This window comes from Streptomyces sp. SDr-06 (genome assembly GCF_003324565.1).
Classification (GTDB): domain Bacteria; phylum Actinomycetota; class Actinomycetes; order Streptomycetales; family Streptomycetaceae; genus Streptomyces.
In genome coordinates this window covers 455,602-876,796 of record NZ_QOLA01000002.1, presented here as the reverse complement: position 1 = coordinate 876,796, position 421,195 = coordinate 455,602, and the positions used below count along the sequence as shown (strand labels likewise).

Below are 421,195 nucleotides of genomic sequence, written 5' to 3'. Positions count from 1 at the left end.
CTGTGTCATTGCCTGCCGACCACACGGGCCGGACAGGACTTTTCAAAGGAACCTCGATCCACCGAAGTGGACGGGGTTGTCAATCTGGCGTTGACTTTTGGCACGCTGTTGAGTTCTCAAGGAACGGACGCTTCCTTCGTACTCACCCTCACGGGCTTTCCTCCGGGCGCTTCCCTTCGCCATTTCGTGTTCCGACTCTATCAGACTCTTTCGCGTCCGATTCCCCGTCGAATTGGGGTTCGCTTTCCGGTTCCCGCTTTCGCGTTTCCCTTTCGGCGTCTCCACTACTTTAGCGGGTTTCCCCGGCTGTTCATAATCGAGTCATTCGAGTTCGAATTTCGGCATGCCGAAATGCAGACCCGTTGGGGTTCGATCGTAGGTAGTGGATGGCCGCCTGGGGTTGCTGAACAGCAGGGCCCGTCTCAAGCGGCTCGGGCTACGTTAGGCGTCGCTTGAGGCCGAGTCAAGTTCGGCGCTTGCGCGGCTGATGCGCCCGATACGGGCTCACCGTGGGGTCGTCCGAGATCCAGAACCGCCAGGGTTGCCACGCGCCCTCGCCGCCGACGCCGGTGCGCGGACCGCTCCGCACCTGGTCGGGCCTGGCAGGGGTACCCGCCAGTACGGCGAGAGGCGCCTCGGGGCCGGCGCAGACGTCCGCTCCGTTCAGGGGGCGGTCCACGTCGAGGGCGGTGGCCAGGCGGGCCGGGCCTTTGGCCAGTTCTTTGTCATATCGGGCCGAGATTCGACGTTTGCGGGCCAGCTCGGTGCCCACCCGGATCTCCCCCGCCCTGAGCAGGACACCGCTCGCCTGCCCCTCCGGCCCGCACACCAGGTTGAGGCAGTGCCACATCCCGTAGGTGAAGTAGACGTACGCGTGTCCGGGCGGCCCGAACATCACGTCGTTGCGGGGCGTGCGGCCGCGGAAGGCGTGGGAGCCCGGGTCGTTCGGGCCGTCGTAGGCCTCCACCTCGGTGAGGCGCAGTTCGATCGGGCCGTCGGGGCTGTGGCGTACCAGTGTGCGGCCCAGGAGGTCGGGGGCGACTTCCAGGACGGACCGGTCGAAGAATTCCCTGGGCAGTGGCGTACGTTCGGTGGCCGCGATCATGGCGTCCGAGGGTAGTGGACGGCGGGTGGAACCGGACATGACGCTTGCGCGTTCGTAGGGGTCGAGGTCGACAGGACATAGGGGAAGGACTGGCATGGGGTTCAAGCGGCTGCTGGCGAGCTTGGGGGCCGGCGGGGCTTCGGTGGAGACCGAGCTCACCGAGACCAATGTGGTGCCGGGCGGGGTCGTCCAGGGTGAGGTCCGGATCCAGGGCGGATCGGTCGACCAGCGGATCGAGGGGCTCTCGGTCGGGCTGCAGGCGCGCGTCGAGGTCGAGGGGGGCGAGCACGAGCACCAGCAGGACATCGAGTTCACCAAGGTGCGGCTCGGCGGGGCGTTCGAAGCGAAGGCCGGTGCTGTTCACGTGGTGCCGTTCGGCCTTGAGATTCCCTGGGAGACACCCGTCACGGCGGTCGCCGGGCAGCCGCTGCGGGGCATGCACATCGGGGTCACGACCGAGCTGGAGATCGCCCGCGCGCTCGACTCCGGGGATCTGGACCCGGTCCACGTACACCCGCTGCCCGCCCAGCAGGCGATCCTCGACGCCTTCCTCCAGCTGGGCTTCCGCTTCAAGAGCGCGGACCTGGAGAAGGGGCACATCCGCGGGACGCGGCAGCGGCTGCCCTTCTACCAGGAGATCGAGTTCTACCCGCCGTCGCAGTACCGGGGCCTGAACGAGGTGGAGCTGTCCTTCGTGGCGGACGACCGCGCGATGGACGTGGTCCTGGAGATGGACAAGAAGCCGGGGCTGTTCAGCGAGCGCAGCGACTCCTACCGCTCGTTCGAGGTGGGCTTCCACGACTTCCAGGGGACCGACTGGGCGGCGTACCTCAATCAGTGGCTGGCCGAGGTCGGCGGGCGGCGGAACTGGTTCTGGCCGGCCACCCCCTAGGCTCGGGACCACCAGTTGATGCCGAATCAGGAGGTGCCGACGTGAGCGAGCTCAAGAGGCCGCCGCTTCCCCATGACTTCCACCCCGAGGTGCCCTCGTTCACCGTGGTGAGCGAGGACCTCGAGCCGGGTGCCGTGCTGAAGGACGCCCAGGTCTACGCGGCCGGGAACACCTCGCCGCAGCTGCGGTGGGAAGGCTTTCCCGCCGGGACGAAGAGCTTCGCGGTGACGTGCTTCGATCCGGACGCGCCCACGGGCAGCGGGTTCTGGCACTGGTCGGTGTTCGACATCCCGGCGTCGGTGACCGAGCTGCCCGCGGGGGCGGGCAGCGGGAAGTTCGAGGGGCTGCCGTCGGGAGCGGTGCAGGTGCGCAACGACTACGGCTCGAAGGACTTCGGCGGCGCCGCCCCGCCGCCCGGTGAGACGCACCGCTACGTCTTCACGGTGTACGCGGTCGACACCGAGAAGCTGGGTCCGGACGCGGACGCCTCCCCCGCCGTGGTGGGGTTCAATCTGCGCTTCCACACGCTCGGCCGCGCGCAGCTCATCGGTGAGTACACGGCTCCCGAGCAGAGCTGACCGTTCGTTTTCCGTTTGCCCTGCCCTGGTCTTGGAGAGATCAGGGCAGGGCATTTTTCTGTTGCCGGGGCCGGGTTCTTCGCTCGGGCGGCCGCGGATATTGCGTTGTCCATCGTGGCGAGCCCGGCCAGAGTTGATCCAAGCCCGCGAGGGAGTGGGCCGGCACTACGGAGGTGGGCAGGATGCGGGACACGCTGGTACTGAACGCGAGCTTCGAGCCGCTGTCGACGGTGACGCTCAACCGTGCTGTGGTGCTGGTGCTCCAGGACAAGGCCGTGGTCGAACAGTCCCATCCCGGTCTGCGGATGCGGGCCGCCGCCGTCGACATCCCGGTGCCGCGGGTGATCCGGCTGTGCAGATACGTACGGGTGCCGTTCCGAAGACAGGCTCCGTGGTCGAGACGGGGGGTGCTGATCAGGGACCAGCACCGGTGCGCCTACTGCGGGCGGCGCGCGACGACCGTGGACCATGTGGTGCCGCGGGCGCAGGGGGGCCGGGACGGGTGGCTGAACACGGTGGCCTCCTGTGCCGAGGACAATCACCGCAAGGCGGACCGCACGCCGGAGGAGGCGGGCATGCCGCTGCTGCGCCAGCCGTTCGTGCCCTCGCCGGCGGATGCGATGCTGCTCTCGATGGCGGCCGGTGACCGGTCCGAGCTGCCCGAGTGGCTGGCTTCGGGCGCCGTACCGGCCGCGTGACGGGGGCCGATCCGCTGGGGAGAGCCCGCCTTCGGAGGGAAGGCGGGCTCGTTCGTGTGCGTACGGCCGCTACTTCAGCGTCAGTTGGAGGATCGCGACGACGCCGACGGCGATGATCACCCCGCGCAGTACCGCGGGCTTGAGGCGGCGGCCGACCTTGGCGCCGATCTGGCCTCCCAGGGTCGAGCCGACGGCGATGAGCAGGACCGCGGTCCAGTCGAACTCGGCGACGAAGAGGAAGAAGACGGCCGCGATGCCGTTGACGACGGCGCCGAGGATGTTCTTGACGGCGTTGATGCGCTGCAGGCTGTCGTGCAGGAGCAGGCCCATCAGGGAGAGGTAGAGGACGCCCTGGGCCGCGCCGAAGTAGCCGCCGTACATGCTGGCGAGGAAGAGGCCGACGAGGAGGGCGGCGCCGCCTTCGGGGTGGGCCTCGGTGCCGCGGGCCTCGCGGCGGCGCTTGATGGCGGCGGCGAGGCGGGGCTGGAGCACGACGAGCACGAGGGCGGCGCCGACCAGGACCGGCACGATCGCATCGAACGACGAGGACGGCAGGGCGAGCAGCAGGATCGCGCCCGCGAGTCCCCCGGCCAGGGCGACGCCGCCGAGGCGGAGCACCCGCCGGGTCTGGCCGCGCAGTTCGTGCCGGTAGCCGATGGCCCCGCTGATGGAGCCGGGCACCAGGCCGAGGGCGTTGGACACGTTGGCGGTGATCGGCGGCAGACCGGTCGCGAGCAGCACGGGGAAGGTGAACAGCGTGCCGGATCCGACGATGGTGTTGATGGTGCCCGCGCCGATGCCGGCGGCGAAGACCGCGAGTGCTTCCCAGATGGACAAGGCCATCTCCTTACACATTCAGTGAGTCGCCTCCCCGCCATGGAGGTCGAGGGGCCGCACTGATCATGCATGGCTGGTGTATGGGGCAGTCAACTGCCGTCAGTCCACCGGGGGTTCCTCGCGGCGCTCGGTCGGGCCGTTGCCGGTGTTGAAGCCCGGCATGCCGCCGCCGAGGTTGCCGAAGGCTCCGGAGAGGCCCTTGAGGGCGTCGCCGATCTCGCTGGGCACGATCCAGAGCTTGTTGGCGTCGCCCTCGGCGATCTTCGGGAGCATCTGGAGGTACTGGTAGGAGAGGAGCTTCTGGTCGGGGTCGCCCGCGTGGATGGACTCGAAGACCGTACGGATGGCCTGGGCCTCGCCCTCGGCGCGCAGGGCGGCCGCCTTGGCCTCACCTTCGGCGCGCAGGATCGCGGACTGCTTCTCACCCTCGGCGCGCAGGATCTCCGACTGCCGGACACCTTCGGCCTGGAGGATCGCGGCGCGCTTGTCACGGTCGGCGCGCATCTGCTTCTCCATCGAGTCCTGGATGGAGGTCGGCGGCTCGATCGCCTTGAGCTCGACGCGGTTGACGCGGATGCCCCACTTGCCGGTGGCTTCGTCGAGGACGCCGCGCAGGGCCGCGTTGATCTCCTCGCGGGAGGTGAGCGTGCGCTCCAGGTCCATGCCGCCGATGATGTTGCGGAGCGTGGTGACGGTGAGCTGCTCGATCGCCTGGATGTAGCTGGCGACTTCGTAGGTGGCGGCCCGCGCGTCGGTCACCTGGTAGTAGATGACGGTGTCGATGTTGACGACCAGGTTGTCCTGGGTGATCACCGGCTGGGGCGGGAAGGGGACGACCTGTTCGCGGAGGTCGATCCGGTTGCGGATCGAGTCGATGAACGGGACGACGATGTTCAGGCCCGCGTTCAGCGTCCTGGTGTAACGGCCGAAGCGCTCCACGATCGCGGCGCTGGCCTGCGGGATCACCTGGATGGTCTTGATCAGGGCGATGAAGACCAGCACCACCAGGATGATCAGGACGATGATGATCGGTTGCATCGCGTACCCCGTGCCCTTCTTGCTCTCGGATGGCCCTGGAAACGTCGGTTGATAGTTCCGGACCTGATGATCCTGGCATGGTTCACATGACGATGGCAGTGGCTCCGTCGATCTCGACCACGTCGACCTGACGTCCGGGTTCGTAGATCTGCTCCGTGTCGAGCGCACGGGCCGACCAGACCTCGCCCGCCAGCTTGATCCGGCCGCCGCCCGCGTCGACCCGTTCCAGGACGACGGCCTGACGGCCCTTCAGGGCTTCGGTGCCGGTGGCGAGTTGGGGGCTCTGGGTGCGGTGGCGGGCGGCGATGGGGCGGACGACGGCGATGAGCGCGACCGAGACGACCACGAAGAGGAGCACCTGCGCGACGGCGCCGAGGCCGAGGCCCGCGCCCAGGGCGGCGGCGATCGCGCCGACCGCCATCATGCCGAACTCGGGCATGGCGGTCAGTACGAGGGGGATGCCCAGACCTGCCGCGGCTATCAGCCACCAAATCCATGCCTCGATGTCCACAAGGTCATGGTAGGTCCGGGCGTCCCTTCACCGACAGTGCGCGCGGCCGCCTAGCCGAGCGGGAGACCCGTCGCCGTGTAGCGGTCGCCGCGGTGCTCGACGAGCAGCGGGAGGCCGAAGCAGAGGGAGAGGTTGCGGGAGGTCAGCTCGGTCTCCATGGGGCCGGCGGCGAGCACCTTGCCCTGACGGATCATGAGGACGTGGGTGAAGCCGGGGGCGATCTCCTCGACGTGGTGGGTGACCATCACCATCGAGGGCGCGTACGGGTCGCGCGCGAGCCGGCCGAGGCGGCGGACCAGGTCCTCGCGGCCGCCGAGGTCGAGGCCGGCGGCGGGCTCGTCGAGGAGGAGGAGCTCGGGGTCGGTCATCATCGCGCGGGCGATGAGGGTGCGCTTGCGCTCGCCCTCGGAGAGGGTGCCGAACTTGCGGTCCAGGAAGTCCGTCATGCCGAGCCGGTCGAGGAAGGCGCGGGCCCGGTCCTCGTCGACGGCGTCGTACTCCTCCTGCCAGGTGGCGGTCATGCCGTACGCGGCGGTGAGGACGGTCTGCAGGACGGTCTGGCGCTTGGGGAGCTTGTCGGCCATGGCGACGCCGGCCATGCCGATGCGCGGGCGCAGCTCGAAGACGTCCACCTTGCCGAGCTGTTCACCGAGGATCTTCGCGGTGCCGGTGCTCGGGAAGAGGTAGCTGGAGGCGATGTTGAGGAGGGTGGTCTTGCCGGCGCCGTTGGGGCCGAGGATGACCCAGCGCTCGCCTTCCTTGACCGACCAGGAGACGTCGTCCACCAGAGCGCGTCCGTCGCGGACCACGGATACGTCCACCAGCTCCAGTACATCGCTCATGAGCGCGTTGTCTCCCCATGCCATCGTCTTGAGTTCGCGAGTGCTTGCCGGGGGCGCCTGTGGGCGCGGTCCCCAGGGAAAACCTACGCCACTGGCGAAGTGATCCCGCCTCTAGGTCCGGTGGTGCGGTTTCTCTAGGGTTGGAGGCATGTTCTCGGAACCACGTTCAGGTCGGCTGGCCGCTTGGGGAAATGCCCTTTTGGCCGGGAAAGTCTCACCGGATGACGCGGCGCTCGCGATCGTCGGGGACGACGCGGTGCACCGGGTGGAGGGGCTGCCCGGCGAGTCTGCGCCGGTGGGTCTCACGCTGGCGCTCGGCCGGCTGCGCACCCTCGGGGTGAGCGGCTGGCGGGTCGCGCTGCCGACGGCGGGCCATCCGCTGGGACTCAGCGGCCCCGCGGAGTTCAACGCGCGCGCCCTCGACGCCGAGGAGGCCGTGGTGGGGTTCGGGGCGCCCTACGGTCTCGTCCCCGAGCTGTACGAGGCCGGGCCCGCCGGGGACGTGCACACCGAGGTGGTCTGGCACTGCCTGCCCGTGCGCGAGGCTCCGCCGGCCGACGTGCCCTCGCTCGGGGAGGCGGAGCGCGAGCTCGCGGAGGGGCTGCGGGAGGCGACCGCCGTGCTCACCCGGCTCGACGTGGCGGGGTCGGGTCCGGCCGCGGCCGCCGCGATCGACGCGTACCGGGCGCGGGCCGAGGGCCCCGACGAGGAGGTGCTGGCCCCGGGCTATCCGCCGCGCGCGGTACGGGTGCTGGAACTGGCGCGGCGGGTCGCGCTGCTGGTGTCGCTGGCGCGGGAGAACGGGCACGGGGGTGCGGTGAGCGCCTCGGAGATCGCGGCGCGGGGCGAGGCGCTGCGTCCGGTGGAGCGGGTGGCCAGGCGGGCCAGGGTCGCGGCGTACAACGCGTATGTGGAGGAGCGGGAGCGGGGCTGAAGCGGTTCGGACAGCGGACCGGCCCCCGGGCGAACCCGGGGGCCGGAGGTCACCGCTCGGGGAGCGGGTCAGCTGTTGGAGCTCTCGTTCCCGAAGGCCGGGTTGAGGACACCGATCACGTTGACCGTGTTGCCCGTGGCGTTCACGGGGACGTGGACCGGAGCCTGGACCAGGTTGCCGGAGACGACGCCCGGGGAGCGCTCGGCGGTGCCGTCGGCCTGGGCTCCGCCGTGAGCGGAAGCGGCGCCGGTCGCGGCGGCGAGGGCGCCGCCGGCGAGCACGGTGACGGCGAGAGCCTTGTTGAGCTTCATGTTCTGGATCCTCCTGGTCAGCGCCGCGACCAACCGCCGCGGCATGCCATGGAGAACGCCCGGGCCTCCCCGGGGATGCGCTATGTGGGTGACATCCACACGACGGTATGAATCGTGGGCCGGAGCATGACGATCCGGTTCACGTTTTGTCAGTCGGTCACACCATTGCGCACGGCCCACAGCGCGGCCTGGGTGCGGTCGGCGAGGTCGAGCTTCATCAGGATGTTCGAGACATGGGTCTTGACCGTCTTCTCCGACAGCACGAGATGGCGGGCGATCTCCCGGTTGGAGCGGCCGTCGGCGATCAGCGCCAGGACCTCCTTCTCCCGCTCGGTGAGGGTCGAGCCGCGCCCGGTGCCGCCCTGCCCGTCGTCCTGGCTGAGCAGCGCGCCCGCGACCTCGGGCTGGAGCAGCACATGGCCGGCGTGCACCGAGCGGATCGCTCCGGCCAGCGCGTCCGGGTCGACGTCCTTGTACACATAGCCGGACGCTCCGGCGCGCAGGGCCGGGACCACGGTGCGCTGCTCGGTGAAGCTGGTGACGATGAGGACCCTCGCCGGGTTGGCGAGCTCGCGGAGCTTGCGCAGCGCCTCGATGCCGTCCATGCCCGGCATCTTCACGTCCATCAGGACGACGTCCGGCTTCAGCTCCTGGGCGCGGGCGACGCCTTCGGCGCCGTCGGAGGCCTCCCCCACCACCTCTATGTCGTCCTGCACTTCCAGGAACGTCCGCAGTCCCCGGCGGACCACCTGGTGGTCGTCCACGAGCAGGACCCTGATCACCTTGTCAGCCACCGGGGACCTCCATCTTGATCGTGGCGCCCGCGCCGGGTGCCGATTGGACGGTCAGCCTGCCGCCGACCCCGCTCGCCCGGTGCCGCATCGACACCAGGCCCAGGTGGCGGCCCGCGCGGCGGACCCGGCTCGGCTCGAAGCCCCGGCCGTCGTCGGTGATCCGCAGGACCGCGCCCTGGCCGTCGCGCTCCAGGACGACGTCGACCCGGCCGGCGCCGGAGTGCCGCAGCGCGTTGTGCAGGGCCTCCTGGGCGACCCGGAGCAGGGCCTCCTCCTGGGCCGGGGGCAGCGCGCGCACCCCGCGGTTGTCGAAGGTGACGCGGGCCGCGTGGGCCCGGTCGAGGACCTGGATCTGGGTGCGCAGGGTGTGCACCAGGCCGTCCTCCTCCAGCGCGGCCGGCCTCAACTCCACGACGGCGGCGCGCAGTTCGTCGGCCGCCTCGGCCGCGAGGGCCGCGACCTGCTGGAGCTCGCCCTTGGCGCGGGCCGGGTCGCGGTCCACCAGGGCGGCGGCCGCCTGGGCGGTGAGCCGCAGCGAGAAGAGCTTCTGGCTGACCGCGTCGTGCAGCTCGTGGGCGAGCCGGGAGCGCTCCTCGGCGATGGTGAGCTCCCGGCTGCGCTCGTACAGCCGGGCGTTGGTCAGGGCGATCGCGGCGTGCTGGGCGAGCAGGCGCAGCAGGTCCTCGTCCTGCTCGGTGAAGCCACAATGGTCGCCCCTGCGGGAGAGGGAGACCTTGGGGCAGCGCTTGTTGGCGAGGAAGAGGGCGCCGAGCGTCTCCTCTCCGTCGCGGATCGGCATGCCCAGGAAGTCGGACATGTCGGGGTGGGCGCTGGGCCAGCCCTCGAAGCGGGGGTCCTTGCGGACGTCGGCGAGGCGCTCCGCCTTCTCCTCGTGGAGCATCGCGGCGAGGATGCCGTGCTGGCGGGGCAGCGGCCCGATCGCCCGCCACTGCTCGTCGCTGACGCCGTCGACCACGAACTGGGCGAAGCCCCCGTGGTCGTCGGGGACGCCGAGCGCGGCGTACTCCGCGTCGAGGAGCTCGCGCGCGGAGGCGGTGATCGTCTTGAGCACGTCCCGGACCTCCAGGTGCCGGCTCATGGCGAGCAGGGCGGTGCTCACGGCGGCGAGGCCCGCGCTCGGTGACGGGCTCGCTCCGGTGGCACGGGGACTGGGCGGACGGCTCATGGGGCCACGGTACCGGCGGCCCCCGACCGCGCGCCTCGGCCTGTGGACCAGCGCCGTCTGGGCCGCGGGGCCTAGGTCGAAGTGCCTTGCCGGGGTGGTGCCCGCGTCCGAGGCGGCGGGACCGCACCCGGCGCCACTCTGAACGCATCGACGCACAGCTCGACGGACAGAGGGGTCGGAGATCATGCCGGTTGCGATCATCACGGGGGCTTCCAAGGGGCTCGGGCGGGCGCTCGCCGGGGCGCTGGCAGAGCGGGGCTGGGACCTGGTCCTGGATGCCAGGACCGCCCCGGTACTGGAGGAGACGGCGCGCGCCCTCGACGCGTACGGGACGAAGGTGGTGGCGCTGCCGGGGGATGTCACCGACGCCGGGCACCGCGCGGAGCTGGTGGCGGCGGCATGGGGGCTCGGCGGGCTCGACCTGCTGGTGAACAACGCCTCCGCGCTCGGCGCCGAGCCGCTCGTGCGCCTGGCGGAGCTGGACCTCGCGGGTCTGCGGGCGGCCCTGGAGACCAATGTGGTGGCGGCGCTCGGCCTGGTGCAGGAGGCGCTGCCCCTGCTGCGGCGGTCGGCCGCGGGCGCGGTGGTCGCGGTCAGCTCGGACGCGGCGGCCGAGGCGTACGGGACGTGGGGCGGGTACGGCGCCTCGAAGGCCGCGCTGGACCAGCTGGCGGCGGTGCTCGCGGTGGAGGAGCCGGGGCTTCGGGTGTGGGCGGTGGACCCGGGTGACATGCGCACCGATCTGTACGCGGCGGCGGTGCCGACGGACGACGACCGGGACCGGCCGGAGCCCTCGACGGTGGTGCCGGGGTTCCTGCGGCTGCTGGACGAACGCCCGGCGAGCGGCCGTTACTCGGCCCCCGCTCTGGCGGAGGTGGCGCGATGACCGTGCCCCTGGTGGTGCGGGTGCCGGACGAACTGCTCGCCTCGGTGCCCGCCGAGGTGCGCGGCAGGGGGCGCGACGACGTACGGCTCATGGTGTCGCGCGGCACGACCGTCTCCCACCACGCCTTCCGCGACCTGGCCGGGCAACTGCGCGCCGGTGACGTGCTCGTGGTCAACACCTCGCCGACCCTGCCCGCCGCGGTCGACGGTTCGGCCGGCGGGCGGGCGGTGGTGGTGCACTTCTCCACCCGGGGGCCCGACGGGCGCTGGGCGGTGGAGCTGCGCACGCCCACGCCGTCGGGGAGCAGCGAGCGGCGGACCGGGGACCGGGCGGGGACCGTCGTGGCCCTGCCCGGCGGGGAGGAGCTGGTGCTCGACGAGGCGCTGAGCCCGGACCGGCTGTGGTGGGCGCGGGTGTCGGCGGGCGACGTGCCGGGGCTGCTGCACCGGCACGGGCGGCCCATCCGGTACGCCTATACGGAGCGGGACCAGCCGCTCTCCGCGTACCAGACGGTGTTCGCGCTGCCGCAGCCCGACGGGCTCGGGTCGGCGGAGATGCCGAGTGCGGCGCGGCCCTTCACCGTCGGCCTGGTCGCGGAGCTGGGGCGGCGGGGCGTGCGGTTCGCGCCGGTCACGCTGCACACGGGGGTGGCCTCGGCGGAGGCGCACGAGCCGCCGTACCCGGAGCGCTTCGCGGTGCCGCGGGCCACGGCCCGGGTGGTGAACGCGGCCCGGGCGGGCGGCGGGCGCGTAGTGGCGGTCGGGACCACCGCGGTGCGGGCGCTGGAGTCCGCGGCCGGGGCCGACGCTGTGGTGCGCGAGGCTGCCGGGTGGACGGATCTCGTGGTGACGCCGGAGCGCGGGGTACGGGTGGTGGACGGGCTGCTGACCGGGCTGCACGAGCCGGAGGCCTCCCATCTGCTGATGCTGGAGGCGATCGCGGGCCGCGAGGCGCTGGCCGTCGCCTACGACCAGGCGCTGAGCCGGCTCTACCTGTGGCACGAGTTCGGCGACGTCCACCTCATACTTCCGGACGAGAACCCTCACCGTGCGCATTGCTCCAGCAACGTTTGGTGAAACTGTTACGTCCTCGATGTGAGCCCGGGCATAGGACGCACATCACTTACGAGGCTGTTTAGTGGACACATAAAGTCGGTGTGAGCGGGGCCAGAGTGGGTACGAGGCGCCGTCGGCCCGGACGTGATCCACTATCCGGCTTCGTATGTGGCAGCTTTGCCACCGGATTTTGCGGCCGCTAACAATGACTCCCGTCGCACAGCGCTGCGGCTCCAACGCCGCGGCGCTTCGGTGCGCCGTCCACGTCATTCGGAAGAGGTCCAACAGCCATGCCCGAGTCCAGCAACCCTGGTCATAGTCGTCTGAACAAGACGCACAAGATCTCGATTGCCGGTGTCGCCGCCCTCGGCGCCGCCGCTCTCGCCCTCTCGGTCTTCCCCGGGACGGGTCAGTCGGGCAGCGCCGCAGCCGCCGAGCCCGCCGCCTTCGCGGCGACCGTCGTCAGCACCAAGGCGGTCTCGGAGAGCGTCTCCAAGCAGCAGGTCACCGCCGACCAGCAGGCGAAGGCCGCCGCCAAGGCGAAGGCCGACGCGGATGCCAAGGCGAAGGCCGAGGCCGAGGCGAAGCAGCGTGACGAGGCCGCCGCCGCCAGCCGCTCCGCCGCCCGCAAGCCGGTGTACGCCAACAACCTCGACGGCTGGATCCGCCAGGCCCTCGACATCATGAAGAGCAACGGCATCCCGGGCACCTACGAGGGCCTGCACCGCAACATCATGCGCGAGTCGACCGGCAACCCGAACGCCATCAACGGCTGGGACATCAACGCCATCAACGGCGTCCCGTCCAAGGGTCTGCTCCAGGTCATCCAGCCGACCTTCAACGCCTTCCACGTGCCCGGCACCTCGTCGAACATCTACGACCCGGTCGCCAACATCACCGCCGCCGCCAACTACGCGGCGAAGACGTACGGCTCCATCGACAACGTCAACGGCGCCTACTGAGCCTGAGCCCGACCGCCTCAGGCGGCTGGTCCTCTCCGGACGTAGGAGAAGGGCGGCACCCCGACGGGGTGCCGCCCTTCTCGCGTGTCAGGCGCCGGCTACTTGCGCATGACCTCGGGCTCGTGGCGGCGCAGCAGGCGCGCGACCACGAAGCCGAGGGCGACGCCGATGAACAGCAGCACCGAGATGTTGAGGAACCACTGCGACGCCTCGTGCTTCCACAGCGGGTCGAGGTTGGTCGGGTCGTTCTGGTCCATCGGCCCCATCAGATGCGCGAGGTCGAGCGTCGTGCCGACGCCCGCGATGGCCCAGCGCGACGGCATCAGCCAGGCGAACTGCTCCAGGCCGACCGAGTCGTAGACCTTGAACAGGATGCCGGTGAAGACGACCTGGACGATGGCGAACATGACCAGGAGCGGCATGGTCTTCTCGGAGGTCTTCACCAGCGAGGAGATGATCAGGCCGAACATCATCGAGGTGAAGCCGAGGGCGATCACGACCAGGCACATCTCGACCGCGGGCGGCATCACGAGGCCTTCGGCGGGCAGCTTGCGGGTCGAGAAGCCGATCACGCACAGGATCACGCCCTGGAAGGCCGTGATGACGCCGAGCACCAGGATCTTGGACATCAGGTACGCCGAACGGGACAGGCCGGTGGCCCGTTCGCGTTCGTAGATGACCCGTTCCTTGATCAGTTCTCGTACGGAGTTGGCCGCGCCGGAGAAGCACATGCCGACCGCGAGGATCAGCATGATGGTGCCGGCGTCCCCGTTGAAGCGGGACGGCGGCGTCGGCGGCGCGAGGCCGAACTTCGCGGGGATGACGACGCTGACCGAGCCGATCACCGCGGGCAGGGCCACCGACAGGGCGAGGAAGCCCTTGTCCGATGCGATGACCGACACATAGCGGCGCATCAGGGTCCACAGCTGCGAGGCCCAGCCCTGCGGCTTCGGCGGCTTCATCGCCTGGGCCGACGGCATCTGCACCGACTGCGGGGCGACGGCGTCGATGTCCGCGGCGTACATCTGGTAGTGCTGCGAGCCCTTCCAGCGGCCCGCCCAGTCGTAGTCGCGGTAGCTCTCGAAGGCGGAGAACACATCGGCCCAGGTGCTGTAGCCGAAGAAGTTCAGCGCCTCCTCGGGCGGACCGAAGTACGCCACCGAGCCGCCCGGCGCCATCACGAGCAGCTTGTCGCAGATGGCGAGTTCGGCCACCGAGTGGGTCACGACCAGGACGGTGCGGCCGTCGTCGGCGAGGCCGCGGAGCAGCTGCATGACGTCGCGGTCCATGCCCGGGTCGAGGCCCGAGGTGGGCTCGTCGAGGAAGATCAGCGACGGCTTGGTGAGGAGTTCGAGGGCCACCGAGACGCGCTTGCGCTGGCCACCGGAGAGGGAGGTGACCTTCTTCTCCTTGTGGATGTCCAGCTTGAGCTCGCGCAGCACCTCGTCGATGCGCTGCTGGCGCTCGCTCTCGGTGGTGTCGGCGGGGAAGCGCAGCTTGGCCGCGTACTTCAGCGCCTTCTTGACGGTCAGCTCCTTGTGCAGGATGTCGTCCTGCGGGACCAGACCGATGCGCTGGCGCAGCTCGGCGAACTGCTTGTAGAGGTTCCGGTTGTCGTAGAGGACGTCGCCCTTGTTGGCGGGCCGGTAGCCGGTGAGCGCCTTGAGCAGGGTGGACTTTCCGGAGCCCGACGGGCCGATGACCGCGATGAGGGACTTCTCGGGGACGCCGAAGGAGACGTCCTTGAGGATGTCCTTGCCGCCGTCGACCGTGACGGTCAGATGGCGCGCGGAGAAGGAGACGTCACCGGTGTCGACGAACTCCTCGAGCCGGTCGCCGACGATGCGGAAGGTCGAGTGGCCGACGCCGACGATGTCCTGCGGACCGAGCAGGACGCTGCCGCCCTTGGCGATCGGCTGTCCGTTGACGTACGTGCCGTTGTGGGAGCCGAGGTCTCGGATCTCCATCCGGCCGTCGGGCGTCGCGTGGAACTCGGCGTGGTGGCGCGAGACCTGGAGGTCGGAGACGACCAGTTCGTTCTCGAGCGCACGGCCGATGCGCATGACCCGGCCGAGCGCCACCTGGTGGAACGTGGTCGGGCTGCGGTCGCCGTACACGGGCGGGCCACCGGCCTGGCCGCCCTGCTGGGGGACCTGCGGCTGCGGCGGCTGCTGCTGCCACTGCTGCTGCGGGACCTGCGCCTGCTGCGCCCAGCCGCCCTGCTGCGGCGGGGCCTGCTGGGGTTGCGGGTGGGCCGGGGCCGCCTGCGCCTGGGCGGCGGGCTGCGCGTAGGCGGCCGCGGCGGCACCGGTCAGATTCAGCCGCGGACCATCGGTCGCGTTGCCGAGGTGGACCGAGGAGCCGGGGCCGATTTCCATCTGGTGGATCCGCTGACCCTGCACGTAGGTGCCATTGGTCGATCCGTGGTCCTCGATGACCCAACTGCGGCCGCCCCAGCTGATCGTGGCATGGCGCCACGAGACTCTGGCGTCGTCGACCACGAGGTCACCCTGCGGATCACGACCGAGGGTGTACGACCTGGACGGATCGAGCGTCCAGGTGCTGCCATTCAATTCCAGTACGAGTTCCGGCACTCCAGCCCCACTTGTCGTCCCCCGAAAGACCCCCGCACCGGAGGCCTGTGACTCCCGACACAGAGAGTCTAGGGATGGTGAACATCGGGGGGAACTATTTCAGGCCCGGGCTCGTATCCGAAACCCGGGCCTTGTGAATTACGTGCACAGACCGTGCACAGTCCGGTCCCGGTCCTGCAACAGGCCCCTGCCGTGCACCCGTTGACGTGGGCCAAACACCCCCCGAGAGTAGTAAGCACCCATGAGTGCGTACGGATCATGATGTCCGCCCATAAAGGGCGTGGCAGCGGAGGAACATGGCCTCTCCGCATGAATAGGGGCAAGTCGGCTCGTACCGGGGGGTCCTGATGAGCGTGGGCGACAACGAGGTGCGCGGCGCGATCCGGTGGGGCGACGTGCTGCTCGCCTCGATCGCCTCGGTGAGCTGGGCGCTGGTCGCGATGGCGGGTACGGCCGCGCTCGGACTGCATCTGCTGGGCGCGGACGCGGCGGGCGCGCTCGGTCCGATGTCCGCGGCCGTGGTGGTCCTCGGGGCGGGCGGTTCGGTCACCCCCTCCGGTGACGTCTCGGCGTTCGGTCTGAGCGGCGCCGAGGCGAGGACGGCCATCGATTTCACGCCACTGGGCGTGGGGCTCGCGGGGGCGCTGCTGCTCGCCGTCTTCTTCCTGCGCTCGCTGCGGGCCGTCGGCGCCTGGATCTCCGGCGCCGAACTGGCGGCCCGCGCCGCCGCAGTGGCCGCGCTCTTCGTCGCCGTCGTCGCCGGGCTCGCCTGGGCGGGCCACGACCTCATCACCCTCGACGGCTCCCAGCTGGGCCTGGGCCAGGTGAAGGTGCCCGGCATCCCGGGCCTTCCCGGGCTCGGTGACGTCGGCGGTCTGCTGCCCGGCCGGCTCGCCGACCTCGCGGACGCCCGGGCGAAGGTCGGCTTCAGCGTGGACACCGGCCGGTCCCTGGCGGGCGCGGCGTGCTGGGTCGCCGTGGTGCTGGTGATCGCGCTGCTCGCCTCGCGGCGCGGCCCGCTGCCGCCCTCCTGGACGGCGCTGCACCGTGCGGTGCGGCCCGCCGCGTCCGCGCTGGTGACGGTGGTGCTTGTCGCGGTGGCGGCGGGGCTCGCGGCCGCGGTGTACGCGGGCATCGGCGACAACCGGCCGCGGCAGATCGCGGGCGCGGCCCTGCTCGGCGCGCCGAACGGGGTGTGGCAGGCGATCCCGCTCGGGCTCCTCGTGCCCTGGCACGGCCACGCGAGCGGCACGCTCGCCGGCGCCCTGCCGGACCCCCTCGACCGGCTCCTGGGGGCGAAGGACGACGAGTCGGTGACACTGGCGCGGCTGGCCCAACTCGACCACCGCGTCTGGCTGCTGGCCGTGGCGACGGGCCTGCTGATGCTGTATGCGGGGGTGCTCGCCGCGGCCCGTACGCCGGTGGAGGGGCGTTCGCTCGGCGCCTTCGCGGGGCGGTGCGCGCTGTCGCTGGCCGCGGCCACCGCAGTGGCGCTCCCCCTGATGGTGTGGCTCACCGGGATCTCCGCGAGCGCCTCCCTGTCGGTGCTGGGCTTCGACGCGTTCGGGGCGGGCATCGAACTGCACGGCGACGCGGCTCTCGCGTTCGCGCTCGGCGCGGGGTGGGGGCTCGCGGCCGGGGCGGTGGGCGCGCTGCTCGCCTGGACGGCGGGCGCGGCGGGGCGCCGGGCCGCGGTGCTCGCCCGGGTCCCGGGAGCCGCGGGGCCGCGCGAGGAGGCGACGGCGGCGCCGGGTCCGTACAACCCGGCTCCCTCCTACCGGCCGCCGAACCCCGACACCAACCCGTATCTGAAGCTGCCGCCGGGGCTGCACGGCACCCCCACGATGCCGGGCCCGCGCGGCCGCCCACCGGCGCGGCCCCGCCCCCACGGCCCCCCGGAGGACGGTCCGCCGCCCCCGCCCGGCGGACCGCGGGGTCGCGGCTGAGGCGGGCCGGCCCGCCGAGAGGCCGTCCGAGGGGACGCTGTCCGCAGGGCGGGACGGCGTGCCGGGCGTGAGCGGGGGCCGGATACGGTGGGATCACCATGACGCCATCGCCCCTGCCCCCCGCCGGCCAGAACTCCGACGCCGGTCAGAGCTCTGACGTACCGACCCTCCTCGTCAAGATCTTCGGGAAGGACCGCCCCGGCATCACCGCCGGGCTCTTCGACACCCTCGCCGCCTACTCCGTCGATGTCGTGGACATCGAACAGGTCGTCTCGCGTGGCCGGCTCGTCCTGTGCGCCCTCATCACCGAGCCCACCGTGGCCTCCCAGGGCGAGCTGCGCGCCACCGTGCACAGCTGGGCCGAATCGCTCAAGCTCGAAGCCGAGATCATCTCCGGCCTCGGCGACAACAGGCCGCGCGGCAGCGGCCGTTCCCATGTCACCGTGCTCGGCCACCCGCTGACCGCCGAGTCCACGGCGGCCATAGCGGCGCGGATCGCCGCCACCGGTGGCAACATCGACCGCATCTTCCGGCTCGCCAAGTACCCGGTCACCGCCGTGGAGTTCGCGGTGTCCGGCGTCGAGACCGGTCCGCTGCGCACCGCGCTCGCCACCGAGGCCGCCGCCCGCGGGGTGGACGTGGCCGTGGTCTCGGCGGGCCTGCACCGGCGGGCCCAGCGGCTCGTCGTGATGGACGTGGACTCCACGCTCATCCAGGACGAGGTGATCGAGCTCTTCGCCGCGCACGCCGGATGCGAGGCCGAGGTCGCCGAGGTCACCGCCGCCGCGATGCGCGGCGAGCTGGACTTCGAGCAGTCGCTGCACGCCCGGGTCGCGCTGCTGCGGGGCCTGGACGCCTCGGTGGTGGACAAGGTGCGGGCCGAGGTCCGGCTCACGCCCGGCGCCCGCACCCTGGTCCGTACGCTCAAGGCCCTCGGCTACCAAGTGGGCGTCGTCTCGGGCGGGTTCACCCAGGTCACCGATGGCCTCAAGGAGCAGCTGGGGCTCGACTTCGCCTCGGCCAACACCCTGGAGATCGAGGACGGCAGGTTCACCGGGCGGGTCACCGGCGAGATCGTCGACCGGGCCGGCAAGGCGCGGCTGCTGCGGGAGTTCGCCGCCGAGGCCGGGGTGCCGCTCGCTCAGACCGTGGCGATCGGTGACGGCGCCAACGACCTGGACATGCTGAACGCGGCGGGCCTCGGGGTCGCCTTCAACGCCAAGCCGGTGGTCCGGGAGGCCGCGCACACCGCGGTGAACGTGCCCTTCCTGGACACCGTGCTGTATCTGCTCGGCATCACCCGCGAGGAGGTCGAGGCGGCGGACGGCCTGCTCGACTGAACCCGGCGGCAGACAGACGGAAGGCCCCGGTGCGCGGTGCGCGCCGGGGCCTTCGTCACGAGGTCGTCAGGCGTGCGGGGCCCAGAACTCGACGAGCCGGCCCGCCCCGTGCTCCACGGACTTCCAGGAGCCGTTGATCGTGAGGACGGCGTACGCGCACGTCGGGAAGCCGCTGCGGTTCATCCGCGACAGCACGTCGCCCTCCGCGTCACCGGCGAGCGCGTCCGCCAGGGCGTGCATGCCCGGGTTGTGCCCGATGAGCAGGAGGTTGTCGACGTCGTCGGGGGTCTCGTTGATCAGCGCGATCAGTTCGCCGAGCGAGGCCTCGTACAGCCGCTCCTCGTACACCGTCCTGGGGCGCTGCGGCAGTTCCTGCACGGCCAGCTTCCAGGTCTCGCGGGTCCTGACCGCGCTGGAGCAGAGGGCCAGGTCGAAGGCGATGCCGGACTCGGCGAGGCGGCGGCCTGCGACCGGGGCGTCCGCCCTGCCCCGTTCGGCCAGCGGCCGGTCGTGGTCGGACACCTGGGGCCAGTCGGCTTTCGCGTGCCTCAGAAGGACGATCCTGCGGGGTGTATCGACGCTCATGCTCCCCAGCTTCGCATGAAACACGCCACGCGGCGCAGGGTGCCGGGGAGTCCGCCGAAGGGGGTGACGGCCGGGGGCGGGGAGGCCTTGGCCGCCTAGCGCGAGAGGCTGTGCTGGATGCGGTCGACGAGGTGGGTGAGGGTGCCGTCGCCGGACACGGCGTGCGTGTCGCCCGAGCCGACGAGGAGCGCGAGGAGGGCGAAGAAGGCGAGGGCGGGAAGGGCGACGCCCCACCATGGCAGCTTGAAGTCCACGCCACCGGCGGCCGGTTGGGGGGACCTGGGGTGGGTGTGGGCCGACATGACCGCCTCCGTGTGCGTTCCGGGTTCGGGAGCCGCGTCCGAACGGGGTGTTCGTCGCGGTACCTCAAAACCTACGGATCCGGCGGGCGTCATCCCATCCGGTGACCCACCCACTTGACCCTGACCCTGACCCCCTAGGGGATGGTGGGGCTAGCACCACCATGGCCCCTTCGGGGTGCGGGTCGGGTTCGGTCAGGGGGAGGCGATCGTCGCGATGATGGCGACGACGACCGTGACGGCGAGCATCGCGCCGAGCACGAGCAGGAGCTTCTTGTGGCTGTTCTGCGGATTGGGTTCGAGCACTGGCATGCGGTCAGTGTCGCATCCCGGTTTGCTCCGCTATCGCCGGACCCCGAGCTCGTCCTCGATCGTACGGTCGCGGCCCGCCAGGACGCCCACGACGATCTGGGGCACCATGAGGCCCGCCATCAGGGCGATGGGCAGGTCCCAGCCGCCGCTGCGGTCGTGCAGGACGCCGACCAGGAGCGGGCCCGGGATGGAGAGCAGATAGCCCACGCACTGGGCGAAGGCGGAGAGGCGCACGACGCCCGCGCCGGTCCGCGATCGCTTGCTGATCATGGTGAGGGCCAGCGGGAAGGCGCAGTTGGAGATGCCGAGCAGCAGCGCCCAGGCCCAGGCCCCGCCGGCCGGAGCGAGGTAGAGCCCGGCGTAGCCGGCCAGTCCGCAGGCGCCGAGCACGACGACGATGGGGCCCTGGCTGCGCAGCCGGTTGACCAGCCACGGGATGACGAAGCCGAGCGGCACGCCCATGACCATGGTGAGCGAGAGCAGCAGCCCCGCGGTGCCGGCCGAGACGCCCGCGTCGCGGAAGATGGTCGGCATCCAGCCCATGGTGATGTAGGCGCCGGTGGCCTGGAGGCCGAAGAAGCAGGCCAGCGCCCAGGCGGTGCCGCTGCGGGTGATGCGCGGCGCGGGCGCGGGCTCCTCCTTGGCGCTGAGGGCCGGAGCGGCGCTGCCCGAGCGGTCGCGCGTCAGCGGGATCCAGGCCGCCACGGCGACGACCGCGAGCAGCGCCCAGACGCCGAGTCCCCGGCGCCAGCCGCCGCCCAGCGCGTCGGTGAGGGGCACCGTGGTGACCGCGGCCAGCGAGGTGCCCGCGGCGAGCGCCATCGAGTAGAGCCCGGTCATGGAGCCGACCCGGTCGGGGAAGTAGCGCTTGACGATCACCGGCATCAGGACGTTGCTGACGGCTATGCCCATCAGGGCGAGCGCGCTGGCCGCGAGGAAGGTGACGGTGCCGCCCGCGAAGGGGCGCAGGAGCAGTCCCGCGGTGATGGCGGTCATGCCCGCGAAGACGACGGCGCCGGGGCCGAAGCGGCGGGCGAGGCGCGGCGCCGTGATGCCGAAGACGGCGAAGCAGAACGCCGGCACCGAGGTGAGGACGCCCGCGATGCCCCCGCTCATGTGCAGTCCGCCGGTGACCTCCTTCATCAGGGAGCCGAGGCTGGTGATGGCGGGGCGCAGGTTGACGGCGGCGAGCACCAGCGCGAGCGGCACCAGCCAGCGCGTCCACGACGGCGTCCGGCCCGCGTCGGCCGGGACGTGGAGGGGCTCGGCGGGGGCGGCGGCGGGCGGGTGGCTCAGCGTGGCGGTCTCTTCGTCGGGCATGGTGCCATCATAGAATCATGGGATGATTGGTTGTCCAATCGTTTCCGGCTTCCGTGCACGGCCCCCTTTCCGGACAGGAACACCATGACCCTGAGCTCCCCCCGGCGGTCCGCCCTCTCCGACCAGGTGATCGCGCAGCTGCGCAACCAGATCACCTCGGGCGAGTGGGCGGTCGGTTCGCGCATCCCGACCGAGCCCGAGCTCGTCGAGCAGCTGGGGGTGGCGCGCAACACGGTCCGCGAAGCCGTCCGCGCCCTCGCGCACAACGGCCTGCTCGACATCCGCCAGGGCTCGGGGACGTACGTCGTGGCCACCAGCGAGCTCGCCGGGGTGATGCAGCGCCGGTTCGCCGACGCGGACCCGCGCCACGTGGCCGAGCTGCGGTCCACGCTGGAGTCGTCGGCGGCGAGGCTGGCCGCTCAGCGGCGTACCGAGCGCGAGCTCAAGCAGCTGGACACGCTGCTCGAACGGCGCGAGCGGGCCTGGGCGTCGGGCGACCGGGAGGCCTTCGTGTCGGCCGACGCCACCCTCCACCTGGCGGTCGTCGCCGCCTCGCACAACGACGTACTGACCGAGCTGTACGCGGACCTCGGGCATCTGCTGCGCGACTGGCTGCGTGACGACGTGGGGCTCGACATGACGCCGGCGAACCACATGGACCACAGCCGGATGGTCGACGCGATCCGCACGGGCGACGCCGAGACGGCGGCGTCGGAGGCCGCCGCCCACGCCTTCATCTGTCTGCCGGACCGGCTCGAAGGGCGCTGAACCGGCGCCCCGTCAAGTCACCTTCTGGTGCGTCACCCAGACCGCGCGGACATCCTTCCAGCAGCGGTCGGTGAGCCGTACGGTCTGCCCCGGGCCCACCTCAACCGGTGCCGCGTCCGCGTCGAGGTCCCACCAGTTCGCGCAGTCGGTGTGCAGCCGCACCCGGTCGGCGTCGGGGTAGGGGTTGTGGCAGTACGCGGTCACGTGCGAGCCCTGCACGGAGGTGCGGCACGCGGCGCCGAACGGCTCGGGCTTCGCGGCCGGGGGCGGGGCGTCGGGGGCGGTGGCGGCGCGCACCACGGAGGGCGCGGCGAGCCCGGCCGCCGCCGCGAGCAGGACGAACAGCAGGGCCAGCGCGCGGCGCTGCCCGACCCGCAGGGGATGGACGCGCACGGGCCGCGTGAGGCGGACCCGCACGGCCCGGGACCACTCGGGGCGTTCCCGTGCAGAACGTGTCCGTGAGACACGTGCCCACCGGGGACGTACCCGCCAAGGACGCACGCGCGAGGGACGCACTCCCCCACCTCCTCCCCGGCCGACTGCCCGGCATGTCCGTTTCGATCAGTCTGCGGGGAAGTCGCGGTCCACGCACGGCGGCCGTCCACCGGAAGGCTCCGGTGGACGGCCGCGAACGTGCTGTGCGGGGTCAGGCACCCACGGCGTGCAGACCGCCGTCGACGTGGATGATCTCGCCCGTGGTCTTCGGGAACCAGTCCGAGAGCAGCGCGACGATGCCCTTGCCGGCGGGCTCCGGGTCGGCCATGTCCCACTCCATCGGGGAGCGGTGGTTCCACACGTCGGCGAGCTCGCCGAAGCCCGGGATGGACTTCGCGGCCATGGAGCCGATCGGGCCGGCCGAGATCAGGTTGCAGCGGATGTCGTCCTTGCCCAGGTCACGGGCCATGTAACGGGAGGTCGCCTCCAGGGCGGCCTTGGCCGGGCCCATCCAGTCGTACTGCGGCCAGGCGAACTGCGCGTCGAACGTCATGCCGACGACGGAGCTGCCCGGGCCGAGCAGCTCGCGCAGCGCCATGGTCAGCGACTTCAGCGAGAACGCCGAGACGTGCATGGCGGTGGCGACCGACTCGAAGGGGGTGTTCAGGAAGTTGCCGCCGAGCGCGTCCTGCGGGGCGAAGCCGATGGAGTGGACGATGCCGTCCAGACCGCCGAGCTCCTCCTTGACCAGGCCCGCGAGCCGGTCCAGGTGCTCCTGGTTGGTCACGTCCAGCTCGATGACCTTGGCGGGCTTGGGAAGCTTCTTGGCGATGCGCTCGGTCAGGGTCGGACGCGGGAAGGCGGTCAGGATGACCTCGGCGCCCTGCTCCTGGGCCAGCTTGGCGGCGTGGAAGGCGATGGAGGACTCCAGCAGCACACCCGTGATCAGGATGCGCTTGCCCTCGAGAATTCCGCTCATGGTGATCAGTGACCCATGCCCAATCCGCCGTCAACCGGGATGACGGCTCCAGTGATGTACGAGGCGTCGTCGGAGGCGAGGAACTTCACCGCGGCGGCGATCTCCTCGGGCTGCGCGTAGCGGCCCAGCGGCACCTGGGACACGATGCCCGCGCGCTGCTCCTCGGTGAGCACCTTGGTCATGTCGGTGTCGACGAAACCGGGTGCGACGACGTTGAAGGTGATGTTCCGGGACCCGAGCTCACGCGCGAGCGAGCGGGCGAAGCCGACCAGACCCGCCTTGGAGGCGGCGTAGTTGGCCTGGCCCGCCGAGCCGAGCAGCCCGACGACCGAGGAGATCAGCACCACGCGGCCCTTCTTGGCGCGCAGCATGGCGCGATTCGCGCGCTTGACCACGCGGAAGGTGCCGGTGAGGTTGGTGTCGAGGACGGACGTGAAGTCCTCCTCGGACATGCGCATCAGGAGCTGGTCCTTGGTGACACCGGCGTTGGCGACCAGCACCTCCACGGGACCGTGCTTCTCCTCGATCTCCTTGTAGGCCTGCTCCACCTGCTCGGTGTCGGTGATGTCGCACTTGACGGCCAGGCAGCCCAGTTCCATGAGGGCGGCCGGCGGCTCTCCGGAGCGGTACGTGATCGCGACCTTGTCGCCGCTGTCGGCAAAAGCGCGGGCGATGGCGAGGCCGATGCCCCGGTTACCTCCGGTGATGAGAACCGAGCGGCTCAACGGATCACCCTTTCGATAGGCGGATTCGTACTCCACGCAAACTATCGGTACCGCCCGACTTACGAGGAATCGAGCCCTGACAGTGGCGTGGAACGAGCGCTGTCGGGTCCCTACAGAAAGGCGTAGTCAGCGGGCCCGCCGACGCGACATGATCGGGGCGACCGGTCTCATACGACAGGGAGACAGCTGTGCCATCTGGGACCCATTCGATCGACGAAGCCTTCACGGCGCTGCCGCTGCGGGCGCTCGCCGACGCCGCGCTCGCGCGGGCCCGCGCGCTCGGCGCCGACCACGCCGACTTCCGGTTCGAGCGGGTGCGCGGCGCCTCCTGGCGCCTGCGCGACGCGCGGCCCGCCGGTTCCTCGGACACCACCGACCTCGGCTACGCGGTCCGCGTCGTGCACAGCGGGGCCTGGGGCTTCGCCTCCGGAGTGGATCTGACGATGGACGCGGCGGCCAAGGTGGCCTCCCGGGCGGTGGCCATGGCCAAGCTGTCCGCGCAGGTCATCGCGGCCGCCGGGTCGAAGGAGAGGGTCGAGCTCGCGGCCGAGCCGGTGCACTCCGAGAAGACCTGGATCTCCTCGTACGAGATCGACCCGTTCTCGGTGCCCGACGCGGACAAGAGCGCCCTGCTCGCCGACTGGAGCGCGCGGCTGCTGCGCGCCGAGGGCGTCGAGCACGTGGACGCCTCGCTGCTCACCGTGCACGAGAACAAGTTCTACGCGGACACGGCGGGCACGGTGACGACCCAGCAGCGGGTGCGGCTGCACCCGCAGCTCACCGCGATCGCGGTGGACCGCACGACCGGCGAGTTCGACTCGATGCGCACGATCGCGCCGCCCGTCGGGCGCGGCTGGGAGTACCTGACCGGCACCGGCTGGGACTGGGACGCGGAACTGGAGGAGATCCCCTCCCTGCTGGCCGAGAAGATGCGGGCGCCCGGCGTCGAGGGCGGTCGCTACGACCTGGTGGTCGACCCGTCCAACCTGTGGCTGACCATCCACGAGTCGATCGGCCACGCCACCGAGCTGGACCGGGCGCTCGGCTACGAGGCGGCGTACGCGGGCACCTCCTTCGCCACCTTCGACCAGCTGGGCACGCTGGCGTACGGGTCGCAGGTGATGAACGTGACCGGCGACCGGACCGCCGAGCACGGCCTCGCGACCATCGGGTACGACGACGAGGGCGTCGAGGCGCAGTCCTGGGACCTGGTGAAGGACGGCACCCTGGTCGGCTACCAACTCGACCGCCGCATCGCGAAGTTGACGGGGCTCGGCCGCTCCAACGGTTGCGCCTACGCGGACTCCCCCGGGCACGTGCCGGTCCAGCGGATGGCGAACGTCTCGCTCCAGCCCGATCCGGGCGGGCTGTCCACCGAGGACCTGATCGGCGGGGTCGAGCGCGGCATCTACGTGGTCGGCGACCGGTCCTGGTCGATCGACATGCAGCGCTACAACTTCCAGTTCACCGGCCAGCGCTTCTTCCGGATCGAGAACGGCCGCCTCGCCGGCCAGCTCCGCGACGTCGCCTACCAGGCCACCACCACCGACTTCTGGGGCTCCATGGAGAAGGTCGGCGGCCCCCAGACGTACGTCCTGGGCGGCGCCTTCAACTGCGGCAAGGCCCAGCCGGGCCAGGTCGCCGCGGTCTCCCACGGCTGCCCCTCGGCCCTGTTCCGCGGCGTCAACATCCTCAACACCACGCAGGAGGCGGGCCGATGAAGCACGGCTCCCATCGCAGCGCCCCCGGCTGGGGGTCCGGGGGTTTTCCCCCGGGACAGCACCGTCTCAACACCACGCAGGAGGCCCGGCGATGAGCTCCCGTACGACCGTCAAGCCGCACGAGATCGTCGAGCGGGCCCTGGAGCTGTCCACCGCCGACGGCTGTGTCGTCATCGCCGACGAGCACTCCTCGGCGAACCTGCGCTGGGCCGGCAACGCGCTGACCACCAACGGAGTCACCCGCGGACGCACGCTGACCGTGATCGCGACGGTGGACGGCGCCGAGGGCACCGCCTCCGGTGTCGTGTCGCGCTCGGCCGTCACCGCCGACGACCTGGAGCCGCTGGTGCGGGCCGCCGAGGCGGCGGCGCGCGCCGCCGGGCCCGCCGAGGACGCCCAGCCGCTGGTCGGCGGGGTGCCCGCGTCGCCCGACTTCACCGACGCCCCGGCCGAGACCACCTCCGCCGTGTTCGCGGACTTCGCGCCGGCGCTCGGCGAGGCCTTCGCGCGAGCCGGGGCGGGCGGCCGCGAGCTGTACGGCTTCGCCCACCACGAGCTGAGCTCCACCTACCTCGGTACGTCCACCGGCCTGCGGCTGCGCCACGACCAGCCCAACGGCACCCTGGAGCTGAACGCCAAGTCCGCGGCGACTGCGGGGGGCCGTTCCCGCTCGGCCTGGGCGGGCCGGGCCACGGCCGACTTCAAGGACGTCGACCCCGCCGCCCTCGACGAGGAGCTGAGCCGCCGGCTCGGCTGGGCCGAGCGGCGGGTGGAGCTGCCCGCCGGGCGGTACGAGACGCTGCTGCCGCCGACCGCCGTGGCCGACCTGCTGATCTACCAGACCTGGTCCGCCGCCGCCCGGGACGCGGCCGAGGGCCGGACCGTGTTCTCCCGGCAGGGCGGGGGCACCCGCATCGGCGAGACCCTCTCCCAGCTGCCCCTCACTCTGCGCAGCGACCCGAACGAGCCGGGGCTTGAGTACGCGCCGTTCGTCGTGGCGCACGCCTCGGGCGACACGGAGTCGGTGTTCGACAACGGGCTCCCCGTCCCCGCTACGGACTGGATGCGCGAGGGCCGCCTGGAGCACCTGGTCACCACCCGGCACAGCGCCGGGCTCACCGGCCTGCCGGTCGCCCCCGGGGCCGGGAACCTGATCCTGGACGGGGGCGGCGAGCGCACCCTGGACGAGATGGTCGCGGCCACCGGGCGGGGCCTGCTGGTGACGTGCCTGTGGTACATCCGCGAGGTGGACCCGGCGACGCTGCTCCTGACCGGTCTGACCCGGGACGGCGTGTACCTCGTCGAGAACGGCGAGGTCGTCGGCGAGGTGAACAACTTCCGCTTCAACGAGTCCCCGGTGGACCTGCTGTCGCGGGCGACCGAGGCGGGGCGCACCGAAAGGACACTGCCCAGGGAGTGGAGCGACTACTTCACCCGGGCGGCCATGCCCGCGCTGCGCATCCCGGATTTCAATATGAGTTCGGTCAGCCGGGGCGTATAACCTCGGTGCTGTCAGTAAGCACGTCTGAAGGAGACAAGAGACCCGTGACGGACATCGTCGACGAACTGCAGTGGCGTGGGCTGATCGCCCTCTCCACTGACGAGGACGCATTGCGCAAGGCGTTCGCGGACGGTCCCGTCACGTTCTATTGCGGCTTCGACCCGACCGCGCCCAGCCTGCACCTGGGCAACCTGGTGCAGATCCTCACGATGCGGCGGATCCAGCTCGCGGGGAACCGCCCGCTGGGCCTGGTCGGCGGCGCCACCGGCCTGATCGGCGACCCGAAGCCCAACTCGGAGCGCACGCTGAACGCGCCGGAGGTCGTGGCGGGCTGGGTCGATCGGCTGCGCGGCCAGATCGAGCGGTTCCTCGACTTCGAGGGCCCGCACGCCGCGACGATGGTCAACAACCTGGACTGGACGTCGGGCCTGTCGGCGATCGACTTCCTGCGGGACGTCGGGAAGTACTTCCGGGTCAACAAGATGATCGCGAAGGAGGCCGTCTCGCGGCGGCTCAACTCCGACGCGGGCATCAGCTACACCGAGTTCAGCTACCAGATCCTGCAGGGCATGGACTTCCTGGAGCTCAACCGGAGGTACGGCTGCACGCTGCAGACCGGCGGCAGCGACCAGTGGGGCAACCTCACGGCGGGCACCGACCTGATCCACCGGGTCGAGCCCGACGCCGACGTGCACGCGCTGGCCACGCCGCTGATCACCAAGGCGGACGGCACCAAGTTCGGCAAGACGGAGTCCGGCACGGTCTGGCTCGACCCCGAGAAGACCACGCCGTACGCCTTCTACCAGTTCTGGCTGAACGCGGACGACCGGGACATCTCGAAGTTCCTGCGGATCTTCAGCTTCAGGTCCCGCGAGGAGATCGAGGAGCTGGAGAAGCTCACCGAGGAGCGGCCGCAGGCCCGGGCCGCGCAGCGGGCGCTCGCCGAGGAGCTGACCACGCTGGTGCACGGCGCCGAGCAGACGGCCGCGGTCACCGCCGCGTCCAAGGCGCTGTTCGGTCAGGGCGAGCTCACCGAGCTGGACGCGGCGACGCTCGCCGCCGCGCTGTCCGAGCTGCCGCACGCCCGGGTGGCCGAACTCGGCCTGGTCACCGACCTGTTCGCCGAGGTCGGCCTGGTGGCCAGCAAGTCGGCCGCCCGCCGCACGGTGAAGGAGGGCGGCGCCTACGTGAACAACGTGAAGGTGACCGCCGAGGACGCCGTGGTCACAGCCGGTGAACTCCTGCACGGGCGCTGGCTGGTGCTGCGCCGCGGCAAGAAGAACCTGGCGGCCATCGAGGTCACCGGCGCCTGAGTTCCGCACGCGCGCGACAGGGGGGCGGTTCCGTCACGGGACCGCCCCTCTCGCGTGCCGTCAGGCTCTCTGCTTGTTGCCCCGCAGCGCCATGTACAGCATGTCGCCGAGGAAGACGATCACGACGGCGGCCGCGATCTGGAGGCCGTGGCGGCCCCAGTCGATGCCCTTGGTCTCGGCGATGCCGAGCGCCCGGGCGATCGAGTTGCCGACCACGCCGCCGATGATGCCGAAGATGGTGGTCAGCCAGAGCGGACTGTGCTGCTTGCCGGGAATGATCGCCTTGGCGATGAGACCGAGCACGAATCCCACGATGATGGCCCACAACCAGCCCATGGCTGCCTCCCTAGTACGGCTCGACGTGAGCAGGTCCCGCCAGTCTCTGCCCGTACTCCGTACGGCGCATGTCGGACACCTCCGTACGTGTCCGGTACCGGGGCATCCGCGCAGGTAAGAGCCGCCCCGGTCTCGAACCCGGCGGAGCCCCGGCGTACGGTGATAGCAGTCCGGGCCAGGGAGAGCCCGCCGTGGAACTCGGGTGGTGGAACGTGATGCGGAAGCAGAGCGGCGGCCAGGTCTTCCGGATCACCGGGGCCCGCCAGGGGCTCGCCGAGGACGTCCGCGGCCGGCAGCGCCGCTATGTGATCTCGATGTCGATCCGCACCGTTTCGGTGGTGCTGACCGCGGTGCTGTGGAACATCGAGCGTCCTGTCGCCATCGTGACGCTGGTACTCGGCGCGCTGCTGCCCTATGTGGCGGTCGTGTTCGCCAACGCGGGCCGGGAGAACGTGACTTCACTCCCCTCCACGTTCATTCCCACCCCGCCGCGGCCGGCGCTCGGCGCGGCCCCGGTGGGCGGTCCCGCGGAATCCGCGACGGAACCGACGGCCGGTGACCGCGAGTGGCGCTCACACGATCAAAGCTGATCCGTCACCGTCCGCAAGCTCAGGAAAAGCTCAGATCAATCATGAAGTTCCGGTGCACCACACCGGGTCCCCCATGACATACTTCGTAGGCGCTCCGCATCCCCCGTCGGAGCGACGGACCGACGCCGGGCAGCTCCCCCCGTGGCTGCTCGGCGTCGCCTTTGTCACGGGGTGGCATGACGGACAATGTCTCTGTGAGTGACGAGACGACTGACGAGACCCCCATCTGTTCCGCCAAGGGCTGCCGTGCCGCCGCCGTCTGGGTCCTGGCCTGGAACAACCCGAAGATCCACACGCCGGAGCGGCGCAAGACGTGGCTCGCGTGCGCGGAACACCGCGAGCACCTCTCCCAATTCCTGGGCGTACGGGGCTTCTTGAAGGACGTCGTGCCGCTCGCCGAGTGGGAGGCGGCCGGGTCAGCCGCCGATCGCTGACATCGGGCGGTCCGGTTGCAGGAACGAGGGGTCGTCCAGACCGGAACCGGCCTTCTTCCCCCACATCGCCAGCTTCCACAGCCGGGCGATCTCCTCGTCGCCCGCGTCCGAGCGCAGGGCCGCGCGCAGGTCGGACTCCTCGCGGGCGAACAGGCAGGTGCGCACCTGACCGTCGGCGGTGAGCCGGGTCCGGTCGCAGGCGCGGCAGAACGGGCGGGTCACCGAGGCGATGACGCCCACGGTGTGCGGGCCGCCGTCGACCACCCAGCGCTCGGCGGGCGCGGAGCCCCGCTCCTCGTCTCCCTCGGGGGTGAGCGTGAAGCGCGTACGCAGCGATTCCAGGATGTCGCCCGCGGTGATCATGCCGTCGCGCTTCCAGCCGTGCTGGGCGTCGAGCGGCATCTGCTCGATGAAGCGGAGCTCGTAGTCGTGCTCGACCGCCCAGGCGAGCAGGTCGGGGGCCTCGTCGTCGTTGAGGCCGGGCATCAGGACCGCGTTGACCTTGACCGGGGTGAGACCGGCTTCGCGCGCGGCCTCCATGCCCTCGATGACGTCCTTGTGCCGGTCACGGCGGGTCAGTGTCTTGAACACGTCGGGCCGCAGGGTGTCCAGGGAGACGTTGACCCGGTCGAGCCCGGCCGCCTTCAGAGCGGCGGCGGTGCGCTTGAGGCCGATGCCGTTGGTGGTGATCGACATCCGGGGGCGCGGCTCCAGGGCGGCGCAGCGCTCGACGATCCCGACCAGGCCGGGACGGAGCAGCGGCTCACCACCGGTGAAGCGGACCTCGGTGACGCCGAGGTCGGTGACGGCGATACGGATGAGGCGGACGATCTCGTCGTCGGTGAGCAGATCCGGCTTGGCCAGCCACTGCAGACCCTCTTCCGGCATGCAGTACGTGCACCGCAGATTGCACCGGTCGGTGAGTGAGACACGCAGGTCAGTGGCCACCCGGCCGTAGGTGTCGATGAGCACTGTGGGCCCCCTCCCCTGTCTGTCGAAGGTCAGTCGCACATCTGTCGAGTGGGTATACACCCGAGCCTACGCGAGAGCTTCGGCAACAGGAGAGGCCGATTGTCACGAGGTGTGGCGAGGCCGTGTCGTAGGACTCTACGACACGGCCTCGGCCATGCGCCGTGCGGACGTACGTCAGTGGGCGCCGACACCGGTGAGGGACTTCACCTCCAGCTCGGCGTACTTGCCCCGGTCCGACTCCTCCTTCGAGAGGAGCGATCCGATCCAGCCGAGCAGGAAGCCGAGCGGGATCGAGATCAGGCCCGGGTTCTCCAGCGGGAACCAGTGGAAGTCGACGCCCTTGAACATGGAGGTCTTCGGGTTGCCGGAGACGACGGGCGAGAACAGCACCAGGAACACCGAGCTGAACAGGCCGCCGTAGATCGACCACAGCGCGCCCTGGGTGGTGAAGCGCCTCCAGAACAGGCTGTAGAGGATGGTCGGGAGGTTCGCGGAGGCCGCGACCGCGAAGGCGAGGGCGACCAGACCGGCGACGTTCATGTCGCGGGCGAAGGCGCCGAGCACGATGGCGACCGCGCCGATGAAGACGGTCGCCCAGCGGGCGGCGCCCATCTCCTCCTTCTCGGTCGCCTTCCCCTTGCGGATGACGTTGGCGTAGATGTCGTGCGCGAAGGACGAGGACGAGGCGAGGGTGAGACCGGCGACGACGGCGAGGATGGTCGCGAAGGCGACCGCCGAGATCACCGCGAGCAGGGTCGCACCGCCCGTGGTGCCGACGCCGCCGCCCAGGTACTCGGCGAGCTGCGGGGCCGCGGTGTTGCCCGCCGGGTTCTGCGCCTTGATGGCGGCGGGTCCCACCAGCGCGGCCGCCCCGAAGCCGAGCGCGATCGTCATCAGGTAGAAGGCGCCGATGATGCCGATCGCCCAGTTCACGGACTTACGGGCGGCCTTCGCCGTGGGCACCGTGTAGAAGCGGATCAGGATGTGCGGAAGGCCCGCGGTGCCGAGCACCAGCGCGATGCCGAGCGAGATGAAGTCGAGCTTGGAGGTGCCGGTGGCGCCGTACTTGAGGCCGGGCTCCAGGAACGCCGCGCCCTTGCCGCTCTTCTCGGCGGCGCTGCCGAGCAGGTCGGAGACGTTGAAGTGGAACTTGAGCAGCACCAGGAAGGTCATCAGGATCGCGCCCGCGATGAGCAGGACGGCCTTGACCATCTGCACCCAGGTGGTGCCCTTCATGCCGCCGATGGTGACGTACACGATCATCAGGACGCCGACCAGGGCCACGATGAGGATCTTGCCCGCGTCGGTGGTGATGCCGAGCAGGAGCGAGACGAGCACGCCCGCGCCGGCCATCTGCGCGAGCAGGTAGAAGATCGAGACGACGATGGTGGAGGCGCCGGCCGCGGTGCGCACCGGGCGCTGGCGCATCCGGTAGGCCAGCACGTCGCCCATCGTGTAGCGGCCGGAGTTGCGCAGCGGCTCGGCGACCAGGAGGAGCGCCACCAGCCAGGCGACCAGGAAGCCGATGGAGTACAGGAAGCCGTCGTAGCCGAACAGGGCGATGGCTCCGGCGATGCCGAGGAAGGACGCGGCGGACATGTAGTCGCCGGAGACCGCGAGGCCGTTCTGGAAGGCGGTGAACTGGCGGCCGCCCGCGTAGAAGTCGGAGGCGTTCTTGGTCTGCCGGCCCGCCCAGACGGTGATGGCGAGGGTCGCGGCGACGAACACCGCGAACAGGGTGATGATCAGCGGCCGGTGCTCGGTGGTCGACGAGGCGGCGGCGAGGGTGTCGAGGGCGGGGCTCATGCGTCGGCCTCCATACGGGACTTGATGGCCTCGGCCTTGGGGTCGAGCTTCGCCGCGGCGTGCCGCGAGTAGAACCAGGCGATGAGGAAGGTGGTCAGGAACTGGGCGAGGCCGAAGACGAAGGCCACGTTGATGTTGCCGATGACCTTGGTGCCCATGAAGCCGCCCGCGTAGTTGGACAGCAGCACGTACAGCAGGTACCAGGCGATGAAGGCGATGGTCAGCGGAAAGGCGAACGAGCGGTAGGTGCGGCGGAGTTCGCCGAATTCCGCGCTCTCCTGCTCGACGACGAATGCCTCGGTGCTGGGCTGGACGGGACGGTGGTCCGTCCCGGCTTCGGGCGGCGACGCGTCGGTGGCCACGGAATCTCCTCGCGATGCGGATGCGGCGGGTACGGACAGTTCGGACATGGGGGTCCTAGGGGCGGTTCTGATGCGGTCCCCCTGACAACGGCACGGAGGACGGGGCGTCTCGGTTCAGTCCGGCCGTTTTTTCTCCGTGGCGCGTGCGTGGCGCGTTTCGCACGCCCCCCGCGCCGACTACACGACTTTCTCCGCGAAATCGGCACACGCCGTTGATCCTCCGAGATGATCGGCGATAGCTTCACTGCTCATGCGCGGCCCCGGCGCCCTCCGGGCGGTGCCGGTGCGGTGGTCCCACCTGTCCAGCCCGTCGCCCGCTTCCTCATCCACGTACGCATCGAGAGTTCCGCCAACCCCATGGAGACCCCATGCCGTTGCACATCTCCCGTACGCGCCGAGCCGTCGCCGCCTCGGCGGGCCTGGCCACCGCCGCCGCCCTCGCGTTCCTTCCCGGCACCGCCTCGGCGGCATCCGCCGACGGCGGCCCGCTGAGCACGAAGGCGGCGCAGCCGACCGGGCCCGAGCTCAGTTACATCGTCAACGTCCGCCCCGGGCACGGGAATTCGGCCCGCGTCCAGAGAGCCGTCGCCCAGGCGGGCGGCTCGGTGCTCCAGGCGTACGACCAGATAGGCGTGCTCGTCGTGCACTCCGCCAACGCGGACTTCGCGAAGACGATCCGCAAGGTCAGGGGCGTCGATTCGGCGGGGGCGACCAGGACCGCGCCACTGCCCGCCCAGTCCACCACCGATGTGGGCACGCCCAAGCGCCTCACCGCCGAGGACCTGAAGGCGGCGGCCGCCAAGGCCGCGCCCGGCGAGGACCCCCTGGAGCCCCTGCAGTGGGACCTGAAGGCCATCAAGGCGGACCAGGCGCACCAGAAGACGCTGGGCAGCCCCAAGGTCACCGTCGGCGTGATCGACACGGGCGTCGACGACACCCATCCGGACATCGCGCCCAACTTCGACCGGGCCAAGTCGGTCAGCTGCATCACCGGCAAGCCGGACACCGCGGACGGCGCCTGGCGCCCCTTCACCACCGGCGGCTCCCCGCACGGCACCCATGTCGCGGGCGAGATCGCGGGCGCCAAGAACGGCGTGGGCATCACCGGGGTCGCGCCCGGCGTGAAGGTCGCGGCCATCAAGGTGTCGACGCAGGGCGGCAGCTTCTTCTACACGGAGTCCGTGGTCTGCGGCTTCGTCTGGGCGGCCGAGCACCACATCGACGTGACGAACAACAGCTATTACACCGACCCCTGGTACTTCAACTGCAAGAACGACCCCGACCAGAAGGCACTGGTCGAGGCGATCACCCGGGCGTCGAAGTACGCCGAGTCCAAGGGCACGGTGAACGTGGCCGCGGCGGGCAACGAGAACTACGACTTCGCGGCCGACTCGATCACCGACCCGGCGAGCCCGAACGACTCCACACCGGGCAGCCGGGTGGTCAACCCGCGTGAGTGCCTGGACATCCCGACCCAGCTGCCGGGTGTGGTGACGGTCGCCGCGACCGGTGCCAAGGGCATCAAGTCGTCGTTCTCCAACTACGGCCTCGGCGTGATCGACATCGCTGCGCCGGGCGGCGACTCGACCGCGTACCAGCCGCCGCAGGCCCCGGCCACCAGCGGACTGATCCTCGGCCCGGTGCCCGGCGGCACCTGGGCCTACATGGCCGGCACCTCGATGGCGACGCCCCATGTGGTGGGCGTGGCCGCGCTGTTGAAGTCGCGGCACCCGCACGCCTCGGCGTTCGAGATCAAGGCGCTGCTCGCGCTCCAGGCGGACAAGACCCCGTGCACCACGCCGTACGACATCAACGGTGACGGCAAGGTGGACGCGGTCTGCCAGGGCGGGACGTTCTACAACGGCTTCTACGGGGCGGGCATCACCAACGCCCTCAACGCCGTGAAGTAGCAGAGGAGTCGAGGGGGCCGTCCGTGCGCCGGGCGGCCCCTTCGGCGGGTGCCCTACGGCTTGACGAGGACCTTCAGGGCGGTGCGGTCGTCCATCGCCCGGTAGCCGTCGGGCACGCCCTCGATGCCGACCGTGAGGTCGAAGACCGGGGCCGGGTCGATGGTGCCGTCGAGTACGTCGGCGAGCAGCTCGGGGATGTAGCTGCGCACGGGGGCGACGCCGCCGCGCAGCGCGATGTTCCGGTCGAACATGACGCCGAGGTCGAGGCCGGTGCCGGAGCCGTGCGGGACGCCGACGTAGCCGATGGCGCCGCCGTCGCGGGTGATCTCGACGGCGGTGCGCATGGACTGCTCGGTGCCGACGGCCTCGATGACGCAGTGCGCGCCCTGGCCGCCGGTCAGCTCGCGCACCGCGGCCACGGCGGCCTCGCCGCGCTCGGCGACGACGTCGGTGGCGCCGAAGAGCTTCGCGATGTCGGTCCGCGCGGGGTGGCGGCCGAGCGCGATGACGCGCTCCGCGCCGAGCCGCTTGGCGGCGAGCACACCGCACAGGCCGACCGCGCCGTCCCCGACGACGGCCACGGTCGAGCCGCGCCGCACGCCGGCCCCGACCGCCGCGTGGTGGCCGGTGCCCATGACGTCGGACAGCGCGAGCAGACCGGTCAGCAGGTGGTCGTCGGAGGCGGCGTCGGCGGGCAGCTTGACGAGGGTGCCGTCGGCGAACGGCACGCGGACGGCCTCGCCCTGGCCGCCGTCGGAGCCGACCGAGCCCCAGAACCCGCCCCGCGGGCAGGAGGTGGTGAGGCCCTCGGCGCAGAAGTCGCAGGTTCCGTCGGACCAGACGAAGGGCGCGACGACGAGGTCGCCCTTGGCGAAGCCGCGCACCTCGGGCCCGGCCTCCTCGACGATGCCGAGGAACTCGTGGCCGATGCGCTGGCCGGGCTGCCGGGCGGACTCGCCGCGGTAGGCCCACAGGTCGCTGCCGCAGATGCAGGCCCGCAGGACCCGGACGACCGCGTCCGTGGACACCTGGACCTTCGGGTCAGGCACCTCCTCCACCCGGATGTCGTGGGGAGCGTGGATGACGGTGGCGCGCATGGTGCGGATCCTTGCCGGTCAGGGGGTGGTACGGGGCCTCTCACGGTACGCCTGTGCGAGAAGGGCCTGCGCGCCGAGATAGGTCAGCATGATCCAGAAGTCGGGGCGCGGCGGCTGCGGCCAGTGGGCGACGCCGGTCGCGATCAGGGTGTCGGAGAGCAGGAACAGCGCCCCGCCGAGCCCGACCAGCGGCCCGAGCCGGGAGGAGCGGAGGGCCATGGCGGTGAGCAGCAGGCTGTAGCCCGCGACCGGGCCGCGCAGCCCGCCCGGCAGGTCCGGCCAGAGCGCTGCCACCGTGCCCACCAGCGCGATCCCGTAGGCGGCGCCGAGCCCGGCGTGGGTGCGACCGCGCCCGAACAGCACGAGGTAGCAGACGTGCCCGGCGGCGAAGCAGCCCATGCCGAGCAGGAAGGCGGCATCCGCGCCGGACAGCAGGAACACGTCGCCGCCCCACCCGCACAGGAGCGCGGCGACGAGCAGCCGGGGGCCGCCGCGCGCGTACACGTGCCCGGCGAGCAGCGGCATGAGGAGCGGCTTGGCCACCAGGTGCCCGGGGTGCCAGCCCGCGAGCAGCACGACCAGGTCGAGGGCCGAGGCGAGGCCGAAGGCGATCAGGAGCGGGGTGGCCGCGTCGGCACGGCGCGACCGCGGGCCCGTGTCCAGGCCGCGCGGTACGGCCTCCGCGCCGGGTCGGGTCACGCGGCGCGCTCCGCGACGGAGACGGGCTCCGCGAGCGGCGCCGTCCGGGGGCGCGGCTGCCAGCCGGGTCCGCCGAAGATCCGCCCGGCCCGCTCGCGCCAGGTGCGGGCGGCGCGCACGTCACGGGCGATGGCCGCGTACTCGTGCGTGGCGACGCGCAGGGGGTTGAAGGTGGAGATGTTCTTGGTGAGCCCGAAGACGGGCCGCTCGGTCTCGGCCGTGAACGAGCCGAACAGGCGGTCCCAGATGATCAGGATGCCGCCGAAGTTCCGGTCCAGGTAGCCGCCCTGGGAGGCGTGGTGCACCCGGTGGTGGGAGGGCGTGTTGAGGACGAACTCGAACGGCCGGGGCAGCTTGCCGACCCGCTCGGTGTGCACCCAGAACTGGTAGACGAGGTTCGCCGACGAGCAGAAGGCCAGCACCGCCGGGTGTACGCCGAGCGCGATGAGCGGCACGTAGAAGGGCCACACGGTCCAGGTCGTCCAGGGCTGGCGGAGCGCGGTGGTGAGGTTGAACTTCTTGCTTGAGTGGTGCACGACGTGGCAGGCCCACAGGATCCGGATGACGTGGTGGCCCCGGTGGGACCAGTAGTAGAAGAAGTCCTGTCCCAGCAGCATCAGCGGCAGCGTCCACCACAGCACCGGGATCGCGAGCGGCGTCAGGGCGTACACCGCGGTGTAGATGGCGACGATCGGGATCTTCCACAGGGCGTCGAAGACCAGACTGCCGAGCCCCATGCCGACGCTCGTGGCGGCGTCCTTCGTCTCGTACCCGGCGGCCTCCTCGTCCGGATGGAGGCGGTAGCTCACCATCTCGACGACGGTGAGCAGCACGAAGGCGGGTATCGACCACAGCACGACATCGGGCAGGTTCGGCGACATGCCTGCACCGTAGGGGCGGGGCGGCGGGTCCGGCTAGATGTTGTTACCGACAAGTATGCGAGACGCGTTGTCAGCAGGCTTTGGTGAGTTCCGCCAAGGGCGCACGGATGGCCCGGCGCACCGTCGCCGCCACCGGTGGCGCTCCGGGGGTGGACCGGGACGGACGGCTCACACCCCCACCGCCCCCAGCAACGCCCCCGCCGCGTAGGTGACTCCCATCGCCACTGCGCCCCCGCCCACGTTCCGCAGGACCGCGCGGTCGGCCGGGGCCGAGCCCAGGCGGGCGCTCCACCAGCCCGTCAGGGCCAGTGCGGCGAGGACCGAGCCGACCGTCACGTACAGGCGGACGGAGGCCGGGGGCAGCACGATCGCCAGCAGCGGCAGCAGCGCGCCCGCCGTGAAGGCGAAGAAGCTCGCCCAGGCCGCGTGCCAGGGGTTGGTGAGTTCGTCGGGGTCGATGCCCAGCTCGACGCTGGCGTGGGCGCGCAGCGCGTCGCGTTCGGTGAGCTGGACCGCCGCCTCGCGGGCCACCTCCTCGCTCAGCCCGCGCGCGGCCAACAGCCCGGTGAGTTCGGCCAGTTCGGCCTCGGGCGACTCCTTCAGCTCGCGGCGCTCCATGGCGAGCGCGGCCTTCTCCGAGTCGCGCTGGGTGGAGACGGAGACGTACTCGCCGGCCGCCATGGACATGGAACCGGCGAGCAGTCCGGCCAGGCCCGCCGTCAGGAGGGCCGAGCGGTCGTCCGTCGCGCCGGCCACGCCCACGACGAGACCGGCGGTGGACACGATGCCGTCATTGGCGCCCAGGACCGCGGCCCGCAGCCAGTTGAGCCGGGAGCCGAGCGCCCCGTTGTGCGCCTCGTCGTGCTGGTCGGGTGAGCTCATGCGGGGAGGGTCTCACCCCGCCCGTCACCACACGCGCACCGACCCACCCGGCGCGAAGGCCGGGCTCGTCGCCGCCGCGGGGACCTCCTTGAGCGGCTCGGCGATCTCCGCGACCGTCGGGCCCACCCGGGCCGCGACCTCGTCCAGGAGGGCCAGGTCGAAGCCGTAGACGCGGGCCGCGTTGCCGCCGACCATCGCCGCGACCTGGTCGCTCGGCAGGCCCGCGTACGCGATGCGCAGGCCCTCGCGCGAGTAGGGCGTGGTGCCCTCGTCGTGCGGGTAGTCGCTGCCCCACATGATCTTGTCGAGGCCGATCCGGTCGCGCAGCGGCACCTCGTGCGGCCGCATGAAGCTCGCGCCCACGAAGCAGTTGTCCCGCCAGACCCCCGAGGGCCCCTTGCCCATGGACTCGGCGAGCCCGGCGCCGAACTTGGACTCGGCCGTGGACGCCTTCGTCGCCGCCGCCACGAGGCGGTCGTGGTAGTAGTCCAGCATGTCCAGCACGCCGGGGATCCAGCCCGAGCCCTGTTCGGTGAGGACGAGCTTGAGCGACGGATGGCGGTGGAAGGCACCGCCGAAGATCAGGTGCCACAGCGCGCGGTGCGAGAACCAGGTGGTCTCCACCATGAACACGGCCCGCGCCGCCGGTTCCTCGCCCAGCGGCGGGGACGCGGACCCGCCGTGGTGGTTGACCGGTACGTCCAGTTCCGCGCAGACCGCCCAGATCGGGTCGTACACCGCGGAGTGGAGCTCGGGGACGCCCGAGCCGGGCGGAGTGCCGGGCAGCAGGATGCCGCCGGTCAGGCCCGCCTCCTTGGTCCGGCGGATCTCGTCCACCGCCGTGTCGACGTCGTTCAGGAGGATCTGGGCCACGCCCGCCCGGCGGCCCGGCGCCTGGGAGCAGAAGTCGGCCAGCCAGCGGTTGTGGGCGCGCAGGCCCGCCCAGCGCTGCTCGAACTCCTCGCGGGTGGGCGCGGGCGCCATGAGGGAGGCGGAGGGGAAGAACGGCGGGATGGTGTTGGGGAACACGACCTCCGCGACGATTCCGTCGGCCTCCAGCTCGGCCACCCGGCGGGCCGAGTTCCAGTTGCGGTCGGCTGTCTCGGCGACCAGGTCCTCGTACGGGTTGACGTAGGTGGCCGCCCACGCGTCGAAGGCGTCGTGGTGGCGGGACTCCAGGTACGGCCGGTAGTCGAGCAGGTCGGCCCCGGCGTGGCAGTCCGCCGAGACCACGGTGTAGCGCTCGGTCATCGCGTCACCCCCAGGACCGGGAAGTCGTGTTCCGTGAGCCAGTGGCGTCCCACGTCGCGCGAGCGCGCCCAGGACGCCTCGACGGCCACCTGGTCCTCGGGCTGACCGAGTTCGGCGGGGGTCGGGCCGATCCGGCGGGCGATCGGCGCGAGCTTGTCCGTGTCGAAGCCGAAGACCTCGGCCGCGGCCAGGCCCAGCATCCGCCGGGTCTCGCCGACCGGGATGTCGTGGAAGGTGGTGCGCAGCCACGCGCGGGTGTTCGGCCAGGTCCCTTCCGGGTGCGGGAAGTCGGAGCCCCACAGGATGTTGTCGACGCCGATCTCGTAGCGCTGGGCGAGTTCGCGCCGCTTGGTGTTGGTGGCGCAGACGAACATCTGCCGGTCGAGGTACTCGCTCGGCGGGCGCTTCAGCTCGGCGAACGGCGACAGCTTCTTGCCGCCGTGCGCGCCGAGGTAGAGACGGTCCATGAACCACAGCAGGTTCGGCAGCCACCAGCAGCCCGACTCCGCCACCCCGAATTTCAGATCCGGGTGCCGCTCGAAGACGCCGGACCACAGCAGGAACCAGAGGGGGCGGGCGGGCCACCACGTCACCTCGGACACGTAGATCCCGAGGTGGTCGCCGTACTCGTGGCGCGGGGCCGCGCCCGAGTGGGTCACCAGCGGCATCCGCGCCTCGGCGGCCGCCGCCCAGACCGGGTCGTAGCGCCGGTCGTGGTAGGGGGCGCGGTCCACCCACATCGAGGGGATCATCAGCGCGCCGAGCCCGGACTCCTTGGCGCGGCGGATCTCGGCGACGACCCGGTCGACCTCGCCGGTGACGGGGAGCAGGGCGACCCCGCAGTGCCGTGCCGCGCTCTCCGCGTTCCCCCCGATGAAATCGGCGAGCCAGCGGTTGTGTGCCTGGGCGCCCGCCATGCCGAGCTCGGGGTCCTGGTCCCCGGACAGGCCGAGGCCCACGCCGAAGGGGGCCGCGGTGCGGCTGTCCACGGCGTCCGCGTCGGGGAAGACGACCTCCCCGGCCACGCCGTCCCCGTCGAGCTCCTTGAGCCGCTGCCCGGCGTCCCAACCGCCGCGCAGGCCCTCCTCGTTGTCGCTGAACCACCGGTCGGCGAAGGCCTCGTTGCGTACGCCGAGCCGGGTCATCTCCGCGCGGCGGCGGTCGCGCCCCGCGAGGAACTCGTCGAAGTCCCGGTGGAACCGGGCCTCCAGATAGGGCCGGTACTCCTCGGTGGGCAGCCCGGCGTGGCAGTCGGAGGAGATGATCAGGTACGGGTCGTTCGGTGCTGTCATCGCGGGTCCCTCGTCAGTCCAGAATGAAGCTTTCCAGGTACGCCGGGTTCGCCCGGTCGAGCATCGACCGCGAGCGCGCCCTGATCTGCCGGTCGCTGTGCTCGCTCGCGGGCAGCATCCAGAACCGGTCGGCCCGGATCCCGTCGACGACCTCCTCGGCGACGGCCTCGACCGGGGTGAACTCGATCTCCTGGCCGGCCGCCCGCATGGCCGCCTCCCACTGGTCGAGGCTGCGGTAGGGGGTCCTGCGAGGCCGCTCCTTGGCGTACCGCTCGGGCCGGTTGCGGTGCGACTCCCACAGTCCGGTGCGCAGCATGTGCGGCCCGGGGAAGAGCACCGAGGCGCCGATCGGGACGCCCTCGGCCTTCAGGTGCGCGTACAGGGACTCGGTCATCGTGACGACGGCCGACTTGGTGACGGCGTAGACGGACGCGGTCGGCAGCGGGGCGATCCCGCCGTCACCGGAGGAGGTGTTGACGATCCGGCCCGGCTCGCCGCCCGCGATCATGCGGGGCACGAAGGCCTGGATGCCGTGGAAGACGCCCCACACGTTGACCGCGAAGGCCCACTTCCAGTCGTTGACCTCGTGCTCCCACATGCGGCCCTCGGCGCCGGAGCCGACCCCGGCGTTGTTGCACAGGACGTGCACGGCGCCGAAGGTCTCGTACGCGGCGTCGGCGAGGGCGAGCACCGAGTCCCGCTCGCTGACGTCGACCGGGTGGGCCAGCACCTGCGCCCCGTCCTCGCGCAGCTGCCCCGCGGCCTTCTCCAGGGCGCCCTCCTCGACGTCGGCGAGGACGACCCTGAGCCCCTCGGCGGCGAACCGCCGGGCCATCGCGAGCCCGATTCCGCTCGCCGCCCCGGTGACGACGGCGACCTGCCCCTGCCTCAGCTCCATGGTCAGACGCTCCCCTCGGGCGGCCCGTCGAGGATCTGCCGGGGGTCGTCGTAGCGCTGGTGGATGTACGGCAACAGGGCCTGCGCGCTGACCCGTTCGACCACCGTGCCCTTCTGGTCGGTGGTCTTCTCGCCGATGGTGATCTCCACGACGCGGCGCACCGGAAGGTCGGCGACGGGGTCGTACATCGACTCGCGCAGCACCACGTCGCCGGTGATCCGCTCCAGTTTGCGCACCTTCTCGTTGCGTACGCAGTGGACGAGGACGGGGTCGGCGTCGAAGCCCTCGCCGTCGACGGCCGGGAGGAACTTGAAGTAGAAGTCGGTCTTCCGGGTGGGCCCGGGCAGGGGCAGCGGGCCGTCGACGGCGCCCCGCACCTCCACGAACGCGATCTGGTGCCGGGCCAGCGAGGCCCGGACGACCAGGCCGTCGCGCTCGACGGCCACCTCGCCGAGCTTCTTCGGCTCGCCGAACACCTCGCGCCCGCCGATCAGGGCCCGCTCGTGCGTCATCGGCATGACGAGCGGATACCAGCCCTCCTGCCCGTCGTGCACGGCGGCGACCGCCACCGAGCCCGCCCCGAGCGGATAGCCGGGCAGGTCGACCTTGCTGATGTTGGCCCGCACCAGCGGGCGTTCGGCGGGTTTGAGCGGTGGGGGCAGCACGGCCGCGACCGCGTCGGGGTCGCTCTCCCAGACCGCCACCACTCCGGTCGACCAGATGTCGGGGAGCTTGGAGCTCGCGGAGCGCGCGGCCTGTATCTCGGCCTCGGTGCGCGCCCCGTACCGTACGCGTGCCATGTCGTACCGCCCTTCGGGGACTGTTCTCTTCCGGGGGTCTGTAACAGAGTTACACCGCCCTCGATGAAGGGTAAAGAGGCTTGCGGACACCAAAATTGACGGAGCATCAGGTATGACAACGCGCGCACCGCTCACCCGCGAGGAGATCCTGGCCGCGGCCGGCGTCCTGGTCAGGCAGCACGGCCCGGCCGCCCTCACCATGCGCAAACTCGCCGCCGAACTCGGCACCGCGGTCACCTCGATCTACTGGCACGTCGGCAACCGCGAGTCGCTCCTGGACGCGCTGGTCGAGCGGACCGTCGAGGAGCTCGGCGAGATCAGACCGCGCGGGCGCACCCCGGCCGCGCGCGTGGTGTCGGTGGCCCGCGCCCTGCGCCGCGAGCTGCGCGCGCGCCCGCACCTGATCGCGATGGTCCACGAACGCGGCCTGACCGAGCGGATGTTCCTGCCTGCCCAGCAGGCCCTGGTCCGCGAGGTGCACGCGGCGGGCCTGCGCGGCGCCCGGGCCGCCCAGGCGGTGCGGGCCGTCCAGTTCCAGGTCGTGGGGTACGTCCTGGTCGAGCGCAACCGGGAGCGCGCGCCGGTCCAGCACCCGGCCGAGGACGAGCTGTGGGACCCCGCCACGGCCGGACCCGACCCTGCGCTCGCCCGCGCACTGGCCGCACCGGTGGACCAGGAGCGGCTGTTCACGGACTCGGTACGGGCGCTCGTGACGGGGCTGCTGGCCGGGGCGATGGACGAGGAGCCCCGCGAGGTACACGGAGGGGTGGCTTCCCCCAAGGCACCCCGGGGCCCCGAATCGGCTGATTCCAGGACCAGTTGACGCCCTCGCACCGGTGGCGACCGGCCACCGGCCCCCGCTCGGACACCCGGCCCCGGCCCGGAGTGTCAGTCTCGCCCCGTATTCTCTGTGACCATGCTCGACGACCTGACGACAGCAGCGACGTGGCCGGCCGCCTACCCACCGGGGTACGCGGTCGTCGACGTGGAGACCACCGGCCTCGCCCGCGACGACCGGATAATCTCGGCTGCCGTCTACCGGCTCGACGCGCAGGGCAACGTCGAGGACCACTGGTACACGCTGGTCAACCCCGAGCGCGACCCGGGCCCGGTGTGGATCCACGGGCTGACCAGTGACGTCCTGGAAGGGGCGCCGCTCTTCCCGGACATCGCCGAGGAGTTCGCGGCCCGGCTCGACGGCCGCGTCCTGGTCGCGCACAACGCGATCTTCGACTGGCAGATGATCGCGCGTGAGTACGCGCGGGCCGAGCGCACCGCGCCGGTCAAGCAGCGGCTGTGCACCATCGCCCTGTCCAAGGAGCTCGCGCTGCCGCTGCCCAACCACAAACTGGAGTCGCTCGCCGCGCACTACGGCGTCGTGCAGCAGCGCGCCCACCACGCGCTGGACGACGCGCGGGTGCTCGCCGAGGCGTTCCGCCCGAGCCTGCACGCGGCCGCGGCCGGCGGGGTGCGCCTCCCGCTGCTCGAATGCCGCCCGCTCACCGAGTGGACGGACTCCCCCGCGCGGCCCCGCATCGGCTACCAGGCCTCCTACCGCGGCGGCTCGGGCACCTGGCGGGCCTCGCGCAAGCGCCCCGCCTGCCCGCACCCCAACCCCGGGCGCTACGAGCCGGACCGGCCGCTGAAGCAGGGCATGCGGGTGGCGTTCTCGGGGGACACCTCCGTCGACCGGGAGCTCCTGGAGGACCGGGCGATCGAGGCGGGTCTGCACGTGGCGACCAGTGTGTCGCGGCTCACCAGCCTGCTGGTCACCAACGATCCGGACTCGGCCACCTCCAAGACGGTCAAGGCGAAGTCCTTCGGCACCCCGGTCGTCGACGAGGCCGCCTTCACCCAGCTCCTGCGGGACGTGGCACCGGCAGACGGGTGAGTGCCGGGCGCGGCGCCCACCGCGCGCGCCGCGCACCCCCCACCCTGTGGCGCATGGCACGTTGCGAGGTCTGCGGAAACGACTACGGGATGTCCTTCGAGGTGCACGCGCAGGGCGCGGTGCACGTCTTCGACTGCTTCTCGTGCGCCATCCACCGCATGGCGCCCATCTGTGAACACTGCCGGGTCCAGATCATCGGCCAGGGGGTCGAGGTCGAGGGCGCGTGGTACTGCGGAGCGCACTGCGCCCGCGCCGAGGGAAAGGCGGGCATCGTCGACAAGGTCTGACCCTCACCCGCTCCACCCCCCTCGGCGCACCCCGTGGCCCGAGTTGTACGGTCATGGGGTGTACCGCTTCCTGTTGTCCCGGCAGTGGGTGCTCGTCACCCTCCTGGCCCTCGCCCTCATCCCCACGATGATCGAGCTGGGCTTCTGGCAGCTGCACCGCCACGAGCACAAGGTCGCGCAGAACACGCTCATCGCCGACAACCTCAAGGCCAAGCCGGTCCCGGTGACCGACCTCACCTCGCCGGGCCACACCGTCCCGCGTTCGGACTACTGGCGCCAGGTCACCGCCACCGGCACCTACGACCCCGCGCACGAGGTCGTCGTACGGCGCAGGACCGCGGCCGACGGCCGGGTCGGCTACCACGTGCTCACCCCGTTCGTCCTGGACGGCGGCCCGACCGTGCTGATCAACCGGGGCTGGATCGCCGACAACGGCAACCAGACGGACTTCCCGAAGATCCCCGCGCCGCCCGCGGGCAGGGTCACGGTCACCGGCCGGCTGATGGCCGACCAGACGACCGCGGCCAGCGGCATCAAGGACGTCAAGGGCCTGCCGCCGCGCCAGGTGATGCTGATCAGCAGCGCCCAGCAGGCCAAGGCGCTGGGCCGTACGGTGCTCGGCGGCTACATCGAGCAGACCGCCCCCGCCACGCCCGACAACTCCCCCGAGCTGATCCCGGCCCCCGACGACAGCTCGATCGGCCCGCACATGGCGTACGCCGTTCAGTGGTGGCTCTTCTCGGCCGCGGTGCCGGTCGGCTGGTTCATCCTCGTACGGCGCGAGAAGCGGGACCGGGAAGCCGCGGCGGCCCAGCCCGCGGCCGCGCCCGAACCCGCGGCTGCTTAGCGGATTGCCCGGCCGGGAACACGCCATGGCGTGACCCCACGTACTCAACGCATCGAGGACTACGCCCTCATCGGCGACCTCCAGACCGCGGCCCTGGTCGGGCTCGACGGATCGATCGACTGGCTCTGTCTGCCCCGCTTCGACTCCGCGGCCTGCTTCGCGGCGCTGCTCGGTGACGAGAACAACGGCCACTGGCGGATCGCCCCGGCCGAGGCGGGCCACGCGGGACGGTGCACCCGGCGCGCCTATCTGGAGGACACCCTCGTCCTGGAGACGTTCTGGGAGACCCGCACCGGCACGGTGAAGGTCATCGACTTCATGCCCCAGCGCGACCAGGCCCCCGATGTCGTACGCATCGTGGAGGGTCTCAGCGGGACCGTCGAGATGGACGCCGTCCTGCGGCTGCGGTTCGACTACGGCCACGTGGTGCCCTGGATGCGGCGCGCCGACGGCCACCGGGTGGCGATCGCCGGCCCCGACTCGGTCTGGCTGCGCAGCGACCCCGACGTCAAGACGTGGGGCCAGCACATGAGCACGCGCTCGTCGTTCACCGTCGGCGAGGGGGAGCAGGTGGCGTTCGTCCTCACCTGGCACGCCTCGCACCGGCCCCGCCCCGACCTCGTGGACCCGTACGAATCCCTGGAGCAGTCGCTCGCCGACTGGCGGGAGTGGGCGGGCCGCTGCCGCTACCAGGGCCCCTACCGGGACGCCGTGATCCGCTCCCTGATCACCCTCAAGGCCCTCACCTACGCCCCCACCGGCGGCATCGTGGCGGCCGCCACCACCTCGCTGCCCGAGGAGATCGGCGGCGTACGCAACTGGGACTACCGCTACTGCTGGCTGCGCGACTCCACCCTCACCCTCGAAGCGCTCCTGTCGGCGGGCTATCTGGAGGAGGCCGCCGACTGGCGGGACTGGCTGCTGCGCGCCGTCGCGGGCGACCCGGCCGACCTCCAGATCATGTACGGACTCGCGGGCGAGCGCCGGCTCCCCGAGACCGAACTCCCCTGGCTCAAGGGCCACTTGGGGTCCACTCCGGTACGGATCGGCAACGCGGCCGTCGAGCAGCTCCAGCTCGACGTGTACGGGGAGGTCATCGACTCGCTCCACCTGGCGCGCAACGCGGGCCTCAAGAGCGAGTCGCACGCCTGGAACCTCCAGCTCAGCCTGCTCGGCTTCCTGGAGGCACGATGGCGCGAGCCGGACGAGGGGGTGTGGGAGGTGCGCGGGCCGCGCCGGCACTTCGTCCACTCGAAGGTCATGGCCTGGGTCGCCGCGGACCGCGCGGTGCGCACCCTGGAGGCCGAGCCCGGGTTGCGCGGCGCGGCCGGGCGCTGGCGCAAGATGCGCGACGAGGTGCACCGGGAGGTGTGCGAGAAGGGCTACGACCCGGTCCGCAACACCTTCACCCAGGCGTACGGCTCGCGCGAACTGGACGCGGCGACCCTGCTGATCCCCCGCGTCGGCTTCCTGCCGCCGGACGACCCGCGGGTGGTGGGCACCGTCGACGCGGTGCGGGCCGAGCTCGGCCTGCACGGCTTCGTACGCCGCTACAGCACCGACGGCACCACCGTGGACGGCCTGCCCGGCGACGAGGGCACCTTCCTGGTGTGCTCGTTCTGGCTCGCGGACGCGCTGCGTCTGACCGGCCGCGAGGAGGAGGCCCGGGAACTCTTCGAGCGGCTCCTCGCGCTCCGCAACGACGTGGGGCTGCTCGCCGAGGAGTACGACCCGGTGGCCCGGCGCCAGCTCGGCAACTTCCCGCAGGCCTTCAGCCACATCGGGCTCGTCGCCACCGCCTGTGCCCTGGAGCCGGAGTGCGAGAAGGGGGCAGGATAGACGCATGGATCTTGGACTGAAGGACCGCGTGTACATCGTCACCGGGGCCTCGCGGGGTCTCGGCCTGGCGGCCGCCTCCGCGCTCGTCGCGGACGGGGCGAAGGCCGTCATCACCGGGCGCGACGAGAAGACCCTGAAGGAGGCCGCGGCCGAACTCGGCCCGGGCGCCTTCCCGGTGACCTCCGACAACGCCGACCCCGCGGCGGCGGCCCGGCTGATCGCCGCCGCCCGCGAACACTTCGGGCGCTTCGACGGCGTGCTCATCAGTGTGGGCGGGCCCGCACCGGGGTTCGTCGCGGACAACACCGACGAGCAGTGGCAGTCCGCCTTCGAGTCGGTCTTCCTCGGCGCGGTCCGCATCGCCCGGACGGCGGCCGACGAACTCGACACGGGCGGCGTGATCGGCTTCGTCCTCTCCGCCTCCGTCCACGAGCCGATCCCCGGGCTCACCATCTCCAACGGCCTGCGCCCGGGCCTCGCGGGCTTCGCCAAGTCGCTGGCCGACGAGGTGGGGCCGCGCGGCATCCGCGTGGTCGGGCTCGCGCCGTCCCGCATCGACACGGACCGGGTGCGCCAGCTCGACGAGCTCTCCGGCGACGCGGAGGCGACCCGTGCGGGGCACGAGGCCCGCATTCCGCTGCGGCGCTACGGGACGCCGGAGGAGTTCGGGCGGGTGGCGGCGTTTCTGCTCTCGCCCGCGGCGTCGTATCTGACCGGCATCGTGCTGCCGGTGGACGGCGGCGCGCGCCACGGCTTCTGACCCCGCGGCGTCCCTCACGTGCCGGGGGGCTGGGGGGCTTGAGGGGTCCCCTGGCGGGGGGCGCGGGCGACTTTCGCACAGTTCCCCGCGCCCCCGACTCCCCTTCGGCCTCAGACCGTGCACGGTTGCTCGCGCAGTTCCCCGCGCCCCCGACCCCCCTTCGGCCTCGGACCGTGCACGGTTGCTCGCGCAGTTCCCCGCGCCCCTGGGCGGTGCTGGTGCTGGCCAGCAGGGGCATCTTTAGCCCGTCCGGCGATTGAGGACGAGCGCCCTTTAGGCGCGAAGGGGGTCTGGGGCGGAGCCCCAGGTAGCAGGACGATCAGCCGCAGCCGAACGAAGACCCCCGGAGGGTCTCGGGGAGGGGCGGGGTGGGGGGGGAACTCCGCGCTCAACTGACGCGCCGCGCCCGGTGCTTGACCGCCCGCAGACGAACCTCCGCGGGCAGCTCCGCAAGGCCCGCGGAGTCCCGCGCATGGGCCAGCACCTCACCCGAGAGCCGCGCAAGCGCCCCCGCGGGCTGCGCATGCGGCTCCAGGAGCAGTGAGACCCGCGCGGCGGGGGCGGCCCGGCGTCCGACCAGGACGACCTGGGCCCGGGACACCCCGTCGAGCCCCTCGGCCTCCCCGCAGAGGACCGCCTCCAGAGCCCGGCCCCGCAGCAGCGCGCCCTCGCCGTCGCCGGAGTCAACCAGGACCTCGGCGAGCCGGGCCCGGCGCAGCTGGGCGAGCAGCCACCACAGCGCGAGCAGGACGACCAGCGCCAGGACGGCGATGACCACCGGCCACCACCAGCCCTGGTCGTGCCAGTGGTCCCGGCGGGACCTGCTCAGGAGGACGTCGCTCCTGCCGCGCCACGGCCACCACGAGGGCACGTCGAGGCCCAGCCCGGCGGCGAGCGCCGCACCGCCCGCGAGGAACAGCACGAGCCCGACGAGGCCGAGCACCACCCGGTTGACGGTTCGCAGCATGGCTCAGCCCTTCCGTACCGGGCGGCTCACGTGGACCGCGAGCCCGGGCGGCCCGGCAAGGCCCAGCTCCCGGATGCCCGCGCCCAGCGCCGCGTCCAAGTCGGCCCGTACGTCGTCGAGTTCACGGAAGTGCGACAGGGCGCGCACCACGACCCGGGTGCGCCCCATGCGCACCCGTGCCGACTGGACACCCGCCACTTCCATCGCCCGGTCACGCAGTACGAGCGCCGCCGCGGCCCGGTCGAGTCCGGCGCGCACGGCCGCGGATTCGCGCCGCATCGGCAGGATGCTCCGCAGTCCCGGCGTGAGGGCGAGCGCGATCAGCCAGAGGCCGATCAACGCCACCGCGCCCGCGCCCGCGAGCACCGCCACGTCGTCGACGGGGTGGCCCGCCAGCCAGTCGGCGAGCCGGACCCGCCAGCGCATCGCATGGCGGTGGGCGCGTACGGCGGCGATGTCGTAGAGCAAGAGGCCGGACACGGCCAGCACCACCGCCGCGAGCAGCCCCGCGGGCACCCGGCATACCGACCAGAACCGGCCGGCCCTGCCACCGTCGCCCTCGGCGAGGACGGGTACGGGGTCGTAGTCGGCGGCGGAGGCCGACTGGTCGAGCCCCGAGGCGCCCGCCGGATCGGCGCTCTGCTCGATCACGGGCAGCCGCTGCGTGCTGTTGTCGCCTTCGTGCGGCTGGCTCATCGGATCCTCCCCCGGTCCGCCGCGCCCGCGCCGGCCGCGTGCAGACGCTCGATCTGCACCGCCACTTCGGGCACCTCCATCCCCGCCAACGCCCTTACCCGCTCGGCGACTTGATGACGCACCGCCCGGCACTGGCCGCCCAGGTCCCCGGGGTAGCCGAGTTCGACACTGACCCGCACCCGGGCGGAATCCTGGTGCACGGTGACGGCCGCGTGCGGCGGGGCGCCGCCTTCGGGGATCTCGTCGAGCGCCTCCCTGGCCGCCTGCGCGGCGATCTTCGCGACGACCCGGTCGGCGATACGGGTGGCGCCGCGCTCGGCGGGTTCGATCCCTCCGGCCACCGCCATGGGTCAGCGCCGCCGGTCGCCGCGGTCACGGGGGCGGAAGAAGTCGCCGGGTTCGAGGTCGCCCTCCAGGAACCGGCCCACCACGAAGCCGATCGCGCCGAGCGCCGCGACCAGCAGGAATGCCCCGAAGCCGCCGAAGTATCCGGCGAAGCCGAGCGCCATGCCGGCCAGCAGGCCGACCACCGCCATGCCCATGCTGAGCTCCTCGGTCCGATGCGTTGCGAACGTTGCGATGCGGGGGAACGCCGTGCGGTCTACTGGAGCCGGGACTCCGGCTCCTCGTCCTCGTCGTCGGGCAGCTTCACATCGCTGACCGCGATGTTGACCTCGACGACTTCCAGCCCTGTCATCCGCTCGACGGCGGAGATGACGTTCTCCCGCACGTCGCGGGCGACTTCGGCGATCGACACGCCGTACTCGACGACGATTTCGAGGTCGAGCGCGGTCTGCACCTCGCCCACCTCGGCCTTCACCCCTCGGGTGACCGCCGACTTGCCGCCGGGCACGCGGTCCCTGACCGCTCCGAACGTACGGGAGAGGCCGCTGCCCATGGCGTGGACGCCCATGACGTCGCGGGCCGCGAGGCCGGCGATCTTCTCGACCACGCCGTCGGCGATGGTCGTACGGCCACGCCCTCCCGGATCGCCGCCGCCCCGCTTGGTGACCGATGTCTTCTTGGCCTGCTCGACCGCTTCGCCCGCCGGATCGCCGACGGGTGTGCCGGGCCGGCCGCGCTGTGAGGTGTCACTCATGACCGTTGTCCCTTCGCCTTGGACTCCATTGCCCACATTAAGTGCGGTTGCCCCGACTCGCGCCCGCGATGCGGCAGGCTGGAGCAATGACGGGTGACAGCTGGAGTTCCGCAGTACGCCGCAGGCTGGGGCTGGGCCGCCTGCTCGCGCTGGGTGGCCCTCAGGACGGCGTATGGGTGACCGAACGGGCGGCGGCCTCGGTCCTGGGGGCCGCGGCGGCGGCGCTGCCGGGGCTGGCGGTGACGTCCCTGCGGCTCGCCCCGGCCGCCCCGGAGGAAGGGGTCGAACCGGTGGTCCCGGCGCCGCCGACGGCCCTGCCGCCGGGACCCCTGCGCGTCTCGGCCGAACTCGCGGCCCTGGGCGGGCAGCCGCTGCCGGAGCTCACGGCGCGCCTGCGCGAGGCGCTGTTCACGGCGGCGGACGAACGGCTCGGCCTGGTCGTCTCGGACATCGACCTGTGGGTGACGGCGCTGCTCGACGCTCTCCCGGACCCCGCGTCCGGCGGTCCTGGGCCCAGCCCGGCGGGGCCTCCCGCGAGCGCGGCCGCCGCGGCCGCGCTCGCGACCCCGGGCGTCGCCCATCTGACGTCGGAGCTGGGCCCGCCGGTGGACACCGCGGGCGGCCATGTGCGGGTGGAGCTGGCGACCGCACCCGCCCGCCACCCGTTGGAGGTGGCGAGGGCGGTGCGCGCCGCGGTGGCACGGGCCGTGCCGGAGGCGGATTCGGTGGCCGTGCTGGTCACATGGGCCGGCTGACCTCCGGGGGCAGGCTCGGCCGGGGGCAGGCTCGGCCCACCCCGGGCATCCGGGTCCCGGAGGGCGACCGGTTCAGTCGGAGAGCCCGGCCAGGTCCCGCAGGCGACGGGCCTGGGCGGCGCGTTCGGCCACCCGCTGCTCCTCGTAGCCCCGCCCGCTCGCACCGCGCAGCAGCGCCTTGGTCTCGACCACGGCGTCACGCGGCGCGGCCAGCAGCGCGCCCGCCAAGTCCCTTACGGCGGAGTCGAGTTCGTCGGCGGGCACGGCGAGGTTGGCCAGGCCGACGCGCTCGGCCTCCTCGGCCCCCACGAAGCGGCCGGTGGCGCAGATTTCGAGCGCGCGGGCGTAGCCGACGAGTCCGACCAGCGGATGCGTGCCCGTCAGGTCGGGGACGAGCCCGAGGCTGGTCTCGCGCATGGCGAACTGCACGTCCTGGGCCACGACCCGCAGGTCACAGGCCAGGGCGAGCTGGAAACCGGCACCGATCGCGTGTCCCTGGACGGCCGCGATCGACACGATGTCGTTGCGGCGCCACCAGGTGAACGCCTCCTGGTACGCGGCGATCTCGGCGTCGAGCTCCTCGTCGGAGCCGCGCGCGAGATCGATGAACGAGGGCTCGCCGTCGAAGCCTTCGGGAGTGAAGGCCTGGCGGTCGAGGCCGGCGGAGAAGGACTTGCCCTCGCCGCGCAGCACGACGACACGAACGCTGCCCGGGAGCGACCGACCGGCTTGCGCCAACGCCCGCCACAGAGCGGGAGACTGGGCGTTGCGCTTGGCCGGGTTGGCCAGGGTCACCGTGGCGACCGCGTCGTCGACGGAGAGCCGGACGCCGTCCTTGTCGAATACCTCAGGTGCGGATGCGGACGTAGCCATGAAGCGCCTCCGGGTCAGTGGCCGTCATTGAATGACCGCGTCGGCGGTCATTAAGTGACTGCACAGTAACCACCCGGCCGACCGCAGGGCCGACCGGGTGGCCACCACTGGACCCGGTGGGCCACAGGAGCTGTCCGGAACTGCCTCGTCAGGCCGAGGCGGCCTTCTTGCCCCGTGTCGCTCCGCCGCGTCCACGGAGAGTGACCCCGGACTCGCTGAGCATCCGGTGGACGAATCCGTAGGACCGGCCGGTTTCCTCGGCCAGTGCCCGGATGCTCGCACCGGAGTCGTACTTCTTCTTCAGGTCTGCCGCGAGCTTGTCGCGCGCGGCGCCGGTTACCCGGCTGCCCTTCTTCAGAGTCTCGGCCACCCGTGCCTCCTCATGGGAAGTGCGCTCTGGACTTCTCATGATCACCCCTCTCGGGCTTCCTGGCCACCCATTCGGCAAGGTCCGTCCAACAAGCTTCCGGGCGCGGGCCGCCGTCCAGCGGGCCGGAATATCGCATTCCGGCTGGCCGGGGACATATCGCGAGACGAAAGTCGAGACGAAGCGCCAGGTCAGCGCTGTGTTCCGGGTCACACATGGAAAAAGGCCCGCCCCACAGGGGGCGAACCTTGATCCCGAACATGACACTCCGGGGTACGAGACGCACTCACTCAGATTGAGGATCACACGTGAGCCGAATGATCCATACGCAGTGGATCAGCGGATGGATCATGCACCGATCCGTCCCCGGAACCCCTCGTCAGGCGAGGGCGACCAGGTCCGCGTAGTCCGGGCCCCACAGGTCCTCGACGCCGTCCGGCAGCAGGATGATGCGCTCGGGCTGGAGCGCCTCGACGGCGCCCTCGTCGTGCGTGACCAGGACGACCGCGCCCTTGTAGGTGCGCAGCGCGCCCAGGATCTCCTCGCGGCTGGCCGGGTCGAGGTTGTTGGTGGGCTCGTCGAGCAGCAGCACGTTGGCGGACGAGACGACGAGGGTGGCGAGCGCCAGACGGGTCTTCTCACCGCCGGACAGGACCCCGGCGGGCTTGTCGACGTCGTCGCCGGAGAAGAGGAACGAGCCGAGCGTCTTGCGCACCTCGACGAGGTCCAGGTCCGGCGCGGAGGAGCGCATGTTCTCCAGGACCGTGCGGTCCGGGTCGAGCGTCTCGTGCTCCTGCGCGTAGTAGCCCATCTTCAGGCCGTGGCCCGGGGTGACCTCGCCGGTGTCGGGCTTCTCGGCCCCGGCGAGCAGCCGCAGCAGCGTGGTCTTTCCGGCGCCGTTCAGCCCGAGGATGACGACGCGCGAGCCCTTGTCGATGGCCAGGTCGACGTCGGTGAAGATCTCCAGCGACCCGTACGACTTCGACAGGCCCTCGGCGGTCAGCGGCGTCTTGCCGCACGGCGCGGGCTCGGGGAAGCGCAGCTTGGCGACCTTGTCCGAGACGCGGACCGCCTCCAGGCCGGAGAGCAGCCGCTCGGCGCGCTTGGCCATGTTCTGCGCGGCGACGGTCTTGGTGGCCTTGGCGCGCATCTTGTCGGCCTGCGAGTTGAGGGCCGCGGCCTTCTTCTCGGCGTTCTGGCGCTCGCGCTTGCGGCGCTTCTCGTCGGCCTCGCGCTGCTGCTGGTAGAGCTTCCAGCCCATGTTGTAGACGTCGATCTGGGCGCGGTTTGCGTCCAGGTAGAACACCTTGTTGACGACCGTCTCGACGAGGTCGACATCGTGGGAGATCACGATGAAGCCGCCGCGGTAGGTCTTGAGGTAGTCCCGCAGCCAGACGATCGAGTCGGCGTCGAGGTGGTTGGTCGGCTCGTCGAGGAGCAGGGTGTCGGCGTCCGAGAAGAGGATGCGGGCGAGCTCGATGCGGCGGCGCTGACCACCGGAGAGCGTGTGCAGGGGCTGACCGAGCACCCGGTCGGGCAGCCCGAGGGCCGCGGCGATGGTGGCGGCCTCGGCCTCGGCGGCGTACCCGCCCTTGGTGAGGAACTCGGTCTCCAGGCGCTCGTACTTCTTCATCGCCTTTTCGCGGGTGGCGCCCTTGCCGTTCGCCATGCGGTCCTCGTTCTCGCGCATCTTGCGCAGGACTTCGTCGAGGCCGCGGGCGGACAGGATGCGGTCGCGGGCGAGCACGTCGAGGTCGCCGGTGCGCGGGTCCTGCGGCAGATAGCCGACCTCGCCCGAGCTCGTGATGGTGCCGGCGGCCGGGATGCCCTCGCCTGCCAGGCACTTGGTGAGGGTGGTCTTGCCCGCGCCGTTGCGGCCAACGAGGCCGATGCGGTCGCCCTTGGCGACACGGAAGGACGCGGACTCGATGAGGACTCGGGCGCCGGCGCGCAGCTCGATGCCGGTGGCGGTGATCACGGAAAGACTCCAGGGCGGTGTGGACGGCGGACGGGAGGGGGCTCGCGGAGGTCGAGGCCGCCTAATGCACAAGGAGAATTGCCATGGGGCCAATTCTAACTGGGCCGTGCAACCCCGTTTCCGCCACCGTCGGTCCGCCGGCGACCTGGGAGGTCGTTGCCCAGCGGGGTACGGCCAGGGGTGATCTTGCCGAGCCCGTCGACGGCGGCCAGTTCCCGGCTCCAGGCGACCCGGCCGCGGCAGGGCTGGGCGAGCAGCAGCACCCCGCCGGTGTGCGCGGTGCGCCCGGGGTCGAAGGCGCAGCCCTCGCGGGCGGGCAGCAGCCAGCGCAGGTCGCCGTCGGCGGCCCGGAAGGCGCTGACGCGCCGGGGGGTGACGACGGCGAGCATGCCCACCTCGGCGTCGAGCGGCTGGAGCACCCCGGCGGCCCGCTCGGGCCGGCCGGTCAGCCAGTCTCCGAGGCCGGGCACCGCCCGGTGCCAGCGGACCCGGCGGGCCCCGGTGTCGGTGACCATGCCGTCGGTCCACAGGGCGAAGGTGTGGCCGGGCGCGCGATACAGGGCGAGCGGCCGGCTGCCCTGCCTCCCGTACGTCCATCCGCGGGCCCCGGTGCCGGGGTCGTACGACTCGACGGCCGCGCCCCGGATCCGTACCGCCGACCGGTCCGGGCCGGGTGCGGCGAGGCGGACGAAGTGGTCGCCGTAGGGGGTCCGGCCGACGTGCTGGGCCGCGGTGACCAGCGGGAGGGCAAGTACGGCGGCGACGGCGGTCAGTGCGAGGCGGGTCCGGTCCATGACGCGCAGAGCGTATCGGCCGACGTAACAAAACGGGCGTAGCGCAATGACCTGATTGATACTCGGGGTGGCTTTGCCGATACTCGGGGTGACCTTGAGCGGGCCGCACCTCGGACCGGCCCGGGTGAACAGAGAGTGGTGCGCCCATGCAGTTCGACGACGACGCCAATCTGGACACGTCCGAGGTCGACGATGTGCGCGGCAGCCGCATCCCGGGCGGCCGGGCCACCGTCGGAGGGGGGATCGTCGGCCTCGTCGCGCTGCTGCTCGGCCTGTTCTTCGGCGTGGGCCCGGAGCAGCTCGGGCTCTCCTCGGGCGACACCGCGCCGGGCGCGAGCTCCTCGTCGCAGGCCCAGGTGAACCAGAGTTGCCGCACGGGCTCGGACGCCAACACCAAGGAGGACTGCCGGATCGTCGCTGTGGTCAACAGCGTGCAGGACTACTGGGGCCAGGAGTTCCCGCGGCGCGGCGGCAAGTACTCCCCCGCCCGGACGGTCTTCTTCACCAACCGGGTCAACACCGCGTGCGGGGCGGCCACTTCGGCCGTCGGGCCCTTCTACTGCCCCGGCGACCGGCAGGTCTATCTCGATCTGGGCTTCTTCACCGAACTGCGCACCAAGTTCGGCTCCAGCGGCGGACCGTTCGCGCAGGCCTACGTGGTGGCGCACGAGTACGGCCACCACATCCAGAACCTGATGGGCACCCTGCAGAAGTCGCAGGACGGGCGGCAGGGCGCCAACAGCAACTCGGTGAAGGTGGAGTTGCAGGCCGACTGCTACGCCGGGGTGTGGGCGCACCACGCCACGACGACTCCCGACAAGTCGACCGGCCGCCCGCTCATCTCCAAGCTCACCGACCAGGACATCAAGGACGGCCTCGACGCGGCGGCGGCGGTCGGCGACGACCGGATCCAGCAGAAGTTCCAGGGCCGCGTCACCCCGGAGACCTGGACGCACGGCTCGGCGCAGCAGCGCCAGCAGTGGTTCTACACCGGTTACCAGACGGGTGACATGGCCCGCTGCGACACCTTCGCGCGGTGAGCCCGGGCGTCCGGAGGCGTTGTCAGTGCTGGGTGCCACACTGAGAACCAGGTCACAGTCAGCGGCTTGGACGCGGAAGGAGCGAGCGGCATGAGCGTGTGTCCGACGATTCTCTACGGGGACGCGAAAGCGGCGATCCGGCAGCTCAAGGACGCCTTCGGCTTCACCGAGGTGTGCGTGTACGAGGGCGAGGGCGGCAGCGTGACGCACGCCGAGCTGTCCTACGGGACCGGCGTCGTGATGGTCGGCTCCAAGGGGCGCGGCGGCCTCTTCGACCGGACGATGGCGAACGCGGGCCCGGCGGGGGTGTACGTGGTGGTGGACGATGTGGACGCGCACCACAAGCGCGCCGCCGAGCAGGGCGTGGAGATCCTGATGGAGCCCACGGACCAGGACTACGGCGGGCGGGACTACCTGGCGCGGGACGCGGAGGGCAACGTGTGGAGCTTCGGGACGTACGTGCCGGGCGCCGCGGAGTAGACGGCGGGTCCGCGGTCCGGTCGGCTCGGAGCCGGTCAACCGGTCGGCGCACGAGGCGGGTTGAGGGCGTGAGACGGGCCGCCCTTGGGGGCGGGCGGCTGTCGCTACGCGCGTCGCGCCGTCGCTACACGGAACCGGTGTGGACCTGGAAGGCGGCCCGGCGGACCGCTTTGGCCAGGGCCGGGTCGGGGTGTGCCGCGGCGAGCGCGACCAGGACCTGCACGGTGCGGGGGTGTCCGACCGCGCGCACCTCGTCGAGCAGCGCGGGCACCGTGCCCTGCACCGCCGAGTCGAGGTGGCGTACGAGCAGTTCGCTCTCGCCGTGGTCGGCCACGGCGGCGGCCGTGTCGACCCACAGCCAGGTGGACTCCTCGCGGGTGAGGACGCTCAGCACGTCCTCGGGGTCGCCGCCCTCGTACTCGGCGAGCCAGAGCAGGGCATAGGGGCGCAGGCAGGTCTCCGAGGCGGCGGCGCGCACGGCGGCCTCGGCGGGCGCGCCCACGACCCGCAGCGCCTCGAAGGCGAGCCCGCGCAGCAGGGCGTCGTCGCCCCGGGCCACGTCGAGGAGTTCGGAGACGGCGCTGCCGACGGTGCGCGCGGCGGTCCAGGCGCGGTACTCGGCGCGGGCCGGACCCGGGGTGAGGCCCGCGCAGCCGCGCAGCATGTCCTCGGCGGACTGCTCGATGTTCCCGGCCGGGCTCTGCGCGGCGAGGCAGATCTGCTCCAGTTTGACCCAGACCGCCCAGTTGCCGAGCGGGGTCAGGGTGGCCTGGTCCTCGCCGAGGACAAGCGCGCCGACCGCGGCGAGACCGGCCAGGGCCCAGCCGAGGAGGTGTGGAAGGAGCGGAGGCAGGGCCACGGGGTCGGGCTGGGGGCCGTAGGGGACCTCGCAGCGTTCCTCGCGGAGTTCGGCGACGCGCTGTTCGAGCAGGTCGAGGAGGGCCGGCACAAGAACGGGTCCGTGCGAGAGCTGAAGGAGGGAGAGCAACTGCGGGACGGCCTCGACCACCTCGGCGACCGCGGTGGGGGCGATGTCGTCCGGGGCGGGATGGACCAGCGACCAGGCGTCGAACAGGGCGACCCAGCCGCGCAGGACGGCCGCGTCGTCGCGGTCCCAGGCGCGCAGCCGCCAGCCCGGCCGCACGGTCGCGCCGTGCAGCTCGACCAGTCCGGCGAGCCGGGCCCGGTCCCAGCCGGCCCGCACCTGACCTGGTGTCAGCCCCAGTGCGGCGGCGGCCCGCTCGGCGACCGGCGCGGGCAGCGGTCCCGGCCGGTCCGGTCCGGGAGCGGCGCCGCGGGCGCGCTCGGCGTCGGTCCAGCGGGCCACGCGCACGGCGTCGGCGAGCACCGCCCTGGCGTGGCGTGCCAGTTCGCCGGCGGCCGGGGTGCCGGCGGGCGGCCGGAGCGCCGACCGGCCCCGCCGGTCGGTCGCGGCTCTGCGAGCGGCGGCGAGCGGCCGGGCTTGCATCGGGTGCGGAGCGCGGACAAGCCGCAGTCTGGAGTCGCGCGGCAACTTCTCTTCAGGCTTCCGGGACGTCACGCAGGCAGTCTTCCCCGTCACCGGCCGAAAGCCCAAACGGAACCGGCCGGGCCCGGCACCCCGGGGGCCGGCGGGACAGCTGGGGGTCCGGGGACCGCCCCGCCGCGGAATACGGCTCCGCCGGCGTCCGAAAGGCCAAGCGGAACCGGCCGGCCCCGGCGCACCGGAGGCCGCCGGGGCTGCCCGTGCCCGGAGGCCGCCTCCCGGACGAGCACGGCCGCGTCACCACCAGAAAGGCCAAACGGAACCGGCCGGTCCCGGTGCGCCGGGGCCGCCGGGTCTCACATGAGGGGGGTCAGGAAGCGGCGCAGGGCTTCTTCGTAGCGGGACGGGTCGGCGTTCCACATCGAGGCGTGCGGGGCTTGTGCGACGGTGTGCAGGGTGATCAGTTCCGGTCGCCGGGAGGCGAGTTCGCGGGACGGGCCCCAGGGGGCGAGGGTGTCGTCGGGTCCGTGGAAGACCAGCGTCGGCACCTTCAGGGCCCTGGGGTCGATGGCTTCCTGGAGGCGGTCGCCGTGGATGCCGGTACGGCCCTGGGCGGCCCGGACGGCGAGCGGCAGCAGGGGGCCCGGGGTGCGGCGCGCCGAGGCGAGGGCCTTGAGGGTGAACTCCCAGTCCAGCACCGGCGAGTCGAGGACGATGCCGCCGACCCGCTCGCGCAGCGGGGAGTGGGCGGCGGCGTGCAGGGCCATGGTGGCGCCGGTGGACCAGCCGTGCAGGATGACCCGCCGGGCCCCGGACCGCAGGGCGTAGCGGATCGCGGCGTCGAGGTCGCGCCACTCGGAGTCGCCCAGGTGGCCGAGGCCGTCCGGGGAGGGGGGAGCCCCGTCGTCGCCCCGGTAGGCGAGGAGGAGCACGGGGAGCTCCTGGCGGCGAAGGAACTCCACGACGTTCAGGGGGTGTTCGCGGGTGGTGCCGAGGCCGTGCACGGCGATCACCCAGGTGGCGCGGTCGCCGGGCACCAACCAGGCGGGCAGCGGACCGAGTTCGCCCGGGACCTCGACGTCCTGGTGATCGATGCCGAGCGCGGTGGACGGGGTGCCGCGGTGCACCTGCGGGGTGAGCCGCACCCGGTCCCCCGCCGCCAGGGCGCCGCGGGTGACCCGCTCAAGGCGGCGTACGACCGTGTCGGCGGTGGGCGAGGCGCCGTCGAGGATGTCTCCGACGACGGCATGGGCGCCCTCGGACTCCAGCCCGTACCTCCCCGGGCGCAGCGCCGCGAGCGAGCGGGTCAGGGTGACGCGGCCGGGCGCGGTGGCGTGCACGGTCAGCGGGCGGTCGGTGGGCAGCGGGCTGCCCGGCGGCGCCTTGAGGGCCGCGTCGCTGGCGTAGCGTCCGGCGACGACCGCTGCCGCACCGATGCCGAGGAGTGTGGTGACGGCCGCTGCCGTCTTCGTCGCGGGGCGCACCTCATCAGTCTCGGGGCGGGGCCGCCAACGTGCCAGTGGGCGGCGCCCGGCGGGGCGACGCTCCCCCGCTACGGCTGCCCGTACCCCCGCAGCCGTTCGGCGACCTCGTCGAGCTGGGCGGGGGCGAGCAGGCTCGGGGCGCGGCCGGGCAGCGCCGCGGCGGCGAGCCAGACCCGGCACATCCACTCCAGTTGGGCGGTGCGGTCGTAGGCCTGGGCGAGACCGGCCCCGTAGGTGACGGCTCCGTGGTTCTGGAGGAGGCAGCCGGTGCGGCCCCGCAGGGCGCCCAGCATGCTCTCGGCCAACTCCTCGCTGCCGTACAGCGCGTAGGGGGCGACCCGGACCGGGCCGCCGAGCGCGGCGGCCATGTAGTGGATGAGGGGCAGCTCGCTCACCAGGGTGGACACGGCCGTGGCGTGCACGGCGTGGGTGTGGACCACGGCCCGCGCGTCGGTGTTGCGGTACACGGCGAGGTGCATCGGGGTCTCGCTGGTGGGCCGGAGCGTGCCCATGACCTGGCGGCCTTCGAGGTCGACGGCGACGGTGTCGGCGGGCCCGAGCCGGTCGTAGGGGACGCCCGTCGGGGTGACCAGGATCAGCTCGCCCACGCGGACCGACACGTTGCCCGAGGTGCCGACGACCAGCCCTTCGGCCGCGGTCCTGCGCGCGGTGTCGACCAGTTCGGCCCATGCGTCGGCGGTCGCCGTGTCGTCGCTCATGCGGCCGATCCTGCCAGGGCGGGAGCGGCCGGGGCACGCGGGCCGAAACGTGATCTTCCACTAGCCTCTGGGTGCTTTGTGCCGTAACACCGCGATTCTGGGGGACCTCATGGCCCGCGACCGCAATCCGTTGCCGCCCCGGGCCCGGGCGCGGGCCGCGCTGATGGTGTCCGTGGCCGCGGCCGTCCTCGGCTGTGCGGCGCTCGCGGCGCTGCCCGGCGCGGCGGCCGCGGACAAGCCGCTCGGCCACGACGTGTCCTCGCACCAGAAGAACGTCGACTGGGGTTCGGCGAAGGGCCTGGGGGCGTCCTTCGTCTATGTGAAGGCGACCGAGTCGACGACGTACCGCAACCCCTACTTCGGGCAGCAGTACGACGGCGCCCGGCAGGCGGGGCTGGTGCGGGGGGCCTATCACTTCGCGGTGCCCGACCAGTCGCCCGGCCGGGTTCAGGCCGACTTCTTCGTGCGCAACGGGGGCGGCTGGTCGGCCGACGGCTGGACGCTGCCGCCCGCGGTCGACCTGGAGCACAACCCGTACGGCAAGGACGCGAAGGGCGGCAGCGGCGACACGTGCTACGGCCTGAAGCCTGCCGAGATGACCGCGTGGATCGCGGGGTTCAGCGACGAGGTGCGGCTGCGCACCGGGCGGCGTCCGGTGATCTACACGACGGCCGGCTGGTGGAACGCCTGCACCGGCCACAGCCGGGCCTTCGCCGCGGCCCATCCGCTGTGGCTGGCCCGGTACGCGAGCACCCCGGGCGCGCTGCCGGCGGGCTGGTCGTACTGGACGTTCTGGCAGTACGAGAACGGGAGCGGGAGCCTGCCGGGTGACCAGAATCTCTTCAACGGCACTTCCGAGCAGTTGAGGCGGTTCGCGGCCGGGCGGTGAACGGGCCCGTCGGCCCAGCGGGCGGCGAGAAGTGGCCACGGACACCATCACGCCCGCCCCAGTTCATCTTCCGTTCACTCAGGTTACTTACGTTCGTCCAGCCACTGACGTCGAACGATTGCCTGGGTAAATGGAACACATCACGCTGCTGCTCGCGATGGTGATCGTGACAGCTCTCGTGTTCGATTTCACGAACGGTTTCCATGACACCGCCAACGCGATGGCCACCACCATCTCGACCGGCGCCCTGAAGCCCAAGACGGCGGTCGCCATGTCCGCCGCGCTCAATCTGGTCGGCGCGTTCCTGTCGGTGGAGGTCGCCAAGACGATCTCCGGCGGGATCATCAACGAGAAGGGCATCAGAACCGAGGTCATCTTCGCGGCCCTCGTCGGTGCCATCCTCTGGAACCTGCTGACCTGGCTGCTCGGGCTGCCCTCCAGCTCCTCGCACGCCCTGTTCGGCGGCCTCATCGGCGCCGCGGTCATGTCGGCCGGCTGGTCCTCGGTCAACGGCTCCACCGTCGTCACCAAGGTGCTGCTCCCCGCCGTCGCCGCCCCGATCGTCGCGGGCGTCGCCGCGATGCTGGCCACCCGGCTGACGTACCGGCTCAACCGGAACACCGACGAGAAGGCCACCGCCAAGGGCTACCGCGCGGGCCAGATCGCCTCGGCCGGCCTCGTCTCGCTCGCCCACGGCACCAACGACGCGCAGAAGACGATGGGCATCATCACCCTCGCCCTGGTCACCGGCGGCGTGCTGCACCCGGGCTCGAACCCCCCGCTGTGGGTCATCGTCTCGGCCGGCCTGGCCATCGCGATGGGCACCTACATCGGCGGCTGGCGCATCATCCGCACCATGGGCAAGGGCCTCACCGAACTCCGCCCGCCGCAGGGCTTCGCCGCCCAGACCGGTGCGGCCACCGTCATCCTGGCCTCCTCGCACATCGGCTTCTCGCTCTCCACCACCCAGGTCTGCTCGGGCTCCGTCATGGGCGCGGGCCTCGGCCGCAAGGGCGGTGTGGTCCGCTGGTCCACCGCGACCCGCATGGCCGTCGCCTGGGTCCTGACGCTGCCGGCCGCCGCGCTGGTCGGCGCGGGCGCCGAGTTCCTCACCAAGCAGGGCACCTGGGGCATCGTCGCCGTCGCCATCCTGCTGATCGCCGGTTCCGGCACCATCTGGAAGCTGTCGCGCCGCCAGCCGGTCGACCGCCACAACGTCACCGCCGACGAGATCGGCACGGCCCCCGAGGCCGAGCCCGCCGGTGTCGTCACCACCGCGATCGCCGCGGTCACCCCGCCGCCGACCGGCGCGGCCGTCGCGGCCACCGAGCTCAAGGCCACGATCCAGGCCCCGGCTCCGGTGACCCCCGCCGACCCGCCCACCCCGGCGACGGTCTGACCCCGGTCCTCCGGCACAGCTAAGGAATCCTCATGCACATCGACTGGGCAGCCCTCGGCTCCGTCTTCGGCGTCAGCCTCGCGGTGACCGTCGGCCTGGTGGGCCTGTTCACCCTCGGCATCGTCGGCCTCAGCAAGCGCGAGGCGGCGGCGTCCGGCAGCGGCAACGTGGCCGTGGCCCGCACCGGCGCGTACGCCTGCTTCGCGCTCTGCGCGGCGGCCGTGGCGTACGGGATCTATCTGATCGTCGCCTGACCCACGGGCACCATCCGATCCGCCCTCCGGCCGGTGCCGGGGGGCGGTTCGCTGTGGCACCGCCCACTCTCTCGCGCCGCAGGTCAACAGCAAGTTGACGGGTGTTCTCGCAGCGTGGTGGACTGCACCGGCCAGCTACGGCGGCAGGAGAGGAAGCCGGTGCGAATCCGGCGCGGTCCCGCCACTGTCAGCGGGGAGTGATCCCCGTGAGCCAGGAACTCTCACCGCCGGTCACGTCGAACCAGGGCGCGGACACCCTGAGTGAGGACATACCGCCATGCGCGCCTGCCAGTTGAGACTCTCCGGCCCTTCCCGCGACGCCCTGGCGGGCTGACCGCATGCGGGCCGATCGCACCTTCGCCTACGGCGCCACCGCCGGACTCCTCGGCGACCTCCTCCTCGGCGATCCACGCCGCGGGCATCCGGTCGCCGCGTTCGGCCGCGCGGCCGGCGCCGTCGAGCGCGTCCTGTGGCGCGACCACCGCGGCCGGGGCGCGCTGCACACCCTGCTGTGCGCGGGCGGCGCCGCGGGCGTTGCGGCTCTCCTCTCCCGCGCCGCACGGAACCGGCCGGCCGCGTCCGTCGCGCTGACCGCCGCCGCCACCTGGACCGTGGTGGGCGGCACCTCGCTCGGCCGCGAGGCGCGGGCCATCGGCGGCGCGCTCGCCGCGGGCGACGTGGAAGTCGCCCGGGAGCGCCTCCCCCACCTGTGCGGGCGCGACCCGCAGTCCCTGGACGCCGACGGCATCGCACGGGCCGTCGTCGAGTCGGTCGCCGAGAACACCTCCGACGCGGTCGTGGGCGCCCTGGTGTGGGGCGCGTTCGCGGGGGTGCCGGGGCTCGTGGGCTTCCGGGCCGTCAACACGCTGGACGCGATGGTCGGGCACAAGTCGGCCAGGTACCGCAGATACGGCTGGGCCTCGGCGCGCCTGGACGACGTGGCGGGCTGGCCGGGCGCCCGGCTCACCGCCGTGCTCGCGGCCCTGGCCGGCCCGGACACCAAGGGCGCGGTCCGGGCCTGGCGGGCGGATGCCGCCAAGCACCCGAGCCCCAACGCGGGCCCCGTCGAGGCGGCGTTCGCGGGCGCCCTCGGCGTCCGCCTGGGCGGCACGCTCTCCTACGCCGGACGCGTCGAGCACCGGCCGGTCCTGAACGGCCCCGGGCGGGCCGTCGAAGTCGCCGACATCGAACGGGCGGTACGGCTCTCGCGCACGGTGGGCTGGCTGACGCTGGCCACCGCCGTCGCCGCGAGGGCCGCTGTGAGGAAGGGACGTACATGGGTGGCGGGCTGCTGATCGCGGGCACGACCTCGGACGCGGGCAAGAGCGTCGTCACGGCCGGGATCTGCCGCTGGCTGGTCCGGCAGGGCGTCAAGGTCGCGCCGTTCAAGGGCCAGAACATGTCGCTGAACTCGTTCGTCACGCGCGAGGGCGCGGAGATCGGCCGGGCTCAGGCGATGCAGGCGCAGGCGGCGCGCGTGGAGCCCACGGCACTCATGAACCCGGTGCTGCTCAAGCCCGGGAGCGACCGCTCCAGCCAGGTCGTCCTCATGGGCAAGCCGGTGGGCGAGCTGAGCGCCCGCGGGTTCTTCGGCTCCGCGGACCCGTCCTCGGGCGCCGCGCTGCGCGGGGGCGGCCGGGAGGCGCTGCTCGGCACCGTCCTGGAGTGCCTGGAGGAGCTCCGGGGCACGTATGACGCCGTGATCTGCGAGGGGGCCGGGAGTCCGGCCGAGATCAATCTGCGGCGCACCGACATCGTCAACATGGGCATCGCGCGGGCCGCCCGGCTGCCCGTCGTGGTGGTCGGCGACATCGACCGCGGCGGGGTGTTCGCCTCGTTCTTCGGGACGACGGCGCTGCTCAGTCCCGAGGACCAGGCGCTGGTCGCCGGGTACGTCGTCAACAAGTTCCGCGGCGACGTGTCGCTCCTGGAGCCCGGCATCGAGATGCTGCGCGGCCTGACCGGCCGGCACACCTACGGCATCCTGCCGTACGCCCACGGCCTCGGCATCGACGAGGAGGACGGACTCCGGGTGTCGATGCGCGGCGCGGTGCGCGAGTCCGTGGTGGCGCCGCCGGTCGGCGAGGACGTGCTGCGGGTCGCGGTGTGCGCGGTGCCGCTGATGTCCAACTTCACCGACGTGGACGCGCTCGCGGCCGAACCCGGCGTGGTCGTCCGCTTCGTGGACCGGCCCGAGGAGCTCGCCGACGCCGACCTCGTGGTGGTGCCGGGCACGCGCGGCACGGTGCGCGCCCTGGAGTGGCTGCGCGAGCGCGGCCTCGCGGCCGAGCTGGCGCGCCGGGCCGCCGCGGGCCGTCCGGTGCTCGGCATCTGCGGCGGCTTCCAACTGCTCGGCGAGCACATCGAGGACGACGTCGAGTCGAGGGCGGGCTCGGTGCCCGGCCTCGGACTGCTGCCGGTCCGGGTGCGGTTCGCCGCCGACAAGACCCTGGCCCGGCCCGTCGGCGCCGCTCTCGGCGAGCCCGTCGAGGGGTACGAGATCCACCACGGCGTGGCCGAAGTCCTGGGCGGGGAGCCGTTCCTGGACGGCTGCCGCGTCGGTGCGGTGTGGGGCACGCACTGGCACGGCTCCCTGGAGAGCGACGGGTTCCGGCGCCGCTTCCTCGCACAGGTCGCCCGGGCCTCGGGCCGACGGTTCGTGCCCGCGCCGGACACCTCGTTCGGGGCGCTGCGCGAGGAGCAGCTGGACCGGCTCGGCGACCTGATCGAAGAACACGCGGACACCGACGCCCTGTTGCGGCTGATCGAGCAGGGCCCGCCCGCCGGGCTGCCCTTCATCCCGCCGGGGGCGTCGTGACCACCCCGGCGAGCCCGCGGCGTACAGCACTACTCGAAGGAGAGATCGGCACATGAGCACCCGGTATCCGTTCACCGCCGTCGTCGGCATGGACGACCTGCGCCTCGCGCTGCTCCTGAACGCCGTCAGCCCGGCGGTGGGCGGTGTCCTCGTCCGGGGCGAGAAGGGCACCGCGAAGAGCACCGCCGTACGCGCGCTCGCGGATCTGCTGCCCGAGGTGGCGGTCGTGGCGGGCTGCCGCTTCAGCTGCGACCCGGCCGCACCCGACCCGCGGTGCCCGGACGGCCCGCACGAGAGCGGACCGGGTGCTGCCCGCGCGGCCCGCATGGTCGAGCTCCCGGTCGGCGCCTCCGAGGACCGCCTGGTGGGCGCCCTCGACATCGAACGGGCCCTCGGCGAGGGCGTGAAGGCCTTCGAGCCGGGCCTGCTCGCGGACGCGCACCGCGGCATCCTGTACGTCGACGAGGTCAACCTGCTGCACGACCACCTCATCGACCTGCTGCTCGACGCCGCCGCCATGGGGTCCTCCTACGTCGAGCGCGAAGGCGTCTCGGTGCGGCACGCCGCCCGGTTCCTCCTGGTCGGCACGATGAACCCCGAAGAGGGCGAGCTGCGGCCGCAGTTGCTCGACCGGTTCGGCCTGACCGTCGAGGTCGCGGCCTCCCGCGAGCCCGAGCAGCGCGTCGAGGTGGTGCGCCGCCGCCTCGCGTACGACGACGACCCGGCCGCCTTCGCCGCGCGCTGGGCCGACGAGGAGGGCGCACTGCGCCAACGGATCGTGGCGGCAAGGGAGTTGCTCCCCTCCGTGGTGCTCGGCGACGCGGTGCTGCTCCAGATCGCGGCCACCTGCGCCGCGTTCGAGGTGGACGGCATGCGCGCCGACATCGTGATGGCGCGCACGGCCACCGCGCTCGCCGCCTGGGCGGGGCGCACGGAGGTGACGTCCGAGGACGTCCGCCAGGCCGCGCTGCTCGCGCTGCCGCACCGGCGTCGGCGCAACCCCTTCGACGCGCCCGGCCTCGACCAGGACAAGCTCGACGAGACCCTTGAGCAGTTCCAGGACGAGGACCGGGGCGACGACGATCCGGACCCCGGCCCCGAGGGCCCCGGCGGGGGCGGCGGAGTGCCGCCGCAGGGCGACTCCCCCGAGAGCCCGGCCGAGTCCCCCGAGACCCCGGACACCTCCGAAGCCCCGGAGCCGCCCGCCGCCCCCGCGCCGAGCGGTCCCGGTGAGCGGGCCGCGGTGAAGGCCGCCGAGCCGTTCCGTACGAAGATGCTGAGCGTGCCGGGGCTCGGTGAGGGGGCCGCGGGCCGCCGCTCACGGGCCCGCACCGACCACGGCCGCACGACCGGTTCGCGCCGCCCCGAAGGAGCGCTCACCAAGCTGCACCTGACGGCGACCGTGCAGGCCGCGGCGCCGCACCAGCGGGCGCGCGGCCGCTCGGGCCGCGGCCTCGTCGTACGCCGTGACGACCTGCGCCAGGCCACCCGCGAGGGCCGCGAGGGCAACCTCGTGCTCTTCGTGGTGGACGCCTCCGGGTCGATGGCGGCCCGGCAGCGGATGAGCGCGGTCAAGGGCGCGGTGCTCTCGCTGCTCCTCGACGCCTACCAGCGCCGCGACAAGGTCGGTCTGATCACCTTCCGCGGCAAGGAGGCCGAGGTCGCGCTGCCGCCCACCTCGTCGGTGGACGCGGCCGCGGCCCGGCTCGAATCGCTGCCGACCGGCGGGCGCACCCCGCTCGCGGCCGGGCTCCTCAAGGCCCATGACGTGCTGCGCGTGGAGCGGTTGCGCGATCCCTCGCGGCGGCCGCTGCTCGTGGTGGTCACCGACGGCCGGGCGACGGGCGGCCCCGACCCGGTGGCGCTCGCCGGGCGTTCGGCCCGGCTGCACGCGGCCGAGGGCACCGCGTCGGTCGTCGTGGACTGCGAGTCGGGCATGGTGCGGCTGGGGCTCGCCGGGGAGCTGGCGCGCGAACTCGGCGGCAGCGCCGTCACGCTGGACGAGCTGCGGGCGGACACGATCGCCGGTCTCGTCAAGGACGTTCAGGGAACTTCGAGGAGGGCCGCTTAATGCCGCAGGGACAGGTCAGTGTCGTACCCGAGGACGGTCTGACGACCCGTCAGCGCCGTAACAGGCACCTGGTGATGGTGCACACCGGCGTCGGGAAGGGGAAGTCGACGGCCGCGTTCGGGATGGCGCTGCGCGCCTGGAACCAGGGCTGGCCGGTCGGGGTGTTCCAGTTCGTGAAGTCGGCGAAGTGGAAGGTCGGCGAGGAGAACGCGCTGAAGGTGCTCGGGGCGTCCGGCGAGGGCGGCCGGGTCGACTGGCACAAGATGGGCGAGGGCTGGTCCTGGATCCAGCGCGAGACCGCCGAGGGCGAGCCGACCCACGAGGAGAAGGCCCGCGAGGGCTGGGAGCAGGTCAAGCGCGACCTGGCCGCCGAGACGTACAAGTTCTACGTGCTCGACGAGTTCGCCTACCTGCTGCACTGGGGCTGGGTCGACGTGGACGAGGTCGTCTCGGTGCTGCGCGACCGGCCGGGCACCCAGCACGTGGTCATCACCGGCCGCAACGCGCCAGAGCAGCTCGTGGAGTTCGCGGACCTGGTGACGGACATGTCCAAGGTCAAGCACCCGATGGACGCCGGTCAGAAGGGCCAGCGGGGCATCGAGTGGTAGCACGTCTCGTCATCGCCGCCCCCGCGTCGGGCAGCGGCAAGACCACCGTCGCGACCGGTCTGATGGCCGCGTTCGCGCGATCGGGGCTCGCCGTGTCCCCGCACAAGGTGGGCCCCGACTACATCGACCCCGGGTACCACGCGCTCGCGACCGGGCGGCCCGGCCGCAACCTCGACGCGTACATGTGCGGAACCGATCTGGTGGCCCCGCTGTTCGCGCACGGCGCGCGCGGCTGCGACCTCGCCGTGGTCGAGGGCGTGATGGGCCTGTACGACGGGGCGAGCGGGCTCGGCGAGCTCGCCTCCACCGCCCAGGTGTCCAAGCTTCTGCGGGCCCCGGTGGTGCTCGTCGTGGACGCCTCGTCGCAGTCGCGGTCGGTGGCCGCGCTGGTGCACGGCTTCGCGTCCTGGGACCCCGAGGTACGGATCGGCGGCGTGATCCTCAACAAGGTCGGCTCGGACCGGCACGAGGCGCTGCTGCGCGAGGCGATGGAGGACGTGGGCGTCCCCGTCCTCGGCGCCCTGCGCCGCGCCCCCCAGGTCGACACCCCCTCCCGCCACCTGGGTCTGGTCCCGGTCGCGGAGCGCCGGTCGGACGCGGTGGACGCGGTGGCGGCGATGGGCGAGCAGGTGCGGGCGGGGTGCGATCTGCCCGGGCTCCTGGCCTTGGCTCGCAGCGCGCCGCGGCTGGACGGCGAGCCGTGGAACCCGGCCGTGGAATCACCCCGCCCCGCCCCGGGCCCCCGCTCCGGGCGGCGGCCCGTGATCGCCGTCGCCGGCGGCTCCGCGTTCACCTTCTCCTACGCCGAGCACACCGAACTGCTCACCGCGGCGGGCGCGGAGGTGGTCACCTTCGACCCGCTCAGGGACGAGCAACTCCCGCTCGGCACCAGCGGATTGGTGATAGGCGGCGGGTTCCCCGAGGTGTACGCGGCCGAACTGTCGGCCAACGAACCGCTGCGCAAGGCCGTCGCCGGGCTCGCCCACTCGGGGGCGCCCGTGGCCGCCGAATGCGCGGGGCTGCTCTACCTCGCGCGGTCCCTGGACGGGCAGCCCATGTGCGGGGTGCTCGACGCCGACGCCCGGATGTCGGGGCGGCTCACCCTGGGGTACCGGGAGGCCGTGGCCGTGCGGGACAACAGCCTGGCCGCCGCCGGGACGAGGCTGCGCGGGCACGAGTTCCACCGCACCGTCATCGAGCCGGGCGCGGGCGCCGAGCCCGCGTGGGGCATCGTGCACCCGGAGCGCCGCGTCGAGGGCTTCGTCCAGGACGGCGTGCACGCCAGCTATCTGCACACGCACTGGGCGGCCCGCCCCGAGGTGGCCGTCAGGTTCGCCGGGGCCTGCGCGCGATGACCTGCTCACCCGGCGAAGCCCACCACCAGCCAGATGAACCCCACGCCCGCGACGGTGAACAGCAGCGTCGACAGGGCGGGGTGCTCGTGGTGGGCCTCGGGGAGGATCTCGGCGGCGGCCAGGTACAGGAGCACGCCGCCGAAGAAGCCCAGATAGCTGCCGAGCAGCTGCTCCGGAAGAGTGAACAGCAGGGTCGACGCGGCCCCCACCATCGGGGCCAGCGCGTCGGCGAACAGCATCGCCACCGCCTTGCGCCTCTCGTTCCCGTACAGGCTGGTGATCGTGTACGTGTTGAAGCCGTCGGCGAAGTCGTGGGTGATGACGGCGAGCGCCACGGCGGCGCCCATGCCCGCGCCCACCTGGAAGGCCGCGCCGATCGCGATGCCGTCCATCAGGCTGTGCCCGACCATCGCGGAGGCGACCGTGACGCCGACCTGCGGGGCCCGGTGCTCGCCCGCCCCGTGGGCGGCCTGACGCACGGCGAGCACCCGCTCGACGACGTGCGCGAAGAGGAAGCCGCCGACGAACAGGAGCAGCGCCCCGGGCACCCCGAAGAGGTCGCCCCCGGCCGCGTCCAGGGCTTCCGGCAGCAGGTCGAGCCCGACCACGCCCAGCATGAGTCCGCCCGCGAGCCCCAGCACCAGGTGGCGCCGGTCGGTGACCCGCTGGGCGGTCCAGCCGCCGACCAGGGTCATCAGGAACGCGCCGAGCGCGACGAATACCGCCATGCGCCCTTGCTAACCGACTGGGCCCGTACTCCGCACGTCCACGTCCGGGCCCGCCGCCGCCCGCGAGCGGCCTGAGAGGATCCCCGCCATGCCCGACGCCGCCCGCACTCGCCAGGACGCCGGGGCGCCGCTCGTCGTGGGCGTCGGCGCCTCGAAGGGCGTGTCCGTCGAGGAGGTGCTCGGCCTCATCGGGGCCGCCCTCGCGGACGCGGGCCTGGATCCGCACACGGTCGGCGAACTGGCCACCGTGGACGGCAAGTCGACGGAGCCGGGAATCGTCGGGGCCGCGGCGCACCTCGGGATACCCGTCGTCGCGTACGCGGCCGGTGAGCTCGCGGCCGTGCCGGTGCCCCATGGCTCGGACACGGCGCTCGCCGCGGTCGGAACCCGTTCCGTCGCGGAGGCCGCCGCGCTGGCCGGAGGCGGTGAACTGCTGGTGCCCAAGCGGAAGTCGACCCCCGCGGGACGTGCCGCCATGGCGACGTGTGCGATCGTACGTCGACCCCACCTCCGGCCGTTCGCCGACCATCGCGACGGACCCCCCACCAGGAGCGAAGCCATGTCCATCCCCACCACCGAGCCCCTGCACGACCTGCGCCACCACGGCGACGCCGAGGTCCGCGACGACGGCGGCGAGCTGACCGACCTCGCGGTGAACGTCCGCTCGGACACTCCCCCGACCTGGCTGCGCGAGCGCATCGCCGACTCGCTGACCGGGCTCGCCGCGTATCCGGACGGGCGGGCGGCCCGCGCGGCGGTGGCGGCGCGGCACGGCCTCCCGGTGGAGCGGGTGCTCCTGACGGCGGGCGCCGCCGAGGCCTTCGTCCTGCTCGCCAGAGCACTGACGTCCCGTCACCCCGTGGTCGTGCATCCGCAGTTCACCGAGCCGGAGGCGGCGCTGCGTGATGCGGGACGCGAGGTGCGGCGCGTGCTGCTGCGGGCCGAGGACGGCTTCCGGCTGGATCCCGCCGCCGTCCCCGAGGAGGCGGACCTGGTGGTGGTCGGCAACCCGACCAACCCCACCTCCGTCCTGCACCCCGCCGACACGCTGGCCCGACTCGCCCGCCCCGGGCGGACGTTGGTGGTCGACGAGGCGTTCATGGACGCCGTGCCGGGCGAGCGCGAGGCCCTGGCGGACCGCGCGGACCTGCCCGGCCTGGTCGTGCTGCGCAGCCTGACCAAGACCTGGGGTCTGGCGGGGCTGCGGATCGGCTACGTCCTCGCCGCCCCGGAGACGATCACGGCCCTCCAGAGCGCCCAGCCGCTGTGGCCGGTGTCGACTCCGGCGCTGGTCGCCGCCGCCGCCTGCATGGAGCCCCGCGCCCTCGCGGAGGCCGAGGCGGCGGCGGTACGGATCGCCGAGGACCGGGCCCATCTTCTCGCCGGGCTCGCGGAGTTCGACGAGGTCCAGGCGGTCGAGGCGGCCGAGGGCTCGTTCGTGCTCGTACGGATCGAGGGGGCGGCGCGGGTCAGGGAGCGGCTGCGGGGGCTCGGGTTCGCGGTGCGGCGGGGCGACACGTTTCCGGGGCTCGGGGGTGAGTGGTTGCGGCTCGCGGTGCGGGACCGGGCCACCACGAACCGCTTCCTCCAGGCCCTGGACCAGGCCCTGACCCTGACCCACCCCTAACCCCGGGGCCCCGCCCCGGCCCCGCCGCCCCCTGGGGCTCCGCCCCAGACTCGGTCGCGCCTAAACGGCGCTCGTCCTCAATCGCCGGACGGGCTGAAGACGCCGGCGTGACCAGCATCGACCCTGCTAGGGGCGCGGGGAACTGCGCGATCGACCCAGCACGGCCCGCAGACGAAAGCGGGGTTCAAGGGGCGCGGGGAACGGCGCGAGCGACCCAGCACGGCCCGCAGGCGGAGGCGGGGTCAAGGGGCCCGGGGCCGCAACCCCGGGCGGCCCGGGCCCGGGCCCGGGGCGGGCGGCACGCACCCCCTCGCGCCCCCGCCCGCCCCAGAACCTCAGCCCCGCCCAGCCCGCCGCCGGCTGAGCACGAGCACCCCCGCACCACCCACCAGCAGCACCGCCGCCCCGCCCGCGACATAGGGCGTGGCCCCACCCCCGGTCTCGGCCAGCGCCGTGCCCGAGGCGACGCCCTGCGTCTTCACCTCGGCGGCGACGGGCCCCTTGCGAGGGTCGCCCGTCGCACCGGCACCCTTGGGCGGCGCGGGCGCCTCGCAGGTCGCCTCGGCCAGGGTGACCTCGCCCTTGACGTCGGCGACGTTCAGATGGAGCGGATTGACGGAGACGCTGAGCCGGAGCGCGACGGCCGCGGCGGTGCGCGAGGTGGTCGTGGCCTTCGACAGGTCGAGACCGACCTCGCCGACCCCCGGCACCAGCACCCGCGTGGTCCCGCCCGCGGACAGCGTGACCCTGCGGCCGAGCACCGTTACCGCGCCGAGCACATTCGACGTGGCCACGGGCGCGCGGCCCGCCTCGCAGACCGCGCTGGAGGTCACCTCCCCCACCTCGATGAGGGAGAGCAGGGGAAGGCCGGGCAGATGGAGCCGGGCATGGACGAGCCGACTGGTGCCCTCCGCCTTCTTCGCGTCGGCGCTCGCCCTGGCCGTGGCCACGTCCGCCTTCAGCACCTGGACGGGCTGCCCGCCGCCGACCCCGTCCAGCTTCACGGTCAGCGCGGTCTTCTCGGCACCGGCCGGGGCGGAGACCTCGTTGAGCGTGGCCTTGAGCGGTACGTCGACGGCCTTGTCGAGCAGGGAGACGTCGAGCCCGGTGCGCAGCACCACGGCACTCGCGCGGCCCCTGCCGTCGCCTTCGGCGCCCGTGGCCCGCGCGGGTGCGGCGAGCAGCAGCGGCCCGGCGGCCACCGCCACACAGGCCGCGACGGCGGCGGAGCGACGGACGGCATGACCGCTCGCGGGCAGGCGGAAGTTGTAGCTGTTCACAATGGTGGAACCCCCACAGGAGACATGGCTGACCGGGCACCCCGCCACGGGGACTCGTGGGACTCCTGCGAATCGAGGGGCGCACCGGCGACTTGGGACACCGCATCTTTACGCACGGAGAGTGAACTGGCGCTCACCTGAAGCGAGTTCACCCCAAAGGGCGGTTTCCGTGCTCACATTCGATTATTCCGACACAGGCGTTCCCCACCGTCACGCCCGACACCGCCCCGCGCCCCGTACACCGCCCCACCACCCCGGCGCACGCATGAAGGATCTCAACGATCCACCCGCGCCGTACGTAACGGCGGGTCAACCCACAGACCGCCGAACTCGCTCCGTCGGCAGCCAAGTTGGCGGCCGTCAGCCCACGATTCGCCCGTTGAGCACGATCCGGATCGGCGCGGCGAGTACGCGGACGTCCGCGCGCGGGTCCTGGTCGTAGACCACCAGGTCGGCCGGGGCGCCCTCCTCCAGGGCGGGGCGCCCCAGCCAGCTCCGGGCGCCCCAGGCCGTCGCCGAGAGCGCGTCGAGCGGCGGGATGCCCGCCTTCACGAGCTCGGCGACCTCGGCGGCGACCAGCCCGTGGGCGAGCGAGCCGCCCGCGTCCGTACCGACGAAGACGGGCACCCCCGCGTCGTAGGCCGAGCGCACGGTGTCGTAGCGGCGCTCGTACAGCCGTCGCATGTGGGCCGACCAGTCGGGGAACTTGGCCTCGGCGCCGTCGGCCATGTGCGGGAACGTGGCGATGTTGACCAGCGTCGGGACGATCGCGACGCCGCGCTCGGCGAACAGCGGAATGGTGTCCTCGGTCAGGCCCGTCGCGTGCTCGATGCAGTCGATGCCCGCCTCGACCAGGTCCCTGAGCGAGTCCTCGGCGAAGCAGTGCGCGGTGACCCGGGCACCGAGCCGGTGGGCCTCGGCGATCGCGGCCTCGACCTCGCCGCGCGGCCAGCAGGCCGCCAGGTCCCCGGCGTCCCGGTCGATCCAGTCGCCGACCAGCTTGACCCAGCCGTCCCCGCGCCGCGCCTCCCGCGCGACGTAGGCGACCAGGTCGCCGGGCTCGATCTCGTGGGCGTAGTTGCGGATGTAGCGGCGGGTGCGGGCGATGTGCCGACCCGCCCGGATGATCTTCGGCAGGTCCTCGCGGGCGTCGATCCAGCGGGTGTCGGAGGGCGATCCGGCGTCGCGGACCAGCAGGGTCCCCGCGTCGCGGTCGGTGAGTGCCTGCTTCTCGCTGACCTCGTCGGGCACCGGCCCGTGCTGGTCGAGACCCACGTGGCAGTGCGCGTCGACCAGGCCCGGCAGCACCCAGCCGGTCACGGTGAGGCTCTCGCCCGGGGGCCGCTCATAGGTGATCCGCCCGTCGACCGCCCACAGTTCGTCCCGTACGTCCTCGGGCCCGGCGAGGACGCGCCCCTTCACATGCAGCACCGTGCGATCGCTCATGGTCAGCACTGTACGAGGCGCTCGGTAGTCTCCCTCCAGAGGATGCACGACCCGACTTGAACCGAAGAAGGCACCGCCGTGACGCACCCGCTCCTGGACCTGGCCCCGCTGACCGCCGACCATTTCGCGGCGATCGAGCGACGGGTGGCCGCCCTGCTCGACACCCGGCAGGACGTGGTGATCATGCAGGGTGAGGCGCTGCTGCCGCTGGAGGGCTGCATCCGGGGCGCGGCCCATCCCGGTTCGACCGCGCTCAACGTGGTGACCGGCCCCTACGGGCAGACCTTCGGCAACTGGCTGCGGGACTGCGGGGCCGAGGTGATCGACCTGGAGGTGCCGTTCCACGCGGCGGTCACCGCCGAGCAGATCGATCGATCGCTCACCGATCACCCGGAGATCGACTTCGTTTCGCTCGTCCACGCGGAGGCGGCGACCGGCAACACCAACCCGATCGCGGAGATCGGCGAGGTCGTGCGGCGGCACGGCGCCCTGTTCATGCTGGACGCGGTGGCGTCGGTGGCCGCGGAGCCGCTGCGCCCGGACGCCTGGGGCGTGGACCTGTGCGTGATCGGCGCGCAGAAGGCGATGGGCGGCCCGGCCGGGGTCTCGGCGGTCTCGGTCAGCGCCCGCGCCTGGGAGCGCATCGCCGCCAACCCGAAGGCGCCGCGCCGCTCCTACCTCTCGCTCCTCGACTGGAAGGAGCGCTGGATCGACGGCGGCCGCAAGGCGCTGCTGCACGCGCCCGCCCAGCTGGAGATGCTGGCCCTCGAAGCGTGCCTGGAGCGCATCGAGTCCGAGGGCCTCGACGCGGTGACGGCCCGGCACGCCTCGGCCGCGGCCGCGACCCGGGCGGGCGCGCTCGCGCTCGGCGGGCTCGCCCCCTACGTCCACGAGGCCGCGGACGCGGCCCCGGTGGCCACGACCCTGCGCGCCCCCGAGGGGGTCGACGCCTCCCAGCTGGTCACCAAGGCGCTCGCCTCCGACCCCTCGCTGCCGCTGATCGCGGGCGGCGGGGCGCTGGCGGCGACCATGATCCGGGTCAACCACTACGGCGTGGACGCCACCCGGGGCGCCGTGCAGTCCTCGCTCGCGGCGCTGGGGGCGGCGCTCGGCGAGTACGGGATCGCGGTGGACCTGGAAGCTGCCCGCAAGGCCGTTTCCGAAACCTGGTGACACTTTCTCCGCGATCCCCCGACACATAAAGCACAACTGAATTCCGAAAAACGTTGCACAAAACGGGAAGCCGCTTATCCACCGCGGCTTCCCGTTTTCTTCTGCCCCGACTCCCCGACCTCAAACGCCAAGGTTTCAACAAGGTTCCGCGGCCGTCACAAGGGTGTGATCGACTCCACAACCGTTCCGGTTTGTCCGGTAATTCCCGGACAAACCGCCTCGCGCACATGCTCGCGTGATAACACGAACGCCCTCCTCGCGCACCCCCTGAGGGGAATGCAATTTCAATTTCCGGTCGGTAAATTCGCTCGGCATGACCGCCGCGCAAACAGCAGTCCGAATCGAAAGCCCACGACTGGAGGACGGAGCCGCGATCTGGCGCATCGCCCGTGACTCCGAGGTGCTCGACCTCAACTCCTCGTACAGCTATCTGCTCTGGTGCCGGGACTTCGCCGGGACCTCCGTGGTCGCCCGGGACGGCGACGGAGAGCCGATCGCGTTCGTCACCGGATACGTACGCCCCGACCGGCCGGGCACCCTGGTCGTCTGGCAGGTCGCCGTCGACCGCGCCCACCGGGGCCACGGGCTCGCGGGACTGCTGCTCGAAGCGCTGACCGCGAAGGTGACCGCCTCGCACGGCGTCAGCTGCCTCGAAACGACGGTGTCGCCGGACAACACCCCTTCCGACCGGCTCTTCACCTCGTACGCCAAGCGGCGCGGCGCCGCCCTCGACCGTGAACTCCTCTTCGACGCCGGGCTGTTCCCCGACGACGGGCACCAGCCCGAAGTCCTGTACCGCATCGGCCCCCTCCACCCCCAGGGAGAATCGCTGTGACCATCACCCCGCCCGCCCTCAGTGTCTTCGAGTCGCTCGAATCGGAGGTGCGCAGCTACTGCCGCGGCTGGCCCGCCGTGTTCGACCGCGCGCAGGGTGCCCGCCTCACCGACGAGGACGGCCACAGCTACCTGGACTTCTTCGCCGGGGCCGGCTCGCTCAACTACGGTCACAACAACCCCGTGCTGAAACGGGCGTTGCTCGACTACATCGAGCGGGACGGCATCACGCACGGCCTGGACATGGCGACGACCGCGAAACGGGCGTTCCTGGAGACGTTCCAGAACGTGATCCTGCGCCCGCGCGACCTTCCGTACAAGGTCATGTTCCCCGGCCCGACCGGCACCAACGCGGTGGAGGCCGCGCTGAAGCTGGCCCGCAAGGTGAAGGGCCGCGAGTCGATCGTCTCCTTCACCAACGCCTTCCACGGCATGTCGCTGGGCTCGCTCGCGGTGACCGGCAACGCCTTCAAGCGGGCCGGGGCCGGGATCCCGCTGGTGCACGGCACCCCGATGCCGTTCGACAACTACCTCGACGGCCGGGTGCCCGACTTCCTGTGGTTCGAGCGCCTGCTCGAGGACCAGGGCTCCGGCCTCAACAAGCCGGCCGCCGTGATCGTGGAGACCGTGCAGGGCGAGGGCGGCATCAACGTGGCCCGGCCAGAGTGGCTGCGCGCGCTCGCCGACCTGTGCCGGCGCCGCGACATGCTGCTCATCGTCGACGACATCCAGATGGGCTGCGGCCGCACCGGCGCCTTCTTCTCCTTCGAGGAGGCGGGCATCGTGCCGGACATCGTCACCGTCTCGAAGTCGATCAGCGGCTACGGACTCCCCATGTCGCTCTGCCTGTTCAAGGGCGAGCTCGACGTCTGGGAGCCGGGCGAGCACAACGGCACCTTCCGCGGCAACAACCCGGCGTTCGTCACCGCGACCGCCGCGCTGGACGCGTACTGGGCCGACGGGCAGATGGAGAAGCACACCCTGGCGCGCAGCGAGCAGGTCGAGCAGGCCCTGCTCGCGCTGTGCGCCGAGCACACCCGCCTCGGTGCGAGCTACCGCGGCCGCGGCCTGGTGTGGGGGCTGGAGTTCGCCGACCCGGCCCGCGCCTCCGAGGTGTGCGCCCGCGCCTTCGAGCTGGGCCTGCTCCTGGAGACCTCGGGTCCCCAGAGCGAGGTGGTCAAGCTGCTGCCGCCGCTGACCATCACGCCCGACGAGCTCGACGAGGGCCTGCGCTCGCTGGCCCGCGCCGTCGCCGCGACCGTCTGACGCCCGCACCCCACGCCGTACGCAGCACAGAGAGAAAGGCACCAACTCACCGTGATCGTCCGATCGTTCAAGGACATCGAGAACACCGACCGCCACGTGAAGGCAGCCTCCGGCACCTGGGAGAGCAAGCGGATCGTGCTCGCGAAGGAGAAGGTCGGCTTCTCCCTGCACGAGACCGTCCTGTACGCGGGCACCGAGACCTCCATGTGGTACGCCAACCACATCGAGGCGGTCCTGTGCACCGAGGGCGAGGCCGAGCTCACCAACGAGGAGACCGGCGAGACCCACTGGATCGAGCCGGGCACGATGTACCTCCTGAACGGCCACGAGCGCCACACCCTGCGCCCCAAGACCGACTTCCGCTGCGTCTGCGTCTTCAACCCGCCCGTCACCGGACGGGAGGACCACGACGAGAACGGCGTCTACCCGCTGCTGACCGAACCCGAGGAGGGCTGATCATGACCGCCCAGGATCTCTACCCCACGCGTGGCGCCGCCGAGGTGATCACCCCCCGCCAGGACCCGGTCGTCTGGGGCCCGTCCGCCGGACTCGAATCCTTCGAGCAGGACGGCTTCCTCGCGATCGACCAACTGCTCACCGACGACGAGGTAACGCTCTACCGCTCGGAACTCGAGCGACTGATCGCGGACCCCTCCGTCCGCGCCGACGAGCGGTCGATCATCGAACCGAAGTCGCAGTCCGTGCGTTCGGTCTTCGAGGTGCACCGGATCAGTGAGCTCTTCGCGCGGCTGGTCCGCGACGAGCGGGTGGTGGGCACGGCGCGCCAGATCCTCGGCTCGGACGTGTACGTCCACCAGTCGCGGATCAATGTGAAGCCTGGCTTCGGCGCCTCCGGCTTCTACTGGCACTCGGACTTCGAGACCTGGCACGCCGAGGACGGCCTCCCCCACATGCGGACGGTCTCGGTCTCGATCGCGCTGACCGAGAACTACGACACCAACGGCGGCCTGATGATCATGCCCGGCTCGCACCGGGACTTCCTCGGCTGCGCCGGTGCCACCCCGAAGGACAACTACAAGAAGTCCCTCCAGATGCAGGACGCGGGCACGCCGTCCGACGAGGCCCTCACGAAGATGGCCGACCGGCACGGCATCCGCCTGTTCACCGGCCGGGCCGGCTCGGCGACCTGGTTCGACTGCAACGCGATGCACGGCTCGGGGGACAACATCACCCCGTACCCGCGCAGCAACGTCTTCATCGTGTTCAACAGCGTGGAGAACGCGGCCCAGGAGCCCTTCGCGGCCCCGATCCGCCGCCCCGAATTCATCGGGGCGAGGGACTTCACCCCGGTGCGCTGAGCAGTCACGGACGCCGGGGCCCGGGGATCACCCCCGGGCCCCGGCGTCCGTGACGCGTTCATCTCGCGCACGGAGATCGTTGGTACGGTCCCTCCATGTCCATGGTCGATGAATCTTCACGAACCCCGGTCTCCGCCGCCGACGTCGAACACTCCGTGCGGCTGTCCGTCACCGCGCTGCGGGCCGGACTCGCGGCGGACTGGAGCGTGAAGGCCGGAACGCTGGAGTGGGACTGCTGGGAGACCGTCGAGCACCTCTCGGACGATCTCTTCGCCTACGCGGTGCAGCTCGGCCCCGCCCAGCCCCCGCTGGACGGCGAGGTGCCGTACCTGTGGGAGGCGAAACGACCCGGCGGCCCCCGCAACGCGGTGCACGCGGACCGCACGGCCGGGCCCGCGGGGCTGCTCCAGACCCTGGAGGCCAGCGGCGCCCTGCTCACCGCGATGGTGCGCACCTCCTCGCCCGACCTCCGGGCGTACCACGGCTTCGGCATCTCGGACCCGGAGGGGTTCGGGGCGATGGGAATCGTCGAGACCCTGCTGCACACGCACGACGTGGCCGAGGGCCTCGGCCTGACCTGGGCTCCGCCGGCGGGTCTGTGCGACCGGGTGCTCGGCCGGCTGTTCCGGGACGTGCCGGACGACCCGGACCGCTGGCAGGTGCTGCTCTGGGCCGGTGGCCGTGCGGATCTGCCGGGGCGGCCGCGCCCGGCCACGTGGCGCTGGTACGGAGAGCCGCTCAGCTCCGGCGCAGCCACACTCTGAGCGGTCCGGCCGGGGTGAACCCCGCGCGCAGGGCCGCGTCCAGGTCCTCGCCGCTCTCGTAGCCGACGACCGGGAGCCCGGGCCACAGGTGGGCGGCGGTGGCGAGGCAGCCGGCCCAGGCCGCGTCCTGGTCGCCGTCGACGGCGTACAGGTTGGAGATCCCCACGACGTCGCCGCTCCGGCTGGCGACGGCTCCCGCCACCACCTCGCCCCGCGCGTCGCGCGCCGCCAGGAAGGTGTGGCCGGGTTCGGCGAGCAGCCCGCGCGGGAAGAGCCCCTCGCTCTTCCCCTGCGACCAGGCCCCTTCCCACCGCGCCAACTCGCCTTCGGTGCGCACCCGTTGCCACACCTCGCCGGTGGCCCGCGGGGCCGTGCGGTGGATCCACCGCGCCTCGAAGAGGACCTCGAAGCCGTCGTCGGCCAGGTCGAGGGCGGCGAAGCTGTCCTTCACCGAGGCACCGGGCGCCGTGAGGTCGATGCGGCCGACGATGTCGCCGGGCGAGGCCTCGGGAGTGAGCGTCACCGCGTCCGGATAGTAGGGCGGGGTTCTGCGCGGGCTGGTCCAGGCGTACGGCCCCGACTCCCCCACGATGCCGTGCGCGCGGCAGAGCGCGGCGCACCACGCGGCGTTGTTGCGGGCGGCTTCGCGCACCCGGCCGGGGCTGCTGGTCTCCGTGGTCACGGCCCGATCCTGCCTGCCCGGCCGGGCCGTGACCAGTGAATTCAGCGCGGTCAGCGGGCCGGCAGCAGATCGAGCAGCCGGTCCACGTCCTGGGCCGAGGTGTAGAGGTGGAAGGCGGCGCGCAGATGGCCCGCGCGGTTGGAGAGCTCGATGCCGCCGCGGCTCAACTCGTCCTGGCGGTGGCCGAGTCCGGGCACCGCGACGATCGCCGAGCCGGGCGCGGCCACCGGCTCGTGGCCGAGCGCGGCGAGTCCGGCGCGGAAGCGGTCGGCGAGGGCGGTGTTGTGCGCCCGGATGCGTTCGGCGCCCAGCTCCTCGACGAGCGCCAGGGAGTGCCGGGCGCCCGTGTACGAGAAGAGGGCGGGGCTCTCGTCGAACCGCCGTGCGGAGTGGGCGAGTTCCTGGATGGGCCCGTAGCAGCTGTCCCAGGGATGCTCGCCCGCCACCCAGCCGGCGAAGAGGGGGTGGAGGCCGCCGAGGTCGTCGGGAACGGTGAGGAAGGCGACCCCGCGCGGGGTGGTCAGCCACTTGAAGCCGACGGCGACGGTGTAGTCGTACGCGTCGGCCTCGACCGGGAACCAGCCCGCGCCCTGGGACACGTCGACCAGGGTGCGCGTGCCGTGGGCGCGGGCGGCGGCGCGGATCGCCGGGAGGTCGGCGATGCGGCCGTCGGCGGACTGGACCGCGCTGACCGCGACCAGCGCGGTGCCCGGCCGGACGGCCTCGGCCAGCCCGTCCAGCGGGACGGTGCGCACCTTCAGGTCGCGGCGCAGGTGGAACGGGTTCACGACGGAGCTGAAGTCGGCCTCGGCGACGAGGACTTCGGCGCCTTCGGGCAGCGAGGCGGCGACGAGGCCGGTGTAGACGGCGACGGACGCACCGGCCGCCACCCGCCGGACCGGGACGCCGGCGAGCCGGGCGTAGGTGGCGCGGGCCGCCTCCACGTCGCCGAACATGTCGGTGGGCCGCCCCGCGGCCGAGGCGGCCACGGCTTCGCCCATGGCCGCCACGGTCCGGGCGGGCAGCAGCCCGGTGCTCGCGGTGTTGAGGTAGGTGGTCTGCGGCGCGAATTCGCCCGGCGCGAGGGAGTCCAGTTCCATGGCTCCACCCTGAATCCCCGCCAATCCCAAGTCAATTGGGTAAAATTAATGGATATCCCCAAGCAAGCCTTATGACACAGAGGTCAGCGCGGGACTTCGCAGCCCTCGGGGCCGCATGCCTCCGCGTCGCCCTCGACGATCTTCAGGGCCGGGGTGCGGGCCTGCCAGGCCTGCTCAAGAGCCTGCGTGAAGACCTCGGCGGGCTGGCCGCCGGAGATCCCGTAGGCGCGGTCGAGCACGAAGAACGGCACGGCGTTGGCGCCGAGCCCGGCCGCCTCGCGCTCGTCGGCGCGCACCTCGTCGGCGTAGGCGTCCGCGTCGGCCAGGACCGTACGGACCTCGTCGGCGTCCAGGCCGGCCGCGACCGCGATCTCCACCAGGACCTCCGGGTCGAAGACGGAGCGCTCCTCGGCGAAGTTGGCCCGGTAGGCGAGGTCGAGCAGCTCGCTCTGGCGGCCGCGCGCCTTGGCGAGGTGCAGGACGCGGTGGATGTCGAAGGTGTTGCCGTGGTCGCGGCCGTCGGCCAGGTAGCCCAGGCCCTCGGCGTGCGCGGTGGAGGCGACGTGCGCCTCCATCTCGCGGGCCTCGTCGAGGGTGCGGCCGTACTTCTTGGCCAGCATCGGGATGACCGGGCCGATGTCACCCTTGTCACGGCCCGGGTCGAGCTCGAAGGAGCGGTGGACCACCTCGACGTCGTCGCGGTGGGCGAACTTCGCCAGGCCCTTCTCGAAGCGGGCCTTGCCGATGTAGCACCACGGGCAGGCGATGTCGCTCCAGATCTCGACGCGCATGTCACTTCTCTCAGTTTGTTGAAGGTCGTACCGTTTGCGACAACGCGTCCGGCGCCCGCCCCATTCCCGGCCGCCCCGCCCCGGCTCAGGACGCCGCGGCCAGCCTGCTGAAGGTGGCCCGGTAGGCGCTCGGCGTGAGCCCGGTGCGCCGCACGAGGTGGCCGCGCAGGGAGTCCGCGCTGCCCAGGCCGCTGGCCTCGGCGACCTGGTCCATGGCGAGGGTGGTCGTCTCCAGGAGCTCCTTGGCCCGCTCGATGCGCTGATGCAGCAGCCACTGGAGCGGGCTGACCCCGCTCTCCGCGTGGAAGCGCCGGGTCAGGGTGCGCACGCTGACGCCCGCGTGCCGGGCCAGATCGGCCAGAGTGAGCGGCTTGTCGAGGTTGCGCATCGCCCAGCCCCGGGTGTCCGCGCAGACCACCCCGCGCTCGGCGGGCAGCGGGGTCTGGGTGAACTGGGTCTGCCCGCCCGGCCGCACCGGCGCGACCAGCGCCTGCCGGGCCACCCGGTTGGCGACGGCCGCGCCGTAGTCGGTGCGGATGACGTGCAGGCACAGGTCGATCCCGGCCGCGTACCCGGAGGAGGTCATGACGTTGCCGTCCTGGACGTACAGGACATCGCCCTTGAGGTCGAGCGCCGGGTAGCGCCTGCGCAGCTCCTCGGCGAGTTCCCAGTACGTGGTGGCGCTGCGTCCGTCGAGCAGTCCGGCCTCGGCCAGCACGAAGGCGCCGCTGCAGATGGACGCCACCCGCACCCCGGCGGCGGCCGCCTTCGCGACCACGGCCACGGTGCGCGGATCGGGCTCGTAGCGCTGCCCGGTCCCGGCGACGAGGACCGTGTCGGCGCCCTCGACCGCGTCGAGACCCCGGCCCACGTACAGGTCGAGGCCGCCGGTCGTGGCGATCGGCCCGGGGTCGGGGGTGCAGACGACCACCTCGTAGCCGGGCCCGCCGTCCACCTCGACCTTGCCGAAGAGCAGCTCGGGGATGGCGAGGTTGAACATCGAGACGGGCGAGGGCGCGATCACGGCGACCCGGTGCAGCGACATGGCCAGAACCTCCGGACGTATGGCGTTCGAGCCACTACTGTACGCGGCCCGACCTCGCCAAGCTGGAGGCATGTCACCGAACGCCGCACTCCAAGCCCCGCCCGCCGACCGCCAGTTGACCCCCAAGCGGCCGCGCGGAACCTCCCCCGGCCTCACGCTGGCCGCCTCCCTGCTCGGCTTCGCCCTGATCACCCTGGACGCGTCCGTGGTGAACGTGGCGCTGCCCGCGATCGGCAGCGACCTCGGCGGCGGCATGGCGGGCCTCCAGTGGGTGGTGGACGCCTACACCCTCGCGTTCGCCGCGCTGATGCTCTCGACCGGCGCCTTCGCCGACCGGATCGGCTCGGCGAAGGCCTACGCGCTCGGCACGGTCGTCTTCACCCTCGCCTCGGCGGCCTGCGGCCTGGCCCCGGGCCTCGGCGTGCTGATCGGCGCCCGCGTCGTGCAGGGCGTGGCGGCCGCCGTGGTCCTGCCCGCCTCGCTCGCCCTGGTGCGCCAGGCCTACCCGGATCCGGAGCGGCGGGCCAGGGCGGTGGCGCTCTGGGCGGCCGGGGGTTCGGTCGCGGTGGCGCTCGGCCCGGTCGCGGGCGGCGCGCTGACCACGGTCTGGGACTGGCGCGGCATCTTCTTCATCAACCTGCCGCTCGGCCTCGCGGCCCTCGCCCTGACCGCCCGCGCCCCGCGCACCGAGCGCCGCCCCGCGCCGCTCGACCTACCGGGCCAGCTGGCGGCGGCCGTCGCCCTGGCCGCGCTCGCCTTCGCGGTGATCGAGCAGGGTGCGGTGCGGCTCGCGGCGGGCGCACTCGCGCTGGCGGCGGGGGTGGCGTTCTGGCTGATCGAGCGCCGGGTGGCGCACCCGGTGGTGCCGCTCGGCCTGTTCCGCAGCCGCACGGTGGTCGTCGCGATCGGCGCGGGCGCCGCGGCCAGCGTCGCCTTCTACGGCGTGATCTTCGCCTTCAGTCTCTACTTCCAGCGGGTGCGGGGCGAGTCCGCGCTGGCGGCCGGTCTGATGTTCCTGCCGATGACCGCGCTGATCCCCGTGGTCAACGTGCTCTCCGGAAAGCTCTCGAACCGCTTCGGCGCCCGGGTGCCGCTGCTGTTCGGCCAACTGCTCGCGCTGACCGGCCTGTTGGTGCTGCTCCTCGCCGACGAGCACACCCCCACGCTGCTCGCCGCGTTCCTGATGGTCCCGCTCGCGCTCGGCTGCGGCATCTCGGTGCCCGCGCTGACCGCCGCGATGATGGAGGCGCTGCCGCAGGAGCGGGCGGGTCTTGCGGCGGGGGTGCTCAACGCGGGGCGGCAGGTCGCGGGGGCGCTCAGCATCGCGGTGTTCGGCACGCTGGTCGCGGGCGGGGGTGGGTTCGTGGCGGGCCTGCGGACGAGTCTGCTGATCGCGGCGGCCCTCTTCGCCCTCTCGGCCCTCTCGACCCTCCGCCTGCGCACGAGGTGACCCCGGGGCTCCTCCCCCACCCCGCCCCTCCCCGAGACCCTCCGGGGGTTGGTAGTTCTGCTGCGGACCGTGCCCGCTTCTCGCGCAGTTCCCCGCGCCCCTAACAGCACCGGTGCTGGTCGGCATGGACACCCTCAGCCCGTCCGGCGTTTGAGGACGAGCGCCCTTAAGGCGCGAACGGGGTCTGGGGCGGAGCCCCCAGCAGCCACCGGGCCGCAGCCGAACGAATACCCCCGGAGGGCCTGGGGAAGGGGCGGGGTGGGGAGACGTGCCCGCCCCGCCCCTCAGCTCGCGTCCCGCAGGTCCTTCGGCGCGAACCCCCGGAACTCGACGGAGTCGAAGGCCACCGCGCACCCCTCCCCCACGGGCGACTGGGCCAGGAACCCGACCCGCGCCACCGCACTCTCCTCGGCCGTGCCGAGCGCGAAGACCCGGACGAAGACCCAGCGCGCGCCGTCCACCGAGGCGTGGAAGGCGAACGCCTTGCCGGTCCGGCTGACCCGCAGCCAGACACTGTCGCCGTCCACCTCCCAGGAGTTCGCGTCGTCGGAGAGTCCGCGCGTGACGACCGTGCAGATCGTCGGCCGCCGTGGCGAGAGCTCCAGGCAGAGCTTGGCCCACTGCCGCTCGCCCACGTGGACGTACAGGACGCCCGCGTCGAAGGGCGCCTCGAAGGAGACCATGGCCCGGGCGATCAGCTGGAAGTCGCCCGCCGGGGCGGTCCCGAGCAGCCGGGGGGCGTCACCGGAGGACTCCAGGCTCTCCCCCGCCGGGGGCACGAACCGGTCCTGGCGGGCCCCGGCCCGTACCGAGAGCACCCCGTCGTCGTAGGTCCAGGGCACGTCCGGGCCGTACGGCTCAAGCACAAAGGGCAGTTCGGGCAGGCGCACCGTCATCCGAGGGTGCCGTTCACCCGGCGGGGCAGGCCCAGCGGGTTGTCGTCGCGCAGCTCCGGCGGCAGCAGGGCCTGGGGGGTGCTCTGGTAGGTGACCGGGCGCAGCCAGCGCTCCACGGCGGTGGCGCCGACCGAGGTGGAGGTGGAGGTGGTCGCCGGGTAGGGGCCGCCGTGGTGCTGGGCGGGGGCGACCGCGACCCCGGTGGGCCAGCCGTCGACCAGGACGCGGCCCGCCAACGCGGTGAGTTCCGCCAGGAGTTGGGCGCCGCCGCCCTCGCCCGCCGCCTCCGCGGTGGAGAGCTGGAGCGTCGCGGTGAGATTGCCCGGGAGCCGGGAGAGCACCGCGGCGATCTCGGATTCGTCGGCGTACCGGGCGACGACGGTGACCGGGCCGAAGCACTCCTCCAGGAGCAGGTCGTGCTCGCCCTCCTCGACGAGCAGGGCCGCCGGTACGGTCAGGAAGCCGCCGCTCACCGTGTGCTCGCCGCCCGCGCCGGGCGTGACCGGGGCCTCGACGCCGGTCAGCGCGGCCCGCTCGGCCACCCCCGCGACGAACGCGTCCCGCATCCGGTGGTCGAGCATGACCCCGGCGTCGGTGTCGCAGACCGCCGCCGTGAGCGCCTTGAGCAGGGCGTCGCCCGCCCCGCCCCGGGGGACCAGCACGAATCCGGGCTTGGTGCAGAACTGGCCGACGCCCATGGTCATGGACGCGCCGAGCCCGGCCCCGATCTGCTCGCCGCGCTCCTCGGCGGCGGCGGCCGTCACCACGACGGGGTTCAGCGAGCCGAGCTCGCCGTGGAAGGGAATCGGCACGGGCCGTGCGGCCGCCGCGTCGAACAGGGCCCGCCCGCCGCGCACCGATCCGGTGAACCCGGCGGCCGCCACCAGGGGATGGCGTACGAGCTCGACGCCCGCGGTGAAGCCGTGGACCAGCGTCACCACGTCCTCGGGAAGTCCGGCCAGGACGGCGGCGCGGCGCAGCAGCGACACACAGAGTTCGGAGGTGGCCGGGTGGTCGGGGTGCGCCTTGACGACGACGGGGCAGCCGGCCGCGATGGCGCTCGCGGTGTCGCCGCCGGGCACGGAGAAGGCGAGCGGGAAGTTGGAGGCCGAGTAGACCGCGACGACGCCGAGGGGGATCTTGACGCGCCTGAGGTCGGGCCAGGGCGGGGTGCGGGAGGGGTCGGCGTGGTCGATGCGTATGTCGAGGAAGGAGCCGTCCTCGACGGCCTCGGCGAAGGCCCTCAACTGGGCGCTGGTGCGGGCGAGTTCGCCCCTGAGGCGGACCGGGCCGAGCGCCGTCTCGGCGTCGGCGGCCTCCACCACGTGGTCGGCCGAGGCGTCCAGGAGGTCGGCCGCGGTCCGCAGGAACACGGCGCGTACGCTCAGGTCGGCGAGGGTCCCGCGCACGGACCAGGCGGCCCGGACCGCCTGGTCGACCTCCTCGGGCGTGGCTTCGACCGCGACCTCTTCCCGCGGCTTCCCCGTTCGGGGGTCGACACTCCAGACTGGTGCTGCTGCGCTCACCGCGTTGTCCTTCCACTGCCGGTCCGCTTCTGCCACCCACCAGGACTTGTTCGGTATTCTGAACAGAGTTCCCGATGCTGAATATGCTGGGACTCTATTAACGGGCGTTCCGCCTTGGCAAGAAGCCTCGGCGAGAAGGAGCGGGGTGCTGGATGTCGGCTGCCGATTCAGGTGGAGCACAGGTCAAGTCCGCGGTGCGGACCGTCGAGTTGCTCGAGTATTTCGCAGGGCGGCCCGGAATGCACTCCCTCGCCGCGGTGCAGGAGGCGGTGGGCTACCCGAAGTCCAGTCTGTACATGCTCCTTCGCACCCTGGTGGAGCTCGGCTGGGTGGAGACCGACGCGACGGGCACCCGGTACGGCATCGGCGTGCGGGCCCTGCTCGTGGGCACCTCCTACATCGACGGCGACGAGGTCGTGGCGGCGGCGCGCCCCACCCTGGACCGGCTCTCGGACGACACCACCGAGACCATCCACCTCGCCCGCCTCGACGGCACGAACGTGGTCTACCTCGCCACCCGCCAGTCGCAGCACTACCTGCGCCCCTTCACTCGGGTCGGCCGCCGCCTGCCGGCCCACTCGACGTCGCTCGGCAAGGCGCTGCTCGCCACCCACAGCGACGAGCAGGTGCGCAAGCTGCTCCCGGAGACCCTCCAGCAGCTCACCGAGCACACCATCACCGACCGCGAGAAGCTCATCGAGGAGCTGCACCTCGTCCGCGAGCAGGGCTACGCCGTGGACCGCGAGGAGAACACGCTGGGCCTGCGCTGCTTCGGCGTCGCGATCCCGTACCGCACCCCGGCCCGCGACGCGATCAGCTGCTCGGTGCCGGTGGCTCGGCTGACCCCGGCCCACGAACAGATGGTGAAGGACGCCCTGTTCGACGCCCGGGACCGCCTGACGCTGGCGACCCGCCGGCTCTGAGGGACGCGGCCCGCCTCCCCCGCGCGGCGGAGGCGGATCGTCGGGGCGCAGGAGGCGGCGGAGCCACGCGGCGCGCGACGGTGGGAGGATGAGCCCGCTCTTTCCCACGCGCCCGCCCCGGCGCCTCGCCTACGCTGTGCACATGATCGTCGGCATGGGCGCCCCCTTCTCCGCCGCGCGCTCCCCCGGCCCGGACCGCGCCGCGTGATGCGCGCCCTGTTCGGCGTCCGGGCCCGGCACCGCTGGGTCCATCTGGTCCTGGGCGGCGCCCTGTTGATGCCGTACTTCCTGGTCGGCTCGGTCGCCGTCGGCTCCTTCAGCGCGGGCACCAGCCCCTTCACCTCGTTCCCGCTGGCGCTCGTCACGTTCGCCGTCGCACTGCCGATCGCCGCGGTCTCCGCCCTGGTGCCGATCGCCCGGCCGCTGCTCGTGTTCGGCGTGCGGGCGTTGTGCCGGGTGGACCCGGCGGCCCTCGCCGACGCGCCCGCCCGCTCCCGGGACGCCCGGCTGCGCACCTCGGCCTGGTACACGCTGCACCTCGCGCTCGGCGGGATCCTCAGCGGGATGAGCCTGGCGCTGCCCCCGTTCGCGGTGTTCCTGATCGTGCTGCCCGCCTTCCCCGGCCTGCGCCACAGCGCGTACGACAGCTCGGGCCCGCTCTCCACCGGCTGGGGCCTCGCGCTCACCCCGGCCGCCGGGATCGCGATGCTGCTCGGGCTCGCGGCCTGCTCGGCGGCGGCCGGGGCCCTGCTCGCCCGGCTCGCGCCCGTGCTGCTGGGGCCGACCCCCGCCGACCGCCTCGCCGCGGCCGAGCAGCGCGCGGCCGAACTGGCCGTGCGCAACCGGCTCGCCCGCGAGCTGCACGACTCGGTGGGCCACGCCCTGAGCGCGGTCACCCTCCAGGCGGGCGCGGCCCGCCGCGTCCTGGACTCGGACCCCGAGTTCGTGCGCGAGGCGCTCACCGCCATCGAGGAGACCACCCGGCGCACGGTCGACGAACTCGACGCCGTGCTCGGCCTGTTGCGCCAGGACGACGGCGAGTTCGCCGCCCCGGACCTCGCCGCCCTGGAGGGCCTGCTGTCCCGCACCGGCCTGAAGGTGACGTACTCCCTGGAGGGCGACCCGGCGGCGGTGCCCGAGCTGGTCTCGCGCGAGGCGTACCGGATCGTCCAGGAGGGGCTGAGCAACGCCCTTCGCCACGGCGGGAGTTCACCCGTCACCCTGCGAGTCGCCGTCGGCGGCGGAGAGTTGGCCATCGTGATGGAGAATCCCCTGTCCGGAGCCCCGCCGGTGGTGCGGCCGGGCGGCGGACGCGGGCTGCGCGGCATCGCCGAGCGGGCCGCGCTGCTCGGCGGGCACGCCTCGGCGGGCCCCGAGGACGGCCGCTGGCGGCTCGGCGCCCGCCTCCCCCTCGGCGGTGCGCGATGAGCGGCACGACCCGGGTCGTGATCGCCGACGACGAGCGGATGGTGCGTACGGCGCTGCGGGTGATCCTCGACGCCGAGCCCGATCTGGAGGTCGTCGGCGAGGCGACCACGGGCGCCGAGGCCGTCTCGGTCGTACGCGACCGGCTGCCCGACGTCGTCCTGATGGACGTCCGGATGCCCGAGATCGACGGGATCCGCGCCACCGAACAGATCCTCGCCACGCTCGCGGCGCCGCCGAGGATCGTGGTGGTCACAACCTTCGAGAACGACAGTTACGTGTACGACGCGCTGCGCGCGGGCGCCGCCGGGTTCCTGCTGAAGCGGGCCGCCGCCGAGGAGCTGATCCAGGCCGTCCGCCTGGTCGCCCGCAGCGACTCGCTCCTGTTCCCCGCGCAGGTCCGCGAGCTGGCGGCCCGGCACGCGTCGGCCGCCGCGGCGCCCGCGTGGACGACCCGGCTCACCGAACGGGAGGGGCAGGTGCTGCGGCTCATGACGACGGGGCTGACCAACGCGGAGATCGCCGGGCGGATGGGGGTCGGCCCGGCCACCGTGAAGACCCACGTGGCCGCCGTGCTGGCCAAGACGGGCGCCCGCGACCGCACCCAGGCGGTGATCGCCGCCTACGAGTCGGGCTTCGTCCGGCCCCGATGAAGTTCTCCTGAGAAACCGGGACAACCGGAACTCCGCCGTCCGCCCCGTCCGTCTTGCGTACGGGATGAACAAGACAATCAGGCGCGCCTCGGTCTTCTGTCTGCTGATGGTGCTCGCCCTCCTCGGGCGGGCCACCTATGTGCAGTTCTACAAAGGCCAGGCCCTCGCGGACGACAAGCTGAACCGGCGGAACACCATCGCGGAGTACGCGCGGCCGCTCGGGGACATCATCGTGGCCGGTTCGCCGGTCACCGGATCGGAAAGGACGAAGAGCGGCGACCTCGCCTACCAGCGCAGCTACAAGGACGGACCGATGTACGCGCCCGTCACCGGCTTCGCCTCGCAGGTGTACGGGTCGACCCAGCTGGAGGGGATCTACTCCAAGGTCCTCGACGGCAGCGACCCGCGCATGCAGAACCCCTTCGACGCGCTGACCCGGGAGCGCGCGGCGGGCGGCGACGTCCTGACCACCATCGACCCGGCGGTGCAGAAGGCCGGGTACCAGGCGCTCGGCGGCAAGGAGGGCGCGGCCGTCGCGATGGACCCGAAGACCGGCCGCGTCCTCGGCATGGTCTCCACCCCCTCCTACGACCCGTCGAAGATCGCGGGCTCCTCCTCGGCCGACGGCGACGCGTGGAAACGGTTGTCCGAGGACAAGGGCCAGCCGCTGCTCAACCGCGCACTGCGCCAGCCGCTGACGCCGGGCTCCACCTTCAAGCTGGTGGTGGCGTCCGCGGCGCTGGAGAGCGGCCTCTATTCCTCGATCGACGACAAGACCACGAGCCCCAATCCGTACCGCCTGCCGGGCACGGCGACGGACCTGCGCAACGAGTCGGCGTCCGCGCCCTGCGAGAACGCCTCGATCCGTACCGCGCTCGAGTACTCCTGCAACAACGTCTTCGGCAAGATGGCCGTGGATCTGGGCCAGGACAAGGTGCGGGCGATGTCCGAGAAGTTCGGCTTCAACGACGCCGGGCTGGACATCCCCGTGCGTGCCGCGACGAGTGTGTATCCGAAGAGCATGGACAAGGCGTCGACCGCGCTCTCCGGCATCGGACAGTTCGATGTGACGGCCACCCCGATGCAGATGGCCATGGTGTCGGCCGCCATCGCCAACGACGGTGTACTGTCCGCGCCGCACATGGTGTCCAAGGTGACGGATGCGAAGGGCAGCACCCTTCAGTCGTACGCCGACTCGGACGGCAAGAGGATCATGTCCTCGAAGACCGCGCGGCAGATGTACAGCGCGATGATCTCCGTGGTCACGGACGGCACCGGGACCAACGCGAAGATCGACGGCATGGAGGTCGGCGCCAAGACCGGCACGGCGCAGCACGGCGTGGACAACTCCCAGAAGCCGTACGCCTGGTTCACCTCGTTCGCCAAGGACCCGAAGTCCGGCAAGGAGATCGCGGTCGCGGTCGTCATCCAGGACTCCGACGCCGAGCGCTCCGAGGTCAGCGGCAACGGCCTGGCGGGCCCGGTCGCGCAGGCGATGATGAAGGCCGCGCTCGCCTCGCGGTGAAGCCCGGTCCGGGGCGCTCTGGACGGCGAGCGCCCCGGACCGGAGCGGGGCCTTCCCTGGGGAAACCCTTCCCTACGGAAGGAAGTACATCGGGTTGGGGATCTTGTACGTCTTGTCGGCGTGGCCGCCCGCGAGGTCGGTGTACTGGTCGCCGAGGTTGGCCACGATGTTGTAGCCGAGCGACTCGATGTGCTTGCGGGTGCCCGCCTTGTAGTCGACCGTCGAGCAGGTCCAGGTCGGCTTCCCGCAGCTCAGGTACGCCGGCGGGTTGACCTTGTCCTTCAGGAAGAAGTGCGCGGCATCGACGGGCACGTTGTAGCCCGCCCTGGTGAGGTTGGCGGCGCTGGCGTCGCGCTGGGAGACGCCGCGGCCGGTGAGGAAGAAGACCGTGACACCGTTCTTGGCCGCGTAGTTGACGAGGTCCGGCATGCCGAACACGGCGATCGACTGCGCGCTCTGCACATAGGCGTTGAAGGCCGCGTCGTTGTAGGCGAAGCCGTTCTTCTTCTCGTAGTCGTACGTCAGCAGCGTCGTGTCGTCGACGTCGAGCACGATGGCGGGCTTGCGGCCGTCCCGCCCCGGGTGGTCCACGGCGTGCTTGATCTGCCGCTTGGCGCGGGCCTCGATCTCGGCGACCTGCTTGGCGTAGTTGCTCGTGGGCGACGCCTGGTACTTGCCCGAGGCGTCGGCCGTGCCGCCGTAATACGCGTTGATCTTGTCTTCGACCTTGGTGATGTTGGGGATCTCCCGGTCCGACTTCGGCGCGGCGTTGTCGGCGGAGGCCGCGCCGACGCCGTAGAAGGCGACGCCGGTGAGGGCGAGCGCGGCGGTGGCGGCGGCGGCTTTGGTAAGGGTGTGCATGGGGGATTGTCTACGCGCATCACATGCGGCTCGCCAGGGGAAACGCGGAAATCTTTGCCGCACCGTGTCCTACCGGGGGTAGTCCCCCTGCCCCCAACCCCGCGGCTGCACCCCGGCCCTGCCTTGCGCAGTTCCCCGCGCCCCTAACCCCCTTCCGGCTGCGGACCGTGCATGGTCACTCGCGCCGTTCCCCGCGCCCCTTGACCCCCATCCGTCCGCGGACCGTGCACGGTTGCTCGCGCAGTTCCCCGCGCCCCCAACCCCCTTTCGTCCGTCCGCCGTGCGTGGCTGGTCGCGCAGTTCCCCGCGCCCCTGTAGGGGGCTCAGCGCTGGCAACCTGAGCCCGTCATGGGGGTCCCCCCTGGCCCTTAAGGCCTTGGGGGAGTTTGAGGACGAGCGCCGTTCGGGCGCGAACGGGGTCTGGGGCGGAGCCCCAGCGCATCCCGCGCCGGGGCTAACCCACCGCGCCGGACGTACGCACGCACTCCAGGTCCCCCCGAGACGCCAACCCCGCGTGGTACAGCCGCAGCTCCGTCGCCCCCACCCCCCGCACCCGATCCGCGACCTCGCCCAGCGACGACGGCGAACCCCCCAGCCCCGCCACCACCGTGACATTCGCGGCGAGCACCGACAACGCGGAGCCCCGCGCCGCGAAGGCCGCGAGAAGTTCCGGCCCGCCCGCACAGGGCACGACCACTCCGTCGGCCACCCCGAGGATGTGCCCGGGGTCCACCCCCGCGTTGGCCCCGCACCGCTCCACCCGCGGGTCCGCGTGCAGCAGCACCTGGAACCCCGCGGGGGCCCGCTCCCGTACCGCCGCGACGGCCGCCTCCTGGAGTTCCCGGGCGGCGCGGGCGCGGAACTCCAGTGTGGCCGCGAGCAGTTCGGCGCCGGACGCGTCCACCGACCCGCCCCGCCACACCGGCGACAGCGCACGCCGCACCCGTACCCTCAACTCCGACGCATCCAGGCCGACTTCGAGATAGCCCTGCTCGCAGACGGGACAGAAGCAGAGCGACATCAGGTACTGCGCGACGCCCTCCAGGGGCACCCCCGCGATCTTGTCGTGGGCGTGCAGGTGCGCGAGGCCGTACCAGCCGCAGGACTCCAGTTCCGTGCCACCGGCACCTGGCCGCACCGCCGCCTCCGCCGCGAGGGCGACGAGGTAGGCGCGGACCGGGGGCTGGGCGATGCAGGGCGCCCACGGGTAGCGGTCGCCGTAGACGTTGACCACGGACGTGTCGGGGTGTTCCGCGCCGAGCCGGGAGTTGTGCGCGAGGACCACCCAGGAGTGGACGTCGAGTCCGGCCGCCGAGAGCGCCTCGGCGGCGGCGCCGAACGCGTCGCCGGGTGCCCAGGAACCGGCCGGGTGGGGCCTCAACCGGCGCCCGCGCCAATACGGTTCGCCCGGCGGGTACAGCACGGACGCGTACGCGGCGGTGACGATGCGATGGCCCGGGTGACGCGGCGTCAGGGCGCGGGTGGAGTGGTAGGCGGAGGCGAGCGTCACCTGGCGGACGCCGAGGTCCGCGATCCGGGCCGGGGCGTCGGGGTCGCCGATCACGTCCCAGGGGTAGAGGAACGCGGAGGCCTTCACGCGCCCGCCCCGGACGCGTCGGCCGCGCTCCCGTCGCCCGGCCCGCCCGGCCCGCCCGGCGGCAGCAGCGCCCGCCCCTGTTCGATGAGGACGGCCAATTGCTTGATGTGGTCGGCGTCGGGCTCGCCGAGCGGCGGGCGGACCTCGCCCACATCCAGGCCGCCGAGCCGCACCCCGGCCTTGACCAGCGAAACGGCGTAGCCCCGGCCCTGGTTGCGCAGTTCCACGAGCGGCACGAAGAAGCCGTCGAGGAGCCGGTTGGCCAGTGCGCCGTCGCCGGACACGAGGGCCCGGTGGAAGGCCAGCGCGATGTCGGGGGCGAAGCAGAAGACGGCGGAGGAGTAGCGGGTGATGCCGATGCCGCGGTAGGCGAGGGCGGTGAGTTCGGCGGTGGGCAGCCCGTTGAAGTACAGCGGATCGAGGCCCTCCGCTCGTACGGCGCTGACGATCCGCTGCATCAGGTCGAGGTCGCCGAGGCCGTCCTTGAAACCGATGACGCCGTCGACGCGGGCGAGCGCGACGGCGGTCCGGGGCGCGAGGACCGCGTTGTCGCGCTGGTAGACGATGACGTCCAGGGAGGTGGCGGCGGCCAGTTCGGTGTAGTGGCGCAGCAGTCCCGCCTGGTCGGTGACGACGAGGTAGGGCGGCATCGCGAGCAGCCCGTCGGCGCCGGCCTCCTCCGCGAGCCGGGCGTACTGGACGGCGAGGGCCGTGCCGTATCCGGCCCCGGCGACCACGGGGACCCGCCCCGCGCTCTCCTCGACGGCCGCGGCGACACAGGACCGGAACTCCTGGGGAGTCAGGGCGTGGAACTCCCCGGTGCCGCAGCAGGCGAACACGGCGGCCGCACCGGCCTCGATCCCTTCGCGCACATGGACGCGGAAGACGTCGAGATCGAGGCCGCCGTCCGGCCCGTACGCGGTCACGGGGAAGAACAGCGGCCCCTCGGCGTGGGTGAGACGGGCGGCGAGCGGGGCTGAGGTCACGGGCTGCTCCCTGGGCAAGGACCGTCGTGCACAATTCTGACTGTCGTCCATATCTCTGAACGCCGCCACGCTATGCCCGCACCTCCGGGCCGGTCAACCCGAACAGCCTTGACATACAGGCGGATTCGACACCCGCGCGAGCCCCTTGACGGAGTTCGGCCGCTCTCCTTAGCGTGTCCGCCCATGTGAATGGCGTCCATGGATGCAGCGGCCCGCCGGCCTGCGGGCTCCGCACGGCCGCCCCGCACCCCTGAGGAGAGCCCATGCCCGTGCCCCGCACCGTCCTGCTCACCGGCGCCGCCGGCGGGCTCGGCACCCTGATGCGGGGGCTGCTCCCGGCGTACGGCTACGAGCTTCGGCTCCTGGACGTGCTGCCGATCCCCGGTGAACCGGAGGCGATCACCGCCGACCTCGCCGACCGGGACGCCCTGCGCGAGGCCGTCCGCGGCGTGGACGCGGTGCTCCACCTCGCGGGCATCTCCCTGGAGGCCCCCTTCGACAAGATCCTGCGGGCCAACATCGAGGGCACGTACCACCTGTACGAGGCGGCGCGCGAGGAGGGCGTGCGGCGGATCGTGTTCGCCTCCTCCAACCACGCGGTCGGCTTCACCCCCCGCCCCCAGGGCACGGACCCGCTGATCCCGGTCTCCACCCCGCACCGCCCCGACACCTTCTACGGCCTGTCCAAGGCCTTCGGCGAGGACCTCGCGCAGTTCTACTGGGACAAGCACGGCCTGGAGACCGTCTCGGTGCGCATCGGCTCCTGCTTCCCGGAGCCCACCTCCGTACGCATGCTGTCGGTCTGGATGAGCCCCGACGACGGCGCCCGCCTCTTCCACGCCGCGCTCGGCGCCGAGCGGGTCGGGCACACCGTGGTCTACGGCTCGTCCGCCAACACCCGCCTGTGGTGGGACCTTTCGCCGGCCCGGGCGCTCGGGTACGAGCCGCGGGACGACTCCGAGCAGTACGCCGCCAAGCTCGTCGCCGAGCAGGGCGAGCTCGACCCGGCCAGGCCCGACCACGCCCGCCTCGGCGGCCACTTCACCACCGACCCGCCGATCTGGCCGCACTGAGGTCGTCCGCCGCGGAGCGCGCGGACGTGCGCGGAGGAGGCGCCGCGAATCCGGGGGAGGTTCAAGGAACCGCAAAGCGGCGCCGGTCGTTCCCGGAGCATGACCGCAATGACCCCCGGCTCGAACCTTCCGCTTCCGACCGCCCGCGTGACGGTGGACGTCGCCGCCCCCGTGCGGCTCGACGTCTCGGGCCTGCTGCTCACCGCCGACGGCAAGGTGCGCTCGGACGACGACTTCATCTTCTACAACCAGCCGCAGGGCCCCGGCGTCAGCCACCGCTCCGGCGGCGGCACGGCGCCGGACGCGATCGTGGTGGACACCTCGGCCGTGCCGCCCGGCATCGAGAAGATCGTGGTGACCGCGAGTCCGGACGCGGCGGGCCAGACCTTCCAGGGCATCGAGCCCACGGCCACGGTGCGCAACGGCGACGACGGCAGCGTGATCGCCTCCTTCACCCCGCCCCGGCTGGGCACCGAGACCGCCCTGGTGGTCATGGAGATCTATCTGCGCGGCGGCGCCTGGAAGGCCCGGGCGGTCGGCCAGGGGTACGCCAACGGCCTCGCCGGGATCGCCACCGACTTCGGCGTCACGGTCGAAGAGGAGCCCGCGGCCCCGGCCGCCGCGCCCCCCGTTCCGGCCGCCCCTCCGGCCGACCCGCGCCTCGCCGCCCCGGCCCCGGCGACCCCGGCCCCGGCTCCGGCCGCGCCCGCGCCCACCCCCTCGGGAAGCGGGAAGATCAACCTGGACAAGGGCCGGGTCAGCCTCCAGAAGAACCAGACCGTCTCCTTGGTCAAGGGCGGCCGCCCGCTGCTCTCCCAGGTCAAGATGGGTCTCGGCTGGGAGCCCGCCTTCCGGGGCAAGGACATCGACCTGGACGCGTCGGTGATCGCCTACGGCCCGCAGCGCAACCACCTGGACACCTGCTACTTCGGCAAACTGTCCATCCTGAACGGCGCCATCAAGCACTCCGGCGACAACCTGACGGGCGAGGGCGCGGGCGACGACGAGGTGATCGTGGTCGACCTCGGCCGCATCCCCGCCGAGGCCACGGGCCTGGTCTTCACCGTCAACTCCTTCTCCGGCCAGAAGTTCACGGAGGTCGCCAAGGCGTACTGCCGCCTGGTCGACGCGACGAGCGGAGAGGAACTGGTCCGCTTCGACCTGACCGGGGCGGAGCCGCAGACCGGCGTCATGATGGCAAAACTGATCAGGCAGTTCTCCGGCGAGTGGGAGATGACAGCCCTGGGCACCTTCGCGAAGTCCCGCACGGCCCGCGGCATGGTGAAGCCGGGGGCGGAGGCGCTCTAGGGAGGGTGGCCGGGGCTGCCCGCGCCCCGGCCCACCCCTGTAAGAACCCCACAACCCCCGCAGGACAAATCGCTGCGTCCGCCCCATCCACGCGGAGCCCCCCGCGCTGGCAGAGTCGAACCATGAGCGATCTTGGAGAAGTACTCGTCACCGGACTCGGTGCCATCACCCCGATCGGCGCCGATGCCGCCACCACCTGGGAAGGGATGCTGGGCGGGGTCTCGGGGGTCGGCCTGATCGAGGAGGCGTGGGGGATCGGGCTGCCGGTCAGGGTGGCCGCCAGTCTCGCCGTGGACCCGCTCTCGCTGCTCGCCCGGGTCGAGGCACGCAAGCTTGACCGTTGTGAACAACTCGCGATGATCAGCTCCCGGGAGGCCTGGCGCGACGCGGGCGCCCCCGAGGTCGCGCCGGAGCGGCTCGCCGTGGTGATCGGCACCGGCACCGGCGGCGTGCTGACCACCCTGGGCCAGGACGACACCTTCGAGCAGGGCGGAGCCCGGCGGCTCTCGCCGTACGCCGTGCCGATGCTCATGCCGAACGGTCCCGCCGCCTGGGTGTCCATGGAACTCGGCGCGCAGGGCGGCGCCCGCACGCCCGTCAGCGCCTGTGCCTCCGGCGCCGAGGCGATCGCGATGGGGCTCGACCTGATCCGCGCGGGGCGGGCCGACGTGGTGGTGGCCGGAGGCACCGAGGCCTGTCTGCACCCGTTCACCATCGCCGCGTTCGCGCAGATGAAGGCGTTGTCCACCGAGGACAAGGACCCGGCGTCGGTGTCCCGGCCCTTCGACGCGGACCGCAGCGGATTCGTGATGGGCGAGGGCGCGGGCGTAGTCGTCCTGGAGCGGGCCGGATTCGCGCGGGCCCGGGGGGCGCGGGTGTACGGGTCGGTGGCCGGGGCGGCCGTCACCTCCAGCGCGGACCACATCACGGCCTCGGACGTGGCCGGTCAGGTCCGGGCGATCGAATCGGCGCTGCGGGACGCCGGGCGGGGCCCCTCGGACATCGGTGTGGTGCACGCCCATGCCACCTCCACCCCCTCGGGCGACGTCGCCGAGGCGGAGGCGGTGGCCAAGGCCATCGGCACCCACCCGGTGGTCACGGCCACCAAGTCGATGACCGGCCACATGCTGGGCGCGTCCGGCGCGGTGGGAGCCATCGCGGCGCTGCTCGCGCTGCGCGACGGCACCGTGCCCGCGACCCGCAACCTGGAGAACCTCGACCCGGCGGTCGAGCTCGACGTGGCGGCGGGCGCCAACCGTACGGGCTCCTGGGACGCGGCGCTCGCCAACTCCTTCGGGTTCGGCGGCCACAACGTGAGCCTGGTCCTCGGCCGCGCCACCGCCTGAGTTGGACCCCGGTCGTCTCCGCGAAGGCGGGCGGGTCCCAGTTCCCCGGGGCCCGCGGGGCGGGGTCTGGCGGGGGCCCGTATAACGGCAGGGCAACCGCCTTCTGCCTGGGGAGAGTTCATGAACCTGCCGTCCACCGACCGACGCGTCCTCGTCAGCGGGGCCTCCCGTGGGCTCGGCCGCGCCGTCGCCCAGGCGTTCGCGGCCAACGGGGACCGCGTGGCCGTGCACTTCGGGTCGAGGGAGCAGGAGGCGCGCGCCACCCTCGACTCGCTGAAGGGGGACGGGCACGTGCTGGTCGGAGGCGACCTCACCGACCCCGCCGGGGCCCGTCGGGTCGCCGACGCCGCCGCCGACGCGCTCGGCGGCATCGACGTCCTGGTGAACAACGCGGCCGTCAACCTCCCCCACCCGCTCGCGGACACCCCGTACGAGGAGTGGGCCGAGCTGTGGCAGCGGCACGTGAGCGTGAACCTCCTCGCCACCGCCAACCTCAGCCATCTCGCCGCGTCCCGGATGATCGAGCAGGGCACGGGCGGCCGGATCGTCAACATCGGCTCGCGCGGCGCGTTCCGCGGGGAGCCCGACCACCCCGCCTACGGCGCCACCAAGGCGGCGGTCCACGCGCTCGGCCAGTCGCTCGCCGTCTCGCTCGCCCCGTACGACATCGGGGTCGCCTCGGTCGCGCCCGGCTTCTTCGAGACGGAACGCGTCGCGGGGCGGTTGAGCGGGACGGAGGGCGAGTCGATCCGGGCGCAGTCGCCGTTCGGCAGGGTCGCGGGTGCCGAGGAGATCGCGGAGGCGGTGCGCTGGCTGGCCTCGCCGCTCGCCCAGTGGTCCTCGGGCGCGGTGCTCGACCTCAACGGGGCGTCGTACCTGCGCACTTGATGCGCCCTCAGGAGAACATCAGGAGAAGGGGCGGGCGGGGTCCGCGTCGGCGGGCCCCGCCCGTCTCCGGGGATCAGGCGCGGGAGCGGGCCTTGAAGGCGGCCTTGCGGGCCTCCTTGGCGGTGGACTTGTCCGGGTGCAGCCGGCCCATCGCCTCCAGGACGTCCGCGGTCGCGGGGTGCTCCACCCGCCAGGCCGCGTCGAAGAACCCGCTGTGCTGTCCGACCAGGCCCTCGACGAGTTCCTGGAGCTCCTCCAGATCGCCCTCCACCGCCAGCTGCGCGGCGATGGTGTCGATGGCCAGCCAGAAGATCATCGCCTCGGACGGCGGCGGCACGTCGGGGGCGCCGCGTTCGGCGAGCCAGACCCGGGCCAGGCCGCCCAGTTCGGGGTCGGGCAGCACCTCGCGCACGGCGGGCTCGGCGGAGGCCCCGGTCAGGGCGAGCGCCTGCTGGCAGTGCAGCCGGCGCAGCGGCCCGCCCTCGTCGCCGCCCCGGGCCGCGGTGAGCAACTCCCGCGCCGCGTCGGCCGGTTCGCGCCGGTCCAGCCACTGCTCGGTCTCCGCGCGCGCGGAGAGCTCGGGGAAGTAGGCGATGCCGTCGAGCAGCGCGTCCGCGCCCTTGTCGGCCAGGTCGCCGACGGCCGGGGCGTCCACGCCCGCCTCCAGCATCCGGGCGCGCACGCCGTAGAGGCCGAGCGGGGTGAGGCGGACCATGCCGTAGCGGGAGACGTCCTCGTCGTCGACCGGCGGGGCGGGCTCGTCGCCGACCTCGGCCATCAGGGCCTCGTCGACGGGCTCGTACTCGACGAGGCCGATCGGCTCCAGGAGCCGGAACTGGTCGTCCAGCCGCATCATCGCGTCGGAGACCTGCTCCAGGATGTCGTCGGTGGGCTCGCCCATGTCGTCCGGGACGATCATCGAGGCGGCGAGCGCGGGCAGCGGCACCGGCCCTTCGGGGGCGCCGCCCTCGCTGACGGTGAGCAGGTACAGGTTGCCGAGGACGCCTTCCAGGAAGTCGGCCTCCTCCTCCGGGTCCCATTCCAGGCGCTCGAAGTCGATCTCGCCGTCCTCGCCCACCAGGTCCGCGAAGTCGTCGATCATCGGCGCGGTGGCGTCCGCGAAGACCACGTCGAAGGCGTCGAGCCAGATGGCCAGCACGTCGTGCGGCGAACCGGAGGTGAGCACCGAGAGGTTGTCACCCGCCGAGGCCGTGCCCTCGGCGTCCTCGTCGCCCTCGCCCGGGTGCTCCGGAGCGTCCTCGACCTCGACGAGCCCGGTGTCGACCGCGACCCGCCAGGCCTCGCTCGCGTACGCGGGACCGTCCTGGTCGTCGCCCAGGCCGAGTGCGGCGGCGGCCGCGGGCAGCTGCTCCTCGACGAGTTCGCCGCCGGCGCCGACCCGGGTGTCGGGTCCGGCCCAGCGGGCCAGCCGTACGGCGCGGGCGAGCAGCGGGGCGGACAGCGCGTCCCGGGCCAGCTCCGCCTCGGAGTTCAGCCGTACCGGCGGCAGGGTGGGGCGGTCTCCGGACATCTGGGGGTACTCCTCGGCCGTACGGTCTGGGCGCTCTGGGTCGCGCTGGGTCAGCGATGGTTGAGCGGCACCCAGCGTAGACGCATTTCATCGGCTTTCGTCGCGCCGGTCCTCGCACCCGGCGCCCGCCCCCGCCGGACGCGGCCCGCCTCTCGCCGCCGCCGCGCCGCGCTCCCCACGGTTCACGTCCCCGTCGGTTCCCGTCCACCCGGAACCTCTTGACAACTCCCCACCCCAGACAAGAGATTGACGCGCGTAGAACCGCACCGCCGCGCGCGTCCTTCCCCGGCGCGATTCCCTCATCACCTCCGGAGAGCCTGCATGCCCGTTCCCAGAACCGCCGCCGTGTCCGCCCTGGTCGCCACCGCGCTCGCCGCCGGACTGGTCGGCGCCGCCTCCTCGCAGGCGGCCACCGCCGCTCCGGTGCAGGCGAAGATCCATGACATCCAGGGCACCACCCGGATATCCCCGCTGGCGGGCCAGCAGGTCGCCGGCGTGACCGGTGTCGTCACCGGCGTGCGCGCCTACGGCTCCTCCAAGGGCTTCTGGTTCCAGGACACCAAGCCCGACCAGAACCCCGCCACCAGCGAGGGCATCTTCGTCTTCACCGGCTCGAACCCGACCGTGGCGGTGGGCGACGCGGTGGAGGTCTCCGCCACCGTCACGGAGTACGTGCCGGGCGGGGTGGCCTCGGGCAACCAGTCGCTGACCCAGCTCTCCAAGCCGACCGTCACCGTCCTCTCCTCGGGCAACGCCGTGCCCGCCCCGGTCGTCATCACGGCCCGCACGGTGCCCGACCGGTACACGCCGAACGGCGACCCGGCGGCCGGGAACAGCGTCAACGGCCTCCCGCTCCAGCCGAAGAAGTACGCCACGGACTACTACGAGTCCCTGGAGGGCATGAACGTCCGGATCGGCTCCTCGCGGGTCGTCGGCGCCACGGACCCGCATTCGGAGCTGTGGGTCACGGTGAAGCCGCAGGAGAACCGGACGCCGCGCGGCGGCTCGCTCTACTCCTCGTACCACGACCAGAACACCGGCCGGCTCCAGGTCCAGAGCCTGATCCCGACCGCGAAGCAGCCCTTCCCCAGCGCGAACGTGGGCGACACGCTGACCGGCACCACCGAGGGTCCCTTGGACTTCAACCAGTTCGGCGGCTACACGATCGCCGCGCGCACCCTCGGCACCGTCAAGGACAACGGGCTCAAGCGGGAGATCACCCGCAAGCAGCGCACGGGCGAGCTGGCGGTCGCCACGTACAACGTGGAGAACCTGGACCCGGGCGACCCGCAGTCGAAGTTCGACGCGCTGGCCCAGGGCGTGGTGACCAACCTCGCCTCGCCGGACATCGTGGCCCTGGAGGAGATCCAGGACAACAACGGCGCCAAGGACGACGGCACGGTGGACGCCTCGGCGACCGTGAAGAAGTTCACGGACGCGATCCTCGCGGCGGGCGGTCCGGCCTACCAGTGGCGGTCCATCGCCCCGGAGAACGACAAGGACGGCGGCGAGCCCGGCGGCAACATCCGCCAGGTCTTTCTCTACAACCCGGCGCGCGTCTCCTTCACCGACCGCCCCGGCGGCGACTACAGGACGGCCGTCGGAGTCACCGGCACCAAGGGCCACCCGGCCCTCACCCTCTCCCCCGGCCGGATCGACCCGGCCAACCCGGCGTGGACGGACAGCCGCAAGCCGCTCGCGGGCGAGTTCGTCTTCAAGGGCAAAACGGTCTTCGTGATCGCCAACCACTTCGCGTCGAAGGGCGGCGACGAGAGCCTCCTCTCGCAGCACCAGCCGGTGCCGCGCTCCTCGGAGACCAAGCGGCTCCAGCAGGCGCAGGCCGTCAACGCCTTCGTGAAGCAGCTGCTCGCGGTCGACAAGCACGCCAAGGTGCTGGCCGTCGGCGACATCAACGACTTCGACTTCTCGGGCACGACCAAGGCCCTGGAGGACGGCGGCGCGCTGCGCTCGGCCTACCGGTCGCTGCCGAAGAAGGAGCGTTACTCCTACGTGTACCAGGGCAACACCCAGGTCCTCGACCAGGTGCTGACCAGCCCCGCCATCCGGGACTTCGACTACGACAGCGTGCACGTCAACGCGGAGTTCGCGAACCAGACCAGCGACCACGACCCGCAGGTCATCCGCTTCCGCCCGTAGCGGCGCGGTCCGGCCGGGCGGGCAGTGCCCCGCCCGGCCGGACCGGGGGTCACCCGGTCCCGTCGTCCCGGATCGCGGCGACGGCCCGGCCGAGCAGTGAGCGCAGCAACTCCCTTTCCGCGAGGGTGAATTCACGCTCGATGCGGCGCTCGATGGCCACCGCACGCTCGTCGGCCGCGGCCAGCGCCGCGCCCCCCGCGTCGGTGAGCCGGGTCTCCAGGACGTTGCGGTGCCAGGGGTGGGGGGTGCGCTCGACCAGGCCGCGCTCCTCGAGGTTCTTCAGTACGACGTTCATGGCCTGCGGGGTGACGAGACAGGACCGGGCCAGCGCGGCCGCCGAGATGCCGGGCGCGCCGGAGAGCCCGAGCAGGGCGGCGTACTGCGGCACGGTCAGCCCGGCCACCTTCACCGCCGCGCTCTTCGCGGCGATCAGCTCCTGCTCGGCGCGCTTGATGTCGAGGCCGAGGCGCTCCTCGGGCGGCATGGTCATGGCTCCGAGCATACGGCCCGCGATAAAGCCCTTGCGCATCATCAATGCATTGATAACGTTCAGCACCATGACGACGAAGACGAGCTCCGACAACGGCGCCTCCTCGACCGGGGACTCCGTGATCCCCGCGAGCCACGCCGACCTGCTGACCCGCCCCCTCTTCGTGCACCTCGCGACCAAGGGGCCGAACGGCACCCCGCACGTCAACCCGGTCTGGCAGGAGTGGGACGGCGAGTACCTGCGCTTCACCACGACCACCACCCGCCGCAAGTGCAAGAACGTCATGGCCGACCCCAAGGTCTCCGTCTCGGTCAACGACCCCGATCAGCCCTATCGCTATCTGGAGGTCCGGGGCACGGTCGAGCGCGTCGAACCCGACCCGACGGGCGCCTTCTTCGACGTCCTGGCCAAGCGGTACGGGCTGGAGTACGAGGCGCCGGTGGGCGACGCCGAGCACCGGGTGATCCTGGTCGTACGCCCGGAGCGCACCACCTCGCAGTGAACCCCGGCCGCCGCTCGCGCACACTGGACCTCCAGGGACCGAACGGCGGAGCGGAGTTGTGGCATGGACCGCGGGGCACTCAGTCGCAGGGGCTTCCTCGCAGCGGCGGGCGCCGCGGCCGCGGTGGGCGCGGCGGGGTGCTCACCCGGTGAGGACCGGGCCGGGAACGGTCCGGGCGCGCACTCCGGGGACGGCCCGAAACCGCCCGCCAAGGAGAACGACCGCCCGGGTGACGCCGACTGGCGGTTGAAGGGGCGCGGCGCCGAGCACGAGGTCGAGGGCTACGCGGACCGTACGAGCGTCGCCTCCGGCGAGTCCTTCCGCCTCCATGTGCACACCACCGCGAGGACGTTCCGCGCCGAGGCGTTCCGGATGGGCTGGTACGGGGGCGCGCTGGCCCGCAAGGTGTGGGAGTCGGGCCCGCTGCGAGGGACCCGGCAGCCCGCCGCGCAGGTCGAGCCGGGGACGTACACGGTCACCGCCCCCTGGCCGGCGGGCCCCGAGATAGCGACCAAGGACTGGCCCGAGGGCTCCTACCTGATCCGCCTGACCGCCGACAGCGGGGGCCAGCGCTACGTCCCGGTCACCGTCAGGTCGGCCACCACCAAGGGCCGGGTGGTGATCGTCAACGCCGTCGCGACCTGGCAGGCGTACAACGAATGGGGCGGCCACAGCCTCTACAACGGCCCGACCGGCGACGACGCGGACCGCTCGCGCGCGGTGAGCTGCGACCGCCCCTACCACCGGGACGGCGACGGCCTGTTCCTCACCTACGAGCAGCCGGTGGTGGCCCTCGCGGAGCGGATGGGCCTGACCCCGGCCTATGTGACGAACATGGACATCGAGCGGGACCCGCACCTCCTGGACGGCGCAACGGCCGTACTGTCCCTGGGACATGACGAGTACTGGACGCAGTCGATGCGCGAGCGGGTCACCGCCGCGCGCGACCGGGGCACGAACATAGCCTTCCTCGGCGCGAACGCCTGCTTCCGCCGGGTCCGCCTGGAGAAGACCGCGCTGGGCGAGCAGCGGCTGGTGGTCTGCTACAAGAACGACTGGGCCAAGGACCCCGGCCGCCGCGAGGGCGAGCCGCCGACCACCAACTTCCGCGAGCCCCCGCACGCCGAGCCGGAGAACGCGCTGACGGGCACGTTGTACGAGTCGAACCCGACCACCGCCGACTATGTGGTCACCTCGCCCGACCACTGGCTGTTCGAGGGCACGGGTGTCAGGAAGGGGTCGGCGTTCCCGGGCCTGGTGGGCACGGAGTACGACCGGGCGAACGGCAGCGGGACGCCCCGCCCCATCGAGGTGATCTCCCATTCGCCCCTGACCTGCCGAGGCGTCCATTCGTACGCCAACTCGGCCTACTACACGGCGAGTTCGGGCGCCGGGGTCTTCAACACGGGCACGATGCGCTGGGTGCAGTCGACGGTGGGGGACGGCGGTCACGGCATAGACGCGACGACGGCGAAGTTCACGTCCAGGGTCACCGAGAACCTGCTGAGGACGTTCGCGGCGGGCCCGGCGGGGCGCACCCACCCGGCCAAGGACAACCTGGACACGTTCCACCCGTACGCGGGTGATCCGACGTGGTCGAAGCGGAACCTCTGGTAGGCCCCCTCGCCCCTCACTTCAGCACTCCTACCGGAATCCCCCACAAAGTCTAAGTAGACGTTAACTCTTCGCCGGGGCAAGACTGCCGTATGACGACACCACCCCCACCCGGCGTGCTCCTTCCGCTCCGACCGTTCGGGCGAGCCCTGTGCGCGATGGTCACGCCGTTCACGCGGTCTCTGGAGCTCGACCTCCCGGCGGCCCGGAAGCTGGCCGCGCACCTGATCGACAACGGATGCGACGGCCTGGTCCTGAACGGCACGACCGGGGAGTCCCCGACGACCTCCGACGAGGAGAAGACCGAGCTGGTACGGGCCGTCGTGGAGGCGGTCGGCGACCGGGCCTCGGTCGTGGCGGGCGTGGGCAGCGCGTCGACCGCGCACACCGTCGCGCTGGCCCGCGCGGCCGAACGGGCGGGCGCGGACGGCCTGTTGGTGGTGACCCCGTACTACAGCCGCCCGCCGCAGGCCGCCGTCGAGGCGCACTTCCGCACGGTGGCCGACGCGACCGGCCTGCCGGTGATGCTGTACGACATCCCGGGCCGCACGGGCACGCGCATCGAGGTCGAGACGATGCTGCGCCTCGCGGACCATGAGCGCATCGTGGCGGTGAAGGACTGCGCGTACGACCTGCTGGGCTCGACCACGGTGATCGGCCGCACCTCGCTGGCGTACTACTCGGGGTGCGAGGAGCTGAACCTTCCGCTGTACGCGGTGGGCGGGGCGGGCTATGTGAGCACGGTGGCGAACGTGGCACCGCGGGAGATGCGGGCGGTGCTGGACGCGTACGACGCGCGTGCCACGGGCGAGGCGGCCCGCCTCAACCAGCTGACCACTGTGCTCACCGAGCTGATGATGGCCTCGGGCCTGCCGGGCACGGTGACGGCGAAGGCCCTCCTGGGTCACCTCCCCCGAGCCCCCTTGCAGCCCCCGACCCCACCCGAACTCGCCCGCCTGCGGGAGGCGTGGGACGCGCTGAGCACCTCCCACGGCGCGCCTCCCGGCCGGGGTGAGCGCCCCGCGCCTCCCGGCCGGAGGTGAGCGCCCCTGAGCGGTCCCGTTCGGCTGCGGGCCGTACTGGCTGATCGCGCAGTTCCCCGCGCCCCTCAGCGGGTGCGACCTGGACGGGGTGTGCCTGCGGGGGCGCGGGCCTTCTGTTCGGGTGCGGGCCGTGCGCGGCTGATCGCGCAGTTCCCCGCGCCCCTCAGCGGGTGCGACCTGGACGGGGTGTGCCTGCGGCGCTTGCGGGGTGGGGGGGCAGGGGGCGAAGTCCCCGCGGGGGTCTGGGGCGCAGCCCCGGGGGTTGGCCCATCCGACCCCCGTCGCGGGCGGGCGGGTGGGACAGCGCCCCCCCGGGGTCCGGGGCGGAGCCCCGGTGACCCCGGCTGCCGGACGACCCCGGCTAGTTGTGCGCGTGCAGCACCTCGTTCAACCCGCCCCACACCGCGTTGTTCGGCCGGGCCTCGACCGTGCCCGTCACCGAGTTCCGCCGGAACAGGATGTTGGAGGCCCCGGAGAGCTCCCGGGCCTTCACGATCTGCCCGTCGGGCATGGTGACCCGGGTGCCCGCGGTGACGTACAGGCCCGCCTCGACGACGCACTCGTCGCCCAGCGCGATCCCCACCCCGGCCTCGGCGCCGACCAGGCACCGCTCGCCGATGACGATGCGGACGTTGCCACCGCCGGACAGCGTGCCCATGGTGGAGGCGCCGCCGCCGATGTCGGAGCCGTCGCCGACGACGACACCGGCCGAGATGCGGCCCTCGACCATGGAGGTGCCGAGCGTGCCCGCGTTGAAGTTCACGAAGCCCTCGTGCATCACCGTGGTGCCCTCGGCGAGGTGCGCGCCCAGGCGCACCCGGTCGGCGTCGGCGATGCGTACGCCCTTGGGCGCGACGTAGTCCGTCATGCGGGGGAACTTGTCGATGGACGTCACCTGGAGGTGGAGCCCCTCGGCGCGGGCGTTCAGGCGCACCTGCTCGATGGAGTCGACGGCGACGGGGCCCAGCGAGGTCCACGCGACGTTGGCGAGCAGCCCGAACATGCCGTCCAGGTTCTGGCCGTGCGGCTTGACCAGCCGGTGCGAGAGGAGGTGCAGGCGCAGATAGACGTCGTGCGTGTCCAGGGGCTTGTCGTCGAGCGAGGCGATGACCGTACGGACGGCGACGACCTCGACCCCGCGGCGCTCGTCGGCGCCGACGGCCTTCAGCGCACCGGCGCCGAGGAGTTCGGCGGCGCGCTCGGCGGAGAGGCGCTCGGTGCCGGCGGGGCCGGGCTCGGCGACGGTCACGAGCTCGGGGGCGGGGAACCAGGTGTCCAGGATGGTGCCATCGGCGGCGATGGTGGCGAGTCCGGCGGCCGCGGCGCCGGTCGTAGCGGTAGTCGTGTCGGTCATGACCGAAAACCTAACCGGCGACGGCCCGCCGGGGCGAACCGGTCTCAAGTGACGGTCCCGTGTCCGCCCCGCCCGGCGCCGCGCCGCCGCCGCAGGCGCGCGCGTTCAACCCGTGGGCGTGGGCCCCGCCGAACCCCCGCCACCCCCGTCAGGGCGTGTATTCGTAGCCGATCGTGAACCGTGGCGGGAGGCACCACTCCCCGTACTCGATGATGCCCTCGGCGTCGGACCAGCGGTGGGCGCCCGCCAGCACCGGAGCCCCGACCGGGAGGGCCAGGGCGCCGGCCTCGCGGGCGTCCGCCTCACGGGCATGCATGTCGTCCCTGGCGTGCGTGATCGTGCGCCCCGTCGCTTCCAGGATCCTGGCCGTGAGCCCGTGGTTCCGGCCGGGTGAGGTGTTGAGCAGATCGGGAACCAGGGCGGCGAAGTGGGCCGGGTACCAGGTCACGGCGAACACCGTGCGGGTCTTGCCACGCCCGGCGAGCCACTCCCGCCGGACGGCCTGGTCCCCGGCCTCGAGGTCGAGGATGTCGGCGACGTACAGCGGCGGCTTGACCAGTTCGGCCGCCGTCACGCGCGAGGTCTCGCCCTCGGCGAGGAAGCTCTTGACCCGCCTCACGCGCTCCAGGCGGTCCTTCGGCGTGAGGGTCCACACCGGGTCGTCCTCCACGAACGTCCCGCGCGGGGTGGTCCTGATGTACCCCTCCACCTGGAGCGCCTGGAGCGCTCGCGACACCGTGGCCGCGGCGGTCTGCCAGCTACCGGCGATTTCCCGGTTGGTCGGCAGCCTCGCCCCCGGTTCGAGCTCCCCCGACATGATCCGTTCGCGGAAGTGGTCAGCGATCCTCGTGAACGTCTTCTCTCCGGCCATCTGCCGTTCTCCTCACGGGAGTTGAGCCGCCCTGGCACTCGGCACCCTAGTGCACTGATCACCCTTGTGGAGTGCTTCCAACACTCCGAAGACTGAACTAGTACACAGACGAGTTGGGACGACGGGAGCCACGCGATGTTCGCGAGCCAACCACCCGGGAGCGGCTACTACTCGATGCCGCCCGCGGAGATGCAGACGCGGGGCGCGGAAGGGTGCGGATCATGCTCCGTCCTCACCGACCAGCTCCGCCGGGCGGTACGGGACCGCGATCAGTCGGCCGAGGTCGACGCCCGCGTGAGGATCAGGCGGCACCTGCGCCAGGAACACGGCACGGAGATCCCGCTCCCTACGGGCCCACAAGGCGAGTAAGTTCCTTGAAGGAACGGACTATGGCAGCATGATCTCGACCGGTCAACAGGCAGGGACCGGCCGGTCCGGCGTCCGCCCCCGCGAAAGGACACCCGCATGCCCCACCGCACCCGGCTCGACGACGAGCACTGCGCCATCGCCCAGGCCCTGGACGTGGTCGGCGACGGGTGGACGCTGCTGATCGTGCGCGACGCCGCCCGCGGGGTGCACCGGTTCGACGCGCTCCAGCGGGAGCTCGGCATGTCCCGCAAGGTCCTCACCGAGCGGCTGAAGCTGCTCGTGGAGTGCGGGGTCCTGGCGCGCGAGCCGTACCAGGAGCGTCCGGTGCGCCACGAGTACCGGCTCACCGCGCGCGGCCGCGCCCTGCTGCCCGTACTGATCGCGCTCCAGGACTGGGGAGACACCTGGGTGCTGGGAGAAGGAGAGACGATGGCCACTTCGACCGAGGCGTCGGGCGAGACCGAGCGGGCGCGGGAGCTGATCGGGACACACGTTCCGGAGCTCCGGCTCACCGACTTCGACGGCGAGTCGCGCGACCCGGTCGCGCCCTCGACGCCGTACACGGTCCTGTACTGCTTCCCCGGCGCCTACGCCCGCGCCGAGTCCTACCCGCCCGGCTGGGCCGGGATTCCCGGTGCGCGCGGCTGCACCCTGGAGTCCTGCACCTTCCGGGACCAGCTGGCGGAGTTCACCGCGGCGGGGGCGACCGTGCACGGGGTGTCCACTCAACGCCCGGACGAGCAGCGGGCGTTCGCCGACAAGGAGGCGCTGCGCTTCCCGCTGCTCTCGGACGCGGGCCTGGACCTGACGGCGGCGCTGCGCCTGCCGACCTTCCGCACGGCGGGGGTGAGCCGGCTCAAGCGGCTGACCCTGGTGGTGGACCGGGACCGTACGGTGATCGAGGCGCTGTATCCGATCACCGACATCGAGGCGAGCGTGCGGGCCGCGCTCGCGGCGGTGCGCGCGGCCGGGGCCTGAGCCCGCGGTCAGTGCGCGGCGCCGCCGAGGTTGAGCAGCACCACTCCGCCGATGATGAGGGCGATCCCGGCGACCTTGGCGGCGGTCATCGCCTCGCCCATGAAGACCATCCCGACGGCCGCGATGACCGCCGTGCCCGCGCCGGACCAGATCGCGTACGCGGTGCCCACGGACATGGACTTCAGCGTCAGCGACAGCAGGAAGAAGGCGAGCAGGTACCCGGCGCCGGTGATCAGCGAGGGCCAGAGCCTGGTGAAACCCTCGCTGTACTTCAGCGCGGAGGTCGCGGCGATCTCCGAGCCGATGGCACAGGCGAGCAGGACGTAGGGCATGCGGACCAGGATATCGCCCGTTGCGTACGCCCGTACATAACGCCGGTGACACGATGCCCGCGGTCCGCTCGCGGCTCTAGCGCAGCAGCCTGCCGAGCAGGTCGCGGGCATGGTCCTCGTCGTACGCCCCGCCGGTGAGCAGCGACTGGAGGCAGATGCCGTCCATCGCGGCGACGAGGCCGCGCGCGGTGACCGGATCGGTGTGCCGGGCGAGCAGTTCGGCCACCGAGTCGGTCCACTCGGCGGCGACCGGGCGCAGGGCCGGGCGGCGCAGGGCGGCGAGGTAGAGCTCGTACTCCAGCTCGGCGCGGGCCCGGTCCCCCGTCAGCCACTGCCCCATCAGCCGGGCCAGTTCGACCGCCAGGTCCGCGCCGGGCTCCTCCAGGCGCACGCAGTCGCGGACCGCCGCGGCGAAGCCCTCGTTGGCCTGGCGCAGGGCCGCCACCAACAGCTCGTCGAGCGTCCTGAAGTGGTACGTGGTCGAACCGAGCGGCACATCGGCCTCGGCCGCGACGGTGCGGTGGCTCAGCCCCGCGATGCCGCGCTCGGCGACGACCCGGATCGCCGCGTCGATGATGCGCCGCCGCCGGTCGGGGTCGTAGCGGCGGGCCATCAGCGGCCTCCGGTTGTTCCGGCCTGGTCACAGAGCATGCCCCCGACCGTACCCGCAGGCCGCGGGGGCTACGGTGAAGCCGATCGATCAAGGGGACGGGACGTACGGCGACGTACGGGAAGTGCGAGGTAGCGGTGACGCAGAACACGGGGTGGGGCCCGGGCCCCCAGGGCGGACCCCCGGGACCGCCGCCGGGGTGGGGCCCCGGCTGGGGCGGCGGCTGGATGCCACCGCCGCCCAAGCCGGGTGTGATCCCGCTCGGGCCGCTGTCGCTCGGCGACATACTCGGCGGGGCCTTCACCGCGCTCGGCCGCTACTGGAAGCAGCTCTTCGGCATGGCCCTCGTCGCGTACGGGGCCGCCGCCGTGGTCGTGGGCGCCACCCTCGCGATCGCCCTGGCCTCGGTGCGCCCGCACCTCGACCCCGTCTTCAATCCGCCTTACGGCGAGGACCCGGCGGGCGCGGACGTGCGGCCGGTGGTGATCGCCGGGGTCGTCGTCCTCGTCGTCGCGGTGGCGATGGGGCTCGTCGCGATGGCGCTGGTGTACGCGGCCGTCCCGGCCGTGCTCCAGGACGCCGTCCTCGGCCGCCGCACCGGCTTCGACCCGGTGTGGCGCAAGGCCTGGTCGCGGTTCCCGGCCGTGCTCGGCGCGCTGGCCCTCCAGTGGCTGGCCGTGCTGGCCACGATGGCCCTGTTCGTCGTCCTGATGGTGGTGACGGTCGTGTCGGGCTCGCGCCACCACGAGCCGCCGGCGGGGCTGATGGTCCTGTTCGTGCTGCTCTTCCTCGCGCTGATCCCGGTCGGCCTCTGGCTCTGGGTCCGCTACGGGTTCGCGCCGGCGGCCGCTGTCCTGGAGAACCAGCGGCCCCTCGAAGCCCTGCGCCGCTCGGCCCGCCTGGTGAACGGCGCCTGGTGGCGGACGTTCGGCATCCTGCTCCTCGTCGGCATGATCAGCAGCGTGATCGGCTACTTCGTCCAACTGCCGTTCACCTACGGCGGGATGCTCGCAGCGATGCCGCTGCTCATCTCCAGCGGCGACACGGTCGGGCCGAAGGTGACGGCCGTCGTCATCGTCGCGGTGCTGTACCTCGTCGGCATGGTGGTCAGCCAGTTCCTGACCACCACGCTGCCCCAGCTCGCCACCGGCCTGCTCTACGTCGACCAGCGCATCCGGCGCGAGAACCTGGCCTCCTCGCTGGCCGACGCGGCGGGCGTCCCGCCGGTGGCGCCGCCCGCGGTGGGCGCCTGGTAGCGCCGGTTCAGCCGGTCACCGTGAACCACGTGGCCCGGGACTTCTTCCACTCCGGGTGGGTGAGGTCCTTGGCCTCGGTTCCGTCGCCGTAGAGGTCGGCGGAGCCGTCGTCGGTGATGAGCTGGGCCCGCGCGCCCGGCGCCGACAGATCGGGCACGTCCACCACGGCCTCCCAGCCGCCCGGGTCACCGGTCGGCAGGTCGACCCGCTTGACGGGGGCGTGCCCCGCGACGCCGTCCCACGCATAGACCGCGTACGGGTCGGAGTTGTCGTCCGCGGCCCAGGAACCGGCGACGATCAGATACTGGTCGGCGGCGTTCTTGCGGATGTCGCGGATGCTGAGCCCGCCGAGGTCGAGCTCGATGGGCGCCCCCATGACGGCCTTCGCCCCGTCCCCGACGACCTTGTCGAAGTTGGTGACGGGCACGAGCAGCGCCTTGCCGCCGTTGCGCGGCGGCACGAGCGGTGCCCGGAACCCTATGTAGGCCGTGCTCGTGGAGCCGGGCGCGAACTCCAGGCCCTCCACATTGAACCCGTCGATCTGCTTGGGCGCCTGCCCCGCGGCGGTGGCCGCGGCGAACCCGTAGCGGTCACCGTTCGCGTGGTCCCAGCCGACGAGGTCGTCCCGCAGCTTCTTGTACGAGCCGCCGAGCGTGAGCTCGGTGGCGGCGCCCGAGCCGGTGACGGTGGTGGTGAAGACGGTGTTCCGGTCGGCCTTGTAGACGCCGTCCTTGTTGTTGCCGAGCGAGCCGGTCCAGTAGATGGTGTTCCCGACGCGGGCCGCGCCCTCGATGTCGATCTCCTTGGAGACGCCGAGCCGCGCGCTGAAGTCCCAGGTCCGCACGGGTGCGCCGGAGACCGAACGGTCGTAAAGGCGCAGGGTGTTGGACTCGTCGTCGGCGACGATCACATACCCGCCGCCCACGTCCACGGCGGCGGAGGCGTCGCTCGACCCGGTGAGGTAGCGGGTGTCGGTGGCGCCCTGGACGGCGGCCGAGGCCGCGTAGTGCAGCGTCCTGGTGGCGCTCTTGCCGCCGAGCCCGGTGACCTTGAGCGTGAGGTCGGTGTAGCCCCGCGCGTGGGCGGCGACCCTGAGCTGCCGCGTGGCCCCGGTCCCGCTCACGGTGACGTCTCCCGTCCCGGCGACGGACGGCCGGGAGCTCGCCGAGGCCGCCACGGTCAGCGCCGAGGCGTCGGCCCCGCTCTGCGCGACGGTGACGGTGACCACCGGGTCGCCGGTCGCCCCCACGGCTCCCGACAGGTACGACGCCGAGAGCGCGATGGTCGGCGTACCGTAACTCGCCGCGTGCGCAAGGGAGTTGGGGCCGAGGAGGGACAGCGCGAGCACGCCGGACGCGGCGGCCGCCGTCCTGGCACGGCGGAGCGATGGGTGATGCGGCACGGGGCGGCCTCTCGTCGGCGGGGTGTCGTCGAGTAGGTTCCGGCCGCCCCGCCAATGGCGGGCGTACGACATCCGTACGGCGGGCGAACGTCAGTCGATCAGGGGCCGCCCGTGCCGCGCGACGCACAGAGGCCCCCGGCACCGATGGTGCCGGGGGCCTCTATACGCAGGCGCCGCTCAGACGTTGAACCCGAGCGCGCGCAGCTGCTCGCGGCCGTCGTCCGTGATCTTGTCCGGGCCCCACGGCGGCATCCAGACCCAGTTGATCTTCAGCTCGCTGGCGATCCCGTCGGTGGCCGACTTCGCCTGGTCCTCGATCACGTCGGTCAGCGGGCAGGCCGCCGACGTCAGGGTCATGTCCAGCGTGACGACGTTGGAGTCGTCGATGTGGATGCCGTAGATGAGGCCCAGGTTGACGACGTCGATGCCCAGCTCGGGGTCGACGACGTCGTACAGCGCCTCGCGGATCTCTTCTTCGGTCGCCGGCTTGATCGCCGCCTCCGCGTTCTCGGTCATGCCGTCTTCCTTTCGGCGAGCTCGCCCAGAGCCTGGGCCGTCGCGTCCTTCCAAGCCATCCAGCTCAGCAGAGCACACTTCACTCGGGCGGGGTATTTGGAGACGCCGGCGAAGGCCACCGCGTCCTCCAGGACCTCCTCCATCGCGTCGTCCGGCTCCAGCTGGCCCTTGGACTGCATCAGCTCCAGGAAGGTCTCCTGGATCCGCCGCGCCTCGGCCAGGTCCTTGCCGACCAGCAGGTCGTTCAGGACCGAGGCGCTGGCCTGGCTGATCGAGCAGCCCTGCCCCTCGTAGGAGACGTCCTCGATCCGCGACCCGTCGTACTTCACCCGGAGGGTGATCTCGTCGCCGCACGTCGGGTTCACGTGGTGCACCTCGGCGTCACCGTCCCGCAAGCCCCGGCCGTGCGGGTGCTTGTAGTGGTCCAGGATGACGTCCTGGTACATCGAATCAAGCTTCACAACGAATTACCTCGCGTCCTCGCGTCCCTTGCGTGACGTGCCTTGTGGGCCGGGGCCCGGGGGGGTGTCCCCCGGGAGAGCACAGCACCCCTAGCCGAAGAAGTTGCGTACGTGCTCCAGGCCGTCCACCAGGGCGTCGACCTCGGCGGGCGTGGAGTACAGATAGAAAGACGCTCGCGTGGTCGCGGGAATTCCGTAGCGCAGGCAGACCGGGCGCGCGCAGTGGTGACCGACGCGGACCGCGATGCCCTCCTCGTCGAGGACCTGTCCCACGTCGTGCGGGTGGATGTCGCCCAGGGTGAAGGAGATCGCCGCGCCGCGGTCCTCGGCCGTGGTGGGGCCGATGATCCGCAGGTCGGGCACCTCCAGGAGGCGCTTGACCGCGTACTCGGTGATCGCGTGCTCGTGCGCGGCGATCTTGTCCATGCCGATCGAGGACAGGTAGTCCACCGCCGCGCCCAGGCCCACGGCCTGCGCGATCGGGGGCGTGCCCGCCTCGAACTTGTGCGGCGCCGGGGCGTACGTGGAGGAGTGCATCGAGACCGTCTCGATCATCTCGCCGCCGCCGAGGAAGGGCGGCAGGTCCTCCAGGAGCTCCTGGCGGCCCCACAGGACGCCGATGCCGGTCGGGCCGCACATCTTGTGGCCCGTGAAGGCCACGAAGTCGGCCTGCAGCGCCTGCACGTCCAGCGGCATGTGCGGGGCGGCCTGCGAGGCGTCGATGCAGACCAGGGCGCCGACCTGCTGCGCCCTGCGGACGATCGCCTCGACCGGGTTCTGCGTGCCGAGCAGGTTGGAGACCAGCGTGAAGGAGACGATCTTCGTCTTCTCGGTGATGATCTCGTTGATGTTCGACAGGTCGAGCCGGCCGTCGTCGGTCAGGCCGAACCACTTCAGCTTCGCGCCCGTGCGCTGCGAGAGCAGCTGCCACGGCACGATGTTGGAGTGGTGCTCCATCTCCGTGATGACGATCTCGGTCTCGTTGTCCACGCGGTAGGGCTCGTCGGCCCAGCCCAGCATGTTGGCGACGAGGTTGAGCGACTCCGAGGCGTTCTTGGTGAAGATCACCTCGTCGCGGCTCGGCGCGTTGATGAACCGCGCGACCTTGTCACGGGCGCCCTCGTAGAGCGCCGTGGCCTCCTCGGCGACCAGGTACACGCCGCGGTGCACATTGGCGTTGTGCCGCTCGTAGTACTCGTTGAGCGCGTCGAGCACCTGGCGCGGCTTCTGCGACGTCGCGGCCGAGTCGAGGTAGACGATCTTCTTCCCGTCGTGGACCACACGGTCCAGCAAGGGGAAGTCCTTGCGGATCGCCTCGTCCAGGAGCGCGGACTGGGTGAGGAGGCCCGGCAGCTGTGTCACGTCCTGCCCCTTTCGTTCGCTTCTCCGCCCGCGAGGCGCGTCTGCGGCTCGCAGCTCATCCGCGGGCCGGCGGCCTCGCGTGCGTGGCTCACAGGTCAGCGCCACCCTTCGTGTACGACGCGTAGCCCTCGGCCTCGAGCTTGTCGGCGAGCTCGGCGCCGCCGGACTCGACGATGCGGCCGCCCGCGAAGACGTGGACGTAGTCGGGCTTGATGTAGCGCAGGATGCGCGTGTAGTGGGTCACCAGGAGGGTGCCGACCTCGCCGTTCTCACGGACGCGGTTGATGCCCTCGGAGACCTGGCGCAGCGCGTCCACGTCGAGGCCGGAGTCGGTCTCGTCGAGGATCGCGATCTTCGGCTTGAGGAGCTCCAGCTGGAGGATCTCGTGGCGCTTCTTCTCACCGCCGGAGAAGCCCTCGTTCACGTTGCGCTCGGCGAAGGCCGGGTCCATCTGGAGCTGCTCCATCGCGGACTTGACCTCCTTCACCCAGGTGCGCAGCTTGGGGGCCTCGCCGCGGATCGCCGTGGCGGAGGTGCGCAGGAAGTTGGAGACCGAGACGCCGGGGACCTCGACCGGGTACTGCATGGCGAGGAAGACGCCGGCGCGGGCGCGCTCGTCGACGGACATCTCCAGGACGTCCTCGCCGTCGAGCGTGACGGTGCCGCTGGTGATCGTGTACTTGGGGTGCCCGGCCAGCGAGTACGCCAGGGTCGACTTGCCGGAGCCGTTGGGGCCCATGATGGCGTGGGTCTCGCCCTGCTTCACGGTCAGGTCGACGCCCTTGAGGATCTCCTTCGTACCGTTCTCGGTGTCGACGGAGACGTGCAGGTCGCGGATTTCAAGCGTTGCCATGGGGAACTCAGGACTCCTGGGTGACGGAGACGAGCACATCGTCCCCTTGGATCTTTACGGGGTATACGGGGACGGGGCGCGTCGCGGGCAGGCCGGACGGCTTACCGGTGCGCAGGTCGAAGCTCGAGCCGTGCAGCCAGCACTCGATGGCGCAGTCCTCGACCTCGCCCTCCGACAGCGACACGTTCGCGTGCGAGCAGATGTCGTTGATCGCGAACACCTCGCCCTCGGTCTTGACGAGGGACACCGGCGTGCCGTCGATCTCCACCCGCTTGGGCGTGTCGCTCTCCAGCTCGCTCAGCGCACAGGCTTTGACGAAGGCCATCAGACGGAAGCCTCCAGCTCCGTCTCGATCTTCGCCAGCAGGCGCTCCTCGACGTCCGGCAGACCGATCTGCTGGACGAGCTCCGCGAAGAAGCCGCGCACGACCAGGCGGCGCGCCTCGGTCGCCGGGATGCCGCGGGACATCAGGTAGAAGAGCTGCTCGTCGTCGAAGCGGCCGGTGGCCGAGGCGTGACCGGCACCGGCGATCTCGCCGGTCTCGATCTCCAGGTTCGGCACCGAGTCGACGCGGGCGCCGTCGGTCAGAACCAGGTTGCGGTTCATCTCGTACGTGTCCGTGCCCTCGGCCGCGGCCTGGATGAGGACGTCGCCGATCCACACGGCGTGCGCGTCCTCGCCCTGGAGCGCGCCCTTGTACACGGCGTTGGACTTGCAGTGCGGGGTGTTGTGGTCGACCAGGAGGCGGTGCTCCTGGTGCTGGCCCTGGTCGGTGAAGTACAGGCCGAACAGCTCGGCCTCGCCGCCGGTGCCCGCGTAGGCGACCCGCGGGTGCAGGCGCACCAGGTCGCCGCCGAAGGTGACCACGAACGACTTGAAGGTGGCGTCGCGGCCGACCAGCGCGTTGTGCTGGGCGACGTGGACGGCCTTGTCGTCCCAGTCCTGGACGGAGACCACGGTCAGCTTGGCGCCGTCGCCGAGGAGGTAGTCGACATTGGCGGCGAGCACCGCGTCACCGGTGTGGTCGATGACCACGACGGCCTCGGCGAAGGCGCCGAGCTCGATGACCTGGTGGCCGTAGGCCACGCCGCCCTCGCCGTGCACGGCGATCCGGATCGGCTCGGTGAGCACCGTCTCCTTGGGGACGGTCACGACGGAGGCCTGGGCGAAGGACGAGTACGCCTGGGCGGCGACCCGGTCCACCGGGGTGCCGGCCCTGCCGAGGCGCGCGTCGTCGCGGCCGACGGTCTCGACGACGACGCCCTCGGGCGCCTCGACGACGACCTTCACACCGTCCCCGGTGGCGACCGCGGTGCCGTCGTGCAGCCCGCGCAGCCGCTCCAGCGGCGTGAACCGCCACTCCTCCTCGCGACCGTGCGGGACCGGGAAGTCCGCGACGTCGAAGGACGGGGGTGCGCTCATGCGGGTGGCGACGGTCGACTCGGCGGCCACCGCGATCGAGCCGGCGGTGGTGGAGCCCACCGGGATGTTTGCCTCAGCCATGGCTGTCGTAGTGCTCTCTTCCTGAATCAGAATCTGCTCAACTGCCGGACGGGGGACGGTCGTCAGCCGACCGAGCCCTCCATCTGCAGCTCGATCAGCCGGTTGAGCTCAAGGGCGTACTCCATCGGGAGCTCCTTGGCGATCGGCTCGACGAAGCCGCGCACGATCATGGCCATCGCCTCGAACTCGGTCAGACCGCGGCTCATCAGGTAGAAGAGCTGGTCCTCGGAGACCTTGGAGACGGTCGCCTCGTGGCCCATGGAGACGTCGTCCTCGCGGACGTCCACGTAGGGGTACGTGTCCGAGCGGGAGATCGTATCGACCAGCAGGGCGTCGCAGAGCACGTTCGACTTGGAGCCGTGGGCACCCTCGCCGATCTCGACGAGACCGCGGTAGGAGGTGCGGCCGCCGCCTCGCGCCACCGACTTGGAGACGATGTTGGAGGAGGTGTTCGGCGCCATGTGGACCATCTTGGAACCGGCGTCCTGGTGCTGGCCCTCGCCCGCGAACGCGATGGAGAGCGTCTCGCCCTTGGCGTGCTCGCCCATCAGGTAGACGGCCGGGTACTTCATGGTGACCTTGGAACCGATGTTGCCGTCGATCCACTCCATGGTCGCGCCCTCGTACGCCACGGCGCGCTTGGTGACCAGGTTGTAGACGTTGTTCGACCAGTTCTGGATCGTCGTGTAGCGGCAGCGGCCGCCCTTCTTGACGATGATCTCGACGACGGCGCTGTGCAGCGAGTCCGAGGAGTAGATCGGGGCGGTGCAGCCCTCGACGTAGTGGACGTAGGCGTCCTCGTCGACGATGATCAGCGTCCGCTCGAACTGGCCCATGTTCTCCGTGTTGATGCGGAAGTAGGCCTGCAGCGGGATGTCGACGTGGACACCCTTGGGCACGTAGATGAACGAGCCGCCGGACCACACCGCGGTGTTCAGCGACGCGAACTTGTTGTCGCCGACCGGGATGACGGTGCCGAAGTACTCCTGGAAGAGCTCCGGGTGCTCCTTCAGGGCGGTGTCGGTGTCGAGGAAGATGACGCCCTGCTCCTCCAGGTCCTCACGGATCTGGTGGTAGACGACCTCGGACTCGTACTGGGCCGCGACACCGGCCACCAGGCGCTGCTTCTCCGCCTCGGGGATGCCGAGCTTGTCGTACGTGTTCTTGATGTCCGAGGGCAGGTCCTCCCAGGAAGCGGCCTGCTTCTCGGTGGAACGCACGAAGTACTTGATGTTGTCGAAGTCGATGCCGGAGAGGTCGGAGCCCCAGTTCGGCATGGGCTTCTTGTCGAAGAGGCGCAGGCCCTTGAGGCGCAGCTTCAGCATCCACTCGGGCTCGTTCTTCTTCTCCGAGATGTCGCGCACGACCGCCTCGGAGAGACCGCGCTTGGCAGCGGCGCCGGCCGCGTCGGAGTCGGCCCAGCCGTATTCGTACGTGCCCAGGCCTTCGAGCTCAGGGTGGGCAGTCTCCGTGGGGAGAGTCATGCGGGGTTCCTCCCGGCCGTGCTTGCAGATGCTTGCTGGTGTGTGGTCTGTGGTGGCGCGCCGTGCGGGATGAACGTGGTGCAGACGCCGTCGCCGTGGGCGATGGTCGCCAGGCGCTGCACGTGCGTTCCCAAGAGGCGGGAGAAGAACTCCGTCTCCGCCTCGCACAGCTGCGGGTACCGCTCGGCGGCGTGGGCGACCGGGCAGTGGTGCTGGCACAGCTGCTCACCCCGCTGCGGCTGGGGCGCGCTGCGCGCCGTAGCAGCGTACCCGTCGGCGCTCAAGGCCTTGGCCAGGGCTTGGGTCCGCGCCTCAGGCTCCACGGCCTCGATCGCGTCCCTGTACGCCCCCGCTTGAGCCTCGACCCGGGCCCGGGCGAACGCCGCGACGGCTTCCTCGCCGGCCGCGCCGCCCCCGGCGGACTGTTCGATCCAGCGCAGGGCGTCCACGGCGAGCTTGTCGTAGGACTGCTCGAAGGCGTCCCGGCCGCAGTCGGTCAGCGCGAAGACCTTGGCCGGCCGGCCACGGGTCCGCGCCCCGTAGACGCGCTGTTCACGCGGCGCGACGACCTCGTCGGCCGCGAGCGCGTCGAGGTGGCGGCGGACGGCGGCCTGGGTGAGGCCGAGGCGCTTGGCGAGGTCCGCGACGGTCGAGGGTCCGTGGTCCAGGATGGATCGCGCGACACGGTTGCGGGTGGACCGCTCACCGGTCGCGAGTTCCTCCTGGGGAACCTCGCCGATGTTTTTCACAACGCCATTGTTGCGTAATTCCTCAGAGCCTGACAACCCGCGTCCCGATCACCGGCCGGTGCGGTGCATCACTTAGGCAAACCTAAGGTGACCTGCGGAAACGATCTTCGGGCGCTCGCCCGGCGGGCCGCCCGGTGGACTCCGCGGCGGGCTTGCGACAGACTCGCCAACCATGCGCACACCGCCTGTGACCGGCCCGTTGTGTACGCGCGACTCGCTCGCCGCAGACCTGCGCGCGCTGGGCGTGCGGCCCGGCGAGACCCTCCTCGTGCACTCCTCCCTGAAGTCGCTCGGCTGGGTCTGCGGAGGACCCGTCACGGTGGTCCGGGCGCTTCTCGACGCGCTGGGCGAAACGGGCACCCTGGTGGTCCCCACGCACTCCGGGGACAACTCCGACCCCTCCCACTGGCGGCGTCCCCCGGTGCCCGAGGAGTGGTGGGAGGCGATCCGGGCCACCACCCCGGCCTACGACCCGCTGATCACCCCGTCCCGGGGCGTCGGGGTGATCCCGGAGACCGCGCGGACCTGGCCCGGCGCCCTGCGCAGCGCCCACCCCCAGACCTCCTTCGCGGCGATCGGCCCGGCCGCGGCCCGCGTCACCGGGGGCCACGCGCTGGACTGCCTCCTCGGCGAGCGCAGCCCGCTGGCCCGCCTGGAGGAGGCCGGCGCCCGGGTCCTGCTGCTCGGCGCGGGCTACGACTCCTGTACGTCCTTCCACCTCGCCGAGTACCGGGTGCCGGGGCCGGTCGCGGAGTTCTCGTTCGCCGCGACGACCGGCCGGGGCAGGCGCTGGCTCACCGTCCGGGACCGGTCCCTCACGAGCGACCGCTTCGACGAGCTCGGCGCCGACTTCGAGCGGGACCGGGCCGGGGACGTGGCGCGCGCCGCGGTGGGCGCGGCCACCGCGCGCCTGTTCCCGGTCCGGGAGGCGGTCGCCTACGCCCAGCGGTGGCTGCCGCTGCACCGGCCGCACGAGGATTGAGCGCGGGGCCCCGCGCCCAGGAGAAAACCCGCGTCGCGCCGGGCGTGTCGGCCCGGGCAGGACCCTGGTGCGGGGACCTGGGCCCCCGGGCAGGGGGACCCCGGACCCGGCCTAGACTTGCCGTTCATGAAGAGCGAGCCCGTCGTCCAGGTCCTGGGCCTGGTCAAACGGTACGGACCCAAGACCGCCGTGGACGGCCTCGACCTCACGGTCGGCGCGGGCACCGTGACCGCCGTCCTCGGCCCCAACGGCGCCGGCAAGACCACCACCATCGAGACCTGCGAGGGCTACCGCAGGCCGGACGCGGGCACCGTCCGCGTCCTCGGCCTCGACCCGGTCGCCGACGCGGGGCGGCTGAAGCCGCGGATCGGCGTGATGCTCCAGTCCGGCGGCGTCTACTCCGGCGCCCGCGCCGACGAGATGCTCCGCCACATGGCCAGGCTGCACGCACACCCGCTGGACGTGGACGCCCTCATCGAGCGCCTGGGCCTGGGCAGTTGCGGACGTACCACCTACCGCCGGCTCTCCGGGGGCCAGCAGCAGCGCCTCGCGCTCGCGATGGCCGTCGTCGGCCGCCCCGAGCTGGTCTTCCTCGACGAGCCGACCGCCGGGCTCGACCCGCAGGCCCGCCGCGCCACCTGGGACCTCGTGCGCGAGCTGCGCGCCGACGGGGTGTCGGTGGTGCTGACCACCCACTTCATGGACGAGGCCGAGGCGCTCGCGGACGACGTGGCCATCGTCGACGCGGGCCGGGTCGTCGCCCAGGGCTCTCCCGAGCAGCTGTGCAGGGGCGGCGCCGAGAACACGCTCCGCTTCACCGGCCGCCCCGGCCTCGACCTCGGCTCGCTGCTCAAGGCCCTGCCGGACGGCACCGCCGCGGCCGAGCTGACCTCGGGCGCGTACCGGATCACCGGCACGGTCGACCCCCAGCTGCTCGCCACCGTCACCTCCTGGTGCGCGCAGCACGGCGTGATGCCGGACGGCATCTCGGTCGAACGCCACACCTTGGAGGACGTCTTCTTGGAGCTGACCGGCAGGGAGCTGCGCGCATGACTCGGGTTCACCACGACACAGCGACCGGCCGGGGGTCCGGGGGTCGTCCCCCGGGAGAACACGGCTTGGAGCCGACCGGCAGGGAGCCGCGCGCATGAGTGCTGGGACGTACGCACCGAAGCCGGGCGCGGCGCCGCTCGGGCGGATGATCGGGGCGCAGACCACCCTGGAGACGCGGATGCTGCTGCGCAACGGCGAGCAGCTGCTCCTCACCGTGATCATCCCGAGCCTGCTGCTCGTGCTGTTCTCGACCGTCGACATCATCGACACGGGCCGGGGCAAGTCCGTCGACTTCCTCGCGCCGGGCATCCTGGCGCTGGCCGTGATGTCGACCGCGTTCACCGGCCAGGCCATCGCGACCGGCTTCGAGCGGCGCTACGGGGTGCTCAAGCGGCTCGGCGCCTCGCCGTTGCCGCGCTGGGCGCTGATGACCTCCAAGACGCTGGCCGTGCTGGTCACCGAGGTGCTCCAGGTCGTCCTGCTCACGGTGATCGCCTTCGCGCTCGGCTGGTCCCCGCACGGCAATCCGTTCGCGGTGCTGTTCCTGCTCGTGCTCGGCACCGCCGCGTTCTCCGGGCTCGGGCTGCTGATGGCCGGCACCCTGAAGGCGGAGGCGACGCTGGGCGCGGCCAACCTGGTGTTTCTGCTGCTGCTCGTCGCGGGCGGCGTCATCGTGCCGATGGACAAGTTCCCCGCCGGGGCGCGCTCCGTGCTGGACCTGCTTCCCATCTCGGCGCTCTCCGACGGGCTGCGCACGGTGCTCCAGCACGGCGCGTCCATGCCGTGGGGGGACCTCGGGATCCTCGCGGTGTGGACGGTGCTCGGCCTGGGCGCGGCCGCGAAGTTCTTCCGCTGGGAGTGACCCGGGACCGTACGGGAGAGGGTTTCCTCCCGGTACGGCCGGGCGCACCCCCCTCGTGAAAACATGCACAAACGGGCGCCTACGATAGGGCGCATGCCGAAAGTGACCCGTGCCGACGTGACCGCGGCGGCCCGCAATCCGCTCCTGTACATCGCGGAGCGTTGGACCGCCTCCCCCCGGATCGTGCGGCGCGCGGCGCTCGCCGCCCTCGTCATGGCGGTCGCCATCGTGGTGACCGGCGGCGCGGTCCGGCTCACGGGCTCAGGGCTCGGCTGCCCCACCTGGCCCAAGTGCACCAGCGACAGCCTGACCGTCACCAGCGAGATGGGCTTCCGCGGCGTCATCGAGTTCACCAACCGGATGCTGACCTACGTGCTGTGCGCCGCGGTCGGCTGGGCGATCATCGCGGCCCGCTCCGCGAAGCCCTGGCGGCGTCCGCTGACCCGGCTGGGCTGGGTGCAGTTCTGGGTGGTCATGGGCAACGCGGTGCTGGGCGGGATCGTCGTCCTGGTCGGCCTCAACCCGTACACGGTGGCCGCGCACTTCCTGCTCTCCAGCGCGCTCATCGCGGTCGCGGTGGTCACCTGGCAGCGCGCCCAGGAGGGCGACGGCGCCCCAAGGCCCTTGGTCGGCAAGGCGGTTGTGCAGCTGACCTGGCTCCTGGTGGCCGCCTCGGCCGCGCTGATCGCGGTCGGCACCATCGTGACCGGCACCGGACGCCACCCCGGCGACTCCAAGGACGTGCCGCGCATCCCGCTCGACTGGACGATGATCACGCAGCTGCACGCGGACCTCGCCTGGATCGTCGTCGCCCTGGCCGTGGCGCTCTGGTTCGTCCTGAAGGCCGTCGACGCTCCCCCCGGGCCGCGCGCCCGGGCCCGCGACCTGTTCGTGGTGCTCCTGGGCCAGGGCGTGATCGGCTATGTGCAGTACTTCACGAAGACGCCCGAGATCCTGGTCGGCCTGCACATGCTGGGCTCCTGCCTGGTGTGGATCGCGGTGCTGCGCGTGCTGCTCTCGCTGCGCGAGCGGCCGGAGATCCCCGCCGAGGTCCCGGCGCAGACCGGCTCGGCGCTAAGCCACGCCTGACAGTCCGTAGACGCGGCGGGCGTTGCCCGCCGCGATCATCCCGGCGACCCGCTGCGCGTCCGTGCGCGACCAGGCGCCGTCGCCCACCCAGCCGCCGAGCACCCGGCCGAGCGCCTCCGAGAAGAGCCGGGCGCCCACCACGTGCAGTTCCGGCAGCCCGCGCGCGCCGCTGGAGTAGAGCAGCTTCCCGAACGGGGCCAGCTCCATGATCTCCGCGAGCACGGCGGCCGCCCTCGCCCCGGTACGCACCAGCGCGGGCCCCACGTCGGCGTACACATGCGGGTGGACGCTGGCCAGGTGGGCGGTCTGGCGGTGGTACGGATAGCCGTGCAGCAGCACGAGATCGGTGCCGAGTCCGCACGTCGCGCTGGCGAATCCGGCGAGCAGCATCGGGTCGGCCATGCCCACCTGGAGCTGGAGCGGACGCCCGGCCGCGACCGCGCTCCACCACAGGTGGCGCAGGAGCACCGGGTCCGCCAGGCGCCCGTGCTTGCGCCGGCCCGCCAGCCACCGCCCGGCCGCGCCGCGCACCTCCCCCGGCCCGGGCGGCTCCGGGTCGAGTCCTTCGCGTACGTCCGCCACCGAGGCGAAGGCCACGGCGGAGGCGGCTGCGGTGTGCACGGCCTCGGCGAGGTTGGCGAGGAAGGACTCGACGGTGCCCGAGGTGTCGGCCACCTGCTCGGCGAGGAGTTCGAGGCGGACGATCTCGTGGGCGTCGGCGGCGCCCGCCGCGGCGATCTCGTGCGGGGCGGTGAGGTCCCCGGGCAGCCCGGTGTCGACCAGATAGGTGGAGATCCCGGAGCCCCGCAGCAGCCGCCGGCCCGCTTCCAGTACGCCGAGTTCACGGCGGCGGGCCAGGTAGTGGGCGGGGGCGCAGTGCGGTTCGAGGCCGAGCAGCGGGGGGCACCAGCGGCGTACCGCGAAGCCGGTCTGGGTGTCGAAGAACGTGGTGCCGGGCGCGGGCAGCGTCCCCGTGCGGCCCAGCGCCGTCTCGAAGGTGCCCAGGCCCAGCTCGGTGCGCAGGACCCCGTGGCAGTACTGGTCCACCAGGGGCGGGGTGTCGATCATCCGGGGCTCCCAGCGGTGGACGCGCTTCCACCCCTCCTAACGGGTGAGCCCCGGATCGGTGTTGCTCGGGTGCCGCTCAGCTGTTCTTCGGACCGCCGAGCTGGATCCCGGCCATGCGGGTCCACTCGTACCGGCCGGTCGTCACCTTGCTCGCGAACTCGCCGTCGAACGCGTCGTGGACGGTGATCCCGGCCTTCTCGACCGCCCGCACGGCGATCGCGTGGCTCGGGGCCACGAGGTTGCCCCAGCCGCCGTCCGCGCCGACCAGCGCGATCCGCGCGCCGCGCCGGCCGAGGTACGCGACCTGGCCCTCGGCGCCGCCGTGCTCCTTGGCGAAGGAGCCGATCTGCCGGGCCAGCTTGTCCGCCCGCCGTTCGGCCCTGGCGTCCTGCTTCTCGTCAACCTGGGTGTCTGCCATGCCGCGATGCTACTAGCGGGTAGCACCGGGTGCGACAAGAGGGGCCAGTGGCTTGCGCCACTGGCCCCTCGGTGCGTCTGCGTCGTCCGCGGCCCGCTCAGCGCAGGAACGGGTCCACCGCGACGGCCACGAACAACAGCGACACGTACGTGATCGACCAGTGGAACAGCCGCATTTCCTTCAGCTTGGCCCCGGTCGCCTCGGACTTGGCGCGGGACTGCAGCGCGTGCGCCTCCCACAGCCACCAGCCGCCGGCCAGGACCGCGACGGCCGTGTAGAACCAGCCGGTGAAGCCGAGCGGGGTCAGCAGCAGCGAGACCCCGACCATGATCCAGCTGTAGAGGACGATGTGGCGCGCCACGACCTTGTTGGAGGCGACGACCGGCAGCATCGGCACACCGACCCGCGCGTAGTCCTCCTTGACCTTCATGGACAGCGGGTAGTAGTGCGGCGGCGTCCAGAAGAACATGACGAGGAACAGGATGATCGGCGCCCACGACATGGAGTCCGTGACCGAGGACCAGCCGATGAGCACCGGCAGGCAGCCCGCGATGCCGCCCCACACGATGTTCTGCGAGGTCCGGCGCTTGAGGATCATCGTGTACACGACGACGTAGAAGAGCAGCGCGCCCAGCGACAGGGCGGCCGAGAGCCAGTTGACCAGGAGCCCGAACCACAGCGTCGAGACCACGGCGAGCGAGAGGCCGAAGACCAGGCACTCGCGCGGCGAGACCATCCCGGTCACCAGCGGGCGCTGGGAGGTCCGGTCCATCAGCGCGTCGATGTCGCGGTCGATGTACATGTTCAGCGCGTTTGCGCCGCCTGCCGAGAGGTACCCGCCCAGCGTGGTGGCGAACACCAGCCACAGCGGCGGAATGCCCTGCTCGGCGAGGAACATCACCGGAATGGTGGTGATGAGGAGCAGTTCGATGATCCGCGGCTTGGTCAGCATCACGAAGGCCTTGACGCGGGCCCCGAATGGCCGATGGCCCCCCGGGCTGGGAGTCAAGATGACCCCTGCGGGTCGGGACTCGACGGCCGTCACGCACACCCCTGACAGAGAAATTCCCAGCAAGTCCCCGGTGATCCGGCACGTTCCCGGACGTGAAGGCCCGGTAAAGACTTGCGCGTACCACGCCACTGTAGACGTTGCCCATAGGCCGTTCTCCCCGGGGGTGGGGTCGTGTTGGGGATGGTTCGCCGGGAGGCGGATTTCACCGGTCACCGCCACCCTGGAGGTGTCTGTCTCAACGTGCAGTCAGTCGAAAAAATGAGCGTTCCGGCAGGGGTAGGCTCGACAGCGCCCGGTGCGCCCTCAGTCACCGGGATTCGACATGTGGAGAGGAGCCCTGACTCAGGGTGAGCACCAAGCCGACCACCACAGACCTCGAGTGGACCGAGCTGGACCAGCGGGCCGTAGACACCGGCCGCGTACTGGCCGCGGATGCCGTACAGAAGGTCGGCAACGGCCATCCAGGTACGGCGATGAGCCTGTCCCCGGCCGCGTACACCCTCTTCCAGAAGGTGATGCGGCACGACCCGGCGGACGCCGACTGGGTCGGACGCGACCGTTTCGTACTCTCCGCGGGCCACTCGTCCCTGACCCTCTACATCCAGCTGTACCTGGCCGGTTTCGGCCTGGAGCTGGATGACCTGAAGGCGTTCCGGACGTGGGGTTCCAAGACCCCCGGCCACCCGGAGTACGGCCACACCACCGGCGTCGAGACGACCACCGGCCCGCTGGGCCAGGGTGTCGCCAACGCGGTGGGCATGGCGATGGCCGCCCGCTACGAGCGCGGCCTGTTCGACCCGGAGGCCGCCCCCGGCACCTCCCCCTTCGACCACTTCGTGTTCGCGATCGCCGGCGACGGCTGCCTGCAGGAGGGCATCTCCGCCGAGGCGTCCTCGCTCGCCGGCCACCAGAAGCTCGGCAACCTGGTCCTTTTGTGGGACGACAACCACATCTCGATCGAGGGCGACACCGAGACCGCCGTCTCCGAGGACACCGTCAAGCGGTACGAGGCCTACGGCTGGCACGTCCAGCGCGTCGCGCCGAAGCCGGACGGCGACCTGGACCCCGAGGCGCTCTACGACGCGATCGAGGCCGCGAAGGCCGTGACCGACAGGCCGTCGTTCATCGCGATGCGCTCGATCATCGCCTGGCCCGCCCCCAACGCCCAGAACACCGAGGCCGCGCACGGCTCGGCGCTGGGCGACGACGAGGTGGCCGCCACCAAGCGCGTCCTCGGCTTCGACCCCGAGAAGTCCTTCGAGGTCGCCGACGAGGTGCTCGCGCACACCCGCGAGGCTCTTGACCGCGGCCGTGAGGCCAAGGCCGAGTGGGAGAAGTCGTTCGCCGCGTGGCGCACCGCCAACCCGGAGCGCGCCGCCGAGTTCGACCGCATCAACGCGGGCGAGCTGCCCCAGGGCTGGGAGTCGCACCTCCCGGTCTTCGAGACCGGCAAGGCCGTCGCCACCCGCGCCGCCTCCGGCAAGATCCTCCAGGCCCTCGGCGCGGTCATGCCCGAGCTGTGGGGCGGCTCCGCCGACCTCGCGGGCTCGAACAACACGACCATCGACAAGACGTCGTCGTTCCTGCCGGCCGGCAACCCGCTGCCCGAGGCCGACCCGTACGGCCGCACCGTGCACTTCGGCATCCGCGAGCACTCCATGGCCGCGGAGATGAACGGCATCGCGCTGCACGGCCACACCCGCGTGTACGGCGGCACCTTCCTGGTGTTCTCCGACTACATGCGCAACGCCGTGCGCCTGTCCGCGCTGATGCACCTGCCGGTGACGTACGTGTGGACGCACGACTCGATCGGTCTGGGCGAGGACGGCCCCACCCACCAGCCGGTCGAGCACCTGGCCTCGCTGCGCGCCATCCCGGGCCTCAACGTCGTCCGCCCCGCGGACGCCAACGAGACCGCCATCGCCTGGCGCGAGATCCTGCGGCGCTACACCAAGGTGTTCGGCAAGGGGGCCCCGCACGGCCTCGTGCTGACTCGCCAGGGTGTGCCGACGTACGAGGTCGACGAGGACGCCGCCAAGGGCGGTTACGTCCTGTTCGACGCGGAGGGCGGCGACCCCCAGGTCGTGCTCATCGCCACCGGCTCCGAGGTCCAGCTCGCCGTCGGCGCGCGCGAGCAGCTCCAGGCGGCCGGCATCCCGACCCGCGTGGTCTCGATGCCGTGCGTCGAGTGGTTCGAGGAGCAGGACCAGGCGTACAAGGACAGCGTCCTGCCGCCGTCGGTCAAGGCGCGGGTCGCGGTCGAGGCCGGTATCGGTCTGACCTGGCACCGCTACGTCGGGGACGCGGGCCGCATCGTCTCGCTGGAGCACTTCGGCGCTTCGGCCGACGGCAAGGTCCTCTTCCAGGAGTTCGGCTTCACGGCCGACCACGTGGCCGCCGCCGCCCGGGAATCTCTCGAAGCCGCCGCGCGCTGACGCCGGTATACGAACTAGTAGGAGATGCAATCCTCATGACAGACGCACTCAAGCGCCTCTCCGACGAAGGCGTGGCGATCTGGCTCGACGACCTGTCGCGCAAGCGGATCACGTCCGGCAACCTGGCCGAGCTGATCGACCAGTCGCACGTGGTCGGCGTCACCACCAACCCGTCGATCTTCCAGAAGGCGATCAGCCAGGGTGACGGCTACGACACCCAGCTGACCGACCTCGCGGCCCGCGAGGTGACCGTCGAAGAAGCCATCCGCATGATCACGACGGCTGACGTGAGGGACGCCGCCGACATCCTGCGCCCGGTCTTCGACGCCACCGACGGCCAGGACGGCCGGGTCTCCATCGAGGTCGACCCCCGCCTGGCGCACAACACCCGCGCCACGGTCGCCGAGGCCAAGCAGCTGGCCTGGCTGGTGGACCGGCCCAACACGCTCATCAAGATCCCGGCCACCGAGGCGGGTCTGCCGGCGATCACCGAGACCATCGGCCTCGGCATCAGCGTCAACGTCACGCTGATCTTCTCGCTCGAGCGCTACCGCAAGGTCATGGACGCCTACCTCTCGGGCCTGGAGAAGGCCAAGGAGCGCGGCCTGGATCTCTCGAAGATCCACTCCGTGGCGTCCTTCTTCGTGTCCCGCGTGGACACCGAGATCGACAAGCGGATCGACGCGCTCGGCACCGACGAGGCCAAGGCCGCCCGCGGCAAGGCCGGTCTGGCCAACGCGCGGCTCGCCTACCAGGCGTACGAGGAGGTCTTCGCCTCCGACCGCTGGGCCGCCCTCGACAAGGCGCACGCCAACAAGCAGCGCCCGCTGTGGGCCTCCACCGGCGTCAAGGACAAGGCGTACAAGGACACCCTGTACGTGGACGACCTGGTCGCCCCGAACACGGTCAACACCATGCCGGAGGCCACCCTGGAGGCCACGGCCGACCACGGGCAGATCACCGGCGACACGGTGACCGGCACCTACGAGCAGGCCCGCGCCGACCTCGACGCCGTCGAGAAGCTGGGGATCTCCTACGACGAGGTCGTGCAGCTCCTCGAGGACGAGGGCGTGGAGAAGTTCGAAGGCGCCTGGAACGACCTGCTCAAGTCCACCGAGGCGGAGCTCAAGCGCCTCGCACCCTCGGAGGCGTAAATCTTGACCGCGATCCGCGAAGCGAACCCGCTTCGTGACGCCGCAGACCGACGGCTCCCGCGCATCGCGGGGCCGTCGGGTCTGGTGATCTTCGGCGTCACAGGCGATTTGTCCCGTAAAAAGTTGATGCCCGCCGTCTACGACCTCGCCAACCGGGGTCTGCTCCCGCCGGGCTTTTCGCTGATCGGCTTCGCCCGCCGCGAGTGGCAGGACGAGGACTTCGCGCAGGAGGTCCACGACGCGGTCAAGGCGCACGCCCGTACGCCGTTCCGTGAGGAGGTCTGGCAGCAGCTCATCCAGGGGATGCGCTTCGTCCAGGGTGACTTCGACGACGACGAGGCGTTCGAGACGCTGAAGTCGACCATCCAGGAGCTCGACAAGGCGCAGGGCACGGGCGGCAACTTCGCCTTCTACCTGTCGGTGCCGCCGAAGTTCTTCCCCAAGGTCGTCCAGCAGCTCAAGAAGCACGGGCTCGCCGACCAGAAGAACGGCTCCTGGCGCCGCGCGGTCATCGAGAAGCCCTTCGGCCACGACCTGGTCTCCGCCAAGGAGCTCAACCAGGTCGTCCACGAGGTCTTTCCGCCCAACGAGGTCTTCCGGATCGACCACTACCTGGGCAAGGAGACCGTTCAGAACATCCTGGCCCTGCGGTTCGCGAACACCATGTTCGAGCCGCTGTGGAACCGCTCCTACGTCGACCACGTGCAGATCACGATGGCCGAGGACATCGGCATCGGCGGCCGGGCCGGCTACTACGACGGCATCGGCGCGGCCCGTGACGTCATCCAGAACCACCTGCTCCAGCTGATGGCGCTCACCGCGATGGAGGAGCCCGCCTCCTTCGACGCGGACGCACTCGCGGCCGAGAAGACCAAGGTGCTCGGCGCCGTGCGGCTGCCCAAGGACCTCGGCAAGGACACGGTCCGCGCGCAGTACGCGGCCGGGTGGCAGGGCGGCGAGAAGGCGGTCGGCTACCTCCAGGAAGACGGCATCGACCCCAAGTCGAAGACCGACACCTACGCCGCCATCAAGCTGGAGATCGACAACCGCCGCTGGGCGGGCGTCCCGTTCTACCTGCGCACCGGCAAGCGCCTCGGCCGGCGCGTCACGGAGATCGCGGTGGTCTTCCAGCGCGCCCCGCACTCCCCCTTCGACCACACCGCCACGGAGGAGCTGGGCCAGAACGCCCTGGTCATCCGGGTGCAGCCGGACGAGGGCGTGACCGTGCGCTTCGGCTCCAAGGTGCCGGGCACCTCGATGGAGGTCCGGGACGTCTCCATGGACTTCGCCTACGGCGAGTCCTTCACGGAGTCGAGCCCCGAGGCGTACGAACGCCTCATCCTCGACGTCCTGCTCGGCGACTCCAACCTCTTCCCGCGCGTGGAGGAGGTCGAGCTGTCCTGGAAGATCCTCGACCCGATCGAGCAGTACTGGGACAAGCACGGCAAGCCCGCCCAGTACCCGTCGGGGACCTGGGGCCCGGACGAGGCGGACGAAATGCTCGCACGAGACGGACGGAGCTGGCGTCGGCCATGAAGATCGACCTTACGGACACCACGGCCAGCAAGATCAACAAGGCGCTGGTCCAGGGCCGCCGGGCCGTCGGCACCCCCGCCGTCGGCATGGTGCTCACCCTCGTCATCGTCACCGACGAGGAGAACGCCTACGACGCCCTGCGCGCTGCTGGCGACGCCTCGCGCGAGCACCCCTCGCGCACCCTCGTGGTCATCAAGCGCGTCTCGCGCTCGCCCCGGGACCGCACGAGCTCGCGCCTCGACGCCGAGGTGCGGGTGGGCGCGGACGCGGGCACCGGCGAGACGGTGGTCCTGCGGCTGTACGGCGAGGTGCTCAACCACGCCCAGTCGGTGGTCCTGCCGCTGCTCCTGCCGGACGCGCCGGTCGTCGTCTGGTGGCCGGTGAACGCGCCGATCGACCCGGCGCAGGACCCGCTGGGCGCGCTCGCCCAGCGCCGCGTCACCGACACCTACGCGGCCGAGCAGCCCATACAGGAGCTGACCGCCCGCGCCGAGGCCTACACCCCCGGTGACACCGACCTGTCGTGGACCCGCATCACGCCCTGGCGCTCGATGCTGGCCGCGGCCCTCGACCAGGTGCCCTGCAAGGTCACGAGCGTCGAGGTGGAGGGCGAGGAGTTCAACCCGAGCTGCGAACTGCTCGGGATGTGGCTCGCCGACCGGCTGAACGTGTCGGTCAAGCGCTCCCTGTCGACCGGCCCGGGCCTGACCGCCGTACGCATGGAGACGGACTGCGGCCCGATCGTCCTGGACCGCGCCGACGGCTCGCTCGCGACCCTGTCCATGCAGGGCCAGCCGGACCGGGCGGTCGCGCTCAAGCGCCGCGAGACCTCCGAGCTCATCGCGGAGGAACTGCGCCGCCTCGACCCGGACGACACCTACGCGTCCGCGCTGAAGTTCGGCGTGGACCGGCTCGGCGACTCGGTGGAGGCCAAGACCGCCCCGGCCGCCGACGCCGACGCGGAGGCCAAGCCGGCTCCCGCGAAGAAGGCGGCACCGGCCAAGAAGGCAGCGGCCAAGTGAGCACGCCTCAGCTCGTCGTCCACCGCGACAAGGAGCTGATGGCCCAGGCCGCGGCGGCCCGGCTGATCACGAAGGTCGTGGACGCCCAGGCCGCCCGCGGCTCGGCGTCCGTGGTCCTCACGGGCGGCCGCAACGGCAACGGGCTCCTCGCCGCGCTGGCCTCCTCACCGGCCCGGGACGCGATCGACTGGTCGCGCCTTGACCTGTGGTGGGGCGACGAGCGTTTCGTGGCCGAGGACGACCCGGAGCGGAACTACACACAGGCGCGCGCCGCGCTGCTGGACGGGGTGCCGCTGGACCCGAAGCGGGTGCACGCGATGCCCGCTTCGGGCGGCGCGTACGGCAACGACGCGGACGCGGCGGCCGCCGCCTACGCGGCGGAGCTCGCCGCGGCGGCGGGGCCCGAGGACCACGGCCCCGTGCCGAGGTTCGACGTGCTGATGCTGGGCGTCGGCCCGGACACCCATGTGGCGTCCCTCTTCCCGGAGTTGCCCGCGGTGCGGGAGACCGAGCGGATGGTCGTCGGGGTGCACGGCGCGCCCAAGCCGCCGCCCACCCGGATCTCGCTCACCCTCCCGGCCATCCGGGCGGCGCGTGAGGTCTGGCTGCTGGCGGCGGGCGAGGACAAGGCGCACGCCGCGGCGGTGGCCCTGTCGGGCGCGGGCGAGGTGCAGGCCCCGGCAGCCGGCGCCTACGGCCGGGCCCGCACCCTGTGGCTGCTGGACGCGGCGGCCGCGTCCCAGCTGCCGCGGTCGCTGTACCCCCCGGCGTCTCCCTGACGCCACCCGCCACGGCAACCGGCCCGGTCCCACCCCCTCGGGGGCGGGACCGGGCCGGAGTGCTGTACGGGCGAGTCCGCCGTCAGGACGGCAGCCAGGGGCTCAACGGCCGCGCAGCGAGCGGTACTTGGCGACCAGGGCCTTGCTGGAGGCGTCAAGACCCGGCACGTCCGCCCCCTCGGTCAGGGCGGGCTCGACGCGCTTGGCGAGGACCTTGCCGAGCTCGACACCCCACTGGTCGAAGGAGTCGATGTTCCAGATGGCTCCCTGTACGAACACCTTGTGCTCGTACAGGGCGATCAGCTGGCCGAGGACCGAGGGGGTCAGCTCCTTGGCCAGGATCGTGGTGGTGGGGTGGTTGCCCTTGAACGTCTTGTGCGGCACGAGCTCCTCGGCCACGCCCTCCGCGCGCACCTCGTCCGGCGTCTTGCCGAAGGCCAGTGCCTGCGTCTGGGCGAAGAAGTTGGCCATCAGGAGGTCGTGCTGGGCGACCAGACCCGGCAGCAGATCGGCGACCGGCCGGGCGAAGCCGATGAAGTCGGCCGGGATGACCTTGGTGCCCTGGTGGATCAACTGGTAGTACGCGTGCTGCCCGTTGGTGCCCGGAGTGCCCCACACGACCGGCCCGGTCTGCCACTCGACCGGGTTGCCGTCGCGGTCCACGGATTTGCCGTTGGACTCCATGTCCAGCTGCTGGAGGTACGCGGTGAACTTGGACAGGTAGTGCGAGTACGGCAGCACCGCGTGCGACTGGGCGTCGAAGAAGGCGCCGTACCACACGCCCAACAGGCCGAGCAGCAACGGCACGTTGGACTCCGCCGGGGCCGTGCGGAAGTGCTCGTCGACCAGGTGGAAGCCGTCCAGCATCTCGCGGAACCGGTCGGCTCCCACGGCGATCATCAGCGAGAGGCCGATGGCCGAGTCGAAGGAGTAGCGGCCGCCGACCCAGTCCCAGAAACCGAACATGTTGGCCGTGTCGATGCCGAACTCGGCGACCTTGTCGGCGTTGGTCGACAGGGCCACGAAGTGCCGGGCGACGGCGTCCTGATCGGCCTTCAGCTCCGTGAGCAGCCAGTTGCGCGCCGAGGTGGCGTTGGTGATGGTCTCGATGGTGGTGAACGTCTTGGACGCGATGATGAACAGCGTCTCGGCCGCGTCCAGGTCACGGACCGCCTCGTGGAGGTCGGCGCCGTCCACGTTGGAGACGAAACGGACCGTCAGCTCACGGTCGGTGAACGACTTCAGGACCTCGTACGCCATCGCGGGACCGAGGTCGGAGCCGCCGATGCCGATGTTGACGACGTTCTTGATGCGCTTGCCCGTGTGACCGGTCCACTCGCCCGAGCGGATCTTCTGGGAGAAGGCGGCCATCTTGTCGAGGACGGCGTGCACCTCGGGCACCACGTTCTCGCCGTCGACCTCGATCACCGCGTCCCGCGGGGCGCGCAGCGCGGTGTGCAGCACCGCGCGGTTCTCGGTGGTGTTGATCTTCTCGCCACGGAACATGGCGTCCCGCAGCCGGGCGACATCGGTGGCCGCGGCCAGCTCGCGCAGGAGCGCGAGGGTCTCACCGGTCACCAGGTGCTTGGAGTAGTCGAGATGGAGATCGCCGACCTGCAGGGTGTAGTCGGTGCCGCGGCCGGGCTCGGCGGCGAACAGCTCCCGCAGATGGGTGTCGCCCAACTGCTCCCGGTGCTTGCCCAGTGCGATCCACTCGGGCATCTGGTTGAGCCTGGTACGGCTTCCTGCGTTCATCTGCGGCATCAGCCCACTTCTTCTCGTACGTGCGTACCTGCCCCACTGCCCCTCCAACCTAATTGATCAGGCGGTGCGGGCAGGAATCAGCGCGACGACCGCGGCAAGGAACAAGCCGGACGCCAGTAGGGCCGGGGTGTTGAGGCCCCAGGACGCGGCCGCCGCGCCGCCCGCCAGGGCGCCCAGCGGTGCGCCCGCCACGGCCAGCGTGCGGAACGCCGCGCTCACCCGTCCCAGCATCGCCTCCGGGGCGCGCTCCTGCATCAGCGTCGTCAGGTTCACGTTCCACACCATCCCCATGAGCCCGAAGAGCGCCATGGCGGCGACCGTCACCCCCAGCGCGCGGACCGTGCCCATGGCCGCCAGACAGCAGGCCTGGACGGCTCCGGCGGCCAGCACGCTGCGTATCCGCCCGAGCCGGCGCGCACACCGCTGGGCCAGCAGCCCGCCGGCCACGCTCCCGCCCCCGTACGCCGTGATGGTCGCGGCATAGCCGCCGTGCCCGGCGTGCAGCCAGCCGGTGACGTGCAGGACCAGGGTGGCGATGAGGGCGCCCATGCCGAGGTTGCACACGGTGGTGGCCGCGCACAGTCCGCGCAGCGCCCGGTCGGCCCACAGCGCCCGCAGCCCCTCGGCGATCTCCGCCCTCAGCGTGGCCCCGGCTTTCCGGGCCGGGCGCCGCGGGGCGTCGACGCGCAGTGAGGCGACGAGCCCGGCGGCGAGCACATAGCTGGCCGCGTCGACCCCGTACGGCGCCGCGGCCGACAGGGCCAGGAGCACCGGCACCAGCGGCGCCGCGAGGAAGCCACCCGCTATCTGCTGTCCGGTCATCAGCCGGGCGTTCGCACTGCCCAGCGCGCCGCTGGGCACGAGCGAGGGCAGCAGGGCGGTGGCGGCGTTGTCGAAGAGGGTCTGGAGGGTGGTGAGCGCGAAGGCGAACGCTATGAGCAGGACCATGGAGGCGTGGCCGGCACCCACGGCCACGGCGAAGGCGGCGACCAGGGCGCCGCGCACCAGGTCGACGGCCCACATGGCGCGGCGCTGGTCCACCCGGTCGGCGAGCGCCCCGCCGAGCAGTCCGAACAGCAGCCAGGGCAGGTATCCGCAGGCGGTGACGAGCGCGATGAGGAGCGGGTCGGTGGTGAGGCCGGTGGCGAGGAGGGGCAGGGCGGCGGTGCGCAGGGAGTCACCGAAACGGCTGACGACGGCCGCCGTCCAAAGCCTGCCGAATCCCCCGCGCCAGGCGGGCGTGGCCGACGCGCCCGACGCGCCCTGCATGGCCTGCACTGCTGCCACAACTCCCCCTCGTGATCGGCTGCTTCACAAGGTAGGGGGCGCCACTGACAATCGCCGGTGACCTGGCCATTCACCTCGCACGGCGCCCGGCGCGGGGCCCGGATGCACCGAAGGGCCCCGCGGATGAACCGAGTTCACCCTCTGGGCCCTTCAACTGTCAGATCTCGCCCCGGAGCTTGGCGAGTGCCTCGGCGAGGATCGCCTCGCCGTCCGCGTCGCTGCGCCGTTCCCGCACGTACGCCAGGTGCGTCTTGTAGGGCTCGGTACGCGGCGGGTCCGGCGGGTTGTCCCGGTCCTGTCCTGCGGGGAATCCGCAGCGCGGGCAGTCCCACGTCTCCGGAACCTGTGCGTCACTGGCGAAGCTCGGCTGCGTCTCGTGCCCGTTCGAGCACCAGAAGGAGATGCGGAGGCGCGGCGCGGACTCGCCCCGCTCGGCCTCCCCCATCGGCCCCGCTCCGACCCGGCTTCCCCGGATCGCGTTGCCACTTGCCACGGTCGTAACTCCCTGCGTGATGGTGCTCGAAGATGCCCCAGTCTACGTAAGGCCCAACGCGCGTCCAGTGATTGGAGTTACACCCCACCCCCGAAACGCCGAACGACGACGGCTTACTTGAGCTTCATCAGCAGACCAAGTACGACAATGCACGCGAACCACAACAGACCGACCACGATGGTGATGCGGTCGAGGTTGCGCTCGGCGACCGAGGAGCCGCCGACGGAGGACTGCATGCCACCGCCGAACATGTCGGAGAGGCCGCCACCCTTTCCCTTGTGCATCAGCACCAGCAGCATCAGCAGCAGGCTGAAGACGATCAGGGCAATCGAGAACCCGACAATCACGGCTGGACCAACTTCCTAGGACTGATATGGCGACGGGGGCCGGGGGACATTCCACAATCCCTGTCCGGCCCCCGCAAGGGTACGACGGATCCGCGCTACCGCATACTTACTGGTCGCGGAAGCGGACGATCTTGACGAACTCGTCGGCGTCCAGCGCGGCGCCGCCCACCAGGGCGCCGTCCACGTCGGGCTGAGCCATGATCGCGGCGACGTTCCCGGACTTCACCGAGCCGCCGTACTGGATGCGCACCTTGTCGGCGAGCTCCTGCGAGTACAGCTCGGCCAGGCGCGCGCGGATGGCACCGCACACCTCCTGCGCGTCCTCGGGGGTGGCGACCTCACCGGTGCCGATCGCCCACACCGGCTCGTACGCGATCACGATGGACTCGGCCTGCTCGGCGGGGATGTCCTTGAGGCCGCCGTCGAGCTGCGCCAGCGTGTAGGGGACCTGCTGGCCGGCCTTGCGGACGTCCAGGCCCTCGCCGACGCAGAGGATCGGGGTCAGGCCGTGCTGGTAGGCGGCCTTCACCTTGGCGTTGCAGAGCTCGTCGGTCTCGGCGTGGTACTGCCGGCGCTCGGAGTGGCCCACGGCGACGTAGGTGCACTTCAGCTTCGCCAGCATCGAACCCGAGATCTCGCCGGTGTAGGCACCGGACTCGTGCGCCGAGATGTCCTGGGCGCCGTACTTGATCTTGAGCTTGTCGCCGTCGACGAGGGTCTGCACGGAACGCAGGTCGACGAAGGGCGGCAGGACCGCGACCTCGACGGCGTCGTAGTCCTTGTCGGCGAGCGCGAAGGCGAGCTTCTGGACGTGCGCGATGGCCTCGAGGTGGTTGAGGTTCATCTTCCAGTTGCCCGCCATCAGCGGGATACGGGTGCTCACGGGTGTTCAGTCCTCCAGTGCGGCGAGGCCGGGGAGCGTCTTGCCCTCGAGGTATTCGAGGCTCGCGCCGCCACCGGTCGAGATGTGACCGAACTTCGACTCGTCGAAGCCCAGGTTGCGGACGGCCGCGGCGGAGTCGCCACCGCCGACCACGGTGAAGCCCTCGCTGTCGAGCAGGGCCTGCGCGATGGCGGTGGTGCCACCGGCGTAGTCGGGGTGCTCGGCGACGCCGACCGGGCCGTTCCAGAAGACGGTCTCGGCGTCGGTGATCTTCGAGGCGAACAGCTCGCGGGACTTGGGGCCGATGTCCAGGCCCTCCTTGTCCGCGGGGATCTTGTCTGCGTCGACCGTCTCGAAGTCGGCCGGGGCCTTGGTCTTCAGGTCGGGGAAGTCCTTGGAGACGAGCACGTCGACCGGGAGCACCAGCTCGACGCCGGTCTCCGCGGCGCGCTTCATGTACTCCTGGACGACCGGGATCTGGTCCTCCTGGAGCAGGGAGATGCCGACCTCGTGCCCCTGGGCCTTCAGGAAGGTGTACGCCATGCCGCCGCCGATCAGCAGGCGGTCGGCCTTGCCGAGCAGCTCGTCGATGACGGCGAGCTTGTCGGAGACCTTGGCGCCGCCGAGCACGACGGTGTAAGGACGCTTGACGTCCTCGGTGAGCTTCTTCAGGACGCCGACCTCGGTGGCGATGAGGTAGCCCGCGTAGTGCGGCAGCCGCGCCGGGAGGTCGAAGACCGAGGCGTGCTTACGGTGCACGGCTCCGAAGCCGTCGCCGACGTACACATCGGCGAGGGCGGCGAGCTGGTCGGCGAACTCGCCGCGCTCGGCGTCGTCCTTGGCCGTCTCACCGGCGTTGAACCGCAGGTTCTCGATCACCGCGACCTGGCCGGGCTGCAGCCCGTTGACCGCGTCGTGGGCGGCGGGGCCGACGGTGTCCTGGGCGAACGCGACGGGGGCGCCCAGCAGTTCGGCGAGCCGCTCGGCGGCGGGGAGCAGCGAGAACTGGGGGTCCGGGGCACCCTTGGGGCGGCCCAGGTGCGAGGCCACGACGACCTTCGCGTCGGCGGCGACGAGCGCCTTGACCGTGGGCAGCACCGCGCGGATGCGGCCGTCGTCGGTGATGAGGCCGTCGGCCAGCGGCACGTTGAGGTCGGCGCGGACGAATACCCGCTTGCCGGCGACCCCTTCGGCGAGAAGTTCGTCGATCGTCTTCATTTAAGGGTGACTCCTTGAAAGGTACGAGACGGACGGTCTGGACAGGCGACAGGGCCCGTACAGCGCGTCATTGCGCTGCCCGAGCCCTGTAGCTCACATCAGGTGCCTACCGGACCGAGGTCAGAGCTGGCCGCCGACGAAGACGGTCAGGTCGACGAGGCGGTTGGAGTAGCCCCACTCGTTGTCGTACCAGCCCAGGATCTTCACCGACTTGCCCTCCTGGACCATGGTCAGGGAGGAGTCGAAGGTGCAGGAGGCCGGGTCGCTCACGATGTCCGAGGACACGATCGGGTCCTCGGTGTAGTAGAGGATGCCCTTGAGGTCGCCGTCGTCGGCGGCCTTCTTGAACGCGGCGTTGACCTCGTCCTTGGTGACCTCGCGCTGCAGCTCCACGACGAGGTCGGTGGCCGAACCGGTCGGGACCGGCACGCGCATCGCGATGCCGTCGAGCTTGCCCTTGAGCTGCGGGAGGACCAGAGCGGTCGCCTTCGCGGCGCCGGTCGTGGTCGGGATGATGTTCTCGGCGGCGGCGCGGGCGCGACGCAGGTCCGAGTGCGGGAAGTCCAGGATGCGCTGGTCGTTGGTGTACGCGTGGACCGTCGTCATCAGGCCCTTGACGATGCCGAAGTTCTCGTCGAGCACCTTGGCCATCGGCGCCACGCAGTTGGTGGTGCAGGAGGCGTTGGAGATGACGTGGTGGTTCGCCGGGTCGTACTTGTCCTGGTTGACGCCCATCACGATGGTGATGTCCTCGTCCTTGGCCGGAGCCGAGATGAGGACCTTCTTGGCGCCACCGGCGATGTGCTTCTCGGCGTCGGCCTTCTTGGTGAAGATGCCGGTCGACTCGATGACGATGTCGACGCCCAGCTGACCCCACGGGATGTCGGCCGGGTTGCGCTCGGAGAGCACCTTGATGGTGTGGCCGTCGACCGTGATGGTGTCGGCGGTGTGGGTCACCTCGGCCTTGAGACGACCCAGAATCGTGTCGTACTTCAGGAGGTGCGCAGTGGTCGCGGTGTCACCAAGGTCGTTGACAGCCACGATCTCGATGTCTGCACCCTGTTCAAGGAGCGCGCGGAAGTAGTTGCGCCCGATGCGGCCAAAGCCGTTGATGCCTACGCGGATCGTCACGAACCGATCTCCTCGTTAGGTACGCCGGGTTTCTCGACGCCGGCGAGTTGTATGGGATGTCCCCGACCGGTTACGACCCTACCTCCCCGGGGGCGCCGAGGTGACATCGAGCGCGTCCGGATGGTTCCGATATGCCGCCCGGGCGGGCCCGGGGGCCCGTACCTACCTGCGGGTACGGACCCCCGGGGACCTTCGGCCCCACTACCCCGCGTCAGCGGTGCAGTGCGCTGAGCGCCTTGGCGATGACCTGCTTGCGGTCGGCGCGCGAGGGGACGTTCTCCAGGCCGAAGCCGAGGAGGACGGTGTCGCGGGTGGTGACGGCGGCCGAGGAGTGGAAGAGCGCCTGGGAACGGGCCCAGTCGCCCTTGGTGCCGGGGCTGCCGGCCGGCGGTCCGGGCACGGTCCAGGGACCGAGCGAGGTCTCGAAGCCCTCGGCCTGCTGCGCGGTGCCGCCGATGACCAGCCGGGTGTCGTCGACGAAGGCGCCGAGGCCGCCGGTGCCCGGGTCGGAGACGTAGGAGACGGCGACCTCGACCTGCTTTCCGGCGTACGCGCTGAGGTCGACGGACACCTGCTGCCAGCCGTTGGACGAGCCGGTGAAGCGGTTCCAGCTCCCGCTGCTGCCGGTCGCCCGGCAGGCGGGCGAGCCCGGGGTCAGGTAGTGCGTCAGGAAGGGGTGGGCCTGGAGCAGGAAGCCCTGTTCGCACTGGCTGGGCACGCTGGTGGTGCTGCCGCCGTTGGCGTCCGGAAGCGTCGTCCAGTCGTCCTTGCCGACGGTGTGGGCCTCGACGATCACCTGGTCGTAGCCGGGCTCGGTGTCGTAGCTGAGCTGGAAGGCCAGGCTCGGCCTGGCGGCGGCGGGCGTCTGGGCGAGGTCGACGGTGCGGGCGAGCCGCATGTACGCGTTGTCCTGGTGCCTGGCCGCGGCGAACCAGGACCCCTCGGCGGGCTCGAACGGGGTGCGCACCCCGGGGTAGTCACCGCCCGAAGCGCTCGTGAACTGCGGGAACCGCTTCGGGTCCAGGGTGTCGGAGGTGACGGTGTAGGCCCCGGCCGCAGTCAGCGGACTGCCGGGTGCGGCGGCCAGGGAGGCCTTGGCGCCGGCGAGCCTTCCGGTGCCCGCGAAGGCGGGCGGGGACTTGAGCCCGGCCTTGTTGTAGGCGCCGAGGTAGTACTGCGAGAAGTCGTCGGAGAGGGAGCCGCCGCCGAGGTCGACGCTGCCGCCCGCCTGTTCGCCCGCATTGACGAGCTTGCCGCCCTCGTTGACGAAGTCGCGTACGGCGAACGTGGTGGCGGCCGTCGGCTGCGCGCTGCCGGTGTACCAGACGACGTTCTTGAAGTGGCTGAGCACGCCGAGCGCGCTCGGGGCGCCCTGGGTGGCGACGTCCCACACGGCGGCCTTGCGGCCGTTGTCCGCGAGCGCCTTGGTGTAGAGCGCGGCGTTCTTGGCGGGGGCGGTGCCGCCCTCGTCGGCGAGCACCAGGGTGTCCGCCTCCGGCCGGTCGGCCACGGTGTACGTGAACGGCGTGCTGGACGTCTTCTTGCCCGCGGCGGTCCGCCCGGTGAACCAGACCTCGACCTTGTCACCGGCGTCCGCGTCCTCGACCTTGGCGCGGTACTGGTCGAAGCGGATGTTGTCGTGCCCGCCGAACACCCTGCCGCCCTTCCAGGGCTCCAGGTCCTCGGTCTGCGTACGGCCGCCGTTGATGCGGTAGTTGAGGGTCTTGTCGCGCACCGACTTGCGTACGGTGACGGCGACTTCCTGGTCGTCGTCCCGCGTGTACGAGGTGGCGAAGGTGTCCGGCGTGAAGTCCGGGGCGTCGATGCCGACCGAGGAGGAGGGCTGGTCGGGGTGGGCGGCGGTCTCGGCGACCGAGAGCGCGAAGGGAATGTTCTTCTCGAACTCGCCCTGGATCAGCTTCTCGCTGTCGGGGAAGTTGAAGTCGGAGGGGCAGTCGGCCGCGTTCCACTGGTCGTTGGGGTCCACGTTCGAGGCCGTGGTGCAGGTCGACATCTCCGGGGTGAACATCATCGTGCCGTTGACGTTCGCCGCGTGGCCGTCGGCCTCGCCGTTGGTGGTGTACAGCGCGGAGGAGACCTCCGAGAGGTATCCGGGGATGGCCGGCTTGTCCGGAGTGCCGGCGAGCGCCTTGTAGATGACGTCGTCCGGGGTCGGCGTGGCGACCTGCCAGCCCACTCCGTACAGCAGCAGTTCGGCCGCGGAGTGGTAGTTGATGGCGTAGTTGAAGTGGATCCGCTTCTCGAAGGAGTCGAGCGCCTTGGTCTCGGGCTCGCTGCCGGCGCTCGGGCCGCGGTAGGTCTCGTTCGCCGGATCGGGGGACGAACCCTCGTTGTCGTAGCCCCACTTGTAGGGGAAGTTGCGGTTGGGGTCGACGCCGTCCCCGACCGTGATCTTGCCGTCGCCGTTGTTGTCGCGGAGGTTCTTGCGCCACAGCCGGTGGCCGGGGGTGAACGTGTAGTCGTAGCCGTCCGGGTTGGCGGAGATCACGAACCACAGCTCGGTGGAGTCCACGATCTTGGTGATCCGCGGGTCCTTGCCGTAGTTGTCGAGGTAGTAGTGCATCAGCCGCCGGGTCATCTCGGGGGTGATCCACTCCCGGGCGTGCTGGTTGGACAGGTACAGCGTGGCGGGCTTGGAGCCGTCCCTGGACTTGTTGGCGCCCTTGGTGAGCTTCACGGCGAGGATGTCCTGGCCGTTGACGGTCTTGCCGATCGACTCGACCTTGGTGAGCGCCGGGTTCGCCTTCCCGGTGTCGAGGATCTCCTGCTTGAGCCCGTTCTTGCCGCTGTACGGCCGGAACACGCCGTCACCGGCGGCCTTGAGGCGGTTCTGGGCCTGGGCGGAGACCTTGTGCTCGGTGAGTTCGACGCCCTTGCCCCGCAGCTTGGCGGCCTGGGTCTTGGTGAGGTACAGCTCGACGCCCGCCGAGCCCTTGGCGGGCAGGTTCGCGCCCAGTTCCTCGGCGTCGGCCCCGGCCTCCAGGAGCAGCGGCAGTTGTGCGCGGCTGACCTTGGCGTTCCAGACGACGATGCCCTCGCCGTCCGCTCCGCCCTGGCTGGCCTGGGCGACGGGTGCCGCCACCAGTCCGGCCGTCAGCAGTGATGCGGCGGCGAGGATCGCTCTCGCTCTGCGTCTCATGGGCCCCCCTTGCTGTTGTCTGCCACGAAAGTGGACAGACGCCAGGCTCACGACACCTCATGATCATGTCAATACCGCAGGGGACCGGGTGGCTCACGCGCCGCAAACGGAACCGGCGCCCACCAAGTGGGCGCCGGTCGGGGCGGGTTGAGCGGCGGAAGGAAGTCAGCCGACCAGGCCGTCCGCCATCTCCTCGGTCAGATTGGACTCGGTCCCGGGGATCCCCAGGTCCTGCGCCCGCTTGTCGGCCATCGCCAGCAGGCGGCGGATCCGGCCCGCGACCGCGTCCTTGGTCAGCGGCGGGTCCGCGAGCGCGCCCAGCTCCTCCAGGGAGGCCTGCTTGTGCTCCATGCGCAGCCGGCCGGCCGCCGCGAGGTGCTCGGGGACCTCCTCGCCGAGGATCTCCAGGGCGCGCTGGACGCGGGCCCCGGCGGCCACCGCGGCCCGCGCCGAACGGCGCAGGTTGGCGTCGTCGAAGTTGGCCAGGCGGTTGGCGGTGGCGCGGACCTCGCGCCGCATCCGCCGCTCCTCCCAGGCGAGCACCGACTCGTGCGCGCCGAGCCGGGTGAGCAGCGCGCCGATCGCGTCGCCGTCGCGGACGACCACCCGGTCCACGCCGCGGACCTCGCGGGCCTTGGCCGCGATCTGGAGCCGCCGTGCGGCGCCGACCAGGGCGAGGGCCGCCTCCGGGCCCGGGCAGGTCACCTCGAGGGACGAGGAGCGGCCCGGCTCGGTCAGTGAGCCGTGCGCCAGGAACGCGCCGCGCCAGGCCGCCTCGGCGTCACAGGTCGCGCCTGAGACCACCTGCGGCGGGAGGCCGCGGATGGGGCGGCCGCGGCCGTCGACGAGCCCGGTCTGGCGGGCCAGCTGGTCGCCGCCCGCCACGACCCGTACGACGAAGCGCGAGCCTCTGCGCAGGCCGCCCGGGGCCATCACGATCAGCTCGGAGCTGTGCCCGAAGATCTCCAGAATGTCCCGCTTGAGCCGGCGTGCCGCCATCGCGGTGTCCAGCTCCGCCTCGATCACAATGCGGCCGCTCACCAGGTGCAGCCCGCCCGCGAACCGAAGAATCGCCGAGACCTCCGCCTTCCTGCAGCAGGTCCGGGTGACGGGCAGCCGGGAAATTTCGTCCTTCACCGCCGGCGTCATCGCCATGGGCCGATCCTTCCATGCATCCGGAAAATACGGTCGTACGCGGCGGCCAACAGCTCCGGATCGTGCTTCGGAGAGCCATCGGGCCTGGCCACCGGCGCCAGCTCGACCTCGGCTCCGAGCCGTTTCGCGGCTTCGGTCAGACTCCCCCGGTCGGGCACGGCGGCCTCGTCGGCCAGCACCACGTCGAAGGCGAGTTTAGGGGCGTGTCGTCCCAAAACCTCCAAATGACGCTGCGGAGAGAAGCCATCGGTTTCACCCGGTTGTGGTGCGAGGTTCAACGAGAGGACCTTGCGGGCCTTGGTCTCGGTGAGCGCGTCGAGCAGTTCGGGCACCATCAGATGCGGAATGACCGAGGAGAACCACGAGCCCGGGCCGAGCACGACCCAGTCCGCGTCCAGCACCGCCGCGACCGCTTCCGGGACGGCCGGCGGATCGTGCGGGACCAGCTGCACGGAGAGCACCTCGCCCGGGGTGAGCGCCACCGTGGCCTGGCCGCGCACGGTGTCCACGTCGTCGGGACGCCGGGGGTCGTGACCCCGTACGAGTGCCTCCAGCTCCAGCGGCACGGCCGACATCGGCAGCACCCGGCCCTGGGCGCCGAGCAGCTTGCCGACCAGGTCGAGCGCCTGCACATGGTCGCCGAGCTGCTCCCACAGGGCGACGATCAGCAGATTGCCGACCGCGTGCTCGTGCAGGTCGCCCTTGGACTGGAAGCGGTGCTGGATGACCCGGGACCAGGTCTGGCCCCAGTCGTCGTCGCCGCACAGGGCGGCCAGCGCCTTGCGCAGGTCGCCGGGCGGCAGCACGCCCAGCTCGTCGCGGAGCCGGCCGCTGGAGCCGCCGTCGTCGGCCACGGTGACGACGGCCGTCAGGTCTCCGGTGATCCGGCGCAGCGCGGCGAGCGAGGCGGAGAGGCCCATGCCGCCGCCGAGGGCGACGACCTTGGGCTGGGCGCCCCGCTTGCGGCCGGTGCGCAGCACCGGTCCGGCGGTGCGCCGGCGGTACACCTTCACTCGCGCCCCATGTCCCGGTGTACGACGACGGTCTCGATCCCCTCGGAGGCCAGGCGTGCGGCGAGCTTCTCGGACATGGCCACCGAGCGGTGCTTGCCGCCGGTGCAGCCCACCGCGATCGTCACGTACCGCTTGCCCTCGCGGCGGTAGCCCGCCGCGATCAGCTGGAGGAGCTCGCTGTACTGGTCGAGGAACTCCTTGGCGCCGGGCTGGTTGAAGACGTAGCCCGACACCTCCTCGTTCAGGCCCGTGTACGGGCGCAGCTCCGGCACCCAGTGCGGGTTGGGCAGGAAGCGGCAGTCGACCACCAGGTCGGCATCGACCGGCAGGCCGTACTTGTAGCCGAACGACATGACGGTGGCGCGCAGCTCCGGCTCCTCGTCCCCGGCGAACTGGGCGTCCATCTTGGCGCGCAGCTCGTGGACGTTGAGGCTGGAGGTGTCGATCACCAGGTCGGCGTCGCCGCGCAGCTCGCGCAGCAGGTCGCGCTCGGCGGCGATCCCGTCGACGATCCGGCCGTCGCCCTGGAGCGGGTGCGGGCGGCGCACCGACTCGAAGCGGCGCACCAGCGCGTCGTCGGAGGACTCCAGGAAAACGATCCGCCGGGTGACCTCCTTGGCGTCGAGGTCGGCGAGCGACTCGCGGAGGTTGTCGAAGAACCTGCGTCCGCGCACGTCGACGACGACGGCGATGCGCGCCACATTGCCCTGGGAGCGGGCGCCGAGCTCCACCATGGTGGGGATCAGCGCGGGCGGCAGGTTGTCGACGACGAACCAGCCGAGGTCCTCCAGGCACTTGGCGGCGGTGCTGCGCCCGGCGCCGGACATGCCGGAGATGATCACCAGCTCGGGGATGGGCGCATCGGCCCCGCCGGCCTCGATCGTCGTGCCCGTACTCACGTGTACTCCCGCTTCTCGGTCTTCTTCGTGCTGCTCAGTCATGTCCTGCTGCCCCCGTCGTCCTCTTCAATGATCTCTCCTGTCGCCGTATTCACGGCGGGCGCGGCCGGGACCGCCCGGGCGAGGGCCGCGGCAACGGTCTCGGCCGTCTTGCGGCCTATGCCGGGGACCTCGCAGATCTCGTCGATTGTCGCCGACCGGAGCTTCTTCACCGAGCCGAAATGCTTGATCAGAGCCTGCTTGCGGGTGTCGCCGAGGCCGGGCACGGCATCCAGCGGGCCCGCCTTGAAGCGCTTCGTCCGTTTGGCCCTCTGATAGGTGATGGCGAAGCGGTGGGCCTCGTCACGCACCCGCTGGAGGAGGTAGAGCCCCTCGCTGGAGCGCGGCAGGACCACCGGGTCGTCCTCCTCGGGCACCCAGACCTCTTCGAGCCGCTTGGCTAGCCCGCACACCGCGATGTCGTCGATGCCCAGCTCGTCCAGGGCCCGCTTGGCCGCGGCGACCTGCGGCTGCCCGCCGTCGACCACGAGCAGCTGCGGCGGGTAGGCGAAGCGCTTGGGGCGGCCGTCCTCCTCCTGGAGCGCGGAGACCTCGCCGGACACGGGCCCGGACAGCCCGTCGGCGGGCGCCGCGGCGCCTTCCGGGCCCTGCTCCTCGCCCCACTCCCCCGTGCGCGCCTGCTCGGCCAGGTAGCGCTTGAAGCGACGGCTGATCACCTCGTGCATGGACCGGACGTCGTCCTGGCCCTCGAAGCCCTTGATCTGGAAGCGCCGGTACTCGCTCTTGCGCGCGAGACCGTCCTCGAAGACGACCATGGACGCCACGACGTCGTCGCCCTGGAGGTGCGAGATGTCGAAGCACTCGATGCGCAGCGGCGCGCTGTCCAGCTCCAGGGCGGCGGCGATCTCCTCCAGGGCCCGCGAGCGCGTCGTCAGGTCGGAGGCGCGCTTCGTCTTGTGCAGCGCGAGGGCCTGCTGGGCGTTGCGCGCGACCGTGACCATCAGGTCCTTCTTGTCGCCGCGCTGAGGGATGCGCAGCGAGACGTTGGAGCCGCGCCGGCTCGAGAGCCAGCCGCTCACCGCGTCGCTGTCCTCGGGAAGGGCCGGGACGAGGACCTCCTTGGGCACCGCGTCGCCGCTCTCCTCCCCGTACAGCTGCTGGAGCGCGTGCTCGACCAGGCCCGCGGTGTCGACGGCCTCCACCTTGTCGGTGACCCAGCCGCGCTGACCGCGCACCCGGCCGCCGCGGACGTGGAAGATTTGCACGGCGGCTTCCAGCTCGTCCTCGGCGACCGCGATCAGGTCGGCGTCGGTGGCGTCGTTGAAGACGATCGCGTTCTTCTCCAGGGCCTTCCTGAGCGCCTCTATGTCGTCGCGCAGCCGGGCGGCGCGCTCGTACTCCATGTCCTCGGCGGCGGCCATCATCTCCTGCTCGATGCGGCGCAGGTAGGCGCCGGTGCGGCCGGCCATGAAGTCGCAGAAGTCCTCCGCCAGTTCGCGGTGCTCCTCGGGGGTGACCCGGCCGACGCAGGGGGCCGCGCACTTGCCGATGTAGCCGAGCAGGCAGGGGCGGCCGATCTGGGCCGAGCGCTTGAACACGCCCGCCGAGCAGGTGCGCACCGGAAAGACGCGGAGCATCAGGTCGACGGTCTCGCGGATCGCCCAGGCGTGCCCGTACGGACCGAAGTAGCGCACGCCCTTCTTCTTGGCGCCGCGCATGACCTGCACGCGCGGGAACTCCTCGTTCATCGTCACCGCGAGGTACGGATAGCTCTTGTCGTCGCGGTACTTGACGTTGAAGCGGGGGTCGAACTCCTTGATCCAGGAGTATTCGAGCTGGAGCGCCTCCACCTCGGTGGCGACGACGGTCCACTCCACGGCGGCGGCCGTGGTCACCATCGTGGCCGTGCGCGGGTGCAGACTCGTCAACGGCTGGAAGTAGTTGGCGAGCCGCTGGCGCAGGGACTTCGCCTTCCCGACGTAGATCACCCGGCGGTGTTCGTCGCGGAATTTGTAGACCCCCGGCGAGTCGGGGATCTGTCCCGGCTTGGGGCGGTAGCTGGAGGGGTCTGCCATGGCCACCACCCTACTGGCGGGGGCTGACAACGCGGCTTCTCCCATGGGGTCGGACGGTGAACGGGCCGGTGCGGGGGTGCCTCGCCGCCCCGCACCGGCCCGGTGCTACACCTGCCCGGACGGGCGGCGGCGCCTGCGCAGGGCCGCCGTGCCGGTGAGGCCGAGCGCGAGGATGGCGCCCGCCCCGGCCACGGTGGAGACCACCGTCAGGGGACCGTCGTCGTGCCCTGCCGCTACGGCCGCCGCCTGCGCGGCCTGGGCCCTGGTCTCCTGGGGCGTCTCCGCATAGCCGCCGGCCTTGCCCGACCGGTCGTAGGCCGAGCCCGGCAGCTTGTCCCCGTAAGCGTGCGAGACGCGCGCCCGGTAGGCGGCCAGGGTGGTGCCGTTCGCGCCGATCGCCTTGACGGCGTCCTCGTCGAGCGGCAGCACCCGGGTGCCCTTCTCCACGTACCAGGCGTTGATCTGCGGCTCCTGGAAGACGGTGCCGCCGGGGAGCTTCGCGGCGCCGGCCGCCGCGTACCGGGCCTCGTCGTCGCCGGTGGCTATGTTGACCACCTGCCAGGCGGAGCCCTGCCGCACCGTCCACAGCGAGGCCTTCTGGCCGTCCGACGAGACCGCCGTGGAGGCGAGGTATTCCAGCTGGGCTACGGGGGCGCCCGCCGTGCCCGCGACGAACGCCGGGGACAGCGTGTAGACGGGCACGGTGTCGCCCTCGATGTGCGGTGCGGCGGCCTTCAGCGCCACCTTGCCGTCCCGCGCGAAGAAGCGGGAGAGCGTGTCGAGGGTGGCGGGGGCGCTCGCGGCCTGCCGGGCCTCGGCCCGGGACTGGGCGGAGGCGGCGGGCTGCTGGTCGGCGAAGGCCTGCGGGGCGGCGAGGCCGATGAGCGCGGCGGCGACGGCCGCGGGAGCGAGACGGGTCCACTGCATCGTCATCACGCCCCGATCCGGTACAGCGAGTGGGTCCAGGAGAAGGAGTCGTTGTCCACGTACCAGGCGTGCGAGGCCCAGTTGTAGCGGGTACTGGAGGGCCAGGGGTCGCCCCAGTACACCCAGCTGTTGGCGTCGTCGTAGCCGTACAGGACGTGCATGTGGCCGCCGCCGCTGGACCACTGGATGCGGGTCTCCATCGGGCGGTTGTTGTTGATCTCGTTCTGCACGGTCGAATAGCGCAGCCAACCGCTCACGTACGAGCCCGAGTTGATGCCCGCCCAGTCCAGGGCGTTCTGCACGTTGCCCAGGTCGGCCTGCCAGTTGGGGCAGTCGTAGCCCTGCGCCCGGCCGAAGGCCGCGTTGCAGAACTGGTTCTGGGTGTAGCTGCGGCCGAACCAGGTGGCGATGGTGTTTCCGCTGCCGGCCCAGCACCAGTTGTTCTTCTGCTGGGACTGCATGGTGATGCCGAGCCGCTTGGAGCTCGCCGCGGCGGCTGCGGCGGGCACCGGCTTGTCGTCGTGCGGGGCGGCGGTCGCTGTTGCCGTGGGGGCGGCGAACAGGGCCGTCACCACGAGGGCGAGGGCCGACAGCCGTCTCTTTCCGTTGCGCATCGCGTTCCTCCCATGGCGGGGTGGGGGGTTGGGGATGGTGGAGGATCGCGTCCGGACGCTTGCCGTTGAGCATCGGGCGTTGTCGAGAACTGGTCAACGCGCTTCAATGCGGGGTGGGACGCGGGTGTGAACGACGTGGCCGGAAAGTGAACAACTCCCGGTCCACCACCAGGTTTTCCCCGACCTGACGCCGCCTCGCGCCCACCCCCCACCGTGAACGTTCACTGAGGAGTCCCCCATGCTCCACACCGAGGCCGACCTGACGCAGGTGCTGCGTACCGGCCCCTTTCACCTGGCGTTGCGCGCCGCGCTGTCCGTCCGGGGCCTGCCGCTCCAGCGGGTCCAGCACCATCTGGCCGGGCGGGGCATCAAAGTCGGCGTGACGAGCCTGAGTTACTGGCAGCAGGGGGCGCGGCGGCCGCAGCGGCCCGAGTCCCTGCGCGCGGTACGCGGCCTCGAAGAGGTGCTCGGCCTGCCCGCGAACTCCCTGCTCCGCCTCCTCGACGACGCCTCGGCCGCCGAGGTGGAGCGGCCCGCGGCGCGCTCCTACCGCTCGCTCGTGGAGGCGTCGGGGGTGGTGGAGCAGCTCATCGGCGAGCTGGAGTCCCCGGTGGACGGCGGTCTGCACACCGTCGGCCACCACGAACGCGTCCGGATCGGTGCGGGCCGGGAGCTGCGCGGTCGCGACTCGCAGCACGTGGTACGGGCCCATCGCGACGGCATCGACCGCTATCTGGCCATCCACCGCGGCGACGCGGAGTGCGATCCGGCCCGGGTCGAGGTGCGCGCGGGCGAGAACTGCCGCACCGGCCGCGTCCGCTGGGACGCGTCGAGCGGGGTGCTGGTCGCCGAGCTCCTCTTCGACACCCGGCTGCGGGCCGGCGAGACGTACCTGTTCGGCTACGGCTTCGAGGACGGGACGGGCGGGCCGAGCCGGGAGTACGTGCGCGGCTTCAGCTTCGCGGGCGGCCAGTACGTCCTCCAGGTCCGCTTCGACGAGCGGGCCCTGCCCGCCCGCTGCCACCGCTTCGCCCAGACGTCGACGGGCGCGACCCGCTCCGGCCGCAGCGACCTCACCCTCAGCGGCCGGCACCGCTCGGTGCACCTGGTGGAGCAGGGGGTGCGGCCGGGGATCCTGGGGATCGACTGGGACTGGGAGTGACGGGGCCAGGGAGACCCGAGGGGGCGGGGGTGACCCCTGTGCGGGCTCCGGCGCCCCGGTCGGCGCTCCAGGGGGCGGCCGGGGCCCGGTTCCGCGCGGGACGGGGCCCGAGGGGCAGGGGCTGGCCGGTGTGCTGCCCGGGTTACGCGTCCGGCCCGGCCACCAGCTGGCCGTCCTTCAGCTTCACCGGGACCTTGGGCAGGGGCACCGTGGCCGGGCCCTGGACGGGCTTGCCGGTCATCACGTTGAAGCGGCTGCCGTGGCACGGGCAGTTCGCGTGGCCGTCCTCGATCTTCTCCAGGAGGCAGCCGGCGTGCGTGCACTGGGCGCTGAACGCCTGGTACTGGCCCTTGGCCGGGCAGGACACCATGACCCGCTGCTCGCGGTAGAGCTTGGCGCCGCCGACAGGCACCGCGTCCGGCGAGCCGAGCGGTTCGGGGGCGGTCGGCGTCGGGGTCTCGGCGTGGCCGAGCTTGGACTCGGTGGAGCAGGCGGCTACGCCGACCCCCGCGGCCCCGGCGAGGGCGGCGCCTTTCAGCACGGTGCGACGGGCGGCGGGCTGGCCGGTCATGGCTTCTCCACTGATCACTGGACTTGGTCGGCCGTCTGCGCGACCGACCCGGCCGTCGCAACCGACCCGGTTGCGTCATCGACGATACCGGCGCAGATCGCCCGCTCCGCGCCGGGGCTGCCCACCCGGCCGGAGGATGGGTTACGTTCTGGGCCGTGATCGTCGTCGCCGGAGAGTCCCTCATCGACCTGGTGCCGCGGCACCCCGGGGATCCGCTGGGGCCGCTGGTGCCGCGGCCCGGTGGCGGCCCGTACAACACCGCGGTGGCGCTCGGCCGGCTCGGCGCGGGGGCCGCCTTCTGTTCGCGGGTCTCCACGGACGGCTTCGGCGAGGCGCTCCTGGCCGGGTTGCACTCGGCCGGGGTGGACACGTCGTTGGTGCAGCGCGGCCCGGAGCCGACGACGCTCGCCGTGGCGACGCTCGCGCCGGACGGCTCGGCGCGCTACGGCTTCTACGCGGACGGGACCGCCGACCGCCTCTTCGAACTCCCCCCTCAACTGCCGCCTTCCGTGAGCGCGTTGGCGCTGGGCACCTGTTCGCTGGTGCTCGAACCGGGAGCGAGCGCGTACGAGGCCCTGCTGCGCAGGGAGTCCGCTCGCGGTGTGCTCACCCTGCTCGACCCCAACATCCGGCCGGGCCTGATCCCGGACCCGGACGCCTACCGGGCCCGCTTCAGGAGCTGGCTGCCCCACGTCTCTCTCCTGAAGCTCTCGGAGGAGGACGCGCTGTGGCTGGGCGGCACGGTCACCGAGTGGCTCGCCGCCGGTCCCCGAGCGGTGGTCCTGACCCGGGGCGCGGGGGGCCTGACGGTCCACACGGCGCGGGGCGCCGAACACTCCGTACCGGCCGGGCGCGTCGAGGTGGTGGACACCATCGGCGCGGGCGACACGGTGAACGCGGCCCTGCTCCACCGCCTCCCCACAGCCCGCGCCCTCGCCTCGGCGAACTGGCCGGAGGTACTCGGCTACGCGTCGAGGGCGGCGGCCATGACCTGCGCGCGCGAGGGCGCCCAGCCCCCGACGGCGAAGGAACTGGCGGCCTGGGCCTAGCCCCCTCCCAAGGGAGCTGTCCGGGGCGCGGCCCCGGGTGGCTGGGTGCGACCCGAGGTGGGGTGGCGGCCCGCTCCTCCCCAACGCCCGGAGCGTCTCGGGAAGGAGCGGGTGAAGGACTCAGCTCTTGCGAGCCCGCGTCGTCTTCTTCGCCGGGGCCGCCTTCTTGGCGGTGGCCGAAGCCCGGGCCGAGGCCGTCTTCTTGGCGGGTGCGGCCTTCGCCGCGGAGACCGCCTTCTTGGCCGGGGCCTTCTTCGCCGCCTTCCGCGCCGGCGACGAGGACGCGGCGTCGCTGATCCGGTCCGCCCCCAGGATGTCCCGCAGGAACTTTCCGGTGTGGCTGGCCGGCACCGAGGCGACCTGCTCGGGCGTGCCCTCGGCGATCACCAGGCCGCCGCCGCTGCCGCCCTCCGGGCCCATGTCCACGACCCAGTCCGCCGTCTTGATGACGTCCAGGTTGTGCTCGATGACGATCACCGAGTTGCCCTTGTCGACCAGTCCCGAGAGCACCTTGATCAGCTTCGAGATGTCCTCGAAGTGCAGCCCGGTGGTGGGCTCGTCGAGCACGTACACCGTCCGCCCGGTGGAGCGCTTCTGGAGCTCGGAGGCGAGCTTCACGCGCTGCGCCTCGCCGCCCGACAGGGTCGGCGCGGACTGGCCGAGCCGGACGTAGCCGAGCCCGACCTCGTTGAGCGTCCGCAGATGACGCGCGATCGTGGGCACGGCCTCGAAGAACTCCAGGCCCTCCTCGATCGGCATGTCCAGGACCTCGGCGATGGACTTGCCCTTGTAGTGGACCTCCAGCGTCTCCCGGTTGTAGCGCGCCCCGTGGCAGACCTCGCACGGGACGTACACGTCCGGCAGGAAGTTCATCTCGATCTTGATGGTGCCGTCGCCCGAGCAGTTCTCGCAGCGGCCGCCCTTGACGTTGAAGGAGAACCGGCCGGGGAGGTAGCCCCGGACCTTCGCCTCCATCGTCTCGGCGAACAGCTTGCGGACGTGGTCGAAGACGCCCGTGTACGTCGCCGGGTTGGACCGGGGGGTGCGGCCGATGGGCGACTGGTCGACGTGCACGACCTTGTCGACCAGGTCGTCGCCGTCCACCCGGGTGTGCCGGCCGGGCACGCTGCGCGCCCCGTTCAGCTCCCGGGCCAGGTGCGTGTACAGGATGTCGTTGACCAGCGTCGACTTGCCGGAGCCCGAGACGCCGGTGACGGCGGTCAGCACACCGAGCGGGAACGAGACGTCGATGTCGCGGAGGTTGTTCTCCTTCGCGCCGTGCACCGTGAGGCGGCGCGTGGGGTCCGTGGGCCTGCGCACGTCCGGCAGCGGAATCGACTTCTTGCCCGCCAAATACTGGCCGGTCATCGACTCCTTGTTGCTGAGCAGCTGCTTCAACGGGCCGCTGTGGACGACCTTTCCGCCGTGCTCGCCGGCGCCGGGGCCGATGTCGACGACCCAGTCGGCCACCTTGATGGTGTCCTCGTCGTGCTCGACGACGATCAGGGTGTTGCCCATGTCGCGCAGGCGCACGAGCGTCTCGATCAGGCGGTGGTTGTCGCGCTGGTGCAGGCCGATCGACGGCTCGTCCAGCACGTACAGGACACCGACCAGGCCGGAGCCGATCTGGGTGGCGAGGCGGATGCGCTGGGCCTCGCCGCCGGAGAGCGTGCCGGCCGCGCGGTTGAGCGAGAGATAGTCGAGGCCTACGTCGACCAGGAACTTCAGCCGCTCGTTGACCTCCTTCAGGACCCGCTCGGCGATCTTCTTGTCGCGGTTGTTGAGCTTGAGCTCGGCCAGGAAGTCCGCGCAGTCGCTGATCGACATCGCCGAGACCTCGGCGATGGACCGCCCCATCACGGTGACCGCCAGGACCAGCGGCTTCAGGCGCGTGCCCGCACAGGTGGGGCAGGGCACCTCACGCATGTAGCCCTCGAAGCGCTCGCGGGCGCCGTCGCTCTCCGCCTCGGAGTGGCGCCGCTTGACGAACGGCACCGCACCCTCGAAGGAGGTGGTGTACGCCCGCTCCCGGCCGTACCGGTTGCGGTAGCGGACCTCGATCTGGGTCTTGTGGCCGTACAGCAGGGCCTTTTTGGCGCGCTGCGGGAGCCCGGCCCAGGGGATGTCGGTGCGGAAGCCCAGCTCGTCGGCGAGCGCGCCCACCAGGCGGGCGAAGTAGTCCTTGGTGTGGCCGAGCGACCACGGCGAGATGGCGCCTTCGTCGAGGGACTTGTCCTCGTCCGGGATGATCAGGTCGGCGTCGACCTCCATGCGGGTGCCGATGCCCGTGCAGTCGGGGCAGGCGCCGAACGGCGAGTTGAAGGAGAAGGAGCGCGGCTCCAGCTCCTCGAAGGAGAGGTCGTCGTACGGGCAGTAGAGGTGCTCCGAGTACATCCGCTCGCGCTCGGGGTCGTCGGCCGCCAGGTGGACGAAGTCGAGCACGACCATGCCGCCGGAGAGGCCGAGCGCGGTCTCCACGGAGTCGGTGAGCCGGCGCTTGGCCGAGTCCTTCACCGTGAGGCGGTCGATGACCACCTCGATGGTGTGCTTCTCCTGCTTCTTGAGCTTGGGCGGCTCGGCGAGCTGGATGGTCTCGCCGTCGACCCGGGCGCGGCTGTAGCCCTTGGTCTGGAGGTCGGCGAACAGGTCGACGAACTCGCCCTTGCGCTCGCGCACCAGCGGCGAGAGCACCTGGAAGCGGCTGCCCTCGGGCAGTTCGAGCACCTTGTCGACGATGGCCTGCGGCGACTGGCGCGAGATGGGCCGGGCGCACTCGGGACAGTGCGGCTTGCCGATGCGCGCGAAGAGCAGACGCAGGTAGTCGTAGACCTCGGTGATGGTGCCGACCGTCGAGCGCGGGTTGCGCGAGGTCGACTTCTGGTCGATGGAGACCGCGGGCGACAGACCTTCGATGAAGTCGACGTCCGGCTTGTCCATCTGACCGAGGAACTGGCGGGCGTAGGACGACAGCGACTCGACGTACCGCCGCTGCCCCTCCGCGAAGATCGTGTCGAAGGCGAGCGAGGACTTGCCCGACCCGGACAGACCCGTGAAGACGATGAGGGAGTCACGCGGGAGGTCGAGCGAGACGTTCTTGAGATTGTGCTCGCGCGCGCCACGGACGATGAGACGGTCGGCCACGCCGGTCCGCACCTTTCTAGAGAGAGCGAGGGGGCTGCAGGAGCCCCCGTCCCAGGGTATGGGGGGCGCCTCGGGGATGTCGTTGATTCTTGGATGAATCCGGACAGGTTCCACAACGGTTCTGGGCGGGAACCCATTCCCGAGCGTATAGCACGCGCATTCGATTTACGGACTCGTTCGGCCACCTTCACCCGGACGAGTGGCGGGGCTATCGTCGGCGCCATGATTGATCACGCGCGCGACCTGGCCTCTGTACACGAAGCCACCGAACGACTGCTCACCGCAGCCGCCGCCCTGGACAACGCCGCCGTGGCCGAGCCGTCACGGCTGCCCGGCTGGACCCGCGGCCATGTACTGGCCCATATCGCACGGAACGCGGACGCGCTCGTCAACGTGCTGGCCGGGCGGCCCATGTATCCGAGCGCCGAGGCCCGGGACGCGGACATCGACCGCGACGCGCCCCGTCCGCTGGACGTCCAGCTCGCGGACGTCCGCGACAGCGCCGCCGCCTTCCAGGCGGAGGGCGCGCGGCCCGCCGACTGGTCGCGCACGGTCGAGCTGCGCAACGGCGTGACGGACGCCGCGGCCCGGGTGCCCTTCCGGCGGCTCGTCGAGGTCGAGCTGCACCACGTGGACCTCGGCATCGGGTATGAGCTCGAGGACCTGTCCGCGGACTTCGTGAGCCGCGAGACGGACTTCCTCGCCGAGCGCTTCGCCGGGCACAAGGACCTTCCGTCGATCGGGCTGAGCGACGACACCGGCCGGACGTGGACCACCGGCGGCGGCGTCGAGGGCGGCCCGGTCCGGGTGAGCGGCCCGGCCGCCGACCTCGTCGGCTGGCTCGCGGGACGGCGCGACGGCGCCGCCCTGAAGGTGACCGGCGGGGCGCTGCCCGCCCTGCCCCCGCTGTGATCCCGGCGATAGGCTGAGCGCATGACGTACAGCGGAGCGGTGAAGGTCGGCGGTCCGGCCGATGTGCACGAGCTGACGGACCTGATGATTTCCAAGGTCGAGGTCGGGGCCATGGGCAACAACGCCTACCTGCTGCGCTGCCGCAGCACGGGCGAGCAGCTGCTCATCGACGCGGCCGCCGACCCCGGCACGCTGCTCACGCTGATCGGTGACGACGGCATCGCGTCCGTCGTCACCACCCATCGCCACGGCGACCACTGGCAGGCGCTCGGTGAGGTCGTCGCCGCGACGGGCGCGCGCACCTATGCGGGCCGCTTCGACGCCGAGGGCATCCCGGTGCCGACCGACGTCCTGGTCGAGGACGGGGACACGATCAGGGTCGGCCGCGTCGAGCTGACCGCCCGCCACCTCGTCGGGCACACGCCGGGCTCGATCGCGCTGGTCTACGACGACCCGCACGGCCACCCCCATGTGTTCACCGGCGACTGCCTCTTCCCCGGCGGCGTGGGCAACACCTGGAAGGACCCGGAGGCCTTCGCCAGCCTCATCCGCGATGTCGAGACCAAGCTCTTCGACACCCTGCCGGACGAGACCTGGGTCTATCCCGGCCACGGCAACGACACCACGCTCGGCGACGAGCGCCCGCACCTGCCGGAATGGCACGCACGCGGCTGGTAGCCGCCGACCGGCGGCGTGATCCGCCGCCGGTCCCGCCCAGGGAGCCGGCCCGTTCGGGGCGCCGAGGATGTCCATGCCTCGATCGTGGCACCCGCCACTGACAATCGACGCTCCGCCCGTGCGCCCGCCCGCCGTCCGGTGAGCTTCCGCGCGCCCCCGTAACGGAAAACAGCCCCGGGTAGTTGGCGCGACATGCGCACCCCCACCGCCCCGGCCGCCCCCTCGATGCTCCGGCTCGCGGCCGCCTCGCTCGCGGGCACCGCCATCGAGTTCTACGACTTCTTCGTGTACGGGACGGCGGCCGCACTCGTGCTCGGCCCGCTGTTCTTTCCGACCTTCTCCGCGCTCGCGGGCACCCTGGCCGCCTTCGGCACCTTCGGGGCCGGATTCATCGCCCGCCCCCTTGGCTCGGTCGTCTTCGGGCACATCGGCGACCGCCACGGGCGCCGCCCGGTCATGTTCGCCTCGCTCGCCCTGACCGGGCTCGCGACGGTGGCGGTCGGCTGCGTCCCCTCGTACGCCTCGATCGGCATCGCGGCGCCCTCGCTCCTGCTGGTGCTGCGCTTCCTCCAGGGGCTCGGGCTCGGCGGCGAGTGGGGCGGCGCGGTGCTCCTCACGGCCGAGCACGCCCCCGCCCACCGGCGCGGACTGTGGACGAGCTTTCCGCAGATCGGGCCCACCACGGGCTTCCTGCTGGCCAACGGGGTGGTCCTCGCCCTGTCCGCCGGGCTGACCGACGCCGAGTTCCGCGCGTGGGGGTGGCGGGTGCCGTTCTGGGCCGCGGGGCTCCTCGCGCTGACCGGGCTGCTGCTGCGGACCTCGCTGGCCGAGACGCCGCAGTTCCGCGCGTTGGACGAGCCGGCCAGGCTGCCGCTGCTCGAAGTGGCGCGCGGGCACGGCCGGTTGGTCCTGCTGACCGCGGGTGCCCTGGCGATCGGGTACGCGGTCTTCTACACGGTGTCCACCTGGTCGCTGGCGTACGCGACGGAACGGCTGGGGGTCGACCGCACGGTGATGCTCGGCTGCGTCATGGGAGCCGTCGCGATCATGGGCGCGCTGACGCCGGTCGCGGCGCTGCTCGGCGACCGCTACGGGCGGCGGCCGCTCTGCCTGGCGGGGTGCGCGGCGACGGTGGTGTGGATGTTCCCGATGGTGGCGCTGCTCGCGACCGCCGAGCCGCTCTGGATGTTCACCGGGTTCCTCGGCGCGATGCTGGCGTTCATCTCGATGTTCGCGGTGATCGCGGCATATCTGCCGGAGCTCTACGAGCCGAGGGTGCGCTGCACGGGCGCCGCGGTCGGCTACAACCTCGGAGGGGTGCTCGGCGGGGCGCTGACTCCGATCGTGGCGACGGCGCTGTCCCGCGGCGCCGGTCCGCCGTGGGGGGTGGCCGCGTATCTGACCGGGCTCGGGCTGCTGAGCCTGGGCTGTTTCGCGCTGCTTCCCGAGACCCGGCCCGCGCCCGTGCTGCGGCCCGAGCCCGGGGCCGAGGCGGAGGCGGCCCCGGTGTGAGGGGCCGCCCGTTGCCCGGTCAGGCGCCGACGCTGTCCTTCTGGGGCTCCTCGTCCGCGCTCTGCTTCCTGGCGGCGATGAGGCTGGTGACGGTGGTGATGACCAGCACGCCGCAGATGACGCCCAGCGAGAGCGGGATGGAGATCTCGGGGACGTTCACCCCGTTCTCGTGCAGGGCGTGCAGCACCAGCTTCACGCCGATGAAGCCGAGGATCACCGACAGGCCGTAGCTGAGGTGGACCAGCTTCTTGAGCAGGCCGCCGATCAGGAAGTACAGCTGGCGCAGGCCCATCAACGCGAAGGCGTTGGCGGTGAAGACGATGTACGGGTCCTGGGTGAGGCCGAAGATCGCGGGGATCGAGTCCATCGCGAAGAGCACGTCGGTGGTGCCGATGGCGAGCATGACGACCATGAGCGGCGTCAGGATCCTCTTGCCGTTCTTCTCCACGAACAGCTTGGTGCCGTGATATCTGTCGGCGACGCCGAACTTCTTCTCGACGGACTTCAGGAGGCGGTTCTCCTCGAACTCCTCTTCCTCCTCGCCGGAGCGCGCCTCCTGGATGAGCTTCCAGGCGGTGTAGATCAGGAACGCGCCGAAGATGTAGAAGACCCAGGAGAAGTTGGCGATCACGGCGGCGCCGGCCGCGATGAAGAGAGCACGCAGCACCAGGGCTATCAACACGCCGAAGAGCAGCACCCGTTGCTGGAGGTGCGAGGGCACCGAGAACTTCGCCATGATCAGGATGAAGACGAAGAGGTTGTCGACGGAGAGCGACTTCTCGGTGATGAAGCCCGCGAAGAACTCGCCCGACGCCTGGCTGTTGCCGAAGAACAGCAGGCCGAGGCCGAAGAGCGCGGCCAGCACGATCCAGACCACGGTCCAGACGCCGGCTTCCTTGACGGACACGTCATGGGGCTTGCGCCCGATGAAGAAGTCGGCCGCGATGAGGGCACACAGACCAAGAATGGTCACTACCCACAGGGTCATTGAAACGTCCACTGCGCCTCCGGCGTCGTACGGCTACTGATCAGCGTCGTCGCTGCCGGAGGTCTCTTCCACCCGGGCGCCTTCCCTCGCACCGCGGGCCGACGCCCCGGGACCCGTCCCGTGGGTCCGTATTGACGGGAACGCCGCAGCCGGGAGTACTCCCCTCCGCTGGGAGTGAGCCTACCCGAATCACCAAGGGAAGGTAAAGAGATTGGTAAGGATCAACCAAATGGCCAGCTCAGGAGCAGCCTCTCTGGACCTTGCGGAGGAGCCTCCCGCGCCGTTCGGCGGCTAGCGGGGCCACCCGGCGCGGGCCTCGCCGACTTGTCCGAGCACCTGCTCCAGGATGCGGCTGCCCGGCGGCGCGAGCGGCGGCTCGTACGTCCAGGCGTGGCCCACCCACGGGTCGGCGAGGTGATCGTCGGGCACCGGGGTCAGGCGCAGCAGCGAACGCCACAGCGGCTGGAGGACCGGGCCGTACGCGCGGGCCTCCTCCCGGTCCGCGACCATCAGGAGGTGGACCCCCACCGAGGGGCCCTCGTCGGCGAGGTAGCGCAGCTGGTTCAGGGCACGGTCGTCGAAGCCGTGCGGGAAGTCGTTGACGATCAGGAGCTGTTCGGCGGTGTCCATGCCGGGCGGCAGCGCGTCCGCCCCCGCGCCGCCCCGCACCGCCATCTGTACGAGGTCGACGCGCTCGGTGAGCCGGGCCAGCACCTCGGCCACTCCGGCCGCGCCCGCCGCGGGCGGTGCGGCCAGCACCCCGGACCGGGCCAGCGGGGCGAGCCGCGCCGCGGCCGAGCCCGCGGGATCGATGACGTGGACGGCGAACTCATGGGCCGGGTAGACCGCGAGCAGCCGGGCCGCGACCGCCACGGCGGTGTCCATCGCCAGCCCCTTGATCTGTTCGGCGTCCATGAACGCGGCCGCCTCGGAACCGCCGCGGTCCGAGTCGATCCACAGGCCGCGCTCAAGGGGCAGCCGGACCAGCATCGGAATGCGCAGCCCCGGCTGTTCGGGCAGTTGGAGATCCCCGAGGCGCAGCGCCATGGGGAGCTCCACGGGAACCCGGTAGCCGTGCCATACGGGGTTGTCCCAGCGGGCGTAGGCGGGCGGCAGGGCGGGCTCGACGACGTCGGACTCCGCGGTCAGCTGGGCGAGCTCGCGGTCGAGGACTTCCCGGGCCCGGGCGACCAGGTCCTCCCGCTTGGCGCGGGCCTGCTCGCGCGCCTGGTCACCGGCGGCGCCCAAGCGTCCGCGCGGGTCGGCCAGGGCGCGGTCCAGCTCCTGCTCCATCCGCGCGTCCGCGAAGTCGACGGCGCTGCGATAGGCGGCGACGGCGCGGGCCAGATCCTCGAACATGCCCCACACCTGGTTGTAGAGCCGCTCGTCCAGGGACCAGCCGGTGGCGTCGCCCGCGACGGGCCGAGCGGCCTCGCTGGGGTTCGTGGGCGGTGCGGCCGGGGCGGGGGGCGGTGGTGTGCCGGCCTGGCGCCGGGGGTGCGCGTAGTTGACGGGGCCGCCGCCACCGACCCCCTGCCGGGGTGCGGCGGCGGACGGCCCGGCCGCGCCCGGCGCGGGCCCTCCGCTGGCCCCGGGCCCGGCCGCGCCCACCCGGGCCCCGTCGCTCGCAGGGGGCGGAGGCGCCGCCACCGAGCGGGCGACGCCGAGCGTGATCGCGTCCTGGATCTCGGCGGCCACCTGCCGGGCGTCGGGCAGTCCCTGGTCGGCGAGCAGGTCGACGAGGCCGCCCGCGTACCCCTGCCCGTTGGCGCGGATCTTCCAGGTGCCCTGGCGGCGGTAGAGCTCCAGGGCCACGACCGCCGTCTCGGCGCCGAGGCCGGTGATGGTGTAGCTGGCGATCTCGGTGCCGTCGAGGCCGGTCACGGCGACGAAGGGCGCGGCGACGGCGGCGAACCGGCTGGGCCCCGGTGTCCCGGGCGGCAGGGCGAGGAGCACGTTGACCCGGTGCACACCCTCGGCGAGGGCCTCCAGGTCCACGGCGAGGCGGTGGTCGGCGGCGGCCTGCCGGGAGACCTCGATGCCGGGCAGGGTCGGGGATCCGGGGTGGGCGACCCGATCCGCCCCGGACACCCGGCCCTGCTCGTCGGCGAGCGAGGCTCCGGCCACGACGGGCGTGCCGGCCGAGACCCGGATCTCCAGTCGGGTCCGGGGCAGGGGGTGGTTCTGTCCCCGTACCAGCTCGGCCGTCATCTCCTCTGTCCCCTCGTCGAGTTGATGGTGGTGGCTGTGCGGTCGCGGTGCAGCTCCCGGCGGCCTCGGGCCTCCGGGAGCTGCGGTGTCGGTGATCCGGCGCGGTCAGAGCTGCGGCAGGATCGCCGGCATCAGGTCCTGGAAGGTGCGGCCGTTGGCGGCGTTGCCGATGGCGGTCATCTGCCAGCCGGTGCCCACGCGGTGCACCTTGGCCATGATCTGCGCGGTGTACTGACCGCCGCCGTCCAGCGTGTAGCGGGCCAGCTCCTGGCCGTTGGTCTCGTCGACAAGGCGGCAGAACGCGTTCTGCACCTCCTGGAACGTCTGGCCGGTGAACGAGTTCACCGTGAAGACGATCTGGTCGATGTGGACCGGTACGCGCGAGAGGTCGACCAGGATCGACTCGTCGTCACCGCCCTGGCCCGCGCCGCCCACGAGGTTGTCGCCGGTGTGCCTCACCGAGCCGTCGTCGCTGACGAGGTGACGGAAGAAGACCACGTCGACGGGCTGCTTGTCGGCGAAGAGCACCGCCGACGCGTCCAGGTCGATCTCCTGCGTCCGCTTGCCGAACAGGCCCCGGCGCGGTGCCGCCTGCCAGCCGAGCCCCATCCGCACCGCGGTCAGGGTGCCGCCACCCTGCTTCTCCAGGCTGATGGCCTGACCCTTGGACAGATTGACCGTCACGCGCTGTCCCCTCTCCCCATGCGTCGTTCTTGACACGCTTTGCGTCGTTGTACGTTCTCGGGCCCGACCCTACGCAGCGCGGCGGGGCCGGTGGCCGTGCGGGGGCATTTTGTGGCGGTGTTGCAACACACCGCCACAGGCACGGCGTCCGCCCCCGCGAGCGGCCGGTCAGGCGAGCCCCGCCTCCTTCATCTGCCGGAGCTCCTTCTTCAGCTCGCCGACCTCGTCGCGCAGCCGGGCCGCCACCTCGAACTGCAGGTCCGCCGCCGCGGCCCGCATCCGGTCGGTCATCTCCTCGATGATTCCCGCCAGTTCGGCCGCGGGCCGGTCGGTGAGCTCCTTCTTGGCGCCCTTGGCCGCCTTGCCGCCGAGCGAGGGCACGGGTGCCTTGGCCGCCTTGCCGTCCTTGCCCTTGCGATATCCGGTGCCGAGCAGCTCCTCGGTGTCGACCTCCTCGCGCGCGATGGTCGCGACGATGTCGTTGATCTTCTTGCGCAGCGGCTGGGGGTCGATCCCCTTCTCCTTGTTGTACGCGATCTGCTTCTCGCGGCGCCGGTTGGTCTCCTCGATGGCCTTCTCCATCGCCGGGGTGACGCGGTCGGCGTACATGTGGACCTGGCCGGAGACATTGCGCGCCGCACGGCCGATGGTCTGGATGAGGGAGGTGCCGGAGCGCAGGAAGCCCTCCTTGTCGGCGTCGAGGATCGACACCAGGGAGACCTCGGGCAGGTCGAGGCCCTCACGCAGCAGGTTGATGCCCACCAGCACGTCGTACTCACCGGCCCGCAGCTCGCGCAGGAGCTCGATGCGGCGCAGCGTGTCGACGTCGCTGTGCAAGTACCGCACCTGGATGCCCAGTTCGAGGAAGTAGTCGGTGAGGTCCTCGGCCATCTTCTTGGTGAGGGTGGTGACCAGGACGCGCTCGTCCTTCTCGGTGCGCTTGCGGATCTCGTGCACCAGGTCGTCGATCTGGCCCTCGGTGGGCTTGACCACGACCTCCGGGTCGACCAGGCCGGTGGGGCGGATGATCTGCTCCACGAAGCCGTCGCCGCGGGAGAGCTCGTACTTGCCGGGGGTGGCCGACAGGTAGACGGTCTGGCCGATGCGGCCGAGGAACTCCTCCCACTTCAGCGGCCGGTTGTCCAGCGCGGACGGCAGTCGGAAGCCGTGGTCGACCAGTGTCCGCTTGCGGGAGGCGTCGCCCTCGTACATCGCGCCGATCTGCGGCACGGTCACGTGCGACTCGTCGAGGACCAGCAGGAAGTCCTCGGGGAAGTAGTCGATCAGGGTGTTGGGCGCGGTGCCGGGCTCGCGGCCGTCGAAGTGCATCGAGTAGTTCTCCACGCCCGAGCAGCTGCCGATCTGGCGGAGCATCTCCAGGTCGTACGTGGTGCGCATGCGCAGCCGCTGGGCCTCCAGGAGCTTGCCCTGCTTCTCCAGCTCGGCCAGACGCTGCTCCAGCTCCTTCTCGATGCCGTTGACGGCCTTCTCCATGCGCTCCGGGCCCGCCACGTAGTGGCTGGCGGGGAACACGTAGAGCGACTGGTCCTCGCTGATGATCTCGCCGGTGATCGGGTGCAGGGTGGACAGCGCCTCGATCTCGTCCCCGAACATCTCGATGCGGACGGCCAGCTCCTCGTACACCGGGAAGATCTCGATGGTGTCGCCGCGCACCCGGAAGGTGCCCCGGGCGAAGGCCAGGTCGTTGCGGGTGTACTGGATGTCGACGAAGCGGCGGAGCAGCTGGTCGCGGTCGATCTCGTCGCCGACCTTGAGCTGCACCATCCGGTCGACGTACTCCTGCGGGGTGCCCAGGCCGTAGATGCAGGAGACGGACGCGACCACGATCACGTCGCGCCGGGTCAGCAGCGAGTTGGTCGCCGAGTGGCGCAGCCGCTCGACCTCCTCATTGATCGAGGAGTCCTTCTCGATGTAGGTGTCCGACTGCGGGACGTACGCCTCGGGCTGGTAGTAGTCGTAGTACGACACGAAGTACTCGACCGCGTTGTTCGGCAGCAGCTCGCGGAACTCGTTGGCCAGCTGGGCGGCCAGGGTCTTGTTCGGCGCCATGACGAGGGTGGGCCGCTGGAGCTTCTCGATCATCCAGGCAGTCGTCGCCGACTTTCCGGTGCCGGTGGCGCCGAGCAGGACGACATCCTTCTCACCTGCGCGGATGCGCTTCTCCAGCTCGGCGATGGCCGCCGGCTGGTCGCCGCTGGGCTGGTAGGGACTGACGACCTCGAAGGGCGCCACCGTACGTTCGATCTTGGAAACGGGCCGCATGCAACCACCGTACGACCCGCCACTGACAACCGCGGTCCGATCGCCCGCGCGGTCACCAGTCGTGCGGGGAGGCGGAGCCCTCGCGCGGCGGCTCGGACGCCGCCCAGCTGGTGCGCTCCGGGAAGGACGGCCGGTGCCGGGGGGCGGGAATCACCCGCGGCGGACGCTTCTCCCAGTCCGGCTTGCCCATCACCACCAGCGGGTCGAACATCACGACCACCCCGGCCAGGACCAGGAAGGCGACGGGACCGATCAGCATGGGCGCGAGCAGGGAGGCGGGCGACTCCCCGCCCACCACGGCGGTGCCCGCGGCGCCGTGCAGCCGGACGCTGAGCGCGGCCATCCCGGTGTAGTGCATGCCGCTGACCGCCACGCCCATCACGAGGCTGGCTCCCAGGCTGGCCAGGAAGCCGTGCACCGAGACGGCGGCCCACAGCGCGGCGGTCGCGGCGACCACCGCGATCACCACGGAGACGCTGACGACCAGGGTGTTGTACTCGAACTCCCCGTTCATCCTGATCCCGGCCATGCCCATGTAGTGCATGGTCGCCACCCCGAGCCCGGTGATCGTGCCCCCGGTGACCAGCGCCATCGGGGTCGCACCCCGGTAGCCCACGAGGAAGATGCCGATGCCCACCATCACGATCGCGACGGCCAGGCTGGCGAAGGTGATGCCCCGGTCGTAGCCGAGCGGTACCTCGTGGACCGCGAAGCCCATCATCGCGATGAAGTGCATGGTCCAGATCCCGGACCCTATGGAGGTGGCGCCGAGCGCCAGCCAGGCGGCCTTGAAGGAACGCCCGCCGCGCACGGACCGGGCGGTGCAGCGCAGTCCCAGCGCTCCGCCGAGGCAGGCCATGATGAACGCCGCCACCGGCGTCACCAGGCCATAGCTGAATCCGTCGACCGTCCCGTGCATACCCGTGTGCCCTTCACCCCGTACCGACTGAAGAGGCCCTGCTGTGACTGCGGCCCTGGTTCGGGGCGACATTAGGGCTCGCTGGGCGACAGGCAAACATTTTCCGGGCAATTTATCGACTCGGACGGTCGGGGCGTTCCCATCTGGGTGGATCCGTTCGCTTTGGAGCCCCCGTCCGCGGGCCCGCGTTGTCAGTGGGCGGTCGTACGGTGGTCGGCATGAACAGCGATGCGCGGTGCGTCGAATGGTCGGTCGTCGAGAGCGACATCGGCCCGCTGCTCCTGGCCGCCACGGGCCAGGGCCTGGTGAACGTGGTGTTCCACGCCGATGAGGCGGTGCGCGAGCGGGCCGTGCGCGCGCTGGCCGCCCGCCTCGGCACTGAGCCCGCCCCGGCCGTGCCCGGCAGGCCGGGCCCGCTGGAGGAGCCCATACGCCAGATCGAGTCCTACTTCGCGGGCGGGCTGCGGGAGTTCACGCTGCCGCTCGACTGGTCGCTGTCGTCCGGCTTCAACCGGCAGGTGCTGCGCGAACTGGCGGCGGGCGTGCCCTACGGGGCCGTGGTGGGGTACGGGGATCTGGCCCGCCGCGTCGGCCAGCCCGCGGCGGCCCAGGCCGTGGGGGCGGCCATGGGGTCCAACCCGCTGCCGGTCGTCGTGCCCTGCCACCGCGTGGTGGAGAGCGGCGGCGGGCTCGGCGGATTCGGCGGCGGACTGGAGACCAAGAGACGGCTGCTCGCGCTCGAAGGAGTGCTGCCGCAGCCGCTGTTCTGAGCGACGGCGCTCCCCGGGCCCACCTGTTTCGGACGGGCGTACGAGCTGGCACACTGCGCCGGTGACTACGCTCCCCGACGCTTTCGACGCCGGCTGTGCGGCGCCCGATCAGGCTGCCCTGCCCGCGCTGCGGCGCCGCATCACCGCCGTCCTGATCGCGAGCCAGATCCTCGGCGGGCTCGCGAACGGCACGGGGATCGCGCTGGCCGCCGTGCTGGCGGCCGAGGTCAGCGGCAGTCAGGCCCTGTCGGGGCTCGCCTCGGCGTCCATGGTGGCCGGGCCCGCGCTGCTCGCGATGCCGCTGGCCGCGCTGATGACCCGGCGCGGCCGCCGCCCGGGGCTGCTGCTCGCCTACCTTCTCGCGACGGTCGGCGCCGTGGTCGTGGTCACCGGAGCGGTCCTCGCCAGTTTCCCGCTGCTGCTGTCCGGCATGGCCGTCTTCGGCGCCGGTTCCCTGGGCAACCTCCAGGCCCGGTACGCCGCCGCCGACCTCGCCGAGCCCGAGCGGCGGGCACGAGCCATCTCCACCGTGGTGTGGGCGACGACGGTCGGTGCCGTGCTCGGCCCGAACATAGCCGCGCCCGCGGGCCGCAGCGTCACCCGCTTCGGCATACCGGCGGCCGCGGGCCCGTTCGTGTGGGCGGCCGGGGTGTTCCTGCTGGCGGCCGTGCTCGTCGGCGTACTGCTGCGGCCCGACCCGCTGCTCACCGCCCGCGCGCTGGACGGCGGCGCGGCGCAGCCCGCAGCGGCCCGCTCGCTGCGGGCCGGGGTCACGGCGGTCAGGAACTCGCCGCGGGCGCGCCTGGCGCTCGTCACCGTCGCCGTGTCGCACACCGCCATGGTGTCGATCATGTCGATGACGCCGGTCGCGCTGACCCGGCACGGCGCGGACATCGAGCTGATCGGCCTGGTCATCAGTCTGCACATCGCGGGGATGTACGCGTTCTCGCCGGTGATGGGGTGGCTCGCCGACCGGCTCGGGCGGCTGGCCGTGATCGGTCTGGCGGCCGGACTGCTGTGCTGCGCCGCCCTGTTGGCGGGCACCGCGGGCGGGAGCCACGGACAGACCATGGCCGGGCTCTTCCTGCTCGGCCTCGGCTGGTCGGCGGGGCTCGTGTCGGGTTCGGTCCTGCTGACCGACTCGGTGCCGGGGCCCGCCCGCGCCGCCGTGCAGGGCCTGTGCGATCTGACCATGAACGTGGCGGCGGGGCTCGGCGGCCTGGCGGCCGGTCTGGTCGTGGCGCGGGCGGGCTACGGCTGGCTGAACGCGGCCGGTGCCTCGCTGCTGCTGCCGATGGCGGCCCTGACGCTGTTCACCTCCCGGCGGCCCGCGGATCGGGGGCCGGGCGGGGCCGCCGCCGCTACAGACTGATGTGGTAGGCCTTGCGCAGCGTCTCGTGGACGGTCCAGGTGGTGCGGTCGCCCGCGCGCAGCACGCAGGCGTCCCCCGGTCCGATCTCCAGGGTGTCGCCGCCCTCCACCTCGACGGTGGCGCGTCCGCTGACGACCACGAAGAGCTCGTCGGCCTCGGTGTCGGTCACCACACCGGGCGTGATCTGCCAGATGCCCCGGATCTGCTTCCCGTCCGGCGACTCCCACAGCACCTTCCCCGTCACCTCCGGGGCGCCGGAGACGATCTGTTCGGGAGCGAGCGGCTCCGGTTCCAGCTCGGCGTCGCCGACCCGCACGGCGAAGGAGGCGGGCCCGAGCGGGGCCCGGCCCAGCGGTGCGTCGCCGAGCGGCATGACAGAGGGATGGTCCAGGGGGCTCATGGCCGGTCAATCTAGCCGGGCCGGGCCCGGACGTTGACCGACAGTCCGGCCAGGTCCGGGGCCTCCCGCGCGACAGTCTGTCCAGCGCGTCCCCCGGGTCTCGTACACGAGCGGGCAAACAGGCCCGTCCGGCGCGGAGTTGGCCCCCATCGGCGTGCGCCGCGCGGTTCCGGCCGCCCGGGGGCCCGGCCCGTGCGGCAGAACGTTTACCCGGCTTCCGGGCGCGCCAGGGATGGGACATGCCCTTTGACGACGTACCTGATGAGACCACGGTGTCGGAAGAAGTGCGGACGGCTCTCGCCGAGGGCCGCCCGGTCGTCGCTCTGGAGTCGACGATCATTTCGCACGGCCTCCCCCGGCCGCGCAATCTGCGGGTCGCCACCGAGCTGGAGCAGCTGGTACGGGCCCGGGGAGCCGTTCCCGCGACCATCGCCGTGCTCGACGGACGGCCCCGGGTGGGTCTCGACAAGGCGCAGCTGGAGCGGGTCGCCAACGAGGAGTTGCGCAAGCTCGGGCACCGCGACCTGCCGATGGCGCTGGCGACCGGCGCGAGCGGCGCGACGACCGTGTCGGGCACCGCGTTCCTGGCCGCGCGGGCGGGCCTGCGCGTCTTCGCGACCGGCGGTCTCGGCGGCGTCCACCGCGCGTGGACCGAGACGCAGGACGAGTCGGCGGACCTGCGGCTGCTCGCCAGGACGCCGATCGCGATGGTGTGCGCGGGCGTGAAGTCCATTCTCGACGTACCGGCCACGCTCCAGCGCCTGGAGACACTCGGCATCGGCGTGCTGGGCTACGGCACGGACCGTTTCCCCGGGTTCTACCTCGCCAGCTCCGGCGAGCCCGTCGACTGGACGGTGCACACCCCCGGCGAGGCCGCGGACGTGCTGCGCGCGCACCGCTCGCTCGCGCTCGAATCGGCGGTGATCGTGGCCAATCCGGTGCCCGAGACCGAGCAGCTCGACCCCCGGCTGCACGACGAGGTGCTCGCGGCGGGTCTCGCCGCCTGCCGCGCCGCGGGCCTCACGGGCCAGGCGGTCACCCCCTTCCTCCTCGACTACCTGGTCGAGCACACGAACGGGGCCTCCCTCGAGGCGAACGTGGCGGCGGTCCGCGGGAACGTGCGGCTGGCCGCGGACATCGCGGCCGCGCTGTGACCGGTGCCGGGCCCGGCTGCGCGAATGGTGGGCTCCTCGTCGTCGGGGACGTGGTCACCGATGTGGTCGCCCGCCACCGCGGGCCGCTCGCCATCGCCACGGACACCGTGGCCGACATCCGTACGGTGCCGGGCGGGGCGGGCGCCAACGCGGCCTGCTGGGCGGCCCGTTCGGGCTGCCCGGACGTGCGGCTGCTCGCCCGGGTCGGGCAGGACACGGCCGGCTGGCACGACCTCCGCCTGCGCAGCTGCGGCGTGCGCCCGCTGCTGATCCCGGACGCCGACGCACCCACCGCGACCGTGATCGCCCTGGTCGACACGGCGACGGCGGAACGCACCTTTCTGACCGACAGCGGCGCCGTGCACCGCATGAACCCCGCCGACTGGTCGCCGGACCTCCTCGACGGCATCGCCCACCTCCACCTCTCGGGCTACCTCCTGTTCGCCGACCGGAGCCGTCAACTCGCCCTCGCCGCGAGGGAGTCGGCCCGCCGGGCCGGGGTCACCGTGAGCCTGGACCCGGCGTCGACCGGCTTCATCGGAGCCCTGGGCATCGAGCGGTTCCTGGACATGACCGAGGGCGCGGACGTCCTGCTCCCCAACGCGGACGAGGCGGCCTTCCTGACCGGGCTCCCGGAACCCGCCGACGCGGCGGCCAAGTTGAGTCGCCGGTTCCCGCTGGTGGCGGTCACGCTGGGGACGGCCGGGGCGCTGGTCGCGTCCGCCGGGGAGGTCATCGCGAGGGTCGCGGCACCGGAGGTGGTGGCCCTGGACTCCACGGGCGCGGGCGACGCCTTCACGGGCGCCTTCCTCGCCGCCCGCCTGCGGGGCGCGCCCCCTGCCGAGGCGGCGGAGGCGGGGTGCCGGGCAGGGGCCCTGGCCGTGAGGGTGGTGGGAGGACGGCCGCCGCTGGGTTGGGAGTGACAACCGACGGAATCTGTCACCTGCCCTCTGTCGTTCGCCGTCCGTCATTCGTCACCCTCAGTCCGTCATCCGCCATCCCTCATCCGTCCTTCGCCATCCGCCATCTGTCATCTGTCATTCGTCATCCCCTATCTGTCATTGATCATCCCCCGTCTGTCACTCCCCAGGCCGGATGCCGAACGTCGTCGACCCGTACCACCACATCGGCCGCCTCGGCCGGTCGCACCTCCGTGTCGTACCGAGCGAAGGCGGGAAGCGTCCAGCGGGCACGCTCGTCGGTTCGGCGGCGCAGCGCGGACGGAGACAGGCGGAGGTGCACGGTGAGGTCGAAGGGGAACCAACGACCCAGGAGCATCGGGCCGTGCACGAGCAACACCCCTCCTTCCGGGAGTGATTGGTAGGGGCTTCGGGTGGCCCGGTCGGTCGCCGGGTCCCACAGATCGGGCAGCACGCGACCGGTGCCGCCCGGGTCCAGCGGCCCGAAGACCTCCCGCCACAGCGCGCCCGTGTCGAACCAGCCGTCGTAGTACGTGTCCGGGTCCTCGCGGCCGAATTCGTACCGTAGCGAGGCGGGGCGCAGGAATCCCTCGGTGGAGACGGCGAGGACGGACCTGCCGCGCAGGCGGAGCGATTCCGCGATGCGCCGGGACAGCTCTTCGGGGCGGGCCGCCGGGGCTCCGTCGACGCCGATGCGCAGCCATGGCCCGCCGTCGGCGGGCTTCAGGCCCATGACCCGCTCCGCGAGGGCGTCGGTCAGCCGTTCCCAGGTGATCGCTTCGAATCGCACGCCCCCATCATGCGCGGTGCCTTCTGCGTACGCGGCTTCCTGACCGCCGTCGGAGGCCGCGAGAGCCCGCCTTCCGACGTTCATGCCCCACCCAACCCCCCTTGTTCCACGGGCCATTGGGCGGGGCATCAGAGAAGGGGAGGAGCCCGAAGGGCCCCGCGCGTCCACCGACGGAGAGTCGACGGCCGACCGGCCGCACAGCCCCCGCGCGGGCGGCAGACGGCTGGACCATGCCGAGCGACTGCCCCCACGGTCGAACCCGGCCGGCCGGGCGACCTCCCGCAGGCGACACACGTGGCCGCAGGTGATCACGAGCACCACGCCGCACGCACACGCGACCGTCCCCGCAGGGTCGCGCACCAGGAGGAGGCCGTCGCCATTCTCGTCATAGAACCCCGCCGGCATCACCGGTGCGCCGCATGCGATCGCGGTCCGCTCAGACGTCTCGTCCTGGAGTCCGGCTCGCCGCACTGCCTGGACTGTGCGGACCTGGGACATCTGGTCTTCCTGCCGCGCGGAGACACCGCGCTCACCCGCCGCGCCCGCGCGGGCAGTTCACTGTCCGCCGTCGTGGTCCGCTTCAACCGGCGCCGGCGGCGCTACGAACGCCAGGGCGTCTTCGTCGAGGAGACCGCGCTCGTCGCGGCGGAGACCGCGTGCCTGGCCGACGCGGAGGCCCGGGCCCGTCGGCGGGCACGCGACGCGGAGCGCCGGGCCGCGCAGGACGTACGGTTCACCGTCGAGCTGACCGCCGAGATCCTGCGGCTCTTCCCCAGCTGCCCGGCCGAGCGGGCCCGCGACATCGCCGAGCACACCTCGGTGCGCGGCAGCGGCAGGGTGGGCCGGTCGGCGGCGGGCCGGGCACTGGACGAAGGGGCGGTGACGGCGGCCGTCCGCGCCTCCGTCCGCCACTTGGACACGGAGTACGACGCGCTGCTCATGGCGCGGGTCCCGCACAACCGGGCGCGGGCCCGGGTCGCCGCCGCCATCGACGCCGTGCTGGCCTCCTGGGCGCGGGAGGAGACCACGTCCGAGGTGCCGGACGAGGTGTCCGCGCCGCCGGGCGAGATGTCCCCCGTGCCGGGCGGCCGCGTGAAAGCGCCGAACGAGCTGACATCTTGGGCGCCGGAAGACCGGCCCCTTGCGTAAGAATTTCGCCTCGGCGGGGTCGGCACGTTCCTCCTGCCCGTGCGCCTGGAGCACCCGGGCCTGAGAGGCTCGATGCACTGGCGGGCGGCGGTCCTGCTGGTCTCGCTGGTTTGGGCCCGGAAACCCGCGAGTCGGTGACGGCCTCGGGCGGCTGAGACCGCTACGAAAGGGGCATACGCCTCACCCGCGACGCGAACGGATGCCCGGCCTCCGCAACTCCCCTCCCTTTCAGGCCACTTGGAGCACCGGCGTGGGTATCCCTCCCCCATGACGACTGCGCCGGACCGCCCCTTACTGCTCCTCGACGTGGACGGCCCCCTCAACCCGTACGCGGCCCGCCTCCCCCATCTGCGCGGCTACCGCACCCACCGGCTCCACCCGTCGAACTGGCTCTCCCGCCAGACCCCGGGCTCCCGCCCGCACCGGCGCGGACTGCGCGTCTACCTCAACCCGGCTCACGGGCCCCGCCTGCGCTCCCTGCCGTACGAACTGGCCTGGGCCACCACGTGGATGAACGAGGCGAACGAGATGATCGCCCCCGCCATCGGCCTCCCTGCCGACCTCCCCTTCATCGCGTGGCCCGAACTCTTCGCCACCGACCCGGACGGCTTGTACTGGAAGACCAGACCGCTGCTGAAGTGGGCCGCGGGACGCCCGTTCGCCTGGGTCGACGACATGATCACCGATCTGGACGAGACCTATGTGCGCGACACCCATGACGCGCGCGCCCTGCTGGTGCGGGTGCACCCGCGCCGGGGCCTGCGGGAAGCCGACTTCACCAGGCTGATCGAGTGGGCTGCCCACACATGAGCCCCGCCCCGAGGGTTCCGCCCTGCGTTTCTGCTACGCCCCCCTCGCGGGTCAGCCGCCCAGGCGGGCTGTGAGGGCGCCGACCGGGTCCGGGTCCGGGGTGCCGCGGGGCCACCAGTCCTCCCTGCCGGGGTCGGACTCGTAGCCGTACCAGAGGCCGTCGCGTCCGTAGCGGAGCTGGATGGTGGGGGTGGTGAGGCGGTTGCGGCTGGGCCGGAAGTCGGGGAACCCGGCGGCGCTCAGGGCGGGGCGGGCCCGGTCGAAGGGGCCCGCGGGTGGGTCCCAGGGGGCTTCGAGCACGGCGAGCGCCTCGATGCCGCCCTGCCGCCAGGCGGCCACCGCACGTGCCAGGTCGGTGGGGGTGCGGTCGGTGGCCCGGGTCAGGGAGGTGTAGAGGGCGCGGGTCGCCGAGGTGAGGCCGGAGCCGGGGTGGGCGGCGGCCAGCCGGACCGCGTCCTGCCACGGGGACAGCGGGGCGATCGGATCCTCGCCGGTGGCCAGGAACGTGTGGGCGCGGATGGCCGCCTCGGTGGCGAGGAGGTCGAGGGAGAGCGGGTCGGGGCCGCCGTGCACCTCGGGGAAGGCGGGCGGGTGGCCCGGCCGGGGCGGCGTGGGAAACGGCGGCGGAAGGGGCGGAAGCGTACGCGGCTGGACCGCCGTACGGGCCTGCACGGCGGGCAGTTGGGGCAACGGGGCCACCCGCTCCACGGCCATGCGGGCGGCGTTGCGCCGGGTGAGCGCGGCGAGCACCTCCTGCTCGCCGCGCCCCCGCATCAGCAGCAGCACGAACGGGTCCTCGTCCAAGAGCCGGGCCGCCTGGTAGCAGAGGGCCGCCGCGTGCTTGCAGGGGTAGCCGTCGTCGGGGCAGGAGCAGTCGGGGATGAGGTCGCCCGAACCGGGCAGCAGTGCCGCCTCGTCGGCCAGCGCGTGCGGAAGGTCCTTGTCGAGCAGTGCGGCGATGTGCGCCGGCGCCCGGGCCGCGGTGTCGAGGAAGTCCTCCCACGCCTGGTCGGGCAGCGTGCGCAGCCGCAGCTCCGTACGGTAGGGGCGCGGGCGGGAACCGTGGACGTACGCCGTGATCCGGCCCGGCGTGACCGTGATCGCGTCGACGTGGCCGGCTTCGGCGTAGGCGCGTCCGCGGGCCAGCCGGGCGGCGTCCAGGGCGAGTTCCTCCAGGGCCTCCACCCAGGCGTCGCCCCACCACGTCCCGCTCCGCTGCGACCGGGCGCCCAGCGCGGGATAGGTGCGGCGGCGGTCGTCGTGGCGCGGGGCGCCGATCGGCGCACGGGGGGTCATGAGGCCCTCCGCAGGGAGATCAGGTCCGCCAGTTCACGGTCGGTGAGTTCGGTCAGGGCGCTCTCTCCGGAGCCGAGGACCGCTTCGGCCAGCCGGCGTTTCTGTTCCAGCATGTCGGCGATGCGGTCCTCCACGGTGCCCTCCGCGATCAGGCGGTGGACCTGGACCGGCTGGGTCTGTCCGATGCGGTAGGCGCGGTCGGTGGCCTGCTCCTCCACGGCCGGGTTCCACCAACGGTCGTAGTGGATGACATGGCCCGCGCGGGTGAGGTTGAGGCCGGTGCCCGCGGCCTTGAGGGAGAGGATGAACACGGGCACCTCACCGCTCTGGAAGGCGTCGACCAGCCGGTCCCGCTCGCTCACCGGCGTTCCCCCGTGCAGCAGTTGGGAGGGCACACCGCGGGCGGTGAGATGGCTGGAGAGCAGGCGGGCCATGGCGACGTACTGGGTGAAGACGAGCACCGAGCCGTCCTCGCTGAGGATGGTGTCCACGAGTTCGTCGAGCAGGGCCAGCTTCCCCGAGCGCGCCGGCAGCCGTGGCGACTCCTCCTTGAGGTACTGCGCGGGGTGGTTGCAGATCTGCTTCAGGGCGGTGAGCAGCTTCATGATCTGGGCGCGGCGGGCGATGCCCTCGGAGGCCTCGACGGCCGCCATCACCTCGCGGACCACCGCCTCGTAGAGGGAGGCCTGTTCACGGGTGAGCGGCACGGGGTGGTCGGTCTCCGTCTTGGGAGGCAGCTCGGGCACGATCCCCGGGTCGGACTTCTTCCTGCGCAGGAGGAAGGGGCGGACCAGGCGCGACAGGCGCACGGCGGCGTCCTCGTCCTCGCCGTTCTCCACCAGCCGGGCGTGCCGGGACCGGAACGCCTTCAGGGGGCCGAGCAGCCCGGGCGTCGTCCAGTCGAGCAGCGCCCACAGCTCGGAGAGGTTGTTCTCCACCGGGGTGCCGGTGAGCGCGATCCTGGCGGGGGCCGGGATGGTGCGCAGCGCCTTGGCGGTCACCGAGAACGGGTTCTTGACGTGCTGCGCCTCGTCGGCGACCACCATGTTCCAGCTGTGTGCGGCCAGTTGGGGCGCGCTGCCGCGCATCGTGCCGTACGTGGTGAGGACGAAGCCGCCTTCGCAGCCCGCGAGGCTGCGGCTGCTGCCGTGGAAGCGGCGCACCGGGACGCCCGGCGCGAACCGGGCGATCTCGCGCTGCCAGTTGCCGAGCAGCGAGGCCGGGCAGACCACGAGGGTGGGCTCGGTGCGGGCCCGGCGCAGGTGCAGGGCGATCACGGTGATGGTCTTGCCGAGACCCATGTCGTCGGCGAGGCAGCCGCCGAGGCCCATCGAGGTCATCAGCTCCAGCCAGGCGAGGCCGCGCAGTTGGTAGTCGCGCAGGGTCGCGTCGAGGCCCGGCGGCTGTTCGGCCGTGGCGGGTCCCTCCAGGAGCCGGTCGCGGAGCACCGCGAGCGCTCCAGCCGGGACGGCCTCGACCGTCTCGCCGTCGACCTCCGCGGTGCCGGTGAGCGCGACGGACAGCGCGTCCACGGGGTCGAGCAGGCCCAGGTCGCGCTTTCTCGCCTTGCGCACGAGCTCGGGGTCGGCCACCACCCACTGGTCGCGCAGCCGCACGATCGGGCGGTGGGCCTCGGCGAGCGCGTCCATCTCGGCGTCGCTGAGCGGTTCGCCGCCGAGGGCCAACTGCCAGTTGAAGGTGAGGAGTTCCTCGGCGTCGAAGAACGATGTGCCGTCCGTCGCGGAGCCGGGCGCGGGCCGTACCACGGCGGTGGCGCTGAGGGTGCGGGCCAGCTCGCGCGGCCAGTGGACGGCGATGCCCGCCGCGGCCAGCCGCGCCGACGCCTCGCCGAGCAGTTCGTACAACTCGGCCTCGGTGAGCGGCAGGACGTCCGGGACACTGCGCTCCAGGAGCAGCCCGAGTGGCGGCCAGACGCGCGCGGCGCGGCGCAGGGCGAGCAGCGCGTCGATCCGCGCGCGCGGGCCGAAGGCTTCAACCCCGCTTCCATTGGCGGCTGTTGAGGTGGCGGCCGCTGCCGTGACCGTGCCGCCCGCTGCGGGATCGCCCGCCGACGCTCGTCCCCGGCGCCGTCCGGCCCCGCTCTCCGTGGCGGCCCCGCTTTCGGTGTCGCCGTCCGACCACAGGCGCCCGGCGTCGACGACCAGGGTGGGGTCGGCCAGGCTGTGCACCTGGACGATCGCCGAGCCCGCGCGCCGCGCCTCGCCCTCCTCTTCGGACGCGGTGTCGAACAGCTCGTATCCGGAGAGGTCCAGGCGCAACGAGACCCGTACGCCCGCGTCCATGCCCGCGGCCGCCTCCGCTGCCCAGGCTCGGGCGGCGGGCAGGTGCTGGGCGGCGGCCGCGGCGAAGGGCGCGCCCGCCGCGTGGGCGGCGGCCGGGGTGCGCGGCAGGGTGTCGGCGACGGCGTCGAGGAACGCCCGGACCAGGGCCTCGGGCTCGGGCAGCCGCAGTGCGCCGCGGCCCGGGACGGGGACGCCGTACGCCTCGTACGGCATGGCGGCGGCGATGGCGCGCAGCTGGGCGATGTCGTCGGCGTCCAGCGGTCCGGCGCGCCAGGCGTCGTGCTGGGTGGCGGTGAGGCCGGGCAGCAGCCTGCCGCGCGCGAGGAGGTGCAGGGCGTGCAGCGCGGCGGCGCCCCAGCAGGCGGCCGCCGGATGGGCGGCGGGGTGGCGGCGGGCTCTGACCAGGATCGGGAGTGCTTCGGCGACCGGCACGAGGAGGGCGGCGACCTTGCGGCTGCGGGCGCCCGCGCCGTGGCGGCGCACCATGGTCAGCTCCGTGACCTCGGCCCCGGGCGGCCCCTGGGGCACCGGCCCCTGGCCCGGATCCCAGAAGGCGACCTTCCCGTCGCGCGGCAGACCGGCGGGCAGGAACACGGCGGCCGCCGACACGTCTGGCCACCGCGAGGGTGCCGGCTCCGGCGCCGTACCGGCTTCGGGGGAAGACGCGAGAGCGCCGCGGAGGGCGGGCGCCCCGAAGACGGGGGCGGGCCGCTCGCGCCAGGCGGGCCCGGCGTCCGGCGAGACAACCGGCCCCCGCCCGGGGTGGCGCACAGGTGTCGGCTGGTCCATCGGCCGGTCACCTCCCTTCGTCCGCGGGTCAGGATCGTCGCGTGGTCCGCGACTGATCTACGACCTTACGGGCGAGGTCTGACAATGGGCCGCGCGACCTCAGCGCACCCCCTCCCACAAGGCACGTTCCTCGCCGCGAAGATCATTTTCCACGCTGGGGACGGTGTCGAAGACCATGGTGGCGCGCGTCTGACGGTCGTAGGGCGCCCAGCCCGGGTCGCCGGTCTTCGCGAAGTCCACCCAGGCACCGTGCATCGCGTCGGCGAGGGACTGCGGGGGCCGCTCGCCGAGCATCGGCGCGTACGTCGGGTCGTCGAGCCGGTCGAAGACGTAGGCGAGCTCGGACGCGTGGCAGGCGCCGAGCCGGCCGCCGAGGGCCGGGGAGCGCCGGGCGAACTCGTACACATAGGAGCCCGGCACCGACTCGGCGACGCGCAGGGCGGGGATCCGGTAGAACCAGTCGGTGGTGACCGCGTCGAACAGTTCGCCGGGCACGGCGCCGGGGCGGCGCTCCGCGTACACGGGCAGCGCCTTGTCCGGGTCGAGGCCGTACGCCGCCGTCGCGGTGCGCAGCTTGGCCTGCGGCAGCACGTCGAGGCGCTCGGTGGGCACCAGGAACAGGCGGTACTCCTCGCGGTTGCTGCCGGTCAGGAACTGCACCCCGCAGTCCGCGCCCGGCAGCGGCAGTTCGTCGAGGACGGGCTCGAACGGCATCATGTTGAGCGCCGCCTCGCCCCACACGGCCGGATCGGGGCGGGCCCCGATCTCGCCCCGCAGCTCCGCCTGCGCGGGCAGCAGTGTGTCGAGGGGGACGGCGGCGAACTCCTCCGCCGTCGCGCCGATGCCGAGCTTCTCGGCGAGCCTGGCCGTGATCAGTTCGGCGGAGGCGGGCCGCAGGAAGTGGTGGGCGGCGCCGCTCTGCAGGATCGCGCGCCGGAACAGGCCCCTGGCGCGGGGCATGGACAGCAGCGCGCCGATGCTCATGGCGCCCGCCGACTCGCCGAAGACGGTCACCTGCCCGGGGTCGCCGCCGAACGCCTCGATGTTGTCGCGGACCCACTCCAGGGCGGCGATCTGATCGAGCAGTCCGCGGTTGTCCGGCCGGTCGGGCAGCCTCAGGAAGCCGTCGGCGCCGAGCCGGTAGTTGATGCTCACGTACACCACGCCGTCGCGGGCGAAGGCGCTTCCGTCGTACGCGGACACCGATCCGGAGCCGTTGGCGAAGGCCCCGCCGTGGATCCACACCATCACCGGGAGGCCGCCGCCGGGCGCCGGGTGCGGGGTCCAGACGTTGAGGTTGAGGCAGTCCTCGCCCTGGGGGGCCTCGTCGGGGATGAGCACGTCGAAGGGCGGCGCGTAGCGGGCTCTGGGCACACTCGCCCCACAGGAGAGCGCGTCGCGCACGCCGTCCCAGGGGGCGGCCGGTCCCGGCGCGTGGAAGCGCGCCTCCCCGAAGGGGGGCGCGGCGTACGGGATGCCGAGGAAGGCGGCCACGTCCTCGGCGACGAGTCGTCCTCGGACCGCGCCCTGGTGGGTCGTGCGGATGGGTTCCATCAGGTTCGTGCGCCTTCCGACAGGGTGGCGAGCAGTGCCGCGCCGAACTCCTCGGGACGTTCGACATGGACCGCATGCCCGGCTCCGGGCACCGCAATCTCTCGTACCCTGCCGCCGGCCCGGGCGTAAAGGCCCAGCGCGTGGCGGGTCTGGGCGAGCATCGGCTGGGCCTCGGTGCCGTCCCAGCCCGGCACCGCGCCGAGCGCGCCGAGATGGGCGAGGTCGAACAGCGAGGTGTCGGAGACGATGACGTCCTCCTCGCCCCGGATCCAGGTCACCGGCGGCAGGACGGGCAGGGTGTGCAGGTCGTCGAGGCGGAAGTGCGTCGGGGCGAGGCAGTTGAGCACGCCCCGGGTGCCGGGGGCCACGCCCGGCCAGGTGTCGCAGACACGGCTGTCGCCCGGATAGTGGTCGTCGCCCACATGGGTCGTCAGCATCGACGCGACCAATTCGTCCTCGCGGGCCGGGCGCACCGGAGGCTTGACGTAGCAGGTCGCGAGGACGTGCCGGGGCGAGAGCGGGGAGTCCTCGCCCCGGTCGCCCTCCCGGAGGAGCCGTACGAAGTCGGGGTGGGCGGTGCCGCCGCCGGAGCCGGCCCCGTCGGGCGAGTTGAGCCGCCCGTCCGCGCCGTGGGTGCCGCCGAAGCCGTACGGCGAGACCGGGTTGACCAGGGTGACGGAGCGGACGGCCGTCGGCCGGTCCCGCAGATACTGCAGCACCACGCCTCCCCCCATGGACCAGCCCACCAGATGTGCGCGGTCCACATGCAGGGTGTCGAGCAGTGCCGCGAGGTCGTCCGCGTAGTCGCGCAGGCCCCGGGTCGCGTCGACCGGCAGCGGGTCGGTGCCGCCGAAGCCGCGCAGATCGACCGCCAACGGGCGGTAACGCTCGGGCAGTTCGAGCAGGGTGTCGCGCCAGAACACCGAGGACGAGACGTTGCCGTGGACGAAGACTACGGTCTCCGCGGAGCCCTCGGGGTCCGGGGTCACCTGGAGGATCTGCTGGGTGAGGCGGGCGGTGGGGACCCGCCGGGTGGTCAGGGTGCGCATCGGGGGGTCCTCACGGGAGTGCGAGCCAGGCGGCGACCTGGGCGGCGGACGTGCTGTCCCAGCCGAGTTCGAGATGGTTGGCGCCGGCCACGGTGGCCGTGCCGCCCACGGTGGCGAATCCGGTGGTGTCGAGCGCGCTGGACACGAAGACGACTCCGTCGCTGGGGCCCCGGTTCTCGTTGTAGATGCCCACGACGTTCGGCGAGCCTCCCGCCAGCAGATAGGCGGTGACGGAGGAGGGGACCCCGGCGCGCCGCAACGGCGTAACCAGCGAACCGGCGTCCACGGCCGACTGGATGCCGTCCCCCGCGGTGGAGAAGCCCTGGCCTCCGTAGTAGGTCGTGTACCAGTCCTGGGCGGACTGGTCGACGCCGTACACCCCGTCCCAGCGGGCCAGCATCTGGCGCTGCCCGGGGTAGTCGTCGTAGCCGCCGGACGGCGTCATGGAGAACTCGGGGTGCGCGGTGTACGTGCCGTAGCAGGTCATCCGGGAGTGCGGCGACGGCGCGTTGATCTTGCCGCCACACTCCGGCCAGATGGAGAAGTCGTGCGCCCAGCCGTGCGCGTAGGGGTAGTCGTAGCCGCCGTTGGGGCCGCCCAGCGTGATCAGTTTCCGTACGTCACCTGCGTAGGCCCGCCCCCAGGACGGCTTCACCGACGACACATAGGCGCGGGTCGACATCTCGCCCTTGCTCCAGCCCACCAGGTCGACCTTGGCGACGCCCAGCTTGGCCTTGATGGCGGCGACGGCGTCCCCCACGGCCTGCGCCTGCATGAGGTTGTCGCCCTGCTTGTGGGCGAAGCCGATGGCGAAGACGCGCCGGCCGCGCGCCGACAGGTACTGCATCAGGCCGGTGGAGGGGCAGGACAGCGCGCCGCAGCCGTAGCCGCCGGACTCCCCCGGATTGGCCCAGGCCCGGTCGGCGGTGTCGTTGGCGCCGTGCACGAGCAGCACGGGAACGCTCTGGGCGCCGGTGTTCCAGCCGGGCGCCGAGTACAGCAGGAACCGGTCGGAGCCCGGCCGCGAGACGCCGCCGAAGTACGTCACGCGCACGCCGTCCTGGTCACCGCGGCCGTCCGGCGGATAGCCCTCGGCGGCGCCCGCCGCGAATCCGGCGGTGGTGTCACGGAAGCGCTCGACCTTCTCCCAGCCGTTGGTCACCGTCCCGGCGCCGTAGCTCGCCTCGACCGAGAGGTAGGAGGGGTAGGCGGTGGCCCCCGCGGCGCTCGCGGTGCCGCCCGCGCCGAGCAGCCCCGCGAGCACGGCCGTGACGGCGCCGACCACTCCCCATCCGGCCCGCTGTCCGTAGCGCACGCTCATCCCCCTTTGTCTCGCCTTGTCTCGCCTTGTCTCGGCGAACGCGGACGCCCTGCCCCCGTCCGCGTAGACGCTAGGCAGCACACGGCCGACGCGGTGATGTGTGCGCGCCACACAAGAGGAAAAGGAACTGTGGGGCTTCGGCACTCTGTCGCCCGGCCGGGCTATCCACGGCGCACACCGGATGCCGGGAGGGCGGTCAGGGGGCAGGCTGACCACACTGACCGCCGCAGCCATGCCGTACAGACGAGGACCGCTCATGTCCGTGCCCGCGTCCCAGTCCCCCGCCCGCCGCCGTCGCCGGACGCGGATCGCCGCCGGTGCCGCGCTGCTCGCCCTCGCCACCACGGCCTGCTCCAGCCTCGGGCGGACGGCGATCGGCACCATCTCCTACTCGATCGGTCCCGAGACGACCGTCACCCTGACCAGCCCGAAGGTGAGAGGCTGCCACCGGCTCCCCCCGTCCGGTACGACCGGGCTCTCCAACAACACGCTGGTCGACATGGTCATGTACAGGACGCCCGACTGCACCGGCAAGGACACCACGTACATCGGCAGCAGGCTCACCAACAACGTCGCGCCGAAGGCCGCGCCCTGGCGCAGCTTCAGCTTCGTGCACTGAGCCGCCTTCCGCCGACGGTGCCCCTGCCGCGCCTACAGCTCGAACCAGCCGTGGCCCAGATACCAGTGGCCGCCGTCCAGGAGGTGCCGGGTGACGGCGCGCTGGACGGCGGTGTCCTGCGGAAGGCCCGCCACGGGAAGCTCCGGGTCGCCGAAGACGAAGCCGACGGGTTCACGGTCGGACGGCTCGTCGTCCTTGTAGGCGGTACGGAACAGGTCTTGGAAGCCCAGGATGTTGGAGTGCTCGGGAAGGTGGTCGCGCAGCTGGTCGTCGAGCAGCCAGGAGTGGCACGCGCCGATCCGGTAGCGCTCCTCGGGGAAGTGGCGGGCGAAGAACCTCCTGGCCCGGTCGATGGAGTCCGCGCACGCGGCGGGCGTCAACGGGCCCTGGTAGTCCGGGATGTGCAGGTCCAGGCAGGGTTCACCGGGTTCCACGTCGAGCCCGGCCGCCGCGATGGCCCGGCTCGTGCGCTCGCCGAGCCGTGAGCGCTGGAACTGGAGCCGGCCGAGTTGGTAGATCTCGCCCCGGAAGTGCAGCCGCAGCCAGCCGGGCACCGCGAGGCCGCCGATTCCGCGCCGCCGGTGGTGCAGTGCGATGTGCCGGCCGAGGTCGGCGAGCGTGCGGCGGGCGATGTCCTCGGGGATGCCCCGCTCGCGGTGGTAGGCCCTGACGTGCGGCAGCGCGGCGACCGCGACGTACACGGGGAACCAGCGCTCGAGGTCGCCCAACCCCTCGGGCAGGGCGGGCAGTTCGGGGTGGACGCCGACCGCGCCGATGTCGTGGACGAGGATCCGCGCCGAACGCTCCAGGAGCTCGGCGAGCTCGGGTTCGGCGGCGAAGCGGGCAGCCAGCGAGGTCAGTTCGTTGATGTCCTCGTGCGGTACGGCGAGGTCGAGCAGCGTCTCGGGGAGATCGTCGAGGAGCAGCATGCGCGCCACCCTAGCCACCCGGATCGTCCCGCGCCGCCGCATTCGCGGACGCGCCCGGCACCGGCATACCGTCCGGATCCCTCGTGCCCTGCGGCTTTCGCCTCCGGCCCAGCGGGTACACCCCCTGTAGAGGCGATCACCATGCCGCGCACCGGTAACGAACCGATCACCGCCCGCAGCCCCCTGCGGATGCGGCTCTGGCTGAGCATCTGGGGCCTGATCTGGGCCGCCGGAGGCACGGTCGGCTTCGCGCTGGAGGGGCGGCCGGGGTGGATGGCGGCCTGCGCGGCCCTGACGGCGGTGATCGTCGTCGACCTCTTCATGATCATCCGCCATATCCGGCAGGGCCCCCATTACCAGCCGGGTCGCGACGTGCCGCCCTACGAGCCGCCGCGCACCCGCCGGCCCTGAGCGCCGGTTCCTGTGCGGGTCCGGCTACTCGGCCTCGTCCTCGAAGCGCGCCGCCGCCAGGTACTCCGGCTTCGGATCGAGGGCCGCGGCCAGCCGGAAGTGGCGCTTGGCCTGGTCGGGCCGGGCTTCGCGCTCGTAGGTGCGGGCCAGGGCGAAGTGGGCGAAGGCGTTGTCCGGCTCACGCTCCAGGACCAGCTGGAACTCCAGCTCGGCCGAGCGGAGTTGGGCCGCGGCGAAGAAGGCGCGGGCCCGCAGCAGACGCGCCGCGGTGTTCTCGGGGTGGGCCGCGATGACCGAGTCGAGAAGTTTGACGGCGCCACGCGGGTCCCGGGCGGCCAGGAGTTGCTCGGCCGCGCGGTAGTCGATGACGTGCGTCTCGGGGGTGCTCTCCGCCACCTGCCTGTCCTTTCCCTCGCTGGGCGTTGTCAACGCCATGCCCAGCCCGGGTATTCCGTACGCCTGTGAAGTCGATCGCGCGCGGGCGTGCGCCTCACAGGGCGGCCGCGGCCAGTGTCAGCCCCAGCAGCACGATCGCCGCGCCCGCCGCCACGAACGCCCGGTCCACGGCGGTGCGTTCGCGGCCCAGGACGACGACGGTGCGCGGGTCGGCCGGATCGTAGGACACGCGGACCGTGCTGCCCGGCGGGAGGGGCTCGCGGCGGCTGGGCGGGACCGGGGAGGGAAGTTCGAGGACGTGGCCCTCATCGGTCTCGAACTGCAGAAGGGGCCGCTCGGCGCCCTGCGGTGCCGGTTTCACCAGCGCCCACGCGAACGCGCCCGCCCGCTGGACCCGCCGACTCTCCCGCAGCCCGTACGCCCCGGCGAGGAGCGCCACCAGACCGCCGAGCACCGTGAAACCCGCCAGTACGAAGACCACACCCGGATCGTAATCCGCCCCGGTGACCTGCGGCGGGCCAAGTCGCGCAAACCCAGCACGACGAGCGAATCCCCTACGGCTCCGATACGCGCCGGTGCGCCGGCCCGGCGGGGCTCGCACTCCCCCGGCGCGCGGGGCGCGCACAAGCGGATTCGCGGCCGCTCGAGACGACCGCGCCCCGCCCTCCGCATGGGGCCGCCGGGCGAGGGCCTCCCCCTACTGTCCCGCCCGGTCCACCAGCTCCGTCCACACCTTGCGCACCTGCGGCTCCAGCGCCTCCAGGGGGCCGTCGTTGTCGACCACCAGGTCGGCGACGGTCAGGCGCTGGGCGCGGTCGGCCTGGGCCGCCATCCGCGCCCGTGCCTCCTCGGGCTTCATGCCGCGCAGCCGCACGAGCCGGTCGAGCTGGGTCTCGGGGGTCGCGTCGACGACGACCACCAGGTCGTACAGCGCCGCGAGGCCGTTCTCCGTCAGGAGGGGTACGTCGTGGACGACGACCGCGTCGGGGCCGGCCGCCGACTCCAGTTCGGCGGAGCGCGCGCCGACCAGCGGATGCACGATCTTGTTCAGGACCGCGAGCCTGTCCGGGTCGGAGAAGACGATGGCGCCCAGCTTGGGGCGGTCCAGGGTGCCGTCCGCGGACAGGATGTCGGGGCCGAACGCCTCGACCACGGCCGCCAGGCCCGGGGTTCCGGGCTCGACGACCTCCCGCGCGATCCTGTCCGCATCGATCAGCACGGCTCCGTAGGAGACGAGCAGCCGTGACACTTCGCTCTTGCCGGCGCCGATACCGCCGGTCAGGCCCACCTTCAGCATGAGCGGAAGCTTAGGCGCCCGCCGCTAGGCGTCGCCCTCCCGCTCGGCCAGGAACCGCTCGAACTCGCGGCCCAGCTCCTCCGCCGAGGGCAGATCCGCCGGTTCGGCGACCAGGTTGCCGCGCGATTCGGCGCCCGCCACCGCGTCGTACTGGTGCTCAAGGCCCTGGACCAGGCTGACCAGTTCCTCGTCGCCCTCGCCGATCTGGCGCTCGATCTCGGTCTGGGTGCGCTGGGCCTCCGTACGGAGACTGTGCGCAACGCTGGGCAGGACCAGGCCCGTTGCCGCCGTGACCGCCTCCAGGGCGGTCAGCGCCGCGTCCGGGTAGGCCGAGCGCGCCACGTAGTGCGGCACATGCGCGGCCACCCCCAGGACGTCGTGGCCGGACTCCATCAGGCGGTACTCGATCAGCGACTCGGCGCTTCCGGGCACCTGCGCCTCGTCGAACGGCGAGCGGTGTCCTGGCATCAGGTCCGTGCGGTTGCCGTGCGGCGTGATGCCGACGGGACGGGTGTGCGGCACGCCCATGGGGATGCCGTGGAAGTTGACCGAGAGGCGCACACCGAGGCGCTCGACGATCTGGCGCACGGCGAGCGCGAAGCGCTCCCACTCGACGTCCGGCTCGGGGCCCGACATCAGCAGGAAGGGCGCGCCCGTGGCGTCCTGCACCAGGCGGACCTCCAGGGCGGGCACCTCGAAGTCGGTCCAGCGGTCGCGCCGGAACGTCAGCAGCGGGCGCCGGGCGCGGTAGTCGACGAGGCGGTCGTGGTCGAAGCGGGCCACCACTTGGTGGGGCAGCGTGTCCAGCAGCTTCTCGACGATCTGCTCGCCGGTCTCACCCGCGTCGATGTAGCCGTCGAAGTGGTACAGCATGACCAGGCCTGCCGACTCCTGCGCGAGCGCCATGTCGACGACGGCGAGGCCCTTCGGCTCCCATTCGTACAAATCCTGCGGATCAAGCACGATTACCGCTCCTCCTCGTGTTCATCAGGAAGAACGACCGCCAGGACGCGGGCATTCCCGTCCCCGCCGCTTTCACAGAAAGCCGTGCGCGGCCCGGTGAACGGTCGCGGGGCACGCGTCCAGTCTGCCGGGCGGCACCCGGCCGCCGCGGGAACACCGGACAACTCGGCTGCGGATGAACCGGGTTGACGCCCCGGCCGGACCCGTTCGGCCCCACGGCCCGGGACATGCGACAAGGCCCGCTCCCCCAAGGGAGCGGGCCTTGCTTTCAGCTATCTACCAGCCGAGGTCAGAGCGTCAGCTCTGGCCGCCCGCCAGCTTCTCGCGCAGGGCAGCCAGCGCCTCGTCCGACGCCAGGGCGCCGGAGTTGTCGTCCGACTCCGAGGAGTACGAACCGCCGGAGACGCCCGCCGGGGCACCGGCCGGGGCGGCAGCACCCTCGGCAGCGGCGGCCTCGTCGGCCTCGCGGGACTTGATGACCTGGGCCTGGTGCTGCTCGAAGCGCGACTGCGCCTCGGCGTACTGGCCCTCCCACGCCTCGCGCTGGGTCTCGTAGCCCTCGAGCCAGTCGTTGGTCTCGGGGTCGAAGCCCTCGGGGTAGATGTAGTTGCCCTGGTCGTCGTAGGACGCGGCCATGCCGTACAGGGTCGGGTCGAACTCGACCGACGCCGGGTCGGCACCGAAGGACTCGTTGGCCTGCTTCAGGGACAGCGAGATCCGGCGACGCTCGAGGTCGATGTCGATGACCTTGACGAAGATCTCGTCGTTGACCTGGACGACCTGCTCCGGGATCTCCACGTGGCGCTCGGCCAGCTCGGAGATGTGGACCAGGCCCTCGATGCCCTCGTCGACGCGCACGAACGCACCGAACGGAACGAGCTTGGTGACCTTACCGGGGACGACCTGCCCGATCTGGTGCGTACGGGCGAACTGCTGCCACGGGTCCTCCTGCGTCGCCTTCAGCGACAGGGAGACACGCTCGCGGTCCATGTCCACGTCGAGGACCTCGACGGTGACTTCCTGGCCGACCTCGACAACCTCGGACGGGTGGTCGATGTGCTTCCAGGAGAGCTCGGAGACGTGGACGAGACCGTCGACGCCACCCAGGTCCACGAAGGCACCGAAGTTGACGATCGAGGAAACGACGCCGGAGCGGACCTGACCCTTCTGCAGGGTGGTGAGGAACGTCTGGCGAACCTCGGACTGGGTCTGCTCGAGCCAGGCGCGGCGGGACAGGACCACGTTGTTGCGGTTCTTGTCCAGCTCGATGATCTTCGCCTCGAGCTCCTTGCCCACGTAGGGCTGGAGGTCGCGGACGCGGCGCATCTCGACGAGGGAGGCCGGCAGGAAGCCACGGAGGCCGATGTCGAGGATGAGACCACCCTTGACGACCTCGATGACGGTGCCGGTGACGATGCCGTCCTCTTCCTTGATCTTCTCGATGGTGCCCCAGGCACGCTCGTACTGAGCGCGCTTCTTCGAGAGGATCAGGCGGCCTTCCTTGTCCTCCTTCTGGAGAACCAGGGCCTCGATCTCGTCGCCGACCTTGACGACCTCGTTCGGGTCGACGTCGTGCTTGATCGAGAGCTCGCGGCTCGGGATGACACCTTCGGTCTTGTAACCGATGTCGAGCAGGACCTCGTCCCGGTCGACCTTCACGATGACGCCGTCGACGATGTCGCCGTCGTTGAAGTACTTGATCGTCTCGTCGATCGCGGCGAGGAAGGCTTCCTCGTTACCGATGTCGTTGACCGCAACCTGCGGGGTGGTGGCGGTGGTCTCGGTGCTGCTCGTCATGTGGGAAAGGGCTCCGGTTACGGACAGAAAGTCGTAGGTACTGCCACGCCGAGAGCCCGTATCGCCTCTGCAGAAGCCGGACAGCCTGGGAAGCGCCTCTCCGGGTCGGTCCGGATGGCGCCTCGACAACCGAGGGGACATACAACAGATGGAAGCGCGCCTGCTACGTCTGAGGTGCGCAGGCTCGCAGCGCAACTTGTAGCATACGGGGGCAGCCGGACACGGTCAATGCGCGAAGGCGCACACCCGGGGCGGATCCCCGCATTCCCGGCACAACTAAGGTTCCCCGAGGCCACGATGGGCCCCGCAGACCTCTTTTCGAGACCTTCGAGAACACGAGGTCGCGTTCCGCGCAAACTACAACGACGGACACGATGAGCCAAGAGATCCAAGCGTACGAGTCCGATAACGGCTCCGATTCCGGGCCCGAGGCGACCCGGCGTGCCGCCGGGGACACGGAGAGCAGCCGGGCCAGTCGCGGCTGGTGGGACCGCAACGCCGACGAGTACCAGACCGATCACGGGGCGTTCCTCGGGGACGACCGGTTCGTCTGGGGCCCCGAGGGCCTGGACGAGGCGGACGCCCGCCTCCTCGGCCCGGCGGAGTCCCTGAAGGGTCTCGACGTCCTGGAGATCGGGGCGGGCGCCGCCCAGTGCTCGCGCTGGCTGGCCGCCCAGGGCGCCCGCCCGGTGGCGCTCGACCTCTCGCACCGCCAGCTCCAGCACGCGCTGCGCATCGACGGAGGCACGTTTCCGCTGATCGAGGCGGACGCGGGCGCCCTGCCCTTCGCGGACGCCTCCTTCGACCTGGCGTGCTCGGCCTACGGCGCCGTCCCCTTCGTGGCCGACCCGGTGAAGGTCTTCCGCGAGGTGCGCCGGGTGCTGCGCCCCGGCGGCCGCTGGGTCTTCTCGGTCACCCACCCCATCCGCTGGGCGTTCCCGGACGAGCCGGGCCCCGAGGGCCTCTCCGTCGGCGCCTCCTATTTCGACCGCACGCCCTACGTCGAGCAGGACGAGAGCGGCCGCGCCGTCTATGTGGAGCACCACCGCACCCTGGGCGACCGGGTGCGGGACGTGGTCGCGGGCGGCTTCCGCCTGGAGGACCTGGTCGAGCCGGAGTGGCCGGCCTGGAACGCGCAGGAGTGGGGCGGCTGGTCCCCGCTGCGGGGCAATCTGATCCCCGGGACCGCGATCTTCGTGTGCGTACGCGACTGAACCCGGCAGAAACCGACTGAACACGGCTGAACGCGGCAGGACGGGGCAGGACGGGGCTCGCCAATCCCGGGCCGGGCCTCCCGGCCCGGGATTGGTCATACAAGCCCACCGTCCCTGTGGACAGAGCGTCACGCCGCCGGGCGGGACGTACGACACTGAGCGCATGATCCGAACCGACGCACTCGACGCCCTCCCCGTCCGCGAGGCCGTGCCCGAGCTGCTCGCCGCGCTCGACGGGCACGGGACGGCCGTGCTGTGCGCGCCGCCCGGCACCGGCAAGACGACCCTCGTGCCACTGGTCCTCGCGGGCCTGGCCGGGGACGGCCCGGTGCGCCGGGTCGTGGTCGCCGAGCCGCGCCGGATCGCGGCCCGGGCGGCCGCGCGGCGGATGGCCTGGCTGCTCGGCGAGCGGACGGGCGGGCGGGTCGGCTTCACCGTGCGGGGCGAGCGGTCCGTCGGCCCCGGCAGCGTCGTCGAGGTCGTCACCACCGGAGTGCTCCTTCAACGCCTGCAGCGCGACCAGGAGTTGGCCGGGGTCGATGTCGTCGTGCTCGACGAGTGCCACGAGCGCCATCTCGACGCGGACACCGTCGCCGCCTTCCTCCTCGACGTCAGGGCCGCGCTGCGGCCCGAGCTGCGTCTGGTGGCCGCCTCCGCGACGACGGACGCGGAGGGCTGGGCCCGGCTCCTGGGGGACGCACCGGTCGTGACGGCAGCCGGGGTGGCCCACCCGGTGGACGTGGTGTGGGCGCCCCCCGCGCAGCCGGTCCGGCCACCGCACGGCATGCGGGTGGATCCGGCCCTGCTCTCGCACGTGGCGGCCACCGTGCGCCGGGCGCTGGCCGAGCAGGACGGGGATGTGCTCTGCTTCCTGCCCGGCGTGGGGGAAATCGCCCGCGTGGCACGGCAGTTGGGTGATCTGCCCGGCATCGAGGTGCTCCAGGTGCACGGGCGGGCCCCGGCCTCCGTGCAGGACGCGGTGCTCGCCGGATCGCCGGATCGGCGCGTGGTCCTCGCCACCTCGGTCGCCGAGTCCTCACTGACCGTTCCCGGGGTGCGGGCGGTCGTCGACTGCGGGCTGGCCCGCGAGCCGAGGGTGGACCACGCCCGGGGTCTCGGCGCCCTGACGACGGTGCGGGCCTCGCAGGCGGCGGCCCGCCAGCGGGCGGGCCGGGCCGGGCGCGAGGCGCCGGGCGTGGTCTACCGGTGCTGGACCGAGGCGGAGCACGGCCGCCTGCCGCGCTTCCCGGCCCCCGAGATCAAGGTCGCCGACCTGGCCGCCTTCGCCCTCCAGGCCGCCTGCTGGGGCGACCCGACGGCCGAGGGCCTCGCCCTGCTCGACGCGCCGCCGACGGGCGCGATGGCCGCGGCCCGGTCCGTGCTCACGGCGATCGGCGCCGTGGACGACCAGGGCCGGGCCACCGGGCGCGGGGCCCGCATGGCCCGGCTGGGCCTGCATCCACGGCTCGCCCGCGCCCTGCTGGACGGCGCCGGCGAGGTGGGAGCCCGGCGGGCCGCCGAAGTGGTGGCGCTGCTCAGCGAGGAACCGCCCCGCGAGTACGGGGACGATCTCGCGGCGGCCTGGCGCACGGCGCGCCGGGGCGGCGACGGGTACGCGGCGCGCTGGCTCCAGGAGGTGCGACGCCTGGCCCCGTTCGCCGGTGACCACCCCGAGAAGGGCTCCGCCGAGGCCGCGGCGGGGCTGGTGGCGGCCCTGGCGTTTCCCGAACGGGTGGCGCGGGCCCGCGGTGGCGGCGCGTTCCTCATGGCGTCCGGCACCGGCGCCGAGGCGGCGGCGGGCTCGGGGCTGGGTACGGCGGACTGGCTGGCGGTCGCCGTCGCGGACCGGCCCGTGCAGGCGGCGTCCGCCCGCGTCCGCCTGGCCGCCGTCATCGACGAGGCGACCGCACGCCTCGCCGCGGACCATCTGCTCTCCGACGGCGAGGAGGTGCACTGGGAGGACGGCGAGGTGGTAGCTCGACGGGTGGCCAGGCTCGGCGCGGTCGAGCTGTCCGTGCGGCCGCTGAAGAGCCCCGATCCGGAGCTCGTACGGGCCGCGCTGCTCGACGGCCTGGCGCGGGACGGGCTCGGCCTGCTGCGCTGGACCCGCGAGGCGCGGGGCCTGCGGGAACGGCTGGCGTTCCTGCACCGGGTGCTCGGGGAGCCCTGGCCCGATGTGCGCGACGAGGCGCTGCTCGACCGGGCCGCGCAGTGGCTGGAGCCCGAGCTGTCGCGGGCCCGGCGCCGGGCCGACCTCGGGCGGATCGAGGCGGGGGCGGCCCTGGGCCGGCTGCTTCCGTGGGCGACCGGGGAGGCGGCCCGGCTCGACGAGCTGGCCCCCGAGCGCATCCAGGTCCCCAGCGGCTCCCGGATACGGGTGGAGTACGGGGGTGAACAGCCCGTCCTGGCCGTCAAGTTGCAGGAGATGTTCGGCCTGGACGGCACGCCGGAGGTGGCCGGGGTGCCCGTCCTGGTCCATCTGCTCTCGCCCGCCGGGCGGCCCGCCGCCGTCACCGCGGACCTCGCGAACTTCTGGCGCGAGGGCTACCGAGCGGTCCGCGCCGAGTTGCGCGGCCGCTACCCCAAGCATCCGTGGCCCGAGGATCCGACGTCGGCGGAGGCGACGCGGTTCACGAAGGCGCGGCTCCAACAGTAGGGGCGGCTCAGGCGACGACGGGATCGAGGCGCTCGGTGACGGCGGGCGGGGGATCGCTGGGGCGGCGGCCGCGCGCCTCGAGCCACAGGGACAGGGCGAGCAGGGCAAGGGCCAGACCGAGGAAACCCCAGGGGAGGTAGGAGGTGAGCAGCAGGACCAGGACGCGGTTCTTCTTGACGAGGTCGACGGTGTGGGCGACGTAGTCGTCGCGCATCTTGACGTCGCCCGCGAACACGGTGACCTTGTCGCGGCCTCCCAGCAGGGTGCCGCCGCGCATCTCCTCCTGGTTGAGTTCCTCGCCGTTGACCGGGGCGCCGGTGACCGGGTCGATCCAGAACTTCCGCGTGGTGGTGTACCAGAGGGAGGTGCCGGTGGTCTTCTCCAGGGTGGAGGAGTCGATGCCGGGCAGCGGCATCTTCTTGGGGTAGGGCACCTTGGTCCACGGGATGGTCTGCTCGAAGAAGTACACGTCGAGGCCGTGGAACTTCTGGGTGCCCTTGTAGTGGATGGGCGCGGAGGTGCGGGCCTGGAAGTCGAAGTACTCGTAGTCCCGCTTCTCGGTCAGGAACGGCCACTTGAACTCGATGCCCCTGCGCTGCACCGGGTCCCCGTCGACCATCTCGCCGGTGGCGTGGACGGGCGCCTGGCTGTGGGCGTCGAAGATGTAGCGCTCGGGTATCTGGGAGACCATCTTGCCGTCGGGGCCCTGGACGTAGGAGAGGGTGTCCCACACCACGACGTCCTTGCCCGCGCTCTTCCCGATCTCCTTGGCGGCCGCCACGTTGCCCTTCAGCGTCTGGACGACCGTCACCTTCGCCACCGTCCTGGACTGCATGGTGCCGTAGTCGATGAGGGTGGCGTTCTTCGCCTCCAGGACCGCCTCCTGGTACTGGCTGGGCGGGATCTTGGCCAGGCGGGGGAAGGCGTACCAGCGCAGCAGGGGCGACAGGGCGCCGAAGAACACGGCGAGGGCGAGCAGGACGAGACTGGCTTTGCGTCGCATGGACCCGCTCTTCCTCTACTTGGTCTGGGTGATCTTCCCGGGGGCGCTGGGCACGGTGGTGAGCAGCGGCTTCGGCGAGGTCGTGCCGGTGGGGGCGCCGATGGCCGAGACGGTCAGGACGAGGGCGAGGGCGGCGGCCAGCCCGATCGCGGCGGCTATGAGGGCGCGCATGCTCGGCCTCCGTGGAGCTGATGGATCGTCAGGAGTGCGCACCGTAGCAACGCCCGGCGAAGATGAGAACACGTCGAACAGCCCCTCTGCCGACGGGCGGCGGAGGGGCTGCTGGCAACAACGGGGTCCAACGATGGGGTCAGGGACCGCTCAGGAGGCGGTCACCTTGAGCGTGACGGTGAGCGTGGCGCCGCCTTCGGTGGTGAGGCGGAGCAGGAACGTGCCGGTCTGGCCGTCCGCGTACATCTTCGGCAGGACCAGGACGCCGTGCGCGTCCGTCTTCAGGTCCGTGAGCTCACGGACCGGCTTGCCCTTGGCGTCCTTGAAGTACGGACCCTTGTCGTTGACCTTGGGCGCGGCCTTCGGGTCGGCGCCCGCGGCCGGGGTCACGATCATGGTCGCGGAGGCGGCCACACCGGGGGCGGCGGCGCCCTTGTAGGTGGCCTTGACCGACACCTGGTCGGCGAACTCGGCGCCGGGCGCGGCCGTCAGCTCCTTGGCACCGGCCAGGACGTCGGCCTGCCGGGCGACGACCGTCGCCTTCCACTCGACGGCGGACAGGCTCGCCTCGGCGACGGTGGCCCGCACCGTGAACGTGCCGGTCTTCTCGCCCGCCTTCAGCTCCGGGGCGACGGCCGTGCCGTCGCCCGTGGTGGCCACGGTCGCGGTGGCGGCGCCGTCGGCGAAGCGGGTGTCGGTGTCGCCGACGATCTCGAACTTCACCGACACCTTCGCCATCGCCTTGCCGGACGCGTCCTTCACCCGCGCCGTGGGCTGTCCGCCGAACGCGCCGCCGGCGAAGGCCGTCAGCTCCTTGGCGCCCACGCCCTCGAACGTGGTCGCCCGCGGCACGGTGGGCGTCGGGGTACCGCCGCCATCGGGCTTGGTGGGCGGCACCGTCGGCTTCACCGGAGGGGCGGGCGGGGTCGGCGTCGGCTTGGGGGCCGGCTTCTTGCTGGGCGGCGCCTGCGGAGTGACCGGCGGCTGCTTGACGGTGCTCTGGTCGCTGCGGCGGCCGGGCAGCGAGCCCGTGCCGTCGGGGACCTCGTGGGTGCCGCGCCGGTAGAAGTCGAACCACGTCAGGACCGTGGTCAGATACTCCTGCGACTGGTTGTAGCTCAGGATCGCCTGGTCCAGGTCGTCCTTCACCGCGAGGTCGCGGTGGTTGCCGCAGAGGTAGAACCCGGCGGCGAGCGCCGCGTCGTAGACGTTGTTCGGGTCCTTGACGCCGTCACCGTTGCCGTCCCGGCCCGAGGACGCCCAGGTCGACGGGATGAACTGCATCGGTCCGACCGCCCGGTCGTGCACCTTGTCGCCGTCGTAGGCGCCGCCGTCGGTGTCGGGGATGTTGGCGAACCCGGCCCCGTTGAGCACCGGGCCGAGGATCGGGGTCAGCGTGGTGCCGTTGACGTCGACGCGGCCGCCGTTCGCGTGGCCCGACTCGACCTTGCCGATGCCGCCGAGCAGCTGCCAGGGGAGGTGGCAGCCCGGCCGGTCCGTGGCGAGCGCCGCCTCCGCCTTCTTGTACGCGTCGAGCACGGTGGCGGGTATGCCCTGCAGGTCACCGGTGGGAAGCTGGCCCACCGACGCGTTCGGCGGCGGAATCGGCGACACGAGCGGCGGAAGGTCCGTGTAGTACGGGGAGTTGCCGGACGCGGGGGCGTCGGGGGTGGGGGTCGGCGTCACATCGGAGGCCGCCTGATCGGTCGGGCTGCTCGCGTGCACGACTCCCGGTGCCTGCGATGCGGAAAGCGCCGCCACCGCCAGCGCGGCCACCGCCGTGGTGCCCGCTCCCTTGCGCAGTCGTCGGCCCATCTGCGGTGCCATACGTCAAGTCCCTCCCCGTACTCGGCTGTCCGCGCTCCCCAGCGCGAGAACTCCCGTGACACTACGGCAACCCGTGGCGCCATGACACCGCGGGCTGACCGGTTTTCACTGATTCGCCACCTGCGCGTCGCCAGTTGGTGGTGGGGAACCGGTCCCGAATACCGAACGTTGTTGATCGCTGACGGGTAAGTGGCGCCCGTCAGTCGAAGGTTGAAATGGGTCATCTGTCGTCTGTCATCGGTTGTCTGCCGTCGGCCGGTGACCATAGGTCCTCTGCCATCAGCCAGGGCACAGGGGCCGCGGTTCACAGGCCATCAGAATTCAGGTGACGACTGCCATCTAACCGCTAACCACTAACACACGGCTAACGACTATCAGCCGACGACCGACAGCTGACGAACCATAACAACCACGGACATACAGGCCGATCGGCCGAGAGGACACGCATGCCGTTCACGCTGAGCCACGCCGCGGCGGTGCTGCCGGGGATCCGGAGGGACGGCACGGCCCGCGGCCGGCTGGTCGCCTCCGCTCTGGTCGCGGGCTCCTTCGCTCCGGACGCGACGTACTACGTGGCGACGGTCGTGCCCGCCGCGATGCCGTTCGGCCGGGTCACGCATTCCGCGCTCGGGGTCGTCACCGTGGACGTCGCCACGGCCTGCCTCCTGGTCGCGTGCTGGGTGCTGCTGCGCGAACCGCTGATCGCGCTGCTGCGCAGGGCGTCCTGGCGCTCCCGGGTCCATGCCGTCGCGCGGGGCCAGGTGTGGCGGCGGCCCGGGTCCTGGGCCCTGGCGGGCTGGTTCGCGCTGTCGGCGGCGATCGGCTCGGCCACCCATGTGGTGTGGGACGCGTTCACCCACCCCGACCGCTGGGGGACGCGACTGGTGCCCGCGCTGGGGCACGAGCTCGCCGGGTTCCCTCTGTGCTGGTATGCCCAGTACGGGGGGTCGGCGCTGGCGCTGGCGGGAATCGGCTGGTTCACGGTGACCGCGCTGCGCCGGGCCCCCGCCGCCGCGACGGCGGCCCCGCCCGGCCTCGACCCGCGCCGCCGCCGGGCGGTTCTGGTGCTGCTGGCAGGGTGCGGGGCGGTGGTCGCGCTGTACCGCTGCCTGCGGTGGTACGCCTTCTACGGCGACGCCTCCGTGCTCGGACTCATCCCGAGCGCGTGCTTCGGCGGCGGCACGGGGCTGGCCCTGGGGCTGCTCGTCTACGCGGGGGCCTGGCGCTCGGGCCGCCTCGGCCGGACCGCGCACCCCACCGCCCCCGAGCCGGCCGCTCCCGCCCGCAGCGGGCCCGACCGGACGAGCCCATGAGACCCGACTCCCCGCGCACGCACGGCAGTTGAACACCCGCCGGACCCGGTCCCGGGCCCGGCGGAGGAACGGGCTAGTGCGCCGCGGACTCCCAGTCCTGGCCCGCGCCCACCGAGACGTCCAGCGGGGCACGCAGCTGCACCGCGCCCGCCATCTCGCGGCGCACGAGCGTCTCCACCCGCTCGCGCTCGCCCGGCGCGACCTCCAGGACGATTTCGTCGTGCACCTGGAGCAGGAGGCGGGAGCCGAGGCCCGCCTCCGTCAGGGCGCGGTCCACGTTGAGCATGGCGACCTTGACGATGTCCGCCGCCGTGCCCTGGATCGGGGCGTTGAGCGCCATCCGTTCGGCCATCTCGCGGCGCTGGCGGTTGTCGCTGTTGAGGTCCGGCAGGTAGCGGCGGCGCCCCAGCATGGTCTCCGTGTAGCCCGTCGCACGGGCTTCCTCGACGGCGCGCTGGAGGTAGTCCCGCACCCCGCCGAAGCGCTCGAAGAACGTGTCCATCAGGCCGCGCGCCTCGCCCGCCTCGATGTTCAGCTGCTGCGAGAGGCCGAACGCGGACAGGCCGTACGCCAGGCCGTACGACATCGCCTTGATCTTGCGCCGCATCTCCGGGTCGACCTTCGACTTGTCCACGCCGAAGACCTGGGAGGCGACCGTGGTGTGCAGGTCCTCGCCGGAGGTGAACGCCTCGATGAGGCCCTCGTCCTCGGACAGGTGGGCCATCACGCGCAGTTCGATCTGGCTGTAGTCCGCCGTGAGCAGCGACTCGTAACCCTCGCCGACCACGAAGCCCCGCCGGATGGCGCGGCCCTCGTCGGTCCGCACCGGGATGTTCTGCAGGTTCGGGTCGGTCGAGGACAGGCGGCCGGTCGCCGCGACCGTCTGGTTGAACGTGGTGTGGATGCGGCCGTCCGCCGCGATCGTCTTGATCAGGCCCTCGACCGTGACCCGCAGCTTCGCCTGCTCGCGGTGGCGCAGCATGATGACCGGCAGCTCGTGCTCGGTCTGCGCGGCCAGCCACGCCAGCGCGTCCGCGTCCGTGGTGTAGCCGGTCTTCGTCTTCTTCGTCTTGGGCAGGGCCAGCTCACCGAAGAGGACTTCCTGGAGCTGCTTGGGCGAGCCCAGGTTGAACTCGTGGCCCACCGAGGCGTGCGCCTCCTTCACGGCCTGCTGCACCGCGCCCGCGAACTGCTGCTCCATGGCCTCCAGATGGGAGCGGTCGGCCGCGATGCCGTACCGCTCCATGCGGGCCAGGAGGAGGGAGGTGGGCAGCTCGACGTCGTGCAGCAGCCCGGCCGCGCCGACCTCCTTCAACCGCTCCGTGAACGCGTCGCCCAGGTCGAGGACGGCCCGCGCCTGCGTCATCAGGGCGTCCGCCTCGGCCTCGTCGTCGGCGCCGAAGGCGAGCTGCCCGTCGGCGGCGCCCGCCGGGGCCAGCTCGCGCCCCAGGTACTCGACCGACAGCGCGTCCAGCGCGAAGGAGCGCCGGCCCGGCTTGACCAGATAGGCGGCGAGCGCGGTGTCCATGGCGACGCCGGCGATGCTCCAGCCGTGCTCGGGGAAGACCCGCATCGCGGCCTTGGCGTTGTGCATGACCTTCGGCCGGGACGCGTCCGCGATCCAGGCGGCGAAGGCCCGCTCGTCGGCCTCGTCGATCAGCGCCGGGTCGAACCAGGCGGCCGCCCCGCCCGCCGCGGCCAGCGCGATCTCGGTGACGCTGCCCGAGCCCAGCGCCCAGGTGTCGACGGTGGCCACGCCCAGCGGCTGCGCGCCGTGCTCGGCCAGCCAGGGGGCGAGCTCGCCCGCGCCCAGCACCGCGCCGTCGACCTGCACCCCGGCGGCCGGCGCCGGGGCCTGCGCCTCGCCCGCACCCGGGTCGACGGCGAGCAGCCGCTCGCGCAGCGACGGGTTGCGGATCTCGAGGACGTCCAGGACACCGGTCACCGCCGCGCGGTCGTAGGCGGCGCGCTCCAGCTCCGCCGGGCCCTTGGGCAGCTCCACGTCCTTGACCATCTCGGTCAGACGGCGGTTCAGCTTCACCGCCTCCAGATGGTCGCGCAGGTTCTGCCCCGCCTTGCCCTTGACCTCGTCGGCGCGCTCGACGAGCTCCGCGAACGAACCGAACTGGTTGATCCACTTCGCGGCCGTCTTCTCGCCCACCCCGGGGATGCCCGGCAGGTTGTCCGACGGGTCGCCGCGCAGCGCCGCGAAGTCCGGGTACTGCTGCGGGGTCAGGCCGTACTTCTCCTCGACCTTCTCCGGCGTGAACCGGGTCAGCTCGGACACGCCCTTCGTCGGGTACAGGACGGTGACGTGCTCGGAGACCAGCTGGAAGGAGTCCCGGTCGCCCGTGACGATCAGGACCTCGAAGCCGGCCGCCTCGGCCTGGGTGGCCAGGGTGGCGATGATGTCGTCGGCCTCGAAGCCGTCCGTCGCGAACCGGTCGACATGCATCGCGTCGAGCAGCTCGCCGATCAGCTCGACCTGGCCCTTGAACTCGTCCGGGGTCTTGGAGCGGTTCGCCTTGTAGTCCGGGAACTCCGTGGAGCGCCACGTCTTGCGGGACACGTCGAACGCCACCGCGAAGTGCGTGGGCGCCTCGTCACGCAGCGTGTTCGCCAGCATGGACATGAAGCCGTACACCGCGTTGGTCGGCTGGCCCGTCGCGGTCGTGAAATTCTCCGCGGGCAGCGCGAAGAACGCCCGGTACGCCAGGGAGTGCCCGTCCATGAGGAGCAGGCGCGGTCGGTTGTCCGGGGACTTCTTCGATGCTGTCTCAGCCATGCCCACGATCCTGCCACGCCCCACTGACAATCCTGGCCAGTGCCCGGCCGGAGCCTGGGCCGCACGGCTGTCGGTGCGGCGTGACAGGATCGAAGGCGTACGCATCTCGTGTTCGCTCGAAGGGGAGCAGCGCCATGGCCAGCAAGCCGCCCGCAGGTGATCCGGTCCAGGACGCGCCGCAGGTCGCCGCGCCCAAGCACGCCGCGGCCGGCCTCCCCGCCATCGGCCACACCCTGCTCATGGCCCAGCAGCAGATGGGCCTGCGGCGCACCGCGCAGACCCTGCTGAAGGTCAACCAGAAGGACGGCTTCGACTGCCCCGGCTGCGCCTGGCCGGAGGGCGACAAGCGGCACACGGCGGAGTTCTGCGAGAACGGGGCGAAGGCCGTCGCCGAGGAGGCCACGCTGCGCCGGGTCACCCCCGACTTCTTCGCCGCGCACCCGCTGGCCGACCTCGCCACCCGCAGCGGGTACTGGCTGGGCCAGCAGGGCCGCATCACCCAGCCGATGTACCTGCCCGAGGGAGCCGAGCGGTACGAGGCGGTCACCTGGGAGCGCGCCTTCGAGATCATCGCCGAGGAGCTCAACGCGCTCGGCTCGCCCGACGAGGCCCTCTTCTACACCTCGGGGCGCACCAGCAACGAGGCGGCGTTCCTGCTCCAGCTCTTCGCCCGCGAGTTCGGCACCAACAACCTGCCCGACTGCTCCAACATGTGCCACGAGTCGTCCGGTTCGGCCCTGACGGAGACCCTCGGCGTCGGCAAGGGCAGCGTCTCCCTGGAGGACCTCCACCAGGCCGACCTGATCGTGGTGGCCGGGCAGAACCCGGGCACCAACCACCCCCGGATGCTGTCCGCCCTGGAGAAGGCGAAGGCCGCCGGAGCGAAGATCATCTCGGTGAATCCGCTGCCCGAGGCGGGACTTGAGAAGTTCAAGAACCCGCAGACCCCGCAGGGCATGATCAAGGGCGCCGCCCTCACCGACCTGTTCCTGCAGATCCGCATCGGCGGCGACCAGGCCCTCTTCCGCCTCCTCAACAAGCTGATCCTGGAGACCGAGGGCGCCGTCGACGAGCTGTTCGTCCGCGAACACACCCACGGATTCGAGGAGTTCAAGGCGGCGGCCCGCGAGGCGGACTGGGAGCGCACCCTGGCCGCGACCGGCCTGAGCCGCACCGAGATCGAGCAGGCCCTGTCCCTGGTCCTCGCCTCCCAGCGCACCATCGTGTGCTGGGCGATGGGCCTGACCCAGCACAAGCACGCCGTGCCCACTATCCGCGAAGTCGTCAACTTCCTGCTGCTGCGCGGCAACATCGGCCGCCCCGGCGCCGGTGTCTGCCCGGTCCGCGGCCACTCCAACGTGCAGGGCGACCGCACCATGGGCATCTTCGAGCGGCCCGCGCCCGCCTTCCTCGACGCCCTGGAGAAGGAGTTCGGCTTCGCCCCGCCCCGCCACCACGGCTACGACGTCGTACGGTCCATCGAGGCGCTGCGCGACGGCAGGGCCAAGGTGTTCTTCGCGATGGGCGGCAACTTCGTGGGCGCCACCCCCGACACCGAGGTCACCGAGGCCGCCATGCGCCGGGCCTCGCTCACCGTGCACGTCTCCACCAAGCTCAACCGCTCGCACGCGGTGACCGGCCGGCGCGCCCTGATCCTGCCCACCCTGGGCCGAACCGACAAGGACGTGCAGAAGAGCGGCCGCCAGTTCGTGACGGTCGAGGACTCGATGGGCATGGTGCACGCCTCCCGCGGCAACCTCACCCCCGCCGGTCCCCACCTGCTGTCCGAGCCCGCCATCGTCGCCCGCATGGCCCGGGCGACCCTCGGCGCCAGGTCGGCGGTCGACTGGACCGCGTTCGAGCAGGACTACGCCGCCATCCGCGACCGCATCGCCCGCGTCGTGCCCGGCTTCGAGGACTTCAACGCCAAGGTCGCCCGCTCCGGCGGCTTCCAGCTGGCGCACGCCCCGCGCGACGAGCGCCGCTTCCCCACCGCCACCGGGAAGGCCAACTTCACGGCCGCCCCCGTCGAGTTCCCCGAGCTGCCCGAGGGCCGGCTGCTGCTCCAGACCCTGCGCTCGCACGACCAGTACAACACCACCATCTACGGCCTCGACGACCGCTACCGCGGCATCAAGGGCGGCCGCCGCATCGTCCTGGTCAACCCGGACGACGCCCGCGAACTCGGCCTGGCCGACGGCTCGTACACGGATCTGGTCAGCGAGTGGAAGGACGGCGTGGAGCGCCGCGCGCCCGGCTTCCGCGTCGTGCACTACCCGACGGCGCGCGGCTGCGCGGCCGCCTACTACCCCGAGACCAACGTCCTGGTGCCGCTGGGCGCGACGGCCGACGTCAGCAACACCCCGGCCAGCAAGTCGGTCGTGGTGCGCTTCGAGCCGACGGATGCGCGGGGCGGGGTACGGGAATGAGAGCTGGGTCCTAAGCGTTCGCTCAGGCATCTGGTATGACGGTGCGGACACAGCACAGTGACCGCAGATGAACGGAGCCGGAGCCCATGGGCGAGCAGAGCAGCGTGAAGTTCCCGCAGGAAGTCGTCGACGAGTACGCGGCCCTCGGCGTCGACCTGCCCGCGATGTTCTCCGCCGGACACCTGGGCGACCGCATGGGCGTGCAGATCGTGGAGGCCTCGGCCGAGCGGGTCGTGGGCACCATGCCCGTCGAGGGCAACACCCAGCCCTACGGGCTGCTGCACGGCGGCGCCTCCGCGGTCCTGGCCGAGACGCTCGGCTCGGTCGGCTCGATGCTGCACGGCGGCAGCACCAAGATCGCCGTCGGCGTCGACCTGAACTGCACCCACCACCGCGGGGTGCGCAGCGGCCTGGTCACCGGCGTCGCCACCCCCGTGCACCGCGGGCGCTCGACGGCGACGTACGAGATCGTCATCACCGACGAGCACGACAAGCGGGTCTGCACGGCCCGTCTGACCTGCCTGCTGCGCGACGCCGAGGGCCTCAAGGGCTGACCCGCCGGGCCCCTCCCCCGACACCGCACGGACGGGTCAAGTCCGTTTTCCGGCCGGTGAGTTGACGACTCACCGGCCATTGTCACGTGCGGGCCCGCACCCTAACGTCGAGTCATGAGACCCCCAGGACGACCGCGGATTCCCCTCGCCCTGGCGGGCGCGCTCGCCGCCGCGTCACTGCTCGGCGGCTGCACCACCGGACACTCCGAACCCGCGGGCACCGCGACCCTCACCGCCTCGGGCCCCAACTCGCCCTCCCCACAGGCCACTTCGCCCGAGCAGCTCTGCGTCCACCTGATCACGTACTGGGCGCGGCAGGAGCTCGACGCGGGGCAGGGCGCGGGCCTGGACTACCAGGAGAAGGGCCTGTCCGACGGGCAGAACGAGATCCTCCTGGCGGCGCTGAGCGCGGCCCGCACCGAGCGCGCGGCCCACGGCGCGGCCGCCGGCGACCGGGTCATCGACGAGCGGGCGCGGCGCGGTTGCGCCGAGCGCTACCGCAACGGGCCCCCGACGACGGACCCTTGGGCCCAGACGAAGCAGCCCACCCCGTCCGGATCGGCATAACGCTGCGTAATCAACGCCGGAGGCGCCGTGGGCGAATTCCAGCCACCTCTCAGCGCTCTCCCGGCCACTGCCCGACATCCGGACGCTCCGGGGCCTGTCAGCACCATGATCCCCTCAAGCCCCTTAGCAGAACTGGGCGTTCTCACCATGCGAGAAATCGCCCTGTACTGAAATGTACAAATTGTCCGCCCTGCACCGCCAAGGTTTGGCCTTGGCATAACAAGAAAGTCACATCCTGTCCCGGCCGCTCCCCACCCCCCTCAGCTGCGCTTAGAGTCACGGCCAGTCACCGCGCCGCCGGGTGCGACTGCTACACGACACCTACCCCCCAGTACGCCCCGGCGACCGACACGGCACCTCGCATACGAGGAGGCCGCGCCAGGGAAAGGACCCATCGTGCGACACCGTTCCTTGCTCATCCTCACCACAGTGCTCACCACAGGCGCACTCACACTCACCGCCTGCGGTTCGCGCGACAAAGGCGGCGACACCAGCAGCGGCAAGAAGCAGACCGTCGTCATAGGCGTCGACGCACCCCTCACGGGTGACCTGTCCGCCCTCGGCCTGGGCATCAAGAACTCCGCCGACCTCGCCGCCCAGACGGCGAACAAGCAGAACCTCGTCCCCGGCGTCGAGTTCAAGACCCAGCCCCTCGACGACCAGGCCCAGCCGTCCGTCGGCCAGCAGAACGCCACCAAGTTCATCGGCGACAAGACCGTCGTCGGCGTCGTCGGCCCCCTGAACTCCAGCGTCTCGCAGTCCATGCAGAAACCGCTCAACGACGCCGGCCTCACCCAGATCTCCCCCGCCAACACCGGCACCGAACTGACCCAGGGCGACGGCTGGAAGACCGGAAACAAGGTCCGCCCCTACAAGACCTTCTTCCGCACCGCCACCACCGACCAGGTCCAGGGCGCCTTCGCCGCCAAGTACCTGTTCAACAACGCCAAGCTCGACTCGGTCTACCTCATCGACGACCAGAAGACCTACGGCGCCGGCCTCGCCGCGTCCTTCAAGGACACCTTCACCAAGCTCGGCGGCAAGATCGTCGGAAGCGACCACGTCAACCCCGACGACCGCGACTTCAACGCCATCGTCGCCAAGGTCAAGAGCACCGGAGCCAAGGCCCTCTACTACGGCGGCGAATACCCCGCCGCCGGCCCCCTCAGCCAGCAGCTCAAGGACAGCGGCACCAACATCCCGCTCATGGGCGGCGACGGCATCTACAGCGCCGACTTCATCAAGCTCAACAAGAAGGCCAGCGGCGACCTCGCCACCTCCGTCGGCAAGCCCGTCGAACAACTCGACTCCGCCAAGAGCTTCATCGCCAACTACAAGGCAGCCGGCTACAAGGACGCCTACGAGGCCTACGGGGGCGGCACCTACGACGCCACCTGGGCCATCATCGAAGCCGTCAAGGACGTCGTCGCCGCCAACAACGGCAAGGTCCCCAGCGGCGACCTGCGCGCCAAGGTCCTCGACGCCGTCGGCAAGGTCAAGTTCGACGGCGTCACCGGCCCCGTCTCCTTCGACCAGTACGGCGACACCACCAACACCATGATGACCGCCTACAAGGTCACCGACGGCGCCTGGAAGCCCGAGCTCAGCGAGGCCTACAAGCCGTAACCCGGCGAATCCCGCCCCAGCACTGAAAAGGACCGCGCGGGAGCGCCACCAGCGCTCCCGCGCGGCGCCATATCCGATCACTTCACGGAGGCCCCGCGGTGCACGAACTGCCGCAACAGCTGGCCAATGGACTCATCCTCGGCGCGATGTACGGACTGATCGCGATCGGCTACACGATGGTCTACGGCATTGTCCAGCTCATCAACTTCGCCCACGGCGAGATATTCATGGTCGGGGGCTTCGGGGCTCTCACCGTCTTCCTCGCACTCCCCACCGGCTTCTCACTCCTCGCCGCCATCCCCCTCATGATCATCGGCGGAGTCATCATCTCCGTCCTCGTCGCCACCGCAGCCGAACGCTTCGCCTACCGGCCCCTGCGCAACGCCCCGCGACTGGCCCCCCTCATCACCGCGATCGGCCTCTCCCTCGCCCTCCAACAAGCCGTATGGAAGTGGTACCCCGACGCCAAGAAGGACCGCTCCTTCCCCCAATTCGACGGCAGCCCCTTCCACATCCTCGGCGCCAACGTCCAACGCGGCGACCTCTTCATCCTCATCGCCGCCCCCCTCTGCATGATCGCCCTCGGGTTCTACGTCACCAAAACCCGCACCGGCCGCGGCATGCAAGCCACCGCCCAAGACCCCGACACCGCCAAACTCATGGGCATCAACACCGACCGCATCATCGTCATGGCCTTCGCCATCGGCGCCGCGTTCGCAGCCGTCGCAGCCGTCGGCTACGGCCTCCACAACGGTCAAGTCGGCTTCCGCATGGGCTTCATCATGGGCCTCAAAGCCTTCACCGCAGCCGTCCTCGGCGGCATCGGCAACATCTACGGAGCCATGCTCGGCGGCATCGTCCTCGGCCTCGCCGAATCCCTCGCCGTCGGCTACATCGGCAACATCCCCAGCATGGAACTCTTCGGCGGCGGCGCCTGGAAGGACGTATGGGCCTTCGTCCTCCTCATCGTCGTCCTCCTCGTGCGACCCCAAGGCCTCCTCGGCGAACGCGTCGCGGACAGGGCGTGATCACCATGACCACCAACACCACCCACCGCGACAGCGGCACCCCGCTCATCCCGCTGCCCACCAGCCTCGCCCGGCACACCGTCACCGCCGGCGCCGCCATCGCCCTCATCGGCACCTTCATGGCCTGGACCTGGACCAGCGACTTCCCCGGCGACCTCACCGTCGACGGCTACCCCGGCGGCCTCCAACTCCTCACCCTCACCACCGCAGCCCTCACCATCCTCTTCGCCCTCTCCTCCTACGGCATCCAAGGACTGCGCTGGCTCACCCCCGCCGGCACCAACGCACCCCTGCGCCTCCTCACCCTCGCCACCCTCGGCACCACCGGTTACACCCTCGGCGCCATCTCCAGCGAACTCGGCGGCATCGTCAACCTCGAACCCGGCGCCTACATCTCCGGCACCGGCGCCCTCATCGCCACCATCGCCGCCTTCGCACTCCCCGGCGACACCCCCGGCACCGACACCACCGGCGACAACCCCTGGCAACGACTCCGCCACACCCTCGCCGCCCCCAGCCCCCGCCCCGCAAAAAACATCCCCGACTGGGCCGGCATCCTCATCATCGTCGCCGCCTTCGCCATCGGCCTCTACGTCTTCGCCTACGGCATCGACACCGAATACACCGAACTCTTCATCGGCTTCCTCATCACCGCCGCCTTCACCTTCGCCGCCATCACCCAAGCAGGCCTCCTCGCCCGCCTCTCCGCACTCACCGCACAACACCGCACCGTCACCCTCAGCGCCGCCTTCGTCGCCGCCATCTGCTTCCCCTTCACCCAGAACAGCGACGAATACGCCCTCATCGGCGCCAACATCCTCATCTTCGCCACCGTCGCCCTCGGCCTCAACGTCGTCGTCGGCCTCGCCGGACTCCTCGACCTCGGCTACGTCGCCTTCCTCGGCGTCGGCGCCTACGCCGCAGCCCTCGTCTCCGGCGCAAGCACCTCCAGCCTCGGCGTCCACTTCCCCTTCTGGGCCGCCATCCTCGTCGGCGCCGGCGCATCCCTCATCTTCGGCGTCCTCATCGGCGCCCCCACCCTGCGCCTACGCGGCGACTACCTCGCCATCGTCACCCTCGGCTTCGGCGAAATCTTCCGCATCACCATGAACAACCTCAACGGGAACAGCGGACCCAACGTCACCAACGGCTCCCGAGGCATCCCCGCCATCCCCGACATCACCATCTTCGGATACGACCTCGGCATCAGCCACGACGTCGCCGGCTTCACCCTCGGCAAACCCGGCAACTACTACCTCCTGATGCTCCTCGTCACCCTCGTCGTCGTCACCGTCTTCCGCCGCAGCGCCGACAGCCGCATCGGCCGCGCCTGGGTCGCCATCCGCGAAGACGAAACCGCCGCCACCGCCATGGGCATCAACGGCTTCCGCGTCAAACTCATCGCCTTCGCACTCGGCGCCACCCTCGCCGGACTCGCCGGAACCGTCCAAGGCCACCTCACCAGCACCGTCACCCCCGAGCAGTACCAATTCGCCGGCTCCGTACCCCCCAACTCCGCCTTCCTCCTCGCCGCCGTCATCCTCGGCGGCATGGGAACCATGAGCGGACCCCTCATCGGCGCATCCCTGCTCTACCTCATCCCGGCCAAACTCCAATTCATGCAGGACTACCAGCTCCTCCTCTTCGGAGTCGCCCTCATCGTCCTCATGCGCCTGCGCCCCGAAGGCATCGTCGCCGACCGCAGGAAAAAGCTCGAATTCCACGAAACCGGCCAACTCGACGTACCCGACACCACCCTCACCGACACACCCGTCGGCGTCACCAAGGCGGGGGCGTGACCAGCATGACCACCACGACCAACACCGTCCTCCACGCCAGCGGCGTCACCATGCGATTCGGCGGACTCACCGCCGTACGCAACGTCGACCTCACCGTCAACAGCGGCGAAATCGTCGGCCTCATCGGACCCAACGGCGCAGGCAAAACCACCTTCTTCAACTGCCTCACCGGCCTCTACATCCCCACCGAAGGCAAAGTCACCTACAAAGGCACCACCCTCCCCCCCAAACCCCACCTCGTCACCCAAGCCGGCGTCGCCCGCACCTTCCAGAACATCCGCCTCTTCCCCAACATGACCGTCCTGGAAAACGTCCTCGTCGGCCGCCACACCCGCACCAAAGAAGGCCTCTGGTCCGCACTCCTCCGCCTCCCCGGCTTCAAAAAAGCCGAAGAAACATCACGCGAACGAGCCATGGAACTCCTCCAGTTCACCGGACTCGCCGCAAAAGCGGACCACCTCTCCCGCAACCTCCCCTACGGCGAACAACGCAAGCTCGAAATCGCCCGCGCCCTCGCCAGCGAACCCGGACTCCTCCTCCTCGACGAGCCCACCGCCGGCATGAACCCCCAAGAAACCCGCGCCGCCGAAGAACTCATCTTCGCCATCCGCGACCAAGGCATCGCCGTCCTCGTCATCGAGCACGACATGCGCTTCATCATGAACCTCTGCGACCGCGTCTCCGTCCTCGTCCAAGGCGAAAAACTCGTCGAAGGCACCCCCGACATCGTCCAAGCCGACGAACGCGTCATCGCCGCCTACCTCGGCACCCCCTTCGAAGGCGCCCCCGGAGACGAAGAACTCGCCGAAGTAGAAGCCGCCGAAACGGCGCAGAGCACCACCAGCACCGAAGGAGACACCCCGTGACCGCACTCCTCGAAGTCGAGGACCTCCGGGTCGCCTACGGCAAAATCGAAGCCGTCAAAGGCATCTCCTTCAGCGTCGAAGCAGGACAAGTCGTCACCCTCATCGGCACCAATGGCGCCGGAAAGACCACCACCCTGCGCACCCTCTCCGGCCTCCTCGAACCCCTCGCCGGAACCATCACCTTCGACGGCAAACCCCTCAAAAACGTCCCCGCACACAAAATCGTCGCCCTCGGAATGGCCCACTCCCCCGAAGGCCGCCACATCTTCCCCCGCATGACCATCGAGGACAACCTCCGCCTCGGCGCCTACCTCCGCGACGACAAAACAGGCATCGAAAAAGACATCCAGCGCGCCTACGACCTCTTCCCCATCCTCGGAGAACGCCGCAAACAAGCAGCAGGCACCCTCTCCGGCGGCGAACAACAAATGCTCGCCATGGGCCGCGCCCTCATGTCCCAGCCAAAACTGCTCATGCTCGACGAACCCTCCATGGGCCTCTCCCCCATCATGATGCAGAAAATCATGGCCACCATCAGCGAACTCAAAGCCCAAGGCACCACCATCCTCCTCGTCGAACAGAACGCCCAAGCCGCGCTCTCCCTCGCCGACCAAGGACACGTCATGGAAATCGGCAAAATCGTCCTCTCCGGAACAGGACAAGACCTCCTCCACGACGAATCCGTCCGCAAGGCCTACCTCGGCGAAGACTGAGCACTGAGTACGTACAAGAGTGGCCCGCATCCAGGATTCGGATGCGGGCCACTCTTTCTGGTACCCGGAGGCTACTGCCCCTTCGCCGCCTTCTTCTCCTCCGCGTCCTCAATAACCGCCTCGGCCACCTGCTGCATCGACATCCGCCGATCCATCGACGTCTTCTGAATCCACCGGAACGCTGCCGGCTCCGACAACCCGTACTGCGTCTGCAACACCGACTTCGCCCGATCCACCAACTTCCGCGTCTCCAAACGCTGCGAAAGGTCCGCGACCTCCTGCTCCAGCGCCTTCAACTCCGTGAACCGCGACACCGCCATCTCGATCGCCGGCACCACATCACTCTTCGAGAACGGCTTCACCAGATACGCCATCGCACCGGCATCCCGCGCCCGCTCCACCAGATCCCGCTGGCTGAACGCCGTCAGCATCAGCACCGGGGCGATCGACTCCTTCGCGATCAACTCGGCGGCGGAGATCCCGTCCAGGACGGGCATCTTCACATCCAGGATCACGAGGTCCGGCTGGTGCTCCCGGGCGAGCTCGACGGCCTTCTGCCCGTCACCGGCCTCACCCACGACCGCGTAGCCCTCTTCTTCGAGCATCTCTTTGAGGTCGAGCCGGATGAGGGCCTCGTCCTCGGCGATGACGACGCGGGTCGTCAGCGGGGGGACGTGCGTCGCATCGTCGTCGTCTGCGATGGGCTGGGGCGACTCGGGGGCGGTCACGGGGGGCTCCTCGGTGCGGGGCAGATACTGCTCCCCTGCAGGGTACCTAGCTGCTGCCGCAGCGGGTTAACGGGTACACTCCCACCAGCAGCCTTGCCGGGTTGGCGGAACGGCATACGCGGATGTCTCAAACACATCTGTCCGAAAGGGCATGCGGGTTCGAATCCCGCACCCGGCACTCTCCGTAAGCGGAGGTTCACGTTCGCGTGAACCTCCGCTTTCTGCTACGTGGAGCGACGGCCCGTCACGCAGGGTTGTCGCATGAACTTTCACGGCACAGAGGTGCGACAACAGGCGCTCACGCTGCTGCGCGGCGGGACGAAGAACGCGGACGTGGCAAGGCGGCTCGATGTGCCTCTGGGCACAGTCGGCTGGTGGCGCCACGAGGACCGCCGACGGCAGGGCGAAACGTACGAGCATCCCACCGACTGCCCCAGATGCACGGGCCGGGATTTCGATCGTGTGGCGTACGCCTACTTGCTGGGCCTCTACCTGGGTGACGGGCACATCATTTCGAAGCCCAAGCAGCACCACCTGTCCGTCTTCTGCAACGCCGCCCAGACCGGCTTGATCGATGCTGCCGAACAGGCAATGCGGTCAGTCATGCCGTTGCCCCGCACGAACAGGAGGCCGCGGCAAGGGTGCGTGGAGGTCAAGTCCTTCACGCAGCACTGGACTTGCATGTTCCCCCAGCACGGACCCGGCAAGAAGCACGAGCGGCGCATCGCGCTCGAACCCTGGCAGCAGGACATCGTCGACGCCCATCCCTGGGACTTCCTCCGAGGGCTCATCCACTCCGACGGCTGCCGCGCCAACAACTGGACCACCCGCATCGTCGGCGGCGAGAAGAAGCGTTACGAGTACCCGCGCTACTGGTTCACCAATGTCTCGGACGACATCCGACAGCTCTACACCGACACGCTCGACCGGCTGGGGGTCGAGTGGAAGCACTGCACCCGGCACGGAAAGCCGTACAACATATCCGTCGCGAAGCGGCACTCAGTAGAGCTCATGGACCAGCACATAGGCCCCAAGTACTGAGGAGACCGCGGGGCCCCCTGCGTGGGGTGGGGCAAGGGGCCGGGGTCCAGGGTTACTTGGGGCTGTCGTCCTCGCCGATGTGGTGGACGCGGACCAGGTTCGTGGAGCCGGGGACGCCCGGTGGGGAGCCCGCCGTGATGACGACCACGTCGCCCTTCTGACAGCGGCCGACCTTCAGCAGCATTTCGTCGACCTGGGCCACCATCTCGTCGGTGGATTCGACGTGGGGGCCGAGGAAGGTTTCGACGCCCCAGGTGAGGTTGAGCTGGGAGCGGGTGGCCGGTACGGGGGTGAAGGCGAGGAGGGGGATCGGGGAGCGGTAGCGGGACAGCCGCTTGACCGTGTCGCCGGACTGGGTGAAGGCGACGAGGAATTTCGCGCCGAGGAAGTCGCCCATTTCGGCGGCGGCTCGGGCGACAGCGCCGCCTTGGGTGCGGGGCTTGTTGCGTTCGGTCAGGGGCGGCAACCCCTTGGCCAGGACGTCTTCTTCCGCCGCTTCGACGATGCGGCTCATCGTCTTGACGGTTTCGATGGGGTGTTTGCCGATGCTGGTTTCGCCGGAGAGCATGACGGCGTCGGTGCCGTCGATGACGGCGTTGGCGACGTCGCTTGCTTCGGCCCTGGTGGGGCGGGAGTTGTCGATCATCGAGTCGAGCATTTGGGTGGCGACGATGACGGGTTTGGCGTTGCGCTTGGCGAGTTTGATGGCTCGCTTTTGGACGATGGGGACTTGTTCGAGGGGCATTTCGACGCCGAGGTCGCCGCGGGCGACCATGATGCCGTCGAAGGCGGCGACGATGTCGTCGATGTTGTCGACGGCTTGGGGTTTTTCGATTTTGGCGATGACGGGGAGGTGGCGGCCTTCTTCGTCCATGATGCGGTGGACGTCTTGGATGTCGCGTCCGCTGCGGACGAAGGAGAGGGCGATGATGTCGGCTCCGGTGCGCAGGGCCCAGCGGAGGTCGTCCTGGTCCTTGTCGGAGAGGGCGGGGACGGAGACGGCGACTCCGGGGAGGTTGAGGCCTTTGTGGTCGGAGACCATGCCGCCTTCGATGACGAGGGTGTGGACGTGGGGTCCGTCGACGCGGGTGACTTGGAGGGCGACTTTGCCGTCGTCGACGAGGATGCGTTCGCCGGTGGTGACGTCGGCGGCGAGGCCGGGGTAGGTGGTGCCGCAGAGGTGGCGGTTGCCGTGGGTGTCGGGTTCGGTGGTGATGGTGAATTCGTCGCCGCGTTCAAGGAGTACGGGGCCTTCGGCGAAGTGTCCGAGGCGGATCTTCGGGCCTTGAAGGTCGGCGAGGATGCCGACGTTGTGGCCGGTTTCGTCGGAGGCTTTGCGGACGTGTCGGTAGCGCTCTTCGTGTTCGGCGTAGGTGCCGTGGCTGAGGTTGAGGCGGGCGACGTCCATTCCGGCTTCGACCAGGGTTTTGATCTGGTCGTATGTGGTGGTGGCGGGCCCTAGGGTGCAGACGATTTTGGCTCGGCGCATGGTTCGAGCCTAGGGCTTACCGGTGGGTAGGGATTTGGGTGCGGGTTACTGCTCAACAACCTTTGGGTGAAGGGTGGTTGACAAGTGTTGAATTGTGCGCCGGGGCGCTCCGATGAGCATTTCGGGGCGCCCGGCGCGGGGTGGCGCTACGGGGTGTTACAGGGTTGGTGGGTGCATGGTGAAGCGGGCGTTGACGCGGGCGTGGATGGTTTGGCGTTGGGGTTGGAGGTCGAGGGTGGGGGTGGGTTCGGGGGTGCCGGGGGCGGCGGCGCGGAAGGCCATGCCGGCGCCGGTGGGTTGTCCGTAGGTGGGGGTGGGGTGGTCGGCGCCGGGGTCGGAGAGTTCGAGGAGTGCGGAGAGGGTGGTGCCGAGGGCGTGGGCGTATTCGTGGGCGCGTGCGACGGCTTGGTGCACGGCTTGGCGGCGTACTTCGGCGTGGGCGGGTGAGGTGGGGCGCAGGCTCCACCAGGGGCCGTCGATGCGGGTGTGTTCGAGGTCGGCGAGGCGGGTGGTGAGTTCGCCGAGGGTGGTGAAGTCGTTGAGTTCGGTGGTGATGTGGACGGTGCCGTGGTGGGTGCGGATGCGGTCGGTGCGGCCGTGTTTGATGAGTTCGGGGGTGAGGGTGAGGGCGCTGGTTTCGAGTTTTTCGATGGTGTCGCCGTAGCTTTTGATGAGGTTGAGGCTGTGGGTGTTGCGGCGGGTGAGGTCGTCGAGGGTGGTGTGGCGGTCGGGGCCGCGGGTGGTGATGGTGATGGCGATGCGGGCGATTTCGGGGTCGGTGTCGAGGTGGGCTTCGCCGGTGACGGCGAGGCGGGGGTGTTCGGGGGTGCCGTAGGGCTGGGTCGGGGTCATGGTTTCACTGTGGCATCGGGTTGTGTCAGGTGCTGGTCATCAGATCGAAACCTGCGGGGGGTGTTGCGGGTGGTTGTGTGTGCGCCAGAATCCGTGCGTCTACGCGCGTTGCCGTCTGGGGCAACTTCTACGCGCGTCACATGACTTCAGGGAGAGACCATGCCGCTGAACCGCAGGACGTTCCTGGGCACTACGGCCGCCGCGGGGGCCGCTGTCGCCGTCGCCGGGGGTACGGCGCTGCCCGCCGAGGCCGAGACCCGGGACCTGGGTGGGGAGCACGGGCACGGACGTCCGCCGAAGCGGTACGCGTTCTCTGTGATGGGTACGACGGATCTGCACGGCCACGTCTTCAACTGGGACTACTTCACGGACAAGGAGTACGACGACGCGGCGCACAACGACGTGGGTCTGGCGAAGATCTCGACGTTGGTGGATCAGGTCCGCAAGGAGAAGGGCCGTCACAACACGCTGTTGATCGACGCGGGTGACATCATTCAGGGCACGCAGCTGTCGTACTACTACGCGCGGGTGGAGCCGATCACGGGTTCGGCCGGCAAGCGGGGTCCGAAGCATCCGATGGCGCTGGCGATGAACCACATGCGGTATGACGCGGCGGCGCTGGGCAATCACGAGTTCAACTACGGGATTCCGACGCTGCGGGCGTTCCAGGAGCAGTTGGACTTCCCGCTGCTGGGTGCGAACGCGCTGGACGCGAAGACGTTGAAGCCGGCGTTTCCTCCGTACACGGTGCGCCGACTGCGGGTGCCGCACGGGCCGGATGTGAAGGTGGGGATCCTCGGTCTGACGAATCCGGGGATCGCGATCTGGGACAAGGCGAACGTGCAGGGCAGGATGACGTTCCCGGGTCTGGTGGAGCAGGCGAAGATCTATGTGCCGAAGTTGCGGGCGCTGGGTTGTGACGTGGTGATCTGTACGGATCATTCGGGGCTCGACGGGTCCACGTCGTACGGGGACGCGTTGCCGTATCCGGAGAACGCGTCGTCGTTGGTGGCGGAGCAGGTGCCGGGTATCGACGCGATTCTGGTGGGTCACACCCACAAGGAGGTGGCGTCGAGGACGGTGGTGAACAAGGAGACCGGCAAGCCGGTGGTGCTGTCGGAGCCGTACATGTGGGGGATGCGGCTGAGTGTCTTCGACTTCGCGCTGGAGTTCTCGAAGGGCCGCTGGCATGTGACGTCGGTGACGGCGAGTGTGCGCAACGCGAACGCCGTGGCGGAGGATCCGGTGGTGTCGCGTCTGGTGAAGGCGGAGCATGCCAAGGTCGTGGCGTATGTGAACCAGGTGGTGGGCACGAACAAGGCGGAGATGCGGTCGACGGAGGCGCCATTCAAGGATGTGCCGATCATTGACTTGATCAATCACATTCAGGCGGAGACGGTGAAGAACGCGCTCGCTTCGACGGCGTACGCGTCGTTGCCGGTGCTGTCGCAGGCTGCCTGTTTCTCGCGCTCGGCGGTGATACCGGCGGGGCAGGTGACGATCAGGGACGTGGCGGGGCTGTATGTGTACGAGAACACGCTGGAGGCGCGGCTTCTGACGGGCGCCCAGGTGAAGGCGTACCTGGAGTTCTCGGCGAACTACTACGTGCAGACGACGGGTGCGGTGGACCCGGCGAAGATCACCAACGCGAACAACACGCCGGACTACAACTACGACGTGGTGAGCGGGGTTTCGTACGAGGTGGACATCGCGAAGCCGGCGGGTTCGCGGGTGTCGAAGGTGATGTTCGGTGGCAAGCCGCTGGATGACGCGGCGCAGTTCGTGCTGGCGGTGAACAACTACCGGGCCAATGGCGGCGGCAATTTCCCGGGGGTGGCGACCGCCAAGCAGCTGTGGGCGAACTCCGACGAGATCCGTAACACGATGATCGCGTGGGTGAAGGCGAAGGGTGTCATCGATCCGGCGGAGTTCGCTTCGGTGGACTGGAAGCTGACGCAGAACGGTGTGCCCGTGTTCTGAGCCGTTCCTTCGTGGTGCGTCACCGCTGTTCGATGAGCGGTACCAGGCCCCCTGGCTGTTGTGCCGGGCGGGCCTGGTTCGTTTTGGTGAGGCCGAAGGTGGTGAAGGCGGTGCGGGTGGGCAGGGGGTAGGGCTCTTTGCCGGTGAGGGAGTTGAGGATGGTGGCGCTGCGCCAGGCGGCGAGGCCGAGGTCGGGGGCGCCGACGCCGTGGGTGTGCTGTTCGGCGTTCTGGACGTAGACGTGGCCGGTGACGGAGGTGTCGAGGACGAGTTTGAAGTCGGTGTCGACGCGGGGGCGTTCGGCGTTGTCGTAGCGCATGTAGGGGTCGAGTCCGGCGAGCAGGGGGCCGAGGGGGCGTTGGCGGTAGCCGGTGGCGAGGATGACGGCGTCGGTGGTGAGGCGTTCGCGTACGCCTTGCTGGGTGTGTTCGAGGTGGAGTTCGACTTTGGTGGTGGCGACGCGGCCCGCGGTGCGGACGGTGACGCCGGGGGTCATGGTGATGTCGGGCCAGCCGCCGTGCTGGGTGCGGCGGTAGAGCTCGTCGTGGATGGCGGCCATGGTGTCGGCGTCGATGCCTTTGTGGAGCTGCCATTGGCGGGGCAGCAGTTGGTCGCGTACGGGTTCGGCGAGGGCGTGGAAGTAGCGGGTGTAGTCGGGGGTGAAGTGTTCGAGGCCGAGTTTGGAGTACTCCATGGGGGCGAACGCTTCGGTGCGGGCGAGCCAGGTGATCTTCTCGGCGCCGGCGGGGCGGTGGCGCAGGAGGTCGAGGAAGACTTCGGCGCCGGACTGGCCTGAGCCGATGACGGTGATGTGTTCGGCGGTGAGGAGTCGTTCGCGGTGGTCGAGGTAGTCGGCGCTGTGGATGACGGGGACGGTGGGGGCTTCGGCGAGGGGTTTGAGGGGTTCGGGGATGTGGGGTTCGGTGCCGACGCCGAGGGCGAGGTGGCGGGCGTGGGTGCGGCCGAGTGCCTGGGCTTCGCCGTGGGTGTCGAGGTGGGTGAAGTCGATTTCGAACAAGGCGCGTTCGGGGTTCCAGCGGACGGCGTCGACCTGGTGGGAGAAGTGGAGGTCGGTGAGGTTTTCGCTGACCCAGCGGCAGTACGCGTCGTATTCGGTGCGCTGGATGTGGAATTTTTCGGCGAAGTAGAACGGGAAGAGCCGTTCGCGGTGTTTGAGGTAGTTGAGGAAGGTCCAGGGGTTGGCGGGGTCGGCGAGGGTGACGAGATCGGCGAGGAAGGGGACTTGGAGGGTGGCGCCTTCGATGAGGAGGCCGGGGTGCCAGTGGAAGGCGGGGCGCTGTTCGTAGAAGGCGGTGTCGAGTCCGCCGGGTACGCCGTGGGCGAGGGCGGCCAGGGAGAGGTTGAAGGGGCCGATGCCGATGCCGACGAGGTCGTGGGGCTGGTCTTCGGTGGTGGGGGGTTGGGGCGTCATCGGGGGGTGCCTTCCGTGGTGGTGCGGGGGGTGGTGGCGCTGAGGGTGGTGTCGATGAGGGTGTGCAGGTCGTGGGGGGTGAGGTGGGGGTTGAGGAGGGTTGCTTTGAGCCAGAGGCGGCCGTCGGCGCGGGCCCTGCCGAGGACGGCGGTGCCGTGGGTGAGCAGGGTGCGGCGGATGTGGGCGACGGTGTGGTCGTCGGCGTGGTGGGGGCGGAAGAGGACGGTGGAGATGGCGGGCTGTTCGTAGAGCTCCAACTGGTCGTGCTGGTCGATGAGTTGGGCGAGGTGGCGGGCGCTGGCGCAGACGCGGTCGACGAGGTCGGCGAGGCCGGTGCGGCCGAGGGCGCGCAGGGTGACGGCGATCTTGAGGGCGTCGGGGCGGCGGGTGGTGCGCAGGGAGCGGCCGAGCAGGTCGGGCAGGCCGGCGTCGGTGTCGTCGTCGGCGTTGAGGTAGTCGGCGGTGTGGGTGAGGGGGGCGAGGCGGTGGGGGTCGGCGACGGCGATCAGGCCTGCGGCGGCGGGTTGCCAGCCGAGTTTGTGCAGGTCGAGGCTGACGGTGTCGGCGCGTTCGAGGCCGTTCAGTTGGTGGCGGTGGCGGTCGCTGAACAGGAGGGGTCCGCCGTAGGCGGCGTCGACGTGGAGTGCGGCGTGGTGGGTGGCGCACAGGTCGGCGATGGCGGGGAGCGGGTCGATGGCGCCGGTGTCGGTGGTGCCCGCGGTGGCGACGACGAGGAGGGGGTGGTGGTGGTGGAGGCCGGTGAGGGCGGCGTGGAGGGCGGCGAGGTCGGTGGTGCCGGTGGGAGCGGGTACGACGACGGGCTCGGGCAGGCCCAGGAGCCAGGCGGCGCGGTGGATGGAGTGGTGGGTGTGGGCGCCGCACACGATGCGGGGCGGGCCGTGGTGTTCGCGGGCGAGGAGGAGGGCGAGCTGGTTGGACTCGGTGCCGCCGGTGGTGAGGAGGGCGTCGCCGCGGGGCCAGATCTCCTGGGCGAGGGTGCGGGTGAGGAGGGCTTCGAGGGCGGAGGCGGCGGGGGCCTGGTCCCAGGAGTCCAGGGAGGGGTTGAGGGCGCTGGCGGCGAGGTCGGCGGCGGCCGCGAGGGCGAGGGGCGGGGTGTGGAGGTGGGCGGCGCAGTGGGGTTCGGCGGGGTCGGCGGCGCCTTCGGTGAGGGCGCTCACGAGGGTGGTGAGGGCTTCTTCGGCGCCGGTGCCGTGGGTGGGGAGGAGGTCGTGGGCGGCGTCGTGGACGCGCTGGGCGACGGTGTGGGGGCCGCCGCCGGGCAGCGGGCCGCCGCGGGTCTTCGCCCCTTGGGTGAGGGCGTCGAGGACGACGTCGAGGAGGGGGCGCAGGGCCCCGGGTCCTGCGGTGCCTCCGGCGAGGGGCGGCGGGTGCATGGGGTTCCTTCGGGTGTGCGAGCAGCGGCTCCTCCAGCGTGGTCCGGTGTCGGCCGGTGGAGCCGCTGTGCACAACGATCTCAACCCGAAAGTGGTACTGCCTTGCGGTGGGGGCGAGTTGGGGAGGGTGATTCCTGGTATGGCCCTGTCAGGTGCGGTCCGGGGCGGGGGTCAGCGGCGGATGCTCAGGGCGCGGCGCAGGTCGTCGATCTGGTCGATGAGTTTGCGGCGCAGGGCGGGCAGCAGGTCGTCCTGGGCGAGGCAGGTTTCGCCGAGGCGCAGGGCGTGTTCGTCGACGGCGGGGGTGGGGAAGGCGTAGCGGCCCGCGGCGTCGGCGATGGCGGGGCCGCGGCGGGCGGCGAGGGGGACGACGTCCTGGTAGTAGCGGGCGACGTAGGGCTGGAGCAGGTCGGCCTGTTCGGGTTGCCAGAAGCCTTGTGCGGTGGCGGTGAAGAGGTAGTTGGACAGGGTGTCGCCGTGGAACAGGGCGGTCCAGGCGGTTTCCTTGGCGTGGGTGCCGGGCAGGGCCGCGCGGCAGCGGGCGGCGCCTTCTTCGCCGGTGGCGCTGGGGTCGGCGGCGAGGTGGGCGGCGATCTCGGTGTCGTCGGTGGCGCCGAGGACGGCGAGGCGGGTGAGGATGCGCCAGCGCAGTTCGGGGTCGAGTTCGGGGCCGCCGGGGACGGTGCCGTCGTCCAGCCAGCCGCGCAGGGTGTCTGGCTGGGTGGCGGCGTCGATGAAGTGGCGTACGGCGGTGAGGCGCAGGCCGGGGTTGCTGCCGTCCTCGGTGCGGCGCAGGAGGTCGCGGGTGAGGTCGGTGAGCAGGGCGAGGGCGGCGGGGCGTTCGGTGGGGGTGAGGTAGCGGTCGGTGATCTGGCCGGCGGCGAAGGTGAGGACGCCTTGGACGACGGCGAGGTCGGCTTCCTCGGTGAGGTGGGCGCGGGCGGTCTCCAGGTAGGCGGCGGGTTCGAGTTCGCCGTCGCGGACCATGTCGCGCAGGGTGTTCCACAGGACGGCGCGGGTGAGGGCGTCGGGTACGCCGGACAGGGAGCGCAGCGCGGTGTCGGCGGAGGTGTCGTCGAGGCGGACCTTGGCGTAGGTGAGGTCCTGGTCGTTGAGGACGAGGAGGGCGGGGCGCCGTCCGGGGCGTACGGTGGCGGATTCGCCTTGGGGGACGTCGAGGTCGAGGTGTTCGCGCAGGACGAGGTCGCGGCCGTCGCCGAGGTCGCGGTCGTAGGCGCCGGCGATGAGGCGGTGGGGGCGTTCGCCGTGCCGGGTGATGGTGAGGTGCCAGGAGCCGTCGGCTTCGTGGACGGCGGGGACGAGGGTGTCGACTCCGGTGGTGCCGAGCCATTGCCGGGCCCAGGCGTGGACGTCGCGGTCGGTGGCGGAGGCGAGGGAGTCGATGAAGTCGGCGAGGGTGGCGTTGGCGAACTTGTGCCGGGCGAAGTGGGTGTTGATGCCGGTGAGGAAGTCCTTCTCGCCGAGCCAGGCGACGAGTTGGCGCAGGGCGGAGGCGCCCTTGGCGTAGGAGATGCCGTCGAAGTTGAGCATGGCGGACGCGGTGTCGGGGACGGCTTCGGGGGCGGGGGCGACGGGGTGGGTGGAGGGACGCTGGTCGGCGTCGTAGCCCCAGGCCTTGCGGACGATGCCGAAGTCGACCCAGGTGTCGGCGAAGCGGGTGGCTTCGGTGAGGGTCTGGTAGCCCATGTATTCGGCGAAGGACTCGTTGAGCCAGATGTCGTCCCACCACCGCAGGGTGACGAGGTCGCCGAACCACATGTGGGCCATCTCGTGGGCGATGACCATGGCGCGGGTCTGGCGTTCGGTGTCGGTGACGGCGGAGCGGTAGACGAATTCGTCGCGGAAGGTGACGAGTCCGGGGTTCTCCATGGCGCCGGCGTTGAATTCGGGGACGAAGGCCTGGTCGTAGGAGTCGAAGGGGTAGGGCTCGGCGAATTTCTCGTGGTAGCGGTCGTAGCACTGCCGGGTGATCTCGAAGAGTTCGTCGGCGTCGGCGTCGAGGTGGGGGGCGAGGGAGCGCCGGCAGTGCAGGCCGAAGGGCAGGCCGGCGTGTTCGGTGGTCACCGAGTGCCAGGGGCCGGCGGCGAGCGCGACGAGGTAGGTGGAGATGAGCGGGGTGGTGGCGGCTCTCCACCGCCCGTCGTCCTGCTGGGTGGTGATGCCGTTGGCGAGGACCTTCCAGCCGTCGGGGGCGGTGACGGTGAGGTCGAAGGCGGCCTTCAGGTCGGGCTGGTCGAAGGCGGCGAAGACGCGCTGGACGTCTTCCATGAAGAGCTGGGTGTAGGTGTAGGTCTCGCCGTCGGCGGGGTCGGTGAAGCGGTGGAGGCCTTCGCCGGTGTGGGAGTAGTGCATGACGGCGTCGATGCGCAGTTCGTGGGGGCCCGCGGTGAGGGCGGTCAGCGCGAGCCGGTTCTCGGTGAGCGCCTCCGGGTCCAGGGGTGTTCCGTCGAGGGTGACCGAGCGGAGCGTCGCGGGCTTGAGCTCGACGAAGGTGTCCCCGGCCGTGCGTGCGGTGAAGTGGATGGCGGTGCGGGATTCGAAGGTGTCCTCGCCGGTGGTCAGATCGAGTTCGATGCGGTACCGCTGTACGTCGAGGAACTGGGCTCGGGTCTGCGCTTCGTCGCGCGTCAGTACGGACATGGGGGCCATGCTGCCTGAAACGGGCGGGTCCGCACAGGGGCTGAGGTGCTGTCGCGCTGCGGGTGGCGGGCCGGGGGCGGGTGACCGTTGGGGCCGGGCGCGATGTCACGCCGTGGCGCCCCGGGTGGGCACCGCGGGTCCCGGTGGGAGGGGGCGGTGCGGTGCCGTGGGCCTGCGAGCGGTGGGGCGTCGTCGGGTGAGGGGCGGGGTGTCAGGCGGACTTGGCGATGGTCTCGTGGTGCCTGATGACCTCGGCGATGATGAAGTTCAGGAGTTTCTCGGCGAACGCCGGGTCGAGTTTGGCGTTCTCGGCGAGGCGGCGCAGCCGGGCGATCTGTTCGGCTTCGCGCGAGGGGTCGGCCGGGGGCAGTCTGTGTTCGGCCTTGAGGTGGCCTACCTGCTGGGTGCATTTGAAACGCTCGGCCAGCATGTGCACGACGGCCGCGTCGATGTTGTCGATGCTGTCGCGGAGCCGGGTCAGCTCGGCCTGCACGGAGGGGTCGATCGTGGTCATGGTCGTCGAGCTTACGTGGCGTGGCCCGCGATGGTGGGCGGGTGTTCAGGATCCGGGATCTGGTGGCTCCAGCCGCCCGGCACGGCCCGGCCCTGCTGTTCGCGGAAGCGGACGGGGGCGATGCCGACGCGGCGGGTGAACAGGCGGGAGAAGTAGGCGGGGTCGTCGTAGCCGACGCGGCGGGCCACGGCCGCGACCGGCAGTTCGGTGGCGGCGAGCAGTTCCTTGGCGCGGCCGAGGCGGATGCCGAGGAGGTAGTCCTTGGGGCTGCAGCCGGCCGCGCGGCGCACCGCGGTGCGCAGTTCGGCGGGGGTCATGCCGTGCCGGGAGGCGTGTTCGGCCACCGACAGCGGCTGGAAGGCGTCGCGGGCCAGGGCGTCGAGAACGGGGTCGCCGTCGGGGGCGACGTCGGCGCGGGCGCGGCGCAGCGCGACGAGCAGTTCGTGGACGGCGGCCGAGGTCTCGACCTCCAGGAGCGGGTTGCCGCGGCGGGCGGCCCGGGCGATGCGGCCGACGGCGGCGCGGGCGCCGACGGTGTCGCCGAGGGGCACGACGGGGCGGTCGGGTTCGATGTAGCCGAGTTCGGTGTAGGTGGCGGTGGCGGGGCCGGTGAAGTCGACGAAGGATTCGTCCCAGCCGGTGGTGGGGTCGGGCCCGTAGTGGTGGGGCACGCCGGGGGTGAGCCAGATCAGGGCGGGCGCGGTGACGGGGACGCGGCGGCCGTCGGCGCCGCGGAACCAGCCGCCGCCGGCGCCGATCACGACGGCGACGTGGTGGTCGAGGGTGCGGGGTCCGACGGTGGGGAGCATGCCGTGCTGGAGTCCCACCCCGAGGCAGACCAGGCCGAGCCGGTGATGGGCCGGGCTCGGGGTGAAATACCGCATCCAGGTGTGATACATGCCGGTTTCCGCTCTCTGCCGGGTCCCCCTTGTGTCCAATCAGCGCCGATCTTTGTCCATGGACCGGCGGCGCGCCAGGGGCAAGAGTGGCCTGGCGTTGTGACCGAGAGAGATGGGCGGGCCGGCCGGTGGGCGACTTCACCGTGGGGGACGAGGATTTTCTGCTCGACGGGCGGCCGGTGCGCCTGCTGTCGGGCGCGCTGCACTACTTCCGGGTGCACGAGGCGCAGTGGGGGCACCGGCTCGCGATGCTGCGGGCGATGGGCCTGAACTGCGTCGAGACGTACGTTCCGTGGAACCTGCACGAGCCGTTCCTCGGCCGGTACGAGGACGTGGGGGCGCTGGGCCGCTTCCTGGACGCCGCGCACGAGGCGGGGCTGTGGGCGATCGTGCGTCCCGGGCCCTACATCTGCGCCGAGTGGGAGAACGGGGGGCTTCCGCACTGGCTGACGGGCCGGCTGGGGCGGCGGGTGCGGACCGACGACGCGGAGTACCTGGTGCAGGTGAACCGCTGGTTTCGCACCCTGCTCCCCCAGGTCGCCGAGCGGCAGGTCGACCGGGGCGGGCCGGTGCTCATGGTGCAGGTGGAGAACGAGTACGGCAGTTACGGCAGTGACCGGGGCTATCTGCGCCACCTCGCCGATCTGCTGCACGAGTGCGGGATCACGGTGCCGCTGTTCACCTCCGACGGCCCCGAGGACCACATGCTGACCGGCGGCTCGCTGCCGGGGGTGCTGGCGACGGCGAACTTCGGCAGCGGGGCGCGCGAGGCCTTCGAGGTGCTGCGCGGGCACCAGCCGTCGGGGCCGCTGATGTGCATGGAGTTCTGGTGCGGCTGGTTCGACCACTGGGGCGCGGAGCACGTCGTGCGGGACGCGGCGGACGCGGCGGCCACGCTGCGCGAGATCCTGGAGTGCGGGGCGTCGGTCAACATCTACATGGCACACGGCGGCACCAACTTCGCGGGCTGGTCGGGCGCGAACCGGGCGGGTGACCTGCATGTGGGGGTGCTGGAGCCGACGGCGACGTCGTACGACTACGACGCGCCGATCGACGAGGCGGGCCGGCCGACGGAGAAGTTCCGGCTGTTCCGCGAGGTGCTGGCGGACTATCAGGACGGTGGAGCTCCGCTTCCCGAACTGCCGCCGCTCCCCGTGGAGTTGGAGGGGTGCTTCCGGGTGGTTCCGGACGGATGGGCGTCGCTGGACGAGGTGCTCGACGTCCTGGGCGGTGAGGAACACGAGTCGCCGGTTCCGCCGACGTTCGAGGAGCTGGACGTGGACCGGGGGCTGGTCCGCTACCGCCTCGACGTGCCCGGGCCCCGCCGGCCGTATCCGCTCGGGGTGCTCGGCCTGCGCGACCTGGCGACGGTGTACGTGGATGGTGTGCGGGCCGGGATTCTGGATACCGAGGACGCCACGCTGCCCGAGCCCGTGCCGGGGGGCGCGGCGGTCGAGCTGTGGGTGGAGTCGCTGGGCCGGGTCAACTACGGGCCCTGCAGCGGGGAGTCGAAGGGGATCACGGGCGGGGTGCTGCACGAGCGGCAGTATCTGCACGGGGTGCGGGCGCGGGGGCTGCGGCTGGACGCGTTCGGCTCGGCGGAGGCGGTGGCGAAGGTGCCCTTCGGGGAGCCGTCCGGGGCGGGGGCGACGGGGCTGTACCGGGCCCGTCTCGACCTGCCGGCCGAGGCGTCCGCGGCCTCGTTCGCGCGGGTTCGGGTGCCGGGGTGGGGGCGGGGGTTCGTGTGGGTGAACGGGTTCTGTGTGGGGCGGTACTGGGGGGTGGGGCCGCAGGGGGCTCTGCATGTGCCGGGGCCGGTGTTGCGGGGTGGGGTGAATGAGGTGTGGGTGCTTGAGCTGGAGGGGGCGGGTGAGGTGGTGGTGCTGGGCTGAGCGCCCCTCCGGGGGTGTGCCGCACCCCCCCACGAGGTCATCGCCGCCCGCGGCCGGGACGCGCCCCCCCTGGCGGGGTTGCCCTTGGCAACGTGCGGGCGTACCCCCACCCCGACGCGTGCTCCCGCCCGCCTGCGGTCGGCTGCGGACCGTGCGTCGCTTGCCGCGCAGTTCCCCGCGCCCCTGGCAGGGTGGCCCTTAGCTGCGTCCGGGCGTCCCCGGCCCCGCCGCGTGCTCCCGCCCGCCTGCGGTCGGCTGCGGACCGTGCGTCGCTTGCCGCGCAGTTCCCCGCGCCCCTGGCGGGGTTGCCCTTGGCGGCGTGGGTGTAGGCAGCCCGCCTTAGGGGGCGGGCCTTAGGAAAGGGGTGCAGGGGACGTAGTCCCCGCGGGGGGTCTGGGGGCGCAGCCCCCGGGGCTGAACCATCCAACGCCCTGCACGGGTGGGTGGGTGGGATAGCTCCCCCCGGGGCTGAACCATTCAACCCCTTGCACGGGTGGGTGGGTGGGGAAACTCCCCCGGGGGGGGGCGGGGGCACTCCGCGTTAGATTTCCGCCGCTTCGAACGTGTCCAGTACGAACTCCGCCGCCCCGTCGTCCCCGACCTTCCGCAGGCCCACCCAGGCCGTGCCCGTCGCCGGGGTGGTGAACTCGTAGGAGAACCGGGCCGGTTGCGTGGCGGCCGGCAGCACGACCCGGGTCAGCTCACGGGGGCCCGGTTCGTCGACCGCCGTGACCCAGGCGTACTGCCCGGCCTTCTCGTTCTCGTACCGGAAGGAGACCCGGTAGCGGCGGCCCGGCAGGAAGCGGACGGTGTGGTCGACGGTGCGGTAGACCAGGCCGTCGTTCTCGCCCCGGGACTTCAGGGACTCCGTGCCGTCGACGACGTCGTCGATCGCCTTGCCGTTCCAGCCGCGCTGGGTGAACTGGGCGTGCCGCTGGGCGATGTGGGTGCGCGGGTCGGTGGCGCCGCCCGCGTCGCCCTTGACGAAGACGCCCCAGCCGCAGGGGACGTTCTGGAAGTCCTCATACGCGATCGTGCCCGGCTTGGCGGTGGGGGTGGCGGCCACGACGCGGAGGTTGTCGAAGCGGACCCGGGCCGTGCCCGCGTCGGCGCGCAGGGTGAGGGTGACGGGGCCGCCCGCGGAGGGGACGCTGAAGGGGACGGACATGCGCTGGAAGCGGGTGCCGTGTTTGCGGTCGGCGGCGACGTGGTTGCCCGCGGTGGAGGCGTCGGTCCAGTTGGTGGCGGTGACGCCGTCGGCGGTGCGCAGTTCGAGCGTGGCCCGGCGCCGCTCCCCCGCGCTCTCGCCGACCTCGACCTGGACGGAGGCGGAGTAGGTGCCCGGTGCCAGGCGGGCCAGGCGGCGGGTGAGGGTGGCCGCCGCTCCGGCGGGCAGGACGAGTTCGTAGTCGCCCAGCGCGTTCGCGGTGACCCGCGCGGCGCCGGTGACCTGCCAGCCCCGCAGCGTGCCGGAGTTGAATCCGGGGTCGGGCACGGGTGTGAACTGGCCCCAGGCCGGGTCCGACTGGGCGCGGGGCCGCCGCCGGTGGACGACGTACGGCTGGCCGGGGGCGGCGTCCTGGATGGTGAGGGTTCCGGCGCGGACCGGGAGGTCGCGGACGTACACCCGGCCCTGGTCGGTCAGCCGGTACAGGTAGGCGGTGCGCAGCCCCGACCAGCCGCGCGGCAGGCGCCAACTGCTGCTTCCTCCGGCCGGGTTGTAGTGGTAGAGCTTCGCCGGGTCGGTGGCCTCGCGGGGCTCCCAGGGCAGCAGGTAGGTCCCGCCGTCGTAGACGAGGCGGTCGTCGGTGGTGATGCGGCGGGTGCCCGAGGCGTCGGAGACGGAGGTGCGGGTGGGGCCGGCGAAGGTGATCTCGTGGTCGGTCCAGCGCTGCACGGGGTGGGCCTGGAGGTATTTGGCGGGCAGCGACTCGGTCCAGATGAGGTCGTAGAACGCCTTCCAGTCGGTCTTGCCGGTCCAGCCCTCGAAGTTGCCCATGTGGGCGTGGCCGAGCAGGGTGGGCCACTTGTTGGCGAAGACGTCCTTCTGGTGGTGCCGGATGAAGCGGATGAGCTGGGAGTTGATGCCGCGCGAGGTGTCGGGGCCGTAGTCGGTCTCGTTCGCCCAGTGCGACCACAGCGAGGAGCGTTCCAGGCCGTGCCCCCATTCGGAGGCGACGATCCAGCCCTGGTCGCGCAGGGCGCGCTGGAGGCGGTCGGAGGTCCAGCCCGATTCGCGGAACACGTCGAGGTAGACCGCGTTCAGCGCCGGGTCGGTCTCGCGGCGCAGGTCGGCGAAGCGTTGGATGATGTCGCCGGAGACGAGGTCGCGGCGCTGGTCGATGCGGTAGGACTGGTCGAGCCAGTCCCACTGCCGGTTGGTCTTGTCGACGAGGGTCTCGGAGAAGGCGTGGGCGACCGGGTAGGACTCGGTGGCGTTGACGTGGACGGCGAAGTCGCTGTTCCACTTCCTGCCCTCGCGCACCAGGGAGTTGAGGTCGGTGAGGCCGCCCGCCCGCTTGTTGTGGTTGCCCGCGTAGTCGGGGTGGGCGGAGTCGTGGCCTTCGGACTGGTAGCCCTTGAGCAGGGTGTACTGGCGCAGCCCGTCGGTGGCCAGGGCGATCCGCTTGACGTTGTCGAGGGTGGTCAGGAACGGGTTGGTGGCCTGCGAGGCGAAGTTGAAGGGGATGTGCGGGACGACCCTGAGGTGCTGTTCGTCGGCGCCGAGGGGGTTGACCATGATGTCGCGGAAGGCGATGGCTGCGTCCTGCCAGTCGACGATGCCGTCGCCGCCCCGGTCGCCGGTGACGATGACGGTGGCGTACGGGAGGGGTTCGGTCGCGCCGGTGGGTGAGGTCGCGGCGCGGTGGGTCCATTGGCCGGGTGTGAGCTGCGTCTTGGTGTAGCCGTCCCGTTGGAGGGTCTGGCGCCACAGTCGGCCGTTCTCCCAGGTGGTACCCGCGGCGCTGTCGGGCTTGTCGTAGACGGTGTTGGTCTCGATGGCGCCGCCGAGGCCGTGATGGGCGAGGACGGCGTAGGCGCAGCCGGTGGGCTGGGCGTCGGGGGCGGTGTCGGCGGTGGGGGTGACGAGGGTGTCGCCGCTCTTGGCCTTGTCCAACTGGATTCTGGCGGCGAGGAGTTGGGCGCCGGGCTGGTCGCTGCGTACGGAGAGCAGGGCGAGGCCGGGGATCTGGAGGGTGCCGACGCGCAGGGCGGGGGTGTCGTCGATGCGGGTGACGCGCCAGTCGACGCGCCTGTCCCGCACGCGGATCTCCACGCCGATCCGGGTGCCGCCCTCGAAGGCGAGGGTGTAGGCGACGCGGTCCGGGCCGGGGCGGGCGGTGACGCGGGGGGTGTGGGGGGTGCCGTCGATGAGGACGTCGGTGACGGTGTCCTCCTGGCCGTGCAGGACGGCGCCGCCGGCGCGGTCGGTGTACGAGACGATGCGCGGGAATGCGGTGGCGACGCGCACGTCGAGTGCGGCGGAGCGCACCACCGTCTCCCCCGCGGTCGGTCCGGCGGCGCGCGCCGTCGAGGGGAGGCCCAGGGCGGCTCCGGCGCCGGCGAGGGCGGTGGCCGCGACGACCGTTCTCCGCTTCGGCCCGTGGTGTTCGGCGTTCACGCTCGCTCCTTCTCGTGACGGCTTCGGGTGCGGGCCACGATGTGCCGCCGGGGGCGGTCGCGCCCATGGACAAAGGAGGGAAGGGTGTTGGACTAACGGGTTCCGGTGGCGGGTGGGAGTTCGGGCCGGCGCTGCCGGGTTGGCGTTTACCGGTCGCTGGGGCGGCGGGGAGGGAGCCGGTTCAATTGGCACAAAGGATCTGCCCCTGGTCTATGCCAAGGGAAGAACCCCCTGTTGTCCGTCGCGCTCTCGCGGGCCGCGTGGGAGGCGTGCTGTCCGAAAAGCGTGGGGGGCGGCGAGGGGCCCCTTACTTCTTTTCGGACAGACTCTCCGGAATGGTTCGGCTACCGAATGTGAGCCCCTACTGTTGTTCCTGCGAAGCGCAGGCCATGATCGGGACCAGGGCGCGGACAGGTTGTCGTGCGGTTGGCCGAATGGGGGCTCGGCCCGCCGGTCGTGGAGGACTTCGCCTTTCGGGGAGCACGAGGGGGCGGACGCCGATGGTGCGGGTGAAACGGAACAGCAGGGACGGAATCGCCCGGTGCGCCGGGCGGTGGTACGGAGTTCGCGAACACCGTACGGACCGGTGGCGCAGAACCGGGACATCGGGGCGGGCCGGCCTTTTCAGCACGGACAGATGCCGGCGGATCCGCATTCCCGGCGACCCGGACGGCATGGGTCCGCACTACCGTCCATGAAGAACGGCTGAACTCTCGGATCCGTAGGTCCCGGCACGCGGTCCCGCAGGTGCCACGGAAATTCACCGGGATGTGGGCTGCCACCCTGTTGACACGTGGCGGCCCGCTGGAGCGGCCCGGCTGAGATGTCCGCCCGTGCTCGCGCGGACCACGGACATCCCTTCTTCTTTCTCCATCCGCACCGCGTGGCAGCACGCCGTGCCCTGCCGCACGCGGGTGCGTGGCTCCCGCGAGGCGCCGCGTACAAGGGCCCCGGCGGTTCATCGACCAGGCGCACCGGGCCTTTCCCCGGCGATTCCCCGTTGCCTCGGCAGCCTCGGGCCGTCGCCGTGCCCGGACGCGTCACTTTCTTCAGAGGAGATCCCGTTGACGGAATACCGGTCGGAGCGTCCCTTCGGTGTGCGGCACGACGGCACGGAGCCGTTCTCCGCCCAGGCGGAGCGTGCGTCCTCACCGCCCCGCGCGACAGAAACGCTCGAGGGCGGCTTATTACTCGAGGCGTTCGACCCCGCGCTCTTTCGTGAACAGTCGCAGACGGTCGTCGCCAAACTGGAGAAACACCTCGCCGACCTCTCGATCAGGGGGCTCGACCTGACCGACCCGGCGGTGATCTCGGACGCGGCCCGCGCGCTGATGACGACGGAGCGCGAGCAGGTCGCGGCGTTCGACGAGAAGAACTTCGCGGCGATCGTCGACCTGTACGTCAAGACGGGCATCCAGGTGCACTCGCCCGGATACATGGGGCGCCAGTTCTCGGGCGTCGTGCCGCTGTCCGGGGTGATCGACTTCGTGAGCTCGGTCGTCAACCAGCCCTCCTCGTTCTACGAGGCCGCCCAACTCCCCAGCGTGGCCGAGCGGATCATGGCCGAGGAGCTGAACGGGTTCATCGGCTGGGACCGGGGCAGCTTCGCGATGATCACCACCTCCGGGGGTTCGCTGGCCAACCTCACGGCGCTGCTCGCGGCCCGCAACCAGGCGTTCCCGGGCTACTGGTCGCAGGGTGGTTCGGGGCTCGCGGGGCAGCTCAGGCCCGCGATCGCGGTCGGGGACGACGTCCACTACAGCGTCGCGCGGGCGGCGGGGGTGATGGGCATCGGCGACGCGCATCTGGTGCGGTTGCCGCTGAACGAGAAGCACCAGATCTGTGTGGAGCGGGCGCGTCCGGTCCTGGACGCGGCCGAGCGGCGCGGCCTGAAGGTGTTCTGCCTGGTCGCCTCGTCGGGCACCACCTCGGTGGGCGCCTTCGACCCGCTGGACGAGCTCGCCGAGCTCGCCCGCGAGCGCGACATGTGGCTGCACGTCGACGGCGCGCACGGGGCGAGCCTGCTGGTGTCGGACGAACTGCGGCACAAACTGCGGGGCATCGAAAAGGCGGACTCCCTGACGTGGGACGCGCACAAGATGATGTTCACGCCCGCGCCGTGCACCCTGCTGTTCTACCGGAACAGGGAGAAGAGTCTGGGCGCGTTCCGCCAGCAGGCGAGTTACGTGTTCGACGAGGACGTGGACATCTACACCGCGCTCGACAGCGGCGAGAAGAACTTCGAATGCACCAAACGCCCGATGATCATGCCGTTGTGGACCCTGTGGGCCCTTTACGGCAGGGCCCTGTTCGCGCAGAAGATCGAGTATCTGTGCCGTCTGACGGGTGAGGTCCACCGCATCCTCGAAGGCGAGCCCGACTTCGAGACCCTGCACCGCCCGGAGGCCAACATCCTGTGCTTCCGCTATCGCCCGGCGGGTCTTTCCGAAGCGGATGTGCACGATTTCCAGGTGGAGATCAGGAACCGGATCAAATGTGAGGGGAACTTCTTCATCTCCAAGGTCGACGTGGGTGAAGCCGCCGCGTTGCGCGTGGTCATGATGAACCATCAGGTCACCGCCGAGCACTTCCGCATGCTGCTCGGCGAAATCCGCAGGGTGGGCCAGGATCTGCTCCGCCAAACCCGGCCGACCCGCTGAACAATCCGCCGACACAGCAGAAACAGAGGGGCCGTCCATGAGTTCAGTGCACGATGCGCAGGTCCGGGTGGCGCCCGGGGACGCCGGGGAGCTGGCGGGCCGGCTCATACCCGACTGGGAGGTGAAACCCGATTCGGTGGCGGCTGTTCCGCTCCTCGCCTCCTTCGCCAGCAAGATGCGTGAATGCGAACGGGTCTGCGGGAGCCCCTACAGCGAATTGGCGCACGACATCCAGGACGCGTTGACGCTGCGCCGGCTCCAGCAGATGGTGAACACCAGCCTGCTGAATCCGCTGTGGCGGGACCGGCTCACCGAGGCCGGGATCACCGGCGCTCCGGCGACGTTCGAGGAATGGCAGCGCATTCCGCTGTCCGACAAGGACACCCAGCGCGACTTCTTCATGGGGGACCGCCCCGGCCTGGTGGTGCCGCTCAACCAGGGTGGGTTCGAAATAGTGGCGAGCGGCGGCACAAGCGGCGGCCGTCCGCTGGAAATCGTGTACTCCCTGCGGGAGTTGCGCGACACGTACGAGCTCGCCGGTCACTTCATGGGCACCTATCAGCTCGCGCGACATCTGCGGGGCGCCGACCCCAAATGGCTGTACACCACGCTGGCCGACTACCAGATGTGGAGCAGCGGCACGATGGTCGGCGGTGTCCTGCAGCACGTCCCCGGCGTCAACTACATCGGGGCGGGCCCGGTCACCGCCGGGGTCCTTGAGCACATGTTCTCGTACCCGGGGCCCAAGGCCCTGATGGGCATCACGGCGGGCATCGCGATCCTCGGCGAGCTGGGGGCGGGCATGAGCCGGGAGGCCCGGGACAGCTTCCGGGTCGCCCTGTACGGCAGCGGGGTGCTGCCGCAGCGCAAGCGGGCCGAGCTTCAGGCGATGTATCCGAACCTGGTGATCCTGAGCTACTTCGCGGCGACGCAGGCCGAGACGATCGGCCTCCAACTGGGCCCCGAATCGCCGTACTTGGCGTCCGTGCCGGGTCTTCACCTGGTCGAGATCGTCGACGAGCGGGGGCGCTGGGTCGGCGAGGGCGAGGAGGGCGAGCTGGTCGTGACGCGGCTGCACGCCCACGAGGCGCCGCTGCTGCGCCTCAAGCTGGGCGACCGCATGATCCGCCGGCCCCGGCTCGACGGGCCGGGGCTCAAGACGCAGCAGTTCGAGTTCGCGGGGCGCACCGGCGACGTGCTGCACCTGGCCGACAGCCAGTACTCGGCGGCCCGCGCCTACGACGCGCTGCGCGAGGAGCTGCGGACGGCGACCGCCGTCGATCTGGACGACGTGGCGCACGAGGTGCAGTTCGTCAACCACCGCGAGGGGCGGACGATCACGCTGCTCGCCGCGGTGGACGACGTGGCCGGGCTCACCTACCGGATGGACACCACGCTCGGCCCGTACGGGCTGCAGAGCGTGTTCGTCAACGCGGTGCCGCGCGCCCTGTCGCTGTTCAACCAGGGCGAGGCGAATCCGCTGTCGATCGAGAAGACCGGCTACCGCTTCCACATCGCGTTCGTCCCCAAGGGGTCGCCGGAGATCGAGCGGACGGCCGTGGGCAAGGTGCCGCTGGTGCGGGACCGCGGCTGAGGCCGGCCGGTCCGTTCAGTCCAGGCAGGCGCGACAGCAGGACACGAGAACAGGAGTGAGGATGAACCCGAAGGTCAACATCGTCGTGGTCGTGGACGTCATCGGGGCGCTCTCGGACGGCACCCTGCGCAACGGGAACCTGTGCATGGTCGACGACGGTTCGCTGCAGAGCACCGGTCAGGGAACCCCCGAGCTGTGCACGGTCGTCCAGCCGGGCCAGGTGGTCACCTGGTCGGCGCTGGCCGTGGACCTCCAGACCCCGGTCGAGATCAAGAACATCACCTTCCTCGGCCCGGACGGCGAGGCCGGGCCCACCGCCCCGCTCACGCACACACCCGCGCACCAGGGCTCCGCACCGCGCGGGCCCTTACCGGGGACACCCCTGGGCGAGGCCCGGGACCAGGCGGGCCGCGACGGCCACGCCGAGGAGCGCCACAACCCCGAACTGGAGGTGTGGAGCGGAGTGGTGCCCTACCTGGCGCCCGGGGTGGCCCACCCCTACCGGCTGGAGGTGCAGATGTACGAGGGCGAGTACAGCACGCTGCACATCGCGTCGCCCGCGCTGATGTGCCCGTAGCCGAGTCCGGCGAGCGAGAACCCCAACGAGAGACGAGGAAGGTGGGCTCATGCCCCAGCAGTTAGCGGTCATCGTGCTCGTGGACGTCGGCAACGCGCTGGAGTCCCGGACCCTGGACGGCAACACGTACCTGTTCGACAACATGAAGTTGCAGGGCTCCCAGAACCAGGGCACCGGTGACCTGGTGACCGCGATCAACGGCTCGTACTGGAGCGACGGTTCGCAGGCGAGCGAGCAGGTCCTCAACTGGCTGCCCTACAGCCTGGGTTCGATTCCGCCGACCGTGCCGCGCGGCTACGAGGCCGAGCGGGCGCGCCAGACCGACGAGCAGGCGCTCGCCGAGCTGGACGACCTGGCGGTGAAGTCGACGGCGGGCGGTGTGGACGCGGCGGCCGAGCTGGTCCGGATCCGGCAGAGCGCGGGCCGGCGGATCAAGACCACCCGGCGCACCCGGGGCCGCCTGTCGGGCCAGAAGGTCCTCGACGTCACCGGCAAGGTGGTCTCCAACGGCAGTACGGAGGCGCACAGTTATCCCGCGCCGGTGATCACCGACATCTACGGCCAGGCCGTCGACGAGAAGATCATCTATCCGGCGGAGTACGGCTCGCCGGACCTGGTGACCGACGGCTGGTACTGGTCGGCGACGGTCGACACGTCGCGGCCGGGCACCTACGCGTACACGATGCGCATCCAGCTCCACCGGCTCGTGGAGCAGGGCGGCGAGTCGCTGTGGGAGCCGGTGAACCTGACGTGCCAGTCGAGGATCAGGGTCACCACGGAGCCCAAGCGCAACGCCTTCACCAAGGCGGGGCTCGGCCTGCTGCCCATCCCGCCCCGCCCGTTCTCCTAGCGGCGCCCCGAGGCGTGTCGCGCGGGGCGCGCGGCGGCGCCGGGCTCGCAGGGACCCCTGACCCAGCATGGACGAGGAGGAGCGGATGACCACGAAACCGAGGCCGCGGGAGACCCCGGTCGGCACCAAGCGACCGATCTCGATCACCGCCGTGGTGGACTGCGTGGGGGCACTGGCCTCCCACAGCGTGCACGGCCATCTGTATCTGTACGACACGAACAAGGCGGGCGGTTCCACCGGCTTCGGCACCGAGGAGCTGCGGACGAAGGTGCGGCGCGGCGACCAGCTGCTGTGGAACGTGCTCGCGCTGGAGTGCGAGGCGTTCGTCAGCATCGACGGCATCGTGATCGACCGGGAGGTGATCGAGCCGGAGCGGAAGATCTATCCCGGTACCGACGTCGCCTACTGGATCGGCACGGTGAAGAAGGACGCCGTGGTGCCGGTGCCGTACCAGATCAGGTTCAGGGTGGGCACGAGCACCGACCCCATCACCACCACGTTGTCGCCGGCCCTGATCGGCTGAACGGCGTGCCCGAAGGAGGAGCGTTGAGTACGAGTACGCGCACCCGCAGCAGCGAGGTGGAGAAGCAGAACCCCGGTCAGCTGAACTCCGTGCAGCTCAATGTCGTGACGCTCGTGAACATGGGGCGGGCCGCGGCGACGGGTTCGCTGAAGGACTCCATGTACATGATGGACAACAGCGTGGGCGGCACCGGGCAGGGCACCCACCGGCTGGAGACGGTCTGCAAGCAGGGCCAGGTCCTGAACTGGATCATCCGGCCGATCGACATGGAGAAGCGCCCCGACGGGACCTGGCCGCCGATGCCGAAGATCAGCAGCCTGGTCTTCCTCGACACCGAGAGGGGGGACGAGGAGGACGTCATCGAGCGGAAGATCTGCACGGAGCTGAAGATCTACGGGATGCCGGACCGCATGCGTGACCCCTTCACGCCCGTCTACTACTACTGGGCCGGCACGATCCTGAGCACCACGCGGCCCGGGGTCTACCGCTACCGCCTGGTGGTGGAGCTGGAGCAGGACGGCAAGAAGGAGAAGCTGTACCTGAACACCGTCGAGCACCCCTCGATCCGGGTCCTCGCGGTCTGACCGCCCCCCGAACCCCCCGGCCGCCTCCGCATCGGCGGCCGGGGCCGGGGCGGGCCCGGGGGCCCGGTCGCCCCGGCCCACCGGGTCCGCCCCACTTCCGTTCCGGTCAGGCCCGCCGCTCCCCGGGCGGCGGTTCGTCGAGCGGGACGACGGCGGTGAGCTGCCAGCCGCCTTCCGGGGCGGGGCCCGCGGCGAGTTCGCCGCCCATCGCCGCGACCCGTTCGGTGAGACCCACCAGGCCGAAGCCGCCGCCGCGGGCCTGTTCGGCGAGTGCGACCGCGCCGGAGCCGTCGTCGGCGACGCGCACTTCGAGGCCGCGGACGGTGGTGCGGATGCCGATGCGTACGGCCGTGGCGTCGGCGGCGTGTTTGCGCACGTTGGTCAGCGCTTCGCGGACCACCCGGTGGGCGAGGGCGGCGGCGTCGCCCGGCAGCCGCTCGTCCAGGCCGGTCTCCACGTAGAGCACGGCCGGGGGCCCGGCCCGCGAGAAGCGGGCGGCGAGTTCGCGGACCTGGGCGAGGCCGGCCACCGGCTCGGTCTCCGGATCGCCCTCGCGCAGCACCCGCACCAGGCGCCGCATCGCGCCGAGCGCCTCGCCGCCCGCCTCCTCGATGCGGGCGAAGGACTCGGCGGCGCGTTCTCCGGAGAGGGCGGTGAAGCGGGCGGCCTGGGCCTGCACGACGATGCCGGTGACATGGTGGGCGATCAAGTCGTGGAGTTCCCGGGCGAGTTCGATGCGTTCGGCGGTCCGCACGGCTTCGAGGTCGCGGACCCGCTGGCCCGACTGGGCGCGCAGCAGGAGCGAGTACGCGCTCACCACGACGGCGAGCACCGCGAACAGCAGGGTGAAGCGTCCGGGCTGGGCGTCGCGCACCGGCGCCGCCATGCAGCCGAGGCCGAGCGCCGGTCCGAGGAGGGCGGCGGTGCGGGCGGGGGCGTACAGCAGGACGGAGGAGAGCAGCACCAGGAGCGCGATCGCCTCGCCCATGCCCCAGACGATCTCGGGGCGGCCGGTGAAGAGCAGTGCGGTGGCGGTCCAGCTGACGGCGGCCGCGGTCCAGGCGCGCGGGACGAGCGGGATCCGCGCCCAGGGCACCGCGCAGACGCACACCACGATGCCTGCGCTCCACACGATGGCGTGGGGGCGGGTGGGCTGGCGGGCGAGCGCCACGCCTTCGTAGGTGACGAGGGCGACGAGGACGGCGGCGAGCACCGGCCGCGCGGTGGCGGCGGCGCGTGGATGGCGGCCGAGCCAGCCGCGTACGGGGCTCACGGGCGGCTCACGCGGCGCTCGTGGCGAGTCCGCTCTCCCAGGCCCAGGCGGCGATCTCCACCCGGTTGCGGGCGCCGAGTTTGCCCTGGACGTTGGCGAGGTGGGTCTTCACGGTGGACAGCGACACATACAGCTCGCCCGCGATCTCGGCGTTGGTGGCGCCTCGGGCCAGACAGCGCACGACGTCGCGTTCGCGTTCGGTGAGCGGTTCCGAGGGGGTCCGCGCGCCGCCGGCGGGGCGGGCCTCGGCGAGCTCCTTCAGGAGCCGCACGGTGATCGCGGGCGAGACGAGGGAGTCGCCGGCCGCGGCCGCGCGGACCGCCTCGACGAGCATCTCGGGGCTGGCGTCCTTGAGGAGGAAGCCGGAGGCTCCGCCGTGCAGCGCGGCGTGGACGTACTCGTCGAGGTCGAAGGTGGTGCAGATGACGATGCGGGGGCGGTCGCGGCCGGCCAGGCGGCGGGTGACTTCGAGCCCGTCGAGGCCGGGCATCCGGATGTCGAGGAGCAGCACGTCGGGGCGCAGCCGCTCGACGGCTTCGAGGGCGGCGTGCCCGTCGACGACGTCGGCGAGGACCTCGATGTCGGACCTGCTCTCCAGGATCATGCGGAACCCGGTCCGGACCATTTCCTGGTCGTCCGCGATGACCACTGTGATCGACATGCCCCTATATGAGCAGGTTCAGCCGGATACCCGCAAATTCGCGCCGCCCGGCCGGAGTGCGCGCCCGTGCGTCCGTGCGTCGGGGGCGGGGGCCGTCGGACCCCGCCCCCGTACAGTGGAATCCTCTCCGCGGTCGGGAACGGGGGTGGCAGGGTGGGCGCCGAGAGCCCCGTCGTGCACGGGTATCCGCACCTCGCCACGGTGCGCGCGGCCATCACCGCGCTGCACCGGCGGCTGTCCTTCGAGGGCCTGCGGGGGTACGCGGTCTCCGTGCTCCCCGCCGACGTGGCCTTCGCCGACCATGACGACCTGCACCTGGGGGCCCAGCGGGTGGCCCGCGCCCTCGTCCAGCACCTGCGGCTGCCCGAGGCCCGGATGATCGTCGGCTTCCGCGAGATGCGGCACGCGGCGAGCGTCGAACTGGCCGCGGGGCCCGAGTACTTCATCGAGCTGAACGACCGCTTCCGGACCCATCGCCGGGACATCGGGGCCGCGCTCGCGCACGAGATCACGCATGTGCTGCTCCACCGCCTGGACCTGACGTTCCCCGGCACCCGCGACAACGAGATCCTCACCGACACCGCGACCACCTACCTCGGTGCGGGCTGGCTGCTGCTCGACGCCTTCCGCGAGGACCGGCTCTCCAGCCAGAAGCTCGGCTATCTGACCCCGGAGGAGTTCGGGTACGTCCTCGCCAAGCGGGCCGAGCTGTTCGGCGAGGACCCCTCGCCCTGGTTCACCAGCCCGCAGGCGTATCCCGCGTACACGGCGGGCGCGGCCCTGGCGCGCCGGGACGCCCAGCAGCCCCCTCTGGTCGCGGCGGGCTGGGCGGGGCGGCGGCGCTACGCCAAGGACCGCCGGTACGCCCAGGAGCACGGCGCCTGGACCGGGCAGGGGTCTCCCTACTCCTTCGAGGCCGGCCCGGACGGACTGCGCGTCCGCTTCGCCTGCCCGACCTGCTGCCAGCGGATCCGGGTCGCCGTGCGGGGGCGGGTGCGGGCGCGGTGCGGGGTGTGCGGGGCGGTGCTGTCCTGCGACACGTAGCGCTCCGCGGGGGGTGTGTGTTCTGGGTGCGGGCAGTTCTGGTTCTGCGCCCTTCCCCGCGCCCCCTTTGTTGCGAGTGCGGGCCGTCGCCGTTTTGCGCAGTTCCCCGCGCCCCTGTTCGTTCGGCTGCGGGCCGTCGTCGGCTGGGCGCGCAGTTCCCCGCGCCCCTGTTCATTCGGCTGCGGGTCGTCGTGGGCCCGTCGCGCAGTTCCTCGCGCCCCTACGTGCGGCCGTCGTCGGCTGGGTGTGCCGGTCCCCGCGTCCCTGAATGCGCGGCCGTCGTTCGCTGGGGGCCCTGGAGCGGAGGGTGGGGTGGGGGCCAACTAAGGTTCGGCGGACGGGGTTTGTGGTGCGAGGGGCAGGGGTGCCGGTGGGTGGGCAGAGGGTGCGGCGGGTGCGGCGGATCGGGGAGTGGCTGACCGGGGCGCCCGCGCCCGAGACGAGGACGCTGTCCGACGCGCTCGGTCTCGCCGAGAACGCGCCGGACCTGCAGCGCCTGTGGCGGTGGCAACCGCAGCAGCTCGACCGCATCGAGCAGCTGTACGCCGCCGCGCAGCGGGCCTTCGAGCGGCGTACCCGTGAGGACGTGTGCCGGACTCTGGAGCACGCCGTGCGGGGCGGGATGCGCATGGCGGCGGTGGAGCACGCCGAGACGAGGGCGGCGGCCGCCGAGCGGCTGAAGGACGAGGCGGACGCGGCGGCCCGGCGGCTGGACGCGGACGCGGCGCTGGCCAGCAGTCGCGGGCTCAACACCGGTCTGGCCTTCGGCGTGGTGCTCAGCCCGGTGGTGCTGGTCCTGGCGTTCGCGGTGGGCGAGGCGGTGCCCGCCCTGTTCCACGGCTCGCTCGCCTGTCCGGAGCAGCTGAGCCTGATGCACGCCCTGGTGTGCTTCGCGGGCGGGGCGCTGGGCGCGGTGTTCAGCGTGATCGTCCGGCTGCGCAACGCCTATCAGCTGATGCACCGGGCGCCGGGCCGCGCCGGGGCGCAGAACATACCGGCCGATCCGCGCCAACTCGCCCAGATCATGCGGCAGGAGGGCTGGTACCGGGTGGTGGTGGGCTGGTTCCTCGCGACCTCGCTGTTCCTGCTCATCAACGGCGGCGTCCTCACCATCTTCGCGCCGCCCGCCACCCCGGCCGGCCTGTGCGGCGCGGGCCAGCTGTCCCTCGCCGACCACGAGGCGCTGATCAAGGCGTTCTTCTTCTGGGGCACGATCGGCTTCCTCGCGGGCCTCAACGAGCGCTGGGCGTACGGGCTGCTGCGGCGCGGCGGCAACGAGCGCCGCCCGAACGACCCGGCCGCCTGAGCCCACCCCGCCCCGAGCCCCGCCCACCGCACCGGCCGGGCCGGGCCGCGCCCTGCCATGCCCCCGTGGCCGAAATCGAGTGACCGGATCCGCCCGCCAACCGCATCGCGCGCTTCGCCCGGCGTTCACCGACGGGACACCCACCCCCTTCGTAATGGAGTTGTCTGTACAACAGTTGTCCGTACAACTTGGAGCTCCCGTGATCGCCCCCCGTATACGCACCGCAGGCCTCGCCGTGACCCTGGCCGCCTCCGCGTTCGCCCTCGCCGCCTGCGGCGCCAAGTCCGACGCCTCGACCAGCGCCGCCGACGCGGGCAAGGGCGGCAAGAGCCCCGCGGCCGCCACCTCCGCGAAGGACGCGGGCGGTATGGACGCGCTGATCGCCGCCGCGAAGAAGGAGGGCACGCTCAACGCGATCGCCATCCCGCGCGACTGGGCGAACTACGGCGCGCTCATCGACGGGTTCACCAAGAAGTACGGCATCAAGGTCGCCGTCGAGAACCCGGACGGCACCAGCGCCGACGAGATCAACGCGGTCAAGACCCGCAAGGGCCAGGGCCGCGCCCCCGACGTGCTTGACCTCGGCGCCTCGTTCGCGCAGTCCGCGGGCGCGCAGGGCCTGACCGCCCCGTACAAGGTGGAGGGCTTCGACAAGATCCCCGCGGCGCAGAAGGACGCGCAGGGCCGCTGGTTCAACGACTACGGCGGCTACGTCTCCATCGGCTGCGACGCCAAGCGCGTCAAGGAGTGCCCGACGACCTTCGCCGATCTCCTCAAGCCGCAGTACAAGGGGCAGGTCGCCCTCAACGGCAACCCCACCAAGTCCGGTTCCGCCTTCGCCGGGGTCTACGCCGCCTCCCTCGCCAACGGCGGTTCGCTCGACAACATCCAGCCGGGCCTCGACTTCTTCGCCAAGCTGAAGAAGGCGGGCAACTACAACCCGGTGGAGTCGACCCCGGCGACGGTCGAGAAGGGCGAGACCCCGATCTCCATCGACTGGGACTACCTGAACGCGGGCTACGCGGACGAGTTCAGGACCAAGGGCCTGGACTGGAAGGTCGCCGTCCCCTCCGACGGCGTCTACGCGCAGTACTACTCGCAGGCCGTGAACAAGGACGCCCCGCACCCGGCGGCCGCCCGCCTGTGGCAGGAGTACCTGTACTCCACCGAGGGCCAGAACCTGTGGCTCAAGGGGTACGCCCGCCCGGCGCTGATGCCCGCCATGGACAAGGACGGCACGCTCGACAAGGCCGCCGCCGCCAAGCTCCCGCAGGTCTCCGGCACCCCCACCTTCCCCACCGAGGCGCAGAACACCCAGGCGAAGACGGTTCTCGCGGGCGGCTGGGCCAAGGCGATCTCGGGCTGATCACTCCATGACCCTCACCACCACCTCACCTCCGGTCGCCGTGCAGGCGGTTGAGCGACCGAAGCCGCGCCGGGGTCGCGGGCGCCCCGGCGCCTGGCTCGCCGCGGTACCCCTGCTCGCCTTCGTCGCGCTCGCCTTCGGGCTGCCCGCGCTGGCCATGCTGGACGGCGCGCTGTCCGTCGGCGGCTCGTACGGCCTCGGCAACCTGAGCCGGTCCGTGCACGGCGCGTACTGGACGGCGCTGCTCGGCAGCGTGAAGCTCGCGGCCACCACCGCCGCCCTCGCCGCCGTGCTCGGGCTGCTGCTCGCGCAGGCCGTCGTCACCTCGCGCGGCAAGGCGCTGCGCGAGGCCGTCCTCACCGCTGCGGGGGTGCTCGCCAACTTCGGCGGCGTCCCGCTCGCCTTCGCCTTCGTGGCGACTCTGGGCAACGCGGGCGTCCTCACCACCAGGCTGGGCCTGGCCGGGCACGGCTGGAGCCTCTACAGCTTCTGGGGCCTCGCGCTGACCTATCTGTACTTCCTCATCCCGCTGATGGTGCTCACCGTGGCCCCGGCCCTGGACGGGCTGCGTCCGCAGTGGCGCGAGGCGGCCCTCAACAACGGGGCGGGCGCCTGGCAGTACTGGCGCCATGTGGGCATCCCGGTGCTGCTGCCCACCCTGCTCGGCGGCTTCGTCCTGCTGTTCGGCAGCGCGTTCGCCGCGTACGCCACGGCCGCCTCGATGGTGGGCAGTTCGGTGCCGCTGGTCACGATGCAGATCGCGGACGCGCTGTCGGGCAATGTGCTGGTCGGCCAGGAGAACGTGGCGCTCGCCCTCAGTCTCGACATGGTGATCGTCGCGCTCCTGGTGATGGCCGTGCACCTGCCGCTTCAGCGAAGGAGCGCCCGATGGCTCGCCTGACGCATCCCCTGCGCCCGTGGCGCGGCGCGGTCCTGCTGGTCGCGGGCGGCTACTTCCTGGTGCCGCTGCTCGCGTCGCTGGTGTTCACGGTGGACGTGCCCGGACAGGGCCTCACCCTCTCCTCGTACACCCAGATCTTCACGGCCGACGGGTTCGGCGCGGCGCTGCTCCGGTCGGTCGGGCTCGCGCTGTGCACGGTCGCGCTCGGTCTGGTCCTGACGCTGCCGGCCGCGCTCGCGGTGCGGCTGTCCGGCTCGGGGCGGCTGCGGGCGGTGCTCGAAGTGGTGTGCACGCTGCCGCTGGTGGTGCCGCCGGTGGCCCTCGTCGCGGGGCTCGGCACGGTCCTCAAGTGGGGCCCGGACCATCTCGCCACCACCCCGCTGTACCAGACCTTCGTCGCGGTCCAGGACCCGTCGTTCCCGCTGGTCCTGGTCTTCGCGTACGTCGTGATGGCGCTGCCGTTCGTCTACCGCTCGCTGGACGCGGGGCTGCGGGCCGTCGACGTGCGCACCCTGGTGGAGGCCGCCCGCGACCTGGGGGCGTCCTGGCCGCGGGCGCTGTTCGCGGTCGTGCTGCCCAACCTGCGCACCGCGCTCCTGAACGCCTCGTTCCTGGCGCTCGCCCTGGTGCTCGGCGAGTTCACCGTGGCCTCGCTGCTCGGGTTCCAGCCGTTCGCGGTGTGGATCGTGCAGGCCTCAGGCGACAACGCCCAGCTGTCGGTGGCGGTCTCCCTGCTCAGCCTGCTGCTCACCTGGGGGCTGCTGCTCGTCCTGACCGGCCTCGCCCGCACCCGGGGCACCCGTACGACTCGTAAGAAGGAAGCCGTCTGATGACCACCGCTCTGCCGCGCACCGGCACCGCCCTGACGATCCGGGGGCTGCGCCGCAGCTTCGGGTCGGCCGTGGCCCTCGACGGGCTCGACCTGGAGGTCGCGCCGGGTGAACTGCTCGCGCTGCTCGGCCCGTCCGGCTGCGGGAAGACCACCGCTCTGCGGGTCCTCGCGGGCTTCGAGCGCCCCGACGCGGGCGAGGTGCTGCTCGACGGCGAGGACATCGTGCCGGTGCCCGCCAACCGGCGCGACACCGGCATGGTCTTCCAGTCCTACAGTCTCTTCCCGCATCTGAGCGCGGCCGACAACGTGGCGTTCGGCATGAGGATGCGCAAGGTCGCGGCGCCCCAGCGCCGGGCGCGGGCGGCGGAGTTGCTGGAGCTGGTCGGGCTTCCCGAGCACGGCGACCGCTTCCCGCACCAGCTGTCCGGCGGCCAGCAGCAGCGGGTGGCGCTGGCCCGCGCGCTCGCCCTCCAGCCGCGCCTGCTGCTCCTGGACGAGCCGCTCTCGGCCCTGGACGCCAAGGTCCGCGTGCAGCTGCGCGAGGAGATCCGCCGTCTCCAGCTGGAGCTCGGCATCACGACCGTCTTCGTCACCCACGACCAGGAGGAGGCCCTGTCGATGGCCGACAAGGTCGCGGTGATGCGCGGCGGTCGGCTCGAACAGTGCGCCGCCCCGGCCGAGTTGTACGACCGTCCGGCGACCGCGTTCGTGGCGTCCTTCATCGGGACGATGAACCGCGTGCCCGGCAGGATCACCTCCGAGGGCCTCGCGGAGGTGCTGGGCGTGCCGCTGCCGGTGGACGGCCCGGCGACGGGCTCGCTGTTCCTGCTGCGCCCGGAGGCCCTGGAGGTGACGGACGGCGGGCCCGACACGGTGACCGGCAGTTCCTTCCAGGGCGCCAGCACCCGGCTGACCGTGCGCCTCGCGGACGGCACCGAGATCAAGGCCGACCTTCCCTCGCACGCCGCCGGTTCCTTCGGCGCGGGCGCGCGCGTCACCGTACGGCCGCAGCCGCGTCCCGTGCTCGCGGCGGGTGAGGCGGCGTGAGCGGGCTGCGGGCGGTCCTGTTCGACATGGACGGCACCCTCGTCGACACCGAGGAGGCGTGGGTCGAGGTGGTGGAGGAGGCCGCGGCCCGCCACGGGCACGCGCTGGTGGGCGAGGAGCGCCGCTCGGTGTACGGGCGCTCGGTGGAGGACACCGCCGAGCTGCTGCACACCGCGCTGGGTGCCTCGCGCGCGGAGCTGGCGGCCGAGCTGGGCGCGGACTTCACGGCGCGCCTCGCGGACGGCGCCGAGCCCCGCCCCGGCGCGCTCCGACTCCTGCGCACCCTGCGGGAGTCGGGGGTGCTGACGGCGCTGGTGTCGGCGTCGCCGAGGGCGATCGTGCGGCGGGTGGCGACCTCGCTCGACGGCCACCGCTTCGACGCGGTGTACGGCGCGGAGGACACCGTGCGCACCAAGCCCGCCCCCGATCCCTATCTCGCGGCGGCCGCGGCGCTCGGCGCGGACCCGGCGCGCTGTGTCGCGGTCGAGGACACCGCGACGGGCGTCGCCTCGGCGGAGGCCGCGGGCTGCGCGGTGCTCGCGGTGCCGTCGGTGGAGCCGATAGCGCCCGCCGCGGGCCGCACGGTGCTGACTAGTCTGGAGGAGGCGGATCTCACCTTGCTCCGCTCACTGATCGGCAGTTGAGGGGGTCCGGGGTGTCCAGCAAGTCGCCGCTCTACCGGGTAGTGGCCGGGGATCTGCGGACCGCGATAGCGGCGGGCGAGTACGGTTCGGGCGCGCGGCTGCCCGCCGAGGACGAACTCGCCCGCCGCTACGGCGTGTCCCGGGGCACGGTCCGCCAGGCGTTGGCGTCGCTGCGCGCGGACGGTCTGGTGACGTCGCGGCGCGGGGCGCGCCGGGTGGTGCTCGGCGGTGCGGCCCGGTTGCAGAGCTTCGCGGAGCTGCGCTCCTTCGCGCGCTGGGCCCGCTCGCTCGGCGAGGAGCCGGGCGGGCGGACCGTGGCCGTCGAGCCCGCCGCGGCGACCGACGAGGAGGCCCTGCACCTCCAACTCCCGGCCGGGGCGCGGGTGTTCCGGGTGCGCCGGGTGCGTACCCTGTCGGGCGCCCCGGTGATGGTGGAGCGCTCGACGTACCCGGAGCGGATCGGCGAGCTGGTGGCCGCGATGGAGGTGGACGAGGTGTCGCACTCGCACCAACTGGAGCTGCACGGGGTGCTGTTCACGGACGCGCAGCACACCATCGACGTGGTGCTCGCGGACGCGGACGACGCGGAGCTGCTCGGCTGCCGGGCGGGGCACGCGCTGCTGCGCGAGCGGCGCCGCTCCACCGATCCGGCGGGGTCGCCCGTCGAGTGGTCCGAGGACCGCTATCTGCCGGGGACGGTGGCGTTCACGGTGCACAACTCGGCGGCGGCCGGCGCGCTCGGGCGGCAGCTCGGCGAGGAGTGACCTGCGGCGACGCGCCCGACGAGGCCCGCCCCACCCCCCAAAAAGGGGTGGGGCGGGCCTCGTCGGGTGCCGACTGCCGGCTCAGCAGCCGAAGTTGACCAGGCGGAACGTGGCGTAGTGGTCGGCGGTGTAGTAGTCCTCGTGCGTCCGCTCGCCCGTGATGATCCGGCGGGTGCCGCGCGTCGGCGCACCAGGGGTGATCACGGTGTACTCGTGGTAGTAGCCGCTGCTCTGGCTGGGCAGCGCGTGCTCGCGGTTGTCGAAGACGATGCCGTCCCGGGGGTAGGGGAACGGGCCGCCCTGGTCGATGAGGGTGATGGTGTCGTGCGCCTGCGAGGGCAGCGCGGAGTAGCAGACGTTGCCGACGGACTTCAGCGAGACGGAGGCGGCGGTGGGCGCCTGGGGGGCGGCCGAGGCGGTCCCGGCGACCGGGCCGGCGAAGAGGGCGACGGCTACGGCGAAGGCGCCGCCCAGGGCTGCGATGCGTGGGGGGGTTGTCATGTGCACCATGATGACGCGCGTAGAGCGGCAGCCGTCAACGTCAATCCCGTTGATTTTTCTACCTGTTAACCAAGGCGGTGAACCGGGTAACGGAAGCGCCACACGAGGTTAAGTCGTACGCAACCTGCGATCGTCAACTCCCCGGCCGGGCCCCGTACACCACCCCCGGAGCCCCGGCCCGGGCCAGGAGCTCCAGCGCCGCCTCACCGGCTTCGCGCGGGGTCCACCGGGCCCCCTTGTCGCTGGTCGGGCCGGGCCGCCAGCCCTCCATGACGGTGATGCGGCCCGCCTCCGCCTCGAAGACCCGCCCGGTGACGCCCCCGCTCACGGCCGAGCCCAGCCACACCACCAGGGGCGAGACGTTCTCCGGGGCCATCGCGTCGAAGGCCCCCGCCCGGTCCGGCGCCGCCATCGTGTCCGCGAAGGCCGCCTCGGTCATCCGGGTCCTGGCCGCCGGGGCGATCGCGTTGACCTGGACGCCGTAGGGGCCCAGTTCGGCCGCCGCGACCAGCGTCAGGCCCACGATCCCGGCCTTCGCGGCGCTGTAGTTACCCTGCCCCACCGAGCCCAACAGGCCCGCCCCCGAGCTGGTGTTGACCACCCGGGCCGCGACCGGGCGGCCCGCCTTCGCCTCGGCGCGCCAGTGCGCGGCCGCGTGCTTCAGGGGCAGGAAGTGGCCCTTGAGGTGGACCCGCATGACGGCGTCCCAGTCGTCCTCGTCCAGGTTGACCAGCATCCGGTCGCGCAGGAACCCGGCGTTGTTGACCAGGGTGTGCAGCGCCCCGAACGACTCCAGCGCGGTGGTGACGAGCGAGGCGGCGCCGCGGGTTGTGGCGATGTCGCCGTCGTGCGCCACCGCCTCGCCCCCGGCCGCGCGGATCTCGTCCACCACCGCCTGCGCGGGGCCGCCCGAGCCGCCCGCCCCGTCGAGCCCGACGCCCAGGTCGTTGACGACGACCCGCGCCCCCTGCTCGGCGAACGCCAGCGCGTGCGCGCGGCCGAGCCCCCGTCCCGCGCCGGTCACGATCACGACCCGGCCCTCGCACAACCCGCTCATCTTCCGTTCCCTTCAGGCTTGTTGATCACGTCGGTCGGCCCGGGCCGCGTCCAGGAAGGCGGGGCGTTCGCCGCCGCCGTGCACGAGCAGGGAGGCGCCGCTGATGTAGGACGCGCCGGGTGAGACGAGGAAGACCGCGGCCGCCCCCACCTCCTCGGGCTCGGCGAGCCGGCCGAGCGGCACTGTCGCGCCCACCCGGGCGACACCTTCCGCGTCGCCGTAGTGCAGCGCGCTGAGTTCGGTGCGCACCATCCCGAGGACCAGGGTGTTGACCCGGACCTCGGGCGCCCACTCGACGGCCATCGACCGCGCCAGACCCTCAAGCCCCGCCTTCGCCGCACCGTACGCGGCCGTCCCCGGCGAGGGCCGCACCCCGCTCACGCTGCCGATCATCACCACCGACCCGTGCGCGGCCCGCAGGTAGGGCCGGGCCGCGAGCGAGGCCGTCAGGGGGGCGACGAGGTTCAGCTCGACGACCCGCGCGTGGCGTTCCGCCTCCCCCTCGTCGAGCAGTCGGTAGGGGGTCCCGCCCGCGTTGTTGACCAGCGCGTCCAGGCGCCCGTGGTCCGCGGCGACCGCGGCGAAGAAGCCGCGTACGGCCTCCGGGTCGCGCAGGTCGCACGGCCGGAACTCGGCTTCGCGGCCGCCGAGTCGCACGGGTGCGTCGGGCGGTCTGCGCGCGCACACGACGACGTCCGCTCCCGCGCCGAGGAACGCCTTCGCGATCCCCGCGCCGACGCCCCGGGTGCCACCGGTGACGACGACTGCCTTCCCGGCCAGCTCCATCCGCTGCTACCTTCCTCACCTAACAAATGTTTGGTGGAAAGGTAGCTGATCCGCCCATGGGTGTCTCCACCGCAAGCCCCGAGAAGGGCATCCGCCTCGTCACGGTCGACTTCCCACCCGTCAACGCCCTTCCCGTGCGGGGCTGGTACGAGCTCGCCGACGCCGTCCGCACGGCCGGGCGCGACCCGGCCAACCGCTGCGTGGTGCTCGCCGCCGAGGGGCGGGGCTTCAACGCCGGGGTCGACATCAAGGAGATGCAGCGCGACCGCGGCCACGGCGCCCTCATCGGCGCGAACCGGGGCTGCTCCGAGGCCTTCGCCGCCGTGTACGAGTGCGAGGTGCCGGTCGTGGCGGCCGTCGGCGGGTTCTGCCTCGGCGGCGGCATCGGCCTGGCCGGCAACGCGGACGCGATCGTGGCGAGCGACGACGCCGTCTTCGGCCTGCCCGAGCTGGACCGGGGCGCGCTCGGCGCCGCCACCCACCTGGCCCGCCTCGTCCCCCAGCACCTCATGCGCGCCCTGTACTACACCTCGCGCACGGCGACCGCCCAGGAGCTGCACGCCCACGGCTCGGTGTGGAAGGTCGTCCCGCGTGGCGAACTGGCCGATGCGGCACTGGAGTTGGCGCGCGAGATCGCCCGCAAGGACGGCACGCTCATCCGGCTCGCCAAGGCCGCCATCAACGGCATCGACCCGGTGGACGTACGCCGCAGCTACCGCTTCGAGCAGGGCTTCACCTTCGAGGCCAACCTCAGCGGCGTCGCCGACCGCGTCCGCGACACGTTCGGGGTGGCCGCCGCCCCGTCCCCGGCCACCGAGGAGGCCCAGCCGTGACGGACAAGACCATGACGCCCGAGGACGTCGTCGCGCGCCTGCGCAGCGGCATGACGCTCGGCATCGGCGGCTGGGGCTCGCGCCGCAAGCCGATGGCCCTGGTGCGGGCCCTGCTCCGCTCCCCCGTCACCGACCTCACGGTGATCTCCTACGGCGGCCCCGACGTCGGCCTGCTCGCCGCGGCCGGCCGGATCCGCAAGCTGGTCGCGCCGTTCGCCACGCTCGACTCGATCCCCCTGGAGCCGCACTTCCGCACGGCACGGCAGGAGGGCGCCATCGAGCTGATGGAGGTCGACGAGGCGATGTTCATGTGGGGGCTGCACGCGGCCGCCAACCGGCTTCCGTTCCTGCCGGTCCGCGCGGGCCTCGGCTCCGACGTGATGCGGGTCAACCCGGCGCTGCGCACGGTCACGTCACCGTACGAGGACGGCGAGACCTTCGTCGCGATGCCCGCGCTGCGCATGGACGCGGCGCTCGTCCACCTGAACCGCGCGGACCGGTCCGGCAACGGCCAGTACCTGGGCCCCGACCCGTACTTCGACGACCTGTTCTGCGAGGCCGCCGACAGCGCGTACGTCTCCTGCGAGCGGATCGTGGACGGCTTCGGGGCCGCCGTGCCGCAGAGCCTGCTGGTCAAGCGGTACGCGGTCACTGGCGTGGTGGAGACCCCGAACGGGGCCCACTTCACCTCCTGCGCCCCGGACTACGGCCGCGACGAGCCGTTCCAGCGGCTGTACGCGACCACGCCCTGGGCCGAGTTCGCCGAACGCTTCCTGTCCGGGCCGGACGAGAAGTCCTACCAGTCGGCGGTGCAGAGCTGGCACGAGGAGCGGAAGTGACGACGAGCACCGCGCGGGCGACCCGCGCCGAGTACTGCGTGATCGCCTGTGCCGAGGCCTGGCGCGACAACGGGGAGGTGCTGGCGAGCCCGATGGGTCTGATCCCCTCGGTGGGTGCCCGGCTCGCCCGGCGCACCTTCTCGCCCGACCTCCTGCTCACCGACGGCGAGGCCATGCTCATCGGCCCGGCGGGCGAGCCCGAGGGCTGGCTGCCCTACCGGCAGCACCTCGCCCTGGCCACCGGCGGCCGGCGGCACGTCATGATGGGCGCGAGTCAGATCGACCGGTTCGGCAACCAGAACATCTCCTGCATCGGGGACTGGTCGAGGCCCGCCCGCCAGCTCCTCGGCGTGCGCGGCGCGCCCGTCAACACCCTCAACCATCAGGTGAGTTACTGGGTGCCCAGGCACTCGGCCCGGGTCTTCGTGCCGAAGGTCGACATGATCAGCGGGGTCGGCTACGACAGCGCCGCGGCCGCGGGCCCCTCGGCGACGCGCTACCACCGCATCCCGCGGGTCGTGAGCGACCTGGGCGTCTTCGACTTCGCGACGCCGGACCACTCGATGCGGCTGGTGTCGCTGCACCCCGGGGTCACGCTCGACGAGGTGCGCCGGGCGACGGCGTTCGCTCTGCGGGGCGTCGGCGAGGCGGCGTACACCCGTGAACCCACCCTCGAGGAGCTGCGCCTCATCCGCGAGGTCATCGACCCGGACGGGCTGCGCGACCGCGAGGTCCGGCCGTGACCGCTCCTCGCATCGCGACCGCCCTCACCGAACTCGTGGGCGTCCGGCATCCCGTGGTGCAGACCGGCATGGGCTGGGTGGCGGGTCCCCGCCTGGTCTCGGCCACCGCGCGGGCGGGCGGCCTCGGCATCCTGGCCTCCGCCACGATGACGACGGCCGAACTGAGGCGGGCCGTGCGGGAGGTCGGCTCGCGTACCGGGGAGCCGTTCGGGGTCAACCTGCGGGCCGATGCCGCCGATGCCCGCGAGCGGGTGCGGATCATCATCGACGAGGGCGTACGGGTGGCGTCGTTCGCGCTGGCCCCCTCCCGCGAGCTCATCGCCGAGCTGAAGGACGCGGGCGTCGTCGTGATCCCCTCCATCGGGGCGCGCCGGCACGCCGAGAAGGTCGCGGCGTGGGGCGCGGACGCGGTCATCGTGCAGGGCGGCGAGGGCGGCGGGCACACCGGCGAGGTGGCGACCACCGTGCTGCTCCCCCAGGTGGTCGACGCGGTGGACATCCCGGTGATCGCGGCGGGCGGCTTCCACGACGGCCGCGGTCTGGTGGCGGCGCTCGCGTACGGCGCGGCGGGCGTGGCGATGGGCACCCGCTTCCTGCTCACCTCCGACTCGACGGTCCCGGCCGCGGTGAAGGCGAAGTACCTGGCGGCCACGGTCAAGGACGTCACCGTAACCACCGCCGTGGACGGACTGCCGCACCGCATGCTGCGCACGGACCTGGTCGCGTCCCTCGAAGGGGCGGGCCGCGCACGCGCCCTCGCCCAGGCCCTGCGCCGGGCAGCCGCCTTCCGCAAGCTCTCCGGCCAGAGCTGGGCCGGGCTGGTCCGGGACGGCCTGATGACGAGGCACGGCAAGAACCTGACGTGGAGTCAGACCCTGCTCGCGGCCAACACCCCGATGCTGCTGCGCGCGTCCATGGTCGAGGGCCGCACCGACCTCGGCGTCATGGCCTCCGGCCAGATCGCCGGTCTGATCGAGGACCTTCCGAGCTGCGAGGAGCTCATCACCCGCGTGATGACCGAGGCCGCGCAGGTGCTGGCCGCACTGCCGAAAGCCGAGTGAACCCCCCACCCCTGCAAGGGAGTTGATCGCCGTGAGCCGCTCCATCCGCAAGGTGACACGTGCGAGGCTGACGACCGCCGCGGTCGCCGCTGTCCTGGCCGTGGGCATGGTGCCCGCCACCGCGTCGGCCGCGGCCCCGGCGCCCCCGGGCGCCGCACAGGCGCGGGCCGACGCATCCCTTCACCAGGTCGTGCTCCAGGGCGCGGTGAACGTGCGCGACCTGGGCGGCTACCGCACCTACGACGGCGCACGGGTCCGGTACGGCCTCGCCTACCGCGCCGACGCGCTGAACCGGGCGACCGACGCGGACGTCGCGACCCTCACGGGTCTCGGCCTGCGCGAGGTGGTCGACTTCCGGGTGCCCCTGGAACTCCGGTACGACGGCCCGGACCGCCTCCCCACGGGGCTCGCCCCGCTCTCCCGCCCCGTCTCCGACAGCGGTCTGTACGCACAGACGCTGGCGGCGATCGGCTCCAGGGACCCGGCGAAGCAGGACGAGATGCTGGGCCACGGCAGGGCGGAGGCCCTCATGCGGACCGTGTACCGGGCCTTCGTCACCGACCCGGCGGCGCGCGCGGGGTTCGGCGCGACCCTGAAGGACCTGGCCGCGGGCCGCGGCCCTCTCCTCTTCCACTGCACCTCGGGCAAGGACCGCACGGGCTGGGAGAGTTACGTACTCCTGCGCGCGGTGGGCGTACCGGCGGCGACGGCGACCCAGGACTACCTGGCGTCCAACGCCTTCCGGGCGGCGTCCGACGCGGCCCTCAGAGCGGCCCTGAAAGAGTCGGGCACGATGCGGAACCCGGACCTCCTGATCCCCCTCCAGGAGGTGCGCCCGGACTACCTGGACGCGGCCCTGACCCAACTGTCCACCCAGTACGGCGACTTCTACACCTACCTGACCCAGGGCCTGGGCCTGACCCTCCACGACCTGGCCGGGCTGCGGGAAGCACTGGTGGGCTGAGCCGCGAGCGGCCCCGCCCGGCCCGCGGCCCCCGGCGCCGGGGGCCGCTCGCACCAGAGGTCAGGCCCCGGCCCGGCCCCGGCCTCCGGTGCCCTGGGCGCGGCCGCGGCCGCCCTGGGTGCGGGACGGTGCGCCCTGGGAGCGGCCGCCGCCCTGGGGCGTGCCCTGGGTGCGGGCTCCCTGGGCGCGGGAGGCCGAGGGCGAACCCTGCGCGCGGGAACCCTGGGAACGGGTCGCCGACGCCGAGCCCTGGGCGCGGGCTCCCTGGCCGCCGCGGCGGCTGCGGCTGCGGCCCGAGGCGGGGCGCTTGGGTTCCGGCTGGGCCGGGATCTCGATGACCACCGGCACGCCGGACGGCTCCCGCGCGCCCGTGACCCGGACGAGTTCCTCGGAGCTCGACTTGATCTCGGCGGTGCGCGGCCGGATGCCCGCGAACGACATGAGCTTGGTCATCTCGCGCTTCTCCTCGGGCAGGACGAGCGTGACGACGCTGCCCGACTCGCCCGCGCGCGCCGTGCGGCCGCCGCGGTGGAGGTAGTCCTTGTGGTCCGTCGGCGGGTCGACGTTCACCACGAGGTCCAGGTCGTCCACGTGGATGCCGCGCGCCGCGACGTTCGTCGCGATGAGCGCCGTGACCTGGCCGTTCTTGAACTGGTCGAGGGTGCGGTTGCGCTGCGGCTGGGAGCGTCCGCCGTGCAGTCCTGCCGCCCGGACGCCGCTCGCGAGCAGGCGCTTGACCAGCCGGTCCACGGAGCGCTTGGTGTCCAGGAACATGATCACGCGGCCGTCGCGGGCCGCGATCCGCGTGGTGACGGCCTTCTTGTCGGTCTCGTCGAGCACGTACAGGACGTGGTGTTCCATCGTGGTGACCGCGCCGGCCGACGGGTCGACGGAGTGCACGACCGGGTCGGTGAGGAACATCCGGACCAGGCGGTCGATGTTGGCGTCGAGGGTCGCCGAGAACAGCATCCGCTGGCCGTCCGGCTCCACCTGCTTGAGCAGCGCGGTGACCTGCGGCATGAAGCCCATGTCGGCCATCTGGTCGGCCTCGTCGAGGACGGTGATGGCCACGTTCTCCAGCGAGCAGTCACCCCGCTCTATGAGGTCCTTGAGCCGGCCCGGGGTGGCGACCATGACCTCGGCGCCGCGGCGCAGCGCGCCCGCCTGCTTGGTGATGGAGAGACCGCCGACGACGGTGGTGAGGCGCAGGTTCACGGCCGTGGCGTACGGCGTGAGCGCGTCGGTGACCTGCTGGGCGAGCTCACGCGTCGGTACGAGGACCATGGCGAGCGGCGCCTTGGGCTCGGCGCGCCGGCCCGCGGTGCGGGCGAGCAGGGCGAGGCCGAAGGCGAGGGTCTTGCCGGAGCCGGTGCGGCCGCGGCCGAGGATGTCGCGGCCCGCGAGCGAGTTCGGCAGGGTGGCGCCCTGGATCGGGAACGGCTCGGTCACGCCCTGCGCGTCGAGCGTCTTGAGCAGCGCCGCGGGCATGTCCAGGTCGGCGAACGCCTCGACGGCCGGCAGCGCGGGGGTGAGGGTCTCCGGCAGTTTGAATTCGCCCTGCGGCGCCATCGTCCTGCCCTTGACGGACTTCGTGGACTTGGCGGCGGGCCGGCCGGAGCCCCTGCGGGCACCGGAACCGGAAACGGAACGGGAGCCGGTACCGGCACCGGAAGCGGCACCGGAGCGCTTGCTGGTCATGCGCGTCATACGAATTTGCCTTCCTGGGACAAGACAGCACAAGCCGGGACCCGCACCTGAGGGTGCGGGCCCCGGCTGCGAAATTCGCGAGCCGCGGAACGTGCGCGGCTGCAAAATAAGCCTCGTCGGCGATTAGGCGGGAACGATGTTCTCCGCCTGCAGGCCCTTCTGGCCCTGGGTGACCTCGAAGGAGACCTTCTGGCCCTCGAGGAGCTCACGGAAGCCGGAGGAGGCGATGTTGGAGTAATGGGCGAAGACGTCGGGGCCGCCGCCGTCCTGCTCGATGAAGCCGAAGCCCTTTTCCGAGTTGAACCACTTCACGGTGCCAGTAGCCATGTCATTTCTCCTAAGACAGGGGCAGTTCCGGAAATCCGCGGATTTACGGATTCCTCGTCGCCGCATTGAGCCCATCCGGAGAAACCCCGGAAACAAATAATGCGCCTGAGGATCATTCCCGTCAGGCGCACATAAAGTATATGGGTACCAAAACTGCAACAGGCACCACGATAGCATGCCGCCGTGCGGGGCGTCCCTGTGGCCTGTGTTACAGCCGTCCGCCCCCGTGGTGCCCCGGCCGTCGGCCCCTACAGCCGCTCGATGATCGTCACGTTGGCCTGGCCGCCCCCCTCGCACATCGTCTGGAGGCCGTAGCGGCCGCCGGTGCGCTCCAGCTCGTGCAGCAGCGTGGTCATCAGCTTCACGCCGGTCGCGCCGAGCGGGTGGCCGAGCGCGATCGCGCCGCCGTTGACGTTGACCCGGGCCGGGTCGGCGCCGGTCTCCTTCAGCCAGGCGAGCACCACCGGCGCGAAGGCCTCGTTGATCTCGACCAGGTCGATGTCGTCGATCCTCATGCCGGTCTTCTTCAGGGCGTACGCGGTGGCCGGGATCGGCGCGGACAGCATGCGGACGGGGTCCTCGCCCCGTACCGAGAGGTGGTGGATCCGGGCGCGCGGGGTCAGTCCGTGCTCGGTGACGGCGCGCTCGGAGGCGATGAGCAGGGCGGCCGCGCCGTCGGAGACCTGGGAGGAGCAGGCCGCGGTGATCGTGCCGCCGTCCATGACGGGCCGCAGGGCCGCCATCTTCTCCAGGGTGGTGTCCCGGCGCGGGCCCTCGTCCGCCGCGACGGTGCCGTACGCCACGGTCTCCCGCCGGAAGCGGCCCTCGTCGAGGGCGCGGATCGCGCGCCGGTGGGAGCCGAGCGCGAACTCCTCCATGTCACGGCGCGAGATCCCCCACTTCTCGGCGATCAGCTGCGCGCCGTGGAACTGGTTGACCGGCGCGTCCCCGTAGCGGGCCCGCCAGCCCTCGCTGCCGAGGAAGGGGCCGTCGGTGAGGCCGAGCGGTTCGGCGGCCTGCCGGGAGGCGAAGGCGATCGGGATCATCGACATGTTCTGCACCCCGCCCGCCACCACCAGGTCCTGGGTGCCGGACAGGACGCCCTGCGCGGCGAAGTGCACGGCCTGCTGGGAGGAGCCGCACTGGCGGTCGACGGTGACGCCGGGGACCTCTTCCGGCAGGCCCGCCGCGAGCCAGGACGTGCGGGCGATGTCACCGGCCTGCGGGCCCACGGTGTCCAGGCAGCCGAAGACCACGTCCTCGACGGCGGCCGGGTCGATGCCGGCGCGCTCGACGAGCGCGTTGAGGACATGGGCGCCGAGGTCCGCCGGGTGGACCTCCGAGAGCCCTCCCCCGCGTCGGCCCACCGGGGTGCGTACCGCTTCGACTATGTAGGCCTCGGCCATGTCAACTCCCCTGTCGGGTACGTGATTCAGGTGCGTACGGCGATGCCGTCCAGGACCATCGAGAGGTACTGGCGGGCGATCTCCTCGGGGCTGTGCCGACCGCCGGGCCGGTACCAGGACGCGGCCACCCACACCGTGTCGCGCACGAAGCGGTAGGTGAGGCGGATGTCCAGGTCGGCCCGGAAGGCCTGCGAGGCGACGCCGCGCTCCAGCGTCCCCAGCCACGCCTTCTCGAACTTCTGCTGCGAGTCGCTCAGGTAGTGGAAGCGGTCCAGCGCGGCCAGGTGCTTGGCCTCCTTCTGGTAGATCGCGACGGCGGCACGGTGCCGGTCGATCTCGCGGAAGGACTCGGTGACGAGGGCCTCGATGGTCTCCCGGGGGCCGAGCCCGGCGGCGAGCACCGCGTCGTACCCCTCCCAGAGTTCGGTCAGGAAGGTCGAGAGGATCTCGTCGAGCATCGACTCCTTGGAGTCGAAGTGGTAGTAGAGGCTGCCCGCGAGCAGGCCCGCCTCGTCGGCGATCTTCCGGACGGTGGTGGCGTTGTACCCCTGGGCCGCGAACACCTCGGCGGCCGTGGCCAGGAGTTCGCGCCGCCGCTCGGGCGAGGCGGTCACCTGCGTCTTCTTCTTGTTCGTCGGCACCCGTCCATTGTGCTGCCCCGGCTAGGCGTGCTGGCTGCTGACGGAGACGACCTCGCCGGTCAGGTACGAGGAGTAGCCGCTGGCCAGGAACACGATGACGTTGGCGACCTCCCAGGGTTCGGCGTAGCGGCCGAACGCCTCGCGGGCGGTGAGCTCTTCGAGCAGTTCGGCGGAGGTGACCTTCACCAGATGGGGGTGCATGGCGAGGCTGGGCGCGACCGCGTTGACCCGCACGCCGAACTCGGCGGCCTCGATCGCCGCACACCGGGTGAGCGCCATGACGCCGGCCTTGGCGGCGGCGTAGTGGGCCTGGCCGGCCTGGGCGCGCCAGCCGACGACGGACGCGTTGTTGACGATCACGCCGCTGCGGCCGGACTCCTTGAAGGCGCGCAGGGCCGCCCGCGTACAGCGGAAGGTGCCGTTCAGAGTGGTGTCGAGGACCTTGGACCACGCGTCGTCGGTCATGTCGACCAGGGAGCACGTGCCGCCCAGGCCCGCGTTGTTGACGACGATGTCGAGCCCGCCGTGTTCGCGGGCGGCCAGCGCGAAGAGGGCGGCGACCTGTTGTTCGTCGGTCACGTCGCACGGCAGCGAGGAGACGCTGGACGCGCCGAACTCGGCGGCGAGGGCCTGCTCGGTCTCCTTGAGGCGCCGGGCGTGGGCGTCCCCGATGGCGACGCGGGCGCCCTCTTCGAGGAGCCTGCGGGCGGTGGCGCCGCCGATCCCGGCGCCGGCCGCCGCGGTGACGACGGCGGTGCGGCCGTCGAGCAGGCCGTGGCCCGGCACGTACTGAGCCTTGTTGTCCGTCACGGCGCCACGTTAACCTACCAAACACTTGTTAGGGAAGGATGGTGTGCCGTACCCATGGACCTGGACCCCACGCCCGAGCAGGAGGCCTTCCGGGCCGAGGCGCGCGACTGGCTCGCGGCGCACGTCCCGGCCGAGCCGCTGCCCTCCCTGGAGACCGAGGCCGGTTTCGCCGCGCACCGGGAGTGGGAGGCGCGGCTCTCCGCGGACCGCTGGTCGGTGGTGTCGTGGCCCGAGGAGTACGGGGGCCGGGGCGTCGACATCTTCCGGTGGCTGGTCTTCGAGGAGGAGTACTTCGCGGCGGGCGGGCCCGGCCGCGTCTCCCAGAACGGCATCAACCTGCTCGCGCCCACCCTGTTCGACCACGCCACCCCCGAGCAGCGCGCACGCGTCCTGCCCGGCATGGCGAGCGGCGCGACGATCTGGGCGCAGGCCTGGTCCGAGCCGGAGGCCGGATCCGACCTCGCCTCGCTCAGGTCCAGGGCCGTGCGCACGCAGGGGGGCTGGCTGCTCTCGGGGCAGAAGACCTGGTCGTCGCGGGCCGCGTTCGCCGACCGCGCCTTCGGCATCTTCCGTACCGATCCGGATGCGCCCCGGCCCCACCAGGGTCTGACCTATCTGATGTTCGACCTGCGCGCGCCCGGCGTGACGGTCCGGCCGATCGGGCGCCTGGACGGCAAGCCGGCCTTCGCCGAGCTCTTCCTCGACGGCGTCTTCGTGCCGGACGAGGACGTGATCGGCGAGGTGGGCGCGGGGTGGCGCATCGCCATGTCGACGACCGGAAACGAGCGCGGCCTGATGCTGCGCTCCCCCGGCCGTTTCCTCGCCTCCGCCGCGCGTCTCGTGGAGCTGTGGCGCACGGCGGGCGACCCGGCGGACACCGCGCTGCGCGACCGGGTCGCGGACGCGGTGATCGGTGCGCGCGCCTACCAGCTCTTCACCTGCGCCAACGCCTCGCGGTTCGCGGCGGGCGAGACCATCGGCGCCGAGTCGAGCCTCAACAAGGTGTTCTGGTCGCAGTACGACATCGCCCTGCACGAGTGCGCGCTGGACTTGCTCGGCCCGTACGGCGAACTGTCGGACGAGGCCAACGAGGCAACGGCACACGGAAGTTGGGCCGAGGGGTACGTCTTCTCGCTGGCCGGTCCGATCTATGCCGGTACGAACGAGATCCAGCGCGACATCATCGCCGAGCGCCTGCTCGGCCTGCCGAAGGGGCGCCGATGAGGTTCCTGCTCACCTCGGAGCAGCGCGCCTTCGCCCGCTCCCTGGACGCGATGCTGGCCGCCGCCGACACTCCCGCGGTGGTACGGGCCTGGGGCGCGGGGGACGCGGCGCCCGGCCGCGCCCTGTGGTCCCGGGTCGCCGGGGCCGGGGTGTTCGCGCTCGCCGCGCCCGAGGAGTACGAGGGCGCCGGGCTCCTGCCCGTTGAACTGGCCGTCGCCTTCGTCGAGTTGGGGCGCCATGCGATGCCGGGACCGCTGGTGGAGACGGTGGCGGCCTGCACCCTGCTCGCCCGGCTCGCGGAGCTGGGCGAGCAGGGCCCGGCCAAGCGGCTGCTGCCCGGTCTGGTGTCGGGCGCGTGCGCGGCGAGCGTGCTCTTCCCGGGCGCCGGCCCCTACGCGCTCGACGCGGACGCGGCCGACGCGCTCCTCGCGGTGGCGGACCAGGAGGTGCGGCTCGCCCCGGGCCACGGCCTGGTCCAGCCCTCGGCCGACCCGGCGCGGCGCCTGTCCCGCCCGCTGCCCGGCGGTGAACTCCTCGCGAGCGGACCGCGGTTGACGGACGCGGTGCGTCACGCGACCACCTGGGCGCGGCTGGCGGCGGCCGGGCAGTGCCTCGGGATCGCCGAGGCGTTGCTCGCCCGGACCGTGGCGTACGTCAGGCAGCGCACCCAGTTCGGCGTGCCCGTCGGCTCCTTCCAGGCGGTCAAGCACCGGCTCGCGGACACGCTGGTCGCGGTGGAGTTCGCGCGTCCGCTGCTGTACGGAGCCGCACTGACGCTGTCGCCCGCCGAGGTGGCCGCGGCGAAGGTGACGGCCGGGGAGGCCGCGTACGCCGCCGCCCGCACCGCGCTGCAACTGCACGGCGCGGTCGGCTACACCCAGGAGCTCGATGTGTCGCTGTGGCTGCGCAAGGCCCGGCCGCTCAGGGACGCGTGGGGAACGCCGTCGCAGTGCCGGGCGGCCGTGCTGGACGGCTGAGCGGGCGGGGCGCTCAGTGGACCTGGCCCGTCGGGCGGATCACCAGGGTGTTCACCTCCACCCCGGCCGGCTGCGACAGCGCCCACACGATGGCCTCGGCCACCCGGTCCGGGGTCATCGAGGGGCCGTCCGGGACGACGCCCGTCGGGTGGCTCTCCCAGAACGGGCTGTCCACCCGGCCCGGCGCGACCAGGGTCACGCCGACGCCGGAGCCGGTGACCAGGACGCGGGTGTTCTCGGCGAGCGAGGTCAGCGCGCCCTTGGTGACCGAGTACATGTTGCCCGGCGTGTTCTTGACCCCCGCCGTGCTGCCCACCATCACGATGCGGCCGCCGCTCCCGGTGAGCGCGGGCAGCGCGGCCTTGACCAGGACGGCCGGGCCGAGCACGTTCACCAGGAGCATCTCGCGCCAGTGCTCGGGGTCGCCGTCGGCGAGGTTGTCGTGGGTGGAGAACCCGGCGTTGGCGACCACGTGGTCGAGCCGCCCGAACGTCTTGACGGCCGACTCGACGGCGGCGCCGATCGACGCGAAGTCGGTGGTGTCGGCGGCGACCGCCAACACCCGCTCCCCCGCGCCGAGTTCGGCCGCGAAGGCGTCCAGCTTCGCCTGGTCGCGGCCGGTGACGACGACCCGGTGGCCGCCGGCCAGGAGCCGCCGGACGGTCTCGGCGCCGATCCCGCTCGCCCCGCCCGTGACGAGGGTGACCGCGCCGTTGTCGTGTTCGCTGCTCATGAATTCCCCTGGATCCTCGCACGCGTCCGATGACGCGGCGACTCTAACCCCCGGCGGTTCAGGCGTCCTCGCGGGCCGACTCCTCGCCGTTGCCGCGCCGCAGCGTGCGCAGGGCGGCGCCCGGTCGCCAGGTCCGTACGACCAGCTCGTCGTTCTCCACGCCCGTGAACACGACCTCGGTCAGCTCCGCTCGGAAGAGGTGGAACGGCTCGGGCGGCTCCACCTTCGAGGCGAAGGACGCCTTCACCACGGGGTCGGTGACCTCCACGGCGCGGCCGCTGATCCGTACGTCGCCGTCCGCCATCTCGGCGTCCGGACCCGGGTTCGCCTGCACCGCGAACCGGGGGTCACGGTGCAGGTCGCGCGCCTTCATCGAGTTCGGCATCATGCCGAGCCACAGCTCGCCGCCCTGGAACTCCACCTCCAGGCCGGTCACCCGGGGCGAGCCGTCCCTGCGCAGCGTCGCGAGCACGTGGTGCTTGTACTGAGCGAACCGCGCCTCGACCCGCTCGGCGAACTGCGCCTGGGCCCGGCGGAACTCGCTCCAGCCGACCGCCGTGGTTCCTGTCTCCTGGGATGCCATGCACTCAGGAAACCTCAGATACCCGACATCCTGTGTCCGGATTCGCGCGGCGGCAGGGTGACGACGGCCGCGTGCCCCTCGGCCCGCAGCACCGCCGCGCCCTCGTCGGCCAGGACCGCGTCGTACCGGCCCAGGCGCACCCCGTCGACCTGGGCGGGCGCGTCCAGGGCGACCACCAGGGCGGGCCCGGTGACCGTCAGCGTCCCGCGCACCACGGCGACCGCCGGGGCGGGGCGGTCCCTGCGGAACATCACGTTGAAGTTGACGACGGGGCCCGCGAGGAGGCGGCAGTCGGTGGCGGCGTCGCCCGGGAAGTGCTGGGGCACGAACCGCTCGTCCACCAGGCGCCGTTGACCGCCCACGGTGAGGTCCATTCCGGCGCCCTCGACGACGGTGAGGACGCGGTCCACGCCGGGGAAGCCGGAGAACGGGCCGTCCGCGCCCACCTCCGCGAGGCTGACGCGCCACTCGAAGTCCACCGTCCCGGCGCCCTCGGGGTGGGCGGCGATGTTCCGGGTCACCCCGCCGCCGTTCTTCCACGGCACGGCCCCTCTGGTGGCGGCGCGCAGCGTCCTCACCGTACGATCCCTTCCGCCCGCGCGGCGCGCAGCCACTGCGGGAACTCGCCCAGCAGCCGGTCGTAGAGCTGGGCGTCGCTCACCCTGCGCGGGTCGGTCCCGGCGGCGAAGAACCCGGCGTTGTCGACGCGGCGGTATTGGGGGACGGCCAGTTCGTCGAGTCTGCGCAGGAAGTCGAACTGGTGGCTGCGCGGATCGCCGAAGCCGATGAACTGCCAGAACATCGGCAGCGTGGCCGCCTTGCAGACGTACCGCTCGGCCGCGAGGCGGCTGCTGGGGCCGCCGTCCGTCTGAAAGACGACGAGCGCGGGGGCGTCCGCGCCGCTCTCCAGGTAGTGGTCGATGACCGCGTCCATCGCCACGTGGTAGTTGGTCCGGCCCATGTGGCCGAGGTTGGCCACGATGCGCTCGATGCGCCCGTGGTGGTTCTCCAGGGCGATCTCGGTCTCGGCGTCGATGCCGGTGGAGAAGAACACCACCGGCACCCGGCCGTCGTCGTCGAGGTGCGCCGAGAGGCCCAACACCCGGTCGGCGAGCGCCTGCACGCTACCGTTCCTGAAGTACGGGCGCATCGAGCCGGAGTAGTCGACGACGAGGTAGACGGCGGCGGTCTCGTCGTCGAGCCCGTGCTTCTCCAGGGACACGGCGGCGCTCTTGTAGAGGGAGACGAGCGCGGGAGCGGCCTCCTCCACGTTTCGGAGGGACAGTGCGGGCATGCGCCTCGTCTCCGTTCCGACGGGGTCGGGAGTGCCGAGGTTACGCGATGCGGGATGGATCCGGCCTGCCCCGGGCAGCCCCCGGCCGGCCGGGGGCATTTCTGGCGCCCGGCGCCGGGGCGCTCCGCCGGGCGTGCGGATTTCATCTGCGGGTCATCCGTGGCCGGTCGCTCCCGCGCGGCGGAGCCGCACACTGGCACGGCCTCGCGCCGCCTCCTACGGGGTCTGGTCCTGGAAGGACGGCAGGGTGAAGATGCGCTCCTTCGCCTCGTCCTCCATCAGCTCCACCAGCGGCAGCACCAGATCCCACAGGTTTTGTTTGTCGACCTCTCTTGCCAGGGCGTCCAGGTCCTCGCCCGCGAGGGATCCTGCCGCGTCTGCCACCACCTTGCGGGATTCCTCGGGCAGCAGTTCCACCAAGGGGAGGAACTCTGCCCACAGGGCCGTGGCCACTACCGCCGGGACCACTCCGGCCAGGATCGACGGGTCCGTCAGGGAGGGGAGTACTGCCACCGACCGGCGGTCCCCCTCGGGCAGCAGGGCGACCAACGGGAGCAGCGACTCCCACAGGTCCTGCTCGGCCACCGTCCGTACCAGCGTGTCCAGGCGGGCTTGGGGCTGGCGCGCGGCCAGGGTGGCGATCCGGGCGCGCTGCTCCCCCGTCACCATGCCCGCCACCGCCAGGGCCTCCGGCCACAGGCCGTCGGCGGCGGAGGCGATCACCTGGGCCAGGCGCTCCTGTCCCATCAACTCGATGATCCTGCCCAGGCGTTGCGGCTGGTCCACCGCGCATCCCGTGCGCAGCACCACCGCGTCGTCGACCTGCGGCAGGATGCGGGTGAGTGCCGAGTCGCGCAGGTGGCCGACGAACCGGCCCATGGTGAGGTGGTCGCCGCGTTCGGCGAGGGTGACCGAGATGCGTACCAGCAGGTTCTCGTCGAGGCGGTCCACGATGCCCGCGATGCGGCGCGGGTCGAGGTGGGCGCAGGACGCGGCGGTGAACGCGACGGGGAGCTTGTCGATGATGTCGGCGGCCCGGGCGGGTTCGAGGCGGCCCGCGACCGCCGCGGCGAGGCGCGGGCCGAGGGCCTTCTGCGAGATGGCGGCGGCCACCCCGGCGGGGACGAGTCTGGTGGCCCGGGCGATGCGGTCGAGCATGTCCGGCATGCCGTCGAACAGGGCGGCCACCGCCTGTTCGCGGAGCTTCCTCAGGTCCTCGGCGGGCAGGTCGGCGAGGAAGGCGAGGTGTTCGGGGCGCTCGTCGAGCAGGGCGGCGAGCTTCTCGGTCTCGGCGCGGTTACGGAGCTTGTCGCGGCTGTCCATGGAGGTCACCGGCCTCACTTGAAGAGGATGCGGCGGACGGGGCCGCGGGCGAGGGCGGGCACGAGCCCCAGGGCCGCTTCGGCGGCCTCGCCGAGACCGGCCGCGCGGCTCTCGCGTTCCTTGCGCAACGCGTCGGCGAGCAGCGCCAGTTGATCACTCGTCAGCTCGGCCAGTGAGTTCGGGGGTTCGGCCCCCAGCTCCGTACCCAGTCGCGACAGCGCTTCGTTGCTCACAGGACCTCCCGGTGGCGGACGGCTGTTCGTCCCGAAAGGGTGGAGCGTTATTGACTATTAGTCAATACATCTCGGCGGCGCTTCGGCCCGCCCGGGCACGCCGCGGCGCCAGCCCAGTCGTCCGGTCGGGGACAGTGGGGCGGGCGCCGGTCAGTTCCGCACGTCGTTGTGCGGGACGATGAGGGGTCAGACCGTCAGGGCGCGGTCCGTGGGGCGGATCGGGGCGGGCAGGTCGCTCGCACCCGTCAGGTAGCGGTCGACGCCACGGGCCGCCGAGCGGCCCTCGGCGATCGCCCAGACGATCAGGGACTGGCCGCGGCCCGCGTCACCGGCGACGAACACGCCGTCGACGTTGGTCGCGAAGTCCGCGTCGCGGGCCACGTTGCCCCGCTCGTCCAGCTCCAGGCCGAACTGGGCCACCAGGCCGTTGGCCTGGTCGGTGCCGGTGAAGCCCATCGCGAGGGTGACCAGCTGGGCGGGGATGCTCCGCTCGGTGCCCGGCTTCGGGGTCGGCCTGCCGTCCACGAACTCGACCTCGGTCAGGTGCAGGGACTGCACGTTGCCGTCCTCGTCGCCCTCGAAGTGGGTGGTCGAGACCGAGTAGACGCGCTCGCCGCCCTCCTCGTGCGCGGAGGTGACCTTGTAGAGCATGGGGAACGTCGGCCAGGGCTGGCCCGGGTTCCGCTCGTCGCCCGGCCGCGGCATGATCTCCAGCTGGGTGACGGAGGCCGCGCCCTGGCGGTGGGCGGTGCCCACGCAGTCCGCGCCGGTGTCGCCGCCGCCGATCACGACCACGTGCTTGCCCTCGGCCGTGATGGGCGGGGCCACGAAGTCGCCCTCCTGGACCTTGTTGGCGAGCGGCAGGTACTCCATCGCGAAGTGGATGCCGTTCAGCTCGCGGCCCGGGACCGGCAGGTCGCGGGAGACCGTGGCACCGGCGGCGATGACGACGGCGTCGTAGCGCTTGCGCAGCTTCGCGGCGTCGATGTCGCGGCCGATCTCGACCTCGGTGCGGAACTTGGTGCCCTCCGCGCGCATCTGCTCGATGCGGCGGTTGATGTGCACCTTCTCCATCTTGAACTCGGGGATGCCGTAGCGCAGCAGGCCGCCGATGCGGTCGGCGCGCTCGTACACGGCGACCGTGTGGCCGGCCCGGGTCAGCTGCTGGGCGGCGGCCAGGCCCGCCGGGCCCGAGCCGATGACCGCGACGGTCTTGCCGGACAGGCGCTCGGGCGCCTGCGGCTTGACGTCGTTGCTGTCCCACGCCTTGTCGATGATCGAGACTTCGACGTTCTTGATGGTGACGGCGGGCTGGTTGATGCCGAGCACGCACGCCGACTCGCAGGGCGCCGGGCACAGCCGCCCGGTGAACTCCGGGAAGTTGTTGGTGGCGTGCAGGCGCTCGGAGGCGGCCCGCCAGTCCTCGCGGTAGGCGTAGTCGTTCCACTCGGGGATGAGGTTCCCCAGCGGACAGCCGTTGTGGCAGAACGGGATGCCGCAGTCCATGCAGCGCCCGGCCTGCTTGCTGATGATCGGCAGCAGCGAACCGGGAACGTAGACCTCGTTCCAGTCCTTGACGCGCTCGCCCACCGGGCGGGTCTTGGCGACCTCGCGCCCGGTGGTCAGGAAGCCCTTGGGGTCAGCCATTGGTCGCCGCCTCCATCATCTTCTCGGTGGTCTCCTGCTCGGAGAGACCGGCGAGCTCAGCGGCGTCCTTGGCGGCGAGCACGGCCTTGTACGTGGTCGGGATGATCTTGCTGAAGCGGCCCACGTTCACGGACCAGTCGGCGAGCAGCTTCTCGGCGACCGTCGAGCCGGTCTCCTCGAAGTGGCGGCGCACGACGTCGTGCAGCCACTGCTCGTCCGTGTCGCTGAGGGCCTCGATGGCGTTCAGGTTCCCGGAGTTGACGTTGTCGCGGTCGAGGTCGATGACGTAGGCGATGCCGCCGGACATGCCGGCCGCGAAGTTGCGCCCGGTCTCGCCGAGGACGACCGCGTGGCCGCCGGTCATGTACTCGCAGCCGTGGTCGCCCACGCCCTCCGAGACGACGGTCGCGCCCGAGTTGCGGACGCAGAAGCGCTCGCCGGTGCGGCCGCGCAGGAACAGCTCGCCGCCGGTCGCGCCGTACGCGATGGTGTTGCCCGCGATCGTCGAGTACTCGGCGAGGTGGTCGGCGCCCCGGTCCGGGCGGACGATGACGCGGCCGCCGGAGAGGCCCTTGCCGACGTAGTCGTTGGCGTCGCCCTCCAGGCGCAGGGTCACGCCGCGCGGCACGAAGGCGCCGAAGGACTGGCCCGCCGAGCCGGTGAAGGTGATGTCGATGGTGTCGTCGGGCAGGCCCGCGCCGCCGAACCGCTTCGTCACCTCGTGGCCGAGCATGGTGCCCACGGTCCGGTTGATGTTCCGGATCGCGATCTGTGCGCGGACCGGCTGCGCGGCCTCGGCGGACTCGGCCTCCAGGGCGTCGGCGGCGAGCTTGATGAGCTCGTTGTCCAGCGCCTTCTCCAGGCCGTGGTCCTGCTCGATCGCCGCGTGGCGCACGGCGCCCTCGGGCAGCTCGGGCACGTAGAACAGCGGCTCCAGGTCGAGGCCCTGGGCCTTCCAGTGGGTCACGGCCCGGTCGGTGTCGAGGAGTTCGGCGTGGCCGACGGCCTCCTCGATCGTACGGAAGCCGAGCTCGGCGAGGATCTCGCGGACCTCCTCGGCGATGAACTCGAAGAAGTTCACCACGAACTCGGGCTTGCCCGAGAAGCGGTCGCGGAGCACCGGGTTCTGGGTGGCGATGCCGACCGGGCAGGTGTCCAGGTGGCAGACGCGCATCATGACGCAGCCGGAGACGACGAGCGGCGCGGTCGCGAAACCGAACTCCTCGGCGCCGAGCAGCGCGGCGATGATCACGTCGCGGCCGGTCTTGAGCTGGCCGTCGGTCTGCACCACGATGCGGTCGCGCAGGCCGTTGAGCAGCAGGGTCTGCTGGGTCTCGGCCAGGCCGAGCTCCCAGGGGCCGCCCGCGTGCTTGAGCGAGGTCAGCGGGGACGCGCCGGTTCCGCCGTCGTGGCCGGAGATGAGGACGACGTCCGCGTGCGCCTTGGAGACACCCGCGGCCACGGTCCCGACGCCGACCTCGGACACGAGCTTCACATGGATGCGCGCGGCCGGGTTGGCGTTCTTGAGGTCGTGGATCAGCTGGGCCAGGTCCTCGATGGAGTAGATGTCGTGGTGCGGCGGCGGCGAGATGAGGCCGACGCCCGGCGTCGAGTGACGCGTCTTGGCGACCCACGGGTAGACCTTGTGGCCGGGCAGCTGGCCGCCCTCGCCGGGCTTGGCGCCCTGCGCCATCTTGATCTGGATGTCGTCCGCGTTGACCAGGTACTCGCTGGTGACACCGAAGCGGCCGGAGGCGACCTGCTTGATGGAGGAGCGGCGCGCCGGGTCGTAGAGGCGGTCCGCGTCCTCGCCGCCCTCACCGGTGTTGGACTTGCCGCCCAGCTGGTTCATGGCGATGGCGAGCGTCTCGTGCGCCTCGCGCGAGATGGAGCCGTACGACATGGCGCCGGTGGAGAAGCGCTTGACGATCTCGGAGACCGGCTCGACCTCGTCGAGGGGGATCGACGGACGGTCGCCCGCCTTGAAGCCGAACAGGCCGCGCAGCGTCATCAGGCGCTCGGACTGCTCGTTCACGCGGTCCGTGTACTTCTTGAAGATGTCGTAGCGCTTGGTGCGGGTGGCGTGCTGGAGGCGGAAGACCGTCTCCGGGTCGAACAGGTGCGGCTCGCCCTCGCGGCGCCACTGGTACTCGCCGCCGATCTCCAGCGCGCGGTGCGCCGAGGGGACGCCGGAGGCGGGGTAGGCCTTGGCGTGCCGGGCGGCGACCTCCTTGGCGATGACGTCGAGACCGGCGCCGCCGATCTTGGTGGCCGTCCCGATGAAGTACTTCTGCACGAAGGCCTCGTCGAGACCGACCGCCTCGAAGACCTGGGCGCCGCGGTAGGAGGCGACCGTCGAGATGCCCATCTTGGACATGACCTTGAGGACGCCCTTGCCGAGCGCGTGGATCAGGTTGCGGATGGCCTGCTCGGGCTCCAGGCCCTCGATGAAGGTGCCGGCCCGGACCAGGTCCTCGACGGACTCCATCGCGAGGTACGGGTTGACCGCCGCGGCGCCGTACCCGATGAGCAGGGCGACGTGGTGCACCTCGCGCACGTCACCGGCCTCGACGAGCAGCCCCACCTGGGTGCGCTGCTTCGTACGGATGAGGTGGTGGTGGACGGCGGCGGTGAGCAGCAGCGAGGGGATCGGCGCGTGCTCGGCGTCGGAGTGCCGGTCGGAGAGCACGATCAGGCGGGCGCCGCCCTCGATCGCGGCGTCGGTCTCCTGGCAGATGGCCTCGATGCGGGCGGCGAGCGCGTCGCCGCCGCCGGAGACGCGGTAGAGACCCGAGAGCGTGGCGGCCTTCATGCCCGGCATGTCGCCGTCGGCGTTGATGTGGATCAGCTTCGCCAGCTCATCGTTGTCGATGACCGGGAAGGGCAGCGTGACGCTGCGGCACGAGGCGGCGGTCGGCTCCAGGAGGTTGCCCTGCGGGCCCAGCGTGGAGCGCAGGCTGGTCACCAGCTCTTCGCGGATCGCGTCCAGCGGCGGGTTGGTGACCTGTGCGAACAGCTGGGTGAAGTAGTCGAAGAGCAGCCGGGGGCGCTCGGAGAGCGCGGCGATCGGCGAGTCCGTGCCCATGGAGCCGAGCGGCTCACCGGCGGTGCGGGCCATCGGCGCGAGGATGACGCGGAGCTCTTCCTCGGTGTAGCCGAAGGTCTGCTGGCGGCGGGTGACCGAGGCGTGGGTGTGCACGATGTGCTCACGCTCGGGCAGGTCCTCCAGCTCGATCTCGCCGGCTTCCAGCCACTCCTTGTACGGGTTCTCGGCGGCCAGTGCCGCCTTGATCTCGTCGTCCTCGATGATGCGGTGCTCGGCGGTGTCGACGAGGAACATCCTGCCGGGCTGCAGGCGGCCCTTGCGGACGACCTTCGCCGGGTCGATGTCGAGCACGCCCACCTCGGAGGACAGGACCACGAGGCCGTCGTCCGTCACCCAGTACCGGCCCGGGCGCAGACCGTTGCGGTCGAGGACCGCGCCGACCTGGGTGCCGTCGGTGAAGGTGATGCAGGCCGGCCCGTCCCAGGGCTCCATCATCGTGGAGTGGAACTGGTAGAAGGCACGGCGTGCCGGGTCCATCGACTCGTGGTTCTCCCACGCCTCGGGGACCATCATCAGCACGGAGTGCGGCAGCGAACGCCCGCCGAGGTGGAGGAGTTCGAGCACCTCGTCGAAGGAGGCGGAGTCGGAGGCGTCCGGCGTGCAGACGGGGAAGATGCGGTCGATCTTCCCGGCGCCGGAGTTGAAGAGGTTCGAGGCCAGCTGGGACTCGCGGGCCACCATCCAGTTGCGGTTGCCCTTGACCGTGTTGATCTCGCCGTTGTGCGCGACGAAGCGGTACGGGTGGGCCAGCGGCCAGCTGGGGAAGGTGTTCGTGGAGAACCGCGAGTGCACGAGGGCGATGGCGGTGGCGCAGCGGCGGTCGGAGAGGTCCGGGAAGAACGGCTCCAGCTGGCCGGTGGTCAGCATGCCCTTGTAGACGATGGTCCGGGCGGAGAGCGACGGGAAGTAGACACCGGCCTCCCGCTCGGCGCGCTTGCGCAGCACGAAGGCCTTGCGGTCGAGCGCGATGCCGGTCGGGCCGCTCTCCCCGGACTCCGTCTGGGAGGTGCCCCCGGCGACGAACAGCTGACGGAAGGCGGGCATGGTGGCGCGGGCGCCGTTGCCGAGCAGTTCGGGGGTGACGGGGACCTCGCGCCAGCCCAGCACGGTGAGCCCCTCTTCACCGGCGATCGTCTCGATCTTCGAGACGGCCTCGCTGGTGTCCTCCAGGGGCAGGAAGGCGATACCGACGGCGTACGAGCCGGCCTCGGGCAGCTCGAAGTCCGTGACCTCGCGCAGGAACGCGTCCGGCACCTGGAACAGGATGCCGGCGCCGTCGCCGGAGTCCGGCTCGGAGCCGGTGGCACCGCGGTGTTCCAGATTGCGCAGTACGGTCAGGGCCTGCTCGACCAGCTCATGGCTGGCAACCCCGGTGAGGGTGGCCACGAATCCGACACCACAGGCGTCGTGCTCGTTACGGGGGTCGTACATCCCCTGCTGGGCGGGGCGACCGTCCATGGGCGACCAGGCGTCGGAACGCATCGGCTCTCCCGTCGTCGTCTTGGCGAATGGGGCCTCCCCGGGCTCGATCGCGGTCGAGATTCAGGGGAGCGTGCCGAGGGACGACGTTGGCCCTCTGCGAAATTTCGTGCAGGTTACATGATGGAGTGAATCTCGGGAACCGGATAACGCATTCCAACATGCGGACACCCGACCAGGGGCTTCGTTGCCCAGGGGGACGCACGGGAGTGCGGTTCTCGGGTGTGTACGGCCTATGCCCGGCGGTAAAAGATCCGAAACCGCCGAGTAACGATTATTTATGTGGCCGCTTGCATACTCCGCCATTCTACGGCGCGCGACCCGAAAGCGCGCAGGACGTACGTCACACGGGGCGGAGCCGTTCGGCCCCGCCCCGTGTGATGACTCGCGTACGGCCTGGTCAGCCGATGGCGGTCCCGAAGAAGGAGCCGAGCCCGAAGGTCAGGGCGGCGGCCAGGCCGCCGAGCGCCAGCTGGCGCAGGCCGCTGAACCACCAGGAGCGGGCCGTCACCTTGGCGACCACCGCGCCGCAGCCGAAGAGGCCGATCAGCGCGAGCAGCACCGCGGGCCACAGCGCGGTCGCGCCGAGCAGGTACGGCAGCAGGGGCAGCAGCGCGCCGAGCGCGAAGGAGGCGAAGGAGGACACGGCGGCCACGAGGGGCGAGGGCAGGTCGGAGGGGTCGATGCCGAGCTCCTCGCGGGCGTGGATCTCCAGCGCCTGCTCGGGGTCCCGCGACAGCTGTCGGGCCACCTCGCGGGCGAGCTCCGGCTCGACCCCGCGCGACACGTACAGCTCGGCGAGCTCGCGCTCCTCGTCGGCCGGGTGCTTGCGCAACTCCCGCCGCTCGATGTCGAGTTCAGCCTCCACCAGCTCGCGCTGCGAGGCGACCGAGGTGTACTCGCCGGCCGCCATCGAGAAGGCGCCCGCCGCGAGACCGGCGAGGCCGGTGATGATGATGGTCTGGTGCGCCACCGCGCCACCGGCGACACCGGTCATCAGGGCGAGGTTGGAGACCAGTCCGTCCATCGCGCCGAACACCGCCGGGCGCAGCCAGCCACCGTTGACGTCGCGGTGGGTGTGGTTGTCGCGGTGCGCCTCGTGCAGCGTCGCTTCGGTATCGATGATGGACACAGCTATCCCCTTGCTTTCAGCCGCGGGCACCGTTCACGTCCCGCGCCCCCTCAACACCGTCGAAAATACGCTCGATGTAAGGGCCGCGCCAGCAAGTAAGGCCTTACTTAGTGAGGTTGGGCTCAGTAAGCAAGGCCTTGCTCAGGTGCTCCGAGGGCCCGCGGAATCCCCTTCGCGCGGCCCTCACGGAACGCGCCGGACCCCCCGGACCCACGGAACCGGCGGCCCAGGGTGGACAATCCCGGCATGACCCGGATCACCGTGCTCGGCAGCACCAACATGGACCTCGTCGCGTACGTCACCACCGCGCCCCGCAGCGGCGAGACCGTCACCGGCCACGAGTTCCGCACCGTCCCCGGCGGCAAGGGCGCCAACCAGGCCATCGCCGCCGCCCGCGCCGGAGCGGAGGTGTCGATCATCGGCGCGGTCGGCACGGACGAGTTCGGCGACCGGCTGCGCGCCGCGCTCGAACACTCCGGCGTCGACGTCGACCTGCTGCGCACCACCGAGGGCCCCTCGGGCACCGCCCACATCGTGGTCGACCGCGACGGCGCCAACGCGATCGTCGTCATCCCCGGCGCCAACGGCTCGGTCACCTCGCTCAGCCACGCGGACCGGGCGGTGATCGCCGAGGCCCGGTCGCTCCTGCTCCAGCTGGAACTGCCGATGAGCGCGGTCGTGGCGGGAGCCGAGGCCGCCCGGCGCAACGGCGTCCGTACGATCCTGACGCCCTCGCCCGCCCGGCCGCTGCCCGACGAACTCCTCGCCGTCACCGACCTGTTGGTGCCCAACGAGCACGAGGCGGCCACCCTCACGGGCATCTCCGGCGACCCGGAGCGGGCCGCGCGGGCGCTCCTCGCCCACGTCCCCGAGGTCGTGATCACGCTGGGCGCCCGGGGCTGCCTGTACGCCGCCAGGTCGCAGCCGGAGCCGGTGGCCGTGCTCGCCCTGCCGGTCACCGCCGTGGACACCACCGGCGCCGGTGACACCTTCGTGGGCGCGCTCGCGGTGGCGCTGGCCGAGGGCCGCACGATGACCGACGCACTCAGCTGGGCGTCCAACGCGGCCGCGCTGTCGGTCCAGCGGCCGGGGGCCGCGACCTCGATGCCGTACCGGACGGAGATCGACGCGTAGACCGCGGGTCGGCGGGCGCCCTGCCGGTGGGATGGCCCGCGAGGGTAGCGGCAGCAGCACAGCGGGGGCCCGGTGTCCGGGCCCCCGCTGCTCCATGGCCGGGGGAGGCCGGTCGCGGCCGCCTCCCCGGTGTCCCGCTCAGGCCTGCTTCGGCTCCGGCTCCGGGGCCACCGACTCCGCCTTCGGCTCGTCGGTCGGCTCGGCGTCCTCGCCCGTCTTCTTCTCCAGGGAGACCTCGCCGTCCGGCGCAGACGGCGGCGCGTCGTCCTGGGCCGCGGGCTCGACGATCTCCTCGCGGCCGGGCCGCAGCTTCGTCGAGATCACGATGTACGCGATCGCGAGCACGAAGATGACGCCGGCCGTCCAGTCGTTGAGGCGCACACCCAGGAAGTGGTGGGCCTCGTCGACCCGCATGGCCTCGATCCAGAACCGGCCCGCGCAGTACGCGGCGACGTACACCGCGAACGCCCGGCCGTGGCCCAGCTTGAAGCGGCGGTCGGCCCAGATGACCAGGAAGCCGACGCCCACGCACCACAGCGACTCGTACAGGAACGTCGGGTGGTAGGTGCCCGCGATCCGGTTCGGGCCCTCGCTGATCTTCAGGGCCCAGGGCACGTCGGTGGGGCGGCCGTACAGCTCCTGGTTGAACCAGTTGCCCCAGCGGCCGATCGCCTGGGCGAAGGCGAGGCCGGGGGCCAGCGCGTCGGCCCAGGCGGGCAGCGGGATGCCGCGGCGGCGGCAGCCGATCCAGGCGCCGACCGCGCCGAGCGCGACCGCGCCCCAGATGCCGAGGCCGCCCTCCCAGATCTTGAAGGCGCCGACCCAGTCCTCACCGTCGCCGAAGTACAGCTGGTAGTCGGTGATGACGTGGTAGAGCCGGCCGCCCACGAGTCCGAAGGGCACCGCCCAGACGGCGATGTCGGCGACGGTGCCCGGGCGGCCGCCGCGGGCGATCCACCGCTTGTTGCCGTACCAGACGGCGACGAAGACACCGATGATGATGCAGAAGGCGTAGCCGCGCAGCGGGATCGGTCCGAGGTGGATCACACCGGTCGACGGGCTGGGGATGTAGGCAAGTTCCATGGCAGGGACGACGCTACCGTGCCGGGCGGGCGCAGCGGCAACCCGCCCGGCAACTTATGAGTAACGAGAGCCCCCGCGGATCAGGAGGCCGGGGTCGCCTTTCCGGCCGGCTTGCCCTTGTTGGCCGCGGCGACCCACTTCTTCAGGCTGGCCGGGCTGATCTGCTCGCCGCCCTTGGTCGGGAAGATCGATTCGCCATTGAGCTGCACGGTCGGCGTGCCGTTGAACTTGCCCGCCTGGAAGGCCTCGTTGGACTTCACGACCCAGCTGTTGTGCGTGCCGTTCTCGACGCAGGAGCGGAAGGCCGGGGTGTCCAGGCCCGGGACCTTCTTGGCCAGATCGAGCAGCTTGTTGTTGTCGGCGTACGCGTCGTCCGTCTCGTCGGGCTGGTTGGTGTAGAGGACGTCGTGGTACGCGGAGAACTTCCCCGCGTCCTGGGCGCAGCCCGCCGCGTTGGCCGCGTGCAGCGAGCCGCTGCCGCGGGTCTTGTCGTCGATGAGGGTGGCCAGGTGGTACTGGACCCGGATCTGGCCGCTGTTCTCCAGCTCGTGAATGGTGGACCTGAAGCCGTTCTCGAACGCCGCGCAGGCCGGGCAGCGGAAGTCCTCCCACACCGTGAGCGTGGAGGGGGCGTCGGCGGCGCCGACCGGGATGGCCAGGTTGTCCTTGTCGTCGGCTCCGGTGGGCGCCACCACCGGGCCGCTGGTGCTCGCGCTCTTGGCGCCGTCGCCGCCGCCCGCGTTGGCGGCGATCACGCCGATCACGGCGGCCAGGCCGAGCACGCAGACCACGGCCCCGGCCACGATCAGCTGCCGCCGGCGGCGCTCGCCCGCCTTCTGCTGCTCGCGTTCTTTGATGAGCCGGTCTCGCGCGGCCCGCTTCGCTTCACGGTTGTCACTCACACCCGCAGCAACGAACCGGGGAGGCACGCCCGTGCCTCCCCGGTCCCACTTCCACCCGTACGGGTGAGGTGTGCGACGAGCGCGCTACGACACCCGGCGAACGCCCTCGGCGAGCTCGGCCGCCAGTTCCCGTACGGCGGTGAGGCCCGCCGCGTGGTCGGGCGCGTCCAGCATGAGCTTGACGAAGGCCGAGCCCACGATCACGCCGTCGGCGAAGGCCGCGACCTCCTTGGCCTGGACCGCGTTCGAGACGCCGAGGCCCACGCAGACCGGGAGTTCGGTGGTGGCCCGGGTGCGGCGCACCAGGTCCTCGGCCGAGGCGCCGACCGACTCGCGGGTGCCCGTGACGCCCATCAGGGACGCCGCGTACACGAAGCCGGAACCGGCCGCCGTGATGGTGGCGAGGCGCTCGTCCCGGCTGCTCGGGGCGACCACGAAGACCGTGCCGAGGCCATGCTTCTCGGCGTGCTCGCGCCACAGGCCGGCCTCCTGGACCGGCAGGTCGGGCAGGATGCAGCCCGCGCCGCCCGCCTCGGCGAGCTCGGCGGTGAAGCGCTCGACGCCGTAGCGGTCGACCGGGTTCCAGTACGTCATGACCAGGACCGGCTTGCCGGTGGCGGCGTGGGCCTCGCGGACCGTGCGCAGCACGTCGGCGATCTTCACGCCGCCCTTGAGGGCGATGTCGTCGGCGGTCTGGATGACGGGGCCGTCCAGGACCGGGTCGCTGTGCGGGAGGCCGATCTCGACCACGTCGGCGCCGCCGTCGAAGACCGCCTTGGCGGCCTCGATGCCGCCGTCGACGGTCGGGAAGCCGGCCGGCAGGTAGGCGATGAGGGCGGCCCGGTCCTCCGCCTTCGCCCGCGCGAGGGTGTCGTCCAGCAGTCGTACGTTCCCGCTCACTTCGCGTCTCCCTCGATCTCGGCGAGGCCCGCGGCGTCGGCGGCCACCTCGGCGTCGGTGCCGTACAGGCCGAAGTAGCGCGCGGCGGTGTCCATGTCCTTGTCGCCGCGGCCGGACAGGTTGATCACGATCAGACCGTCCTCGCCGAGCTCCTTGCCGACGTCGAGCGCGCCCGCGAGCGCGTGCGCCGACTCGATCGCCGGGATGATGCCCTCGGTGCGCGAGAGCAGCCGCAGGGCCTGCATCGCCGCGTCGTCGGTGACCGCGCGGTACTCGCCGCGGCCGGTGTCCTTGAGGTAGGAGTGCTCGGGGCCGATGCCCGGGTAGTCCAGGCCCGCCGAGATGGAGTAGGGCTCGGTGATCTGGCCCTCCTCGTCCTGGAGGACGTAGGACCGCGAGCCGTGCAGGATGCCGGGCTCGCCGGCGGTCAGGGTGGCCGCGTGCTCACCGGTCTCCACGCCGTGACCGGCCGGCTCGCAGCCGATGAGGCGTACGGAGGCGTCCGGGATGAAGGCGTGGAACAGGCCGATCGCGTTCGAGCCGCCGCCCACGCAGGCCACCGCCGCGTCGGGCAGGCGCCCGGCGCGCTCCAGGATCTGGCGGCGGGCCTCGACGCCGATCACGCGGTGGAAGTCGCGCACCATCGCGGGGAAGGGGTGCGGTCCGGCGACCGTGCCGAACAGGTAATGGGTGCGGTCGACGTTGGCGACCCAGTCGCGGAACGCCTCGTTGATGGCGTCCTTGAGGGTGCGGCTGCCGGAGGCGACCGGGACGACCTCGGCGCCCAGCATGCGCATCCGGGCGACGTTCAGCGCCTGGCGCTGGGTGTCGATCTCGCCCATGTAGATGGTGCATTCGAGGCCGAACAGGGCGCAGGCGGTGGCGGTGGCGACGCCGTGCTGGCCCGCTCCCGTCTCCGCGATGACCCGGGTCTTGCCCATGCGCTTGGTGAGCAGCGCCTGGCCGAGCACATTGTTGATCTTGTGCGAGCCGGTGTGGTTCAGGTCCTCGCGCTTGAGGAAGACCCGGGCACCGCCCGCGTGCTCGGCGAACCGGGGCACCTCGGTCAGCGCGCTGGGGCGGCCGGTGTAGTTGACCATGAGGTCGTTGAGCTCGGCCGCGAAGGCGGGGTCGTGCTTGGCCTTGTCGTACTCGACGGCCACCTCGTCGACCGCGGCGACCAGCGCCTCGGGGATGAACTTGCCGCCATACGCGCCGAAGTACCCTTCGGCGCTGGGGACTTGACCCTGTGGGTCGGGTACGAAGAACTCGTTCTCGTGGGACATGCGGATACCTCGCGGGGGCGTTGGCGGCCCCGGGTCCTGGGTTGGCTGGTTGGCACGGGTGCGCCCAGGCGCCGCAGGTGATGAGGTGGAGACGCGACTTCAGACCGTCGTGGCTGGTCGCGCAGTTCCCCGCGCCCCTTGCGGGGCTCGGCTCATGCGGCGGTCGGGCCGCCGCGCCATCGCATGCCGTTGACCTGGCCGGGCTCCGAGCCGATCACGTACCGCACCCGCCGCCCGTGCACCCGGCGCGCCGGAGCGCGGCAGCCGCGGGGGCGGCAGCCGGGTGCGAGGCGGGAGTGGGGACTCCCCTGCTCGAACGACGTCGAGAGCGGGGGGACGAGGGACACGGGTCAGCTCCGCCCGTGGCGCAGGGCCGGGTGGGCGCCCGCGGCGACCAGGTCGGCGACGGCCGCGCGCGGGTCCTTGCCGGTGACCAGGGACTCGCCGACCAGCACGGCGTCGGCGCCCGCGTTGGCGTACGCGATGAGGTCGTGCGGGCCGCGGACGCCGGACTCGGCGATCTTGACGATGTGGTTCGGGATCTCCGGGGCGACCCGCTCGAAGGTGGTCCGGTCGACCTTGAGGTCCTTCAGGTTGCGCGCGTTGACGCCGATGATCCTGGCGCCCGCGTCGACCGCCCGCTCGACCTCGTCCTCGTCGTGCACCTCGACCAGCGGGGTCAGCCCGATCGACTCGGCGCGCTCGATCAGCGACACCAGGGCCGGCTGGTCCAGGGCGGCCACGATGAGCAGCGCGAGGTCGGCGCCGTGCGCGCGGGCCTCCCACAGCTGGTAGGCCGTGACGATGAAGTCCTTGCGCAGGACCGGGATGTCGACCTTGGCGCGGACGGCCTCCAGGTCGGCGAGGGAGCCCCCGAAGCGGCGCTGCTCGGTCAGGACGGAGATGACGGACGCGCCGCCCGCCTCGTAGTCGGCGGCGAGAGCGGCCGGGTCCGCGATGGCGGCGAGCGCGCCCTTGGAGGGGCTGGAGCGCTTGACCTCGCAGATGACCTTCACGCCGTCTCCGCGCAGGGCCGCGACGCCGTCGCGGGCCGCGGGCGCCTTGGCGGCGCGCTCCTTGAGCTCGTCGAGGCTGACACGCGCCTGCCGCTCTGCGAGGTCGGCGCGGACGCCGTCGATGATCTCGTCGAGCACACTCACGCGAGCGGCCCCCTTCCGGGACGGTGATGTCGGTCAGGACGAGGGTGACGCGCACGAGCGGTCACGATCAGCCATGACGATGGTATCCGCACCGGGGCGAACGGGTCGCATCCGGTTGACCGGCGTCCCAGCACGTGGGACGTCACCTGCGGGTTCGCCGATTACGTCAGGGGGCGAGCGCGGAGCCGAACGGCAGGTTCCGGACCACCGAGAACACCACCACGACCGATCCGATCAGCCACCACTGGCGGTCGCTCGGCGCGAAGCGCAGAGGCAGTCCCCGGGCCGAGCGGACGGCCCAGAGCACCCATCCGGCGGCGAAGAGCAGATAGCCGGCGACAGCCAGCGCGTTGGCGTGCAGGGCCGCGGCGAAGTGCCCGGTGATGAAGTCGTGCGCGCTGCGCAGCCCGCCGCAGCCCGGGCAGTACACCCCGGTGAGCCGGAACAGCGGGCAGACCGGGTAGTGGCCCGGCTGGTTCGGGTCGACCAGGCCCACGTACGCGAAGGCCGAGGCCACCGCGCCGAGCGTGCCCAGCGGCACGAGGAGCCTGCGGGCCGGGGTGTCCGCCGGGCGGGCCGGGGCGGGGTTCGGCTGGGCTGCGTCCACTGGGTGATTGTCCCCGTTCACATGGAAAGGCGCAGCCCGTCCGGGCTGCGCCTCGCGCGGTGGCGGTGGGCTCAGCCGGCCTGGGCCTCGAGATGGGCGCGCACCTTGGCGGCGGCGTCCTCGCGCATGCGGGCGATCTCGGGCGTGTCCTTGGGGGTGCCGAGGCCGGCCATCTTCATGACGCCGCCGACGACGGCGGCGATGCCGAGGAGTGCGATGCCGGCCCAGAAGCCCACCGGGTTGGCGGCCACTATGAAGACGCAGGTCACGCAGAATCCGATGAAGGCAATGATGACACCGGTCCAGGCTGCCGGGGTGTGGCCGTGGCCGCTCTTCGCCATGGGGGTTGCTCCTCGTAGGTGTTTCCGTGTTGTCGTCGTCATGGTCGGCGCCGGCCGTCGGCGCTTCGTGGCTGCCGGCGCTGTCGTCGAACCCGACGCTCGGTCCCATTGTCCCGCACCGCGGGCGATGCCCGAGTGCGGGGGTCAGCTCTCGCGCGTCGGGTCCTCGCCGCGGTCCAGCGCCTTCCAGAGTTCCTCGGGGCGCTCCGGGTCGGGCGCGGTGCGCGCCTTGCGCGGGCGGGGGGTGCCGTCGCGCTCGTAGCGGCCGCCCATCGCGGGCCACGCCGCGCCGAAGCGGAGCGCGAGGAGCCCGGCGAGTAGAAGCAGCACACCGCCCGCGACGGCGACGTAGGGCCAGCCGGTGTGGGTGAGGGCGTCGACCGTGGCGGCGGCGTCGCCGCTGGCCTTGGCCGCCTTCTCGTCCAGGGCGGCACTGTCGCCGACGCCGAGCCAGGCGGTCACCGCGGCGCCCGCGCCGCTGAGCGTGAGCAGCACGGCGACCAGGACGCGGCCCGCGCCGCGCACGGCGAAGACGGCCACCAGCGCGGCCAGACCGACGATCGCGAGGGCGGAGGGGACGCCGGTGATGTCGCCGCCGGAGGCCTTCAGCGGCAGCGCGCCACCGCCGACGGCGGCGTTGCCGTGCGCCCAGGTCTGCCCGGAGGCCATCAGGACGACGGCGGCGCCGACGGCGCCGGCGAGCAGTGCGGCGGCCAGGCTGCGGCGGCCGCCGCCGCGGGCGGACGGCGCGGCTGCTTCGGCACGGGGCTGGGGTACGGATGCGGCACTCACGTACTCCACTATCGCCTGCGCGCGGCCCGGCGCCGCACCCGGGGGCCGTGTCCTTGCCACGGCGGCGGGCCGCGGGGAACCAAGAGCGGGCAATCGAACGGCCATCGCCTGTCCCGGAACCACCCGTGAACTCTCCCCCAACGGGTCTCGAAGGCAAAGCGGCGATAGAGATTCCGGTCGGCGCCTTGTTGGCATGCCCGCATCACCCCTAGGTTCACCGCCGGTCCGTGCCGCGCACCACGCGGTACGGCCCGAACCGCGCACCCCCCACGGCTCCTGGTTCACCCACCACACGGAGGCAGTACGTTGCGCAGATCCCTCTCCCCCACCGCCCCGGCCGCCATCGTGGCCGCCACGGCGCTCGCCCTCGCGACTCCCCTCGCCCAGGCGGCCGCCCCCTCGCCCTCGGCACACGTCGCCATCGCCCGCTCCTGCGCGGCTCCCACGCGCGTGGACGACATGGCCTGCAAGGCGCTCAAGGTGACCGGCGGCAAGGTCGCGTCCGCCGACGCCGAGCGCGCGCTGACCGCCGCCGCCGCGCCCTCCGGCTACGGCCCCGCCTCGCTCCAGGCCGCCTACAAACTGCCGTCGTCGACGGCCGGTTCGGGCCGGACCGTGGCCATCGTCGACGCCTACGACGATCCCAAGGCCGAGTCCGACCTCGCGACCTACCGCGCGCAGTACGGGCTCGCGGCCTGCACCACGGCCAACGGCTGCTTCAGGAAGGTCGGCCAGAGCGGCACCTCCAAGCTGCCGCGCGCCGACGCGGGCTGGGCCGAGGAGATATCCCTCGACCTCGACATGGTCAGCGCGGCCTGCCCCAACTGCAAGATCCTGCTGGTCGAGGCCACCACCTCGTCCATGACCAACCTCGGCACCGCCGTGAACACCGCGGTGTCGCTCGGCGCGAAGTACGTCTCCAACAGCTACGGCGGCGGCGAGTCGTCCGCCGACTCCTCCTACGACACCACGTACTTCAACCACCCGGGCGTCGCGATCACCGTGAGCTCCGGTGACGGCGGGTACGGCGTGGAGTACCCGGCGGCCTCCCGCTATGTCACCGCCGTCGGCGGCACCTCGCTCAACACCGCCTCCAACAGCCGCGGTTGGACCGACAGCGTGTGGAGCGGCGCCGGTTCCGGCTGCTCCGGCTACGACGCCAAGCCGAGCTGGCAGAAGGACACCGGCTGCGCGAAGCGGACCGTCGCCGACGTCTCGGCGGTCGCCGACCCGCAGACCGGGGTCGCGGTCTACGACACCTACGGCCAGGACACCGGCTGGGAGGTGTTCGGCGGCACCAGCGCCTCCTCGCCGCTGATCGCCGCGGTGTACGCGCTGGCGGGCGCCCCGTCCCAGGGCTCCACGCCGGCCTCGTTCCCGTACGCCCACACCGGTTCGCTCAACGACGTGACGAGCGGCTCCAACGGCAGCTGCTCCCCGGCCTACCTGTGCCAGGGAGGCAGCGGCTACGACGGCCCGTCGGGGCTCGGCACCCCGAACGGGACCGCCGCGTTCACCGGCTGAGCCGGTTGGCCGTGTTGACGGCGCGCAGGACGGCGGCCGCCTTGTTGCGGCACTCGGCGTCCTCGGCCGCCGGGTCGGAGTCGGCGACCACGCCGGCTCCGGCCTGCACATACGCCGTGCCGTCCCGCAGCAGCGCGGTGCGGATGGCGATGGCGGTGTCGGAGTCCCCGGCGAAGTCGAGGTAGCCGACACAGCCCCCGTAGAGCCCGCGGCGGGTGGGTTCGAGCTCCTCGATGATCTGCATCGCACGGGGCTTGGGGGCGCCGGAGAGCGTGCCGGCCGGGAAGCAGGCCGTCAGGACGTCGAAGGCGGTGCGTCCCTCGGCGACCCGGCCGGTCACGGTCGACACGATGTGCATCACGTGCGAGTACCGCTCGATCGACATGAAGTCCACGACCTCCACCGAGCCGGGTTCGCAGACCCGGCCCAGGTCGTTGCGGCCGAGGTCGACGAGCATGAGGTGCTCGGCCCGCTCCTTGGGGTCGCCGAGCAGCTCGTCGGCAAGCGCCTGGTCGCGCTGTGGGGTGGCGCCGCGCGGCCGGGTCCCGGCGATCGGGTGGAGCATCGCCCGCCCGTCCTCGACCTTGACGAGCGCCTCGGGGCTGGAGCCGACGACGTCGAAGCCGTCGAAGCGGAACAGGTACATGTACGGCGACGGGTTGGTCGCCCGCAGTACCCGGTAGACGTCCAGCGCGCTTGCGCCGCACGGGGTTTCGAAGCGCTGCGAGGGCACCACCTGGAAGGCCTCGCCGGCCCGGATGCGCTCCTTGACGTCCTCGACGGCGTCCTGGTAGGCCGCCCCGCCCCACAGCGCCGTGTACGCGGGCAGTTCCGACTCGGGGAGCGCGACCGGCACGTACTCGGCGGGCTTCGCGAGGTCGGCCTGCATCGCGTCGAGCCGGGCCACGGCGTCCTCATACGCCTCGTCGACGCCGGTGTCGAGGTCGTTGTGGTTGATCGCGTTGGCGATCAGCAGGACCGAGCCGTCCCAGTGGTCGAGCACCGCGAGGTCGGAGGTGAGCAGCATCGTCAGCTCGGGCAGCTCCAGGTCGTCGCCCCCGTGCTCGCCGATCCGCTCCAGGCGGCGCACGATGTCGTAGCCGAGGTAGCCGACCATGCCGCCGGTGAAGGGTGGCATGCCCGCGACCAGGTCGCGCGGCGTGTGCAGGGCCTCGACGGTGGCCTTCAGGGCCGCCAGAGGATCACCCGAAGTGGGGACGCCGACCGGCGGCGTGCCGATCCAGTGGGCCTCGCCGGCACGGACGGTGAGGGTCGCGGCGGAGCGTACGCCGACGAAGGAGTACCGCGACCAGGTGCCCCCATCCGCGGATTCCAGCAGGAAGGTGCCGGGCCGCTCGGCGGCGAGCTTGCGGTAGAGGCCCACCGGGGTGTCGCCGTCCGCGAGCAGGCGGCGGTGGACCGGGATGACCCGGCGGTCGACGGCGAGCTTGCGGAAGGTGTCCAGGTCCATGTCGGCTACTTCCCGAGGTCGAGTACGTCGGCGTCGAAGCAGGTGCGCTCGCCGGTGTGGCAGGCGGCGCCGACCTGGTCGACCTTGACCAGGACCGTGTCCGCGTCACAGTCCAGGGCGACCGACTTCACGTGCTGGACGTGCCCGGAGGTGTCCCCCTTGACCCAGTACTCCTGACGGCTGCGCGACCAGTACGTGCAGCGGCCGGTGGTCAGCGTGCGGTGCAGGGCCTCGTCGTCCATCCACCCGAGCATGAGCACCTCGCCGGTGTCGTACTGCTGGGCGATGGCCGGGACCAGACCATCCGCGCCCCGCTTGAGGCGGGCGGCGATGGCGGGGTCGAGATTGCTGGTCATGCCCCCATTCTGCCGTGACCGCGAGGGCTCCCGGGCGGTGCGTCCACTGTCCGGACGACCCGGGCGGCCGTACCCTGGCGGACATGTCGACCCATGCCAAGCGTGAACGGCTTCTGCTCGCCGACCTGTTGGAGGCGGCGGGCCCCGAGGCACCGACCCTCTGCGAGGGCTGGACGGCCCGCGAACTCGCGGCCCATGTCGTGGTGCGCGAGCGGCGCCTCGACGCGGCGGGCGGGATCGTGATCCCGGCCCTGAAGAACCGCCTCGACCGGGTCCAGGCGGAATTCGCCGCGAAGCCGTACGAGGAACTGATCCAGCTGATCCGCACCGGCCCGCCGAAGTACTCCCCGTACAACCTCAAGCAGGTCGACGAGGGCGCCAACGCGGTGGAGTTCTACGTGCACGCCGAGGACGTCCGCCGGGCCCAGCCGGACTGGACGCCCCGCGAGCTCGATCCGGTGTTCGCGGACGCCCTGTGGTCCCGGCTGGAGAAGGCGGCCCGGATGATGGGCCGCAAGTCCCCGGTGGGCATCGTGCTGCGCCGCCCGGACGGCCAGACGGCGGTGGCGCACAAGGGCACCCCGGTGGTGACGGTCACCGGCGAGCCGGGCGAGCTCACCCTGTTCGCATACGGCCGCCAGGAGGCGGCCCAGGTCGACATCGAGGGGGACAAGGACGCGTCGGCGCGGGCGCTGGAGGCGAAGCTCGGGATCTAGCGGCCGTCCGTCAGGGAAGTTCGGCGCGGCGGAGGTGGCCGGAGAGCAGTCCGGCGACCGCCCCCGCCGCGCACACGCCCGCGCTGGCCAGGAACACCGGGGTGGTGCCCCAGGCGCCGATCGCGGCGCCCGCGAGCGGATAGCCGAGCGGCGCGATGCCCATCGTGAACAGGGAGGCGACCGCGGTGACCCGGCCGAGGTAGGCGGGGTCCGTCGCGATCTGGATCAGCGCCCCGCACAGGGCCCCGCTCAGCCCGGCGAGCAGCCCGATGAACACCCCGGCGACGGCGGCGAGGGCCACCGAGGGCGCGTACGCGAGACCCGCTGTGGCGCTCGCGCCGCCGAGCAGCGACACCGGCAGGACGAGCCCGGCGCGGGGGATCCGGCCGCGTACCGACAGGAGCAGGGACGCGGCCCCCGCGCCCGCCCCGAACGCCGCGACGATCCCTCCCATGCCGGCCGCGCCCCAGCCCCGCTCGCGCGCGAGCAGGGTGAGCCCGATGTTGAGCGGGGCGGCGAAACCCAGCTCGCCGACGGCTATGACCAGCATCAGCGGGGCCAGCAGCGGGTGGCGGCGGATGTGGCGGAGCCCGTCGGTGAGCTCCCGCAGCGGGGGCTCCTTCGCCTTCCGGTCGTCTGCGGGGAGGCGGGCGATGCGGACGCGCACCAGCAGCACGGTCGAGACGGCGAACAGCGCGCCCGCCACGGCGAAGGTGGCCGCGGTCCCCCCGAGCGCCACGGCGAGCCCGCCGAGCGGCGCCCCGGTGATGTTGGCGATCCGCGCGGCGAGGCCCTTGAGCCCCTGCACCCGGGCGAGTTCGCCGGGGCCGGTGATCCTGGGCGGCAGCGCGCCGATCGCGGGCAGCAGCACCGCGTCCACGGCGCCGAAGACCAGCGCCAGCACGATCAGGAGCCACAGTGCAGGCCCCGTCAGGAGCAGGGTCGCGGCCATGCCCAGGATGATCAGGCTGCGCGCGGCGTCGCTGCCGATGACGACCCGGCGCGGCCCGAACCGGTCGGCGACCACTCCCCCGCCGAGCATCAGGAGCGCCCGCGGCACGGCCCCGACCGCGAGCACGAGCCCGGCCTGCCCCGGGCTCCCGGACCGGGCCGCGGCCCAGGCCAGTGCCATGTAGTACACGCTGTCGCCGACGAGCGAGGAGGTGTACGCGGCGAGCCACCGCAGTACGTTGCCGTCCCGGTGGGCGGGGCGGGCGGGGGCGGGCGGTATGAGGGTGGTGGACACGGTGTGCCTCTCAGACGCGGAAGGGGAAGCCGCTGAGGTGGACCGCCACGTGTTCGCGGCCCTCGGTGTCACCGGCCGCCGCCGCGGCCTCGCCGCGCTCCTTGAAGCGGCCGAGAACGGCACCCAACTCCTGGTCCAGCTCCTTGAGTTCGGCCGCCGTGAGCGAGGCCATGTACTCACCGCTGAAGGCGGCCTGGTTCCACTCGGGGCTCCAGGCGGACTGGGCGTCCAGGTACCCGCGGTGCAGTTCGGCGCGCTGGTCCAGGAGGAGCCGGGTCACCGCCTGGTGCACGGCCACCCGCTCGGGCGCGCCCTCGAAGTCCGCCCGGCCGTACGTGATCCCGTCCGAGGTCGGCCGCCACCACCGCTCGCGCCCGTCCCTGCCCTGCGCCTCGGCCTCCTCGATCAGGCCGTGGGCGGCGAGCTTGCGCAGGTGGTAGCTGACGAGCGAGACCGCCTCGTCGACCTGGTCGGCCAGCTGGGACGCGGTGGCCGTACGGGCGATGTAGAGCGCGCGGTAGAGCTTCATGCGCAGGGGGTGGCCGAAGGCCTTGAGGGTGCCTACGTCCGTGATCCGGCGGTTGCCCTGGGATGCCATGGCACCGAGCGTAGACGGGAAAGAAATGTTGCGCAATAAAAGTTGCGCAACTTCCGCTGCACATCTCGGCACGGAAAAGGGCCCGGCACGCGCGACGCGTGCCGGGCCCCTGAGGGAGCGGGGTTCAGCGGACCGGGTGGCCCGCCACCCTCAACGTGTCCTTGACCTCCGCGATGCGCAGGTCGCCGAAGTGGAAGACCGAGGCGGCCAGGACCGCGTCCGCGCCCGCCTCGATCGCCGGCGGGAAGTGGTCGAGACGGCCCGCGCCGCCCGAGGCGATCACCGGGACGGTGACGTGGCGGCGGACCGCCGCGATCATCTCGGTGTCGTAGCCGTCCTTCGTGCCGTCCGCGTCCATCGAGTTGAGCAGGATCTCCCCCGCCCCCAACTCGGCCGCCCGGTGCGCCCATTCGACCGCGTCGATGCCCGTGCCCGTGCGGCCGCCGTGGGTGGTGACCTCGAAGGAGCCGGACTCGGTGCGGCGGGCGTCGACCGACAGGACGAGCACCTGGCGGCCGAAGCGCTCCGCGATCTCGCGGATCAGGTCGGGGCGGGCGATGGCGGCCGTGTTCACGCCCACCTTGTCCGCGCCCGCGCGCAGCAGCTTGTCGACGTCGTCCGCGCTGCGCACGCCGCCGCCCACGGTGAGCGGGATGAAGACCTGCTCGGCGGTGCGGCGCACCACATCGTAGGTGGTCTCCCGGTTGCCCGAGGACGCCGTGATGTCGAGGAAGGTCAGCTCGTCCGCGCCCTCGGCGTCGTACAGCTTGGCCATCTCGACCGGGTCGCCCGCGTCGCGCAGGTTCTGGAAGTTGACACCCTTGACGACCCGGCCGTTGTCCACGTCCAGGCAGGGAATCACGCGTACCGCGAGCGTCATGATGCCGAACTCCTCCGGTACGCCTCGACCTCGACCTCGACGACCAGGCTCGGGTCGACGAAGCCGGACACGATCAGCATCGAGGCCGCCGGACGCACATCGTCGAACAGCTCCTTGTGGGCGCGGCCCACATCGTCCACATCCCGGGCATGGGTGATGTACATACGGGTGCGGACCACGTCCTCACGGCCCAGGCCCAGGGACTCCAGCGCCTTGACAGCGACCCCGAACGCGGCGACCGCCTGCTCGTAGGGGCCGCCCTCGTCGATGCGGCCGCCCGCCACGGACGTGCAACCGGCCACCAGGACAAGGCCGTTGGGGAGCTCCACGGCGCGGGAGTAGCCGAAGCGCTCCTCCCAGGGGGCGTCGGAGGAGACCTTGCGGATCTCGTCGCTCATGCCGAGACCGCCTTGAGCGCCTCTTCCAGCGTGAAGGCCTTCGCGTAGAGGGCCTTTCCGACGATGGCGCCCTCGACGCCGACCGGCACCAGCTCGGCGATGGCCCGCAGGTCGTCGAGCGAGGAGACGCCGCCCGAGGCGACGACCGGCTTGTCCGTCGCGGCGCAGACGTTCTTCAGGAGCTCCAGGTTCGGGCCCTGGAGCGTGCCGTCCTTGGCGATGTCGGTGACGACGTAGCGCGCGCAGCCCTCGGCGTCCAGGCGCGCCAGGGTCTCGTACAGGTCGCCGCCGTCGCGGGTCCAGCCGCGGCCGCGCAGCGTGGTGCCGCGCACGTCCAGGCCGACCGCGATCCGGTCGCCGTACTCGGCGATGACCTTGGCGACCCACTCGGGGGTCTCCAGGGCGGCGGTGCCGAGGTTGACACGGGTGCAGCCGGTGGCGAGCGCGGCCGCCAGGGAGGCGTCGTCGCGGATGCCGCCGGACAGCTCGACCTTGACGCCGTCACCCGCGAGGCTCCCGGCGACCTCGGCGATCAGCGCGCGGTTGTCACCGGTGCCGAACGCGGCGTCGAGGTCGACCAGGTGCAGCCACTCGGCGCCGGCGCTCTGCCAGGCGAGGGCCGCCTGAAGGGGCGAGCCGTAGGAGGTCTCGGAGCCGGACTCGCCGTGCACCAGGCGCACGGCCTGGCCGTCGCGGACGTCGACGGCGGGAAGGAGTTCGAGCTTGGCAGCCATCACAGGGTTCCGATCCAGTTGGTCAGCAGCTGGGCTCCGGCTTCGCCGGACTTCTCGGGGTGGAACTGGGTGGCCCACAGCGCACCGTTCTCCACCGCGGCGACGAACGGCTCGCCATGGGTGGCCCAGGTGACCCGGGGCGCACGGATCTTGGGGTTGGTGACTTCCAGGCTCCAGTCGTGCACGGCGTAGGAGTGCACGAAGTAGAAACGGGCCTCGGTGTCCAGGCCCGCGAACAGCTCGCTGTCCTCGGGGGCCTTCACCGTGTTCCAGCCCATGTGGGGCACGATCGGCGCGTTCAGCGGCTCGACCACGCCGGGCCACTCGTCGAGGCCCTCGGTCTCCACGCCGTGCTCGATGCCGCGCTCGAAGAGGATCTGCATGCCGACGCAGATGCCCATCACGGGGCGCCCGCCCGACAGGCGGCGGCCCACGATCCAGTCGCCGCGGGCGTCGCGCAGGCCCTTCATGCAGGCGGAGAAGGCGCCGACGCCGGGCACGAGCAGCCCGTCGGCGTTCATGGCCCGGTCGTAGTCGCGGGTGATCTCCACGTCGGCGCCGACGTGGGCCAGGGCCCGCTCGGCGGACCGGACGTTGCCGAACCCGTAGTCGAAGACGACGACCTTCTTGGCGGATGCGCTCATGACCAGACGTCCAGTCGCAGGATGCCGGCGGCGAGGCACATGGCGGCGCCGATGGACAGGAGCACGATCAGGCTCTTCGGCATGCCCTGCTTGACGAAGGAGATGACTCCGCCGATCAGGAAGAGGCCGACCACGATCAGGATGGTGTTGAGACCGTTCATGCTTACAGGGCACCCTTGGTGGAAGGAAGGATTCCGGCAGCGCGCGGGTCACGCTCGCTGGCGTAGCGCAGCGCCCGGGCGAGCGCCTTGAACTGACACTCCACGATGTGGTGCGCGTTGCGCCCGTACGGTACGTGAATGTGCAGCGCGACCTGCGCCTGCGCGACGAAGGACTCGAAGATGTGCCGGGTCATCGTCGTGTCGTACTCGCCGATCATCGGCGCCATGTTCTCGGGCTCGGTGTGCACGAGGTAGGGGCGGCCCGACAGGTCGACGGTCACCTGGGCGAGGGACTCGTCGAGCGGCACGGTGCAGTTGCCGAAGCGGTAGATGCCCACCTTGTCGCCGAGCGCCTGCTTGAAGGCGGCGCCGAGCGCGAGCGCGGTGTCCTCGATGGTGTGGTGGCTGTCGATGTGCAGGTCGCCGTCGGTCTTGACCGTGAGGTCGAACAGGCCGTGCCGGCCGAGCTGGTCGAGCATGTGGTCGTAGAAGCCGACCCCGGTCGACACGTCGACCTTTCCGCTGCCGTCGAGGTCGATCTCGACGAGGACGGAGGTCTCCTTGGTGGTGCGTTCCACTCTGCCAACGCGGCTCATGCGCTCTGCTCCTTGTTGAGTTGACGGACCGCGTCGAGGAACGCGTCGTTCTCGGCCGGGGTGCCGGCGGTGACCCGCAGCCACCCCGGTACCCCGTTGTCCCGGACCAGGACGCCCCGGTCGAGGATCCGCTGCCAGGCGGTGTGGCTGTCGTCGAAGCGGCCGAACTGGACGAAGTTGGCGTCCGACGCGGTCACCTCGAAGCCGATCGCGCGCAGCTCCGCGACCAGCCGGTCCCGCTCCCGCTTGAGCTGCTCGACGTAGCCGAGCAGGGTGTCGGTGTGCTCCAGGGCGGCCAGCGCGGTCGCCTGGGTGACGGCGGACAGGTGGTACGGCAGGCGCACGAGCTGCACGGCGTCCACCACCGCAGGGTGCGCCGCGAGGTATCCCAGGCGCAGCCCGGCCGCGCCGAAGGCCTTCGACATGGTCCGCGAGACGACCAGGTTCGGGCGGCCCTCGATAAGCGGGAGCAGCGAGTCGCGGTGGCTGAACTCCACGTACGCCTCGTCCACGATCACGATCGACGGCTTGGCCGCCTGGGCCGCCTCGTACAGCGCGAGGACCGTCTCGGCGGTGACCGCGGTGCCCGTCGGGTTGTTGGGCGAGGTGATGAAGACGACGTCCGGCGCGTGCTCGGCGATGGCCCGCTCGGCCGCCGCGAGGTCGATGGTGAAGTCCTCGTCGCGCGGCCCCGGGATCCAGCCGGTGCCGGTGCCGCGGGCGATCAGGGCGTGCATCGAGTACGAGGGCTCGAAGCCGATCGCGGTGCGGCCGGGGCCGCCGAAGGTCTGGAGCAACTGCTGGATGACCTCGTTGGAGCCGTTGGCGGCCCACACGTTCTCGACCGCGACCGGGTGCTTGCCGGTGCGGGTGAGGTACTTGGCCAGCTCGGTGCGGAGCTCCACCGCGTCGCGGTCGGGGTAGCGGTTGAGGTTCCTGGCCGCCTCGCGGACCCGCTCGGCGATCCGCTCGACGAGCGGCTCGGGCAGCGGGTACGGGTTCTCGTTGGTGTTCAGCTGGACCGGGGTGTCCAACTGGGGCGCGCCGTAAGGGGACTTGCCGCGCAGCTCGTCCCGTACGGGCAGGTCGTCGATGCCGAGGTTCGCGGTCACTTCTGCGGCACCTTCCACTCGAAGCGCGCCTTCAGGGCGGCTCCGTGCGCGGGCAGGTCCTCGGCCTCGGCCAGGGTCACCACGTGGTGGGTGACCTCGGCGAGCGCGTCGCGCGTGTAGTCGACGATGTGGATGCCGCGCAGGAAGGACTGGACGGACAGGCCCGAGGAGTGGCAGGCGCAGCCGCCGGTCGGCAGCACGTGGTTGGAGCCGGCGCAGTAGTCGCCGAGCGAGACCGGGGCCCAGGGGCCGACGAAGATCGCGCCCGCGTTGCGGACCCGGTTGGCCACGGCCGCGGCGTCGGCGGTCTGGATCTCCAGGTGCTCCGCGCCGTACGCGTCGACGACCTTGAGGCCGTCTTCGAGCGAGTCGACCAACACGATCGCGGACTGGCGCCCGGCCAGCGCCGGCTTGATCCGGTCCTCGACGTGCTTGGTGGCGGCGACCTGCGGCTCCAGCTCCTTCTCGACCGCTTCGGCGAGCGCGAGGGAGTCGGTGACCAGGACGGCCGCGGCGAGCGGGTCGTGCTCGGCCTGGCTGATCAGGTCGGCGGCCACGTGCACCGGGTCGGCGGTGTCGTCGGCGAGGACGGCGATCTCGGTCGGGCCCGCCTCGGTGTCGATGCCGATGCGGCCGGTGAAGTAGCGCTTGGCGGCGGCCACCCAGATGTTTCCAGGGCCGGTCACCATGTTCGCGGGCGCACATCCGTCGGGCCCCGAGGTGCCGTAGGCGAACATCGCGACGGCCTGGGCGCCGCCGACCGCGTACACCTCGTCGATGCCGAGCAGCGCGCAGGCCGCGAGGATCGTGGGGTGCGGCAGCCCGCCGAACTCCTTCTGCGGCGGCGACGCGAGCGCGATGGAGCCGACGCCCGCCTCCTGCGCCGGGACCACGTTCATGATCACGGACGAGGGGTAGACCGAGCGGCCGCCCGGCGCGTACAGCCCGACGCGCTCGACCGGCACCCACTTCTCGGTCACGGAGCCGCCGGGCACGACCTGGGTGGTGTGGGCGTCGCGGCGCTGGCTGCGGTGGACGATCCTGGCCCGCCGGACGGACTCCTCCAGAGCCGCCCTGACCTGCGGGTCGAGCCGCGCCAGTGCTTCCTTGAGCGCCTCGGCGGGCACCCGCACCCGATCGAGGCGCACGCCGTCGAACCTCTCCGCGTACTCGATGAGCGCCGCCGTGCCGCGATGATGCACGTCCTCGCAGATGGGCCGCACCTTCTCCAGGGCGGCTTCCACGTCGAACTCGGCACGGGGCAGCAGGTCGCGCAGGGCGCCACCCTCGGGGAGGGTGTTGCCGCGCAGATCGATTCGGGAGATCACGTATCCAATTCTCTCAGACGGCTCCGGAGCACTGGACGCCTGTATCAGTGGCTGATACGCAACCCGGGCGTCACCCGCTGTCACCCATGACCACTAGCGTTCCTCCTGTCAGGGTGGACGGCGAGGGGGACGGCATTGACCGAAGCGCCCGATCTCGGGGAGGCACCGGACTGGCTCAGTCCGGCGGAGCTGGGCATGTGGCAGGCCTTCCGCAACGGCAGTACCTACGATCTGCGCACCCGCAATCCGGTACGCGACGATCCGTTCGCGGCGCGCCCCTGGGGGCCCGAGCGCAGCGTGCGGGCGCGGGTGGTGGCGCTGCTGCTGCTCAGCGGGCCGCCCGCGCTGCCGGGCCGGGTCGCGGCGCTGAAGCTCACCGGGGTGCAGATCACCGGCACGCTCAACCTGTCCGGCGGCACCGTCACGCCGTACGTCGAGCTGAACAACTGCCGGTTCGAGAACGAACTCCTGCTGCCCGAGGCCCACTTCACCACGGTCCGCATGGTGAGCTGCGCGATTCCGCGGCTCGAGGCCGCCCGGCTGACCACCGAAGGGGATCTGCACCTGCCGCGCTGCCGGGTCGCGGGCGGCATCCGGCTGACCGACGCGCACATCGGCACCGATCTGCTGCTGAGCCAGGCCGTGGTGCACGGCGACCGCAACGCCCGCTCGATCGCCGCCGACGGCCTCTCGGTCGCGCAGGACCTCCAGGCCGATCTGATCGAGTCGTACGGGGAGCTGAGCCTGCGCGCCGCGAAGGTCGGCGTGACGCTGAGCCTGCGCGGCAGCAGGCTGATCAACCCGGACGGCCAGCGGGCGCTGAACGCGCCGCAGCTGATCGTCGAACGCACCCTGTATCTGACGTCGGCGGCCGTCTACCCGAGCGGCGTCCAGTCGGGCACCACCCCGCCGTACGGGACGAACTACACCAACACGCCCGTGCGGGGCACCCTGATCCAGCCGTTCGAATGCCGGGGCGGTCTCCGCCTGGACGACGGGCGGTTCGGGGACGCGGTGGACCTCGCACAGTCCCGGATCGCCATGAACGACTCCCAGGAGCTGTCGTTGCGCCGGATCCAGACCCCGGAGCTGCGCTTCACCGGGCAGCGTTCGGAGCGCGGCAAGGTGGTGCTGTCCGGGGCCCGGGTCGGCAACCTCGTCGACATGGCGGACAGCTGGCCGGGGCCGGGCCACCTCACGATGAACGGGTTCGCCTACGAGACCCTCATCCCGATCGGCACCTTCACGCTGGCCGAGCGGCTGGACTGGGTGACGGCGGCGACGCCGGAGTACGCGCCCGAACCGTACGAGCGGCTCGCCGCCGTGCTGCGGGGCAGCGGCGAGGACGCGGACGCGCGCGAGGTGCTGCTCGCCAAGCAGCGCAGGCGCCGCGAGACGCTGCCGCTGGCGGCGAAGGCGTGGGGGGTGCTCCAGGACCTCACGGTGGCGTACGGCTACCGGCCGGGCCGGGCCGCGCTGTGGATGGCGGTTCTATGGGCGGCGGGCACCCTCGCCTTCTCGCACTACGATCCGCAGCCGATCAAGGCCGACGAGCACCCCGAGTGGAACGCCGCGCTCTACGCGCTCGACCTCCTCATCCCGGTGGTCAACCTCGGCCAGGACGGCTACTGGAAGCTGACCGGCGCCTGGCAGTGGGCGGCGGCCCTGCTGATCATGCTGGGCTGGATCCTGGCGACCACCGTGGCGGCGGGCGCCTCCCGGCTGCTGCGGAGGGGGTGAGGCGACGGGCTCCCGGGGGCGGCCCGCAGGGTTTTCGCGGGCTCCGCGCGAGGTCTTCACGGGCTCCGCGCGAGGGCGTCACTGGCCGAATTTGCCGGGCCTTGACCTCGCGCCGTACAACCCTCACCACCGATACAGAAGCTTCACAGCGGCCCCCTGGCGCCGCCCCCACCTGCGGATTTCAATGGTCCACACCATGACTTTCGTATCCGCGCTGATCCGCACCGCACGGCGGGCCAGGCACACGCCCCTTCTGGCCACGGGTCTGCCCGATGGCCGGGAAGTGCTGCTGGATGCTCCCGACGCCCGGCTCGCTCCCGCGCTGGTCTCGGCCGCGCTCGGCGAGTACGAGGCGGCGGCGAAGCTCCTCGCCACCACCCGCGAGCTGGCCGAGTGGGAGAACCGCGACCGCTACACCGTGCGGCTCGCGGCCTTCGCGCTCTGCAGACCGGACTGGCTCGCCGACTGGCTGGCGCACGCGCCCCGCGACCCGGACGCGCTGCTGGTCAAGGCGGAGCTCGCGATCGTCCGGGCCTGGGGCTCGCCCGCCCGGGCCGAGCGGCTGCGCGAGGTGGCGCCGCTGATCCACTCGGCGGCCGAGGCCGACCCGTCCGACCCGGTGCCCTGGCGGATCGCGCTCGACCACGCCCGGGGCACCCATGCGCCCCACACCGTTTTCGAGGAACTGTGGGGCGAGGCCATACGGCGATCCTCGCACCACTACGGCTGCCATGTGGCGGCACTCCAGTACCTCTCCGCCCAGTGGTACGGCTCGCACCGCGAGTGCTTCGACTTCGCGGAACGGGCCGCCGAGGACTCCCTGCCGGGCTCCCTGATCCGGGCGCTCCCGGCCCGCGCGGCCTTCGCCTACCTGGTGGGCGGCGCGGGCCACACCATCCCGTACGAGCGGATCGACGCGGCGGCCAACCACGGCATCGAGCTGTCCGCCGCCTACGAGCCGGGCGACCCCTGGCCGGCCGAGGTCCGCAACCTGCTCGCCTACGTCCTGGTGGTCCGCCGGCGCTGGCCGGAGGCGCTGGAGGAATTCCGGCGCATCGGGCCGTATGCCACGTCTTTCCCGTGGCTGCATCTCGCCGCCGACCCGCTGGGGCAGTTCCTCGAACTGCGCGAGTTCGTACGAACCGAGGTCGCCGCGGGCATGCCGTGGGGGCGGGACCGCCAGAAGGCCGGACGCGCCCGGTCCGGCGGCCATTACGCTTGAGCGTTGTGACCACCGCACGCCTCCCACTCTTCCCGCTCAACTCGGTCCTGTTCCCCGGCCTCGTCCTGCCGCTGAACATCTTCGAGGAGCGTTATCGCGCCATGATGCGCGATCTGCTGAAGACCGGCACCGACGCCTCCGGCCCCACCGGATCCGGCGGCGAGGCCGGTGACGAGCCGCGCCGTTTCGCCGTCGTGGCGATCCGGGACGGCCGGGAGGTCGCCCCGACCGCCCCCGGGCTCCCCGACCAGACCGCGCAGCCCGAGAAGGGCCCGGCAGCCGGCTTCGGCCCCGACCCGGTCCAGGCCTTCCACCGGGTCGGCTGCATCGCGGACGCGGCCACCATCCGGGAGCGCCCGGACGGCAGCTTCGAGGTACTGGCCACCGGCACCACCCGGATCCGCATCCTGTCGGTCGACGCGAGCGGGCCGTATCTGACGGCCGAGTACGAGGAGATCCCCGAGGAGCCCGGCGAGGAGGCGGGCGCGCTCGCCGAGGGCGTGCTGCGGGCCTTCCGCTCGTACCAGAAGCGGCTCGCGGGGGCCCGGGAGCGCTCCCTGGCCGGCACCACCGACCTCCCGGACGAGCCGTCGGTGGTCTCCTACCTGGTCGCCGCGGCCGCCGTCCTGGACGTCCCGGCCAAGCAGCGCCTGCTCCAGGCGCCCGACACGGCGACCCGGCTGCGCGAGGAACTCCAGCTGCTGCGCGCGGAGACCGCGGTCATCCGCCACCTGCCCTCGCTCCCGGCGGTGGAACTGACGCGCGCCCCGACCAGCCCCAACTGACCGAGCGGAGAGCCGAGTTGGCCAAGAAGAAGCAGCAGAGCGGGGGCACCCCGGCGACGGTGGCCCTGACCGCGGCGGGCACCGCGTTCACCGTGCACGCCTACGAGCACGACCCGTCGTCGGCCTCGTACGGGGAGGAGGCGGCCGAGGCCCTCGGGGTGACTCCGGACCGCGTCTTCAAGACGCTGGTCGCCGACGTGGACGGCGAGCTGACGGTGGCGGTGGTGCCGGTGGCCGGCTCGCTCGACCTCAAGGCGCTGGCCTCGGCGGTCGGCGGCAAGCGCGCGGCGATGGCCGACCCGGCCGCGGCCGAGCGCACCACCGGCTATGTGCGCGGCGGCATCTCCCCGCTGGGCCAGCGCAAGAAGCTGCGCACGGTCCTGGACGACTCGGCGTCCGCGCACGCCACGATCTGCGTCTCGGCGGGGCGCCGGGGCCTGGAGGTCGAGCTGTCCCCCGCCGATCTGGCGGCCCTCACCGGAGCCCTGCTCGCCCCCATCGGGCGCGTTTAGGGTCTCGACGTACCTCTCGTCCTCGACTAGAACCCGAGGGCGGGAGGTACGCCCATGTCGAAGCGGACCCGCAAGCGGAAGTGGCGCGTCAGGAAGGGCCGGGCCAACCACGGGAGGCGCCCGGCCTGATCCTCGGTCAGCGGTCGGCCGAGTCCGGCTCTCCCGGTCCCGGGTCCAGCGGCGGCATGTGCCACACCGGATCCGGGTCGCGGGGGCCGAACAGCGCGGTCAGGCCCAGGTGGACGGCCATGGCGGCGATCGGCCAGGCCAGCAGCGCGCCCTTCGCGTCGAGCTTGAGCGGAGCGTCGAACGTGACGCCCTTGCCGGCCGCCTTCGCCGCGGCCACCACGTCCTGGTTCGGGCCGAGCCAGACGCCCAGCCGCCAGGCCAGCACCGAGCCGAGCAGCGCGCCGACCGCGAGGCCGACGACCAGGGCGATGCCGCCCTGCTTGCGGAACAGGAAGACCGCGGCGGCGCTGAGCACGCCGAGCCCGAGCGCGATCAAGATGAACGTTCCATCACCACCGATCGCCTCCTCCCCCTCGGTGTCCTTGAGGAAGACGGCCTTGTCGTCGGCGACGAGCGGCACCCTCGGCGCCAGCCACAGCCACAGCAGTCCGAGCGCCACTCCGGCCAGGGTCACCACGAGGGCGACGAGCACCGCGTCCCGCAGATCCTTCTTCATGGCGGGCGCCTCCTCGACGGGCCCGGGGTGGGAGCCCCCGGAGTGCGTCTGCCGCGGGTCGTTGCCCGGGGGCTGCTGATGGGGCGGTGTCAGAGGTGCGGTCACCCTGACATCGTGCCAGGCGTGTCTGTGCGCTGCCTCACCGGACCGCCGCCCGACGGTAGGCCCACGCGGCCACGGCCAGCGAGACGACGCCGACGGCGGCGCACACCCCGAGGTCGAGCCCGACGACGCCCCAGTCGGGGTGCGCGTCGAAGGCCCGCGCGAAGGCCTCCACGCCGTAGGTGGAGGGCAGCAGATCACGTGCGTACGCGATGGGCCCGGGCATGCGGCCGGCCGGGAGCACGCCGAGCAGCAGCGCCGCCGACATCCCCAACTGGCCGAAGAGCGTGGCGAGTTCCTGGCGCGGGGCGAGCAGCCCGAGCGCCGCGCCGAGCCCGGAGAGCGCGGCTCCGGCGAGCGGGACGACCGCCGCGAGGATCCACAGGTGCGCCATCGGGAGCCCGAACAGGACGCAGCCGAACACCGCGGTGACGGCGGTGCCGGGCACGGTGAAGGAGGCGTACGCGGCGGCCGTGCCGAGCACCACCGAGGCGGGCGGCACGGGCAGCGTCGCGTAGTGGTCGAGGCCGCCGCCGGAGCGCAGCTGGCCGAAGTACTGGGCGAGCAGGTTGAGCGCGACGAAGGCGACGACGAGCACGCTGGATCCGGCGACCACGGCCCGCGCCTCGCTCCCGCCGTCGACCACGCCCCGCATCAGGATCATGATGCCGACGGACTGGAAGGTCGCGACGAAGAGCAGCGGGATCCGGGCCACCCGGGCCCGCGAGAGCTGGGCGCGGTAGACGGCGGCGAGCGCGGGCAGCAGCCGGGCGCGGGGGGCGAGCGGCGCGGCGTGCGCGGCCTCCGGCCGCTCGGCGGTCCCGCTCGCCGGGGCGCGGCCGCCCACGGCCTCCACGCTGCTCTCCAGAGGAATGGCGCTCACGCCTTCACCAGCCCTTCCGTGCGGCCGCCGAGGGCGAGGTAGACGTCTTCGAGGCTCGGCGTGGCCAGGGTGAAGTCGTCGAGGGCGGCGAAGGCGGGGCCGCCGGTGACGGTGGCGACGGCGGCGCGGGCCCGCTCGGGGCTGAGCCGCAGGGTCCAGCGCCGTCCCGATTCCTGGGCCGCGGCGCGCAGCGCGGCGACCTCGGGGACCTCGACGGGGGCGCGGTCGCGCCAGACGAGCTCGACCCGCACCTCGTCGGCGACCCGGGCCTTGAGTCCCGCCGGGGTGTCGCAGGCGATGACCCGGCCGCGTTCGATCACGGCGACCCGGTCGAGCACGGTCTCGGCCTCGATGACGTTGTGCGTGACGAGGAGCACGGTCGCGCCGCGCTCGGCCCGGCGCCGGTCGACGGCGGCCCACACGGCCCGGCGGGCCACCGGGTCCATGCCGGTGGTGGGCTCGTCCAGGACCAGCACGGGACGCTCGCCGACGAGGGCGGCGGCGAAGCAGGCGAGGCGGCGCTGGCCGCCGGAGAGCTTCTTCAGGGGCCGCCCGGCGATCTCGTCGAGGCCCAGCTCGGCGAGGACGGCGTCGCGTTCGGCGCGGGCGGCGCGCAGGGTGAGTCCGCGCAGCCGGCCGGTGGTCTCGGCGGCCAGCGCCACGGTCAGCTCGTCGAGCGCGGTGGACTCCTGGCCGAGGTGGGCGATGAGGCGGGCGGCGCGCTCGGGGTGGCGCACCAGGTCGTGCCCCAGCACGTCGACGGAGCCGGAGTCGGGCCGCATGAGCCCGGTCAGCTGGCGTACGAGGGTGGACTTGCCGGCGCCGTTGGGGCCCAGCAGTCCGAAGATCTCGCCGCGGTTCACCTCCAGGCTGATGCCGTCGGTGGCCCGGACCTCGGGCGTACCGGGCGCACCGCGCCTGCCCCGCGTCGCGGGGTACGTCTTGACCAGGCCCCGCACCGTGCAAACGGTGCCGGCCCGCGCCGCTGCTGTGCCGGTACTCACGGGGAACGAGCCTAAGGGGTCGAAGGACCCTTCCGACCCCGGGGGCGGTGCCGAGCCGCCCCCGGCCGGGGTGCTACTCCCCTGCCGGCTGGCGCTCGGCGGCCGCGCGGACGTCGATCTCGCGCCAGAAGCCGGCCCGGATCGCGTACCGGTCGTGCTCGTCGATCTGGTCGTCCTTGTGCGCGAGGAGCCCGAAGCGGGCGGCGTAGCGCAGGAGTTCACCGTCGATGCGGTGCGGGATGCGCGGGTACATGGTGGACAGCTTCTGTACGTGCGAGGGCTCGGGGAGCCGTTCCATCCAGCGCCGCGCGAAGACCTGGCCCACTTCGTAGGGGTCGCCGCCGACGGTGGTGATGTCCTCCTCGCGGTCGGCCCAGCGCTGCTCGGCGCTGGTGAGCTGGGCCAGCGTCGGCAGGGAGGCCGTCTCGGGGGACTCGCCGAGCGCCGAGCCGGGGCGCTCCACCCAGCCCTTGTCGGAGGACCAGCGCAGGGTGGCCGACGCGGGCGGGGGCGCGGCGGGCGCGGCGCCGGGCCCGCGCAGGGAGGCGAGGTCCTTCGGTGTCGGTACGCCCTTGACGCCGCTCGGGGCGGGCACCGACGCGCCGTTCTCGCTGGGGGCCTCGGCGGGCGCCGTGCCGTTGCGCACGGCCGCCGCCTGGGCCTCGGCGGCCCGCTCGGCGGAGGCGGCGAGCGCCGACTCGGGCAGCGGCGCGGAGAGGATGGCGGCGATCTCGGGGCGGGGTGCGGGGGCCGGGGCGCAGATCCCGGTGAGGTCCCGGGCCCGGACGGCCTGGGTGATCCAGGCGCGGTCGAGCACCCGGCGCTCGTCGGCCTCGGCGACCAGGTCCTCGGACTGGTTGTAGTCGCCGTCGGCGGCCTGCACGGCCCACAGGTGCACGGCGACGCCGTGTTCCTTGGCGGACATCAGGCCGGGCAGCAGATCGCCGTCGCCGGTCACCAGGACCACGTCCGAGCAGGCGCGGTTGCGGGCCAGTTCGGTCAGCTCGGCGTGCATCGCGGCGTCCACGCCCTTCTGCGCCCAGCGGCCGTCGCTGCGGGTCAGCGCGCCGAGCCTGACCGTCACCCTGGGCATCACGCGCAGCCGGCGGTGCTCGGGCTGCGGCACCCGGTCGGGGGCGCCGTCGAACCAGTAGATGCGCAGCAGCGGCTGCTGGGTGTCCGCCTCGGCGCGCTCGCGGAGCCCCTGGATCAGGGCGGCGTGGTCGACGGTGATGCGGGAACGGGCCGGTTCTCCGGCGAGCAGACTCGCGGCGGCACCGAGCAGGTAGCCGGCATCCACCAGGACGACGCAGCGGTCCATGCGTTCCACCCTCTTTCGGGAACGGAAAAGCCGAAGAAAAAGAAATCAGAAGCGGGGTGCGGGAGATCACCGAATGAACTTCGGGGTTCCTTCGAGTCTGCCCGACCGCGCAAGGCTTGAGCACCGGAACTCGATCATCGGCGTGGCGGATTGGGGCGTCACGGTGCCGTCACGCACGGTAATGACCCGAAATGCGACCTTTGCCCTTCTGTGTGAGTCTGGCAGCGGCCCTGGCCCCGAGTTCCCCCACAGGAGGCAGCACCATGGCCAAGAACAAGAACCGCAAGTCGGGTGGTCAGCAGGACCGCTCCAGCGCCGCCGAGCGCGGTCAGGAGCAGGCGAAGTCCTCTGCCTATGAGTCCCAGGCGATGCCGCAGGCGCAGGCCCAGGGCAGCCCGGCGGATGTTGCCCGTAAGCACCAGCGTCGCTTCGGTCACAACTAGCCGTCACTGTGTGAGGAAGGGGCGCACCCGGTGGGTGCGCCCCTTCCTCGTGCCGGAGCATCCCGGCCGGACATGTGCCTGCCCGCTCAGCCGGCCAGGCAGGACGGGCCGAGCAGCACCTTCAGGTCACCGAAAAGGGCGGGATCCGGCTGGACCCGGTGCCGGTCGAGCCGCAGCACGGTGGTCTTGCGCGGCCCCTGGAGCTTGATCCGCACCTCGGTGTTGCCCTTGTGGTGCCCCAGGATCTCGCCGAGTCTGCTGACCATCGGCGGGGTGACCTTCACGGTGGGGATCGTCAGGACGACCGGTGCGTTGGTGCCCGCCGACGACAGGTCGGGGACCATCAGCTCCATCGCGACCAGACGCGGGATGTCCTCCCGCTTGTCGAGGCGTCCCTTGACGAACACCACGGCGTCCTCGACGAGTTGGGTCGACACCAGCTGGTACGTCGCCGGGAAGAACATGCACTCGATGGAGCCCGCCAGATCCTCGACGGTGGCGATCGCCCAGGCGTTGCCCTGCTTGGTCATCTTGCGCTGGAGGCCCGAGATGATGCCGCCGATGGTGACGATCGAACCGTCCGAGTAGTCCCCGCCGGTGAGCTGGCCGATGCCCGCGTCCGCCTTGTCGGACAGGACGTGCTCCAGGCCGAAGAGCGGGTGGTCGGAGACGTACAGGCCGAGCATCTCGCGCTCCTGGGCCAGCAGGTAGGACTTCTCCCACTCCACGTCGCCGAACTCGACGTCGAGGCCGAAGCCCGGCTCGCTGCTGTCCTCGTCCATGCCGCCGAAGAGGTCGAACTGCCCCTCGGCCTCCTTGCGCTTGACCTGCACCACGTTGTCGATCATGGGCTCGAACTGGGCGGTCAGGCCCTTGCGGGTGTGCCCCATGGTGTCGAAGGCGCCCGCCTTGATGAGCGACTCCGTGGTGCGCTTGTTGCAGGCGGCGGCCTCGACCTTGTCCAGGTAGTCGGGGAAGGAGGAGAACTTCCCCTTCGCCTTGCGCGAGCGGATGATCGAGTCCACCACGTTGGTGCCGACGTTGCGGACGGCCTCCAGGCCGAACAGGATCACGTCGTCACCCTGGGCGGCGAAGTTGTGCACCGACTCGTTGACGTTCGGCGGCAGCACCTTGATGCCCATGCGGCGGCACTCGTTCAGGTAGACGGCCGACTTGTCCTTGTCGTCCTTCACCGAGGTGAGCAGCGCCGCCATGTACTCGGCCGGGTAGTTCGCCTTCAGATAGGCGGTCCAGTAGGTGACCAGGCCGTACGCCGAGGAGTGCGCCTTGTTGAACGCGTAGCCGGCGAACGGGACCAGGACGTCCCACAGGGCCTGGATCGCCGCGTCCGAGTAGCCCTTCTTCTTGGCGCCCGCCTGGAAGAGGACGAAGTTCTTCGCCAGCTCCTCGGGCTTCTTCTTGCCCATCACGCGGCGCAGGATGTCGGCCTCGCCGAGCGAGTACCCGGCGACGATCTGGGCGGCCTTCTGCACCTGCTCCTGGTACACGATGAGGCCGTAGGTGAGGCCGAGGGTCTCCTTGAGAGGCTCCTCCAGCTCCGGGTGGATCGGGGTGATCTCCTGGCGGCCGTTCTTGCGCTCGGCGTAGTTCGTGTGCGAGTTCATGCCCATCGGGCCCGGCCGGTACAGGGCCGAGACGGCGGAAATGTCCTCGAAGTTGTCGGGCTGCATCTGGCGCAGCAGCGAGCGCATCGGGCCGCCGTCGAACTGGAAGACGCCGAGGGTGTCGCCGCGGCAGAGCAGTTCGAAGGTCTTCGGGTCGTCCAGCGGGAGCGAGAGCATCTCCAGGTCGATGCCCTTGTTGGCCTTCACCATCTTGACGGCGTCGTCCATGATGGTCAGGTTGCGCAGGCCCAGGAAGTCCATCTTCAGCAGGCCGAGCGACTCGCACTGCGGGTAGTCCCACTGCGTGATGGTCACGCCGTCGGTGTGCCGCACCCAGATCGGCGCGTGGTCGACGATCGGCTCGCTGGACATGATCACGCCGGCCGCGTGCACACCCATCTGGCGGACCAGGCCCTCGACGCCCTTGGCGGTGTCGATGACCTTCTTCACGTCCGGCTCGTTCTCGTACATCCCCCGGATCTCGCCCGCCTCGCTGTAGCGCGGGTGCTTGGGGTCGGTGATGCCGGAGAGGTCGATGCCCTTGCCGAGGACGTCGGCGGGCATCGCCTTGGTGAGCCGGTCGCCCATCGCGTACGGGTAGCCGAGGACGCGCGCGGAGTCCTTGATGGCGTTCTTCGCCTTGATCTTGCCGTAGGTGCCGATCATGGCGACCTTGTCGGAGCCGTACTTCTCCGTCACGTACCGGATCACCTCGACGCGCCTGCGCTCGTCGAAGTCGATGTCGACATCGGGCATGGAGACGCGCTCGGGGTTGAGGAACCGCTCGAAGATCAGGCCGTGCGTGATCGGGTCGAGGTCGGTGATGCCCATGGCGTACGCGACGATCGAACCGGCCGCCGATCCTCGGCCGGGGCCGACCGCGATGCCGTTGTTCTTGGCCCACATGATGAAGTCGGCCACCACCAGGAAGTACCCCGGGAACCCCATCTGGATGATGATGTCCATCTCGTACTCCGCCTGCTTCTGGCGGTCCTCGGGGACACCACCGGGGTAGCGGCGCTCCATGCCGGCCCGGACTTCCTCCTGGAACCAGGTGACCTCGGTGTAGCCCTCGGGGATCTCGAACTTCGGCATGAGGTTCTTGGCTTCGAACATGCCGGTCGTGTCGATCTGTTCGGCCACCAGGAGGGTGTTGCGGCAGCCCTCCTGCCAGGCGTCCGAGGAGTCGATGGCGTACATCTCGTCGGTCGACTTGAGGTAGTAGCCCGTGCCGTCGAAGCGGAAGCGGTCCGGGTCCGAGAGGTTCTTGCCGGTCTGGATGCAGAGCAGGGCGTCGTGCGCGGTCGCCTCGTGCGCGTAGGTGTAGTGCGAGTCGTTGGTGACCAGCGGCGGGATGCCGAGCTTCTTGCCGATCTCCAGGAGCCCGTCGCGGACCCGGCGCTCGATCTCGATGCCGTGGTCCATCAGCTCCAGGAAGTACTTGCCCTCGCCGAAGATGTCCTTGTAGTCGGAGGCCGCCCGCATCGCCTCGTCGAACTGGCCGAGCCGCAGCCGGGTCTGGACCTCGCCGGAGGGGCAGCCGGTGGAGGCGATGAGCCCCTCCGACCACTGCGAGATCGTCTCCTTGTCCATCCGGGGCCACTTCTGCAGCCAGCCCTCGGCGTACGCGTCCGAGGAGAGCCGGAAGAGGTTGTGCAGGCCCGTCTTGTTGTGCGCCCAGATCGTCTTGTGCGTGTAACCACCCGAACCGGACACGTCGTCCCGCTTCTGGTGCGGCTGGCCCCACTGGATCTTGCGCTTGTTGCGCCGCGACTCGGGGGCCACGTACGCCTCGATGCCGATGATCGGCGTGACGCCCGCCTTCTTCGCCGAATGGAAGAAGTCGTAGGCACCGTGGAGGTTGCCGTGGTCGGACATGGCGATGTGCGTCATGCCCATCTCATTGCAGGCTTCGAACATGTCCTTGAGCCGCGCGGCACCGTCCAGCAGCGAGTACTGGGTGTGGACGTGAAGGTGCGTGAACGGTGTCTTGGACGTGCCAGTCACGGTTGGAGCCTCCAACGGCAGGGGGTTCGCGGAGCGGGGGGACAGCCTCGGAGTCTACGTCGCCCCACTGACAGCCGAGGGGGATCCGCGGCGCGGAGCACCTCCACGAGGGGCGCCGGCCGGGCGGCCGACGGGCACTCCGGGGTACGGTCGCGCGTTGGAAGGGGCACACCCCGTCCGAACGTGACGCAGGCAGTACGCACCAGGAGGCACCCAGCGATGTCGGTCCCGCAGCTCAGCGCTGAGACGCGCGGCGAAGAGATACTCGCCGTTTTCGAGACCGCGTTCGGCGAGCTCCTGGCCGCCGATCCGGCCGCGTTCCGGGTCAAGTTCCGCAAGATGGCGGCCTCGGCCTTCGCCTTCTACCGGGGCACGGCCTGCCTGTTCTACTCCGACCTGGAGAAGGAGCGGCACGGCGGCCCCTACCTGGACGAGCGCACCGGCCGGGTCTGGATCCACGGCGACCTGCACGCCGAGAACTTCGGCACCTACATGGACGCCAACGGCCGCCTGATCTTCAACGTCAACGACTTCGACGAGGCGTACGTGGGCCCCTTCACCTGGGACCTCAAGCGCCTGGCCGCCTCGCTGGCGCTGATCGGCTACACCAAGGCGTTCAGCGACGAGCAGATCACGGCCCTGGTGCGCACCTACGCGGCCGCCTACCGCGAGCGCATCCACGCGCTGTCGTCCGGCGCCAAGGAGGACGAGGTGCCGCCCTTCACCCTGGACACCGCCGAGGGCCCGCTGCTCGGCGCCCTGCGCGACGCCCGCGCCCGCACCCGGTTCGCGCTGCTCGACTCGATGACCGAGATCCGGGAGCACGAGCGCCGGTTCACCGAGGACGACGGGTCGATCGAGCTGGACGCGGCGACCCGCTACAAGGTGCTGGCGGCCTTCGACGGCTACCTGGAGACGCTCCCCGAGGAGAGCCTGGTGCGCCCGGACTCCTACCGCGTGAAGGACGTCGTGGGGCGCCGCGGCATCGGGATCGGCTCGGCCGGCCTGCCCTCGTACAACATCCTGCTGGAGGGGCACAGCGACGCCCTGGAGAACGATGTGGTGATCTACATCAAGCAGGCGCAGACCCCGGCGGTCTCCCGGCACATCACGGACCCGGCGGTGCGCGGCTACTTCGAGCACGAGGGGCACCGTACGGTGATCTCGCAGCGGGCGCTCCAGGCCGCCGCCGACCCGTGGCTGGGCTGGACCGAGCTGGACGGCGCCGGGCAGCTGGTCGCCGAGGTCTCGCCGTACGCGGTGGACCTGGACTGGTCGGACATCGACGACCCCGACGAGATCGCGGCGGTCGTCGCCGACCTCGGCCGGGCGACGGCCACGATGCACGCGGCGGCGGACGACGAGAGCGGCCACTCGGAGCTCGTGCCCTTCTCCACCGAGCGCGCCATCGACGCGGCGATCGCCGCCGACGAGGACGGCTTCGCGGACCTGCTCGTGGACTTCGCGCACGCCTACGGGGCGCGGGCGCGGGCCGACCACCAGATCTTCGTCGACCTGTTCCGCAACGGCCGGATACCGGGCCTGTAGGGGGCGGCCCCCGGCCATGATCGGCCGACGGCCCGCAGTCTCACCGAACTCTTAGGCACGACCTACGGCCGGACATGGCACACTCACCCGCGATGGACATATCAGGGACGCAGCTCAGAGCGGCACGCGCGGCGCTTTTCACAGCGCTCGTCGTGACGCTCTCGACCGCGTCCCACGTGCTGCTCTCCCAGGTCCCGCTGCCGCTCTCGCTGGTGTCCGCCGCGGCGGGGGCGGTGTTCGTCATCGCGTACGCGCTGGCCGGCCGCGAGCGCGGCTACTGGGCGATCGCGGGGGCCCTGGTCCCGCTGGAGCTGGCCGCCGACACCCTGTTCACCACCGGCCAGCACGTCTGCTACGGCCCGGCCGGGGGCCCCGTGGCGGGCGCCCTGCGCGCGGTCGGCTTCGACGTGCTGTGCGGCGGCGGCACGCTGGGCGCGGCGCACGCCCCGGCGAACGCGGCCACCCTGCTGACCCACCCGGGCCCGGCCGTGCCCTGGCTGCTGCTCGCGGCCCATCTGACCGTCGGCCTGCTCGCCGCCCTGTGGCTGCGCCGCGGCGAGGCGGCGCTGGCCCGGGTGCTGCGGGCGGTCGCCGCCTTCGCCTTCCGGCCGCTGCTCGTGGCGGCCGCGGTGGTGCGCACCGTCCATGGCGCACCGCGCCCGCTCGCGCCCGCCGTGCGCCGCGGGTCCGTTCCCTCGCGCACCCGGCTCCTGGTGCACTCCGTGGCACGCAGGGGACCGCCGGGCCGGTCGCTCGTCCTCGTCTGAGGCCGAGCCCCGAGCACAGCGGTTCCCGTCACCTTCCTCACCTGCCATCCGGAGAAAAAGATCATGAGTTCCCGCAACAGCCAGGCCAACAAGGCTGCCGCCCGCGAGCGGCTGCGAGCGGAGCGCGAGCGCGAGGCCAAGAAGGCCAAGACGCGTCGGCAGATCATCGTGGCCGTGTCCGTCGTCGGCGTCCTCGCCATCGCGGGCGGAGCGAGCTACGCGATCATGCAGGCCATGAAGCCCGGCGCGTGGGACGCCGCCAAGGACAAGGCCCTGGTGAAGCCCGCCAACTCGGGCAGCGACGGCACCACCGTCGTCATCGGCAAGCCCGACGCGAAGAAGACCCTCGAGATGTACGAGGACCCGCGCTGCCCGATCTGCTCGCAGTTCGAGCAGACCGTCGGCCCGACGATCAAGAAGGACATCGACGCGGGCAAGTACAAGATCCAGTTCATCGGCGCCACGTTCATCGACAAGGGCAGCCCGGGCACCGGCTCCAAGACCGCCCTGAGCGCGCTCGGCGCGGCGCTGAACGTCAGCCCCGAGGCGTTCCTGGAGTACAAGTCGGCGCTCTACTCGGCGAAGTACCACCCCGAGGAGACCACCGACAAGTTCAAGGACCGCGACTACCTGATCAAGATCGCGGACACCGTCCCGGCGCTCAAGGGGAACGCGGCCTTCGACAAGGCGGTCAAGGACGGCACCTACGACAAGTGGGCGCTGACCATGTCGGACAAGTTCGACAGCAGCGGCGTCCAGGGCACGCCGACGCTGAAGATGGACGGCAAGAAGATCACCGCGGAGGGCTCGGACAACGCCCCCTCGGACCCGGCCTCCTTCACGGCCGCGATCGACAAGGCGCTCAAGGGCTGATCCCCGCCGCTCCTGACGAACGGGCAGTGCGGACCACCGGTTCCGGACTGCCCGTTCGGCGTTGCTAGGCCTCGGCCGCGAGGTCGTCGAGGAAGCCGAGCGCCGTGCGCCAGGTCTGCTCGGCCGCCGCCTCGTCGTAGTCCGGCAGCTGCAGGTCGGTGTAGAGGTGGCCGGCGCCCTGGTAGCGGTAGATCTCCACGTCCGCGCCGGCCCGGCGCATCTGCAGGTACCAGGAGTTGAGCCAGTCGCCGGACTCGAACGGGTCCGGGTCGGCGACGTGGAGCTGCACGGGCAGCTCGTCCACGGCCGTGTTCTCGGCCATGTCCGAGGTGCCGTGGAGCAGCAGCAGCCCGCGCGCCTTGTCGTCGCCGAGCGCCAGGGTCTGCGCGATGGACGCGCCGAGCGAGAACCCGGCGTAGACGAGCCCGCGCTCCGAGTACGGGGCGGCGGCGAGAATGGCGCGCTTCAGGAGCTCGTCCTTGCCGATCTCGTCCTTGACGTCCCTGCCCTCCTCGACGGTCTCGACGGTGCGGCCTTCGTACAGGTCGGGGACGTGCACCTCGTGGCCGGCGGCCCGCAGCCGCCCGGCCGCCTCCTGTACGGCGGGACGCAGACCGTAGACCGAATGGAAAAGCATGATGTTCATGGGGCCATCGTGCCAGTTACGGTCGAGGGCATGGAGAACGTGCTGCGTCCACTGATCGTCATCGGCGGCTCGGTCGTCCTCACGCTGGTGGTGGGCTGGCTGGCCGACCGGCTGCTGCGCCGGGTCGACGCACGGCACCACGAGACACCGCTGTGGGGACTGCTGCGCCGCTGCCGCATACCACTGCGCCTGGTCCTGCTCACCGCGATCCTGCGCGGCTCCTACGGCGCGATCAAGTGGGGCCCGGTGCAGGAGCACAAGGCCGGTCTGGGCCAGATCCTGACGCTGGTCCTCATCGGCGCGAGCGCCTGGCTGGTGGTGCGGATCGCGACGGCTGTCGTGGAGTCCTCCTTCAGCCGGTACGCGACCTCGACCCGCGACCCGGCCCGGGTCCGCCGGGTCCGTACGCAGGTCACCCTCATCCAGCGGGTGGTCAGCGCGATCGTCGCCGTGGTGGCCGTCGCCTCGATGCTGCTCACCTTCCCCGCGATGCGCGCGGCGGGCACCTCGCTGCTGGCCTCGGCGGGCATCCTGGGCATCGTCGCCGGTGTCGCGGCGCAGTCCACCCTCGGCAACCTCTTCGCGGGGCTCCAGATCGCCTTCGGCGACATGGTGCGGATCGGCGACACGGTGGTGGTCGACGGGGAGTGGGGTGTCGTCGAGGAGATCACGCTCACCTTCCTCGCGGTGCGCACCTGGGACGAGCGGCGCCTGACCATGCCGGTGTCGTACTTCACCAGCAAGCCGTTCCAGAACTGGTCGCGCGGCGGCGCCCAGATGACCGGCACGGTCTTCTTCCACCTCGACCACTCGGCGCCGCTGCCCCTGATGCGCGAGCGGCTCGCCCTGATCCTCAAGGAGTGCCCGGCCTGGGACGGGCGGGACTTCTCGCTCGCGGTGACGGACACCACGCCGTCCACGATCCAGGTCCGCGCGGTCGTCACGGCCAAGGACGCCGACGACATCTGGACGGTCCGGGTCACCGTCCGCGAGCAGCTGGTGGCGTGGCTGTACGCCGAGCATCCCTACGCCCTGCCGAGGATCACGACGGGCGAGGCCCGGCCCGCCGCCCGCCCTGCGGTCGAGGACGAGCGGCCCTGAGGCGCGGGCGGGTCCCGGGCCCGGTCAGCGCAGGCTGCGGACGTCCAGCTGCCGCAGCACCCGGTCCACGATCTCCGGGTCGGCGCCGGGCTCGCTGCGCGCGGAGAGCACCTCGTGCCGGGCGGCCGACATCATCTCGCGCTGGATGCGCTGCACCGCCCGGATCCGCTCGACCCGCTTCGCGTAGGCCTCGCGGCGCTCCTCGTCGACCATGTCGGGGCTGATCCGCGCGCCGACGTCGTAGGCCCGGCGGTGCAACTGCTCCAGGACGTCCTCGGGCAGCTCCTCGACGTCCTCGATCTCCTTCAGCCGCCGTTTCGCGGCCTTCGCGGCACGGATGGCCAGGTCCCGCTCCAGATGGCGCTCGGCGTCCGTGTCGGCCCGTACGCCCAGCCGCTTGACCAGCCAGGGCAGGGTCAGCCCCTGGAAGACCAGCGTCGTCATGATCACGGCGAAGGCGATGAAGACGATCTCGTCGCGGCCGGGGAAGGGTGCGCCGTCGTCGGTCTTCAGCGGAATGGCGAGCGCGAGGGCCACCGAGGCCACCCCGCGCATCCCGGCCCACCACATGACGATGGTCTCGCGCCAGGAGGTGGGGATCTCCTCGTCGTAGTCGCGCAGGGTGTGCAGCCGCTTGGCGAGCCAGGTCGCCGGGAGCAGCCACAGCAGGCGTACGCCCACGACGACCCCCACCACGGCCGCGGCCCAGCCGAACATGTGCAGCTCGCGACCGGTCGCCGTGCCGAACACGTTGTGGAGTTCGAGCCCGATCAGGCCGAAGGCGACGCCGGTGACCAGGGTGTCGACGATCTGCCAGAACGTGGCCCCGGCGAGGCGGCCCTGCACGTCGTCGGCGTCCATCGTGTGCTCGGCGAGGAACAGCGCGACCGTCAGTACGGCGAGGACGCCGGAGCCGCCGAACTCCTCGGCCAGCACATAGCCGACGAACGGGACCAGGAGGGTGAGGCCGATCTGGAGGGTGGGGTCGTCGAGGAGGACCATCAGCTTGTTGGCGGCCCAGCCGAGCGCGAGCCCCACGGCGACCGCGACCACGGCGGACAGCACGAGCTCACCGGCGGCCGACGCCCAGGAGAAGCTCCCGGTCACGGCCGCCGTGATCGCCACGTGGTAGAGCACGATCGCGGTCACGTCGTTGAACAGGCCCTCGCCCTCCAGGATCGACACCAGGCGGCGGGGCAGGCCGAGCGAGCCCGCGACGGCGGTCGCCGCGACCGGGTCGGGCGGGGCGACGAGCGCGCCGAGCGCGACGGCGGCGGCGATCGGCAGCCCGGGCACGATGGAGCCCGCGACGGCGGCGACGGCCGCCGTGGTCACGAAGACGAGCGCCACGGCGAGCAGGAAGATGGGCCGGACGTTGGCCGTGAACTGCCGCCAGGAGGTGCGCTGTACGGAGGCGTAGAGCAGCGGGGGCAGCACGAGCGGGAGGATGAACTCCGGGTCGATGTCCACGTTCGGCACGAACGGCAGCAGCGCCATGGCGATCCCGCCGAGCGTCATGAGCACGGGAGCGGGCAGGCCGAGGCGCTCCCCGAGGGGAACCGTCACCACCGCGCCGAGCAGGAGCACGAGCAGCAGGGCCAGCTGATCCACGGATGCCCTCCCGGGCGGTGCGGGCCTGAACGGCCTTGACGATCAAGACCTACAGCGTGCCACGCAACCCGGCCGAACCGCCCATCGGGGGCAAACGGTGCGGGCGGACCGCTAGGCCAGGACCCGCCGCATGGCCCGGTGCGCAATGCCGGCGTCCGGGAACTCCGGGCCGTACGCCTCGTACCCGAGCCGCTCGTAGAAGCCCAGCGCGTGGGTCTGCGCGTGCAGGTCGACCGCGGTGAGGCCGCGCTCGCGGGCGGCGTCCTCGATGGCGCGCACCAGGGCCGCGCCGACGCCCAGGCCGCGCGCGGCGGAGGTCACCGCGAGCCGGCCGAGCGAGCCGATGTCCGCGCCGCCGGTCCTGGCCAGCGCCCGCGGGCCGTACAGGAGCCGCCCGGTGCCGAGCGGTCCCTGGGGGCCGAGCGCGAGGACGTGCAGGGCGACCGCGTCGTACGCGTCGTACTCCAGCTCCTCGGGGACCTCCTGCTCGACCACGAACACCTGCCTGCGCACGGCGAAGCAGGCCTCGCGGTCGGCCGCGTCCTCGGCGACGCGGACCTCGAAGGCCGTCACTCGCTCTCGGCCCGGATGGTGTCGAGCGCGTTCTGCAGGTCCGCCGGGTACTCGCTCGCGAACTCGACCCACTGGCCGTCCGAGGGGTGCTCGAAGCCGAGGCGCACCGCGTGCAGCCACTGGCGCGTCAGCTTGAGGCGCTTGGCGATGGTCGGGTCGGCGCCGTAGGTGAGGTCGCCGACGCAGGGGTGGCGATGGGCCGACATGTGGACACGGATCTGGTGGGTGCGGCCCGTCTCCAGCTTGATGTCGAGCAGCGAGGCGGCGCGGAAGGCCTCGATCAGGTCGTAGTGCGTGACCGACGGCTTGCCCTCGGCGGTCACGGCCCACTTGTAGTCGTGGTTGGGGTGGCGGCCGATCGGGGCGTCGATGGTGCCGCTCATCGGGTCCGGGTGGCCCTGGACCAGCGCGTGGTAGCGCTTGTCGACGACGCGCTCGCGGAACTGCGCCTTGAGCGAGGTGTACGCCCGCTCGGACTTGGCGACGACCATCAGGCCGGAGGTGCCCACGTCGAGGCGGTGCACGATGCCCTGGCGCTCGGCGGCGCCGGAGGTGGAGATGCGGTAACCGGCCGCGGCGAGGCCGCCGATGACCGTGGTGCCGGTCCAGCCCGGGCTCGGGTGGGCGGCGACGCCCACCGGCTTCATGATCACGACAATGTCGTCGTCGTCGTGGACGATCTCCATGCCCTCGACGGGCTCGGCGACGATCTGCACGGGCGCGGGCGCCTGCGGCATCTCGACCTCGAGCCAGGCCCCGCCGTGCACCCGCTCGGACTTGCCGACCACGGCGCCGTCGACCTGGACCTTCCCCGCCGCGGCCAGCTCGGCCGCCTTGGTACGGGAAAACCCGAACATGCGGGAGATGGCGGCGTCGACGCGCTCGCCTTCGAGGCCGTCGGGAACGGGCAGGGTGCGGATCTCGGGAATCGTGCTCACCCGTCGAGTATGCCTTGCCCCACCGACATCCCCCGCCGCAGCGTCCGACGGGCGGACCCGGGCGCTCAGTCCTGGTGGACGGTGCCGTCCGGGTCGAGGCCGCGGAAGGACAGGATCACGATCAGGATGCCGCCGCACACGATGGCCGAGTCGGCGAGGTTGAAGACCGCGAAGCCCTTGGGGGCGATGAAGTCGACGACCGCGCCCTCGAAGATCCCGGGCGACCGGAAGATCCGGTCGGTGAGGTTGCCGAGCGCGCCGCCGAGCAGCAGGCCGAGCGCGATCGCCCACGGCAGGCTGTAGAGCTTGCGCGCGAGCCGGGCGATCACCACGATCACGGTGGCCGCGATGATCGTGAAGATCACCGTGAACGCCTCGCCGATGCCGAAGGCGGCGCCCGCGTTGCGGATCGCGTTCAGTTCGAGCAGGTCACCGATGACCTTGATCGGCTCGTGGTGCTCCAGCCTGGCCACCACGAGCATCTTGCTGCCGAGGTCGAGAAGGAAGGCGAAGACCGCCACCGCGAACAGCACGGCGATCTTCCGCTTGCCCTTCGGCTGCTCGGCAGGGGCCGCCTGCTCGTCGGCCCCTTCCACATCCGGCGTACCGATGATGCGCTCCGCCTCTGCCACGTGAGTCCCTCAACCGACTAGGTGCTGACTGAGCACGAGAGTACGGCACACCTGTGCGGAGTCAGCCCCGCCGTTCCTGCTTCTGCTTGTCCTCCACGCAGAGCGTCGCGCGCGGGAACGCCTGCATCCGGGCCTTGCCGATCGGATTCCCGCAGACCTCGCAGTAGCCGTACGTCCCGGCGTCGAGCCGTTCCAGGGCGTGCTCGGTCTGTTCGAGCGTCTCGCGGGCGTTGGCGGCCAGCGCCATCTCGTGCTCGCGGGTGATGTTCTTGGTGCCGGTGTCGGCGTCGTCGTCGCCCGCGCCGTCCCCGGAGTCGCGCATCAGCCCGGCCAGCGCCGCCTCGGAGGCCTCGATCTCGCTGCGCAGCCGCAGCACCTCGCTGGACAGCTCGTTGCGGGCCTCGGAGACCTCCTCCGGGGTCCACGGGTCCTCGCCCGGCCGGACCGGGAGCTCCCCCGGGGCGGTCGTGGCGACCGCACGGGCCGCCGGCACCGCCGACGCCGCGGCGGTCCTGGCCGCCGTTGCCCCTCCCGCAGTCTTCTTCGCAACCACCTTGTTGGCTCCCGTCTGTTCCGCGGCCGAAGCCGCCCCCTGAGCCGCGGTCGCGGCCCTCTTGGCGCCCGCCCCGGCCGACTTCGCCGGCGCCGTCTTGTCGGTCGCCTTGTCGGACGCGGCCCGCGCCGTCCCGGTTGCCTTGGCGGCCGCGGTCTTCTTGGCGGTGGCCTTCTTCGCCGCGGCCTTCTTGGCGGGCGCCGCCTCCTTGGCCGCGGCCGACCCGCCCGCGGTCGCCTTCCCTGCGGTCGCTTTACCGGCGGTCGACTTCTTTGCCGCGGCGGCCTCGCCGGAGGCGGTCCCGGCCGCGGTCGTTCTGCTCGAAGCGGTCTTGGCCTGGGCTGTCTTGCTCGAAGCGGTCTTGCCCGACGTGGTCTTCTTGGCCGCCTTCTTCTGGGCGGCGGTGTTCTTCCCGCCACTCGTGTCCTTGGCCGCCGAGCCCGTGGTGGCACCTGCGGCAGCACGTGTGGCACTGGGTTTCCTGGACGCCGTTGTGGTCTCTACGGCGGTCTTCTTCGCCACCATGGCCGCGGCCCCTTCACATATTGTGATCTTGCTCGCGAATCGTGCTGGGACGATAAATCGACCCCAGGCCCGCGGCAACGGGGCACGCCGCCGGTTCGCCCCGCCCCGGACCGGCGGCAAGACGAACCTGCATCGGTTGTGCCCAGCTCCCGGCCCGGTAATCCGCCGGACGGGCGGAGCCGGACTCCGCCGGAGGCGGTATGCCCATTCGGGTCATGGACGCGGCCCCGGCCCCGTCCGCCGAAAACCGGTCGGCCGCCCTCCGCCGGGCCCCGTACACTGGCCGCAGCGAGAGGCGTGGACGGGACGAGTAGCGGCGTACGCAGCCAAGAGCGATCCGGGGACGGTGTGAGCCCGGAGGCGAGCGCGCGGTGAAGATCACCCCCGAGCCGCCGGAAGAAAGCCCGCAGGGCGAGTAGACCCGGCTTCGCGACCCCAATGAGGGGGCGGTGTTCCGCACACCGCCAAGGAGGGTGGTACCGCGGGAGCGCCCCACGAGGGCAGGCTCTCGTCCCTCCGACGGAACCGCACGACGATCCGCCGGAGGATGAACGGATGTCGCAGTACCGCCAGGTGCCCGCCCAGGTCGACCTGCCCGCGCTCGAGCACGCCGTGCTCGACTTCTGGGAGCAGTCCAAGGTCTTCGCCAAGAGCCTCGAACAGTCCGAGGGCCGTCCCGAGTGGGTCTTCTACGAGGGCCCGCCCACCGCCAACGGCATGCCGGGCGCCCACCACATCGAGGCCCGCGTCTTCAAGGACGTCTTCCCCCGCTTCCGCACGATGCAGGGCTATCACGTGGCCCGCAAGGCCGGCTGGGACTGCCACGGCCTGCCCGTCGAGCTGGCGGTCGAGAAGGAGCTCGGCTTCAACGGCAAGAAGGACATCGAGGCGTACGGCATCGCCGAGTTCAACGCCAAGTGCCGCGAGTCCGTGACCCGCCACACCGACGCCTTCGCCGACCTCACGACCCGGATGGGCTACTGGGTCGACCTGGACGACGCCTATCGCACCATGGACCCGCAGTACGTCGAGTCCGTGTGGTGGTCCCTGAAGGAGATCTTCAACAAGGGCCTGCTCACCCAGGACCACCGCGTCGCCCCTTGGTGCCCGCGCTGCGGCACCGGCCTGTCCGACCACGAGCTGGCGCAGGGCTACGAGACGGTCGTGGACCCCTCGGTCTTCGTCCGCTTCCCGCTCACCGGCGGCCCGCTCGCGGGCGAGGCGGCCCTCCTGGTGTGGACGACGACCCCGTGGACGCTGGTGTCCAACACGGCGGTCGCGGCCCACCCCGAGGTGACCTACGTCGTCGCGACGAACGGCGAGGAGAAGCTCGTCGTGGCCGAGCCGCTCCTGGAGAAGGCGCTCGGCGAGGGCTGGGAGGTGACCGGCCAGAGCTTCACCGGCGCCGAGATGGAGCGCTGGACCTACCAGCGCCCCTTCGAGCTGGTCGAGTTCCCGGAGCCGGCGCACTACGTGGTGAACGCCGAGTACGTCACGACCGAGGACGGCACGGGGCTGGTCCACCAGTCCCCCGCGTTCGGCGCCGACGACCTCCTGGTCTGCAAGGCGTACGGACTGCCGGTCGTGAACCCGGTCCGCCCCGACGGCACCTTCGAGGAGGACGTCCCGCTCGTCGGCGGCGTCTTCTTCAAGAAGGCCGACGAGAGGCTCACGGAGGACCTCAAGGAGCGCGGCCTCCTCTTCCGCCACGTCCCGTACGAGCACAGCTACCCGCACTGCTGGCGCTGCCACACGGCGCTGCTCTACTACGCGCAGCCGTCCTGGTACATCCGCACCACGGCCGTCAAGGACGCGCTGCTGCGGGAGAACGAGAAGACCAACTGGTTCCCCGAGTCGGTCAAGGAGGGCCGCTTCGGCGACTGGCTGAAGAACAACATCGACTGGGCGCTGTCCCGCAACCGCTACTGGGGCACCCCGCTGCCCATCTGGCGCTGCGAGGAGGTCCACCTCACCTGCGTCGGGTCCCGCGCCGAGCTGACCGAGCTGACCGGCACGGACCAGTCCGCGCTCGACCCGCACCGCCCGTACATCGACGACGTGACGTTCACCTGCACCGCCGAGGGCTGCTCCCTGGAAGCCGTCCGCGTGCCGGAGGTCATCGACGCCTGGTACGACTCGGGCTCGATGCCGTTCGCGCAGTACGGCTACCCGCACCGGAACAAGGAACTGTTCGAGTCCCGCTACCCGGCGCAGTTCATCTCCGAGGCCATCGACCAGACCCGCGGCTGGTTCTACACGCTGATGGCGGTCGGCACCCTGGTCTTCGACAAGTCGTCGTACGAGAACGTGGTGTGCCTCGGCCACATCCTCGCCGAGGACGGCCGCAAGATGTCCAAGCACCTGGGCAACACCCTGGACCCGATCCCGCTGATGGACCAGCACGGCGCCGACGCGGTGCGCTGGTTCATGGCGGCCGGCGGCTCCCCCTGGGCGGCCCGCCGGGTGGGCCACGGCACCATCCAGGAGGTCGTGCGCAAGACCCTGCTGACCTACTGGAACACGGTCGCCTTCCAGGCCCTGTACGCCCGCACGTCCAACTGGGCGCCGAGCGCGGCGGACCCGGCCCCGGCCGACCGCACGATCCTGGACCGCTGGCTGCTGAGCGAGCTGGGCTCCCTGGTCGAGGGCGTCACTGCGGCCCTGGAGTCCTACGACACCCAGAAGGCGGGCAAGCTCCTGTCCTCCTTCGTCGACGACCTCTCCAACTGGTACGTGCGCCGCTCGCGCCGCCGCTTCTGGCAGGGCGACAAGGCGGCGCTGCGCACGCTGCACGACGTGGTCGAGACCGTCACCCGCCTGATGGCCCCGCTGACGCCGTTCATCACCGAGCGCGTCTGGCTGGACATGGTGGTGCCGGTGACCCCGGACGCCCCGGAGTCCGTCCACCTGTCCTCGTGGCCGAAGGCCGACCGGGCGGCGATCGACCCGGCCCTCTCCACCCAGATGGCGCTGGTACGCCGCCTGGTCGAGCTCGGCCGGGCCACCCGCGCGGAGTCGGGCGTCAAGACCCGCCAGCCGCTGTCGCGGGCCCTGGTCGCGGTGACGGGCTTCGAGACGCTCTCCCCCGAGCTGCACGCGCAGATCACCGAAGAGCTGAACGTGACGTCCCTTGCCTCCCTCTCCGAGGTGGGTGGCTCGCTGGTCGACACCACGGCGAAGGCCAACTTCCGCGCGCTCGGCAAGCGGTTCGGCAAGGGCGTGCAGGACGTGGCGAAGGCCGTGGCCGCGGCCGACGCGGCGGCCCTGTCCGCCTCGCTGCGCGACACGGGCACGGCGTCCGTCGAGGTCAACGGCGAGCAGGTCTCGCTGGCCCCGGACGAGGTCATCATCACCGAGACCCCGCGCGAGGGCTGGTCGGTGGCCTCGGACTCCGGCGCCACGGTCGCCCTCGACCTGGAGATCACCCCTGAGCTGCGGCTCGCGGGCCTGGCCCGGGACGCGATCCGGCTGATCCAGGAGGCGCGCAAGAACAGCGGCCTCGACGTGGCGGACCGGATCGCGGTGCGCTGGGTCGCCACGGATCCGGAGGTCGCCTCGGCGCTGACGGCCCACGCGGACCTGATCGCGGACGAGGTCCTGGCGACGGACTACGCGTCCGGCGAGGCGCCCTCGGGGTACGGCGAGCCCTTCACCGACGAGGGCCTCTCCCTCACGTTCCGCCTCCGCAAGGCGTAGCAGCCCCCTCCCGGCGGCCCACCCCCACACGGGGGTGGGCCGCCGAGCCATACCCTCCGCGCCCGCCTCCAACCGCCGGACGGGCTGAGGTTGCTCATGCCGGCCAGCACCAGCACCGCCAGGGGCGCTGGGAACTGCGCGAGAAGCGACCACGATCCGCGGACGAAGGCGGGTTTCCAGGGGCGCGGGGAACTGCGCGACCAGCCACGCACGCGCCCGCACGCAAAAACCGGGCCCCGGGCCCGCGCAGCCGGAGAAGACCCACCCCGCCAGGGGCAACCGGCCACAGCGGACCGGACCCGCCGGACCGAGGGCGCGCAAAAGGGCCGGGCCCCTGGAAAAACCAGGGGCCCGGCCCTCGCAGCCTGCCGACGGCTACGCGCGGATCACGCGCGCAGACCCCGTCAGTTGTCGTCCTCGTCGATCAGGAAGCCCCGCATCGGCGAAGGAGCCTGCTGCATCGGCGACGGCCCCTGCGGCCGTACCGGCGCCATCGGCTGGGTCATCGCCGGCGACATCTGCTGCTGGCCACCGTAGGACGGCGCGCTGGGCATGGACTGCTGACCGCCCATGGACTGCTGGCCCCCCATGGGGTGCCCCATCGCACCGGCACCGGCCGACGCCATGGACCCGCTCATCTGCGGAGCCGGCGGCAGCGACGCGGTCGCCGGGGTGCGCGGCGGCGCGAGCGAGTCGTCGGCCTGGGTCTCCAGCTGACGCAGCTGGGACTCCAGGTAGGACTTCAGACGCGTGCGGTACTCGCGCTCGAAGCCGCGCAGGTCCTCGACCTTGCGCTCCAGCGTGGCGCGGGCGGACTCCAGGGAGCCCATCGCGACGCGGTGCTTCTCCTGCGCGTCCCGCTCCAGGGCGTCGGCCTTGGCACGGGCGTCGCGCTCGAGACCCTCGGCGCGGGACCGGGCCTCACCGACGATCTTGTTGGCCTCGGAACGGGCCTCCGCGATCGCCTGGTCGGCGGTCTGCTGCGCGAGCGAGAGCACCCGGGCGGCGCTGTCGCCACCGGGAGCCTGGGCCGGCTGTCCCATCTGCGGACCGTGGCCGCCCATGGGGCCGCCCATCGGCTGGCCCATCGGGCCCTGGCCGAGCTGGTTCTGGCCCATGGGGCCCTGACCCAGCTGGTTCTGGCCCATCGGACCCTGACCCATGGGGCCCTGGCCCATCTGGCCCGGGCCGTGCTGGCCCTGCGGGCCGTGGCCGCCAGGTCCCGCGGGCAGCTGCGGCGCACCGCTGGGCAGCTGGGGCGGACCCATCTGCGGCTGCTGCTGGACCTGCGGCGGACCGGATATGGCGGCGGGTACGGGCGCACCCGGGCCTCGGCCGTCCTGCGGCTCCTGCTTGCGCATGCCCTGCTGCTGCTGGTTCTGCGCGGCGGCGCGCGTGGCGGCGGCCAGCTTGGCGCGCAGGTCCTCGTTCTCGCGGAGCAGTCGCGTCAGCTCGGACTCGACCTCGTCGAGGAAGGCATCGACCTCGTCCTCGTCATAGCCTTCTCGGAGGCGGACGGTCGTGAACTGCTTGTTCCGCACGTCCTCGGGGGTCAGCGGCATCTCTTCTTCACCTCTACGTAGTCGTCGGCAGTCGGCAGGACCGTATCGTTCACAACCTGACCACGATGCTGATCAGGATGTAGACGATGATCATCAGAACGAAGAAGGACAGGTCGAGTGCCACGCCCCCGAGACGCAGCGGCGGAATGAACCGCCGCAGAAGCTTGAGCGGTGGATCGGTGACAGTGTAGGTGGCCTCAAGAACGACCACCATCGCCTTGCCGGGTTGCCATGAACGGGCGAACTGGAAGACGTAGTCCATGACGAGCCGGAAGATCAGCACGATGAGGAAGCACATCAGCGCGATGTAGACCACCTGTAGTGCGACGCCCATCTCGCGCTTCCCTCTCCCCTTGCATCAAAGCCCCGGCCTTGTCCTGGCCGGTTCGTTCCCGGTGTCGTGTTCTCAGCTCTGGTTGAAGAAACCGCCCTCTGCGATGCGGGCCTTGTCCTCCGCCGTGACATCGACGTTAGCAGGAGACAGCAGGAACACCTTCTGCGTCACCCGTTCAATGCTGCCGTGCAGGCCGAAGACGAGTCCGGCGGCAAAGTCGACAAGTCGCTTCGCGTCGGTGTCGTCCATCTCGGTGAGATTCATGATCACCGGAGTGCCCTCGCGGAAGTGTTCCCCGATGGTACGGGCCTCGTTGTAGGTCCGCGGGTGCAGCGTGGTGATGCGGTACGGCTCCCGCTCGGACACGACCTTGGGCATGATCACCGGTGCGTTCTTCTCCAGGCTCGGACGTTCAGGTGTGATGGATGCCACGGGTGCAATTCGCGCCGGACGTCCGCTTTCTACCGATAGCTGAACCGGTTCTCTCGGCGCCGGAGGCTGAGTTACCCGTACCGGTTCGTCCCGTTCGTCCTGGAGTGTGGACTGGTGCGGGGGCTGATGCCGCCGACGGTCGCGCTCCGGTTCGGGCTCGGGTTCGAAATCGTCGTCGGGGTCGAACCCCCGGCCGTCGTACCCATCGTCCTCCACGAGGCCGAGGTAGACCGCCATCTTGCGCATCGCGCCGGCCATGCTCAGATTCCTCCGCTCTGTGGTGGATCGCTCCTGTCGCCAACTGGCAGCGTCACCAAGGGCCCACGATCCACGCGGTCTGCCCACCGAAGAGTGGGAATGACCATATTTTCTGCTGTGGTCCGACTTGCTTCGCGACGTTACCCGAGCCGGGGTCGGACTCCGAGTACCGCCGTTCCGACGCGTACATGTGTCGCTCCGGCCGCAACGGCCTCTTCGAGGTCCGCACTCATCCCTGCTGACACCATGTTCGCAGCCGGATGGTCCGCGCGCAGGCGGGATGAGAATTCCACCAGCCGCTCGAACGCGGCCCGTTGCCGTCCGGCGTACTCACCGGCCAGCGGCGCCACCGTCATCAGACCGTCGAGCCGGAGCCCGGGCGCCTCGGCGACCAGGGCCGCCAACTCCTCGATCCCGTCCGGGGCGACCCCTCCGCGCTCGCCCCGCGCACCGGACTCCGCGTCGAGCGCGACCTGGATGAGGCAGCCCAGTTCGCGCTCGGCCCGGACCGCCGCGGCGGAGAGCGAGCCGATCAGCTTGGACCGGTCGACCGACTGCACCATATCGGCATAACCCGCAACAGAACGAACCTTGTTCGTCTGCAACTGACCCACGAAGTGCCAGGTGAGATCGAGGTCCGCACAGGCCGCCGCCTTGGGGGCCGCGTCCTGGTCGCGGTTCTCCGCGACATGGCGTACGCCCAGCGCGTGCAGCAGGCGCACGTCGCTCGCCGGGTAGGTCTTGGTGACCACGATGAGGGTCACCTCGTCCCGCCGGCGCCCGGCCGCGGCACAGGCGGAAGCGATACGTTCCTCCACCCGGGCCAGGTTCTCGGCGAGTTCGGTCTTGCGATCCGTCATGAGTCGTCAGTCCAGCCAGACATATCCGGCGAGCCGCCCGGTGGTGCGGTCGCGACGGTACGAGAAGTGGTCGAGGGATTCGAGCGTGCAGACGGGCGAGGCCTGGAGGTCGGTGACGCCCAGGGCGGCCAGTTGCGCGTGCACTCCCGCGGTGACGTCCACGGCGGGCGTGCCCCAGCTGGTCTCGGACCAGGCGGCGGGCTCGGCCTCGGCGACCTCGGCCCGCATCGGCCCGGGCACCTCGTAGCAGCGTCCGCAGACGGCCGGGCCGGTGCGCGCGACGATCCGGGCCGGGTCGGCGCCGAGCGAGACCATCGCCTCGACGGCGGCGGGCACCACGCCCGCGACCATTCCGGGCCGGCCCGCGTGGGCGGCGCCCGCGACCCCGGCCACCGGGTCGGCGAGCAGGACCGGGGTGCAGTCCGCGGTGAGCACGGCGAGCGCCGTTCCCCGACGGCCCGTCACCACCGCGTCCACGGCGGTCGTGTCGCCCGGGGCGAAGGGGCCGTCGACGACGGCGACCTCGCGCCCGTGCACCTGGTTCATCCAGACCACCCGGCCCGGGTCGAGCCCGAGCGAGGCGGCGGCGCGCTCGCGGTTGGCGCGGACGGCTGCGGGGTCGTCGCCGACCGCGCCGCCGAGGTTGAGCTCCTCGTACGGAACGGCGCTCACCCCGCCCCACCGGTCGGTGAAGGCGAAGTGCGCGCCGCTCACGGTGCCCTGCTCTCGTATCACTTCAAGAGATCGCTTCGAAACGTCACTTCGCTCACTTGAGGAAGTCCGGGACGTCCAGCTCCTCGGCCTGGCTGTCCGGGTACGGACGGGCCGTCGGGATGGCCGAGGGGGCCGGGGTCTCGTTGACCGGGGCCGGCTCGACCGGGGCGGGCGCCACCGGGGGCTCCTCGCGGGTGCTGACCGTGCCGAGTCCGCCGAGCGGCCGGGACACCTCGGCCGGACGCGAAGGCGTGGGCTCCTCGCGCTTGTTGGAGGTGGCGCCCAGCACGTTGTCCCGGCGGGCCGGCGGCTGTCCGCCGTCGAAGCCGGCCGCGATGACCGTGACGCGCACCTCGTCGCCGAGGGCGTCGTCGATGACCGCACCGAAGATGATGTTGGCCTCGGGGTGGGCGGCCTCGCTGACCAGCTGGGCCGCCTCGTTGATCTCGAAGAGGCCGAGGTCCGAGCCGCCAGAGATCGAGAGCAGCACCCCGCGGGCGCCGTCGATGGAGGCTTCAAGCAGCGGCGAGGAGATCGCCATCTCGGCGGCGGCCACCGCGCGGTCGTCGCCGCGTGCCGAGCCGATGCCCATGAGCGCCGAACCGGCCTCGGACATGACCGACTTGACGTCGGCGAAGTCGAGGTTGATGAGGCCCGGGGTGGTGATCAGGTCCGTGATGCCCTGGACACCGGAGAGCAGGACCTGGTCGGCCGACTTGAAGGCGTCCAGGACCGAGACCTGGCGGTCCGAGATGGACAGCAGCCGGTCGTTGGGAATGACGATGAGGGTGTCGACCTCTTCGCGGAGCTCGGCGATGCCGTCCTCCGCCTGGTTCGCCCGGCGCCGGCCCTCGAAGGTGAACGGGCGGGTGACCACACCGATCGTCAGGGCGCCGAGCGAGCGCGCGATGTTGGCGACGACGGGGGCGCCGCCGGTGCCGGTGCCGCCGCCCTCGCCGGCGGTGACGAAGACCATGTCGGCCCCCTTGAGGACCTCCTCGATCTCCTCACGGTGGTCCTCTGCCGCCTTGCGTCCGACTGCCGGGTTGGCTCCGGCCCCGAGGCCGCGGGTGAGTTCACGGCCGACGTCGAGCTTGACGTCGGCGTCGCTCATCAACAGTGCTTGCGCGTCCGTGTTGATCGCGATGAACTCGACGCCCTTGAGACCGACCTCGATCATTCGGTTGATGGCATTGACACCACCGCCGCCGACACCGATGACCTTGATGACTGCGAGGTAGTTCTGCGGTGCTGCCACGTCGAAGGCCTCTCGCCTCGAGTTACGGGTCGTCACTTCGCGGGTGGCGCAAGGTGACGACGAATGCCGATTGGGACGGTCCGTATCGCCGACCCGAACCCTAACGTTGAAGTTTAGGGTTACCAGTGTGTCTGTTCGCTGGACTCTTCCGAACAGGACACTAAGTCGACAAGTGGCGCACGTTCAACGAACACGCCGAACCTCCCGTTTTTCTTTTCACCCTATGTGATCACCCGTGTCGCTGACCAACCAGGGTGCTGGCCAGCGCATATGTCCGTCAACTACCCGATACCGCAGGGGCGGTGGGGGCGCTCACGTCGAAGCGGGTCGACTTCGGCCGGGCTTTCATCAGTGCACTGAGGGTACGTCCCTTCAGCTCACCGTCCTCATCGCTGCCCCACAGCACGCTCCGGCCCCCGGCCAACTCCAGCGTGACGGAGTCGTAGGAGGAAATCCGGACGGAACGGGTCTCCTTGGCGACGCCCGACGGGAGTTCACCCGTGATCCGGACCGCTTCGAGCACCAGCCGGTCGGTGCCGAAGCGGCGCTGACTCGGCGACTGCGAGGGGACCAATTCGAGCAGCGGAACGTCCTTCAACGGCTGCGGGATGGTGGCGAAACGCACACCCTTGGCGTCCACTTCGTCGAACTTCGCGCCGTTCTTCATGACCAGGGCCGGCTTGCGTTCGGTCACTTTCAGACCGATCCCGTGCGGCCATGAGCGAACGACCTCGACGGAGTCGATACGCGGCAGTTTCTGGCGCAATCGGGCCTCAATCCCGCCTGTGTCGACGGAAACCAGCGGAGATCCGATCGGCACCGCGGCGGCCGCCTCGACCTCACCGGGCGTCAGAACCTGGGTCCCGGTGGTCTTCACGTGCTCGACGCGGAGCCAGGTCGAGCCGTACAGCACCCAGATGACGCCGGCCCCGAGCAGGGCGGCGGCGACGCCGAGGACGATCAGGCCGCGCCCGCGGGGCAGCCGGAGGCGGCGGCCCGACCGGGGGCGGGGGCCGGGCCGGCCGGACTTCGCGGATTTCGCCGACCTGTCGGTCTGTCCGCCACCGCGCTGAGCGGTCGCCTGTCCGGCCACGGTCCCTGCCTTCCGTCCGTTGATCAGCGTCCTGCGACGGCCTCGTACACCATCTGCACGAGGAGTTGGTCGGCGTCGCGCCGTCCGAACTCGGCGGCGGAGCGCGACATCTCGTACAGCCGGTGCGGGTCGGCGAGCACCGGGAGGACGTTGCTCTGCACCCACTCGGGAGTGAGTTCGGCGTCGTCCACGAGGAGTCCGCCACCGGCCTTGACCACCGGCTGGGCGTTCAGCCGCTGTTCGCCGTTGCCGATCGGCAACGGTACGTAGGCGGCGGGCAGCCCGACGGCGGAGAGTTCGGCGACGGTCATCGCGCCCGCGCGGCAGAGCATCATGTCGGCCGCGGCGTACGCGAGATCCATCCGGTCCACGTACGGTACCGGGACATACGGGGGCATCCCGGGCATGTTGTCGACACGCGGCAGTTCGTTCTTCGGGCCGACCGCGTGCAGGATCTGGATTCCGGAGCGCTGGAGCACCGGCGCGATCTGCTGGATGACCTCGTTCAGGCGGCGGGCGCCCTGCGAGCCGCCGGAGACGAGCAGCGTCGGCAGCCCCGGGTCGAGCCCGAACGCGGCCCGCGCCTCGGGGCGGACCCGGGCCCGGTCGAGCGTCGCGATCGAGTAGCGCAGCGGGATGCCGATGTAGCGGGAGTTGCGCAGCTTGCTGTCCGGGGTGGCGACGGCCACCGAGGCCGCGTACCGCGAACCGATCTTGTTGGCGAGGCCGGGGCGGGCGTTGGCCTCGTGGACCACGATCGGCACCCCGAGCCGCTTGGCGGCCAGGTAGCCGGGCAGCGCCACGTAGCCGCCGAAGCCGACGACGCAGTCCGCCTTGGTGCGCTCCAGGATCTGCTCGGCGGCCTTGATCGTGCCGCGCAGCCGCCCGGGGACGGTGATCAGCTCGGGGGTGGGCCTGCGGGGCAGGGGGACGGCCGGGATGAGCGCGAGCTCGTAACCGCGCTCGGGCACGAGCCGGGTCTCCAGGCCCTTCTCCGTGCCGAGTGCCGTGATCCCCACGGTGGGGTCCTGCCTGCGCAGGGCATCCGCGAGGGCGAGCGCGGGCTCGATGTGGCCGGCGGTCCCCCCACCGGCGAGTACGACATGCACCGAAATTCACCGCTCTCCGGACGGACGCTTCTTGACGCGCCGTCTCATCGACTTCCAACTCACCCGAGGCTGCCGCATGGCAAGCGCCGCCCGCGCCGCGGGGTCGTCCCGCGCGAACGCGATCAGGAGCCCCACGGCGAACATGGTCGGCAGCAGCGCGGACCCTCCGTAGGAGAACAGCGGGAGCGGGACACCGGCGATCGGCAGCAGGCCGAGCACCGCACCGATGTTGATCACGGCCTGGGCCACGATCCAGGTGGTCACACCTCCCGCGGCGTACCTCACGAAGGGGTCCTCCGTGCGTCCGGCCACGCGGATACCCGCATAGCCTAGAGCCGCGAAGAGGGCGACGACCGACAGCGTCCCCGCCAGACCCAGTTCCTCGCCGGTGACGGCGAAGATGAAGTCGGTGTGCGGCTCGGGGAGTTGACCCCATTTCTCCACACTCGCACCCAGGCCGGATCCGAACCATCCGCCCGAGGCGAGCGCGTAGATTCCGTGCACGGCCTGCCAGCACTGGTCCTGCGGCCCCGGGTCGGTGGCGCCGATGCAGTTCAGCCGGCCCATCCGGTGCGGGCTGATCTTGATGAAGAGGGCGGCGAGCGTGCCCGCGATCGCGAGGACGCCCGCGAAGAGCCGGGTGGGGGCGCCGGCCAGCCAGAGCAGCCCGAACAGGATCGCGGTCAGGATGATCGTCGTGCCCATGTCGCCGCCGAGCATGATGAGCCCGAGCAGCAGGAAGGCCACCGGGACGAGCGGCACCAGCATGTGCTTCCACTCGGTCAGGAGCCGCTTGTCCTGTTTGCGCGCCAGCAGGTCGGCGCCCCACAGGAGCAGCGCCAGCTTGGCGAACTCGCTGGGCTGGAGCTGGAAGGGACCGCCCAGGTAGATCCAGTTCTGGTTGCCGTTGACCGATTTCCCTATCCCGGGGACCTGCACCAGGACCAGCAGGAAGACCGTGCCGGCCAGTATCGGGTAGGCGAGCGCCCGGTGGAGTTTGGCGGGCATCCGGGCCGCCGCGACCATCAGCCCGCCCCCGATGAGGGCCGCGAGGAACTGCTTGCGGAAGAAGTACGAGCCCGGCAGCGACAGTTCGAGGGCCTTGATCATCGAGGCGGAGTAGACCATCACCAGGCCCAGCACGGTGATGAGCAGGGCGCTGCCGAGGATCAGGTAGTACGCCGTGAGCGGGCGGTCCCAGGCCTTTCTGGCCTGCTCGACCAGGCGTCTGGGGCCGCGCGGTCCGGGCCGCCGCGGTGTGCCGGTGCCGCCGCGGACGGCCGGGCGCCGCACGGGCCCGGCGGTACGGCTGCGCAGGAGGAGACCGGCGCGTGCGGGCAGCCCGCGCGCGCCGCTCCCGGAGCCGCCCAGTGCATCGGCCGCCATGTGTGGTGTCCCCTCCAGTCGTGCCCGGCGCCGCCGGTCCGTGGAACGGGTGGTCCGGCTAGGCGCGCCCTGCGGCGAGCTCGCGGACCGCTTCCGCGAAGGCCTCGCCGCGCTTGTTGTAGTTCGCGAACATGTCCATCGAGGCGCAGGCCGGGGCCAACAGGACGGTGTCCCCCGGCCGGGCGAGCCCCGCCGCCTCGCGGACCGCCGCCGACATCGCCCCAGTGTCGGTCCGGTCGAGGTCCACCACCGGGACCTCGGGCGCGTGTCGCGCCAGGGCTTCGGCGATCAGGTGCCGCTCGGCGCCGATCAGGACGACCCCGCGCAGCCGCTTCGCCGACCGCTGCACCAGTTCGTCGAAGGAGGCGCCCTTGGCCAGTCCGCCGGCGATCCAGACGATCGGGTCGTACGCCGCGAGCGAGGCCTCGGCGGCGTGCGTGTTGGTGGCCTTGGAGTCGTCCACGTAGGCGACGGAGGCGACGTCCGCGACGTGCTCGATGCGGTGCGCGTCGGGCCGGAACGCCTTGAGCCCGTCGCGTACGGCCTTGGGCTCGACACCGAAGGCGCGGGCCAGGGCCGCCGCCGCGAGCGCGTTGGCGATGTTGTGCGGGGCCGGCGGGAAGACGTCGGAGACCTCGGCGAGCTCCTGGGCGTTCTTCTGCCGGTTCTGCACGAAGGCCCGGTCGACGAGGATGCCGTCGACCACGCCGAGCTGGGAGGGGCCCGGGGTGCCCAGGGTGAAGCCGATCGCCCGGCAGCCCTCCTCCACGTCGGCCTCGCGCACCAGGTGCTCGGTCGCCTTGTCCTCGGCGTTGTAGACACAGGCGACGGTGTTGCCCTCGTAGACGCGGCCCTTGTCGGCGGCGTACGCCTCCATGGAGCCGTGCCAGTCGAGGTGGTCCGGCGCCAGATTGAGCACGGCGGCCGAGTGGGCGCGCAGCGAGGGCGCCCAGTGCAGCTGGTAGCTGGAGAGCTCCACGGCGAGCACGTCGTAGGTCTCGTCGCCGAGCACCACGTCGATGATCGGGGTACCGATGTTGCCGACGGCGGTGGTCCGCAGGCCCGCCGCGCTCAGGATCGAGGCGAGCATCCGGGTCGTGGTGGTCTTGCCGTTGGTGCCGGTGATCGCGAGCCAGGGCGCGGCGTCGGGGCCGCGCAGCCGCCAGGCGATCTCGACGTCGCCCACCACGTCCACGCCCGCCGCGGCGGCGGCCGCGAACAGCGGCGAGGAGGGCTGCCAGCCGGGCGAGGTGACGACGAGTCCGGTGCCCGCGGGGAGCGTCTCGGCGTCCCCGAGCCGGACCCGGATGTCCTCCCGCTCCAGCTCGGCCGCCCGCGCGCGGTGCTGGTCCGAGTCGCCGCCGTCCACGACCGTCACCTCGGCGCCGAGGCCGGCCAGGGCGCGGGCGGCGCTGACGCCGCTCACGCCGAGACCGGCGACGGTGACCTTCATGCCCTGCCAGCTCACTTGTCGGCTGCCCATCCCGCGTAGAAGAGTCCGAGACCCACGATCACGCACATGCCCTGGATGATCCAGAACCGGACCACGACAAGGACTTCGGACCACCCCTTGAGTTCGAAGTGGTGCTGGAGCGGCGCCATCCGGAAGACCCGCTTGCCGGTCATCTTGAACGAGCCGACCTGGATGACCACGGACATCGTGATCAGCACGAAGAGGCCGCCGAGCAGGGCGATCAGGAACTCCGTGCGGGAGCAGATCGCCAGGCCCGCGAGCGCGCCGCCGAGGGCGAGCGATCCGGTGTCGCCCATGAAGATCTTGGCGGGCGAGGTGTTCCACCACAGGAAGCCGAAGCAGGAGCCCATCAGGGCGGAGGCGACGACCGCGAGGTCGAGCGGGTCGCGCACCTCGAAGCAGGCGTTGGGGTTGGTCAGGGTCTGCGCGTTGGCGCAGGACTCCTGGAACTGCCAGAGCCCGATGAAGGTGTAGGCGCCGAAGACCATCACGGACGCGCCGGTGGCCAGGCCGTCCAGACCGTCCGTCAGGTTCACGCCGTTCGACATCGCCAGGATCATGAACAGCGCCCACACCACGAAGATGACGGGGCCGATCGACCAGCCGAAGTCGTTGATGAACGACAGCTTGGTGGAGGCCGGGGTGTTGCCCCGGGCGTCCGCGAACTGGAGGGCGAGCACCGCGAAGGCGATGCCCACGATCAGCTGTCCGGCCATCTTCGCCTTGGCCCGCAGGCCCAGCGAGCGCTGCTTGACGATCTTGATGTAGTCGTCGAGGAAGCCGACCATGCCCATGCCGGCGGTCAGGAAGAGCACGAGCAGGCCCGAGAACGTCGGGTCCTCGCTGGTGATCACCTTGGTCAGGGCGTACGCGATCAGCGTGGCCAGGATGAAGGCGATGCCACCCATGGTGGGTGTGCCCTTCTTCCCGGCGTGGCCGCGCGGACCGTCGTCCCGGATGAACTGGCCGTAGCCCTTGCGGGCGAGCAGCTTGATGAGCAGCGGGGTGCCGACCAGGGTCAGGAACAGACCGATGGCTCCCGCGAAGAGGATCTGCCTCATCGGGCGGTGACCTCACCCTCGACGGCGCCATCGAGCAGCGCCAGTGCCACCCGCTCCAGGCCGATCGACCTGGACGCCTTCACCAGCACGACGTCTCCCGGCCGCAGTTCACTGCGCAGCAGGTCGACGGCCGCCTGTGCGTCGGACACGTGCACCGACTCCTCACCCCACGAACCCTCGTTATATGCGCCCAGTTGCAGCCAGGACGCTTCCCGGCCCCCGACTGCCACGAGCTTGCTGACGTTGAGTCGGACGGCGAGCCGTCCGACCGCGTCGTGCTCGGCGAGCGACTCGTCGCCGAGCTCGGCCATCGGACCGAGCACCGCCCACGTGCGTCCCCCCTCGGCCCGTGAGGCTTCTCCCATGGCCACGAGCGCGCGCAGGGCGGCTCGCATGGATTCGGGGTTCGCGTTGTAGGCGTCGTTGACGATCGTCACACCGTCCGGACGCTCGGTGACCTCCATACGCCAGCGGGAGAGGGTGCCCGCCTCGGAGAGCGCGCGGGCGATCTCGTCTGCGGACATGCCCAGCTCATGGGCGACGGCGGCCGCGGCGAGCGCGTTCGACACGTGGTGCTCACCGTACAGGCGCAACGTCACGTCGCCGCACCCGGAGGGTGTGTGAAGGCTGAAGGAGGGCTGTCCGGCCGCTGTGAGCCGGACATTCTCGGCCCGTACGTCCGCGTCCTCGGCCTCGCCGAACAGCAGCACGCGCGCCTTGGTGCGCGACGCCATGGCCCGCACCAGCGGGTCGTCCGCGTTCAGGACGGCGCAGCCGTTGTCCGGCAGGCCCTCCACCAACTCGCCCTTGGCCAGGGCGATCTGGTCGCGGCCGCCGAACTCGCCGATGTGGGCGGTCCCGACGTTGAGGACGAGACCGATCCTCGGCGGGGTCAGCCCCGTGAGGTAGCGGATGTGGCCGATTCCGCGCGCGCCCATCTCCAGGACCAGGTGCCTGGTGTCCGCGGTGGCGGTGAGCGCGGTCAGCGGCAGGCCGATCTCGTTGTTGAGCGAGCCCGGCGTGAACACCGTCGGCGCGTGGCGCTGGAGCACCTGCGCGATCAGGTCCTTGGTGGACGTCTTGCCCGACGAGCCGGTGAGCGCGACGACTTCGGTGCCCAGACGGCGTACGACGTCGCGGGCGAGCGCGCCGAGGGCGGCCTGCACGTCGTCGACGACGATCGCGGGCACGCCGACCGGACGGGCCGCGAGGACCGCCGCGGCGCCCGCCTCGAAGGCGCGCCGCGCGTAGTCGTGGCCGTCGACGCGTTCACCGGCGAAGGCCACGAAGAGCGAACCGGGCGCCACCTGGCGGGAATCGATGACGACGGGGCCGCTGACCGTGACGGACGGATCCGGTATGTCGTGCGGCTGCCCGCCGACGATTTCGGCGATCTCGGCTAGGGAGAGGGCGATCACTACTTCATCCCTGACTTTTCTGGATGGCGGCGCGGAGCACCAGAACGTCGTCGAAGGGGCGGACCACTCCGTGGATGTCCTGGCCCTGTTCATGGCCCTTGCCCGCGACGAGCACGGTGTCGCCGGGTTCGGCGCGGGCGACGGCCGATGCGATGGCGGCGGCCCGGTCCTCGAAGACCTGGACCTCGCCCCGCTCGTGCGCGGGCACCTCGGCGGCGCCCGCCAGCATCGCGGCGAGGATCGCGAGGGGGTCCTCGGAGCGCGGGTTGTCGGAGGTCAGCACGGCGGTGTCGGCGAGCCGGGCCGCGGCGGCGCCCATCGGGCCCCGCTTGGTCCGGTCGCGGTCGCCGCCGCAGCCGAGCACGATGTGCAGCTTGCCCTCGGTGACCTTGCGCAGCGAGCGCAGCACCGACTCGACGGCGTCCGTCTTGTGGGCGTAGTCGACTACGGCGAGGTAGGGCTGGCCCGCGTCCACGCGCTCCAGACGGCCGGGCACGCCGGGTACGGCGGCCACTCCGTCGGCGGCGGTCTGCGGGTCGAGGCCGGCGACGGCGAGCGCGACGATGGCGGCGAGGGTGTTCGCCACGTTGAACGGGCCCGGCAGCGGGGCGGTGGCCGAGACGCGCTCGCCGCCGGGTCCCACGACGGTGAAGGTGCTGCTGTCCTGGCGCACCCGTACGTCCTCGGCCCGCCAGTCGGCGTCAGGGTGGCCCTCGGCGGAGAACGTGGTGATGTCGATCCCCGCCTCCTTCACGAGCCTGCGGCCGTACTCGTCGTCGAAGTTGACGACGCCCCGCTTGGCCCGCTGGGGGGTGAACAGCCGCGCCTTGGCCCGGAAGTAGTCCTCCATGTCGGAGTGGAACTCCATGTGTTCCGGGCTGAGGTTGTTGAAGACGGCGACGTCGAAGACGCATCCGTCGACCCGGCCGAGCACGAGGGCGTGGCTGGAGACCTCCATGGCGACCGCGTCGACGCCGCGTTCGCGCATGACCGCGAACAGGGCCTGGAGGTCGGTGGCTTCGGGGGTGGTGCGCTCCGACTTGATGCGCTCGTCGCCGATCCGCATCTCGACCGTGCCGATCAGGCCGGTCGCGTGTCCGGCGCCGCGCAGGCCGCCCTCGACGAGGTAGGCGGTGGTGGTCTTGCCGGAGGTTCCGGTGATGCCGAGCTGGAGGAGCTCGCGCCCGGGGTGTCCGTAGATCTCGGCGGCGAGCTCGCCCATCCGGCCGCGCGGGTCGCCCGCGACCAGGACCGGGAGGCCGGTCGCGGCGGCACGCTCGCGGCCCCCCGGGTCGGTGAGGATCGCGACGGCTCCCAGGCTCGCGGCCTGGGCGGCGAAGTCGGCGCCGTGCGTGTTGGCGCCCGGCAGCGCGGCGTACAGGTCCCCTGGGCGTACCGCCCGGGAGTCGTGCGTGATGCCGGTGACCTCTCCCGATCCGGGGTTGTTCGTCCCCAGTCGCTCGGCCAGCTCGCCGAGCGAGGTCGGACGGGCCTGTTCCGGTCGGGGCGCTCCCGGCTGTTTCGCGGGGACGTCCTGCTGGGCGGTTCGGTACTGATCAGCGTGTGGCACGGCGGTGAGCGTACCGGGCGCACCCGCCGGGTCGCCAAAAGAGGGGGGCACGGCGTGCTGGTTCCCGTCCTGGTTCCCAGGGCCCTGGGTGATGGTTGTCACTGAGGCTTCCGGATTCAGTCGTTGCCGCCGAAGGTGACGGGCAGGTTGGGGGGCTGGGCTCCGGTGGGCGGGATCTGCAGGGTCTTGAGGGCGAACTCCATGACCTGCTTGTAGATGGGTCCGCAGATCTGGCCGCCGAAGTAGCTGCCCTTGGTGGGGTTCTGGATGGCGCAGTAGACGGTGATTTTGGGGTTGTCGGCGGGGGCGAAGCCCGCGAAGGACGCGGTGTAGCCGCGGTAGGTGCCGGTCTTGGGGTCGACGCGGTTGGCGGTGCCGGTCTTGCCCGCGACCCGGTAGCCGGGGATCGCGGCCTTGGTTCCGGTGCCCTCGGCGTCGCCGACGACCGATTCGAGCATCTGGGCCAGCGTCTTGGCGGTCTTCTCGCTGACCACCCGGGTCTGCTTGGGCGCGGGCGCCGGAGTGAACCGCCCGTCCGGGCCCTTGGTGCCGCGCACCAGGGTCGGCTCGACGCGTACGCCGCCGTTGGCGATCGTCGAGTACACCGAGGCGGCCTGCATGGCGTTGAGCGAGAGGCCCTGGCCGAAACGGACCGTGTACTGCTGCGAGGTCGACCACTTGCTCGCCGGGGCCAGGATGCCCGGGGTCTCACCGGGGAAGCCGAGGCCGCTGGGCGAGCCGATGCCGAACTTGCGCAGGTAGGAGTACAGGACGCTGTCGGCCTGGGCGTCGGTCTTGCCCAGCTGCTCCACGGCGAGGATGGTGCCGATGTTGCTGGACTTGGCGAGCACGCCGTTGAGCGTCAGGTTCCAGGTGGGGTGGTCGATGTCGTCCTTGAAGAGCCGGTCGGCGCGCTGGAGGCGGTTGGGCACCACCACATGGGTGTCGGGCGTGGCGACGCCCTCCTCCAGGACCGCGGCCATGGACATGACCTTGGCGGTGGATCCCGGCTCGAAGGCGTCCTGGAGCGCGGCGTTGCCCATCGCGGCCGCGTTCGCCTGGGCGATGTTGTTGGGGTCGAAGCCGGGCGCGTTCGCCATGGCCAGGACCTCGCCGGTGTCGGACCGCTGCACTATGACGTAGCCCCGGTCGGCGCCGGACGCGGCGACCTGGTCGGAGATCGCCTTCTGCGCCATCCACTGGATGTCCCGGTCGATGGTCAGCTCGACGTCGGAGCCGGGCACGGCCGGGGTCTCGTGGGTGCCGGCGGTGGGGACCCGGCGGCCGCCGGACTGGGCGTAGGAGATCTTGCCGTCGGTGCCGGCCAGCTCCTTGTTCAGGGACGACTCGAGGCCGCCGCCGCCCTTGCCCTCGGCGTTGACGTAGCCCAGTATCCCGGCGGCCAGATCGCCGTTGGGGTACACGCGCTTGGTGCTGGACTCGTTGAGGACACCGGCCAGCACGTTGGCGCCGGGGCCGCCCTTGGCCCGGTCGGCGGCCGCCTTCTCGCCCAGGACCTTCTTGAGGTCCTTGATCTGGTTCCAGACCTGCGGGGTCTGCCTGCGGGCGAGCACCACATAGCGAGTCTTGGGGGTCTTGAGCTTCTTGGCGAGCTCCGTCTGGTCCTTGCCGATCAGCGGCGCGAGCAGCGCGGCCGCCTGCTCGGCGGCGTCCGGGATCTTCGTCGCGTCGGGCGTGAACAGCGTGGGGTCGGCGGTGATGTCGTACGCGTCGACGCTGGTGGCGAGCGCGACGCCGGCCCGGTCGGTGATCCGGCCGCGCTCGGCGGGCAGCGCGTAGCTGGCGTACCGGTTCTTGTCGGCCTTGGCGGCGTACGCGCTGGCGTCGACGGCCTGCACCTGGAGCAGCCGTACGACGAAGGCCAGCATGACCAGGGTGAGCCCGAGGCTGACCAGGCGCAGCCGGGGCCGAGGGCTGCCGAGCCTGAGCTTCTTGGCGGCCGCGGGGCGGCGGGCCGGCGGACGGGAGCGCGCGGGCGGGGGCACCCGGCGGCGCGGGGGTTCCTTGGGGCTCACTGCGTCACCTGCCGGGGGTCGGGGAGGTCTTCGCGGGCTGCCGGGGCCTGGCGGCCGGGGTGTGGTGCTTGGGGCGCTGGGCGGCCTGGCCCTGGGCCGCGGGCAGCGGCGCGGGCTCGGCGGCCTCCGCCGGGGAGGGGTCGCCCGCGGTCGCGGGGACGCCCTTGACGGTGCCGTCGGGGTTGAGGAAGACGGGGTTGCCGCCCGGGACCATGCCGAGGTCGCCTGCCCGGCGGGACAGCGCGTCGGGGGCGGACAGGTCGTCGACGTCCCGCTGCAGCGCCTGTTGCTCGTCGGTGCGTTCGGTGGTCTGTTTGCGGTACTCGCTGAGCTTGAACGAGCCGGCGTTCAGCGCCGAGTTCAGCACCAGGAGGGCGATGAGACCGCCCCCGAGGAGGGTGACGACAAGGAGCACGAACGGTGTGCGGGCGGCGCTGTTCGGTCCCTGCGAGGGCATCAGCCTGCCGAGCCGCGCGGCCGTGCCGCGCAGCTGCCTGGCCGGTTTGCTCACACGTCCTCCCTGATCCGCTGGACCCCCCGGAGCCGGGCGGGGGCCGCGCGCCGGTTCTCGGCGACCTCCTCCTCCGTGGGGAGTTCGGCACCGCGGGTCAGGAGCTTGAGCCGCGGCTGGTAGCGCTCGGGCACCACCGGAAGCCCGGGCGGGGCGGTGTTGGCGGCGCCGGCCGCGAACACCTGCTTGACGATCCGGTCCTCCAGGGACTGGTAGGAGAGCACCGCGACCCGGCCGCCCACCGCGATGGCCTCGACGGCCGCGGGGATCGCCCGCTCCACGCTGGCGAGTTCGCCGTTGACCTCGATGCGCAGGGCCTGGAAGGTGCGCTTGGAGGGGTTGCCGCCGGTGCGCTTGGCGGCCTGCGGCAGCGAGTCGCGGATCAGCTCGACGAGCCGGGCGCTGTTGCTGAACGGCTCCTTCTCGCGCTCGCGCACGATCGCCGAGACGATCCGCTTGGCCTGCTTCTCCTCGCCGTACGCCCGCAGGATCCGCACGAGTTCACCGGCCGGGTAGGTGTTGAGCACCTCGGCGGCGCTCATGCCGGTCGACTGGTCCATGCGCATGTCCAGGGGCGCGTCCTGGGCGTAGGCGAAGCCGCGGTCGGCCTCGTCGAGCTGCATGGAGGAGACGCCGAGGTCGAACAGGACGCCCTGGACGCGGGGGGTGCCGAGACGTTCCAGCACGTCGGGCAGCTCGTCGTAGACGGCGTGCACCAGGGTGGCGCGCTCCCCGAAGGGGGCGAGGCGCTCGCCGGACAGGCGCAGCGCCTCCTTGTCGCGGTCGAGCCCGATCAGGCGCGCCTCGGGGAACCGGGTCAGGAGGGCCTCGCTGTGGCCGCCGAGGCCGAGGGTGCAGTCGACGACGACCGCACCCGGCTGGGTCAGGGCCGGGGCCAACATGTCCAAGCATCGCTGGAGCATCACCGGGACGTGTCGCTGGCTCAAAGCCGCCCTTTCAAAGGATCCGGCGCAGCGTCGCGCGTACGTGCCGGGTCCCCGCTCCCCCCGGTGCTCCCCCGGTGGAGGGGGACGAACGGCTGGCGCCGGGGAAGGGGCGTCAGCCGACCGGTGGGCGGGAGGGGGCCGAGCCGTACGTGCGCCGCGCACGCGGGTAAACGTAGGTCCGGGAGGTTGCGATCTCCCGGAAGCTGGGGGTTTCGTCAGCGGGAAGACCAGGTGTCACGCCTCCCACTTCGCGCCACTTTAGTCCACTCGTCCTTCGGGTCAATCAACCCTCCAGCGCGCCGCCGAGCACTTTTTTCACTCGTTCGGGTGAGTGGCCGTGAGGCCTGTGGGTTACCTCACAGGCGCCCGAGTTGACGGTCTTTTTCCGGCCCCATGAGAAGACTGGACGATCAGCGGCGGCTACCGTCGTATACATGTCGACTCCTGCGCACATACCGGCAGAGCCTCCGGCCCGGCGTCCGCACCTGACCGTCCGGTCCGGAGGGACGGTGGCCGGAGGCACGGTGACGGACCGGCTGGTCGAGGCGAACCGTCGCTACGCCTCGGCCTTCGAGGACCCCGGCATGGACGCCCGTCCGGTCCTGCACGTCGCCGTGGTGGCCTGCATGGACGCGCGGCTGGACCTGCACGCGGCTCTCGGTCTGGAACTCGGCGACTGCCACACCATCCGCAACGCGGGCGGCGTGGTCACCGACGACGTGATCCGCTCCCTCACCATCAGCCAGCGCGCGCTCGGCACCACCAGCGTCATGCTGGTGCACCACACCGGCTGCGGCATGGAGACGCTGACCGAGGACTTCCGGCACACGCTGGAGGACGAGGTGGGGCAGCGTCCGGCCTGGGCCGTGGAGGCCTTCCGCGACGCCGACCAGGACGTGCGCCAGTCGATGCAGCGCGTGCGGACCTCGCCGTTCCTGCTGCACACCGAGGACGTCCGCGGGTTCGTCTTCGACGTGACGACGGGGCTGCTGCGGGAGATCGACCCGGCGGCCTGAGCATCGCAGGAACGGAAATAGGGGGACAACTTCCAATGAATCCCCCTCAGTTGTCCACAGGCGAGTGACACGACGCGGCAACGGCAACAAGAATGCGGATGTGACACCGGTCCGAACCGTTCGGGCGCGCTGTCCGTATTGCAGGTGGGCCGGGCCGTTCGCAGTGCGTCGGCCCGTATGAAAGGGCCGAGGAGGGCCGGGTGACGACCTATGACGATCGAGCGAGCCATGGGGGTGCCCCCGCTCAAGCGTTTGCGCGAGTGGGGGAAGATCTGACCGCCACGGCGGAGCGAGTCCGCAGGTCGGTGGAGAGTGTGATCGAGGGCAAGCCCGAGGTCGTACGGCTTTCGCTGACCGTACTGCTCGCGGAGGGGCACCTCCTGATCGAGGACGTGCCCGGCGTGGGGAAGACCATGCTGGCCAAGGCGCTGGCCAAGTCCATCGACTGCTCGGTCCGGCGCATCCAGTTCACCCCGGACCTGCTGCCCTCGGACATCACCGGTGTGTCGATCTACGACCAGCAGCGCCGGGACTTCGAGTTCAAGCCCGGCGCGATCTTCGCCCAGATCGTGATCGGCGACGAGATCAACCGCGCCTCGCCCAAGACCCAGTCCGCGCTCCTGGAATCCATGGAGGAGCGGCAGGTCACCATCGACGGGCAGACCTACGAACTGCCCAGCCCCTTCATGGTCGTGGCCACCCAGAACCCGGTGGAGATGGAGGGCACCTACCCGCTGCCCGAGGCGCAGCGCGACCGGTTCATGGCCCGCGTCTCGATGGGCTACCCGACGCCCGAGGCCGAGCTCCAGATGCTCGACGTGCACGGCGCCATCTCCCCGCTCGACGACCTCCAGCCGGTGGCCCACGCCCACGACATGGTCAAGCTGATCGACGCGGTCCGCGGCGTGCACGTGGCAGAGGCGGTCCGGCGGTACGCGGTGCAGCTGGTCGGCGCGACCCGCAACCACCCGGATCTCAGACTCGGCGCCTCGCCGCGCGCCACGCTCCATCTGCTGCGCGCCGCGAAGGCGTCCGCCGCCCTGAGCGGGCGGGAGTACGCGCTCCCCGACGACGTCCAGGCCCTTGCCGTCGCCGTCCTCGCACACCGGCTGCTGCCCACCGCGCAGGCCCAGCTCAACCGGCGCACCGCCGAGCAGGTCGTCCTGGAGATCCTCCAGCACACGCCCGTTCCGCAGGCCGGGAATCCGCTGTACGGCCAGCAGCCGCCCGGCGCCCGGCGGCTGTGATGGCGGCCGGGGGGCTCGACGCCGAGCCCGCCGACGAACAGGCGAAGGGCGGGCTGTGGGCCGCCCTGTCGGGCCTGACCACCCGCGGCCGCTCCTTCCTCGCGGCCGGCGTCGCCGCCGCCGTCTGCGCCTTCGTCCTCGGCCAGGAGGACCTGCTGCGGGTCGGGCTGCTGCTCGCCGTGCTGCCCCTGGTCTGCACGGTGGTCCTCTACCGGACGCGCTACCGCGTCGCGGGCAGCAGGCGGCTGGCCCCCGGCCGGGTCCCGGCGGGCTCCGAGGCCCGGGTCCAGCTGCGGATCGACAACGTCTCGCGGCTGCCCACCGGCCTGCTCATGCTCCAGGACCGGGTGCCGTACGTGCTCGGCCCGCGCCCCCGCTTCGTGCTCGACCGGGTCGAGGCGGGCGGCAAGCGCGAGGTGTCCTACCGGGTCCGGTCCGACCTGCGCGGGCGCTATCCGCTGGGGCCCTTGCAGCTGCGGCTCACCGACCCCTTCGGGATGTGCGAGCTGACCCGCGCCTTCAGTGCCCACGACACGCTGACCGTCATACCCAGGACCGAACCGCTGCCCCCGGTGCGGCTGTCCGGCGAGGCCGCCGGGTACGGCGACGGACGGCACCGCTCGCTCGCCCTGGCCGGTGAGGACGACGTCATCCCGCGCGGCTACCGGCACGGCGACGACCTGCGCCGGGTGCACTGGCGCTCCACCGCGCGCTACGGCGAGCTGATGGTGCGCCGCGAGGAGCAGCCCCAGCGGGCGCGCTGCACGGTGCTGCTCGACACCCGGGACATCGCGTACGCGGGCGCGGGCCCCGACTCGGCCTTCGAGTGGGCGGTCTCGGGCGCCGCGTCCGCCCTGGTGCACATGCTGGAACGGGGCTTCTCCGTACGGCTGTTGACCGACACGGGCAGCTCGGTGCCGGGTGAGGGCGGGGGCGGCTTCGCCGGCTCGACCCAGGACTCCTCGGACTCGGCCGGGCTGATGATGGACACCCTCGCGGTCGTCGACCACTCCGACGGCGGCGGCCTCTCGCGCGCGTACGACGTGCTGCGCGGGGGCAACGAGGGGCTGCTCATCGGCTTCTTCGGCGATCTCGACGAGGAGCAGGCCGCGGTGGCGGCGAAGATGCGGCGGCGCAGCGGCGCCGCGGTCGCCTTCGTGCTGGACAGCGGTCAGTGGACGCACGGCCCCGAGGGGCGCGGCCCGGTCGAGGACCGGCTGCGGCTGCTGCGCGAGGCGGGCTGGACGGCGCTCGCGGTGCGGCCGGGTGCGGCGCTGCCCGAGCTGTGGCGCCTGGCGGGTCAGGAACGTACGCACGCGAAGGCGGCGCCCGGCGGCGCTTCCGGCACGGCAGGGGGATGGTCATGAGCGGTCGCGGACGGCTGGCGCTGTGCGCCTACGCGGCCACGGTGCTGGCGGCGTGCTCGATGCTGCCGTTGGTCGCCCCGGCCTCCTGGATCCTCCAGGCGGCCTTCCTGCTCGCGATCCTGAGCGGGGTGGGCGCGCTGGCCCGGCGGGTGCCGCTGGCCCGGCCGCTGACCGTGCTCGCCCAGGCCGTGGTGGCGCTGCTTGTGCTGACGCTGGTGTTCGCGCGCCAGCAGGCGATCGGCGGGCTGCTGCCCGGTCCCGAGGCCCTTGAGCAGCTCAACTCCCTTCTTCAGCAGGGCGCTTCGGATGTCGGGCAGTACGCGATCCCGGCGCCCGCCACCCCGGGCATCCGGCTGATGATGGTCGGCGGGATGCTGATCATCGGTCTCGCGGTGGACGCGCTCGCGGTGACGTTCCGCAGCGCAGCCCCGGCGGGCCTGCCGCTGCTCGCGCTGTACTCGGTGGCCGCCGGGCTCTCCCCGGGCGGCGCGAGCTGGCTCTGGTTCGTGCTCGCGGCGGCCGCTTACCTGCTGCTCCTGCTCGCCGAGGGCCGCGACCGGCTCTCGCAGTGGGGGCGGGTCTTCGGCGGCGCCGCGCGGGCGCCCGGCCGGGCCCAGCAGAGCGTGTTCGAGAACACGGCGCCGCTGGCCCCGGTCCGTACCGGGCGGCGCATCGGCGCGCTCACCCTCGGCCTCGCGCTGGTGATCCCGGCGATGCTGCCCGCGCTGGACAGCGGGCTGCTCGGTGGCGCGGGCAGCGGCGGCACCGGGGAGGGAAGCGGAGGGACCATCTCCGCGGTCAACCCGCTGGTCTCGCTGCAGAACAGCCTGAACCAGCCCGAGGACCGCGAGGTGATGCGGTACAACACCAACGCCCAGGACACCAAGGAGATGTACCTGCGGATCGTCGCGCTCGACGAGTTCGACGGGGCGACGTGGAAGTCCTCCGAGCGCCACATCAAGGACGTACCCGATCCGCTGCCCCGGCCCGACGGGCTGAGCCCCGCCGTCAGCACCACCGAGGTCGAGACCAGCATCTCGGCGGCCGGCTGGTACGCCCAGAGCTGGCTGCCGATGCCGTTCCCGGCGACCCAGGTGAAGGTCAAGGGCGACTGGCGGTTCGAGCCGGTCGGGCGGACCCTGGTGGGCGACCGGAAGCAGACGACGCGGGGCGCGCAGTACACGGTCTCCAGCCTCCTGGTGCACCCCACGGCGGACCAGTTGGCCAATGCCCCGGCCCCACCCGGTGACCTCCTGAAGGAGTACACCCGGGTGCCGGACTCGCTGCCGTCCGTGGTCTCCGCCACCGCGCGGCAGGTCACCAGTGGCGCCGCCACCAACTACGAGAGGGCCGTCAAGCTCCAGGACTGGTTCTCCACCAGCGGCGGCTTCACCTACAACACCCGTGTCGAGTCGGGCAGCGGCACCGAGGCGATCGCCAACTTCCTCAAGGAGAAGGAGGGCTTCTGCGTCCACTTCTCCTTCTCGATGGCGGCGATGGCCCGCACGCTGGGCATCCCCGCCCGGGTCGCGGTGGGCTTCACCCCGGGCGTGACGCGCCCGGACGGCACCATGTCGGTGGGTCTTCGCGACGCGCACGCCTGGCCCGAGCTGTACTTCGAGGGCGTGGGCTGGACCCGCTTCGAGCCGACGCCGACGCGGGGCAGCGTCCCCGACTACACCCGCCAGCAGGCCCCGGCGGGCAGCCCGAGCCGCCCGGCCGAGCCGTCCAGGAGCGCCTCGGCGCAGCCCTCGGCGGCGCCGTCCGCCAGCGACTCCTGCCCGCCCACCGCGCGGCGCCTCGGCGACTGCGGCCCCTCGGCCGCGGCGAGCGTCGCCGGTCCGACGGACAGCGGCCCCTCGGCCCCGACCCTGATCGGCACGGCCGTGGGGGTGACCGTGCTGCTGGCCCTTCCGCTGCTGCCCTTCGTGTGGCGCAGGCGGGTACGGTCCCGGCGGCTGGGCTCGGGCGGCCGCACCCCGGCCGACGCGGTGGCCCGCACCCTCGCCGCCTGGCAGGAGATCACCGACACGGCCTGGGACTACGGCATCGCGCCCGACGAGTCGCAGACGCCCCGCAAGGCGGCGGCGCGGGTCATTCGTCTCGGCCGCCTGGACGGCGCCGCGGCCGACTCCGTCCATCGAGCGGCGGGCGCGGTGGAACAGGTCCTCTACGCCCGCGACCCGCGCCCGACCCCGGGTCTCACGGACGACGTGGCCCGCGTGACGGCGGGGCTGCGGGCGCAGGCGGGCCACTGGCCGGCCCTGCGCGCGATTCTCGCCCCCCGCTCAGCCGTCAGGGTGATCTGGGCGGTGTCGCTCCGGTGGGAGCGGACGAGGGCGCGGGTTTCGACGCGTACGCGAGGCCTGACCGAGCGTCTGCGTCCCCGCCGTGGCAGGGAAGCTCCGCCGGAACCCGCGACCGGCGCCTGAGTATCCCTGCGGGCCTCCGCCCCGGTCCCCGTACGGGGCTGGTCGCGCGGCATCCCGCGCCGTCGGCAGGACCGGTCCGGCCACGCAGGGCAGTCCCCGGCTCGCAGGGGCCCGGGGACGGTCCGCGCCTGTGCTGGACGCCGACCCGGCGGACACCAAAAGGGCGGTCACCTCGTGAAAGGTGACCGCCCTTCAGGTCAGTCGTAGGCGGGGCGGGCTAGTGCCCCTCATCGCGACGCCGCTGCCAGCGCTGCTCGATCCGGTCCATCATCGAGCGCCGCTGCCGGGCCTGCCGCGGCGCGGCGGAACCGCCCGCACGCGCCTGTTCACCGGGGCGTGGCGCCTTGCGCCAGCCGGTGACCACGAGCACCGCACAGCCGAGCATGACGAGGAAGCCCACCACGCTGATCCAGATCTGGGTCATGACACCGGTCATGAGGAGCGCGATACCAACCAGGAAGCCGGCGACCGCCTGGTAGACCCGTCGCCGGGTGTACGTACGCAGCCCGCTTCCCTCAAGCGCTGTCGCGAACTTGGGATCTTCGGCGTACAGCGCTCGCTCCATCTGCTCGAGCATGCGCTGCTCGTGCTCCGAGAGCGGCACGGAGTCCTCCTACTCGTCGGTCGCGGGGGGCGACCGGATGCGGCCCCTTCAGGATAGGCAGGGAATCGCCCCCGTGAAACCCGCCCTCTACGCCAAATCACCAGCCGGGCCGCCACGGCGGCTCGGCTGTGGAGATTCAATTCCCCAAGAGCCGATCCGTCATGCCGGACCGTGTCCCCCGATCATACGGGGCGAAGCCGCCGATCGGGGGGCCTGTGGCGTACTCCATGCGGCACAGCGCCGCTGATCAGCCCGCCGGGGGCCGCCGGAGCGCGGTCACCCGCGCTTCTCGCCCAGTACGTGCAGCTGGGTGGCGACGGCGTGGAAGGCGGGCAGCTCGGCGGCCGCGGCCTCCAGCTTGAGGAGCGCGTCCAGGGCGCCCGGCTCGGTGTCCACCAGGACGCCGGGGACCAGATCCGCGAAGACCCGCACGCCGTGCACCGCCCCCGCGGTGGCCCCGGCGCCGCCGACGAGCTCGATGAGCTGATCGGCGGTGAACCGGTGCGGCACGGGGTCGCCCGCGCCCCAGCGGCCCGCCGGGTCCGAGAGTGCGTGGCGGGCCTCGGTGAAGTGCCCGGCGAGGGCGCGGGAGAGCACCGCGCCGCCGAGGCCCGCGGCGAGCAGGCTCAGCGCGCCCTCGGACCGCAGCGCGTCCACCGCGTTGCGCACGCCCTCCGCCGGGTCCTCCACGTACTCCAGGACCCCGTGGCACAGCACCGCGTCGTACCCACCGCGCTCGACCACGTCGAAGAGGCCGAGGATGTCGCCCTGGACGCCCTGGACCCGCTCGGCCACCCCGGCCTCGGCGGCCCTCCGCTCCAGCGCGAAGAGCGCGTTGGGGCTGGGGTCGACCACGGTGACCCGGTGCCCGAGCGCGGCCAGCGGCACCGCGAAGTTGCCGGAGCCGCCGCCGGTGTCCAGCACGTCCAGAGCCTCGCGCCCGGTCGCCGTGACCCGGCGGTCGAGCGCTTCCTTGAGGACCTCCCAGACCACGGCGGTACGGAGGGAGGCGCGGGGGCGCATGGGGTCCGACACGGCAGTTGACTCCTCGGCGCGGTGCCGCCGCGGACGCGGCGTGGGAAGGGTGAAGACCCGTCCACCCTATTGCCTCCCCCGGCCGCCACGGATCATCCGCGGGCCGCCGTGGCCGAGCCCGGGCGGGCGCCGTCAGCCGGCCCCCCGTTCCGCCTCCGGCTCGCGGATCCTTGGCTGGGGCAGCACGGGCTGGAGCACCAGTAGGCGCTCGACCAGGCGCAGGAACATCGCCGCGTCGCGGAGCAGGTCGTCGGCGTCCCGGACGGTGGCCGCGCCCTGGATGCCGGCCTCGGCGCGGGCCCGCCTGTCCGCCCCCGAGGCGAACAGGGCGCTCCACTCGGTCAGTTCGGGCGCTATCTCCGGCAGCACCTCCCAGGCGCTGCGGATGCGCTGCCGGCGGCGCGGGCTGGTCTCGGGCCGGCCGCGGGCGGCGAGGACGGCGGCCGCGGTGCGCAGGGCGGCCAGATGGGCCGTCGCGTACCGCTCGTTGGGGGCGTCGAGGGTGGCCGCCTCGTCCAGACCGCCGCGGGCCTGGGCGAGCAGGTCGAGGGCGGCGGGCGGTGCCCCGGCCCGGCGCGGCACGGGGTGGACGTCGTTGGCGGCGCCGTTCAGTGAGGGGGCAGGGCTGCTGGCGCGGCGCCGGGGTGCGGCTGCTGCGTGGGAGCTGGCCATGACGAACCTCCTGTCGTCGTGTGACGGCACTGTGGCCGTATGTGTCCATCGTGAGGCCCACCACTGACAATCGACCCGAATCCGCCGTTGACCTGCGCCTTTGCCTCGCATGCGGGTTCGGGCTATCTTTTGTACTGACCAGTCAGTTCAAAAGAATGGGGCCGGACTTCCGGCCCCGGGGGACGCGAGAGCAGGGGGGAATGTGGACAGCCCGCACTCGGAAGTGACCGGCGCGGCGATCCGTGCCGAGGGCTTCGGGCTCAAGGGGCCGCGCGGCTGGGCCTTCAGGGGGGTCGGCATCGACGCGGCCCCGGGCTCGCTCGTCGCGGTCACGGGACCTTCCGGCTCGGGCCGGACCTGCCTGCTGCTCGCCCTGACCGGCCGCATGAAGCCGGCCGAGGGCTGGGCGAGGGTGGCCGGGCAGCAGCTGCCCCGCAAGATGGCCGCCGTACGGCGCGTCAGCGCGCTCGGCCATGTGCCCGGCGTCAGCGAACTCGACCCGGCCTTCACCGTCGCCGAGCACCTGCGCGAGCGCGTGATGCTCCAGCGCCGCTACGACGGTTCGGTGCGGGCGCTGCTGCGCTCTCCCGCCCGGCGCCGGGCCGAGTCCCGCGCCCGGATCGACGAGGCACTGGCCGCCGCCGGCCTCGACCTCGCCTCCCTGCCCAAGCGCGAGCAGACCTCCGTACGCGATCTGGAACGCCTGGAGGCGCTGCGGCTCTCGGTGGCGCTCGGCCTGATCCAGCGGCCCGCCCTGCTCGCGGTCGACGACACCGACCTGAAGCTGTCGGACACCGGACGCGCCGCGGCCTGGGCCCTGTTGCGCTCGGTCGCCGACTCGGGCACCACCGTGCTCGCGGTGTGCAGCGAGGCGCCGGCCGAGGCCGACCTCACCGTAAAGACGACGGAATCCGGCGCCGGCAAGGGCGCCACGGGCAAGGAGGGGGCGGCGGATGCGTTCGCCACGACTGGCAGCGCTTGAGCTGAAGCGGTTCGGCAGGGGGAAGCTGCCGCGGGCGGCCCTGGTGGCGCTGCTCCTGCTGCCGCTGCTCTACGGCGCGCTCTACCTGTGCTCGTTCTGGGACCCCTACAGCCGTCTCGACCGGATTCCGGTGGCGCTCGTCAACGACGACAAGGGGGCCGAGGCCGCCGGGCAGAAGCTCCACGTGGGCGACGAGCTCAGCAAGAAGCTGCTCGACAGCAAGACCTTCGAATGGCACGAGGTCAGCGACGCCGAGGCGCGCGAGGGCCTCGAAAAGGGCACCTACTACCTCTCGTTGACGATGCCCGCCGACTTCAGCCGGAGGATCGCGTCCAGCTCGGGGAACGTCCCCGAGACGGGCGCGCTCCAGGTGCGCACCAACGACGCCAACAACTACATCGTGGGATCGATCTCCAAGACGGTGTTCTCCGAGGTCCGCGCCGCCGCCTCCAGCAAGGCGTCGCGGTCGTTCCTCGACCGGATCTTCATCTCGTTCGGCGACCTCCACGACGCCACCGAGAAGGCGGCCAAGGGCGCGGGCGACCTCAAGGACGGGCTCGGCAAGGCCAAGGACGGCTCCAAGCAGCTGGCCGACGGCCTGGGCACCGCCAAGGACGGCAGCGACAAGCTGGCCGGCGGCATCACGAAGCTCGACACGGCGGCGGGCACCCTGGCCGACGGCGCCCAGAAGGTCGCGGACGGCACCCAGCGGATGGCGGACGAGGCCAACGCGGCGGCCGGCGAGGCGCGTCCCTATCTCAAGGACAACGGCAAGACCGTCGGCGACTCGGCCAAGCTCCTGGCCGACTCGATCCAGCCGGTGCGGGACCACCTCAAGGACATCATCAGGCTCGCCCCGGACGCCGCCGCCGGCACCCGCAAGGCCTCCCAGGATCTCGACGCCCTCTACCAGCAGGTCTGCGTGGACAAGGCCCCGGACGGGCAGATCTGCCCGAAGCTGAAGGAGGCCAAGAAGGCGATGGCCACCGGCGCGACCCTGACCGCGGACGTCAACAACCTCGTCAAGGACCAGGGCGGCGACTTCAAGACGCTCGACAAGAGCCTCGGGGACCTCCAGACGAAGGCCCGGGACCTGGCCGCGAAGGCGCCGCGACTCTCCAGCGACCTGGAGACGAGAATCGCCGACATCAACAAGCTCAACAAGGGCGCGCACGACGTCGCCAAGGGGGCCTCCGCCATCCACGACGGTCTCGGCAGCGCCAAGACCGGCTCCACCGACCTCGACGCGGGCGTCGGCAAGCTGAAGAAGGGCGCGGGCGCCCTCGACGGCGGCATCGTGAAGCTCTCCGACGGCTCGGTGCAGCTGTCGAACGGCCTGCACGACGGCGTGGGCCAGATCCCCGACTACGACAAGCAGCAGCGCGACCAGCGCACCGAGGTCATGGCCGACCCGGTCAGGCTGGCCTCGCAGGCGATGCACAAGGCGCCCAACTACGGCACCGGCTTCGCGCCGTACTTCATCCCGCTCTCCCTGTGGGTGGGCGCGATGGTCGCGTACATGCTGATCCAGCCGCTCAACCGGCGCGCGCTGGCCGCCGGCGCCTCGGCCTGGCGGATCGCGTTCGCGGGCTGGCTGCCGGTGGCGGCCATCGGGGTGCTCCAGGTCGCCGCACTGATGTCGGTGCTGCACTTCGGGCTCGGTCTCGAAATGGAGCGCACCGCGGGAACGCTGGGCTATCTGGCGCTGGCCTCCTTCTGCTTCGCGGCGATCGTGCAGTGGCTGAACGCGAAGTTCGGCGCGGCCGGACGCATCCTGGTGCTCGCCGTCCTGATGCTCCAGCTGACCTCGGCGGGCGGCACCTACCCCGTGCAGACGAGCCCGGCCTTCTTCAACGCCATCCACCCCTACCTGCCGATGAGTTACGTCGTCGACGGGCTGCGCAGGCTGATCACCGGCGGCGACCTGGGTGTGGTGTGGCAGGGCTGCGCGGTCCTGACCGCCTTCACCGTCGGCGCGCTCGCCCTGACGGCGCTGTCGGCCCGGCAGAAGCAGGTGTGGTCGCTCGACCGGCTGCACCCCGAGCTGAGCCTGTGAGAATCGACGCCATGGAGAGCAGCAGCACCAGACGGCAGGCGACCCGGCAGAAGCTGTACGAGGCCGCCGTGACGCTCATCGCCGAACAGGGCTTCTCGGCCACCACGGTCGACGAGATCGCCGAGCGGGCCGGCGTCGCCAAGGGCACGGTCTACTACAACTTCAAGAGCAAGACCGAGCTCTTCGAGGAGCTGCTCCGGCACGGGGTGGGGCTGCTGACCGCGTCTTTGCAGGCGGCCGCGGACGAAACCGCCGAGCGGGGTGGAACCAAGGTCGAGGCGCTTGACGCGATGATCCGGGCAGGACTGGACTTCATCCACCGCTATCCGGCCTTCACCCAGCTCTACGTCGCCGAGCTGTGGCGCACCAACCGCGCCTGGCAGTCGACGCTCCTGGTGGTGCGCCGGGAGGCGGTCGCCGTGGTGGAGACGGTGCTGCGGGACGCGGTGACGGACGGCGAGCTGAGCGAGGAGATCGACATTCCGCTCACCGCCGCGGCGCTGGTCGGGATGGTCCTGGTGGCCGCGCTCGACTGGCAGGCCTTCCAGAGCGAGCGCTCCCTGGACGACGTCCACGCCGCCCTCTCCAGGCTGCTGCACGGCCGGGTCAGCGGCCGCTAGCCGCGCCAGCCGCGCTAGCCGCGCTAGCCAGGGGTTGTGGGACGAAATACGCCGGGCCGGTGCGGTTCAATCCCCCTTGAACCGCACCGGCCCGGCGCTTCCCCCGCACCCCGTCACGTCCAGGGAGCCGCGCCGGTTCCGCCGCCCCGTGTCGGCGGTACCGGCGCCGCGCCCCTTCCGTGGCCTCCACTTTCCCGTCCATGCAGGTCGGAGCCCATCCGTGCGGGTACTCATCTCACCCTCTAGGTACGGATACTCAGGCCTGCGCGCTCAACCTCAGTCGGCAACGGCCGGATCTGGTTAACATCGCGACCGTGTCCGTACTCCCCCTCGTGTTCACCAGCGGCTGGGCGAGCGGGGTCAACGCGTACGCGGTGGTCCTGCTGCTCGGCGTCTTCGGCGCCACCGGCCTCACCGACGACGTGCCGACCGCGCTCCAGCGTCCCGACGTCCTGATCGCGGCAGGCGTCCTCTTCCTCTGCGAGGCGGTGGCCGACAAGATCCCGTACGTCGACTCGGTCTGGGACGCCGTGCACACGGTGATCCGGCCGATCGCGGGCGCGGTCGTCGGGGCGCTGCTCGCCGGGCAGAACGGTTCGCTGCCCGATCTCGCGGCGGGCGCGGTGGGCGGTTCGACGGCGCTGCTGAGCCATCTGGTGAAGGCTGGGACGCGGATGGCGGTGAACACCTCGCCCGAGCCGTTCAGCAACATCGCGCTGAGCATTGCGGAGGATCTGGGCGTCGCCGGGATCATAAGCTTCGCGATCTTCCACCCGCTCGCGGCCGCCGTCATCGCGGGCACGCTGCTGCTGCTCGGCCTGGTGATCCTGGTCGTCGTGTGGCGCAAGGTCCGCCGGTACTGGCGGCGCCGGGCGCAGCGCCGGGAGGAGAAGCGGCTGGCCGCGGCGGGGGTCTCCCAACCGCCGGACTGAGCTGTCGGTGGCGGCGGATAAAGTCGCGGACATGGCACGGATTGCGGTGATCGGCGCCGGTGTGGGCGCCATGGCGACTGCTGCCCGGCTGGCCGTGGCAGGCCACCGGGTGACGGTGTACGAGCGCTCGTCGACCTACGGCGGCGCACTGGGACGGTACGAGCGGGACGGCTTCGTCTTCGACACCGGCCCCGGTCTGCTGCGGCTGCCCGCCGTCTACCGCGACCTGTTCGTGAAGACCGGCAAGGAGCCGCTGGAGAGCGTGCTGGAGCTCGCCCCGGTCGACCCGGCCTCGCGCCACCTCTTCGCCGACGGTACGGAGGTGTCGCTGCCCAACGCCTCGCGCGCGGGCGTGATGTCGGCGCTGGACGCCGCTCTGGGCGCGGGCTCCGGCGAGCGCTGGGGCGCCTTCCTGATCCGCGCCCGGGAGGCCTGGGACCGTACGCGCCGGCCGCTCCTGGAGGAGCCGTTGTGGCCCAACTGGCAGGTGCTTGCCCGCGAGCCGTATCCGGCGCCCAAGCAGCGCCGGCTGCTGCGCGCACCCCGGCAGGCCGCCACGCTCGGCGAGGTCGCCGCGTGGGAGCTGGGCGGCGGCCGGCTCGGCGCGCTGCTGGAGAGCTACGCCCTGGAGTACGGCCTGGACCCGGACACGGCCCCGGCCGCCGCGGCGGTGCTGCCGTACATGGAGCAGACCTTCGGCAGCTGGTACGTGCGCGGTGGCATGCGGGAGCTGGCGCGCGCGGTGTACGAGCGCTGCCTGGCCCGCCGGGTCTCGTTCGTGTTCGACGCCGAGGTGGCGCGGATCACCGAGAAGGAGGGCCGGGCCGCGGGCGTCGAGCTCGCCGACGGCACGCTCGCGGAGGCCGACGAGGTGGTCTGCGGAGCGGACCCGCGCGACCTCGAACAAATGCTGCCCGGCCGCGCGTTGTGGGAGGCCGACGCGGTGCGGCCCGCCGCCGCGGCGCGGCCGAGCCGGTTCACGGTGCTGCTCGCGCTGCGCGGCGCCCGCCCCTCGGACACGGCGCACCGCACGGTGGCCCACTCCCCCGACGCGGCGGCCGAGGCCCGCGAGGCCTTCGCGGGGCCGCACACCGGGCGGCCGACGGTCACGGTGCTGCGCCCCGACGATCCGGCGGTGCGGCCCGACGACGACCACGAGGCGGTGACGCTGACGGCGACGGTCGCGCCGCACGGCGCGGTCGACTGGACGGACGAGCCGCTGGTGCGGCGGTACACGGACGCGTTGATCGAGGCCGCCGCGCGGGCCGTGCCCGAGCTGCGCGAGCGGCTGCTGTGGCACGAGGTCCGCACCCCGGTGGACGTGGCACAGGCGACCGGCGCCGGGGGCGGTTCGGTGCCCGCGCCCTCGCTGGCCGCGGCCGGGGCCACGCTGCTGCACCCGTCCAACACCACCGGTCTGCCGGGTCTGCACCTGGCCGGAGGCTGGTCCCACCCGGGCGGCGGGCTCGCCCACGCCGGGATGTCGGGCGCGCTGGTGGCCGGGCTGATCGTGGAGGGAGAGGGCTTCCGGGGCTCGCAATGAGCCGGGCCCCGGGGGCGGTCAGTAGCGGTAGGGCTGCTGCTCGGGGTGGTGCGGCAGATCCGGGTGGTGAGGGTCGTACGGCTGCTGGGCCTGCTGCTGCTCGTAGGGGACGTACTCCCCGTCGCGCTGCTGGGGCACCCAGACGCCGCCCGGCGGGGTGTCCGTCGCGTACTGCGCGGCCAGCGGGTCGGGGTAGGACTGCTGGCCGCCGAAGCTGTCGTAGCCGGTGTAGGTGCCGTATGCCTGGCCGCCGTTGCCGATGTACGGGTCCGAGTAGGCGGCGTACTGCTGCTGCCCGGCGCCCGCGTCGTCGTACTGCGGGGCGTACGGGTCGACGTACGGCTGCTGCGGGTCGTAGGCGGGGTACTGGGGCTGGGCCTCGGTGTGCGCGGGGCTGTAGATGCCGTACTGGCCGGTCTCGTCGGGCATCGGCTGCGGTTCGTAGACCGATTCGGCGTGGTCCGAACCGGCGTGCGGCGCCTGGCCGTTCAGGTCCAGGACTCCGGTCTCGGCGGCCGCCTCGTACTGGAGGTCGGAGACTTCGAGGACCGGCTCCGGGGCCGGGGCGCCCTTGCCGCGGCTCCCCTTGCGCCGCCGGCTCGCGCCCGGCCTGCCGCCGAGCGCCCAGCCGGTGGAGAAGCCGCGCCGGAAGGAGAGCGTGACCTGCACCTGCCCGACGGCGAAGGCGATCGCACCCAGAATGATCACGAAGACGGACGGGACGAGGACGCCCAGGACCACTCCCAGGAATCCGGTGAAGGCGAGCAACCGCCAGCGCAGGCGCGCCTTGTACTGCAGCAGCACCTCACCGAGCAGCCACAGCGCGACGACCGCGAACGCGATGTAGAGGACCGTCCAGCCCATGTACGTCCCTCATTCTCCTGTCCCGGGTACAGCTGTCCCCTGCCCGGGTACCGGTTTCCGGCTACGCCTGCTGGTGCAGGCCGAGATTCTCGTAGATTTCGAGCGTCGCCGTGGAGTTGTTGAGGGTAATGAAGTGCAACCCGGGTACGCCATCGGCGAGCAGCCGCGAGCAGAACTCTGTGGCGAACTCGATGCCAATGGAGCGTACAGCGGCTGGATCGTCCTTGACGGCAAGCATCCGGTCCCGCAGGTCCTCCGGGAAGGCCGCGGTGCTGAGTTGGGGCAGTCGTTCCAGCTGCTTCACGCTGGTCACGGGCATGACCTCGGGGATGATCGGGGTCTCGCAGCCGGCCGCCGCGACCCGGTCACGCAACCGCGAATAGTTCTCGGGCTCGAAGAACATCTGGGTGATGGCATAGTCGGCACCCGCGCGGCACTTGTCCACGAAGTGCCGGATGTCGGATTCCCAGTCCGTGGAGCGCGGATGCATCTCGGGGAAGGCCGCGACGCCCACGCAGAAGTCGCCCGACTCCCGGATGAGCGAGACCAGTTCGGCCGCGTATGTCACACCCTGGGGGTGCTTGACCCATTCGCCCATCGGGTCGCCCTTCGGGTCGCCGCGCACCGCGAGGATGTTGCGGATCCCGGCGTCGGCGTACTGCCCGACGGTGTGGCGCAGCTCGGCGACGGAGTGCCCGACGGCGGTGAGGTGGGCGACCGGGGTGAGGGTGGTGTCCTCGGTGATCTGCTGGGTGGCCTCGACGGTTCCGGTCCGGGTGGAGCCGCCGGCTCCGTAGGTCACGGACACGAAGTCGGGGGCGACCGCTTCGACCCGGCGCAGCGCGTTCCAGAGGTTCCGCTCGCCCTTCTCGGTTTTGGGCGCGTAGAACTCGAAGGAGTAGGTGGTCTCGCCGGACGCGAGCATGTCACGCACGGTTCGTGCGCGATCAGTCCTGGTGGAAGCTGTGCCAAGGGCCATACTCGCAGGTTAGCCAGGGGCCGCCGGTCCCCCAACAAGTCCGGGGTCAAATGTCCACATTGTCGGACTTCTGTCCACCCCTCGGACAGCGACCGGGTCCCTGGGGCCCGGGGATCACCCCGCGCTTCGGCCGAGCCGCTCCCGGACCCGCTTGGCCAGGTCGGCGGTGGCCGCGGCCGGGTCGTCGGCCTCGGTGATCGCCCGCACGACGACGATCCGGTCGGCTCCCGCGTCCAGGACCTCGTCCAGGTTGCCCGCGTCGATGCCGCCGATCGCGAACCAGGGGCGGTCGGTGCCGAGCGAGGCGGTGTACCGCACCAGGTCGAGGCCCGGCGCGAACCGGCCCGGCTTGGTGGGGGTGGGCCAGCAGGGGCCCGTGCAGAAGTAGTCCACGCCCGGCTCGACGGCGGCCGCCGCGGCCTCCGCGTCCGCGTGGGTGGAGCGGCCGATCAGCACCTCCTCGCCCAGGACGGCGCGGGCGGCGGGCACCGGCAGATCGCCCTGGCCCAGGTGCAGCACGTCGGCGCCGATCGCGTGCGCCACGTCGGCCCGGTCGTTGACCGCGAGCAGCTTGCCGTGCCGGCGGCAGGCGTCCGCGAAGACCGCCAGGTGCTCCAGCTCCTCGGCGGCCTCCATGCCCTTGTCCCGCAGCTGCACGATGTCCACGCCGGACGCCAGCACGGCGTCCAGGAACGCGGGCAGATCGCCCTGGCGCTTGCGCGCGTCGGTGCACAGGTAGAGCCGGGCGTCGGCGAGCCGCTCACGGGCCGTGGGCATGGAAGGTCCCCCGTTGTCGTTCGTCTTCGGCCGGGCCGCGCGGTGTACGGGCCGGGTGGACCGGACCGTACACCCGCGGCTCGCGGCACTGGTGGGTGGGCTCGTTCGACTCAGAGGGCGAGCGCCTGGGCGCGGCGCTTCACCTCCGTGCCGCGATTCTCACTGAGGGCCTCGGCGGGGGTGCCGGGCAGGGTCGGGTCCGGGGTGAAGAGCCACTCCAGCATCTCCTCGTCGGAGAAACCGTCGTCCCTCAGCAGCGTCAGCGTCCCGACCAGGCCCTTCACCACCTTGTCGGTGTCGATGAAGGCGGCCGGCACCTGAAGCGCCCTGTTCTCACCGCGGCGTACGGCGATGAGCTGGCCCTCCTTGACCAGCTGCCGTACACGCGTCACCTCCACGTCCAGCATCTCCGCGATGTCGGGGAGGTACAGCCAGGCGGGGACGAGAGCATCAATCTTCGCGTCAATCTCGGTCACGGTCACAAGCCTGCCACCTCGCACTGACAGCCGGTACCGGGGTGGTCCCTCGGGGGCCGCGCCCCCGCGTCCCCCGCGCCCCTCGGGCCCCTGAAGTGCCTCTGGTCGCCGACCGTGTCCTGGGGCTCCGCCCCGGACGCCCCCGGCCCCTTCAGCTTTCGGTTTCGGCCGCGGATCGTGCGTGGCGTGTCGCGCAGTTCCCCGCGCCCCTTGGCGGCGTTTCCCTGGCCAGGGTCCTTACCCCAGTACCGCCGACTTCAGGGGCGTTGACGGGTCGCTCAGGGCTTCTCGGTTCAGGGGGGTGGCCGATTCGATCAGTCTGCGGCCCTGGGCCAGGTCCCGGGGGCGGCCCACCGCCAGGACCGCGACCAGGGCCCCGTCCCTCAGCCAGCAGACCGACCACGGGGCCGAGGACGGGTCGCCGCGCCAGACCAGGGTGTCGGTGTCGGTGTGGTGGCCCGCGTACTGGACGAAGCGGCCGAACTGTTCGGACCAGAAGTACGGCACCGGGTCGTAGTCGGCGGGCGCCTCGCCCACGATGTCGGCGGCCACCGTGCGCGGGCCCTGCAACGCGTTGTCCCAGTGGTGGACGAGCAGGCGCTCGCCGAACCGGGCCGAGGGGAACGAGACGCAGTCGCCCACCGCGTACACGTCGGGGAGCGAGGTGCGCAGGCGGGCGTCCGCCGTGATCGCCCCCTCGGGGCCGAGCGCGATGTCCGAGCCGGCCAGCCAGCCGGTCGCGGGGCGGGCGCCGATGCCGATGACCACCGCGTCGGCCGGGAGCCGCCGGCCGTCGGCGAGCAGTACCTCGCCCGGCACGACCGCTTGGACCCGGGCGCCGGTGAGGAGTTCGGCGCCGGATTCGGCGTACCACCCGGCCATCGGGGCGGCGACCTCGGCGGGGAGCACCCCGGCCAGCGGGCGGTCGGCGGCCTCCACGACGGTGACCTCGCAGCCCGCGTCGCGTGCGGCGGTGGCGAACTCCGCGCCGATCCATCCGGCGCCCACGACCACGATCCGGTGCCGCTGGTCCAGGACCGGGCGCAGCCGCCGCGCGTCGTCGAGGGTGCGCAGCAGATGGACGCCGGGCACTCCCCCGCTGCCGGGCAGGGTGAGCGGTTCGGCGCCGGTGGCGATGACGAGGGTGTCGTAGCCGACCTCGCCCGCCTCGGTCACCACGCGGTGCTCGGCGGGCCGCACCCCGGTGACCTCCAGGCCCAGGCGCAGCTCCACGCCGAGTGCCTCGAAGTCGACCTCGAAGGCCGAACCCTCGGCCTTGCCGAGCAGGACCGCCTTGGAGAGCGGGGGCCGGTCGTAGGGCTGGTGCGGCTCGGCGCCGATGAGGGTGATGGCTCCCGCGAAGCCCTGTTCGCGCAGGGCCACCGCGGTCTGCACGCCGGCCATGCCCGCGCCGACGACGACCACGTGCCGTGCTTCGGAATGCGTCTGCTGTTCGCTCACCCGATCACCATAAGCAGCTGACTATTCGTCAGGTAAGGGGCCCGGTCAACGCGGAGGCGGCCCTGTCGCCCGGACGCTCCCTTACTGCGGGCCGAGGGCTCGGGCTATGGTGGCAGGCGTAAAGCACTCGCGGGAGCCCGGACGCACCGGGCTGAGAGGGAGGCTGGGCGGCCTCCGACCGTACGAACCTGATCCGGGTCATGCCGGCGAAGGGAGGGGCTGGACGCCCATGCGTTCTTCTCGAAACGGGCCCGGGAGCGGGTCCGACGTCCTCGTGATCGGGGGCGGGATCATCGGGCTCGTCACCGCCTGGCGGGCCGCGCAGCGCGGCCTCGGGGTCGTGCTCGCCGACCCCGAGCCGGGCGGCGGGGCCGCCCAGGTCGCGGCCGGCATGCTCGCCGCCGTCACCGAGCTCCATTACGGCGAGCAGACCCTGCTCGCCCTCAACGTCGAGTCCGCCCGCCGCTTCCCGGCCTTCGCGGCCGAGCTGGCGGAGGCCACCGGTCTCGACACCGGCTACCGCGCCTGCGGCACCCTGGCCGTGGCGCTCGACTCCGACGACCGCGCGCACCTGCGCGAGCTGCACGCGCTCCAGGTCCGCTGCGGCCTGGAGTCCGAGTGGCTGTCCGGCCGCGACTGCCGCCGCCTCGAACCGATGCTGGCGCCCGGTGTGCGCGGCGGGCTCCGGGTCGACGGCGACCACCAGATCGACCCGCGCCGCCTGGCGAAGGCGCTGGTCGCCGCGTGCACGGCGGCCGGGGTGCGGTTCGCCCACGGCTGGGCCGAGCGGCTCTCGGTTTCCGGGGACCGGGCCGTCGGTGCCGTCCTGGCGGACGGCACCGAGCTCACGGCCGACCAGGTCGTGCTCGCCGCGGGCAGCCTCAGCAGCCGGCTGAAGGGCGTGCCGGAGGACCTCTTCCCGCCGGTGCGTCCCGTCAAGGGCCAGGTCCTTCGGCTGACCGTGCCGCCCGCCTGCGCGCCCTTCCTGTCCCGGACCGTACGGGCCGTGGTGCGGGGCAGCGACGTCTACCTCGTACCACGCGAGAACGGCGAGCTCGTGGTCGGCGCCACCAGCGAGGAGCTCGGCTGGGACACCACGGTCACCGCGGGCGGCGTCTACCAACTGCTGCGCGACGCCCACGAGTTGGTGCCGGGCATCACCGAGCTGCCGCTCACCGAGACCCGGGCCGGGCTGCGCCCCGCCTCCCCCGACAACGCGCCCCTGCTCGGCCCGACCGCGCTGCCCGGGCTGCTCATCGCCACCGGCCACTACCGCAACGGCGTGCTGCTCACGGCGGTGACCGGCGACGTCATGGCACACGTCCTGGCCACCGGCGAACTGCCCGAGGAGGCACGCCCGTTCACCCCCCGACGTTTCACCTCCGCACCGTGGGAGCTGACGACCGCATGACCATCTCCGTCAACGGCGAGCCGCGCCCGCTCGCCCCCGGGACCACCCTCGACGCCCTCGTCGCCACCCTCACGCCCGCCCGCTCCGGGGTCGCCGCCGCCGTCAACGAGGCGGTCGTGCCGCGCGGCGCCTGGCCCACGACCACGCTCGGCGACGGCGACCGCGTCGAGGTCCTCACCGCCGTGCAGGGGGGCTGACCCATGGCCGACGACTCGCTGACCATCGCCGACACCACCTTCTCCTCGCGCCTGATCATGGGCACCGGCGGGGCGCCCAGCCTCGACACGCTGGAACGCGCGCTCGCCGCCTCCGGCACCGAGCTCACCACGGTCGCGATGCGCCGCCTCGACCCCACCGTGCAGGGTTCGGTCCTGTCCGTGCTCGACCGGCTCGGCATTCGCGTCCTGCCCAACACCGCGGGCTGCTTCACCGCGGGCGAGGCCGTCCTCACCGCGCGCCTGGCCCGGGAGGCGCTCGGCACGCACTGGGTGAAGCTGGAGGTCGTCGCCGACGAGCGGACCCTGCTGCCGGACCCGGTCGAACTGCTCGACGCCGCCGAGGTGTTGGTCGACGACGGGTTCACCGTGCTGCCGTACACCAACGACGACCCGGTCCTCGCGCGCAAGCTGGAGGACGTGGGCTGCGCGGCGATCATGCCGCTCGGCTCCCCCATCGGCTCCGGCCTCGGCATCCGCAACCCGCACAACTTCGAGCTGATCGTGGACCGGGCGGGGGTCCCGGTCATCCTCGACGCGGGCGCGGGCACCGCCTCCGACGTCTCGCTCGCGATGGAACTCGGCTGCTCGGCGGTGATGCTGGCCTCGGCGGTGACCCGGGCCCAGGAGCCGGTCCTGATGGCGGAGGCGATGCGGCACGCGGTGGAGGCGGGCCGCCTCGCCCACCGTGCGGGCCGCATCCCGCGCCGCCACTTCGCCGAGGCGTCCTCGACGATGGCGGGACGGGCCGCGTTCGACCCCGAGCGGCCCGCGTTCTAGCGGGTCCGCGTCACAGGTCGGCTTCAGTCCGGCCCCCCGGACGCACGCGGCGTGAAGGGGGCCGGACGGCGCTCGTAAACTCTCCCCCGTGGATACGACCCTTCATGACCCCCTCGTCGGGCAGGTGCTCGACGGCCGCTACCGCGTCGACGCGCGTATCGCCGTCGGCGGTATGGCCACGGTCTACCGGGCCGTCGACACCCGCCTGGACCGGGTCCTCGCCCTCAAGGTGATGCACCCCGCCCTCGCCGCCGACGCCTCCTTCGTGGAGCGCTTCATCCGCGAGGCCAAGTCGGTCGCCCGGCTCGCGCACCCCAATGTGGTCGGCGTCTTCGACCAGGGCGCGCAGGGCCAGTACGTCTACCTCGCGATGGAGTACATCGCGGGCTGCACCCTGCGCGACGTGCTGCGCGAGCGCGGCGCGCTCCAGCCGCGCGCGGCCCTCGACATCCTGGAGCCGGTGCTCGCGGCCCTCGGCGCCGCCCACCGCGCCGGGTTCGTCCACCGGGACATGAAGCCCGAGAACGTGCTGATCGGCGACGACGGCCGGGTCAAGGTCGCCGACTTCGGCCTGGTCAGGGCCGTGGACTCGGTGACGAGCACCACCGGCTCGGTCCTCGGCACCGTCTCCTACCTCGCCCCCGAGCAGATCGAGCACGGCACCGCCGACACCCGCGCCGACGTGTACGCGTGCGGTGTCGTCCTGTACGAGATGCTCACCGGCGCCAAGCCGCACCGCGGGGACACCCCCGCCCAGATCCTCTACGCCCACCTCCACGAGGGGATGCCCGCGCCCTCCGCGGCCGTGCCGGGCCTCGCCCTGGAACTGGACGAACTGGTCGCCTCCGCGACCGCCCGCAACCCCGACGTCCGCCCGCACGACGCGGTCGCCCTGCTCGCCCAGACCCGTACCGCCCGCGCGGCGCTCGGCGACGAGCAGCTGGACGCGGTCCCGCCGGGCGCCCACCCGGCGGCCGGGGAAACCGGCTCCGAGGACCGTACGAGCGTGATCCCGCGGGCCGTGGCCACCCCGGTGTCCGGGCCGCTGCCCGCGGAGTCGGCCCGCCCGGAGCCCGTCAACCGCACCACCCGGCTGATCCTGCCGCAGCGCGTCGAGGACGAGCCGGAGCCCGCGCCCCGCGAGCCGCGCGGGCGCCTGAACAACCGGCGCGGTCTGCTCGCCCTGGTCGCGGCGGTGCTCCTGATCTTCGGGGTCGGCGCGGGGGTCTGGTACATCAACTCCGGCCAGTTCACCCGCGTTCCGGCCCTCATCGGGCAGAGCGAGGACGCGGCGAAGAAGAAGCTGTCGAACGCCGGGCTCGGCGTCAGACAAGTCGACCGGCAGTTCAGCGACACCGTCGAGCGGGGCCAGGTCGTCTCGACCGACCCGGCCACCGGCGCCCGCATCCGCGGGAACGGCTCGGTGACGCTGGTCGTCTCGCGCGGCCCCGAGACGGCGCAGGTGCCCAAGCTGGACGGCATGCCGCTCGACCAGGCGAAGAGCGAGCTGCAGAAGGCGGGCTTCGCGCCGGGCGACACCTCCAGCGAGTTCAACGACAGCGTCCCGCAGGGCTCGGTGATCCGCACCGACCCGGCCTCGGGCGTCAAGCGCCACACGGACACGGCCGTCTCGATGGTCGTCAGCAAGGGCGCCCCCGTGGACGTGCCCAACGTCGTCGGCGACTCGGTGGCCGACGCCACCACCGCCCTCCAGGACGCCGGGCTCACGGTCACCGTCGCCCCCGACCAGGTCAACTCGGCGCAGGACGCGGGCAAGGTCGCGGCCCAGTCCGCCGCCGAGCACGCCCGGCTCGCCAAGGGCGACAGCGTCACCCTGACCGTATCCAAGGGCCCCCGGATGATCACGGTGCCGAAGGTGACCGGCGAGAAGGCCGCCGACGCCCAGAAGGACCTGGAGAAGGCCGGCTTCAAGGTGAAGGTCGACCGCGGCTTCCCGTTCCTCAGCGACGAGGTGTCGGGCCAGTCCGTGGCCGCCGGGGCGCAGGCCCCGGAGGGCTCCACCATCACCATCACCACCAAGGGACTGTAGGTAGTCACCCCATGCGCAACCCCATCGGCGGCCACGTCCCCGTGGCCGGCGGCCTCGCCACGACCGGCCTCGCCTACGCGCGCGACATCGGCGCCGAGACCGTGCAGGTCTTCGTCGCCAACCCTCGCGGCTGGGCCACCCCCACCGGGAATCCGGCCCAGGACGAGAGGTTCCGCGCCGAGTGCGCCGAGGCCTCGATCCCGGCGTATGTGCACGCCCCGTACCTGATCAACTTCGGCTCGCACACCGAGGCGACGGCGGAGCGGTCGGTGGAGTCGCTGCGCCACTCGCTGCGCCGGGGCCGCGAGATCGGCGCGCTCGGCGTGGTCGTCCACACCGGTTCGGCGACCGGCGGACGGCCGCGCGCGGAGGCCCTGGCGCAGGTCCGTACGCGTCTGCTGCCGCTGCTCGACGAGCTGACCCACGACGACGACCCGTTCCTGCTCCTGGAGTCGACCGCGGGCCAGGGCGCCTCCCTGTGCTCGCGCACCTGGGACTTCGGCCCGTACTTCGAGGCGCTGGACTCCCACCCCAGGCTGGGCGTCTGCCTGGACACCTGTCACATCTACGCGGCCGGGCACGATCTCGTCGGCCCGGGCGCGATGAAGCAGACCCTGGACCTGCTGGTGGAGACCGTCGGCGAGGGACGGCTGAAGCTGATCCACGCCAACGACTCCAAGGACGTGGCGGGCGCGCACAAGGACCGCCACGAGAACATCGGCTCGGGCCACATCGGCGAGGAGCCGTTCCGCGAGCTGCTCGCCCACCCGGCCACCGCGGGCGTACCGCTGGTCATCGAGACCCCGGGCGGCAAGGAGGGGCACGCGGCGGACGTGGCCCGGCTGAAGTCGCTGCGGGCGTGAGCTAGAGCTCGGGGCCGTCCCCGGGCTCCTCCTGGTAGGAGTAGCGCTGCTCGCGCCAGGGGTCGCCGATGTTGTGGTACCCCCGCTCCTCCCAGAAGCCCCGGCGGTCCGCGGTCATGTACTCGACGCCGCGCACCCACTTGGGGCCCTTCCAGGCGTAGAGGTGCGGCACCACCAGGCGCAGCGGGAAGCCGTGTTCGGCGGTGAGCAGTTCACCGCCGTTGTGGGTGGCGAAGAGCGTACGGTCGCCGAGGAAGTCGGCCAGGCGCAGATTGGAGCTGAAGCCGTACTCGGCCCACACCATCACATGGGTGACATCGGGTGCGGGCGGCGCCAGTTCGGCGATCGTGCGGGTGCTCACCCCGCCCCATTCGGCCCCGACCATCGAGAACTTGGTGACGCAGTGCAGGTCGGCGACCACGGTCTCGAACGGCAGCGCCGAGAACTCCTCGTGGTTCCAGCAGTGCTTGTCGCCGTCGGCGGTGGCTCCGAAGACCCGGAACTCCCAGCGTTCCGGCTTGAACTTGGGCACCGGACCGTAGTGGGTGACCGGCCAGCCGCGCTGGAGCCGCTGCCCCGGCGGAAGCTCCGTCTGCGCTGCTCCCTGCCGCTCCCGGCTCTCCGGCTGACCCATGACTCCATGGTGACAGACCCCGGGGGGTGGTGATGACCAGGGACGTCCCGATTCGGGCAACTCCTACTAAGCATGCACTTACTGGACGCGTTCTGATCACGGTGCGAGGATGCGCGGAATCTGACCGGTTACCGCTTGGAAGGAGCCTCTGCGATGCAGGGCGACCCCGAGGTCATCGAATTCCTGAATGAGCAGCTGAGTGCCGAGCTGACGGCGATCAACCAGTACTGGCTGCACAGCGCGATGCAGGCCAACTTCGGCTGGACGAAGCTGGCCAAGTACACGCGTCACGAGTCGATCGACGAGATGAAGCACGCGGAGGTGCTGACCGACCGGATCCTCTTCCTGGACGGCCTGCCGAACTTCCAGCGCCTCTTCCATGTGCGCATCGGGCAGACGGTCACCGAGATGTTCCAGGCGGACCGGCAGATCGAGGTCGAGGCGATCGACCGCCTCAAGCGCGGCATCGAGGTCATGCGCGCGAAGGGCGACATCACGTCCGCGAACATCTTCGAGTCGATCCTGGCCGACGAGGAGCACCACATCGACTACCTCGACACCCAGCTGGAGCTCGTCGACAAGCTCGGCGAGGCGCTCTACATCGCCCAGCTGATCGAGCAGCCCGAGAGCTGAGCCGGGCGAAGGGTCACGCGGCCTCGTCCAGGGCCGGGGCCCGGTCGGGGGCGACCGCGGTGAGCGCGGGCCTGCCCTGGTCCACCAGCTCCCGGCGGGGGCAGGCGCCGCGTCCGAGCAGCGCCTGGATGCGGCGCACGCACGAACCGCAGTCGGTGCCGGCCTTGCAGGCGGAAGCTATCTGGCGCGGGGTGCAGGCACCGCCGTCCGCGTGCTTCCGGACCTGCTCCTCGGTGACACCGAAGCAGTTGCATACGTACACGCGGTTCACCTCCCGGAGCGATCGACGCGGGATCGATGGGTAAAGGCCCGTTCCGATCGATCGGTTCCCGACTGTCGGTGAGGCTAACCTAACCTTACCCGGCACCCCGGGTACGCAAAAGCCCCGGATACGCCAGTGGGGCGCGGATCACACGGATCCGCGCCCCACCGGTACGTACGGGACTACTGGTCGCGGTACATCTCGGCGACCAGGAACGCCAGGTCCAGGGACTGGCTGCGGTTCAGGCGCGGGTCGCAGGCCGTCTCGTAGCGCTGGTGCAGGTCGTCGACGAAGATCTCGTCGCCGCCGCCCACGCACTCGGTGACGTCGTCACCGGTGAGCTCGACGTGGATGCCGCCCGGGTGGGTGCCGAGGCCCTTGTGGACCTCGAAGAAGCCCTTGACCTCGTCCAGGACGTCGTCGAAGCGGCGCGTCTTGTGCCCGGAGGCCGCCTCGAAGGTGTTGCCGTGCATGGGGTCGGTGACCCACGCGACGACCGCGCCGGAGGCGGTGACCTTCTCGACCAGCTCGGGGAGCTTGTCCCTGACCTTGTCGGCGCCCATGCGGACGACGAAGGTGAGGCGGCCCGGCTCGCGGTCCGGGTCGAGGCGGTCCACGTAGGTGAGCGCCTCGTCGACGGTGGTCGTCGGGCCGAGCTTGATGCCGATCGGGTTGCGGATGCGGGAGGCGAACTCGATGTGCGCGCCGTCCAGCTGCCGGGTGCGCTCACCGATCCAGACCATGTGGCCGGAGGTGTCGTACAGGTGGCCGGTGCGCGAGTCGGTACGGGTCAGCGCCGACTCGTAGTCGAGCAGCAGCGCCTCGTGGGAGGCGTAGAACTCGACGGCCTTGAACTCGGCCGGGTCGGTGCCGCAGGCCTTCATGAAGTTCAGCGCGTTGTCGATCTCGCGGGCGAGCTGCTCGTAGCGCTGGCCCGAGGGGGACGACTTCACGAAGTCCTGGTTCCAGGCGTGCACCTGGCGCAGGTCGGCGTAGCCACCGGTGGTGAAGGCGCGGACCAGGTTGAGCGTGGAGGCGGAGGCGTTGTACATCCGCTTCAGGCGCTCGGGGTCCGGGACGCGGTCCTTCTCCGTGAAGGCGAAGCCGTTCACCGAGTCGCCCCGGTAGGTCGGCAGGGTCACGCCGTCGCGGGTCTCGGTGCCCTTGGAGCGGGGCTTGGAGTACTGGCCGGCGATGCGGCCGACCTTCACCACCGGCACGGAGGCCGCGTAGGTGAGGACGGCGCTCATCTGGAGGAGGGTCTTGAGCTTGGCCCGGATGTGCTCGGCCGAGACGCCGTCGAAGGCCTCCGCGCAGTCGCCGCCCTGGAGCAGGAACGCCTCGCCCTGGGCGACGGCTCCCAGCCGGGCACGCAGCTGGTCGCACTCGCCCGCGAAGACGAGCGGCGGATAGGACTCGAGGTCCGCGATCACATCGCGCAGGGCCTCGGCATCCGGGTACTCGGGCTGCTGCGCCGCGGGAAGGTCACGCCAGGTGTTTACGTTCACGGTCACCTGCCCCACATTACGGGGTCCACCCCGGCCCCCACCCCCACGACCACCAAATGAGACACCGGCCACGGTGACATGTCCCGAAGTGGTGCAAGTGCGTGGCCCCTCCCCATCTCTTCCGTCGCGCTCACCCCCTGTTAATCTCACGCCACTTACTGAATACCGGGCTAGTGACCAGGGGTGGGTGTGAGCCGAAGCGTGAGCGGAAGGCAGCAGAGACATGCGGCGAGGAAGATCCTTGCCTACGGGGTGGCCGGGGCCGTAGCCGTCACCGCGTTCGGCACGGCGGCGGTCGCGGCGCCGCGGGGGGCGGGGGCCGCGCAGGGGAGCGGGGCCCGGCCGGGCTCGGCCCTCCAGGCCCAGTTCGCCGAGGCGGCCAAGGAGTTCAAGGTTCCGCAGAGCGTGCTGATGGCGGTCTCCTACCGCCAGACGCTCTGGGAGGACCACGACGGGAAGCCCAGCACGTCGGGCGCGTACAACGTCATGGGCCTGACCCGGGTCACGCCGGCCGACGTGGAGCGGCCCGGCGACCAGGACCGCCTCGCGCACCTCGACCTGAGCGGCGACCCGGCGGTCATGAAGAAGTTCGACGCGAAGAAGGCGCTGGCCCAGGCCCCCGCCGTCGACACCGATGACCCGCGGCTGCACACCCTGGACGAGGCCGCGAAGCTCATCGGCGAGCCGGTGGACACGGTGCGCACCGACACCGGGCAGAGCATCCGGGCGGGCGCGGCGCTGCTCGCCCGCTACCAGCGCGCCGCCACCGGCTCGCTGCCGGCCGACCCGGGCGGCTGGTACGCGGCGGTGGCCCGCTACAGCCAGGCCCCCGACGCCAAGGGCGCCGACGCCTTCGCGCGGCGCGTCTTCGACTCGGTCCGCTCCGGCGAGAGCCGCCTCACCACGGACGGCCAGCGCCTGGCGCTGCCCGCCGACCCCGCGGTGAAGCCCGTCAAGCCGGCGAAGATGCCACTGGCCGCGGCCGCTCCCGGCGCTCCCGCGGAGACTGCGGGCACCCCCGAGTGCCCCGCGGGCCTGCCCTGCGACGTCAAGCCGGCCGACGTGAACAACTACAACGTGGCGAACCGGCCGGACAACGGTTTCGACATCCGGCAGATCGTCATCCACGACACCGAGGGCAGCTACGACGGCTCGGTCAAGATCTTCCAGGACCCGACGACGTCGGCCAGCACGCACTACCTGATCAAGGACGACGGCAGCCTCGTCACGCAGATGGTGGCGACGAAGGACGAGTCGTACCACGCGGGCAACAAGACCGTGAACATGCACGCGCTCGGCATCGAGCACGTGGGCTACGCCATCAAGGAAGGCAGCTGGTACGGCGAGCCGCTGTACGAGTCGTCGGCCACGCTGGTCAAGTACCTGGCCGACCGGTTCAACATCCCGGTGGACCGCGAGCACATCATCGGTCACGACGAGGTGCCGGGTGTGCTGGACGGCTATGTGGCCGGGATGCACTGGGACCCGGGCCCGTTCTGGGACTGGAACCACTACATGTCCCTGCTCGGCGCCCCGACCGGCGCCGGGGGCGCCGGCCAGCCGCTGCGGGCGGGCCAGGTCGTCAGGGTCGTGCCGCCCTTCAGCGCGGCGAACCAGCCCACGCTGACGTACAACGGCAAGACCGTCACCCCGCAGCCCGCGAACTTCGGCTACCTGTACGCCTCGGCCTCGACGGCGACGCCCATCGCGGACCCGTACATGCCCAACATGCTGTGGAGCGACGGGCCCAACTGGGGCGACAAGGTCGTCGCGGGCGGGCAGTACGTCGTCGCGGACTGGCAGGGCGACTGGACGGCCATCTGGTACGGCGGCCGCAAGGCCTGGTTCTTCAACCCCGGCGGCCAGTACACCTCCGTGGTGGCACCCGACGCCCCGGTCGTCCTCAAGGCCAAGGGCACCGCGCCGGTCGCGGTCTACGGGCGCGCCTACCCCGAGGACGCGGCGTACGCGGGCACCGGGGTGCCCGTGCAGAACAACAACTCCGCCGCGCTGACGAAGTACACCGTCCCGGCCGACCAGGCCTATGTCGCCGCGGGCGCCCCGGTCGCCGGTGACTACTACCTCGGCGGCACGACGCTCGGCACGCTGGTCAAGGGCACGCAGACCTTCTACCCGATCCGGTACAACCACCGGATCGCCTGGGTGCGGACGGCCGACGTCCAGCAGGTCACCCCGGTCGGCCCGGTGCGCGCCGACAACCGCTACAACCTGCTCGCGCGGGACGCGAACGGCGGCTTCTGGCAGTACCAGGGCTCGGGCGACATCACCCAGCCGTTCCTGACCCGGTTCAGGATCGGCAGCGGCTGGGGCATCTACAACGCCATGACCGACCTGTCGGACTTCCGTGCCGACGGCCAGGGCGACCTGATCGCCCGGGACACCTCCGGCGTGGCCTGGTACTACAAGGGCAGCGGCAACCCGGCGGCCCCGTTGGGCGACCGGGTCCGGCTCGGCGCGGGCTGGGGTGCCTTCACCTCCCTGGTGGGCGCGGGCGACCTGACCGGTGACGGCCGGGCCGACCTGATCGCCCGCGACGGCGACGGCAGGCTCTGGCTGTACCCGGGCACGGGCGGCCCCGCCTTCGGCAACCGCACGCAGATCGGCACCAGCTGGCAGATCTACGACCAGATCCTGAGCACCGGCGACCTCGACGGCGACGGCAAGGGCGACTTCGTGGCCCGCGAGCCGTCCGGGAAGCTGTGGTTCTACCCGGGCACGGGCAGCGCGGTGCAGCCCTTCGGCGACCGCCGCCAGATCGGCACCGGCTGGAACATCTACAACGCGATCGTCAGCTCGGGCGACCTGAACGGGGACGGCAAGCCGGACCTGACCGCCCGCGACGCCGACGGCAAGCTGTGGTTCTACCCGGGCAACGGCGGTTCGGTGCAGCCGTTCGGCGACCGCCGCCAGATCGGCACGGGCTGGAACATCTACGACGCGCTGCTCTGATCCCTTGATTGTCCCGATGGCACCGCACGGCCGCGGTGCCATCGGGTAGAGTGCCCGGCATGTTCGCGCACTCGACCCAGAACTGGTGGTGGACCGCTCATCCGGCGGCCCGCTGATCTCTGCGCGTACACAGACTCGCGAAGGCCGCCCCGAGGGGCGGCCTTCAGTGTTTCCGGGGCTGTTCCTCCCGCTCACCACCGGAAGGAACCACGCAACCGATGCTCATCCAGAGGCTGTTGGACGAGAACTGCCCGCCCTTCGCGCTGCTGCGCAGGCGCACCCCGGGCCGCGACCACGACACCGTCGAGCTGTTGATCGGCGAGGTCCACGAGGCCGAGCGCCTCGCCGACCTGCCCGTCGGGGACCGGCCCGCGCTCGCCCTGGTGCCGTTCCGGCAGATCAGGGAGCGCGGCTTCGACGTCCGGGACGACGGGACCCCGCTCTCGGTGCTCGTCGCGGACGAGACCCACGAACTGCCGCTCGCGGACGTGCTGGCCGAACTCCCCGCGCACGAGGTGCGGGTCGAGGGCGGCGGCTTCGACGTCGGCGACGAGGAGTACGCGGGGATCGTGCGCCGGGTGATCGACGACGAGATCGGCCGCGGCGAGGGCGCCAACTTCGTGATCCGGCGCACCTTCACCGGCGAGATCCCCGGCTTCGGCCGGGCCGACGCGCTGGCCCTGTTCCGCCGGCTGCTCGTGGGCGAGCAGGGCGCGTACTGGACGTACGTGGTGCACACCGGAAGGGAGAACGGTCCCGCGGGGCCTTCCTCGGAAGGGCGGCGGGCGACGGGCGGGCGCACCCTGGTCGGCGCGAGCCCCGAGGTGCACGTGCGGATGTCCGGCGGCACGGTCGTCATGAACCCGATCAGCGGGACCTACCGCTACCCGGCGGGCGGGCCGACCCCGGAGGACCTGCTGACCTTCCTCGCCGACCGCAAGGAGACCGACGAGCTGTCGATGGTCGTCGACGAGGAGCTCAAGATGATGTGCACGGTCGGCGACATGGGCGGCGTGGTGATCGGCCCCCGTCTCAAGGAGATGGCCCATCTCGCGCACACCGAGTACGAGTTGAGGGGCCGCTCGTCGCTGGACGTCCGCGAGGTGCTCAGGGAGACGATGTTCGCGGCGACGGTCACCGGCTCCCCGGTGCAGAACGCGTGCCGGGTCATCGAGCGGTACGAGGACGGCGGGCGCGGCTACTACGCGGGCGCCCTCGCGCTGCTCGGCCGGGACGCCGGCGGCTCCCAGACCCTCGACTCCCCCATCCTGATCCGCACGGCGGACATCTCCCCCGAGGGCCGTCTGCGGGTGCCGGTCGGCGCCACCCTCGTACGGCACTCGGACCCGGCGGGCGAGGTCGCCGAGACGCACGCCAAGGCGGCCGGGGTCCTGGCGGCGCTCGGGGTGCGCCCCGGCCGTCCGCGCGCCGAGTCCGTCCGCCCCCGGCTCGCCGACGATCCCCGGGTGCGGGCCGCGCTTGACGCCCGGCGGGCCGACCTCGCGCCGTTCTGGCTGCGGATGCAGGACCGGCCCGCCGAGCCGAGCGGGTCGGCGCTGGTGGTGGACGGCGAGGACACGTTCACCGCGATGCTCGCGCATGTGCTGCGCTCGGCGGGCCTCGCGGTCTCGGTGCTCCGCTACGACGTGCCCGGCCTGCACGCGCGGGTGCTCGGCCACGAGGGCCCGGTGATCCTGGGCCCCGGGCCGGGCGACCCCTCGGACGCGGCGGACCCGAAGATGGCGCTGCTTCGCCCGCTGGCGGCCGAGCTGCTGCGCTCGCACCGGCACGGGCTGCTCGGGGTGTGCCTGGGCCATGAGCTGATCGCGGCGGAGCTCGGCCTGGAGATCGTGCGCAAGCGGGAGCCGCACCAGGGCGCGCAGGTGCGGATCGACCTGTTCGGCCGCGAGGAGACGGTGGGCTTCTACAACAGCTTCGCGGCGCGCTGCGAGGATGGGCTGCCCGGCGTGGAGGTGTCGCGCGACCCGGTGACGCACGAGGTGCACGCGCTGCGCGGCCCGGGGTACGCGGGCATCCAGTTCCACCCGGAGTCGGTGCTCACGCTGCGCGGCCCCGAGGTGGTCCGGGACCTGCTCGCGGGGGTGGCGGCGGTGCGCTGAGGCCCGGCTACGGCGCTGCCGGGACGAGGACGTTCTCGGTGTGGCGGCCTGCCAGGTAGGCCGCCACGTTCTCCACCGTCGCCGCGACGATCTGGCCCACCGCGTCCTGTGTGTAGTACGCCTGGTGCGAGGTGACCACCACATTGGGGAAGGTCACGAGGCGGGCCAGGGTGTCGTCCTCGACGGCTTCGAGCGACTTGTCGAGGAAGAACAGGCCCGCCTCCGCCTCGTACACGTCCAGACCGACACCCGTGAATCTGCCCTTGCGCAATTCGCCGACCAGCGCGTCCGTGTCGATCAGACCGCCCCGGCTGGAGTTGACCAGGATCGCGTCGTCCTTCATCGCGGCGAGTTCGGCGCGCCCGATGATGTGCTGGGTCGAGGGCAGCAGCGGCACATGCAGGCTGATCACGTCGGCGCTCGCGAGGAGCTCGTCCTTGTCGACGTACTTCATGCCGAGCTCGACGCAGGACGGGTTCTGGGCCACGTCCCAGCCGAGCAGGTTCATGCCGAAGCCGTGCGCGATGCGGGTGAACGCCTCGCCGATCTTGCCGGTGCCCAGGACGCCGGCCGTGCGGCCCCGCAGATCGCGGCCGAGCAGCCCGTCCAGGCGGAAGTCGAAGTCGCGGGTGCGGTTGGAGGCCCGCACGATCCGGCGGTTGACCGCCATCGCCAGCGTCCAGGCGAACTCGGCCACGGAGTACGGCGAGTAGGAGGAGACCCGGGCGACGGTGAGGCCGAGGCGTGCGGCCACGTCCAGGTCGATGTTGTTGAAGCCGGTGGAGCGCTGGGCGATCATCCGCGTGCCGCCGGCGGCGAGGCTCTGCAGCACCCGCGCGTTGAGGTTGGCGTTGACGCTGGTGGAGATGGCCTCGTACCCGGCGGCGATCGGCGCGGTGTCCTCGGTGAGGAAGACGTCCAGACAGCGCACGTCGTGCAGTCGCGCGAAGGCCTTCTCGATCAACGGCTTCTCGTCGGCCTGCACGCCGAATGCCAGGATCTTCACGACTCTCCCCTTATGGGCGCTTCTGACCGTGAAGCCAGACAGGAGGGCTATGGGCCGGATATCGCGAATATACGGCCCACAGCCCGGATGTGCCCGGCCGGGTCAGCCGAAGAAGACGCCGACCTCGGCGTAGAGCGCGGGGTCCACCGTCTTCAGCTTCGAGGTGGCCTCCGAGATCGGCACCCGCACGATGTCGGTGCCGCGCAGCGCGACCATCTTGCCGAAGTCTCCGTCGCGCACCGCCTCGATGGCGTGCAGCCCGAAGCGGGTCGCCAGCCACCGGTCGAACGCGCTCGGGGTGCCGCCGCGCTGGACGTGGCCGAGGACGGTGGTCCTGGCCTCCTTGCCGGTGCGCTTCTCGATCTCCTTGGCCAGCCACTCGCCGACGCCGGAGAGCCGCACGTGCCCGAAGGAGTCGAGGGTGCCGTCCTTGAGCACCATCTCGCCGTCCTTCGGCATGGCCCCCTCGGCGATCACGACGATCGGGGCGTACGAGGCCTTGAAGCGCGAGGTGATCCAGCCGCAGACCTGTTCGACGTCGAAGCGCTGCTCGGGGATGAGGATGACGTTGGCGCCGCCCGCGAGGCCGGAGTGCAGGGCGATCCAGCCCGCGTGCCGCCCCATGACCTCGACGACCAGGACCCGCATGTGGGACTCGGCGGTGGTGTGCAGCCGGTCGATGGCCTCGGTGGCGATGCCGACGGCGGTGTTGAACCCGAAGGTGTAGTCGGTGGCGGACAGGTCGTTGTCGATCGTCTTGGGCACGCCGACGCACTGGACGCCGTACTCGTCGCTGAGCCGGGCCGCGACACCCAGGGTGTCCTCGCCGCCGATCGCGATCACCGCGTCGATCTCGTGCTTGGTGAGGTGTTCCTTGATGCGGCGGACACCGTTCTCCGCCTTGAGGGGGTTGGTGCGCGAGGAGCCGAGAATGGTGCCGCCGCGCGGCAGGATGCCGCGCACCGCCGGGATGTCCAGCCGGACGGTGTCGCCCTCCAGGGGGCCGCGCCAGCCGTCCTTGAACCCGGTGAACTCGTATCCGTACTCCTGCACACCCTTGCGGACGATGCCCCGGATGACGGCGTTGAGTCCGGGGCAGTCACCGCCTCCGGTCAGTACTCCGACCCGCATGGAATGGTCCCTTCACCTGGGAGTGACGTACGCGGTCCACGCTAGTGGTGACGTAGGTCACTCCGGGATGGGACGGAAGGTCAATTCACTTGATCCGTAGGGGAGTTGAGGAGCCGCCGTTCACCCGTACGGGGGATGGCCCGCTCAGGCGTCGTCCACGCTGTCGAGGCCGCGCTCGATCGCGTACCGCACGAGCTCCACCCGGTTGTGCAGCTGGAGCTTGCCCAGGGTGTTCTGGACGTGGTTCTGCACCGTGCGGTGCGAGATGACCAGGCGCTCGGCTATCTGCTTGTAGCTCAGGCCCTTGGCGACCAGGCGCAGCACCTCGGTCTCGCGCTCGGTGAGCCGCGGGGCTTTCGGCTCGTCCGCGGTGGCGGGCGCCGGGTCCGTCGCGAGCCTGCGGTACTCCCCCAGGACGAGGCCGGCCAGGCCCGGCGTGAACACCGGGTCGCCGACGGCCGTGCGGCGCACCGCGTCGGTCAGCTCCTCGGTGCTGGCCGACTTGAGGAGGTAGCCGAGCGCGCCGGACTTCACCGCCTCCAGTACGTCGGCGTGCTCGCCGGACGCGGACAGGACCAGCACCCTCAACGCCGGGTTGGCGGCGACCAGTTCCTTGCAGACCTGGGCGCCGGGCATGCCCGGCAGGTTGAGGTCGAGGACCAGGACGTCGGGCGCCGCGGCCTGGGCCCGGCGCACCGCCTGCGGCCCGTCCCCCGCGGTGGCGACCACGTCGAAGCCCGCGGCGGCCAGGTCGCGGGCGACCGCGTCGCGCCACATCGGGTGGTCGTCGACCACCATCACCTTCACCGACGCATCCGCGCGCGCCGTCTGCTGCTGGGTCATCCGTGCCGTCCTGCCTTCCCCCGTGGGACCTTCAGTTCAACTTCCGTACCCTGGCCCGGCACGGAGATCAGCTCCGCCGTGCCGCCCAGGTCCCGCAGCCTGCCGCGGATCGAGAGGGCGACGCCCATGCGCCCCTCCCCCTCGGCCCGCTCCAGCCGGCCCGCCGGGATGCCGGGACCGTCGTCCCGTACCGTCACGATCACTTCGTCCCCCCAGTCCTCGACCAGGATCCAGGCCTGGGCGGACTCCCCCGCGTGCATCCGCACATTGTCCAGGGCGGCACTGACAGCGGCCGCGAGCTCCCTGGCCGCGGTGGGCGTGAGCGGCACCGGAGCGCCCGGCTCCGCGAAGGAGACCCTCGACCCGGCGTGCCGGGCGAGCAACGAGCGCAGGTCGACGGGCGCCGTGTCGTCCCCCTCGTCGTCGACCTCCACCGCCCGCACGACGGCGCCGTTGGCGGCGTCCTCGGAGGCGCGGGTGGGCGGCACCAGACCGCTGGAGACCAGGGTGCGCAGCGCGACCTCCTGCTCTCCGGCCATCCGGCCGAGCTCGGCGGCCTCGCCGCCCAGCGCGCTGCCGCGGCGCTGCACCATGGCGAGCACCTGGAGCACGCTGTCGTGGATGTCACGGGCCAGCCGCTCGCGTTCGCGGGTGGCCGCCTCGATCTCCAGGGCGCGCGCGAGCGTCGCCTCACTGGCCCGGGCCACCTCGACGATGTAGCCGATCGCGATGGAGGCGATCCACACCAGGATCACGTTGTGGAAGGTGTCCCGGGTGGGGTGGCCGCGCTCCACGATGTTGGCCACGGCCACCAGCGAGGAGGCGAAACCGGCCCAGCGCCAGCCGCCCTTGATGGCGAAGGCGAGGACCGCTCCGGCCGTCGCGATGGTGGGCAGCGTCGGACCGTCGACGTGCTGCGCGTCCACGTCCGCGAGCGGCGTGAGCAGGATGCCGGTGAGCACCACGGTGAGGTCGACGGCGAGGAAGCGCTTGGTGCAGGCGGCCGCGTTCGCCACCCGGGGCAGGGTCGCGAAGTTCCACACGGTGAGCACCGACAGGTAGCCGATGCCCACCCAGGGCCGCTCGAACTTGTGGTAGCCGCTGACGAAGATCGCCACCGCGTAGAGCGTCGTGAGCACCCGGTAGCCGGTCAGGGCCCGCCACAGGGGCAGTTCCACCGACATCCGTACGACCCGTTCGCGTTTCGCCATCTTCCCCACCCCCGGACGGACGCGGCTAGTCGCCGGGCCGTTCCGCCCGCTTGGCCTGCTCCAGCTCCCGGGCCCGCTCCGCCTTCTCGGCGGCCTTCTGCTCGTCGGCGATCCGCTTGGCCTCGTCGGCGATCTGGCGCTTGGCGGCCGTCGCGTAGATGTCGACGTACTCCTGGCCGGACAGCTTCATGATCTCGTACATGACCTCGTCGGTCACCGAGCGCAGGATGAAGCGGTCGCCCTCCATGCCCTGGTAGCGGCTGAAGTCGAGCGGCTTGCCGATCCGGATGCCGGGACGCATCAGCTTGGGGACGACCTTCCCCGGCGGCTGGATCTTCTCGGTGTCGATCATCGCGACCGGGATGACGGGCGCGCCGGTGGCGAGCGCGACCCGGGCGAGACCGCCCGGCTTGCCGCGGTAGAGGCGGCCGTCGGGCGAGCGGGTGCCCTCGGGGTAGATGCCGAAGAGGCCGCCGCTCTTGATGACGTCGATGCCCGCGTTGATCGCGGCCTCGCCCGCCCCGCGGGCGCCCGAGCGGTCCACCGGGAGCTGGCCGACGCCCTTGAAGAACGCCGCCGTCAGCTTGCCCTTGACCCCGGGGGAGGTGAAGTACTCGGCCTTCGCGATGAACGTGACCTTGCGGTCCAGGACGGCCGGCAGGAAGAAGGAGTCCGAGAAGGAGAGGTGGTTGCTCGCGAGGATCGCCGGACCCTCGGCGGGGATGTTCTCCAAGCCCTCCACCCACGGCCTGAAGGCGAGCTTCAGCGACCCGCCGATGGAGAACTTCATTGCGCCGTAGATCAACTCGGATGCCTTCCTGTGCTTGTCGAACAGACCTTAACCCGTACCGGGACCGCCCTCCCGCGCGACGGCTCTGGTCGGTGTCAGTCCGGTCGCGTACCGTGAAGTACGACTCCCCCGCACAACCCCGCCCCTGCTCATGAACAGGAGACCCCTGGTGCCGGTCCTCCCTGGAGCCGAGCCGTTCCGCCACGAGGGCGGAGAGGTCGGCGTCCTCCTCTGTCACGGTTTCACCGGTTCCCCGCAGTCGCTGCGCCCCTGGGCCGACTACCTGGCGGAGCGCGGCCTCACGGTCTCGCTGCCGCTCCTCCCCGGCCACGGCACCCGCTGGCAGGACATGCAGCTCACGGGCTGGCAGGACTGGTACGCGGAGGTGGACCGCGCCCTGCGCGAGCTCCAGGAGAGCTGCTCCCAGGTCTTCGTCTTCGGGCTCTCGATGGGCGGCGCGCTGTCGCTGCGCCTCGCCGCGAAGCACGGCGACGAGGTGAGCGGCCTGGTGCTCGTCAACCCGGGCAACAAGGTGCACGGCGCGGCCGCCCGGGCACTGCCGGTGGTCCGTCACTTCGTACCGTCCACGAAGGGCATCGCCAGCGACATCGCCAAGGAGGGCTCCCAGGAGGTCGGCTACGACCGGGTGCCCCTGCACGCGGCGCACTCGCTGCGCAACTTCTTCAGGCTCGTGGACGGTGAACTGCCGCAGGTGACCCAGCCGTTGCTGGTCCTGCACAGCCCGCAGGACCACGTGGTGCCGCCGGCCGACTCCGCGCGGATCCTCAGCCGGGTGTCCTCCACGGACGTCCAGGAGATCCTGCTGGAACAGAGCTACCACGTGGCGACGTTGGACCACGACGCGGAGCGGATCTTCGAGGAGAGCTACTCGTTCATCGGCCGCCTCGCTCCTAGCGTCGGGAAGAAGGGGAGCACGACCGGTGGCTGAGCACGACGCGGACAGCGAGCCGCAGCCGATCGACGAAGAGGCCGCCTGGGCGGCGATCGTGGCGGGGTACGGCGAGGAGCCGGCCGATCCGCCGGGCGCGAGACCCTTCAGATCGGTGGAGGACCTCGCCCTGATCGAGGACGAGCCCGACAAGGACGGCGGGAGCGACGGGAGCGACGAGACGCCCGGGCCCGCCAAGGGCGCGGACAAGAACGCCGACAAAGGCCTCGGCAAGCCCGCGCTCGGCAGCTCGGTCGTGTTCGCGCCGGGCGTGGGCGGGCCGCGTGACTTCCAGCCCGCCGAGCCGTCCGACGACGACCTGGACGCCTCGGACGAGGGCCACTTCGTGCCGCCGGAGCCGCCGCCCCTGCCGGAGGCCGACGTCACGGCGAAGTTCGCCTGGCTGGGCGTGGTGGGCGGGCCGCTGCTGCTGATCCTCGCCGCGATCTTCGGCTGGGACATGACCTGGTGGCTCACCACCCTGGGCGTGGGCGGCTTCCTGGGCGGCATCGGCACCCTGTTCGCCCGCATGCAGCACGACGAGGACGACGACGATCCGGGGCGCGGCGCGGTCGTCTGAGCTTGTCCGCTCCGCGTGACGCTCCCCGGTGCGGGCCGACGGCGCCCGCACTCCCGAGCGGCCGTACGCGTGAAGGCGCGGCCCCGCACGGGGCCGCCGCTCACCCCGTGGGCACCCGGAGCGCCGCGAGCACCGGCAGATGGTCCGTGGCCGCCACGAGATCGGCCGCGTCCAGCCCCAACGGCACACCGCAGCCCAGTACCTGGACGCCCCGCGTCGCGAAGATCGCGTCGATCCGCTGATGCGGATCCCGGGGCGTGGAGGTGAACTCCCCTCCCCACGGCGCCACTTGGCGGCAGTCCTGGAGCTCGGCGGCCAGCCGGCCGAAGCTCCGCCCGTCCGGCCGCTCGTTGAGGTCGCCGCCCGCGACCGCGTGGTCCACGCCCATCCCGGCGAGGCGGTCCAGCAGCGCCCCGGCCTGTTCGTACCGCTCGGCCTCCTGGAGGCTGAGGTGGGCGCTCAGGACGCCGATCCTGGCCCCGCCGATCCGTACCACCGCGGTCGCGAAGCCGCGCCGGTGCAGGCCGGGGGTGAGCGGGAGCAGCACGTCCTCGGTGCGTTCCACGGCGGCCCGCAGGGAGCAGAGCAGCATCGGCCCCGCGGCCGTGGCGCCGCCGCCGAGGACGACGAGGTCGGTGGCGGCCGCGAGGCGGGCCGCGGCCTTGCGCCAGCGGAAGAAGCGGGGGGCCTCCTGGACGAGGACGAGGTCGGGCGCGCAGGCGCGGATCACCCGGGCGAGTGCCGCGTTGTCGTCGCGCATCGAGCGGATGTTGTAGCTGAGGACACGGATCACGGCACAGCCGTCCCGCGTCGCGGAGGCGGGCAGGTCGTCGGTGGGGCTCGTCATGGTCCACAACGTAGGACAGCGCCCGCCGGTCCGGGTGGAATCGGCGGGCGCTGTCGGTGCCGCGGGGCGCTACATGATGGGGTCGGGCTGCCGCGCCAGGTCGGCCGCGCCGACCAGACCGGCCTTGTTGCCGAGCTGGGCCGCGATGACCTCGGCGACCGGGCGCCAGTTCCCGCCGACCAGCCAGCGCTTGTAGGACTTGCGGATGGGGTCGAGCACCAGCTCGCCCTCGTCCGAGAGCCCGCCGCCGACGATGAACGCCGACGGGTCGAAGAGCGAGGCCAGGTCCGCCAGGCCCGCGCCCGCCCAGCGGGCCAGCTCGCGGTACGAGTCGACCGCGACCGCGTCGCCCTGGCGGGCGGCCATCGAGATGTGCTTGCCCTCGATGCCCTCGGGGGTGCCGTCGCCGAGCGAGAGCAGGAACTCGGCGTTCTCCGGGGTGGCGTTGGCGCGCTGCTTGGCGTAGCGGACCAGGGCGCGGCCGGAGGCGTACTGCTCCCAGCAGCCCTGGCTGCCGCAGCCGCAGAGCAGGCCGTCCGGCACCATGCGGATGTGGCCGAACTCGGCGGCCACGCCGAAGTGGCCGCGGCGCAGCTCGTTGCCGATGATGATGCCGCCGCCGAGGCCGGTGCCGAGCGTGATGCAGATGACGTTCCGGTGGCCCTTGCCGGCTCCGAAGCGGTACTCGCCCCAGGCGGCCGCGTTGGCGTCGTTCTCGACGACGACCGGGAGGCCGGTGCGCTGCTCGACCTTCGCCTTCAGCGGTTCCTGGCGCCAGTCGATGTTGGGCGCGAAGTAGACGGTGGACCGCTGGCGGTTGACGTAACCGGCCGCTCCGATGCCCACGCCCACGATCTCGTGTCCGGCGCGCGCGCCGTCGACGGCCGAGGCGATCGCGTCCACGATGGCATCGGGCGTGCCGGGGGTCGGCACCTTGTGGGTCGAGAGGATGTTGCCTTCCTCGTCGACCACGCCCGCCGCGATCTTCGTGCCGCCGATATCGACACCGATGGTGAGTCCCATGAATCCCTCAGTTCGGTCGAGCCCCGCTACGGCCAACCGTACCCGAGCCGGGGCTCCGCCCAGCGTGCCGATCCCGTGTTCGCGCCGGGTGTGAGGGCCGGGCCGCCCCTTCTGCGGCGCCCGCCCGGCGCCGGGTCTCAGTCGAGATCGATGTGCTCGGTGGGGCCGGTGCCCTCGTCGCGCTTGCGGTCGTCGGTGGCGGTCCAGCGGCGCTCGTGGCCCTCGACGGCGGAGCGGTAGGCGGCGAGCAGTTCGCTGCCGGCCGCGGCGAGGTGGTCGAAGACCTCGGGGTTGCGTTCGATGACCGGCTCGACGGCGGACTTCGCCTGGCTGATCAGCTGCTGCACGGCGCCCTGGGCGGCGAATCCGGACAGCCCGGACAGCGGGGAGGGGCCCTCGAAGAGACCGCTGACCTTGTCGGTGACCGCGTCGAGCAGCTTGCGCAGCTCCTCGGCGGCCGACCCCGGCTCGGAGCCGTACTGGGCGCGGCGGCGCGCCTTCTCGGCGGCCAGGTCCTCGGCGCAGGCCTCGGCCCAGGCATCCGCGTCGGGGGCCGGGGGCTCGGTGGCTTCGCTCATGGCGGACTCCAGCGGCTGGTGTTCCTACGGGTCTGTTTCCTTCGACGTTACCCGAACGGGGGTATTCCGTTCAGCGACCCCGCGGCCACAGCTCGGGGTCGGGGGCGAACCGGACGTCCAGGACGCCGTCGCGCAGCCCGGCCCCGGTGACGGTGCAGCGGCGCAGCGCGGACGGCAGCGCCACGATGCGGCGGAACGGGCCGACGGTGAGCAGGAGTTCGTCGCCGCGCCGCACCAGCGCGAGCCCGTCCTTGACGGCCCCGGGCAGCGGCAGGCTCCACACGAGGACGTCGTCCTCGGCGAGCCGGTCCTCGACGGTCCACTCCGGGGCGCAGGCCGGCGGGCCGTCCGTCCCCGGGGCGACGGCGAGGCGCTCCAAGTCGTCGTCGCCGCGCGGGTCGTGCCCGAGGTGGGCCACTTCGCGTACGGCGGGGAACTCCTCGGCCAGCTCGGTCAGGTGCTTGCGCTGCTGGGCGACGAGGCCGGCCAGCCACGGGTCGGGCGTCTCGGCGGGCAGCAGCCGGTTGGCGACCACCGCGTCGAGGGCGAGCCGCTGGACGGCGAGGCCGAGCCGGGCGGTGCGCAGCGCGTCGGCGGCGGCCGGGCCGGGTTCCGCGACCAGCCGCACGGTCGTGCCCGGGTCCTCGATCACGGCCTGGACGGCGGCCAGTTCGGCGTCCCAGCGGGCGGCGGTCTCGTACAGCCACTGCGCGGGCATGGGCACCCCGGCGAGCTGGGCGAGGACCGGGCGCAGCGAGCGGGCGGCCTGGCGTTCGGGCGGCAGGAGGCGGCGCAGATAGCGGCGCAGCCGCTCGGGCAGGGCCAGGGTGGCGAGCGCCCGGTCGGCCGGCGGGAGGTCGACGACGAGCAGGCCGGGGCCGTCGGCCGCGGCCTCGCGCAGGGCGCTGAGCAGGGCGAGCTGTTCGGCGCCGGGGAGTTCGGTGAGCTCCTCGGCGTCCAGGCGCGAGGCGCCGAGCAGGTCGAGGGCGGCGCCCGCACGGTCCTGGAAGGCGAGGAACTCGGTGCGGAAGTGGGCGGCCGCGTCGATGTGCCGGACGGTGACCCCGGCGAGTTCGCCGGGGAGCCGGTCCGCGGTCAGCAGGGTGACCCGGGTGCCCCGGCGGGCGGCGGCGAGGGCGGTCGCCGCCGCGACGGTGGTGCGGCCCGCGCCGCCGGGGCCGGTGACGAGGACCGTACGCACGTCTAGAGCTTCTTGGCCCCGTCGGCGGAACCGGCCTCGGTGTCGCCCGGGCCGCTCTCGACGCGCTTCTTCAGACCGGCCAGGGCGCGGTCGATGATGACCTTCTCCGCCTTGCGCTTGATCATGCCGAGCATGGGGATCTTGACGTCGACGGTCAGCCGGTAGGTGACCTCGGTGTGGCCGCCGGGGGCGTCGGCCAGGGTGTACGAGCCGTCCAGGGTGCGCAGCATCTGGGACTTGACCAGCGTCCAGCTGACCTGGTTGCCCTGCCAGGTGTAGGCGAGGGTGTGGTCGTCCTTGATGGCGCCCGCGTCGAGCAGCAGCCGCACCTTCTCGGCGTGGCCCGCGGCGTCGGTGGCGAGCACCTCGGCCTCCTTCACCTCGCCGGTCCACTCCGGATAGCGGGCGAAGTCCGCGATCACCCCCATGACGTCGGCCGGGGCCGCCTCGATGGTGATAGACGAGCTGGTGTGTTCCGCCATCGTCGTGGCTCCTCCAGTGCGCGGTCCGGGTCTGGTTCTCCCCCGCGCGGACGGCGCCGACAGCGGTGGGGAGGTGTGCGTGCAGGCTATCGCGTACGGGCCGGTCGCCACTCCAGTGGCCGGATCACCACTCCAGGGCGAAGGGCCGGGAGGTGGCCGCGAAGTGGCCGACGTTCACGCACTCGGTGCGGCCGATCCGCATCCGCCGGGCCAGCGGCTGGTGCACGTGGCCGAACAGGGAGTAGCGCGGGCGGGTCCTGCGGATCGCCTCGAGCAGGGCGCGCGAGCCGCGCTCGAAGCGGCGGGCGACGGTGTCGTACACGAGCTCGGGGACCTCGGGCGGGATGTGCGAGCAGAGCACGTCGACCTCGCCGAGCGCCTCGACCTTGGCGGCGTACTCCTCGTCGGAGATTTCATAGGGCGTTCGCATCGCGGTCCGCAGCCCGCCGCCGACGAAGCCGAAGACGCGCCCGGCTATCTCGACCCGCTGGCCGTCCAGGACGGTGGTGCCCGGCCCCGCGTACTGCGGCCAGAGGTCCGGCATGTCGACGTTGCCGTACGTGGCGTACGTCGGGGTGGGGAAGGCGGCGAACATCTCGGCGTACTGGCGCCTGACCGCGGCCTCGATGGCGGCCTCCCGGTCGAGCCCGGCCCACAGCGAACGCCCCAGCTCACGGGCCTCCTCGAAGCGCCGGGCGGTGCGCAGGGCGACGATGCGGTCGGCGTTCTCGACGCCGAAGAGGTCGGGGAAGATGCCGCGCGAGTGGTCGGCGTAGTCCAGGAAGAGGACCAGGTCACCGAGGCAGACGAGGGCGTCCGCGCCGTTGCCGGCCTTGGCCAGGCCCTCGGTGTTCCCGTGTACGTCACTGACCACATGAACTCGCATGGCAGCCACCTTAGGCCGTCGGACCTGCGGTTACTTCCGAGTGCTCAAAGGTGTGGACTACTGTGCGCGAAGCAGTGTCAAACATGTGTGACGCACCGAACATCTGGCCAGAACCCCCTATCGGGAACCCACTACCCATGGGTAACGTCCGGGCAGTCCAGTCGTGCTCGGAGTTCCGCCCCCCACGGAATCCCCCGGGCACCTGCCCGATCTTGGACCGCAGCCGGTGCGTCACACAGAGCCGTGGCACCGGCGCCCGATGAGGAGCAGCAGTCTTGCGCGAGTTCAGCCTTCCGGCCCTGTACGAGGTCCCTTCGGACGGCAACCTGACGGATCTGATCCGCCGCAATGCCGCTCAGCATCCCGATGTCGCGGTCATGGGCCGCAAGGTCGCGGGTGCCTGGGCCGACGTCACCGCCCGTCAGTTCCTCGCCGAGGTGCGCGCCGTCGCCAAGGGTCTGATCGCCTCGGGCGTCGAGGCCGGCGACCGGGTGGCCCTGCTCTCGCGGACGCGCTACGAGTGGGTGCTGCTGGACTTCGCGATCTGGAGCGCGGGCGCCGTCACCGTCCCGGTGTACGAGACCAGCTCGCCCGAGCAGATCCAGTGGATCCTCGGCGACTCCGGCGCGGCGCTCGCCATCGTCGAGTCTAGGGCGCACCGGTCCTCGGTCGAGTCGGTCCAGGGCGCTCTGCCCGCCCTCAAGGGGGTCTGGGAGATCGAGGCGGACGCCGTCGCCCGGCTCACCGCGACGGGCGCGGACGTCTCCGACGAACTCCTCGACGCGCGGATGTCCTCCGCGCACGCCGACGACCCGGCGACGATCGTCTACACCTCCGGCACCACCGGCCGCCCCAAGGGCTGTGTGCTGACCCACCGTGCCTTCTTCGCGGAGTGCGGCAACGTGGTGGAGCGGCTCAAGCCCCTCTTCCGCACCGGCGAGTGCTCGGTCCTGCTCTTCCTGCCCGCGGCCCACGTCTTCGGCCGGCTGGTCGAGGTGGCCTCGGTGATGGCCCCCATCAAGCTCGGCTGCGTACCGGACATCAAGAACCTGACCGATGAACTCGCCTCGTTCCGGCCGACGTTGATCCTCGGTGTGCCGCGGGTCTTCGAGAAGGTCTACAACTCGGCGCGCGCCAAGGCGCAGGCGGACGGCAAGGGCAAGATCTTCGACAAGGCCGCGCACACCGCGATCGCCTACAGCACGGCGCTCAGCTCCGACGCGGGGCCCTCGGTCGGCCTGAAGATCAAGCACAAGGTCTTCGACAAGCTCGTCTTCAGCAAGCTGCGCGCCGTGCTCGGCGGGCGCGGCGAGTACGCGATCTCCGGCGGCGCGCCGCTGGGCGAGCGGCTCGGCCACTTCTTCCGCGGCATCGGCTTCACGGTCCTGGAGGGCTACGGCCTGACCGAGTCCTGTGCCGCGACCGCGTTCAACCCCTGGGACCGTCCGAAGATCGGCACGGTCGGGCAGCCGCTGCCGGGGTCGGTCGTACGGATCGCGGACGACGGCGAGGTGCTGCTGCACGGCGAGCACCTGTTCCAGGGCTACTGGAACAACGAGACCGCGACCGCCGAGGCGCTGGCCGACGGCTGGTTCCACACCGGTGACATCGGCACCCTCGACGAGGACGGGTACCTCGCGATCACCGGCCGCAAGAAGGAGATCATCGTCACCGCGGGCGGCAAGAACGTCGCCCCGGCGGTCATCGAGGACCGCATCCGCGCGCACGCGCTGGTCGCCGAGTGCATGGTGGTCGGCGACGGGCGGCCGTTCGTCGGCGCGCTGGTCACCCTGGACGAGGAGTTCCTGGGCCGCTGGGCCGAGGAGCACGGCAAGTCCGTGGCGACGGTGGCCGCGCTGCGCGACGACGCCGATCTGCTCGCCGAGGTGCAGCGGGCCGTGGACGACGGCAACGCGGCGGTCTCCAAGGCGGAGTCGGTACGCAAGTTCCGCATCCTCGGGGCGCAGTTCACGGAGGAGGCGGGGCACATCACGCCGTCGCTGAAGCTCAAGCGGAACGTGGTGGCGAAGGACTTCGCGGACGAGATCGAGGCGATCTACACCCGCTGACCCCTCAGCACCCCCGAGCCCCGGGGGCCCCGCCCCCACCCCCGAAGCCACGGGGCTCCACCCCGCCCGCTGGAGGGGGACGTCCCCCTCCAGCCGACGGAAACGGACCTCCGCCCCGACCGGCAGATGGGGCCCAAGCTCGACATCCCCCCTCCGGCCGGTGGACACGGGGCTCCGCCCCGGACCCCGCTGCTCAAACGCCGCAGGGGCTGAATTCGCCCCCTCAGCGCTCGACACCGCAAGGCACCACCCCCTAGGGGCGCGGGGAACCGCGCGAACAACCACCCTCGGCCCGCGGCCAACGACCGGCCCTGAAGGGGCGCGGGGAACGGCGCGAGCAACCGCCCACGGCCCGCAGCCGACACCCCACCCCTTGAGGGGCGCGGGGAACTGCGCATGAGGGCAAGCAACTCACCCGCGGCCAAGGGCCGCCCGGCAAGGGGGCGCCACGCCGGGGCGCGGGCGGGGTCGACCGGCGCCCGGACCCCGGCCGGACGGCTAGAGCAGACCCCTCAGCTTCTCCGCGAGGAGATCCCAGCGCCACCTCTCCTCGACCCACACCCGCCCCCGCTCCCCCATCCGCCCCCGCAAAGCAGGATCCCGCAGGAGGGTCACGATGCGGTCCGCCGAGTCCTCGGGGGACCCGCCCCGCACGACCCAGCCGGTCTCGCCGTCGAGGACCGCGTCGGGCGCGCCGCCGGAGTCGCCCGCGACCACGGGCAGGCCGGTCGCGGAGGCCTCCAGGTACACGATGCCGAGGCCCTCGACGTCCAGGCCGCCGCGCCGGGTGCGGCACGGCATCGCAAAGACGTCGCCCGCCCCGTAGTGCGCGGGCAGCTCCGCCCAGGGCACCGCCCCGGTGAAGCGGACCGAGGACGAGACCCCGGTGTCGAGGGCGAGTTTGCGCAGGTCGGCCTCGTACGGCCCGCCGCCCACGATGAGCAGGACCGCGTCGGGCACCTTCGCGAGGATGGCCGGCATGGCGCGGATCAGCGTGTCCTGCCCCTTGCGCGGCACGAGGCGCGAGACGCAGACCACGACGGGCCGGTCGGTGAGCCCGAGCCGCTCGCGCACGGCGTCGCCGCCGGAACCGGGGTGGAAGGTCTTCTCGTCGACGCCGGGCGGGAGTTGGACCATGCGGGCCGCGGCCTGCTGGGTCAGCGCGCCCGCGATCCGCGAGCGGGTGTACTCACCGAGGTAGGTGATCGTGTCGGTGCCCTCGCCGATCCGTCTCAACAGCTGTCGCGCGCCGGGCAGTTGGGCCCAGCCGGCCTCGTGCCCGTGCGTGGTGGCCACCAGGCGGTCGGCTCCTGCCCTGCGCAGCGCGGGCGCCATGAGGCCGAGCGGCGCCGCCGCCCCGAACCACACCGAGGAACACCCGTGTTCGCGCAGCAGGGCGACGGCCCGCCGGGTGACCCGGGGCGTGGGCAGCAGCATCGTGGTGCGGTCCCGTACGACGGTGAACGGCTGCTCGGCGTCGAACGCGGCGGTCGCCTCGACGCCCTCCCGGCTCCGCTTCCACGTCGAGGCGTAGACGACGACCTGCTCGGGGTCGAGCCGCAGCGCCATGTTGTGCAGGAACGCCTGGATCCCGCCGGGGCGCGGCGGGAAGTCATTGGTCACGATCAAGGTCTTGTGCATCGCCGCCGACAGTACCGAACCCGGGGCGCGCCGCCGCGACGCAGCCCGGGGGCGGCGCGCGGCCCCGCCTCACGGACTGCGCGACCGGGCACCCGGCATCATGACTGAAACCGGCCCCCGAACCACCTGAAACAAGGACGAGGCGGACACCATGAGCATCCCCCGGCGCACCCTGGCGGTGGCGGCCACCTGGGCCGCGACCCGCTATCTGCTGCTGCTCTGCGTCTTCCGGGTGCTGGCGCTCCCGGGCCCGGACGTCACCAGCGACGTGCACGTCATCTACCAGGGCTGGTCCCAGGTCCTCCTGACCGGCACGTATCCGCTGGACGACGTGACCTGGCAGTACCCGCCGGCCGCCGCGCTCGCGATCCTCTCCCCCGCGGCGCTGCCCTTCCTCGGCTACGCGACGGCGTTCTTCGTCCTCTGCTTCCTGGCCGACGCGCTGGTCTTCGCGCTCCTGATGTACGCGGCGGGCCGCCCCGGCAAGTCCCTGAACGGCGCCTGGGTGTGGACGGTGGGCGTGCCGCTGCTCGGCCCCACCGCGTACGCCCGCTACGACCTGATGGTGACCGCCGTCGCGGTCGCGGCGCTGCTCGCGGGCGCCCGCCATCCGCGGACGCTGGGCGCGCTGGCCGCGTTCGGGGCGCTCCTGAAGGTGTGGCCGGTCCTGCTCCTGGTCCGCGCCCCGCGCCGGGCCTGGACGACCGCGGTGGTGAGCGCCGCGGCCCTCCTCGTGACGTGCGCCGCGGCGGCGCCGGGGGCCTTCGCCTTCCTCACCTTCCAGCGCGAGCGGGGCACGGAGGTCGAGTCACTGGGCGCGCTGGTCTTCCACGCGGCCCGCCACTTCGGCTGGTCGGGCCGGGTGCAGCTGAACTACGGCTCGGTGGAGTTCCTGGGCCCGTACGTGCCGTTGGTGTCCACCCTGGCGATGGGGCTGAGCGTGCTCGCGTTCGGCTGGCTGCTGCTGTGGCGCCTCAGAGCCTGGGACACCGGGCGCCCGAGCACCCTGGCCGACGCGGCCTTCACCGCCGTGCTGCTGTTCACGACGACGAGCCGGGTCATCAGCCCGCAGTACCTGCTGTGGCTGGTGGGCCTCGCCGCGGTGTGCCTCGCCTTCCGCCGCTCGCCGATGACCCGCCCGGCGCTCATGGTCCTCGCCGCCGCCCTGGTGACCCTCCTGGAGTTCCCGGTCTGGTTCTCGCACGTGGTGGCGAGCGACTGGCTGGGCCTGCTCCTGCTGTGCGTACGCAACGGCCTGCTGGTCGCGGCGTCGTTCCTCGCCTGCCGCCGCCTGTGGCGCTCGACCTCCGCCACCCGCAACCTGCCGCCCGTCCCCGCTCAGCCCACCCGCACCGCCGAGCCCTCCCGGACCGGCTGACGCGGAACCCGCCGCCACAGCCGCGCCAGCGCCGCGCACTGGACGGCCATGGCCAACGCCATGGCCAGGCAGATCCCGGGCAGGCCGAGGCTCGACAGGGCGCGGGCGAGCGCCAGTTGGAGCAGCACGCCGCACACGGTGATCCGCACCAGGAGCGGACTGTCACCGCCGCCCTCGAACACCCCGCCCAGCGCGATGAAGCAGGCGAGCAGCAAAAGGTAGGGCCCCAGGCAGCGCAGACAGAGCGCCCCCGCGGCGGCGACCTCCCCGCGCGCCCCGAGCAGCCGAGCGGTGCGGATCGCGGCGGCCTGCCGTACAGAGTGGAACGCCATGCTCACCCCGTACATCGCCTTGGTCGCAATGCCGTACGCGGCCACCTCGACGACGGCGATCCGAGCGACGACGGCGACCAGCGCCAGCGTCCCGGCCATGCGCCGGCCGAGCAGGCGGACGTCCTCAAGCGGCGGCAGGCGTTCCTGGAGGCGTCGTCGAGCTTCTTCTACCGCGAGGGCGAGCCCGTGTCGGCCGAGCAGGCGCCGGACGTGTTCCGCGAGGGCATGCTGCGGATCGCGCGCGCCACCACCGCCGAGGAGAGGAAGTGGCTCACCGACGCGCTCGCCCGGCTCGGCGTGCCCTGATCAGGCCAGCTGCTCGCGCACGTACTCCCGCCAGCGCGCGGTGAACTCCCTTGGGGACAGTCCCAGTTCCTCCGTCATGGCCTTCTCGACCGCGCCCTCGCGGTGCGGCTGGTCGCCCACCTTCCGGTAGAAGCGGGCCAGCGTCGCCTCGCTCCACCGGGTCGCGATCAGGCGACACGCCAGCCAGCCGCCCTCGTAGGCCCGGGCCAGCCGGTCCGCGCCGCCGTCGAAGCCGAAGTCGGCGTCCGAGGGGAGGTCGGCGGGGAGCAGGCCCGCGCGGACGGCCTTCTGGAGTTCGGGGGCGGCTTGGGGCGCGGTGCGGCCGGTGTCGCGGTAGCCGACCCAGTCCGCGTACCCCTCGGAGAGCCACATCGGGGTGGCGGGCGAGGTGTGGGTGCGGGTGGCGACGTGCGTGGTCTCGTGGGTGAGGACGACCTTGCGGCCCAGATCGCCGAGGACCGCGTACGCCTCCGGGTTGACGATCACCCGGTCCGCCGGGGCGGCCCCGGCGCCGCCCGCCTCTCCGGTGGTCACCGCCGCGATGCCCCGGTAGGAGGCGGCGGGCGCGCCGAGCAGCGCGGCCATGCCGTCGAGCGAGGAGGGGACGAGGACCACGACGCGGCCCGCCCAGCCGCCCGGCCAGGCCGCCGACACCGCGGGCACGGCGGCGTCCTCGGTGGCCGCGATCTCGTGCAGCTTCGCCGCATCCTGGCCCACCCCGAGGACCAGGCTGTGGGCGCCGCGCACGACGGTGACCGGGCCCTGCTGCCACAGGAGCTGGGCGGCGCCCTGGGCAGGCCGGTCTCCGGTGACGTACCAGCCGCCGCCGCGCCGGTCGAGGGTGAGGGTGCGGGCGACCGTGGCGGGCGCGGTGTCGTAGCCCTGGATGCGGTAGCGCAGGTCCACCTTCGCGGTGGCCGTCGACCCGTGCCGGTCCACCCCGGTGACCTGGTACGCCCATGAGGTCAGCGGCACCCGCGCCAGATTGCCGAACTCGGCCCGCTGCGCCGCCCGCAGCCCCGTCGCGGCGGGGTCGACGGCCGCCAGGTAGCCGCTCTCGTCGTGCGCCAGGACCGCGGTCGCGCGCCGGTCGAGGACCCGCTGCACCTCGCTCGCGGCACCGTCGGCGGCAGGGCCGGGCGCCGAGCAGCCGCAGACGATCAGCAGCGCGGCGAGGACGCATCCGCCCGTCCGCCCGCGCCGTACCGTCCGACCGCGTCCATGACCTGCCACGCCGCCGATCGTACGGTCAGACGCGCGTCACCGAGGAAATGGGCATCATCCCGACGGGGTCGTACCGCACCGGCGCACCGGGGTAGGGGGCGTGCACCACCTGGCCGTTTCCCATGTACATGGCGATGTGGCTGGCGTCGTGCCGGTACGCGATCAGGTCCCCCGGCTTCGCCTCGGAGAGCGGCACCTGGCGGCCGGCGTACCGCTGCTCCTGCGAGGTGCGCGGCAGGCCGACGCCGGCCTGGGCGTACGACCACTGCATCAGGCCCGAACAGTCGAAGCCGGAGGGCCCGTTGGCGCCCCAGATGTACGGCTTGCCGAGCGCCGAGCGGGCCGCGAGGACGGCCGCCGCGGCCCGCGAGGAGGCGGGCGCCGAGCCGGAGAGCGCGGGCAGTTCGGAGCGCCCGGAGCGGGAGGCGCGGTCGAAGGCGGCGCGGTCGGCGGTCGGCAGCGCGTTCAGCATGCGGCGCGCCTCGGCCAGCTTCGACTCCACGGTCCGCTTGTGCCGGGCCACCTCGGTGCGGCTGCGCTCCAGCTCCACCAGCTTGCGGCTCGCCTCGGCGCGCTGCTGCGAGAGGCGGCGCTGCTCGTGCTGGAGGTCCTGGAGCGCCCCGGCCTGACGCTCGCTCAGGCGGTCCAGGGTGGCGGCCTGGTCGAGATAGGTGTCCGGGTTGGACGACAGGAGCAGGGCGAGCGCGGGGTCGATGCCGCCCGCGCGGTACTGCGCCCCGGCGAGCGCGCCGAGCGCGCCCCGCATGCGGTTGATCTTCTCCTGGCCGCGCGCGACGGCGTCCTGCGCCTGTGCGACCTCCTCGCGCAGCCGCTTGGCGTGCTCATCGGCCTTGTCGTACTGCTCGGTGGCCCGCTCGGCCTCCTGGAAGAGCCGGTCGACCTTGGCCTGGCCCGAGGAGCCCGGCTCGTGCGGGGCCGCGCTCGCGCCGGGTGCCGCGAGGGCTGCCGCGGCCGTCGCCGCCGCGGCCGAAAGGACGGTGACGCGGGCGCTCTGGGTCAGGCCCGACTGCGAAGGCCGGCGATGGGACGCCACGTATGCCGCACTCCCTTGCACTGCGTGCGGCCCCTGCCGCCCGGGCGGGCGGCGAGTCACCGGGGAAACCGCACGCCGGACAGTAACCGGGCGCACGCCGGGCGGCCAACGACCGCGCCGCCTACGCAAAGTGACGCCCCGCCGGAGAACACAGGTCACCGGCGGGGCGTCGCGTCAGCGCGGGTTGCCGCGATTCGCCCGTTTGGGCGGGGTCGGCGGCTGACGGGGAGGGCGGATCAGCCGATGCGCACACCGAACTGGAAGGGCATGTTGTCCATCGACTCGTAGCGCACGACGGTGCCGGTCCGCGGGGCGTGCAGCACCATGTTGTTGCCGGCGTACAGACCGATGTGGTGCAGGTCGCCGAAGAAGAGCACCAGGTCGCCGGGCTTCAGCTCGCTGCGGCCGATCCGGGTGCCGGCGTTGGCCTGCTCCTGCGAGGTGCGCGGCAGGTTGACGCCGGCCTGGCCGTAGGCGTAGCCCGTCAGGCCCGAGCAGTCGAAGGTCGCCATGCCGGTCGCGCCGTAGCTGTACGGCTTGCCGAGCTGGGTCTGGGCCGCGGCCAGGGCGGCGGCGCCGACCTGGGAGGCGGGCACGTCCTTGCCGAGGTTCGGGCGCTCGGTGGAGCGGTTGGCGCGCGCGTCGTCGGAGGCGAGGGCCGCCTTCTCCTGCGCGGTCAGGGTGTTGAGCAGCTGCTGCGCGTCGCTGAGCTTGCCCTGGACTTCCTTCTTCTTGGCTTCGAGCACCGTGCGGGTGTCGGCCAGGTCCTTCAGCTTGTCCTGGGCTTCCTTGCGCTCCTGCGCGAGGGTGCGCTGCTTGCCCTGGATCTTCCGGAGTGCCTCGGTCTGGGTGGCGCTCAGCTGGTCGAGCGAGGAGGCCTTGTCGAGGAAGTCATCCGGGTTGGACGAGAGGAAGAGGGCGAGCGAGGGGTCGATGCCACCGGAGCGGTACTGCGCCGAGGCCATCGAACCGAGGCCGCTGCGCAGGGTGTTGAGCTCCTGCTGCCCGCGGGCGACCTTGTCCTGGATCTGGCTGATCTCGGTCTCGAGCCGGCGCTGCTTCTCGGTGGCGCCGTTGGCCGCCTCGGTCGCCTGCTCGGCCTCGTCGTAGAGCTTGTCGACCTTGCTCTTGACCTCGTCCTTGGTGGGCTTCGGGTCGGCCTGGGCGGCCTGCGAGGTAAGGGCGACGACGGCGGCCGCGGTCGCGCTGAGCACGGTCACGCGGGTGCGGCTCGCGGGCTTGGGACGACGGTGGGACCCCACGAAGGCGAGCTCCTTCTTCCTCAGCCGCCGAACACTGCACAGTCGGCGGGACCTTCACGGACACCCCGAACGAGTGATCAACCGCATGAAGGTACGAGCCCCGACCCTAGTGACCTTCTTGTGATCAGTTCAAATCCTGATGGGAAAAAATCCGGTCATCGAGAGGATTCTTTACTGTCACCCCACGCGTAGTAGTGGGCACTTGACGGAGCGCTCGCCGACGACCACCCGAATTCGGGCATTGAACACAGGAGTTACCAAAGGCCCCGAATGCGTCAGACGCGTGAAAGCCGCTTGAGGAGCAGCAGGGAGGCGACCGGGCGGGCGCCCGCCTTCGCGACGCCGTCCGCGACCTCCTTGTCCGTCGAGGCGACCACCACGGGCCGCCCCGACGGCTCGGCCCGCACCAGCTGGCGGATCAGCTCGTCCGCGGTCACGCCCGGCTTGGAGAACAGCACGCGTACGCCCCGGGGCGGCGCGAGCAGCACCGGCGCCGCCAGCTCCGCGCCGTCGAAGACACAGGTGACCTCGGCGCCCGTCTGCGCGGCGAGCACCGACAGGCCGCCGAGCAGCCGCAGCCGCTGCTTCTCCAACGGCATCGTCGGATAGCCGGTCTTGGTGACGTTGTAGCCGTCCACCACCAGATGCACCTGGGGCAGCGCGAGCAGCTGGTCGAGCAGCGCCGGGTCGGTCTCCGACAGCGCCCGGGCGGAGATGTCCTTGGGCGTCATGGTGCCCGGCGCGACCGCGTCCACGGTGTCGGCGGGGCGCACCGAGGCGGGCGGCAGGGCCAGTTCGCGGCGCAGGCCCTGGGCGCCCTCCAGGACCGTGTCGAGCAGCAGCCGCAGCCGCATGTCCTCGACGGAGCGCCCCTCGCGCACCGCCCGCCGGCTCGCCTCAAGACCGGCCTCGGCCTCGCCGAGCCGCGTCTTGAGCCGGCGCGCCTCGCTCTCGGCGGTGGCCACCTGGGCGGCCGCCTCCGCCTTGATGCCGTCGATCTCGGCGGTGACCCGGCGCAGCGCGGCCTCGCCCCGCTTCACGTCGCTCTGCGCGCTGCGCAGTTTGCGCTGGAGCGATTCGGCTTCCTTGCGGGCGGCGAGCAGTTCGACGCGCAGCGCCTCGTTCTCGGACTTGATCCGGTCGCGCGCCTCGGCGAGCTCCTCGCGCAGCCGCTCCAGTTCGCGCCGGCCCTCCTCGTCGACCTGCTCGGCGAACGCCCGCTGGGCCTCCTCGCCGGCCGCGGCGACGAGCTTCACCCAGCCGGTGGGGCGCAGCACGTAGGCGGCGGCCGCCACGTCCACGGGATCGGCGGCGGCCGGCGGCGAGCCGGCCTCGACGGCGCCCGCGAGTTCCGGCTGCGACTCCTTGAGCCGCTCGCCGATCCGCTGGCGGAACACGGGGTCGCTCTCCAGCGCGGCGGCCATCGCGTTGCCCGCGAACTTGGCGCGCCGGGTCGGGGTGAAACGGGCGTACTGCCGCAGCTGTCCGGGCAGTTCGGCGACGGTCAGGCCGCCGAACGCCTCCGAGACGAAGGCGACGACCCGGCGTCGCACCGCCTCGGGCAGCGGGCGGTCGAGCACCTCGGCGGGGCCGTCGCCGGCCGAAGCGGCCGGTTCAGCACCGCTTGCATGCTCCACAATCCGTCACCCCAACTGTCATCCGTACCGCCTGGGCGGCCGCCCTCAGGAGGCGGTCGCGGTGTCGGTACCCGGCCGGTCCACTAGCTCGATCTGGTCCACCGCGTTGCACCAGCGACAGCGGACCGACTCGATGGTCTCACTGACCACCTCGCGTTCCTCCACCTTGGGCTCTCCGGCGAGGTCCAGATGGACGTACTCGATCACTTTCGACGAGCGGGTGACATCGAAACGGGTGAGGTTTCCGCAGAGCGTGCAGCGCCACCGGGTCTCGGTGGTCATCTGGGGAACGGTGGTCATGTGGTGCCGCCCTCTTTTCCACTTCCATGGTCCAGGATCTCGCGGTGCGCCGTCGAACTGCGGGAGTACTGCCCGCAACCCTACGGCCTACCCGTCGGCCCCCGGCACGGCGAGGCGGTCTGTACCGAAAGCTCCCTTTGGGCCATTCTCTCCCCATGATCCAGTGGCGGGGAGCGGCGATCCTCAAGGGCGCGGTGCGGGGCCCGGCCGTGACGTACGGGCTGATCACGGCGTGCTGTCTGCTCTTCGCCATCAGTCCGGTCTCCGGCCTGAACCCGGGGTACGGCACGGGTGACGCGATCCTGAGCGCCCAGAGCGACTACTTCGCCCGCTGGGGGGTCATCCCGCGGGAGCTGATGGTGGGGCGCCCGCACGCCCTGCTCACCCCGCTCACCGCCCTGTTCGTCCACGGCAGCTGGCTGCACCTGCTCGGCAACATGCTGTTCCTGTACGTGTTCGGCGCGATGGCCGAGGAACGGGTGGGGCGGTTCGAGTTCGCCCTGTTCTACGGGGTGGCCGGTTATCTGGCACTGCTGGGGTACGCGGCGGCGCACGCGGATTCGGACCAGACGCTCGTGGGGGCGTCCGGAGCCATCTCCGCGGTGCTCGGCGCCTTCCTCTGGCTCTTCCCCCGGGCCAGGGTGACCAGCATCTTCCCGTTCCTGCTGTTCCTGCCGCTGCGCTTCCCGGCCTGGATCGTGCTGATCTTCTGGTTCGCCCTCCAGTGGCTGGCGATCCAAAGCTCCTCGACCGGGCCCGGCGTCGCCTACCTCGCCCATCTCATCGGCTTCGGCCTCGGCTTCCTCTACGCGTGGGCCCGGTTCGGCGGGGCGGATAGAGTGAAACGCCGAAAGCCCGTGAAGCCCGCGGGTCCGGCCGCCACCGAGGGAGAAAGCCAGCCGTGATCACCGCGATCGTGCTCATCAAGACCACCGTGGACCGGATTCCCGAGATCGCGGAGTCCATCGCGGCGCTCGACAGCGTCAGCGAGGTGTACTCGGTGACGGGTACGTACGATCTGATCGCGCTGGTCAGGGTGGCCCGCCACGACGATCTGGCGGACATCATCCCCGGCAGCATCAGCAAGATCCCCGGCGTCGAGGCCACGGACACGCACGTCGCGTTCCGCACGTACTCCCAGCACGACCTGGAAGCGGCCTTCGCCATCGGCCTGGACTCCTAGCCGCCGTCCCTGCGGGGCAATTGCGGAGCCACTGAACACGTCCCGCCCGCGGACCGCACGCGGCTGCTCACGCAGTTCCCCGCGCCCCTGACACCCTCACCCTCAGCAGGGCGCCCACGCGGGCACCGCCAGCCCGTCACGGGGGTCCCCTGGCCCTTAAGGCCTTGGGGGAGATTGAGGACGAGCGCCCTCAAGGCGCGAACGGGGTCCGGGGCGGAGCCCCAGGGGCGCCCGCGGACCGTGCGTGGCTGATCGCGCAGTTCCCCGCGCCCCTGACAGCGCCGCCCCCAGCAGCACGCCCCCGCAGGCAAACCCCAACGGGGCTGCCCTAGCAGGGTGCCTACACAGGCACTCCCAGCCCGTCCGGCGTTTGAGGACAAGCGCCCTCAAGGCGCGAACGGGGTCCGGGGCGGAGCCCCGGCAGGCGGGGCCCGGCGGGGCTACACCGCCGGGACGCAGCGGCCACCCTCCGTGCGGTACTGCCACTTCGCCCCCTGCGTCACCAACTCCCGTACCGCCCGCACGAAGCGGTCCACGTGCTCGTCCGGGGTCCCCGCCCCGAAGCTGACCCGGATCGCGTTGAGGGACCGCTCGCCCGGCTCCGCCTCGGGCGCGCCGCACTCGCCCGGGTCCTGCGGGTCGCTGCCGAGCAGCGTGCGCACCAGCGGGTGGGCGCAGAAGAGGCCGTCGCGCACCCCGATGCCGTACTCCGCCGACAGGGCCGCCGCGAAGTGCGAGCTGTTCCAGCCGTCGACGACGAACGAGAGGACGCCCACCCGGGGCGCGTCATCGCCGAAGAGCGAGAGCACCCGCACCGCGGGGACCTCCGCCAGACCCTCGCGGACCTTCGCGATCAGGTGCCGCTCGCGCTCGACCAGCGCGTCGAAGCCCGCCTCGGTGAGCGCCTTGCAGGCGGAGGCGATGGAGTAGACGCCGATGACGTTGGGCGAGCCGGCCTCGTGGCGCGCGGCCGTGGTGTGCCACTCGACGTCCACGCCGCCGTCACCGCGCCGCGCGACCTTCTTGGAGGCGCCGCCACCGGCCAGGTACGGCTCGGCCTCCTGGAGCCAGTCCGCACGCCCGGCGAGCACGCCCGAGCCGAACGGCGCGTACAGCTTGTGTCCGGAGAAGGCGACCCAGTCGACGTCCAACTCCCGTACGGAGACGGGGTGGTGGGGGGCGAGCTGGGCCGCGTCGAGCACGATGCGGGCGCCGTGCGCGTGCGCCGCGGCGGCGAGTTCCCGCACCGGCCACAGCTCGCCGGTGACGTTGGACGCGCCGGTGACGCACACGAGCGCGGGCCCGTAGGGGTCGCGGTCGGCGAGCGCGCGCTCCAGGGTGTCGACCGCCTGCCGCGGGGTGCGCGGCGCGTTCAGGTACGTCACACGGGCGTCGCGCCACGGCAGCAGAGAGGCGTGGTGCTCGGTCTCGAAGACGAAGACCTGGCAGTCGGCCGGGACCACCTGGGCGAGCAGGTTCAGCGAGTCCGTGGTCGAGCGGGTGAAGACGACCTGGTCGCCGGGGCGGCAGTCGAGGAACTCGGCCACCGTCTCGCGGCTGTTCTCGAACAGGTCGGTGGAGAGCTGCGAGAGGTAGCCCGCACCGCGGTGCACGCTGCCGTAGTACGGGGCGTACGCGGCCACGTCGTCCCAGACCCGCTGGAGGGCGGGCGCGCTGGCCGCATAGTCGAGGGCGGCGTACGTCACCTCGCCGCCGGTGACCAGCGGCACGGTGACGTCGCGGCCGAGCACGGGCAGCGGCGCGGCGCAGCAGGGGTCGGTGGACTCGACGGCGGTGGGGGCGGTGGCGACAGGGCGTGCGGACATGGCGGTATCTCCCGGCAGGACAAGGCGAGTTGACTTCGGACCCCGGGTACGGCGGCGTGACCCTGCATTGAGCGAGAGGGTTCGACTGCCTTGCCGTGTACGGGTGTTGACCTCGGACACGCACCGAAGAAGGGTGCGCGGAGGATGTGAAGAAGGGGCGGTACGCCCTATCGCATTCGCTTGCTCACGAGACTGCTCCCTTGAGGACCAGGACCCCAGGGCTGTGACATCCGATGATGTCCAGGGGTCCGCGCTTGCCGTAGGCCTTGCTGCCTACGACCTGGTCTTCACCCGGGGCACCCCGCCACGGACGGAGGGTTGCCGGACAGCGAGCCGGGGCCTAAATCGCTGTCACTCATGACCTTGGACAGCATCCTGCCACACGTCCCCGGGTGCGCAAGGCACAGTCCGCGATCTGGACTGCGCCTTGCGTCACATCACGTACGGAAGCACGCGCGGAAGGGGCCGGATCGGCGTGCGGCTCAGGCGTTGCTCGCCGCGACCCAGCGCTCCAGGGCGTTCCGGGCCGCCCCGGTGTCCACGGCCTCGGCGGCCCGCGCCATCGCCGCGCCGATCTGCCCGGCGAGCGGGCCCGGCCCGGGTTCGAGGGCGACCAGGGCCGCCGCCGAGTTCAGCAGCACCGCGTCCCGCACCGGACCGCGCTCGCCCGCGAGGAGTCGGCGGGCGACGTCGGCGTTGTACGAGGAGTCCGCGCCGCGCAGGGCCTCGATGGGCACGGTCTCGATGCCGACGTCCCGCGGGTCGAAGGTCTCCTCGCGCACCTGGCCGTCGCGCACCACCCACACCCGGGACGTGCCGGTCGTGGTCAGCTCGTCGAGGCCGTCGTCACCGCGGAAGACCAGGGCGGAGGAGCCCCGCTCGGCGAAGACGCCCGCGACGATCGGCGCCATCCTGGGGTCGGCGACACCGGCAGCCGTGGCCCGCACCCGGGCCGGGTTGGTCAGCGGGCCCAGGACGTTGAAGGTGGTGCGGATGCCGAGTTCACGGCGGGCGGCGGCCACGTACCGCAGCGCGGGGTGGAACTTCACCGCGAAGCAGAAGGTGATGCCCGCCTCCTGGACGACCTCGGCGACCCGGCGCGGGCTGAGGTCGAGATTGACGCCGAGCTTCTCCAGGACGTCCGAGGAACCGCTCGCCGAGGAGGCCGCCCGGTTGCCGTGCTTGACGACCTTGGCGCCGGTCCCGGCGACCACGATGGCGGACATGGTGGAGATGTTGACGGTCTTGGCGTTGTCGCCGCCGGTGCCGACGATGTCGACGCTGGGGCCCGGCACCTCGATGAGGTTGGCGTGCTCGTACATGGCGCGTACCAGACCGGTGATCTCCTGGACGGTCTCGCCCTTGGCGCGCAGGGCCACCATGAAGGCGGCGATCTGGGCGTCGGTGGCCTCGCCGCGCATGATCCGGTCCATCGCCCAGGCGGTCACGTCCGCGCTCTGGTCGGTGCCGCTCAGGAGCGCGTCCAGGACGCCCGGCCAGGAGTGGGCCGCCACGGTGTCGCCTCCGGTGGGGGTAACAGCGCTCATGCTCGCTCCTGGTGGTCAAGGGACTGGATGCCGCCCGCCAGCCTATCGACAGCGGCGACCCGCCCCGCGCCGTGCCCGCAGTGCGGACGTGCCGGGGACCCCGTGCACGAAAGACTCCGGCCCGGCCCCCGTGAAGGGGCCGGGCCGGAGCCTCGGTTGTGGCGACCGTCAGGTCAGGCAGGGATCAGTGGTGGCCGTGGCCGCTCGTGATCTCCTCGTACTCCTCGGCCGTCGGCTTGGGGATCTGGTTCCCCTCGCCGAAGTAGCCCTTGCTGAGCTTGGCACGCAGCTTCTGCGCCCGCGAGATCTTGCGGGCGACACCGTTCTCGTCGACCGTCGGGCCGATCTCGGCCGGCTTGTACTGCTCGTGCGCGGTGAGCTTGTAGCGCGCACCGGCGTCCAGCGGCTCGTGCACCTCGATGAACTCGCCGTGCGGCAGCCGCTTGATGATGCCGGACTCGCGTCCGTGCAGCACCTTCTCGGCGTCGCGCCGCTGCAGACCCAGGCAGATCCGCTTGGTGGCGATGAAGGCGAGGACCGGGGCCACGAAGAACGCGATCCGCACGAACCAGGTGATGACGTTGATCGAGAGGTGGAAGTGGGTCGCCCAGAGGTCGTTTCCACCACCGACGAGCAGCACCAGGTACCAGGTGATCCACGCGACGCCGAACGCGGTGCGCGTCGGCGCGTTGCGCGGCCGGTCCGCGATGTGGTGCTCGCGCTTGTCCCCGGTGATCCAGGACTCGATGAACGGGTACACCGCGATGGTCGCCAGGACCAGCGGGAAGATCACCAGCGGGACGAACACACCCAGGACGAGCGTGTGGCCCCACAGGTTGATCTCCCAGCCCGGCATCACACGGATAAGGCCTTCGGAGAAGCCCATGTACCAGTCGGGCTGGGCGCCGGTGGACACCTGGTCCGGCCGGTAGGGGCCGATCGCCCAGATCGGGTTGATCGAGGCGATCGCCGCGACCACCGCGATGACACCGAAGACCAGGAAGAAGAAGCCGCCCGCCTTCGCCATGTACACCGGGAGCAGCGGCATGCCGACGACGTTCTTGTTCGTCCGTCCCGGACCCGCGAACTGGGTGTGCTTGTGGTAGAAGACCAGGATCAGGTGAGCCACCATCAGGCCGAGCATGATGCCCGGCAGCAGCAGGATGTGGATCGAGTAGAACCGGGCCACGAAGTCCCCGCCGGGAAACTCGCCACCGAAGAGGAAGAACGAGATGTACGTGCCGACGACCGGCACGGACAGGATCGCGCCTTCCATGAAGCGGACACCGGTGCCCGACAGCAGGTCGTCCGGGAGCGAGTAACCGGTGAAGCCGGTGAACATGCCCAGGACGAACAGCAGGAAGCCGAACAGCCAGTTGACCTCACGCGGCTTGCGGAACGCGCCCGTGAAGAACACGCGCATCATGTGCACGAACATGCCGGCGAGGAAGATCAGCGCCGCCCAGTGGTGGATCTGCCGGATCAGCAGACCACCGCGCACATCGAAGCTGATGTGCATGGTCGAGTTGAACGCCTCGGACATGCGCATGCCCTGCAGCGGCACGTACGAGCCGTCGTAGACGACCTCGTTCATGCTCGGGTGGAAGAACAGCGTCAGATACACACCCGTGAGGATGATGATGATGAAGCTGTACATGCAGATCTCGCCGAGCATGAAGGACCAGTGGTCCGGGAAGATCTTGCGCATGTTGGCCTTGGCCAGGGAGTAGATCCCGAGCCGGCCGTCCGCCCAGTCCGCGATCCGCTCACCGGCGGGCGCTTCGCGCCGTGCGTCTGTCGTGGTGCTCATCCGCGCTCCCAGAAGGCAGGACCGACGGGCTCTTCGAAGTCGCCGAGCGCTTCGAGGTAACCCTCGTCATTCACGCCGATCCGCAGCTGCGGAAGGGCGTGACCGGCCGGGCCGAAGATGACGCGGGCGCCGTCGGAGAGGTCGAAGGTGGACTGGTGGCACGGGCAGAGCACGTGGTGCGTCTGCTGCTCGTACAGGGAGATCGGGCAGCCGACGTGGGTGCAGATCTTCGAGTAGGCGACGATGCCCTGGTGCGACCACTCGAGCTCGCGCTTGTCCTTGATGTCCTCCGGCTTGATCCGGACGAGCATCAGGGCCGCCTTGGCGATCTGCGTCTGGAAGTCCTCCGCGTCCTCCTCCAGGCCCTCGGGCTTGGCGAAGGTGAGCGAACCGACCAGCAGGTCCTCGGGACGCAGCGGCTCGTTGGTGTTCATGTTGATCAGGGCCTTGCCCTTGGACCACATGGTGTGCCGCAGCTTGGTCTCGGGCAGCGTGCCCAGGTCGCGCAGCAGCATCACACCGGAGAGCGGCACCATCGCGAGCGCGCCGAACATGGTGTTGCGGATCAGCTTGCGCCGTCCGAAGCCGGACTCGGCCGCGCCCTGCTTGAAGTCGGCCAGGACCTGCGCCTTGACCTCCGGCGGGGCGGCGATCTCGTGCCGCTCGGCCGGCATCTCCACGTCCGACATCAGGGTGCGGGCCCAGTGGACCGCGCCCGCGCCGATGCAGAACAGCGCGACACCCAGGGTCAGACCCAGGGCGAAGTTCAGCGCGCTGACGTGCCCGAACGGGAAGATGAAGACGATCTTGTCGACCGGGAAGATCACGTACGAGGCGATGAAGCCGACCGTCGCGACCATGGACAGGAAGAACAGGAACGCGACCGCGCGCTCGGAGCGCTTGGCCGCCCGCTCGTCGATGTCCTGGATGCGCGGCTTGTGGGCCGGCAGTCCCGGGTCGGCGAAGGGGTCGCCCGCGTGCTCTACCGCGCCGTGCGCGGTGGCCTGCGCTTCAGGCAGGCTCTCGGAATTCTCTTGGCTACTCATGACTTCTTGGCCTTAGCGGTGTGGGCCGCGACCCAGATGGCTACTGCGATAAGGGCGCCCAGACCGAAGATCCAGCCGAACAGGCCCTCGCTGACCGGACCGAGCCCGCCGAGCTTGAGGCCACCGGGGCTGGGGGACTTGTCGCTGTTGACAGCGTGCAGGTACGCGATGATGTCCTGCTTCTGCTTCTGCGGCATCGTCGTGTCCGGGAAGGACGGCATGTTCTGCGGGCCGGTCTGCATGGCCTCGTAGATGTGCTTGGGGTTCACGTCCTCCAGGCTGGGGGCGAACTTGCCGTTCGTCAGGGCACCGCCCTCACCCGTGAAGTTGTGGCACTGGGCGCAGTTGGTGCGGAACAGCTCGCCACCCTTGGCGATGTCCGCACCGCTCGGGTTGTACTGCGAGTTGGTCGGCACGCTCGGACCGGCGCCCAGCGAGGCCACGTACGCGGCGAGCTGGTCGATCTCGGACTGCGAGTAGATGACCTTCTTCTTCGGCACCTGCGCGCCGGGCTGCTGCGCCGGCATACGGCCGGTGCCGACCTGGAAGTCCACCGCGGCGGCGCCCACGCCGACCAGGGAGGGGCCGTCAGAGGTGCCCTGACCGCCGGTTCCGTGGCAGCTGGCGCAGCCGACGGAGTAGAGCTTCTTGCCCTCGTCGATGGCGAGGGACTGGGCGGTTTCGTCAGCCTGAGCCTTGCCCGCGGGCGCGAACGCGGCGTACAGCCCCCCGGTGGCCGCCAGCGCGAGGAGTAGGACGACGACCGCCGCCAGCGGATGGCGTCGTCGTGCGGAGAGCTTTTTCACGGATTACCCCGGTGTCAGGATCTTCTGCGTCGATGCTGGATGTGGTGCGGACCTACGGGCCCTGGTTACTGGATCAGGTAGATCGTGGCGAAGAGGCCGATCCACACGACATCGACGAAGTGCCAGTAATAGGACACGACGATGGCCGCGGTCGCCTGTTCATGGGTGAACCTCTTGGCCGCGTACGTCCTGCCGAGAACCAGCAGGAAGGCGATCAGGCCGCCCGTCACATGCAGTCCGTGGAAGCCCGTGGTCAGGTAGAACACCGAGCCGTACGGGTCCGAGGACAGCGAGAGGCCGTCCTTCTTCACCAGCTCGGTGTACTCGAAGACCTGGCCGCCGATGAAGATCGCACCCATCACGAACGTGATGATGAACCAGGTACGGAGCTTCTTCACATCGCCGCGCTCGGCGGCGAAGACGCCGAGCTGGCAGGTGAGGGAGGAGAGCACCAGGATCGTGGTGTTGGTCGCCGAGAACGGAAGGTTCAGGGACGAAGCCATTTCTGACCAGTGCGCGGCACCCGTTACCGATCGCAGAGTGAAGTACATCGCGAAGAGGGCCGCGAAGAACATCAGCTCGGAACTCAACCAGATGATGGTTCCGACGCTGGTGAGGTTCGGCCGATTGACCGACGGGTGCGCGTGCCCGGTTTCTACTGTCGTTGCTGTCGCCACGACCGACATTATGTCGGTCGCTTATCCCGCCCTCACTCCGGGGGGTGCCGTTCGGTGTGTCAGGGCCGTATGCAGGGCCCGAACGGCCCATCGCGCGGCTGCCCGAACCGGTGTTGACGGGCAGTCGGACGGAGTAGCATCCGCGCATCGGTTCATGAGCCAACGTCGGCGACAAAGCCGGACCTTCGGAGGATCCATGCAGTCGAGCGCCACCGTTCTGGTCTACAGCGACGACGCGAACACCCGCGCCCAGGTGCGGCTCGCGGCCGGGAGCAGGCCCGCCTCCGACGTGCCCCCGGTGGAATTCCTGGAGTGCGCGACGCTGCCGGCGGTCCTCAAGGAGCTGGACCGAGGCGGCATCGACGTCTGCGTCCTGGACGGCGAGGCCGTCCCTGCGGGTGGCATGGGGGTCTGCCGGCAGATCAAGGACGAGGTCTTCCAGTGCCCGCCGGTGCTGCTCCTGATCGGCCGCCCGCAGGACGCGTGGCTGGCCACCTGGAGCCGTGCGGACGCCGCGGTGACCCTTCCGGTCGAGCCGGTCGAGTTCGCGGACGCCCTGGCCTCCCTGCTGCGCAAGCGCCTCGCCGTGGGTGCCTGAGCTCACACTCCGGGCCGGAGCCGGGCGGAGTTGGCCCTGGTCTGGCCGGCCTTGAGGTCGGCCAGCAGGGCACTGCCCGTGCGCCACTTGTCCCAGGACACGTTCCAGTCGCCGAACCCGTTGTCGAAGGGCGTCATGTCCTCGCCGATGCTGTTGACGACCTTGACGATGTCGCCCTCGTTGATGTTCTCGAAGAACCACGCGGCGTTGCCGGTGCTCATGCCCGTGCAGCCGTGGCTGACGTTCTCGGAGCCCTGCGAGCCCACCGACCAGGGCGCGGCGTGCACGTACTCACCGCTCCAGGTGACGCGGGTGGCGTAGTAGACGGGCAGGTCGTACGCGTCCGAGCTGCTCGCCGAGATGCCGACGGTCTCCCCGCGCATGCGTACGAAGTACTGCTTGCCCAGGACCACCTTGACGCCGTTGCGGGTGGAGAAGCCGGGCTTGCCGGTGGTGACCGGAATGGTATTGATCACTTCCCCGTTCCGCTTGACCGTCATGTAGTGCCCGGCGGCGTCGGTGATGGCCTCCACGCGGTCGCCCGTGGTGATCTTCAGGGGCTTGGCCGGGCCGCCGTACAGCTTGTCGGCGATCTTCACGCCCTCCAGGTTGGAGTGGACGTTGATGGTGGCGTGGGTGGGCCAGTACTCCTTGGGGCGGTAGTGCAGCACCTTGTCGTTCACCCAGTACCAGGCGCCCTCCACCGCGGGCGTGGACTCCACGCGCAGCGCCCGCTCCACGATCGCCCGGGCCGCCGGTTCCTTGACCGGCTTGCTGAGCTGGGCGGTGATGGGCTGTCCGACGCCGTACTTGCCCGCGTCCGGGCCGAATTCGACCTCCACGGCGTCCTTGGCCGCCGCGGTGTCGAACGTCAGCGTGCGCAGCCCGGGAGAGCCGTCCTCGTTCTCCGTGGAGACCTTGACGGTGTAGTGCGCGCCGGCCACCAGCGGGGCGGTGGAGTGCCAGCGGCTGCCGTCGGCGGCGAGCTCGCCCGCGAGGTAGCGCCCGTTGCCGTCGACGGCCGTGACGTCCGTGATGCGGCCGTCCTTGCCCTTGGCGGTGACCTCAAGGGGTTTGTTGGGATCGGCCTTCTGGCTGCCCGCCGGGCCGTTGTACGCGACCTGCCCGGCCGCGTCGTACGGCTTGGCCGAAAGCGGGTTGCCGTCGGGCCCGCCGCACCCCGTGGCCCCCACACCGAGGGACAGGACAAGGAGGGTGCAGCTCACTACGGTGCGGATGCGCGGTGCGTGGCTCATGACCACACGGTATGAAGATTCGTCAGATCCGGCGCGCGGGGTGACTGCAAACGAGGGGCCCTCCGTCTCGCGGTGAGACGGAGGGCCCCTCGTGGAGCAACGCGGCGGGCGCGGAACCTACTGGTTCTGGTTCTCGCCGCGGTAGTACTCGAACACCCAGCCGTAGAGGCCGACCAGGATCAGCGGCGCCGAGAAGTACAGCAGCCACCAGCCCATGGCGATCGCGAGGAAGGCCAGGGCGCCGCCGATGCCGAGCGAGAGCGGCTGCCAGGAGTGCGGCGAGAAGAAGCCGACCTCACCGGCGTCGTCCGCGACGTCGGCCTCCTTGTCGTCCTGGGCGCCCACGTCGACCCGCCGGGCCGTGAAGGCCAGGTAGAAGCCGATCATGACGCTCAGGCCGAAGGCCATGACGAGCGCGGTGGTTCCGGCCGCTTCCTTCGACCACACGCCGTACACGACGGCCATGATCAGGATGAAGGCGGACAGCCACAGGAACATCTTGCCCTGGATCTTCACTTCCCGGCCTCCTTGCCACCGGCGATCATGTGGTCACCGTGGACGTCGCCGTGGTTCTCGAGCTGGTCGAGAGCCGCGATCTCCGGGTGGTGGAGGTCGAACGCCGGCGATTCGGAGCGAATGCGCGGCATGGTGAGGAAGTTGTGCCGCGGCGGCGGGCAGGAGGTCGCCCACTCGAGCGAACGGCCGTAGCCCCACGGGTCGTCGACCTCGATCTTCTTGCCGTACTTGGCGGTCTTCCAGACGTTGTAGAAGAACGGCAGGATCGACAGACCGAGCAGGAAGGAGGAGATCGTCGAGATCGTGTTCAGGGCGGTGAAGCCGTCGGCCGCCAGGTAGTCGGCGTAACGACGCGGCATGCCCTCGACACCCAGCCAGTGCTGCACCAGGAACGTGCCGTGGAAGCCCACGAACAGCGTCCAGAAGGTGATCTTGCCGAGCCGCTCGTCCAGCATCTTTCCGGTGAACTTCGGCCACCAGAAGTGGAATCCGGAGAACATCGCGAAGACCACGGTGCCGAAGATGACGTAGTGGAAGTGCGCGACGACGAAGTACGAGTCGGAGACGTGGAAGTCCATCGGCGGCGAGGCCAGGATGACGCCGGTCAGACCACCGAAGGTGAAGGTGATCAGGAAGCCGATGGCCCACAGCATGGGTGTCTCGAAAGACAGTGAGCCCTTCCACATCGTGCCGATCCAGTTGAAGAACTTCACGCCCGTCGGAACGGCGATGAGGAACGTCATGAAGGAGAAGAACGGCAGGAGCACGCCACCGGTGACGTACATGTGGTGCGCCCACACGGTCACGGAGAGACCCGCGATCGCGATGGTGGCGCCGATCAGTCCGCTGTAGCCGAACATCGGCTTTCGGCTGAACACCGGGATCACTTCGGAAATGATTCCGAAGAAGGGCAACGCGATGATGTACACCTCTGGATGGCCGAAGAACCAGAAGAGGTGTTGCCACAGGATCGCGCCGCCATTGCTGGCGTCGAAGACATGGGCACCGAACTTGCGGTCCGCCTCCAGGGCGAACAGCGCGGCCGCGAGGACCGGGAAGGCCAGCAGGACCAGCACACCGGTCAGCAGGACGTTCCACACGAAGATCGGCATACGGAACATCGTCATGCCGGGCGCGCGCATGCAGATGATCGTGGTGATGAAGTTGACCGAGCCGAGGATCGTGCCGAAGCCGGAGAAGGCCAGACCCATGATCCACATGTCGGCGCCGACACCCGGCGAGCGGACGGCGTCCGACAGCGGGGAGTAGGCGAACCAGCCGAAGTCGGCCGCACCCTGCGGGGTGAGGAAGCCACCGACCGCGATGGTCGAGCCGAACAGGTAGAGCCAGTAGGCGAACATGTTCAGCCGCGGGAACGCCACGTCGGGCGCGCCGATCTGCAGCGGCATGATCCAGTTCGCGAATCCGGCGAACAGCGGCGTCGCGAACATCAGCAGCATGATCGTGCCGTGCATCGTGAACGCCTGGTTGAACTGCTCGTTCGACATGATCTGCGTGCCGGGGCGGGCGAGTTCGGCGCGCATGAAGAGCGCCATGATCCCGCCGATGCAGAAGAACGCGAACGACGTGACCAGGTACATCGTGCCGATCGTCTTGTGATCAGTGGTGGTCAGCCACTTGATGACGACGTTTCCCGGCTGCTTGCGCCGGACCGGCAGCTCGTTCTCGTACGAGTCGTCTGCTGCCGCGGCACCCTGAGGTTCGTTGAGGATGCTCACAGTTTGTTCGTCTCCGCGTTCTTGGCGGGGTCGGTCTGAGCGATGCCCGCCGGCACGTAGCCGGACTGGCCCTTCGCCGCCAGCTCCTTGAGGTGCTGCTGGTAGCGCTCCGGGGAGACGACCTTCACGTTGAAGAGCATGCGCGAGTGGTCGACACCGCAGAGTTCGGCGCACTTGCCCAGGAAGGTGCCTTCCTGGTTGGGCGTGACCTCGAAGGAGTTGGTGTGTCCCGGGATGACGTCCTGCTTCATCAGGAACGGCACCACCCAGAAGGAGTGGATGACGTCGCGCGAGGTCAGCACGAAGCGGACCTTCTCGCCCTTCGGCAGCCACAGGGTCGGGCCCGGGTTTCCGGTCTGCGGGTTACGGGTGCCGGGGATACCGACGTCGTAGACACCGCCCGCGTTGGCGGGGAAGTCCTTCTTGAACCGGTCCGGAATCGCTGCCAGGTTCTTGTCCGTCGTGGCGTCGCCCTTCACACCGGGCACGTCCTCGACGTAGTTGAAGCCCCAGCTCCACTGATAGCCGACCACGTTGACCGTGTGGGCGGGCTTCGGGGACAGAGCCAGGAGCTTCGTCTCGTCGCGTGCCGTGAAGTAGAAGAGCACGGAGACGATGATGAGCGGGACCACGGTGTACAGCGCCTCGATGGGCATGTTGTACCGGGTCTGCGCGGGTACCTCGACCTTGGTGCGGCTGCGCCGGTGGAAGATGACGCTCCACAGGATCAGGCCCCAGACCAGCACGCCCGTGGCGAGCGCAGCCGCCCACGAGCCCTGCCAGAGGGACAGGATCCTGGGAGCCTCGTCCGTCACCGGAGTGGGCATACCAAGTCGAGGGAAGTCTTTCCAGTTGTACGAGCAACCGGATGCTGTCGCCAGGACCAGGCCCGCAGTCAGCACCTGCGGCAGCTTCCGCCGCATCGGGCGCCGCGACGAGCGGTCGGAGCCGTTGGGACTCACGTAGCGCCTTCCCGAGAGTCTCGCCCGCGGTGGTCGGCTACGGCCGTCACGCTGGTCGGTCGCCGCCCTGGCACACGGGCAGGGGTTTGGATGTTTATGCGGACCAAACCCTACTGGACGCTATTTGGGGTCGCGCGGGGAGGGTGCCCAACGCGCCGTCCGAGTCCCCGAAGGGGTGGAGTCCCGGTGGAATCCCGGCCTCCGGGCGCCATCTGACGACCCCTCGCCCCGGCCCCCGCCGCTCGCGCGCCGGACCGGGGTTAGCGTGGCCGGGTGCCCTACTTCGACGCGGCCTCCTCGGCCCCCCTGCACCCCGTCGCCCGCCAGGCCCTGCAAGCCTCCCTGGACGAGGGCTGGGCCGATCCGGCCCGGCTCTACCGGGAGGGCAGGCGCGCCAGGCTGCTCCTGGACGCGGCGCGCGAGGCGGCCGCGGAGGCCGTCGGCTGCCGCCCGGACGAGCTCAGCTTCACCAGTTCGGGGACCCGTGCGGTGCACTCGGGAATTTACGGATCCTTGTCCGGGCGTCGGCGTGTCGGCGGGCATCTGGTCGTCTCCGCGGTCGAACACTCCTCGGTCCTCCATTCGGCCGCCTTCCACGAGGCGGGCGGCGGTTCGGTGACCGAGGTCGCCGTGGACCGCGCGGGCCGGGTCTCCCCCGACGCCTACGCCGCGGCCCTGCGGCCGGACACCGCGCTCGCCTGCCTCCAGTCGGCCAACCACGAGGTGGGCACCGTCCAGCCGGTCGCCGAGGTCGCCGAGGCCTGCCGGGCGGCCGGGGTGCCCCTCCTTGTGGACGCGGCCCAGTCGCTCGCCTGGGGCCCGGTCGAGGGCGACTGGTCGATCCTCGCCGCGAGTGCCCATAAATGGGGCGGCCCGGCAGGAGTCGGGCTGCTCGCGGTCCGCAAGGGCGTCCGCTTCGCCCCGCAAGGGCCCGCGGACGAGCGGGAGTCGGGGCGCGCGGCCGGCTTCGAGAACATCCCGGCGATCGTGGCGGCCGCCGCCTCGCTGCGGGCCGTCCGGGCCGGGGCCGAGGCGGAGGCGGCGCGGCTGCGGGGTCTGGTGGATCTGATCCGGGCCCGCGTCGTGGAGCTGGTCCCGGACGTGGAGGTGGTCGGCGATCCGGTGCGGCGGCTGCCGCATCTGGTCACCTTCTCCTGTCTCTATGTCGACGGGGAGACCCTGCTGCACGAGCTCGACCGGGCGGAATTCTCCGTTTCATCCGGTTCGTCCTGCACCAGCAGCATCCTGACGCCCAGCCATGTGCTGCGCGCCATGGGGGTGCTGAGCGAGGGCAACGTCCGGGTCTCGCTCCCTCCGGGCACGTCCGCCGAGGAGGTCGACCGGTTCCTGGACGTGCTGCCCGGGGCGGTCGCGTCCATACGGACCAGGCTGGGCGCGCCGGTCGCGCGGTCCGTGCCCGGGGACGCCGAGGACGCCGGGGACACCGTGGTGGACTCGCTCGGCCGGCTCTGCCCGATCCCGGTCATCGAACTCGCGAAGGCCATCGGGCGGGTGCCCGTCGGCGGCGTGGTGACGGTGCTCGCCGACGACGAGGCGGCCCGCCTGGACATCCCGGCGTGGTGCGAGATGCGGGGCCAGGAGTATGTGGGCGAGCACCCGGCGGCGGGCGGAACCGCCTACCGGGTGCGCCGTACGAGCTGAGCCCTACTGGAGGTGGGCCCGCACCTCGGCGGCGGCCTCGTCGCCGTACGCCTTGGTGAAGCGGTCCATGAAGTTGGCCCGGCGCAGGGTGTACTCCTGGGTGCCGAGCGTCTCGATGACCAGGGTGGCCAGCATGCAGCCGAGCTGGGCGGCGCGCTCGTGCGAGACGCCCCAGGACAGGCCGGTCAGGAACCCGGCGCGGAAGGCGTCGCCCACGCCCGTCGGGTCGACCTTGGCCTCCTCCTCGGGCACGCCCACGACGATCGGCTCGGCGCCGACCTTCTCGATGCGCACCCCGCGCGAGCCGAGGGTGGTGACCCGGTAGTCGACCTTGGCGAGGATCTCCTCGTCGCTCCAGCCGGTCTTGGACTCGATGAGCCCCTTCTCGTACTCGTTGGAGAAGAGGTACGTCGCGCCTTCGAGCAGGGTGCGGATGTCGTCGCCGGACATGCGGGCGATCTGCTGCGAGAAGTCGGCCGCGAAGGGGATGCTCCGCGCCTTGCACTCCTCGGTGTGGCGCAGCATCGCCTCGGGGTCGTCCGCGCCGATCAGCACGAGGTCGAGGCCGCCCACGCGGTCGGCGACCGCCTTCAGCTCGATCTGGCGGGCCTCGCTCATCGCGCCCGTGTAGAAGGAGCCGATCTGGTTGTGGTCGGCGTCGGTGGTGCACACGAAGCGGGCGGTGTGCAGGACCTCGGAGATGCGGACCGAGCCGGTGTCGACGCCGTGCCGGTCCAGCCAGGCGCGGTACTCGTCGAAGTCGGACCCGGCCGCGCCGACCAGGATCGGCCGGCCGCCGAGCTGGCCCATGCCGAAGCAGATGTTGGGACCGACACCGCCACGGCGTACGTCGAGGTTGTCGACCAGGAAGGAGAGGGAGACCGTGTGCAGCTGGTCGGCGACCAGCTGGTCGGCGAATCGGCCGGGGAAGGTCATGAGGTGGTCGGTGGCGATGGAGCCGGTGACTGCGATACGCACGGCGGAGGCGCTCCTGATGAGGGACAGCTGGGGGACGGCGTTGACGGTTCACGCTACCGGGTCGCCGCGGCTGGGCCGACCGGCGGAAACTACCCAATAGTAGGTCTTTCTGCGCACGCTTCCGGTGCGTACGGTGCGAAGCATGGAAACCAAGGTGAGCGGCGGGTACGGGGTGGCGAGGGAGCAGGGCCTTGCGGAGCTGCGCGGGGACTGCGCACGGATGGCACCGCACTGGGTCGTCCCCGTGACGGCGGCTCCGGCGCCCGTGCCGCCGTCCCGCATCCACGGTGTGACGATTCCGCCCTCGTCGGTACGGCTGATCGCGGGCATGTCCGAATACGGGGACTGAAACGGCCTGATCGCGCGGGGTGCGGCGCACGGATGGAACCGTGCGCTCCCCCGCTCCGTCCAATCGGCGTCCCTCGTAAGGGGGATGCGGGATACGACTGGACAGGAGCGATCTGGTGAGCAGCGAGCACACGCAGGACGAGCCCCGACAGCGGCGTTCGCGGCGATCTCCCTTGATCCTCGCCGCGGCGGCCGTGGCCGTACTGGCCGCGGGGGGCGGTGGGGCGTACTGGGCCTCGACGGCGTCCTCGGGCGGCGGCGACACGGCGCCCGGAGGGGACGGCGCACCTCCGCCGCTCGCACTCGACAGCGCCCCCGGCCCCGGCCCCAGCGGTGGCGGCAACGGGATCGCGCCCGGCGAGCCCGACCCGAACGGGGTGGTCTACCGGGCGTCGGTCAAGCTGCCCGGCGGCCCCGGCAAGGCGGCCGTCCACCAGCCGCGCGGCACGGTGGACGAGGCCGACGTGAACCGCCTCGCCAAGGTGCTGGGCATCGAGGGCACGGCGCGTCTTGAGGGCGACACCTGGAAGGCGGGCGCGACGAAGGACGGCTCGGGACCGACTCTGACGGTCAGTCAGAAGGCGCCGGGCACCTGGACGTTCGCCCGGTACGGCATCGGCGGGTCGGACAACTGCCCCAAGGGCAAGATGTGTCCGATGCACACCACCGGCGCGGATGCGGGCGACGGCGCGGCCGGTGGTGCGCCGGTGAGCGAGGAGGCGGCGAAGGCGGCCGCGGCGCCGGTCCTCAAGGCGCTCGGCGAGGACGACGCCAAGCTGGACGCCAAGGAGATCCTGGCCTCGGCCCGGGTGGTCAACGCCGACCCGGTCGTCGACGGCCTCCCCACCTACGGCTGGACCACCGGCATCCAGGTCGGACCGGACGGTCAAGTGGTCGGCGGCAGCGGCCACTTGAAGACGCCGGACAAGGGCGCCACCTATCCGGTGCTGAGCGCGGACCAGACGCTGGCTCAGCTCAACAGCCACACCACCGAGCGGCCGAGGAGCAAGGACTGCGCGGCGCCGGTGCCGCTCGACGGGCAGCCCACCAAGGGCAGGCTCCCGAGTGATCCGCAGGGCAACATCCAGCCGTGCAAGCAGGGCACGCCCTCGACCGTGACGATCGACGGGGCCACCTTCGGGCTCGCCGCGCAGTTCGTGGACGGGGTGCAGGCGCTCGTGCCGTCGTGGCTCTTCGAGGTCAAGCCGCCCGCGGGACAGCCGTTCACGATCACCGCTCCGGCGGTGGCGCCCCAGTACATCGCGAAGCCGCCCGCCCCGCCGACCGGCGCTCCCGTGCCGGCGCCGTCGGGGTCGGCCACGGCCGGCGACCACGGCCAGGCCCTGGTGTCGTACGCCGTCGCGCCGGACGGGCGGACGCTGACCGTCACGTTCTGGGGCGGGGTGTGCAGCACGTACACGGCGACCGCCGACGAGAGCGGCGGCGGCGTGCGGGTGAAGGTGACCGGACAGGTCAAGGACCCGAAGAAGATGTGCGTCCTGCTGGCCAAGCAGCAGACCGTCCAGGTGCAGCTGCACGAGGCGCTCGGGGCCCGGCAGGTGATCGACGCCGACACCGGCAAGGAGCTGCCGAAGAAGTAGCGCGACCCGGCCGCGGGCCGGACATGGCGAAGGCGGGTGTCCCCGGTGACCGGGGGCACCCGCCTTTCGGCTGCCGTGGGGCTTAGCTGAAGGAGTCGCCGCAGGCGCAGGAACCCGTCGCGTTCGGGTTGTCGATCGTGAAGCCCTGCTTCTCGATGGTGTCGACGAAGTCGATCGAGGCGCCGCCCAGGTACGGGGCGCTCATGCGGTCGGTGACGACCTTGACGCCGTCGAAGTCCTTGACGACGTCGCCGTCGAGCGAGCGCTCGTCGAAGAACAGCTGGTAGCGCAGGCCGGAGCAGCCGCCCGGCTGAACGGCGACACGCAGCGCCAGGTCGTCCCGGCCTTCCTGCTCAAGGAGGCCCTTGACCTTGGCCGCGGCGGCGTCGGACAGGAGGATGCCGTCGCTCACGGTGGTGGTCTCGTCCGATACGGACATCTGCTTCTCTCCCGGGTTGTACGGAGACTGCTTGCCGACGGTTGCAACCGGCGGGGCCCCGGATTCATTCCGGGCTCTTCTGGGGTTCTGCTCTTTCATGCTCGCACACGGAGCGCCGGGCGCGGAAAGGCCTGGGGACAACTCCGTGCGGGGGCGGGCGCGGACCGGGTGCGTCACATCGACGCTATGGCCATCGTCAAAGTGACGTGAAGCAGTTATGATAGATAGCGTCATTTAGACGAAAACCCCGGTGCAAGCACCAAGCACTGGCTCCACTGGAGCGGCTCCGCCGCACTGCTCAGGAAACAGAAAGGGTGCGTGACGTGACCACCGCCCAGCCCCGTCAGGACCTCGCCGGCCGCGTCGAGCTCGACGTCCAGCCGACGCCGCTCGCGCTGCTCCTGCTCGGCCGCGAGGCCGACCCCAAGAGCGAGCGCGGCGTGGAGTGTCCCGGTGACCTGCCGTCGCCCTCCGACCCGGACCTGGTGGAGCGCGCCCGCGCGGCCAAGGCGAAGCTCGGGGACAAGGTCTTCATCCTCGGTCACCACTACCAGCGCGACGAGGTCATCGAGTTCGCCGACGTGACGGGCGACTCGTTCAAGCTGGCCAAGGACGCCGCCGCGAAGCCGGAGGCCGAGTACATCGTGTTCTGCGGTGTGCACTTCATGGCCGAGTCCGCGGACATCCTGACCGGCGACGACCAGAAGGTCGTCCTGCCGGACCTCGCCGCCGGCTGCTCGATGGCCGACATGGCCACCGCCGAGCAGGTCGCCGAGTGCTGGGACGTGCTGACCGAGGCCGGCGTGGCCGAGCAGGTCGTGCCCGTCTCGTACATGAACTCCTCGGCCGACATCAAGGCGTTCACCGGCAAGCACGGCGGCACCATCTGCACGTCCTCCAATGCCGAGCGCGCCCTGAACTGGGCGTTCGAGCAGGGTGACAAGGTCCTGTTCCTGCCGGACCAGCACCTGGGCCGCAACACCGCTGTGCGCGAGCTCGGCATGTCCCTGGAGGACTGCGTGCTCTACAACCCGCACAAGCCGAACGGCGGGCTCACCGTCGAGGAGCTGCGGGGCGCCAAGATGATCCTGTGGCGCGGGCACTGCTCGGTGCACGGCCGCTTCTCGCTGGACTCGGTGAACGACGTGCGCGAGCGCATCCCGGGCGTGAACGTCCTGGTGCACCCCGAGTGCAAGCACGAGGTCGTGGCCGCGGCCGACTACGTGGGCTCGACCGAATACATCATCAAGGCCCTCGAAGCCGCCCCGCGCGGCTCGAAGTGGGCGATCGGCACCGAGCTGAACCTGGTGCGCCGCCTGGCCAACCGGTTCGCCGCCGAGGACAAGGAGATCGTCTTCCTCGACAAGACGGTCTGCTTCTGCTCGACCATGAACCGGATCGACCTGCCCCACCTGGTGTGGACGCTGGAGTCGCTCGCCGAGGGCAAGCTGATCAACCAGATCCAGGTCGACAAGGAGACCGAGAGCTTCGCGAAGCTGGCTCTGGAGCGGATGCTGGCCCTGCCGTAGCCACTCCCCCGGCCCGCGCGACGCCGAAGGCCGCCCCCACCTCGCGGTGGGGGCGGCCTTCGGCGTACGTACCGGGCGGGCGAACCGGCCGGGTCAGGCGTTGGCCGGCTCGCGGTCGGCGGAGTCGTCCGGCGCGGCCGCGCCCGCCTTCCTGGCGCGCTTGGCCGCCTTCTTCCTGGCCTTGCGCTCCTTGCGGAGCTCGACCATCGCGTAGAGGGTCGGCACCAGGAGAAGGGTCAGCAGGGTCGACGTCACCAGACCGCCGATCACCACGACCGCGAGCGGCTGGGCGATGAAGCCGCCCTCGCCCGTGATACCGAGCGCCATCGGGAGCAGCGCGAAGATCGTCGCCAGGGCCGTCATGAGGATCGGGCGCAGCCGGTGGCGGCCGCCCTCGACGACCGCCTCGACGACGCCGAGGCCCTGCTTGCGGTACTGGTTGATCAGGTCGATCAGGACGATCGCGTTGGTGACCACGATGCCGATCAGCATGAGCATGCCGATCATCGCCGGGACGCCCATCGGGGTGCCGGTGGCGATCAGCAGACCGATGGCGCCGGTGGCCGCGAACGGGATGGCGACCAGCAGGATCAGCGGCTGGATCAGGGACTTGAACGTCGCGACCAGGAGCATGAAGACGATCGCGATCGCCGCCAGCATCGCCAGACCCAGGTTCTTGAACGCGTCCGACTGGTCCGAGGAGACGCCGCCGATGGAGGCGGTGGCGCCGGCCGGCAGCTTCAGGTCCTTGATCTTGGCCTGGAGGTCGGTGCTGACCTTGCCGGTGTTGTCGCCGACCGGCTTGGCGGTGATGGTCGCCGAGCGGGCACCGTCGATCCGGGTCATCGAGACCGGGCCGGGCACCAGCTTCACGTCGGCGATGTCACCGAGCTTGACCGGGCCGAGCGGCAGGTTTTTGAGCTGGTCCACCGTCGTGGCCGGGTCGGCCGCGGTGATGTACACGTCCCGCTCGGCGTCGCCCATGATCGCCTTGGTGACCTGGGTGCCCCGCACCTGCTGGGCGACGGCCATGCCGAGGGTGGTCTGGTTGAAGCCCGCGTCGGCCGCCTTGTCGTTGGGCTGCACCGAGACCCGGGGCACGCTCTGCGCCAGGTCGCTCTGGACGTCGCTGACGTCCTTCAGGCTCGCGACCGCCTGGCGCACCTGCTCGGAGGCCTTCTTCAGGACGTCCCCGTCGGCCGCCTTGACGACCACGCTCAGGTCCTGGCTGCCGAAGCCTCCGCCGGAGGAGATGGCGGGGTGGCCCGGCTGGCCCTTGAGGGCCGCCTCCAGACGGTCGTGCGCCTTGTCGTAGTCGCCCGCGCTCTTCAGCGTCACGGTGTACGAGGCCTGGTTGGCGCCGGTGCCGCCGCCGAAGGCCGCCATGAAGCCGGAGGAGCCGACGGTGACCTGGTAGCTCTTGACCGCCGGGTCGGCCGCGAGGATCCGCTCGACCTTCTTGGAGGCCGCGTCCGCCGCGTCCAGGCTGGTGCCGGGCTCCAGCTCCTGCTTGATCGACAGGGTGTCCTGCTCGCCCTGGTCGAAGAAGTTGGTCTTGAGCAGCCCGGCCATGCCGAAGGTGCCGACCAGGATGACGACCGCGAGGACCACACTGGTGACGCGGCGGCGGGTGGCGAAGCGGAGCACCGGGACGTACAGCCGCTGGAGGCGCGACCTGTTCTCCTTCTCCTCCGCCTTGCGGCGCGCCTCGTCCGGGTCGATGCCCGCGATCGACTTGGGGGCGCGCAGGAACCAGTACGACAGGACCGGGACGACGGTCAGGGAGACGAGCAGCGAGGCGAGCAGCGCCGCGGTGACGGTCAGGCTGAACGAGCCGAACAGCTCGCCCACCATGCCGTTCACGAAGGCGATCGGCAGGAAGACTGCGACGGTGGTGAGCGTCGACGCGGTGACCGCGCCCGCGACCTCCTTGACCGCCGCCAGGATCGCGGCGTGGCGCTCCTCGCCGTAGCCGAGGTGGCGCTTGATGTTCTCCAGGACCACGATCGAGTCGTCGACGACCCGGCCGATCGCGATCGTCAGCGCGCCCAGGGTCAGCATGTTGAGCGAGAGGTCCTGCGTCCACAGCACGATCAGCGCGAGGACCACGGACAGCGGGATGGAGACCGCGGTCACCAGCGTGGAGCGCACCGAGGCGAGGAAGAGCAGGATCACGATCACCGCGAAGAGCAGGCCGAGCGCGCCCTCGGTGGTGAGGCCGGAGATGGCCTTGGAGACCTGGGGGCCCTGGTCCGAGACCACGGTGAGCTCCGCGCCGGAGCCGAGGCCCTTCTTCAGGTCGGGCAGCTTGTCCTTGACCGCCTGGGAGATCGCGACGGCGCTGCCGTCGTGGTCCATGGTGGCCATCACGGCGAGGCTGGGCCTGCCGTTGGTGCGCGTGATGGAGACCCGCTTCGCGGGCTGCTGCTTGACGGTGGCGAGGTCGCCGAGGCGGACCGGGGCGCCCTGCTGCGGCTTGATGCGCAGGTTCTCGATCTGCTGGAGCGAGGTGTAGGGGCCGCCGACCTGGACGGTGCGGCTCTTGCCGTCCTCTGAGAACGAGCCGCCCGGGATGGTCGCGCCGCCCGCCTTGAGGGCGTCGCCGAGGGTCAGGGTGGTCAGACCGGCCGCGGCGAGCTTCTTCGGGTCGGGCGTGACGTTGACCTGGAGGTCCTGGACGCCGTCGACGCTCACGCGGCCGACGCCCTTGATGTCCTGGAGGACCGGGACGACCGTGCGGTCCAGCTGATCGGCGAGCGCCTGCTGGTCCTTGTCGGAGGTCACCGCGAGCACCACGGTCGGCATGTCGTCGGTGGATCCGGCCACGACCTGCGGGTCGACCTCGGAGGGGATCTGGTTGCGCGAGCGGTTGACGGCCTGCTGGATGTCGGCGACGAGCTGCTTCGTACCGGTGCCGTACTCGAAGGTCGCCATGATCACGGCGTTGCCCTCGGACGCCGTGGACGTGATGCCCTTGACTCCGCTGACGGCCTTGATGTTCTTTTCGAGCGGCTCGACGACCTGCTTCTCGACCACGTCGGGGGACGCGCCCTGATAGGGGGCGAGCACCGACACCATGGGCAGTTCGATGGTCGGCAGCAGCTGCTGCTTGAGCTGCGGAATGGCGATCGCCCCGAAGACGATCGCGACGATCGACATCAGGCCTATCAGGGCCCGTTGTGCGAGGCTGAATCTGGACAGCCAGGACATGGGTGGGGTCTCTCTTCTGTGGCGTGCGAGCGGCGGTACGAGACAGGCGGGACCGGCCCGCGATCGCGCGGCGCGTCACCCGGGAAGACCCGGCCCCCGCCTATAACCCTCGGCCATGGAGCGGGTCCGATCCCTCGCTCCCAGGTCCCTTTCCTTATCCCGCACATACCGCAGCCGCAGTACGCCGCGCTCCACCCTTCAGTCCACCCGTGGGCGCACAAGGCCCGATTCGTAGGCGATGACCACCAGTTGGGCGCGGTCGCGGGCGCTCAATTTGGCCATCGCGCGGTTGACATGGGTCTTGACGGTCAGCGGGCTCACCGCGAGGCGTTCGGCGATCTCGTCGTTGGAGTGACCGCCGGCGACCTGGACCAGCACCTCGCGTTCGCGGACGGTGAGCGCGGCGAGCCGCTCGCCGTGCCGCCGCGCGTCCTCCCCGCCGTCCCAACTGCCGCCCTGGGCGAGGAAGGTGGTGATCAGGCCCTTGGTCGCGGCCGGGGACAGCAGGGCCTCACCGGCCGCGGCGATCCGGATCGCGCCGAGCAGTTCCTCGGGCTCGGCCCCCTTGCCGAGGAAGCCGGAGGCCCCGGCGCGCAGCGACTGCACGACGTACTCGTCGACCTCGAAGGTCGTCAGCATCACCACATGGACACCGGCCAGGGCCGGGTCGGCGGTGATGGCGCGGGTGGCGGCGAGCCCGTCGGTGCCGGGCATCCGGATGTCCATCAGGACGACGTCGGGCCGGGTCCGGTGGACCACGGTGACGACCTCGGCGCCGTCCGCCGCCTCGCCCACGACCTCCATGTCCGGCTCCGAGTCGACCAGCACGCGGAACGCCGAGCGCAGCAGCGCCTGGTCGTCGGCGAGTACCACCTTGATCGTCATGCCGTGCCTTCCCCCGTGGCCCCGGTCTCCGCGGTCTTGACCGGCAGTATCGCCTGGACCCGGAAGCCGCCGCCGTAGCGGGGCCCGGCGGTGCAGGTGCCGCCGAGCGCGGTGACCCGCTCGCGCATGCCGAGCAGGCCGTGGCCGCCGCCGTCGCCCGCGGCAGCGCCGGTACCCGTGCCGTTGTCGATGACGGTGATCTCGGTGTGGGGCCCGACCCGCACGATGCTCACCTCGGCCTTGGCGCCGGGCCCGGCGTGCTTCTGCACGTTGGTGAGCGCCTCCTGGATGACCCGGTAGGCGGCGAGGTCGACGGAGGCGGGCAGCGGGGCGTCGTCGGAGCGGGCGAGCTCCACGGGCAGCCCGGCCCGCCGGAAGCCGCTGAGCAGATCGTCGAGGACGGCGAGCCCGGGGGCGGGCTCGGTGGGGGCGGCGGGGTCGCCGGACTGGCGCAACAGGCCGACCGTGGCGCGGAGTTCACCCAGCGCCGAGCGGCTGGCCTCGCGCACATGGGCGAGGGCCTCCTTGGCCTGGTCGGGCCGCTTGTCCATGACGTGCGCGGCGACGCCGGCCTGCACGTTGACGAGCGCGATGTGGTGGGCCACCACGTCGTGCAGGTCGCGGGCGATGCGCAGCCGCTCCTCGGCGACCCGGCGCCGGGCCTCCTCCTCGCGCCCGTGCTCGGCCCGCTCGGCCCGCTCCCTGATCGCGTCGACGAAGGCGCGCCGGCTGCGCACGGCGTCCCCGGCGGCCGCGGCCATGCCGGTCCAGGCGAAGACCCCGAGGTGTTCCTGGGAGTACCAGGGCGGGACGCCGAAGAGCATCGCCGTGCCGGTGAGCACCACGATGGTGAGCACGCCGACCCGGTAGGTGGTGGGCCGGTCGGTGTGGGCGGCGACCGTGTAGAGCGCGACGACGGCGCTCATCGCGACCGGCGCGGGCGGTGCGCCGAGGCCCAGCTCGACCATGGCCAGGGCGCTGGTGCAGGCGAGCACGGCGACGGGTCTGCGCCGCCGCAGTACGAGGACGGCGGCGGCCAGCGTCATCAGGACGAGCGAACGCAGTCCCGGCGTACGGGTGCCGAAGGTCGGCCCGTTCGGCCCGTGCGGGTCGGCGAAGGAGCCGACGACCATGCAGAGCAGTACGCCGAAGGCGAGGCCGGCATCCAGGGCCAGTGGATGCGCCCGGAGCCAGGGGCGGGCACGGTCGAGGAGGGTCACGGCCACCTACCGTAACGGGGGCGCGCCGCCCCGGTCCGCGTCAGCCAGGAATGAGGCCGTCGTCGCTGAGCATGTCCCTGACCTCGTCCAGCGTCGCGTCCGGGCTCGGCAGGATCAGCTCGGACGGCTCCAGGGCGTCATCGGGAAGGGGCTCGCCCAACCGGCGCACCGCGTCGAGGAGCGCGCCGAGCGTGCGCCGGAAGCCCTCCTCGTCGCCGGCCTCCATCTCGTCGAGGAGGTCGTCGTCGAGCCTGTTGAGCTCGGTGAAGTGGCTGTCCGCCAGCTTCACCTGCCCCTCCCCCATGATCCGGACGATCATGAACGTCTCCTGCCGCTCGTCACTGCTTGTCGAAGCGCGGGCTCTGCTGCGGGGCCTTGTCCTGAGGAGCGGCGGCGCCGCCCTCGATGGCCTGCTTCCCGTTGGCTCCGCCACCCATCAGCTCGGCCTTCATCCGCTGCAGTTCCAGCTCTACATCCGTACCACCGGACAGCCGGTCCAGCTCGGTCTGGATGTCGTCCTTGGCGAGCCCCGACTGGTCGTCGAGGGCGCCCGAGGCAAGCAGTTCGTCGATCGCGCCGGCCCGCGCCTGGAGCTGCGCGGTCTTGTCCTCGGCCCGCTGGATGGCCATGCCGACGTCGCTCATCTCCTCGGAGATGCCCGAGAAGGACTCGGCGATGCGGGTCTGGGCCTGGGCCGCGGTGTAGGTCGCCTTGATCGTTTCCTTCTTGGTGCGGAAGGCGTCGACCTTGGCCTGGAGGCGCTGGGCCGCGAGGGTGAGCTTCTCCTCCTCGCCCTGCAACGTCTGGTGCTGCGTCTCCAGGTCGGTGACCTGCTGCTGCAGCGACGCCCGGCGGGACAGGGCCTCGCGGGCCAGGTCCTCACGGCCGAGCGAGAGGGCCTTGCGCCCCTGGTCCTCCAGCTTGGAGGACTGGCTCTGGAGCTGGTTGAGCTGCAGCTCCAGACGCTTACGGGAGGTCGCCACGTCGGCGACGCCCCGGCGCACCTTCTGGAGCAGCTCAAGCTGCTTCTGGTACGAGTAATCGAGGGTCTCGCGAGGGTCCTCGGCCCGGTCAAGGGCCTTGTTCGCCTTCGCGCGGAAGATCATCCCCATACGCTTCATGACACCGCTCATGGGCTTCGCGCGCCCCCTTCTGACGGACTCCAGCTCCAGCTGCTGCAACAGGACCCACAGTACGGGCCCTGCATCCATTACCGCACTGTTCGGGCGCCGATGCGCTCATCCCCAAGGACGACTGCGTCCCGCGCCGGTCCGGCGCAAGGAGTAGGTGAACCTCGGGGAACCGTGCATCGCCCGCTCCTACAGACGCAAGGCGTTGTGGGATCGTTCCCCACCGGCCTGGGGTCCATGCCGGGTACCCCGTACCCTTGGGGATTGTGTTCCGTAGCCGTTCCAACGCAGAGAAGGCCCCCACCGACAAGGTGACGGCGGACCTCTCCAAAGCGCCCCGTGACCCCGAGGCCCCCAAGGGGCGCCCCACTCCCAAGCGGAGTGAGGCCCAGACCCAGCGCCGCCGTGCCTCGACCGTGCCGACCGACCGCAAGGAGGCCGCCAAGCGCCAGCGCGAGGCCCGCCGGGTCGACATGGCCAAGCAGCGCGAGGCGCTCGCCAATGGCGACCAGCGCTACCTGCCGGCCCGTGACAAGGGCCCGGTGCGCAAGTACGTCCGCGACTTCGTCGACTCCCGGTACTCGGTAGCCGAGATGTTCCTGCCCCTCGCGGTGATCATCCTGGTCCTCTCGATGATCCGCGTCGGCAGCCTGCAGAGCCTCTCGCTGCTCCTGTGGCTCGTCGTGATCGTGCTGATCGTGCTCGACTCGATCGGGCTCGCCTTCCGGCTCAGGCGGGCGCTGGCCGCCCGCTTCCCGGACGAGCCGAAGAAGGGCGCCGTCGCCTACGGCCTGATGCGCACGCTCCAGATGCGTCGGCTGCGGCTGCCCAAGCCGCAGGTCAAGCGCGGAGAGCGGCCCTGAGCGGCCATCCGTCCGGGTTCGTGGGCGCTTCCGGCGCCTGGCTGAAGGGCCTCGGCGGGCTGCGCAACATCGTCCGCCAGGAACTCGTGGCCCGGCAGCTGGACGAGCAGATAGCCGGCCGCTTCCCGGTCGGCCAGCGCCTGCGGATCCTGGACGTCGGCATGGGCCAGGGCACCCAGGCCCTGCGCCTGGCGCGCGCCGGGCACTCGGTGACCGGCCTCGAATCCGATCCCGCGATGCTGAAGGTGGCCCGCGAGTCGCTGGCCACCGAGCCCGAGGGCATCCGCGAGCGGGTCCGCCTGATCGAGGGCGACGGCCGCGAGACCGGGGTGCACTTCCTGCCCGGCTCCTTCGACGTGGTGCTCTGCCACGGCGTCCTGATGTACGTCCCGGACCCCGACGCGATGCTCGCGGGCCTGGCCCGGATGCTCGCCCCAGGCGGCCTGCTCTCGCTGCTCGTACGCAACGCCGACGCGCTGGCCGTGCGCCCCGGGCTCGCCGGTGACTGGCCCGGCGCCCTGGCGGCCTTCGACACCGACTCGTACACCAACCGGCTCGGCCTGCCGGTGCGGGCCGACCGCCTGGCCGTGCTGACCCGCACGCTCGACGGGATCGCGGCTCCGCTGCACGCCTGGTACGGGGTGCGGGTGTTCACCGACAACGTGCCGAACGAGGCCCAACTGCCGCCCGCCGACGAGCTGGACCGGCTGCTCGCCGCCGAGGACCGGGCCGGCCGCACCGACCCCTACCGCCAGGTCGCGGCGCTGCTGCACCTCTTCGGCGTACGGGACTGAGGCAGGGGTATCCGCCGATGGGGTCCCGGTCCGGGACCCCCGGTACCTGATCGGGCGCTCCGACAGGCCGTCATATCGGACCAAAGGGATACTCCTGCCATGGATGCATCTCTTCGCCCCGGCCGGGTGCGCCGTGCGCTGCTGCCCCTGACCGCGGCCGTCGCCACCGCCGCTCTCCTCGGCGGCTGTTCGGACACGGGCTCCACCGCGGCGGGGAAGGCGTCGCCGAGCCCGTCGGCGAGTTCCTCCAGCCCCTCGGCGGCCCAGCGCAACGGTTCCGGCGGGACCGACAGCCTGCAGAGCGACTACCAGCGTGTGATCAAGAACGTGCTGCCGTCGGTCGTGCAGATCGACGCGTCCAACAGCCTCGGCTCGGGCATCGTCTACGACGACCAGGGGCACATCGTCACCAACGCCCATGTCGTGGGCACCGAGCGGAGCTTCAAGGTGACCACCTCCGGCAGCGGCTCGGCGGTCACCGCCAGGCTGGTCGCGGCCTATCCCGAGCAGGACCTCGCCGTGATCAAGCTGGACTCGGTGCCCAGCGGCCTGAAGGCCGCGAGGTTCGGCGACTCCGCCAAGGTCGAGATGGGCCAGATCGTCCTGGCGATGGGCTCCCCGCTGGGCCTGTCCTCCAGCGTCACCCAGGGCATCGTCTCGGCGACCGGCCGGACCGTCTCCGAGGGCCAGGGCGGCGGCGGGACCGGCGCCACCATCGCCAACATGGTGCAGACCTCGGCCGCGATCAACCCCGGCAACAGCGGGGGCGCCCTGGTCAACCTGGACAGCGAGGTCATCGGCATCCCGACGCTCGCCGCGACCGACCCGGACATGGGCGGCAGCGCGGCGCCCGGCATCGGCTTCGCGATCCCGGTGTCGATGGTGAAGACGGTCGCCGACCAGATCATCAAGAGCGGCAAGGTCACCGATTCCGGGCGGGCGGCGCTCGGCATCACCGGGCGCACCGTGGTGGACTCCGGCTACCAGCCCGCGGGCGTCGCGGTCGTCCAGGCCCCGGCGACCGGCGCCGCGGCCAAGGCGGGCCTGAGGACGGGCGACATCATCGTCCGGCTCGGCGACACCGACATCACGTCCATCACCTCGCTCACCGAGGCCCTCGCCTCGGACAAGCCGGGCCAGAAGGTCCAGGTGACGTACACGCGCGACGGCGCGAAGAAGACCGCCGAGGTGACCCTCGGCGAGATCTGAGCCGGGCCCGGGGGCGCCGTCCGCGCCCCCCGGCCGGGCCGTCAGACCTGTTCGGCGTGCAGGCTCATGGGGCCGTAGACCTTCGCGCCGTCCTCGAACAGGAAGACCTGGTCGGCCCCGCCTTCGAGCAGGTCCTTCCACACCTCACCGATCCAGGACTCCGCGTCCCCCTGGGTCGTGAACTCCTCCGGCGCCACCGCCGGCTCGACCTCCGTACCGTCCGACTTCTCGAAACGCCACGTCCACGCCATGTCCGCCTCCTGGGTCACGTTGCTGCCCGCAGCGTAACCGGGCGCGCAAGAGGGCCGGTGACGC

The 421,195-nt window shown here is 71.8% G+C and carries 388 protein-coding genes, 1 tRNA gene, 1 pseudogene and 3 riboswitches; of the genes and pseudogenes, 159 read left to right on the top strand and 231 right to left on the bottom strand.

The window, feature by feature from the left end:
• Window positions 1-463: 463 nt before the first annotated feature.
• Entirely contained in the window at window positions 464-1,105 is a 642-nt protein-coding gene (locus DT019_RS08340; protein ID WP_114035989.1) for a DNA-3-methyladenine glycosylase, read from the bottom strand.
• A gap of 94 nt (window positions 1,106-1,199) precedes the next feature.
• On the opposite strand from DT019_RS08340, the gene DT019_RS08335 reads away from it, so the two are divergent.
• From DT019_RS08335 to DT019_RS08325, 3 genes are all read left to right on the top strand, one after another.
• Window positions 1,200-1,997 (top strand): sporulation protein, encoded by a 798-nt coding sequence (locus DT019_RS08335; protein WP_114035988.1) that lies wholly within the window; start codon window positions 1,200-1,202, stop codon window positions 1,995-1,997.
• A gap of 41 nt (window positions 1,998-2,038) precedes the next feature.
• Window positions 2,039-2,575: a YbhB/YbcL family Raf kinase inhibitor-like protein gene (locus tag DT019_RS08330; RefSeq protein ID WP_114035987.1), complete on the top strand. Its 537-nt coding sequence runs from the start codon at window positions 2,039-2,041 to the stop codon at window positions 2,573-2,575.
• Between the two features lie 182 nt (window positions 2,576-2,757).
• Entirely contained in the window at window positions 2,758-3,273 is a 516-nt protein-coding gene (locus DT019_RS08325) for an HNH endonuclease (RefSeq protein WP_114035986.1), read from the top strand.
• A gap of 69 nt (window positions 3,274-3,342) precedes the next feature.
• Here DT019_RS08325 and DT019_RS08320 read toward each other — a convergent pair whose 3' ends face one another.
• The 4 genes from DT019_RS08320 to DT019_RS08305 form a co-directional block, all read right to left on the bottom strand.
• The gene (locus DT019_RS08320) at window positions 3,343-4,116 is read right to left on the bottom strand and encodes a sulfite exporter TauE/SafE family protein (RefSeq protein ID WP_189389254.1); all 774 of its coding nucleotides are present in this window, start codon (window positions 4,114-4,116) and stop codon (window positions 3,343-3,345) included.
• A gap of 93 nt (window positions 4,117-4,209) precedes the next feature.
• On the bottom strand, window positions 4,210-5,148 hold the full coding sequence (locus tag DT019_RS08315) for an SPFH domain-containing protein (RefSeq protein WP_114035985.1): 939 nt from the start codon (window positions 5,146-5,148) through the stop codon (window positions 4,210-4,212).
• An 82-nt stretch (window positions 5,149-5,230) separates the two neighbouring features.
• Complete coding sequence (locus tag DT019_RS08310; protein ID WP_114035984.1) at window positions 5,231-5,659, bottom strand: NfeD family protein; 429 nt, start codon at window positions 5,657-5,659, stop codon at window positions 5,231-5,233.
• Between the two features lie 50 nt (window positions 5,660-5,709).
• The gene (locus DT019_RS08305; RefSeq protein ID WP_114035983.1) at window positions 5,710-6,501 is read right to left on the bottom strand and encodes an ABC transporter ATP-binding protein; all 792 of its coding nucleotides are present in this window, start codon (window positions 6,499-6,501) and stop codon (window positions 5,710-5,712) included.
• 148 nt (window positions 6,502-6,649) lie between these two features.
• Between DT019_RS08305 and DT019_RS08300 the strand changes: the two genes are divergently transcribed.
• On the top strand, window positions 6,650-7,435 hold the full coding sequence (locus tag DT019_RS08300) for a hypothetical protein (protein WP_114035982.1): 786 nt from the start codon (window positions 6,650-6,652) through the stop codon (window positions 7,433-7,435).
• A 68-nt stretch (window positions 7,436-7,503) separates the two neighbouring features.
• Here the strand turns inward: DT019_RS08300 and DT019_RS08295 are convergent, their stop codons facing one another.
• The 3 genes from DT019_RS08295 to DT019_RS08285 all read right to left on the bottom strand — a co-directional run bounded on the left by DT019_RS08295 (window position 7,504) and on the right by DT019_RS08285 (window position 9,726).
• A complete protein-coding gene (locus DT019_RS08295) occupies window positions 7,504-7,746 on the bottom strand; it encodes a chaplin (protein ID WP_114035981.1) in 243 nt (80 codons plus the stop codon).
• Between the two features lie 149 nt (window positions 7,747-7,895).
• Window positions 7,896-8,540 (bottom strand): response regulator, encoded by a 645-nt coding sequence (locus DT019_RS08290; protein ID WP_114035980.1) that lies wholly within the window; start codon window positions 8,538-8,540, stop codon window positions 7,896-7,898.
• Entirely contained in the window at window positions 8,533-9,726 is a 1,194-nt protein-coding gene (locus DT019_RS08285; protein ID WP_114035979.1) for a GAF domain-containing sensor histidine kinase, read from the bottom strand. Before DT019_RS08285 ends, DT019_RS08290 begins: the two co-directional genes overlap by 8 nt.
• A gap of 184 nt (window positions 9,727-9,910) precedes the next feature.
• Here DT019_RS08285 and DT019_RS08280 point away from each other — a divergent pair, with 184 nt between their 5' ends.
• From DT019_RS08280 to DT019_RS08270, 3 genes are all read left to right on the top strand, one after another.
• Entirely contained in the window at window positions 9,911-10,612 is a 702-nt protein-coding gene (locus tag DT019_RS08280; protein WP_114035978.1) for an SDR family NAD(P)-dependent oxidoreductase, read from the top strand.
• Window positions 10,609-11,688, top strand: a complete 1,080-nt coding sequence (locus tag DT019_RS08275) for an S-adenosylmethionine:tRNA ribosyltransferase-isomerase (protein WP_114035977.1) — start codon at window positions 10,609-10,611, stop codon at window positions 11,686-11,688. Before DT019_RS08280 ends, DT019_RS08275 begins: the two co-directional genes overlap by 4 nt.
• A gap of 269 nt (window positions 11,689-11,957) precedes the next feature.
• Entirely contained in the window at window positions 11,958-12,629 is a 672-nt protein-coding gene (locus tag DT019_RS08270; protein WP_114035976.1) for a transglycosylase SLT domain-containing protein, read from the top strand.
• Window positions 12,630-12,727: 98 nt separating this feature from the next.
• On the opposite strand, the gene DT019_RS08265 is transcribed toward DT019_RS08270, so the two are convergent.
• Window positions 12,728-15,223 carry an FHA domain-containing protein gene (locus tag DT019_RS08265; RefSeq protein WP_189389251.1) on the bottom strand — a complete coding sequence of 832 codons (2,496 nt, stop codon included), beginning with the start codon at window positions 15,221-15,223 and terminating at the stop codon, window positions 12,728-12,730.
• 347 nt (window positions 15,224-15,570) lie between these two features.
• Here DT019_RS08265 and DT019_RS08260 point away from each other — a divergent pair, with 347 nt between their 5' ends.
• Window positions 15,571-17,169: a streptophobe family protein gene (locus DT019_RS08260; protein WP_114035974.1), complete on the top strand. Its 1,599-nt coding sequence runs from the start codon at window positions 15,571-15,573 to the stop codon at window positions 17,167-17,169.
• 98 nt (window positions 17,170-17,267) lie between these two features.
• Entirely contained in the window at window positions 17,268-18,509 is a 1,242-nt protein-coding gene (gene serB, locus DT019_RS08255) for a phosphoserine phosphatase SerB (RefSeq protein ID WP_114035973.1), read from the top strand.
• A 66-nt stretch (window positions 18,510-18,575) separates the two neighbouring features.
• Here the strand turns inward: serB and DT019_RS08250 are convergent, their stop codons facing one another.
• The 4 genes from DT019_RS08250 to DT019_RS08240 form a co-directional block, all read right to left on the bottom strand.
• Window positions 18,576-19,094, bottom strand: coding sequence for a SixA phosphatase family protein (locus DT019_RS08250; RefSeq protein ID WP_114035972.1), 519 nt, complete (start codon window positions 19,092-19,094; stop codon window positions 18,576-18,578).
• Window positions 19,095-19,189: 95 nt separating this feature from the next.
• Window positions 19,190-19,396 (bottom strand): hypothetical protein, encoded by a 207-nt coding sequence (locus DT019_RS08245; RefSeq protein WP_114035971.1) that lies wholly within the window; start codon window positions 19,394-19,396, stop codon window positions 19,190-19,192.
• 192 nt (window positions 19,397-19,588) lie between these two features.
• On the bottom strand, window positions 19,589-19,705 hold the full coding sequence (locus DT019_RS40700) for an SGM_5486 family transporter-associated protein (RefSeq protein ID WP_262985314.1): 117 nt from the start codon (window positions 19,703-19,705) through the stop codon (window positions 19,589-19,591).
• Window positions 19,706-19,735: 30 nt separating this feature from the next.
• Window positions 19,736-21,025 (bottom strand): CynX/NimT family MFS transporter, encoded by a 1,290-nt coding sequence (locus DT019_RS08240; protein WP_114035970.1) that lies wholly within the window; start codon window positions 21,023-21,025, stop codon window positions 19,736-19,738.
• 84 nt (window positions 21,026-21,109) lie between these two features.
• On the opposite strand from DT019_RS08240, the gene DT019_RS08235 reads away from it, so the two are divergent.
• Window positions 21,110-21,793 carry a FadR/GntR family transcriptional regulator gene (locus DT019_RS08235; RefSeq protein ID WP_114035969.1) on the top strand — a complete coding sequence of 228 codons (684 nt, stop codon included), beginning with the start codon at window positions 21,110-21,112 and terminating at the stop codon, window positions 21,791-21,793.
• A gap of 12 nt (window positions 21,794-21,805) precedes the next feature.
• Here DT019_RS08235 and DT019_RS08230 read toward each other — a convergent pair whose 3' ends face one another.
• From DT019_RS08230 to fabG, 3 genes are all read right to left on the bottom strand, one after another.
• Complete coding sequence (locus DT019_RS08230; protein WP_114036069.1) at window positions 21,806-22,171, bottom strand: hypothetical protein; 366 nt, start codon at window positions 22,169-22,171, stop codon at window positions 21,806-21,808.
• 268 nt (window positions 22,172-22,439) lie between these two features.
• Entirely contained in the window at window positions 22,440-23,207 is a 768-nt protein-coding gene (fabI, locus tag DT019_RS08225) for an enoyl-ACP reductase FabI (protein WP_114035968.1), read from the bottom strand.
• Window positions 23,208-23,212: 5 nt separating this feature from the next.
• Window positions 23,213-23,932 (bottom strand): 3-oxoacyl-[acyl-carrier-protein] reductase, encoded by a 720-nt coding sequence (gene fabG, locus DT019_RS08220; protein WP_114035967.1) that lies wholly within the window; start codon window positions 23,930-23,932, stop codon window positions 23,213-23,215.
• 209 nt (window positions 23,933-24,141) lie between these two features.
• Between fabG and DT019_RS08215 the strand changes: the two genes are divergently transcribed.
• The 3 genes from DT019_RS08215 (at window position 24,142) to tyrS (ending at window position 28,467) form a co-directional block, all read left to right on the top strand.
• Window positions 24,142-25,653: a TldD/PmbA family protein gene (locus DT019_RS08215; RefSeq protein ID WP_114036068.1), complete on the top strand. Its 1,512-nt coding sequence runs from the start codon at window positions 24,142-24,144 to the stop codon at window positions 25,651-25,653.
• 91 nt (window positions 25,654-25,744) lie between these two features.
• Window positions 25,745-27,154, top strand: coding sequence for a metallopeptidase TldD-related protein (locus DT019_RS08210; protein WP_114035966.1), 1,410 nt, complete (start codon window positions 25,745-25,747; stop codon window positions 27,152-27,154).
• A gap of 44 nt (window positions 27,155-27,198) precedes the next feature.
• The gene (gene tyrS / locus DT019_RS08205; protein WP_114035965.1) at window positions 27,199-28,467 is read left to right on the top strand and encodes a tyrosine--tRNA ligase; all 1,269 of its coding nucleotides are present in this window, start codon (window positions 27,199-27,201) and stop codon (window positions 28,465-28,467) included.
• A 60-nt stretch (window positions 28,468-28,527) separates the two neighbouring features.
• Here the strand turns inward: tyrS and DT019_RS08200 are convergent, their stop codons facing one another.
• Window positions 28,528-28,803 carry a GlsB/YeaQ/YmgE family stress response membrane protein gene (locus DT019_RS08200; RefSeq protein ID WP_114035964.1) on the bottom strand — a complete coding sequence of 92 codons (276 nt, stop codon included), beginning with the start codon at window positions 28,801-28,803 and terminating at the stop codon, window positions 28,528-28,530.
• 215 nt (window positions 28,804-29,018) lie between these two features.
• Between DT019_RS08200 and DT019_RS08195 the strand changes: the two genes are divergently transcribed.
• Together DT019_RS08195 and DT019_RS08190 are read left to right on the top strand one after the other, a co-directional pair.
• Window positions 29,019-29,393 carry a DUF3099 domain-containing protein gene (locus DT019_RS08195; RefSeq protein WP_114036067.1) on the top strand — a complete coding sequence of 125 codons (375 nt, stop codon included), beginning with the start codon at window positions 29,019-29,021 and terminating at the stop codon, window positions 29,391-29,393.
• 176 nt (window positions 29,394-29,569) lie between these two features.
• Entirely contained in the window at window positions 29,570-29,827 is a 258-nt protein-coding gene (locus DT019_RS08190; protein ID WP_114035963.1) for a hypothetical protein, read from the top strand.
• Here DT019_RS08190 and moaA read toward each other — a convergent pair.
• The 3 genes from moaA to DT019_RS08175 all read right to left on the bottom strand — a co-directional run bounded on the left by moaA (window position 29,810) and on the right by DT019_RS08175 (window position 32,967).
• Window positions 29,810-30,799, bottom strand: coding sequence for a GTP 3',8-cyclase MoaA (gene moaA / locus DT019_RS08185; RefSeq protein ID WP_114035962.1), 990 nt, complete (start codon window positions 30,797-30,799; stop codon window positions 29,810-29,812). The two genes, DT019_RS08190 and moaA, sit on opposite strands and share 18 nt — an antisense overlap.
• A 174-nt stretch (window positions 30,800-30,973) precedes the next feature.
• The gene (locus DT019_RS08180) at window positions 30,974-32,605 is read right to left on the bottom strand and encodes a cation acetate symporter (protein WP_114035961.1); all 1,632 of its coding nucleotides are present in this window, start codon (window positions 32,603-32,605) and stop codon (window positions 30,974-30,976) included.
• Window positions 32,602-32,967 (bottom strand): DUF485 domain-containing protein, encoded by a 366-nt coding sequence (locus DT019_RS08175; RefSeq protein ID WP_114035960.1) that lies wholly within the window; start codon window positions 32,965-32,967, stop codon window positions 32,602-32,604. Before DT019_RS08175 ends, DT019_RS08180 begins: the two co-directional genes overlap by 4 nt.
• Before the next feature lie 368 nt (window positions 32,968-33,335).
• Here DT019_RS08175 and DT019_RS08170 point away from each other — a divergent pair, with 368 nt between their 5' ends.
• Window positions 33,336-34,877 (top strand): S8 family peptidase, encoded by a 1,542-nt coding sequence (locus tag DT019_RS08170; RefSeq protein WP_114035959.1) that lies wholly within the window; start codon window positions 33,336-33,338, stop codon window positions 34,875-34,877.
• Window positions 34,878-34,930: 53 nt separating this feature from the next.
• Here the strand turns inward: DT019_RS08170 and DT019_RS08165 are convergent, their stop codons facing one another.
• The 8 genes from DT019_RS08165 to DT019_RS08130 all read right to left on the bottom strand — a co-directional run bounded on the left by DT019_RS08165 (window position 34,931) and on the right by DT019_RS08130 (window position 42,677).
• Complete coding sequence (locus tag DT019_RS08165; RefSeq protein ID WP_114035958.1) at window positions 34,931-35,974, bottom strand: zinc-dependent alcohol dehydrogenase family protein; 1,044 nt, start codon at window positions 35,972-35,974, stop codon at window positions 34,931-34,933.
• Between the two features lie 18 nt (window positions 35,975-35,992).
• Window positions 35,993-36,637 (bottom strand): lysoplasmalogenase, encoded by a 645-nt coding sequence (locus tag DT019_RS08160; protein WP_114036066.1) that lies wholly within the window; start codon window positions 36,635-36,637, stop codon window positions 35,993-35,995.
• A gap of 32 nt (window positions 36,638-36,669) precedes the next feature.
• Window positions 36,670-37,554, bottom strand: a complete 885-nt coding sequence (locus DT019_RS08155; protein WP_114035957.1) for a sterol desaturase family protein — start codon at window positions 37,552-37,554, stop codon at window positions 36,670-36,672.
• A gap of 168 nt (window positions 37,555-37,722) precedes the next feature.
• Window positions 37,723-38,436 (bottom strand): VIT family protein, encoded by a 714-nt coding sequence (locus tag DT019_RS08150; protein ID WP_114035956.1) that lies wholly within the window; start codon window positions 38,434-38,436, stop codon window positions 37,723-37,725.
• Between the two features lie 24 nt (window positions 38,437-38,460).
• Window positions 38,461-39,687 carry an amidohydrolase family protein gene (locus DT019_RS08145; RefSeq protein WP_114035955.1) on the bottom strand — a complete coding sequence of 409 codons (1,227 nt, stop codon included), beginning with the start codon at window positions 39,685-39,687 and terminating at the stop codon, window positions 38,461-38,463.
• Window positions 39,684-40,979 carry an amidohydrolase family protein gene (locus DT019_RS08140; RefSeq protein ID WP_114035954.1) on the bottom strand — a complete coding sequence of 432 codons (1,296 nt, stop codon included), beginning with the start codon at window positions 40,977-40,979 and terminating at the stop codon, window positions 39,684-39,686. Before DT019_RS08140 ends, DT019_RS08145 begins: the two co-directional genes overlap by 4 nt.
• A 13-nt stretch (window positions 40,980-40,992) precedes the next feature.
• Window positions 40,993-41,877, bottom strand: a complete 885-nt coding sequence (locus DT019_RS08135; protein WP_114035953.1) for an SDR family NAD(P)-dependent oxidoreductase — start codon at window positions 41,875-41,877, stop codon at window positions 40,993-40,995.
• A gap of 2 nt (window positions 41,878-41,879) precedes the next feature.
• Window positions 41,880-42,677 carry an acetoacetate decarboxylase family protein gene (locus DT019_RS08130; protein ID WP_114035952.1) on the bottom strand — a complete coding sequence of 266 codons (798 nt, stop codon included), beginning with the start codon at window positions 42,675-42,677 and terminating at the stop codon, window positions 41,880-41,882.
• A gap of 112 nt (window positions 42,678-42,789) precedes the next feature.
• Between DT019_RS08130 and DT019_RS08125 the strand changes: the two genes are divergently transcribed.
• From DT019_RS08125 to DT019_RS08100, 6 genes are all read left to right on the top strand, one after another.
• Window positions 42,790-43,500 carry a TetR/AcrR family transcriptional regulator gene (locus DT019_RS08125; RefSeq protein WP_114035951.1) on the top strand — a complete coding sequence of 237 codons (711 nt, stop codon included), beginning with the start codon at window positions 42,790-42,792 and terminating at the stop codon, window positions 43,498-43,500.
• A gap of 87 nt (window positions 43,501-43,587) precedes the next feature.
• Entirely contained in the window at window positions 43,588-44,568 is a 981-nt protein-coding gene (locus DT019_RS08120; protein WP_114035950.1) for a DEDDh family exonuclease, read from the top strand.
• A 53-nt stretch (window positions 44,569-44,621) separates the two neighbouring features.
• Window positions 44,622-44,855: a hypothetical protein gene (locus DT019_RS08115; RefSeq protein WP_114036065.1), complete on the top strand. Its 234-nt coding sequence runs from the start codon at window positions 44,622-44,624 to the stop codon at window positions 44,853-44,855.
• Between the two features lie 58 nt (window positions 44,856-44,913).
• Entirely contained in the window at window positions 44,914-45,702 is a 789-nt protein-coding gene (locus DT019_RS08110; protein WP_114035949.1) for an SURF1 family protein, read from the top strand.
• 30 nt (window positions 45,703-45,732) lie between these two features.
• Window positions 45,733-47,541, top strand: coding sequence for a glycoside hydrolase family 15 protein (locus DT019_RS08105; protein ID WP_114035948.1), 1,809 nt, complete (start codon window positions 45,733-45,735; stop codon window positions 47,539-47,541).
• Window positions 47,542-47,545: 4 nt separating this feature from the next.
• Window positions 47,546-48,301, top strand: coding sequence for an SDR family oxidoreductase (locus DT019_RS08100; protein WP_114035947.1), 756 nt, complete (start codon window positions 47,546-47,548; stop codon window positions 48,299-48,301).
• A 388-nt stretch (window positions 48,302-48,689) separates the two neighbouring features.
• Here the strand turns inward: DT019_RS08100 and amaP are convergent, their stop codons facing one another.
• From amaP to DT019_RS08075, 5 genes are read right to left on the bottom strand one after another with little or no spacing between them, the layout of a single operon-like run.
• Window positions 48,690-49,268, bottom strand: coding sequence for an alkaline shock response membrane anchor protein AmaP (amaP, locus tag DT019_RS08095; protein ID WP_114035946.1), 579 nt, complete (start codon window positions 49,266-49,268; stop codon window positions 48,690-48,692).
• A 3-nt stretch (window positions 49,269-49,271) separates the two neighbouring features.
• Window positions 49,272-49,964, bottom strand: coding sequence for a DUF6286 domain-containing protein (locus tag DT019_RS08090; RefSeq protein WP_114035945.1), 693 nt, complete (start codon window positions 49,962-49,964; stop codon window positions 49,272-49,274).
• Window positions 49,961-50,311, bottom strand: coding sequence for an iron-sulfur cluster assembly protein (locus tag DT019_RS08085; protein WP_114035944.1), 351 nt, complete (start codon window positions 50,309-50,311; stop codon window positions 49,961-49,963). Before DT019_RS08085 ends, DT019_RS08090 begins: the two co-directional genes overlap by 4 nt.
• A 3-nt stretch (window positions 50,312-50,314) precedes the next feature.
• Window positions 50,315-50,506, bottom strand: coding sequence for a hypothetical protein (locus DT019_RS08080; RefSeq protein ID WP_114035943.1), 192 nt, complete (start codon window positions 50,504-50,506; stop codon window positions 50,315-50,317).
• Window positions 50,507-50,565: 59 nt separating this feature from the next.
• Window positions 50,566-51,063 carry an Asp23/Gls24 family envelope stress response protein gene (locus DT019_RS08075; protein ID WP_114035942.1) on the bottom strand — a complete coding sequence of 166 codons (498 nt, stop codon included), beginning with the start codon at window positions 51,061-51,063 and terminating at the stop codon, window positions 50,566-50,568.
• An 86-nt stretch (window positions 51,064-51,149) separates the two neighbouring features.
• Between DT019_RS08075 and DT019_RS08070 the strand changes: the two genes are divergently transcribed.
• On the top strand, window positions 51,150-51,818 hold the full coding sequence (locus tag DT019_RS08070; protein WP_189389248.1) for a hypothetical protein: 669 nt from the start codon (window positions 51,150-51,152) through the stop codon (window positions 51,816-51,818).
• 72 nt (window positions 51,819-51,890) lie between these two features.
• Here the strand turns inward: DT019_RS08070 and DT019_RS08065 are convergent, their stop codons facing one another.
• The 4 genes from DT019_RS08065 to DT019_RS08050 all read right to left on the bottom strand — a co-directional run bounded on the left by DT019_RS08065 (window position 51,891) and on the right by DT019_RS08050 (window position 55,830).
• Window positions 51,891-52,691, bottom strand: a complete 801-nt coding sequence (locus DT019_RS08065; RefSeq protein WP_114035940.1) for an enoyl-CoA hydratase/isomerase family protein — start codon at window positions 52,689-52,691, stop codon at window positions 51,891-51,893.
• Window positions 52,692-52,839: 148 nt separating this feature from the next.
• Window positions 52,840-53,061: a helix-turn-helix domain-containing protein gene (locus DT019_RS08060; RefSeq protein ID WP_006123601.1), complete on the bottom strand. Its 222-nt coding sequence runs from the start codon at window positions 53,059-53,061 to the stop codon at window positions 52,840-52,842.
• 376 nt (window positions 53,062-53,437) lie between these two features.
• Window positions 53,438-55,036 (bottom strand): ABC-F family ATP-binding cassette domain-containing protein, encoded by a 1,599-nt coding sequence (locus DT019_RS08055; RefSeq protein ID WP_114035939.1) that lies wholly within the window; start codon window positions 55,034-55,036, stop codon window positions 53,438-53,440.
• Window positions 55,037-55,131: 95 nt separating this feature from the next.
• A complete protein-coding gene (locus tag DT019_RS08050) occupies window positions 55,132-55,830 on the bottom strand; it encodes a hypothetical protein (RefSeq protein WP_114035938.1) in 699 nt (232 codons plus the stop codon).
• A 146-nt stretch (window positions 55,831-55,976) separates the two neighbouring features.
• On the opposite strand from DT019_RS08050, the gene DT019_RS08045 reads away from it, so the two are divergent.
• On the top strand, window positions 55,977-56,870 hold the full coding sequence (locus tag DT019_RS08045; protein ID WP_114035937.1) for a neutral zinc metallopeptidase: 894 nt from the start codon (window positions 55,977-55,979) through the stop codon (window positions 56,868-56,870).
• Between the two features lie 90 nt (window positions 56,871-56,960).
• Window positions 56,961-57,350 (top strand): VOC family protein, encoded by a 390-nt coding sequence (locus tag DT019_RS08040; protein WP_114035936.1) that lies wholly within the window; start codon window positions 56,961-56,963, stop codon window positions 57,348-57,350.
• A gap of 124 nt (window positions 57,351-57,474) precedes the next feature.
• On the opposite strand, the gene DT019_RS08035 is transcribed toward DT019_RS08040, so the two are convergent.
• The 3 genes from DT019_RS08035 to DT019_RS08025 all read right to left on the bottom strand — a co-directional run bounded on the left by DT019_RS08035 (window position 57,475) and on the right by DT019_RS08025 (window position 61,018).
• Complete coding sequence (locus DT019_RS08035; protein ID WP_114035935.1) at window positions 57,475-58,818, bottom strand: hypothetical protein; 1,344 nt, start codon at window positions 58,816-58,818, stop codon at window positions 57,475-57,477.
• Window positions 58,819-59,171: 353 nt separating this feature from the next.
• Window positions 59,172-60,299, bottom strand: coding sequence for an alpha/beta hydrolase (locus DT019_RS08030; protein ID WP_114035934.1), 1,128 nt, complete (start codon window positions 60,297-60,299; stop codon window positions 59,172-59,174).
• Between the two features lie 68 nt (window positions 60,300-60,367).
• On the bottom strand, window positions 60,368-61,018 hold the full coding sequence (locus DT019_RS08025) for a class II aldolase/adducin family protein (RefSeq protein WP_114035933.1): 651 nt from the start codon (window positions 61,016-61,018) through the stop codon (window positions 60,368-60,370).
• A 109-nt stretch (window positions 61,019-61,127) separates the two neighbouring features.
• Here DT019_RS08025 and DT019_RS08020 point away from each other — a divergent pair, with 109 nt between their 5' ends.
• The 8 genes from DT019_RS08020 (at window position 61,128) to DT019_RS07985 (ending at window position 70,412) form a co-directional block, all read left to right on the top strand.
• Entirely contained in the window at window positions 61,128-61,907 is a 780-nt protein-coding gene (locus tag DT019_RS08020; RefSeq protein WP_114035932.1) for a lysozyme, read from the top strand.
• A gap of 130 nt (window positions 61,908-62,037) precedes the next feature.
• The gene (locus DT019_RS08015; RefSeq protein WP_114035931.1) at window positions 62,038-63,306 is read left to right on the top strand and encodes an inorganic phosphate transporter; all 1,269 of its coding nucleotides are present in this window, start codon (window positions 62,038-62,040) and stop codon (window positions 63,304-63,306) included.
• Between the two features lie 32 nt (window positions 63,307-63,338).
• Entirely contained in the window at window positions 63,339-63,560 is a 222-nt protein-coding gene (locus DT019_RS08010; protein WP_114035930.1) for a hypothetical protein, read from the top strand.
• 100 nt (window positions 63,561-63,660) lie between these two features.
• Window positions 63,661-63,802, top strand: a riboswitch (cobalamin riboswitch).
• 96 nt (window positions 63,803-63,898) lie between these two features.
• A complete protein-coding gene (locus tag DT019_RS08005) occupies window positions 63,899-64,855 on the top strand; it encodes a cobalamin biosynthesis protein (RefSeq protein WP_114035929.1) in 957 nt (318 codons plus the stop codon).
• Window positions 64,837-66,378, top strand: a complete 1,542-nt coding sequence (locus tag DT019_RS08000) for a cobyric acid synthase (protein ID WP_114035928.1) — start codon at window positions 64,837-64,839, stop codon at window positions 66,376-66,378. Before DT019_RS08005 ends, DT019_RS08000 begins: the two co-directional genes overlap by 19 nt.
• 52 nt (window positions 66,379-66,430) lie before the next feature.
• Window positions 66,431-68,449 carry a putative cobaltochelatase gene (locus tag DT019_RS07995; protein ID WP_114035927.1) on the top strand — a complete coding sequence of 673 codons (2,019 nt, stop codon included), beginning with the start codon at window positions 66,431-66,433 and terminating at the stop codon, window positions 68,447-68,449.
• Window positions 68,449-69,057 (top strand): cob(I)yrinic acid a,c-diamide adenosyltransferase, encoded by a 609-nt coding sequence (gene cobO / locus DT019_RS07990; RefSeq protein WP_114035926.1) that lies wholly within the window; start codon window positions 68,449-68,451, stop codon window positions 69,055-69,057. The genes DT019_RS07995 and cobO overlap by 1 nt, the downstream gene beginning before the upstream one ends.
• On the top strand, window positions 69,051-70,412 hold the full coding sequence (locus tag DT019_RS07985) for a cobyrinate a,c-diamide synthase (RefSeq protein WP_114035925.1): 1,362 nt from the start codon (window positions 69,051-69,053) through the stop codon (window positions 70,410-70,412). Before cobO ends, DT019_RS07985 begins: the two co-directional genes overlap by 7 nt.
• Window positions 70,413-70,417: 5 nt before the next feature.
• Here the strand turns inward: DT019_RS07985 and DT019_RS07980 are convergent, their stop codons facing one another.
• A complete protein-coding gene (locus DT019_RS07980) occupies window positions 70,418-71,140 on the bottom strand; it encodes a ZIP family metal transporter (protein WP_114035924.1) in 723 nt (240 codons plus the stop codon).
• Window positions 71,141-71,228: 88 nt separating this feature from the next.
• On the opposite strand from DT019_RS07980, the gene cobC reads away from it, so the two are divergent.
• The gene (cobC, locus tag DT019_RS07975) at window positions 71,229-72,767 is read left to right on the top strand and encodes an Rv2231c family pyridoxal phosphate-dependent protein CobC (protein ID WP_114035923.1); all 1,539 of its coding nucleotides are present in this window, start codon (window positions 71,229-71,231) and stop codon (window positions 72,765-72,767) included.
• 335 nt (window positions 72,768-73,102) lie between these two features.
• Here the strand turns inward: cobC and DT019_RS07970 are convergent, their stop codons facing one another.
• Together DT019_RS07970 and DT019_RS07965 are read right to left on the bottom strand one after the other, a co-directional pair.
• Window positions 73,103-74,047, bottom strand: a complete 945-nt coding sequence (locus tag DT019_RS07970) for an SCO1860 family LAETG-anchored protein (protein WP_114035922.1) — start codon at window positions 74,045-74,047, stop codon at window positions 73,103-73,105.
• Window positions 74,048-74,407: 360 nt separating this feature from the next.
• Window positions 74,408-75,493 (bottom strand): amidohydrolase family protein, encoded by a 1,086-nt coding sequence (locus tag DT019_RS07965; protein ID WP_114036064.1) that lies wholly within the window; start codon window positions 75,491-75,493, stop codon window positions 74,408-74,410.
• 78 nt (window positions 75,494-75,571) lie between these two features.
• Here DT019_RS07965 and DT019_RS07960 point away from each other — a divergent pair, with 78 nt between their 5' ends.
• The 6 genes from DT019_RS07960 (at window position 75,572) to DT019_RS07935 (ending at window position 80,849) form a co-directional block, all read left to right on the top strand.
• The gene (locus DT019_RS07960) at window positions 75,572-76,666 is read left to right on the top strand and encodes a pyridoxal-phosphate-dependent aminotransferase family protein (protein ID WP_114035921.1); all 1,095 of its coding nucleotides are present in this window, start codon (window positions 75,572-75,574) and stop codon (window positions 76,664-76,666) included.
• Window positions 76,667-76,979: 313 nt separating this feature from the next.
• On the top strand, window positions 76,980-77,501 hold the full coding sequence (gene ectA / locus DT019_RS07955) for a diaminobutyrate acetyltransferase (RefSeq protein ID WP_114035920.1): 522 nt from the start codon (window positions 76,980-76,982) through the stop codon (window positions 77,499-77,501).
• On the top strand, window positions 77,498-78,766 hold the full coding sequence (gene ectB / locus DT019_RS07950; protein WP_114035919.1) for a diaminobutyrate--2-oxoglutarate transaminase: 1,269 nt from the start codon (window positions 77,498-77,500) through the stop codon (window positions 78,764-78,766). The genes ectA and ectB overlap by 4 nt, the downstream gene beginning before the upstream one ends.
• Window positions 78,767-78,817: 51 nt before the next feature.
• Window positions 78,818-79,222: an ectoine synthase gene (locus tag DT019_RS07945; protein ID WP_100574374.1), complete on the top strand. Its 405-nt coding sequence runs from the start codon at window positions 78,818-78,820 to the stop codon at window positions 79,220-79,222.
• 2 nt (window positions 79,223-79,224) lie between these two features.
• Window positions 79,225-80,085, top strand: coding sequence for an ectoine hydroxylase (gene thpD / locus DT019_RS07940; RefSeq protein ID WP_114035918.1), 861 nt, complete (start codon window positions 79,225-79,227; stop codon window positions 80,083-80,085).
• Window positions 80,086-80,180: 95 nt separating this feature from the next.
• Window positions 80,181-80,849 (top strand): hypothetical protein, encoded by a 669-nt coding sequence (locus DT019_RS07935; RefSeq protein WP_223279343.1) that lies wholly within the window; start codon window positions 80,181-80,183, stop codon window positions 80,847-80,849.
• Here the strand turns inward: DT019_RS07935 and DT019_RS07930 are convergent.
• From DT019_RS07930 to DT019_RS07915, 4 genes are all read right to left on the bottom strand, one after another.
• On the bottom strand, window positions 80,824-81,531 hold the full coding sequence (locus DT019_RS07930; RefSeq protein ID WP_223279342.1) for a hypothetical protein: 708 nt from the start codon (window positions 81,529-81,531) through the stop codon (window positions 80,824-80,826). The genes DT019_RS07935 and DT019_RS07930 overlap by 26 nt on opposite strands.
• 50 nt (window positions 81,532-81,581) lie before the next feature.
• The gene (locus DT019_RS07925; protein ID WP_114035917.1) at window positions 81,582-82,631 is read right to left on the bottom strand and encodes an aminotransferase class V-fold PLP-dependent enzyme; all 1,050 of its coding nucleotides are present in this window, start codon (window positions 82,629-82,631) and stop codon (window positions 81,582-81,584) included.
• An 83-nt stretch (window positions 82,632-82,714) separates the two neighbouring features.
• Window positions 82,715-83,422, bottom strand: coding sequence for a DsbA family oxidoreductase (locus DT019_RS07920; RefSeq protein ID WP_114035916.1), 708 nt, complete (start codon window positions 83,420-83,422; stop codon window positions 82,715-82,717).
• 85 nt (window positions 83,423-83,507) lie between these two features.
• Window positions 83,508-84,467, bottom strand: a complete 960-nt coding sequence (locus tag DT019_RS07915; protein WP_114035915.1) for a GlxA family transcriptional regulator — start codon at window positions 84,465-84,467, stop codon at window positions 83,508-83,510.
• Between the two features lie 70 nt (window positions 84,468-84,537).
• Here DT019_RS07915 and DT019_RS07910 point away from each other — a divergent pair, with 70 nt between their 5' ends.
• Window positions 84,538-85,917: an MFS transporter gene (locus DT019_RS07910; protein ID WP_114035914.1), complete on the top strand. Its 1,380-nt coding sequence runs from the start codon at window positions 84,538-84,540 to the stop codon at window positions 85,915-85,917.
• 284 nt (window positions 85,918-86,201) lie between these two features.
• On the opposite strand, the gene DT019_RS07905 is transcribed toward DT019_RS07910, so the two are convergent.
• Together DT019_RS07905 and DT019_RS07900 are read right to left on the bottom strand one after the other, a co-directional pair.
• Window positions 86,202-86,813, bottom strand: a complete 612-nt coding sequence (locus tag DT019_RS07905) for a DUF1349 domain-containing protein (RefSeq protein ID WP_114035913.1) — start codon at window positions 86,811-86,813, stop codon at window positions 86,202-86,204.
• On the bottom strand, window positions 86,810-88,339 hold the full coding sequence (locus DT019_RS07900) for an aldehyde dehydrogenase (NADP(+)) (RefSeq protein ID WP_114035912.1): 1,530 nt from the start codon (window positions 88,337-88,339) through the stop codon (window positions 86,810-86,812). The genes DT019_RS07905 and DT019_RS07900 overlap by 4 nt, the downstream gene beginning before the upstream one ends.
• Window positions 88,340-88,491: 152 nt before the next feature.
• On the opposite strand from DT019_RS07900, the gene DT019_RS07895 reads away from it, so the two are divergent.
• The 4 genes from DT019_RS07895 to DT019_RS07880 all read left to right on the top strand — a co-directional run bounded on the left by DT019_RS07895 (window position 88,492) and on the right by DT019_RS07880 (window position 92,865).
• Window positions 88,492-89,262: an IclR family transcriptional regulator gene (locus tag DT019_RS07895; RefSeq protein WP_100574385.1), complete on the top strand. Its 771-nt coding sequence runs from the start codon at window positions 88,492-88,494 to the stop codon at window positions 89,260-89,262.
• Between the two features lie 207 nt (window positions 89,263-89,469).
• Window positions 89,470-90,690, top strand: a complete 1,221-nt coding sequence (locus DT019_RS07890) for a sensor histidine kinase (RefSeq protein WP_114035911.1) — start codon at window positions 89,470-89,472, stop codon at window positions 90,688-90,690.
• On the top strand, window positions 90,687-91,340 hold the full coding sequence (locus DT019_RS07885; protein WP_114035910.1) for a response regulator transcription factor: 654 nt from the start codon (window positions 90,687-90,689) through the stop codon (window positions 91,338-91,340). Before DT019_RS07890 ends, DT019_RS07885 begins: the two co-directional genes overlap by 4 nt.
• Before the next feature lie 64 nt (window positions 91,341-91,404).
• Window positions 91,405-92,865 carry a peptidoglycan D,D-transpeptidase FtsI family protein gene (locus tag DT019_RS07880; protein ID WP_114035909.1) on the top strand — a complete coding sequence of 487 codons (1,461 nt, stop codon included), beginning with the start codon at window positions 91,405-91,407 and terminating at the stop codon, window positions 92,863-92,865.
• Window positions 92,866-92,937: 72 nt separating this feature from the next.
• Here DT019_RS07880 and DT019_RS07875 read toward each other — a convergent pair whose 3' ends face one another.
• The 3 genes from DT019_RS07875 to DT019_RS07865 form a co-directional block, all read right to left on the bottom strand.
• Window positions 92,938-93,726 carry an HAD family acid phosphatase gene (locus DT019_RS07875; protein WP_114035908.1) on the bottom strand — a complete coding sequence of 263 codons (789 nt, stop codon included), beginning with the start codon at window positions 93,724-93,726 and terminating at the stop codon, window positions 92,938-92,940.
• A gap of 454 nt (window positions 93,727-94,180) precedes the next feature.
• Entirely contained in the window at window positions 94,181-95,323 is a 1,143-nt protein-coding gene (locus DT019_RS07870) for a hypothetical protein (RefSeq protein WP_114035907.1), read from the bottom strand.
• Window positions 95,320-96,309: a 5-dehydro-4-deoxyglucarate dehydratase gene (locus DT019_RS07865; protein WP_114035906.1), complete on the bottom strand. Its 990-nt coding sequence runs from the start codon at window positions 96,307-96,309 to the stop codon at window positions 95,320-95,322. Before DT019_RS07865 ends, DT019_RS07870 begins: the two co-directional genes overlap by 4 nt.
• A gap of 263 nt (window positions 96,310-96,572) precedes the next feature.
• On the opposite strand from DT019_RS07865, the gene DT019_RS07860 reads away from it, so the two are divergent.
• The 4 genes from DT019_RS07860 to DT019_RS07845 all read left to right on the top strand — a co-directional run bounded on the left by DT019_RS07860 (window position 96,573) and on the right by DT019_RS07845 (window position 100,924).
• Window positions 96,573-97,382, top strand: a complete 810-nt coding sequence (locus tag DT019_RS07860) for an NAD-dependent epimerase/dehydratase family protein (protein WP_114035905.1) — start codon at window positions 96,573-96,575, stop codon at window positions 97,380-97,382.
• A 99-nt stretch (window positions 97,383-97,481) separates the two neighbouring features.
• A complete protein-coding gene (locus DT019_RS07855; protein ID WP_114035904.1) occupies window positions 97,482-98,690 on the top strand; it encodes a TerD family protein in 1,209 nt (402 codons plus the stop codon).
• A gap of 122 nt (window positions 98,691-98,812) precedes the next feature.
• Window positions 98,813-100,036 carry a beta-ketoacyl-[acyl-carrier-protein] synthase family protein gene (locus tag DT019_RS07850; protein WP_114035903.1) on the top strand — a complete coding sequence of 408 codons (1,224 nt, stop codon included), beginning with the start codon at window positions 98,813-98,815 and terminating at the stop codon, window positions 100,034-100,036.
• A 120-nt stretch (window positions 100,037-100,156) separates the two neighbouring features.
• A complete protein-coding gene (locus DT019_RS07845; RefSeq protein ID WP_114035902.1) occupies window positions 100,157-100,924 on the top strand; it encodes an SDR family NAD(P)-dependent oxidoreductase in 768 nt (255 codons plus the stop codon).
• A gap of 73 nt (window positions 100,925-100,997) precedes the next feature.
• Here DT019_RS07845 and DT019_RS07840 read toward each other — a convergent pair whose 3' ends face one another.
• On the bottom strand, window positions 100,998-102,455 hold the full coding sequence (locus tag DT019_RS07840) for a hypothetical protein (protein WP_114035901.1): 1,458 nt from the start codon (window positions 102,453-102,455) through the stop codon (window positions 100,998-101,000).
• Window positions 102,456-102,776: 321 nt separating this feature from the next.
• Between DT019_RS07840 and DT019_RS07835 the strand changes: the two genes are divergently transcribed.
• Window positions 102,777-104,612, top strand: a complete 1,836-nt coding sequence (locus DT019_RS07835; protein WP_114035900.1) for an endonuclease/exonuclease/phosphatase family protein — start codon at window positions 102,777-102,779, stop codon at window positions 104,610-104,612.
• 49 nt (window positions 104,613-104,661) lie between these two features.
• Here the strand turns inward: DT019_RS07835 and DT019_RS07830 are convergent, their stop codons facing one another.
• Complete coding sequence (locus DT019_RS07830) at window positions 104,662-105,102, bottom strand: MarR family winged helix-turn-helix transcriptional regulator (RefSeq protein ID WP_223279341.1); 441 nt, start codon at window positions 105,100-105,102, stop codon at window positions 104,662-104,664.
• Between the two features lie 67 nt (window positions 105,103-105,169).
• Between DT019_RS07830 and DT019_RS07825 the strand changes: the two genes are divergently transcribed.
• From DT019_RS07825 to dapA, 3 genes are all read left to right on the top strand, one after another.
• Window positions 105,170-105,604 carry a PPOX class F420-dependent oxidoreductase gene (locus DT019_RS07825; RefSeq protein ID WP_114035899.1) on the top strand — a complete coding sequence of 145 codons (435 nt, stop codon included), beginning with the start codon at window positions 105,170-105,172 and terminating at the stop codon, window positions 105,602-105,604.
• 63 nt (window positions 105,605-105,667) lie between these two features.
• Window positions 105,668-107,221 (top strand): N,N-dimethylformamidase beta subunit family domain-containing protein, encoded by a 1,554-nt coding sequence (locus DT019_RS07820; protein WP_114035898.1) that lies wholly within the window; start codon window positions 105,668-105,670, stop codon window positions 107,219-107,221.
• Between the two features lie 89 nt (window positions 107,222-107,310).
• Window positions 107,311-108,261, top strand: coding sequence for a 4-hydroxy-tetrahydrodipicolinate synthase (gene dapA, locus DT019_RS07815; RefSeq protein WP_114035897.1), 951 nt, complete (start codon window positions 107,311-107,313; stop codon window positions 108,259-108,261).
• Window positions 108,262-108,622: 361 nt separating this feature from the next.
• On the opposite strand, the gene dapD is transcribed toward dapA, so the two are convergent.
• Both dapD and DT019_RS07805 read right to left on the bottom strand, forming a co-directional pair.
• Entirely contained in the window at window positions 108,623-109,615 is a 993-nt protein-coding gene (gene dapD, locus DT019_RS07810) for a 2,3,4,5-tetrahydropyridine-2,6-dicarboxylate N-succinyltransferase (protein ID WP_114035896.1), read from the bottom strand.
• 148 nt (window positions 109,616-109,763) lie between these two features.
• Window positions 109,764-110,486 (bottom strand): GntR family transcriptional regulator, encoded by a 723-nt coding sequence (locus DT019_RS07805; RefSeq protein WP_114035895.1) that lies wholly within the window; start codon window positions 110,484-110,486, stop codon window positions 109,764-109,766.
• 465 nt (window positions 110,487-110,951) lie between these two features.
• On the opposite strand from DT019_RS07805, the gene DT019_RS07795 reads away from it, so the two are divergent.
• Window positions 110,952-111,833, top strand: a complete 882-nt coding sequence (locus DT019_RS07795; RefSeq protein ID WP_114035893.1) for a winged helix-turn-helix transcriptional regulator — start codon at window positions 110,952-110,954, stop codon at window positions 111,831-111,833.
• 8 nt (window positions 111,834-111,841) lie between these two features.
• Here DT019_RS07795 and DT019_RS07790 read toward each other — a convergent pair whose 3' ends face one another.
• Together DT019_RS07790 and DT019_RS07785 are read right to left on the bottom strand one after the other, a co-directional pair.
• Entirely contained in the window at window positions 111,842-112,165 is a 324-nt protein-coding gene (locus DT019_RS07790) for a DMT family transporter (RefSeq protein WP_114035892.1), read from the bottom strand.
• Window positions 112,166-112,241: 76 nt separating this feature from the next.
• Window positions 112,242-112,778 (bottom strand): TetR/AcrR family transcriptional regulator, encoded by a 537-nt coding sequence (locus tag DT019_RS07785; RefSeq protein ID WP_114035891.1) that lies wholly within the window; start codon window positions 112,776-112,778, stop codon window positions 112,242-112,244.
• A gap of 224 nt (window positions 112,779-113,002) precedes the next feature.
• On the opposite strand from DT019_RS07785, the gene DT019_RS07780 reads away from it, so the two are divergent.
• Entirely contained in the window at window positions 113,003-114,031 is a 1,029-nt protein-coding gene (locus DT019_RS07780) for a hypothetical protein (protein ID WP_114035890.1), read from the top strand.
• Window positions 114,032-114,038: 7 nt separating this feature from the next.
• Here the strand turns inward: DT019_RS07780 and DT019_RS07775 are convergent, their stop codons facing one another.
• From DT019_RS07775 to DT019_RS07735, 9 genes are all read right to left on the bottom strand, one after another.
• Window positions 114,039-115,433 carry a hypothetical protein gene (locus DT019_RS07775; protein WP_114035889.1) on the bottom strand — a complete coding sequence of 465 codons (1,395 nt, stop codon included), beginning with the start codon at window positions 115,431-115,433 and terminating at the stop codon, window positions 114,039-114,041.
• 177 nt (window positions 115,434-115,610) lie between these two features.
• Window positions 115,611-115,949: a metal-sulfur cluster assembly factor gene (locus DT019_RS07770; RefSeq protein WP_114035888.1), complete on the bottom strand. Its 339-nt coding sequence runs from the start codon at window positions 115,947-115,949 to the stop codon at window positions 115,611-115,613.
• Window positions 115,946-116,410, bottom strand: coding sequence for a Fe-S cluster assembly sulfur transfer protein SufU (sufU, locus tag DT019_RS07765; protein WP_114035887.1), 465 nt, complete (start codon window positions 116,408-116,410; stop codon window positions 115,946-115,948). Before sufU ends, DT019_RS07770 begins: the two co-directional genes overlap by 4 nt.
• 90 nt (window positions 116,411-116,500) lie before the next feature.
• Window positions 116,501-117,772, bottom strand: a complete 1,272-nt coding sequence (locus tag DT019_RS07760; protein WP_114035886.1) for a cysteine desulfurase — start codon at window positions 117,770-117,772, stop codon at window positions 116,501-116,503.
• Window positions 117,773-117,860: 88 nt separating this feature from the next.
• Complete coding sequence (sufC, locus tag DT019_RS07755) at window positions 117,861-118,625, bottom strand: Fe-S cluster assembly ATPase SufC (protein ID WP_114035885.1); 765 nt, start codon at window positions 118,623-118,625, stop codon at window positions 117,861-117,863.
• A gap of 7 nt (window positions 118,626-118,632) precedes the next feature.
• On the bottom strand, window positions 118,633-118,950 hold the full coding sequence (locus DT019_RS07750; protein ID WP_114035884.1) for a bifunctional 3-phenylpropionate/cinnamic acid dioxygenase ferredoxin subunit: 318 nt from the start codon (window positions 118,948-118,950) through the stop codon (window positions 118,633-118,635).
• Entirely contained in the window at window positions 118,950-120,128 is a 1,179-nt protein-coding gene (sufD, locus tag DT019_RS07745) for a Fe-S cluster assembly protein SufD (protein ID WP_114035883.1), read from the bottom strand. The genes DT019_RS07750 and sufD overlap by 1 nt, the downstream gene beginning before the upstream one ends.
• Before the next feature lie 62 nt (window positions 120,129-120,190).
• Window positions 120,191-121,612, bottom strand: a complete 1,422-nt coding sequence (gene sufB, locus DT019_RS07740) for a Fe-S cluster assembly protein SufB (RefSeq protein ID WP_114035882.1) — start codon at window positions 121,610-121,612, stop codon at window positions 120,191-120,193.
• The gene (locus tag DT019_RS07735; protein ID WP_114035881.1) at window positions 121,609-122,361 is read right to left on the bottom strand and encodes a helix-turn-helix transcriptional regulator; all 753 of its coding nucleotides are present in this window, start codon (window positions 122,359-122,361) and stop codon (window positions 121,609-121,611) included. Before DT019_RS07735 ends, sufB begins: the two co-directional genes overlap by 4 nt.
• Window positions 122,362-122,533: 172 nt before the next feature.
• On the opposite strand from DT019_RS07735, the gene DT019_RS07730 reads away from it, so the two are divergent.
• The 4 genes from DT019_RS07730 to DT019_RS07715 all read left to right on the top strand — a co-directional run bounded on the left by DT019_RS07730 (window position 122,534) and on the right by DT019_RS07715 (window position 126,347).
• Window positions 122,534-123,343, top strand: coding sequence for an aminoglycoside N(3)-acetyltransferase (locus DT019_RS07730; protein ID WP_114035880.1), 810 nt, complete (start codon window positions 122,534-122,536; stop codon window positions 123,341-123,343).
• Window positions 123,344-123,469: 126 nt separating this feature from the next.
• The gene (locus DT019_RS07725) at window positions 123,470-124,396 is read left to right on the top strand and encodes an ABC transporter ATP-binding protein (RefSeq protein ID WP_114035879.1); all 927 of its coding nucleotides are present in this window, start codon (window positions 123,470-123,472) and stop codon (window positions 124,394-124,396) included.
• 94 nt (window positions 124,397-124,490) lie between these two features.
• The gene (locus DT019_RS07720; RefSeq protein WP_114035878.1) at window positions 124,491-125,258 is read left to right on the top strand and encodes an ABC transporter permease; all 768 of its coding nucleotides are present in this window, start codon (window positions 124,491-124,493) and stop codon (window positions 125,256-125,258) included.
• 84 nt (window positions 125,259-125,342) lie between these two features.
• On the top strand, window positions 125,343-126,347 hold the full coding sequence (locus DT019_RS07715) for a COX15/CtaA family protein (protein WP_114036060.1): 1,005 nt from the start codon (window positions 125,343-125,345) through the stop codon (window positions 126,345-126,347).
• Here the strand turns inward: DT019_RS07715 and DT019_RS07710 are convergent.
• The 3 genes from DT019_RS07710 to DT019_RS07700 form a co-directional block, all read right to left on the bottom strand.
• Window positions 126,333-127,415, bottom strand: coding sequence for an amidohydrolase (locus tag DT019_RS07710; RefSeq protein WP_114035877.1), 1,083 nt, complete (start codon window positions 127,413-127,415; stop codon window positions 126,333-126,335). The genes DT019_RS07715 and DT019_RS07710 overlap by 15 nt on opposite strands.
• A 76-nt stretch (window positions 127,416-127,491) precedes the next feature.
• Window positions 127,492-127,833 (bottom strand): hypothetical protein, encoded by a 342-nt coding sequence (locus DT019_RS07705; RefSeq protein WP_114035876.1) that lies wholly within the window; start codon window positions 127,831-127,833, stop codon window positions 127,492-127,494.
• Between the two features lie 97 nt (window positions 127,834-127,930).
• Window positions 127,931-128,884 (bottom strand): heme o synthase, encoded by a 954-nt coding sequence (locus DT019_RS07700; RefSeq protein WP_114035875.1) that lies wholly within the window; start codon window positions 128,882-128,884, stop codon window positions 127,931-127,933.
• A gap of 308 nt (window positions 128,885-129,192) precedes the next feature.
• Between DT019_RS07700 and tkt the strand changes: the two genes are divergently transcribed.
• The 5 genes from tkt to pgl are packed head-to-tail and all read left to right on the top strand — an operon-like array spanning window position 129,193 to window position 135,771.
• On the top strand, window positions 129,193-131,280 hold the full coding sequence (tkt, locus tag DT019_RS07695) for a transketolase (RefSeq protein ID WP_114035874.1): 2,088 nt from the start codon (window positions 129,193-129,195) through the stop codon (window positions 131,278-131,280).
• Between the two features lie 35 nt (window positions 131,281-131,315).
• Window positions 131,316-132,434: a transaldolase gene (gene tal / locus DT019_RS07690; protein WP_114035873.1), complete on the top strand. Its 1,119-nt coding sequence runs from the start codon at window positions 131,316-131,318 to the stop codon at window positions 132,432-132,434.
• Window positions 132,435-132,437: 3 nt separating this feature from the next.
• On the top strand, window positions 132,438-133,970 hold the full coding sequence (gene zwf, locus DT019_RS07685) for a glucose-6-phosphate dehydrogenase (RefSeq protein WP_114035872.1): 1,533 nt from the start codon (window positions 132,438-132,440) through the stop codon (window positions 133,968-133,970).
• Window positions 133,967-134,992 carry a glucose-6-phosphate dehydrogenase assembly protein OpcA gene (gene opcA, locus DT019_RS07680; RefSeq protein ID WP_114035871.1) on the top strand — a complete coding sequence of 342 codons (1,026 nt, stop codon included), beginning with the start codon at window positions 133,967-133,969 and terminating at the stop codon, window positions 134,990-134,992. Before zwf ends, opcA begins: the two co-directional genes overlap by 4 nt.
• A complete protein-coding gene (gene pgl, locus DT019_RS07675; RefSeq protein WP_114035870.1) occupies window positions 134,989-135,771 on the top strand; it encodes a 6-phosphogluconolactonase in 783 nt (260 codons plus the stop codon). The genes opcA and pgl overlap by 4 nt, the downstream gene beginning before the upstream one ends.
• 102 nt (window positions 135,772-135,873) lie before the next feature.
• Here pgl and pgi read toward each other — a convergent pair whose 3' ends face one another.
• The 14 genes from pgi to DT019_RS07605 all read right to left on the bottom strand — a co-directional run bounded on the left by pgi (window position 135,874) and on the right by DT019_RS07605 (window position 152,737).
• Window positions 135,874-137,526, bottom strand: coding sequence for a glucose-6-phosphate isomerase (gene pgi, locus DT019_RS07670; RefSeq protein WP_114036059.1), 1,653 nt, complete (start codon window positions 137,524-137,526; stop codon window positions 135,874-135,876).
• Window positions 137,527-137,592: 66 nt separating this feature from the next.
• Window positions 137,593-138,804: an MFS transporter gene (locus DT019_RS07665; RefSeq protein ID WP_114036058.1), complete on the bottom strand. Its 1,212-nt coding sequence runs from the start codon at window positions 138,802-138,804 to the stop codon at window positions 137,593-137,595.
• Window positions 138,805-138,979: 175 nt separating this feature from the next.
• The gene (locus DT019_RS07660; RefSeq protein WP_003976875.1) at window positions 138,980-139,315 is read right to left on the bottom strand and encodes an RNA polymerase-binding protein RbpA; all 336 of its coding nucleotides are present in this window, start codon (window positions 139,313-139,315) and stop codon (window positions 138,980-138,982) included.
• Window positions 139,316-139,428: 113 nt separating this feature from the next.
• Window positions 139,429-139,662 (bottom strand): preprotein translocase subunit SecG, encoded by a 234-nt coding sequence (gene secG / locus DT019_RS07655; protein ID WP_100574431.1) that lies wholly within the window; start codon window positions 139,660-139,662, stop codon window positions 139,429-139,431.
• A gap of 106 nt (window positions 139,663-139,768) precedes the next feature.
• Complete coding sequence (gene tpiA / locus DT019_RS07650) at window positions 139,769-140,545, bottom strand: triose-phosphate isomerase (RefSeq protein WP_114035869.1); 777 nt, start codon at window positions 140,543-140,545, stop codon at window positions 139,769-139,771.
• A 6-nt stretch (window positions 140,546-140,551) separates the two neighbouring features.
• Window positions 140,552-141,763 carry a phosphoglycerate kinase gene (locus DT019_RS07645; RefSeq protein WP_114035868.1) on the bottom strand — a complete coding sequence of 404 codons (1,212 nt, stop codon included), beginning with the start codon at window positions 141,761-141,763 and terminating at the stop codon, window positions 140,552-140,554.
• 120 nt (window positions 141,764-141,883) lie between these two features.
• Window positions 141,884-142,894: a type I glyceraldehyde-3-phosphate dehydrogenase gene (gene gap / locus DT019_RS07640; RefSeq protein WP_114035867.1), complete on the bottom strand. Its 1,011-nt coding sequence runs from the start codon at window positions 142,892-142,894 to the stop codon at window positions 141,884-141,886.
• Window positions 142,895-143,105: 211 nt separating this feature from the next.
• Entirely contained in the window at window positions 143,106-146,054 is a 2,949-nt protein-coding gene (locus DT019_RS07635) for a M14 family metallopeptidase (RefSeq protein ID WP_114035866.1), read from the bottom strand.
• Window positions 146,055-146,219: 165 nt separating this feature from the next.
• Window positions 146,220-147,209 (bottom strand): DNA-binding protein WhiA, encoded by a 990-nt coding sequence (gene whiA / locus DT019_RS07630; RefSeq protein WP_100574436.1) that lies wholly within the window; start codon window positions 147,207-147,209, stop codon window positions 146,220-146,222.
• Window positions 147,200-148,222, bottom strand: a complete 1,023-nt coding sequence (locus DT019_RS07625) for a uridine diphosphate-N-acetylglucosamine-binding protein YvcK (RefSeq protein ID WP_114035865.1) — start codon at window positions 148,220-148,222, stop codon at window positions 147,200-147,202. The genes whiA and DT019_RS07625 overlap by 10 nt, the downstream gene beginning before the upstream one ends.
• Window positions 148,219-149,163, bottom strand: a complete 945-nt coding sequence (rapZ, locus tag DT019_RS07620; RefSeq protein ID WP_189389245.1) for an RNase adapter RapZ — start codon at window positions 149,161-149,163, stop codon at window positions 148,219-148,221. Before rapZ ends, DT019_RS07625 begins: the two co-directional genes overlap by 4 nt.
• Complete coding sequence (gene uvrC, locus DT019_RS07615) at window positions 149,160-151,196, bottom strand: excinuclease ABC subunit UvrC (protein WP_114035863.1); 2,037 nt, start codon at window positions 151,194-151,196, stop codon at window positions 149,160-149,162. Before uvrC ends, rapZ begins: the two co-directional genes overlap by 4 nt.
• A 105-nt stretch (window positions 151,197-151,301) precedes the next feature.
• On the bottom strand, window positions 151,302-152,129 hold the full coding sequence (locus DT019_RS07610; protein ID WP_114035862.1) for a hypothetical protein: 828 nt from the start codon (window positions 152,127-152,129) through the stop codon (window positions 151,302-151,304).
• Window positions 152,129-152,737 carry a papain-like cysteine protease family protein gene (locus DT019_RS07605; protein ID WP_114035861.1) on the bottom strand — a complete coding sequence of 203 codons (609 nt, stop codon included), beginning with the start codon at window positions 152,735-152,737 and terminating at the stop codon, window positions 152,129-152,131. The genes DT019_RS07610 and DT019_RS07605 overlap by 1 nt, the downstream gene beginning before the upstream one ends.
• A gap of 238 nt (window positions 152,738-152,975) precedes the next feature.
• Here DT019_RS07605 and DT019_RS07600 point away from each other — a divergent pair, with 238 nt between their 5' ends.
• Complete coding sequence (locus DT019_RS07600; RefSeq protein ID WP_114035860.1) at window positions 152,976-153,899, top strand: hypothetical protein; 924 nt, start codon at window positions 152,976-152,978, stop codon at window positions 153,897-153,899.
• Between the two features lie 142 nt (window positions 153,900-154,041).
• On the opposite strand, the gene DT019_RS07595 is transcribed toward DT019_RS07600, so the two are convergent.
• Window positions 154,042-154,470 carry a Rieske (2Fe-2S) protein gene (locus tag DT019_RS07595; RefSeq protein ID WP_114035859.1) on the bottom strand — a complete coding sequence of 143 codons (429 nt, stop codon included), beginning with the start codon at window positions 154,468-154,470 and terminating at the stop codon, window positions 154,042-154,044.
• 155 nt (window positions 154,471-154,625) lie between these two features.
• Between DT019_RS07595 and DT019_RS07590 the strand changes: the two genes are divergently transcribed.
• Window positions 154,626-155,519 (top strand): carbohydrate kinase family protein, encoded by an 894-nt coding sequence (locus DT019_RS07590; RefSeq protein ID WP_114035858.1) that lies wholly within the window; start codon window positions 154,626-154,628, stop codon window positions 155,517-155,519.
• Between the two features lie 120 nt (window positions 155,520-155,639).
• On the opposite strand, the gene uvrA is transcribed toward DT019_RS07590, so the two are convergent.
• Window positions 155,640-158,660 (bottom strand): excinuclease ABC subunit UvrA, encoded by a 3,021-nt coding sequence (gene uvrA / locus DT019_RS07585; RefSeq protein WP_114035857.1) that lies wholly within the window; start codon window positions 158,658-158,660, stop codon window positions 155,640-155,642.
• 222 nt (window positions 158,661-158,882) lie between these two features.
• Between uvrA and DT019_RS07580 the strand changes: the two genes are divergently transcribed.
• The 3 genes from DT019_RS07580 to DT019_RS07570 all read left to right on the top strand — a co-directional run bounded on the left by DT019_RS07580 (window position 158,883) and on the right by DT019_RS07570 (window position 161,762).
• A complete protein-coding gene (locus tag DT019_RS07580) occupies window positions 158,883-159,572 on the top strand; it encodes a maleylpyruvate isomerase family mycothiol-dependent enzyme (protein ID WP_114035856.1) in 690 nt (229 codons plus the stop codon).
• Between the two features lie 21 nt (window positions 159,573-159,593).
• Window positions 159,594-160,250 carry an MBL fold metallo-hydrolase gene (locus DT019_RS07575; RefSeq protein ID WP_114035855.1) on the top strand — a complete coding sequence of 219 codons (657 nt, stop codon included), beginning with the start codon at window positions 159,594-159,596 and terminating at the stop codon, window positions 160,248-160,250.
• A 225-nt stretch (window positions 160,251-160,475) separates the two neighbouring features.
• Window positions 160,476-161,762: an MFS transporter gene (locus DT019_RS07570; RefSeq protein WP_114036057.1), complete on the top strand. Its 1,287-nt coding sequence runs from the start codon at window positions 160,476-160,478 to the stop codon at window positions 161,760-161,762.
• Between the two features lie 19 nt (window positions 161,763-161,781).
• On the opposite strand, the gene DT019_RS07565 is transcribed toward DT019_RS07570, so the two are convergent.
• The 5 genes from DT019_RS07565 to DT019_RS07545 form a co-directional block, all read right to left on the bottom strand.
• The gene (locus DT019_RS07565; protein WP_114035854.1) at window positions 161,782-162,762 is read right to left on the bottom strand and encodes a TerC family protein; all 981 of its coding nucleotides are present in this window, start codon (window positions 162,760-162,762) and stop codon (window positions 161,782-161,784) included.
• A 279-nt stretch (window positions 162,763-163,041) separates the two neighbouring features.
• Window positions 163,042-164,961, bottom strand: a complete 1,920-nt coding sequence (locus DT019_RS07560; RefSeq protein ID WP_114035853.1) for a TerD family protein — start codon at window positions 164,959-164,961, stop codon at window positions 163,042-163,044.
• Window positions 164,962-165,066: 105 nt separating this feature from the next.
• Window positions 165,067-165,645 (bottom strand): TerD family protein, encoded by a 579-nt coding sequence (locus DT019_RS07555; protein ID WP_114035852.1) that lies wholly within the window; start codon window positions 165,643-165,645, stop codon window positions 165,067-165,069.
• Between the two features lie 168 nt (window positions 165,646-165,813).
• Window positions 165,814-167,928 carry an excinuclease ABC subunit UvrB gene (uvrB, locus tag DT019_RS07550; RefSeq protein ID WP_114035851.1) on the bottom strand — a complete coding sequence of 705 codons (2,115 nt, stop codon included), beginning with the start codon at window positions 167,926-167,928 and terminating at the stop codon, window positions 165,814-165,816.
• A gap of 52 nt (window positions 167,929-167,980) precedes the next feature.
• Window positions 167,981-168,847: an MHYT domain-containing protein gene (locus DT019_RS07545; protein ID WP_114035850.1), complete on the bottom strand. Its 867-nt coding sequence runs from the start codon at window positions 168,845-168,847 to the stop codon at window positions 167,981-167,983.
• A gap of 218 nt (window positions 168,848-169,065) precedes the next feature.
• On the opposite strand from DT019_RS07545, the gene DT019_RS07540 reads away from it, so the two are divergent.
• Together DT019_RS07540 and DT019_RS07535 are read left to right on the top strand one after the other, a co-directional pair.
• Window positions 169,066-169,617 carry a methylated-DNA--[protein]-cysteine S-methyltransferase gene (locus tag DT019_RS07540; protein WP_114035849.1) on the top strand — a complete coding sequence of 184 codons (552 nt, stop codon included), beginning with the start codon at window positions 169,066-169,068 and terminating at the stop codon, window positions 169,615-169,617.
• Window positions 169,618-169,678: 61 nt separating this feature from the next.
• Complete coding sequence (locus tag DT019_RS07535; protein WP_223279340.1) at window positions 169,679-170,989, top strand: MFS transporter; 1,311 nt, start codon at window positions 169,679-169,681, stop codon at window positions 170,987-170,989.
• On the opposite strand, the gene DT019_RS07530 is transcribed toward DT019_RS07535, so the two are convergent.
• Complete coding sequence (locus tag DT019_RS07530) at window positions 170,979-171,362, bottom strand: cupin domain-containing protein (protein WP_114035848.1); 384 nt, start codon at window positions 171,360-171,362, stop codon at window positions 170,979-170,981. The two genes, DT019_RS07535 and DT019_RS07530, sit on opposite strands and share 11 nt — an antisense overlap.
• Before the next feature lie 266 nt (window positions 171,363-171,628).
• On the opposite strand from DT019_RS07530, the gene DT019_RS07525 reads away from it, so the two are divergent.
• Window positions 171,629-172,543, top strand: coding sequence for a pseudouridine-5'-phosphate glycosidase (locus tag DT019_RS07525; RefSeq protein ID WP_114035847.1), 915 nt, complete (start codon window positions 171,629-171,631; stop codon window positions 172,541-172,543).
• A complete protein-coding gene (locus tag DT019_RS07520; protein WP_114035846.1) occupies window positions 172,540-173,466 on the top strand; it encodes a carbohydrate kinase family protein in 927 nt (308 codons plus the stop codon). The genes DT019_RS07525 and DT019_RS07520 overlap by 4 nt, the downstream gene beginning before the upstream one ends.
• A gap of 142 nt (window positions 173,467-173,608) precedes the next feature.
• Here DT019_RS07520 and DT019_RS07515 read toward each other — a convergent pair whose 3' ends face one another.
• On the bottom strand, window positions 173,609-174,253 hold the full coding sequence (locus DT019_RS07515) for a uridine kinase (protein ID WP_114035845.1): 645 nt from the start codon (window positions 174,251-174,253) through the stop codon (window positions 173,609-173,611).
• A 294-nt stretch (window positions 174,254-174,547) separates the two neighbouring features.
• Between DT019_RS07515 and DT019_RS07510 the strand changes: the two genes are divergently transcribed.
• Together DT019_RS07510 and DT019_RS07505 are read left to right on the top strand one after the other, a co-directional pair.
• Window positions 174,548-175,402: a DUF2293 domain-containing protein gene (locus tag DT019_RS07510; RefSeq protein WP_411292690.1), complete on the top strand. Its 855-nt coding sequence runs from the start codon at window positions 174,548-174,550 to the stop codon at window positions 175,400-175,402.
• A 267-nt stretch (window positions 175,403-175,669) separates the two neighbouring features.
• Window positions 175,670-176,212 carry a hypothetical protein gene (locus DT019_RS07505; RefSeq protein WP_114035843.1) on the top strand — a complete coding sequence of 181 codons (543 nt, stop codon included), beginning with the start codon at window positions 175,670-175,672 and terminating at the stop codon, window positions 176,210-176,212.
• 51 nt (window positions 176,213-176,263) lie between these two features.
• Here the strand turns inward: DT019_RS07505 and DT019_RS07500 are convergent, their stop codons facing one another.
• The 5 genes from DT019_RS07500 to DT019_RS07480 form a co-directional block, all read right to left on the bottom strand.
• The gene (locus tag DT019_RS07500; RefSeq protein WP_114035842.1) at window positions 176,264-177,508 is read right to left on the bottom strand and encodes an SWIM zinc finger family protein; all 1,245 of its coding nucleotides are present in this window, start codon (window positions 177,506-177,508) and stop codon (window positions 176,264-176,266) included.
• Window positions 177,505-180,420: a DEAD/DEAH box helicase gene (locus tag DT019_RS07495; protein WP_114035841.1), complete on the bottom strand. Its 2,916-nt coding sequence runs from the start codon at window positions 180,418-180,420 to the stop codon at window positions 177,505-177,507. Before DT019_RS07495 ends, DT019_RS07500 begins: the two co-directional genes overlap by 4 nt.
• A gap of 279 nt (window positions 180,421-180,699) precedes the next feature.
• A complete protein-coding gene (locus DT019_RS07490; protein ID WP_114035840.1) occupies window positions 180,700-182,154 on the bottom strand; it encodes a carboxylesterase/lipase family protein in 1,455 nt (484 codons plus the stop codon).
• On the bottom strand, window positions 182,154-183,203 hold the full coding sequence (locus tag DT019_RS07485; RefSeq protein ID WP_114035839.1) for an alpha/beta fold hydrolase: 1,050 nt from the start codon (window positions 183,201-183,203) through the stop codon (window positions 182,154-182,156). The genes DT019_RS07490 and DT019_RS07485 overlap by 1 nt, the downstream gene beginning before the upstream one ends.
• A 10-nt stretch (window positions 183,204-183,213) precedes the next feature.
• The gene (locus tag DT019_RS07480; RefSeq protein ID WP_223279339.1) at window positions 183,214-184,524 is read right to left on the bottom strand and encodes an esterase/lipase family protein; all 1,311 of its coding nucleotides are present in this window, start codon (window positions 184,522-184,524) and stop codon (window positions 183,214-183,216) included.
• A gap of 256 nt (window positions 184,525-184,780) precedes the next feature.
• Here DT019_RS07480 and DT019_RS07475 point away from each other — a divergent pair, with 256 nt between their 5' ends.
• The gene (locus tag DT019_RS07475; RefSeq protein WP_114035837.1) at window positions 184,781-185,143 is read left to right on the top strand and encodes a hypothetical protein; all 363 of its coding nucleotides are present in this window, start codon (window positions 184,781-184,783) and stop codon (window positions 185,141-185,143) included.
• A gap of 32 nt (window positions 185,144-185,175) precedes the next feature.
• Here DT019_RS07475 and DT019_RS07470 read toward each other — a convergent pair whose 3' ends face one another.
• On the bottom strand, window positions 185,176-186,072 hold the full coding sequence (locus DT019_RS07470) for an acyltransferase domain-containing protein (protein WP_114035836.1): 897 nt from the start codon (window positions 186,070-186,072) through the stop codon (window positions 185,176-185,178).
• Window positions 186,073-186,213: 141 nt separating this feature from the next.
• Between DT019_RS07470 and DT019_RS07465 the strand changes: the two genes are divergently transcribed.
• A complete protein-coding gene (locus DT019_RS07465) occupies window positions 186,214-186,483 on the top strand; it encodes a DUF6343 family protein (protein ID WP_114035835.1) in 270 nt (89 codons plus the stop codon).
• A 24-nt stretch (window positions 186,484-186,507) separates the two neighbouring features.
• On the opposite strand, the gene DT019_RS07460 is transcribed toward DT019_RS07465, so the two are convergent.
• The 5 genes from DT019_RS07460 to rpsA form a co-directional block, all read right to left on the bottom strand.
• Window positions 186,508-186,918: a tetratricopeptide repeat protein gene (locus tag DT019_RS07460; RefSeq protein ID WP_114035834.1), complete on the bottom strand. Its 411-nt coding sequence runs from the start codon at window positions 186,916-186,918 to the stop codon at window positions 186,508-186,510.
• Window positions 186,919-186,973: 55 nt separating this feature from the next.
• Complete coding sequence (locus DT019_RS07455) at window positions 186,974-187,360, bottom strand: DUF3592 domain-containing protein (protein WP_114035833.1); 387 nt, start codon at window positions 187,358-187,360, stop codon at window positions 186,974-186,976.
• A 216-nt stretch (window positions 187,361-187,576) separates the two neighbouring features.
• Window positions 187,577-188,176: a dephospho-CoA kinase gene (gene coaE / locus DT019_RS07450; RefSeq protein WP_114035832.1), complete on the bottom strand. Its 600-nt coding sequence runs from the start codon at window positions 188,174-188,176 to the stop codon at window positions 187,577-187,579.
• A 24-nt stretch (window positions 188,177-188,200) separates the two neighbouring features.
• On the bottom strand, window positions 188,201-189,139 hold the full coding sequence (locus DT019_RS07445) for a PAC2 family protein (protein WP_114035831.1): 939 nt from the start codon (window positions 189,137-189,139) through the stop codon (window positions 188,201-188,203).
• A gap of 297 nt (window positions 189,140-189,436) precedes the next feature.
• Window positions 189,437-190,936, bottom strand: a complete 1,500-nt coding sequence (rpsA, locus tag DT019_RS07440; protein ID WP_100574468.1) for a 30S ribosomal protein S1 — start codon at window positions 190,934-190,936, stop codon at window positions 189,437-189,439.
• A 374-nt stretch (window positions 190,937-191,310) separates the two neighbouring features.
• Here rpsA and DT019_RS07435 point away from each other — a divergent pair, with 374 nt between their 5' ends.
• Window positions 191,311-192,150, top strand: a complete 840-nt coding sequence (locus tag DT019_RS07435; RefSeq protein WP_114035830.1) for a class I SAM-dependent methyltransferase — start codon at window positions 191,311-191,313, stop codon at window positions 192,148-192,150.
• Between the two features lie 163 nt (window positions 192,151-192,313).
• Window positions 192,314-194,806 carry an ATP-dependent helicase HrpB gene (gene hrpB, locus DT019_RS07430; RefSeq protein WP_114035829.1) on the top strand — a complete coding sequence of 831 codons (2,493 nt, stop codon included), beginning with the start codon at window positions 192,314-192,316 and terminating at the stop codon, window positions 194,804-194,806.
• A 7-nt stretch (window positions 194,807-194,813) separates the two neighbouring features.
• Here hrpB and DT019_RS07425 read toward each other — a convergent pair whose 3' ends face one another.
• From DT019_RS07425 to DT019_RS07415, 3 genes are all read right to left on the bottom strand, one after another.
• The gene (locus tag DT019_RS07425) at window positions 194,814-195,809 is read right to left on the bottom strand and encodes a DUF3068 domain-containing protein (protein ID WP_114035828.1); all 996 of its coding nucleotides are present in this window, start codon (window positions 195,807-195,809) and stop codon (window positions 194,814-194,816) included.
• A gap of 15 nt (window positions 195,810-195,824) precedes the next feature.
• Window positions 195,825-195,980, bottom strand: a complete 156-nt coding sequence (locus tag DT019_RS07420; protein ID WP_114035827.1) for an SPW_0924 family protein — start codon at window positions 195,978-195,980, stop codon at window positions 195,825-195,827.
• 150 nt (window positions 195,981-196,130) lie between these two features.
• Window positions 196,131-197,807 carry a lytic transglycosylase domain-containing protein gene (locus DT019_RS07415; RefSeq protein ID WP_114035826.1) on the bottom strand — a complete coding sequence of 559 codons (1,677 nt, stop codon included), beginning with the start codon at window positions 197,805-197,807 and terminating at the stop codon, window positions 196,131-196,133.
• Between the two features lie 446 nt (window positions 197,808-198,253).
• On the opposite strand from DT019_RS07415, the gene DT019_RS07410 reads away from it, so the two are divergent.
• A complete protein-coding gene (locus DT019_RS07410) occupies window positions 198,254-199,120 on the top strand; it encodes a DUF4184 family protein (protein WP_114035825.1) in 867 nt (288 codons plus the stop codon).
• Window positions 199,121-199,193: 73 nt separating this feature from the next.
• Here DT019_RS07410 and polA read toward each other — a convergent pair whose 3' ends face one another.
• Entirely contained in the window at window positions 199,194-201,905 is a 2,712-nt protein-coding gene (polA, locus tag DT019_RS07405; protein WP_114035824.1) for a DNA polymerase I, read from the bottom strand.
• Window positions 201,906-202,039: 134 nt separating this feature from the next.
• Between polA and DT019_RS07400 the strand changes: the two genes are divergently transcribed.
• The 8 genes from DT019_RS07400 (at window position 202,040) to DT019_RS07365 (ending at window position 211,487) form a co-directional block, all read left to right on the top strand.
• Window positions 202,040-204,334 (top strand): FdhF/YdeP family oxidoreductase, encoded by a 2,295-nt coding sequence (locus tag DT019_RS07400; RefSeq protein ID WP_114035823.1) that lies wholly within the window; start codon window positions 202,040-202,042, stop codon window positions 204,332-204,334.
• 86 nt (window positions 204,335-204,420) lie between these two features.
• The gene (locus DT019_RS07395) at window positions 204,421-204,888 is read left to right on the top strand and encodes a PaaI family thioesterase (protein ID WP_114035822.1); all 468 of its coding nucleotides are present in this window, start codon (window positions 204,421-204,423) and stop codon (window positions 204,886-204,888) included.
• A 114-nt stretch (window positions 204,889-205,002) separates the two neighbouring features.
• Window positions 205,003-205,455: a hypothetical protein gene (locus tag DT019_RS07390; protein WP_114035821.1), complete on the top strand. Its 453-nt coding sequence runs from the start codon at window positions 205,003-205,005 to the stop codon at window positions 205,453-205,455.
• A gap of 411 nt (window positions 205,456-205,866) precedes the next feature.
• Entirely contained in the window at window positions 205,867-207,081 is a 1,215-nt protein-coding gene (locus tag DT019_RS07385) for a branched-chain amino acid ABC transporter substrate-binding protein (RefSeq protein WP_114035820.1), read from the top strand.
• 98 nt (window positions 207,082-207,179) lie between these two features.
• The gene (locus DT019_RS07380; RefSeq protein ID WP_114035819.1) at window positions 207,180-208,109 is read left to right on the top strand and encodes a branched-chain amino acid ABC transporter permease; all 930 of its coding nucleotides are present in this window, start codon (window positions 207,180-207,182) and stop codon (window positions 208,107-208,109) included.
• 5 nt (window positions 208,110-208,114) lie between these two features.
• Entirely contained in the window at window positions 208,115-209,908 is a 1,794-nt protein-coding gene (locus DT019_RS07375; protein WP_114036055.1) for a branched-chain amino acid ABC transporter permease, read from the top strand.
• A gap of 5 nt (window positions 209,909-209,913) precedes the next feature.
• Window positions 209,914-210,774 carry an ABC transporter ATP-binding protein gene (locus DT019_RS07370; protein WP_411292692.1) on the top strand — a complete coding sequence of 287 codons (861 nt, stop codon included), beginning with the start codon at window positions 209,914-209,916 and terminating at the stop codon, window positions 210,772-210,774.
• The gene (locus DT019_RS07365) at window positions 210,771-211,487 is read left to right on the top strand and encodes an ABC transporter ATP-binding protein (protein WP_114035817.1); all 717 of its coding nucleotides are present in this window, start codon (window positions 210,771-210,773) and stop codon (window positions 211,485-211,487) included. Before DT019_RS07370 ends, DT019_RS07365 begins: the two co-directional genes overlap by 4 nt.
• Before the next feature lie 71 nt (window positions 211,488-211,558).
• Here DT019_RS07365 and DT019_RS07360 read toward each other — a convergent pair whose 3' ends face one another.
• The gene (locus tag DT019_RS07360) at window positions 211,559-212,215 is read right to left on the bottom strand and encodes an ANTAR domain-containing response regulator (RefSeq protein WP_114035816.1); all 657 of its coding nucleotides are present in this window, start codon (window positions 212,213-212,215) and stop codon (window positions 211,559-211,561) included.
• A 95-nt stretch (window positions 212,216-212,310) separates the two neighbouring features.
• On the opposite strand from DT019_RS07360, the gene DT019_RS07355 reads away from it, so the two are divergent.
• Window positions 212,311-212,393, top strand: a tRNA-Leu gene (locus tag DT019_RS07355).
• A gap of 83 nt (window positions 212,394-212,476) precedes the next feature.
• Window positions 212,477-213,256 (top strand): helix-turn-helix domain-containing protein, encoded by a 780-nt coding sequence (locus DT019_RS07350; protein WP_114035815.1) that lies wholly within the window; start codon window positions 212,477-212,479, stop codon window positions 213,254-213,256.
• Window positions 213,257-213,308: 52 nt separating this feature from the next.
• On the opposite strand, the gene pyk is transcribed toward DT019_RS07350, so the two are convergent.
• Window positions 213,309-214,745, bottom strand: coding sequence for a pyruvate kinase (gene pyk, locus DT019_RS07345; protein ID WP_114035814.1), 1,437 nt, complete (start codon window positions 214,743-214,745; stop codon window positions 213,309-213,311).
• 156 nt (window positions 214,746-214,901) lie between these two features.
• The gene (locus tag DT019_RS07340) at window positions 214,902-215,597 is read right to left on the bottom strand and encodes an SIMPL domain-containing protein (RefSeq protein WP_114035813.1); all 696 of its coding nucleotides are present in this window, start codon (window positions 215,595-215,597) and stop codon (window positions 214,902-214,904) included.
• Between the two features lie 159 nt (window positions 215,598-215,756).
• On the opposite strand from DT019_RS07340, the gene DT019_RS07335 reads away from it, so the two are divergent.
• Window positions 215,757-217,577 carry a bifunctional metallophosphatase/5'-nucleotidase gene (locus DT019_RS07335; RefSeq protein WP_114035812.1) on the top strand — a complete coding sequence of 607 codons (1,821 nt, stop codon included), beginning with the start codon at window positions 215,757-215,759 and terminating at the stop codon, window positions 217,575-217,577.
• A gap of 19 nt (window positions 217,578-217,596) precedes the next feature.
• Here the strand turns inward: DT019_RS07335 and DT019_RS07330 are convergent, their stop codons facing one another.
• The 5 genes from DT019_RS07330 to DT019_RS07310 form a co-directional block, all read right to left on the bottom strand.
• Window positions 217,597-219,009 (bottom strand): lysine N(6)-hydroxylase/L-ornithine N(5)-oxygenase family protein, encoded by a 1,413-nt coding sequence (locus DT019_RS07330; protein WP_114035811.1) that lies wholly within the window; start codon window positions 219,007-219,009, stop codon window positions 217,597-217,599.
• Entirely contained in the window at window positions 219,006-220,403 is a 1,398-nt protein-coding gene (locus tag DT019_RS07325) for a pyridoxal phosphate-dependent decarboxylase family protein (RefSeq protein ID WP_114035810.1), read from the bottom strand. Before DT019_RS07325 ends, DT019_RS07330 begins: the two co-directional genes overlap by 4 nt.
• A gap of 171 nt (window positions 220,404-220,574) precedes the next feature.
• Window positions 220,575-223,064 (bottom strand): aminopeptidase N, encoded by a 2,490-nt coding sequence (gene pepN, locus DT019_RS07320; protein ID WP_114035809.1) that lies wholly within the window; start codon window positions 223,062-223,064, stop codon window positions 220,575-220,577.
• A 211-nt stretch (window positions 223,065-223,275) separates the two neighbouring features.
• A complete protein-coding gene (locus DT019_RS07315; RefSeq protein ID WP_114035808.1) occupies window positions 223,276-223,578 on the bottom strand; it encodes a chorismate mutase in 303 nt (100 codons plus the stop codon).
• An 11-nt stretch (window positions 223,579-223,589) separates the two neighbouring features.
• Window positions 223,590-224,477: a helix-turn-helix domain-containing protein gene (locus DT019_RS07310; RefSeq protein WP_114035807.1), complete on the bottom strand. Its 888-nt coding sequence runs from the start codon at window positions 224,475-224,477 to the stop codon at window positions 223,590-223,592.
• Window positions 224,478-224,605: 128 nt separating this feature from the next.
• Between DT019_RS07310 and DT019_RS07305 the strand changes: the two genes are divergently transcribed.
• Window positions 224,606-226,369, top strand: a complete 1,764-nt coding sequence (locus DT019_RS07305) for a glycoside hydrolase family 35 protein (RefSeq protein ID WP_114035806.1) — start codon at window positions 224,606-224,608, stop codon at window positions 226,367-226,369.
• Window positions 226,370-226,910: 541 nt separating this feature from the next.
• Here the strand turns inward: DT019_RS07305 and DT019_RS07300 are convergent.
• Window positions 226,911-229,991, bottom strand: a complete 3,081-nt coding sequence (locus tag DT019_RS07300) for an endo-alpha-N-acetylgalactosaminidase family protein (protein ID WP_114035805.1) — start codon at window positions 229,989-229,991, stop codon at window positions 226,911-226,913.
• Between the two features lie 1,064 nt (window positions 229,992-231,055).
• Between DT019_RS07300 and DT019_RS07295 the strand changes: the two genes are divergently transcribed.
• The 6 genes from DT019_RS07295 (at window position 231,056) to DT019_RS07270 (ending at window position 236,779) form a co-directional block, all read left to right on the top strand.
• Window positions 231,056-232,651, top strand: a complete 1,596-nt coding sequence (locus DT019_RS07295) for a pyridoxal phosphate-dependent decarboxylase family protein (protein WP_114035804.1) — start codon at window positions 231,056-231,058, stop codon at window positions 232,649-232,651.
• A 37-nt stretch (window positions 232,652-232,688) separates the two neighbouring features.
• Complete coding sequence (locus DT019_RS07290) at window positions 232,689-234,245, top strand: hypothetical protein (RefSeq protein ID WP_147267283.1); 1,557 nt, start codon at window positions 232,689-232,691, stop codon at window positions 234,243-234,245.
• Window positions 234,246-234,306: 61 nt separating this feature from the next.
• A complete protein-coding gene (locus tag DT019_RS07285; protein WP_114035802.1) occupies window positions 234,307-234,822 on the top strand; it encodes a hypothetical protein in 516 nt (171 codons plus the stop codon).
• Window positions 234,823-234,871: 49 nt separating this feature from the next.
• Window positions 234,872-235,672: a hypothetical protein gene (locus tag DT019_RS07280; RefSeq protein ID WP_114035801.1), complete on the top strand. Its 801-nt coding sequence runs from the start codon at window positions 234,872-234,874 to the stop codon at window positions 235,670-235,672.
• A gap of 85 nt (window positions 235,673-235,757) precedes the next feature.
• On the top strand, window positions 235,758-236,195 hold the full coding sequence (locus DT019_RS07275; protein WP_147267282.1) for a hypothetical protein: 438 nt from the start codon (window positions 235,758-235,760) through the stop codon (window positions 236,193-236,195).
• 23 nt (window positions 236,196-236,218) lie between these two features.
• Window positions 236,219-236,779: a hypothetical protein gene (locus DT019_RS07270; RefSeq protein ID WP_114035799.1), complete on the top strand. Its 561-nt coding sequence runs from the start codon at window positions 236,219-236,221 to the stop codon at window positions 236,777-236,779.
• 106 nt (window positions 236,780-236,885) lie between these two features.
• Here DT019_RS07270 and DT019_RS07265 read toward each other — a convergent pair whose 3' ends face one another.
• Both DT019_RS07265 and DT019_RS07260 read right to left on the bottom strand, forming a co-directional pair.
• Window positions 236,886-238,052 (bottom strand): sensor histidine kinase, encoded by a 1,167-nt coding sequence (locus tag DT019_RS07265; RefSeq protein WP_114035798.1) that lies wholly within the window; start codon window positions 238,050-238,052, stop codon window positions 236,886-236,888.
• Between the two features lie 7 nt (window positions 238,053-238,059).
• Window positions 238,060-238,713, bottom strand: a complete 654-nt coding sequence (locus DT019_RS07260; protein WP_114035797.1) for a response regulator — start codon at window positions 238,711-238,713, stop codon at window positions 238,060-238,062.
• Between the two features lie 153 nt (window positions 238,714-238,866).
• Here DT019_RS07260 and DT019_RS07255 point away from each other — a divergent pair, with 153 nt between their 5' ends.
• From DT019_RS07255 to DT019_RS07220, 8 genes are all read left to right on the top strand, one after another.
• The gene (locus DT019_RS07255) at window positions 238,867-239,757 is read left to right on the top strand and encodes a hypothetical protein (protein WP_114035796.1); all 891 of its coding nucleotides are present in this window, start codon (window positions 238,867-238,869) and stop codon (window positions 239,755-239,757) included.
• Between the two features lie 370 nt (window positions 239,758-240,127).
• Window positions 240,128-241,063 carry a hypothetical protein gene (locus tag DT019_RS07250; protein ID WP_147267281.1) on the top strand — a complete coding sequence of 312 codons (936 nt, stop codon included), beginning with the start codon at window positions 240,128-240,130 and terminating at the stop codon, window positions 241,061-241,063.
• A gap of 154 nt (window positions 241,064-241,217) precedes the next feature.
• Window positions 241,218-242,429, top strand: coding sequence for an ABC transporter substrate-binding protein (locus DT019_RS07245; protein ID WP_114035794.1), 1,212 nt, complete (start codon window positions 241,218-241,220; stop codon window positions 242,427-242,429).
• Between the two features lie 7 nt (window positions 242,430-242,436).
• A complete protein-coding gene (locus DT019_RS07240) occupies window positions 242,437-243,330 on the top strand; it encodes an ABC transporter permease (protein ID WP_114035793.1) in 894 nt (297 codons plus the stop codon).
• Window positions 243,318-244,160, top strand: a complete 843-nt coding sequence (locus tag DT019_RS07235; RefSeq protein WP_114035792.1) for an ABC transporter permease — start codon at window positions 243,318-243,320, stop codon at window positions 244,158-244,160. Before DT019_RS07240 ends, DT019_RS07235 begins: the two co-directional genes overlap by 13 nt.
• The gene (locus tag DT019_RS07230) at window positions 244,160-245,209 is read left to right on the top strand and encodes an ABC transporter ATP-binding protein (RefSeq protein WP_114035791.1); all 1,050 of its coding nucleotides are present in this window, start codon (window positions 244,160-244,162) and stop codon (window positions 245,207-245,209) included. Before DT019_RS07235 ends, DT019_RS07230 begins: the two co-directional genes overlap by 1 nt.
• Entirely contained in the window at window positions 245,206-245,853 is a 648-nt protein-coding gene (locus DT019_RS07225) for an HAD family hydrolase (RefSeq protein ID WP_223279337.1), read from the top strand. The genes DT019_RS07230 and DT019_RS07225 overlap by 4 nt, the downstream gene beginning before the upstream one ends.
• An 11-nt stretch (window positions 245,854-245,864) precedes the next feature.
• Window positions 245,865-246,617, top strand: coding sequence for a GntR family transcriptional regulator (locus DT019_RS07220; RefSeq protein WP_114035790.1), 753 nt, complete (start codon window positions 245,865-245,867; stop codon window positions 246,615-246,617).
• 81 nt (window positions 246,618-246,698) lie between these two features.
• Here DT019_RS07220 and DT019_RS07215 read toward each other — a convergent pair whose 3' ends face one another.
• The 3 genes from DT019_RS07215 to DT019_RS07205 all read right to left on the bottom strand — a co-directional run bounded on the left by DT019_RS07215 (window position 246,699) and on the right by DT019_RS07205 (window position 248,961).
• Window positions 246,699-247,118, bottom strand: coding sequence for a ribonuclease domain-containing protein (locus tag DT019_RS07215; protein ID WP_114036053.1), 420 nt, complete (start codon window positions 247,116-247,118; stop codon window positions 246,699-246,701).
• Window positions 247,119-247,251: 133 nt separating this feature from the next.
• Window positions 247,252-248,175: an SDR family oxidoreductase gene (locus DT019_RS07210; protein WP_114035789.1), complete on the bottom strand. Its 924-nt coding sequence runs from the start codon at window positions 248,173-248,175 to the stop codon at window positions 247,252-247,254.
• 12 nt (window positions 248,176-248,187) lie between these two features.
• Window positions 248,188-248,961: an SDR family oxidoreductase gene (locus DT019_RS07205; RefSeq protein WP_114035788.1), complete on the bottom strand. Its 774-nt coding sequence runs from the start codon at window positions 248,959-248,961 to the stop codon at window positions 248,188-248,190.
• A gap of 56 nt (window positions 248,962-249,017) precedes the next feature.
• Here DT019_RS07205 and DT019_RS07200 point away from each other — a divergent pair, with 56 nt between their 5' ends.
• From DT019_RS07200 to DT019_RS07180, 5 genes are read left to right on the top strand one after another with little or no spacing between them, the layout of a single operon-like run.
• A complete protein-coding gene (locus DT019_RS07200) occupies window positions 249,018-249,794 on the top strand; it encodes an enoyl-CoA hydratase family protein (RefSeq protein ID WP_114035787.1) in 777 nt (258 codons plus the stop codon).
• Window positions 249,791-250,633, top strand: coding sequence for a CoA transferase subunit A (locus tag DT019_RS07195; RefSeq protein WP_114035786.1), 843 nt, complete (start codon window positions 249,791-249,793; stop codon window positions 250,631-250,633). Before DT019_RS07200 ends, DT019_RS07195 begins: the two co-directional genes overlap by 4 nt.
• The gene (locus DT019_RS07190; protein WP_114035785.1) at window positions 250,630-251,376 is read left to right on the top strand and encodes a CoA-transferase subunit beta; all 747 of its coding nucleotides are present in this window, start codon (window positions 250,630-250,632) and stop codon (window positions 251,374-251,376) included. Before DT019_RS07195 ends, DT019_RS07190 begins: the two co-directional genes overlap by 4 nt.
• An 11-nt stretch (window positions 251,377-251,387) precedes the next feature.
• Window positions 251,388-252,437 (top strand): NAD(P)H-dependent flavin oxidoreductase, encoded by a 1,050-nt coding sequence (locus DT019_RS07185; protein ID WP_114036052.1) that lies wholly within the window; start codon window positions 251,388-251,390, stop codon window positions 252,435-252,437.
• Between the two features lie 31 nt (window positions 252,438-252,468).
• Window positions 252,469-253,401 carry a tyrosine-protein phosphatase gene (locus DT019_RS07180; RefSeq protein WP_223279336.1) on the top strand — a complete coding sequence of 311 codons (933 nt, stop codon included), beginning with the start codon at window positions 252,469-252,471 and terminating at the stop codon, window positions 253,399-253,401.
• Between the two features lie 60 nt (window positions 253,402-253,461).
• On the opposite strand, the gene DT019_RS07175 is transcribed toward DT019_RS07180, so the two are convergent.
• The 5 genes from DT019_RS07175 to DT019_RS07155 form a co-directional block, all read right to left on the bottom strand.
• Window positions 253,462-255,099, bottom strand: coding sequence for a DEAD/DEAH box helicase (locus DT019_RS07175; RefSeq protein ID WP_114036050.1), 1,638 nt, complete (start codon window positions 255,097-255,099; stop codon window positions 253,462-253,464).
• A 132-nt stretch (window positions 255,100-255,231) separates the two neighbouring features.
• The gene (locus DT019_RS07170; RefSeq protein ID WP_030362889.1) at window positions 255,232-255,435 is read right to left on the bottom strand and encodes a cold-shock protein; all 204 of its coding nucleotides are present in this window, start codon (window positions 255,433-255,435) and stop codon (window positions 255,232-255,234) included.
• 248 nt (window positions 255,436-255,683) lie between these two features.
• Window positions 255,684-256,841, bottom strand: coding sequence for an acetyl-CoA C-acetyltransferase (locus DT019_RS07165; protein ID WP_114035784.1), 1,158 nt, complete (start codon window positions 256,839-256,841; stop codon window positions 255,684-255,686).
• A gap of 26 nt (window positions 256,842-256,867) precedes the next feature.
• Complete coding sequence (locus DT019_RS07160) at window positions 256,868-257,482, bottom strand: TetR/AcrR family transcriptional regulator (RefSeq protein WP_114035783.1); 615 nt, start codon at window positions 257,480-257,482, stop codon at window positions 256,868-256,870.
• Between the two features lie 21 nt (window positions 257,483-257,503).
• Complete coding sequence (locus tag DT019_RS07155; protein ID WP_114035782.1) at window positions 257,504-258,292, bottom strand: SDR family oxidoreductase; 789 nt, start codon at window positions 258,290-258,292, stop codon at window positions 257,504-257,506.
• A 54-nt stretch (window positions 258,293-258,346) separates the two neighbouring features.
• Here DT019_RS07155 and DT019_RS07150 point away from each other — a divergent pair, with 54 nt between their 5' ends.
• Together DT019_RS07150 and DT019_RS07145 are read left to right on the top strand one after the other, a co-directional pair.
• Window positions 258,347-259,516: an acyl-CoA dehydrogenase family protein gene (locus tag DT019_RS07150; RefSeq protein ID WP_114035781.1), complete on the top strand. Its 1,170-nt coding sequence runs from the start codon at window positions 258,347-258,349 to the stop codon at window positions 259,514-259,516.
• Complete coding sequence (locus DT019_RS07145) at window positions 259,513-260,493, top strand: acyl-CoA dehydrogenase family protein (RefSeq protein ID WP_114035780.1); 981 nt, start codon at window positions 259,513-259,515, stop codon at window positions 260,491-260,493. The genes DT019_RS07150 and DT019_RS07145 overlap by 4 nt, the downstream gene beginning before the upstream one ends.
• 13 nt (window positions 260,494-260,506) lie before the next feature.
• Here DT019_RS07145 and DT019_RS07140 read toward each other — a convergent pair whose 3' ends face one another.
• From DT019_RS07140 to DT019_RS07100, 9 genes are all read right to left on the bottom strand, one after another.
• Window positions 260,507-261,226: an SDR family oxidoreductase gene (locus DT019_RS07140; RefSeq protein ID WP_114035779.1), complete on the bottom strand. Its 720-nt coding sequence runs from the start codon at window positions 261,224-261,226 to the stop codon at window positions 260,507-260,509.
• Between the two features lie 58 nt (window positions 261,227-261,284).
• On the bottom strand, window positions 261,285-261,809 hold the full coding sequence (locus DT019_RS07135) for a pyridoxamine 5'-phosphate oxidase family protein (protein ID WP_114035778.1): 525 nt from the start codon (window positions 261,807-261,809) through the stop codon (window positions 261,285-261,287).
• Window positions 261,810-261,823: 14 nt separating this feature from the next.
• Complete coding sequence (locus DT019_RS07130; RefSeq protein WP_223279335.1) at window positions 261,824-262,387, bottom strand: HutD family protein; 564 nt, start codon at window positions 262,385-262,387, stop codon at window positions 261,824-261,826.
• Complete coding sequence (locus tag DT019_RS07125; protein ID WP_114035776.1) at window positions 262,384-263,103, bottom strand: vWA domain-containing protein; 720 nt, start codon at window positions 263,101-263,103, stop codon at window positions 262,384-262,386. The genes DT019_RS07130 and DT019_RS07125 overlap by 4 nt, the downstream gene beginning before the upstream one ends.
• A gap of 216 nt (window positions 263,104-263,319) precedes the next feature.
• Window positions 263,320-264,444, bottom strand: coding sequence for a hypothetical protein (locus DT019_RS07120; RefSeq protein ID WP_223279334.1), 1,125 nt, complete (start codon window positions 264,442-264,444; stop codon window positions 263,320-263,322).
• Window positions 264,441-264,659, bottom strand: coding sequence for a hypothetical protein (locus DT019_RS07115; protein ID WP_114035775.1), 219 nt, complete (start codon window positions 264,657-264,659; stop codon window positions 264,441-264,443). The genes DT019_RS07120 and DT019_RS07115 overlap by 4 nt, the downstream gene beginning before the upstream one ends.
• 186 nt (window positions 264,660-264,845) lie before the next feature.
• On the bottom strand, window positions 264,846-266,306 hold the full coding sequence (locus DT019_RS07110; protein ID WP_114035774.1) for a glutamate synthase subunit beta: 1,461 nt from the start codon (window positions 266,304-266,306) through the stop codon (window positions 264,846-264,848).
• Window positions 266,299-270,894 carry a glutamate synthase large subunit gene (gene gltB / locus DT019_RS07105; protein WP_114035773.1) on the bottom strand — a complete coding sequence of 1,532 codons (4,596 nt, stop codon included), beginning with the start codon at window positions 270,892-270,894 and terminating at the stop codon, window positions 266,299-266,301. The genes DT019_RS07110 and gltB overlap by 8 nt, the downstream gene beginning before the upstream one ends.
• Window positions 270,895-271,291: 397 nt before the next feature.
• Entirely contained in the window at window positions 271,292-272,023 is a 732-nt protein-coding gene (locus DT019_RS07100) for a VIT1/CCC1 transporter family protein (RefSeq protein WP_114035772.1), read from the bottom strand.
• Window positions 272,024-272,269: 246 nt separating this feature from the next.
• Here DT019_RS07100 and rbsK point away from each other — a divergent pair, with 246 nt between their 5' ends.
• The gene (gene rbsK, locus DT019_RS07095) at window positions 272,270-273,157 is read left to right on the top strand and encodes a ribokinase (protein WP_114036048.1); all 888 of its coding nucleotides are present in this window, start codon (window positions 272,270-272,272) and stop codon (window positions 273,155-273,157) included.
• A gap of 138 nt (window positions 273,158-273,295) precedes the next feature.
• On the opposite strand, the gene lgt is transcribed toward rbsK, so the two are convergent.
• The 9 genes from lgt to DT019_RS07055 all read right to left on the bottom strand — a co-directional run bounded on the left by lgt (window position 273,296) and on the right by DT019_RS07055 (window position 280,237).
• On the bottom strand, window positions 273,296-274,240 hold the full coding sequence (gene lgt, locus DT019_RS07090) for a prolipoprotein diacylglyceryl transferase (protein ID WP_114035771.1): 945 nt from the start codon (window positions 274,238-274,240) through the stop codon (window positions 273,296-273,298).
• A gap of 80 nt (window positions 274,241-274,320) precedes the next feature.
• A complete protein-coding gene (locus tag DT019_RS07085) occupies window positions 274,321-275,142 on the bottom strand; it encodes a DsbA family protein (protein WP_114035770.1) in 822 nt (273 codons plus the stop codon).
• Window positions 275,143-275,226: 84 nt separating this feature from the next.
• A complete protein-coding gene (gene trpA, locus DT019_RS07080; RefSeq protein WP_114035769.1) occupies window positions 275,227-276,042 on the bottom strand; it encodes a tryptophan synthase subunit alpha in 816 nt (271 codons plus the stop codon).
• Window positions 276,039-277,328 carry a tryptophan synthase subunit beta gene (trpB, locus tag DT019_RS07075; RefSeq protein ID WP_114035768.1) on the bottom strand — a complete coding sequence of 430 codons (1,290 nt, stop codon included), beginning with the start codon at window positions 277,326-277,328 and terminating at the stop codon, window positions 276,039-276,041. The genes trpA and trpB overlap by 4 nt, the downstream gene beginning before the upstream one ends.
• A gap of 152 nt (window positions 277,329-277,480) precedes the next feature.
• Complete coding sequence (gene trpM / locus DT019_RS07070; RefSeq protein ID WP_114035767.1) at window positions 277,481-277,675, bottom strand: tryptophan biosynthesis modulator TrpM; 195 nt, start codon at window positions 277,673-277,675, stop codon at window positions 277,481-277,483.
• 3 nt (window positions 277,676-277,678) lie between these two features.
• Window positions 277,679-278,488: an indole-3-glycerol phosphate synthase TrpC gene (gene trpC / locus DT019_RS07065; RefSeq protein ID WP_114035766.1), complete on the bottom strand. Its 810-nt coding sequence runs from the start codon at window positions 278,486-278,488 to the stop codon at window positions 277,679-277,681.
• Window positions 278,489-278,654: 166 nt separating this feature from the next.
• A complete protein-coding gene (locus DT019_RS40150; RefSeq protein ID WP_223279333.1) occupies window positions 278,655-279,095 on the bottom strand; it encodes a DUF2752 domain-containing protein in 441 nt (146 codons plus the stop codon).
• 71 nt (window positions 279,096-279,166) lie between these two features.
• Complete coding sequence (locus DT019_RS40145) at window positions 279,167-279,436, bottom strand: HGxxPAAW family protein (RefSeq protein ID WP_223279332.1); 270 nt, start codon at window positions 279,434-279,436, stop codon at window positions 279,167-279,169.
• A gap of 144 nt (window positions 279,437-279,580) precedes the next feature.
• Entirely contained in the window at window positions 279,581-280,237 is a 657-nt protein-coding gene (locus tag DT019_RS07055; protein ID WP_114035764.1) for a TIGR02234 family membrane protein, read from the bottom strand.
• 297 nt (window positions 280,238-280,534) lie between these two features.
• Here DT019_RS07055 and DT019_RS07050 point away from each other — a divergent pair, with 297 nt between their 5' ends.
• The gene (locus tag DT019_RS07050) at window positions 280,535-281,752 is read left to right on the top strand and encodes a S53 family peptidase (RefSeq protein WP_114035763.1); all 1,218 of its coding nucleotides are present in this window, start codon (window positions 280,535-280,537) and stop codon (window positions 281,750-281,752) included.
• Here the strand turns inward: DT019_RS07050 and DT019_RS07045 are convergent.
• On the bottom strand, window positions 281,742-283,223 hold the full coding sequence (locus tag DT019_RS07045) for an anthranilate synthase component I (RefSeq protein ID WP_114035762.1): 1,482 nt from the start codon (window positions 283,221-283,223) through the stop codon (window positions 281,742-281,744). The genes DT019_RS07050 and DT019_RS07045 overlap by 11 nt on opposite strands.
• Window positions 283,224-283,228: 5 nt before the next feature.
• Window positions 283,229-283,579 carry a phosphoribosyl-AMP cyclohydrolase gene (hisI, locus tag DT019_RS07040; RefSeq protein ID WP_114035761.1) on the bottom strand — a complete coding sequence of 117 codons (351 nt, stop codon included), beginning with the start codon at window positions 283,577-283,579 and terminating at the stop codon, window positions 283,229-283,231.
• Window positions 283,580-283,662: 83 nt separating this feature from the next.
• On the opposite strand from hisI, the gene DT019_RS07035 reads away from it, so the two are divergent.
• Window positions 283,663-284,295, top strand: coding sequence for a TIGR03085 family metal-binding protein (locus DT019_RS07035; RefSeq protein WP_114035760.1), 633 nt, complete (start codon window positions 283,663-283,665; stop codon window positions 284,293-284,295).
• A 10-nt stretch (window positions 284,296-284,305) separates the two neighbouring features.
• On the opposite strand, the gene DT019_RS07030 is transcribed toward DT019_RS07035, so the two are convergent.
• From DT019_RS07030 to hisD, 10 genes are all read right to left on the bottom strand, one after another.
• Window positions 284,306-285,541: an MFS transporter gene (locus DT019_RS07030; protein WP_114035759.1), complete on the bottom strand. Its 1,236-nt coding sequence runs from the start codon at window positions 285,539-285,541 to the stop codon at window positions 284,306-284,308.
• A gap of 10 nt (window positions 285,542-285,551) precedes the next feature.
• On the bottom strand, window positions 285,552-286,139 hold the full coding sequence (locus DT019_RS07025) for an ArsR/SmtB family transcription factor (RefSeq protein ID WP_114035758.1): 588 nt from the start codon (window positions 286,137-286,139) through the stop codon (window positions 285,552-285,554).
• Window positions 286,140-286,263: 124 nt separating this feature from the next.
• Complete coding sequence (gene hisF / locus DT019_RS07020) at window positions 286,264-287,019, bottom strand: imidazole glycerol phosphate synthase subunit HisF (RefSeq protein WP_114035757.1); 756 nt, start codon at window positions 287,017-287,019, stop codon at window positions 286,264-286,266.
• Window positions 287,016-287,417, bottom strand: a complete 402-nt coding sequence (locus DT019_RS07015; protein WP_114035756.1) for a RidA family protein — start codon at window positions 287,415-287,417, stop codon at window positions 287,016-287,018. Before DT019_RS07015 ends, hisF begins: the two co-directional genes overlap by 4 nt.
• Complete coding sequence (gene priA / locus DT019_RS07010; protein WP_114035755.1) at window positions 287,414-288,151, bottom strand: bifunctional 1-(5-phosphoribosyl)-5-((5-phosphoribosylamino)methylideneamino)imidazole-4-carboxamide isomerase/phosphoribosylanthranilate isomerase PriA; 738 nt, start codon at window positions 288,149-288,151, stop codon at window positions 287,414-287,416. Before priA ends, DT019_RS07015 begins: the two co-directional genes overlap by 4 nt.
• A complete protein-coding gene (hisH, locus tag DT019_RS07005; protein WP_114035754.1) occupies window positions 288,151-288,795 on the bottom strand; it encodes an imidazole glycerol phosphate synthase subunit HisH in 645 nt (214 codons plus the stop codon). The genes priA and hisH overlap by 1 nt, the downstream gene beginning before the upstream one ends.
• The gene (locus DT019_RS39435; protein ID WP_189389242.1) at window positions 288,792-288,956 is read right to left on the bottom strand and encodes a hypothetical protein; all 165 of its coding nucleotides are present in this window, start codon (window positions 288,954-288,956) and stop codon (window positions 288,792-288,794) included. Before DT019_RS39435 ends, hisH begins: the two co-directional genes overlap by 4 nt.
• Before the next feature lie 2 nt (window positions 288,957-288,958).
• On the bottom strand, window positions 288,959-289,552 hold the full coding sequence (gene hisB, locus DT019_RS07000) for an imidazoleglycerol-phosphate dehydratase HisB (protein WP_114035753.1): 594 nt from the start codon (window positions 289,550-289,552) through the stop codon (window positions 288,959-288,961).
• Entirely contained in the window at window positions 289,549-290,664 is a 1,116-nt protein-coding gene (locus tag DT019_RS06995; protein ID WP_114035752.1) for a histidinol-phosphate transaminase, read from the bottom strand. The genes hisB and DT019_RS06995 overlap by 4 nt, the downstream gene beginning before the upstream one ends.
• Window positions 290,661-291,992 carry a histidinol dehydrogenase gene (gene hisD / locus DT019_RS06990; RefSeq protein ID WP_114035751.1) on the bottom strand — a complete coding sequence of 444 codons (1,332 nt, stop codon included), beginning with the start codon at window positions 291,990-291,992 and terminating at the stop codon, window positions 290,661-290,663. The genes DT019_RS06995 and hisD overlap by 4 nt, the downstream gene beginning before the upstream one ends.
• A 135-nt stretch (window positions 291,993-292,127) precedes the next feature.
• On the opposite strand from hisD, the gene DT019_RS06985 reads away from it, so the two are divergent.
• From DT019_RS06985 to ybaK, 4 genes are all read left to right on the top strand, one after another.
• Window positions 292,128-293,732, top strand: a complete 1,605-nt coding sequence (locus DT019_RS06985; protein ID WP_114035750.1) for an oxidoreductase — start codon at window positions 292,128-292,130, stop codon at window positions 293,730-293,732.
• A 184-nt stretch (window positions 293,733-293,916) separates the two neighbouring features.
• Entirely contained in the window at window positions 293,917-294,954 is a 1,038-nt protein-coding gene (locus tag DT019_RS06980; protein ID WP_114035749.1) for a hypothetical protein, read from the top strand.
• A gap of 5 nt (window positions 294,955-294,959) precedes the next feature.
• Entirely contained in the window at window positions 294,960-295,739 is a 780-nt protein-coding gene (locus DT019_RS06975) for an LON peptidase substrate-binding domain-containing protein (protein WP_114035748.1), read from the top strand.
• Window positions 295,740-295,756: 17 nt separating this feature from the next.
• Window positions 295,757-296,251 carry a Cys-tRNA(Pro) deacylase gene (ybaK, locus tag DT019_RS06970; RefSeq protein ID WP_114035747.1) on the top strand — a complete coding sequence of 165 codons (495 nt, stop codon included), beginning with the start codon at window positions 295,757-295,759 and terminating at the stop codon, window positions 296,249-296,251.
• Between the two features lie 136 nt (window positions 296,252-296,387).
• On the opposite strand, the gene DT019_RS06965 is transcribed toward ybaK, so the two are convergent.
• The 4 genes from DT019_RS06965 to DT019_RS06950 form a co-directional block, all read right to left on the bottom strand.
• Window positions 296,388-297,041, bottom strand: coding sequence for an ABC transporter permease (locus DT019_RS06965; RefSeq protein WP_114035746.1), 654 nt, complete (start codon window positions 297,039-297,041; stop codon window positions 296,388-296,390).
• Between the two features lie 34 nt (window positions 297,042-297,075).
• The gene (locus tag DT019_RS06960) at window positions 297,076-297,885 is read right to left on the bottom strand and encodes an ABC transporter permease (protein ID WP_223279351.1); all 810 of its coding nucleotides are present in this window, start codon (window positions 297,883-297,885) and stop codon (window positions 297,076-297,078) included.
• Window positions 297,886-297,917: 32 nt separating this feature from the next.
• Entirely contained in the window at window positions 297,918-298,925 is a 1,008-nt protein-coding gene (locus DT019_RS06955; RefSeq protein ID WP_114035744.1) for an ABC transporter ATP-binding protein, read from the bottom strand.
• 73 nt (window positions 298,926-298,998) lie between these two features.
• Window positions 298,999-300,246, bottom strand: a complete 1,248-nt coding sequence (locus tag DT019_RS06950) for an NYN domain-containing protein (protein ID WP_114035743.1) — start codon at window positions 300,244-300,246, stop codon at window positions 298,999-299,001.
• A 263-nt stretch (window positions 300,247-300,509) separates the two neighbouring features.
• Here DT019_RS06950 and DT019_RS06945 point away from each other — a divergent pair, with 263 nt between their 5' ends.
• Entirely contained in the window at window positions 300,510-300,689 is a 180-nt protein-coding gene (locus tag DT019_RS06945; RefSeq protein ID WP_114035742.1) for a hypothetical protein, read from the top strand.
• An 86-nt stretch (window positions 300,690-300,775) separates the two neighbouring features.
• Here the strand turns inward: DT019_RS06945 and dnaE are convergent, their stop codons facing one another.
• Window positions 300,776-304,321 carry a DNA polymerase III subunit alpha gene (dnaE, locus tag DT019_RS06940; RefSeq protein WP_189389239.1) on the bottom strand — a complete coding sequence of 1,182 codons (3,546 nt, stop codon included), beginning with the start codon at window positions 304,319-304,321 and terminating at the stop codon, window positions 300,776-300,778.
• A gap of 219 nt (window positions 304,322-304,540) precedes the next feature.
• Between dnaE and DT019_RS06935 the strand changes: the two genes are divergently transcribed.
• The 3 genes from DT019_RS06935 (at window position 304,541) to DT019_RS06925 (ending at window position 307,509) form a co-directional block, all read left to right on the top strand.
• Entirely contained in the window at window positions 304,541-305,869 is a 1,329-nt protein-coding gene (locus tag DT019_RS06935; RefSeq protein ID WP_114035740.1) for a DUF2252 domain-containing protein, read from the top strand.
• A 92-nt stretch (window positions 305,870-305,961) separates the two neighbouring features.
• Window positions 305,962-306,636: a hypothetical protein gene (locus DT019_RS06930; protein WP_114035739.1), complete on the top strand. Its 675-nt coding sequence runs from the start codon at window positions 305,962-305,964 to the stop codon at window positions 306,634-306,636.
• Between the two features lie 63 nt (window positions 306,637-306,699).
• Complete coding sequence (locus tag DT019_RS06925; protein ID WP_114035738.1) at window positions 306,700-307,509, top strand: DsbA family protein; 810 nt, start codon at window positions 306,700-306,702, stop codon at window positions 307,507-307,509.
• Window positions 307,510-307,573: 64 nt separating this feature from the next.
• On the opposite strand, the gene DT019_RS06920 is transcribed toward DT019_RS06925, so the two are convergent.
• On the bottom strand, window positions 307,574-308,155 hold the full coding sequence (locus tag DT019_RS06920) for a dienelactone hydrolase family protein (protein ID WP_114035737.1): 582 nt from the start codon (window positions 308,153-308,155) through the stop codon (window positions 307,574-307,576).
• 30 nt (window positions 308,156-308,185) lie between these two features.
• Between DT019_RS06920 and DT019_RS06915 the strand changes: the two genes are divergently transcribed.
• Window positions 308,186-309,256, top strand: a complete 1,071-nt coding sequence (locus DT019_RS06915) for a mechanosensitive ion channel family protein (RefSeq protein WP_114035736.1) — start codon at window positions 308,186-308,188, stop codon at window positions 309,254-309,256.
• A gap of 24 nt (window positions 309,257-309,280) precedes the next feature.
• Here the strand turns inward: DT019_RS06915 and DT019_RS06910 are convergent, their stop codons facing one another.
• The 5 genes from DT019_RS06910 to DT019_RS06890 form a co-directional block, all read right to left on the bottom strand.
• A complete protein-coding gene (locus DT019_RS06910) occupies window positions 309,281-310,867 on the bottom strand; it encodes a Na+/H+ antiporter (protein ID WP_114035735.1) in 1,587 nt (528 codons plus the stop codon).
• Window positions 310,868-310,978: 111 nt separating this feature from the next.
• Window positions 310,979-311,440, bottom strand: coding sequence for a GNAT family N-acetyltransferase (locus DT019_RS06905; RefSeq protein WP_114035734.1), 462 nt, complete (start codon window positions 311,438-311,440; stop codon window positions 310,979-310,981).
• A complete protein-coding gene (locus DT019_RS06900; protein ID WP_114035733.1) occupies window positions 311,437-312,378 on the bottom strand; it encodes an RluA family pseudouridine synthase in 942 nt (313 codons plus the stop codon). The genes DT019_RS06905 and DT019_RS06900 overlap by 4 nt, the downstream gene beginning before the upstream one ends.
• A gap of 65 nt (window positions 312,379-312,443) precedes the next feature.
• Window positions 312,444-313,010: a signal peptidase II gene (lspA, locus tag DT019_RS06895; RefSeq protein ID WP_114035732.1), complete on the bottom strand. Its 567-nt coding sequence runs from the start codon at window positions 313,008-313,010 to the stop codon at window positions 312,444-312,446.
• A gap of 61 nt (window positions 313,011-313,071) precedes the next feature.
• The gene (locus tag DT019_RS06890) at window positions 313,072-314,088 is read right to left on the bottom strand and encodes a TraR/DksA family transcriptional regulator (protein ID WP_114035731.1); all 1,017 of its coding nucleotides are present in this window, start codon (window positions 314,086-314,088) and stop codon (window positions 313,072-313,074) included.
• A gap of 555 nt (window positions 314,089-314,643) precedes the next feature.
• On the opposite strand from DT019_RS06890, the gene ileS reads away from it, so the two are divergent.
• Window positions 314,644-317,784 (top strand): isoleucine--tRNA ligase, encoded by a 3,141-nt coding sequence (gene ileS, locus DT019_RS06885; protein ID WP_114035730.1) that lies wholly within the window; start codon window positions 314,644-314,646, stop codon window positions 317,782-317,784.
• Window positions 317,785-318,188: 404 nt separating this feature from the next.
• On the opposite strand, the gene DT019_RS06880 is transcribed toward ileS, so the two are convergent.
• The 16 genes from DT019_RS06880 to rsmH form a co-directional block, all read right to left on the bottom strand.
• Window positions 318,189-319,346: a DivIVA domain-containing protein gene (locus tag DT019_RS06880; protein ID WP_114035729.1), complete on the bottom strand. Its 1,158-nt coding sequence runs from the start codon at window positions 319,344-319,346 to the stop codon at window positions 318,189-318,191.
• 49 nt (window positions 319,347-319,395) lie between these two features.
• Window positions 319,396-319,680 (bottom strand): YggT family protein, encoded by a 285-nt coding sequence (locus DT019_RS06875; RefSeq protein ID WP_114035728.1) that lies wholly within the window; start codon window positions 319,678-319,680, stop codon window positions 319,396-319,398.
• 72 nt (window positions 319,681-319,752) lie between these two features.
• On the bottom strand, window positions 319,753-320,370 hold the full coding sequence (locus DT019_RS06870) for a cell division protein SepF (RefSeq protein WP_114035727.1): 618 nt from the start codon (window positions 320,368-320,370) through the stop codon (window positions 319,753-319,755).
• A 140-nt stretch (window positions 320,371-320,510) separates the two neighbouring features.
• A complete protein-coding gene (locus DT019_RS06865) occupies window positions 320,511-321,230 on the bottom strand; it encodes a YggS family pyridoxal phosphate-dependent enzyme (protein WP_114035726.1) in 720 nt (239 codons plus the stop codon).
• Window positions 321,231-321,236: 6 nt separating this feature from the next.
• Window positions 321,237-321,944 (bottom strand): peptidoglycan editing factor PgeF, encoded by a 708-nt coding sequence (gene pgeF / locus DT019_RS06860; protein ID WP_388975527.1) that lies wholly within the window; start codon window positions 321,942-321,944, stop codon window positions 321,237-321,239.
• 52 nt (window positions 321,945-321,996) lie between these two features.
• Entirely contained in the window at window positions 321,997-323,202 is a 1,206-nt protein-coding gene (gene ftsZ, locus DT019_RS06855; RefSeq protein ID WP_114035724.1) for a cell division protein FtsZ, read from the bottom strand.
• A 277-nt stretch (window positions 323,203-323,479) separates the two neighbouring features.
• Window positions 323,480-324,295, bottom strand: a complete 816-nt coding sequence (locus tag DT019_RS06850; RefSeq protein WP_114035723.1) for a cell division protein FtsQ/DivIB — start codon at window positions 324,293-324,295, stop codon at window positions 323,480-323,482.
• A gap of 23 nt (window positions 324,296-324,318) precedes the next feature.
• Window positions 324,319-325,404 (bottom strand): undecaprenyldiphospho-muramoylpentapeptide beta-N-acetylglucosaminyltransferase, encoded by a 1,086-nt coding sequence (gene murG, locus DT019_RS06845; protein WP_114035722.1) that lies wholly within the window; start codon window positions 325,402-325,404, stop codon window positions 324,319-324,321.
• Between the two features lie 6 nt (window positions 325,405-325,410).
• A complete protein-coding gene (gene ftsW, locus DT019_RS06840) occupies window positions 325,411-326,790 on the bottom strand; it encodes a putative lipid II flippase FtsW (RefSeq protein WP_114035721.1) in 1,380 nt (459 codons plus the stop codon).
• A 58-nt stretch (window positions 326,791-326,848) separates the two neighbouring features.
• Window positions 326,849-328,273 carry a UDP-N-acetylmuramoyl-L-alanine--D-glutamate ligase gene (gene murD, locus DT019_RS06835; protein WP_114035720.1) on the bottom strand — a complete coding sequence of 475 codons (1,425 nt, stop codon included), beginning with the start codon at window positions 328,271-328,273 and terminating at the stop codon, window positions 326,849-326,851.
• A complete protein-coding gene (mraY, locus tag DT019_RS06830) occupies window positions 328,255-329,325 on the bottom strand; it encodes a phospho-N-acetylmuramoyl-pentapeptide-transferase (protein WP_114035719.1) in 1,071 nt (356 codons plus the stop codon). Before mraY ends, murD begins: the two co-directional genes overlap by 19 nt.
• Window positions 329,322-330,743: a UDP-N-acetylmuramoyl-tripeptide--D-alanyl-D-alanine ligase gene (locus DT019_RS06825; RefSeq protein WP_114035718.1), complete on the bottom strand. Its 1,422-nt coding sequence runs from the start codon at window positions 330,741-330,743 to the stop codon at window positions 329,322-329,324. Before DT019_RS06825 ends, mraY begins: the two co-directional genes overlap by 4 nt.
• A gap of 4 nt (window positions 330,744-330,747) precedes the next feature.
• The gene (locus DT019_RS06820; protein ID WP_114035717.1) at window positions 330,748-332,415 is read right to left on the bottom strand and encodes a UDP-N-acetylmuramoyl-L-alanyl-D-glutamate--2,6-diaminopimelate ligase; all 1,668 of its coding nucleotides are present in this window, start codon (window positions 332,413-332,415) and stop codon (window positions 330,748-330,750) included.
• Between the two features lie 14 nt (window positions 332,416-332,429).
• Window positions 332,430-334,349, bottom strand: coding sequence for a peptidoglycan D,D-transpeptidase FtsI family protein (locus DT019_RS06815; RefSeq protein ID WP_114035716.1), 1,920 nt, complete (start codon window positions 334,347-334,349; stop codon window positions 332,430-332,432).
• Window positions 334,350-334,353: 4 nt separating this feature from the next.
• On the bottom strand, window positions 334,354-334,860 hold the full coding sequence (locus tag DT019_RS06810; RefSeq protein ID WP_223279331.1) for a septum formation initiator: 507 nt from the start codon (window positions 334,858-334,860) through the stop codon (window positions 334,354-334,356).
• Window positions 334,857-335,807 carry a 16S rRNA (cytosine(1402)-N(4))-methyltransferase RsmH gene (rsmH, locus tag DT019_RS06805; protein WP_114035715.1) on the bottom strand — a complete coding sequence of 317 codons (951 nt, stop codon included), beginning with the start codon at window positions 335,805-335,807 and terminating at the stop codon, window positions 334,857-334,859. The genes DT019_RS06810 and rsmH overlap by 4 nt, the downstream gene beginning before the upstream one ends.
• 434 nt (window positions 335,808-336,241) lie before the next feature.
• Between rsmH and DT019_RS06800 the strand changes: the two genes are divergently transcribed.
• The 4 genes from DT019_RS06800 to DT019_RS06785 all read left to right on the top strand — a co-directional run bounded on the left by DT019_RS06800 (window position 336,242) and on the right by DT019_RS06785 (window position 341,869).
• Window positions 336,242-336,823, top strand: a complete 582-nt coding sequence (locus DT019_RS06800; RefSeq protein ID WP_223279330.1) for a beta-class carbonic anhydrase — start codon at window positions 336,242-336,244, stop codon at window positions 336,821-336,823.
• A gap of 200 nt (window positions 336,824-337,023) precedes the next feature.
• The gene (locus tag DT019_RS06795; RefSeq protein WP_114035714.1) at window positions 337,024-338,070 is read left to right on the top strand and encodes an AAA family ATPase; all 1,047 of its coding nucleotides are present in this window, start codon (window positions 337,024-337,026) and stop codon (window positions 338,068-338,070) included.
• Entirely contained in the window at window positions 338,070-339,437 is a 1,368-nt protein-coding gene (locus tag DT019_RS06790; RefSeq protein WP_114035713.1) for a DUF58 domain-containing protein, read from the top strand. The genes DT019_RS06795 and DT019_RS06790 overlap by 1 nt, the downstream gene beginning before the upstream one ends.
• Window positions 339,434-341,869 carry a DUF3488 and DUF4129 domain-containing transglutaminase family protein gene (locus DT019_RS06785; RefSeq protein WP_114035712.1) on the top strand — a complete coding sequence of 812 codons (2,436 nt, stop codon included), beginning with the start codon at window positions 339,434-339,436 and terminating at the stop codon, window positions 341,867-341,869. Before DT019_RS06790 ends, DT019_RS06785 begins: the two co-directional genes overlap by 4 nt.
• A gap of 217 nt (window positions 341,870-342,086) precedes the next feature.
• Here the strand turns inward: DT019_RS06785 and DT019_RS06780 are convergent, their stop codons facing one another.
• The 3 genes from DT019_RS06780 to DT019_RS06770 form a co-directional block, all read right to left on the bottom strand.
• Window positions 342,087-342,473 carry a DUF3040 domain-containing protein gene (locus tag DT019_RS06780; protein WP_114035711.1) on the bottom strand — a complete coding sequence of 129 codons (387 nt, stop codon included), beginning with the start codon at window positions 342,471-342,473 and terminating at the stop codon, window positions 342,087-342,089.
• 276 nt (window positions 342,474-342,749) lie between these two features.
• Window positions 342,750-343,508 (bottom strand): class I SAM-dependent methyltransferase, encoded by a 759-nt coding sequence (locus DT019_RS06775; RefSeq protein WP_114035710.1) that lies wholly within the window; start codon window positions 343,506-343,508, stop codon window positions 342,750-342,752.
• Window positions 343,509-343,640: 132 nt separating this feature from the next.
• The gene (locus DT019_RS06770) at window positions 343,641-344,180 is read right to left on the bottom strand and encodes an SAV_6107 family HEPN domain-containing protein (protein WP_114035709.1); all 540 of its coding nucleotides are present in this window, start codon (window positions 344,178-344,180) and stop codon (window positions 343,641-343,643) included.
• A gap of 202 nt (window positions 344,181-344,382) precedes the next feature.
• Here DT019_RS06770 and DT019_RS06765 point away from each other — a divergent pair, with 202 nt between their 5' ends.
• The 5 genes from DT019_RS06765 (at window position 344,383) to DT019_RS06745 (ending at window position 350,313) form a co-directional block, all read left to right on the top strand.
• On the top strand, window positions 344,383-345,162 hold the full coding sequence (locus tag DT019_RS06765) for an ATP-binding cassette domain-containing protein (protein WP_114035708.1): 780 nt from the start codon (window positions 344,383-344,385) through the stop codon (window positions 345,160-345,162).
• Window positions 345,134-347,218: a YhgE/Pip family protein gene (locus DT019_RS06760; RefSeq protein ID WP_114035707.1), complete on the top strand. Its 2,085-nt coding sequence runs from the start codon at window positions 345,134-345,136 to the stop codon at window positions 347,216-347,218. The genes DT019_RS06765 and DT019_RS06760 overlap by 29 nt, the downstream gene beginning before the upstream one ends.
• Window positions 347,219-347,229: 11 nt before the next feature.
• A complete protein-coding gene (locus DT019_RS06755; protein WP_114036046.1) occupies window positions 347,230-347,838 on the top strand; it encodes a TetR/AcrR family transcriptional regulator in 609 nt (202 codons plus the stop codon).
• Window positions 347,839-348,152: 314 nt separating this feature from the next.
• Window positions 348,153-348,770: a DUF4126 domain-containing protein gene (locus tag DT019_RS06750; RefSeq protein WP_114035706.1), complete on the top strand. Its 618-nt coding sequence runs from the start codon at window positions 348,153-348,155 to the stop codon at window positions 348,768-348,770.
• A gap of 31 nt (window positions 348,771-348,801) precedes the next feature.
• A complete protein-coding gene (locus DT019_RS06745) occupies window positions 348,802-350,313 on the top strand; it encodes a phytoene desaturase family protein (protein ID WP_189389231.1) in 1,512 nt (503 codons plus the stop codon).
• 18 nt (window positions 350,314-350,331) lie between these two features.
• Here the strand turns inward: DT019_RS06745 and DT019_RS06740 are convergent, their stop codons facing one another.
• The 5 genes from DT019_RS06740 to DT019_RS06720 all read right to left on the bottom strand — a co-directional run bounded on the left by DT019_RS06740 (window position 350,332) and on the right by DT019_RS06720 (window position 354,870).
• Window positions 350,332-351,177: a hypothetical protein gene (locus DT019_RS06740; RefSeq protein WP_114035704.1), complete on the bottom strand. Its 846-nt coding sequence runs from the start codon at window positions 351,175-351,177 to the stop codon at window positions 350,332-350,334.
• Between the two features lie 61 nt (window positions 351,178-351,238).
• A complete protein-coding gene (metF, locus tag DT019_RS06735; protein ID WP_114035703.1) occupies window positions 351,239-352,156 on the bottom strand; it encodes a methylenetetrahydrofolate reductase [NAD(P)H] in 918 nt (305 codons plus the stop codon).
• 114 nt (window positions 352,157-352,270) lie between these two features.
• Window positions 352,271-352,933, bottom strand: a complete 663-nt coding sequence (gene thiE, locus DT019_RS06730; protein ID WP_114035702.1) for a thiamine phosphate synthase — start codon at window positions 352,931-352,933, stop codon at window positions 352,271-352,273.
• A gap of 110 nt (window positions 352,934-353,043) precedes the next feature.
• The gene (locus tag DT019_RS06725; protein WP_114036045.1) at window positions 353,044-353,409 is read right to left on the bottom strand and encodes an Rv2175c family DNA-binding protein; all 366 of its coding nucleotides are present in this window, start codon (window positions 353,407-353,409) and stop codon (window positions 353,044-353,046) included.
• Window positions 353,410-353,646: 237 nt separating this feature from the next.
• On the bottom strand, window positions 353,647-354,870 hold the full coding sequence (locus DT019_RS06720) for an NAD(P)/FAD-dependent oxidoreductase (protein ID WP_114035701.1): 1,224 nt from the start codon (window positions 354,868-354,870) through the stop codon (window positions 353,647-353,649).
• Window positions 354,871-354,989: 119 nt separating this feature from the next.
• A riboswitch (TPP riboswitch) is annotated at window positions 354,990-355,102 on the top strand.
• Between DT019_RS06720 and thiO the strand changes: the two genes are divergently transcribed.
• The 5 genes from thiO to DT019_RS06695 all read left to right on the top strand — a co-directional run bounded on the left by thiO (window position 355,100) and on the right by DT019_RS06695 (window position 360,189).
• Entirely contained in the window at window positions 355,100-356,281 is a 1,182-nt protein-coding gene (gene thiO / locus DT019_RS06715; RefSeq protein ID WP_114036044.1) for a glycine oxidase ThiO, read from the top strand. It overlaps the preceding riboswitch by 3 nt.
• Window positions 356,278-356,478 carry a sulfur carrier protein ThiS gene (gene thiS, locus DT019_RS06710; RefSeq protein ID WP_114035700.1) on the top strand — a complete coding sequence of 67 codons (201 nt, stop codon included), beginning with the start codon at window positions 356,278-356,280 and terminating at the stop codon, window positions 356,476-356,478. The genes thiO and thiS overlap by 4 nt, the downstream gene beginning before the upstream one ends.
• Window positions 356,479-356,481: 3 nt before the next feature.
• On the top strand, window positions 356,482-357,276 hold the full coding sequence (locus DT019_RS06705; protein ID WP_114035699.1) for a thiazole synthase: 795 nt from the start codon (window positions 356,482-356,484) through the stop codon (window positions 357,274-357,276).
• Window positions 357,277-357,364: 88 nt separating this feature from the next.
• Window positions 357,365-359,326 carry a Stk1 family PASTA domain-containing Ser/Thr kinase gene (gene pknB / locus DT019_RS06700; RefSeq protein ID WP_189389228.1) on the top strand — a complete coding sequence of 654 codons (1,962 nt, stop codon included), beginning with the start codon at window positions 357,365-357,367 and terminating at the stop codon, window positions 359,324-359,326.
• Window positions 359,327-359,337: 11 nt separating this feature from the next.
• Window positions 359,338-360,189, top strand: coding sequence for a deoxyribonuclease IV (locus DT019_RS06695; protein WP_114035697.1), 852 nt, complete (start codon window positions 359,338-359,340; stop codon window positions 360,187-360,189).
• Window position 360,190: 1 nt separating this feature from the next.
• On the opposite strand, the gene DT019_RS06690 is transcribed toward DT019_RS06695, so the two are convergent.
• Window positions 360,191-360,823: a sulfite oxidase-like oxidoreductase gene (locus tag DT019_RS06690; protein ID WP_114035696.1), complete on the bottom strand. Its 633-nt coding sequence runs from the start codon at window positions 360,821-360,823 to the stop codon at window positions 360,191-360,193.
• A 153-nt stretch (window positions 360,824-360,976) separates the two neighbouring features.
• Between DT019_RS06690 and bfr the strand changes: the two genes are divergently transcribed.
• Window positions 360,977-361,456 carry a bacterioferritin gene (gene bfr / locus DT019_RS06685; RefSeq protein WP_053727747.1) on the top strand — a complete coding sequence of 160 codons (480 nt, stop codon included), beginning with the start codon at window positions 360,977-360,979 and terminating at the stop codon, window positions 361,454-361,456.
• A 13-nt stretch (window positions 361,457-361,469) separates the two neighbouring features.
• Here the strand turns inward: bfr and DT019_RS06680 are convergent, their stop codons facing one another.
• Together DT019_RS06680 and DT019_RS06675 are read right to left on the bottom strand one after the other, a co-directional pair.
• The gene (locus DT019_RS06680; RefSeq protein ID WP_114035695.1) at window positions 361,470-361,727 is read right to left on the bottom strand and encodes a bacterioferritin-associated ferredoxin; all 258 of its coding nucleotides are present in this window, start codon (window positions 361,725-361,727) and stop codon (window positions 361,470-361,472) included.
• A gap of 173 nt (window positions 361,728-361,900) precedes the next feature.
• On the bottom strand, window positions 361,901-363,241 hold the full coding sequence (locus DT019_RS06675) for a class II 3-deoxy-7-phosphoheptulonate synthase (RefSeq protein ID WP_114035694.1): 1,341 nt from the start codon (window positions 363,239-363,241) through the stop codon (window positions 361,901-361,903).
• 186 nt (window positions 363,242-363,427) lie between these two features.
• Here DT019_RS06675 and DT019_RS06670 point away from each other — a divergent pair, with 186 nt between their 5' ends.
• The 3 genes from DT019_RS06670 (at window position 363,428) to DT019_RS06660 (ending at window position 368,316) form a co-directional block, all read left to right on the top strand.
• A complete protein-coding gene (locus tag DT019_RS06670) occupies window positions 363,428-366,196 on the top strand; it encodes an N-acetylmuramoyl-L-alanine amidase (RefSeq protein ID WP_223279328.1) in 2,769 nt (922 codons plus the stop codon).
• Between the two features lie 59 nt (window positions 366,197-366,255).
• Entirely contained in the window at window positions 366,256-366,312 is a 57-nt protein-coding gene (locus DT019_RS41025; protein ID WP_078516689.1) for a trp operon leader peptide, read from the top strand.
• Window positions 366,313-366,414: 102 nt separating this feature from the next.
• Window positions 366,415-368,316 carry an anthranilate synthase family protein gene (locus DT019_RS06660; RefSeq protein ID WP_114035691.1) on the top strand — a complete coding sequence of 634 codons (1,902 nt, stop codon included), beginning with the start codon at window positions 366,415-366,417 and terminating at the stop codon, window positions 368,314-368,316.
• A 7-nt stretch (window positions 368,317-368,323) separates the two neighbouring features.
• Here the strand turns inward: DT019_RS06660 and DT019_RS06655 are convergent, their stop codons facing one another.
• The 5 genes from DT019_RS06655 to DT019_RS06635 form a co-directional block, all read right to left on the bottom strand.
• Window positions 368,324-369,322, bottom strand: a complete 999-nt coding sequence (locus DT019_RS06655) for a 2-hydroxyacid dehydrogenase (protein ID WP_114035690.1) — start codon at window positions 369,320-369,322, stop codon at window positions 368,324-368,326.
• Between the two features lie 102 nt (window positions 369,323-369,424).
• The gene (locus DT019_RS06650) at window positions 369,425-370,453 is read right to left on the bottom strand and encodes a 6-phosphofructokinase (protein WP_114035689.1); all 1,029 of its coding nucleotides are present in this window, start codon (window positions 370,451-370,453) and stop codon (window positions 369,425-369,427) included.
• Between the two features lie 144 nt (window positions 370,454-370,597).
• On the bottom strand, window positions 370,598-371,296 hold the full coding sequence (locus DT019_RS06645) for a response regulator (RefSeq protein ID WP_114035688.1): 699 nt from the start codon (window positions 371,294-371,296) through the stop codon (window positions 370,598-370,600).
• Window positions 371,293-372,507, bottom strand: a complete 1,215-nt coding sequence (gene macS / locus DT019_RS06640) for a MacS family sensor histidine kinase (protein ID WP_114036043.1) — start codon at window positions 372,505-372,507, stop codon at window positions 371,293-371,295. Before macS ends, DT019_RS06645 begins: the two co-directional genes overlap by 4 nt.
• Before the next feature lie 25 nt (window positions 372,508-372,532).
• A complete protein-coding gene (locus DT019_RS06635) occupies window positions 372,533-373,312 on the bottom strand; it encodes a lysophospholipid acyltransferase family protein (protein WP_114035687.1) in 780 nt (259 codons plus the stop codon).
• A gap of 154 nt (window positions 373,313-373,466) precedes the next feature.
• Here DT019_RS06635 and DT019_RS06630 point away from each other — a divergent pair, with 154 nt between their 5' ends.
• Both DT019_RS06630 and DT019_RS06625 read left to right on the top strand, forming a co-directional pair.
• Entirely contained in the window at window positions 373,467-374,246 is a 780-nt protein-coding gene (locus DT019_RS06630) for an alpha/beta hydrolase (RefSeq protein WP_114035686.1), read from the top strand.
• Window positions 374,239-374,826 (top strand): hypothetical protein, encoded by a 588-nt coding sequence (locus DT019_RS06625; protein ID WP_114035685.1) that lies wholly within the window; start codon window positions 374,239-374,241, stop codon window positions 374,824-374,826. Before DT019_RS06630 ends, DT019_RS06625 begins: the two co-directional genes overlap by 8 nt.
• 100 nt (window positions 374,827-374,926) lie before the next feature.
• Here the strand turns inward: DT019_RS06625 and DT019_RS06620 are convergent, their stop codons facing one another.
• From DT019_RS06620 to DT019_RS06595, 6 genes are all read right to left on the bottom strand, one after another.
• Complete coding sequence (locus tag DT019_RS06620; protein WP_114035684.1) at window positions 374,927-375,673, bottom strand: endonuclease/exonuclease/phosphatase family protein; 747 nt, start codon at window positions 375,671-375,673, stop codon at window positions 374,927-374,929.
• Between the two features lie 69 nt (window positions 375,674-375,742).
• Entirely contained in the window at window positions 375,743-376,696 is a 954-nt protein-coding gene (locus tag DT019_RS06615; protein WP_114035683.1) for an ROK family glucokinase, read from the bottom strand.
• A 137-nt stretch (window positions 376,697-376,833) separates the two neighbouring features.
• On the bottom strand, window positions 376,834-377,274 hold the full coding sequence (locus DT019_RS06610) for a DUF5304 domain-containing protein (RefSeq protein WP_114035682.1): 441 nt from the start codon (window positions 377,272-377,274) through the stop codon (window positions 376,834-376,836).
• A 70-nt stretch (window positions 377,275-377,344) separates the two neighbouring features.
• Entirely contained in the window at window positions 377,345-378,475 is a 1,131-nt protein-coding gene (locus tag DT019_RS06605; protein WP_114035681.1) for an ArsA family ATPase, read from the bottom strand.
• Between the two features lie 2 nt (window positions 378,476-378,477).
• Entirely contained in the window at window positions 378,478-378,957 is a 480-nt protein-coding gene (locus DT019_RS06600) for an SRPBCC family protein (protein WP_114035680.1), read from the bottom strand.
• Between the two features lie 124 nt (window positions 378,958-379,081).
• Window positions 379,082-379,843, bottom strand: a complete 762-nt coding sequence (locus DT019_RS06595; RefSeq protein ID WP_114035679.1) for a metallophosphoesterase — start codon at window positions 379,841-379,843, stop codon at window positions 379,082-379,084.
• 275 nt (window positions 379,844-380,118) lie between these two features.
• On the opposite strand from DT019_RS06595, the gene DT019_RS06590 reads away from it, so the two are divergent.
• A complete protein-coding gene (locus tag DT019_RS06590) occupies window positions 380,119-381,912 on the top strand; it encodes an AMP-dependent synthetase/ligase (RefSeq protein ID WP_114035678.1) in 1,794 nt (597 codons plus the stop codon).
• A 498-nt stretch (window positions 381,913-382,410) separates the two neighbouring features.
• Here the strand turns inward: DT019_RS06590 and DT019_RS06585 are convergent, their stop codons facing one another.
• A complete protein-coding gene (locus DT019_RS06585; protein ID WP_114035677.1) occupies window positions 382,411-383,553 on the bottom strand; it encodes a glycosyltransferase family 4 protein in 1,143 nt (380 codons plus the stop codon).
• A 151-nt stretch (window positions 383,554-383,704) separates the two neighbouring features.
• Between DT019_RS06585 and DT019_RS06580 the strand changes: the two genes are divergently transcribed.
• On the top strand, window positions 383,705-384,931 hold the full coding sequence (locus tag DT019_RS06580) for a glycosyltransferase 87 family protein (RefSeq protein ID WP_114035676.1): 1,227 nt from the start codon (window positions 383,705-383,707) through the stop codon (window positions 384,929-384,931).
• Here DT019_RS06580 and DT019_RS06575 read toward each other — a convergent pair.
• Window positions 384,892-385,365 (bottom strand): annotated as a pseudogene (locus DT019_RS06575) (MATE family efflux transporter); the annotation flags it as partial. The gene DT019_RS06580 and the pseudogene DT019_RS06575 overlap by 40 nt on opposite strands.
• Between DT019_RS06575 and DT019_RS41020 the strand changes: the two are divergent.
• Window positions 385,252-385,569 (top strand): hypothetical protein, encoded by a 318-nt coding sequence (locus DT019_RS41020; RefSeq protein WP_411292689.1) that lies wholly within the window; start codon window positions 385,252-385,254, stop codon window positions 385,567-385,569. The pseudogene DT019_RS06575 and the gene DT019_RS41020 sit on opposite strands and share 114 nt — an antisense overlap.
• Here the strand turns inward: DT019_RS41020 and DT019_RS06565 are convergent, their stop codons facing one another.
• From DT019_RS06565 to DT019_RS06545, 5 genes are all read right to left on the bottom strand, one after another.
• Window positions 385,570-386,802: a hypothetical protein gene (locus DT019_RS06565; RefSeq protein ID WP_114035675.1), complete on the bottom strand. Its 1,233-nt coding sequence runs from the start codon at window positions 386,800-386,802 to the stop codon at window positions 385,570-385,572.
• A gap of 16 nt (window positions 386,803-386,818) precedes the next feature.
• Window positions 386,819-387,847, bottom strand: a complete 1,029-nt coding sequence (locus DT019_RS06560; RefSeq protein WP_114035674.1) for an NlpC/P60 family protein — start codon at window positions 387,845-387,847, stop codon at window positions 386,819-386,821.
• A gap of 236 nt (window positions 387,848-388,083) precedes the next feature.
• Window positions 388,084-389,109, bottom strand: coding sequence for a C40 family peptidase (locus DT019_RS06555; protein ID WP_114035673.1), 1,026 nt, complete (start codon window positions 389,107-389,109; stop codon window positions 388,084-388,086).
• Window positions 389,110-389,384: 275 nt separating this feature from the next.
• The gene (locus DT019_RS06550) at window positions 389,385-390,746 is read right to left on the bottom strand and encodes an NYN domain-containing protein (protein WP_114035672.1); all 1,362 of its coding nucleotides are present in this window, start codon (window positions 390,744-390,746) and stop codon (window positions 389,385-389,387) included.
• Window positions 390,747-390,791: 45 nt separating this feature from the next.
• Complete coding sequence (locus tag DT019_RS06545) at window positions 390,792-391,046, bottom strand: hypothetical protein (protein WP_114035671.1); 255 nt, start codon at window positions 391,044-391,046, stop codon at window positions 390,792-390,794.
• Window positions 391,047-391,201: 155 nt separating this feature from the next.
• On the opposite strand from DT019_RS06545, the gene DT019_RS06540 reads away from it, so the two are divergent.
• A complete protein-coding gene (locus DT019_RS06540) occupies window positions 391,202-391,951 on the top strand; it encodes a rhomboid family intramembrane serine protease (RefSeq protein WP_114035670.1) in 750 nt (249 codons plus the stop codon).
• Complete coding sequence (locus tag DT019_RS06535) at window positions 391,948-392,229, top strand: Lrp/AsnC family transcriptional regulator (RefSeq protein ID WP_114035669.1); 282 nt, start codon at window positions 391,948-391,950, stop codon at window positions 392,227-392,229. Before DT019_RS06540 ends, DT019_RS06535 begins: the two co-directional genes overlap by 4 nt.
• Before the next feature lie 440 nt (window positions 392,230-392,669).
• Here DT019_RS06535 and DT019_RS06530 read toward each other — a convergent pair whose 3' ends face one another.
• From DT019_RS06530 to DT019_RS06505, 6 genes are all read right to left on the bottom strand, one after another.
• Window positions 392,670-394,055 carry an aminotransferase class V-fold PLP-dependent enzyme gene (locus tag DT019_RS06530; protein WP_223279327.1) on the bottom strand — a complete coding sequence of 462 codons (1,386 nt, stop codon included), beginning with the start codon at window positions 394,053-394,055 and terminating at the stop codon, window positions 392,670-392,672.
• A gap of 245 nt (window positions 394,056-394,300) precedes the next feature.
• Window positions 394,301-394,418, bottom strand: a riboswitch (SAM riboswitch).
• Window positions 394,419-394,537: 119 nt separating this feature from the next.
• Entirely contained in the window at window positions 394,538-395,602 is a 1,065-nt protein-coding gene (gene trpD / locus DT019_RS06525; RefSeq protein WP_114035668.1) for an anthranilate phosphoribosyltransferase, read from the bottom strand.
• A gap of 184 nt (window positions 395,603-395,786) precedes the next feature.
• On the bottom strand, window positions 395,787-397,412 hold the full coding sequence (locus DT019_RS06520) for a cytochrome b (RefSeq protein ID WP_114035667.1): 1,626 nt from the start codon (window positions 397,410-397,412) through the stop codon (window positions 395,787-395,789).
• Window positions 397,409-398,458, bottom strand: a complete 1,050-nt coding sequence (locus tag DT019_RS06515; protein WP_114035666.1) for a ubiquinol-cytochrome c reductase iron-sulfur subunit — start codon at window positions 398,456-398,458, stop codon at window positions 397,409-397,411. Before DT019_RS06515 ends, DT019_RS06520 begins: the two co-directional genes overlap by 4 nt.
• Window positions 398,455-399,264 carry a c-type cytochrome gene (locus DT019_RS06510; protein ID WP_114035665.1) on the bottom strand — a complete coding sequence of 270 codons (810 nt, stop codon included), beginning with the start codon at window positions 399,262-399,264 and terminating at the stop codon, window positions 398,455-398,457. The genes DT019_RS06515 and DT019_RS06510 overlap by 4 nt, the downstream gene beginning before the upstream one ends.
• Before the next feature lie 65 nt (window positions 399,265-399,329).
• Window positions 399,330-399,950, bottom strand: coding sequence for a heme-copper oxidase subunit III (locus tag DT019_RS06505; RefSeq protein ID WP_053727713.1), 621 nt, complete (start codon window positions 399,948-399,950; stop codon window positions 399,330-399,332).
• Between the two features lie 187 nt (window positions 399,951-400,137).
• On the opposite strand from DT019_RS06505, the gene DT019_RS06500 reads away from it, so the two are divergent.
• Window positions 400,138-400,539: a hypothetical protein gene (locus DT019_RS06500; RefSeq protein ID WP_114035664.1), complete on the top strand. Its 402-nt coding sequence runs from the start codon at window positions 400,138-400,140 to the stop codon at window positions 400,537-400,539.
• Window positions 400,540-400,541: 2 nt separating this feature from the next.
• Here DT019_RS06500 and DT019_RS06495 read toward each other — a convergent pair whose 3' ends face one another.
• The 4 genes from DT019_RS06495 to coxB all read right to left on the bottom strand — a co-directional run bounded on the left by DT019_RS06495 (window position 400,542) and on the right by coxB (window position 405,012).
• Entirely contained in the window at window positions 400,542-401,795 is a 1,254-nt protein-coding gene (locus DT019_RS06495) for an Ig-like domain-containing protein (protein WP_114036041.1), read from the bottom strand.
• 117 nt (window positions 401,796-401,912) lie between these two features.
• The gene (locus DT019_RS06490) at window positions 401,913-402,311 is read right to left on the bottom strand and encodes a cytochrome c oxidase subunit 4 (protein ID WP_114035663.1); all 399 of its coding nucleotides are present in this window, start codon (window positions 402,309-402,311) and stop codon (window positions 401,913-401,915) included.
• On the bottom strand, window positions 402,308-404,050 hold the full coding sequence (gene ctaD, locus DT019_RS06485; protein ID WP_114035662.1) for a cytochrome c oxidase subunit I: 1,743 nt from the start codon (window positions 404,048-404,050) through the stop codon (window positions 402,308-402,310). Before ctaD ends, DT019_RS06490 begins: the two co-directional genes overlap by 4 nt.
• Window positions 404,047-405,012, bottom strand: coding sequence for a cytochrome c oxidase subunit II (gene coxB / locus DT019_RS06480; RefSeq protein WP_114035661.1), 966 nt, complete (start codon window positions 405,010-405,012; stop codon window positions 404,047-404,049). Before coxB ends, ctaD begins: the two co-directional genes overlap by 4 nt.
• Before the next feature lie 273 nt (window positions 405,013-405,285).
• Here coxB and DT019_RS06475 point away from each other — a divergent pair, with 273 nt between their 5' ends.
• Entirely contained in the window at window positions 405,286-406,674 is a 1,389-nt protein-coding gene (locus DT019_RS06475; protein ID WP_114035660.1) for a cysteine desulfurase/sulfurtransferase TusA family protein, read from the top strand.
• 3 nt (window positions 406,675-406,677) lie between these two features.
• Here DT019_RS06475 and DT019_RS06470 read toward each other — a convergent pair whose 3' ends face one another.
• A complete protein-coding gene (locus tag DT019_RS06470; protein WP_114035659.1) occupies window positions 406,678-407,652 on the bottom strand; it encodes a carbohydrate kinase family protein in 975 nt (324 codons plus the stop codon).
• Between the two features lie 142 nt (window positions 407,653-407,794).
• Here DT019_RS06470 and DT019_RS06465 point away from each other — a divergent pair, with 142 nt between their 5' ends.
• Both DT019_RS06465 and DT019_RS06460 read left to right on the top strand, forming a co-directional pair.
• Window positions 407,795-408,001: a hypothetical protein gene (locus DT019_RS06465; protein ID WP_114035658.1), complete on the top strand. Its 207-nt coding sequence runs from the start codon at window positions 407,795-407,797 to the stop codon at window positions 407,999-408,001.
• A 115-nt stretch (window positions 408,002-408,116) separates the two neighbouring features.
• The gene (locus tag DT019_RS06460) at window positions 408,117-409,601 is read left to right on the top strand and encodes a hypothetical protein (RefSeq protein ID WP_114035657.1); all 1,485 of its coding nucleotides are present in this window, start codon (window positions 408,117-408,119) and stop codon (window positions 409,599-409,601) included.
• Between the two features lie 82 nt (window positions 409,602-409,683).
• Here the strand turns inward: DT019_RS06460 and DT019_RS06455 are convergent, their stop codons facing one another.
• The gene (locus tag DT019_RS06455; RefSeq protein ID WP_030933606.1) at window positions 409,684-410,040 is read right to left on the bottom strand and encodes a HesB/IscA family protein; all 357 of its coding nucleotides are present in this window, start codon (window positions 410,038-410,040) and stop codon (window positions 409,684-409,686) included.
• A gap of 314 nt (window positions 410,041-410,354) precedes the next feature.
• Between DT019_RS06455 and nadA the strand changes: the two genes are divergently transcribed.
• On the top strand, window positions 410,355-411,569 hold the full coding sequence (gene nadA, locus DT019_RS06450; protein ID WP_114035656.1) for a quinolinate synthase NadA: 1,215 nt from the start codon (window positions 410,355-410,357) through the stop codon (window positions 411,567-411,569).
• 93 nt (window positions 411,570-411,662) lie between these two features.
• Here the strand turns inward: nadA and DT019_RS06445 are convergent, their stop codons facing one another.
• The 5 genes from DT019_RS06445 to DT019_RS06425 all read right to left on the bottom strand — a co-directional run bounded on the left by DT019_RS06445 (window position 411,663) and on the right by DT019_RS06425 (window position 418,017).
• Window positions 411,663-414,779, bottom strand: a complete 3,117-nt coding sequence (locus tag DT019_RS06445) for an efflux RND transporter permease subunit (protein WP_114035655.1) — start codon at window positions 414,777-414,779, stop codon at window positions 411,663-411,665.
• A 198-nt stretch (window positions 414,780-414,977) separates the two neighbouring features.
• The gene (locus tag DT019_RS06440; RefSeq protein WP_114035654.1) at window positions 414,978-415,664 is read right to left on the bottom strand and encodes a response regulator; all 687 of its coding nucleotides are present in this window, start codon (window positions 415,662-415,664) and stop codon (window positions 414,978-414,980) included.
• Complete coding sequence (locus DT019_RS06435) at window positions 415,661-416,884, bottom strand: sensor histidine kinase (RefSeq protein WP_189389224.1); 1,224 nt, start codon at window positions 416,882-416,884, stop codon at window positions 415,661-415,663. The genes DT019_RS06440 and DT019_RS06435 overlap by 4 nt, the downstream gene beginning before the upstream one ends.
• 40 nt (window positions 416,885-416,924) lie before the next feature.
• Window positions 416,925-417,203, bottom strand: coding sequence for a PspA-associated protein PspAA (pspAA, locus tag DT019_RS06430; protein ID WP_114035652.1), 279 nt, complete (start codon window positions 417,201-417,203; stop codon window positions 416,925-416,927).
• Between the two features lie 19 nt (window positions 417,204-417,222).
• Window positions 417,223-418,017 carry a PspA/IM30 family protein gene (locus DT019_RS06425; RefSeq protein WP_114035651.1) on the bottom strand — a complete coding sequence of 265 codons (795 nt, stop codon included), beginning with the start codon at window positions 418,015-418,017 and terminating at the stop codon, window positions 417,223-417,225.
• Between the two features lie 263 nt (window positions 418,018-418,280).
• On the opposite strand from DT019_RS06425, the gene DT019_RS06420 reads away from it, so the two are divergent.
• From DT019_RS06420 to DT019_RS06410, 3 genes are all read left to right on the top strand, one after another.
• Window positions 418,281-418,877 carry a DUF3043 domain-containing protein gene (locus DT019_RS06420; protein ID WP_114035650.1) on the top strand — a complete coding sequence of 199 codons (597 nt, stop codon included), beginning with the start codon at window positions 418,281-418,283 and terminating at the stop codon, window positions 418,875-418,877.
• A gap of 86 nt (window positions 418,878-418,963) precedes the next feature.
• On the top strand, window positions 418,964-419,671 hold the full coding sequence (locus DT019_RS06415) for a class I SAM-dependent methyltransferase (RefSeq protein ID WP_114036040.1): 708 nt from the start codon (window positions 418,964-418,966) through the stop codon (window positions 419,669-419,671).
• A gap of 99 nt (window positions 419,672-419,770) precedes the next feature.
• A complete protein-coding gene (locus DT019_RS06410) occupies window positions 419,771-420,880 on the top strand; it encodes a S1C family serine protease (RefSeq protein WP_114035649.1) in 1,110 nt (369 codons plus the stop codon).
• Between the two features lie 41 nt (window positions 420,881-420,921).
• On the opposite strand, the gene DT019_RS06405 is transcribed toward DT019_RS06410, so the two are convergent.
• Window positions 420,922-421,131: a hypothetical protein gene (locus DT019_RS06405; RefSeq protein ID WP_114035648.1), complete on the bottom strand. Its 210-nt coding sequence runs from the start codon at window positions 421,129-421,131 to the stop codon at window positions 420,922-420,924.
• Between the last annotated feature and the right edge of the window lie 64 nt (window positions 421,132-421,195).

Excerpts from the sequence above, each read along its gene's own strand:
- DT019_RS08085 (WP_114035944.1), bottom strand. The coding sequence starts at position 50,311 with ATGGCGGTGGCCGGAGGGATCGAACCCGCCGAGCGCGGCGCCACCCGT.
- DT019_RS07875 (WP_114035908.1), bottom strand. The coding sequence starts at position 93,726 with ATGCACACCCTTACCAAAGCCGCCGCCGCCACCGCCGCGCTCGCCCTC.
- DT019_RS07175 (WP_114036050.1), bottom strand. The coding sequence starts at position 255,099 with ATGACCAGCAAGCGCTCCGGTGCCGCTTCCGGTGCCGGTACCGGCTCC.
- DT019_RS08045 (WP_114035937.1), top strand. The coding sequence starts at position 55,977 with ATGCAGTTCGACGACGACGCCAATCTGGACACGTCCGAGGTCGACGAT.
- DT019_RS07850 (WP_114035903.1), top strand. The coding sequence starts at position 98,813 with ATGAGCGATCTTGGAGAAGTACTCGTCACCGGACTCGGTGCCATCACC.
- DT019_RS07480 (WP_223279339.1), bottom strand. The coding sequence starts at position 184,524 with ATGAGCGTGCGCTACGGACAGCGGGCCGGATGGGGAGTGGTCGGCGCC.
- DT019_RS08005 (WP_114035929.1), top strand. The coding sequence starts at position 63,899 with ATGCGGGCCGATCGCACCTTCGCCTACGGCGCCACCGCCGGACTCCTC.
- DT019_RS07595 (WP_114035859.1), bottom strand. The coding sequence starts at position 154,470 with ATGACCGGCCAGCCCGCCGCCCGTCGCACCGTGCTGAAAGGCGCCGCC.
- DT019_RS07410 (WP_114035825.1), top strand. The coding sequence starts at position 198,254 with ATGCCGTTCACGCTGAGCCACGCCGCGGCGGTGCTGCCGGGGATCCGG.
- DT019_RS08010 (WP_114035930.1), top strand. The coding sequence starts at position 63,339 with ATGCACATCGACTGGGCAGCCCTCGGCTCCGTCTTCGGCGTCAGCCTC.
- DT019_RS07425 (WP_114035828.1), bottom strand. The coding sequence starts at position 195,809 with ATGCGACGCAAAGCCAGTCTCGTCCTGCTCGCCCTCGCCGTGTTCTTC.
- murD (WP_114035720.1), bottom strand. The coding sequence starts at position 328,273 with ATGGGCAGCCGACAAGTGAGCTGGCAGGGCATGAAGGTCACCGTCGCC.
- DT019_RS08090 (WP_114035945.1), bottom strand. The coding sequence starts at position 49,964 with ATGAGCCAGCCGCACGAAGGCGACAACAGCACGCAGCGGCTGCCCGTG.
- whiA (WP_100574436.1), bottom strand. The coding sequence starts at position 147,209 with ATGGCGATGACGCCGGCGGTGAAGGACGAAATTTCCCGGCTGCCCGTC.
- DT019_RS08050 (WP_114035938.1), bottom strand. The coding sequence starts at position 55,830 with ATGGACCGGACCCGCCTCGCACTGACCGCCGTCGCCGCCGTACTTGCC.
- sufC (WP_114035885.1), bottom strand. The coding sequence starts at position 118,625 with ATGGCAACGCTTGAAATCCGCGACCTGCACGTCTCCGTCGACACCGAG.
- rbsK (WP_114036048.1), top strand. The coding sequence starts at position 272,270 with ATGACCCGGATCACCGTGCTCGGCAGCACCAACATGGACCTCGTCGCG.
- thiO (WP_114036044.1), top strand. The coding sequence starts at position 355,100 with ATGCGTTCTTCTCGAAACGGGCCCGGGAGCGGGTCCGACGTCCTCGTG.
- DT019_RS07205 (WP_114035788.1), bottom strand. The coding sequence starts at position 248,961 with ATGGAGCTGGCCGGGAAGGCAGTCGTCGTCACCGGTGGCACCCGGGGC.
- DT019_RS06660 (WP_114035691.1), top strand. The coding sequence starts at position 366,415 with ATGCTCATCCAGAGGCTGTTGGACGAGAACTGCCCGCCCTTCGCGCTG.
- DT019_RS07135 (WP_114035778.1), bottom strand. The coding sequence starts at position 261,809 with ATGGCATCCCAGGAGACAGGAACCACGGCGGTCGGCTGGAGCGAGTTC.
- DT019_RS07435 (WP_114035830.1), top strand. The coding sequence starts at position 191,311 with ATGAGCCAAGAGATCCAAGCGTACGAGTCCGATAACGGCTCCGATTCC.
- DT019_RS06865 (WP_114035726.1), bottom strand. The coding sequence starts at position 321,230 with ATGACGGATCGCAAGACCGAACTCGCCGAGAACCTGGCCCGGGTGGAG.
- DT019_RS07395 (WP_114035822.1), top strand. The coding sequence starts at position 204,421 with ATGGGCGAGCAGAGCAGCGTGAAGTTCCCGCAGGAAGTCGTCGACGAG.
- DT019_RS06595 (WP_114035679.1), bottom strand. The coding sequence starts at position 379,843 with ATGCGAGTTCATGTGGTCAGTGACGTACACGGGAACACCGAGGGCCTG.
- opcA (WP_114035871.1), top strand. The coding sequence starts at position 133,967 with ATGAAGATCGACCTTACGGACACCACGGCCAGCAAGATCAACAAGGCG.
- DT019_RS08285 (WP_114035979.1), bottom strand. The coding sequence starts at position 9,726 with ATGAGCCGTCCGCCCAGTCCCCGTGCCACCGGAGCGAGCCCGTCACCG.
- DT019_RS08245 (WP_114035971.1), bottom strand. The coding sequence starts at position 19,396 with ATGTCGGCCCACACCCACCCCAGGTCCCCCCAACCGGCCGCCGGTGGC.
- DT019_RS07240 (WP_114035793.1), top strand. The coding sequence starts at position 242,437 with ATGACCCTCACCACCACCTCACCTCCGGTCGCCGTGCAGGCGGTTGAG.
- DT019_RS08040 (WP_114035936.1), top strand. The coding sequence starts at position 56,961 with ATGAGCGTGTGTCCGACGATTCTCTACGGGGACGCGAAAGCGGCGATC.
- DT019_RS08235 (WP_114035969.1), top strand. The coding sequence starts at position 21,110 with ATGACCCTGAGCTCCCCCCGGCGGTCCGCCCTCTCCGACCAGGTGATC.
- polA (WP_114035824.1), bottom strand. The coding sequence starts at position 201,905 with ATGGCTGAGACAGCATCGAAGAAGTCCCCGGACAACCGACCGCGCCTG.
- DT019_RS07635 (WP_114035866.1), bottom strand. The coding sequence starts at position 146,054 with ATGAGACGCAGAGCGAGAGCGATCCTCGCCGCCGCATCACTGCTGACG.
- DT019_RS06935 (WP_114035740.1), top strand. The coding sequence starts at position 304,541 with ATGTCGGTCCCGCAGCTCAGCGCTGAGACGCGCGGCGAAGAGATACTC.
- mraY (WP_114035719.1), bottom strand. The coding sequence starts at position 329,325 with ATGAGGCAGATCCTCTTCGCGGGAGCCATCGGTCTGTTCCTGACCCTG.
- hisH (WP_114035754.1), bottom strand. The coding sequence starts at position 288,795 with ATGAGCGCATCCGCCAAGAAGGTCGTCGTCTTCGACTACGGGTTCGGC.
- DT019_RS06755 (WP_114036046.1), top strand. The coding sequence starts at position 347,230 with ATGGAGAGCAGCAGCACCAGACGGCAGGCGACCCGGCAGAAGCTGTAC.
- DT019_RS06615 (WP_114035683.1), bottom strand. The coding sequence starts at position 376,696 with ATGGGACTCACCATCGGTGTCGATATCGGCGGCACGAAGATCGCGGCG.
- tal (WP_114035873.1), top strand. The coding sequence starts at position 131,316 with ATGACAGACGCACTCAAGCGCCTCTCCGACGAAGGCGTGGCGATCTGG.
- fabI (WP_114035968.1), bottom strand. The coding sequence starts at position 23,207 with ATGAGCGGAATTCTCGAGGGCAAGCGCATCCTGATCACGGGTGTGCTG.
- DT019_RS07285 (WP_114035802.1), top strand. The coding sequence starts at position 234,307 with ATGAACCCGAAGGTCAACATCGTCGTGGTCGTGGACGTCATCGGGGCG.
- macS (WP_114036043.1), bottom strand. The coding sequence starts at position 372,507 with ATGGCGAAACGCGAACGGGTCGTACGGATGTCGGTGGAACTGCCCCTG.
- DT019_RS06465 (WP_114035658.1), top strand. The coding sequence starts at position 407,795 with ATGGAAACCAAGGTGAGCGGCGGGTACGGGGTGGCGAGGGAGCAGGGC.
- DT019_RS08180 (WP_114035961.1), bottom strand. The coding sequence starts at position 32,605 with ATGAGCCCCGCCCTCGACACCCTCGCCGCCGCCTCGTCGACCACCGAG.
- DT019_RS08145 (WP_114035955.1), bottom strand. The coding sequence starts at position 39,687 with ATGACCGAGCGCTACACCGTGGTCTCGGCGGACTGCCACGCCGGGGCC.
- DT019_RS08295 (WP_114035981.1), bottom strand. The coding sequence starts at position 7,746 with ATGAAGCTCAACAAGGCTCTCGCCGTCACCGTGCTCGCCGGCGGCGCC.
- DT019_RS08135 (WP_114035953.1), bottom strand. The coding sequence starts at position 41,877 with ATGGAGCTGAGGCAGGGGCAGGTCGCCGTCGTCACCGGGGCGGCGAGC.
- DT019_RS07845 (WP_114035902.1), top strand. The coding sequence starts at position 100,157 with ATGAACCTGCCGTCCACCGACCGACGCGTCCTCGTCAGCGGGGCCTCC.
- pepN (WP_114035809.1), bottom strand. The coding sequence starts at position 223,064 with ATGTCCGTACTGACGCGCGACGAAGCGCAGACCCGAGCCCAGTTCCTC.
- hrpB (WP_114035829.1), top strand. The coding sequence starts at position 192,314 with ATGATCCGAACCGACGCACTCGACGCCCTCCCCGTCCGCGAGGCCGTG.
- DT019_RS08115 (WP_114036065.1), top strand. The coding sequence starts at position 44,622 with ATGGCACGTTGCGAGGTCTGCGGAAACGACTACGGGATGTCCTTCGAG.
- DT019_RS07415 (WP_114035826.1), bottom strand. The coding sequence starts at position 197,807 with ATGGCACCGCAGATGGGCCGACGACTGCGCAAGGGAGCGGGCACCACG.
- DT019_RS07575 (WP_114035855.1), top strand. The coding sequence starts at position 159,594 with ATGACGTACAGCGGAGCGGTGAAGGTCGGCGGTCCGGCCGATGTGCAC.
- DT019_RS08250 (WP_114035972.1), bottom strand. The coding sequence starts at position 19,094 with ATGAGCGTCGATACACCCCGCAGGATCGTCCTTCTGAGGCACGCGAAA.
- DT019_RS06515 (WP_114035666.1), bottom strand. The coding sequence starts at position 398,458 with ATGAGTAGCCAAGAGAATTCCGAGAGCCTGCCTGAAGCGCAGGCCACC.
- trpD (WP_114035668.1), bottom strand. The coding sequence starts at position 395,602 with ATGAGCGCTGTTACCCCCACCGGAGGCGACACCGTGGCGGCCCACTCC.
- DT019_RS07925 (WP_114035917.1), bottom strand. The coding sequence starts at position 82,631 with ATGGAACTGGACTCCCTCGCGCCGGGCGAATTCGCGCCGCAGACCACC.
- DT019_RS07140 (WP_114035779.1), bottom strand. The coding sequence starts at position 261,226 with ATGAGCAGCGAACACGACAACGGCGCGGTCACCCTCGTCACGGGCGGG.
- DT019_RS07580 (WP_114035856.1), top strand. The coding sequence starts at position 158,883 with ATGATTGATCACGCGCGCGACCTGGCCTCTGTACACGAAGCCACCGAA.
- DT019_RS08025 (WP_114035933.1), bottom strand. The coding sequence starts at position 61,018 with ATGAGCGACGACACGGCGACCGCCGACGCATGGGCCGAACTGGTCGAC.
- DT019_RS08100 (WP_114035947.1), top strand. The coding sequence starts at position 47,546 with ATGGATCTTGGACTGAAGGACCGCGTGTACATCGTCACCGGGGCCTCG.
- DT019_RS06500 (WP_114035664.1), top strand. The coding sequence starts at position 400,138 with ATGCAGTCGAGCGCCACCGTTCTGGTCTACAGCGACGACGCGAACACC.
- DT019_RS08130 (WP_114035952.1), bottom strand. The coding sequence starts at position 42,677 with ATGGCACGCGTACGGTACGGGGCGCGCACCGAGGCCGAGATACAGGCC.
- DT019_RS07600 (WP_114035860.1), top strand. The coding sequence starts at position 152,976 with ATGCTCCACACCGAGGCCGACCTGACGCAGGTGCTGCGTACCGGCCCC.
- DT019_RS07820 (WP_114035898.1), top strand. The coding sequence starts at position 105,668 with ATGGACCGCGGGGCACTCAGTCGCAGGGGCTTCCTCGCAGCGGCGGGC.
- DT019_RS39435 (WP_189389242.1), bottom strand. The coding sequence starts at position 288,956 with ATGAACGGTCTCAACACCATCCTGATCGTGGTCGGCCTCTTCCTGATC.
- DT019_RS08150 (WP_114035956.1), bottom strand. The coding sequence starts at position 38,436 with ATGAGCTCACCCGACCAGCACGACGAGGCGCACAACGGGGCGCTCGGC.
- DT019_RS06690 (WP_114035696.1), bottom strand. The coding sequence starts at position 360,823 with ATGGGTCAGCCGGAGAGCCGGGAGCGGCAGGGAGCAGCGCAGACGGAG.
- DT019_RS07855 (WP_114035904.1), top strand. The coding sequence starts at position 97,482 with ATGACCGCAATGACCCCCGGCTCGAACCTTCCGCTTCCGACCGCCCGC.
- DT019_RS06540 (WP_114035670.1), top strand. The coding sequence starts at position 391,202 with ATGATCCAGTGGCGGGGAGCGGCGATCCTCAAGGGCGCGGTGCGGGGC.
- DT019_RS06785 (WP_114035712.1), top strand. The coding sequence starts at position 339,434 with ATGAGCGGTCGCGGACGGCTGGCGCTGTGCGCCTACGCGGCCACGGTG.
- amaP (WP_114035946.1), bottom strand. The coding sequence starts at position 49,268 with ATGCTGCGAACCGTCAACCGGGTGGTGCTCGGCCTCGTCGGGCTCGTG.
- DT019_RS06445 (WP_114035655.1), bottom strand. The coding sequence starts at position 414,779 with ATGTCCTGGCTGTCCAGATTCAGCCTCGCACAACGGGCCCTGATAGGC.
- DT019_RS07390 (WP_114035821.1), top strand. The coding sequence starts at position 205,003 with ATGAGACCCCCAGGACGACCGCGGATTCCCCTCGCCCTGGCGGGCGCG.
- thiE (WP_114035702.1), bottom strand. The coding sequence starts at position 352,933 with ATGCCCACGGCCCGTGAGCGGCTCGCCGACGCCCGGCTCTACCTGTGC.
- DT019_RS06745 (WP_189389231.1), top strand. The coding sequence starts at position 348,802 with ATGGCACGGATTGCGGTGATCGGCGCCGGTGTGGGCGCCATGGCGACT.
- hisB (WP_114035753.1), bottom strand. The coding sequence starts at position 289,552 with ATGAGCCGCGTTGGCAGAGTGGAACGCACCACCAAGGAGACCTCCGTC.
- DT019_RS07725 (WP_114035879.1), top strand. The coding sequence starts at position 123,470 with ATGAAGAGCGAGCCCGTCGTCCAGGTCCTGGGCCTGGTCAAACGGTAC.
- pspAA (WP_114035652.1), bottom strand. The coding sequence starts at position 417,203 with ATGATCGTCCGGATCATGGGGGAGGGGCAGGTGAAGCTGGCGGACAGC.
- DT019_RS07485 (WP_114035839.1), bottom strand. The coding sequence starts at position 183,203 with ATGCGCACCCTGACCACCCGGCGGGTCCCCACCGCCCGCCTCACCCAG.
- DT019_RS08275 (WP_114035977.1), top strand. The coding sequence starts at position 10,609 with ATGACCGTGCCCCTGGTGGTGCGGGTGCCGGACGAACTGCTCGCCTCG.
- DT019_RS07310 (WP_114035807.1), bottom strand. The coding sequence starts at position 224,477 with ATGTATCACACCTGGATGCGGTATTTCACCCCGAGCCCGGCCCATCAC.
- DT019_RS06410 (WP_114035649.1), top strand. The coding sequence starts at position 419,771 with ATGGATGCATCTCTTCGCCCCGGCCGGGTGCGCCGTGCGCTGCTGCCC.
- DT019_RS07830 (WP_223279341.1), bottom strand. The coding sequence starts at position 105,102 with ATGACCATGCCGCCCGAGGAGCGCCTCGGCCTCGACATCAAGCGCGCC.
- DT019_RS06545 (WP_114035671.1), bottom strand. The coding sequence starts at position 391,046 with ATGACCACCGTTCCCCAGATGACCACCGAGACCCGGTGGCGCTGCACG.
- DT019_RS06925 (WP_114035738.1), top strand. The coding sequence starts at position 306,700 with ATGAGTTCCCGCAACAGCCAGGCCAACAAGGCTGCCGCCCGCGAGCGG.
- DT019_RS06920 (WP_114035737.1), bottom strand. The coding sequence starts at position 308,155 with ATGAACATCATGCTTTTCCATTCGGTCTACGGTCTGCGTCCCGCCGTA.
- pgi (WP_114036059.1), bottom strand. The coding sequence starts at position 137,526 with ATGAACGCAGGAAGCCGTACCAGGCTCAACCAGATGCCCGAGTGGATC.
- DT019_RS06425 (WP_114035651.1), bottom strand. The coding sequence starts at position 418,017 with ATGAGCGGTGTCATGAAGCGTATGGGGATGATCTTCCGCGCGAAGGCG.
- uvrB (WP_114035851.1), bottom strand. The coding sequence starts at position 167,928 with ATGCGGCCCGTTTCCAAGATCGAACGTACGGTGGCGCCCTTCGAGGTC.
- DT019_RS06880 (WP_114035729.1), bottom strand. The coding sequence starts at position 319,346 with ATGCCGCTGACCCCCGAGGACGTGCGGAACAAGCAGTTCACGACCGTC.
- DT019_RS08140 (WP_114035954.1), bottom strand. The coding sequence starts at position 40,979 with ATGACAGCACCGAACGACCCGTACCTGATCATCTCCTCCGACTGCCAC.
- DT019_RS07420 (WP_114035827.1), bottom strand. The coding sequence starts at position 195,980 with ATGCGCGCCCTCATAGCCGCCGCGATCGGGCTGGCCGCCGCCCTCGCC.
- DT019_RS08155 (WP_114035957.1), bottom strand. The coding sequence starts at position 37,554 with ATGTCGCCGAACCTGCCCGATGTCGTGCTGTGGTCGATACCCGCCTTC.
- DT019_RS07905 (WP_114035913.1), bottom strand. The coding sequence starts at position 86,813 with ATGACGGTGCGCCTGCCCGAACTGCCCTTTGTGCTTGAGCCGTACGGC.
- DT019_RS07665 (WP_114036058.1), bottom strand. The coding sequence starts at position 138,804 with ATGCAGGGCGCGTCGGGCGCGTCGGCCACGCCCGCCTGGCGCGGGGGA.
- DT019_RS08195 (WP_114036067.1), top strand. The coding sequence starts at position 29,019 with ATGCGGAAGCAGAGCGGCGGCCAGGTCTTCCGGATCACCGGGGCCCGC.
- DT019_RS07605 (WP_114035861.1), bottom strand. The coding sequence starts at position 152,737 with ATGCGCAACGGAAAGAGACGGCTGTCGGCCCTCGCCCTCGTGGTGACG.
- DT019_RS06695 (WP_114035697.1), top strand. The coding sequence starts at position 359,338 with ATGCGCAACCCCATCGGCGGCCACGTCCCCGTGGCCGGCGGCCTCGCC.
- DT019_RS07935 (WP_223279343.1), top strand. The coding sequence starts at position 80,181 with ATGTCCATGGTCGATGAATCTTCACGAACCCCGGTCTCCGCCGCCGAC.
- metF (WP_114035703.1), bottom strand. The coding sequence starts at position 352,156 with ATGGCCCTTGGCACAGCTTCCACCAGGACTGATCGCGCACGAACCGTG.
- DT019_RS07860 (WP_114035905.1), top strand. The coding sequence starts at position 96,573 with ATGCCCGTGCCCCGCACCGTCCTGCTCACCGGCGCCGCCGGCGGGCTC.
- gltB (WP_114035773.1), bottom strand. The coding sequence starts at position 270,894 with ATGCGTTCCGACGCCTGGTCGCCCATGGACGGTCGCCCCGCCCAGCAG.
- DT019_RS07150 (WP_114035781.1), top strand. The coding sequence starts at position 258,347 with ATGGACCTGGACCCCACGCCCGAGCAGGAGGCCTTCCGGGCCGAGGCG.
- DT019_RS07330 (WP_114035811.1), bottom strand. The coding sequence starts at position 219,009 with ATGACGCCCCAACCCCCCACCACCGAAGACCAGCCCCACGACCTCGTC.
- DT019_RS07540 (WP_114035849.1), top strand. The coding sequence starts at position 169,066 with ATGAACAGCGATGCGCGGTGCGTCGAATGGTCGGTCGTCGAGAGCGAC.
- DT019_RS06870 (WP_114035727.1), bottom strand. The coding sequence starts at position 320,370 with ATGGCCGGCGCGATGCGCAAGATGGCGGTCTACCTCGGCCTCGTGGAG.
- ftsW (WP_114035721.1), bottom strand. The coding sequence starts at position 326,790 with ATGGCGGCCGATGCACTGGGCGGCTCCGGGAGCGGCGCGCGCGGGCTG.
- DT019_RS06620 (WP_114035684.1), bottom strand. The coding sequence starts at position 375,673 with ATGACGAGCCCCACCGACGACCTGCCCGCCTCCGCGACGCGGGACGGC.
- thpD (WP_114035918.1), top strand. The coding sequence starts at position 79,225 with ATGACCGCCCAGGATCTCTACCCCACGCGTGGCGCCGCCGAGGTGATC.
- DT019_RS07370 (WP_411292692.1), top strand. The coding sequence starts at position 209,914 with ATGACCACCACGACCAACACCGTCCTCCACGCCAGCGGCGTCACCATG.
- DT019_RS07785 (WP_114035891.1), bottom strand. The coding sequence starts at position 112,778 with ATGGCCCGCCGCTACGACCCCGACCGGCGGCGGCGCATCATCGACGCG.
- DT019_RS40145 (WP_223279332.1), bottom strand. The coding sequence starts at position 279,436 with ATGGCGAAGAGCGGCCACGGCCACACCCCGGCAGCCTGGACCGGTGTC.
- DT019_RS08270 (WP_114035976.1), top strand. The coding sequence starts at position 11,958 with ATGCCCGAGTCCAGCAACCCTGGTCATAGTCGTCTGAACAAGACGCAC.
- DT019_RS07995 (WP_114035927.1), top strand. The coding sequence starts at position 66,431 with ATGAGCACCCGGTATCCGTTCACCGCCGTCGTCGGCATGGACGACCTG.
- DT019_RS06800 (WP_223279330.1), top strand. The coding sequence starts at position 336,242 with ATGTCGACTCCTGCGCACATACCGGCAGAGCCTCCGGCCCGGCGTCCG.
- DT019_RS06790 (WP_114035713.1), top strand. The coding sequence starts at position 338,070 with ATGGCGGCCGGGGGGCTCGACGCCGAGCCCGCCGACGAACAGGCGAAG.
- uvrC (WP_114035863.1), bottom strand. The coding sequence starts at position 151,196 with ATGGCAGACCCCTCCAGCTACCGCCCCAAGCCGGGACAGATCCCCGAC.
- DT019_RS08325 (WP_114035986.1), top strand. The coding sequence starts at position 2,758 with ATGCGGGACACGCTGGTACTGAACGCGAGCTTCGAGCCGCTGTCGACG.
- DT019_RS06950 (WP_114035743.1), bottom strand. The coding sequence starts at position 300,246 with ATGGACCGCTGCGTCGTCCTGGTGGATGCCGGCTACCTGCTCGGTGCC.
- DT019_RS07275 (WP_147267282.1), top strand. The coding sequence starts at position 235,758 with ATGACCACGAAACCGAGGCCGCGGGAGACCCCGGTCGGCACCAAGCGA.
- DT019_RS07470 (WP_114035836.1), bottom strand. The coding sequence starts at position 186,072 with ATGCTGCTCCTCGACGATCTCCCCGAGACGCTGCTCGACCTCGCCGTA.
- DT019_RS07530 (WP_114035848.1), bottom strand. The coding sequence starts at position 171,362 with ATGCCGCTCGGCGACGCACCGCTGGGCCGGGCCCCGCTCGGGCCCGCC.
- DT019_RS06405 (WP_114035648.1), bottom strand. The coding sequence starts at position 421,131 with ATGGCGTGGACGTGGCGTTTCGAGAAGTCGGACGGTACGGAGGTCGAG.
- serB (WP_114035973.1), top strand. The coding sequence starts at position 17,268 with ATGACGCCATCGCCCCTGCCCCCCGCCGGCCAGAACTCCGACGCCGGT.
- DT019_RS07790 (WP_114035892.1), bottom strand. The coding sequence starts at position 112,165 with ATGCCCTACGTCCTGCTCGCCTGTGCCATCGGCTCGGAGATCGCCGCG.
- DT019_RS07235 (WP_114035792.1), top strand. The coding sequence starts at position 243,318 with ATGGCTCGCCTGACGCATCCCCTGCGCCCGTGGCGCGGCGCGGTCCTG.
- DT019_RS08210 (WP_114035966.1), top strand. The coding sequence starts at position 25,745 with ATGAGCTCCCGTACGACCGTCAAGCCGCACGAGATCGTCGAGCGGGCC.
- hisI (WP_114035761.1), bottom strand. The coding sequence starts at position 283,579 with ATGACCAGCAATCTCGACCCCGCCATCGCCGCCCGCCTCAAGCGGGGC.
- DT019_RS07730 (WP_114035880.1), top strand. The coding sequence starts at position 122,534 with ATGCGCACACCGCCTGTGACCGGCCCGTTGTGTACGCGCGACTCGCTC.
- DT019_RS07475 (WP_114035837.1), top strand. The coding sequence starts at position 184,781 with ATGTCCGTGCCCGCGTCCCAGTCCCCCGCCCGCCGCCGTCGCCGGACG.
- DT019_RS08315 (WP_114035985.1), bottom strand. The coding sequence starts at position 5,148 with ATGCAACCGATCATCATCGTCCTGATCATCCTGGTGGTGCTGGTCTTC.
- DT019_RS07710 (WP_114035877.1), bottom strand. The coding sequence starts at position 127,415 with ATGATCGACACCCCGCCCCTGGTGGACCAGTACTGCCACGGGGTCCTG.
- DT019_RS07260 (WP_114035797.1), bottom strand. The coding sequence starts at position 238,713 with ATGTCGATCACAGTGGTCATCGCGGACGACCAGGAAATGGTCCGGACC.
- DT019_RS07460 (WP_114035834.1), bottom strand. The coding sequence starts at position 186,918 with ATGGCGTTGACAACGCCCAGCGAGGGAAAGGACAGGCAGGTGGCGGAG.
- DT019_RS06930 (WP_114035739.1), top strand. The coding sequence starts at position 305,962 with ATGGACATATCAGGGACGCAGCTCAGAGCGGCACGCGCGGCGCTTTTC.
- DT019_RS07980 (WP_114035924.1), bottom strand. The coding sequence starts at position 71,140 with ATGGCGGTATTCGTCGCGCTCGGCGCGTTCCTGATGACCCTGGTCGGC.
- DT019_RS07825 (WP_114035899.1), top strand. The coding sequence starts at position 105,170 with ATGACGACGAAGACGAGCTCCGACAACGGCGCCTCCTCGACCGGGGAC.
- DT019_RS07490 (WP_114035840.1), bottom strand. The coding sequence starts at position 182,154 with ATGGAACCCATCCGCACGACCCACCAGGGCGCGGTCCGAGGACGACTC.
- DT019_RS07290 (WP_147267283.1), top strand. The coding sequence starts at position 232,689 with ATGAGTTCAGTGCACGATGCGCAGGTCCGGGTGGCGCCCGGGGACGCC.
- DT019_RS08170 (WP_114035959.1), top strand. The coding sequence starts at position 33,336 with ATGCCGTTGCACATCTCCCGTACGCGCCGAGCCGTCGCCGCCTCGGCG.
- rpsA (WP_100574468.1), bottom strand. The coding sequence starts at position 190,936 with ATGACGAGCAGCACCGAGACCACCGCCACCACCCCGCAGGTTGCGGTC.
- DT019_RS07165 (WP_114035784.1), bottom strand. The coding sequence starts at position 256,841 with ATGGCCGAGGCCTACATAGTCGAAGCGGTACGCACCCCGGTGGGCCGA.
- DT019_RS06980 (WP_114035749.1), top strand. The coding sequence starts at position 293,917 with ATGGTCCACACCATGACTTTCGTATCCGCGCTGATCCGCACCGCACGG.
- DT019_RS07880 (WP_114035909.1), top strand. The coding sequence starts at position 91,405 with ATGAACAAGACAATCAGGCGCGCCTCGGTCTTCTGTCTGCTGATGGTG.
- sufD (WP_114035883.1), bottom strand. The coding sequence starts at position 120,128 with ATGGCTGAGGCAAACATCCCGGTGGGCTCCACCACCGCCGGCTCGATC.
- DT019_RS08080 (WP_114035943.1), bottom strand. The coding sequence starts at position 50,506 with ATGGGCATGGCGGTGGTCGGCCTGCTGGCCGGCATGGCGCTCGGCTTC.
- DT019_RS07145 (WP_114035780.1), top strand. The coding sequence starts at position 259,513 with ATGAGGTTCCTGCTCACCTCGGAGCAGCGCGCCTTCGCCCGCTCCCTG.
- DT019_RS06945 (WP_114035742.1), top strand. The coding sequence starts at position 300,510 with ATGGCCAAGAACAAGAACCGCAAGTCGGGTGGTCAGCAGGACCGCTCC.
- ileS (WP_114035730.1), top strand. The coding sequence starts at position 314,644 with ATGTCGCAGTACCGCCAGGTGCCCGCCCAGGTCGACCTGCCCGCGCTC.
- ectA (WP_114035920.1), top strand. The coding sequence starts at position 76,980 with ATGACCGCCGCGCAAACAGCAGTCCGAATCGAAAGCCCACGACTGGAG.
- DT019_RS08125 (WP_114035951.1), top strand. The coding sequence starts at position 42,790 with ATGACAACGCGCGCACCGCTCACCCGCGAGGAGATCCTGGCCGCGGCC.
- sufB (WP_114035882.1), bottom strand. The coding sequence starts at position 121,612 with ATGACTCTCCCCACGGAGACTGCCCACCCTGAGCTCGAAGGCCTGGGC.
- DT019_RS07570 (WP_114036057.1), top strand. The coding sequence starts at position 160,476 with ATGCTCCGGCTCGCGGCCGCCTCGCTCGCGGGCACCGCCATCGAGTTC.
- trpB (WP_114035768.1), bottom strand. The coding sequence starts at position 277,328 with ATGTCCCACGAGAACGAGTTCTTCGTACCCGACCCACAGGGTCAAGTC.
- DT019_RS07465 (WP_114035835.1), top strand. The coding sequence starts at position 186,214 with ATGCCGCGCACCGGTAACGAACCGATCACCGCCCGCAGCCCCCTGCGG.
- DT019_RS06610 (WP_114035682.1), bottom strand. The coding sequence starts at position 377,274 with ATGAGCGAAGCCACCGAGCCCCCGGCCCCCGACGCGGATGCCTGGGCC.
- DT019_RS06770 (WP_114035709.1), bottom strand. The coding sequence starts at position 344,180 with ATGGCCAGCTCCCACGCAGCAGCCGCACCCCGGCGCCGCGCCAGCAGC.
- DT019_RS06530 (WP_223279327.1), bottom strand. The coding sequence starts at position 394,055 with ATGTCCGCACGCCCTGTCGCCACCGCCCCCACCGCCGTCGAGTCCACC.
- DT019_RS07325 (WP_114035810.1), bottom strand. The coding sequence starts at position 220,403 with ATGCACCCGCCGCCCCTCGCCGGAGGCACCGCAGGACCCGGGGCCCTG.
- DT019_RS07245 (WP_114035794.1), top strand. The coding sequence starts at position 241,218 with ATGGAGTTGTCTGTACAACAGTTGTCCGTACAACTTGGAGCTCCCGTG.
- DT019_RS06505 (WP_053727713.1), bottom strand. The coding sequence starts at position 399,950 with ATGTCGGTCGTGGCGACAGCAACGACAGTAGAAACCGGGCACGCGCAC.
- DT019_RS08320 (WP_189389254.1), bottom strand. The coding sequence starts at position 4,116 with ATGGCCTTGTCCATCTGGGAAGCACTCGCGGTCTTCGCCGCCGGCATC.
- DT019_RS06650 (WP_114035689.1), bottom strand. The coding sequence starts at position 370,453 with ATGCGGGTCGGAGTACTGACCGGAGGCGGTGACTGCCCCGGACTCAAC.
- cobC (WP_114035923.1), top strand. The coding sequence starts at position 71,229 with ATGCCCGACGCCGCCCGCACTCGCCAGGACGCCGGGGCGCCGCTCGTC.
- DT019_RS07835 (WP_114035900.1), top strand. The coding sequence starts at position 102,777 with ATGCCCGTTCCCAGAACCGCCGCCGTGTCCGCCCTGGTCGCCACCGCG.
- DT019_RS07645 (WP_114035868.1), bottom strand. The coding sequence starts at position 141,763 with ATGAAGACGATCGACGAACTTCTCGCCGAAGGGGTCGCCGGCAAGCGG.
- DT019_RS07805 (WP_114035895.1), bottom strand. The coding sequence starts at position 110,486 with ATGGCCGGAGAGAAGACGTTCACGAGGATCGCTGACCACTTCCGCGAA.
- DT019_RS07885 (WP_114035910.1), top strand. The coding sequence starts at position 90,687 with ATGAGCGGCACGACCCGGGTCGTGATCGCCGACGACGAGCGGATGGTG.
- hisF (WP_114035757.1), bottom strand. The coding sequence starts at position 287,019 with ATGACGCTCGCGGTACGCGTGATTCCCTGCCTGGACGTGGACAACGGC.
- DT019_RS07210 (WP_114035789.1), bottom strand. The coding sequence starts at position 248,175 with ATGAGCGGGTTGTGCGAGGGCCGGGTCGTGATCGTGACCGGCGCGGGA.
- DT019_RS06580 (WP_114035676.1), top strand. The coding sequence starts at position 383,705 with ATGAGCATCCCCCGGCGCACCCTGGCGGTGGCGGCCACCTGGGCCGCG.
- pyk (WP_114035814.1), bottom strand. The coding sequence starts at position 214,745 with ATGCGCCGAGCCAAAATCGTCTGCACCCTAGGGCCCGCCACCACCACA.
- DT019_RS07525 (WP_114035847.1), top strand. The coding sequence starts at position 171,629 with ATGCCCTTTGACGACGTACCTGATGAGACCACGGTGTCGGAAGAAGTG.
- DT019_RS07215 (WP_114036053.1), bottom strand. The coding sequence starts at position 247,118 with ATGACAACCCCCCCACGCATCGCAGCCCTGGGCGGCGCCTTCGCCGTA.
- DT019_RS07170 (WP_030362889.1), bottom strand. The coding sequence starts at position 255,435 with ATGGCTACTGGCACCGTGAAGTGGTTCAACTCGGAAAAGGGCTTCGGC.
- DT019_RS07025 (WP_114035758.1), bottom strand. The coding sequence starts at position 286,139 with ATGGCATCCCAGGGCAACCGCCGGATCACGGACGTAGGCACCCTCAAG.
- DT019_RS06705 (WP_114035699.1), top strand. The coding sequence starts at position 356,482 with ATGGCCGACGACTCGCTGACCATCGCCGACACCACCTTCTCCTCGCGC.
- priA (WP_114035755.1), bottom strand. The coding sequence starts at position 288,151 with ATGGCTGCCAAGCTCGAACTCCTTCCCGCCGTCGACGTCCGCGACGGC.
- DT019_RS07840 (WP_114035901.1), bottom strand. The coding sequence starts at position 102,455 with ATGTCCGGAGACCGCCCCACCCTGCCGCCGGTACGGCTGAACTCCGAG.
- DT019_RS07705 (WP_114035876.1), bottom strand. The coding sequence starts at position 127,833 with ATGGCAGACACCCAGGTTGACGAGAAGCAGGACGCCAGGGCCGAACGG.
- DT019_RS08190 (WP_114035963.1), top strand. The coding sequence starts at position 29,570 with ATGACGGACAATGTCTCTGTGAGTGACGAGACGACTGACGAGACCCCC.
- DT019_RS08340 (WP_114035989.1), bottom strand. The coding sequence starts at position 1,105 with ATGATCGCGGCCACCGAACGTACGCCACTGCCCAGGGAATTCTTCGAC.
- DT019_RS07915 (WP_114035915.1), bottom strand. The coding sequence starts at position 84,467 with ATGTCGCTGCACCGGGTCGCCGTGATCGCGCCCTCGCCCGTCTCGATG.
- DT019_RS06585 (WP_114035677.1), bottom strand. The coding sequence starts at position 383,553 with ATGCACAAGACCTTGATCGTGACCAATGACTTCCCGCCGCGCCCCGGC.
- DT019_RS07720 (WP_114035878.1), top strand. The coding sequence starts at position 124,491 with ATGAGTGCTGGGACGTACGCACCGAAGCCGGGCGCGGCGCCGCTCGGG.
- DT019_RS08075 (WP_114035942.1), bottom strand. The coding sequence starts at position 51,063 with ATGAGTGACACCTCACAGCGCGGCCGGCCCGGCACACCCGTCGGCGAT.
- DT019_RS07505 (WP_114035843.1), top strand. The coding sequence starts at position 175,670 with ATGACGACTGCGCCGGACCGCCCCTTACTGCTCCTCGACGTGGACGGC.
- DT019_RS07315 (WP_114035808.1), bottom strand. The coding sequence starts at position 223,578 with ATGACCACGATCGACCCCTCCGTGCAGGCCGAGCTGACCCGGCTCCGC.
- DT019_RS07340 (WP_114035813.1), bottom strand. The coding sequence starts at position 215,597 with ATGACCCCGACCCAGCCCTACGGCACCCCCGAACACCCCCGCCTCGCC.
- cobO (WP_114035926.1), top strand. The coding sequence starts at position 68,449 with ATGCCGCAGGGACAGGTCAGTGTCGTACCCGAGGACGGTCTGACGACC.
- DT019_RS07280 (WP_114035801.1), top strand. The coding sequence starts at position 234,872 with ATGCCCCAGCAGTTAGCGGTCATCGTGCTCGTGGACGTCGGCAACGCG.
- DT019_RS08020 (WP_114035932.1), top strand. The coding sequence starts at position 61,128 with ATGGCCCGCGACCGCAATCCGTTGCCGCCCCGGGCCCGGGCGCGGGCC.
- DT019_RS07375 (WP_114036055.1), top strand. The coding sequence starts at position 208,115 with ATGACCACCAACACCACCCACCGCGACAGCGGCACCCCGCTCATCCCG.
- DT019_RS08070 (WP_189389248.1), top strand. The coding sequence starts at position 51,150 with ATGACGGGTGACAGCTGGAGTTCCGCAGTACGCCGCAGGCTGGGGCTG.
- DT019_RS06915 (WP_114035736.1), top strand. The coding sequence starts at position 308,186 with ATGGAGAACGTGCTGCGTCCACTGATCGTCATCGGCGGCTCGGTCGTC.
- DT019_RS07795 (WP_114035893.1), top strand. The coding sequence starts at position 110,952 with ATGCCCCACCGCACCCGGCTCGACGACGAGCACTGCGCCATCGCCCAG.
- DT019_RS06740 (WP_114035704.1), bottom strand. The coding sequence starts at position 351,177 with ATGGGCTGGACGGTCCTCTACATCGCGTTCGCGGTCGTCGCGCTGTGG.
- DT019_RS08035 (WP_114035935.1), bottom strand. The coding sequence starts at position 58,818 with ATGCAAGCCCGGCCGCTCGCCGCCGCTCGCAGAGCCGCGACCGACCGG.
- DT019_RS40700 (WP_262985314.1), bottom strand. The coding sequence starts at position 19,705 with ATGCCAGTGCTCGAACCCAATCCGCAGAACAGCCACAAGAAGCTCCTG.
- bfr (WP_053727747.1), top strand. The coding sequence starts at position 360,977 with ATGCAGGGCGACCCCGAGGTCATCGAATTCCTGAATGAGCAGCTGAGT.
- coaE (WP_114035832.1), bottom strand. The coding sequence starts at position 188,176 with ATGCTGAAGGTGGGCCTGACCGGCGGTATCGGCGCCGGCAAGAGCGAA.
- DT019_RS07015 (WP_114035756.1), bottom strand. The coding sequence starts at position 287,417 with ATGAGCGACGAGATCCGCAAGGTCTCCTCCGACGCCCCCTGGGAGGAG.
- DT019_RS08280 (WP_114035978.1), top strand. The coding sequence starts at position 9,911 with ATGCCGGTTGCGATCATCACGGGGGCTTCCAAGGGGCTCGGGCGGGCG.
- DT019_RS07890 (WP_114035911.1), top strand. The coding sequence starts at position 89,470 with ATGCGCGCCCTGTTCGGCGTCCGGGCCCGGCACCGCTGGGTCCATCTG.
- thiS (WP_114035700.1), top strand. The coding sequence starts at position 356,278 with ATGACCATCTCCGTCAACGGCGAGCCGCGCCCGCTCGCCCCCGGGACC.
- DT019_RS06495 (WP_114036041.1), bottom strand. The coding sequence starts at position 401,795 with ATGAGCCACGCACCGCGCATCCGCACCGTAGTGAGCTGCACCCTCCTT.
- DT019_RS08065 (WP_114035940.1), bottom strand. The coding sequence starts at position 52,691 with ATGGCTACGTCCGCATCCGCACCTGAGGTATTCGACAAGGACGGCGTC.
- DT019_RS07045 (WP_114035762.1), bottom strand. The coding sequence starts at position 283,223 with ATGGACCTGGACACCTTCCGCAAGCTCGCCGTCGACCGCCGGGTCATC.
- DT019_RS06440 (WP_114035654.1), bottom strand. The coding sequence starts at position 415,664 with ATGACGATCAAGGTGGTACTCGCCGACGACCAGGCGCTGCTGCGCTCG.
- DT019_RS08260 (WP_114035974.1), top strand. The coding sequence starts at position 15,571 with ATGAGCGTGGGCGACAACGAGGTGCGCGGCGCGATCCGGTGGGGCGAC.
- DT019_RS07895 (WP_100574385.1), top strand. The coding sequence starts at position 88,492 with ATGTCGGCTGCCGATTCAGGTGGAGCACAGGTCAAGTCCGCGGTGCGG.
- DT019_RS06890 (WP_114035731.1), bottom strand. The coding sequence starts at position 314,088 with ATGGTGGCGAAGAAGACCGCCGTAGAGACCACAACGGCGTCCAGGAAA.
- DT019_RS08200 (WP_114035964.1), bottom strand. The coding sequence starts at position 28,803 with ATGGGCTGGTTGTGGGCCATCATCGTGGGATTCGTGCTCGGTCTCATC.
- DT019_RS06875 (WP_114035728.1), bottom strand. The coding sequence starts at position 319,680 with ATGGGCGTCGCACTACAGGTGGTCTACATCGCGCTGATGTGCTTCCTC.
- DT019_RS07200 (WP_114035787.1), top strand. The coding sequence starts at position 249,018 with ATGGGTGTCTCCACCGCAAGCCCCGAGAAGGGCATCCGCCTCGTCACG.
- DT019_RS07400 (WP_114035823.1), top strand. The coding sequence starts at position 202,040 with ATGGCCAGCAAGCCGCCCGCAGGTGATCCGGTCCAGGACGCGCCGCAG.
- DT019_RS07770 (WP_114035888.1), bottom strand. The coding sequence starts at position 115,949 with ATGACCGAGAACGCGGAGGCGGCGATCAAGCCGGCGACCGAAGAAGAG.
- DT019_RS07125 (WP_114035776.1), bottom strand. The coding sequence starts at position 263,103 with ATGCCCGCACTGTCCCTCCGAAACGTGGAGGAGGCCGCTCCCGCGCTC.
- DT019_RS08335 (WP_114035988.1), top strand. The coding sequence starts at position 1,200 with ATGGGGTTCAAGCGGCTGCTGGCGAGCTTGGGGGCCGGCGGGGCTTCG.
- DT019_RS07110 (WP_114035774.1), bottom strand. The coding sequence starts at position 266,306 with ATGGCTGACCCCAAGGGCTTCCTGACCACCGGGCGCGAGGTCGCCAAG.
- DT019_RS06520 (WP_114035667.1), bottom strand. The coding sequence starts at position 397,412 with ATGAGCACCACGACAGACGCACGGCGCGAAGCGCCCGCCGGTGAGCGG.
- DT019_RS08165 (WP_114035958.1), bottom strand. The coding sequence starts at position 35,974 with ATGCGCGCCACCGTCATCCACGCTCCCCACGACATCCGGGTGGAGGAG.
- DT019_RS07750 (WP_114035884.1), bottom strand. The coding sequence starts at position 118,950 with ATGGCCTTCGTCAAAGCCTGTGCGCTGAGCGAGCTGGAGAGCGACACG.
- DT019_RS08015 (WP_114035931.1), top strand. The coding sequence starts at position 62,038 with ATGGAACACATCACGCTGCTGCTCGCGATGGTGATCGTGACAGCTCTC.
- DT019_RS07910 (WP_114035914.1), top strand. The coding sequence starts at position 84,538 with ATGTCACCGAACGCCGCACTCCAAGCCCCGCCCGCCGACCGCCAGTTG.
- DT019_RS08240 (WP_114035970.1), bottom strand. The coding sequence starts at position 21,025 with ATGCCCGACGAAGAGACCGCCACGCTGAGCCACCCGCCCGCCGCCGCC.
- DT019_RS07920 (WP_114035916.1), bottom strand. The coding sequence starts at position 83,422 with ATGCGCGTCGAGATCTGGAGCGACATCGCCTGCCCGTGGTGCTACATC.
- dapD (WP_114035896.1), bottom strand. The coding sequence starts at position 109,615 with ATGACCGACACGACTACCGCTACGACCGGCGCCGCGGCCGCCGGACTC.
- DT019_RS07610 (WP_114035862.1), bottom strand. The coding sequence starts at position 152,129 with ATGACGATGCAGTGGACCCGTCTCGCTCCCGCGGCCGTCGCCGCCGCG.
- DT019_RS06760 (WP_114035707.1), top strand. The coding sequence starts at position 345,134 with ATGCGTTCGCCACGACTGGCAGCGCTTGAGCTGAAGCGGTTCGGCAGG.
- DT019_RS07500 (WP_114035842.1), bottom strand. The coding sequence starts at position 177,508 with ATGACCCCCCGTGCGCCGATCGGCGCCCCGCGCCACGACGACCGCCGC.
- DT019_RS07780 (WP_114035890.1), top strand. The coding sequence starts at position 113,003 with ATGCCACCGCCGCCCAAGCCGGGTGTGATCCCGCTCGGGCCGCTGTCG.
- DT019_RS06645 (WP_114035688.1), bottom strand. The coding sequence starts at position 371,296 with ATGACCCAGCAGCAGACGGCGCGCGCGGATGCGTCGGTGAAGGTGATG.
- DT019_RS07035 (WP_114035760.1), top strand. The coding sequence starts at position 283,663 with ATGTCGACCCATGCCAAGCGTGAACGGCTTCTGCTCGCCGACCTGTTG.
- DT019_RS07545 (WP_114035850.1), bottom strand. The coding sequence starts at position 168,847 with ATGCACGGGACGGTCGACGGATTCAGCTATGGCCTGGTGACGCCGGTG.
- DT019_RS08300 (WP_114035982.1), top strand. The coding sequence starts at position 6,650 with ATGTTCTCGGAACCACGTTCAGGTCGGCTGGCCGCTTGGGGAAATGCC.
- DT019_RS07965 (WP_114036064.1), bottom strand. The coding sequence starts at position 75,493 with ATGAGCGATCGCACGGTGCTGCATGTGAAGGGGCGCGTCCTCGCCGGG.
- DT019_RS07560 (WP_114035853.1), bottom strand. The coding sequence starts at position 164,961 with ATGACGGCCGAGCTGGTACGGGGACAGAACCACCCCCTGCCCCGGACC.
- DT019_RS06455 (WP_030933606.1), bottom strand. The coding sequence starts at position 410,040 with ATGTCCGTATCGGACGAGACCACCACCGTGAGCGACGGCATCCTCCTG.
- DT019_RS06600 (WP_114035680.1), bottom strand. The coding sequence starts at position 378,957 with ATGGCGGAACACACCAGCTCGTCTATCACCATCGAGGCGGCCCCGGCC.
- dapA (WP_114035897.1), top strand. The coding sequence starts at position 107,311 with ATGACGACACCACCCCCACCCGGCGTGCTCCTTCCGCTCCGACCGTTC.
- DT019_RS08000 (WP_114035928.1), top strand. The coding sequence starts at position 64,837 with ATGGGTGGCGGGCTGCTGATCGCGGGCACGACCTCGGACGCGGGCAAG.
- DT019_RS07230 (WP_114035791.1), top strand. The coding sequence starts at position 244,160 with ATGACCACCGCTCTGCCGCGCACCGGCACCGCCCTGACGATCCGGGGG.
- rapZ (WP_189389245.1), bottom strand. The coding sequence starts at position 149,163 with ATGACTGAGCAGCACGAAGAAGACCGAGAAGCGGGAGTACACGTGAGT.
- lgt (WP_114035771.1), bottom strand. The coding sequence starts at position 274,240 with ATGGAACTTGCCTACATCCCCAGCCCGTCGACCGGTGTGATCCACCTC.
- DT019_RS07335 (WP_114035812.1), top strand. The coding sequence starts at position 215,757 with ATGCCGCTGAACCGCAGGACGTTCCTGGGCACTACGGCCGCCGCGGGG.
- DT019_RS07350 (WP_114035815.1), top strand. The coding sequence starts at position 212,477 with ATGAACTTTCACGGCACAGAGGTGCGACAACAGGCGCTCACGCTGCTG.
- DT019_RS08305 (WP_114035983.1), bottom strand. The coding sequence starts at position 6,501 with ATGAGCGATGTACTGGAGCTGGTGGACGTATCCGTGGTCCGCGACGGA.